The sequence below is a fragment of the Nitrobacter winogradskyi Nb-255 genome (genome assembly GCF_000012725.1).
In the GTDB taxonomy this organism is placed as follows: domain Bacteria; phylum Pseudomonadota; class Alphaproteobacteria; order Rhizobiales; family Xanthobacteraceae; genus Nitrobacter; species Nitrobacter winogradskyi.
The window spans coordinates 171,612-632,984 of record NC_007406.1; the positions used below are offsets into that span (position 1 = coordinate 171,612).

The 461,373-nt window shown below is 62.6% G+C and carries 405 protein-coding genes, 9 tRNA genes, 1 other RNA gene and 7 pseudogenes (2 of these 422 running past the window's edge); 221 read left to right on the top strand and 201 right to left on the bottom strand.

Annotation, left to right across the window (positions count from 1 at the left end):
* Positions 1-655 carry the 5' portion of an IS1595-like element ISNwi4 family transposase gene (locus tag NWI_RS00780; protein WP_011313484.1) on the bottom strand. The gene continues 332 nt to the left of window position 1, outside the view, so only the first 655 of its 987 coding nucleotides appear in the window; its start codon is at positions 653-655; its stop codon lies beyond the left edge, outside the window.
* A 78-nt stretch (positions 656-733) separates the two neighbouring features.
* Between NWI_RS00780 and NWI_RS16565 the strand changes: the two genes are divergently transcribed.
* Entirely contained in the window at positions 734-961 is a 228-nt protein-coding gene (locus NWI_RS16565) for a helix-turn-helix domain-containing protein (RefSeq protein WP_081431691.1), read from the top strand.
* Positions 962-1,172: 211 nt separating this feature from the next.
* On the opposite strand, the gene NWI_RS00785 is transcribed toward NWI_RS16565, so the two are convergent.
* Entirely contained in the window at positions 1,173-1,634 is a 462-nt protein-coding gene (locus tag NWI_RS00785; RefSeq protein ID WP_011313485.1) for a hypothetical protein, read from the bottom strand.
* Between the two features lie 152 nt (positions 1,635-1,786).
* Positions 1,787-3,139 carry a glycosyltransferase gene (locus tag NWI_RS00790; protein ID WP_011313486.1) on the bottom strand — a complete coding sequence of 451 codons (1,353 nt, stop codon included), beginning with the start codon at positions 3,137-3,139 and terminating at the stop codon, positions 1,787-1,789.
* Between the two features lie 95 nt (positions 3,140-3,234).
* Between NWI_RS00790 and NWI_RS00795 the strand changes: the two genes are divergently transcribed.
* From NWI_RS00795 to pyrE, 4 genes are all read left to right on the top strand, one after another.
* A complete protein-coding gene (locus NWI_RS00795) occupies positions 3,235-4,155 on the top strand; it encodes a transporter substrate-binding domain-containing protein (RefSeq protein WP_011313487.1) in 921 nt (306 codons plus the stop codon).
* 103 nt (positions 4,156-4,258) lie between these two features.
* Positions 4,259-5,890: a lysine--tRNA ligase gene (locus NWI_RS00800; protein ID WP_011313488.1), complete on the top strand. Its 1,632-nt coding sequence runs from the start codon at positions 4,259-4,261 to the stop codon at positions 5,888-5,890.
* Positions 5,891-6,033: 143 nt separating this feature from the next.
* The gene (locus NWI_RS00805) at positions 6,034-6,552 is read left to right on the top strand and encodes a L,D-transpeptidase (protein WP_011313489.1); all 519 of its coding nucleotides are present in this window, start codon (positions 6,034-6,036) and stop codon (positions 6,550-6,552) included.
* Between the two features lie 175 nt (positions 6,553-6,727).
* On the top strand, positions 6,728-7,291 hold the full coding sequence (gene pyrE / locus NWI_RS00810; protein WP_011313490.1) for an orotate phosphoribosyltransferase: 564 nt from the start codon (positions 6,728-6,730) through the stop codon (positions 7,289-7,291).
* 31 nt (positions 7,292-7,322) lie between these two features.
* Here pyrE and NWI_RS00815 read toward each other — a convergent pair whose 3' ends face one another.
* Both NWI_RS00815 and NWI_RS00820 read right to left on the bottom strand, forming a co-directional pair.
* Entirely contained in the window at positions 7,323-7,895 is a 573-nt protein-coding gene (locus tag NWI_RS00815; RefSeq protein WP_011313491.1) for a thermonuclease family protein, read from the bottom strand.
* Positions 7,896-8,127: 232 nt separating this feature from the next.
* Positions 8,128-8,343: a DUF1674 domain-containing protein gene (locus NWI_RS00820; RefSeq protein WP_041344634.1), complete on the bottom strand. Its 216-nt coding sequence runs from the start codon at positions 8,341-8,343 to the stop codon at positions 8,128-8,130.
* Positions 8,344-8,534: 191 nt separating this feature from the next.
* On the opposite strand from NWI_RS00820, the gene NWI_RS00825 reads away from it, so the two are divergent.
* The 4 genes from NWI_RS00825 to NWI_RS00840 all read left to right on the top strand — a co-directional run bounded on the left by NWI_RS00825 (position 8,535) and on the right by NWI_RS00840 (position 14,343).
* On the top strand, positions 8,535-9,887 hold the full coding sequence (locus NWI_RS00825; protein ID WP_011313493.1) for an RsmB/NOP family class I SAM-dependent RNA methyltransferase: 1,353 nt from the start codon (positions 8,535-8,537) through the stop codon (positions 9,885-9,887).
* Positions 9,888-10,013: 126 nt separating this feature from the next.
* Positions 10,014-11,768 carry a heparinase II/III family protein gene (locus NWI_RS00830; protein ID WP_011313494.1) on the top strand — a complete coding sequence of 585 codons (1,755 nt, stop codon included), beginning with the start codon at positions 10,014-10,016 and terminating at the stop codon, positions 11,766-11,768.
* Positions 11,769-11,873: 105 nt separating this feature from the next.
* On the top strand, positions 11,874-13,466 hold the full coding sequence (gene purH / locus NWI_RS00835) for a bifunctional phosphoribosylaminoimidazolecarboxamide formyltransferase/IMP cyclohydrolase (RefSeq protein WP_011313495.1): 1,593 nt from the start codon (positions 11,874-11,876) through the stop codon (positions 13,464-13,466).
* Between the two features lie 217 nt (positions 13,467-13,683).
* Positions 13,684-14,343 (top strand): c-type cytochrome, encoded by a 660-nt coding sequence (locus NWI_RS00840; protein WP_041344635.1) that lies wholly within the window; start codon positions 13,684-13,686, stop codon positions 14,341-14,343.
* Between the two features lie 119 nt (positions 14,344-14,462).
* On the opposite strand, the gene NWI_RS00845 is transcribed toward NWI_RS00840, so the two are convergent.
* Positions 14,463-15,851 (bottom strand): MFS transporter, encoded by a 1,389-nt coding sequence (locus tag NWI_RS00845; RefSeq protein ID WP_011313497.1) that lies wholly within the window; start codon positions 15,849-15,851, stop codon positions 14,463-14,465.
* Between the two features lie 166 nt (positions 15,852-16,017).
* On the opposite strand from NWI_RS00845, the gene ggt reads away from it, so the two are divergent.
* From ggt to panE, 3 genes are all read left to right on the top strand, one after another.
* A complete protein-coding gene (gene ggt, locus NWI_RS00850; RefSeq protein ID WP_148203896.1) occupies positions 16,018-17,727 on the top strand; it encodes a gamma-glutamyltransferase in 1,710 nt (569 codons plus the stop codon).
* Positions 17,728-17,771: 44 nt separating this feature from the next.
* Positions 17,772-19,121, top strand: coding sequence for an MATE family efflux transporter (locus tag NWI_RS00855; RefSeq protein ID WP_011313499.1), 1,350 nt, complete (start codon positions 17,772-17,774; stop codon positions 19,119-19,121).
* 84 nt (positions 19,122-19,205) lie between these two features.
* Entirely contained in the window at positions 19,206-20,126 is a 921-nt protein-coding gene (gene panE / locus NWI_RS00860; protein ID WP_011313500.1) for a 2-dehydropantoate 2-reductase, read from the top strand.
* Between the two features lie 44 nt (positions 20,127-20,170).
* Here panE and NWI_RS00865 read toward each other — a convergent pair whose 3' ends face one another.
* Positions 20,171-20,863, bottom strand: a complete 693-nt coding sequence (locus tag NWI_RS00865) for a glutathione S-transferase family protein (protein WP_011313501.1) — start codon at positions 20,861-20,863, stop codon at positions 20,171-20,173.
* 263 nt (positions 20,864-21,126) lie between these two features.
* Between NWI_RS00865 and NWI_RS00870 the strand changes: the two genes are divergently transcribed.
* A complete protein-coding gene (locus NWI_RS00870; protein WP_011313502.1) occupies positions 21,127-21,933 on the top strand; it encodes an undecaprenyl-diphosphate phosphatase in 807 nt (268 codons plus the stop codon).
* 19 nt (positions 21,934-21,952) lie between these two features.
* On the opposite strand, the gene NWI_RS00875 is transcribed toward NWI_RS00870, so the two are convergent.
* Positions 21,953-22,921: a complex I NDUFA9 subunit family protein gene (locus NWI_RS00875; RefSeq protein WP_041345268.1), complete on the bottom strand. Its 969-nt coding sequence runs from the start codon at positions 22,919-22,921 to the stop codon at positions 21,953-21,955.
* A gap of 151 nt (positions 22,922-23,072) precedes the next feature.
* Between NWI_RS00875 and NWI_RS00880 the strand changes: the two genes are divergently transcribed.
* Together NWI_RS00880 and NWI_RS00885 are read left to right on the top strand one after the other, a co-directional pair.
* Positions 23,073-23,159 (top strand) — tRNA-Leu (locus NWI_RS00880).
* Positions 23,160-23,346: 187 nt separating this feature from the next.
* Positions 23,347-23,919 carry a tetratricopeptide repeat protein gene (locus NWI_RS00885; protein ID WP_011313504.1) on the top strand — a complete coding sequence of 191 codons (573 nt, stop codon included), beginning with the start codon at positions 23,347-23,349 and terminating at the stop codon, positions 23,917-23,919.
* A gap of 270 nt (positions 23,920-24,189) precedes the next feature.
* Here the strand turns inward: NWI_RS00885 and NWI_RS00890 are convergent, their stop codons facing one another.
* Together NWI_RS00890 and NWI_RS00895 are read right to left on the bottom strand one after the other, a co-directional pair.
* Positions 24,190-24,549 (bottom strand): hypothetical protein, encoded by a 360-nt coding sequence (locus NWI_RS00890; RefSeq protein ID WP_011313505.1) that lies wholly within the window; start codon positions 24,547-24,549, stop codon positions 24,190-24,192.
* 66 nt (positions 24,550-24,615) lie between these two features.
* The gene (locus NWI_RS00895; protein ID WP_011313506.1) at positions 24,616-25,431 is read right to left on the bottom strand and encodes an NYN domain-containing protein; all 816 of its coding nucleotides are present in this window, start codon (positions 25,429-25,431) and stop codon (positions 24,616-24,618) included.
* A 425-nt stretch (positions 25,432-25,856) separates the two neighbouring features.
* On the opposite strand from NWI_RS00895, the gene NWI_RS00900 reads away from it, so the two are divergent.
* From NWI_RS00900 to lptB, 4 genes are all read left to right on the top strand, one after another.
* Positions 25,857-26,477, top strand: coding sequence for a ribonuclease D (locus NWI_RS00900; protein WP_011313508.1), 621 nt, complete (start codon positions 25,857-25,859; stop codon positions 26,475-26,477).
* 208 nt (positions 26,478-26,685) lie between these two features.
* On the top strand, positions 26,686-27,378 hold the full coding sequence (lptC, locus tag NWI_RS00905) for an LPS export ABC transporter periplasmic protein LptC (protein WP_011313509.1): 693 nt from the start codon (positions 26,686-26,688) through the stop codon (positions 27,376-27,378).
* Positions 27,379-27,425: 47 nt separating this feature from the next.
* A complete protein-coding gene (locus NWI_RS00910; RefSeq protein WP_148203743.1) occupies positions 27,426-28,058 on the top strand; it encodes an LptA/OstA family protein in 633 nt (210 codons plus the stop codon).
* Positions 28,059-28,368: 310 nt separating this feature from the next.
* Positions 28,369-29,367, top strand: a complete 999-nt coding sequence (gene lptB / locus NWI_RS00915; RefSeq protein ID WP_011313511.1) for an LPS export ABC transporter ATP-binding protein — start codon at positions 28,369-28,371, stop codon at positions 29,365-29,367.
* Between the two features lie 57 nt (positions 29,368-29,424).
* Here lptB and NWI_RS00920 read toward each other — a convergent pair whose 3' ends face one another.
* A complete protein-coding gene (locus NWI_RS00920) occupies positions 29,425-29,712 on the bottom strand; it encodes a hypothetical protein (RefSeq protein WP_011313512.1) in 288 nt (95 codons plus the stop codon).
* A gap of 164 nt (positions 29,713-29,876) precedes the next feature.
* On the opposite strand from NWI_RS00920, the gene NWI_RS00925 reads away from it, so the two are divergent.
* The 4 genes from NWI_RS00925 (at position 29,877) to ptsN (ending at position 33,504) form a co-directional block, all read left to right on the top strand.
* Positions 29,877-30,257 (top strand): hypothetical protein, encoded by a 381-nt coding sequence (locus tag NWI_RS00925; protein WP_011313513.1) that lies wholly within the window; start codon positions 29,877-29,879, stop codon positions 30,255-30,257.
* A 252-nt stretch (positions 30,258-30,509) separates the two neighbouring features.
* Positions 30,510-32,141: an RNA polymerase factor sigma-54 gene (gene rpoN, locus NWI_RS00930; protein WP_011313514.1), complete on the top strand. Its 1,632-nt coding sequence runs from the start codon at positions 30,510-30,512 to the stop codon at positions 32,139-32,141.
* Between the two features lie 56 nt (positions 32,142-32,197).
* Positions 32,198-32,794, top strand: a complete 597-nt coding sequence (gene hpf / locus NWI_RS00935) for a ribosome hibernation-promoting factor, HPF/YfiA family (RefSeq protein ID WP_011313515.1) — start codon at positions 32,198-32,200, stop codon at positions 32,792-32,794.
* Between the two features lie 248 nt (positions 32,795-33,042).
* Positions 33,043-33,504, top strand: coding sequence for a PTS IIA-like nitrogen regulatory protein PtsN (gene ptsN, locus NWI_RS00940; protein ID WP_011313516.1), 462 nt, complete (start codon positions 33,043-33,045; stop codon positions 33,502-33,504).
* Between the two features lie 29 nt (positions 33,505-33,533).
* Here ptsN and NWI_RS16570 read toward each other — a convergent pair.
* Both NWI_RS16570 and NWI_RS00955 read right to left on the bottom strand, forming a co-directional pair.
* Positions 33,534-34,285, bottom strand: a protein-coding gene (locus NWI_RS16570) for an IS5 family transposase (protein ID WP_430691788.1) whose coding sequence is annotated in 2 segments (ribosomal slippage) — positions 33,534-33,955 and positions 33,955-34,285 — 753 coding nt in all. Because the reading frame shifts where the segments join, the coding sequence is not laid out codon by codon here.
* 85 nt (positions 34,286-34,370) lie between these two features.
* Positions 34,371-35,741 carry a glutamate--cysteine ligase gene (locus NWI_RS00955; RefSeq protein ID WP_011313518.1) on the bottom strand — a complete coding sequence of 457 codons (1,371 nt, stop codon included), beginning with the start codon at positions 35,739-35,741 and terminating at the stop codon, positions 34,371-34,373.
* A 485-nt stretch (positions 35,742-36,226) separates the two neighbouring features.
* Here NWI_RS00955 and NWI_RS00960 point away from each other — a divergent pair, with 485 nt between their 5' ends.
* The 3 genes from NWI_RS00960 to NWI_RS00970 all read left to right on the top strand — a co-directional run bounded on the left by NWI_RS00960 (position 36,227) and on the right by NWI_RS00970 (position 41,303).
* Positions 36,227-39,406 (top strand): SEL1-like repeat protein, encoded by a 3,180-nt coding sequence (locus NWI_RS00960; RefSeq protein WP_011313519.1) that lies wholly within the window; start codon positions 36,227-36,229, stop codon positions 39,404-39,406.
* A gap of 182 nt (positions 39,407-39,588) precedes the next feature.
* Positions 39,589-40,515 (top strand): sulfite exporter TauE/SafE family protein, encoded by a 927-nt coding sequence (locus NWI_RS00965; RefSeq protein WP_041345271.1) that lies wholly within the window; start codon positions 39,589-39,591, stop codon positions 40,513-40,515.
* Entirely contained in the window at positions 40,512-41,303 is a 792-nt protein-coding gene (locus NWI_RS00970) for a TIGR02186 family protein (RefSeq protein WP_011313521.1), read from the top strand. The genes NWI_RS00965 and NWI_RS00970 overlap by 4 nt, the downstream gene beginning before the upstream one ends.
* Positions 41,304-41,468: 165 nt before the next feature.
* On the opposite strand, the gene pdeM is transcribed toward NWI_RS00970, so the two are convergent.
* Together pdeM and NWI_RS00980 are read right to left on the bottom strand one after the other, a co-directional pair.
* A complete protein-coding gene (pdeM, locus tag NWI_RS00975) occupies positions 41,469-42,140 on the bottom strand; it encodes a ligase-associated DNA damage response endonuclease PdeM (RefSeq protein WP_148203745.1) in 672 nt (223 codons plus the stop codon).
* Between the two features lie 61 nt (positions 42,141-42,201).
* Positions 42,202-44,709 carry a ligase-associated DNA damage response DEXH box helicase gene (locus NWI_RS00980; RefSeq protein ID WP_011313523.1) on the bottom strand — a complete coding sequence of 836 codons (2,508 nt, stop codon included), beginning with the start codon at positions 44,707-44,709 and terminating at the stop codon, positions 42,202-42,204.
* A 375-nt stretch (positions 44,710-45,084) separates the two neighbouring features.
* Here NWI_RS00980 and NWI_RS00985 point away from each other — a divergent pair, with 375 nt between their 5' ends.
* The 3 genes from NWI_RS00985 (at position 45,085) to NWI_RS00995 (ending at position 49,401) form a co-directional block, all read left to right on the top strand.
* Entirely contained in the window at positions 45,085-46,446 is a 1,362-nt protein-coding gene (locus NWI_RS00985; RefSeq protein ID WP_011313524.1) for an outer membrane protein, read from the top strand.
* Positions 46,447-46,940: 494 nt separating this feature from the next.
* Positions 46,941-47,864: a zinc metalloprotease HtpX gene (htpX, locus tag NWI_RS00990; RefSeq protein WP_011313525.1), complete on the top strand. Its 924-nt coding sequence runs from the start codon at positions 46,941-46,943 to the stop codon at positions 47,862-47,864.
* Positions 47,865-48,177: 313 nt separating this feature from the next.
* On the top strand, positions 48,178-49,401 hold the full coding sequence (locus NWI_RS00995) for a penicillin-binding protein activator (RefSeq protein ID WP_011313526.1): 1,224 nt from the start codon (positions 48,178-48,180) through the stop codon (positions 49,399-49,401).
* Between the two features lie 150 nt (positions 49,402-49,551).
* On the opposite strand, the gene hemW is transcribed toward NWI_RS00995, so the two are convergent.
* From hemW to rph, 3 genes are all read right to left on the bottom strand, one after another.
* A complete protein-coding gene (gene hemW, locus NWI_RS01000) occupies positions 49,552-50,712 on the bottom strand; it encodes a radical SAM family heme chaperone HemW (protein WP_011313527.1) in 1,161 nt (386 codons plus the stop codon).
* Positions 50,699-51,334 carry an RdgB/HAM1 family non-canonical purine NTP pyrophosphatase gene (gene rdgB, locus NWI_RS01005; protein ID WP_011313528.1) on the bottom strand — a complete coding sequence of 212 codons (636 nt, stop codon included), beginning with the start codon at positions 51,332-51,334 and terminating at the stop codon, positions 50,699-50,701. The genes hemW and rdgB overlap by 14 nt, the downstream gene beginning before the upstream one ends.
* 117 nt (positions 51,335-51,451) lie before the next feature.
* A complete protein-coding gene (gene rph, locus NWI_RS01010) occupies positions 51,452-52,165 on the bottom strand; it encodes a ribonuclease PH (RefSeq protein ID WP_011313529.1) in 714 nt (237 codons plus the stop codon).
* A gap of 194 nt (positions 52,166-52,359) precedes the next feature.
* Between rph and hrcA the strand changes: the two genes are divergently transcribed.
* Together hrcA and grpE are read left to right on the top strand one after the other, a co-directional pair.
* Positions 52,360-53,448 carry a heat-inducible transcriptional repressor HrcA gene (hrcA, locus tag NWI_RS01015; protein WP_011313530.1) on the top strand — a complete coding sequence of 363 codons (1,089 nt, stop codon included), beginning with the start codon at positions 52,360-52,362 and terminating at the stop codon, positions 53,446-53,448.
* A gap of 93 nt (positions 53,449-53,541) precedes the next feature.
* Positions 53,542-54,135 carry a nucleotide exchange factor GrpE gene (grpE, locus tag NWI_RS01020; RefSeq protein ID WP_011313531.1) on the top strand — a complete coding sequence of 198 codons (594 nt, stop codon included), beginning with the start codon at positions 53,542-53,544 and terminating at the stop codon, positions 54,133-54,135.
* Positions 54,136-54,200: 65 nt separating this feature from the next.
* On the opposite strand, the gene NWI_RS01025 is transcribed toward grpE, so the two are convergent.
* Positions 54,201-55,139, bottom strand: a complete 939-nt coding sequence (locus tag NWI_RS01025; RefSeq protein ID WP_011313532.1) for a hypothetical protein — start codon at positions 55,137-55,139, stop codon at positions 54,201-54,203.
* Positions 55,140-55,532: 393 nt separating this feature from the next.
* Between NWI_RS01025 and dnaK the strand changes: the two genes are divergently transcribed.
* The 6 genes from dnaK (at position 55,533) to NWI_RS01055 (ending at position 61,792) form a co-directional block, all read left to right on the top strand.
* The gene (dnaK, locus tag NWI_RS01030) at positions 55,533-57,425 is read left to right on the top strand and encodes a molecular chaperone DnaK (RefSeq protein WP_011313533.1); all 1,893 of its coding nucleotides are present in this window, start codon (positions 55,533-55,535) and stop codon (positions 57,423-57,425) included.
* A 148-nt stretch (positions 57,426-57,573) separates the two neighbouring features.
* Positions 57,574-58,710, top strand: a complete 1,137-nt coding sequence (dnaJ, locus tag NWI_RS01035) for a molecular chaperone DnaJ (RefSeq protein ID WP_011313534.1) — start codon at positions 57,574-57,576, stop codon at positions 58,708-58,710.
* Positions 58,711-58,803: 93 nt separating this feature from the next.
* Positions 58,804-59,406 (top strand): class I SAM-dependent methyltransferase, encoded by a 603-nt coding sequence (locus NWI_RS01040; protein ID WP_011313535.1) that lies wholly within the window; start codon positions 58,804-58,806, stop codon positions 59,404-59,406.
* A 100-nt stretch (positions 59,407-59,506) separates the two neighbouring features.
* On the top strand, positions 59,507-60,085 hold the full coding sequence (locus NWI_RS01045; RefSeq protein ID WP_041345274.1) for an NADPH-dependent FMN reductase: 579 nt from the start codon (positions 59,507-59,509) through the stop codon (positions 60,083-60,085).
* Positions 60,086-60,189: 104 nt separating this feature from the next.
* A complete protein-coding gene (dapB, locus tag NWI_RS01050; RefSeq protein WP_041344636.1) occupies positions 60,190-61,002 on the top strand; it encodes a 4-hydroxy-tetrahydrodipicolinate reductase in 813 nt (270 codons plus the stop codon).
* A gap of 166 nt (positions 61,003-61,168) precedes the next feature.
* Positions 61,169-61,792, top strand: coding sequence for a 2,3-bisphosphoglycerate-dependent phosphoglycerate mutase (locus NWI_RS01055; protein ID WP_011313538.1), 624 nt, complete (start codon positions 61,169-61,171; stop codon positions 61,790-61,792).
* A 6-nt stretch (positions 61,793-61,798) separates the two neighbouring features.
* On the opposite strand, the gene NWI_RS01060 is transcribed toward NWI_RS01055, so the two are convergent.
* Positions 61,799-62,707: a methylated-DNA--[protein]-cysteine S-methyltransferase gene (locus tag NWI_RS01060; RefSeq protein WP_041344637.1), complete on the bottom strand. Its 909-nt coding sequence runs from the start codon at positions 62,705-62,707 to the stop codon at positions 61,799-61,801.
* A gap of 54 nt (positions 62,708-62,761) precedes the next feature.
* Positions 62,762-63,286: a DUF2244 domain-containing protein gene (locus NWI_RS01065; RefSeq protein ID WP_011313540.1), complete on the bottom strand. Its 525-nt coding sequence runs from the start codon at positions 63,284-63,286 to the stop codon at positions 62,762-62,764.
* A gap of 160 nt (positions 63,287-63,446) precedes the next feature.
* Between NWI_RS01065 and nth the strand changes: the two genes are divergently transcribed.
* Positions 63,447-64,205 (top strand): endonuclease III, encoded by a 759-nt coding sequence (nth, locus tag NWI_RS01070; RefSeq protein ID WP_011313541.1) that lies wholly within the window; start codon positions 63,447-63,449, stop codon positions 64,203-64,205.
* A 266-nt stretch (positions 64,206-64,471) separates the two neighbouring features.
* Here the strand turns inward: nth and rpsA are convergent, their stop codons facing one another.
* From rpsA to aroA, 4 genes are all read right to left on the bottom strand, one after another.
* Positions 64,472-66,175 (bottom strand): 30S ribosomal protein S1, encoded by a 1,704-nt coding sequence (gene rpsA / locus NWI_RS01075; RefSeq protein ID WP_011313542.1) that lies wholly within the window; start codon positions 66,173-66,175, stop codon positions 64,472-64,474.
* A gap of 353 nt (positions 66,176-66,528) precedes the next feature.
* The gene (locus NWI_RS01080) at positions 66,529-67,236 is read right to left on the bottom strand and encodes an FkbM family methyltransferase (RefSeq protein ID WP_011313543.1); all 708 of its coding nucleotides are present in this window, start codon (positions 67,234-67,236) and stop codon (positions 66,529-66,531) included.
* 26 nt (positions 67,237-67,262) lie between these two features.
* Positions 67,263-67,901 (bottom strand): (d)CMP kinase, encoded by a 639-nt coding sequence (gene cmk, locus NWI_RS01085; protein ID WP_011313544.1) that lies wholly within the window; start codon positions 67,899-67,901, stop codon positions 67,263-67,265.
* Complete coding sequence (gene aroA / locus NWI_RS01090; RefSeq protein ID WP_148203900.1) at positions 67,898-69,226, bottom strand: 3-phosphoshikimate 1-carboxyvinyltransferase; 1,329 nt, start codon at positions 69,224-69,226, stop codon at positions 67,898-67,900. Before aroA ends, cmk begins: the two co-directional genes overlap by 4 nt.
* Positions 69,227-69,393: 167 nt before the next feature.
* Between aroA and NWI_RS01095 the strand changes: the two genes are divergently transcribed.
* The 6 genes and pseudogenes from NWI_RS01095 (at position 69,394) to NWI_RS16575 (ending at position 74,291) form a co-directional block, all read left to right on the top strand.
* Positions 69,394-69,807, top strand: a complete 414-nt coding sequence (locus NWI_RS01095; RefSeq protein ID WP_011313546.1) for a TIGR02300 family protein — start codon at positions 69,394-69,396, stop codon at positions 69,805-69,807.
* A gap of 193 nt (positions 69,808-70,000) precedes the next feature.
* Positions 70,001-70,076, top strand: a tRNA-Ala gene (locus NWI_RS01100).
* Positions 70,077-70,406: 330 nt separating this feature from the next.
* Positions 70,407-70,832 carry an Hsp20 family protein gene (locus NWI_RS01110; protein WP_009796516.1) on the top strand — a complete coding sequence of 142 codons (426 nt, stop codon included), beginning with the start codon at positions 70,407-70,409 and terminating at the stop codon, positions 70,830-70,832.
* A gap of 98 nt (positions 70,833-70,930) precedes the next feature.
* Complete coding sequence (locus NWI_RS01115) at positions 70,931-71,197, top strand: DUF1150 family protein (protein WP_011313547.1); 267 nt, start codon at positions 70,931-70,933, stop codon at positions 71,195-71,197.
* A 315-nt stretch (positions 71,198-71,512) separates the two neighbouring features.
* Positions 71,513-73,357: a dihydroxy-acid dehydratase gene (ilvD, locus tag NWI_RS01120; RefSeq protein ID WP_011313548.1), complete on the top strand. Its 1,845-nt coding sequence runs from the start codon at positions 71,513-71,515 to the stop codon at positions 73,355-73,357.
* 201 nt (positions 73,358-73,558) lie between these two features.
* A pseudogene (locus NWI_RS16575) lies at positions 73,559-74,291 on the top strand (IS5 family transposase).
* Between the two features lie 13 nt (positions 74,292-74,304).
* On the opposite strand, the gene trpS reads toward NWI_RS16575, so the two are convergent.
* Together trpS and murJ are read right to left on the bottom strand one after the other, a co-directional pair.
* Positions 74,305-75,348, bottom strand: a complete 1,044-nt coding sequence (trpS, locus tag NWI_RS01135; RefSeq protein ID WP_011313551.1) for a tryptophan--tRNA ligase — start codon at positions 75,346-75,348, stop codon at positions 74,305-74,307.
* 99 nt (positions 75,349-75,447) lie between these two features.
* Entirely contained in the window at positions 75,448-77,007 is a 1,560-nt protein-coding gene (gene murJ / locus NWI_RS01140) for a murein biosynthesis integral membrane protein MurJ (protein ID WP_041344639.1), read from the bottom strand.
* A gap of 120 nt (positions 77,008-77,127) precedes the next feature.
* Between murJ and NWI_RS01145 the strand changes: the two genes are divergently transcribed.
* Positions 77,128-78,129, top strand: coding sequence for an adenosine kinase (locus NWI_RS01145; RefSeq protein WP_011313553.1), 1,002 nt, complete (start codon positions 77,128-77,130; stop codon positions 78,127-78,129).
* An 85-nt stretch (positions 78,130-78,214) separates the two neighbouring features.
* Here the strand turns inward: NWI_RS01145 and NWI_RS01150 are convergent, their stop codons facing one another.
* The 4 genes from NWI_RS01150 to NWI_RS01165 all read right to left on the bottom strand — a co-directional run bounded on the left by NWI_RS01150 (position 78,215) and on the right by NWI_RS01165 (position 82,231).
* Positions 78,215-79,135: a pirin family protein gene (locus NWI_RS01150; protein ID WP_011313554.1), complete on the bottom strand. Its 921-nt coding sequence runs from the start codon at positions 79,133-79,135 to the stop codon at positions 78,215-78,217.
* Positions 79,136-79,368: 233 nt separating this feature from the next.
* Complete coding sequence (locus NWI_RS01155; RefSeq protein WP_148203746.1) at positions 79,369-79,902, bottom strand: hypothetical protein; 534 nt, start codon at positions 79,900-79,902, stop codon at positions 79,369-79,371.
* A gap of 181 nt (positions 79,903-80,083) precedes the next feature.
* Complete coding sequence (gene tldD, locus NWI_RS01160) at positions 80,084-81,511, bottom strand: metalloprotease TldD (RefSeq protein WP_011313556.1); 1,428 nt, start codon at positions 81,509-81,511, stop codon at positions 80,084-80,086.
* A gap of 159 nt (positions 81,512-81,670) precedes the next feature.
* Positions 81,671-82,231, bottom strand: a complete 561-nt coding sequence (locus NWI_RS01165; protein ID WP_430691776.1) for an invasion associated locus B family protein — start codon at positions 82,229-82,231, stop codon at positions 81,671-81,673.
* Between the two features lie 456 nt (positions 82,232-82,687).
* On the opposite strand from NWI_RS01165, the gene coxB reads away from it, so the two are divergent.
* The 9 genes from coxB to NWI_RS01210 all read left to right on the top strand — a co-directional run bounded on the left by coxB (position 82,688) and on the right by NWI_RS01210 (position 91,705).
* The gene (gene coxB / locus NWI_RS01170; RefSeq protein WP_011313558.1) at positions 82,688-83,545 is read left to right on the top strand and encodes a cytochrome c oxidase subunit II; all 858 of its coding nucleotides are present in this window, start codon (positions 82,688-82,690) and stop codon (positions 83,543-83,545) included.
* Positions 83,546-83,645: 100 nt separating this feature from the next.
* Positions 83,646-85,265 (top strand): cytochrome c oxidase subunit I, encoded by a 1,620-nt coding sequence (gene ctaD / locus NWI_RS01175; protein ID WP_011313559.1) that lies wholly within the window; start codon positions 83,646-83,648, stop codon positions 85,263-85,265.
* Positions 85,266-85,327: 62 nt separating this feature from the next.
* Positions 85,328-86,266 (top strand): heme o synthase, encoded by a 939-nt coding sequence (locus tag NWI_RS01180; protein WP_011313560.1) that lies wholly within the window; start codon positions 85,328-85,330, stop codon positions 86,264-86,266.
* 16 nt (positions 86,267-86,282) lie between these two features.
* A complete protein-coding gene (locus NWI_RS01185; protein ID WP_011313561.1) occupies positions 86,283-86,453 on the top strand; it encodes a hypothetical protein in 171 nt (56 codons plus the stop codon).
* Between the two features lie 6 nt (positions 86,454-86,459).
* Positions 86,460-87,101: a cytochrome c oxidase assembly protein gene (locus tag NWI_RS01190; protein ID WP_011313562.1), complete on the top strand. Its 642-nt coding sequence runs from the start codon at positions 86,460-86,462 to the stop codon at positions 87,099-87,101.
* Between the two features lie 96 nt (positions 87,102-87,197).
* Entirely contained in the window at positions 87,198-88,052 is an 855-nt protein-coding gene (locus NWI_RS01195; RefSeq protein WP_011313563.1) for a cytochrome c oxidase subunit 3, read from the top strand.
* A 187-nt stretch (positions 88,053-88,239) separates the two neighbouring features.
* A complete protein-coding gene (gene thrC, locus NWI_RS01200) occupies positions 88,240-89,658 on the top strand; it encodes a threonine synthase (protein ID WP_011313564.1) in 1,419 nt (472 codons plus the stop codon).
* On the top strand, positions 89,655-90,944 hold the full coding sequence (locus tag NWI_RS01205; protein WP_011313565.1) for a M16 family metallopeptidase: 1,290 nt from the start codon (positions 89,655-89,657) through the stop codon (positions 90,942-90,944). Before thrC ends, NWI_RS01205 begins: the two co-directional genes overlap by 4 nt.
* Before the next feature lie 176 nt (positions 90,945-91,120).
* Positions 91,121-91,705 (top strand): GNAT family N-acetyltransferase, encoded by a 585-nt coding sequence (locus NWI_RS01210; RefSeq protein WP_011313566.1) that lies wholly within the window; start codon positions 91,121-91,123, stop codon positions 91,703-91,705.
* Between the two features lie 154 nt (positions 91,706-91,859).
* Here NWI_RS01210 and NWI_RS16580 read toward each other — a convergent pair.
* Positions 91,860-92,803 (bottom strand): IS630 family transposase gene (locus NWI_RS16580; protein ID WP_187147962.1). Its coding sequence is split into 2 segments (ribosomal slippage): positions 91,860-92,465 and positions 92,468-92,803, totalling 942 coding nucleotides; the frame shifts between segments, so codons are not numbered across the junction.
* A gap of 197 nt (positions 92,804-93,000) precedes the next feature.
* Here NWI_RS16580 and NWI_RS01225 point away from each other — a divergent pair.
* Positions 93,001-93,711, top strand: a complete 711-nt coding sequence (locus tag NWI_RS01225; protein WP_011313569.1) for a hypothetical protein — start codon at positions 93,001-93,003, stop codon at positions 93,709-93,711.
* 388 nt (positions 93,712-94,099) lie between these two features.
* Here NWI_RS01225 and NWI_RS01230 read toward each other — a convergent pair whose 3' ends face one another.
* The 5 genes from NWI_RS01230 to NWI_RS01250 form a co-directional block, all read right to left on the bottom strand.
* Complete coding sequence (locus NWI_RS01230) at positions 94,100-94,585, bottom strand: ATP synthase subunit b 1 (protein ID WP_011313570.1); 486 nt, start codon at positions 94,583-94,585, stop codon at positions 94,100-94,102.
* Positions 94,586-94,593: 8 nt separating this feature from the next.
* Complete coding sequence (locus NWI_RS01235) at positions 94,594-95,151, bottom strand: ATP synthase subunit b 2 (protein WP_011313571.1); 558 nt, start codon at positions 95,149-95,151, stop codon at positions 94,594-94,596.
* Positions 95,152-95,214: 63 nt separating this feature from the next.
* The gene (locus tag NWI_RS01240; protein ID WP_009796340.1) at positions 95,215-95,442 is read right to left on the bottom strand and encodes a F0F1 ATP synthase subunit C; all 228 of its coding nucleotides are present in this window, start codon (positions 95,440-95,442) and stop codon (positions 95,215-95,217) included.
* A gap of 52 nt (positions 95,443-95,494) precedes the next feature.
* Positions 95,495-96,238: a F0F1 ATP synthase subunit A gene (locus NWI_RS01245; RefSeq protein ID WP_011313572.1), complete on the bottom strand. Its 744-nt coding sequence runs from the start codon at positions 96,236-96,238 to the stop codon at positions 95,495-95,497.
* Between the two features lie 68 nt (positions 96,239-96,306).
* Positions 96,307-96,690 carry an AtpZ/AtpI family protein gene (locus tag NWI_RS01250; protein WP_011313573.1) on the bottom strand — a complete coding sequence of 128 codons (384 nt, stop codon included), beginning with the start codon at positions 96,688-96,690 and terminating at the stop codon, positions 96,307-96,309.
* Positions 96,691-97,165: 475 nt separating this feature from the next.
* On the opposite strand from NWI_RS01250, the gene NWI_RS01255 reads away from it, so the two are divergent.
* Positions 97,166-97,780, top strand: coding sequence for a hypothetical protein (locus tag NWI_RS01255; RefSeq protein ID WP_244374944.1), 615 nt, complete (start codon positions 97,166-97,168; stop codon positions 97,778-97,780).
* Positions 97,781-98,311: 531 nt separating this feature from the next.
* Positions 98,312-98,962 (top strand): response regulator transcription factor, encoded by a 651-nt coding sequence (locus tag NWI_RS01260; RefSeq protein WP_011313575.1) that lies wholly within the window; start codon positions 98,312-98,314, stop codon positions 98,960-98,962.
* Positions 98,963-99,134: 172 nt separating this feature from the next.
* Here the strand turns inward: NWI_RS01260 and hemA are convergent, their stop codons facing one another.
* The 4 genes from hemA to NWI_RS01280 all read right to left on the bottom strand — a co-directional run bounded on the left by hemA (position 99,135) and on the right by NWI_RS01280 (position 102,982).
* On the bottom strand, positions 99,135-100,364 hold the full coding sequence (gene hemA, locus NWI_RS01265; protein WP_011313576.1) for a 5-aminolevulinate synthase: 1,230 nt from the start codon (positions 100,362-100,364) through the stop codon (positions 99,135-99,137).
* A gap of 251 nt (positions 100,365-100,615) precedes the next feature.
* Positions 100,616-101,641, bottom strand: coding sequence for a biotin synthase BioB (gene bioB, locus NWI_RS01270; RefSeq protein ID WP_011313577.1), 1,026 nt, complete (start codon positions 101,639-101,641; stop codon positions 100,616-100,618).
* Positions 101,642-101,897: 256 nt separating this feature from the next.
* Positions 101,898-102,572 carry an outer membrane protein gene (locus NWI_RS01275; protein WP_041345277.1) on the bottom strand — a complete coding sequence of 225 codons (675 nt, stop codon included), beginning with the start codon at positions 102,570-102,572 and terminating at the stop codon, positions 101,898-101,900.
* Positions 102,573-102,907: 335 nt separating this feature from the next.
* Positions 102,908-102,982: transfer RNA gene (locus tag NWI_RS01280), tRNA-Thr, on the bottom strand.
* 277 nt (positions 102,983-103,259) lie between these two features.
* Between NWI_RS01280 and NWI_RS17805 the strand changes: the two genes are divergently transcribed.
* The 6 genes from NWI_RS17805 (at position 103,260) to NWI_RS01310 (ending at position 110,474) form a co-directional block, all read left to right on the top strand.
* On the top strand, positions 103,260-103,427 hold the full coding sequence (locus NWI_RS17805) for a hypothetical protein (protein ID WP_187148001.1): 168 nt from the start codon (positions 103,260-103,262) through the stop codon (positions 103,425-103,427).
* Positions 103,428-103,692: 265 nt separating this feature from the next.
* On the top strand, positions 103,693-104,982 hold the full coding sequence (murA, locus tag NWI_RS01290; protein WP_011313580.1) for a UDP-N-acetylglucosamine 1-carboxyvinyltransferase: 1,290 nt from the start codon (positions 103,693-103,695) through the stop codon (positions 104,980-104,982).
* A 209-nt stretch (positions 104,983-105,191) separates the two neighbouring features.
* Positions 105,192-106,481: a histidinol dehydrogenase gene (gene hisD, locus NWI_RS01295; protein ID WP_041344641.1), complete on the top strand. Its 1,290-nt coding sequence runs from the start codon at positions 105,192-105,194 to the stop codon at positions 106,479-106,481.
* Positions 106,482-106,782: 301 nt separating this feature from the next.
* Complete coding sequence (locus NWI_RS01300; protein ID WP_011313582.1) at positions 106,783-107,286, top strand: UPF0262 family protein; 504 nt, start codon at positions 106,783-106,785, stop codon at positions 107,284-107,286.
* 87 nt (positions 107,287-107,373) lie between these two features.
* A complete protein-coding gene (locus tag NWI_RS01305) occupies positions 107,374-107,841 on the top strand; it encodes a low molecular weight phosphatase family protein (protein ID WP_041344642.1) in 468 nt (155 codons plus the stop codon).
* 1,013 nt (positions 107,842-108,854) lie between these two features.
* A complete protein-coding gene (locus NWI_RS01310) occupies positions 108,855-110,474 on the top strand; it encodes a DEAD/DEAH box helicase (protein ID WP_244374945.1) in 1,620 nt (539 codons plus the stop codon).
* 91 nt (positions 110,475-110,565) lie between these two features.
* Here NWI_RS01310 and NWI_RS16585 read toward each other — a convergent pair whose 3' ends face one another.
* The 5 genes and pseudogenes from NWI_RS16585 to NWI_RS01340 form a co-directional block, all read right to left on the bottom strand.
* Positions 110,566-111,216 carry a LysR family transcriptional regulator gene (locus NWI_RS16585; protein WP_011313585.1) on the bottom strand — a complete coding sequence of 217 codons (651 nt, stop codon included), beginning with the start codon at positions 111,214-111,216 and terminating at the stop codon, positions 110,566-110,568.
* 112 nt (positions 111,217-111,328) lie between these two features.
* Positions 111,329-111,982, bottom strand: coding sequence for a TonB-dependent receptor domain-containing protein (locus NWI_RS01320; protein ID WP_187148002.1), 654 nt, complete (start codon positions 111,980-111,982; stop codon positions 111,329-111,331).
* Positions 111,983-112,076: 94 nt separating this feature from the next.
* Positions 112,077-113,428 (bottom strand): IS3 family transposase gene (locus NWI_RS01325; protein ID WP_148203749.1). Its coding sequence is split into 2 segments (ribosomal slippage): positions 112,077-113,095 and positions 113,095-113,428, totalling 1,353 coding nucleotides; the frame shifts between segments, so codons are not numbered across the junction.
* 547 nt (positions 113,429-113,975) lie between these two features.
* Positions 113,976-114,434, bottom strand: a pseudogene (locus NWI_RS18525) (ParB/RepB/Spo0J family partition protein); the annotation flags it as partial.
* Positions 114,435-114,521: 87 nt separating this feature from the next.
* Positions 114,522-115,421 carry an ArdC family protein gene (locus NWI_RS01340; protein WP_011313588.1) on the bottom strand — a complete coding sequence of 300 codons (900 nt, stop codon included), beginning with the start codon at positions 115,419-115,421 and terminating at the stop codon, positions 114,522-114,524.
* Positions 115,422-115,689: 268 nt separating this feature from the next.
* Here NWI_RS01340 and NWI_RS01345 point away from each other — a divergent pair, with 268 nt between their 5' ends.
* Together NWI_RS01345 and NWI_RS01350 are read left to right on the top strand one after the other, a co-directional pair.
* On the top strand, positions 115,690-116,184 hold the full coding sequence (locus NWI_RS01345) for a hypothetical protein (protein ID WP_011313589.1): 495 nt from the start codon (positions 115,690-115,692) through the stop codon (positions 116,182-116,184).
* A 263-nt stretch (positions 116,185-116,447) separates the two neighbouring features.
* On the top strand, positions 116,448-117,602 hold the full coding sequence (locus NWI_RS01350; RefSeq protein WP_187148003.1) for a toll/interleukin-1 receptor domain-containing protein: 1,155 nt from the start codon (positions 116,448-116,450) through the stop codon (positions 117,600-117,602).
* A 46-nt stretch (positions 117,603-117,648) separates the two neighbouring features.
* On the opposite strand, the gene NWI_RS01355 is transcribed toward NWI_RS01350, so the two are convergent.
* The 5 genes from NWI_RS01355 to NWI_RS01375 all read right to left on the bottom strand — a co-directional run bounded on the left by NWI_RS01355 (position 117,649) and on the right by NWI_RS01375 (position 122,903).
* Positions 117,649-118,857, bottom strand: a complete 1,209-nt coding sequence (locus tag NWI_RS01355; protein WP_011313591.1) for an HNH endonuclease — start codon at positions 118,855-118,857, stop codon at positions 117,649-117,651.
* Positions 118,858-118,973: 116 nt separating this feature from the next.
* Positions 118,974-119,840, bottom strand: a complete 867-nt coding sequence (locus tag NWI_RS16360) for a DUF4365 domain-containing protein (RefSeq protein WP_244374946.1) — start codon at positions 119,838-119,840, stop codon at positions 118,974-118,976.
* 20 nt (positions 119,841-119,860) lie between these two features.
* On the bottom strand, positions 119,861-120,853 hold the full coding sequence (locus NWI_RS01365) for a hypothetical protein (protein WP_244374947.1): 993 nt from the start codon (positions 120,851-120,853) through the stop codon (positions 119,861-119,863).
* Positions 120,854-121,290: 437 nt separating this feature from the next.
* Positions 121,291-122,058 (bottom strand): nucleotidyl transferase AbiEii/AbiGii toxin family protein, encoded by a 768-nt coding sequence (locus tag NWI_RS01370; protein WP_202943782.1) that lies wholly within the window; start codon positions 122,056-122,058, stop codon positions 121,291-121,293.
* A gap of 44 nt (positions 122,059-122,102) precedes the next feature.
* Positions 122,103-122,903: a type IV toxin-antitoxin system AbiEi family antitoxin gene (locus NWI_RS01375; protein WP_011313595.1), complete on the bottom strand. Its 801-nt coding sequence runs from the start codon at positions 122,901-122,903 to the stop codon at positions 122,103-122,105.
* 110 nt (positions 122,904-123,013) lie between these two features.
* Here NWI_RS01375 and NWI_RS01380 point away from each other — a divergent pair, with 110 nt between their 5' ends.
* Genes NWI_RS01380 through NWI_RS01395 form a run of 4 tightly spaced genes read left to right on the top strand, consistent with a single transcriptional unit; the run spans position 123,014 to position 126,699 of the window.
* Complete coding sequence (locus NWI_RS01380) at positions 123,014-123,571, top strand: hypothetical protein (RefSeq protein WP_011313596.1); 558 nt, start codon at positions 123,014-123,016, stop codon at positions 123,569-123,571.
* Positions 123,568-124,926 carry a 7-cyano-7-deazaguanine synthase gene (locus tag NWI_RS01385; RefSeq protein ID WP_011313597.1) on the top strand — a complete coding sequence of 453 codons (1,359 nt, stop codon included), beginning with the start codon at positions 123,568-123,570 and terminating at the stop codon, positions 124,924-124,926. The genes NWI_RS01380 and NWI_RS01385 overlap by 4 nt, the downstream gene beginning before the upstream one ends.
* Positions 124,923-126,107, top strand: coding sequence for an XRE family transcriptional regulator (locus tag NWI_RS01390; protein WP_041345282.1), 1,185 nt, complete (start codon positions 124,923-124,925; stop codon positions 126,105-126,107). Before NWI_RS01385 ends, NWI_RS01390 begins: the two co-directional genes overlap by 4 nt.
* On the top strand, positions 126,082-126,699 hold the full coding sequence (locus tag NWI_RS01395; RefSeq protein WP_011313599.1) for a hypothetical protein: 618 nt from the start codon (positions 126,082-126,084) through the stop codon (positions 126,697-126,699). Before NWI_RS01390 ends, NWI_RS01395 begins: the two co-directional genes overlap by 26 nt.
* Positions 126,700-126,948: 249 nt before the next feature.
* Here NWI_RS01395 and NWI_RS01400 read toward each other — a convergent pair whose 3' ends face one another.
* From NWI_RS01400 to NWI_RS01430, 8 genes are all read right to left on the bottom strand, one after another.
* Positions 126,949-129,567, bottom strand: a complete 2,619-nt coding sequence (locus tag NWI_RS01400) for an AAA family ATPase (protein WP_011313600.1) — start codon at positions 129,565-129,567, stop codon at positions 126,949-126,951.
* Positions 129,568-129,574: 7 nt separating this feature from the next.
* Positions 129,575-130,909, bottom strand: a complete 1,335-nt coding sequence (locus NWI_RS16365; RefSeq protein ID WP_011313601.1) for a restriction endonuclease subunit S — start codon at positions 130,907-130,909, stop codon at positions 129,575-129,577.
* On the bottom strand, positions 130,906-132,465 hold the full coding sequence (locus NWI_RS01410) for a type I restriction-modification system subunit M (protein ID WP_011313602.1): 1,560 nt from the start codon (positions 132,463-132,465) through the stop codon (positions 130,906-130,908). The genes NWI_RS16365 and NWI_RS01410 overlap by 4 nt, the downstream gene beginning before the upstream one ends.
* On the bottom strand, positions 132,452-134,824 hold the full coding sequence (hsdR, locus tag NWI_RS01415; RefSeq protein ID WP_011313603.1) for an EcoAI/FtnUII family type I restriction enzme subunit R: 2,373 nt from the start codon (positions 134,822-134,824) through the stop codon (positions 132,452-132,454). The genes NWI_RS01410 and hsdR overlap by 14 nt, the downstream gene beginning before the upstream one ends.
* The gene (locus tag NWI_RS01420) at positions 134,821-135,018 is read right to left on the bottom strand and encodes a helix-turn-helix domain-containing protein (protein WP_041344644.1); all 198 of its coding nucleotides are present in this window, start codon (positions 135,016-135,018) and stop codon (positions 134,821-134,823) included. The genes hsdR and NWI_RS01420 overlap by 4 nt, the downstream gene beginning before the upstream one ends.
* Positions 135,019-135,494: 476 nt before the next feature.
* Positions 135,495-136,769 (bottom strand): tyrosine-type recombinase/integrase, encoded by a 1,275-nt coding sequence (locus NWI_RS01425; protein WP_011313605.1) that lies wholly within the window; start codon positions 136,767-136,769, stop codon positions 135,495-135,497.
* Positions 136,770-136,829: 60 nt separating this feature from the next.
* On the bottom strand, positions 136,830-137,006 hold the full coding sequence (locus NWI_RS17810) for a hypothetical protein (RefSeq protein WP_244374948.1): 177 nt from the start codon (positions 137,004-137,006) through the stop codon (positions 136,830-136,832).
* 68 nt (positions 137,007-137,074) lie between these two features.
* The gene (locus tag NWI_RS01430) at positions 137,075-137,353 is read right to left on the bottom strand and encodes a hypothetical protein (RefSeq protein WP_011313606.1); all 279 of its coding nucleotides are present in this window, start codon (positions 137,351-137,353) and stop codon (positions 137,075-137,077) included.
* A 222-nt stretch (positions 137,354-137,575) separates the two neighbouring features.
* Between NWI_RS01430 and NWI_RS01435 the strand changes: the two genes are divergently transcribed.
* Positions 137,576-137,821, top strand: coding sequence for a helix-turn-helix transcriptional regulator (locus NWI_RS01435; protein WP_011313607.1), 246 nt, complete (start codon positions 137,576-137,578; stop codon positions 137,819-137,821).
* A gap of 13 nt (positions 137,822-137,834) precedes the next feature.
* On the top strand, positions 137,835-138,914 hold the full coding sequence (locus NWI_RS01440; RefSeq protein ID WP_011313608.1) for a tyrosine-type recombinase/integrase: 1,080 nt from the start codon (positions 137,835-137,837) through the stop codon (positions 138,912-138,914).
* A gap of 90 nt (positions 138,915-139,004) precedes the next feature.
* Here NWI_RS01440 and NWI_RS01445 read toward each other — a convergent pair.
* From NWI_RS01445 to NWI_RS01455, 3 genes are all read right to left on the bottom strand, one after another.
* Positions 139,005-139,080: transfer RNA gene (locus NWI_RS01445), tRNA-Phe, on the bottom strand.
* 135 nt (positions 139,081-139,215) lie between these two features.
* Positions 139,216-139,398: a DNA gyrase inhibitor YacG gene (gene yacG, locus NWI_RS01450; protein WP_041344645.1), complete on the bottom strand. Its 183-nt coding sequence runs from the start codon at positions 139,396-139,398 to the stop codon at positions 139,216-139,218.
* Positions 139,388-140,011: a Maf-like protein gene (locus NWI_RS01455; protein WP_011313610.1), complete on the bottom strand. Its 624-nt coding sequence runs from the start codon at positions 140,009-140,011 to the stop codon at positions 139,388-139,390. The genes yacG and NWI_RS01455 overlap by 11 nt, the downstream gene beginning before the upstream one ends.
* Before the next feature lie 290 nt (positions 140,012-140,301).
* On the opposite strand from NWI_RS01455, the gene NWI_RS01465 reads away from it, so the two are divergent.
* Together NWI_RS01465 and NWI_RS01470 are read left to right on the top strand one after the other, a co-directional pair.
* Entirely contained in the window at positions 140,302-141,498 is a 1,197-nt protein-coding gene (locus NWI_RS01465; protein WP_011313611.1) for a hypothetical protein, read from the top strand.
* Positions 141,499-141,717: 219 nt separating this feature from the next.
* The gene (locus tag NWI_RS01470) at positions 141,718-142,905 is read left to right on the top strand and encodes an acetyl-CoA C-acyltransferase (RefSeq protein WP_011313612.1); all 1,188 of its coding nucleotides are present in this window, start codon (positions 141,718-141,720) and stop codon (positions 142,903-142,905) included.
* Between the two features lie 127 nt (positions 142,906-143,032).
* Here the strand turns inward: NWI_RS01470 and NWI_RS01475 are convergent, their stop codons facing one another.
* Positions 143,033-143,431 (bottom strand): hypothetical protein, encoded by a 399-nt coding sequence (locus NWI_RS01475; protein WP_011313613.1) that lies wholly within the window; start codon positions 143,429-143,431, stop codon positions 143,033-143,035.
* A gap of 237 nt (positions 143,432-143,668) precedes the next feature.
* On the opposite strand from NWI_RS01475, the gene glpK reads away from it, so the two are divergent.
* Positions 143,669-145,171 (top strand): glycerol kinase GlpK, encoded by a 1,503-nt coding sequence (gene glpK, locus NWI_RS01480; RefSeq protein ID WP_041345290.1) that lies wholly within the window; start codon positions 143,669-143,671, stop codon positions 145,169-145,171.
* A 46-nt stretch (positions 145,172-145,217) separates the two neighbouring features.
* Here glpK and NWI_RS01485 read toward each other — a convergent pair whose 3' ends face one another.
* The 5 genes from NWI_RS01485 to NWI_RS01505 all read right to left on the bottom strand — a co-directional run bounded on the left by NWI_RS01485 (position 145,218) and on the right by NWI_RS01505 (position 152,457).
* Positions 145,218-145,643, bottom strand: a complete 426-nt coding sequence (locus NWI_RS01485; RefSeq protein WP_011313615.1) for a PAS domain-containing protein — start codon at positions 145,641-145,643, stop codon at positions 145,218-145,220.
* A 2-nt stretch (positions 145,644-145,645) separates the two neighbouring features.
* Positions 145,646-149,518 carry a methionine synthase gene (gene metH / locus NWI_RS01490; protein WP_011313616.1) on the bottom strand — a complete coding sequence of 1,291 codons (3,873 nt, stop codon included), beginning with the start codon at positions 149,516-149,518 and terminating at the stop codon, positions 145,646-145,648.
* Positions 149,519-149,578: 60 nt separating this feature from the next.
* On the bottom strand, positions 149,579-150,493 hold the full coding sequence (gene metF / locus NWI_RS01495; RefSeq protein ID WP_041344647.1) for a methylenetetrahydrofolate reductase [NAD(P)H]: 915 nt from the start codon (positions 150,491-150,493) through the stop codon (positions 149,579-149,581).
* 327 nt (positions 150,494-150,820) lie between these two features.
* On the bottom strand, positions 150,821-151,681 hold the full coding sequence (locus NWI_RS01500; RefSeq protein ID WP_011313618.1) for a prephenate dehydratase: 861 nt from the start codon (positions 151,679-151,681) through the stop codon (positions 150,821-150,823).
* A gap of 11 nt (positions 151,682-151,692) precedes the next feature.
* On the bottom strand, positions 151,693-152,457 hold the full coding sequence (locus NWI_RS01505; protein ID WP_011313619.1) for a 3-deoxy-manno-octulosonate cytidylyltransferase: 765 nt from the start codon (positions 152,455-152,457) through the stop codon (positions 151,693-151,695).
* A gap of 193 nt (positions 152,458-152,650) precedes the next feature.
* Between NWI_RS01505 and NWI_RS01510 the strand changes: the two genes are divergently transcribed.
* The 6 genes from NWI_RS01510 (at position 152,651) to NWI_RS01540 (ending at position 161,478) form a co-directional block, all read left to right on the top strand.
* Positions 152,651-153,208 carry a c-type cytochrome gene (locus NWI_RS01510; protein ID WP_011313620.1) on the top strand — a complete coding sequence of 186 codons (558 nt, stop codon included), beginning with the start codon at positions 152,651-152,653 and terminating at the stop codon, positions 153,206-153,208.
* Positions 153,209-153,732: 524 nt separating this feature from the next.
* Positions 153,733-155,628, top strand: a complete 1,896-nt coding sequence (locus NWI_RS01520; protein ID WP_011313621.1) for an extracellular solute-binding protein — start codon at positions 153,733-153,735, stop codon at positions 155,626-155,628.
* A 14-nt stretch (positions 155,629-155,642) separates the two neighbouring features.
* On the top strand, positions 155,643-157,541 hold the full coding sequence (locus NWI_RS01525; protein ID WP_011313622.1) for an extracellular solute-binding protein: 1,899 nt from the start codon (positions 155,643-155,645) through the stop codon (positions 157,539-157,541).
* 2 nt (positions 157,542-157,543) lie between these two features.
* Positions 157,544-158,653, top strand: coding sequence for a microcin C ABC transporter permease YejB (locus NWI_RS01530; RefSeq protein WP_011313623.1), 1,110 nt, complete (start codon positions 157,544-157,546; stop codon positions 158,651-158,653).
* 5 nt (positions 158,654-158,658) lie between these two features.
* Positions 158,659-159,831 (top strand): ABC transporter permease, encoded by a 1,173-nt coding sequence (locus NWI_RS01535; protein WP_011313624.1) that lies wholly within the window; start codon positions 158,659-158,661, stop codon positions 159,829-159,831.
* A 9-nt stretch (positions 159,832-159,840) separates the two neighbouring features.
* On the top strand, positions 159,841-161,478 hold the full coding sequence (locus NWI_RS01540; RefSeq protein ID WP_011313625.1) for an ABC transporter ATP-binding protein: 1,638 nt from the start codon (positions 159,841-159,843) through the stop codon (positions 161,476-161,478).
* Here NWI_RS01540 and NWI_RS01545 read toward each other — a convergent pair whose 3' ends face one another.
* Positions 161,479-162,324 carry an NlpC/P60 family protein gene (locus NWI_RS01545; protein ID WP_011313626.1) on the bottom strand — a complete coding sequence of 282 codons (846 nt, stop codon included), beginning with the start codon at positions 162,322-162,324 and terminating at the stop codon, positions 161,479-161,481.
* Positions 162,317-163,705 carry a leucyl aminopeptidase family protein gene (locus NWI_RS01550; protein ID WP_011313627.1) on the bottom strand — a complete coding sequence of 463 codons (1,389 nt, stop codon included), beginning with the start codon at positions 163,703-163,705 and terminating at the stop codon, positions 162,317-162,319. The genes NWI_RS01545 and NWI_RS01550 overlap by 8 nt, the downstream gene beginning before the upstream one ends.
* 140 nt (positions 163,706-163,845) lie before the next feature.
* Between NWI_RS01550 and NWI_RS01555 the strand changes: the two genes are divergently transcribed.
* A complete protein-coding gene (locus NWI_RS01555) occupies positions 163,846-164,706 on the top strand; it encodes a tetratricopeptide repeat protein (RefSeq protein ID WP_049750528.1) in 861 nt (286 codons plus the stop codon).
* A gap of 157 nt (positions 164,707-164,863) precedes the next feature.
* On the opposite strand, the gene NWI_RS01560 is transcribed toward NWI_RS01555, so the two are convergent.
* The 10 genes from NWI_RS01560 to NWI_RS01600 form a co-directional block, all read right to left on the bottom strand.
* Complete coding sequence (locus NWI_RS01560; RefSeq protein ID WP_011313629.1) at positions 164,864-165,841, bottom strand: type II secretion system F family protein; 978 nt, start codon at positions 165,839-165,841, stop codon at positions 164,864-164,866.
* A 12-nt stretch (positions 165,842-165,853) separates the two neighbouring features.
* Positions 165,854-166,828, bottom strand: a complete 975-nt coding sequence (locus tag NWI_RS01565; RefSeq protein ID WP_011313630.1) for a type II secretion system F family protein — start codon at positions 166,826-166,828, stop codon at positions 165,854-165,856.
* A gap of 12 nt (positions 166,829-166,840) precedes the next feature.
* The gene (locus NWI_RS01570; protein WP_011313631.1) at positions 166,841-168,307 is read right to left on the bottom strand and encodes a CpaF family protein; all 1,467 of its coding nucleotides are present in this window, start codon (positions 168,305-168,307) and stop codon (positions 166,841-166,843) included.
* A 256-nt stretch (positions 168,308-168,563) separates the two neighbouring features.
* Positions 168,564-169,829, bottom strand: coding sequence for an AAA family ATPase (locus NWI_RS01575; protein WP_011313632.1), 1,266 nt, complete (start codon positions 169,827-169,829; stop codon positions 168,564-168,566).
* A complete protein-coding gene (locus tag NWI_RS01580; RefSeq protein ID WP_011313633.1) occupies positions 169,826-170,566 on the bottom strand; it encodes a CpaD family pilus assembly protein in 741 nt (246 codons plus the stop codon). The genes NWI_RS01575 and NWI_RS01580 overlap by 4 nt, the downstream gene beginning before the upstream one ends.
* Positions 170,567-170,586: 20 nt before the next feature.
* Complete coding sequence (locus tag NWI_RS01585; protein WP_011313634.1) at positions 170,587-172,068, bottom strand: type II and III secretion system protein family protein; 1,482 nt, start codon at positions 172,066-172,068, stop codon at positions 170,587-170,589.
* 15 nt (positions 172,069-172,083) lie between these two features.
* Positions 172,084-172,866, bottom strand: a complete 783-nt coding sequence (cpaB, locus tag NWI_RS01590; RefSeq protein ID WP_041345293.1) for a Flp pilus assembly protein CpaB — start codon at positions 172,864-172,866, stop codon at positions 172,084-172,086.
* 124 nt (positions 172,867-172,990) lie between these two features.
* Positions 172,991-173,515, bottom strand: a complete 525-nt coding sequence (locus tag NWI_RS01595; RefSeq protein ID WP_011313636.1) for an A24 family peptidase — start codon at positions 173,513-173,515, stop codon at positions 172,991-172,993.
* An 89-nt stretch (positions 173,516-173,604) separates the two neighbouring features.
* The gene (locus NWI_RS17815; RefSeq protein WP_187148005.1) at positions 173,605-173,742 is read right to left on the bottom strand and encodes a hypothetical protein; all 138 of its coding nucleotides are present in this window, start codon (positions 173,740-173,742) and stop codon (positions 173,605-173,607) included.
* A 108-nt stretch (positions 173,743-173,850) separates the two neighbouring features.
* Entirely contained in the window at positions 173,851-174,018 is a 168-nt protein-coding gene (locus tag NWI_RS01600; RefSeq protein WP_011313637.1) for a Flp family type IVb pilin, read from the bottom strand.
* A 404-nt stretch (positions 174,019-174,422) separates the two neighbouring features.
* On the opposite strand from NWI_RS01600, the gene NWI_RS01605 reads away from it, so the two are divergent.
* The 3 genes from NWI_RS01605 (at position 174,423) to NWI_RS01615 (ending at position 176,412) form a co-directional block, all read left to right on the top strand.
* Complete coding sequence (locus NWI_RS01605; RefSeq protein WP_011313638.1) at positions 174,423-174,914, top strand: pilus assembly protein N-terminal domain-containing protein; 492 nt, start codon at positions 174,423-174,425, stop codon at positions 174,912-174,914.
* Between the two features lie 181 nt (positions 174,915-175,095).
* Positions 175,096-175,656, top strand: coding sequence for a TadE/TadG family type IV pilus assembly protein (locus NWI_RS01610; RefSeq protein WP_011313639.1), 561 nt, complete (start codon positions 175,096-175,098; stop codon positions 175,654-175,656).
* 162 nt (positions 175,657-175,818) lie between these two features.
* Entirely contained in the window at positions 175,819-176,412 is a 594-nt protein-coding gene (locus NWI_RS01615) for a TadE/TadG family type IV pilus assembly protein (protein WP_187148006.1), read from the top strand.
* A gap of 141 nt (positions 176,413-176,553) precedes the next feature.
* Here NWI_RS01615 and NWI_RS01620 read toward each other — a convergent pair whose 3' ends face one another.
* Positions 176,554-177,504 (bottom strand): IS481 family transposase, encoded by a 951-nt coding sequence (locus NWI_RS01620; RefSeq protein ID WP_011313641.1) that lies wholly within the window; start codon positions 177,502-177,504, stop codon positions 176,554-176,556.
* Positions 177,505-177,636: 132 nt separating this feature from the next.
* On the opposite strand from NWI_RS01620, the pseudogene NWI_RS16595 reads away from it, so the two are divergent.
* A pseudogene (locus NWI_RS16595) lies at positions 177,637-178,406 on the top strand (IS5 family transposase).
* Positions 178,407-178,620: 214 nt separating this feature from the next.
* Here the strand turns inward: NWI_RS16595 and NWI_RS01635 are convergent.
* The 4 genes from NWI_RS01635 to NWI_RS01650 all read right to left on the bottom strand — a co-directional run bounded on the left by NWI_RS01635 (position 178,621) and on the right by NWI_RS01650 (position 182,282).
* Entirely contained in the window at positions 178,621-178,833 is a 213-nt protein-coding gene (locus NWI_RS01635; RefSeq protein ID WP_002714433.1) for a cold-shock protein, read from the bottom strand.
* Positions 178,834-179,084: 251 nt separating this feature from the next.
* Positions 179,085-179,366 carry a translation initiation factor IF-1 gene (gene infA / locus NWI_RS01640; RefSeq protein WP_011313644.1) on the bottom strand — a complete coding sequence of 94 codons (282 nt, stop codon included), beginning with the start codon at positions 179,364-179,366 and terminating at the stop codon, positions 179,085-179,087.
* Between the two features lie 446 nt (positions 179,367-179,812).
* On the bottom strand, positions 179,813-181,243 hold the full coding sequence (locus tag NWI_RS01645) for a DEAD/DEAH box helicase (protein ID WP_011313646.1): 1,431 nt from the start codon (positions 181,241-181,243) through the stop codon (positions 179,813-179,815).
* Between the two features lie 244 nt (positions 181,244-181,487).
* Positions 181,488-182,282: an RluA family pseudouridine synthase gene (locus NWI_RS01650; protein ID WP_011313647.1), complete on the bottom strand. Its 795-nt coding sequence runs from the start codon at positions 182,280-182,282 to the stop codon at positions 181,488-181,490.
* Positions 182,283-182,312: 30 nt separating this feature from the next.
* On the opposite strand from NWI_RS01650, the gene ftsY reads away from it, so the two are divergent.
* Together ftsY and NWI_RS01660 are read left to right on the top strand one after the other, a co-directional pair.
* Complete coding sequence (gene ftsY / locus NWI_RS01655) at positions 182,313-183,260, top strand: signal recognition particle-docking protein FtsY (RefSeq protein ID WP_011313648.1); 948 nt, start codon at positions 182,313-182,315, stop codon at positions 183,258-183,260.
* A gap of 110 nt (positions 183,261-183,370) precedes the next feature.
* Positions 183,371-183,973: a septation protein A gene (locus tag NWI_RS01660; protein WP_011313649.1), complete on the top strand. Its 603-nt coding sequence runs from the start codon at positions 183,371-183,373 to the stop codon at positions 183,971-183,973.
* A 46-nt stretch (positions 183,974-184,019) separates the two neighbouring features.
* On the opposite strand, the gene NWI_RS01665 is transcribed toward NWI_RS01660, so the two are convergent.
* The 5 genes from NWI_RS01665 to ccmA all read right to left on the bottom strand — a co-directional run bounded on the left by NWI_RS01665 (position 184,020) and on the right by ccmA (position 186,966).
* Positions 184,020-184,613, bottom strand: a complete 594-nt coding sequence (locus tag NWI_RS01665) for a DsbE family thiol:disulfide interchange protein (protein ID WP_011313650.1) — start codon at positions 184,611-184,613, stop codon at positions 184,020-184,022.
* Entirely contained in the window at positions 184,610-184,789 is a 180-nt protein-coding gene (gene ccmD, locus NWI_RS01670) for a heme exporter protein CcmD (RefSeq protein ID WP_011313651.1), read from the bottom strand. Before ccmD ends, NWI_RS01665 begins: the two co-directional genes overlap by 4 nt.
* Before the next feature lie 5 nt (positions 184,790-184,794).
* Positions 184,795-185,526 (bottom strand): heme ABC transporter permease, encoded by a 732-nt coding sequence (locus tag NWI_RS01675; protein WP_011313652.1) that lies wholly within the window; start codon positions 185,524-185,526, stop codon positions 184,795-184,797.
* 95 nt (positions 185,527-185,621) lie between these two features.
* The gene (gene ccmB, locus NWI_RS01680) at positions 185,622-186,290 is read right to left on the bottom strand and encodes a heme exporter protein CcmB (protein ID WP_011313653.1); all 669 of its coding nucleotides are present in this window, start codon (positions 186,288-186,290) and stop codon (positions 185,622-185,624) included.
* 73 nt (positions 186,291-186,363) lie between these two features.
* The gene (gene ccmA, locus NWI_RS01685; protein ID WP_011313654.1) at positions 186,364-186,966 is read right to left on the bottom strand and encodes a heme ABC exporter ATP-binding protein CcmA; all 603 of its coding nucleotides are present in this window, start codon (positions 186,964-186,966) and stop codon (positions 186,364-186,366) included.
* Positions 186,967-187,191: 225 nt separating this feature from the next.
* Here ccmA and acnA point away from each other — a divergent pair, with 225 nt between their 5' ends.
* The 3 genes from acnA (at position 187,192) to NWI_RS01700 (ending at position 191,728) form a co-directional block, all read left to right on the top strand.
* Positions 187,192-189,909, top strand: coding sequence for an aconitate hydratase AcnA (gene acnA, locus NWI_RS01690; protein WP_011313655.1), 2,718 nt, complete (start codon positions 187,192-187,194; stop codon positions 189,907-189,909).
* A 264-nt stretch (positions 189,910-190,173) separates the two neighbouring features.
* Positions 190,174-190,929, top strand: a complete 756-nt coding sequence (locus tag NWI_RS01695; protein ID WP_041345294.1) for a DUF1223 domain-containing protein — start codon at positions 190,174-190,176, stop codon at positions 190,927-190,929.
* A gap of 427 nt (positions 190,930-191,356) precedes the next feature.
* A complete protein-coding gene (locus NWI_RS01700) occupies positions 191,357-191,728 on the top strand; it encodes a DUF2794 domain-containing protein (RefSeq protein ID WP_011313657.1) in 372 nt (123 codons plus the stop codon).
* 99 nt (positions 191,729-191,827) lie between these two features.
* Here NWI_RS01700 and NWI_RS01705 read toward each other — a convergent pair whose 3' ends face one another.
* On the bottom strand, positions 191,828-192,895 hold the full coding sequence (locus NWI_RS01705; RefSeq protein ID WP_011313658.1) for a glycosyltransferase family 4 protein: 1,068 nt from the start codon (positions 192,893-192,895) through the stop codon (positions 191,828-191,830).
* A 290-nt stretch (positions 192,896-193,185) separates the two neighbouring features.
* Here NWI_RS01705 and NWI_RS01710 point away from each other — a divergent pair, with 290 nt between their 5' ends.
* On the top strand, positions 193,186-194,949 hold the full coding sequence (locus NWI_RS01710) for an ABC transporter ATP-binding protein (RefSeq protein WP_011313659.1): 1,764 nt from the start codon (positions 193,186-193,188) through the stop codon (positions 194,947-194,949).
* Positions 194,950-195,016: 67 nt separating this feature from the next.
* Positions 195,017-197,218, top strand: a complete 2,202-nt coding sequence (locus NWI_RS01715) for an amylo-alpha-1,6-glucosidase (RefSeq protein WP_011313660.1) — start codon at positions 195,017-195,019, stop codon at positions 197,216-197,218.
* Between the two features lie 206 nt (positions 197,219-197,424).
* On the opposite strand, the gene NWI_RS17820 is transcribed toward NWI_RS01715, so the two are convergent.
* The 3 genes from NWI_RS17820 to NWI_RS01725 all read right to left on the bottom strand — a co-directional run bounded on the left by NWI_RS17820 (position 197,425) and on the right by NWI_RS01725 (position 200,971).
* Complete coding sequence (locus NWI_RS17820) at positions 197,425-197,568, bottom strand: hypothetical protein (RefSeq protein ID WP_187148007.1); 144 nt, start codon at positions 197,566-197,568, stop codon at positions 197,425-197,427.
* A 331-nt stretch (positions 197,569-197,899) separates the two neighbouring features.
* Positions 197,900-199,891, bottom strand: a complete 1,992-nt coding sequence (locus NWI_RS01720) for a carbohydrate porin (protein ID WP_049750606.1) — start codon at positions 199,889-199,891, stop codon at positions 197,900-197,902.
* A 261-nt stretch (positions 199,892-200,152) separates the two neighbouring features.
* A complete protein-coding gene (locus NWI_RS01725; RefSeq protein WP_011313662.1) occupies positions 200,153-200,971 on the bottom strand; it encodes a creatininase family protein in 819 nt (272 codons plus the stop codon).
* A 139-nt stretch (positions 200,972-201,110) separates the two neighbouring features.
* Between NWI_RS01725 and NWI_RS01730 the strand changes: the two genes are divergently transcribed.
* From NWI_RS01730 to NWI_RS01745, 4 genes are read left to right on the top strand one after another with little or no spacing between them, the layout of a single operon-like run.
* The gene (locus NWI_RS01730; protein WP_011313663.1) at positions 201,111-202,145 is read left to right on the top strand and encodes an ABC transporter substrate-binding protein; all 1,035 of its coding nucleotides are present in this window, start codon (positions 201,111-201,113) and stop codon (positions 202,143-202,145) included.
* Positions 202,146-202,160: 15 nt separating this feature from the next.
* Positions 202,161-202,964, top strand: a complete 804-nt coding sequence (locus NWI_RS01735; protein ID WP_011313664.1) for an ABC transporter ATP-binding protein — start codon at positions 202,161-202,163, stop codon at positions 202,962-202,964.
* Positions 202,961-203,797: an ABC transporter permease gene (locus tag NWI_RS01740; protein WP_011313665.1), complete on the top strand. Its 837-nt coding sequence runs from the start codon at positions 202,961-202,963 to the stop codon at positions 203,795-203,797. Before NWI_RS01735 ends, NWI_RS01740 begins: the two co-directional genes overlap by 4 nt.
* Positions 203,794-204,534 (top strand): AprI/Inh family metalloprotease inhibitor, encoded by a 741-nt coding sequence (locus NWI_RS01745; protein WP_011313666.1) that lies wholly within the window; start codon positions 203,794-203,796, stop codon positions 204,532-204,534. Before NWI_RS01740 ends, NWI_RS01745 begins: the two co-directional genes overlap by 4 nt.
* A 69-nt stretch (positions 204,535-204,603) precedes the next feature.
* Here the strand turns inward: NWI_RS01745 and radC are convergent, their stop codons facing one another.
* Entirely contained in the window at positions 204,604-205,314 is a 711-nt protein-coding gene (radC, locus tag NWI_RS01750; RefSeq protein WP_011313667.1) for a RadC family protein, read from the bottom strand.
* Positions 205,315-205,613: 299 nt separating this feature from the next.
* Positions 205,614-206,429: a type I methionyl aminopeptidase gene (map, locus tag NWI_RS01755; RefSeq protein WP_011313668.1), complete on the bottom strand. Its 816-nt coding sequence runs from the start codon at positions 206,427-206,429 to the stop codon at positions 205,614-205,616.
* Between the two features lie 211 nt (positions 206,430-206,640).
* On the opposite strand from map, the gene NWI_RS01760 reads away from it, so the two are divergent.
* Positions 206,641-208,434 (top strand): potassium/proton antiporter, encoded by a 1,794-nt coding sequence (locus NWI_RS01760; protein WP_011313669.1) that lies wholly within the window; start codon positions 206,641-206,643, stop codon positions 208,432-208,434.
* 20 nt (positions 208,435-208,454) lie between these two features.
* Here NWI_RS01760 and modC read toward each other — a convergent pair whose 3' ends face one another.
* The 11 genes from modC to NWI_RS01815 form a co-directional block, all read right to left on the bottom strand.
* The gene (modC, locus tag NWI_RS01765; RefSeq protein ID WP_011313670.1) at positions 208,455-209,120 is read right to left on the bottom strand and encodes a molybdenum ABC transporter ATP-binding protein; all 666 of its coding nucleotides are present in this window, start codon (positions 209,118-209,120) and stop codon (positions 208,455-208,457) included.
* Between the two features lie 2 nt (positions 209,121-209,122).
* Entirely contained in the window at positions 209,123-209,818 is a 696-nt protein-coding gene (gene modB / locus NWI_RS01770; protein ID WP_041344654.1) for a molybdate ABC transporter permease subunit, read from the bottom strand.
* Positions 209,819-209,987: 169 nt separating this feature from the next.
* Positions 209,988-210,812: a molybdate ABC transporter substrate-binding protein gene (gene modA / locus NWI_RS01775; RefSeq protein ID WP_011313672.1), complete on the bottom strand. Its 825-nt coding sequence runs from the start codon at positions 210,810-210,812 to the stop codon at positions 209,988-209,990.
* Between the two features lie 190 nt (positions 210,813-211,002).
* The gene (mepA, locus tag NWI_RS01780; protein WP_049750608.1) at positions 211,003-211,962 is read right to left on the bottom strand and encodes a penicillin-insensitive murein endopeptidase; all 960 of its coding nucleotides are present in this window, start codon (positions 211,960-211,962) and stop codon (positions 211,003-211,005) included.
* 129 nt (positions 211,963-212,091) lie between these two features.
* Positions 212,092-212,430: a hypothetical protein gene (locus NWI_RS01785; protein ID WP_011313674.1), complete on the bottom strand. Its 339-nt coding sequence runs from the start codon at positions 212,428-212,430 to the stop codon at positions 212,092-212,094.
* Positions 212,431-212,526: 96 nt separating this feature from the next.
* Positions 212,527-214,338 (bottom strand): translation elongation factor 4, encoded by a 1,812-nt coding sequence (gene lepA / locus NWI_RS01790; RefSeq protein WP_011313675.1) that lies wholly within the window; start codon positions 214,336-214,338, stop codon positions 212,527-212,529.
* Between the two features lie 95 nt (positions 214,339-214,433).
* Positions 214,434-214,763, bottom strand: coding sequence for an HPr family phosphocarrier protein (locus NWI_RS01795; protein ID WP_011313676.1), 330 nt, complete (start codon positions 214,761-214,763; stop codon positions 214,434-214,436).
* A complete protein-coding gene (locus NWI_RS01800) occupies positions 214,760-215,161 on the bottom strand; it encodes a PTS sugar transporter subunit IIA (protein ID WP_011313677.1) in 402 nt (133 codons plus the stop codon). The genes NWI_RS01795 and NWI_RS01800 overlap by 4 nt, the downstream gene beginning before the upstream one ends.
* A 152-nt stretch (positions 215,162-215,313) precedes the next feature.
* Positions 215,314-215,823, bottom strand: a complete 510-nt coding sequence (locus tag NWI_RS01805; protein WP_011313678.1) for an HPr kinase/phosphorylase — start codon at positions 215,821-215,823, stop codon at positions 215,314-215,316.
* Positions 215,820-217,655 (bottom strand): sensor histidine kinase, encoded by a 1,836-nt coding sequence (locus NWI_RS01810; protein ID WP_011313679.1) that lies wholly within the window; start codon positions 217,653-217,655, stop codon positions 215,820-215,822. The genes NWI_RS01805 and NWI_RS01810 overlap by 4 nt, the downstream gene beginning before the upstream one ends.
* A 162-nt stretch (positions 217,656-217,817) precedes the next feature.
* Positions 217,818-218,519 (bottom strand): response regulator transcription factor, encoded by a 702-nt coding sequence (locus NWI_RS01815; protein WP_011313680.1) that lies wholly within the window; start codon positions 218,517-218,519, stop codon positions 217,818-217,820.
* Between the two features lie 221 nt (positions 218,520-218,740).
* On the opposite strand from NWI_RS01815, the gene NWI_RS01820 reads away from it, so the two are divergent.
* The 3 genes from NWI_RS01820 (at position 218,741) to bla (ending at position 222,150) form a co-directional block, all read left to right on the top strand.
* Complete coding sequence (locus tag NWI_RS01820) at positions 218,741-219,478, top strand: HugZ family protein (RefSeq protein ID WP_011313681.1); 738 nt, start codon at positions 218,741-218,743, stop codon at positions 219,476-219,478.
* A 145-nt stretch (positions 219,479-219,623) separates the two neighbouring features.
* The gene (locus NWI_RS01825) at positions 219,624-221,240 is read left to right on the top strand and encodes a phosphoenolpyruvate carboxykinase (RefSeq protein ID WP_011313682.1); all 1,617 of its coding nucleotides are present in this window, start codon (positions 219,624-219,626) and stop codon (positions 221,238-221,240) included.
* Positions 221,241-221,316: 76 nt separating this feature from the next.
* Positions 221,317-222,150: a class A beta-lactamase gene (gene bla / locus NWI_RS01830; RefSeq protein ID WP_430691793.1), complete on the top strand. Its 834-nt coding sequence runs from the start codon at positions 221,317-221,319 to the stop codon at positions 222,148-222,150.
* Here bla and rocF read toward each other — a convergent pair.
* The 7 genes from rocF to NWI_RS01865 form a co-directional block, all read right to left on the bottom strand.
* Positions 222,131-223,135, bottom strand: a complete 1,005-nt coding sequence (gene rocF / locus NWI_RS01835; RefSeq protein WP_049750532.1) for an arginase — start codon at positions 223,133-223,135, stop codon at positions 222,131-222,133. The two genes, bla and rocF, sit on opposite strands and share 20 nt — an antisense overlap.
* Positions 223,132-225,873, bottom strand: a complete 2,742-nt coding sequence (gene ligD, locus NWI_RS01840; protein WP_011313685.1) for a DNA ligase D — start codon at positions 225,871-225,873, stop codon at positions 223,132-223,134. Before ligD ends, rocF begins: the two co-directional genes overlap by 4 nt.
* Positions 225,874-225,922: 49 nt before the next feature.
* Entirely contained in the window at positions 225,923-226,108 is a 186-nt protein-coding gene (locus tag NWI_RS17825) for a hypothetical protein (protein WP_011313686.1), read from the bottom strand.
* Positions 226,109-226,120: 12 nt separating this feature from the next.
* Entirely contained in the window at positions 226,121-227,104 is a 984-nt protein-coding gene (locus NWI_RS01850; RefSeq protein ID WP_011313687.1) for a Ku protein, read from the bottom strand.
* A 145-nt stretch (positions 227,105-227,249) separates the two neighbouring features.
* On the bottom strand, positions 227,250-227,825 hold the full coding sequence (locus NWI_RS01855; RefSeq protein ID WP_049750610.1) for a LysE family translocator: 576 nt from the start codon (positions 227,823-227,825) through the stop codon (positions 227,250-227,252).
* Between the two features lie 76 nt (positions 227,826-227,901).
* The gene (polA, locus tag NWI_RS01860) at positions 227,902-230,934 is read right to left on the bottom strand and encodes a DNA polymerase I (protein ID WP_011313689.1); all 3,033 of its coding nucleotides are present in this window, start codon (positions 230,932-230,934) and stop codon (positions 227,902-227,904) included.
* A 102-nt stretch (positions 230,935-231,036) separates the two neighbouring features.
* Complete coding sequence (locus NWI_RS01865; protein WP_041344655.1) at positions 231,037-232,086, bottom strand: acyltransferase family protein; 1,050 nt, start codon at positions 232,084-232,086, stop codon at positions 231,037-231,039.
* A gap of 160 nt (positions 232,087-232,246) precedes the next feature.
* On the opposite strand from NWI_RS01865, the gene hrpB reads away from it, so the two are divergent.
* From hrpB to NWI_RS01880, 3 genes are all read left to right on the top strand, one after another.
* Positions 232,247-234,847 (top strand): ATP-dependent helicase HrpB, encoded by a 2,601-nt coding sequence (gene hrpB, locus NWI_RS01870; protein ID WP_081431693.1) that lies wholly within the window; start codon positions 232,247-232,249, stop codon positions 234,845-234,847.
* A 347-nt stretch (positions 234,848-235,194) separates the two neighbouring features.
* Positions 235,195-235,722 (top strand): TIGR02281 family clan AA aspartic protease, encoded by a 528-nt coding sequence (locus tag NWI_RS01875; protein WP_011313692.1) that lies wholly within the window; start codon positions 235,195-235,197, stop codon positions 235,720-235,722.
* 255 nt (positions 235,723-235,977) lie between these two features.
* Complete coding sequence (locus NWI_RS01880; protein WP_011313693.1) at positions 235,978-237,477, top strand: phosphomannomutase/phosphoglucomutase; 1,500 nt, start codon at positions 235,978-235,980, stop codon at positions 237,475-237,477.
* Positions 237,478-237,523: 46 nt separating this feature from the next.
* Here NWI_RS01880 and NWI_RS01885 read toward each other — a convergent pair whose 3' ends face one another.
* Positions 237,524-238,033, bottom strand: coding sequence for an Lrp/AsnC family transcriptional regulator (locus NWI_RS01885; RefSeq protein ID WP_011313694.1), 510 nt, complete (start codon positions 238,031-238,033; stop codon positions 237,524-237,526).
* A gap of 221 nt (positions 238,034-238,254) precedes the next feature.
* A protein-coding gene (locus NWI_RS16600; protein ID WP_430691777.1) for an IS630 family transposase occupies positions 238,255-239,198 on the bottom strand; the annotation gives its coding sequence in 2 pieces (ribosomal slippage) (positions 238,255-238,860 and positions 238,863-239,198; 942 coding nt in all).
* A gap of 262 nt (positions 239,199-239,460) precedes the next feature.
* On the opposite strand from NWI_RS16600, the pseudogene NWI_RS16605 reads away from it, so the two are divergent.
* Positions 239,461-240,230: pseudogene (locus tag NWI_RS16605) on the top strand (IS5 family transposase).
* On the opposite strand, the pseudogene NWI_RS01910 reads toward NWI_RS16605, so the two are convergent.
* The 5 genes and pseudogenes from NWI_RS01910 to ffs form a co-directional block, all read right to left on the bottom strand.
* Positions 240,227-241,178: pseudogene (locus NWI_RS01910) on the bottom strand (IS481 family transposase). The pseudogenes NWI_RS16605 and NWI_RS01910 sit on opposite strands and share 4 nt — an antisense overlap.
* A gap of 57 nt (positions 241,179-241,235) precedes the next feature.
* Positions 241,236-241,841 carry a recombination mediator RecR gene (gene recR / locus NWI_RS01915; protein ID WP_011313698.1) on the bottom strand — a complete coding sequence of 202 codons (606 nt, stop codon included), beginning with the start codon at positions 241,839-241,841 and terminating at the stop codon, positions 241,236-241,238.
* A gap of 150 nt (positions 241,842-241,991) precedes the next feature.
* Positions 241,992-242,312: a YbaB/EbfC family nucleoid-associated protein gene (locus tag NWI_RS01920; RefSeq protein WP_011313699.1), complete on the bottom strand. Its 321-nt coding sequence runs from the start codon at positions 242,310-242,312 to the stop codon at positions 241,992-241,994.
* A 184-nt stretch (positions 242,313-242,496) separates the two neighbouring features.
* A complete protein-coding gene (locus NWI_RS01925; protein WP_011313700.1) occupies positions 242,497-244,332 on the bottom strand; it encodes a DNA polymerase III subunit gamma/tau in 1,836 nt (611 codons plus the stop codon).
* Between the two features lie 130 nt (positions 244,333-244,462).
* Positions 244,463-244,559: signal recognition particle sRNA small type (ffs, locus tag NWI_RS16610), an RNA gene on the bottom strand.
* Positions 244,560-244,696: 137 nt separating this feature from the next.
* On the opposite strand from ffs, the gene NWI_RS01930 reads away from it, so the two are divergent.
* Positions 244,697-245,113, top strand: a complete 417-nt coding sequence (locus NWI_RS01930; RefSeq protein WP_011313701.1) for an HIT domain-containing protein — start codon at positions 244,697-244,699, stop codon at positions 245,111-245,113.
* A 289-nt stretch (positions 245,114-245,402) separates the two neighbouring features.
* On the opposite strand, the pseudogene NWI_RS17375 reads toward NWI_RS01930, so the two are convergent.
* The 3 genes and pseudogenes from NWI_RS17375 to gloB form a co-directional block, all read right to left on the bottom strand.
* A pseudogene (locus tag NWI_RS17375) lies at positions 245,403-245,507 on the bottom strand (IS481 family transposase); the annotation flags it as partial.
* Between the two features lie 185 nt (positions 245,508-245,692).
* The gene (locus tag NWI_RS01935; RefSeq protein WP_011313703.1) at positions 245,693-246,100 is read right to left on the bottom strand and encodes a cupin domain-containing protein; all 408 of its coding nucleotides are present in this window, start codon (positions 246,098-246,100) and stop codon (positions 245,693-245,695) included.
* A gap of 15 nt (positions 246,101-246,115) precedes the next feature.
* The gene (gloB, locus tag NWI_RS01940) at positions 246,116-246,883 is read right to left on the bottom strand and encodes a hydroxyacylglutathione hydrolase (RefSeq protein WP_011313704.1); all 768 of its coding nucleotides are present in this window, start codon (positions 246,881-246,883) and stop codon (positions 246,116-246,118) included.
* 330 nt (positions 246,884-247,213) lie between these two features.
* On the opposite strand from gloB, the gene NWI_RS01945 reads away from it, so the two are divergent.
* Positions 247,214-247,954: a methyltransferase domain-containing protein gene (locus NWI_RS01945; protein ID WP_011313705.1), complete on the top strand. Its 741-nt coding sequence runs from the start codon at positions 247,214-247,216 to the stop codon at positions 247,952-247,954.
* 41 nt (positions 247,955-247,995) lie between these two features.
* On the opposite strand, the gene NWI_RS01950 is transcribed toward NWI_RS01945, so the two are convergent.
* From NWI_RS01950 to NWI_RS01970, 6 genes are all read right to left on the bottom strand, one after another.
* The gene (locus NWI_RS01950) at positions 247,996-248,691 is read right to left on the bottom strand and encodes a DUF4167 domain-containing protein (protein WP_011313706.1); all 696 of its coding nucleotides are present in this window, start codon (positions 248,689-248,691) and stop codon (positions 247,996-247,998) included.
* 117 nt (positions 248,692-248,808) lie between these two features.
* Positions 248,809-249,030 (bottom strand): hypothetical protein, encoded by a 222-nt coding sequence (locus tag NWI_RS17380; RefSeq protein WP_148203755.1) that lies wholly within the window; start codon positions 249,028-249,030, stop codon positions 248,809-248,811.
* 334 nt (positions 249,031-249,364) lie between these two features.
* Positions 249,365-250,261: a peptide chain release factor N(5)-glutamine methyltransferase gene (prmC, locus tag NWI_RS01955; RefSeq protein WP_011313707.1), complete on the bottom strand. Its 897-nt coding sequence runs from the start codon at positions 250,259-250,261 to the stop codon at positions 249,365-249,367.
* Positions 250,262-250,332: 71 nt separating this feature from the next.
* Positions 250,333-251,409 carry a peptide chain release factor 1 gene (gene prfA / locus NWI_RS01960; protein WP_011313708.1) on the bottom strand — a complete coding sequence of 359 codons (1,077 nt, stop codon included), beginning with the start codon at positions 251,407-251,409 and terminating at the stop codon, positions 250,333-250,335.
* An 84-nt stretch (positions 251,410-251,493) separates the two neighbouring features.
* Positions 251,494-253,761 carry a phosphoenolpyruvate--protein phosphotransferase gene (gene ptsP / locus NWI_RS01965; RefSeq protein WP_011313709.1) on the bottom strand — a complete coding sequence of 756 codons (2,268 nt, stop codon included), beginning with the start codon at positions 253,759-253,761 and terminating at the stop codon, positions 251,494-251,496.
* Positions 253,762-254,156: 395 nt separating this feature from the next.
* Positions 254,157-255,410 (bottom strand): aspartate kinase, encoded by a 1,254-nt coding sequence (locus tag NWI_RS01970; protein WP_011313710.1) that lies wholly within the window; start codon positions 255,408-255,410, stop codon positions 254,157-254,159.
* 422 nt (positions 255,411-255,832) lie between these two features.
* Here NWI_RS01970 and ubiG point away from each other — a divergent pair, with 422 nt between their 5' ends.
* Positions 255,833-256,618, top strand: a complete 786-nt coding sequence (gene ubiG / locus NWI_RS01975; RefSeq protein ID WP_011313712.1) for a bifunctional 2-polyprenyl-6-hydroxyphenol methylase/3-demethylubiquinol 3-O-methyltransferase UbiG — start codon at positions 255,833-255,835, stop codon at positions 256,616-256,618.
* A 29-nt stretch (positions 256,619-256,647) separates the two neighbouring features.
* Here ubiG and NWI_RS01980 read toward each other — a convergent pair whose 3' ends face one another.
* From NWI_RS01980 to NWI_RS01995, 4 genes and pseudogenes are all read right to left on the bottom strand, one after another.
* Positions 256,648-257,091, bottom strand: coding sequence for a DUF1178 family protein (locus NWI_RS01980; RefSeq protein WP_011313713.1), 444 nt, complete (start codon positions 257,089-257,091; stop codon positions 256,648-256,650).
* A gap of 38 nt (positions 257,092-257,129) precedes the next feature.
* Positions 257,130-257,333, bottom strand: a pseudogene (locus NWI_RS18500) (DUF1178 family protein); the annotation flags it as partial.
* Complete coding sequence (locus NWI_RS01990; RefSeq protein WP_041344659.1) at positions 257,330-258,211, bottom strand: carbon-nitrogen hydrolase family protein; 882 nt, start codon at positions 258,209-258,211, stop codon at positions 257,330-257,332. The pseudogene NWI_RS18500 and the gene NWI_RS01990, both read right to left, overlap by 4 nt.
* Positions 258,212-258,263: 52 nt before the next feature.
* Complete coding sequence (locus NWI_RS01995) at positions 258,264-259,079, bottom strand: ComF family protein (RefSeq protein WP_011313716.1); 816 nt, start codon at positions 259,077-259,079, stop codon at positions 258,264-258,266.
* A gap of 88 nt (positions 259,080-259,167) precedes the next feature.
* Between NWI_RS01995 and NWI_RS02000 the strand changes: the two genes are divergently transcribed.
* Positions 259,168-260,037 carry a methyltransferase domain-containing protein gene (locus NWI_RS02000; protein WP_011313717.1) on the top strand — a complete coding sequence of 290 codons (870 nt, stop codon included), beginning with the start codon at positions 259,168-259,170 and terminating at the stop codon, positions 260,035-260,037.
* Positions 260,038-260,166: 129 nt separating this feature from the next.
* On the opposite strand, the gene mutT is transcribed toward NWI_RS02000, so the two are convergent.
* The 3 genes from mutT to NWI_RS02015 all read right to left on the bottom strand — a co-directional run bounded on the left by mutT (position 260,167) and on the right by NWI_RS02015 (position 262,811).
* A complete protein-coding gene (gene mutT, locus NWI_RS02005; protein WP_041344661.1) occupies positions 260,167-260,568 on the bottom strand; it encodes an 8-oxo-dGTP diphosphatase MutT in 402 nt (133 codons plus the stop codon).
* Complete coding sequence (argJ, locus tag NWI_RS02010; protein ID WP_011313719.1) at positions 260,565-261,818, bottom strand: bifunctional glutamate N-acetyltransferase/amino-acid acetyltransferase ArgJ; 1,254 nt, start codon at positions 261,816-261,818, stop codon at positions 260,565-260,567. Before argJ ends, mutT begins: the two co-directional genes overlap by 4 nt.
* A gap of 87 nt (positions 261,819-261,905) precedes the next feature.
* The gene (locus NWI_RS02015) at positions 261,906-262,811 is read right to left on the bottom strand and encodes a peptidylprolyl isomerase (protein WP_011313720.1); all 906 of its coding nucleotides are present in this window, start codon (positions 262,809-262,811) and stop codon (positions 261,906-261,908) included.
* A gap of 634 nt (positions 262,812-263,445) precedes the next feature.
* On the opposite strand from NWI_RS02015, the gene secA reads away from it, so the two are divergent.
* Positions 263,446-266,307 carry a preprotein translocase subunit SecA gene (gene secA, locus NWI_RS02020; RefSeq protein WP_011313721.1) on the top strand — a complete coding sequence of 954 codons (2,862 nt, stop codon included), beginning with the start codon at positions 263,446-263,448 and terminating at the stop codon, positions 266,305-266,307.
* A gap of 223 nt (positions 266,308-266,530) precedes the next feature.
* Here the strand turns inward: secA and NWI_RS02025 are convergent, their stop codons facing one another.
* The 4 genes from NWI_RS02025 to NWI_RS02040 form a co-directional block, all read right to left on the bottom strand.
* Positions 266,531-268,009: a L,D-transpeptidase family protein gene (locus NWI_RS02025; protein ID WP_011313722.1), complete on the bottom strand. Its 1,479-nt coding sequence runs from the start codon at positions 268,007-268,009 to the stop codon at positions 266,531-266,533.
* A 323-nt stretch (positions 268,010-268,332) separates the two neighbouring features.
* Entirely contained in the window at positions 268,333-269,295 is a 963-nt protein-coding gene (locus NWI_RS02030; protein WP_011313723.1) for an acetyl-CoA carboxylase carboxyltransferase subunit alpha, read from the bottom strand.
* A gap of 235 nt (positions 269,296-269,530) precedes the next feature.
* Positions 269,531-270,490 carry a site-specific tyrosine recombinase XerD gene (gene xerD / locus NWI_RS02035; RefSeq protein WP_011313724.1) on the bottom strand — a complete coding sequence of 320 codons (960 nt, stop codon included), beginning with the start codon at positions 270,488-270,490 and terminating at the stop codon, positions 269,531-269,533.
* Positions 270,491-270,605: 115 nt separating this feature from the next.
* Positions 270,606-270,752: a hypothetical protein gene (locus NWI_RS02040; protein WP_011313725.1), complete on the bottom strand. Its 147-nt coding sequence runs from the start codon at positions 270,750-270,752 to the stop codon at positions 270,606-270,608.
* A 291-nt stretch (positions 270,753-271,043) separates the two neighbouring features.
* On the opposite strand from NWI_RS02040, the gene NWI_RS02045 reads away from it, so the two are divergent.
* From NWI_RS02045 to NWI_RS02055, 3 genes are read left to right on the top strand one after another with little or no spacing between them, the layout of a single operon-like run.
* Positions 271,044-271,688, top strand: coding sequence for a shikimate kinase (locus NWI_RS02045; protein WP_011313726.1), 645 nt, complete (start codon positions 271,044-271,046; stop codon positions 271,686-271,688).
* Complete coding sequence (aroB, locus tag NWI_RS02050) at positions 271,685-272,836, top strand: 3-dehydroquinate synthase (protein ID WP_011313727.1); 1,152 nt, start codon at positions 271,685-271,687, stop codon at positions 272,834-272,836. Before NWI_RS02045 ends, aroB begins: the two co-directional genes overlap by 4 nt.
* Positions 272,837-272,839: 3 nt before the next feature.
* Positions 272,840-274,189: an HlyC/CorC family transporter gene (locus tag NWI_RS02055; protein ID WP_011313728.1), complete on the top strand. Its 1,350-nt coding sequence runs from the start codon at positions 272,840-272,842 to the stop codon at positions 274,187-274,189.
* Between the two features lie 128 nt (positions 274,190-274,317).
* On the opposite strand, the gene NWI_RS02060 is transcribed toward NWI_RS02055, so the two are convergent.
* The 3 genes from NWI_RS02060 to NWI_RS02070 form a co-directional block, all read right to left on the bottom strand.
* Entirely contained in the window at positions 274,318-274,635 is a 318-nt protein-coding gene (locus NWI_RS02060; protein ID WP_011313729.1) for a PilZ domain-containing protein, read from the bottom strand.
* 3 nt (positions 274,636-274,638) lie between these two features.
* On the bottom strand, positions 274,639-275,772 hold the full coding sequence (locus tag NWI_RS02065; RefSeq protein ID WP_011313730.1) for a DUF2336 domain-containing protein: 1,134 nt from the start codon (positions 275,770-275,772) through the stop codon (positions 274,639-274,641).
* Between the two features lie 278 nt (positions 275,773-276,050).
* On the bottom strand, positions 276,051-276,326 hold the full coding sequence (locus NWI_RS02070; protein WP_011313731.1) for a BolA family protein: 276 nt from the start codon (positions 276,324-276,326) through the stop codon (positions 276,051-276,053).
* Positions 276,327-276,438: 112 nt separating this feature from the next.
* On the opposite strand from NWI_RS02070, the gene NWI_RS02075 reads away from it, so the two are divergent.
* The gene (locus tag NWI_RS02075; RefSeq protein WP_041344663.1) at positions 276,439-277,086 is read left to right on the top strand and encodes a J domain-containing protein; all 648 of its coding nucleotides are present in this window, start codon (positions 276,439-276,441) and stop codon (positions 277,084-277,086) included.
* A 39-nt stretch (positions 277,087-277,125) separates the two neighbouring features.
* Here NWI_RS02075 and NWI_RS02080 read toward each other — a convergent pair whose 3' ends face one another.
* A complete protein-coding gene (locus tag NWI_RS02080; RefSeq protein WP_011313733.1) occupies positions 277,126-277,449 on the bottom strand; it encodes a polyhydroxyalkanoic acid system family protein in 324 nt (107 codons plus the stop codon).
* A gap of 421 nt (positions 277,450-277,870) precedes the next feature.
* Between NWI_RS02080 and cobS the strand changes: the two genes are divergently transcribed.
* The 3 genes from cobS (at position 277,871) to NWI_RS02100 (ending at position 282,061) form a co-directional block, all read left to right on the top strand.
* Positions 277,871-278,869 (top strand): cobaltochelatase subunit CobS, encoded by a 999-nt coding sequence (gene cobS / locus NWI_RS02090; RefSeq protein WP_011313734.1) that lies wholly within the window; start codon positions 277,871-277,873, stop codon positions 278,867-278,869.
* Between the two features lie 133 nt (positions 278,870-279,002).
* On the top strand, positions 279,003-280,910 hold the full coding sequence (cobT, locus tag NWI_RS02095) for a cobaltochelatase subunit CobT (RefSeq protein WP_011313735.1): 1,908 nt from the start codon (positions 279,003-279,005) through the stop codon (positions 280,908-280,910).
* A gap of 80 nt (positions 280,911-280,990) precedes the next feature.
* Positions 280,991-282,061 carry an esterase-like activity of phytase family protein gene (locus tag NWI_RS02100; RefSeq protein ID WP_011313736.1) on the top strand — a complete coding sequence of 357 codons (1,071 nt, stop codon included), beginning with the start codon at positions 280,991-280,993 and terminating at the stop codon, positions 282,059-282,061.
* Between the two features lie 271 nt (positions 282,062-282,332).
* Here NWI_RS02100 and rpmB read toward each other — a convergent pair whose 3' ends face one another.
* Positions 282,333-282,626, bottom strand: coding sequence for a 50S ribosomal protein L28 (rpmB, locus tag NWI_RS02105; RefSeq protein WP_011313737.1), 294 nt, complete (start codon positions 282,624-282,626; stop codon positions 282,333-282,335).
* A 308-nt stretch (positions 282,627-282,934) separates the two neighbouring features.
* Here rpmB and NWI_RS02110 point away from each other — a divergent pair, with 308 nt between their 5' ends.
* The 5 genes from NWI_RS02110 to NWI_RS02130 all read left to right on the top strand — a co-directional run bounded on the left by NWI_RS02110 (position 282,935) and on the right by NWI_RS02130 (position 289,920).
* On the top strand, positions 282,935-283,804 hold the full coding sequence (locus NWI_RS02110) for a DUF3108 domain-containing protein (RefSeq protein ID WP_011313738.1): 870 nt from the start codon (positions 282,935-282,937) through the stop codon (positions 283,802-283,804).
* Between the two features lie 526 nt (positions 283,805-284,330).
* On the top strand, positions 284,331-287,705 hold the full coding sequence (locus NWI_RS02115; RefSeq protein ID WP_011313740.1) for a helicase-related protein: 3,375 nt from the start codon (positions 284,331-284,333) through the stop codon (positions 287,703-287,705).
* A 124-nt stretch (positions 287,706-287,829) separates the two neighbouring features.
* Positions 287,830-288,114 (top strand): RNA-binding S4 domain-containing protein, encoded by a 285-nt coding sequence (locus tag NWI_RS02120; protein ID WP_041345308.1) that lies wholly within the window; start codon positions 287,830-287,832, stop codon positions 288,112-288,114.
* A gap of 212 nt (positions 288,115-288,326) precedes the next feature.
* Positions 288,327-288,665 carry a ferredoxin FdxA gene (fdxA, locus tag NWI_RS02125; protein WP_011313742.1) on the top strand — a complete coding sequence of 113 codons (339 nt, stop codon included), beginning with the start codon at positions 288,327-288,329 and terminating at the stop codon, positions 288,663-288,665.
* A gap of 403 nt (positions 288,666-289,068) precedes the next feature.
* Positions 289,069-289,920, top strand: coding sequence for a CarD family transcriptional regulator (locus NWI_RS02130; protein WP_011313743.1), 852 nt, complete (start codon positions 289,069-289,071; stop codon positions 289,918-289,920).
* 1,011 nt (positions 289,921-290,931) lie between these two features.
* On the opposite strand, the gene NWI_RS02140 is transcribed toward NWI_RS02130, so the two are convergent.
* The 3 genes from NWI_RS02140 to NWI_RS02150 all read right to left on the bottom strand — a co-directional run bounded on the left by NWI_RS02140 (position 290,932) and on the right by NWI_RS02150 (position 295,374).
* Positions 290,932-291,723 carry a Bax inhibitor-1/YccA family protein gene (locus NWI_RS02140; protein ID WP_011313744.1) on the bottom strand — a complete coding sequence of 264 codons (792 nt, stop codon included), beginning with the start codon at positions 291,721-291,723 and terminating at the stop codon, positions 290,932-290,934.
* Between the two features lie 296 nt (positions 291,724-292,019).
* Positions 292,020-294,575: an ABC transporter permease gene (locus NWI_RS02145; protein WP_011313745.1), complete on the bottom strand. Its 2,556-nt coding sequence runs from the start codon at positions 294,573-294,575 to the stop codon at positions 292,020-292,022.
* A 76-nt stretch (positions 294,576-294,651) separates the two neighbouring features.
* A complete protein-coding gene (locus NWI_RS02150) occupies positions 294,652-295,374 on the bottom strand; it encodes an ABC transporter ATP-binding protein (RefSeq protein ID WP_011313746.1) in 723 nt (240 codons plus the stop codon).
* Between the two features lie 70 nt (positions 295,375-295,444).
* Between NWI_RS02150 and NWI_RS02155 the strand changes: the two genes are divergently transcribed.
* The 10 genes from NWI_RS02155 (at position 295,445) to lpdA (ending at position 308,112) form a co-directional block, all read left to right on the top strand.
* Positions 295,445-296,200, top strand: a complete 756-nt coding sequence (locus tag NWI_RS02155; RefSeq protein ID WP_011313747.1) for an arylesterase — start codon at positions 295,445-295,447, stop codon at positions 296,198-296,200.
* 174 nt (positions 296,201-296,374) lie between these two features.
* Positions 296,375-296,911 carry an RNA 2',3'-cyclic phosphodiesterase gene (gene thpR / locus NWI_RS02160; RefSeq protein WP_011313748.1) on the top strand — a complete coding sequence of 179 codons (537 nt, stop codon included), beginning with the start codon at positions 296,375-296,377 and terminating at the stop codon, positions 296,909-296,911.
* Positions 296,912-296,981: 70 nt separating this feature from the next.
* Positions 296,982-298,166 carry a cell division protein ZapE gene (gene zapE, locus NWI_RS02165; RefSeq protein WP_011313749.1) on the top strand — a complete coding sequence of 395 codons (1,185 nt, stop codon included), beginning with the start codon at positions 296,982-296,984 and terminating at the stop codon, positions 298,164-298,166.
* A 193-nt stretch (positions 298,167-298,359) separates the two neighbouring features.
* Positions 298,360-299,328 carry a malate dehydrogenase gene (mdh, locus tag NWI_RS02170; RefSeq protein ID WP_011313750.1) on the top strand — a complete coding sequence of 323 codons (969 nt, stop codon included), beginning with the start codon at positions 298,360-298,362 and terminating at the stop codon, positions 299,326-299,328.
* A 155-nt stretch (positions 299,329-299,483) separates the two neighbouring features.
* A complete protein-coding gene (gene sucC, locus NWI_RS02175; RefSeq protein ID WP_011313751.1) occupies positions 299,484-300,683 on the top strand; it encodes an ADP-forming succinate--CoA ligase subunit beta in 1,200 nt (399 codons plus the stop codon).
* Positions 300,683-301,567 (top strand): succinate--CoA ligase subunit alpha, encoded by an 885-nt coding sequence (gene sucD / locus NWI_RS02180; protein WP_011313752.1) that lies wholly within the window; start codon positions 300,683-300,685, stop codon positions 301,565-301,567. Before sucC ends, sucD begins: the two co-directional genes overlap by 1 nt.
* A 149-nt stretch (positions 301,568-301,716) precedes the next feature.
* Positions 301,717-304,674, top strand: coding sequence for a 2-oxoglutarate dehydrogenase E1 component (locus NWI_RS02185; protein ID WP_011313753.1), 2,958 nt, complete (start codon positions 301,717-301,719; stop codon positions 304,672-304,674).
* Between the two features lie 102 nt (positions 304,675-304,776).
* Positions 304,777-306,051, top strand: a complete 1,275-nt coding sequence (gene odhB, locus NWI_RS02190) for a 2-oxoglutarate dehydrogenase complex dihydrolipoyllysine-residue succinyltransferase (RefSeq protein ID WP_011313754.1) — start codon at positions 304,777-304,779, stop codon at positions 306,049-306,051.
* 146 nt (positions 306,052-306,197) lie between these two features.
* Positions 306,198-306,698, top strand: a complete 501-nt coding sequence (locus NWI_RS02195) for a hypothetical protein (protein ID WP_011313755.1) — start codon at positions 306,198-306,200, stop codon at positions 306,696-306,698.
* A gap of 10 nt (positions 306,699-306,708) precedes the next feature.
* On the top strand, positions 306,709-308,112 hold the full coding sequence (lpdA, locus tag NWI_RS02200) for a dihydrolipoyl dehydrogenase (protein WP_011313756.1): 1,404 nt from the start codon (positions 306,709-306,711) through the stop codon (positions 308,110-308,112).
* Between the two features lie 142 nt (positions 308,113-308,254).
* Here the strand turns inward: lpdA and NWI_RS02205 are convergent, their stop codons facing one another.
* Positions 308,255-309,220 carry a tyrosine recombinase XerC gene (locus NWI_RS02205; protein WP_011313757.1) on the bottom strand — a complete coding sequence of 322 codons (966 nt, stop codon included), beginning with the start codon at positions 309,218-309,220 and terminating at the stop codon, positions 308,255-308,257.
* 137 nt (positions 309,221-309,357) lie between these two features.
* On the opposite strand from NWI_RS02205, the gene NWI_RS02210 reads away from it, so the two are divergent.
* Positions 309,358-311,574 carry a primosomal protein N' gene (locus NWI_RS02210; protein WP_011313758.1) on the top strand — a complete coding sequence of 739 codons (2,217 nt, stop codon included), beginning with the start codon at positions 309,358-309,360 and terminating at the stop codon, positions 311,572-311,574.
* Positions 311,575-311,665: 91 nt separating this feature from the next.
* Here NWI_RS02210 and NWI_RS02215 read toward each other — a convergent pair whose 3' ends face one another.
* On the bottom strand, positions 311,666-312,172 hold the full coding sequence (locus NWI_RS02215) for a septal ring lytic transglycosylase RlpA family protein (protein ID WP_011313759.1): 507 nt from the start codon (positions 312,170-312,172) through the stop codon (positions 311,666-311,668).
* 645 nt (positions 312,173-312,817) lie between these two features.
* Here NWI_RS02215 and NWI_RS02220 point away from each other — a divergent pair.
* The 6 genes from NWI_RS02220 (at position 312,818) to NWI_RS02245 (ending at position 318,312) form a co-directional block, all read left to right on the top strand.
* Positions 312,818-313,378: a F0F1 ATP synthase subunit delta gene (locus NWI_RS02220; protein ID WP_011313760.1), complete on the top strand. Its 561-nt coding sequence runs from the start codon at positions 312,818-312,820 to the stop codon at positions 313,376-313,378.
* Positions 313,378-314,910: a F0F1 ATP synthase subunit alpha gene (gene atpA / locus NWI_RS02225; protein WP_011313761.1), complete on the top strand. Its 1,533-nt coding sequence runs from the start codon at positions 313,378-313,380 to the stop codon at positions 314,908-314,910. The genes NWI_RS02220 and atpA overlap by 1 nt, the downstream gene beginning before the upstream one ends.
* 130 nt (positions 314,911-315,040) lie before the next feature.
* Positions 315,041-315,919 (top strand): F0F1 ATP synthase subunit gamma, encoded by an 879-nt coding sequence (locus NWI_RS02230; RefSeq protein WP_011313762.1) that lies wholly within the window; start codon positions 315,041-315,043, stop codon positions 315,917-315,919.
* 17 nt (positions 315,920-315,936) lie between these two features.
* Complete coding sequence (locus tag NWI_RS02235) at positions 315,937-316,341, top strand: organic hydroperoxide resistance protein (RefSeq protein WP_011313763.1); 405 nt, start codon at positions 315,937-315,939, stop codon at positions 316,339-316,341.
* 28 nt (positions 316,342-316,369) lie between these two features.
* Positions 316,370-317,800: a F0F1 ATP synthase subunit beta gene (gene atpD, locus NWI_RS02240; protein WP_011313764.1), complete on the top strand. Its 1,431-nt coding sequence runs from the start codon at positions 316,370-316,372 to the stop codon at positions 317,798-317,800.
* A gap of 104 nt (positions 317,801-317,904) precedes the next feature.
* On the top strand, positions 317,905-318,312 hold the full coding sequence (locus NWI_RS02245; RefSeq protein WP_011313765.1) for a F0F1 ATP synthase subunit epsilon: 408 nt from the start codon (positions 317,905-317,907) through the stop codon (positions 318,310-318,312).
* A 13-nt stretch (positions 318,313-318,325) separates the two neighbouring features.
* On the opposite strand, the gene NWI_RS16615 is transcribed toward NWI_RS02245, so the two are convergent.
* Positions 318,326-319,077 (bottom strand): IS5 family transposase gene (locus NWI_RS16615; RefSeq protein ID WP_430691784.1). Its coding sequence is split into 2 segments (ribosomal slippage): positions 318,326-318,747 and positions 318,747-319,077, totalling 753 coding nucleotides; the frame shifts between segments, so codons are not numbered across the junction.
* Positions 319,078-319,392: 315 nt separating this feature from the next.
* Between NWI_RS16615 and NWI_RS02260 the strand changes: the two genes are divergently transcribed.
* The 3 genes from NWI_RS02260 (at position 319,393) to NWI_RS02270 (ending at position 322,378) form a co-directional block, all read left to right on the top strand.
* Positions 319,393-320,133, top strand: a complete 741-nt coding sequence (locus tag NWI_RS02260) for a type I restriction enzyme HsdR N-terminal domain-containing protein (RefSeq protein ID WP_011313767.1) — start codon at positions 319,393-319,395, stop codon at positions 320,131-320,133.
* On the top strand, positions 320,115-321,902 hold the full coding sequence (locus NWI_RS02265) for a hypothetical protein (RefSeq protein WP_011313768.1): 1,788 nt from the start codon (positions 320,115-320,117) through the stop codon (positions 321,900-321,902). The genes NWI_RS02260 and NWI_RS02265 overlap by 19 nt, the downstream gene beginning before the upstream one ends.
* A 140-nt stretch (positions 321,903-322,042) precedes the next feature.
* On the top strand, positions 322,043-322,378 hold the full coding sequence (locus NWI_RS02270; RefSeq protein WP_148203757.1) for a hypothetical protein: 336 nt from the start codon (positions 322,043-322,045) through the stop codon (positions 322,376-322,378).
* A 96-nt stretch (positions 322,379-322,474) separates the two neighbouring features.
* On the opposite strand, the gene NWI_RS02275 is transcribed toward NWI_RS02270, so the two are convergent.
* Together NWI_RS02275 and NWI_RS02280 are read right to left on the bottom strand one after the other, a co-directional pair.
* Positions 322,475-322,564 (bottom strand) — tRNA-Ser (locus tag NWI_RS02275).
* Positions 322,565-323,087: 523 nt separating this feature from the next.
* Positions 323,088-324,215 (bottom strand): ROK family protein, encoded by a 1,128-nt coding sequence (locus tag NWI_RS02280; protein WP_011313769.1) that lies wholly within the window; start codon positions 324,213-324,215, stop codon positions 323,088-323,090.
* Positions 324,216-324,631: 416 nt separating this feature from the next.
* Here NWI_RS02280 and rplU point away from each other — a divergent pair, with 416 nt between their 5' ends.
* The 13 genes from rplU (at position 324,632) to NWI_RS02345 (ending at position 336,994) form a co-directional block, all read left to right on the top strand.
* Positions 324,632-325,072, top strand: a complete 441-nt coding sequence (rplU, locus tag NWI_RS02285; protein ID WP_011313770.1) for a 50S ribosomal protein L21 — start codon at positions 324,632-324,634, stop codon at positions 325,070-325,072.
* Positions 325,073-325,157: 85 nt separating this feature from the next.
* Positions 325,158-325,430: a 50S ribosomal protein L27 gene (rpmA, locus tag NWI_RS02290; RefSeq protein ID WP_011313771.1), complete on the top strand. Its 273-nt coding sequence runs from the start codon at positions 325,158-325,160 to the stop codon at positions 325,428-325,430.
* Positions 325,431-325,566: 136 nt separating this feature from the next.
* Complete coding sequence (locus NWI_RS02295; RefSeq protein ID WP_011313772.1) at positions 325,567-326,175, top strand: GNAT family N-acetyltransferase; 609 nt, start codon at positions 325,567-325,569, stop codon at positions 326,173-326,175.
* A gap of 263 nt (positions 326,176-326,438) precedes the next feature.
* A complete protein-coding gene (gene obgE, locus NWI_RS02300; protein ID WP_011313773.1) occupies positions 326,439-327,515 on the top strand; it encodes a GTPase ObgE in 1,077 nt (358 codons plus the stop codon).
* A 139-nt stretch (positions 327,516-327,654) separates the two neighbouring features.
* Complete coding sequence (proB, locus tag NWI_RS02305; protein WP_011313774.1) at positions 327,655-328,794, top strand: glutamate 5-kinase; 1,140 nt, start codon at positions 327,655-327,657, stop codon at positions 328,792-328,794.
* Positions 328,795-329,120: 326 nt separating this feature from the next.
* A complete protein-coding gene (locus NWI_RS02310; protein WP_011313775.1) occupies positions 329,121-330,413 on the top strand; it encodes a glutamate-5-semialdehyde dehydrogenase in 1,293 nt (430 codons plus the stop codon).
* 39 nt (positions 330,414-330,452) lie between these two features.
* Entirely contained in the window at positions 330,453-331,085 is a 633-nt protein-coding gene (locus tag NWI_RS02315) for a nicotinate-nucleotide adenylyltransferase (protein WP_011313776.1), read from the top strand.
* A gap of 215 nt (positions 331,086-331,300) precedes the next feature.
* The gene (rsfS, locus tag NWI_RS02320) at positions 331,301-331,672 is read left to right on the top strand and encodes a ribosome silencing factor (RefSeq protein ID WP_011313777.1); all 372 of its coding nucleotides are present in this window, start codon (positions 331,301-331,303) and stop codon (positions 331,670-331,672) included.
* A gap of 45 nt (positions 331,673-331,717) precedes the next feature.
* Complete coding sequence (gene rlmH / locus NWI_RS02325; RefSeq protein ID WP_011313778.1) at positions 331,718-332,200, top strand: 23S rRNA (pseudouridine(1915)-N(3))-methyltransferase RlmH; 483 nt, start codon at positions 331,718-331,720, stop codon at positions 332,198-332,200.
* A gap of 199 nt (positions 332,201-332,399) precedes the next feature.
* Positions 332,400-333,647 (top strand): murein hydrolase activator EnvC family protein, encoded by a 1,248-nt coding sequence (locus tag NWI_RS02330; protein ID WP_430691785.1) that lies wholly within the window; start codon positions 332,400-332,402, stop codon positions 333,645-333,647.
* Positions 333,644-334,999 carry a S41 family peptidase gene (locus NWI_RS02335; RefSeq protein ID WP_011313780.1) on the top strand — a complete coding sequence of 452 codons (1,356 nt, stop codon included), beginning with the start codon at positions 333,644-333,646 and terminating at the stop codon, positions 334,997-334,999. The genes NWI_RS02330 and NWI_RS02335 overlap by 4 nt, the downstream gene beginning before the upstream one ends.
* Before the next feature lie 151 nt (positions 335,000-335,150).
* Positions 335,151-336,353, top strand: a complete 1,203-nt coding sequence (locus NWI_RS02340) for a divergent polysaccharide deacetylase family protein (protein WP_011313781.1) — start codon at positions 335,151-335,153, stop codon at positions 336,351-336,353.
* 128 nt (positions 336,354-336,481) lie between these two features.
* Complete coding sequence (locus tag NWI_RS02345; RefSeq protein ID WP_011313782.1) at positions 336,482-336,994, top strand: RNA pyrophosphohydrolase; 513 nt, start codon at positions 336,482-336,484, stop codon at positions 336,992-336,994.
* A gap of 183 nt (positions 336,995-337,177) precedes the next feature.
* Here NWI_RS02345 and NWI_RS02350 read toward each other — a convergent pair whose 3' ends face one another.
* The 4 genes from NWI_RS02350 to NWI_RS02365 all read right to left on the bottom strand — a co-directional run bounded on the left by NWI_RS02350 (position 337,178) and on the right by NWI_RS02365 (position 340,833).
* Positions 337,178-338,668, bottom strand: coding sequence for a M48 family metalloprotease (locus NWI_RS02350; RefSeq protein WP_011313783.1), 1,491 nt, complete (start codon positions 338,666-338,668; stop codon positions 337,178-337,180).
* A gap of 264 nt (positions 338,669-338,932) precedes the next feature.
* Entirely contained in the window at positions 338,933-339,712 is a 780-nt protein-coding gene (locus NWI_RS02355) for a thermonuclease family protein (protein ID WP_011313784.1), read from the bottom strand.
* A gap of 75 nt (positions 339,713-339,787) precedes the next feature.
* Positions 339,788-340,060 (bottom strand): GlsB/YeaQ/YmgE family stress response membrane protein, encoded by a 273-nt coding sequence (locus NWI_RS02360; RefSeq protein WP_011313785.1) that lies wholly within the window; start codon positions 340,058-340,060, stop codon positions 339,788-339,790.
* Positions 340,061-340,254: 194 nt separating this feature from the next.
* Positions 340,255-340,833, bottom strand: a complete 579-nt coding sequence (locus NWI_RS02365) for a YidB family protein (protein WP_011313786.1) — start codon at positions 340,831-340,833, stop codon at positions 340,255-340,257.
* A 233-nt stretch (positions 340,834-341,066) separates the two neighbouring features.
* Between NWI_RS02365 and NWI_RS02370 the strand changes: the two genes are divergently transcribed.
* Positions 341,067-341,143 (top strand) — tRNA-Arg (locus NWI_RS02370).
* Positions 341,144-341,201: 58 nt separating this feature from the next.
* Here the strand turns inward: NWI_RS02370 and NWI_RS02375 are convergent.
* Genes NWI_RS02375 through NWI_RS02395 form a run of 5 tightly spaced genes read right to left on the bottom strand, consistent with a single transcriptional unit; the run spans position 341,202 to position 345,816 of the window.
* Positions 341,202-342,059 carry an ABC transporter permease gene (locus NWI_RS02375; protein WP_011313787.1) on the bottom strand — a complete coding sequence of 286 codons (858 nt, stop codon included), beginning with the start codon at positions 342,057-342,059 and terminating at the stop codon, positions 341,202-341,204.
* Positions 342,056-343,258: an ABC transporter substrate-binding protein gene (locus NWI_RS02380; protein ID WP_011313788.1), complete on the bottom strand. Its 1,203-nt coding sequence runs from the start codon at positions 343,256-343,258 to the stop codon at positions 342,056-342,058. Before NWI_RS02380 ends, NWI_RS02375 begins: the two co-directional genes overlap by 4 nt.
* Before the next feature lie 55 nt (positions 343,259-343,313).
* A complete protein-coding gene (locus NWI_RS02385; RefSeq protein ID WP_011313789.1) occupies positions 343,314-344,126 on the bottom strand; it encodes an ABC transporter ATP-binding protein in 813 nt (270 codons plus the stop codon).
* Positions 344,123-345,226: an acyl-CoA dehydrogenase family protein gene (locus NWI_RS02390; RefSeq protein WP_011313790.1), complete on the bottom strand. Its 1,104-nt coding sequence runs from the start codon at positions 345,224-345,226 to the stop codon at positions 344,123-344,125. The genes NWI_RS02385 and NWI_RS02390 overlap by 4 nt, the downstream gene beginning before the upstream one ends.
* Before the next feature lie 17 nt (positions 345,227-345,243).
* Positions 345,244-345,816: a carboxymuconolactone decarboxylase family protein gene (locus NWI_RS02395; RefSeq protein ID WP_011313791.1), complete on the bottom strand. Its 573-nt coding sequence runs from the start codon at positions 345,814-345,816 to the stop codon at positions 345,244-345,246.
* Between the two features lie 322 nt (positions 345,817-346,138).
* Between NWI_RS02395 and NWI_RS02400 the strand changes: the two genes are divergently transcribed.
* The 3 genes from NWI_RS02400 to NWI_RS02410 all read left to right on the top strand — a co-directional run bounded on the left by NWI_RS02400 (position 346,139) and on the right by NWI_RS02410 (position 349,347).
* Positions 346,139-347,185: a ligase-associated DNA damage response exonuclease gene (locus NWI_RS02400; protein WP_041345318.1), complete on the top strand. Its 1,047-nt coding sequence runs from the start codon at positions 346,139-346,141 to the stop codon at positions 347,183-347,185.
* On the top strand, positions 347,182-348,966 hold the full coding sequence (locus NWI_RS02405) for an ATP-dependent DNA ligase (RefSeq protein ID WP_011313793.1): 1,785 nt from the start codon (positions 347,182-347,184) through the stop codon (positions 348,964-348,966). Before NWI_RS02400 ends, NWI_RS02405 begins: the two co-directional genes overlap by 4 nt.
* 75 nt (positions 348,967-349,041) lie before the next feature.
* Positions 349,042-349,347, top strand: a complete 306-nt coding sequence (locus tag NWI_RS02410) for a DUF6460 domain-containing protein (RefSeq protein WP_011313794.1) — start codon at positions 349,042-349,044, stop codon at positions 349,345-349,347.
* Positions 349,348-349,467: 120 nt separating this feature from the next.
* Here the strand turns inward: NWI_RS02410 and NWI_RS02415 are convergent, their stop codons facing one another.
* Positions 349,468-350,562 (bottom strand): quinone-dependent dihydroorotate dehydrogenase, encoded by a 1,095-nt coding sequence (locus NWI_RS02415; RefSeq protein ID WP_011313795.1) that lies wholly within the window; start codon positions 350,560-350,562, stop codon positions 349,468-349,470.
* Positions 350,559-350,903 carry a DUF952 domain-containing protein gene (locus NWI_RS02420; protein ID WP_011313796.1) on the bottom strand — a complete coding sequence of 115 codons (345 nt, stop codon included), beginning with the start codon at positions 350,901-350,903 and terminating at the stop codon, positions 350,559-350,561. The genes NWI_RS02415 and NWI_RS02420 overlap by 4 nt, the downstream gene beginning before the upstream one ends.
* A gap of 225 nt (positions 350,904-351,128) precedes the next feature.
* Here NWI_RS02420 and NWI_RS02425 point away from each other — a divergent pair, with 225 nt between their 5' ends.
* The gene (locus NWI_RS02425) at positions 351,129-351,755 is read left to right on the top strand and encodes a S24 family peptidase (protein WP_041345320.1); all 627 of its coding nucleotides are present in this window, start codon (positions 351,129-351,131) and stop codon (positions 351,753-351,755) included.
* A gap of 69 nt (positions 351,756-351,824) precedes the next feature.
* On the opposite strand, the gene acs is transcribed toward NWI_RS02425, so the two are convergent.
* From acs to tsaD, 4 genes are all read right to left on the bottom strand, one after another.
* The gene (gene acs, locus NWI_RS02430) at positions 351,825-353,783 is read right to left on the bottom strand and encodes an acetate--CoA ligase (protein ID WP_011313798.1); all 1,959 of its coding nucleotides are present in this window, start codon (positions 353,781-353,783) and stop codon (positions 351,825-351,827) included.
* 160 nt (positions 353,784-353,943) lie between these two features.
* Positions 353,944-354,357 (bottom strand): EVE domain-containing protein, encoded by a 414-nt coding sequence (locus NWI_RS02435; protein WP_011313799.1) that lies wholly within the window; start codon positions 354,355-354,357, stop codon positions 353,944-353,946.
* Positions 354,358-354,359: 2 nt separating this feature from the next.
* The gene (locus NWI_RS02440; RefSeq protein ID WP_011313800.1) at positions 354,360-355,340 is read right to left on the bottom strand and encodes an NAD(P)H-dependent glycerol-3-phosphate dehydrogenase; all 981 of its coding nucleotides are present in this window, start codon (positions 355,338-355,340) and stop codon (positions 354,360-354,362) included.
* A gap of 14 nt (positions 355,341-355,354) precedes the next feature.
* On the bottom strand, positions 355,355-356,428 hold the full coding sequence (gene tsaD / locus NWI_RS02445; protein WP_011313801.1) for a tRNA (adenosine(37)-N6)-threonylcarbamoyltransferase complex transferase subunit TsaD: 1,074 nt from the start codon (positions 356,426-356,428) through the stop codon (positions 355,355-355,357).
* Between the two features lie 90 nt (positions 356,429-356,518).
* On the opposite strand from tsaD, the gene hemC reads away from it, so the two are divergent.
* From hemC to NWI_RS02485, 8 genes are all read left to right on the top strand, one after another.
* Positions 356,519-357,469: a hydroxymethylbilane synthase gene (gene hemC, locus NWI_RS02450; protein WP_011313802.1), complete on the top strand. Its 951-nt coding sequence runs from the start codon at positions 356,519-356,521 to the stop codon at positions 357,467-357,469.
* A gap of 4 nt (positions 357,470-357,473) precedes the next feature.
* Positions 357,474-358,220 (top strand): uroporphyrinogen-III synthase, encoded by a 747-nt coding sequence (locus NWI_RS02455; protein ID WP_011313803.1) that lies wholly within the window; start codon positions 357,474-357,476, stop codon positions 358,218-358,220.
* Between the two features lie 89 nt (positions 358,221-358,309).
* Positions 358,310-359,800, top strand: a complete 1,491-nt coding sequence (locus NWI_RS02460; RefSeq protein ID WP_011313804.1) for a COG4223 family protein — start codon at positions 358,310-358,312, stop codon at positions 359,798-359,800.
* 7 nt (positions 359,801-359,807) lie between these two features.
* Positions 359,808-361,475 (top strand): heme biosynthesis protein HemY, encoded by a 1,668-nt coding sequence (locus tag NWI_RS02465; RefSeq protein ID WP_011313805.1) that lies wholly within the window; start codon positions 359,808-359,810, stop codon positions 361,473-361,475.
* Between the two features lie 130 nt (positions 361,476-361,605).
* Positions 361,606-361,681, top strand: a tRNA-Thr gene (locus NWI_RS02470).
* 88 nt (positions 361,682-361,769) lie between these two features.
* A complete protein-coding gene (locus NWI_RS02475; protein ID WP_011313806.1) occupies positions 361,770-362,000 on the top strand; it encodes a hypothetical protein in 231 nt (76 codons plus the stop codon).
* A gap of 130 nt (positions 362,001-362,130) precedes the next feature.
* A complete protein-coding gene (locus NWI_RS02480; protein WP_011313807.1) occupies positions 362,131-362,610 on the top strand; it encodes a TerB family tellurite resistance protein in 480 nt (159 codons plus the stop codon).
* 234 nt (positions 362,611-362,844) lie between these two features.
* Positions 362,845-363,627, top strand: coding sequence for an SDR family NAD(P)-dependent oxidoreductase (locus NWI_RS02485; protein WP_041344681.1), 783 nt, complete (start codon positions 362,845-362,847; stop codon positions 363,625-363,627).
* A 106-nt stretch (positions 363,628-363,733) separates the two neighbouring features.
* Here the strand turns inward: NWI_RS02485 and NWI_RS02490 are convergent.
* Positions 363,734-363,809: transfer RNA gene (locus tag NWI_RS02490), tRNA-Ala, on the bottom strand.
* 679 nt (positions 363,810-364,488) lie between these two features.
* Here NWI_RS02490 and NWI_RS02495 point away from each other — a divergent pair.
* From NWI_RS02495 to NWI_RS16620, 5 genes are all read left to right on the top strand, one after another.
* Positions 364,489-364,779 (top strand): YggT family protein, encoded by a 291-nt coding sequence (locus NWI_RS02495; RefSeq protein WP_011313809.1) that lies wholly within the window; start codon positions 364,489-364,491, stop codon positions 364,777-364,779.
* Between the two features lie 11 nt (positions 364,780-364,790).
* Positions 364,791-365,111: a DUF167 domain-containing protein gene (locus tag NWI_RS02500; protein ID WP_011313810.1), complete on the top strand. Its 321-nt coding sequence runs from the start codon at positions 364,791-364,793 to the stop codon at positions 365,109-365,111.
* A gap of 18 nt (positions 365,112-365,129) precedes the next feature.
* A complete protein-coding gene (folD, locus tag NWI_RS02505) occupies positions 365,130-366,014 on the top strand; it encodes a bifunctional methylenetetrahydrofolate dehydrogenase/methenyltetrahydrofolate cyclohydrolase FolD (protein ID WP_011313811.1) in 885 nt (294 codons plus the stop codon).
* 234 nt (positions 366,015-366,248) lie between these two features.
* A complete protein-coding gene (locus NWI_RS02510) occupies positions 366,249-367,199 on the top strand; it encodes an IS481 family transposase (protein WP_011313641.1) in 951 nt (316 codons plus the stop codon).
* A gap of 193 nt (positions 367,200-367,392) precedes the next feature.
* A protein-coding gene (locus NWI_RS16620; RefSeq protein WP_187147962.1) for an IS630 family transposase occupies positions 367,393-368,336 on the top strand; the annotation gives its coding sequence in 2 pieces (ribosomal slippage) (positions 367,393-367,728 and positions 367,731-368,336; 942 coding nt in all).
* Between the two features lie 12 nt (positions 368,337-368,348).
* Here NWI_RS16620 and ppa read toward each other — a convergent pair.
* From ppa to NWI_RS02535, 3 genes are all read right to left on the bottom strand, one after another.
* Positions 368,349-368,879, bottom strand: coding sequence for an inorganic diphosphatase (gene ppa / locus NWI_RS02525; protein WP_011313812.1), 531 nt, complete (start codon positions 368,877-368,879; stop codon positions 368,349-368,351).
* Between the two features lie 275 nt (positions 368,880-369,154).
* Positions 369,155-369,664: a GNAT family N-acetyltransferase gene (locus tag NWI_RS02530; protein ID WP_041344683.1), complete on the bottom strand. Its 510-nt coding sequence runs from the start codon at positions 369,662-369,664 to the stop codon at positions 369,155-369,157.
* A gap of 384 nt (positions 369,665-370,048) precedes the next feature.
* Positions 370,049-370,822, bottom strand: coding sequence for an SDR family oxidoreductase (locus NWI_RS02535; protein ID WP_011313815.1), 774 nt, complete (start codon positions 370,820-370,822; stop codon positions 370,049-370,051).
* 105 nt (positions 370,823-370,927) lie between these two features.
* On the opposite strand from NWI_RS02535, the gene NWI_RS02540 reads away from it, so the two are divergent.
* On the top strand, positions 370,928-371,857 hold the full coding sequence (locus tag NWI_RS02540) for a LysR family transcriptional regulator (protein ID WP_011313816.1): 930 nt from the start codon (positions 370,928-370,930) through the stop codon (positions 371,855-371,857).
* A 179-nt stretch (positions 371,858-372,036) separates the two neighbouring features.
* On the opposite strand, the gene NWI_RS02545 is transcribed toward NWI_RS02540, so the two are convergent.
* The 3 genes from NWI_RS02545 to NWI_RS02555 form a co-directional block, all read right to left on the bottom strand.
* Positions 372,037-373,293 carry a flavin monoamine oxidase family protein gene (locus tag NWI_RS02545; RefSeq protein WP_041344685.1) on the bottom strand — a complete coding sequence of 419 codons (1,257 nt, stop codon included), beginning with the start codon at positions 373,291-373,293 and terminating at the stop codon, positions 372,037-372,039.
* Positions 373,294-373,535: 242 nt separating this feature from the next.
* A complete protein-coding gene (gene mutS / locus NWI_RS02550) occupies positions 373,536-376,262 on the bottom strand; it encodes a DNA mismatch repair protein MutS (protein ID WP_041344687.1) in 2,727 nt (908 codons plus the stop codon).
* A gap of 156 nt (positions 376,263-376,418) precedes the next feature.
* A complete protein-coding gene (locus tag NWI_RS02555) occupies positions 376,419-377,285 on the bottom strand; it encodes a class I SAM-dependent methyltransferase (protein WP_011313819.1) in 867 nt (288 codons plus the stop codon).
* A gap of 68 nt (positions 377,286-377,353) precedes the next feature.
* On the opposite strand from NWI_RS02555, the gene NWI_RS02560 reads away from it, so the two are divergent.
* The 3 genes from NWI_RS02560 (at position 377,354) to ispG (ending at position 380,649) form a co-directional block, all read left to right on the top strand.
* The gene (locus NWI_RS02560) at positions 377,354-378,214 is read left to right on the top strand and encodes an alpha/beta fold hydrolase (protein WP_011313820.1); all 861 of its coding nucleotides are present in this window, start codon (positions 377,354-377,356) and stop codon (positions 378,212-378,214) included.
* Positions 378,215-378,578: 364 nt separating this feature from the next.
* Positions 378,579-379,070 (top strand): Fur family transcriptional regulator, encoded by a 492-nt coding sequence (locus NWI_RS02565; RefSeq protein ID WP_041345321.1) that lies wholly within the window; start codon positions 378,579-378,581, stop codon positions 379,068-379,070.
* Positions 379,071-379,356: 286 nt separating this feature from the next.
* Positions 379,357-380,649, top strand: a complete 1,293-nt coding sequence (gene ispG / locus NWI_RS02570; protein ID WP_011313822.1) for a flavodoxin-dependent (E)-4-hydroxy-3-methylbut-2-enyl-diphosphate synthase — start codon at positions 379,357-379,359, stop codon at positions 380,647-380,649.
* Positions 380,650-380,962: 313 nt separating this feature from the next.
* On the opposite strand, the gene NWI_RS02575 is transcribed toward ispG, so the two are convergent.
* Entirely contained in the window at positions 380,963-381,889 is a 927-nt protein-coding gene (locus NWI_RS02575; RefSeq protein ID WP_011313823.1) for a polyprenyl synthetase family protein, read from the bottom strand.
* 228 nt (positions 381,890-382,117) lie between these two features.
* On the opposite strand from NWI_RS02575, the gene mtgA reads away from it, so the two are divergent.
* The 4 genes from mtgA to NWI_RS02600 all read left to right on the top strand — a co-directional run bounded on the left by mtgA (position 382,118) and on the right by NWI_RS02600 (position 386,161).
* Complete coding sequence (gene mtgA / locus NWI_RS02580) at positions 382,118-382,798, top strand: monofunctional biosynthetic peptidoglycan transglycosylase (RefSeq protein WP_011313824.1); 681 nt, start codon at positions 382,118-382,120, stop codon at positions 382,796-382,798.
* A gap of 102 nt (positions 382,799-382,900) precedes the next feature.
* The gene (gene rpmF / locus NWI_RS02585; RefSeq protein WP_011313825.1) at positions 382,901-383,086 is read left to right on the top strand and encodes a 50S ribosomal protein L32; all 186 of its coding nucleotides are present in this window, start codon (positions 382,901-382,903) and stop codon (positions 383,084-383,086) included.
* A 121-nt stretch (positions 383,087-383,207) separates the two neighbouring features.
* Entirely contained in the window at positions 383,208-383,855 is a 648-nt protein-coding gene (locus NWI_RS02590; protein ID WP_011313826.1) for a hypothetical protein, read from the top strand.
* Positions 383,856-384,442: 587 nt separating this feature from the next.
* A complete protein-coding gene (locus NWI_RS02600) occupies positions 384,443-386,161 on the top strand; it encodes an EAL domain-containing protein (RefSeq protein ID WP_430691786.1) in 1,719 nt (572 codons plus the stop codon).
* Positions 386,162-386,253: 92 nt separating this feature from the next.
* Here the strand turns inward: NWI_RS02600 and NWI_RS02605 are convergent, their stop codons facing one another.
* The gene (locus NWI_RS02605) at positions 386,254-387,312 is read right to left on the bottom strand and encodes a polysaccharide deacetylase family protein (RefSeq protein WP_011313829.1); all 1,059 of its coding nucleotides are present in this window, start codon (positions 387,310-387,312) and stop codon (positions 386,254-386,256) included.
* A gap of 263 nt (positions 387,313-387,575) precedes the next feature.
* Here NWI_RS02605 and NWI_RS02610 point away from each other — a divergent pair, with 263 nt between their 5' ends.
* The 10 genes from NWI_RS02610 to phoB all read left to right on the top strand — a co-directional run bounded on the left by NWI_RS02610 (position 387,576) and on the right by phoB (position 397,282).
* The gene (locus NWI_RS02610) at positions 387,576-388,967 is read left to right on the top strand and encodes an OmpA family protein (RefSeq protein ID WP_011313830.1); all 1,392 of its coding nucleotides are present in this window, start codon (positions 387,576-387,578) and stop codon (positions 388,965-388,967) included.
* Between the two features lie 4 nt (positions 388,968-388,971).
* Entirely contained in the window at positions 388,972-389,298 is a 327-nt protein-coding gene (locus NWI_RS02615) for a hypothetical protein (protein ID WP_011313831.1), read from the top strand.
* Between the two features lie 126 nt (positions 389,299-389,424).
* The gene (locus NWI_RS02620) at positions 389,425-390,480 is read left to right on the top strand and encodes a lysylphosphatidylglycerol synthase domain-containing protein (protein WP_011313832.1); all 1,056 of its coding nucleotides are present in this window, start codon (positions 389,425-389,427) and stop codon (positions 390,478-390,480) included.
* Between the two features lie 79 nt (positions 390,481-390,559).
* Positions 390,560-391,813, top strand: a complete 1,254-nt coding sequence (locus NWI_RS02625; protein WP_011313833.1) for an ATP-binding protein — start codon at positions 390,560-390,562, stop codon at positions 391,811-391,813.
* 124 nt (positions 391,814-391,937) lie between these two features.
* Entirely contained in the window at positions 391,938-392,963 is a 1,026-nt protein-coding gene (gene pstS, locus NWI_RS02630; protein ID WP_011313834.1) for a phosphate ABC transporter substrate-binding protein PstS, read from the top strand.
* Positions 392,964-393,070: 107 nt separating this feature from the next.
* Entirely contained in the window at positions 393,071-394,060 is a 990-nt protein-coding gene (pstC, locus tag NWI_RS02635) for a phosphate ABC transporter permease subunit PstC (RefSeq protein ID WP_041345324.1), read from the top strand.
* A gap of 82 nt (positions 394,061-394,142) precedes the next feature.
* A complete protein-coding gene (pstA, locus tag NWI_RS02640) occupies positions 394,143-394,988 on the top strand; it encodes a phosphate ABC transporter permease PstA (protein ID WP_011313836.1) in 846 nt (281 codons plus the stop codon).
* A complete protein-coding gene (pstB, locus tag NWI_RS02645; RefSeq protein ID WP_011313837.1) occupies positions 394,985-395,806 on the top strand; it encodes a phosphate ABC transporter ATP-binding protein PstB in 822 nt (273 codons plus the stop codon). The genes pstA and pstB overlap by 4 nt, the downstream gene beginning before the upstream one ends.
* Before the next feature lie 33 nt (positions 395,807-395,839).
* Positions 395,840-396,556, top strand: coding sequence for a phosphate signaling complex protein PhoU (phoU, locus tag NWI_RS02650; RefSeq protein ID WP_011313838.1), 717 nt, complete (start codon positions 395,840-395,842; stop codon positions 396,554-396,556).
* 21 nt (positions 396,557-396,577) lie between these two features.
* Positions 396,578-397,282, top strand: coding sequence for a phosphate regulon transcriptional regulator PhoB (gene phoB, locus NWI_RS02655; RefSeq protein WP_011313839.1), 705 nt, complete (start codon positions 396,578-396,580; stop codon positions 397,280-397,282).
* Positions 397,283-397,533: 251 nt separating this feature from the next.
* Here the strand turns inward: phoB and NWI_RS02660 are convergent, their stop codons facing one another.
* Positions 397,534-398,040, bottom strand: coding sequence for a GcrA family cell cycle regulator (locus NWI_RS02660; RefSeq protein ID WP_011313840.1), 507 nt, complete (start codon positions 398,038-398,040; stop codon positions 397,534-397,536).
* Positions 398,041-398,517: 477 nt separating this feature from the next.
* Between NWI_RS02660 and NWI_RS02665 the strand changes: the two genes are divergently transcribed.
* The gene (locus NWI_RS02665) at positions 398,518-399,729 is read left to right on the top strand and encodes an aspartate aminotransferase family protein (protein WP_011313841.1); all 1,212 of its coding nucleotides are present in this window, start codon (positions 398,518-398,520) and stop codon (positions 399,727-399,729) included.
* Positions 399,726-400,652: an ornithine carbamoyltransferase gene (gene argF, locus NWI_RS02670; protein WP_011313842.1), complete on the top strand. Its 927-nt coding sequence runs from the start codon at positions 399,726-399,728 to the stop codon at positions 400,650-400,652. Before NWI_RS02665 ends, argF begins: the two co-directional genes overlap by 4 nt.
* A gap of 226 nt (positions 400,653-400,878) precedes the next feature.
* Here argF and NWI_RS02675 read toward each other — a convergent pair whose 3' ends face one another.
* Together NWI_RS02675 and NWI_RS02680 are read right to left on the bottom strand one after the other, a co-directional pair.
* A complete protein-coding gene (locus NWI_RS02675; protein ID WP_011313843.1) occupies positions 400,879-402,135 on the bottom strand; it encodes a hypothetical protein in 1,257 nt (418 codons plus the stop codon).
* 167 nt (positions 402,136-402,302) lie between these two features.
* Positions 402,303-402,947, bottom strand: a complete 645-nt coding sequence (locus NWI_RS02680) for a DUF1134 domain-containing protein (protein ID WP_011313844.1) — start codon at positions 402,945-402,947, stop codon at positions 402,303-402,305.
* 140 nt (positions 402,948-403,087) lie between these two features.
* Between NWI_RS02680 and NWI_RS02685 the strand changes: the two genes are divergently transcribed.
* A complete protein-coding gene (locus NWI_RS02685; RefSeq protein WP_011313845.1) occupies positions 403,088-403,594 on the top strand; it encodes a YHS domain-containing (seleno)protein in 507 nt (168 codons plus the stop codon).
* A 97-nt stretch (positions 403,595-403,691) separates the two neighbouring features.
* On the opposite strand, the gene NWI_RS02690 is transcribed toward NWI_RS02685, so the two are convergent.
* Positions 403,692-404,510: a 3'(2'),5'-bisphosphate nucleotidase CysQ family protein gene (locus tag NWI_RS02690; RefSeq protein WP_011313846.1), complete on the bottom strand. Its 819-nt coding sequence runs from the start codon at positions 404,508-404,510 to the stop codon at positions 403,692-403,694.
* Positions 404,511-404,660: 150 nt separating this feature from the next.
* Between NWI_RS02690 and chpT the strand changes: the two genes are divergently transcribed.
* From chpT to NWI_RS02720, 6 genes are all read left to right on the top strand, one after another.
* A complete protein-coding gene (gene chpT / locus NWI_RS02695; RefSeq protein ID WP_011313847.1) occupies positions 404,661-405,308 on the top strand; it encodes a histidine phosphotransferase ChpT in 648 nt (215 codons plus the stop codon).
* 248 nt (positions 405,309-405,556) lie between these two features.
* Positions 405,557-408,223: a hybrid sensor histidine kinase/response regulator gene (locus tag NWI_RS02700; RefSeq protein ID WP_011313848.1), complete on the top strand. Its 2,667-nt coding sequence runs from the start codon at positions 405,557-405,559 to the stop codon at positions 408,221-408,223.
* An 11-nt stretch (positions 408,224-408,234) separates the two neighbouring features.
* On the top strand, positions 408,235-408,705 hold the full coding sequence (locus tag NWI_RS02705) for a chemotaxis protein CheW (protein ID WP_011313849.1): 471 nt from the start codon (positions 408,235-408,237) through the stop codon (positions 408,703-408,705).
* A 59-nt stretch (positions 408,706-408,764) separates the two neighbouring features.
* Positions 408,765-409,130 carry a response regulator gene (locus tag NWI_RS02710; RefSeq protein WP_011313850.1) on the top strand — a complete coding sequence of 122 codons (366 nt, stop codon included), beginning with the start codon at positions 408,765-408,767 and terminating at the stop codon, positions 409,128-409,130.
* A 111-nt stretch (positions 409,131-409,241) separates the two neighbouring features.
* Positions 409,242-410,450: a chemotaxis-specific protein-glutamate methyltransferase CheB gene (locus tag NWI_RS02715; protein ID WP_041344690.1), complete on the top strand. Its 1,209-nt coding sequence runs from the start codon at positions 409,242-409,244 to the stop codon at positions 410,448-410,450.
* Positions 410,447-411,313 (top strand): CheR family methyltransferase, encoded by an 867-nt coding sequence (locus NWI_RS02720; protein ID WP_011313852.1) that lies wholly within the window; start codon positions 410,447-410,449, stop codon positions 411,311-411,313. Before NWI_RS02715 ends, NWI_RS02720 begins: the two co-directional genes overlap by 4 nt.
* 210 nt (positions 411,314-411,523) lie before the next feature.
* On the opposite strand, the gene ctrA is transcribed toward NWI_RS02720, so the two are convergent.
* A complete protein-coding gene (gene ctrA / locus NWI_RS02725; RefSeq protein WP_011313853.1) occupies positions 411,524-412,225 on the bottom strand; it encodes a response regulator transcription factor CtrA in 702 nt (233 codons plus the stop codon).
* A gap of 368 nt (positions 412,226-412,593) precedes the next feature.
* Between ctrA and fliI the strand changes: the two genes are divergently transcribed.
* Together fliI and fliJ are read left to right on the top strand one after the other, a co-directional pair.
* Positions 412,594-413,919, top strand: coding sequence for a flagellar protein export ATPase FliI (gene fliI, locus NWI_RS02730; RefSeq protein ID WP_011313854.1), 1,326 nt, complete (start codon positions 412,594-412,596; stop codon positions 413,917-413,919).
* A 104-nt stretch (positions 413,920-414,023) separates the two neighbouring features.
* Entirely contained in the window at positions 414,024-414,449 is a 426-nt protein-coding gene (gene fliJ, locus NWI_RS02735) for a flagellar export protein FliJ (RefSeq protein ID WP_011313855.1), read from the top strand.
* Between the two features lie 232 nt (positions 414,450-414,681).
* Here the strand turns inward: fliJ and NWI_RS02740 are convergent, their stop codons facing one another.
* Positions 414,682-414,882, bottom strand: a complete 201-nt coding sequence (locus NWI_RS02740) for a hypothetical protein (protein ID WP_011313856.1) — start codon at positions 414,880-414,882, stop codon at positions 414,682-414,684.
* A 322-nt stretch (positions 414,883-415,204) separates the two neighbouring features.
* The gene (flhA, locus tag NWI_RS02745) at positions 415,205-417,334 is read right to left on the bottom strand and encodes a flagellar biosynthesis protein FlhA (RefSeq protein ID WP_011313857.1); all 2,130 of its coding nucleotides are present in this window, start codon (positions 417,332-417,334) and stop codon (positions 415,205-415,207) included.
* 559 nt (positions 417,335-417,893) lie between these two features.
* Here flhA and NWI_RS02750 point away from each other — a divergent pair.
* From NWI_RS02750 to NWI_RS02760, 3 genes are all read left to right on the top strand, one after another.
* Positions 417,894-417,969 (top strand) — tRNA-Ile (locus NWI_RS02750).
* 301 nt (positions 417,970-418,270) lie between these two features.
* Positions 418,271-419,965 (top strand): methyl-accepting chemotaxis protein, encoded by a 1,695-nt coding sequence (locus NWI_RS02755; protein ID WP_041344692.1) that lies wholly within the window; start codon positions 418,271-418,273, stop codon positions 419,963-419,965.
* A gap of 766 nt (positions 419,966-420,731) precedes the next feature.
* The gene (locus NWI_RS02760) at positions 420,732-421,127 is read left to right on the top strand and encodes a helix-turn-helix domain-containing protein (protein ID WP_011313859.1); all 396 of its coding nucleotides are present in this window, start codon (positions 420,732-420,734) and stop codon (positions 421,125-421,127) included.
* 59 nt (positions 421,128-421,186) lie between these two features.
* Here the strand turns inward: NWI_RS02760 and NWI_RS02765 are convergent, their stop codons facing one another.
* Complete coding sequence (locus NWI_RS02765) at positions 421,187-421,846, bottom strand: ParA family protein (RefSeq protein WP_041344695.1); 660 nt, start codon at positions 421,844-421,846, stop codon at positions 421,187-421,189.
* Positions 421,847-422,294: 448 nt separating this feature from the next.
* On the opposite strand from NWI_RS02765, the gene NWI_RS02770 reads away from it, so the two are divergent.
* The 7 genes from NWI_RS02770 (at position 422,295) to NWI_RS02800 (ending at position 433,725) form a co-directional block, all read left to right on the top strand.
* Positions 422,295-423,374, top strand: coding sequence for a calcium-binding protein (locus NWI_RS02770; protein WP_011313861.1), 1,080 nt, complete (start codon positions 422,295-422,297; stop codon positions 423,372-423,374).
* A 296-nt stretch (positions 423,375-423,670) separates the two neighbouring features.
* The gene (locus NWI_RS02775) at positions 423,671-424,297 is read left to right on the top strand and encodes a class I SAM-dependent methyltransferase (protein WP_011313862.1); all 627 of its coding nucleotides are present in this window, start codon (positions 423,671-423,673) and stop codon (positions 424,295-424,297) included.
* 508 nt (positions 424,298-424,805) lie between these two features.
* On the top strand, positions 424,806-427,040 hold the full coding sequence (locus tag NWI_RS02780; RefSeq protein WP_011313863.1) for a peptidase domain-containing ABC transporter: 2,235 nt from the start codon (positions 424,806-424,808) through the stop codon (positions 427,038-427,040).
* Positions 427,030-428,376, top strand: coding sequence for an HlyD family type I secretion periplasmic adaptor subunit (locus NWI_RS02785; protein WP_011313864.1), 1,347 nt, complete (start codon positions 427,030-427,032; stop codon positions 428,374-428,376). The genes NWI_RS02780 and NWI_RS02785 overlap by 11 nt, the downstream gene beginning before the upstream one ends.
* Positions 428,376-430,418 carry a tetratricopeptide repeat protein gene (locus NWI_RS02790; RefSeq protein WP_011313865.1) on the top strand — a complete coding sequence of 681 codons (2,043 nt, stop codon included), beginning with the start codon at positions 428,376-428,378 and terminating at the stop codon, positions 430,416-430,418. Before NWI_RS02785 ends, NWI_RS02790 begins: the two co-directional genes overlap by 1 nt.
* Before the next feature lie 163 nt (positions 430,419-430,581).
* Entirely contained in the window at positions 430,582-432,786 is a 2,205-nt protein-coding gene (locus tag NWI_RS02795) for a glycosyltransferase WbsX family protein (RefSeq protein WP_011313866.1), read from the top strand.
* Between the two features lie 15 nt (positions 432,787-432,801).
* Positions 432,802-433,725, top strand: a complete 924-nt coding sequence (locus NWI_RS02800) for a glycosyltransferase family 2 protein (RefSeq protein WP_011313867.1) — start codon at positions 432,802-432,804, stop codon at positions 433,723-433,725.
* Positions 433,726-433,849: 124 nt separating this feature from the next.
* On the opposite strand, the gene NWI_RS02805 is transcribed toward NWI_RS02800, so the two are convergent.
* Positions 433,850-434,995, bottom strand: a complete 1,146-nt coding sequence (locus NWI_RS02805; RefSeq protein ID WP_011313868.1) for a hypothetical protein — start codon at positions 434,993-434,995, stop codon at positions 433,850-433,852.
* 255 nt (positions 434,996-435,250) lie between these two features.
* On the opposite strand from NWI_RS02805, the gene NWI_RS02810 reads away from it, so the two are divergent.
* Positions 435,251-436,501 (top strand): glycosyltransferase family 92 protein, encoded by a 1,251-nt coding sequence (locus NWI_RS02810; protein WP_011313869.1) that lies wholly within the window; start codon positions 435,251-435,253, stop codon positions 436,499-436,501.
* Positions 436,502-436,726: 225 nt separating this feature from the next.
* Here the strand turns inward: NWI_RS02810 and NWI_RS02815 are convergent, their stop codons facing one another.
* Genes NWI_RS02815 through rfbA form a run of 4 tightly spaced genes read right to left on the bottom strand, consistent with a single transcriptional unit; the run spans position 436,727 to position 440,683 of the window.
* The gene (locus NWI_RS02815) at positions 436,727-437,329 is read right to left on the bottom strand and encodes a hypothetical protein (RefSeq protein WP_244374953.1); all 603 of its coding nucleotides are present in this window, start codon (positions 437,327-437,329) and stop codon (positions 436,727-436,729) included.
* Between the two features lie 25 nt (positions 437,330-437,354).
* Positions 437,355-438,656: a UDP-glucose dehydrogenase family protein gene (locus tag NWI_RS02820; protein WP_011313871.1), complete on the bottom strand. Its 1,302-nt coding sequence runs from the start codon at positions 438,654-438,656 to the stop codon at positions 437,355-437,357.
* Between the two features lie 58 nt (positions 438,657-438,714).
* Entirely contained in the window at positions 438,715-439,782 is a 1,068-nt protein-coding gene (gene rfbB / locus NWI_RS02825) for a dTDP-glucose 4,6-dehydratase (protein WP_011313872.1), read from the bottom strand.
* A gap of 25 nt (positions 439,783-439,807) precedes the next feature.
* Positions 439,808-440,683: a glucose-1-phosphate thymidylyltransferase RfbA gene (rfbA, locus tag NWI_RS02830; RefSeq protein WP_011313873.1), complete on the bottom strand. Its 876-nt coding sequence runs from the start codon at positions 440,681-440,683 to the stop codon at positions 439,808-439,810.
* Positions 440,684-440,787: 104 nt separating this feature from the next.
* Here rfbA and rfbC point away from each other — a divergent pair, with 104 nt between their 5' ends.
* Both rfbC and rfbD read left to right on the top strand, forming a co-directional pair.
* Complete coding sequence (rfbC, locus tag NWI_RS02835; RefSeq protein ID WP_041344697.1) at positions 440,788-441,342, top strand: dTDP-4-dehydrorhamnose 3,5-epimerase; 555 nt, start codon at positions 440,788-440,790, stop codon at positions 441,340-441,342.
* Positions 441,343-441,353: 11 nt separating this feature from the next.
* Entirely contained in the window at positions 441,354-442,280 is a 927-nt protein-coding gene (gene rfbD / locus NWI_RS02840; protein WP_011313875.1) for a dTDP-4-dehydrorhamnose reductase, read from the top strand.
* Between the two features lie 68 nt (positions 442,281-442,348).
* On the opposite strand, the gene NWI_RS02845 is transcribed toward rfbD, so the two are convergent.
* The 4 genes from NWI_RS02845 to NWI_RS02860 form a co-directional block, all read right to left on the bottom strand.
* Positions 442,349-444,703, bottom strand: coding sequence for a glycosyltransferase family 2 protein (locus NWI_RS02845; RefSeq protein WP_011313876.1), 2,355 nt, complete (start codon positions 444,701-444,703; stop codon positions 442,349-442,351).
* 2 nt (positions 444,704-444,705) lie between these two features.
* Entirely contained in the window at positions 444,706-447,162 is a 2,457-nt protein-coding gene (locus tag NWI_RS02850; protein ID WP_011313877.1) for a glycosyltransferase family 2 protein, read from the bottom strand.
* Positions 447,163-447,248: 86 nt separating this feature from the next.
* A complete protein-coding gene (locus tag NWI_RS02855) occupies positions 447,249-448,124 on the bottom strand; it encodes a hypothetical protein (protein WP_011313878.1) in 876 nt (291 codons plus the stop codon).
* A gap of 277 nt (positions 448,125-448,401) precedes the next feature.
* Positions 448,402-448,632: a hypothetical protein gene (locus NWI_RS02860; RefSeq protein WP_011313879.1), complete on the bottom strand. Its 231-nt coding sequence runs from the start codon at positions 448,630-448,632 to the stop codon at positions 448,402-448,404.
* 284 nt (positions 448,633-448,916) lie between these two features.
* On the opposite strand from NWI_RS02860, the gene NWI_RS02865 reads away from it, so the two are divergent.
* Positions 448,917-450,284, top strand: coding sequence for a glycosyltransferase (locus NWI_RS02865; RefSeq protein WP_011313880.1), 1,368 nt, complete (start codon positions 448,917-448,919; stop codon positions 450,282-450,284).
* Positions 450,285-450,378: 94 nt separating this feature from the next.
* On the opposite strand, the gene NWI_RS02870 is transcribed toward NWI_RS02865, so the two are convergent.
* The 3 genes from NWI_RS02870 to NWI_RS02880 form a co-directional block, all read right to left on the bottom strand.
* Complete coding sequence (locus tag NWI_RS02870) at positions 450,379-451,122, bottom strand: HAD-IA family hydrolase (RefSeq protein ID WP_011313881.1); 744 nt, start codon at positions 451,120-451,122, stop codon at positions 450,379-450,381.
* A 106-nt stretch (positions 451,123-451,228) separates the two neighbouring features.
* Positions 451,229-453,055 (bottom strand): translational GTPase TypA, encoded by a 1,827-nt coding sequence (gene typA, locus NWI_RS02875; RefSeq protein WP_041345328.1) that lies wholly within the window; start codon positions 453,053-453,055, stop codon positions 451,229-451,231.
* Positions 453,056-453,398: 343 nt separating this feature from the next.
* A complete protein-coding gene (locus NWI_RS02880; RefSeq protein WP_011313883.1) occupies positions 453,399-454,157 on the bottom strand; it encodes a Crp/Fnr family transcriptional regulator in 759 nt (252 codons plus the stop codon).
* A gap of 136 nt (positions 454,158-454,293) precedes the next feature.
* Between NWI_RS02880 and NWI_RS02885 the strand changes: the two genes are divergently transcribed.
* Positions 454,294-454,716, top strand: a complete 423-nt coding sequence (locus tag NWI_RS02885; protein WP_011313884.1) for a response regulator — start codon at positions 454,294-454,296, stop codon at positions 454,714-454,716.
* 107 nt (positions 454,717-454,823) lie between these two features.
* Positions 454,824-456,032 (top strand): NnrS family protein, encoded by a 1,209-nt coding sequence (locus NWI_RS02890; RefSeq protein WP_011313885.1) that lies wholly within the window; start codon positions 454,824-454,826, stop codon positions 456,030-456,032.
* Between the two features lie 66 nt (positions 456,033-456,098).
* Here the strand turns inward: NWI_RS02890 and NWI_RS02895 are convergent, their stop codons facing one another.
* A complete protein-coding gene (locus NWI_RS02895; RefSeq protein WP_011313886.1) occupies positions 456,099-456,353 on the bottom strand; it encodes a PepSY domain-containing protein in 255 nt (84 codons plus the stop codon).
* A 134-nt stretch (positions 456,354-456,487) separates the two neighbouring features.
* Positions 456,488-457,501 carry a sensor histidine kinase gene (locus NWI_RS02900; RefSeq protein WP_011313887.1) on the bottom strand — a complete coding sequence of 338 codons (1,014 nt, stop codon included), beginning with the start codon at positions 457,499-457,501 and terminating at the stop codon, positions 456,488-456,490.
* Between the two features lie 417 nt (positions 457,502-457,918).
* Here NWI_RS02900 and NWI_RS02905 point away from each other — a divergent pair, with 417 nt between their 5' ends.
* The 4 genes from NWI_RS02905 (at position 457,919) to NWI_RS02920 (ending at position 460,806) form a co-directional block, all read left to right on the top strand.
* Positions 457,919-458,587 carry a Crp/Fnr family transcriptional regulator gene (locus tag NWI_RS02905; protein WP_041344699.1) on the top strand — a complete coding sequence of 223 codons (669 nt, stop codon included), beginning with the start codon at positions 457,919-457,921 and terminating at the stop codon, positions 458,585-458,587.
* Positions 458,584-459,468, top strand: a complete 885-nt coding sequence (locus NWI_RS02910) for a DUF6537 domain-containing protein (protein WP_011313889.1) — start codon at positions 458,584-458,586, stop codon at positions 459,466-459,468. The genes NWI_RS02905 and NWI_RS02910 overlap by 4 nt, the downstream gene beginning before the upstream one ends.
* A gap of 366 nt (positions 459,469-459,834) precedes the next feature.
* The gene (locus tag NWI_RS02915; protein WP_011313890.1) at positions 459,835-460,245 is read left to right on the top strand and encodes a DUF3307 domain-containing protein; all 411 of its coding nucleotides are present in this window, start codon (positions 459,835-459,837) and stop codon (positions 460,243-460,245) included.
* Between the two features lie 165 nt (positions 460,246-460,410).
* Positions 460,411-460,806, top strand: coding sequence for a hypothetical protein (locus NWI_RS02920; RefSeq protein ID WP_011313891.1), 396 nt, complete (start codon positions 460,411-460,413; stop codon positions 460,804-460,806).
* Between the two features lie 18 nt (positions 460,807-460,824).
* Here NWI_RS02920 and NWI_RS02925 read toward each other — a convergent pair whose 3' ends face one another.
* Positions 460,825-461,373, bottom strand: the 3' portion of a protein-coding gene (locus NWI_RS02925; RefSeq protein ID WP_011313892.1) for a hypothetical protein. It continues 183 nt past the right edge of the window; the window shows 549 of its 732 coding nt (coding positions 184-732); its start codon lies beyond the right edge, outside the window; the stop codon is at positions 460,825-460,827.

Genomic DNA, 461,373 nt, shown 5'->3' on the forward strand with positions numbered 1-461,373 from the left:
GTGCAACGGTTTGGGCGATCTTCACAAGCGAAGCATCTTCGCTCTTAAAAACGAAAGGCAGCGTGCGCCCGCCTCGCTCACGCATGATGACAACCACGCGTCGCTTGCCGTTCTGATTGATGATGCGGCGGCGGTCGCGGCGGTTACCTTTGTGGTTTGCAGGCTTCACGTAGCCGCCGAAGTATGCGCCATCCACTTCGACCTCGCCAGAGGCGATTGCGCCATGAGCTTCCGAAGCCAACGCCTCGCGGATTTTGTGAGCCATCACGAAAGCAGTCTTATACTGGCAATCGAGATCGCGGCTCAGTTGAAGCGCGCTATGGCCTTTTGCGCCGTTGACGAAGATCGCAATAGCCAAGAGATAGTCGCGCACCGGGAGCTTACGACTTGCGAAGATCGTGTCCGACGTAACTGAGAACTGATGCGAGCAAGCCTTGCACTTGAATAGGCGGCGGGTCGTGTAGGTGTAGACGGCAGCACATTCGCAACGCGGACAAACCGGCGCACCATCGGTCGCGGCCCAACGGATCAGCCGGAACGCATCATAAGCCTCGTCGTCAGAAAGGCGCGCGACCTTCGCCAGACTGAGCGTCCGCGCCTTTGCTGAGAGGAGGAAGTGTTGCGACATGAGACCAACGTTTTCCGTTGACCTCATTGATAAGTAATGAAAGTGATGGCGTCAACGAAAATCTATGACCTTGACGGAAATAGTTAGGGTCACTAGATTCCGGCAATGACCCCGGAACAGTGTCGAGCCGCCCGAGCATGGCTAAATTGGCCTCAAGACGCGCTTGCAAAAGCCGCGAACGTCGGCGTCTCAACCGTAAGAGACTTTGAGGCGGGGCGGCGGGAGCCAACCCGAAACAATCTAACGGCAATGAAAGCTGCTTTGGAAACCGGTGGTATTTCATTTGTAGAGACTGAAAAAGAGCAAGGCCTTGTAGTAGCCCGTCAGGTGTGATTCTATAAGAAAGTTAAGGGTGGCTCCTTTTGGAGGGGAGCCAGTAGACGATAGGCCAATCCTTTTGGAAGGGATTGACTCGCAGCCCTTGTGGAAGGGGCTACTTGGTGGAGATAGCGGGACTTGCACCCGCCGGGGCCCGAGCTGGACAACTCGCCCTTGCACTATGCACCCCCAAGCTCTTTGAACCGGGGCCGAAAGGCTCCGGTTTTCATTTAAAAGCCTCCTCGATATCCCGTTGGAACGGCTGATCGACGTAGTCGATAAGCTTCTTTTCAAGCGTCCATACGATGCCATCCCGATTGATTTTCCCGTCTGCTTTCAGGCGTGAAAGCTGCGGGCTTAGGCTGGTTCTCGGATATTCCGTCCCGAACTTGAGATTAATGGCAGCCAAGATTTCTAGCGCAGTCATCCCGGAGCCCTTGGCTCTTAGAACCTCGACAACGGCGTCTTTGATTGTCTTTTCAGGAATCGTGCGGCGTGATCGGCGGCCTTCGTCCGCTTGCTGAGTTACGGTATTAGCCGGACGCATGGGCGGCGGACCGGCTGCAAGTGCAGCACGACGAAGCTCTTCGCGCTCGTCGGCTATGGCGGCTAGTTGCTGCCGGAGCGGAGCTTCTAGCTCGTCCAATTCTTTATGACGCCGGGTGATAAATTCTCGCAAGGTCTCCATAGCTGAGTCTTGTAGTCTGGAACTGGACTGAAATCAACCCCAACCAAGCCGTGGCCCACATTTGTTCCTAGAATCTTTGGTTAAGATTTAGTTAATAAGCCTTGTGGACTCGACATGTCAGTGTTGCTGATATAAATACCAAGGTGAGTTTGCTACCTAATACCGCGGAAGTGGTTCGACGATCCGCCGAGCGGCAGCGGCACGCCGAAAGACGCGAGGCCGGGAAGGAAGACGTCGAACTGTCCGGCATATTCGGCGGCGAACATCCGCGATAGCCAGCTGTCAGACTGATTCTCGATGCAAAGGCTGGCCTGCACGCAGGCGATATCGGCTCCTTGCGTGCGGAAGGCATCGAGCGCGGCGCGCAACTGGCCGGGCTCGGGACGATCTTCAGCATCGAACACGGCGGTGAAGCCGCCGCGCGCGAACGGCAGCGCACAGTTCAGCGCCTTCGGCTTGGTGCGTGGCCCTTCCGCCGGAGCGAGCAGGACCTGGACATGCGGCATCGGCCCAAGTCTCGCCAGAGCGGCGCGGGTTTCGAGATCGTCAAGCTCGATCACGATGATGACGTCGAGCTTTTCGCGCGGGTAGTCCAGGGCTTCGATCGCCTGTAACAGCGAGGCGACTGACGAGGCTTCGCGATAAAGCGCCGCAATCACCGTGTAAACTGGCAAACCGTGGTCGGGAAGGCGGGGCGGGCGCCGGACCGGACGCGGCGGCATCAGGCTGGCCGTCAGCCGCAAGCCGATAAATGCGAGAAACCACAGCGCCAGCGCGCTGCTCCAGATGTCCGTGGCGACAATTGCCGGCGTCAGCGTCATCATGGCGCTCAGGAGGGCGGTCTGAGCGAGACGCCGCATGGTGCGCAGTCCGCGATGAGCGCCGTCGTCTGCGGCGGGCGCGGCGGACAAAGCGGGAAATCGCCGGTGAAGCGCCTTGGCGGCGGACCGGCCGAGCACATCGCCAGCCTCCTGCCGCAGCAGAAACTGATGGAGGTTTCGCCGCGACGCCAGCAGGATCCGATCGCATAGGGATGGATAGGCTGCGACCATTCGGCAGAGCCGCCGCGCCGTAAAGCCGCGTGGCGCGACGATCCAGACCAGTTTTCCGCGCGAACGCAGCGGAAGCAGCCCGTGTTGCGCGGCGCTGGACAGGTAACGATCGGGCAGGGGGCAATCGGAGCGGGAAACCTCCGCGAAGGTCTCGATCGCCAGACCGGTCTGAAAGGAAAGCGCTTGCAGATAAGCTTCCTCGCCAATGACGCCCGACCGGATCAGCGCCTGATCCGCCCCGGTAGCCACCTCCCGGCCGCGCGCTTCGGCGGCCCTCAGCAGCGCCGGAGCAAGAATATGCCGCAGGCAGTCCAGTTCGATCGCGGGACCGGGTTCGGGGTCGTCCAGCCAGTTGTCGTTGCTGGAGGCGGGGATACCGTCGAAGCCGGGAGGACGCGGCGGTCCCCCAGGCGCAGCACGGCGTAATGCGTCGGCCCGCCCGCCATTCCCCACGCGATTCCGCCCCGCCAAGCCACGTCCCCACGCAAACGATACTCGCGTCCCGTTCCGGATGGTCTATAAACCCTCCGTTCGAAAAGCCCCTGTCCATGCAACCACAGATTACCGTTTCCGCCAACGAGAGATTGATCCGCCGCGGCGCCGCAACGCTGGGGTGTCTGCTGGCCGCCGGGTGGATGCTGGGCGCCTGGGCCACGCTCGACCGCGCGCGTGCCCAGACCACGGTGGAAACCGCGACCGCCGCGCCGCAGGCCGTGCCGGGCTTCTGGGACCCGCGCCACCGTCCCGACCGTCCCGATCTATCCCGCCTCACCGTGATTCGGTTTTTGACGGAAACCGACTATCCACCCTTCAACTATACCGGTCCCGACGGCAATCCGGCCGGCTTCAATGTCGATCTGGCGCGCACCTTGTGCGAGGAGATCAAGGTCACCTGCACGATTCAGATGCGGCGGTTCGAGACGCTGGTGGACGCGCTGTCGAGTAACCGCGGCGACGCCCTCATCGCCTCCCTCGCCGTCACTCCCGAGTTGCGCAAGCGTATCGATTTCACCGATCCCTATTATCGGACGCCGGCCCGGTTCGTATCACGGCGCGACGCCGCCATGGCCGAGGTGCGCCCGGAATATCTGGAGGGGAAGAAGGTCGGCGTCGTCGCGGGGTCCGCGCACGAGGCCTATCTCAAGGTTTTCTTCACCGACGCCGAACTGCACGGCTACCCGAACGACGAGACGCTGCGGCAGGCGCTGCGGCAGAACGAGGTGGACTTCATTTTCGGTGACGCGATTTCACTGGCGTTCTGGATCAACGGCACGGATTCTGAAAGCTGCTGCGCGTTCAGCGGCGGCCCCTTTATCGAAAGCCGCTATTTCGGCGAAGGCATCGGCATTGCCGTGAGAAAAGGCAATGACGTGCTGCGGCAGGCGTTGAACTGGGCGCTCTTCCGAATCTGGGAGAGAGGCCGCTATACCGATCTGTGGCTGCGGTATTTTTCCGTCAGCCCGTTTTAAAGCGTGATTCCGAAAAGTGGGAACCGGTTTTCGGATAAGATCATGCTCAATCAAAGAGATACGGGTGGCGCGCCGGACGATGCCGCACGCCCTGGAGAGTATAATGTCAGACCTCATGTCCGCGGGCGATCTGCGTGCGCTCGCCGAGCAATCCAATGCGTGGCCGTTCGAGCAGGCGAAATTGATCGTCGCGCGTCTGAAGAAAACGCCGAAGGACGAGGTGCTGTTCGAGACCGGCTACGGCCCCTCCGGACTGCCGCATATCGGCACCTTCGGCGAGGTCGCGCGCACCACCATGGTGCGTCATGCGTTCCGGGTGCTGACGGAGGACAAGATCAAGACGCGGCTGCTCGCATTCTCCGACGACATGGACGGCCTGCGCAAGGTGCCGGACAATGTGCCCAACAAGGAGCTGCTGGCGCGGGATCTCGGCAAGCCGCTGACGAAGGTAGTGGATCCCTTCGGCACCCATTCGAGCTTCGGCGAGCATAACAACGCCCGGCTGCGCGCTTTCCTCGACACTTTCGGTTTCGATTACGAATTCGCCAGTTCGACCGCCTATTACACATCTGGTCGCTTCGACGTGACGCTTCTGAAGGTGCTTGAGAACATAGACAAGGTGATGGCGATCATGCTGCCGTCCCTGCGTGAGGAGCGCGCGGCGAGCTATTCGCCGTTCCTGCCCATCTGCCCGCGCACCGGCGTGGTGTTGCAGGTGCCGATATCCGCGCACGACGCCAAGGCCGGCACGGTTTCCTACGACGACCCAGAGACTAAAGAGCGCGTCACCGTGCCCGTCACCGGCGGGCGCTGCAAACTCCAATGGAAGCCCGACTGGGCGATGCGCTGGACCGCGCTCGGCGTCGATTACGAGATGGCCGGCAAGGACTTGATCGATTCCGTCAAGCTGTCCGGCAAAATCTGTTCGGCGCTCGGCGGCACGCCGCCGGAAGGCTTCAACTACGAACTGTTCCTCGACGACAAGGGCCAGAAGATTTCCAAGTCGAAGGGCAACGGCCTCACCATCGACGAGTGGCTGCGCTATGCCTCGCCGGAATCATTGTCGCTGTTCATGTACCGCGAACCGAAGGCGGCGAAGCGGCTGTATTTCGACGTGATTCCGCGCAACGTCGACGACTACCAGCAGTTCCTCGAAGGCTATCCGCGCCAGGATGCGAGGCAGCAGCTCGCCAATCCGGTCTGGCACATTCATGCCGGCCATCCGCCCTCGGCCGACATGCCGGTCACGTTCCAGTTGCTGCTGACGCTGGTCTCGTCCTCGAACGCGGAGAATGCCGAAACTCTGTGGGGCTTCATCGGCCGCTACCGGCCGGGCGTCACGCCGCAGACCCATCCGAAGCTCGATGCGCTGGTCGGCTATGCCATCAACTATTACCGTGACTTCGTGGCGCCGACGAAAACATTCCGCGAGCCGACCGCGAGCGAGCGCGCCGCCTTGCAGGACCTGCGCGAAGCGCTGTCGCAACTGCCCGCGGACGCCTCGGCCGAAGACATCCAGAACACGGTCTACGAGATCGGCCGCCGCGAACCTTTCCTCAATCACAAGAAGCCCGCCAGGGATGGTCGTCCCGGCGTCTCGCTCGACTGGTTCAACATGCTCTATCAGGTGCTGCTCGGTCAGGAGAAGGGACCGCGCTTCGGCTCCTTCGTCGCGGTCTACGGCGTGCAGAACGCCATCGCGATGATCGACGGCGCATTGGCGCGCGCGGATTAGAGCATGATCCCGAAAAGTGGAAACCGGTTTTCGGATGAGATCATGCTCGATAAAGAAAGTGAACGCTGGAGTCCCTCTCCATCGGGTCATTTGATGCGAACAGATTTGAAGCGAGGCTTTTTGAAGCAGACTTGGAGCGAAGAATGCTGACGCGGGTTGCGGCGGTGCTGGCCGCCATTTGGGGGGCGGGCTTGCTCGGGATCGGATCGGCCGAGGCGCGGCCTGAGATGGTCGGCTATCAGGGCGGCTATGCGCCCGGCACCATCGTCGTGAAAACCAGCGAGCGCCGGCTGTATCTGATCATCGATTCGGACCGCGCTCTCCGATATCCCGTCGGAGTCGGCAGGGCCGGCAAGCAATGGAGCGGCGCCGCGCGCATCGAGGGCAAATATCGCAACCCGGCATGGGCGCCGCCGGCGGAGGTCAAACGCGACAATCCGAGAATTGCGGACGTGATCCCGGGCGGTTCGCCGGCGAATCCGATGGGCGTCGCCGCGATGACTCTCTCCGGCGGCGGGCAATACGCCATTCACGGCACCAACCGGCCAGGGTCGATCGGCCGCTTCGTGTCCTACGGCTGCATCCGCATGTATAATGCCGACATCGACGATCTCTACCGGCGCGTGTCGGTCGGCACGCCGGTGGTGGTGACGCAGCGCTGATCGGATTCCTTTACGGCGAATCCGGAATAGCCGACGCGCGACTGCGCCGGCTTCCGAACCGCTGGCCGACAACGATCGTCTGGTTCGTTGTCACGACGACCGGTTGAGCGTATAGACCGGCAATCCTCCGTTCCGGCACGACAGTTTCAATTCACATCGACCGAGCCCGAAAGCCATGCCTGAAGATATAAAAGTCCGTCAAAGGGCTTTCGAGATCATCAAGACCAGATCATTCGGCCGCGGCAACATCAAACTGGCCTCCGGAAAAACCAGCACGTTCTACTTCGATATGAAACCGACGATGCTGGCTCCTGAAGGGGCCCATGTCCTGTCCGAGCTCATTCTGGCGCGGCTTGCCGGCCAAGGCATCGACTATATCGGCGGGCTGGAGATGGGAGCGGTGCCTCTGATCTCGACCGTCAGCCTTCTCAGCCACATCAGGAATGAACCGCTTCCAGGCTTCTTCGTTCGCAAGGACGTCAAGAAGCACGGAACCCGGAAACTCATCGAGGGTCTCCCCGTCGATGATCTTCGCGGCAAGAGGGTCGTCATCCTGGAGGATGTCACGACGAGCGGCGCGTCCGCCATGATCGCGGTCTCGGCCGCGCAGGCCGAGGGCGCGGAAGTCGTGATGGTTCTGTCGATCGTCGACAGGGGCGAGGGAGCCATGGCTCTCTATAAAGAGAAAAGCATTGAATTCGATTCGCTGTTCAAGGCGGAAGAATTCCTGGCTTCCTAACGCTCCTTCTGAAAGGCCGTCCGTCCGATAATCACCGGCTTGCGCCGTTGCACCAGCTTTCGCGACGGCCGCCATGATAGACGCGGGCGAGGCCGCTCGCCAGCATCGCCGCCGAGACATCAGGCGTTCGCGCCGTAGCGGCGTCGGCGACCACGCGCCCTTGATATTTGTCGGGCCCGATATTGGCGATGGTGACGCCGCCCTCGCCGAGCAGATCGCGCAACCGGGCGCTAGCGGCTTTCGCCAGCCGGAACTCCTCGGCGCAGGAAGCTTTCATTTCCGCGGTGTCGATGCCGCGCAGCCGCACCCGCGTGGTCATGTCGAGGCCGGGCCACAAATGCACCAGCGCCTCGAAGGTGTCGCCGTCGATCGTCCTGATCACGTCGGCCTGGTGCCGCCCCGCCGCATCGGCGGCGCGAGCCCAGATCGCCCGTGCCTCCGTGGGCGTCCGGGGGTTGACCGCCCGTGGTGCGTCGATCCAGCTTCGGATCGGGAGCATGGCGCCGGCCGCCACGCCCACGATAAAGATCCATGGCAGAACCGGCGACAACAGGTTGCGTCGGCGAGGCCCGGACCATGCATTTATTCTGCTGTATGGGTACATATTCCTAACATAGAGTGAGTCGCGCCGCCCGGCAAGTCTGCGCGAGCGGCGATCGGAGCGAAAAGCGCGCCGCTCGGAGCATGGTCCGTTCAAGTTGAAACGGACCATGCTCCGGAGATCACTATCCGGTCGCATTTTCCCGCGGCGAAGCGGAAACCGGTTCGCGTGAAGAAAGCGCGTCAAAACAAGATCATAGAGCCTCGCTTCTGATTCCATCAGAAGCGAAAAGGCTCTAGAAATCCGATGCGATGCCGCCGCGTTCCCAGTCGCCGAACCGGGTCGGTTCGGGACCTTCCGGCCCCTGAATCTCCTTGGGCGGCGCTGACGCATCGGTCTGCGCGGCGCGGCGAGCTTCCGCTTCGGCGAGCGCGCGCCGGGCTTCTGGAGAAAGCTGCTTGCGGGAGCGGGTCTCTCCGGTCCGCGATGACGCGGAAGGCTCATCGATCATGTCATCCTCCGATCGGCGCGACGAACGTATCGCGTGAAAAATTACCTCCACGGATCATGCCGCGAAAAACGCGAAGAGCGTGACGATTCTTATATTTGGCATATTCGCGTGTCACGAATTCGGACTGCCGCGGCGGGCGCACATCAAATGCGTCCACCGTCCCTGATTCCCTTAAGCGATGTGCCTGCCTCATGCCGTCCACCAGATTCGCGCCGCCGACCGAAGCTCCGGGCCTCGCGGCCCGGCGCATCGCAGCGGATATCCTCGACGGTGTCCTGCATAAGCGACGCACCCTCGACGAACAACTCGAAGGCCCGACGGCGCATCCCGGCCTGAAAGCGCTTGCCGACCGCGACCGCGCCTTGATGCGACGCCTGGTGGCGACGATCCTGCGCCGGCTCGGCACCCTCGGTCATTTGCTGTCGCGGCTGCTCGATCGCGGCATTCCGACCGATGCGCCGCGCGCGCAGAGCGCGCTTCTGATCGGGGCGGCGCAGATTCTGTGGATGGATGTGCCGGATCATGCCGCGGTCGATCTGTCGGTGCGGCTCGTGCAATCCGATCGCCGCGCGGCGAAATATGCCGGATTGGTCAACGCGGTGCTGCGCCGATGCGCGCGCGAAGGCCAGTCCCTGATCGAGGAAGTCCGCTCGGAATCGCTCGATACGCCGTCATGGCTGATGGCGCGCTGGAGCGGCTACTACGGCGAGGGCACCGCGAAAGCGATTGCCGCCGCGATCAGCCATGAGCCTGCCCTCGATCTCACCGTCAAAGCGAACGCCGCTCACTGGGCGACGCGGCTGCACGGCGAAACCTTGCCGACCGGAACGGTTCGCACCTCGTTGCACGGCTCGGTGACGATGCTGCCGGGATTCTCCGAGGGGCAGTGGTGGGTCCAGGACGCCGCCGCCGCGCTGCCCGCGCGCCTGTTCGGCGATCTCAGAGGACGGCGGGTCATCGACCTCTGCGCGGCGCCCGGCGGCAAGACCGCCCAACTCGTACAGGCCGGCGCGGAGGTGACCGCGATCGACCGGTCGCCGAACCGGGTGGCGCGGCTGCGCGAAAATCTTGGCCGTCTGTCGCTGGACGCGCGATCGCTCGTGGCCGACGCCATCGAATGGCAGGATGATGTCGCGGGCGACGGTTTCGACGGCGTGCTCGTCGACGCGCCTTGTTCCGCGACCGGCACCATCCGCCGTCATCCGGACGTGGCCTGGCTCAAGCAGGATTCCGATATCGCGGCGCTGACCGCCTTGCAGCAAAGGCTCCTGAACAAGGCGATCACGCTGCTCAGGCCCGGCGGAACGCTGGTCTACTGCACCTGTTCGCTGGAACCCGAGGAGGGTGAGCAGGTCGTTGCCGCGCTGCTTGCGACCGACACGGGGATCCGGCGCGTGCCGGTCAGCGCGGACGAAGTGGCGGGGCTCGCGGATATCGTGACGCCCGAGGGCGATCTGCGTACGTTGCCCTGCCATCTCGCGCATGATGATCCCACGCTCGGCGGATTAGACGGCTTCTACGCGGCGCGATTGACCAGGTCCTGATTCGCAAGGCGGAAGCGGAGATTCGCGGCATTTCAAGATGGTGCGTTGCCGGCCTTTCCGGATTAAAAGGATTCAGTCCTCATCTCCGCAAAGGGATTCGCGGCAATCCCCACATCGAAGGCGCGCGTGTCGGTCGCTCATCGCAGACGCATTTCAGCTCTGGTCGTCAGCCGTTTCGCGCGCCGGACGATGGCGCGCGCCGGCGACGGGCCTGCGGCGCTTTCGCGGCTATGGCCCGGCCGCGCCGACCGCCTGACCATCGCGCCGCACGACCTTCGGACGGCCGACGCCACCCGCGCCGCCGAGATCTATGCCGGCCGCTTCGTGTTCGCGGGCAAGATCGTCACCTGTCACTCCCGCTCGGTCTTCGACCTCGAACCGCCGTCCGAGGACTGGGAAGCCGCGCTGCTGGGCTTTGGCTGGCTGCGGCATCTGCGCGCCGCCGACACCGCGATCACCCGCGCCAACGCGCGATCGCTGGTAGAGGACTGGATCTCGAATCCGGCGCGCAGGCGGCCGGCGTGCCGGCGCGCCGACGTCATGTCGCGGCGCGTGATCTCGCTGCTGTCGCAGGCCCCGCTCGTGCTCGGCGAGGCGGACGGAAAGTTCTATCGCCGCTATCTGCGCGCGCTTGCCCGTGACATCCGCCTGCTTCGCTTTGGTTTGCACGATGCTCCTGACGGGGTGTCACGGCTGCAGGTCGTGATCGCGTTGTGTTACGCTTCACTGTGCCTTGCCAACCAGGCCCGCACCATCCGCAGCGCGACCCGCAAGCTCTCCGAGGAACTGCGGCGGCAGATCCTGCCCGACGGCGGTCATGTCTCGCGCAATCCCGGCGCCCTGATCGAACTGCTGATCGACTTGCTCCCGCTGCGGCAGACCTTCGCCGCGCGCAACATCGCGCCGCCGCCGGCGCTCTTGAACGCCATCGACCGCATGATGCCGATGCTGCGCTTCTTCCGCCACGGCGACGGCAGCTTCGCGCTGTTCAACGGCATGAGCAGCACGCCGTCCGACCTTCTGGCGACGCTCCTCGCCTATGACGACACCCGCGGCATACCGATGGCCAGCATGCCGCATACGGGCTTTCAGCGGATCGACGCCGGCGCGACGATCCTGATCGTCGATGCCGGGCTGCCGCCGCCGCCGAACCTCAGCGAGGAAGCTCATGCGGGCTGCCTGTCGTTCGAGCTGTCCTCCGGACTGAACCGGATCGTCACAAATTGCGGAATGTCCTCGACCGGACGCGACACATGGCGCGTGTTCGCGCGCTCGACAGCCGCGCACTCCACGCTGGTCTGCCATCAGACATCCTCGTGTCAGTTCGTCGAACAGTCGGCGATGAAGCGGCTGCTCCAGGGGGCGCCGATCGTCAGCGGTCCGGCCCATGTCGAAAGCCTTCGCGAAACCATCGACGGCGGCGAGCGGCTGACGGCTTCGCATGACGGTTATCTCGCGCGGTTTGGCCTGATCCACCGACGCGTGCTGACGATGGCGCATGACGGCTCGCGGCTGGAGGGCGAGGACATGCTGGAGCCGGCCCCCGGCGGCCGCATCAAGGGCAGCCAGATTCGTTACGCATTGCGGTTTCACCTGCATCCGTCCGTGAAGGCCACTCGCCTCGATGATGCGCATGGGGTGATGCTGGTGTTGCCGAACCGTGAGGTCTGGACGTTCGAGGCGACTCAAGACCGGGTCGAGCTTGAGGACAGCGTTTTTCTCGCCGGCAACGACGGTCCGCGGCGCACGGTGCAGATCGTGATCCACCAGAATGCGCGGGAAGTCTCACGGGTGCGCTGGGGTTTCGTGCGCTCGGCCACCTCGGCCGCGGCCACCAATGCTCGCCGTCAGGCACGGCGCGAGCCGGAATTGCCGCTGTAGGCGCGCATTCCGTCCGTGGTCGGCGCCTGCACATCGGACAACGCCGGTTTCATGCGCTGCGAAATCATGTTAACGGGCGGCCTTGATTTCCCCAGGATCGTCCTCATGACCGACCGACCCCGCCGCGTGACCCGCGCCTTGCTTTCCGTTTCCGACAAGACCGGCCTGACCGAGTTCGCCCGCGCGCTTGCCGACCTCGGCGTCGAACTGGTCTCGACCGGCGGCACCGCCAAGGAAATCGCGGCGGCGGGATTGAAGGTCAGTGACGTCTCCGACCTGACGGGTTTTCCCGAAATGATGGACGGCCGGGTCAAGACGCTGCATCCGAAGGTGCATGGCGGCCTGCTCGCCATCCGCGACAACGCCGATCATGCGAAGTCCATGAAGGACCACGGCATCGCCCCGATCGATCTTTTGGTCGTCAATCTCTATCCGTTCGAATCAACGGTCGATAAAGGCGCCGCCTGCGAGGAGTGCATCGAGAATATCGACATCGGCGGCCCCGCGATGATTCGCGCCGCCGCCAAGAACCATGATGACGTAGCGGTCGTGGTCGAACCGCAGGATTATCAGGCGGTGCTTGACGAACTCAAGGCCAACGCGGGCGCGACGACGTTGAGCTTGCGCAAGCGCCTCGCCGCGAAAGCCTACGCCCGGACCGCCGCCTATGATGCGGCGATCTCCAACTGGTTCGCGGTGCAGCTTGAGACCGATGCGCCCGACTATCGCGCCGTCGGCGGCCGTCTCGCGCAGAGGTTGCGCTATGGCGAGAATCCGCACCAGACCGCCGCGTTCTATCGCACGCCGGAGCGGCGCGCCGGCGTAGCCACCGCGCGGCAGTTGCAGGGCAAGGAACTGTCCTACAACAACATCAACGACACCGACGCGGCTTACGAGTGCGTCGCCGAATTCGATGCGGCGCGCACCGCGGCCTGCGTCATCATCAAGCACGCCAATCCCTGCGGTGTCGCGGAAGGCTCAAGCCTCACCGAAGCCTATCGCCGGGCGCTCGCCTGTGACCAGACCTCGGCCTATGGCGGCATCATAGCCTTCAACCGCACCATCGACGCCGACGCCGCCAATGCGGTGGCCGGCATCTTCACCGAAGTCATCATCGCGCCCGATGCGACCGAGGAGGCGATCGCGGTCATCGGCAAGCGCAAGAACCTGCGGCTGCTGCTGGCCGGCGGCCTGCCCGATCCGCGCGCGCGCGGCCTGACCGCGAAGACGGTCGCCGGCGGGCTTCTGGTGCAGGGCCGTGACAACGCCGTCATTGATGATATGTCACTGAAGGTCGTCACGAAGCGTCCGCCGACCGAGGCGGAGATGCGCGACCTGCGGTTCGCCTTCCGTGTCGCCAAGCACGTCAAGTCGAACACCATCGTCTATGCCAGGGATCTCGCCACCGTCGGCATCGGCGCGGGCCAGATGAGCCGCGTCGATTCCGCGCGCATCGCCGCGCGCAAGGCGGAAGATGCGGCGCGCGATCTGAAGCTCGCCGAGCCCTTGACCAAAGGCTCGGTCGTGGCGTCGGATGCGTTCTTTCCCTTCGCCGACGGCATGCTCGCCTGTATCAAAGCCGGCGCCACCGCGGTCATCCAGCCCGGCGGCTCCATGCGCGACGAGGAGGTGATCAAGGCCGCCGACGAGCATGGCATCGCCATGGTGTTCACCGGCGTCAGGCATTTCCGTCATTAGAGCGGCCGCCGGTCAAATGGAATCAGCGCCGCCGCTCCAGTTAATTGATTGAGCATCGGATTTATCCCGAAACCGGTTCCCACTTTCGGGTCCGATGCTCTAGAGCATGATCCCGACTCGAAGGGCCGCGCCAGCGCAAAGTGGAAACCGGTTTTCGGATAAGATCATGCTCCATCAAAAAGTTAAGGCTAGAGCGTTTTCGAGCCGAACCAAACGGATGAGATCGGTGGCAGGCGGAGCGTTGCTGCTCCTTGGCGTGTCGTCGCTGCCCGCGCTCGCGGATGACGGCAAGGGCATCACCAGGCCGCCGGGCCGAGCGACATCCTGCACGCCGTGTCACGGTCGGAACGGAGAAGGACAGCCGGTGCGTGGCATTCCACGCCTTGCCGGTCTCAACGCGGACTACTTTGAACGTCAGCTCGCGAGTTTCAAGAACGCCACGCGCAGAAACCGCATCATGCTGATGATCGCATCGGATCTGTCGGACGACGAAAGCAGGGCGCTCGCCAGCTACTATGCGGGCATGTCGACACCGAAACCCCAAACCGCGCCCGCCGATCGAGCCGTGATCGCGGCCGGAGCGGAGCTTGCCGCGAACGGCGATCCGTCGAAAGACCTGCAGGGGTGTGGGCAGTGCCACGGCGCCGATGGCCTCGGCGCGGGAGCGGATTTTCCCCGTCTCGCGGGACAATCGGCGCTTTATATCGAGAAGGCGCTTCGGTCGTGGAAAGCCGGTGATCGCAAGAACGATCCCGGCGGCGTGATGGCTGATGTCGCGAACAAGCTGACCGACGACCAGATCAAAAGCGTTGCCGCCTATTACGAGAGCCTGCCCATTGCGGCGGCGGCCCCGGCTCCGGAAGCCAACAAGCCGTGATCCGATTGCGGGCGGCTAGAGCATGATTGCTTTTGATTGAATCAGAAGCGAGGCTCCATGATATTGATTTGACGCGTTTTCTTCACGCGAGCAGGTCACCCACTTCGCTCGAAAACGCTTTAATCCCGCACGCGCGACAGTAGCGCAAGCCCGGCGACGAAGAATAGCACCAGCACCGCCATGCCCGCTTTCTGGCTTGCGGTGACGGCGGTGATGAAGCCGATCAGCAGCGGACCGACGAACGACGTCACTTTTCCGGTCAGCGCGAACAATCCGAAGAACTGGGTGATGCGCTCCTTCGGCGCCATCCTTATCAGCAGCGTGCGCGAGGCCGCCTGTAAAGGTCCGCCCGCGCCGCCGATCAGGCATCCGAGGATGAGATAGGCCTTCTCCGCCGGTGCGGCGAACAGGCCGCCGCCAGGCGAGGGCGGCGTCACGCTCACGAACAGGATCGAGTCCTTGTCCACCATCAGGATCATGATGATCGACAACAACAAGACCGTCATGCTGGTCGCGATGACGGCCTTGGGCCCCACCCGATCGTCGAGCTTGCCGCCGATCCACGCGCCGAGCGCGCCGGCGATCGCAAGCAGCATCCCGAACGTTCCGATCTCGATGGTGTGCCAGCCGAACGTGCCCGCGGCATAGATCCCGCCGAACGCGAACAGCGACACCAGCCCATCGGTGTAGATCATGTTGGCCAGCAGGAAGGTCGCCAGCGATCGCCGTTGCGGCAGTTCGCGGAGCGTGCCGCGCAGCCCGATCAGTCCTTCGCGGAGCGCCATCCGCACCGAGCGCTTCGCAGGAAGATCGGGCGTCAGCAAGAACATCGGCAGGACGAAGATGATGAACCAGAGGCCCGTCAGCGGGCCGGTGATGCGATCGCCCTCGTGGGTGGCGGGATCGAGACCGAACAACGGAGTCATGCCGAACAGCGTCTTGCCGGTGGCGGGATTGGCGGCGAGGAAGCCCAGCACCAGGATCAGACTGAGGATGCCGCCGACATAGCCGGTGGCCCAGCCGGTCCCCGACAGGCGGCCGATCCTGTGCGGCGGCACCAGCGACGGCATCATCGCATTGTTGAACACGGTGGCGAACTCGACGCCGATGGTGGCGATGCCGTAGGCGATCAGCAGCGGCAGGATCACGCCGGGGTCGCCGGGCTTGCCGATCCACATCAGGCTGGAGCCGATCACCAGCAGCGCGCCGAAGGCCGCGATCCACGGCTTGCGCCGGCCGTTGGCGTCGGCGATGGCGCCCAGCACCGGCGAGGCGAGCGCGATCACGAGGCCGGCCGCGCCGGTCGCGAATCCCCACAGCGATTGCCCCTCGGCGGGGGTCGCCGCCACGAAAGTCGCGAAATACGGCGCGAACACGAAGGTCGTGATCAGCGTGAAATAGGGCTGCGCCGCCCAATCGAACATGATCCAGCTGTTGATGGCGGTGCGAGAGGCATAACGCTCTCCGGGTTCCGCGCCATCCGCCGGTAAGGCTGTCGTCACCGCCATGCCGATATGTTCATGCCCGGTATGTTCCGTCGAATCGCGTGAGGCGTCTGACCCTGCGCCTCAATTCCTATAGCATCGTTCCTGTTAACGACAACGAATCCTCCAGATACGGGACCAATGGATGATCCGCCGCGAGATACGCCGGTACGTATTTTTCCTGTTTGCGATGAGTGTAATCGTCGCATGGACGCCGTTGTCGTCGCTCGCCTTCGCGCAGGATGCGCGCGGCGCGGTCCCGGCGGTGACCTCCGACGCGATTCGTCCGGTCGCCGCCAAACACGGCATGGTGGTGGCGCAGGAGCGGCTCGCGGCCAGGATCGGCGCTGACGTACTCGCGCAGGGCGGCAATGCCGTCGATGCGGCGGTCGCGACCGGTTTCGCCCTGGCGGTCACCTATCCGCGCGCCGGAAACATCGGCGGCGGCGGGTTCATGCTGATTCACCTGGCCGATTCCAGCCGTGACATCGCCATCGATTATCGCGAGACCGCGCCAGGCGCGACCGGACGCGACATCTTCCTCGGCGCCGACGGCAAGCCCGACCCGGCGAAGTCGCGTGATTCCGCGCTCGGCATCGGCGTGCCCGGCACCGTCGCGGGACTGGCGCTGGCGCTCGACAGATACGGCTCCGGCAGGTTCACGCTTGCCCGCCTTCTTCAGCCCGCGATCACGCTGGCGCGCGAGGGGATCACGGTAGCCGACGACAGCGCCGACACGTTGTCGGGGTCGCATGACCGTCTTGCGCGCTGGCCGTCCTCGATGAAGATTTTCGCGCGTCCCGACGGCGCCGCCTTGCGCGAGGGCGATCGGCTGGTCCAGACCGATCTGGCCGCGACCCTGACCGCGATCGCCGGGCAGGGGCCGCAAGGTTTTTATGAAGGTCCGGTGGCTTCGAAGCTGGTGAAGGGGATCGGCGCGGCCGGCGGAATCATGACGCTTGAGGACCTCAAGTCCTATCGGCCGCTGATCCGGGAGCCGGTGCGGGGCAGGTATCGGGGCTATGACATCATCTCGATGCCGCTATCATCGTCCGGCGGCACCGTGCTCCTCGAATCGCTGAACATCCTCGAAGGCTTCCCGATGCGCGACCTGCATCAGGGATCGCCGGATTCGCTGCATGTGCTGGTCGAGGCGATGAAGCGCGCCTATGCGGATCGCGCGCGCCATCTCGGCGATCCCGCTTTCGTCAACGCTCCGGTTACGACCCTGCTTGCGAAAGACTACGCCGCGAAACAGCGCGCCTCGATCGACATGATGAACGCGACGCCGGCCGACGCCGTGCTCGCGTCGCCCCGCGAAGGAGACAACACCACGCATTTCTCCGTGGCCGACGCCTTCGGCAATGTCGTCAGCAACACCTACACGCTGAACTTCAGCTATGGCGTCGGACTGGTGGCGGAGGGCACCGGCGTCCTGCTCAACAACGAGCTTGACGATTTTACCGCAGCACCCGGCGCGGCGAACGCCTTCGGTCTGGTCGGGTTCGAGGCCAACCTGCCCGGTCCCGGCAAGCGGCCGCTGTCCTCGATGACGCCGACCATCGTTCTGAAGGACGGCAAGCCGGTGCTGGCGACGGGATCGCCCGGCGGCAGCCGCATCGTCTCCACGGTGCTTCAGGTGATCGTCAACGTGCTCGATTACGATATGAACATCGCCGCCGCCGTTCAGGCGCCGCGGCTGCATCATCAGTGGCTGCCGGATGAAGTCCGCGCCGAAGAAGGATTTCCCGATGGCGTCATCGCGGAATTGAGGGCGCGAGGCCACACCGTCGTTGTCCCGATGGGACAGACCTCGGCCAACTCCATCGCCATCACCCCGGATGGCTTGTTCGGCGCGCCGGATCCGCGGACCCGCGGGTCAAGCGCCGCCGGATATTGAGGTGATGACCTGCGCGGGCGCTGAGCCTCCACAAGGATTCGATCATGATGACCACGCAACCGCTGTGGCGGGCGTATGTCCTCTTCCTGATGCCGATGATGCTGAGCAACGTCCTCCAGTCGTTGTTCGGAACCGTCAACGGCATCTATCTCGGCCAGATGATCGGCGTCGATGCGCTCGCCGCCGTCTCCATCTTCTTTCCGGTGATGTTCTTCTTTCTCTCCTTCATCCTCGGACTCGGCGCGGGTTCGTCGATGCTGATCGGCCAGGCGTGGGGCGCGCGCGAAGCCGGCAAGGCTAAGGCGATCGCGGGAACCACGCTCGCCCTGACGTTGCTCGGCGGCGGCGTCATTGCGGTCGGCGGGGGACTGTTCGCGCGCGAACTGATGATGGCGCTGGCCGTGCCGTCCAACATTCTCGACGATGCGACGGACTACGCCCGCATCATGATGATCACCATGCCGGCGATCTTCACGTTCCTGCTCGCAACCGCGATGATGCGCGGCGTCGGCGACACGGTCACGCCGTTATGGGCGCTTGCGATCTCGACAGCGATCGGGCTCGTCGTGACGCCGGCGCTCATCCGCGGATGGTTCGGCTTGCCGCGGCTGGGCGTGGTCAGCGCGGCGATCGCGTCCGCGATCTCGGCGGTGGTGACGCTGCTGTGGCTCGGGCTGCACATGCGGTGGATGAACCATCCGCTGGCGCCCGATAAGGTGCTGCTGCGCGCGATGCGGCTCGATCGCGAACTGCTCGGCAAGGTGCTGCGTATCGGGATTCCGACCGCCGTCCAGCTCATGGCGATGTCACTCGCCGAGATCGTGCTGCTCGGCATCGTCAACGGCTTCGGCTCCGACGCCACGGCCGCCTATGGCGCCGTCAACCAGGTGCTGGGCTACGCGCAATTCCCGGCGATCTCGATCGCCATCACCGCGTCGATCTTCGCGGCGCAGGCGATCGGCGCGGGCGAGAGCGAACGGATCGGCGCGGTCGTGCGCACCGCGATGTGGCTCAACCTGTTGATGACCGGCGGTCTGGTCGTCCTTGGCTACCTGTTCTCACGGACCATCGTCGGGCTTTTCATCACCAGCCCGGAGGTGCTCGAACTGGCGCAGACGCTGCTGTACATCGTGCTCTGGAGCACGGTCCCGTTCGGCATGGCGTGCGTATTCGCCGCCACCATGCGGGCGAGCGGAACGGTGATGGTGCCGACGCTGCTGTCGATTCTCGCGATCGTCGTGGTCGAGGTGCCGGTCGCCATCGTGCTCAGCCGCCAGATCGGGGTCGAGGGCGTCTGGATCGCCTATCCGGCCGCGTTCTGCGCGATGATGGCGTTGCAAATGGCCTTCTATCTGATGGTCTGGCGCAAGCAGGAGATCAGGCGGCTGATCTGATGAAACAGCACAGGTCTTGCCTTGCGCAAGGATATCCACTTCGCCTGAAAATGCTCCGGACATAGACAAACAGGGAGCCCATCGATGCGCATTCTCGTCGTCGGGGCCGGCGCGACCGGCGGCTATTTCGGCGGCTGCCTGTTGCGGGCCGGTCAGGATGTAACCTTCCTGGTGCGCCCCAAACGCGCCACTGAGCTGGCGAGCGCCGGTCTTGTCATCCGTAGCCCGCACGGCGACTTCACGCTCGATAATCCGCCGACAGTGCAGGCCGATGGCGTGAGCGAGACATTCGATCTCGTTCTGCTGAGCTGCAAGGCGTTCGATCTGGAAGACGCGATCGCATCATTCGCGAGGGCCGTGGGACCGACGACAGCGATCGTCCCGCTGCTCAACGGGATGCTGCACCTGGAGACGCTCGACGCCGCGTTCAGCCGCGAGCGCGTGCTCGGCGGCCTGTGCTCGCTCGCGGTCACTCTCAACGAGAAGCGCGAGGTCGTCCATCTCGCGCCGATGCACTCGCTTCGCTTCGGCGAGCGCGACGGCGGTGCGAGCGAGCGCGTCCGGGCCATCGCCGAAGCTTTCGCCGGCGCAAGGTGTGGCGCGCAGCCGTCCGAAACCATCATCCAGGACATGTGGGAGAAGTGGGTGTTTCTGGCGGCGCTCGCCGGCGCGACCTGCGTGATGCGTGCATCCATCGGCCAGATCGTCGCCGCGCCCGGCGGCCGTGATTTCATGCTGGCCTTAACGGACGAGGCCGCCGGTATCGCGAAAGCGGCAGGTTATGCACCGCGCGAAGAATTCCTGAGCGGCGCGACCGCGATGCTGACGGCGGCGGGCTCGCAGCTCACCGCATCCATGTTCCGCGACATCGAGACCGGCGCCCGGGTCGAAGCCGACCATATCATGGGCGATCTCATCGCTCGTGCCGAAGCCGCGAAGCTCCCGGTGCCGAAGCTCCGCACCATCCATACGCATTTGAAGGCGTATGAGAACCGGCGGGGATGATGCGAGGTGCGCGCGCTGCCCGCCGGTGTTCAGACCCGCCGTGTTCAGAAGTCCAGGTCGACATAGGTGCGCGACGCCGGCACTCCCGCCAGCCATTCGCTCAGCAGCGGACGGAATGAGGGCCGCGACTTGATCCGCGCATACCACGCCTTCGCCGCCTCGTCCTCGGCCCATGGCACGTCGCCAAGGTAATCGATCGCCGACAGATGCGCCGCCGCAGCAAGGTCTGCATAGGTCAGCCGATCGCCGGCCAGATAGTTGCGCGTTCGCGCCAGCCAGCCGATATAGGCCAGATGATAGCGCACGTTCGTCCGCGCGGCGCGTATCACGTCGGTCTCCGGCGGACCGCCGCCGATCTCCTCCGCCATGAAGCGCTTGTAGATGCGTTCGGTCACGAGCGGGCTCGAGACCTCCTCGAAGAATTTCTCGTTGAACCACGCCATCAGACGGCGCACCTCGATGCGCTCGGGCATCGAGGTCGGCAACAGCCGGCGCTCGCCGACGCGTTCGCCATAGGTCTCGTCGAGATAGTCCGCAATGATCGCGGCGCCGGGAACCGCCGGGATGCCTTCGGCGATCAGCACCGGCGTGGTGCCCGCCGGATTGAGTCTCAGGAAAGCTTCACGCCGCTCCCACACCCGCTCTTCCACCGGCCTGACATCGAGTCCATGCTCGCCGAGAATCAGGCGAATAAAGCGCGATTGCGGACAGAATGGATGATGCAGCAGCGTGAACATGGCGCCCTTGATAGGTTTGCGATGCTTAAGAAAGTATCTCTAAAGCGTTAACGGCGATCGCTTCCGACCTGTCGGGCAGCGGGCGAATCCGTTCTCGCCGCCGCCTCCATTCCATGCATGCGAAGCCTGCGGAAACCGAATCCGAACGGAATCGGAGAATGTGTCCGTCGTCTTCATGTATTTTGGGCATTGCTGCTCTGCGGCGAATAAGCGAGAAGGACCAACCGTTCGCAGTCGAATAGAACTCAGAACAGGCTATTTTCATGATTTCCGATGCGATCAGAGCCGTGATTCTCGGCATCATCGAGGGCGTCACCGAATTCCTGCCGGTGTCCTCGACCGGCCATCTGCTGCTGGCGGAGCGCTTCTTCGATCTCGGTTCGGGGAACTTCTGGGACACGTTCACAGTGCTGATTCAGCCTGGCGCGATTCTGGCGATTGTGGTCATCTATTTTGCCAAACTGTGGCGGGTCGCGCTCGGCATGTTCTCCAATCCCGCGGACCGGCGCTTCGTCATCGGCGTGCTCGCGGCCTTCCTGCCCGCGGTGATCGTCGGACTGATCGCAGGCAAATACATCAAGGAACTGCTGTTCAATCCGTGGGTGGTGTGCTTCTCGCTGATCGTCGGCGGCGCGGTGCTGATGTGGGTCGATCAGCTCGATCACCGGCCGCGCGAACACGACGCCACGGCGTTTCCGCTGCCGATGTATGTCTGGATCGGAATCGCGCAATGCGTCGCGATGATTCCCGGCGTGTCGCGCTCCGGCGCCACCATTGTCTCTGCGATGCTGCTCGGCGCCGACAAGCGCGCGGCGGCTGAATTTTCGTTCTTCCTCGCGATTCCCACCATGACCGGCGCCTTCGCCTATGACTTCTACAAGAACCACGCCGACATGACGACCGACGATCTCGGGACCGTCGCGATCGGCTTCGTGGTGTCGTTCGTCACGGCGATCATCGTGGTCAAGGCGTTCCTGAGCTATGTCACGCGCAACGGCTTTACGTTCTTCGCCTGGTGGCGGGTGATCGTCGGCACGCTCGGTCTGATCGCGCTGGCGCTGGGACGGTAGAGCTGACGGGGAGCGAAACTCACGCGCCCTTCGGCGCGAACTGGCCGGCCTTGCGGAAGCGCCAGAGATATTGCGGCACCACGGCCTCCATCGAGTCCGGCGCGATGCCCAATCCTTGCAGCGTGAGGCCCGCGGCCGTCGCCGTGTTGGAAACGACGTTGTCGGTTCTGAGCAGCGCGACCTGGTCCGGCGTCAGCTTCAGGGGTCCCGGCGCGAACTGCAGGCCCATTGCCATGAGGCGGGCCATGAGGAACGGCACCGGCACCAGCATCCGCTCGCGCTCGATGACGCGCAGGATGATCCGCATGATCTCGCGCATCGAGAGCACGTCGGGACCGCCGAGTTCATAGACGGCGCCCGCCTTGGTTCTGCCGTCGACCGCGTCGGCCACGGCGGTTGCGACGTCGCCGACATGGACCGGCTGCATCCTGGTCGCGCCACCGCCGATCAGCGGCAGCATGGGCGATATCAGCGCGAGCGCCGCAAACCGGTTGGCGAACTGGTCCTCGGGACCGAACATCACCGACGGCCGCAGGATGGTCGCGGACGGCACCGCCGCCAGGACCGCCTTTTCTCCGGAGGCCTTGGCGCGGGCGTAGGCCGATGCCGATGCCGGGTCGGCGCCGATCGCTGAAACATGCACCAGGCGCGCGCCGGCGGCCGCGGCCGTCTCCGCGACGGTCGCCGCGCCTTTGGCCACCACGGCGTCGAACGTCTGCCGGCCGCTCTTGGTCAGGATGCCGACCAGGTTGACGGCAACTTCGGACCCCCGCATGGCCGCGCGGACCGACGCCGGATGGCGTAGATTGACCTGGACGGCATGGATCTGGCCGACCTTGCCGAGCGGTTGCAGATGCCCGGCCAGTTCGGGCCGCCGGACGCCGACCCGGATGCGGTAATCGCGTTTGGCGAGCGCGCGCACCACATATCGGCCGAGGAAGCCCGAGCCTCCGAAAACCGTGACGAGCGTGTCCGAATTCGATGCCATGATCTGGTCCTCAAAGGCGTTGGTATCAGGTCGAGAGAAGGGATATTCCGCCGTTCCGCGGCACGTCAACCGGCGGGCCGTCCAGCCCGCCATTCGAGCAACGCTTCAAGGATTTGACAAGCGCGCGCCCGATGCCTACTAACCCGCCCGGGCCCAGGTGGCGGAATTGGTAGACGCGCTGGCTTCAGGTGCCAGTGGCTGCAAGGCCGTGAAGGTTCGAGTCCTTTCCTGGGCACCACGAGGCTTCAAACGTTTGTTTGAAGGCAGAGTTTCCCGATCGTCGATGCTTTTGGCAAACTGATTGATGTCGGCATTCGTTGCTTGCTGGGCCGCCCGAAACATCCTCTGCCAATGCGCGCGGATTAGTGGCATACGGTTGTCCGGTTTTCTTGCTTATTCATCCATGCGTCAGGAGTGCATCGTTCATGGCTGTGTCCGATATCATGCTGGCGGCGAGGCTCAACGATCAGGCCGAACTCTTCAGGGAAAAGGGACGCTATGACGAGGCCGAGCCGCTCTACAAACAGGCGCTGGCGATCTTCGCCAAGGCGCGCGGGTTCGATCATCCTTCGGTCGCGCTGGCGCTGACCGATCTTGCCGAATTGTACACCCTCCAGAACCGCTATGACGAGGCCGAGCCGCTTTACCAGCGGGCGCTGGTGATCTGGAAGAAAGCCGTCGGGCCGCATCACCCGGATATCGTGCAGTCGCTGAACAGCCTGGCCAACCTGTACAGCGTCCAGGGTCGCTACGCCGAGGCCGAGCCGCTCTACAAGCGGGCGATCGCGATATTCGAGAAATCGCTCGGCGCCAATCATCCCTCGGTCGCATCGGCGCTGGACAATCTGGCCTCGATCTACAAGGCGGAAGCGCGTTACGCCGAGGCCGAGCCGCTCTACAAGACCGCGCTGGCGATTCGGGAGAAGTCTCTCGGTCCCGATCACCCCGATGTCGCGCGATCGCGGGATAATCTGGCCGGCCTTCCTGGCGCCCAGTAGGGTGCCGCCGGCGGTGCTTCAGAGCGTTTTCGCTTCTGGCTGAATCAGAAGCGAAGCTCTAGAAATGGTTGTCTGGTCGCATTTTCCGGCGAACCGGTATCCACTTCGCCGGAAAATGCTCTAGTTATTTTGACGCGTTTTCTTCACGCGAAGCGGCATCGATCCTCGGGTCAAGCGCGAGGACATGCTTCACTCGAAAACGCTATAGAAGCCACCGGTCCTTGCAGGATCAGCAGCCGAACTCCGGGATTGTGATCTGACGCAATGTGTTTACGGGGTTTCTCCCGCCACGCCGGATGAGGTCTGGGGCGGCAGGATTGCGTCGTCGGACGGCAGGTTCCGTGTCTTGCGCAATTCCCACAAGACGATCAGGACCGGCGATAGAAAAACCAGAAGAAGCCCGAAGACCACAGTTCCCAGAAGGATCGCTTTCAACGCCGACCATACGGCCAGCAGAAGATGCATCAGTATCTTCAGGACGAGGACCACCTCGCCATACACCATCGAGAAATATCCGAGGGCGTACATCACCATGCCCGCCAGGATCGACAGGGCCAGCGCCGGCACCAACAGCGCCAGCAGCCGGAAGTTCAGTATGGAAAGCATCTGCTTCTTGACGTCCGCCTGCATCGCTGCTTTCGCCTCCGGCTGATCAATTACCCGAATCGTATCGCTGAGAGGCCCGCTATGCAAGGATCAGGACGGCCTTTGGCGGGCCGAACTGCCTGCCGATAGGCTCAAATCCTGGACCTGACGACCTGGGGTCGTTGGATTCCATCGTTTTGCACGGCGGATTCGTATCGGTCCGTTGTTCTCGTCGATCTCGAATGCGCCCGTCTTTCTGACGAGGCGACTGAGCTTGCTGAAGCCATAGGTACGGATATCGAAATCCGAGAACAGTTTGGGTATTTGCTGCCCCACTTGACCGAGGCGCGCCCATCCATCCTCGCTTTCGATCCGCGAAAGCGCCTTGTTGAGGATCGGAACGGCGTCGCTCGGTGGCTTCAGCGCATTTGAGTTGGGCAGTATCGATGGCGAAACAGCTATTGGTTTGCGTGCGGGCTTTCTCGGAAGGAGGCTTTCAAGCGAGATGAACCTATTGCAAGCTCGCCGAAAGCAGTCCGGCGTTTTCTTTTCGCCGAACCCATAAACATTCGCGCCCTCACGCCGGAGTCGGGCGGCGAGACCTGTGAAATCGCTATCGGACGAGATCAGACAAAATCCATGGATCCGGCCGTCGTGCAAGAGGTCCATTGCGTCGATGACGATCGCCATGTCCGCCGAATTCCTGCCTTTCACCGCAGGATCACGCCTTTCGAGCGAATGATCAGGTAATACCTCGGTCCAGCCCTTTAGGTTCGGATCCGAGAGATTCCCATAGATGAGCCGGACCGGCGCGTCGCCCAGTTGGGCGATTTCCCTGAAGATACCGTCGGCAAATTTCGGCGGAACATTTTCAGCATCAATGAAAACGGCGAAACGTGGCAATCGCTGTCGTGGTTCGGCTTTCATCCGGCACCCTTGATCGAACTGCGCAATCTGCCGATCTTGCCTCGTTATCGTTGATATTATTGAAATCGGGTCGTTGTCGTGCATACAAACGAGGACTGGAGTTAGCGAAATCTTGCAGAATGATCCGGTATTTCCGGCCTGTTGAAGCTATTCATCAAGTCATTGGGCGTGATACGAGCCGGACGCTGGCCACCAGGTCTTTCAAAGGGATCGCGCCGCTCGTGTGTGAGAGCGCTTCAGCTTCTGACGGAATCAGAAGCGGAGCTTTATTTTCTTGATTTAACACGCTTTCTTCATTCGAACCGGTGCCCATCCCCGGATCAAGCCCGAGGACATGCTTCGTTCGACAACGCTATAGTCATTCAACGATATTTCAGCCGCCAATCGATTCGACGAAACCAGGACACCATGAAGGCCGAGACATAATGACCATCCGCCTGCACCGCGGCGACCTGCCGCATCAGGATCTTGCGCGCTACACCGGTTCGGCGGCGATCGATACCGAGACCATGGGGCTCAAGCCGCACCGCGACCGGCTGTGCGTGGTGCAGATGTCGCCGGGCGACGGTTCGGCCGACGTGATCCAGATCGCGCGCGGGCAGCGTGACGCGCCGAACCTGATCAAGCTTCTCAAAGACCCTGCCATCGTCAAGATCTTCCACTTCGCGCGATTCGACCTCGCCGCGCTGTACAACGCATTCGGCGTGATGCCCCGGCCGGTCTACTGCACCAAGATCGCCTCGCGGCTGATTCGCACCTACACCGATCGGCACGGCCTGAAGGATCTCGTGCGCGAACTGCTCAGCATCGACCTGTCGAAGCAGCAGCAATCGAGCGACTGGGGATCGCCGACCCTGAGCGACGCGCAGCTGGCCTATGCCGCGTCCGATGTGCTGCATCTGCACGCCTTGCGCGATAAGCTCGAGGCCACCCTGGCGCGCGAGGATCGCTCAGCGCTCGCGCAGGCGTGTTTCGAGTTCCTGCCGTCGCGGGCGATGCTCGATCTGGCCGGCTGGGAAACCGAAGACATCTTCGCGCACTCATAAGCCACGAATCGCACCGATGATCGCCGCCTTGCGGCCGGTCGTTACACCTTTCGCCCCCTTTCGGTCACACTCCTCGTTCTCGGTGGTGCCCGCTTTCGGGCGGATGCGATCAGGATGCGCCGTGATGTGCTGCCGCCGCACGAATGTCCGGGCTGCGAAGTCCCCCATTTCGGGATAGGATAATCAGAACAGGCCCCCTGGAGCAGCGGTGTACCCGGTTCAAAATCCCACCTACCAAGCCGGAATTCAGACCGGGCTGGAAGCCAGGTTCGCCCGCGCGGCCCGCCACAGCCGCATGGTGCGGACCCTGCGGATCGCGGTGCCGGCGGCGGTCGGGCTGGCGATGGCCGGGCTGATCGGCGTCGCGGCCTTCAACCCTTTTCGCACGCTGGCGAATCTGCCGCTCGATATGGATAATCTCGTGGTCTCCGGCACCAAGATTACGATGGAATCGCCCCGCCTTGCCGGTTTCACGCCCGACAAGCGGCCCTACGAAATGCAGGCCACGACGGCGACGCAGGACGTCGCCGATCCCGATCATGTCGAGCTGCACACCTTGCGCGCCAAGGTGCTGATGGAGGACCGCACGACGGTGACCCTGAATTCCCGCACCGGGGTGTTCAATACGAAAACGCAAGTGCTCGACCTGCGCAAGGATATCCTCATGCTGTCTTCGACCGGATACGAGGCGCGGCTGACCCATGCGATCGTCGATATGGGCCGGGGCACCGTTACCTCGGACCAGCCGGTGGATGTCAAGCTGCTGAACGGAACGCTGACCGCCGACACAATGCAGGTCACCGAAAAGGGCGACGTGGTGCGATTTGAGAACAATGTCGTCATGCACCTGGTGATGGATCGTGCTCCCGCAGATGCCGGCACGGGCGGTGATAAGGAATGATTTCGGCCGTGCAGAATCGTCGCCGCTTTTTTTTGCCGGCCTTCCGCATGGCGGTCCTGCTGCGCGGCGGCGTGGTCGCCGTCGCTTTGATGGCGGCCGGTGAAGCGGCCGCGCAAAGCACGGTGCAGGGTGTTCCTAACGCGATGCAGGGCTTCTCGCAGAATCGCGATCAGCCGATCCAGATCGAGGCCGCTACGCTCGAGATGCGCGACAAAAAAAAGGAGGCGACCTTCTCCGGCAATGTCAAGGTGGTGCAGGGCGACACCACGATGACGTCAAAGACGCTCGTCGTCTATTATCAGAGCAGCGATACGGCCAAGGGCGGCGCGCCGTCGAAGAAAAAACCCGCCGCCGTGGCGGCGCCGGCGCCATCGGGCGCGTCCTCGATCAAGCGGCTGGAGGCGAGGGGCAACGTGGTTGTGACCCAGAAGGATCAGGTCGTCACAGGCGATACCGCCGTGTTCGATACCACGACCAATCTGATCACGATGCAGGGCAAGGTCGTATTGACCCAGTGCAAGAACGTGTTGCGGGGGGATCGCCTTCTGGTCGATATGACCACAGGGGTCTCGCGAGTGGAATCCAATAGCGGCAGGGTCCAGGGTCTCTTCATCCAGGGCGACCAGGATTGCGCTTCCCCGGGGCCGGCCATCCCCCTTGCCCCTAAAAAACCCAGGTAACTTCGTGGTGTCCCGCCGGTCTGAGGGCGGGACTCCGATACTGACATTCGCAACAGGGTTCGTCGAATGGGATGCGAATGTGATAGCGTTTTCGAGCGAAGCATGTCCTCTGGACCGCCCTGGGACGAATACTGGTTCGCATGAAAAGATCGCGTCCGGACTACCGATCCGGAGCTTGGCTTTCGATTCAAATCGGAAGCGAAAATACCCTGGAATGAAAATACCCTGGAATCCGGTTACATGGTGAAACGACGAATCAGGCCCGCCGGGGAACGCACGCGAGCAACCGTGAGAGGCTGAACAGGCGCCCATGGTGGATATTTTCAATGTATTCCGCAAACGACCGCAAAAACGCGCGGCGCGGGGGATCGCGCGCACCCGGACGGACATCACGGCGCTCGGCGACGCCATCGGTGACATGCTGACCCATCCGGTGCGCGACGCGCCGCCGGTCGCTCGCGGATCTCGCCGCGACGCTCCGCCATCCCGGGCTCCGGCGCGCCCGGCGCCTGAAACTTCCCGGCCGGAAGCTGCCCGGCTTCGCGCCGCCTCCAGCGGGACTGCCGCGCCGCGGATGGCCACGCGTCCCGGCTACCTTGCCGTCCATGGGGTGGAAAAAAGTTTCGGCTCCCGCCAGGTAGTGCGCGGCGTCAGCATCTATGTCCGCCGGGGTGAGGCGGTCGGGCTTCTGGGTCCGAACGGCGCCGGCAAGACTACCGTGTTCTACATGATCACCGGCCTGATCCCGGCGGATCGCGGCGCCATCGAGCTTGACGGTCACGACGTGACCAGGCTGCCGATGTATCAGCGGGCGCGGCTCGGTATCGGCTACCTGCCGCAGGAAGCTTCGATCTTCCGTGGCCTCAGCGTCGAGCAGAACATCCGCGCCGTGCTCGAGGTCGTCGAGCCCAACAAGAAAAAACGCGAAGCCGAGCTCGACGCGCTGCTCGAGGAATTCAACATCACGCGCCTGCGCAAATCGCCATCGATCGCGCTGTCCGGTGGCGAGCGGCGGCGCGTGGAGATCGCGCGCGCGCTGGCGACACGTCCGAATTACATGCTGCTGGATGAACCCTTCGCCGGCATCGATCCGATCGCGGTCGGTGATATCCAGGATCTCGTGCGCCATCTGACCAATCGCGGGATCGGCGTGCTGATCACCGACCACAACGTCCGCGAAACGCTCGGCCTCACCGACCGCGCCTACATCGTTTATGCGGGCGAAATCCTGACCGAGGGCAGCCCCGAGGCGATCGTCAACGATCCCGACGTGCGGCGTCTGTATCTGGGCGAGGAATTCCGGCTGTAGAGCGGTCGGCAGACGTTCCCGGCCTGGTCCCTTCAGCGCGGTGTGCGATTCGGGATCTCACCAGGGGCCGCCATCGTAGCCGGTCGCGGGGCCGTCGTCGTCGCGATGGAATTCGCTGGGCGGCGCATAGCGGGAATGATAGTCGCGGCGCTCATAGACGTCATCGCCATTATCGTCATCCTGCCAACGCTCGGCGAAACGCGGCGGGTGCGCGCTGTAGCAGTTCCCGTCGTGGTCGCAAATCATCTGCGGGGCCTCATCGGTGAAGGAGAAGTCCGCGGCGGACGCGGGGAGCGCGAGAAGAAAGCCCGCGGCGGCGACCGCTATAAGGCTGGTCTTGAGCATATGACATTTTCCTCGTGTGCTTCGCGCCGGGCAGCCGGCGAGAGTTTGCCCAAGTTGAACCGTGCCGATGGCCGAATTGGGAGGTTCCCTGGGCATGTCGGCGGCGGCGCCATCCCGGTCTCGCCGCATTTTTCGTTTCTCGTCGGCGAAACGGGGAGCGTGAAATGAAGACAGTCATTGCAGTGGTTGCGTCGCTGGCGCTGCTATCGTCGGTGGCGATGGCGCAGGAACGGGCCGGCAGCGCCGCGCTCGGCGCGCTGTCGGGCGCGGTGGTGCTGGGTCCTGTCGGCGCGGTCGCAGGCGCGGTGGTCGGCTATACCGCCGGGCCGTCGATCGCGCGTTCCTGGGGCCTGCGCCGCTCGTCGGCCAGGCGACGGCAATCATCCAGACCATCGCATCGGCGGACGACCGCGAACGGCAGCCGCCGCACACCCGATGCGCAGACGGCGAGCCGGAACGCGGCACCGGCAGCAGCGACGGCCGCCGAGCCGCATCCGGTTCATCCCAGGCCATCCATGCCCCCGGTGCAAGCCCTGGACTACTAGATCACGAGGTTTTGGATCGCGGGATGCGGGCGGAAAACCGCACCACAATTTCCTCATCCTGCTCCAGGTACATCGCCGACTCTGGTGGGAATCATCAGAAGCGAGCCTGTCAAATTTTGATCTGACGCGGTTGCCTCACGCGAGTCCTTGCCGCGCCGCTGGTTGCCGGAAGCCGAATTCGTTCCGGTCAGGCGTGTACATCTGTCCGCAGAAAAGCTAAGCAAGAATCGGACCGTTTGGACCGATGCTGGCATGGCGCTGACGCAGAAACTCGAATTTCGACAGTCCCAGTCGCTGGTGATGACGCCGCAGCTGATGCAGGCGATCAAGCTGCTGCAACTGTCGAATCTGGACCTCTCAGCATATGTCGAGGAGGAGCTGGAGCGGAATCCGCTATTGGAGCGTGCCAGCGACGGCTCCGGCCCGCCGGCCGCCGAAGCAGCAAGCGATGTTGAATATTCAGAAGGCGACGAAGCGGCGTTCGAGGACCACGGCGGGGGCGAGCGCACCGGCGCTCAGGATCCGGCGTCCACGCCCGAGGAATGGATGAACCGCGATCTCGGCAGTCGTGCGGAGATCGAGCAGACCTTCGATAGCGGTCTGGAGAATGTTTTTCCGGAAGAACCGGCCGAGGCGGCTGCGCGGACCGCGCAGGACGCCGCGCCGAGCGCGTTCACGGAATGGGGAGGCGGTGCCTCGAGCGATGACAGCTACAATCTCGAAGCTTTCGTCGCGGCGGAGATAACGCTCAGTGAACATCTCGCCGAACAGCTTGCGGTGGCTCTCACCTCGCCGGCGCAGCGCATGATCGGACGGTATCTGATCGATCTCGTCGACGAGGCTGGCTACCTGCCGGCCGACCTCGGCGAAGCCGGCGACAGGCTCGGCGCCGGCGAAAGCGATGTGGCGGCCGCTGTCGCGGTATTGCAGACGTTCGATCCGCCCGGCATCTGCGCCCGCAGCCTGAGCGAATGCCTTGCGATCCAGTTGCGCGAGAAGAACCGCTACGATCCGGCGATGCAGGCGCTGGTCGAGCATCTCGAACTGCTGGCGAGGCGCGACTTCGCGGCCTTGCGCAGGATCTGCGGCGTCGACGATGAAGACCTTGCCGAGATGATCGGCGAAATCCGTCATCTCGATCCCAAGCCGGGCTTGCGGTTCGGTGCCGCGCGCACGCAGTCGGTGGTGCCGGACGTGTATGTGCGTCCCGGCCCGGACGGCGGCTGGCTCGTGGAACTCAACAGCGAGACGCTGCCGCGCGTACTCGTCAACCACACCTACTATGCCGAATTGTCGAAGACGATCCGCAAGGACGGCGACAAAACCTATTTCACGGACTGTTTGCAAAACGCGACCTGGCTGGTCCGTGCGCTCGATCAGCGCGCCCGCACCATTCTCAAGGTGGCGACCGAGATCGTGCGGCAGCAGGACGGCTTTTTCGCGCACGGCATCGCCCATCTGAGACCGCTCAATCTCAGGACCGTGGCGGATGCGATCCAGATGCATGAATCCACCGTGTCCCGCGTCACCGCCAACAAATACATGGCGACAAATCGTGGCATCTTCGAACTGAAATACTTCTTCACCGCTTCGATCGCCGCGGCCGACGGCGGTTCCGCCCACTCGGCGGAAGCGGTCCGGCACCACATCAAGCGGCTGATCGATGCCGAATCGCCGTCGGCGATTCTGTCCGACGACACCATCGTGGAACGGCTGCGCGAAGCCGGAATTGATATCGCACGCCGCACAGTGGCGAAGTATCGCGAAGCGCTGCGAATTCCTTCCTCGGTGCAGCGCCGCCGTGAAAAGCAGAATCTGCCAGGCGGCGCGCGCGCCGAGACCAGGAAGCCGCCGAACCGCCCGCGCGATGCCGCACCGGCTTGATTGCGCAACCGCGACGCCCGATAATCACTTCCCACTCATGATCGATGAGGCTTGTCATGACACTTCGAATTTCGGGCAAGAGCATCAATGTCGGCGAGGCGCTGCGAGGGCGTCTCAACAGCCGCACCGACGAAGTCCTCCGGAAATATTTCGATGGCCAGTATTCGGGCCACATCACGCTGAGCAAGGACGGCTTCGGCTTTCGCACCGACTGCGCGCTGCATCTGGATTCCGGAGTGACGCTCGAAGCCGAATCGAATGCCGCGGATGCCTATGCCAGCGCCGACCAGGCGCTGTTGCAGATCGAAAAGCGGCTGCGCCGCTACAAGAGCCGTCTCAAGGATCACTCGGCGCGCAAGGCGCGCGCAGCCGCGGAAACGATCGCCGGGCTCGACGCGCCGAGCTACGTGATCGAGGCGCCGGCGATGAACGGCGAGGGCGAGGTCACCGCTTTCAATCCGGTGATCATCGCGGAAACCATCACCTCGCTGAGGCGGCTCTCGGTCAGCGAAGCGGTGATGGAACTCGATTTCACCGGCGCGCCCGTATTGGTGTTTCAGCATGGCTCCAGCGGCCGCGTGAACATGATCTATCGCAGGCCTGATGGAAACGTGGGCTGGATCGACCCGCCGGCCGTCAACGGCTCTGCCTGACCCGCCGCCATTGACGCCTGGGACGGCGATCCATATGGTCCGCGGCCTTCGCGCCCGGTTTTCCACCGGCCCGGACGAAAGTCCGGGATTTGGCATCGGGCGCGCGTTAGACTATAAGGCCGGTCATCCTGGCCGGAGGGCCGCGAACCGCTTACCGTGTGCGTTCGCCCGTATGTGGGCTCACGTTTGTGCTGCTTGTCTGACGTGTCTTTCGCAACCTGACGGCAAACCTCACCTCGGAACGTCATATGATGATTACGGATCTGGTCGCACCCGAGGCGATCCTTCCCGCTTTGAAAGTCACCAGCAAAAAGCAGGCGCTGCAGGAACTGGCGGCGCGCGCTGCGGAACTCACAGGGCAGAACGACCGCGCGATCTTCGAGGTGCTGCTGCGGCGCGAGAAGCTCGGGACCACCGCGGTCGGCTATGGCGTTGCGATTCCGCATGGCAAGCTGCAGAAGCTTGAGAAGATTTTCGGTCTTTTCGCGCGACTCGAACGTTCGATCGATTTCGAAGCGATGGACGGGCAGCCGGTCGATCTGATCTTTTTGCTGCTCGCTCCCGAAGGCGCGGGCGCGGATCATCTGAAGGCGCTGGCGCGCATCGCACGGCTCTTGCGCGATCAGGACATCGCCAACAAGCTGCGCGCCTCGCGCGACGCGGAGGCGATCTATTCCGTGCTGGCGCTGCCGCCAGCGACGGTCCCCTGAGCTGTTGTTGAATTAGGCCGGATCGACATTCACGGCAGCCAGATCAGGGCTGCGGCCAGGTGAACGAAGCCCGTGAAGTGAACGGTTCGCCTGTCGTAGCGGGTGGCGAAACGGCGGAAGTGCTTGAGACGGTTGAAGCAGCGCTCGATGCGGTTGCGGTGCTTGTAGAGACCGGCGTCATGCGGGATGATGATTTTGCGCGTCCTGTTTGAGGGGATCACCGCTTCGGCGCCCATGCCGGCGATGAGTGCACGCAAGGCGTTGCTGTCATAAGCCTTGTCGGCCAGCACGGCGTCCCCGGCCTGGGCTTCGAGCAGCGCGGGGGCTTGTGTGATGTCTCCGACCTGCCCGGCGGTGACGATGAAACGCAAGGGTCGGCCCAGCGCATCGGCGAGCATGTGGACCTTGGTGGTCAGTCCACCTCGGGAACGCCCCAGCGCCTGATCCTTGGCCCCCCTTTTCCGGTAGCCGCCTGCTGATGGGCTCGAACGATGGTTGAGTCGAGCATCAGATACTGGTTGTCGCGATCGGCTGTCAGGGTGGAGAACACCCGTTCCCACACACCGGCATGGCACCACCTGCTGAACCGCCGATGCACCGTCTTCCAGCGACCATAGCGCTCCGGCAGGTCACACCAGTGCGCGCCGGATCGCAGCACCCACAGGCAGCCGTTCACAAACAACCGATTATCCGATCCCGTCCGTCCCGGATCAGAGGCCTTGCCTGGCAGCAACGGTGCAATCTTCGCCCACTGATGATCGCTCAGCTCATACCGCTTGATCCCCATCGTGCAGCTCCGTGTCAGAATCACGGAACCCTATGAATCAGCGATCAGACCGCCTGGGAATCCTGAATGTCGATCCGGCCTAGAAGGCATATTCGCTATACGCGGGTTCCACCGAACCACCCCACGCGCCGTTGAACTTCTCCAGCATCTCCTCGGCCGGAGAGCGGCCTGAATCCAGAATCTGATCGAGCGGCTCCAGATGCCGCGACTCATCGCGGCCGAGGCGGTCGATACGGCCGCGCCGGCGTAATCCCCCATGCGCCAGCAGCAGGCACTCCTTGGCGATTTCGAACAGGTAGCGATTCTTGATCCGAGCCTTGAATCCTAGCCGCGAGACGTCATCACGCAACGCCTGACGTTCCTGCGCATTCCAGCGCTTCGCGATGTCCCACGCCCCCTCGAGGCTGGCGTCGTCATAGAGCAATCCGACCCAGAACGCTGAAAGCGCCGGCAGACGCCCCCAAGACACGCCATCGGCGCCGCGCATCTCCAGATACCGCTTGAGCCGTACCTCGGGAAAAATTGTCGACAGATGATTGGCCCAGTCCGAAAGGGTCGGCCGCTCGCCGGGGATGGCCTCGTTCCTGCCGTCAAAAAAATCACGAAACGAGGAGCCGGATACGTCGATATAGTTTTCGCCGCGCTTGATGAAATACATGGGAACGTCGAGCGCGTAATCGACCCAGCGTTCGAAACCCATGCCGTCCTCGAACGCCCAGGGAATCATCCCGGCGCGGGCATTGTCCGTGTCGCGCCAGATTTCCGAACGGTACGACAGGAAGCCGTTCGGCTTGCCTTCGGTGAAAGGAGAATTCGCGAACAGCGCCGTCGCAACCGGCTGCAACGCGACCGACACCCGCAGCTTCTTGACCATGTCGCTTTCGGACGAGAAATCCAGGTTGGTCTGCACGGTGCAGGTCCGAAACATCATGTCGAGGCCGTAGCGGCCGACCTTCGGCATGTAGTCGTTCATGATCCTGTAGCGACCCTTCGGCATCATCGGGATCTGCGCCAGAGACCAGGAGGGGGTCATGCCGAGGCCGAGAAATCCGATCCCGAGCGGCGTCGCGACCTCCTTGACCTGCGCCAGATGCGCCGCAAGCTCGGATTGAGTCTGATGCACCGTCTCGACGGGGGCGCCCGACAGCTCGAACTGGCCTCCCGGTTCGAGCGAAATCGCGCCACCCCCGGTAACGTCATGAAGGCCGATGATGTTGCCCTGCTCCATGATCGGCTCCCAGCCGAGCAGCAGTCGCATCCCCTCGAGCAAGGCCCCGATGCCGCGCGGTCCCTCGTAAGGCACGGGGTCGTGGCCCCCAAGCGTGAACGGGGTTTTCTCGTGCTCGGTGCCGATGCGGAACTCGGATGCGGGCTTTACACCGGCTTCCAGCCAGGCCACGAGCTCGTCGCGCGATTGCAGCAGCGTCATATCGATCTGGTCACGCGCCATGAATGATCCCGATGCGGGGCGTTGCGACCACGCGGGTGTCGGTTGGAAACGGATATTGAGCCGAATGGCTCTTAATCGCGAAAGATGAAAGAGACATCATCGCGCGGACGCTCCGTCTCTCACAGCAAGCGCGGGAGCCTCATTGCAGGAACAACCGGGCCGGTCAAGCAGCCCCGCGAAGCATCGCAGCCTCAAGGTTGGAGAGTTCGCGCCGACCTCGGCGGTCGAGAGCTACGCAATCAATGATTGCATGACAATGGTAACTCACCCTTGGGGAGAAATCGCAATCCGATAAAATTCCCGCGTTCCGTCTCAAAATGACACTTTTGGCGGGCGGCGGCCCACTCCTTAACCGCTTGTTTACCGTAACACGAAAAGGTTGAGCCTCAGCGGCGGGACCCGCGCCAGTTTGGATTGTCCTATTCAAGATTGGCACGGGAAACGCGAGGGCGCATCGGGGTGCGCGGTCGACACTGGACGAAAGCATGAATTCGCGGGGATCGTCGAGCGACGACGGAATCGAAACATCCGATCGCGAGGGAGCGGACGCTGCCGCGCGGCGCGCCGGCACATCCCGCGACGACGGACCGGGTTCCGGTTCCGGCGGCACCCCGCCGGGTCCGACGCAGCCGGCGGCATCTCCCCAGAACAGCCCCGAGATGAGGGACATTCATCAACGGCTAGATTCCATCACCCGCCAGATCGATCAGTTGGCAAGCCCGGCCGAGAACGGCGAACCCGCGGTCGCCCGTCAGCTCAACGACGCCATTTCGCGGCTCGATGCCCGGCTCGCCCGGGTCACGGCCCAGACACCCGCAGCGAACCCGCAGCAACGGGGCGCGAGCGGAAGCTACGACCGACCGACATCACCGGACCTCGTCACGCTCGAATCCGCGATCGCGGAGATCGCCGCGCGCCAGCATGAACTCGATGAGACGCCGCGCGCGCCATCCTCATACAGCTCAGCCCCCGTTGCGTCCGCGATGAGAACGTCGCGACAGGCGGATTTCTCCAGCCTCGAACGGCAACTCTTCAAGATCACGAGCCAGATCGAATCCCTGCAACGCCCCGACGGGATCGAGCAGTCGATCGCCGCATTCCGCATCGAGCTTGCGGATATCCGTCATGTGATCACCGAGGCCATGCCGCGCAGGGCGATCGAATCCCTCGAAAACGAGATTCGCTCGCTTTCGCAGCGCATCGACGAAGTCCGCCAGAACGGCAGCGATGGTCAGGCGCTGGCGAATATCGAACGCGCCCTCAAGGAGATCTACGACGCTTTGCGATCGCTGAAGCCGGCGGAACAGCTCTCAGGATTCGACGAGGCCATCCGCAATCTCGGCAACAAGATCGATTCGATCGTGCGGGGCAGCGGCGACAGCGGCATGATGCAGCAGCTTGAGAGCGCGATCGGCGCGCTTCGCGGCATCGTCTCGAACGTCGCCTCCAACGACGCGCTGGAGCGCCTCGGCAACGATCTCAACATGCTGTCGTCCAAGGTCGAGCAGCTCGGCCGGCCCGCGGGCGACGGGGATTTCTACGCCGCGCTCGAACAGCGCATGGCCGCATTGACGCAGACCCTGGAAAACCGCGAAAGCCCGGCCTCGGGCAGCAGCTTCGAACAACTTGAAGAGACGGTGCGAGCGCTGTCCGAGCGTCTCGACCGCCTGCCGGCCGGTCACGATTCGTCCTCGGCGCTGGCGCACCTCGAACAGCGGGTCTCGATGCTGCTCGAACGCCTGGAGACCGCAGGCGAATATTCAGGATCCCATCTCGGGCGCGTCGAGGAAGGTTTGCAGGACATTCTGCATTGCCTGGAACGGCAGCAGGCCGGACTCGCGGCGATGTCCGAAAGCGGTCCGCGAAGCGCTGTCCCGACCATGGATAGCGAGGTCGTGGAAGCGATCAAGCGCGAACTATCCGAGATGCGCTTCTGCCAGTCGGAAACCGACCGCCATACCCAGGACTCGCTCGAGGCCGTTCACAACACCCTGGAGCATGTGGTCGACCGGCTGGCGATGATCGAAAGCGACCTTCGCGCGGTACACACCATGCCCGCCCGTGCCGAGCCGTCCCGCGGCGGAATAATGCCGGAACGGACGGCAAATCTGCCGCCCAAACCCGAATTGCCGAATCCGGTACTGTCGCAAGCGGCCACGCAGCCCACGCCGGCCCGCACCGCCACGGCGGCGCCGATCCCGCGCGCCATAGCCGACGCCCTGATCCCCAAAGAGACCTTCGATCCGGATCGCGTCGTGCCATCCACGACAGCGCCCTCGCCGCGCCCCGCGATCGACCCGAAGCTGCCGCCCGATCATCCACTCGAGCCCGGCACCCGTCCGGCGGGACGCGCGGCAACGCCGTCGGAGCGCATCGCGGCCTCCGAGAGCGAGACCGGCGACGTCGCCGAAACCCCGCGCGAGCAGTCGGGCTCGTCCTTCATCGCCGCCGCGCGCCGCGCGGCGAAGGCGGCCGCCGCCTCCACGCCGTCGCCCGACAAGGCGGGTCGAACCAAGGTCGCCATCGAACCGGCGCGCCCCGCCACGGGCGGATCGGACATCACCTCCAAGATCCGTTCCCTGCTCGTTGCGGCGAGCGTGGTGGTGATCGTCCTCAGCAGTTTCAAGTTCGCGATGACCCTGCTCGACAGTTCTCCGCGCGCCACCCTCAGCGAAAGCGACCACGCGGCTCCCGTGACCAAGCCGCCAGCCGACCCCGAGGGCAGCGCCGGCCCAGAGATACCGCAGCCGCCCTCGATGATCGCGCCGACGCCGATCGATCGGCAATCGATGATCGCACCGCCCGCCGGTGACAGCGCGGCTCCGGCCAAAAACCCCTCGGATGCCATGCCGGCGAGCCGGCCGGACACGCCGTCCGCCGACGTCACCGGTGCGATCCCGAACGGACTCACGCCGGAACCGGCTGCAACTCCACCCGCCGCATCGCTTCCCGACAGCATCGGCGGCACGACGCTGCGTTCCGCCGCGCTCCAGGGCGACCCCGCAGCCTCGTTCGAGGTCGGTGTTCGCTACGCCGAAGGAAAGGGCGTGACCGTCAACTACGACGAAGCCGCGAAGTGGTACGAACGGGCGGCTCATGCCGGCATCGTGCCCGCCATGTTCAGGCTTGGCGCCCTGCATGAAAAGGGGCTCGGCACGAGCAAGGACGTCGATACCGCGCGGCGCTATTACCTGCAGGCGGCGGACCGGGGCAATGCCAAGGCGATGCACAACCTCGCCGTGCTCGATGCCGATGGTGGCGGCAAGGGCGCCGACTATGTGAGCGCCGCGCAATGGTTCAGCAAGGCGGCCGAGCGTGGAATAGCCGACAGCCAGTACAATCTCGGCATTCTTTACGCCCGCGGCATCGGCGTCGAACAGAATCTCGCGAAATCCTACAAGTGGTTCAGCCTCGCCGCCGCCCAGGGTGACGTGGACTCAGGGCGCAAGCGCGATGAAGTCGCCAAGCGGCTCGATCCGCCGTCGCTTGCCGCCGCCAAGCTCGCGGTTCAAACCTTCGTGGTCACGCCGCAGCCCAGCGATGCGGTCAGCGTTCCCGGCCCCGCGGGCGGATGGGACAGCGCGGCTGCAAAGCCCCGCGCCAAACCGGCGCCGGGCAAATCCGCGAGGGCGAACCACGCGATGGCGCGGCATACCGCGCATTAATCCAGGCTCACCGCTTCAAGCGTGACCGGTAGAGCCGAAATACCGGGCCGTCGCGAATTCTTTAACCCCTGCCACCGATGATTTCGGTTATGCAGGGGACGCGGCTCGCGGCCGTGCCGCGACCTGAAGTCAACGCTGTGAAGGCGCCGCCCGTCAGCAGCCAGATCCGAAAACGAGCGCGCGTGCAGCTTTATCTCCCGATCGCCGATATCCCGGTCAACGTGTTGCTGATCCTGGCGATGGGAGCGGCGGTGGGCTTCGTATCGGGGATGTTCGGCATCGGCGGCGGCTTCCTGATGACGCCCCTGCTGATCTTTGTCGGCATCGCCCCGGCGGTTGCCGTCGCGACGGTCACGAGCCACATCGCGGCGTCCTCGTTCTCCGGTGCGCTGTCCTATTGGCGCAAGCGAGCCGTCGATCCGATGCTCGCGCTGGTTCTGCTAAGCGGCGGCGTCATCGGAACCATATTGGGGGTCCTCACCTTCACGCGTCTGCGCTCGCTGGGGCAGCTCGATCTTTTGATCGCGCTATCCTACCTCGTGCTGCTGTCCGGAGTCGGGGCGGCGATGTCGTGGGAGGGGCTGCGCGCGATGCTTCGGGCGCGGCAGAACCGGACCGTTCCGTTGCGGCGCTCGGGCGGCCATGGCTGGGTCCATGGCCTGCCGCTGAAAATCCGCTTCAAGCGTTCGAAGATTTACCTTTCGGCCATCCCGGTGATCGCCATCGGCCTGCTGATCGGCTTCATCGGCGCGGTCATGGGCATCGGCGGCGGCTTCATTCTGGTGCCGCTGCTGATCTACCTGCTGCGGGTTCCGACCTCGACGGTGATCGGCACCTCCATGATGCTCACCCTCATCACCATGACGTTCGCCACGGTGCTGCACGCCGCCACCAATCACCTCGTCGACGCCGTGCTGGCGTTGATCCTGATGACCGGCGGCGTGACCGGCGCGCAATTCGGCGCCCGCGCCGGCCAGCGCATCCGGGGCGAACATCTGCGCCTGCTGCTGGGGATGTTGATTCTGGCCGTCGGAATCCGCTTTGCGATCGAGCTGGGCCTTCGCCCCGCCGATCTCTACACGGTCCGCGAAACCACGGGCGATATATGAGGACGCGCGCAATAGCGACGATGGCCCCGCTGGCGCTGCTGCTCGCCGCGATCCTCGTTGCCGGTCACGCTCATGCCGAGCACCTCATCGTTTCGGTATCAAACCATCGCGTCACCGTGACGCCGAACTATTCCGGCGAGGAACTGGTGCTGTTCGGCTCGATCGAGCGCGAGAGCGATGCGCCGCTTCCGCCCGCCGGCTACGATCTCGTCGTCACTGTCAGCGGCCCGCCGGTCGACATGGTCACGCGCCGCAAGGAGCGGTGGTTCGGCATCTGGGTGAACGCCGATTCCCGGCAATTCCTCCAGGTCCCGGCCTATCTCGCGGCTTTCGCCAACCGGCCGCTGGACAGGATCGCCGCGCCGGACATCCTGCGCAGGCAACAGCTCGGGCTTCACAACGTACTGCTGACGCAACGCGTCGGCTCCGACTACGCCGACGTGGTGCCGAGTGACCCGTTCCGCCGCGCCTTCATAAGGCTGCGAAGCGAGCACGGGCTTTACCGCGAGAACACCTCGGCGGTGACCTTCCTGACCCCGACCCTGTTCCGCGCCAGCATTCCGCTCCCGGCGGAGGTGCCGACCGGCACCTACACCATAGACATCAAGCTGCTTGCCGATGGGACGCTGATTGCAAAGACCGATACGGCGTTCGAAATCGTCAAGGTCGGCTTCGAGCAATTCGTGGCCACGGCCGCCAGGCAACATGGGATGGTTTATGGCGTGGCGACGGCGCTCATGGCGTTGACGGCCGGCTGGATGGCATCGATCGTTTTCCGCAGGGATTGAGGATCCGGGATCACCGCCATCAGAGCTTTTTCAAGCGAAGCAGAATCCGGTTCGCTTGAAAAAGCTATAGAGCATGATCCGATTCAACGTGATCGGATCATGCTCTAGAAATGGTTGTCTGGTCGCATTTTCTTGCGGCGAACCGGTATCCACTTCGCCGGAAATCTAACAGCAACGCGAGGCCGCGATCGCGTGCAGGCGGCTATGGCCAAGCACATGCGCCGTGAAATCGGCCGAGAAGATTCTGGCGAACGCCCCGTTTCGAATGCTCAGGCCTCCCGCGAAAGCGCCGAACGCCGGCATCACCATGCGCGCGCCGTCGCTGGCGAAACAACGCCGCTCCATCGAACGGCCTCGCGCCGAGACCCGCGCCTTGGGATGCAGATGGCCCGCGATTTCGCCGAAAGCGCCCGTCGGCTCATGACGAAACACAATCCCGCCGATCTCCCATTCGGTTGCGACAAGGCCACCGAGGCCGGACGGCGGCGCCGGATCGTGGTTACCCGAAATCCAGATCCAGCGGCGACCTGCCTGCAAACCCGACAGCGCCTCGCGATCCCGCGCGCACAGACGGTTGTGGGCGTCGCGATCGTGAAAACTGTCGCCAAGCGCGATCACGGTGCGCGGATCGAAGCGCCGGATGACGGCGGCGAGCCGGTCGAGCGTCGCTACCGTATCATAGGGCGGCAGCAGCACGCCGCGCATCGCGAAGCTCGATCCCTTTTCCAGATGAAGGTCGGAGACGACGAGCAGGCGCTCCCGTTCCCAGAACAACGCGCCCGAAAGATCGGCGGCGAAATCCGCGCCCGCTACGGTAACGGCGGCAACGCGGCTCATCTGCTCTTCCCAGGGAGGAAGCGCGTCACGTGCACAGCGATTCAGATCCGGCATGATCAACTCATGTTCCCGTCGCCTCGCGGACGAGTTGCTCGGCGGCTTCGGCCAGCAATTCGTCCGACGCTTCGCCATAGACCGTCTCCCGCCCGATCCCCAGCATGACGGGCACAGCGAGCGGCGAAATGCGATCGAGCGGCTTGTGAACGATCCGTCCCCTGATCCGCGCCAGCATATCGCCGAGGCGGCGGATATCCAGCAACCCCGTCGCTGCATCCGCCCGCGCGGCACGCAGCAGCACATGGTCGGGCTGATGCTTGCGCAGCACGTCATAGACGAGATCGGTGGAGAACAGAACCTGCCGCCGGCTCTTCTCCGCTCCGGTGAAACGGCGGGCGATCAGGCCCGAAATGATCGCGCAACTGCGGAAGGTGCGTTTCATCAACGCGGATTCCGCAAGCCACGCTTCCAGATCATCCCCCAGCATGTCCGGATCGAACAGAGCGTCGAGATTGAGCCGCCCCTGCCGGATCATCGACGAGGGATCGCCGAGCATCCATACCGCGAGCGCATATTCATTGGCGACGAAGCCAAGCGGCCGCGCCCGCGCGCGTTCCAATCGCCGCGTCAGCAACATGCCGAGGGTCTGGTGCGCAAGCCGTCCCTCGAACGGATAGCAGACCAGATAATGCTTGCCGGCGCGCGGAAAGGTTTCGACGATCATCTCGCGGGCATGCGGCACGCGTGAGAACCGCGACTGCAATTTCAACCATTCGCGCACCTGATCCGGCAGGCCGCGCCATGCGCGCTCGTCGTCGAGCAGGCGGCGAACGCGTTCGGCCAGATAGGTCGAGAGCGGAAACTTGCCCCCCATGTAAGACGGCACCTTCGGGCTCTCGTCGCTGGCGCGTGAAACATAGACCTGATCCTCGGCCAGCGCCTCAAAGCGCACGATCTCACCGCCGAACACGAAGGTGTCGCCGGTCACGAGCCCCTCGATGAAGTATTCCTCGATCTCCCCGAGCATCCGGCCGCCGCGTGCGATCGCGCCGGTAGGACCCTTACCGCCACCGTGCCGCGAGCGCACCAGCCTCACCTTCAGCATCGCCTCCTCGACGATGGTGCCGACATTGAGGCGGTAGCTCTGCCGCGCGCGCGGATTGGCGATGCGCCATCGCCCCGCTTCGTCCTGCCTGATGCGGGCGAAGCGTTCATAGCTCTTCAGAGCGTAGCCGCCGGTGGCGACGAAGTCGATCACGTCGTCGAAATCGGCGCGCGCCAGCGCCGCATAGGGGGCCGCGGTCCTCACTTCCTCGTAAAGGTCATCGGCGTGGAACGGCGCGCCGCAGGCGCGACCCATCACATGCTGCGCAAGAACATCGAGCGCGCCGGTGCGCAGCGGCGGCGTGTCCTGCGCGTTCTCGTTGACCGCATCGATGGCGGCGCGGCATTCCAGCACTTCAAATCGATTGGCCGGCACCAGAACCGCGCGCGAGGCTTCATCAAGACGATGATTGGCGCGGCCGATCCGCTGCATCAGCCGCGACGCGCCCTTGGGCGCACCGATGTTGATGACGAGATCGACATCGCCCCAATCGACCCCGAGATCGAGCGAGGAGGTGCAGACCACGCCGCGAAGCCTGCCGGCCGTCATCGCCTGCTCCACCTTGCGGCGCTGCGCGACATCGAGCGAGCCGTGATGCAGCGCGATGGCGAGGCCGTCGTCGTTGATGCGCCAGAGATCCTGAAACAACATCTCGGCCTGGCTCCGGGTGTTGACGAACACCAGCGTCGTCCTGTTGCGCCTGATGAGATCATAGACCTCGGTCAGCGCATGGCGCGCCGAATGCCCCGCCCACGGCAGTCGTTCGCTCGTGTCGAGCATCTCGACAACCGGGGCGGCGGCGCCGTCGGCCTCGACGATGTCGGCCGAAACGGCTTTGTCTCGCGACTGCGGCGCCAGAAATCGCGCCAGCGCGTGTGGATCGGCCACCGTCGCCGACAGGCCGGTCGTGCGCATTCGCGGCGCGAGCCGCCACAGCCGAGCCAATGCCAACGACAACAGATCGCCTCGCTTCGAAATCGCCAGCGCATGCAGTTCATCGAGCACGACGCGCCGCAACGATGAGAACAGAAAGGGCGCGTCGTCGGAGGCGAGCAGCAGCGCGATCTGTTCGGGGGTGGTCAGCAGGATGTCCGGTGGGTAGCGCCGCTGCCGCTGCCGCCGCGACACCGGCGTGTCGCCGGTGCGGGTCTCGACCCGGATCGGCAGATTCATTTCCGCGATCGGAGTCTCCAGATTGCGGGCGATATCGACCGCCAGCGCCTTCAACGGGGAAATATAGAGCGTGTGAAGGTGCTTCTCCTTGCCTGAGATTTCCACCAGCGTCGGCAGGAATCCGGCCAGCGTCTTGCCCGCGCCGGTGGGGGCGATCAGCAGCGCCGAGCGGCCGGCGCGAGCCTTTCGCAGCAACGCCAACTGGTGGGCGCGAGGCGACCATCGCCGCGCCGCGAACCAGCGCAGAAAGCCCTCCGGCAGCAAAGGCTGCGTTTCGCGATCAGCGATTTCCACGCTGCAAGAGGTAGGCCGTCCCGCCCGTCCGGTCGAGTTTCGGATGTGCCAAGCGGGTGCCGGTTCGCGTGAAGAAAGCGCTTCGAGTCACAATCTGAGGTTGCATTTGTGATTCTACCAGGAGCTATAAGGTCCGGCGTGCGGAACGACGGCGAATCAGCGAGCACCCGTTCACTGTCCGGAACAGGCTTCGGCAGCTCCGGGAGACAGCGGCAGAACCGCGCCGGTATCCGGCGTCGCCACGCAAGGCGCTGATTTTCGCGAGATTTTCGGCTTCACGGTATCATTCCCGGCGGGTGTGGCCACCGAACCACAGACAAGTTTCCCATCGAAGGGTACAGTCTCCGGGTCATTTGCAGACGGGGACTATCCACAATGAAAAAAATTCTGCTCGGCGTTCTGCTGGCCAGCACCGCGATGAGCGCCCAGGCGGCGGATCTCGCGCCTCGGCCCTATACCAAGGCTCCGCCGATAGCCCCGGTCTATGACTGGACAGGTCTTTATGTCGGCGTGAACGCCGGCCTCGGGCTTGGCCGCAATCGTGCCGTGCATGATTTTGGCGTCGGGGCTATTTCGACCCATCTGCAGCCGCTCGGCGCGGTCGGAGGCGGCCAGATCGGCTACAACTGGCAGACCAACTCGTTCTTCGGCCCGCTCGTGTTCGGCATCGAAGCCGACATTCAGGGCGCCGACATGACCGACAACCGGACCAATTTTGCCGGTTTGCTGCAGTATAACCAGCGGCTCGACTGGTTCGGCACGGCGCGCGGACGCGTCGGCCTGATCAACGGTCCGATGCTGACTTATGTCACCGGCGGCTGGGCTTATGGTCACGTTGGCACCACCGTTATTCAAGGCGGCGTGCCGTTCGCGTTCAGCGGCGGTCGCAACGGCTGGACCTTTGGCAGCGGCGTCGAAGCCGCGCTCGGCGGCAACTGGACCGGCAAGATCGAATACCTTTATCTCGATTTCGGTAACCGCACCGATTCCTTCGCCGGTCAAGCGCTGCGTTCGGAGATGCGCGAGAACATCTTCCGCGCCGGCCTGAACTATCGCTTCGGCGCCAGCAACCCGTACGCACCGGTTGCCACCGCCAACTGGAACGGCCTGTATCTCGGCGGCAATGTCGGCGGCGGCGTCGGCCGCAACCGCACCACCATCTCCAATCCGGCCGGCAACCTCGCCCAGTTCAATCTCGCACCCGACGGTTTCGTCGGTGGCGGCCAGATCGGCTACAACTGGCAGGCCGGGAATATCGTCCTGGGTCTCGAGACCGACTTCCAGGGCGCGACCCTGCAGGACAACAAGACCTGCATCGGCTGCGTGCCCGGCGCCTCGTTCGATTTCAATTCGAAGCTGCAGTGGTTCGGCACCGTGCGCGGCCGTCTCGGCTACGCCGTCGGAAACTCGATGTTCTACGCCACGGGCGGTTTCGCCTATGGCAACATCAGGACCGCGCTCAACACGCCGCTCAATAATTTCAACTTCTCCAATACCCGCACCGGCTATGCGGTGGGCGGTGGCATCGAGACCCCGCTCCCGATGGTCAACCTGTTCGGCGGCCCCCTGTTCGGCCCGAACTGGACCTCGACGACCGAATACCTCTTCGTCGACCTCGGCCGATCGAGCTTCAACATCGGTGGCGGGCCGAACGTGCTGACGACCGGCGCGCAGGAGCACATCTTCCGCACCGGCCTGAACTATCACTTCAATATCCCGTTGGCTCCGAGCTACTGACCGTAACAGCCAGGGATGGGGTTTTCGAAACCCTGTGGCCTGACGGGATAAAACTCTGGGGGAGTGGGCAAGAAAGCCGCATCGCATCGCGATGCGGCTTTCTTCATGAGCGGCCGTCGCGAGAAGAGGATCTGACCATAACGTCTCGCCTCACGATCCGCCGATGCGGCATCGATCGGTTTATGCGCGCGGCGCTTCGAGATGATCGGCGCCCGCCCCTGCGTCGGCCTTAAATTCGGCCCGCCGGCTCGTAGCTTTGATGATACGGCTCACACTCAACGAGGGCTGCGCAACATCGCCGAAGAAACGACGCGGAATACCGCGCTGACAGCACCCGTTCCGACCGGAGTCCCATTCCCCGCTCCGGGAGGATGATCCCGGAATTTCCTCGCCGCGACCGGCCGCCGCACTTGCGCGCCCTGATACGGAATTCCCATGTTCTGGATGCCGGCCACAATTCCGGCGAGCGTTCGACGAGTCTTTCGAGGAATCCGATGAATTATTTTCGTACTGCGATCCTGCTGGCGGGCCTCACCGGCCTGTTCATGGGCGTGGGCTATCTGATCGGCGGCGCCAGCGGCGCGACGATCGCGCTCGTCGTCGCGGCCGCGACCAACCTCTTCGCCTATTGGAACTCCGACCGCATGGTGCTGTCGATGTATGGCGCACATGAGGTCGACCCCGGAACCGCGCCCGACCTGCACCGGCTGGTGGCCGAGTTGGCTTCGCGCGCCGGCCTGCCGATGCCGCGGGTGTTCGTCATGGACAATCCGCAGCCCAACGCGTTCGCCACCGGCCGCAATCCGGAGAATGCCGCCGTGGCGGTGACGACGGGGCTCATGCAGTCGCTGAGCCGCGAGGAACTGGCCGGCGTGATCGCGCATGAGCTTGCCCACATCAAGCATCACGACACGCTGCTGATGACCATTACCGCAACCATCGCCGGCGCGATCTCGATGCTGGCGCAATTCGGCATGTTCTTCGGCGGCAACCGCGACAATCACGGCCCCGGCATCATCGGCTCACTGGCGATGATGATCCTCGCGCCGTTCGGAGCCATGCTGGTGCAGATGGCGATCAGCCGCACGCGCGAATACGCCGCCGACGAAATGGGCGCTCGCATCTGCGGCCAGCCGATGTGGCTTGCCTCGGCGCTGGCCAGGATCGAGAATGCCGCGCATCAGGTACCAAACATGGAGGCGGAACGCGCGCCCGCGACCGCGCACATGTTCATCATCAACCCGCTGTCGGGGCGCGGCATGGACAACCTGTTCGCGACCCATCCCTCGACTGAAAACCGCATCGCGGCATTGCAGAGGCTCGCCGGACAGTCCGGCGGTGGTCTTGCCCCGGGCGGCCCGCCGCCCGACCCGAGCAGCCCCTGGAACAAGGGTTCTCGCCGCGGTCCATGGGGTTGAAGGTGCCAGCAGGGTCGTGACCCGCGAGCGAGCGCCAGCATGGCGCGCCTAACATGCGCTCTCGGCGCATCGACCCGCCCGATCGATCAATCGCATCTTCCACGTGGCGCCGCTCGCCTGTCAGTCTGACAAGACAATGACCTCAGAGCCTGATCCGATTCAACTTGATCGGATCAGGCTTCCAGGTTGGGTAAGGGGAAAATTCGTGGCGGACATGATCCCTTTGTTTTGGTTAACTGTGCGCCGGCATTATGGTTGATTCCCCTGCTGACCAGATTGTGCTCGGACCTGTCCGGATGGGTCCGCTGCAAGGATGATGATGAAAGACCCCTTCGCCCCAAAACCTGAGCGTCACGGCCCCACGCGGCGAACCGCGCTGGGCCTTGTCGTGGGTGCGCCCCTGCTCGGCGCCTGCTCGGGAGTCCAGCAAACACTGACCAACGGTTTTTCCAGTCCCCCCGGTTCTTCTCCGCAGCCCGAGTCGACCGCGGGGCCCCAGCAGGGAGCCACAATCGGCACCGGCCAGGTCAAGGTCGGCCTGATCCTACCACTGTCGGCGGCAGGCAATGCGAGCATTGCGGCGCAGTCGATGCGGAATGCGGCGGAGATGGCGCTGTCGGAATTCCAAAATCCGAACGTCCAGGTGCTGGTCAAGGACGCGGCAGGCACGGCGAGGGGTGCGCAGCAGGGGGCTCAACAGGCGCTCGACGAAGGGGCCGAAATCATTCTCGGCCCGCTATTTGCTGCGTCGGTCCCGGGGGTCGCCCAGGTGGCGCGAACCCGCGGTGTTTCGGTGATCGCGTTTTCAACGGATTCGAGCATTGCGGGCAGAGGCGTCTATCTTCTGAGTTTTCTTCCTGAATCGGACGTCACCCGGATCGTCGAATACGCGGCGAGCACCGGAAAGCGCTCGTTTGCCGCGATGGTGCCCGAGAACGCCTACGGCAATGTCGTGGAGGCGGCCTTCAAGCAGACGGTTGGCCGTCGCGGCGGGCGGATCGCCGCATTCGAGAAATACGGCTCCGATCGCGCCAGCGCCGCGCGGAACGTTGCACAGTCGCTCCGCTCGGCCGACGCGCTGCTGATCGCCGATGATGGCGATACGGTGGTTTCGGTCGCCGCCGCGCTCACGGCGGCGGGCGCGAATCTGCGCAACGTCCAGCTTCTCGGCACCGGGCTGTGGGACAATCCTCGCGTGTTCTCCAGCACGACACTGCACGGGGGGCTCTATGCCGCTCCAGATCCGGCGGGCTTCCGCGCCTTCGCAGGCCGCTACCGCACCAAGTTCGGCGGTGAGCCGGTGCGTACGGCGACCCTTGCCTATGATGCGGTCGCGCTGGTGGCGGCTCTCGCCCGTACTCAGGGATCGCAGCGCTTCGCGGCGGAAACGCTGACCAACGCCTCCGGCTTTGCCGGCATCGACGGCTTGTTTCGATTCCGTTCCGACGGCACCAATCAGCGCGGCCTCGCCGTCATGCGCGTCGCATCCGGCGGCGGCCAGTCAGTGGCAGGCTCGCCAAAAAGTTTTGGCGCCTGATCCGGATTGTTATGAAGCGCGGTCTTCACGCCAACCGGTATCCAGCCTCGGGTCAAGCTCGAGGACATGCTCCGCTCGAAAAGGCTATAGCCTTAACTTTTTGATCGAGCATGATCCCGAAAACCGGTTTCCAATTTTCGGGATCATGCTCTATGCGGCGAGATCGGCCACCACGGCATCGAGGACGGGGAAGCCATCCTGCGTGACGCGCAAACGGCCGTCGGTGCTGATCATGATCGCGCCTTCGTCACGGAGGATCGCGATGCGCCGGGGATCAAGAGAGCGGCCCGACAGCGCCGCGTAGCGCCGCGGATCGATGCCCTCGCGCAAGCGCAGTCCCATGAGCAGGAATTCGTCGGCGCGCTCTTCGCTGTTCAACGGGTCATCGGCGACAATTCCGTTGCCGTTCGCCTCGACGCGCATGAGCCAGGCTTCGGGCCGCTTCTCGGTGGCGATGGCGTGCCTGACGCCGTCGATGTCGAGGCGACCGTGCGCTCCGGGGCCGATGCCCGCATATTCCTGACCGCGCCAGTAGACCAGATTGTGCCGGCATTCCGCGCCCGGCCGCGCATGGTTCGAGATCTCGTAAGCGGGCAGGCCATGACGCGCGCAGACGTCCTGCGTGACGTCGTACAAGTCTCGCGCCATCGCCTCATCGGGGGTCTTGAGCTTCCCCGCCGCATGCAGGTCGAAAAACGGCGTCCCCGCTTCGATCGTCAATTGATAGAGCGACAGATGCTCCGCCGCCTCCGAGATCGCGCGCTGCAACTCCCCGGCCCACATCGCCGGTGTCTGGTCCGGACGCGCATAGATCAGATCGAAGGAATAGCGATCGAAGACCGAGCGCGCGATCGCAACCGCATCCTGCGCCTCGCGCGCCGTGTGCAGCCGACCGAGCGCCTTCAGCGAGGAATCGTCGAGCGCCTGCACCCCGAGCGAGACCCGATTGACGCCCGCGGCGCGGTAGCCGCGGAATCGTGTGGCCTCCACGCTGGTCGGATTGGCTTCCAGCGTGACCTCGACGTCATCGGCAACGCTCCAATGCTTTCCGATTGCGTCGAGAATGGCGCCCACGGTCTGCGGCCGCATCAGGGACGGCGTGCCGCCGCCGAGGAAAATCGAGGACACCGTGCGTCCGCGCGAGCGGGCCGCCGTGGTCTCGATCTCGCGCGCGAAAGCCCGTGTAAAGCGTTCTTCATCGATCGGCGCGTGGCGCACGTGACTGTTGAAATCGCAATACGGACACTTCGACAGGCAGAACGGCCAGTGGATGTAAACGCCGAACGCAGCGGCCGGATCAGCGGGGCTCAAGGGCAATCTCCGCCAGTTTCACGAATGCGCGGGCGCGATGCGACAGGCCAAGACCGCGCGGCGGAAGCCCATGCTTCTCGATGCCGGCCATCTCGCCGAAGGTGCGGCCGTGCCCGTCCGGCAGAAATACCGGATCATAGCCGAAACCGGCCGTGCCCCGCGGCGGCCAGACCAGCGTGCCGTCCACGCGGCCTTCGACTTCCTGGAGATGGCCGTCCGGCCACGCGACGCAGAGCGCCGAAATGAAGTGAGCCTTACGCTGGTCCGCGCTGGTCGCGCCGCGCTCCTGCAGAAGGCGCTCGATCCGCGCCATCGCCGCGGAAAAATCCGCAGGTTTGCCGGCCCATCGTGCGGAGTGGATGCCCGGCGCGCCGTCGAGCGCATCGACGACCAGGCCGGAATCATCGGCAAAGGCCGGAAGCTTTGCGCTCAGGGCAGCAGAGGTCGCCTTGATCCGGGCATTGGCGCGGAAATCCTCGCCTGTTTCCTCAGGCTCGTCGAGACCGAGTTCGCCCGCGGAGACCGCTTCGACGCCATAAGGCGCAAGCAGCTCGCGGATCTCGGCGAGCTTGCCGGGATTGTGGGTGGCGATCACGAGCTTGCCGGCGATTCGACGATGCATGACCGATCGGACTTCAGCTTCTTGTTCTGAAAGGTTTTCCTGACGCGACGGGAAGCCCGCTTCGCTGGAAAACGCGACAGGACGCAAGTCCTGCGGATGAACCGCGCAAGCGGCGAATCACGCCACCGCCATTTTCTGCAAATCCACCAGCCGCGCGACCCCTTTTTTCGCCAGCGCCATCAGCGCGAGAAACTCATCATCGGAGAAAGGCACCTTTTCGGCGGTTCCCTGCACCTCGATGATGCGTCCTTCGCCGGTCATCACGAAGTTTGCGTCTGTATCGGCTTCCGAATCCTCGGCATAGTCTAGATCGAGGACAGGCGTGCCGTTGTAGATGCCGCAGGAGATCGCCGCGACATTGCCTCGAAGCACGCCGGCCTTGAGCATGTTGCGGGCCTTCATCCAGTTGACGCAGTCGGCCAGCGCGACCCAGGCGCCGGTGATCGACGCGGTGCGCGTGCCGCCGTCGGCCTGAATGACGTCGCAATCGATCGTGATCTGGCGCTCGCCGAGCGCCTCGAGATCGACCGCGGCCCGCAGGGAACGGCCGATCAGGCGCTGGATTTCGACGGTCCGGCCGCCCTGCTTGCCGGCGGAGGCCTCGCGCCGGGTCCGCTCCAGCGTGGCGCGAGGCAGCATTCCGTATTCGGCCGTCACCCAGCCCCGGCCCTGGCCCTTGAGCCATGGCGGCAGCCGCTCCTCGAGCGTCGCGGTGACCAGCACATGGGTATCGCCGAACTTCACCAAGCAGGAGCCTTCGGCGTATTTGACCACGCCTCGTTCCAGCGACACGGCGCGCAGTTCATCCGGTGCACGACGGCTAGGTCGCATGGGAACCCCTCCAGCAATTCATGAGAATCTTCGTGCCGTGCTTTTAGGGGTGGGGAGCCGCACCGGCAAGGGTCAGACTTGCAATTGCTCTCAGAACCGCAATTGCCCAAAGCCTGCTTGTAACTGGTGCGAGGGAGAGACAGATTAGAAGCGGTCTCAGGCACGACGAACATTATGCGCGGGAGATAATAGCGTTGGCCCATCACGATCCGATTGGTCTGATTGCACCGAACGCCGGGCTTGCCCAGTTGAACGAGCGCTCGCGCGACATTTTTCGCCAGATCGTCGAGAGCTATCTTGCAACGGGCGAACCCGTGGGCTCCCGCAACATTTCCCGGCTGATCGCGGTGCCGCTCTCTCCGGCCTCGGTCCGCAATGTGATGTCCGATCTCGAACAGCTCGGGCTGATTTACGCGCCGCACACCTCGGCCGGGCGCCTGCCGACCGAGCTCGGCCTGCGTTTTTTTGTCGATGCCCTGATGCAGGTTGGAGATCTCACCGAACCGGAACGCCAATCGATCCAGAGCCAGCTCGCGTCGGTCGGCAAGGCGCAATCGGTCGAGGCCGCGCTGGAGGAAGCCTTGACGCGGCTGTCCGGATTGACCCGGACGGCGGCGGTGGTGCTGACGGCGAAATCAAACGTGCGCTTGAAGCATATCGAGTTTGTCAGGCTGGAGCCCGACAAGGCGCTGGTGGTGCTGGTCGCAGAAGACGGACAGGTCGAAAATCGCGTGCTGACGCTCCCTTCCGGCGTTCCGGCCTCAGCGCTGACGGAAGCATCCAATTTTCTGAATGCCCGGATTCGCGGCCGGACGCTCGCCGAGGCCCGGCTCGAGCTGGAAACCGCGCTGGCGCAAAGCAAGGCGGAGCTCGATCAGCTCACACAAAAAATCGTCGCGGCCGGAATCGCGAGCTGGTCCGGCGGCGACAGCGACGACCGCCAATTGATCGTGCGAGGCCACGCCAACCTGCTCGAGGACCTGCACGCGATGGAGGACCTCGAACGGGTGCGGCTATTGTTCGACGACCTTGAAACCAAGCGCGAGGTGATCGATCTGCTTGGCCGCGCCGAGCGCGCCGACGGCGTGCGGATCTTCATCGGCTCGGAAAACAAGCTGTTCTCGCTGTCCGGATCATCGACGATCATCGCACCCTACAGCGATGGCGCCGGTCATATCGTTGGCGTTCTCGGCGTGATCGGACCCACCCGGCTGAACTACGCGCGCGTGATCCCGATGGTGGACTACGCCGCGCGCATCGTCAGCCAGATGCTCGGCAGGTGAGCCGGACCCGCCACGCTTGATTTTTACGCCTGAACCACGATATCCCGCACGACCATTCCTTTCCATTCGAGACAATTGCGAGAAGGCTGCGTAATGACCGATTCCGACGGCAAAACAGACAAGTCCGGCGAACCGGCTGCGGAGGTCGAGCCGGTGGTATCCAAGCCGTATGTCATGCCGGACGATCCCGAGGACGATGCGCTCGACGCGCTGAACAAGCAGCTCGCAGAGGCGAAAGATCGGACGTTGCGCACGCTGGCGGAGATGGAGAATCTGCGCAAGCGTACGGCGCGGGAGGTCTCGGACGCTCGAACCTACGGCATCTCGGGCTTCGCGCGCGACGTTCTGGAGATCGCCGACAATCTGCAGCGCGCGCTTGATGCGGTGCCGGCGGACGCTCGCGCGGCGCCAGATCCCGGCCTGAAAGCCCTGATCGAGGGCGTGGAGCTGACCGAACGCTCGCTGCACAACGCTCTGGAAAAGCATGGCGTGAAAAAATTTGATCCGGCGGGCGAAAAATTCGATCCCAACGTCCATCAGGCCATGTACGAAGTTCCCGATCCGTCGATCCCCGTCGGCACGGTCGCCCAGGTCATTCAAGCCGGCTACATGATCGGAGAGCGGGTGCTGCGCCCGGCGCTGGTGGGCGTTGCGAAGGGCGGAGCCAAGGCGGCCGCGCCGGAATAATGGCAGCGCGCGTCGGATCAAGATCACGGAGCCACGCTTCTGATTTGAATCAGAAGCGTGAGAGGTTAACGCGGCCGGATACCGTCACGAACCGCGCGGAAGCGCGGAAAAACGTCCGACCATTCGCTCCGCGGCGTGCTTCCGATCAGACGCATCGCCGTTTTTCCGCTGCCGAACACGAGCCACTGCACCACGGTTACCGGCGTATTCGTTCGCGTGTTGGTGCCATCGATTCGCGTTTCGAAGCCGGGCGATCCGTTGATCCGGATCGGCTCCGACATGGTGATGCGTCCCTCACGCAGGTTCGGGATCGTGGCTGCGACGTCGCGCGCGAACCGGCTCCGATCATCCGGCCGCTCCGGGACCGAACCGATCGGGCTGATGATGATGAAGGCTCTGCTGTCGATGTTGTTTTCCGTTTCCGCATCGGACAACAGGATGACGGCTCCCGGCGTAAGCGTCCGGATCAATTTGAAGGAGCTCAGTTCGCTCAGCTTGAAGGGCAGCAGGCCCAGTTGCTCCTCGAGCGGGACTTCCTTGCGCAGGGCGACCGTTGCGAACATCTTCTGCACGGCCTCATCGGAATAGATCTTCGCGACATTCTCCGGCACCTGCGCCGCGACGTATCCGGAAAAGGTGCCGCCCGAAATCACCATTGAGTAGCGCCGGACATTGTCTTCACCGTTCTTGGCGGATTCGACGATGAAATAACCCTGCCCGCTCGCGGTCTCGAGACCTTGCGGCTTTGGACCTCGGGGGTCGACGGCGTTCGACTTCGCGACAGTTTCCACGTCTCTAAAAGCGGCGGCGGGGAGTTCGGCGACGACGACCTTGACGCGCTGATCCGCGGTCTCAAAACCCGGAAATGTCTTCGCGGGGTTGAGGCCTATCAGCGGAACCAGCCCGATCCGGCTGCCCGGCGCATAGATCACGTCGCTGGCGAGGGACGGATTGGCGCCGCTCAGCAGGCAGAGAATGGCAAATACGTGCAGAAAATGTCTCATGCGCGCTTATCTGGATTTGCATTGAGGCCGTTCAATGATCGTCAGGCCAGCGGTCCGGGAAGATGATTCAGATGATGCATTCTACGAAACCTGACTGCCGCATCAAGCGCATCAGCCGTCGGCGCAGGGCACCGCCAGCCGTCTTCACCATGGCCCAAGACGACTGGGCCGGCTAGGTTAATTATCGGCTTGTCCGGATCGTCCCTGGCTGACAGGGACGCAAAAGAATTGCGTTTTCAGCCGGCGGATAGATGTCCGGTCCTTGCGGCCCCCACCCCCCCTCCTATATGAGGCTCACCGTCGCTATATCGCGAGTAATTGATATCTGGGGGTCTGGATGAGGGTGCCGTCAGGGCCTGCCCGGACTGCCGCAACAAGAAGGATATGAGGACCATGGGAAAGGTCATTGGGATCGACCTCGGCACCACTAATTCGTGCGTGGCGGTAATGGACGGCAAGACGCCGAAAGTCATCGAGAACGCGGAAGGGATGCGGACCACGCCGTCCATCGTCGCCTTTAGCGATGATGGCGAGCGTCTCGTCGGGCAGCCGGCCAAGCGCCAGGCTGTGACCAATCCCGAGCGGACCATTTTCGCCGTCAAGCGCCTGATCGGCCGCCGCTACGACGACCCCACGGTTGAAAAGGACAAGCAGCTTGTCCCTTACAAGATCGCGAAAGCCGGCAACGGCGACGCCTGGGTCGAGGCCGATGGCAAAACCTATTCGCCCTCGCAGATTTCGGCCTTCACGCTTCAGAAGATGAAGGAGACCGCCGAGGCTCATCTCGGTCAGAAGGTCGATCAGGCCGTCATCACCGTGCCCGCCTACTTCAACGACGCGCAACGTCAGGCGACCAAGGACGCCGGCAAAATTGCCGGCCTCGAAGTGCTGCGCATCATCAACGAGCCGACCGCGGCCGCGCTCGCCTACGGCCTCGACAAGTCGAAGGCCGGCACCATCGCGGTATATGATCTCGGCGGCGGCACGTTCGACGTGTCGGTTCTCGAGATCGGCGACGGCGTGTTCGAGGTGAAGTCGACCAACGGGGATACCTTCCTCGGCGGCGAAGACTTCGACATGCGTCTGGTCAACTATCTCGCGGACGAATTCCAGAAGGAGCAGGGCATCAACCTGCGCAACGACAAGCTGGCCTTGCAGCGGTTGAAGGAAGCCGCCGAGAAAGCGAAGATCGAACTGTCGTCGACCACGCAGACCGAGATCAATCTGCCGTTCATCACGGCCGACCAGTCCGGCCCGAAGCATCTGACGATGAAGCTCACACGCGCCAAGTTCGAGGCGCTGGTCGATGATCTCGTTCAGAAGACGATCGAGCCGTGCCGCAAGGCGCTGAAGGATGCCGGCCTGACGGCGGGGGAGATCGGCGAAGTGGTGCTGGTCGGCGGCATGACGCGCATGCCGAAGGTCCAGGAAGTGGTCAAGCAGTTGTTCGGCAAGGAGCCGCACAAGGGCGTCAACCCGGACGAGGTTGTCGCGATCGGCGCGGCGATCCAGGCCGGCGTACTGCAGGGCGACGTCAAGGACGTGCTGCTGCTCGACGTCACTCCGCTGTCGCTGGGCATCGAGACGCTGGGCGGGGTGTTCACCCGCATCATCGACCGCAATACCACGATCCCGACCAAGAAAAGTCAGGTGTTCTCGACAGCCGAGGATAACCAGAACGCCGTCACCATTCGCGTCTTCCAGGGCGAACGTGAAATGGCGGCGGACAACAAGATCCTCGGCCAGTTCGATCTGATGGGCATTCCGCCCGCTCCGCGCGGTATGCCCCAGATCGAGGTGACGTTCGACATCGACGCCAACGGCATCGTCAACGTTTCCGCCAAGGACAAGGCGACCGGCAAGGAACAGCAGATCCGCATCCAGGCCTCGGGCGGCCTGTCGGAGGCCGACATCGAGAAGATGGTCAAGGACGCGGAAGCCAACGCCGCCGAGGACAAGAAGCGCCGCGAGGCCGTGGACGCCAAGAATCAGGCCGACAGCCTGGTGCATTCGACCGAGAAGGCGCTTACCGAACACGGCTCGAAGATCGAGGAAAGCGAACGCCGCGCGATCGAGGATGCGGTCAGCGATCTGAAGGAAGCGCTCAAAGGCGACGATGCCGAGGCGATCAAGGCCAAGACCAACACGCTGGCGCAGGCCTCCATGAAGCTAGGCGAGGCGATGTATAAACAACAGGCGGAAGCCGATGCCGCCAAGGACGCCGCGAAGGACGATGTCGTCGATGCGGAATTTACCGAGGTCGACGACGACAAGAAGTCGGCTTAAACGGCAGGAAGACCATGGCCCCGGTCCTCAAGGTGCGTAATGCGTCTCGGAGGGCGGGGTCATGTTTGTTTAAGCGGGATGCTTCATCCGGCGAGCGAATTTCTGGCTCGCCTTTCTGGATGAAGCGACCTTCGGGCGGAACGGACTGATGTCGACCAAACGCTGTTACTACGAAACCCTTGAGGTCGATCGGAACGCGGACGACACCAAACTCAAGGCAGCCTTTCGCAAGCTGGCCATGAAATGGCACCCGGACAGAAATCCGGGCGACTCGTCCAGCGAGATGCGCTTCAAGGAAATCAACGAGGCCTATGAGGTCCTGAAGGACAGCAACAAGCGCGCCGCTTACGACCGCTTCGGCCACGCGGCGTTCGAGCAGGGCGGCATGGGCGGCGGCGCGGCCGGGTTCGGCGCAGGCTTCGCTTCCTCATTCTCCGACATCTTCGAGGATCTGTTCGGCATGTCCGGGCAGCGCGGCCGGTCAGGCGGACGCGAACGAGGCGGAGATCTTCGATATAATATGGAGATCACGCTTGAGGAGGCTTATCACGGCAAGACCGCCCAGATCGAGATTCCAGTCTCGGTAACGTGCGAGTCCTGCTCTGGGACGGGCGCCAAGGCCGGGACCAAGCCGAAGAACTGCGCGATGTGCGGGGGCGCCGGCCGGATTCGCCAGGCTCAGGGCTTCTTCACGCTGGAGCGCACCTGTCCCGGCTGTCAGGGACGGGGCCAGATGATCGAGGATCCCTGCCCGTCCTGTGGCGGGTCGGGCCGGGTCAACCGGGAGCGTTCGCTTTCGGTCAATATTCCCGCCGGCGTCGAGGATGGCACCCGCATTCGCCTCGCTGGCGAAGGTGAGGCGGGAGTCCGTGGCGGCCCGCCTGGCGACCTCTACATTTTCCTCTCGCTGATTCCGCATCAGTTCTTCCAGCGGGACGGCGCCGATCTGCATTGCCGTGTGCCGATTTCAATGGTCGCCGCCGCTCTTGGCGGAGAGATTGAGGTGCCGACCATCGACAAGGGCAAGACCAAGGTGCGGGTGCCGTCGGGAACCCAGTCCGGCCGCCGTTTTCGCATTGCAACAAAGGGAATGCCCGTGCTGCGCTCTCGTCAGACCGGCGACATGTATGTTCAGGTGGTGGTGGAAACTCCGCAGAATCTGACCAAGCGACAACAGGATCTTTTGGCCGAGTTTGAAAAGCTGTCGTCGGGAGAGACTCAGCCGGAGGCGGCGGGTTTCTTCACTAAGGTCAAGGACTTCTTCGGCACTCGGGCGACTCCGTAATCACCGTTTTGCTTGACCGGGCCGATCGTCGGATGTACCTGTGAATAACTTAAGCCTGCCTCCCTGCCAGTATTGACCCCACCTGGGTGCGAAATGCCTTTGCAATTGTCCGCGCGTGCGTCGAAGAAGCCCCTTCATCTTGATGATGAGGTCCGCTTTCTCCGCTCGTGGATTGAGAAGCCGCTCCATATGGGTGCGGTCATGCCGTCCGGACGTATTCTGGCGCGCACCATGGCGCAGTATGTCGATGTCGCGTCCGCCGATCCGGTCATCGAACTGGGACCGGGGACCGGAGCGATCACCAACGCGCTGATCGAGCACGGCGTCGATCCGAAGCGTCTCGTGCTGGTCGAATACGATCCCGGCTTTTGTGCGCTGCTTCGCGACCGCTACCCGCAGGCGACGGTCGTGCAGGGCGATGCGTATACCTTACGGGACTCGCTGTGGAACGTGCTGAGCGCGCGCGCTTCGGCTATCGTCTCCGGCCTGCCGCTCGTCACCAAGCCGATGTTGACCCGGCTCAAGCTGATACGGGACGCCTTCGCGACGCTCGCTCCCGGCGCTCCCTTCGTGCAGTTCACCTATTCGGTGGTCCCGCCCATCCCAAAATCTCTCCCGGGCATTTCGACCGAGGCGTCCGAGCGAATCTGGATGAACCTGCCTCCCGCTCGCGTCTGGGTGTATCGCAAGCGCTGATGGACCATTAGCGTTTCAAACGAACGAAGTGTTGACCGGTTCGCGTGAAGAAAACGCCATAGCGCGGACCGCAGGTGTCCCTGCAATGCGATCGACAGGTCTGTTCGCACCGAAAATCCTCATCATCCCCGGCTCGCTTCGCACCGGCTCGCAGAATGCAAGGCTTGCCGCGGTTATAGCCAAGGAATTTATCCGGGCCGATGTCGAAGTCACCCGGATTTCGCTCGGAGACTTCCCGCTACCGATCTACGACGCCGACCTTCAGGCAAGCGCAGGCGTGCCCGCAAGCGCCGTCAACCTCAAGCAGATGATCGCCGCGCACCACGGGGTCGTCATTGTAACGCCCGAATACAACGCTTCGCTGCCGCCATTGCTCAAGAACGCGATCGACTGGATATCACGCGTCCAGAGTCCGCATGAAGCGCGCGGACAGGTTTTCCATGAACGCGCCTTTGCGATCGCGTCAGCCTCCACGGGCCGGTTCGGCGGCGCACGATGTCTGGCGCAGTTGCGCCTGATCCTTTCGGTATGCGGGGCGATGGTGATTCCCAATCAGCTCGCGCTGTCATTCGCGGGCGACGCCTACGACGATATGGAACGGTTGAAGCGTTCGGCGGATGCCGATGCGCTGAAGAAGATGGTACGACAGTTGATCACGCTCGCCGGGAATATGCAGTAGGCCGTGCTTGATAGGAACGGCATCGCGCAACGGATGCGGGACCTGATTGGTTGCCGCGAAACGCAGCCCCCGCTATACCCACAGAAGCATTCGAGGACTCGGCCGTGGCTGACATGCGTTTGATTGTTGCAGGGGCAGGCGGCCGGATGGGCCGCGCCCTGGTGCGCGCGATCGCCGAAACCGATGGCGCGGTGCTGGCGGGCGCGCTCGAGGCGCCGGAATCCGAGTTGATCGGGAAGGACGCCAGCGTTCTGGCCGGCCTTCCCGCCAGCGGAATCGAAGTGTCGGCGGATCTCTGGTCATTGTCGGCGAAAGCCGACGGTATCCTGGATTTTACGGTTCCGGCCGCGACCATCGCGAATGTGGCCGTCGCCGCCGAGCGCGGCCTGATTCACGTCATCGGCACCACCGGCCTTTCGGCGTCGGACATGGCTGTGATCCGGAGCGTGACGTCACGCACGGCGGTCGTGCAGTCGGGCAATATGAGTCTAGGCGTCAACCTGCTTGCTGCACTGGTAAAGCGCATGGCGCAGGCACTCGACGAAAGTTTCGATGTTGAAGTTCTCGAGATGCATCACAGGGCCAAGATTGATGCGCCTTCCGGCACAGCGTTGATGTTGGGACAGGCGGCGGCTGACGGCCGCAAGGTCGGTCTGGATCAGCGCGCGGTGCGCGGCCGGGACGGCCTTACCGGCGCCCGCAAGGCCGGCGACATCGGTTTTGCCTCGCTTCGGGGAGGCACCGTGTCCGGAGATCACAGCGTCATCTTCGCGGGTCCATATGAGCGCATCACATTGTCGCATCATGCCGAGGACCGGATGATTTTCGCGCATGGCGCATTGAAGGCCGCGAAGTGGGCGTTCGGTAAAGAGCCCGGCCTCTACTCGATGTCAGACGTGCTCGGGCTGGATGTTTAGCATTGCGGTTATCACAGCGTTTTCGAGCGAAGCCTATCCTCCGGCTTGATCCGGGGATGCATATCGTTTCGTGCGAAGACGCCGCGTCAAATCAAGATCCGAGAGCCACGCTTTTGATCCGTCGGAAGCGGAAAGGCTCCAGGGATCCAAGAATGGAGCAGGCAGAATGAGCGAACGTCTTCTGGTGCTCGTGCGTCACGGCCAGAGCGAATGGAATCTGAAAAACCTGTTCACAGGCTGGAAGGATCCGGATCTGACGGAGTTGGGCGCGGCTGAGGCGAAGGATGCGGGGCGCAAGCTGAAGGCGCAGGGCTTTGTTTTCGACATCGCCTTCACCTCGACGTTGATCCGTGCCCAGCACACGCTCGATCTTGTGCTCAAGGAACTGGACCAGACCGGGATTCCGGTCAGGAAAGACCAGGCGCTGAACGAGCGTGACTATGGCGATCTTTCGGGCCTCAACAAGGATGAGGCCCGCAAGAAGTGGGGCGACGAACAGGTGCTGGTGTGGCGCCGGTCGTATGACGTACCGCCGCCCGGCGGCGAGAGCCTGAAGGATACGCTGGCGCGCACGCTGCCGTACTTCGTGCAGGAAATCCTGCCATGCGTTCTTCGCGGCGAGTGCACGCTCGTGGCGGCGCACGGCAACTCGCTGCGCGCGCTCGTCATGGTTCTGGAAAAACTGTCGCCGGAACAGATTCTCGCGCGCGAACTGGCGACCGGCGCGCCCGTGATCTATCGGCTCAACGCCGATGCGACGGTGGCATCGAAACTGGATCTCGCGGCCTGACGAACCTCATTCCAGGCCAATCCGCCCGGCCTCCCACCCCAGCATCGCGTGCTTGCGGGTGATTCCCCAGTGATACCCCGTCAGCGCGCCGCTTTTGCCGAGCACGCGATGGCAGGGCACGACGAATGACACCGGGTTCTTGCCGACAGCGGCGCCGACGGCGCGCGAAGCGGTCGGGCGATCGATACTGGCGGCGATGGTTGAGTAGGTCGTGACCTTTCCCATGGGAATCCTGAGCAGGGTCTGCCAGACCCGGACCTCGAAATCCGTCCCGATCAGAACCACGCGCAGCGGCTGGTCGGCTCGCCAAAGCCTCGTATCGAACACGCGCTGCGCCAGCGCCCCGGTGCGAGCTGCATCCTCGACGTAAGCTGCATTGGGCCATCGCCGCTTCATGTCGGCGAGCGCGGCCTGCTCGTCGCCGCCGTCGGCGAAAGCCAGTCCCGCGAGGCCACGGTCGCTGGCGATCACAATCGCGATGCCGAAGGGCGAGGGATGAAAACCGAAAGCGAGCTTCATGCCGGAGCCGCCATTCTTCCATTCGCCGGGTGACATCGCTTCATGCGTGACGAACAGGTCGTGCAGGCGTCCCGGACCCGAGAGGCCGGAGTCGAGGGCTGCATCGAGCACGCTGGCGGATTTGCGCAACAACCGCTTGGCGTGGTCGAGCGTCAGCGCCTGCATGAACAATTTCGGGGTTAGACCCGCCCAGCGCCGGAACAGATGGTGCAACTCGTCCGGCGTCACGCCGGCGGCGTCAGCCGTCGCTGCGATGGCGGGCTGCGAGCGCCAGTTTTCGGAGATGAAGGCGATCGCTCGGCGGACCGCGTCATAATCGCGCAATGCTGCGCCAGGCGCGTCCGGCTGCGTCATGCGCGAATCAGCCGGAGCAGGAATTTTCGCAAGCGTCATCATGGCCAGGATGTAGGACGTTCGCCGTCTGCCGGCCACCCGATTTCCGGCGACCCTTCAGGTCACCGGATTGTAGATCGGCCCGCGCTTCGCGAGCTGGAGCGCAGAGGACAAGGCTTTGACGAAACTCAGCTTCTCGTCAGGCCCGAGGAAATTCGCGATCGATATCCGGCGGCCGCGCGAAACCAGATAAAGCCGCTCGATGCCGTACTCCTCGTGGACCCTCTGGTCGACATGCACCCACAGCGGATTAGAAACCCACTCGACGATGTGGCCGCGATGACTGGTGCGGCGCACCCTGAGCTCGGAATGGGTGATGGAGATTTCCTCGGTCGCGAGCGCCCGTTGGAAATTGATGCGGAAAGCCCAGTAAATCGCGAGAACATCGAGGCCAAGAAAGCCGAATACCGGCCAGGCTCCCATCAGCAGGAACACCATTCCGGTGGCGAAACTCGCCAACGCCAATACAGCCATCAGCACCATGAAGCTGGCGTGACTTAATGAACGGTGCGGCGTCAGGAGCGCCGAAAACAGCGTCTGTTCGGCGGGTCCGGGGCCAGCCAGGTTATTGTCTACGGTCATCGTTGATCACTATACCACGATCATGTCTAAAAACATCCGCCGCAGCTTTGCAAGGCAGAAGCCCGCCGCAGCCGGGACCGGCAAATCACTCGGGAAAGGCCCTGTAGCGGACCCTCGGCAGCAGGAACCCGCTGCGGCGACGGCAGGACACGCCAAGGGAGTGAAGAAGAGAACCGGAAAGCCGCCGGCACGTCAGGCGGAGCCGGTCTCCGGGGTCAGGCGCGCCGTCAAGCCGGCGCGAGGACCAGCGGAATTGCCGCCATCTCTCAGGCCATGGACGCCGGCTGAAGTCCACGAGGCCTTCACGCGCTTTCGCAGAGCCAATCCCGAGCCGAAAGGCGAGCTCGAACACCTCAATCCCTTCACGTTGCTGGTCGCGGTGGTGCTGTCGGCCCAGGCGACCGACGCCGGCGTCAACAAGGCCACGCGCGCCTTGTTCGCTGTCGCCGACACGCCCGCCAGAATGCTGGCGCTCGGGGAGGAGAAGGTCCGCGACTACATCAAGACCATCGGACTGTATCGCACCAAGGCGCGGAACATCATCGCGCTTTCGGAAAAACTGCTCGCGGAGTTTGACGGCGCGGTTCCACCCAGCAGGGCGGGGATCGAATCGCTGCCCGGCGCGGGACGCAAGACCGCCAACGTCGTGCTCAACATGGCGTTCGGGGAGCGCACCATGGCGGTTGACACGCATGTGTTCCGGGTCGCCAACCGCACCGGAATGGCGCCCGGCAAGACACCGCTCGAGGTCGAGCTCGGGCTTGAGCGCGTGATCCCCAACCAATTCATGCTGCATGCGCATCACTGGCTGATCCTGCACGGACGCTACACCTGCCTGGCGCGATCGCCGCGCTGCAAAGTGTGCCTGATCAACGACCTGTGCCGCTGGCCCGAAAAGACCACAGAGGGCGCGGGGTGATGATCGTCTCGTCCCGTTCGTACGCAGATACCTGCACCTGACCAGAACGGCGATCGCCGCGTTAAGTTCCGGCCGATTGAATCGCAAATCCTCGTTCGGGAAATGAAAAGGGCCCCGGCGAAATCCGGGGCCTTTGGCTGCTGCTAGAGCATTTTCCGGCGAAGTGGATGACCTGTTCGCCGCGAGAAAATGCGACCAGACAACCATTTCTAGAGCATGGTCCGACTCAACTTGATCGGATCATGCTCTAGTAAAGAGGCGGTCGCTTACTTGTTGTCGGTGCGCTGTTTCAGCACGGTGCCGAGGATATCGCCCAGCGTTGCGCCCGAGTCGGAAGAACCGTACTGCGCGATGGCTTCCTTCTCCTCGGCCACTTCGAGCGCCTTGATCGAGACCTGCACCTTGCGGGCCTTCTTGTCGAACTGGATGACGCGGGCATCGACCTTCTCGCCGACGGCGAAACGCTCGGTGCGCTGATCGTTGCGGTCCCTCGCCAGTTCCGAACGCTTGATGAAGGTCTGGAACTCGGTGCCGGAAATCTGCACCTCGATGCCTCCGTCCTTGACCTCGAGCACCTCGCAGGTGACGACCGCGCCCTTCTTGACGTCGCCCGGTTCGGCGAACGGGTCGCCCTCGAGCTGCTTGACGCCGAGCGAGATGCGTTCCTTCTCGACATCGACGTCGAGCACGACGGCCTTGACCATGTCGCCGCGCTTGAAATTGTCGATGACCTGCTCGCCCGGCTGCTTCCAGTCGAGGTCGGAAAGGTGGACCATGCCGTCGACATCGCCCTCCAGGCCCAGGAACAGTCCGAACTCGGTCTTGTTCTTGACCTCGCCCTCCACGGTCGAACCGACCGGGTGCTTCTCGATGAACGCCTCCCAGGGATTGCGCATGGTCTGCTTGAGGCCGAGCGAGATGCGGCGCTTGACGCTGTCGACCTCGAGCACCTGCACCTCGACTTCCTGCGAGGTCGAGACGATCTTGCCCGGATGCATGTTCTTCTTGGTCCAGGACATTTCCGAGACGTGGATAAGGCCCTCGATGCCCGGCTCAAGCTCCACGAACGCGCCGTAGTCGGTGATGTTGGTGACGCGGCCGGTGAAGCGGGCGCCCAGCGGATACTTGGCCTCGATGCCCTGCCAGGGATCATCCAGCAACTGCTTCATGCCGAGCGAGATGCGGTGGGTCTCGTGATTGATCTTGATGATCTTGACCTTCACGGTCTGGCCGATCGCCAGCACTTCGGTCGGATGGTTGACGCGGCGCCAGGCGATATCGGTAACGTGCAGCAGGCCGTCGATGCCTCCGAGATCGACGAACGCGCCGTAGTCGGTGATGTTCTTGACCACGCCGTCGATGACCTGACCCTCTTCGAGGTTCTGGACCAACTCCTGCCGCTGTTCGGCGCGGGTCTCCTCCAGCACCGTGCGGCGGGAGACGACGATGTTGCCGCGGCGGCGATCCATCTTGAGAATCTGGAACGGCTGGGTGTTGTTCATCAGCGGACCGACATCGCGAATGGGACGGATGTCCACCTGCGAGCGCGGCAGGAAGGCGACGGCGCCGTCGAGATCGACGGTGAAGCCGCCCTTGACCTGATTGAAGATGACGCCGTGCACCTTCTCGTTGTTGTTGAAGGCTTTCTCGAGCTTGCCCCAACTTTCCTCGCGGCGCGCCTTGTCGCGCGACAGCACGGCCTCGCCGAGCGCGTTCTCGATGCGATCAAGGAACACCTCAACCTCGTCGCCGACCTTCAGCGTGCTCTCGCGACCTGGACCGGAGAATTCACGCAACGCCACGCGGCCTTCGGTCTTGAGGCCGACGTCGATGACGGCCATGTCCTTCTCGATCGCAACCACCTTGCCCTTGATGACGGAGCTTTCCTGCAGGCTGCCACCGGCGAAGGACTCATCGAGCATCGCGGCGAAATCGTCACGGGACGGATTGAGGGTATCAGTCGAAGCCATGTGTTCTCCAATGCGGCGACCGGCAGTTCGGGTTGATATGCGTTTCGCGCGCGAAGGGTCAGGGGTCCGCAACCCTGACAACCGTCGCGAGGAACATGCAGCGACGGGCCGGCGTCAAGCCTTGACGTTCGAAACGATGATGTGGCCCGGAGTCTTTCACAAGCGATCGACCGCAGAATGATCGACATCGAGGACGATCAATATCGAGACTGAGCGGGACGTTCCTCCAATGGCGGCGGGAGCTTGAAACTCCGGCCGGTCCGCTCGGACAGCCTCGACACGTCGACGATGATCCGGACGCCGCGGATATACCGTCAAAGCCGCAAGCGAACAAGGCTTTTGTAAGCCTTGCCTCAACCGCGCGGCTTGAACAGGAAGTTATTGCAGTAGTCCGGATGATCCCAGAATCGCGGACCCGACTGCTTCTGGTGAATTGCCGGATCAAACGCTGATACAGGGTGCAGGGAACCCTGCCTGAAGAAAAACCCCTCGTATCCGAGCCGATCAAGCAGCCCGAAGACATCCTCGACATTGGTTTCCGCGAGGTGCCTCGTCTCACATTCGAAAATGAGCCACGGCCGCGCTTCGGACAAGGTGCGCCGGGCGCCCTTGAAAATCGCCAGTTCCGCCCCTTCCGCGTCGACCTTGATCAACGAGACGCGCTGCCCCGGCCGCAAATAGTCGTCGAGCGCGACGACGGGAACCTGCATTCGCGTGCCGCCGGCCACGGGCGCGACCAGCGAGGCGCCGGGAGAATCGATCGCGGGGATGGCAAGATCGAGCACGCCGCTGCCCGACCATAACGCCTTCTGCTCCACGGTGACATTATGAGCAGGCGCGACCTCGCGCAGATAGGCGGCGAGAGAAGGCTGCGGCTCGAATGCGAGAACGCGTCCGGAATTGCCGACCCACCGTGACAGCCAATAGACATAGCTGCCCTTGTGAGCGCCCACATCGCACACGGTATCGCCGGGCCTCACATGGCCGCCGATGACCGAAAGCTCGGCGCGCTGATCCCGCCATCGTGCTTTCAGCGCACGCCACACGAAACGCGCATTCATTGCTGCCTCCGGCACCTGCCGAGCGGTCACGCTCGGCCGGATCGGACCCTCACCGACTCGACGATCGCGATCGCCGCCTTCAGGCCGGCCTCGATGTCGAGGTTGGAATTATCCAGCACATGAGCATCGGCAGCCGCCTTCAAAGGTGCAACGGGCCGGTTGCGGTCCCTCTCGTCGCGCTTGAGAATATCCGCCAGAACCACCGCCTCGTCGACCTCCTCGCCCCGCGCCCGCGCTTCCAGCGTGCGCCGCCTCGCCCGCACGACAGGATCGGCCTCGACGAAAATCTTCACGTCGGCGTTCGGGCAGATCACGGTGCCGATGTCGCGGCCGTCAAGCACCGCGCCGGGCGGCTCGGCGGCGAACTGGCGCTGGAAGGTCAGAAGCGCCTCGCGCACCTTGGGGAATGTCGAGACGACCGACGCGGCCTCGCCGATCGCGCGGGCCTTGAGAGCCGGATGGCCGAATCTCTCCGGATCGAGTTCAAGCGCGGCCGCGATCGCGCGCGCCTCGTCCGCCGGATCCGCGCCGGCGTCGAGCAAGGCTTTGGCGACCGCGCGATAGATCACGCCGGTGTCGAGATGACGAAAGTGATAGTGCGCGGCAAGGCGCTTGCCGAGGGTGCCCTTACCCGAAGCGGCAGGCCCGTCGATGGCGATGATCATGCGAAATTTGCTCCCAGCCGCTGCATCATCGGCACGAAATCGGGGAAACTCGTGGCGATGAAGGCGATGTCGTCGACCTTGACCGGCGCGTCCGAGGCGCAGCCCATCACCAGCGCCGACATCGCGATGCGATGATCCATGTGGGTGGTGACGAGACCGCCGCCGGGCACCCGGCCGCGGCCCTCGACGATGAGGTCGTCGCCGGCGATCTCGACCGCGACGCCGCCCGCGCGCAGCATCGCGGCGGCAGCCTCGAGGCGGTCGGATTCCTTGACCCGCAATTCGCGCAGGCCGCGCATCACGGTGGTGCCTTCGGCAAACGCCGCCGCGACCGCGAGCACGAGATACTCGTCGATCATCGAGGGGGCGCGCTCCGCCGGCACCTCGATCCCGCGCAGCCGGGACGCCTTCACGCGCAGCTGCGCCATCGGCTCGCCGGCATCAAGGCGCGTTTCGCTTTCCTCGATCGACGCACCCATCTCGCGCAGCGTGACAAACAGGCCGGTTCGCAACGGGTTTGTCATCACGTCGTCCAGCACGATGTCGGAGCCTTCCGTGATCAGCGCGGCAACGATCGGAAACGCCGCCGATGACGGGTCGGCCGGCACCGTGACCCCTGCCCCGTGCAACTCGGGCTGTCCGGTCAGCGAGATTTTGCGCCCATGCGCGCCCTCGGCCACGGAGACGATATCGGCGCCAAAATGCTTCAGCATCAGTTCGGTATGGTCCCGGCTGGCCTCGCGCTCGATGACGGTGGTGACGCCCGGAGCCGACAGCCCCGCCAGCAGCACCGCCGATTTGATCTGCGCCGAAGCCACCGGCGTGCGGTACACGATCGGCAGCGGATCACGCGCGCCTTCGAGCGTCAGCGGCAGGCGGCCGCCGTCGCTTTGCGAGATCACCCGCGCACCCATCAACTCCAGCGGATCGAGAATTCGGCGCATCGGCCGCGAGCGCAGCGATCCATCGCCATCGAAGGCGGCGCGGATCGGGCAGCCGGCCACCGCGCCCATCACCAGGCGGCATCCCGTGCCTGAATTGCCGAAATCGAGCGGCGCTTCCGGCGTCGCAAATCCGCCGGTGCCGACGCCGCGCACCGACCAGGCGATCCCGCCATTATCATCGGTCCGCCGTTCGACCTTCGCACCCAGCGCCTGCATCGCCTTCGCGGTGTTGAGTACGTCCTCGCCCTCGAGAAGGCCGGAGATTCGGGTTTCGCCGACCGCCAGCGCGCCCAGGATCAGCGCGCGGTGGGAGATCGATTTATCCCCGGGCACCCTGACGCGCCCGGTCAATGACTGACATTTTCGCGCCTCGAGCGGCATGGTCTGGCCGGAAAGAGTCAAAGTTGCATATCCCCGTTGTGGCGGCTGGTATCACAGGGACGACGGCGCGTCACGCCCGCGAACCGGTCCGCAAAGCGCTATTGACAGGGCCGCTGCAACTAGCCAAGTGAAGCTCCGTTTTTTCAAGAACTCCCGGGATTCCACACGTGGCCAAATCCGAGCTCGGAACCAAGCGCATTTGCCCGACGACTGGCAAGAAGTTCTACGATCTGAACAAGAACCCGGTGATCTCGCCTTACACCGGCGAGGTCGTGCCGATCGTCGTGGCGCCGGTGCGAGGCCGCAGCGACGCCGCCCGCGCTGCCGCGGCGTCAGGGGCCGAGGCGACGCCGGAGCCCGCCGAGGCCGAAGAAATGGTCTCGCTGGAGGAGGCCGACGCCGAGGAGAACACCGGAAAGGTCAAGAAGGCCGTCGTCCCCGAGTCGGAGGATGATATCGAGATCGATGATACCCTCGACGATGACGAGGACGATGATTCGACCTTTATCGCCGACGAGGAAGAGGGCGACGAGGACGTCACCGATATCATCGGAGACGTGGGAGACGACGAGGAGACTTGAGATCGGTCCTGAACTGTGGTTCAGGGTCTCTGTGGATCGCGCCGTCCGATGAGGTGCGGCGCGGTCGAGAGCGGGATGAGGTAAATTGTTAAAATGCGGTGCGGTTTTCCGTCCGCATCCTGCCCTCAAATACTGGAATTGATCACGTTCATGATCGAGGATCGAATCGATCCGGAATCATGAACCTGATCCTGGGGCCATAGCTCAGCTGGGAGAGCGCTTGCATGGCATGCAAGAGGTCGGCGGTTCGATCCCGCCTGGCTCCACCAAGCGCCTTCCGTTCCAGGGATGTGGCAACTTGCCGGGCGCGCATTCGTTCAGCGCTTGCGTCCCGCAAATGGCGATCCTGTTCTGATATCAAAGCGTTGGTGCCGCGCCGTACATCTTGAACGACGTGCAAATCATGCCATATTTAATTCGACCCGTCTGGAAACGTCAGACGGCCAGCGGGGCGCCGCAAGGGCCCCTGCGCTCGATTCGCCGAAGTGGCGGTTCGGCCAATGGAATACGCGCCATCTGCTCCGGCGCGCGACCGGACGCCCGACCGACATCATTTTTGCTGGTCGCGCGCGTCAAAGTCGCTTCGAGAGGACTTTGTAATGTCTCGTGTTCCTTCGTTGTCCAGTCCGTTCCTTCTGGGATTCGACGAGATCGAGCGGGCGCTCGACCGTGTCGTCAAGGGCGCCGACGGCTATCCTCCCTACAACATCGAGCGGTGCGACCGCGACAGCGGCGAGCCCGAACGGCTGCGGATCACGCTGGCGGTGGCGGGGTTCACCCGCGACCAGCTCGATGTGACCATTGAGGAAAATCAGCTTGTGATCCGGGGCCGGCAGCAGGAGGATAAAGCTAGGCAATATATCCATCGCGGCATCGCCGCGCGCCACTTCCAGCGCACCTTCGTGCTGGCGGAGGGAATGTTGGTGCTGGGCGCGGACCTGAAAAACGGGCTATTGTCCATCGATCTGGCCAGGCCGGAACCTGAAAGGGTCGTTAAGACAATCGCGATCAATGAACACGAATAATGCACAACCCGACAAAACACCGGTGAGCCGGCATAAAAGCTTTCGGGTGCAACAAGTAGCGGACTCGACCGCTTAGTCTGGTAAAAGGAGTCGAGACCATGAGTGAAGTGATTTCCACGATCCGGCCTGAAAGCGTCTCTACCGAGTCGCTGGCGCAGCTCGGCGAAGGCCACATCGCCTATGTGAAGCAGGTGCGTTCCGAGGACGTGCCGGAACTGTTTCCGCAGGCTCCGAGAATCGCGCCCGGCCTCATGCTGTTCGCGCTGCATGCCGCCGACGGCACTCCGATCATGCTCACCGATTCGCGCGAGGCTGCGGTCGCGAGCGCCTGGAGCAACGAGTTGCAGGCCGTCAGCGTGCATTAGAGCATGATCCCGAAAAGTGGAAACCGGTTTTGCGATCAGAATACGCGCGCGAAACTGTCGATTGAGAGACACGCCGCCGCTGCGCGCGACATCGGCTTAGCAGGAAGCGGCGGCTAGAGCGGGATGAGCAGAAGTGTGGTGCGGTTTTCCGCCCGCATCCTGCGTCTCAAGATACTGGAATCGATCACGTTTATGGTTTTGGATCGAATCGATCCAAAACCATCGTGATCTAGTCGAGCGCAGCCACTTTTCTGTTTTGCGGCCTTCGGCGGCGGGGGTATGGTCCCGCCAAATCACTGACCGTTCGGAAAAAACATGCCCGCCTATCGCTCCCGTACCTCCACCCACGGCCGTAACATGGCCGGCGCCCGCGGCCTGTGGCGCGCCACCGGCATGAAGAACGAAGATTTCGGCAAGCCGATCATTGCGGTGGTCAACTCCTTCACCCAGTTCGTGCCCGGCCACGTTCACCTCAAGGACCTCGGCCAGCTGGTGGCGCGCGAAATCGAGAAGGCCGGCGGCGTCGCCAAGGAATTCCATACCATCGCGGTGGATGACGGCATCGCGATGGGCCATGACGGGATGCTCTACAGCCTGCCCTCGCGCGAGGTCATCGCCGACAGCGTCGAATACATGGTCAACGCGCATTGCGCCGACGCCATGGTCTGCATCTCCAATTGCGACAAGATCACGCCCGGCATGCTGATGGCGTCGCTGCGCCTCAACATACCCTCGGTGTTCGTCTCCGGAGGCCCGATGGAATCGGGCAAGGTCACGCTCAACGGCAAGGTCAAGTCCGTCGACCTGATCGACGCCATGGTCGCCGCCGCCGATGACAGCGTGAGCGATGCCGACGTCGAGGCGATCGAACGCTCGGCGTGCCCGACCTGCGGTTCATGCTCGGGCATGTTCACCGCCAATTCGATGAACTGCCTGACCGAGGCGCTCGGACTTGCCCTGCCCGGCAACGGCTCGGTGCTCGCCACCCACGCCGACCGCAAGGGCCTGTTCGTCGAGGCCGGACATCTCATCGTCGATATGGCGCGGCGCTACTACGAGCAGAACGACGAGCGTGTGCTGCCGCGTTCGGTCGCGAGCTTCAAGGCGTTCGAGAATGCGATGACGCTGGACATCTCGATGGGCGGCTCCACCAACACGGTGCTGCATCTGCTCGCCGCGGCTTACGAAGGCGAGGTGCCGTTCACGATGGCGGATATCGACCGGCTGTCGCGGCGCGTGCCGGTCCTGTGCAAGGTCGCGCCCTCGGTCGCGGACGTGCATCTGGAAGACGTGCATCGCGCCGGCGGCATCATGGGCATTCTCGGCGAACTCGATCGCGCCGGACTGATCGACGCCAGCCTGCCGACGGTCCACAGCAACTCGCTGAGGGAAGCCCTGGAACGCTGGGACATCAAGCGGACAAAAAGCGAGAGCGTGCGCACCTTCTACACCGCCGCGCCGGGAGGCGTCCGCACCGAAATCGCATTCAGCCAGGACAAGCGGTTCGAGGAGCTCGACGCCGACCGCGCCAAAGGCTGCATCCGCGATGCCGAACACGCCTTCTCGAAGGACGGCGGTCTCGCCGTGCTCTACGGCAACATCGCGCGCGACGGCTGCATCGTGAAGACGGCCGGCGTTGACGACAGCATCCTGACCTTCTCAGGCCCCGCGCGCGTGTTCGAAAGTCAGGATGCCGCGGTGGACGCCATCCTGGGCAACAGGATCAAGCCGGGCGATGTGGTGCTGATTCGCTACGAGGGACCGCGCGGCGGTCCGGGCATGCAGGAGATGCTGTATCCAACCAGCTATCTGAAATCGAAGGGACTGGGCAAGCAGTGCGCGTTGATTACCGACGGTCGCTTCTCCGGCGGCTCATCGGGCCTGTCGATCGGCCACGTCTCGCCGGAAGCAGCGGAGGGCGGCGCGATCGGTCTCGTCGAGGAAGGCGATCTCATCGCGTTCGACATTCCGAACCGGAAGGTTCATCTCGATGTCAGCGATGCCGAACTCGAGCGACGCCGCGCGGCGATGGAAGCGAAAGGCGACAAGGCGTGGAAGCCGGCCGCTCCGCGCACGCGGCGCATCACCATGGCGCTGAAAGCCTACGCTGCGCATACCACCAGCGCCGCGCTCGGCGCCGTGCGCGTGGTGAAGGACTGAGCGTGCCACGTTCCGCCGCTGACCAAACCTGAGCATCTTCCGGCGAAATGGATGACCCGCTCGCCGCAAGAAAATGCGGTCAGAAGATAATCTCCGGAAATTCCCAGAGCGACTCAGTCGGATCATGCTCTGGAAACAACAATCGTTCGAAGATCGGCAGTGTTTCGATCAGAAGCAGGCGCTACGAAACGACGACGCGGACTGAAAACCGCATCACGCTTTTTTCCACCGTTGCTGCCAGGCAAGGCCTCTGATCCGGGACGGACGGGATCGGATAATCGGTTGTTTGTGAACGGCTGCCTGTGGGTGCTGCGATCCGGCGCGCACTGGTGTGACCTGCCGGAGCGCTATGGCCGCTGGAAGACGGTGCATCGGCGGTTCAGCAGGTGGTGCCATGCTGGTGTGTGGGAACGGGTGTTCTCCACCCTGACAGCCGATCGCGACAACCAGTATCTGATGCTCGACTCAACCATCGTTCGAGCCCATCAGCAGGCGGCTACCGGAAAAGGGGGGCCAAGGATCAGGCGCTGGGGCGTTCCCGAGGTGGACTGACCACCAAGGTCCACATGCTCGCCGATGCGCTGGGCCGACCCTTGCGTTTCATCGTCACCGCCGGGCAGGTCGGAGACATCACACAAGCCCCCGCGCTGCTCGAAGCCCAGGCCGGGGACGCCGTGCTGGCCGACAAGCTTATGACAGCAACGCCTTGCGTGCACTCATCGCCGGCATGGGCGCCGAAGCGGTGATCCCCTCAAACAGGACACGCAAAATCATCATCCCGCATGACGCCGGTCTCTACAAGCACCGCAACCGGATCGAGCGCTGCTTCAACCGTCTCAAGCACTTCCGCCGTTTCGCCACACGCTACGACAGGCGCACCGTTCACTTCACGGGCTTCGTTCACCTGGCCGCAGCCCTGATCTGGCTGCCGTGAATGTCGATCCGGCCTAGCGCTTGCGGATGAAGCCGACGATGTCCTTCACCGCGTCCATGGTCTGCGATGCGATCGCGCTGGCGCGTTCGGCGCCCTCGATCAAAATCCGGTCGACATGGGCCGGATCGTCGGTGAGCCGCTTCATTTCGTGAGCGATCGGCGACAGCTTCGCGACCGCGAGATCGACAAGGCTGGATTTGAAGCTTGAGAACTGCGCGCCGCCGAACTCAGCGAGCAACGCGGACTTGGGCTTCCCCGACAGGGCCGCGTAGATGCCGACCAGATTGTCGGCCTCGGGGCGGTTTTCCAGCCCCTTTTCCTCCGACGGCAGCGGCTCGGGGTCGGTCTTGGCCTTGCGAATCTTTTGCGCGATGGTATCGGCGTTGTCAGTCAGATTGATGCGCGAATAATCTGACGGATCCGACTTCGACATTTTCTTGGTGCCGTCGCGCAGACTCATCACGCGCGTCGCGGGTCCGGTGATCACGGGCTCCGGCAGCGGAAAGAACATGTCGCCATGGCCGTTGGCGGCGATCGATTCCGAAAAGTCGTTGTTGAATTTCTGCGCGATGTCGCGGCTGAGTTCGAGATGCTGTTTCTGATCCTCGCCGACCGGAACGTGGGTGGCGCGATAGACCAGGATATCCGACGCCATCAGCACCGGGTAATCGTAAAGCCCGACCGAGGCGTTCTCGCGATCCTTGCCGGCCTTTTCCTTGAACTGGGTCATGCGGTTGAGCCAGCCGAGCCGCGCCACGCAATTGAGCACCCACGCCAGCTCGGCGTGTCCGGCCACCTGACTCTGGTTGAAGATGATGTGCTGCCTCGGATCGATGCCGCTTGCGATGAAGGCCGCCGTCACTTCGCGGGTGGCGCGGCGCAACTCGTCGGGCCCGCCCCAGACGGCGACGGGCACGGTGATGGCATGCAGATCGACCACGCAATAAAGGCACTCGTGGTCAGCCTGCAACTTCACGAAATTAACGATGGCGCCGAGATAATTGCCGAGATGCAGATTGCCGGTCGGCTGAACGCCTGAAAAAACCCGTGTCGTCATCGTCAAGTTCCTGTTTGCCCGCGCGCGATTGATCGACGTGCTCGCGAACCGCGTGGTTCATGTCTTCGGTCGGGCGTGCCGTCCCTTGCCACGCGCGATCTAGGCGCGCAAGTCGCCGGAGTGCGATCGCGCCAGCGCGGTCTGGATGTCGTTGCGATCGATGACCCGGAACGTCAACAGCAGCAGGCCGTAGACCGCGACGCCTGCGGCGATCAGGATGATGAGCGTGGCCGCCTGGAGCAATCCGTGCGCGCCGGATATCGGGGCCAGCAACCGCAGGGCGAGCCACAAAACTCCGCCCATCACCAGCGCCGCCAGCGTAATCCGTGGCAGGCGCCGGCGCGCTTCCGTATCGATGGAAAATCCAAAGCCGGCAGCCATGCTGCGGGCGAGGCTCGCCGCGCTGCTCCATGCGCCGAGCGCCATCGCTAGGGCTACTCCGCAGACTCCGACCATCCATCCGAGCGCGACCGCAGACACGATTGCGACCGCGATTCCCTTCAGTGTCGCAATCAACGGCATCATCGTGTCGCCACGCGCGAAAAACGCCGGAGACAGCGCCTTGATCAGGATATGGGCGGGAAGGCCGAGGGCAAGGCAGCCGAGCGCCAGCGCCGTGGCGCGCGTGTCGGCCGTGGTAAACGCGCCGTGCTCGAACAGCACGCGAACGATAGGCTCGCTGAGAACGATCAGGCCGAGCGTCGCGGGCAAGGCGAGCGCCGCCGCAAGCTCGATTCCGCGGGATTCGGCATGGACCGCCGCCGTTCTGTCGTCTTTGCTGAGGGCGCGGCTCATTTCCGGCACCAGCACGGTGCCGATGGCGACGCCCACCATTCCCAGCGGCAGTTCGATGAGGCGGTTCGCGAAATAAAGCCACGACACCCCCGACGGCGACATCGAGGCGACGACCGCGCCGGCGACAATGAGCAGCTGCGGCCCGGAATTCGCGATCATGCCGGGCACGGCCTTGCGGGCGAAATCCCGCATCCCGGGGCCGAACGATATGCGCAAGGGACTTGCGAGATCGTCGCGGCGGGTCAGAAGCGCAAGCACCGCGAGTTGCAGCAATCCCGCGATGCCGACGGTCGCCGCCATCACCAGCGCGGCAAACTGTGAGTCCGGTTGCAACCACAGCAGCAGCGCGGCGGCGAGAATCAGGGCGACGTTGAACAACAGCGGCGAGAAGGCGGCGATCGCGAAGCGATGCCGGGCGTTCAACAGGCTCATGATGACGGCCGCGGGGCCCGCGAAAGCGAGATAGGGCAGCATCAGCCGTGCGTCGGTGACGGCGAGTTGCAGGCTCTCGCGACCGACGAAACCGGGCGCGAGCATCCCCACGAGAAGCGGCATCGCCACGCCGGCGACGGCGGCCAGCGCGATCAGCGTCGCGCTCACGGTTGCGAGCACGTCGCCGGCGAAGGCTGATGCGGCGGCAAGGCCGCTGACCTCGCGCAGCCGCATCCACGCCGGCACCAGCGCCACGTTCAGGGCGCCTTCACCGAGCATCCGGCGGATCACGTTGATGAACTGAAACGCCATCAGGAAGGCGTCGGCCACCGGGCCCGCGCCGAGCAGCGCCGCGGTCAGCGCGTCGCGCCCGAATCCGAGCAGGCGCGAAGCCAGGGTGCCCGAGGAGACGGTGAGGATGGAGCGGATCATGGCGAGGCCGGCGTACCGTGCTTGATGGCATGGAAGCGCCATGATAGGCGGCACCTTCACGGGCCGGGAGTCTGAGCGGATTCCTCACCATACCGCAATTGCCGCGACGGGATATTTTTAATGGCTGCAGCGAAATACGACGTGCTTGCGATCGGCAATGCGATTTTCGACGTTCTGGTGCGAACCGATGAGGGGTTTCTCGCCGCCCACGGCATGACCAAGGGCGGAATGGCGTTGATCGACGAAGCGCGCGCGGCCTCGATCTATGCCGACATGGGGCCTGCGACCGAAATGTCGGGCGGTTCGGCCGCGAACACCATCGTCGGTCTCGCGGGGTTCGGGGCCCGCACCGCCTATGTCGGCAAGGTGAAGGATGACCAGATCGGCCGCCTCTATATTCACGATATTCGCGCCGCGAAGGTGGCCTTCGATACGCCGCCGGCATCCGACGGTCCCGCCACCGGCTGTTCCTACATACTGGTGACGCCGGACGGCGAGCGCACCATGAATACCTATCTCGGCGCGGCGCAGGATCTGTCGTCGGCCGATATCGATCCGGACGCCGTCGCGGCGTCGTCGATCCTCTATCTCGAAGGCTATCTGTGGGACCCCAAAGCCGCCAAGGAGGCGTTCCTGAAGGCCTCGCGGATCGCGCATGACGCCGGCCGGCAAGTCGCGCTGACCCTGTCGGATGCGTTCTGCGTCGATCGCTATCGTGACGAGTTTCTTGCATTGATGCGCGACGGCACCGTCGATCTGATCTTCGCCAACGAGTCTGAACTGCACTCGCTCTACCAGACGTCCGACTTCGATACGGCGCTGGCCCAGCTACGCCAGGACATCGCGCTCGGCGTCGTCACCCGCAGCGAGAAGGGCTGCGTGGTCGCGACGGAGGGCGGCGTTGTCGCGGTGCCGGCGTGTCCGATCGACAATCTGGTCGATACCACGGGAGCCGGCGATCTGTTCGCGGCGGGGTTTCTGTTCGGACTGGTGCGCGGCGCGAGCCACGAAGACGCGGGGCGGCTCGGCGCGCTCGCCGCCGCCGAGGTGATCCAGCACATCGGCGCGCGGCCGCAGGTGTCGCTCAAGGAACTGGCGCAAGCGAATCGGCTGCCGGTATAGGGGAGCGAAGCGCTCGATCCATGTTTTGACGCGTTGTCTGTCGGCGAATCGGTAATCCACTTCGCCGGAAAATGCTCTGAAACGATCAGTTTTCCGGCAGCGGAATGAATTCGTGCTCGTTCGGCACAGGCGCGAAGCGGCCGGTTTTCCAGTCTTCCTTGGCCTGTTCGATACGCTCCTTGCTCGAGGAGACGAAATTCCACCAGATGTGCCGTGGTCCCTCCAGCGCATCGCCGCCGAGGAACATCATCCGCGTCGGCTGTGTCGCGCGCACCGTGATGCGGTCGCCGGGCCGGAAAACCAGCAATTGCGGCGCCTGGTGCCGGTCGCCCGCGATCTCGACCTCGCCGTCGACGATATAGATCGCGCGCTCCTCGTGGTCAGCGTCAAGCGGCGCGCTCATGCCGGCCTCGAGCGCGACCTCGGCGTAAAACCACGGCGAAACCATCTCGACCGGCGAGGTCGCGCCGAAGGAGCGGCCGGCGATGACGCGGGCGCGGAATCCCTTGTCCTGCACCGTCGGCAGGCTGTCCGCGCCGTAGTGCTGGAAGGTCGGCGCGATCTCCTCCTTGCCTTTCGGCAGGGCGATCCAGCTTTGCAGGCCGAGCATCGCCTGCCCGCTAGCGCGCTGCGCATCCGGTGTGCGCTCCGAATGCGCGATGCCGCTTCCCGCCGTCATCAGGTTCATGGCGCCGGGCTGGATTTCCTGGATGTGACCCTCGCTGTCGCGGTGCATGATGCTGCCGTCGAACAGATAGGTGACCGTGGCCAGTCCGATATGCGGATGCGGCCGGACGTCCATCCCCTTGCCGGACACGAACTGTATCGGGCCGAAATGATCGAAGAAGATGAACGGGCCGACCATCTGCCGCCTGCCATGAGGCAGCGCGCGGCGCACGGCGAATCCGTCGCCGAGATCACGGACGCGCGGGATGATCACAAGTTCGAGCGCATCGCATGATTGGGGGTCGCCGAGCGCGGGATCGTTGGAAGGAAGCCAGCTCATATTGCCTCCGGCAGGTCATGACGATTTTGAGTCCCGATTATCGTGCGCGGGTGCGAGATTGACAACCGCGCGCGGCGGAAAGAACCTCAGCCCGAATTCAAGAGGCTGTTGCGTTGGGCCGGAAGCGGTTTGCGGAGAGGCTGTACCATTCGACCGCCACGCCGCGAGGCCCTGGGCGACGCGCTTTCATGCGCTGTTGCCATAGCCGGGTTGCGAGGTCGCCGACGCCCGCCTCAGTCGAACAGGCCGAACGGATCCCACCCGGCGTTGCGGGCGTAGCGCGGACGCTCGAAATCCGGCGCGATCCTTGCAGGACGGGCATGAGCGAGTTGCTTGCGCGTCGCCGCCCTGGCCGTGGGTTTTGGCTGTTCCGGGATCGCTTCCTTCGGCATTTCCGCGCGAGCTTCGTAGACATGATTCGCCGGCAGATAGCGGAGCTGGCGTTCCCACTGCAAACGATGTGGTGTGGGCGCCAGCGTGGCGATGTTCGGATAGACGACAGGACGGGAATCCTGCTTCGTTCGCTCGAAGCGCTGTCCCGGGTAGCGCCGGTTCTCCATCGAACCGGGCGTCTCCGTCTCTCCGACGGCTCGCTCAATGCGGCTCGCAAATCCGGATTCTGCGGAAGAAGGTTTCGCGACGACGACCGGTGTGGAGTAATAATCGACCTTGGCCTCGCGCTCGCCGGGCCACATCAGGTCCACCGCATAAAGCAGGCCCATCAGGCAGCAACCCATCACCACGAAATAACGGAGGACCGGCATCATACTCACCAACGCCTACTACTCGGACAATTCAACGCGACCCGTAAGATTAGGTTCCTGATGTCGGGCTCAGGTTCAAGCGAATATCGGAAATATGGTTCACGCTCCCGAGACCGGGAACCTAGCCGCAGATTGCCACGTGGATGTGACCACGAGTCGTCGCCGGGCGCGGCGGCGGAGTTCGTTAACCGCCGGTTCCTCCGACCGTTATCCGCTCCATTCGCAACGTCGGCTGACCGACGCCGACCGGCACGCCTTGACCGTTCTTGCCGCAGGTGCCGACGCCGTCGTCCAGCGCGACGTCGTTGCCGATCATGGTGATGCGGTGGAGGTCGGTCGGTCCGTTGCCGATCAGCATGGCGCCTTTCAGCGGCGCTCCAACCTTGCCGTTTTCGATCCGGTAGGCCTCGGTGCACTGGAACACGTATTTGCCCGAGGTGATGTCGACCTGGCCGCCGCCGAAATTCACGGCATAGATGCCGTTCTTCACCGAGGCGAGGATTTCCGCCGGATCACGATCGCCCGCCGGCATATACGTGTTGGTCATCCGCGGCATCGGAACATGGGCGTAGTCCTGACGGCGGCCGTTGCCGGTCGGCTTCATGCCCATCAGCCGCGCGTTCTGTCGGTCCTGCATATAGCCGACCAGGATGCCGTCCTCGATCAGCACGGTCCGGCTGGTCGGCGTGCCCTCGTCGTCGATGGAAAGCGAGCCGCGCCGCGCGGAGATGGTGCCGTCGTCGACCACGGTGACGCCCTTGGCCGCGACCTGCTGCCCCATCAGTCCCGCGAAAGCCGAGGTCTTCTTGCGGTTGAAATCGCCCTCGAGGCCGTGTCCCACCGCTTCATGCAGCATCACGCCGGGCCAGCCCGGACCGAGCACCACATCCATCTCGCCGGCCGGCGCGGGGATTGATTCGAGGTTGATCAGAGCCTGGCGGATCGCACCGTCCGCGACCTCGCGCCACGCCTTGCTTTCCACGAAACGGGCATAGCCTTCACGGCCGCCATAACCCTTGCTGCCGGTTTCCTGCCGGTCGCCCTGCCCCGCGACGACGGAAATGTTCACCCGAACCAGGGGGCGGATATCGCGATAGGTTTCGCCGTCCGGCCGCATGATTTCCACGACCTGCCATGTCGCGCCGAGGCTGACGGATACCTGACGCACCCGCGGATCCCTGTCGCGCACATAGGCGTCGATCTCTGCGAGCAGCTTGACCTTGGTCTCGAAACCCAGCCCGTCGAGCGGATTGTCGTCGCCGTAAAGCCGCACGTTGGTATGGCCGGGAGCGACCGCGAAGGCGCCCTGATAGCCGCCGCGCACGGCGCCGACGGCATCGGCGGCGCGGATCAGGGCAGCCAGCGAAACATCGGACGAATGGGCGTAGCCGACGGCGTCGTCCTTGACCGCGCGAAGGCCGAAGCCTTGCGAGGTGTCATAGGTCGCCTGCTTGAGCCGGCCGTTGTCGAACATCAGCGCTTCGCTCTGGCTGTATTCCAGAAACAGTTCGCCGTCGTCCGCGCCTCGCAGGCCCCGCGCAATCTCGTGACGGACGGAATCGCGGTCGAGATGCGCGCGGTCGAGCAGGGAGGCGGTGATGGGGCTGGTCATGCGAACTCCGGATGCAACGGGCCCGTTCCGTGCGGTTCAGGCGGACAGACGTTCAAGAACAGACGTTCAAGATAGGTATGATTGCCACCAAACGGGAGGCTTGTCCGATAAAACGCACCCAAAGCATTCTCGCTTCTGACGGAATCAGAAGCGAAACGCTCAGGGCAGCTTATCGTAACCTTCGCCGAGCCCGTTCAGGCTGAGCGGAAAGCCGATGCCTTCCTCGGGCGTTTCAAAGATGATGAATGTCGCCGTCTTCGCGCTGCGCAACTGTCCAAGCAGCTTGTCATCCAGAACCACCTCGGCGACGCAGCCGTTGGGGAGGCAGCGCACGAAACCGGCGCGGCCGACGTCGGCATTGTCGAGCTTCAGTCCGAGGCCGGAGGGCAGCAACACGCCGAGTGGCGCCACCACGCGCATCAGGCGGCTTTTCTGGTCGGCGGTCTTGAGCACGATCACCGTCAGCCCGGCATTGGAGCGGTCTTCGGCCACCACGCTCTGGATCAGGGCGCATTGTTCGGCCTTCGCGCCGGGAGGGGTGTCGCAGCGGATCTGCCAGTCGCCGTGAACCGATTTGACGGCTCCCTGGGCCTTGGCCGCGCTGGCAAAGCCGGCAACCAGAAGTGCGGCGGCCCCGCACGCCAGAATACGGAGCGGCTGACGCCGGGCCGTCCTGCGCGAAGAAGATGCATATCCGATATGCTGCTTAGAAGCCTCCATCCGGGTCGATCCTCTGCTTTCGACCATGCCTTGCCCCGCCTGACGGTCAGTGACGGCGCCTTGAAGGTGGTCCGGCCCGGATCAGCCCGAACCACGGCCGAATCTGCGAAGCGGCCCAAGCCCCTGTGCCTACATCGGACAATCCGCCTGTCAAGCGGCGTGCTCCCCTGAAACGCCGGGTTGCGCGCTGTCGGGTTGCGCGCTGCTTCGTCGGCCGGATGCGTTGATCCGCCCGGCGCGGCCCGCGCCGCGGTTTGAAGCATCGCTCAACTCGCTGTCCCTGGTCCCTTGCGAGGCGCGCCGAATTATGGTTTGAGAGAGGCGGCTTTGGACGCATTCTAGCCAAACGGCGCGCAGGCTGTTCGCGGATGCGTTACATGAGCGGCAGGCTCGTCGTCGGCGGGAACTGCTTAGGGGGTTGTTTAGGGTGAATTTATGACAAGGAGCGCGAGCGGCATGAAGATGTCGATGGGCCAATATGGCCGCCGGTTTGGCCGCCGGTTTCTGGGATTGGCGTTTGGAGGAGCGGCTTTTGCCGCAGGTGGCGCGGCATTTGCGGCGGATGAGATAGGTCAGCCGCATGCGTGGGGCTTTGATCTTCAGCAGGGCGTGACGCCTGTGATGGAGAGCATTGCGCGGATGCATAACGGGCTTCTGGTGGTGATCACGCTGATCACGCTGTTTGTGACGGCCTTGCTGGTTGTTGCGATGGTGCGGTTCAACGCGCGCTCCAATCCGGTTCCGTCGAAGACGACGCACAACACGATGATCGAGGTTGCGTGGACGATCATCCCGGTTCTGATCCTGGTCGGCATTGCGGTTCCCTCATTCCGTCTTTTGTTTGAGCAGCTTGACCTTCCGAAGGCTGACCTGACGGTGAAGGCGACCGGCAAGCAGTGGTACTGGACCTACACCTATCCGGACAACGGCAAGTTCGAGTTTGACTCGCTGCTGGCGCAGGACAAGAAGCCGCGTCTGCTTGCGGTGGACAACGAGCTGGTTGTTCCGGTGAACAAGGTGGTCCGGGTTCAGGTGATCGGGGCTGATGTCATTCATTCCTTTGGAGTTCCGTCGTTCGGCATGAAGGTGGACGCGATTCCGGGTCGTCTCAACGAGACCTGGTTCAAGGCCACGAAGACGGGCATTTTCTACGGCCAGTGCTCTGAGCTGTGCGGCCGGGACCATGCCTTCATGCCGATTGCGGTTCGCGTGGTGAGCGAGCAGGAATTTGCGGCGTGGGTTGAAGTCGCGAAGAAGAAGTTTGCCTCGAACCCGGCGAACGCGGTGGCGTCGGCTGCCGGCGTGATGCAATAGGCGTCGCGTCGGGCGATTTCGACGACGAGGGGCGGCGCCTGCGAAGGGGTCGCCCGCCAGGGTTCGAAGGACTTCAAGGGACGAAAGACAGGATTAGACAATGGCAACAGCATCTGCTCACGACCATGCCCATGACGATCATGGCGACCATGCGCACCACCCGACAGGGTGGAAGCGCTTTGCGTATTCGACCAATCACAAGGACATCGGGACCATGTACCTGGTGTTCGCCATCGTTGCGGGGATCATCGGCGGCCTGATGTCGATGGGCATCCGGGCGGAACTGATGTACCCCGGGATACAGGTTTTTGATCCCGCGCATACCTACAACGTGTTTGCGACCAATCACGGCCTGATCATGATCTTCTTCATGGTGATGCCGGCGATGATCGGCGGCTTCGGCAACTGGTTCGTGCCGCTGATGATCGGCGCGCCCGACATGGCGTTCCCGCGCATGAACAACATCTCGTTCTGGCTGCTGCCGGCGGCGTTTGCGCTGCTGCTGATCTCCTCATTCATGGAGGGCGAGCCGGGCGCGACCGGAGCGGGCACGGGCTGGACGCTGTATGCGCCGCTGTCGACGAGCGGTCATCCGGGTCCGGCGGTGGACTTCAGCATCCTGTCGATCCACCTTGCGGGCGCCTCCTCGATCCTCGGGGCGATCAACTTCATCACCACGATCTTCAACATGCGCGCGCCTGGCATGACCATGCACAAGATGCCGCTGTTCGTCTGGTCGATCCTGGTCACCGTGTTCCTGCTGCTGCTGTCGCTGCCGGTTCTGGCGGGCGCGATCACGATGCTGCTGACCGACCGTAACTTCGGCACCACGTTCTTCGCGGCCGATGGTGGCGGCGATCCGGTGCTGTTCCAGCATCTGTTCTGGTTCTTCGGCCATCCCGAGGTGTACATCCTGATTCTGCCGGGCTTCGGCATGATCAGCCATGTGATCTCGACGTTCTCGAAGAAGCCGATCTTCGGATATCTGGGCATGGCCTACGCCATGGTGGCGATCGGCGGCATCGGCTTCGTGGTGTGGGCGCACCACATGTACACGGTCGGCATGGTGTCCTCGGCGCAGGCTTACTTCGTCGCGGCGACCATGGTGATCGCGGTGCCGACGGGCGTGAAGGTGTTCTCGTGGATCGCCACGATGTGGGGCGGCTCGATCGAGTTCAAGACGCCGATGCTGTTTGCGATCGGCTTCATCTTCCTGTTCACGGTCGGCGGCGTGACCGGCGTTGTGCTGGCCAATGCGGGCGTTGATCGCGTGATGCAGGAGACCTACTACGTCATCGCGCACTTCCACTACGTGATGGGCATTGCCGCGGTGTTCGCGATCTTCTCGGGCTGGTACTACTGGTTCCCGAAGATGTCGGGCTACATGTACAACGAGACCATCGGCAAGCTGCACTTCTGGGTGATGTTCATCGGCGCCAACATCCTGTTCTTCCCGCAGCACTTCCTCGGCTTGCAGGGCATGATGCGGCGCATGGTGGACTATCCGGATGCGTTCGCCGGCTGGAACGAGATCTCGTCCTACGGCGCCTTCATCACGGGCTTCGGCGTCATCATCTTCCTCTACGGCCTGGTCGACGCCTTCGCGCGCAAGCAGCAGGCGGCCGACAATCCGTGGGGTGAAGGCGCGACGACGCTGGAATGGACGCTGTCCTCACCGCCTCCGTTCCACCAGTTCTCCACCCTGCCGAAGGTGCAGTAAGCAGTCATGTGAATGTGCGCGGCGCGCTCACGCGCCGCGCACCCAACAAAGCGGGTAGTATCGTGTCGGTTGTCGATCAAAAAGCCGTTGAGCTGCCGCCCCGGATCTCGGAGGCGGGTGTCGCCGATTACTTCGCGCTGCTGAAGCCACGAGTGATGTCGCTCGTGATCTTCACCGCGCTGGTCGGGCTGATGATTGCGCCGGGCCATATTCACCCGGTGCTGGGCTTCATCGCGATCCTGTGCATCGCGGTCGGAGCCGGCGCCTCCGGCGCGCTGAACATGGCGCTGGAAGGCGATATCGACGTGCTGATGTCGCGCACGGCCAACCGGCCGATCCCGCGCGGCCGCATCACCCGCGGCGAGGCGATGGGGTTCGGCCTCACGCTGTCGTTCTTCTCGGTGATGACGCTCGGCGCGCTGGTCAACTGGTACGCCGGGGGGCTGCTCGCCTTCACGATCTTCTTTTACGTGGTGATCTACACGATGGGGCTGAAGCGGCGGACCGCGCAGAACATCGTGATCGGCGGCGCCGCCGGCGCGCTGCCGCCGGTGGTGGCGTGGGCGGCCGCGACGGGGTCGTTGTCGGTTGAGCCGCTGCTTCTGTTCTTGATCATCTTCTTCTGGACGCCGCCGCATTTCTGGGCGCTGGCGCTGTTCCGCTCCGACGATTACGCCCGCGCCGGGGTGCCGATGCTGCCGGTGGTCGCCGGTCCCGACGCGACGCGGCTGCAGATCCTGCTCTACACCATCGTGCTGGTGGCGATCGCCGCCGCGCCCTGGCCGCTCGGCTACTTCGACTGGGTCTATGGCGTCACCTCGCTGATCCTCGGCGCCGGCATGCTGGTGCTCGCGATCGAGGTCTATCGCCACCGGACCGGAAGCCAGGCGCTGCGCGCCACGCGGCGGCTGTTCGCCTTCTCGATTCTCTATCTGTTCGCGCTGTTCGCCGTTCTGCTGCTCGATGTGGTCGCGAAGGCCGTCGCGCCGTTGATCTGGTAGAGGGGCGCATGAACCGATGGACAGCAACGACAAGCCGGCCGGAGACCGGATCGTTCTCACCGAAGCTCAGAAGAAGCGCCGGCGCGAACGCTCGATCGCGATCGCCTGCGCGCTCGGCGTCCTGGTCCTGCTGTTCTTCGCGGTCACCTTCATCAAAGGGCCGGGCGTTCTCGTCCGTCCGGTGTGATTGAGAATGACGGACGCGTCGCAACACCAGCAATCCGCGGCCCCGGCCTTGCCGAAGGCCGCGCCGCGCATCGGCCGCGACGTGAAGGTCGGCGCCGCCTGCGGCCTGGTGGTCGCATTGATGCTCGGAGCGGCCTATGCGTCGGTGCCGTTCTACGACTGGTTCTGCCGCGTCACCGGGTTCAACGGAACCACGCAGGTGGCAGGGAGCGCGCCGCAGGCGGAGCCGCTGGCGCGCACGGTGACGGTGCGTTTCGACTCCAACGTCTCCGGCGGGCTGCCCTGGAAGTTCGAGGCGGAACAGACCGCGATAGAGGTGCGGGTCGGCGAGGTCACCACCGTGCATTACGCCATCACCAACGAGTCGGCGTCGCCCACGACCGGACAGGCCGCCTATAACGTCACGCCGCTGGCGGTCGGATCATACTTCACCAAGATCAACTGCTTCTGTTTCACCGAGCAAACCCTGGCGCCCGGCGAGAAGCGGGAGATGGCCGTCGTCTTCTATGTCGATCAGGCCTTCGCCGCCGACAAAGAGTACGACGGCGTCAACACCATCACCCTGTCCTATACCTTCTTCCCGGTGAAGAATGCCGCGCCCAGGCCGGTGGCGGCAAACGAGCCGGACAGGCCAGGGGGAAGCATCTGAGCTTCGAGGGCCGACGCGTTTAGTTACCGACGCGTTTTGTTGTGAGACCAATAGGTGCCCAATACCGCCGGCACCGCTAAGGGAGAGAGACCGCAAATGGCTACGGCGCAAGTCAAGCACGATTACCACCTGGTCGACCCGAGTCCGTGGCCGATCGTAGGCGCGACCGCGGCTTTCATCATGGCCGTGGGCGCGATCCTGTGGATGCATCATATGACCGCGGCCGCGCCGATCATCTTCGGCATCGGCGTGGTCGGCGTGCTCTACACCATGGCGAGCTGGTGGGCGGATGTGATCCGCGAAGCCGAGCACAAGGGCGATCACACCCGCGTGGTGCAGATCAGCCATCGCTATGGCATGATCCTGTTCATCACCTCCGAGGTGATGTTCTTCGTCGCCTGGTTCTGGGCCTTCTTCAACTCCGCGCTGTTCCCGGGCGACCCCGTGCATGTGACGCGCGAGGCCCTGTTCGGCGGCGTCTGGCCGCCCAAGGGCATCCAGACCTTCGATCCCTGGCACCTGCCGCTGCTCAACACCCTGATCCTGCTGACCTCGGGAACCACCGTGACGTGGGCGCACCACGCCCTGCTCAACGGCGACCGCAAGGGACTGAAGTGGGGCCTGATCCTGACCATCGCGCTCGGCGCCATCTTCACCTGCGTCCAGGCTTATGAGTATCAGCACGCCGCCTTCAGCTTCGCCGGCAACGTCTACGGCGCCACCTTCTTCATGGCGACCGGATTCCACGGCTTCCACGTGCTGGTCGGAACCATCTTCCTGATCGTCTGCCTGTTCCGCGCCAACGCGGGACACTTCACCCCCTCCCAGCACCTCGGCTTCGAGTTCGCCGCCTGGTACTGGCACTTCGTCGACGTGGTGTGGCTGTTCCTGTTCGTCTGCATCTATATCTGGGGCAACGGTGCCGCCGCCATGGCCCACGCCGCACACTGACCGCCAACCCGGCAAAAACAACAATAATCAAGGGCGGCCATAAGGCCGCCCTTTCTCTTTTCGAGCTGTCCGTCTGATTTCTTCTTTATTTCAAGAGGCTTTATGATACGCAGCGCCTGTCACCGACATTGACGGCGGCTCGTGGCATCAGACGTAAGGCAACAAACTTCGGCGCTTGGGGGCCGGCTTGACGCACTATCTTTCGACACGGGGAGAGAATCAAAAACTCGGTTTCTCTGATGTGATGCTGGCCGGACTCGCACGGGACGGCGGTCTCTACGTGCCGGAGGTCTGGCCGCAATTGCGGCTCGATACGGTTGCCGCCTTTTTCGGCAGGCCCTACTCGGAGGTAGCCGTTGAGGTGATCCGGCCGTTCGTGGGCGGAGATATCGCCGACGTCGACCTCGCTCGCATGGCCAACGAGGCTTATGCGACCTTCCGGCACCCCGCGGTGGTCCCGCTCGATCAGATAGGCTCTCAACAGTTCCTGCTGGAACTGTTTCACGGTCCGACGCTGGCGTTCAAGGACGTGGCGATGCAGTTGCTGTCGCGGCTGATGGACCACGTTCTGGCGAGACGCGGCCAGCGCACCACCATCGTCGTGGCCACCTCGGGTGACACCGGCGGCGCGGCAGTGGATGCATTCGCCAACCGTGCGAATGTTGATCTGATCGCCTTGTTCCCGGACGGCCGCATTTCCGAGGTGCAGCGACGCATGATGACGACGACGGCCGCGCCGAATGTTCATGCGCTTGCGGTCAAGGGCACGTTCGACGACTGCCAGGCGATCGTGAAGGGCCTGTTCAACAATCACCGCTTCCGCGACGAGGTATCGCTCTCGGGAGTCAACTCGATCAACTGGGCGCGGATCGTTGCACAGGTAGTGTATTACTTCACCTCTGCGGTCGCGCTCGGCGCGCCCGCGCGCGCCGTTGATTTTACCGTGCCGACCGGTAATTTCGGCGACATCTTCGCCGGTTACGTCGCAAAGCGCATGGGACTGCCGGTACGCCGGCTGCGGATCGCCGCCAACATCAATGATATTCTGCCGCGCACGCTGAAGACCGGAATTTATGAGGTGCGCGAGGTTCACGCCACCTCTTCGCCGTCGATGGACATTCAGGTGTCGTCGAACTTCGAACGGCTGTTGTTCGAGGCGACCGGGCGTGATGCCGCGCAGGTGCGTGCGCTGATGGCCTCGTTGCAGCAGTCCGGCCGTTTCGCGCTACCGGAGTCGGTTCTGGCCGCGATGCGCGCGGATTTCGATGCCGAATGTGCCGACGAAACGGAGACCGCGGCCACGATCCGCACGGCGTGGCGCGAAGCCGGAGATCTGCTCGACCCGCATACGGCTGTTGCCTTGACGGTGGCCGATCGTGACGCGGCGGAGTCGCGCGTTCCCAACATCGTGCTCGCCACCGCCCATGCCGCCAAGTTCCCTGACGCCGTTGAGGCGGCCTGCGGCGTACGGCCGCCGTTGCCGGCCTGGCTCGACGGCTTGATGACCCGGCCCGAGCGGATCACGATCGTGAACAACGATCAGGCAGAAATCGAACGGTTCGTGCTGTCCGTCAGCCGCGCCGCCAATCACGGAGTTACCGGATGAGTGTCAATGTCACGAAGCTGTCGTCCGGCCTCACCGTCGTGACTGATGACATGCCACATCTGGAAACCGCCGCGCTCGGTGTCTGGACCGGAGTCGGCGGCCGTGACGAGAAGCCGGACGAGCACGGCATCTCTCACCTTCTCGAACATATGGCGTTCAAGGGCACCACCACGCGTTCGTCGCGGGCGATCGCCGAGGAGATCGAGGCCGTCGGCGGCGATCTCAACGCCGCTACCGGGGTCGAGACGACGGCTTATTACGCGCGGGTGATGAAGGCCGACGTTCCGCTCGCGCTCGATGTGTTGAGCGACATCCTGTCCAACCCGATCTTCGACGCAAAGGAGCTCGAATGCGAGAAGGGTGTCATCGAGCAGGAAATCGGTGCGGCGCAGGACACCCCTGACGACGTCGTTTTCGAGCAACTCAACGAACTCTGTTATCCCGACCAGCCCATCGGCCGTTCGCTGCTCGGAACGCCCGAGACGCTGGAGCGATTCAACAGCGATATGCTGCATGGTTACCTCAAGACGCATTATCGCGGGCCGGACATGGTGGTGGCGGCGGCGGGTGCGATCGAGCATGGGATGGTTGTTGCCGAAGTCGAGCGCCGCTTTGCCGGTTTCGACGCCGCGCCGCCTCCGCAGCCGGCGGCGGCGACATTCGGCCACGGCGGCTCCAGGGTAGTGCATCGCGATTTGGAACAGGCGCATCTGACGTTGGCGCTGGAAGGGGTGCCGCAGACCGACGGCTCGCTGTTTTCCCTCCAGGTGTTCACCAGCGTTCTTGGGGGCGGCATGTCCTCGCGACTGTTTCAGGAAGTTCGTGAGAAGCGCGGTCTGTGCTACTCGATCTATACTTTCCATGCACCCTATGCCGACACCGGCCTGTTTGGGCTCTACACCGGCACCGATCCGAGCGACGCGCCTGAAATGATGGAAGTCATCGTCGACGTTATCAGCGAAGCCGTGGAAACGCTGACGGAAGCTGAGATCGCGCGCGCGAAGGCGCAGATGAAAGCTGGCCTGTTGATGGCGCTGGAGAGTTGCAGCGCCCGCGCCGAACAATTGGCCCGGCATATGCTCGTTTATGGACGGCCCCAGAGCGTCGGGGAATTGACCGCCAGGATCGACGCCGTCAGCGTCGAATCAACGCGTGATGCGGCGCGCGGCCTCCTGGCCCGCAGCCGTCCCGCTGTCGTCGCGCTCGGCAGCGGAAGGGGGCTGGACAGCGCAGTCGCTTTCGCGGAAGGATTGGCGCAGTCGAAGGCCCGGATCCTGCTCCACTAGAGCTTTTTCCGGCGAAGCGGATATCGGTTCGCCGAAGGAAATGCGACGAGACATTCACTTCCTGAGCATGATCCGATTCAACGTGGTCAGATTAAAATCTGAGAGCCACATCTTGAATCCGTCAAAAGCGTGATTCGAGCGGGAAACTGTTGGGGGTTCGGGGTCGAGGAACGACCATGGCTTTGTTTCGTCTGTCGTCCAGCGCGCCTGCGCTTGCGCCCCGGGGGCACGGTCTTTTCCTGCGTGCGCCCGAGATGTCCGACTTTCTGCAATGGAGACAGCTTCGCGAGTGCAGCCGCGCCTATCTGACCCCATGGGAGCCGATCTGGCCCGCCGACGATCTCACGCGCGCCGGATTTCGGCGGAGGTTACGCCGCTACGCGGAGGATATCGCTGATGACAGGTCCTATCCGTTCATTGTGTTCCGTGAATCCGACGGCGTGATGTTGGGTGGAATAACGCTCGCCAATGTCCGTCGCGGCATCGCGCAGGCGGGCACCATCGGATACTGGATAGGCCAGCCGCATGCGGGGCAGGGCTACATGACAGCCGCGCTGCGAGTGCTGCTTCCGGCCCTGTTCGGCGAACTGAACCTGCATCGCATCGAGGCTGCCTGCATTCCCAGCAACGCGCCGTCCATCCGCGTGCTGGACAAGTGCGGCTTCACGCGGGAGGGGCTGGCGCGCCGCTATCTTCGCATCAACGGAATCTGGCAGGATCACCTGCTGTTCGGCGTACTGCACGATGATCTCCGGAGCTAAAGCGTTTTCGAGCGAAGTGGATACCGGTTCGCCGCAGGAAAATGCGACCAGACAACATTCCTTGGTGCATTGGTCCGTTTCAACTTGATCGAATCATGCACTAAAGTGTTTCGAACGAGCCGCTGCTGATCCTCGGCCCTAGAGCATGATGAGTTTAGATTTGGTTGTATCCTGCATTGACGAAGTAGTTGGCGCATTCAGCCGGTGCAACGGTTTCGAGGATCGGAGCGATAGCATTGTAGACGGCCTCGGTGGTCCGCTGCGCGGCTTTGCGTAGCCAGTGTTTGAACTTGGCAAAGAACTGCTCGATCGGGTTCAGATCAGGCGAGTATTTCGGCAGGTAGAAGAGCCGGGCACCGGCGGCACGGATGACGCGACGCACGGCGCTGGCCTTGTGCGAGCCGAGGTTGTCCATAATGACGATGTCGCCGTGCCGCAGGGTCGGGACCAGAACCTTCTCGATGTAGAGAAGGAAGGCTTCGCCGTTGATCGGCCCCTCGATGAACCACGGCGCGGTGATGCGATCGTGGCGCAGAGCGGCCATAAAGGTCATGGTCTGCCAGCGGCCATGCGGCACCTTGGCTCTGATGCGTTGACCGCGCGGCGCCCAGCCCCGCAGCGGCGCCATATTGGTTTTGGTCCAGGTCTCATCGATGAACACCAGCCGAGTGGGATCAATCCGATCTCGATACTTGGTCCATTGCGCTCGCCGACGGGCGACATCGGGACGATCCTGCTCTGCAGCAATCAGCGTCTTTTTTTGTAACTGAGCTTCACAGCGTGAACGAACTCCCACATCGTGCGGTAATCGACCTTAAGGCCACGCTCGGCAAGTTCGGCCACCAGCCCGCGCACGGTAAAGTCCTTTCGGCACCGTTGCAGCAGCCATTCGCGGTGCGGCCCCGCAATCTTCTTTGGCCTATAGCCGCCGATCTGGCTTGGCGCGACGCTGCCGGTCTCGTGGAAGCGTTGTACCCAGTTGATCGCCGTGCTGATGCCCACCCCAAACTGGGCCGCAGCCTGATGCCGCGACAGGCCGCCTTTAACGACAGCACGCACTACCCGCTCACGAAGGTCGTTCGAATAGGCTCGTCCCATCCATGCTGGCCTCCTTCCCAGTCAGCATGTTGAATCAGATGAATTCTGATTTGGGAATCTCAATCGATTCAAAATAAACCCATCCCGCTCTAGCTCCGGGATAGCTTCGCTCGATAACGCGATAGCGACTTTGGTATGACGCCTTCGGCTTGCTATAAGGCCGCGCATGAGAACCAACGATCGGATGATGACGTGAAATGCTTGATGTTGCTGATACCGCCGAAGGCGAGCCGGGGGCTGCCGGGCGCTTCCGGTGCTTTCCCTGGGGCGGCCTTTTCCTGAGTCGATTTTCCTCGCTGATGACCATGGTCGCGGTTTGCTGCACGGTTGCCGCTTTCCCGGTGCAATCGCAGTCGCTCGGCGATCGCTTCAAGGGCATGTTCGGCATCAGATCGCAGCCGGAGCAGACAGCGCCGGCACCCGGCGACACGGCTTCCGTGCCCGATTATCTGACCTGCCCGTCCGTCGCCATTCGTTCCGGAGCATCGACCTATGCTGTCGGCGAGTCGGGCAAGCCGGCGACAGGCGCCGAGGTCCGCTATCAGGCGACGATCCGCGACACCGCGCGAGAATGCGATTACAACTCCGACACGCAACAAATCTCGGTCAAGGTCGGTATTCGTGGGCGAGTCATCGTGGGGCCGGCGGGGGCGCCACCGACCGTGGAGGTGCCGTTGCGCGTCGCGGTGGTCGAGGACGGCATTTCCCCGAAAACGATTGCCACCAACGCCTATACGATCACGGTGAGCCTGTCGGATTCCGGAGGCGGAATCTACAGTTTCGTGTCGGACGACCTCTCCTATCCGGCGCCCCAGGGCGCGGCCGCCGATCGCTACGTATTCTACGTCGGGTTCGATCCGCAGGCGCTGAAACCCGAACCGCGCATGAACCGAAGGCGACAGAGATAGAGTGCGCTTCTGCCTCCGACGGAATCAGAAGCGGGGCTCTCGGATCCTGATCTGACGCGGCGTCCTTCGCGCCGACCGGCATATAGCCAAGATAAAATGAAAGCAGCGGCTGCGTTGCGCTCGCCTCATAGGCGGGTGATTTTGCGCAAGCGATTTTGTCAGCACACCGAGGGCGTTGGATCGTCGTCAATGCGTGCGCATGATAATGCCGCTCGGTTGCTCGCGGGCACCGTTTGCGAAACAAAAAAGCCGGGACGAGCAGTTCTCGCACCGGCTTGTCGCGTTTGGGCGAATTTAGAGCCCGATTCCGATAGAGTCAGAAGCGGGCTCTATGATTTTGATCTGACGCGCTTTCTTCACGCGAACCGACGCTTCGCTTGAAAACGCTCTAGTTGAGCTTGGAGCGAACCTCGCTGACGCCTTGAACGAGCAGTTCGTCGGCAAGCTGACCCTTCACCGAGTTCGACAGGATCGAGGAGGCTGCGGCGACAGCGGCGTCGGCCGCGGCCGCGCGGACATCCGCGATAGCCTGAGCTTCCGCCGAGGCGATCTTACCTTCCGCGCTTTTAGTGCGGCGCGCGACGAAATCCTCCATCTTGGCCTTCGCTTCTGCCGCGATGCGCTCGGCTTCGGCTCTGGCCGAAGCGATGATGTCCTGCGCCTCGCGCTCGGCGCTCGCATGGCGGGCTTTGTAGTCGGCCAGCAGCTTGGCGGCTTCATCCTTAAGGCGGCGCGCGTCGTCCAGTTCGTTCTTGATGCGCGCGCTGCGACGATCGAGAGCCGACAGCACCGTGCGGTGAACGCCCACATAGGCGAAGACGCCCATTAGGAGGAGGAAGGCTATGGCAACCCAGGTTTCCGGTTCGGCAAGCATTGTCCCCGTCATCCCTTCATGGAGGCGTCGACGGCGCTATCGACGAGCTTGGAGTCGGGCGTTGCGCCGGTCAGTTGCTGGACGATCGCCGTTGCCGCATCGCTTGCGATGCCGCGGACGTTGCTCATCGCCGCCGCGCGCGTGGAGGCGATGGTTTTTTCGGCGTCGGCGAGCTTGACGGACAGCCGTTCCTCGAGCGCCTTGCGTTCGGCTTCCGCGGCCGCATTCAGCTTTTCGCGGGTCTCGTTGCCGATCGCCTGCGCCCGGGCGCGCGCCGCGGCGAGTTCGGCCTCATAGGCCTTCAACGCGGCGTCGGAATCGTCCTTCAGCTTTTGCGCTTGTGCGAGGTCGCCCTTGATCGTGTTCTCTCGGTCGTCGATGGTCTGGCGGACGCGCGGCAAAGCCAGTCGCGATGAGATCAGATAGAGCGCGACGAACGCGATCGTCAGCGAAACCAGCTGAGACGCGAACGTCTCCTTCTGGAACGGCGGGAACGGGGCCTTGTGGCCACCATCGGCTTCGGTGTGGGCCGTCGCACCGTGTGCGTTGCCATGACTTTCAGCCACGGGCTTCTCCTCTGCGGTTGATCGGGACCCGGCTTTCCAGGCCCCGTCAGCCGGTCAGTGATCTTAAAGTGCGAACAGCAACAGCAGGGCGATCAGCAGCGAGAAGATGCCGAGCGCTTCCGTCACCGCGAAGCCGAAAATCAGGTTGCCGAACTGGCCCTGGGCGGCCGACGGATTGCGTACCGCGGCGGCAAGATAGTTGCCGAAAATGATACCCACGCCGGCGCCGGCGCCACCCATGCCGATGCAGGCAATACCAGCGCCAATGTACTTCGCGGCAATCGGATCCATGAAACAAACTCCTTGCTGAGGCTGTGAGAGTGACTTTGGAGGGCAACCGGTCCTAGTGACCAGGATGAATTGCATCGTTGATGTAGATGCAGGTAAGGATCGTGAAGACGTAGGCTTGAAGGAATGCGACCAGCAGTTCGAGCGCGGTGAGCGCCACGACCAGCGCCAGCGGCAGCACGGCGCCGAACACGCCGACGATTCCCATCGCCCCTAGCATGGTGACGAAGCTCGCGAACACCTTCAGCGTGATGTGGCCGGCGAGCATGTTGGCGAACAGACGCACGCTGTGCGAGACCGGCCGCGACAGGAACGAGATCACCTCGATCGTCACCACCAGAGGCAGAATCACGACCGGAATGCCTGATGGCACGAACAGCTTGAAGAACCTCAGGCCGTTTTTATAGAAGCCGTAGATCAGCACCGTGAAGAAGACCAGGAATGCCAGCGCGGCGGTGACGATGATGTGGCTCGAGATCGTGAAGGTGTAGGGGATGATGCCGACGAGGTTCGAGACGGTCACCAGCATGAAGATCGAGAACACGAAGGGAAAGAACTTCATGCCCTCCTTGCCGGCGGTGGTGCGTATGGTGTCGGCCACGAATTCGTAGCTGATCTCGGCGATCGACTGCATCCGCCCGGGGACGAGCCTGCGGCCGGTTCCCAGCATCAGAAGCGATGTCAGGGCGACGGCGAGAAACATGTAAGCGGAGGAATTGGTGAAGGCGATTTCCTGCCCGCCGATGTGGCCGATCGTGAAGATTGGCTCGATGTTGAACTGGTGGATCGGGTCCATCATCCGCGTGTAACTTTCGATCTGCCGGAAAGCCGGCGTTCAAGCAACTCAGTCACCCCGACGGCCATCCGTCATCGGTCTTTCTGTTCGGGAATCACGCCCGCCGACCGCATCACGTTGATCACGCCGGCGGCGAAGCCAAGCAGGAAAAACACGATCAGTCCCCAGGGCGAGGTCGACAGCAAGCGGTCTACTCCCCAGCCTATCAACGCTCCGACCGCAACGCCCGCGATCAATTCCGAGGACAGGCGGAAACCGCGCGCCATCGCCGAGGCTCTGGCAGCTCCGTCCCCGCTTCCATCACCGGATCGGTCAGTCTCGCTCCGGCCGGGTCCACGAAGCCTGGACAGCCGCTGATCGAGATTCCCGAGCCTTTCGGAAAGCGCAGCCTCGTCGGGAGCCGAATGCTCGCGATCTCCGTGCCCGCCGCTGTTTTTGTCCGTGCCGTCAGACATGTCCTCGACACCCGACATAACGCCGCGATCTTCAGGAAATTACGCCCGTTACCCTCAAAAGCCGCGCGGACCATACTGACGGCCCAAGGTCAAGTCAAGATTGCGTCGTATGAGATTAGGACATTGAATTGGCTGGCTTTATTGTGGAAAAGCAACCCGGATGCGCCGAGTTGCCGCGCTGCGAAAGCGGCTTTCGCGAAGCGGCGGCTTGATTCTGGCGAGGCGGACGCGCCAGCAGGCGCAAGAATGCTCGCCTTTGGAGACCTCGAGGGCGTCTGCTCTTGTGACACTATCCTGTATTCGCGCTTTTCGGCAGACGTTCAGCGCCTTTCTTTGATCGTATAGATATATACTATGATTGGCATAATCCCGCGCATCTCCCGCTCTCAGTGTTGCTCGTTGCCGCGGCAGAGGAGTTTGGGAGGGGCACGGATCGAAATCGGCGGCCGACGCGTTGAACCCGGCTCGTCGCATTATGGGGCGAATTGACCCCACGCAAAGCGTCCGCCTGGTGAAAGCGGATTTCGGTCTCGACGGAGCAGAGAGCATGGACGCAACGCCGCCGCTCAAACTGTCGCGGATTTCCGCAATCGCCGCGATATTCTGTTGTCTGGCCGCGCCGGCGCTCGGGCAGGCGTCCGAGGCGGGGAAAGCACGCTATACGCTCATGCCGATGAGCGGTGGCTTCGTCAGGCTGGACACGCTGACCGGCGTGGTCTCTCACTGCGAGGACAAAGGCTCCGGCTGGGCGTGCTATGCATTGCCGGAAGAGCATGCCGCGCTGGACAAGGAAATCGGCCGATTGCAGGCGGAGAACGAAGCCCTGAAGGCGCAACTCGCTGCACGTGAGTCGGCCGGCAAGACCGGGAAGGTTGTGTCCGGGCAGGAGGCGACGGGGTCCGGCGGGTCGGGGTCGGCCACACCAAAAGCTGACGAACCGAAATCCGCCGAGGCCGACCGCAACAGCATCGAAGTCCCTCTGCCGAGCGATCGCGATGTCGGCCGCTTGATGTCATTCGTCGAGCGCGCCTGGCGGCGGCTGATGGAGTTGGCAAGCCGCATCGAGCACGATCCGTCTGGAAGGATCTGATGCTCCGATTGCATCAGGGCATTTATAGCATTTTCGAGCGAAGTGTCCGGTTCGCGCGAAAAAAACCCGTCAAAACAACAAATTAAAGCTGCACAGCGGTTCGCGGCCCGGCGCTTTCGCTTCTGATTGAATCAGAAGCGAGGATCAATGAGCTGGTCCAACGCTTTTTCTCTTCGCGCCAGAAGATCATCCGCTTCGCTCGAGAACGCTACCGCGCGATCGTCACGAGTTGCGCGCCATGCCGCTCGTCCCGCGTACCCAACTCTCGACATGCGATGTTTACGAAACTGCACGAATCAGATTATACACGTATAAGTTGTGGTAACGCGCTTCTTGCTAGAGCGGGATGAGGGACAAGTGCGCGGCGGTACTCACTCGCATCCCACCCTAGACCGTTGGAATCGATCGTTCATGATCCTGGATCGATCCGATCCAACTAGCATCGTGATCAGTAGCGTTTTCGAGCGAAGTGGAATCCGGTTCGCGTGAAGAAAACGCGTCAAAACTAAAGACTCTTTAGTGAGGAAGCGGATGGGAAAACTTCTGTCCTTTGTTTCGGATGTCTCGATTTTCATCCTCGACGATGATCCCTCGGTCCGTGAAACGCTGGTCCTCCTCTTGAAGATCGAGGGTTATGCGGCGCAAGGCTTCGGCGACGGTTCATCGTTCCTTGAAGCGGTTCGCAACGCGTCTCCTGCCTGTGTGATTCTCGACCTCAATCTTCCCGGAGAATCTGGATTTGATGTCCTGCGCAGGCTCGCCGACGAACGGGTGGCCGCGCCGATCCTCGTGATCTCGGGCGCCGCCGACATTTCAATGGCCGTCGCGGCTATGAAGTACGGCGCGCTCGATTTCCTGGAGAAGCCGTTTTCCTCCGATGTCATCATTGAACGGGTGCGTGCCGCGGTGAAGGTATGGAGAGAAGCCCGAGGGAGCGAGAGGGACGGCTTCGCCAACTTTCCCGGCCGCCATCTGCTGACCTGCCGTGAGCGCGAGGTTCTGTCTCAAGTCGCCAGGGGCGCCTCGAACAAGGAGGCAGGGAGAAGACTTGGCATCAGCCCGCGTACCGTCGAGGTGCACCGCGCGCGAATCATGGACAAGCTCGGGGCCAAGAATACGGCCGATCTGATTCGGATCGTGTTCTCCGAGGGGAGCGCATGGCGGGGGCTTTCCGCTTCATAGAGATTCCTCCCGCTTCTGATGGAATCAGAAGCGAGGCCCTTCGTTCGGCTTCTCGCGGTTTCATCAAGCGATGGGCCGCCGAGCAGACGGACAGGGACCCGCGCAAAGATAACGCATCGCGAACCCGATGCGGACGTGTTTCCGCCGAAAGCGAAAGCGTTCCGCCGGGCCGTTACTCGGCCGCCATGGATTTCGCCTGTAGCGGCAGACCGAGACGTTCCCACACTTGAAGCAGCGCTTCGGCCAATTGATCGACCAACGCGTCGTCATGGTACGGCGAAGGCGTGATCCGCAGCCGCTCCATTCCCTTGGCGACGGTCGGATAGTTGATCGGCTGGATATAGATGTTGTGGTCGTGCAGCAGCATGTCGGAGGCCCGCTTGCAGCGCTCGGGATCACCGACGAAAACCGGAACGATGTGTGTTGAACTCACCATCACCGGCAGGCCGGCCGCGATCAGGCTGGCCTTGGTGCGCGCCGCCCGCTCCTGATGGCGTTCGCGTTCCCAGGTCGATGATTTGAGATGCCGGATCGCTGCGGTCGCCGCGGAGCAGATCGCGGGCGGCAACGAGGTGGTGAAGATGAAGCCCGGCGCATAGGAACGCACGGCGTCGATGATCTCGGACCTGGCGGCGATGTAGCCGCCGAGGCAGCCGAAGGCCTTGGCGAGTGTGCCTTCGAGAACGTCGATGCGGTGCATGACGCCTTCGCGCTCCGCGATGCCGCCGCCGCGCGGTCCATACATGCCGACGGCGTGCACCTCGTCGACATAGGTCATGGCGCCGTAGCGCTCGGCGAGGTCGCAGATCTTCGAAAGCGGTGCGACATCGCCATCCATCGAATAGAGGCTTTCGCAGGCGATCAGCTTCGGGCGATCAGGGGGGGCGGCGCGAAGCAGTTCCTCGAGATGGGCCAGATCGTTGTGACGGAAAACCACGCGTTCGCAACCGGACTGGCGGATGCCTTCGATCATCGAATTGTGGTTGAGCGCGTCGGAGAGGATGAGGCAGTCCGGTATCAGCTTGGCGAGAGTGGAAATTCCGGTCTGATTGGAGACATAGCCGGATGTGAACACCAGCGCTGCCGGCTTGCCATGCAGATCGGCCAGTTCCTGCTCGAGCTGGACCAGCGGATGATGGGTTCCGGCGATGTTGCGGGTGCCGCCGGCGCCGGTGCCGACCCTGGTCGCGGTCTCGACCATGGCCCCGACCACCTTCGGATGCTGACCCATGCCGAGATAGTCGTTGGAACACCAGATGATGACGTTGCGCGGCCCCTGGGGCGTGTGCAGGGTGGCGTAGGGGAACCGTCCGGCGATGCGCTCGAGATCCGCGAAAACACGGTAGCGCCGCTCGTCATGAAGGCGATCGAGCGCGTTACAGAAGAACTTGCTATAATCCATGACAACATCCGGATAAAAGCCCGGGACGCCGGACCGATCATAGCCTTTTTAGAGCCTTTCCAGCGGGGCTGTCGAGCCGGAATCCGCAAAAGCGCCAACTTGAGGGTTAAAAATCGCCGTTAATTTGCTCTGGCGCAAATGATGTCGCAAATGAGGTCCATGGGTCGGGCGACCCTGTTGACCGGCTTCCGCTCTTACGAAGTCGCTGCGGGCGAATAGCGCGCGCCGCTCGAAGCCGGCAGTCGCCCCGATCAGCTCGGCGACGCCGCGGGCATCTTCACCCCATCCAGCGGCGAACTCATGCCGAGGCGGTCGAGCAATGCCGCGTCGCGCAAGGTCGCCGGATTTTTGGTGGTAAGCAAAACGTCGCCGATGAAAATGGAGTTGGCGCCGGCCACGAAGCACAGCGCTTGCAGTTCATCGGTCATGTACTGCCGCCCCGCCGACAGCCGCACCACGCTTTTCGGCATCATGATTCGCGCGACCGCGATCATGCGGACCAGCGCGATCGGATCCGGCCGGTCCGCTGTGTCGTTGACGGGTACTCCCCGGACCTCGTTCCACAGGTTGATGGGAACGCTTTCGGGATGCTCATCCAGATTGGCCAGCAATATCAACATACCGAGGCGGTCGCCGACCTGCTCGCCCATGCCGATGATGCCGCCGCAGCAGAGCTTCAGCCCGGCCTCGCGCGCGCAAGCGAGCGTCTCGATGCGATCCTGCATGGTGCGGGTGGTGATGATCTTGTCGTAGAATTCCGGGGACGTATCGACGTTATGGTTATAGAAATCGAGTCCGGCTTCCTGCAGCCGCCGGGCCTGCTCGGGCGTGAGCATTCCCAGCGTGGCGCAGGTCTCCATGCCGAGCGCCTTGACGGCGCTGATCATGTCGCAGACCCGGTCGAGATCCCTGTCTTTCGGATGGCGCCAGGCGGCCGCCATGCAGAATCGGCCAGCGCCGGCGTCCTTTGCCCGCCGGGCGGTTTCAAGGACCGCGTCCTTGTCCATCAGCTTCGTGGCCTTCACCCCGGCGTCGTAATGCGCGCTTTGCGCACAATATCCGCAATCTTCCGGGCAGCCGCCGGTCTTGATGCTGAGCAGGCTCGCGGTTTCGACGTGATTGGGATCGAAATGGCGGCGATGAATGGTCTGCGCCTGAAAAAGCAGATCCGGAAAGGGCGTAGTATAGAGTGTCTCGGCCTCAACGCGCGTCCAGTCATGCCGGGGCCGCGCCATCAGGTCGTGGCTGCTGTCGAACGAAACCGGGTCTGACTTCATGGCGCGTGTCCTGTTTGCCCTCGTCATGCGGGATCGGTGTTTGAACCGGCCTGCCGCCTGACACAGATACCATGCGCGCGGCGAATCCCGAATGACGCCAAGGGCTATCGCTTTAAGGCTATAGCGTTTTCCGAGCGAAGCACGTCTTCCAGAGCACGTTGGCCTCTGATTCAGACGCGGAAAGGCTCCAGAAAGAAAAAAGCCGGCATCGAAATGCCGGCCTTTCTCGTACCTGGAACCGTAAGGTTCGTAAGGATCAGTATCCCGGAGCGTACGGAGCAGCCGGGGCGCCGAAGTTGAAGCGATAGTTCAGGCCGACCTTCACGGTGTGCTGGTCGTTGCGGAAGTTGCCGATACCGCCCAACGGACCGAAGAAGTTCACGTTGCCGAGATCGTAGTACTGGTACTCGACCTTGCCCGACCAGTTCTGGGTGAACAGGTATTCCAGACCGCCGCCGACGGTGTAGCCGTCGCGGCCGCCGTTGCCGGCAAAGCCGTTGGTGAAGCGCGAGTCAGCCCAGCCGTAGCCGCCCTTGACGTAGAGCAGCGCCGGACCCCAGGTGTAGCCGAGGCGGGCGGTCACCGAGCCGAGGCCACGGTTGGCGAAGAAGGAGCCGGTGTCGAGGAAGCTGTAGTTGGCTTCGATACCGAAGACCCAGTTCGGCGAGAACTGCGTGTCGTAGCCGACCTGACCACCGCCCATGAACGCGCCGTCGTTATTGTTGAAGAAGCCGGGGGCCAAAACATTGCCCGGACCACCGAACGCGCCACCGATGTGACCACCGAGGTAGAAGCCGGTCCAGTTGTAGATCGGCGCGGGAACATAGGGCGGAGCCTTGGTGTAGGGGCGCGGCGCGAGATCAGCGGCCTGTGCCGGCACGATGGCGGCCATTCCGAGGAAGGCTACAGAAGCAAGCAGAATCTTTTTCATTTCGTTCTCCAGGAATTCGAGTTCCGAGCAGCCGTTCGTCGGCCCCGTCATCAAGACCCTAAATCGATTTGCCGAAAAAAGCTGTCACTGAGAGGCCACACTCCAAAACGATCGAAGTCCTTTAGCCGGGTCGCGGGTGGAAGCCGCGCGCGTTTGCTTAATGCCTCGCTAATAAAAGCCGAATGAAGCCTTAATTCCCGCGCCTTCACGCCAAAATCGGGCGCACAGCCGCAGCTTGCGGACGCTCCCGGCGCGAATCAGGACCGTGACCCCGCGAATCAGCCTTTCCGCTTCGCGTTGCCGACGATTGCCTGTGCGCTCTATCTAAGGAAAAATGGTGCTGCCGGACAGGATTGAACTGTCGACCTCTCCATTACCAATGGAGTGCTCTACCACTGAGCTACGGCAGCAAGCCGCCACGCGGGGTAATCGTCCCTGCTACAGGGGTCTCCGCGCGGCGGCCGATCCTTGCCACAAGGCTTGAAGGCGCGCAAGTTGAGGCGGCGTCAGGAGCGCTGCGTCAACGCGAATCGGTGCGCAGGCTGGCGATTCGCTTGTCAACGCGGACGGATCGCGCCGGGAAGGGTTGTTGCGGCAGCCGCGCCCGGCATGTCTATTAAGATCAATTCGCCGGCTCCCGCAGATTATAAAGGGCGCATCCGGACGTTCGGGCAGAAGATGAAGATAATGACCGAAAAGCGCGATACCGACCGCGACGCGGAGAACGGAGGACGTCGGATGCGGCTGCGGGCGGCGCTGCGCGAAAATCTCAAGCGGCGGAAATCGCAATCCCGCGGACGAGGCGATCAGGCGGCTTCCGCGCCAGACCCCGACCCGGAGCACCGGGACGAATGACGCTGAAGCCATTCTCTCTATCGGTGCGACAGGTCCGGACGGAAGGCGGCTTGCGTGCTTCCTCCCGGCGGGTTTTAAGCTTCTTCCCACGGCCTGATCGTGATCCTGTCGGGCGCGGGGCGCGGCTATAGCGTTTTCGAGCGAAGCATGTCCTCGGCTTGAGCCCAAGGAACGTGTCAGAACATAGAGATAGAGTCTTTAACCGGTTCCATGGGGCGGTGGCGGGTTCTGGTCCTAAGGACTTCAACGGAAAACGGGAATCGGCATGGATCGCATTCGCATCGTCGGCGGCAACAGGCTCAACGGCACCATTCCGATTTCCGGGGCAAAGAACGCGGCGCTGCCCTTGATGATCGCCGCGCTCCTGACCGAGGAAACGCTGATTCTCGACAACGTGCCGCGACTTGCGGACGTTGCGCAGTTGCAGCGCATTCTCGGCAACCACGGCGTCGACATCATGTCGGCGGGCAAGCGTCCGGGTGATCATGAATATCAGGGACAGACCCTGCATATCTCGGCCGCCAGCGTTATCGACACCACCGCGCCATACGAACTGGTCTCGAAGATGCGGGCCAGCTTCTGGGTGATCGCGCCGCTTCTGGCGCGGATGCATGAGGCGAGGGTATCGCTGCCCGGCGGCTGCGCCATCGGCACCCGTCCCGTCGATCTTCTGATCCTGGCGCTGGAAAAGCTGGGCGCCAGAATCGCGATCGACGGCGGTTATGTGATCGCCAGCGCGCCCGCTGGCCTGAGGGGCGCCGAGGTGGCGTTTCCCAAGGTGACCGTGAGCGGCACCCATGTCGCGCTGATGGCGGCGACGCTGGCCAGCGGCACCACCGTCATCACCAACGCGGCCTGCGAGCCGGAGATCGTCGATGTCGCCGATTGTCTCAATAAAATGGGCGCGCGGGTCTCCGGGGCCGGCACGCCGCGGATCGTCATCGAGGGGGTCGGTAGGCTCGGCGGCGCACGTCATACCGTGCTGCCCGACCGGATCGAAACCGGCACTTATGCGATGGCGGTGGCGATGACCGGCGGCGAGGTGCTGCTGCGCGGGGCGCGGCCGGAACTGTTGCAGGCGGCGCTCGACGTGCTGACCGAGGCGGGAGCCGAGATTACGCCGAACAATGAGGGGATTCGCGTCGCGCGTAACGGCGCCGGCATCAATCCGGTAACGGTCTCCACCGCGCCGTTTCCCGGATTCCCGACCGATCTTCAGGCCCAGCTCATGGCGTTGATGACGCGCGCCAGGGGAACGTCCCATATCACCGAGACGATTTTCGAGAACCGCTTCATGCACGTGCAGGAACTGGCGCGGTTAGGCGCGCGCATTCATCTGGACGGCGAAACCGCCACCATCGAAGGCATTGAAACGCTGCGCGGCGCGCCGGTGATGGCGACGGACCTGCGCGCCTCGGTGTCGCTGGTGATCGCCGGACTCGCCGGTGAGGGGGAGACCATGGTCAACCGCGTCTACCATCTCGACCGTGGTTTCGAGCAGCTTGAGAAAAAACTGTCGGCGTGCGGCGCCTCGATCGAACGGATCAGGGCCTGATCCCGACCCGAAGGGCCCGTCAGCGAACAGTGATCTGATTCTCATGGTGCCGGCCGGGTTCGCCGCGCCGGATCGGGGTTGGTGCGAACCAATGGCGTTTTCGAGCGAAATGATCTCGAAGGGTTGACGGCGATTTGAGGTCGCGCCATTGAGCCGGTGTCCCTGTGACCCGTGATATTGTTCCACATCCGCCGGAAGCATCCCAGCCCATGCCGATCCGCATCGATAGCCGCAACGCCGATTTCGTCCCGCGCTTCAAGGCGTTTCTTGCGACCAAGCGCGAGGTCTCGGCCGATATCGAGGCGGCCACGCGCGCTATCGTCGACGACGTGGCGGCGCGGGGCGATGCGGCGCTGATCGAGGCCACGTGCAAGTTCGACCGGCTGTCCGTCGACGCCGCGGGTCTCCGCTTCACCGCAGCCGAGATCGACGCCGCCGTGGCGGCTTGCGACGCCGCGACGCTGGACGCGCTGAAGCTGGCGCGCGACCGGATCGAGACCTTTCATCGCCGCCAGTTGCCAAAGGACGACCGTTTCATCGACGCGCTCGGCGTCGAACTCGGCTCGCGCTGGACCGCGATCGAGGCGGTCGGACTTTACGTGCCGGGCGGCTCCGCGGCCTATCCTTCCTCGGTGCTGATGAATGCGGTGCCGGCTATGGTCGCCGGGGTCGCGCGCGTCGTCATGGTGGTGCCCTCGCCGGCGGGCAGGATCAATCCGCTGGTGCTGGCGGCGGCGCGGCTCGGCGGCGTCTCCGAAATCTATCGCGTGGGCGGCGCGCAGGCGGTCGCCGCACTCGCCTACGGCACCGCGACCATCGCGCCGGTGGCCAAGATTGTCGGACCCGGCAACGCCTATGTCGCCGCCGCCAAGCGGCAGGTGTTCGGCAAGGTCGGCATCGACATGATCGCCGGTCCCTCGGAGGTGCTTGTCATCGCCGACCAAACCGGCAACGCCGGCTGGATCGCCGCCGATCTGCTCGCGCAGGCGGAGCATGACGCCAACGCGCAATCGATCCTGATCACCGACAGCGAGGCGCTCGCCGCCGATGTCGAGCGCGCCGTGGAGACGCAACTCGCAACGTTGCCGCGGGCCGGGATCGCGCGCGCCTCCTGGAACGACTTTGGCGCCGTCATTCTGGTGACGGATCTCGATGAAGCGGTGGTGCTGGCGGATTCGATCGCCGCGGAACATCTGGAGATCATGACCGCCGATCCCGAAGGCCTCGCAGCGCGGATCCGTAATGCCGGCGCGATCTTTCTCGGGCCGCATACGCCGGAAGCCATCGGCGATTATGTCGGCGGCTCCAATCACGTCCTGCCGACGGCACGCTCCGCGCGGTTTTCGTCGGGCCTTGGCGTGCTTGACTTCATGAAGCGAACGTCAATCCTCAAATGCGGGCCGGACCAGTTGCGGGCGCTGGGGCCGGCGGCGATGACCCTGGGCAAGGCCGAGGGCCTCGATGCCCATGCCCGTTCGGTCGGAGTGCGTCTCAACTAGAGCATTTTCCGGCGAAGTGGATGACCTGTTCGCCGCAAGAAAATGCGATCAGACAACCATTTCTAGAGCATGGTCCGATTCAACTTGATCGGATCATGCTCTAGAGCTTTTGCTTCTGATAGAAGTCAGAAGCAAAGCTCCAGATTGTTGTTTTGACGCGTTTTCTTCACGCGAATTGGTGCCCATTCTCGGGTCAAGCCCGAGGACATGCTTCGCTCGAAAACGCTATAGTGAAGGCAATCGCATTCGCTTCTCGCCGCGCCGAAATGGGATGCGAATGTTGGAACTGGACCGGTAGGCCATGAGCAAGGAGACCCCATCCGAGGATGATTCTCGCCATCGAATCGTGGCGGTCACGCTCGATGAGGATTCGATCGGGCGCTCCGGACCTGATATCGAGCACGAGCGGGCGATCGCGATCTATGATCTCGTCGAAAAGAACCTGTTCGCACCGGAGGGTGCGGAAGGCGGCCCGTTCACCCTGCATATCGCGATCACCGGCAACCGCCTGATGTTCGACATCCGGCGCGAGGACGGCGCTCCCGTGGTGACACATCTGTTGTCGTTGACTCCGTTCCGGCGGATCGTGAAAGACTACTTCATGATCTGCGACAGCTACTATCAGGCGATCCGGACCGCGACGCCAGACAAGATCGAGGCCATCGACATGGGCCGGCGCGGCATCCACGACGAAGGTTCGCGCACGCTGCAGGAGCGGCTGAACGGCAAGGTCCACGTTGATTTCGAGACCGCGCGGCGGCTGTTCACCTTGATCTCCGTTCTGCACTGGAAGGGTAACGCATGATCCGAAAGGCGGAACATCTGTTGCTGTCGCGATGCATGCGGAATGGCCGCGCGGAGGGCCCGCGCGAAACGAAAGCGGCTTGAGCCCATGGCCGCGCCTGCGCGCGTGCACAGTCCCCAGTCGGTGCTGTTCGCCTGCGCGCACAACAGCGTGCGCTCGCCGATGGCGGCGAGCCTGCTCCAGCAGATGTTTCCGCGAACCCTCTATGTACGATCCGCCGGTGTTCGAACCGGTGAGCTTGATCCGTTCGCCGTTGCGGTGATGGCCGAACTCGGCCAGGACATCTCGAAGCACCGGCCGATGACGTTCGAAGAGATCGAGGACTGGGAAGGTCTCAACTTCGATCTCATCATCACGCTGTCGCCGGAAGCTCATCACAAGGCGCTGGAACTGACGCGGACGATCGCAGCCGATGTCGAATATTGGCCGACCCCGGATCCCACCATTATCGAGGGCAACCGCGAGCAGCGCCTGCAGGCCTATCGCGACGTCTGCGACGGACTGCTCTCACGCATCCGCAAGCGCTTTGCTCGGGGTGGGGGATTCAAGGCATGAATTTACGATAACGGAAGCGGGGAGCGAAGAGCCGCCGTGGTTCATCAGCTTGATGGGATTTATCTTCTCTCGGCAAACACAACCTCGATCCCCGGAGCTTCCGGATTTCTGAAGGTGGAGGATGATAAATGAGGCATGACATGATCAGGGGCATCGTCGCAAAATTCGTATAACGAAATGATATTCAATCGATATTCGTCAGTGTGAAAAATCTCCGAGCCAACGAGAAGGCCAACAGCCTATTTCCTGTTGAAAATGTCGTGAGCAACGTCGGTCGCTAGGACAAAGATACACACATTTTAGCAGCAGTCACTTCACTACTAATCATACCTCGCTTTATACCACTAAGCTAGGATCAGCTGCGCGGATGCCGCTCAGGAAGGTCTTGAGCGCGGGACTTGCATTGTCTGGCTTCCAGCAAGCGACGTAGCCAAGGGGCGTCGCGCCGCCTCCGTCATGGACCGGGCAGAATACGACGCCGAGGTTGGTGAGGCCGACTGCGGATTCGCATTACAGCGCGACGCCCCGGCCCTACGTGATGACAGTTCTGGTCCGCAACAATACGTACCCGAGTGTCCTCGCACGGCTAGCCTTCGCGTGCCGGGCCATCTACTCCGTCTCGTCGAGAGCTCGACGCGCAGTGACAACAAAATCCTCAATCCAGTCAGTAAATAAGGTTTCACTTGCCGCGCAAAAAAGTTCTCGTCCCTACTAAGCCTGCGGCAGGCTAGCGAAAGTGGGACTTGCGGAGACCCGCCTCCAGCGGCACTCTTACTCCCAAAACTGGATCTGCGTGCCATGGGGTCGGGGCAAAAACTAAAGACAAAGATTCTTCGTCGAACCAAGTCATCCGGCGAATACGCGGTTTATCGTGCGGCGCTGGAATGGGGCCTTACTGACCCTATCGTGATTAAGAGCCGGGATGATTTCAATCCGAATTCCGCTGGAAAGACCGGCTGGAGCCCTTTCACCATCAGGTCCAGAACCTCATCACCTTCTGCCGCCGTTTGCCGGTGACCCTGCTTGCTGACGATGTCGGCCTCGGCAAAACCATTTCTGCAGGACTCGTCGCAAGCGAATTGATTGCGCGCAATCGCGTTGCCAAGATTCTCATTGTCGCGCCCAAGCTGCTTGGGCCCCAATGGAAGGACGAATTAGAGGCAAAATTTGATATTCCGGGCGAGGTCGTCACCGGAAGCAAACTCGCTTCGGCCGAGCCAGACGAGGTCGGCGCCGTAATTACGACCTATCATTCGGCCCGCGCTCATCTCGACAAGATACCCGATGATCGCTTCGATATGTTAGTTCTAGATGAAGCGCATAAGCTCCGTAATCTCTACGGTGTTGATCCCACCCCGCAGGTCGCCAAGGTTTTCCATCGCACTTTGCAACAGCGCCGCTTTCGCTACGTGCTGATGCTGACGGCAACACCTATTCAGAACCGGCTGTGGGACCTCTATTCCCTAGTTGATCTGCTCACCGTCGCTCGAGGCCACGAAAATCCCTTCGGAAGCGAAGGCATGTTCGCACGCCGCTTTATCGCAGATAAGCGCGAGACCGCACGCATCCTAAAACCCGACGCACGAGAGGATTTTCGCAAGATTGTCTATGGTTACATGTCACGCGTCCGGCGCGGCGATGCCAACCTAGATTTTCCCGAACGCAAGATCCAACTGCATAAAGTGGCACCCTCATCGGAGGAGCTCGCCCTTATCAAGGCTATTGCCAAACCGATTCAGAAACTGAACCGCCTTGCGCAGATAAGCATCCTGCAGGCGTTGACCAGCAGCCCGCACGCTCTCATGGTGCAATTGCAAACCATGGCGCGGAACGGGACGGTGCCGATGGAGTTGGCCGCAACTGTGCAAGCCATCGTCACGCCCATGCGAACAAGCGCGAAGCTGGAAGGCCTCCGACAACTCGTCTCCATGCTGCAGCAGCAAAATCCCACCAGCTGGCGTATGGTGGTGTTTACAGGACGACGCGAGACTCAGACCACTATCCAGGCTTTCCTTGAAGAGCTTGGCTTGAAAGTTGGCATCATTAACGGCTCGTCCGGGCAGCGTAACCAAGATACGATCGCGCGCTTTCGCGGTAACCCTCCAGAGATAAGGGCTATTGTATCAACCGAAGCCGGATCGGAGGGCGTCAATCTCCAGATTGCCAACGTCCTTATCAATTTTGACTTACCGTGGAATCCAATGATTGTCGAACAACGTATTGGCCGTGTTCAGCGCCTGGGTTCCCAGCACAAAAACGTCGTCATTTACAATGTCATGCTTGCCGGCACGTTTGAGGAATACATCGTCGGTCGCCTCATGACCAAACTGCAAATGGCGACCGACGCGATCGGCGATATCGAATCTCTGCTTGAGGCATCAGGTGTCGGCGATGGCGAGGAAGGCACTGGGTTCGATGAGAAGATCCGTGAACTTGTCGTCGCAGCATCGATGCTGCCAAGAAGACCCTTGAAGAAGAAAACGCGAATATCGACACCACCCTTGGAGCTATGGATGGCTACGAATATGTCGGCCCACAAACGCCGACGCTCGAAAAGGCCCAACCCTCCCTGGAATTCGAACCATTCGTCCGCGCGGCCTTTGTCAACCTTGGCGGCACGATTACAGACGTAGCACCGGAGATCCTCCGTGTCACGATTAGGGGTTCGCCCGAATACGCGCGGTTGAGCGAAGACGTTGCAAACAATTATGCGAAGGCACCTCTTTATCGCCCTGGCAGTCCGGCATTCCTCCGTCTCGTTGATCGTGTATCGGGACCAGGATCGCGAACGGTGACGAGGAATCGCTCGCCTCTCAAATCCGGCCAGTAGACGATCGGCTTGTCTGCGAGCGGATGATCCTTCGGCAGCGCGATCACGAGATGCTCGGACCAAAGCCCGATGGTCTTGAACATCGCGCATTTGCCGGCGTCGCCGAGGACGATCGCGGCATCAAGAGCGCCGGATATCACGCCCGCCGCAATGTCTGCGAAAGGCAGTTCGACCAGTTCAATATCGATATCCGGATTTTGCTTTCGGAAGCAGCTCACCGCCGCGCGGAAGGCTCCCGCCGATAGCGATTTGTAGAACCCGACGACGACGTGCCCGAGCGTCCCCGCACGGCTGGCCTTCGCGTGCCGGGCCATATGCTCCGTCTCATCGAGAACCCGACGGGCATCGACGACAAAATCCTCACCGAGCAACGTCAGTCGCGCTCCGGCGGTAGAACGCTCGAACAAGCGCACGCCCAGTTCGTCCTCAACCTCCTTGATGCGCTTGCTGACGATCGGCTGCCTGGCGTTGAACTCGTTCGCAGCCGCGCTGAAGCTGCCGTTGCGGGCCGCGGCGACGATATAACGAAGGTGGCGCAGGTCCATCCTTCATTTCCTTGGCGACAATCAAGCCGCCGAGCAGGCGCACACGATTCAACCGCCTTGCCGTTAGCTTTCAACATCAGTTTGTCAGGGAGTTTATCGCAAGATTTCACAATCAGAAGTCTATAGTCGCCGACAACTTGAATATGCGCGGGGCTCCCAATGAGAAAATGCTACCGGATACTTGAGACCAATATTTCGTACCAAGTACGTTCTCGATACCTCCGCGAATGGTGAGCGGATTTCCGAGAGCCGTCGTCGTGTAGCGGGCACCGACGTCGAAGCGTGTCCAGCCCGGCATTCTCAGTGTGTTGTTCGTGCTGGCATATTGTGATCCGGTCGCGATCATTCTTCCTGTGAAGGTCAGACCATCCAGGAACGGTGTATCCCATTCTGCGCCAAGATTACCCTGCCATCTGGAAACGCCGGTGACAAATGTGCCATCAAGGGTTCCACCTTGTGTCGCGATCATTCTGGCGTCGCTATAGGTAACGCCGCCCAGCAGTCGGACGCCCTCGTAGGGCTCGCCGAAGAAGCTGATTTCAACGCCGCGATGGCGCTGTTTGCCGTCGATCGCCAGACGACCGGGGCCGCTTGACCCATCCGGAACAACTATGGTGTTTTGCTTCTCAAACTCGAACACGGCAGCCGTGGCGATGAACGTTCCAAAATCGTACTTTACGCCAACTTCCGTTTGCTTGGTTAAATAGGGATGCAATACCTCCCCTGCATTGCTGTAAACAGTGGGAACGACTGTTCCTTGCGTCAAACCCTCAATATAGCTCGCATTGTCCGTCGTCAGATAATTTGAGACTGATCAGACATTTCTAGAAGAGAGGCTCTGGTTCATCTGTGGTTAGAGTTTAAGCGGCCTGCAGCTGATGCTGCAAGCGACGGTTTGCGATGGTGTCGCGCTTGATGCGGTGTCGTTCGGCGAGGATTGTCTCAGCCCTGCCGAAGTAGACGTCGGCAGGTGTAACGTTGCCGATGCTCTCGTGGTAGCGGTCATGATTATAGTGTTCGACGAACGCGGCGACCTGACGTTTGAGGTCGTCCGGTAAATAGTAGTTCTCAAGCAGGATGCGGTTCTTCAACGTTTGATGCCAACGCTCGATCTTGCCCTGAGTCTGAGGATGATACGGCGCTCCGCGCACATGCTGCATGTCCTTGGCCCTGAGCCACGTGGCCAGATCATCCGCGACGTAACTCGAACCATTGTCGCTGAGAAGCCGGGGCCGCTGCCTGACGCTGACGTGATCCAGACCAGAGGCGGCCAGTGCCTGATCGAGCGTAGCCGTGACGTCGGAGGCACACATCGTGGGACCTAACCTCCAGGCGACGATGTAGCGCGAGAAGTCGTCGAGCACCGTCGATAGATAGTACCAGCCCCAGCCGGTGATCTTCAGGTAGGTGAAGTCGGTCTGCCAGAGCTGGTTGGCGGCGGTGGTCTTGTCCTTGAACTCGTTCGCCGCCTTGATCACTACATAGGCCGGACTGGTGATGAGGTCGTGCGCCTTCAGCAGCCGATAGACCGAAGCCTCCGAGACAAAGTACTTTCTCTCGTCGGTAAACCGCACGGCGAGCTCTCGCGGCGATAGTTCCGGAAGCTCCAATGCCAGGTCGATGATCTGGCCGCGGACGTCATCCGGGATACGATTCCAGACCCGATCCGGTCGAGAGCGGTGATCTGCCAGGGCCTCAATGCCGCCCGCGCGGTAGCGATCGTACCATCTATAAAACGTGGCGCGGGGGATGCCGAGCTTGTCCAGCGTGCGTTTGGCCGGCAAATGCGACTGCTCCACCAACGCGATGATCTCGGCTTTCTCGGACGCAGGATACCTCATGCCTCGTTCTCCCCATCCCCGTTCATGCTTTTTTTTAGCAGACGGTTCTCCAGGGTGAGATCGGCGACGACTTCCTTCAACGCCGAGGCTTCCCGACGAAGATCTTTCACCTCGCCAGAGGTTGCGGCACGTGCCGTGTCGCCCGCCAACCGGCGCTTGCCGGCTTCCAGGAACTCCTTGGACCAACCGTAATACATCGAGGCGGCGATGCCTTCGCGGCGGCAAAGCTCGGAGATGTTCTCCTCGCCGCGCAGTCCTTCCAGCACGATACGGATCTTCTCCTCCGCCGAATAATGCCGGCGCGTCTGCCGTCGGATGTCCTTCAGCACCTGTTCTGCCGGCGCTTTGCCTGGTCCGGATTTCTGTCTCATCTGCGCTCCAAATTGGCTGCGATGATCCAGAAATCCTCCCTTCCCGAAAACTCCTAAACTGTCTCAAGAGCCCTGACGGCGGACAGGCGGGAGAGACAAGCCCCTCGCGAATTTCGACGCGGCCTGACGGCGCGAGGTTGATGAGAACGCCGCCCTGCTCGCCATCTTCCGCTTCTTCGTACTGCCAAGCGGGGATGCGGTGCGCTTCGGTCACTTCCACCCACGCCGCCTTGCCTGCGTACTCAGTCGCGAGCTTCTCCACCGCCTGCCGCTGCAATTCAAGGAACTGATCGGCATCGTCGAAGTAGCTTTCCTCGTCATCGGCAAACAGGTCGGTCGTGATCGTCCCGGTGTACTGCTCCACCGGAAAGATTGCCATGGCCACGCTCGGACGCTCATCGAGAAGATGGTCGCGAATATCGGCGGCGCTGTAGGGGACGTACCCGCTCTCCAAGTCGCCCAGCACGCTGCGCTGCGCGTCCGCATCACCGAGCGTCAGCGCTTCGGCTTGCGCAAGGGTGATCGTTCCCGCCGCCAGCGCTTCCTTCGCTTCCCTGCACAGATCGTTCAGCGCCAGCCGCCGCCTGATGGTCGTGTGGGAAAGACCCGTCTTCGCGGCAAGATCATCAAGGCTTGCGCCCTTGCGAATGAGCGCGGCGAACGCCGCCGCCTCATCGAGCGGCGGCAAATTCTCTCGCTGCACGTTCTCGACGGTCGCAAGGCGCAGCGCATCGTCTTTGCTGAGCTTGCTGCGGATTTCGACGGTGACGCCGAAATCCTCCGCGATGTCGCCGCGCTCCTGCAACAGCTTCAAGGCGCGGTAACGCCGCTCGCCGCTGACGATGCGAAACTGCCTGCCCCGGCTCGGCCTGACGACAAGATTCTGCAAGAGGCCGTCCTGCCGGATGCTGGCGGCAAGCCCCTCGATGGTCGCGGGGTCGAACGCACTGCGCGGGTTGCCCTGCGGCGGCAGGATGGATTGCAAGGGGATGGTCTGAATAGACATGGTTGGTTCTCCTTCGTTTGATCGATGCACAATTGCACCGGCGAAGGGCGCGAAGCCGCGCCCTCCTGCGCTGCAATCGCGGCAAGTTCACGCGGCCTCTGCTGTCTGTGCGACGACAGGCTGCAATCCGGTGAGGAAGTCAGCGGCCCGCTGCGCGTGGCTCGCGGCGGTGAAGATCGCCCGCTTGTCGTCCTTCAGGACCTTGAGCCATCCGGCGATGTAGGGCGCGTGGTCGTCCCTGATCTGCGGGACAAGATCGAGATCGGCGCACAGGAACGCCGCGCCAAGCTCGGCAACAAGCTCCTCCATCGCGTAACCCTGATCGCCAAAGCGCTTGCGCCCGAGATCGCGGTCAAGACGCTTTTCATGCCGCGTCCAGTGCGTGCATTCATGCGCAAGCGTTGCGTAGTAAGCAGCCGCATCGCGGAAGCTCTCAAACGGCGGCATCTGGATGTAATCGAGCGAGGGCACGTAATGAGCGCTGTTCCCGCCATGACGGATGTCGGCGCGGGTCGCGGCAAAGAAGCCTTCCGCCCGCGCGATGCGCTGCTCCGCGTTCAGACGCGGCGCGGTGCTTGCCGTGTAGTGCGCGGGCAAATCGTCAATCTGCTCGACATTGAAGACGGTGTAGCCCTTGAGGAACGGAATCTCGCGCTCGTGCGCTTGCCCGCTGTCATCCTGCTCGGTGCGGGTGATCTTGCTGGCAAAAACGACAAGCGCTCCCTTCTCGCCCTTGCGTACATGCGCGCCAAGCTCAAGCGCCTGCCGGAAGGTCATCCAGATCGGGGCGCTATAACCGCGCTCCATCGCGGTCGCCCACAGCATCACGATATTGATGCCGCTGTACGGCTTGCCGCAGGACCGCAGCGGCCTGCTGATCGGCCCCGCCACATGCCCTGCATTCCAAGGCTTGTGCCAAGGCCTGACGCCCTTCTCCAGCTCGGCCACGATCTGATCCGTGATGCGAGTATAAACGTCTGATTTCATTGCTTCCTCCCTAGTCTAAAAAACGGTTGCGCATGCAACCGGACTAGGCCCGCGCCAATGAGCGGGGGGATCGCCGTCAAGACTGAAAATCAAAGGGTTGGGTGCGGGCCGGACCCCGGCGTTGAGCCGGGGGACTACACGGCCTTTGATTTTCACGCTTGCGCTCGGTCTTGACGGCGCGGGGGCCGCAGGCCCCCAAAAAACATCAAGACAAGTCAGAGCCGGAACGGCGCTGTCAGTGCGCTCTTGCGCGAGGGATCGAAGCCGGATGGCCGTGACCCGGCGGCTTGTCCGTCGTAGCTTCAGCGAAGGCGGAAGACGGGGCGCGGTTCACGAGAGCCCGGTCCTGCGCCGCTTGGGCGGCGCAGGGCGCGTAAAGGTCCCGCACCTGATTCTGCTTCTGCCGTTCCCGATGTACGAAGGGGCTGAAACAATGAAGGAAGAGCGGAACAGAAAAAGCAGGCATGAGCCACGCGGGAAATTCGTGACCGGCGAGGACTACAAGAAAACCTGGGGCACGCCGCTCGGACAGGATTGCATCGACCTGCATGAGACGCTGGCCCGCTGGCTCGGCGAGCGGCTGGTCTTCCTTGCCGACCATACGACAACAGTGACGCCGGATGCGGCGGAGCCGTGGCATGAAGCCTTGCGCAGGAATGGCGAAGCGCTCTTGCGGTATGCGGCGGAATGGCCCGAGGGGGAAGGAGAGGCAAAGCGGTCGCTCGAATGGGTAGCGAGGAATCTCGAAAGCCTCTGGGACTGATCGCGCTCTTTCTCGGTTTCAGACTTATCTTGCGCGAGGGATGGAAGCCGGGTGGCCGGGACACAGCGGCCGGGTTCACGATAGCCCGGTCTGCCGAGCCACTGGCGCAGGCAGGCGCGGCCCTTTCTTAATGTAGATGGCGGCACAATATCTTGTATGTCGTACATAACGTGGTACGTTATGCGGTAGTTATAGGCAAAGGGATGATATATTTCGAGATAAACGGAAAGAGAATAAAGCCCGGCGACTTCGGGGATGCTCTCATGCAGGCTGTCCTTAAGAGTCTCGAAGCGCAGATTAGGGAGAAGATCGGATCGATCCGCGACCCGGAAACCGGGGAGTTCCCGGTCGTTGTCATGCGAGGCGATAGCCTCGAAAACCTCAAAATGCATGTCGAGGGATCACCGGAATTGATCGCGCTCGTTCGCGAGCGAATGGGCGATGGCGAGGAAGAAGAAACACCAGACGAGAATGCAATGCCCGAAGGCGCGCCGCGCGTTTTCCTGTCCTACACGTCTGACGACGCCGCCCTCGCCGAGCGCATTGCCACGGCATTGCAGGCAAACGGCATCGACACGTGGTGGGACAAATGGTGCATCACGACTGGTGACAGCCTGCGCCAGAAAATCGACGAGGGGCTGGGCGATTGCACCCATTTCCTCGTCTTGCTCACCCCGCAATCCGTCGGCAAGCCCTGGGTCAATCAGGAAATGGATGCGGGCCTTGTGCGCAAGCTGGGCAACAAATGCCGCTTCCTGCCGGTGCGCCACAAGCTGCCGCCGAAGGACTTGCCGCCCCTGCTTTCAGGCATGCATGCGCCGGAGATCAGTGCCGATGAAGACATCACACAGCTGATCAATGACATTCACGGGATCAGCCGCAAGCCGAGACTGGGTCCGGCTCCTCATGCAGTGGCGGCGGAAGCGGTCACGCAAACCGGCTGCTCTGCGGCGGCAAATACGATCGCCCGCTACTTCGTAGAAAACACCACGTATGGCCGCTTCGCCGATCCGATCATCGATGTAGAACCGCTGGCGGAGAAAACCGGGCTGACAATTGCCGATACGAAAGATGCGCTTTACGAGCTATCCGCCTTCTTCAAGGACACGAAGATACATGCCCTCGTGAAGGCGTCGCTGTTCACGGAATTCGACCGGCACTGGAAGCCGTGGGACCCGCGTGAAGATGCCCTGAAACTGGCCGCCGATATCATGAATGATCCGAAGTTCCCGGCAGAGAGCAAAGCGATTGCGGAGCGCTACGGCTGGGAGCCGCGCAGGCTCAATCCGGCGGCGAACTATCTGTTTGAGCGCGGCCTGCTCGTTGACTACAAGGTCATCGGCGATCGCGAATTTGAGCTGCACCGCATCGTCGGCAAGGCGGATCAATTGCGCCGCTTCCTTAAAGGCAGGCAATAACGTGTCAGTACCTGGTCAACCAGCCCCAAACGGAAGTTCGCGCGCCCTACTCGCTCGATTCGCCCTTGAGTAACTTCTTCATCTGGTCGGCTGTGAGTCTCTGCTCGTATGGCTGGTGCATGGCATGCGCCGCAAGGCGTGCGGTTATCTCGTTGAAAATGGCTTCCTGGTGCGCGGGGTCTATTGGATCGTTGTCGCTCTTGATTCCGTACTTCGCGCACACGTCATTGACTATCCGGGCGATCTCCGCCTGCTGCGACTCATCATGATGGTACTGCGCCATTGAAATGAGCCGCTGACGCGCGCGTTCCAGCTCATAACCCTTGTCTGCCGCATCAAGCCACGCGAACGGTATGTTGACCGTATCGGCGATGGCATCGCTCCACGATGTCGGGTCAAGCGGATTCGAAACCAGTCCGCTCTTGCACTCCGCCGGCCCACCCGCTTCGGCGAGAACGATCTGCCAGCTTATCGCATTATAAAGCGTGAAATGGCCGATCACACGGCCTGCTGAATCGGACCGGACATAGATGAGATTGAAAAACATCCCGTAGACCCGGATCAAGTCATCGACCCCGGGGACAGGCCGGGAATCAATCGTCACACGCTTTTCGTTGAACTCCTTGCTCCCTGTCAGCACAAAGGTGCGCGCTTCCTTGAACGCATCAGACTTGACGGCGTCATTGCCCACGAGTGTTGCGAGAAGAACGAGACACGACTTCGCGACGGAGCGGATGGCATCCTCTTTGCCAAACGAAATGTGGTGATGAACCTCACCGGGCCGCCGTTCAACGACAACTCCCGTTCCTCCTTCCATTTGCTTGACGAGTTCGTCCTCGGACATTCTGAGCCGGGCCGCAATATGAGGCAGAAACCGTCGAAGCTCCTCGGGAGTCTTTACGGTTATCGCCACCTCGGCGGTGCCGTCGGGCCGCTCAGTCACGGTAAACGGCGGGGTGACCAGTTCAGGCTGGCCGTCGTTTCGGAACGTGACCTTTTCGGTTCCCGCCTGAACGTTGCGTAGCATCGGGGGCGGCTTGCCGGTGCCCGATTCTAGCTGGAGAAGATTGCGGATGATCTCGACTTGTTTGGCGAGTGCATCGTCGATCGTGCTCCCGAACCGATTGTTGCAATCCGAGCAGATGACGCGCCGCGTCGTCTTACGACCGCCAAGGGCATTGGGCAGAATGTGCTCGGGTTTGGTGTCGGGTCCCAGCGCGTTGTCGCAGAAAATGCACAAGAGAGGGTTATCCATGCTTTGATCCTGCGCTTCTTATCGCATCCTGAAAGGCACGGATTCGAGGAAATCGTGGAAAATACGAGAGCGGGACCATCTCAAAGAACCCCTCTTGCGCGACATGGCGGCCTCCTTCATCGGGCAGAGCACCGGCAGCGACCAATCGCCCGTTCCTCCTCGTGAATCAGGGCCACCAGGGCACGCCCGCGCGATGTCAGCGGCGCAACGAAATGAGGCTGCATTTGCCGGTCGATCCAGTCGATCAGACAATCGGCGTAATCGATCTGCGCGAGGTTCTGCGCGACCAGGAGTTTGACGAAGCCGAATACAAAATTGTGCTCCGGCTCGCCCATGCCCATGCCGAACTCCGACTTTCGGACACTCAGGTTGTATTCGACGGCGTTGCAGACGGCGTCCATGCCGTAATAGATGCTTCGGCAAATATTTGTCAGGCCATGTACGAACAGATCGAAATGGGAGAGAGGAAACGTCCCTTCCCGGGACTCCGTCGCAAGAAGCCGCTTCAGAACGTCGTGAAGGTCCGGGATGAACGGCTGGTCCTGAACGCCGGCATTCTCGAACAGCGTCATCGGGTCCGATTTTTGCAAGACATTTGTGCCTGGAATCTCGATATAGGCGCGCTCCTCTCTCGTGGGCGTCCGCAACGCCTGCCGCGCATCCGTCCAGTAGCTCAGGCTTGTCTCGGTGTTGTGAAGCACGAGCAGCACCGGTAACGGGAAGGCTTCCCAGTAATTCCGGTGTTTGGCTTCCGGGTAAAATTTCCAGCCGGCGGCAGTCTCATGCTGGAAGTAGGACGGCCCGGCCTTCACCTGAACGGCAACCGTGCGCCCTGTTGCCAACGCTTGCTCGTTCACGAATTCCAGTTGCCCGTCGATGCCGACATCGCCGGTCCCCGTCTCCCGCCATATCTGTTTCCTGTCGGCGGCGTAGCCCTGAACCGCAGCGATGCCCGCTCGCTCCTGAGCGTATGTGTTTCCCACCTTCGGTAAGTCCATAAATATCATCCCGCTTGTTTCGATTTCTCCTGCGTAATCCCGTCTTTCGGCGTTTCGATCTTCAGATGGGTCATTGAAGATAGAACCGAGCATTCCCAGTATGCCGAGCACATCAACTCGCCGTTTTCCTCGAACCAGTGGGTCGCGCCGGGAATGAGGTCAAAGTCGATGGGGTGGGTTGCCATCGGATTGTGAAAGACTTCGAGTTCCTGGCACCATGCTTCACCACCCGGCCAGAGGCGCGCATACTCCTCGCTCAGCACGTCAAGGCGGAACGTCTTGGGCTCAAGCGCGCCGGGCGTGCGATCGAAGATCAGCCCCTCGCGGACCATCGACAGGCCTTGCGGTCGCCAGCCCGCAAGCAAGCCCATGCGGTTGAATTTGCCGAGCGTCGCGGCATTGCTGAAGATCACGGCGGACAAGTGCGCCATGGCCGGGTCGCGGAACAGCCCTGCGGGGATGCTGTGGGAACCGCGCAGCTTTGCGACGGACTCCGCAAACGCGAACGGGCCTTCAGGTCCTTCGCCGACCTGCGCATGTATGCCGTAGAGATACGAAGGCAGCGCCTCCCTGCTCCATACCATTGAGCCGGGCGCATGGAAGTCGGCTATCGCAAACGCAAACGACTGCCCCGTGACGTGAGGCGCCTTATCATACTCGCGCTGTAGTTTGCTGCGCAGTGTCTTCGCGAACCGCTCCGCCGGTGCGCCAATCAGCCGTTCGGCGCGGTCATCGGGCGGCGGCGCCGGGGTTGTGAACCCCTGCGCATAGGGTTCTTCCGCATTGGCGGTGACAGCCTCAACCCAGCATGAATGCCCGTCCCGCTCCAGAAGGAAATCTGGAGATGGGAGTGGCTGAGTGACAGTGATGTCTTGCTCGCGGAACGCAGCAAACAAATAAAGTTCCCACAGGCGGGAATTGAAGTTGTTCGTCTGGAAATCGCCGGCGAAATTGTCGTCGGGCCGCGGCATGGCGAGATACAACTCGCCGATCGCCATCAGCGCCGGATAGTGAGTGCGCGTTCCTGTCAGGAGCTTGAAGTAATCGCCGGGCGTTCTCCCCGCCGTATCGAGCAGGAGGGGCCGCCGTTTTTCGCCGGGACGCAGCGGTTCGGGAGCCGAGAATTGCATATTGGCTGCGAGGTCGGCGAACGCCTCCTGCTCGCTGCCGATCATCTCCTTGCGGTGAGTGAGGACGAAACGGTGGTCGACCTGCCTGCGCAGAATCAAAGTAGCGAATGGCCCGGCGGGGGACAGTTGCAGAACCGCTCCGATACTGGAGTCTTTCCCGCTGCTCCAAGCGGAGCGGAATGACCAGGGGTGGAAGTTTGGCCCGCGCGGGAGCGACAGAGCGTAAAGGTCGAAGCACCGCTCGCTGAGCGGCAGCAACAAGCCGGCCGATTGCTCATTTTCGCGCGGACTTGTTTCCTTCTGCGTCATGAGCGGTCATCCGATGGCGGCCCCGGCAGCCTGGCGATAAGGTTGCCTCCAACTGCCGCAGCAGCGGCTTCGATGTCCCACTCATGATCACCCGCCAGCAACGGGCCGATATCGGCGGTGAACTGGGGATCGCCCATCTTCTGAGCCATGTTGCGCTCGAACTGCGCGCGCGTGACTTGGTGCCCGCCGTGATCCATGTAGGCGCCGAAGGCTTCAACGATGCGACCCGCGTCTACGCCGTCCACTTTGAGCGCGGTCTCAAGATCGAAGAGGTCGCGGCCCTTCCTGCGTTGGTAGAGGGCGCGGAGCTTGGTGGCGAGGAGCTCATCGAGTTCATAGGTCGGGATCTCGCAAGCTCCCTCGAACCAGCGCGAAGCAACACTGAACGGGATGCGCGTAAAGCCGTGCACGGCAAAGTGCTCCCGCGAATTGATTTCGACTTTCAGCCTCATGCCGATGGGCGGGTTGTCCTCCGACATGAACCGGTAGACGAACGTTACGCGCCCCTCCGTCTGCTTCCAGCGGGGAGCGCCGAGCCACGGATCGAGCACTTCGCGCAACGCGGTCATGACGGGACCGGCGGGTTCGGCCCGCATCTGAACAAGGTCGATGTCCTCCGAATATCGCGCGGCAGGCTTGAGGTAGAGCTTGTAAAGAGCTGTCCCGCCCCGGAAGGCCAGCGCCTGGGAAAGTACCGGGTGCGAGAATATCTCGACCAGTGCCCGGCAGATCACGAGGTCCTGTTCGACCTGGATGTCCTGCACCCAAGGCGCCTGAGCGCGCCATTCGGTTATGTAGTCGCGAGGGATCACAGCTCGGCCTCCACGTCGGCGTTAATAGCGAGCTTCCAGACATCATCGCGCGCAGCGCCGTCGAGCGGCGCTGCAGGAAGCAGCGGCGCCGTTTGCCGGGCGTGAGTGCTGACGAACGATCTGAGAGCTTCAGTCCGGTCGGCGGCATCGACCTTGCCGAGCAAATATCCGAGTCGCTGCGCCCACGGGACCGGCGCACTTTGCGCCACGTCGGCGAGCTTTTCGGGATTCAGCTTCTCGGCGAGCTCACCGAGAACGGTCGCCACCTGATCGAGACCGCCGATCTGCCCCTGATATCCGACCAGGTCGAATGCCGTCGCTTCCGGCGAGGAGACGAGAATCGTTCCGCGCGGCGTGTTAAAGCTCTGCACGGGAATCGCGGAGAGATTCTTGCGTACAAAAAAAGCGACCCGCACGGCGCCGCAGACGATCGTGCGCCGGGCCTTCGCCACCATCACCTGAAATTCCTGCGGGCGGTGATGGGCGGCGCCGTGGAACTGGGCCGCGGATAGCAGGCCCGTGTAGTAGGCGGCGCCCAGACGCTTCATGAGGTCGGGAATGAACTGTTCCGCCGGCAGGCACCGCAGAGACTGGTACTCCGGCGGGACGATCACATAGAAGCCGCGGGCCGGGGCCGCGATCAGGCCCCGCTTGCCAAGGCGGTTGAGGGCTAGCTTGGCCGCGTCGGCGCTAACCCCCAACGCCGCCTGCGCTTCTTTCGAGGAAAAAAGATAGCGCCCGCTCGCTGCGAGAGCGGTGATGTAGTCGCGGGCGTGAAGGCTCTTCTCTGATTTCATTCGCGAAAAGTATCATTGTTCGTTACTTTACGCAATTGTTTCGTGATTCCCAGAGTCTATTTTGACATTGTCAGCATTTTTATCGTATGCTTCTGACATGGAGATTCGCCATGAGTGACGGCCCCCACAGAAGTCTGCCCCTGCGGCCTCATTGGAAGGTGCTGGCGCAGCGCGCCGCGAAAGCGGCTCACTCGCCCGCCGAGGTCTGCGAGGCCCTTCCTTATGCGCTGAAACGCGACATCCTCGAAGGGCCGTTGAAGGCCGTCCGTGACATCATGGGCGGCGACTCGCTGTTCCCTTCGATGCGGATCGAACAGCTCGAAGCTCTGCGCGCGTCTTGTCCAGGCTCGGCGGCTGCCACCCAGCTCATCGATTGCGCGATCGTAGCGGTCCAGAACGGCAAGGTCGGCGACCCCGGAGCACAGGCCGCCGTGCAGATGGCCCTCGAAGGGACTATGCATAGCGCCCTGCGCAGCATCGATGAGCATTACCAGCGGGAGGCAGGCTCACGCAGCAGCGGCTACGTCCGCGAGCGGCTCGATGCCGCCAGAGAGACTGTCGACTGCGGCGCGCTCGCCCGTGAGCTTCTCACTCCCGGGAAGCCCCCGAAGCGCCGCTCCGTCAACCTGCGCCGCCATACCGGCCTTGACGAGGGGCCTGCGCTATGACGGCTACGGCGTTCCAGCCCAGAATTCCCGACAAGGCGATCGACGTTGTCGAACCGGGCCGCCGCGCGCGCAAGGGTCATCTGGTCTGTCAGCTGGGCCGCGATCTGAGCTTCTCGACGGCAGCCCTTGAGCACTACGCGTTCGCTCGGTGGGAGCCTGTGATCTATGACGCCATGCTCGTGGCGGCGGCGGTGGAGTACGCTGATCGGTCGATCAGGCGTCCTTCGCTCGGCTGGACGCGGAAGATCGCTCTCCGCGTGCCAGTCCATGATCCCGGCCGCTGGTCCGATCCGGGTGTCTTTACTGCCCTTCATGAAGCCCTTCGCTTCCTGACGGGCGACATCTGGGACCTCGAGTTCATCAAGCGCCGAAGCGCCGCCCCCAAACCGCAACAGGAATTCTTGCAGCTTCCCGTCAAGACGGAAGCCGTGATCGCCTACAGCGACGGCATGGATTCGCGTGCCGTCGCCGGCCTGATGGCTGAGTCGCTTGGTGAGCGCCTCGTGCGCGTCCGCGTCGGACCGAAAGCGGGCGGCAGGCCGTTCAAAGGGCAACGGGAGCCCTTCGCCGCGGTGCCTTACTCGGTAGCCGCGACCGGCGAGACGAGCGGCCGCAGCCGGGGATTCAAGTTCGCGCTGATCAGCGGGATCGCCGCTTATCTTGCCGAAGCCGATGTCATCCTCGTTCCGGAAAGCGGACAGGGCGCATTCGGCCCGGCCCTCGTAACCGTTGCGCACGCCTATCCCGACTATCGCAATCACCCGCTGTTCACGAGTCGCATGGAGCGGTTTCTGAATGCCCTGTTCCGGCGGCCTGTGCGATTCGTGTTTCCGCGCCTGTGGCACACGAAAGCAGAAACGCTGCGGGAGTATGCGGCTCTTCCAGGTAGCAAATGGGACGATACGAAGTCGTGCTGGCGCAACGCCCGCTGGAGTGCCTTGAACGGGAACCTTGTCCAATGCGGCATCTGCGCTGCATGCATGCTGCGCCGCATGAGCATTCATACGGCGGGACTGGTTGACGGCCCCGATGCGTATGTGTGCAACGACCTGACTGCCGCAACCATTGAAGAGGCCGTCCATCCGGGATTCAAGAAGGTGAATTCGGCCTTTCGTGAATACGCCATCGCGGGGACGCTCCACCTCGACCATCTCGCCGACATGGCACAGCCGAACAATCATGCGGCGCTCAAGCGGCATGCAGCGCTGACAAGTACGGCGCTTGGCATGACCGCGGCAGAAGCCGAAGGGCGGCTGATCGGCCTGCTCGAACGGCACGCCGCCGAGTGGAACAAGTTCACCGATGATCTGGGAGCGCGCTCCTTCATCAAGAAATGGACGCGGGCAAGTCAATGAATGGAAATAGCGAACGGCTAGGTGATGCGGAGATCGGGGAACGGCTTCGTATTGCGCGGGAGGCAGCCAAGCTCACCCAGGCGGAAGCGGCAGCCGCGATCGGAGCCGCGCGCACGACCATCGTGGCGATAGAGCAGGGAAAACGACGCATCCAGATCGATGAATTGCAGAAGCTTGCGACGTCCTATCGCACGTCGGCCAACGCAATCCTGCGCAAGGAAGCCGTTCACCTCGACATGGTTCCGCGTTTTCGGAAGCTCTCGGAAAGCAGCGACCACGCCGTCGAGCAGGCGTCACGACTTCTGAACGATCTCGTTCGCGCCGAAGTGGAGCTGGAGAACGCGCTGGGTGTCGCCCGGACCCGCAACTACCCGCCGGAGCGCCCCATTCTGCCCGGCGACATCCGCATACAGGCGGAACAGGATGCGCAGGAACTGCGAGACTGGGTTGGACTTGGGCCGGGGCCGGTTACCGACATTGTCTCGATACTCGATTTGCAGCTGGGCATTCGCGTGTATGTGCGGCGGCTCGATGGCAAGGTTGCGGGCTTGTTCGCGTACGATGACGCCGCTGGCGCTTGCATTTTGCTGAATGCCAATCACCCGCATGAGCGTCTCACGCAGTCGGGCGTGCATGAACTCGCGCATTTCATATCCACCCGGCGGCAGCCCGAGGTTCTCACCGACGACGAGCCTTTCGTCTCGCGGGAAGAACGGTACGCGAATATCTTTCAGCGTTGTTTCCTGACGCCCAGCCGCGCCGTCCGCCAGCGTTTCGCGGAGATAACCGCGGGACAGTCGCACCTGACGCGGCGCCACATCATCTTTCTGGCTCACGCCTTCGGCGTCTCTCGCGAAGCCATGGTGCGGAGGCTCGAAGAGCTAAAGCTTGCGAAAGACGGCACGTGGGACTGGTTTCAGTCGCATGGCGGCATAACCGACGAACAGGCGCGGGAGGTGCTCGGTGAGCTGCCTGCGCGGCCCTCATCATCCGTCCTTGCGCGGGGACTCGTCCCGCCGCGTCTTGCCCTGCTCGCCCGCGAGGCATGGAAAAAGCAATTCTACAGCGAGGGACAACTTGCGCGTCTTCTCCAACTCGACAGGCACGAGGTGAGAGAGGTCTTGGACGGTGCGGACATAGAGGAAAGCGAGGCTGATGAGCTCTTCAAGCTTTCCCATTGACGCGCAGACCGTTCTTGTTGCCGATGCAAGCGTTGCGATCAATCTCAACGCGACGGGATGCGCGCTCGAAATCATCCGTGCACAACCGGGTGCAGTCGTCATTACCGAGAACGCGCTTGCCGAGCTCGCGGAAGGCAGGCGCAACGGGCATCGTGACTACGACCAGATTCAAGCCCTCATTGCCGCCAACGCCATGCAGGTGTTCCGGCTGGATGAGAGCGGAAACAAAGTCTATGCCTCCCTTGTCGACGGAACCGCCATACGCACCCTGGATGATGGAGAAGCGGCAACCATCGGATTCGCCTGCCAGACCGGCGCCATCGCCCTGATCGATGAAAGGAAGGCGCAGTCAATTTGCGCGGCAGACTTCCCTGCACTGAGAGTCGTATCGACGGTCGATTTTCTCACGCACAGTCTTGTGGCGGACGCTCTTGGCGAGAGTGCCCTCGCACAGGCGATCGTCAACGCCTTGCGGAATGCACGCATGAGGGTGCCTCCCCATCAAATGGAAATGATTGTGAAATTGATCGGAGAGGAGGCCGCGTTAAACTGCACAAGTTTGCCGAAAGCGCACAGAGCGGCGGCAGTGTAATGTTTCTTCGTTACGATTACACACTTCCCGCAATCGTCGCACCGGATGCGGAGATTAGCCCTGCTATTCTCCGCACGTCCCAGCAGCTAACCGGCTACACGACGGGCCAAGCCCACACTGACCTTGCCACTGTCGCTTGGAAGCAATGGAACAATCCATGACAACAAACCAGCCAAAGAACCGGCCATATTAGCGACCGAGGAACTGCTTAAGAAGACGGCTATCCCGCAGGAGCCCTGATTGTTGCAATCAGTTGATTGTTGGCCTGGTCGCATTATTTTGTCGCTCACGGATCGACTGAATCCAATCTTCAAGCGCCTTGACCTCGCTAAGCAGATCATTGAGCGATATGGCTTCGGGGTTTAACGCCTGCGCCGACGAATGGAGGTCTTCGGACAACCTTGCTTGGGCGGCCATCACGCACTTCACGTCGTCCTCAGTAAGAATGCCCAGCTTAAACATCGAGGTCGGCTTGACCTTGTTGTCGAACCTTTCGAGCACGGGGCGGATATAATCACAGATCGCTTGCTCCCAGGCATCGCGCATTTGACCAATAGCGCCCTTACAGAAAATAGTGCGCTGCGTATCATTCAGATGGTCGAAGCCAGATTTTGCCGCTTTAATCGAGGATCGCAGCGCATTGCACATTTCAAGACCCGATTTGGCCTTATCCGGCAACTCGTTTTCAACGTAACCGGGCCTGTTCTGTTGCCGTCTGACATTGCGAAATGCGATTGGCCGGTTTGCCTTCTCCGCCTCGCGCCGAAGTTCGTACAAGAACACAAGGTCATGCGTGAACACGACGACTTGGCGGTGTTCCGCCTCTTCCACCAGCCGCGACGCAACCGCGCCCCGGTGGATGTGGTCAAGCGACGACATGGGATCATCGAAAACGATACCGGAATAACGCTGCGCCGTGACCAGTTCGGCAAGGAACGCAGCAAGCGCGACGCAGCGGTGTTCGCCCTCGCTGAATATCTCGCCGACCTTGGCGTCCGGTCTCTCCACCAACGCGACGCGAAAATACGATACCGCTTGCCGGTCCTTCTCTTTGCGCAGTTCGACCGGCATGCGGGACAGCTTCAGCTTGTCAATCTCTCGCGCGAACCGGCCGCGTAGCGCATCCGTCACCATGCGGTCCGACAGTTCTTTGTTCTTGTCGGTGATGGGCTTTTTCGCGGTCGCCTTGAGCGCCGTGTTGATCGTCTCACTCTCCTGGAGGCGAGCGATCTGCGCTTTGATGTCAGGGAGCAGCGGTGCAAGGGCGGCGCGGTCTTTGAGTTCAAGGTATTCGGATTTCAGTTTCTTGTAGTCATCGCTTTGCGTATCGGCGGAAAGCTGCGCGGCTCGCGTTTTGAGGTCGGCTGCAAGGTTAGAAAGCGCCGGAAGTGGGTCAGTGCCGAGTGGCTTGGGTGCGCCATACGCCCGAAGCATCGCTCGAAGGCGCCAGAGCACAACGATAAAGGCCCGACGGACTTGCCTCGCAAGAGACGCATCGCCAATTTCGGTCGCGAGGAACTTGCTGTGCTTCAAAACACCGTCCAGGCGCAGCGTCCGCGCCTCTAGCTGAACGAGCGCCGTGTCGAGCTTCGCGCGCGCCGCCGCTTCGTCAGACTTCGTCGAGCTTTTGACAAACGACTCGAATGTTTCTTGGCGCGCGATGGCGTCCGCGCCAAGGGGCTGCTGGCAAAGCACGCAAAGCGTATCTGGATCGCTCGAAGGAAACGTCTTGCCGGGATAGGCTACGGTGTCCGCATAGGTTCGCGCGGCCTCCCATAATTTTTGCCAAGCGGCTTGCCCTACCTCTGGCAACGGCGATGCGCTGAATAACTTTTGAGAAGCAATGGACGCGGCTTCCACGGCCTCGCTGTGCGCTTTTCGCAACGTACCGATTTCCGAGAACGCCGCTGCATTGGTTGCGCCGATGAGCGTTTGGAGGGTTGTCTGAATGCGCTCTATCTCCCCGCGCTGATTATCAAGACGGGCCACGGCGCGCTTCGGATCTTGAGCGAAGTCGGTTTCCAATGTGGTAAGGCGGGCATTCTCCGCTTCGCTCAACACAGCGAGCTTGTCGAGCTGCGGAATGTTGGACTTTGCATTGAGCCCAAACACATAGCTGCCAGCCGCCGTTTCCCTGCTCAGCGAGGGGGCTGCAATCGCAAGCGGCACCTGTTTATTGAGCGTTGCAATCTTGCTGTCGAGTGCTGCTTTGATGCGGTCGCAGGCATCGGCCAGTGTTTCCAGCAAACGCATTGGCCGGGGAATATAGGCGACGTCGTTGGTGCTTTCGACGTGAATGCTAGCGCTTCGAGAGTCAAAGATGCTGACCGATGGGAGATCGCTGTGCGGCTCACCATCGGGGGTCCAACTGAATTGCTCCGTGGTCGAGCCACGTGCGAAAAATATCTCGGCAGATTGCGGGGTGTCGGTCTTGTCCTCCAAATCCCTGTGGATGGCGAACTTCGCGTCTCGTGACCGACATGCGTGCTTCAAGACACGGACATAACCCGACTTTCCTGAAGCGTTGTCGCCATAGATCACCGTCAGTCCTGACTGTTCAAAGGACAGCTCTTGCTGGCTCGCCAGCGCGTTGATGGCGGTAGGATTCTTTATGGAAACAAGTGAAATCGGCTCCGCCGAGCTGGTTACGGCTCCAATATGCGATTGCGAGATTGGCGCATGGGCACGTTTAGGGTCGAGGCAAAGCTCCGTAAGTTCCGCAATCGCCTGATCGTCAAGCGTTTCACCTGTGACCAGCCGACGAAGGGCGTCTTTCTGCCATGCGGGGCGTTTTTCCGCCCATGTCACGAGGTCTGCAAGGGCAGCCTTTTCAGTCAGCGGGGCAGATTGGCTCGGCGCTGCGCTCATGTCGATTCTACAATTCCCCCGTGAACGCCTTGTCGAGAATTGCGGGAAGCATGGCGTCCAACTCTGCGGCGGTTTCGGTTTGGAGCGCCTTCACCGAGTCGAGTTTGGATTGAAGTGCATCAAGTTCGGCCACGATTTTGACTTGCTGCTCCATCGGGGGGAGCGGCAGCAAGAAATGTGGCGCATCGCCGACGCGGATGTGCGGATGTGTCTGCCCTCGACCGCTGGCTGCGATTTGGTCGGTGAAACAGGGACTATTCAAGAAATGCAGCAGGTAGCGACTCTGTATCACCCGATTTTCTGCCCGTAACAGCATCAGGCGTTGCGTCAAACACGCCGATATGCCCTCCGGCAGCATGCATACGTTGCCGACAGGCGCTTCTCTTGTAAGAACGATGTCACCTGCTTGCGGAGGTTGCCGACGATTCCAGGAGGCGAAGTCGCCGGGGGTCATGTACCATCGACGTTGCAAATCGAGCCGGTAGGGTCTGATGTTCGTTGTCTTTAGCCCAAGCAAGCCTGTATCGACTTCCGAAAAATTAGGGGTGTCGTTGACGCAATCGACCATGTGCGTCAGCACAGAGCCCAAGGTTGTCCAACACCATCCCGTTGGAAGGGCGTAAGGGCCATTATCTGAAATCTGCGGCTTGTTAGGATAAGCGTTGTTGTTCTTCGTTTCTTGATAGTTCGCATGGAACGTCGCCGCTTGCTTCAGAATCTCTTGCGCACTCGCCTTGAACGGAACGAGGCTGACAAGCTTCCCGTCGAATGCAAGCCTGAGTATTGCGGGCCAGTGCGCTTCGACTTCCTCGATGGCGGCAGCCCTAAGGCCACGCGCTTCCTTCACCTTCGCAGCCAATTCTTCGATGCGCGCAACGATGCGGCGCTGCTCGTCGAGCGGCGGGAGTGGGATGCTTAGGGCCTTGAAGCGATCTTCTGACAGTCTGACACGATTGGTTGTGCCTTCGCTTGCGCGCTTGCACAGCTCAACAAACGATGCGGTCTTTGACATCCAGCCAAGAAAAGCAGCGTCCAGACGATCTTCGGCTACATCGAACAGCGGGAAGTCGTTAGTGACGACAGCGCCATCCAGCTCGTCGGGAATTAGGCCGCTTGCACCGTGTCGCGCATCAATGCGCGAAATGATGAACTGGCCCGATTTCGCCTGGTAGCGGCGATTAGCGGCGATCTCAACGCCTTGCACTTGACGACGCTCAACGACGCCCTTGCCGTTGATGCGAACCGTCACTTCTTTGTAAGTCGCTTCCGGGTCGAGCGGTATTATGTGCTCAGAACGACGGAGCAAATCACCAAGAGCAACGGTCGGCCAGGCCGCACTCATGCGCTTGCCCCTAGAGTGGTCTTGATCTTCCGCATCAGCTCGGCGATCCGCAGCTCTTTCTTCAAGATATCTTCGGCAAGCTGATCTGGTGGCAGGTGCTCAAAATCCACCTTGGAGCGCGGGTTCTTGCGGTCGAGGTTGCAGTTAGCATCCCGAAGCTCCTTGGCGGACACTCTCCAAGCCTGATCGTTCTCCTCGCGTTTCGTCCACCACGCCATGCAACCCTTGAACTCCTCAAACTGCATGGGCTGGGTCTTGGTGTAATTCTTGCGGCCGTCGGGCAAGGGCTGCTCATAATACCAGACCTCCTTCGTTTGGCAGGAGCGGTCGAAAAACAGGATATTGGTTGGGATGCTGGTGTAGGGCGCGAACACGCCATTGGGCAGCCGCACGATGGTATGAAGGTTGAAGTCCTTGAGAAGCTCCTCCTTGATGCGCGCGCATACTCCGTCGCCAAACAGCGTGCCGTTCGGCACGACGACCGCCGCACGCGCGGGACGACCAACGGAAGTCGGCTGGCGTTTGAGCTTTCGCATGATGAGCTGAAGGAATAGCAGCGCAGTCTCCGCCGTCTGCCGATCTTCGGGGAAGTTGCCCTGGATGCCTTTTTCTTCCTCTCCTCCGAAGGGCGGATTGGTAAGGATCACATCCACACGCTCTTTTTCGCCGATCTCGGAGAGCTTGAAGCGCAGAGCATTGCCGGGGTCGATCTGTGGCGCATCCAGCCCATGCAGCAGAAGGTTCATCTGACAAAGCAGATAAGGCAGGGATTTCGGTTCGCAGCCGGTAATGGTTTCATCTTGAAGTCGCTTGCGGTCGGCGACGGTCTTCACCTGCTTTTCAAGGTGGTTGTATGTCTCCACCAGAAACCCGCCCGTGCCGCTGGCAGGGTCGAGGACGGTCTCGCCAAGACGCGGGTCGGTGACTTCCACCATGAAGCGCACGACGGCGCGCGGCGTGTAGAACTCGCCGGAGTCGCCCGCCGCGTCGCGCATTTCGCGGAGCATGGATTCATAAAGCGCGCCGAGGGTATGAAGCTCGTCCGACGACGTGAAATGAATTCCGCCGACCTTGTTGATGATGTCGCGGAGCAGGTAACCGCTTTTCATGCGGTTATCGACGCCCTTGAAGACGGTGGCGATCACGTCGCGGCGGTTGTCGCCATTGGAACTGGAAAGCGCCCGCAGATAGGCGAACAGGCCGGGGCCCTTCTTGCCGTCGGCACGCACGGCTTCCTCGGCGTTGATGAAGGAAAGCAGTTCATCGCCCGTGATCCCTTGCGGATCGGCGGCCCAATCGCGCCAGCGATACGGGGCTTCGATGGCGGCCTTGAACTTCTTGCCGGATAGGGCGGTTTCTTCCTCGCGTTGCTGTTCAAGGTCGTCGAGGAACTTGAGGAACATGATCCATGTCAAAAGTGGCAGACGGTCAAGATCGCCGTTGAGCCCCTTGTCCTTGCGCATGATGTCGCGTGCAGATTTCAGGAGACTTCCCAGCATCTGGGAGGTCGTCATCGGTGCGGCGTCTGCGCCGTTCTTCTTTTTAGTTCGTGCCATAGAGCAATCCTTGTAGGTCGTTTACGGCCCGGCGAAGCTCATCGGGACCGCCGAACAGCTTGATGATTTCGGCGGGTTGGCCGTGGGTTGAAATGGGCGGAACTTTCAGAACGTCCGGGAGGACAAACTGCGCATCACCGTGTTCCGCATATTTTTCGAGAAGATCGTCGAGCACCTGACGCGCTTCGGGGGAGAACTTCTCGAAATAATCCTTGCGCTCGGACTTGAGGCGCTGCGCCCGCTCGCGACGGGTGCGAAGCGGCGCATTGAAGGCCAGATGGCAAAGTAAGTCGAAGGGGTCCGCGTCGGTCTGGCCGGTCTGCTCGGCCAACACAGCGAAGTCGATACCGCGCTCGGCGAGCGCGGCTATGATCTCCCTGCGCTGGTCGGCATCCGCCCAGCGCTGGCGGAGGTCGGCGGATGTCGGTGCAAGCGAGCGAATGCTTTCAGCGGCATATTCGGTGTATTTGACGACGCGAAGCTGTTTCCCATTCGGGTCCAACTCATGGACCAAATGGGCTACGACTTCGACCTGGCCGCCGTCGAAATAGAACTTGCGGGGCTCGCCGGTCGGCGGCTCGATCACGCCGGGTTCGCCTTCCTCAGGCGTGGCAGGCTCCGCTTCCTGTCCTTCGGGGATCGTCTCCGTCGTCGAGGTGGCTTCCCCAGCGTCATTCACTTCCTCTTCCGTGATTCGTGCTGGATCGCCGTCGAAGTCGGGGTCGGCGAACATGCGGGTGGCCGCCCCGGTGTAATCGAGGATGTTGAACCAGAGTTTGCCGTAGTCATCGCGTAGGCGCGTTCCGCGTCCGATGATCTGCTTGAACTCGCTCATCGACCCCACGACGCGCGCAAGGACGACGTTCTTACAGGTTGGCGCATCGACGCCCGTGGTCAGCAGTTGCGATGATGTGAGGATAACAGGCGTTTTGGTTTCGACGTCTTGAAATCTCGATAGATGCCCCCGCCCGATTGTGCCTTCGTCCGCCGTGACGCGAGCCACGTAATCAGGATATTGGGCAATGAGGTCTGAATTGAGATTGACCAGCGCCTCGCGCATTTCGGAGGCGTGTTCCTGATCGACACAGAAGACAATCGTTTTTGCGAAGCGGTCGGTCTTCCTGAGGAAATCCGTCAGGTGACGGGCAATCGCCTGTGTGCGAGCGCGTAAAGCAATGACTCTCTCGAAATCCTTGGTCTGATATTCATCGTCGGGGATCGCGCGGCCATAGCGGTCCACCTCGTCCTTGCTTGGCCGCCATCCGGCGGCGTCCCATTGCGTGATGACGCGATGCACGCGGTAGGGGGCAAGAAAGCCGTCGTCGATGCCCTGACGCAGACTGTATTCGTAAATCGGGTTGCCGAAATAGAGGTAGGTGTCGCGGTTGTCCTGGCGCAGCGGCGTCGCCGTCATGCCAAGCTGATAGGCGGGCTTGAAATGCTCAAGAATGACGCGCCAGGAACTATCGTCGCGGGCGCTTCCTCGATGGCATTCATCAACGATGATGAGGTCGAAGAAGTCCGGCGGGTAATCCCGGAAGAGACCGGCGCGGCGCTCGTCCTCGGCAAGCGCCTGATAGATGGCGAAATACATCTCCCGGCTTTTGATGATTTCGCCGGATTCGATCTTGTGGCGGGCGTCCCCGAAGGGGGTAAAGGTTTTGTCCTTCGGGTCGTCAATGAGGATGTTGCGATCTGCAAGGAACAGGATGCGCGGCTTGCGATGCTCCCCGGTTTTATTCCAACGGCTTGACCAGAGCTTCCAGCAAACCTGGAAGGCCACGATGGTCTTGCCTGTTCCCGTCGCCATCGTGAGAAGCAGGCGCTTCTTTCCGGCAAGGATGGATTCGACCGTCCGGTTGATGGCGATCTGCTGATAATATCTCGGCGGTTTGCCGCCCACCGTGTTGTAAGGGGCGATGAGGTGATCCACGCGCTCGGGCGTGTCCATCCCGCTGCCTGCCTGATAACGCCGCCAGAGCTCTTCGGGTTTTGGAAAATCCGCAACGCGCTTTTCGGTGCCTGCGAAGTAGTCGATTTCGATGATCTCAATGCCATTGGTGGCGTAGGCGAATTTGAGGCCAAGGGTTTCTGCGTAGTCGCGGGCCTGCTGCACGGCATCGGTCGCTAATTTGTAACCGGCCTTGGCTTCGACCACGCCAAGGGGAAAATCCCGAGTGTAGCGCAGAAGATAATCGACCCGCTTGGGGGGCTTTCGCACAAAGCCCTTGCCGACAGGAATGACGCGACCGTCCGTGATGCTACGCTGCTCGGCGATGGAATGGGGTTCGTTGTCCCAGCCGCACGATTGCAGCTTGGGCACGACGAACTTTCGGCAAGTATCGGCTTCGTTCGTCATACTCCCTGGTTGCCCCCTTGCTGCTCCTCAACCTTGCGCCTGATCCAGTTGGCAATTTCCTGCCGCTCAAAGCGCCACGACCCTCCAACCTTGAAACCGGGCAGCTTGCCTGCTGCGGCCAGCTTGTAGGCCGTCTTCTCATTGATCTTGAGAAGTTCCGCCACCTCCCGGATCGTCAGGATTTCGTCTGCCATCCGCTCGCCACAGGTCGAATCCGGTGAATTATAGGGAAGATCGGCGAAAATCCGAGAAAAAAATTCCAGCGCCGGGAGGCGGCGGCCGCCCTGCGAGCCCTTGTGCAGGCGTCTAAGGGTCGCGAGAGGCCATGAGGGATCACCAGATTTCCATAAGTCAATCTGGCTCCGACTTGCCGCAACCTCCACACGCGAATCTCGCTTGCCACATGCGCGCCACAAGCCCGGACGGGCCGAAACGGACAGTGGCGGATTTCTGCGGGTTTGCGAGGACAGGCGATTTGTGGCGAAAGCGCCCCTTGAGAGACCGTTTCTTTCCGTAACTTTTAGCTAAGTCATTGAATTTAAAATGGTGGGCGGTACAAGGATTGAACTTGTGACCCCTTGCGTGTCGAGCAAGTTGAAAGCCCTTATTTTCTGCGGCTTACAGAGGACTCGCCACAGACTTGCCACATGCATTTTTGGCCTTATGAAAACTATTCCGCTGCTTCCAGAAACGACGCGTCAGAAGCCGCTTTGCGCTTCCGTGGCCGGCTTCTCGACTTCACGCCGTCAGCCGGAGCAGTCGATGCGTCCCTCTCTACGAAACTGAGTACGCTGGTGCGCTTGTCGGCCACAGCTTCAGCGCGCTCGATAAGATGGCCGTAGACGTTCAGCGTTGTCTGGATGTTGCGGTGACCCATCAGCGTTTGAATGCGCTTGAGATTGACGCGCTGCTCAATGAGCATCGATGCATAAAAGTGACGAAGATCATACGGCCTGTACTTGGGTCTCATGACCTTTTCGCCGTTCTCCTCCTCTTCCACCATCAGCCCGGCCTCCTCGCAAGCGCGCGCAAAAGCGCGGTTGCGCCAGTTCCGGATACTTAACCATTTGCCGGTCTCAGTCGGGAACACGAGATCGTACCTGTTAGCGACCGCATGATGCTCAGCATAGTGGCGCACCATGTCGAGCGTCTCGGCACTAAGGTCGATGAAGCGCCGTCCGGCGCGCGTCTTCGTGACTGTGATTGCCGTCCCGCCGCCCTCCAGGGCGCGAGATACTTCGACGCCGGTTTCCTTGATGGCTGATCGTGCGAGGACGAGGTATTCCTGCGGTCTCATGCCTGAATCGACAGCGAGGTAAAGCATCGGTCTGTAACGTTGCCAGCTCTGCTGCACCTTCAGATTTCGGGCGTTGGCCAGGCGATCGGCCGCGGCGAGAAGGGCCATAATATCGGCTTCCGAAGGGATGGTAACGGACGTATCGTATCGCGATGCTGCCGCGATACTCACACCCGCCGCCATATCGTTTTGAAGAATGCCGCGCCCGACCAACTCGCGGATCATCGAATGAAACGAAAGCAGCACTTTCTGCGCCACGTCACGGCTGTGCTTCTGCAGAAGCCAGGAGCGAAACTCAATGATGTCGGGCTTGGTGAGTTCGTGCAGCTGCTTGTCCCAAGGGTAGCTCAGCATGATGTCTGCGCGATAGCGGTAATTGGCAAGCGTGTATTTGGTTACGGGTTCGCGGCCGTTCCTGCCTTCCTTCTCACAAACGTCGAGCCACTTTTGAACACCTTGCTCCACCGTTCGGCTGTCGCTCTGCGGGCGCGCGGCACTCGCGCGGGCTGCCGAGTCATCTCTGAACGCAAGCGCTTCCTTGCGCGTTGCGAAGGTCTTGTAGGCATAGCCCGTCTTCGAAGATTTACTTGGGTATCGTACTTGGTAAGTCGTGCCTTTCCTGCCTACCCGTTTTCTTATGTCTGACATTACTCGACATGATTCAGTATTGACTCTGTAAACTCAAGAAAAAACTGATTTTCTATATTACTACCTCGCGCTGTTCTCTGCTTCGATCTGCGCCTCTCTGTAGATACGGACCAGCGTGCCCTTCTCGATCCTCAGCCTGCCATCAATCGGATCGACAAAGAACGGAAGTTTTCTGCGACCGCTTGCGTCCTTGTCGGCTGCGCGCTTCATCTGCCGGGAATTCAGCTCGACTCCCATCTCACAGAGCACTTGCCGCGCCTGTTCAAGATCTATGTAGCAAGGCGGATTCAATCTCCCTCCTACGTCTACAAATCATAATCCCTGCACGCCGGTCGGTAGTGATGCGTATCCATGTAAGAAATTGACCCGCCGCCCGGCCTGCGTACGCGAACGACTTCGCCGTATTCATTCGTGACGAAGAGTCTCAGCCTCGGGCCTTTGACGTACTGCACGTTGTAGAGGTCCTTCAGCGCGTGAATATCCTCAATGAGCGCATGCATCAGTTCGTCGATGCTGATCGTGCCGAGCTCCTTGTAGCTGATGGTCAGGCCCTGCGGCTCAAAATCTCCCCTGCCGTTTTTCATCAAAACAACTTCTCAAATAAATCGACCTTATACTTACATGATACCTGCTGGACGCTCTCATTTGCAAATTTGCAAGTGTCGCAAAGTGGCTCTGGCTGCGGGTTTCCGGGGATTCTGTGGGCCGGTCCGTGACCAGCCTGTGACCACTTCCGCGCATTCAAGTGCCGCTCTCCAATGCCGAAATAGACGCTAAGCCCAACGGCGCACGCGATCGGCAGTGTCATGGAGAAGGCGAAGGCAACGATCATTCCGCTAAGCCCGCGAGGGCTCTCCCGCGCGCAGGCGGCTGCCTATATTGGCGTCTCTCCCTCCCTGTTCGACGAACTGGTCGAGGACGGGCGCATGCCGCGTCCGAAGCGGATCAACAGCCGCACGGTCTGGGACCGGATCAGGCTTGACGAGGCGTTCGAGGCGATTCTTGATGATGAGTCCCGTGCCGCCAATCCATGGGACGACGAGGACCTGTGAGGGAGTGGCCGCCATGGTCGCGTTCCGCATGAAGGACGGTACGGGCAAGATCGAGCTCAGATACACCTACGAGGACACGGATCGCCACGGCAACGTGCGCATTTACGTGCGCCGGCCCGGCATGAAGAAGGTCCGCCTGCGCAAGACGCCCGGCACCCCGGAATTTCTGGAAGAGTATCGCGACGCTCTCGCGGGACGGCTTGAGCTTCCTTCAGACAAGCGGCCCGTCCGCGTTCCTGCGGGCAAGGGAACGCTGCGCTGGCTCTGCGAGCAATATTACCGCTCGGCGGAATACAAGCGGCTGGAGCCGCGCACGCAGCATGTGCGCCGGCTGATCCTCGATAGCATCTGCAAGCGCGACGGAGATAAGCCGTATGCGCTGATGGAGCCGCGCCACCTGCGCAGGCGCCGCGATGAAAAATCCGACACACCCGAGGCCGCGAACGGTATTGTGAAAGCGCTCCGCCAGGTTTTCACCTTTGCGCTGGAGAACGACCTCGCGCAGCGCAATCCGGCAAAGGATGTGCCGTACCTCAAGAGTGGCTCGGAAGGCTTCCACTCGTGGAACATCGAAGAGGTTCGGCAATTCGAAGAACGGCACTCGGTCGGCAGCAAGGCGCGACTTGCCCTCGCCCTGCTGCTCTACACCGGACAGCGGCGCTCGGATGTCGTCGCGCTCGGCCGGCAGCACATCCGGGACGGATGGTTCACTTTCACGCAGGTGAAGAACCGCAACCGCAAGCCTGTCACTCTCTCGATACCCGTGCGGCCTGAGCTGAAGGCAATCATCGACGCAACGCCTTCGGGCAACCTCACGTACCTTGTGACGGCATTCGGCAAGCCGTTCACAGCAAACGGCTTCGGCAACTGGTTCCGCGAGCGCTGTGATGAGGCGGGTCTGCCGCACTGTTCGGCGCATGGTCTGCGCAAGGCGGCGGCGGCACGTCTTGCCGAACTCGGCGCGAGCGAAAGCGAGATCATGGCCGTCACCGGCCACACGACCTCCAAGGAGATCGTGCGCTACACCCGCGGCGCTCGGCAGAAGGTCCTCGCGGCGAACGCGATGGCGCGCTTCGGCGAAAACAAAGATTGAACAAAACTGCCCCACTTTTCCCGGCAGCGGGAAGCGGTGGGGCAAATTCGCGCTCTAAGCGATTGAATTTTCAGGCGGCGACGCAAGGGATGGTGCCCAGGGGCGGGATCGAACCACCGACACTGCGATTTTCAGTCGCATGCTCTACCAACTGAGCTACCTGGGCGTCGTCCAGCTTTTGCAGGGCGCGCCGGTTTATAGTCAGGCCGGAAGGTCCTGTCCACCCGTCTGCCGGTGTTGTTGTGTTGAACTGCGAGCTTGCCTCTCGATCAGGCCGAGTCGCTGACCTCAGGCCCGCGGCCTATTCCGCATCGTCATCATCGGCCCTGCTGGCGGGAATGGCGTAGGAACCGGACAGCCAGCGATTCAGATCCACGTCGCGGCAGCGCTCGGAGCAAAACGGACGCGAATCCTCGGCCGCCGGCTTGCCGCAGATCGGGCACGGCTTGTCCGGCCGCGTGCGGGCTGGTTTCCTAACCGGCATCCAACCAGCCGGCACGGATCGGAAATTCCTCGCCGCCGAGTAGCGCAATCGACTCGTTGAGCGGCAATCCGACCACATTGGTATAGGATCCCACCAGCTTGACCACGAACGAGCCGGCGATGCCCTGAATTGCGTAGCCGCCTGCCTTGCCTCGCCATTCCCCGGAACCGATGTAGGCCTGAATGTCTTCCTCGCTCAGCCGCTTGAAGCGAACACGCGTTTCGACCAGCCGCTGACGAAAATTCTCCTTCGGGGTCACGAGACACACGGCGGTATACACGCGATGATTTCGTCCCGAGAGCAGCCGCAGGCACTGTGAGGCCTCATCGACCAAGTCGGCTTTGGGCAGGATGCGGCGGCCGACGGCGACGACGGTATCGGCCGCCAGAATAAACGAGCCGCGAAGCTCGTCGTCGATCTGCAATGCTCTCAAGGCGGCATCAGCCTTGGCGCGAGCGAGGCGATTGGCGCAGGCGCGGGGAAGTTCCCCCTTTGTCGGCGTCTCATCGATGTCGACAGGCCGCAGCGCGTCGGGTTCGATACCTGCCTGGTTGAGGAGGCTGAGCCGTCGCGGCGAACCGGAGGCGAGTACGAGTTTGGGGCGGCCTGACATGTGGTTTCGTGTCTAGCGCGTTTTCCGCAAAAGTGGATACCGGTTTTGCGATCGAATACGCGCAAAATGATTCGAGAGTATTTCTTGCAGCTAACCGGACTCCACTCAGCCGTAAATGCTCCACGGCATGATCTATCGGAACGTATCCGGTTCGACAACGGCAACAGCAACGATGCCGGTGCTCGGAGCCCCTTGAGCGCCGGCCACGCGGCGGCGGGCCCGGCCATGACCGGGCTCCGCCACGACCTCTTGGCGGCTGACATCCGCGGCGGGCTTGCTACACAGGTTCGATGTTGAGCCGAATGATTCGTCGTTGTCACCAAATCGTCGCGGGCGCGCTGCTGCTTGCGTCGCTCGCCGAGGTTCCCGATAGCGCAGCGGCGCCCGCGTCGTTCGCCGGCGCGATGGCGCAGGCCGCATCCCCGGCCGCCATTGCGGATTACCGCCGCAAGCTGAAGGCGTATCAGGAAGCTCGCGCTGCGTTCGAGCAGGAGGCGGGCGCCTACTGGAACGCGATTGCCGACAAGAGACGGATCAGGAATGCCAAGCGGCGCGACCGTCAGCCCGTCTCGCTCGATGATTATGTGCTGGTCCATCCTCCGCTCTATGATGGACCGCAACGCCCGATCAACCCGGAGCCGGAAGAGGAGCGTTCGCCACGGCAGCGCAAGTCCATTCCCGTCGTCGCCGATTTCCTGAGGGCGGCGGCGGAGCAGTTCCAGTTCACGCCGCAGCGGCCGAGAACCGAGACCGACTTCAAGCGCGCCTATGCGAGTGTGGCGCGAGCCTACGGCCTGACGAAAGAGCAGGCAGTGCGGGTCTATTCGTTCGAGACCGGCGGCAATGGCAATCACGACATGCAGTCGGGCCTCAGCACGTCCCGGCCGGGATCGCGCGCGATCTCCACCGCGATCGGCTATAACCAGCTGCTCACCACCAACAGCGTCGAGCTTCTCGCCGAACAGGGTGATGACCTCCTGCGCGCGCTTGGCGAGAAAGCGGCGCGATCGTCAGGACCGCAGCGTGCGGCGGCCGAGCGCAAGATCGCGGTGGTCAAGCGGATGGTGGCCTATGCGCGCTCGGTGCCCGATACCTGGAGCGCGCACCAGAAGCTTGCCGACACGCCGAAAGGCTGGGCGATCCATGCGCTGGTGCTGGATATCGATGTCGGTCCGTTGCTGCAGACCCACAAGCTGCTGACCTCGATCATCTTCGCTCGCAACAAGGGCTATGCCCGCCCGCTGACCGCCGCCGAACTGGAGATGATGAATCTCACCGGCGACGGCACCGGCTTTGACATGGTGACGATGCCGCCTGTGATGCGCGAACGGGTGCCGACGGCGAATTTCTTCCAGCGCCGGGGTTATGAACGCAATCCGGTGGCGATCCGTCACAACACGGTGGCGAAGCTGCTTGCGGTCACCAACGCCCGGATGGACAGCAACAGCGCAAAGCCGGGCGCGAGGGAACTGGCGGCGGCGTTCTAACAAATGAGAAGCTTTTCCGGGCGAAGCATGTCCCCGGGCTTGACCCGAGGATGAATACCGGTTCGCCTGACGGCAACGCGTCAGAGCGTTTCAAGCGAAGCGGACGCCGGTTCGAGAGAAGAAAACGCGTCAAATCAAATTCATGGAGCCCGCTTCTGATTTTATCAGAAGCGGAAAGGCTCTAAATCAGGATGAACCCGAATTGCCAGGAGACCGCCGATGACCGAAGCCGTGATTGTCTCCACCGCCCGCACGCCGATCGGCAAGGCCTATCGGGGCGCTCTCAACGCCACTGAAGGAGCGACCCTGCTCGGCCATGCCATCGGAGAAGCCGCTGTCCGCGCCGGGGTTGATCCACAGGAGATCGAGGACGTGGTGATGGGCGTGGCCATGCAGCAGGGCGCCACTGGCGGCAACATCGCCCGCAAGGCGCTGCTTCGCGCCGGGCTCCCCGTGACCGTCGCCGGCGCCACCATCGACCGCCAATGCGCCTCGGGCCTTCAGGCGATCGCGCTGGCCGCGCGTTCCGTCCTGTTCGACGGCGTCGGAATCGCGGTCGGCGGCGGCGGCGAGTCGATCAGCCTGGTGCAGAACGAGCACGCCAACACCTTTCACGCAGAGGATCCGGCGCTTCTGGAGATCAAGCGCGAGGTCTACATGCCCATGATCGACACCGCGGAAGTGGTCGCGAAGCGCTACGGCATCTCGCGCCAGGCGCAGGACGAATATGCGCTCGAAAGCCAGCGCCGCACCGCCGCCGCGCAGCAGGAGGGCCGATTCAAGGACGAACTGGCGCCGATCTCCACAAGAATGGCGATCGTCGACAAGGAAACCGGGAACGTCACGTTCAGGGACGTGACGCTGTCGCAGGACGAAGGTCCGCGTCCCGATACGTCGGCTGAAGGTCTCGCCGGGCTCAAGCCGGTTCGCGGCGAAGGCTGCACCATCACCGCCGGCAATGCCAGCCAGCTGTCGGACGGCGCGAGCGCGGCCGTGATCATGAGCGGCACGGAGGCGTCGAGGCGCGGCCTGAATCCGCTCGGCATCTTCCGCGGTTTCGTCTCAGCCGGCTGCGAGCCTGATGAAATGGGCATCGGCCCGGTGTTCGCGGTGCCGCGCCTTCTGAAACGACACGGCCTCACCGTGGGAGACATCGATCTTTGGGAGTTGAACGAAGCGTTCGCGGTGCAGGTGATCTATTGCCGCGACAGGCTGGGCATCGATCCCGAAAAACTCAACGTCGACGGCGGAGCGATCGCGGTCGGTCATCCCTACGGAATGTCGGGCGCGCGCCTTGCCGGTCATGCCCTGATCGAGGGACGCCGGCGCAAGGCGAAATATGCCGTGGTCACCATGTGCGTCGGCGGCGGCATGGGCGCGGCCGGCCTATTCGAGGTGCTTCAGTAAAGAGGCGCTCCGGTAAATTCCGGGATGCGCTCCCGCGCGTCCGACGACGCGTCAGACCAATATCAATAGAGCCCCGCTTCCAACTCTGTCGGAAGCGGAACGGCTCCGGGGCGATCGGCTTGGCCGTCTACTCCACCTCGATTTTGGTGATGGTCTTGTCAGTACCGGTTTTGGGATCGCCGCCGTCCTTGACGGAAAACTTCACCTTGTCGCCGGCGTGCACCGACTCCGACAGCTTGAGGTCGATCCTGAATTGCGTGGTTGCGCCTTCGGCTTCCGCCTTATCCTTGTTGTCCTTGTCCTTGTCCTTGTCCTTGTGCTTGTCCTCTTCGTCTTTGTCCTTGCTCTTGTCGTTCTTCTCCTCCCGGATCGCGATCGTGCCGTTGAGCCGGTTGACGACCGTCACCAGACCCTTGCGGGTCTCCGCCGATGGCGTTTGCTGGGTCGGTGGTGTTGCCTGAGCGGGAGCCGCTGCACCGACGATCGCGAGCAAGGAGCCGGCCAGAATCATCTTTGCCAGTATCATCTAGGGTCTTTCGGTTGCTGAACAGTCATGAAAACAGAGGGCGTTTCGTTCCCGGAGAGGCATTTCCGCCTCGCGGGAGGGGGCGGAGAAGTCGCGCCAGGCATCTTATCCTTATCGTCCGTCGAAGCGTGAATCAAAACGAAGGCACAAACTTGACCTTGGACAGGCAATCCGCTTGCCTTGCCACTCTGGCGCGTTGCGCCGCCGCCGCGAGCCCGCAAGTTCGAGAACAACGTCATGGTCACCCACGTCCTCGCCATTGATCAAGGCACCACATCGTCACGGGCCATCGTGTTTCGCGCCGACCTCACCGTCGCCGCGATCGCGCAGCAGGAATTCCCGCAGCACTTTCCGGCGTCGGGCTGGGTCGAACATGAGCCGGAAGACATCTGGACCTCGACCGTTGCAACCTGCCGGCAGGCGATGAAGAAGGCGGGCGTCACGCCGAAGGACATCGCCGCCATCGGCATCACCAATCAGCGGGAAACCACGGTGGTCTGGGACCGCGTCACCGGAAAGGCGGTGCGTCGCGCCATCGTGTGGCAGGACCGGCGCACTGCGGATGTCTGCGCGCGGCTGAAAGCCGAGGGTCATGAGCCCGCGATATCGGCGAAAACCGGCTTGATCATCGACCCCTATTTTTCCGGCACCAAGGTCGCCTGGATACTCGATTCGGTTCCGGGGGCGCGGGCGCGGGCGATGCGCGGTGAGCTGATGTTCGGGACCGTGGATTGTTATCTCTTGTGGCGGCTGACCGGCGGCAAGGTGCACGCGACCGACGCCACCAATGCGTCGCGCACCATGCTGTTCGACATTCACACCGGGCACTGGGATGACGCGCTCCTGGATATTCTCCGGATACCGCGTGCGATGCTGCCGGAGGTGAAGGATTCCTCGGCGCATTTCGGCGACAGCGCGCCTGAATTGTTCGGCGCGCCGATCGCGATCCGGGGCATCGCCGGCGATCAGCAGGCGGCGGTGGTGGGTCAGGCGTGCTTCACGCCCGGAATGATCAAGTCGACCTACGGCACCGGCTGCTTCGCGCTGCTCAACACCGGCGCGACGCCGGTCGCCTCGACCAACAAGCTGCTGACCACGATCGCCTATCAACTGAACGGCGAGCGTACCTACGCGCTGGAAGGTTCGATCTTCGTCGCCGGCTCGGCGGTGCAGTGGCTGCGGGACGGCCTGGGCCTCATCAAGAATGCTTCGGAGACGGAGCCGCTGGCGGAGCAGTCCGATCCCGTCCAATCGGTGTATCTTGTGCCGGCGTTCGTCGGCATGGGTGCGCCGTATTGGAACCCGAATGTGCGTGGCGCGCTGTTCGGACTGACCCGCAACACCGGGCCGGCGGAACTCGCTCACGCGGCGCTGGAAAGCGTCTGCTACCAGACATTTGATCTTTGGGAGGCGATGCGCGCCGATTGGCCGGCCGACGCCGCCGCGCACACCGTGCTGGGGGTCGACGGCGGCATGACGGCCTCCAACTGGACCATGCAGCGTCTCGCGGACCTGCTCGGGGTACCGGTCGACCGGCCGGTCATTCAGGAGACCACGGCGCTGGGCGCGGCGTACCTCGCGGGGCTCTCCGCGGGCGTTTATCCGGAGCCGTCGCGGTTCGCCGACAATTGGCGGCGTGACCGCTGTTTCAAGCCGGCCATGAGCGCCGAGACGCGTGCGCGGAAGCTCAAGGGATGGACAGCCGCGGTGCGTGGCGTGCTGGCGAGCGACGAGGGGTAAGGCGGGTATCCACGCGCGCCCGACAGGCGCGGCAAGGGAAGATCGCTCAAGTCCGTAAGGCGACCGCCGCCTTGCGGCGCAGTTGTCGGATTTCCTCGAAACGCGCGGTGACGTCACGCAGCACCGACGCGAGCCCGTTGATGCGGCCGCTCGCGTCCGTCAGCGGCACGATGGTGAATTCGAGCGAGATACGTCGGCCGTCCTTGTGAAGCGCGGGAACGGCGAGCACGTCGCCGTCGCTGTAGCGACTCCGCCCGGTCAGCATTACCTCGCGGTAGCCGGCCCAGTGCCGGGCGCGCTGGTTTTCCGGAATGATCAGATCGAGCGACTGGCCGGTCGCCTCATCCGCGCTATGGCCGAAAATCCTGACCGCGCCCGGATTCCACAACGTGATCGTGCCGTTGCGGTCGGTGGCGACGATCGCGTCCGCGGATGAATCGAGCAAGGCGGCGGCGATCGCGGATGCGTCCACGGTCAGCCCGCCCGCGCCGTGGTCTTGCGAAGCCGCAGATGGACCGCGCACTGGCAGCCCGGCGGATGATTGGCGACGTCGGCGGAGGCGTCGTTGGCGGGCGCGGGGACCGGCGTCGTTGCGGGCTTTCCGGAAGCATCCTGACCCGGAATGTAGTTGAGGATCGACGCCAGCCAGCGCTCGATCTCGGCGACCTCCATCCCTTTGCGCGCGGCATAGTCCTCGACCTGATCGCGCTCGATCTTGCCGACACCGAAATACTGACTCTCGGGATGGCTGTAATAGAGACCGGAGACCGAGGACCCCGGCCACATCGCAAAGCTCTCGGTCAGTTCGACGCCGGTCGCGCGCGTCGCGTCCAGCAGGCGGAACAGCGTGGCCTTCTCGGTATGGTCGGGCTGCGCCGGATAACCGGGTGCGGGGCGGATGCCGACATACTCTTCCCGGATGAGCTGATCGTTGGTCAACGCCTCATCCGGCGCGTAGCCCCAGAATTCCGTTCGCACGCGCTGATGCATCCGTTCCGCGAAGGCTTCCGCGAGGCGGTCGGCCAGCGCCTTCACCAGAATGGATGAATAGTCGTCATTGGCGTTCTTGAAGCGCGCCGCGATTTCATCCTCGCCGAGCCCGGCGGTGACGGCGAAACCGCCGATATAGTCGGCGATGCCGGTCTCCTTCGGCGCGATGAAGTCCGCCAGCGCGGCGTTGTGACGGCCCTCGCGCTTTTCAAGTTGCTGGCGCAGGGTGTGATAGGTCGCGATCTGCGTGGTGCGGCTTTCGTCGCTATAGACGGCGATATCGTCGCCGATGCGGTTGGCGGGCCAGAAGCCGATCACGCTAGAGGCGGTGAACCATTTCTCCTTGACGATCCGATCCAGCATCTTTCGCGCGTCGTCATAGAGGGCGCGGGCGGTTTCGCCCACCACCTTGTCGTCAAGGATCGCCGGAAAGCGTCCCGCCAACTCCCACACCTGGAAGAACGGGGTCCAGTCGATCACCTCCACCAGTTCCTCCAGCGGATAGTCGGCGAAGGCCTTGGTTCCGAGAAATGTCGGCTTGACCGGGCGGTAGCTGCTCCAGTCGATCGGCACCGCGTTGGCGCGGGCGGCCGCGAGCGGCAGCCGTTTCTTGTCCTGCTGGGCGCGGAAATGCGCCGCGGAAATCTTGGCGTATTCGGCGCGCACGCCGGCCGCGTAAGCCTCCCGCCGCTCCGGCGACATCAGCGAGGCGACGACGCCGACGGCGCGGCTGGCGTCATTGACATGGATCACCGGACCATTGCGATAGTTGGGATCGATCTTCACGGCGGTATGGACGCGGCTGGTGGTCGCGCCGCCGATCAGGAGCGGCAGGTTGAGCCCCTGACGCTCAAGCTCCGCCGCGAAATAGCCCATCTCGTCCAGCGACGGCGTGATCAGGCCGGAGAGGCCGACGATATCGGCTTTCTCAGCCTTCGCCGTCTCGATGATCTTGGCGGCCGGCACCATCACGCCGAGGTCGATCACCTCGTAGTTGTTGCACTGAAGCACGATGCCGACGATGTTCTTGCCGATATCGTGGACGTCGCCCTTGACGGTGGCGAGCAGGATCTTGCCGGCGGAGGTGCTGCCCGCGCCCTCGATGCCGGCGGCCTGATTGCGCGCCTTTTCCTCTTCCATGAACGGCATCAGATAAGCGACCGCGTGCTTCATCACCCGCGCCGACTTCACCACCTGCGGCAAGAACATCTTGCCGTCGCCGAACAGGTCGCCGACCACGTTCATGCCGGCCATCAGCGGTCCTTCGATCACCGACAGCGGACGATCGGCCGACTTCCGCGCTTCCTCGGTGTCCTGTTCGATATATTCGGTGATGCCGTTGACCAGCGCGTGGCTTAAGCGTTTCTCCACCGGCCATTCGCGCCAGGAGAGGTCGGCCTCCTTGGCCTGCTTGCCTTGCCCGCGGAATTTTTCCGCGAGATTGAGCAGCCGTTCGCCCGCGTCGGGATCGCGGTTGAGGACCACATCCTCACAAACCTGCCGAAGCTCCGGATCGATGTCGTCATAGATGACCATCTGCCCGGCATTGACGATTCCTAGGTCCATGCCGGCCTTGATGGCGTGATAGAGGAACACCGAGTGCATCGCCTCGCGCACCGGCTCGTTGCCGCGGAACGAGAACGACAGGTTGGAGACGCCGCCCGAGATGTGCGCGTGCGGCAGGTTCTGGCGGATCCAGCGCGTCGCCTCGATGAAATCGACGCCGTAGTTGTTGTGCTCCTCGAGACCCGTCGCGATGGCGAAGATGTTCGGGTCGAAGATGATGTCTTCCGGCGGAAAGCCGACCTGTTCGACGAGGATGTCGTAGGCGCGCTTGCAGATTTCCATCTTGCGCTGGCAGGTATCGGCCTGCCCTTGCTCGTCGAACGCCATCACCACGACGGCCGCGCCGTGGCGGCGGGCGATCCGCGCCTCGTGCAGAAACTTCTCCTCGCCTTCCTTGAGCGAGATCGAGTTCACCACCGGCTTGCCCTGCAGGCATTTCAGCCCGGCCTCGATCACGGAGAACTTGGAGGAGTCGACCATCACGGGCACGCGCGCGATGTCCGGCTCCGCCGCGATCAGGTTGAGGAAGGTGACCATCGCCGCTTCCGAATCCAGCAGGCCTTCGTCCATGTTGACGTCGATGATCTGGGCGCCGTTCTCGACCTGGTTGCGCGCCACGTCGAGGGCGGCGGCATAGTCCCCGGCCTTGATCAGGTTGCGGAATTTGGCTGAGCCCGTGACGTTGGTGCGCTCGCCGACATTGACGAAGGGAATGTCGGAGGTCAGCGAGAACGGCTCCAGCCCCGACAGCCGCAACCGCGGCTCGATCACCGGCACGACGCGCGGCTTGTGCGGCGCGACGGCTGCCGCGATCGCCGCGATATGATCCGGCGTGGTGCCGCAGCAACCGCCGACGACGTTGACGAGGCCGGCCTGCGCGAACTCGCCGATCAGCCGCGCCATGTAATCGGGGCTTTCGTCGTACTCGCCGAACTCGTTGGGCAGGCCCGCGTTCGGATAGGCGCATACCAGCGTATCGGCGACGCGGCCGATCTCGGCGACGTGCGCGCGCAGGTCTTCGGCGCCGAGCGCGCAGTTGAAGCCGATGGTGATCGGCCCCGCGTGCCGCACCGAGTGCCAGAACGCCTCGGGCAACTGGCCTGACAGCAGGCGGCCGGACTTGTCGGTGATGGTTCCCGAGACCATTACCGGAATGTCGATACCGCGCTGTTCGCCGATTTCGGCGATGGCGTACAGCGCCGCCTTGGCGTTCAGCGTGTCGAAGATGGTTTCGACCAGCAGCAGATCGGCGCCGCCGTCGAGCAGGCCGTTGATCTGTTCGCCATAGGACTTGCGCAGGTCGTCGAAGGTCACCGCCCGGTATCCGGGGTTCGCGACGTCCGGCGAGATCGACGCGGTGCGGTTGGTCGGGCCGATGGCGCCGACGACGAAGCGCGGCTTGCCGTCCTCGGCGCTGACTTTCTCCGCGGCCGAGCGCGCGAGCTTCGCGCCCTCGCGATTGAGTTCGTACACGAGATCCGACATATCATAGTCGGCCTGCGCGATCGAGGTCGATGAAAACGTGTTGGTGGCGACGAGGTCGGCGCCGGCGCGCAGGTATTGCGCGTGGATGTCCTCGATCGCTTGCGGCTGGGTGAGGATGAGAAGGTCGTTGTTGCCGCGCACGTCGCGGTGAAAATTCTTGAACCGCTCGCCGCGGAATGCGGCTTCGTCGAATCCCCGATTCTGGATCATGGTGCCCATGGCGCCGTCGAGCACCAGAATGCGTTCGCGAGCGAGGGCGCGGAATTTGTCGGCGATGGTGTTCGAACTTTTTGTCACGCGTGTCATCCTGCGATCGTCACGCCCGCGGTTGTCGCGAGCAACTGTGGCTTGGGCGGAGGATCAAGATTACGCCGCCTTCTGGGCGGCGTCGGGTCGGATGCCGAGCAGATGGCAGATCGCGAACACCAGGTCGGCGCGGTTCATGGTGTAGAAGTGAAATGTATCGACGCCTCGCTTGGCGAGCTTCTGAACCTGCCCGGCCGCGACCGTCGCCGCGATCAGCTTGCGCGTTTCCGGATCCTCATCGAGGCCTTCGAATTTTTCGGCGAGCCAGGCCGGAACCGTGGTGCCCGCCTTGGTCACGAAGGCCCTCGCCTGCTTGAAATTATGCATCGGCATGATGCCAGGCACGATCGGAATATCGATGCCGCGCGCGCGGACGCGATCGAGATAGCGAAGATAGAGGTTGTTGTCGAAAAAGACCTGGGTGATGGCGCGGGTCGCGCCGGCATCGACCTTGGCCTTGAGCACGTCGATGTCGGTATCGATGTCGGGGCTTTCGGGATGCTTCTCCGGATAGGCCGAGACGGAAATCTCGATGTCGCCATGCCGCCGCTTGATGCCGGCGACGAGGTCGGCGGACGTGCGATAGCCTTCGGGGTGGGTGCTGTAGGCCGTGCCGATGCCACCCGGAGGATCTCCGCGAAGCGCAACGATATGGCGGACGCCGATGTCGCGATAGCGGCTCACGATCTCGTCGATTTCTCCGCGCGGCGCGCCGACGCAGGTGAGATGCGCGGCGGGACGAAGCCGGGTATCCGACAGGATGCGCGCGATGGTCGAATGGGTGCGCTCGCGGGTCGAGCCGCCGGCCCCGTAAGTCACGGAGACAAAGCTCGGATCGAGAGGCGCGAGGCGGGTAATGGTGCCCCAAAGATTGCGCTCCATCTCCTCGGTCTTGGGCGGAAAGAACTCGAACGAAATCGTGGGTCTTTTTCGCGCACCGAGGCCGTCATGAGCCGGAGCGAAAGCGTCTGTCATGGCTCGAAAAACTCCACTGCATCTGTCGCGTCGTGCCCGCGTCACGGCTGTCGGCCGAGAAACGCCGGGAGTCGGCCCTGCCATTCGCGGCACGGCGTTCCCACCAGCGTAGCCCATTATTAGCCGCACCTAAGATGGGAAGTAGCCCACCATCCTCACAAATATGGATAACGGCGTCCGTATGTGCCGCACGGTGGGCGGCTGCAAGGCGAATACTACATTGAATTGTTTAATAAAAATAACTTTTTGGCGTTGGGATATCAAATTTGAAACGGCTTTTGTGCAATTCTGCCCAACACAAAAGGCGGCGAAACGCCCGAAACTTGATCAATCCGCCCGTTCGCGGAACGTCGCGCGGAACGGATGAGCCGGATAAACGCCCACGATGCGAAGCTCTTTTGAAAAGAACTTCAACTCCTCCAGCGCGAATGCGAGGCCGCGATCGTTCGGGTGGCCTTCGACATCCGCATAGAACTGGGTGGCGAGGAAATTGCCATCGACCATGTAGCTTTCGAGCTTGGTCATGTTGACGCTGTTGGTGGCGAAGCCTCCCATCGCTTTATAGAGCGCGGCTGGCAGGTTGCGCACCTGGAAGATGAAACTGGTGACCAGCGGCCCGGATCCCTGCCGGGCCCAGTCGGCCTCTCGCGCAAGCACCACGAAACGCGTGGTGTTGTGATCCTCGTCCTCGACGTTCTCGGCAAGAATATCGAGATGATGGATTTGCGAGGCCAGACGCGAGGCGAGCGCCGCGCAGCTCGTGTCGCCGCGTTCGGCGACAAGACGGGCGGCCCCGGCGGTATCGCCCGAGACGATCGGCCGGATGCCAAGCTTGCGGATGATGCGGCGGCATTGCCCGAGGGCGTGAACGTGACTTTCGACGGTCTTGATATCCGCGAGCCTTGCGCCGCGCGGCGCCATCAGCTGATGGCGGACCGGCAGGAAGTATTCGCCGACGATGAACAGCCCGGATTGCGGTAGCAGGTGATGAATGTCGGCGACCCGGCCGGCTACCGAATTCTCGATCGGGATCATGCCGAGATCGGCTTCGCCCGACGTGATCGCGGCGAGGGCGTCCTCGAAGGTCGCGCAGGGTAGCGGTTCGGCATCGGGATAGGCTTCCGCGATGGCGATATGGGAGTTCGCGCCGGGCTCGCCCTGGAATACGATCTTCATGGTCCTGGTCATCAGCTGTTCTATCAGCGCGCCGGATGTTCGCCAGAGGCTGAACAGGCGATGATCTGGCGGGCGGTTTCGAGGTCGGTCGCGGTATCGACGCCACGCGGCACGTCGTCCACGATCATGATGTCAATCCGCATTCCGCCTTCCAGCGCCCGCAATTGCTCAAGCCGTTCCTGTTGCTCGAGAGGCGAGGGCGGCAGCTCGATAAAGCGTTGCAAGGCCTCGCGGCGATACGCGTAAAGCCCGACATGGTGATAGCGCGGGCCCTCGCCATGCGGGGCGGTGGCGCGGGTGAAATAAAGCGCGCGCAGCCGCCGCGGGCCGATCGGGGATCCGACAGCCTTGACCACGTTCGGGTTGGCGGCTTCCTCTTCCGTATGGATTTCGGCGGCCAGCGTCGCGATATCGACCGCGTTATCGGCCAGCGGCTGGAGCACCTCGCGGATCGTGCCCGGACGGATGGTCGGGAAGTCGCCCTGGAGGTTGACGACCGTATCGATCCGTCCTTCGGGATCCAGTTTGCCCAGCGCCTCGAAAACGCGGTCGGACCCGGAGGGATGATCGGCGCGCGTCATGATGGCCTCGCCGCCATGGGCCGTCACGGCGGTCGCGATGTCGGACGTGTCGGTGGCGACGGCGACGCGCCCGATGCCGGCGGCCTCGGCCCGCCGCAGGACATGGACGATCATCGGCAGGCCGCCGATATCCAGCAATGGCTTGCCTGGAAGTCGGGTCGCCGCCATGCGGGCAGGTATCAGCACGAGGGTGCGGTTCTCGGTCATCGATCGGGGAAGATACGGAATTGGCGCAGGTTCTTAGAATCTGCGGCATTTATACGGGTTGTCAGACCGGCGGCAAACCGTTATCTCGTTCTGCCGCCTCCGCGAGGACGTCTCGGCGGCGTTTCCGTGGTCGTTCAGCCGGCCGTGCGGTCGACTTTCGAGCGTGGAGCCTTGCCGCGAATGGACTCCCTCGATGATCAATAAATTTATTGGTGCGGTTCTGGGCACCTGCCTCGTTTTGCTGGTCATGAATTTAATCGCGCGGGCGGTTTTCGCGCCGGCCGTGCCGGCGAAGCCGGGCTATAAAATCGACGTCAAGGAAGAGCCGGCGGCCGTTCAGAAGGACGACAAGCCGGTGGCCGCGAGCAAGGCTGCGGCCGCAAGTAAGGAAGCCGACGTCGCGGCGGCGGTGTCGCTGGGGAAGAGGCTGCAAGCCGCTTCGGCCGAGAACGGCGCTGTCGTCGCCAAGAAATGCGCCGCCTGCCATACCTTCGAGAAGGGCGGACCGAACCGCGTCGGCCCTAATCTTTACGGCATCGTCGGCGAGCCGCGCGGCCAGGGTCATGACTTCAATTTCTCGGCGGCCATGAAGGCCAAGGGCGGCACCTGGACGCTCGATGAACTGGACAAGTTTCTGGCCAACCCGAAGGAATACATTCCGGGGACGGCGATGTCTTTTGTCGGCGTTCCGAAGGACAGCGACCGTGCCGACCTCATTGCCTATCTGCGCAAGAATTCCGACAAGCCATAGAGCCTCGCTTTCGATGGAATCAGAAGCGAGGCTCTATGATCTTGTTTTGACGCGTTTTCTTCACGCGAACCGGTTTCCACTTCGCTCGAAAACGCTATAGCCGCTGCCGTGTAGTCGCGCTGCATGGCGTCGCCAACAGTTGGCGGGAGTTTCCAGAGCCGCTCATTTTGTCGTCTACCCACGCTTGACTGGTGGGTTTCGCCGCACAAGTTCGAGAGGTGGGGTGGCGTCATCCCTGAAAACCGACATAATCCGCCGAAACACTGCGCGCCTGAAGTTGCGCCCGGAGCGCGATCGGCTTCTTGCGTCGATTGCGCTTCCGGTGCGCTTCCAGATTGAATGTGGATGATCTCGCGCTGGCCGGTCCTGCTGAGGCGCATCCGGTACGGGAGCCTTTCCGCTTCTGATGGAATCGGAGGCGCGGCTCCATTATTCTGATCTGACGCGTGTTCTTCACGCGAACCGGTGCCCGCTTCGCTCGAAAACGCTATAACTCGCCCTGACAGTTCGCAGGAATATTCGCATTGGCCTTCACACGACGACGACTTCTCCATGGCGGAGCCCTGATCGCAGCCGCCCCCGCAATCAAAGTCCTGACCGGCGCTTCCTCGATCCAGGCTGCTCATGCGCAGGCCGCACCGGCCGGCCTGAAATGGCGGCACGGACTTTCGCTGTTCGGCGAGGTGAAATATCCGGAAGGCTTCAAGCATTTCGATTACGTCAATCCGGACGCGCCCAAAGGCGGTCTGGTGCGGCAGATCGCGATCGGGACCTTCGACAATTTCAACCCTGTCGTGTCGGGAGTGAAGGGTTCGATCGCATCGGAAGTGCGGCTGGTCTATGAAGCGTTGACGGCTCCCTCCCTGGACGAGGTTTCAACGGAATACGGCGCGCTGGCCGAGTCGGTCGCTTATCCCGATGATTTTTCCTTCGTGGTCTACCGGCTGCGGGCGGAGGCGAAGTGGCACGACGGCAAGCCGGTCACGCCCGACGACGTGATTTTCTCGCTCAACGTGCTGAAGAAGCATCATCCGTTCTATGGAGCCTATTACCGTCACATCACCAAGGTGGAGAAAACCGGCGAGCGGGACGTGACCTTCACCTTCGATGCGCCGGGCAACCGCGAACTGCCGCAGATCGTCGGGCAACTGATGGTGCTTCCGAAGCACTGGTGGGAAGGCACCGATGATGCGGGCAGGAAGCGCGATATTTCCGCGACCACGCTGGAGCCGCCGCTCGGCAGCGGCCCCTACAGGATCAAGCGTTTCGACGCGGCGCGCTCGGTGACTCTCGAGCGGGTCAAGGATTACTGGGGCCGCGATCTCAATTTCAGTATCGGACACAACAATTTCGACGAGCTGCGCTATGAGTATTTCCGCGACGGCACGGTCGCGCTGGAAGCCTTCAAAGGCGATCAGGTCGACTGGCGCACCGAAAACAGCGCCAAGAACTGGGCCACGGCTTACGATTTTCCGGCGGTGAAGGACGGCCGCGTCATTCTGGAGGAATTCCCCAATCGCAATGCCGGCGTGATGCAGGCGTTCGCTCTCAACATCCGCCGCGACAAGTTCAGGGATCCTCGCGTGCGGCGGGCGCTGAACTTTGCGTTCAATTTCGAGGAAATGAACAAGCAGCTGTTCTACGGTCAGTACAAGCGCATCAACAGCTATTTCGAGGGTACCGAACTGGCGTCGAGCGGCCTGCCCGAGGGCAGGGAGCTTGAAATCCTTGAAACCGTTCGCGCCGAGGTGCCGGCCGAAGTGTTCACCACGCCTTACAGCAATCCGGTCGGCGGCAACCCCAAGGCGGTTCGCAACAATCTCCGCGAGGGCATGAAGCTCTTCAAGGAGGCGGGATTTGAGGTGCGCAACCACAAGCTGGTGGACGGAAAAACCGGCGCGCCGTTCGAACTGGAGTTATTGTCGGAAGCTCCAAGCACCGAGCGCATCATGCTGTTCTACAAGCCGTCGCTGGAGCGCATGGGCATTACCGTCAGCGTTCGGACCGTCGATTCGACACAGTACGAGAATCGGATGAGAAGCTGGGACTTCGACGTCGTCGGCAATCTCTGGATCGAGTCGCTGTCACCCGGTAATGAGCAGAGGGAGTTCTGGGGTTCGCAGGCCGCGGACATGCCGGGCTCGCGCAACGTCGTCGGCATCAAGAATCCCGCCGTCGACAAGCTGATCGAGCGCGTGATCTTCGCGAAGGACCGCGCCGACCTCGTGGCAGCCACCAAGGCGCTCGACCGCGTGCTGTTATGGAATCACTACGTGGTGCCGCAATTCACCTATCCGTTCCATCGCACGGCCCGCTGGGATCGCTTTGGCCGGCCGGAAAAAATGCCGAAGTACGGCCTTTCCGCCTTTCCAACGCTGTGGTGGCATGATGCCGGCAAGGCGGCGGGCAAGCGATCTTGAGGAGCAGCGCAAGGATGAGTCGGCCCAGCCGTCGGCAGGTGTTCGGTCTTGGGATCGGTGCGGCAGGCGCGGCATGGCTGCGGCCGGCCGTCGCCGTGGCCGCGAACGGCGCGGAGCCGAACCCGCATGGCGAATCCCAAGGCCAATCTCACGGCATGTCGGCCTTCGGGGACCTGAAATATCCGGCTGATTTTCACCACTTCGATTACGTCAATCCGGACGCGCCGAAGGGCGGGCTGTTCGCGACCATTCCGTCGAGCCGCGCTTTCAATCAATCGTTCCAGACCTTCAACTCGCTCAACGCCTTTATCCTGAAGGGCGACGGCGCGCAGGGCATGGGGATGACGTTCACGTCGCTGATGGCGCGCGCCGGTGACGAGCCCGATGCGATGTATGGCCTGGCGGCGAAATCGGTTCGCATCTCGGCCGATGGCCTGACCTACCGCTTCACGATGCGGCCGGAGGCGCGGTTTCATGACGGACAAAAAATTACCGCGCGCGATGCCGCCTTTTCCCTGATGGTCCTGAAGACCAAGGGTCATCCCCTGATCACGCAGCAGGTGCGCGACATGGTGAAGGCGGAAGCGCCCGACGACGCGACGCTCGTGGTGACCTTCGCCGCGAAACGCGGTCGGGATGTGCCTTTGTTCGTCGCCGGCCTGCCGATCTTTTCGCAAGCCTATTACACGGCGCGCCCGTTCGATGAAACGACGCTCGACGTTCCGCTCGGCAGCGGGCCGTACAAGGTCGGCCGGTTCGAGGCAAATCGTTTCATCGAATTCGATCGCGTGAAGGATTGGTGGGGCGCGGACCTTCCGGTGTGCCGCGGCGCTTACAACTTCGATACGGTGCGATTCGATTTCTACCGCGACCGTGATGTGGCGTTCGAGGGCTTCACCGGCCGCAGTTATCTGTACCGCGAGGAGTTCACCTCCCGCATCTGGAATACGCGCTATGATTTCCCGGCGATGACCGACGGCCGCGTCAAGCGCGAGCAATTGCCGGACGAGACGCCGTCCGGCGCGCAGGGCTGGTTCATCAACACCCGCCGCGACAAGTTCAAGGATCCTCGCGTCCGCGAAGCGCTCGACTGCGCCTTCGATTTCGAGTGGACCAACAAGTCCATCATGTACGGCGCCTATGTGCGGACGGTATCGCCTTTCCAGAATTCCGATCTGATGGCGAGCGGTCCGCCGTCGCAGGAGGAGGTGGCGTTGCTGGAGCCCTTCCGCGGCAAGGTGCCGGATGAAGTGTTCGGCAATCCCTACACTCCGCTCGTCTCGGACGGATCGGGACAGGACCGCAAGCAGTTGCGCAGGGCCGCGCAACTGCTCGACGAGGCAGGCTTTCATATCAAGGACAGGAAGCGGATGACCCCGCGGGGCGAGGTCTTCCGCCTCGAATTCCTGCTCGATGAGCCGGCCTTCCAGGCTCACCACATGCCCTATATCAAGAATCTCCAGACCCTCGGCATCGAGGCGACGCTGCGGCTCGTGGACCCGGTTCAGTCGCGCTCGCGGCGCGACGACTTCGATTTCGACATCATCATCGAACGTTTCAGTTTCTCGACCATTCCAGGCGATTCGCTGCGGCCGTTCTTTTCGTCGCGCGCGGCGGCGACCAAGGGCTCGAACAACCTGGCGGGCATCGCCGATCCCGCGATCGATGCGCTGATGGAGCAGGTCATCGTCGCCGACACCCGCGCCAGGCTCGTCTTCGCGGCGCGCGCGCTGGATCGCGTGATTCGCGCCGGCCGCTATTGGGTGCCGCAATGGTATTCGAACACGCACCGGCTGGCCTATTGGGATGTGTTCGCCCATCCGCCGAGCCTGCCGAAATACCTCGGCGTCATGGCGCCTGATATCTGGTGGTCGACACAGGCCCGGCCGGCATCATCCGGGCAGGCGGGATAAGCATGAGCGCCTACATTGTCCGCCGCATTCTGCTGATGCTTCCCACATTGCTGGGCATTCTGTTCGTGTCGTTCGTCGTGGTGCAATTCGCGCCCGGTGGTCCGGTCGAGCGGGTGATCGCGCAGTTGAGCGGCTCGGATACCGGCGGAATGTCGCGCATTTCCGGCTCGTCCGGTGGCGACTTCGGCGCCCGCGGCCAGGTCGGCGCGTCGTCCGACGCCGTCAACTCAAAATATCGCGGCGCGCAGGGGCTTGATCCGGCCTTCATCAAGAGCCTTGAGCAGCAGTTCGGCTTCGACAAGCCGGCGCATGAACGCTTTCTGCTGATGGTGTGGAATTTCGCCCGCTTCGATTTCGGCAAGAGCTATTTCCGCGACACCACCGTGATCGAGCTGATCAAGGAGAAGCTGCCGGTTTCGATGTCGCTAGGCATCTGGATGACGCTGCTGACCTATCTGATCTCGATTCCGCTTGGCATTCGCAAGGCCGTCAAGGACGGATCGCAGTTCGACACCTGGACGTCGGCAGTCATCATCGTCGGTTTCGCGATTCCGGGATTTCTGTTCGCGATCCTTCTCATCGTCCTGTTCGCGGGGGGATCGTTCTTCAGCATTTTCCCGTTGCGGGGCTTGACGTCGGACGGCTGGAACGAGTTTCCGTGGTACTGGAAAATTCTCGATTATTTCTGGCACCTCACGCTGCCTTTGATCTCGATGGCGCTCGGCGCCTTCGCCACCATGACCCTGCTGACCAAGAACTCGTTCCTTGACGAGATCCGCAAGCAGTATGTGATGACCGCGCGCGCCAAGGGTTGCAGCGAGCGGCAGGTGCTCTACAATCACGTCTTCCGCAACGCCATGCTGATCGTCATCGCCGGATTTCCCGGCGCGTTCGTTCATGCCTTCTTCTCCGGATCGCTGTTGATCGAAACCATCTTCTCGCTCGACGGGCTTGGCCTGCTCGGGTTTGAGAGCGTGCTCAATCGCGACTACCCGGTTGTGTTCGGCACACTCTATATCTTCTCGCTGGTCGGGCTCGTGGTGAACCTGATCTCTGATCTGACCTACATGTGGATCGATCCGCGAATCGATTTCGAGGCGCGGGAGGTCTGATGGCCATGACTTCGACCACGCCCGTCGAAGCTGGGGCAACATCGCCGCTTGGCGAGGCTGTGCCGCCGGCGCGCCATTCCCTTGGCATGTCGCCGCTCAATCGCCGCCGCTGGCAGAACTTCAAGGCGAACCGGCGCGGCTACTGGTCGCTCTGGATATTCCTTATCCTGTTCGGGCTCTCGTTGTTCGCGGAATTGATCGCCAACGATCGACCGTTTCTGATCAGGTTCGATGGACATCTCTATTTTCCGGCGTTCGTCACTTATCCGGAAACAGCGTTCGGGGGCGATTTCGAGACCGCCGCCGATTATCGCGACCCCTATCTGCAGAAGCTGATCGCGGACAAGGGAGGCACCATCGTCTGGCCACCCATACGCTATTCCTACGACACCCATAACCTCGACCTGCCGACGCCGGCACCCTCGAAGCCGACCTGGCTTCTGACCGAAGCCGAATGCAAGGACGTGGTGCAGCGAAAGAACCTCTCGGGCTGTCGTGATCTCGAATACAACTGGCTCGGGACCGACGATCAGGGTCGCGACGTGGTGGCGCGGCTGATCTACGGATTCCGGATTTCAGTCCTGTTCGGGCTGTGCCTGACCATCGTTTCGTCGGTGATCGGAATCGCGGCGGGCGGCGTGCAGGGGTATTTCGGCGGCTGGGTCGATCTCGGCTTCCAGCGCTTCATCGAGGTCTGGACCGCGATTCCCTCGCTTTATCTGCTCCTGATCCTGTCGTCGATCCTGGTGCCGGGCTTCTTCGTGCTGCTCGGGATCCTGCTGCTGTTCTCGTGGGTGTCGCTGGTCGGCCTGGTGCGCGCCGAATTCCTGCGTGGACGCAACTTCGAATACATTACCGCGGCGCGGGCGCTCGGCGTGTCCAATGCGACCATCATGTTCCGCCACCTTCTGCCGAACGCGATGGTCGCGACCATGACGTTCCTGCCGTTCATCGTGTCGTCGTCGGTGATGACATTGACCGCGCTCGATTTCCTTGGCTTCGGATTGCCGCCGGGTTCGCCCTCGCTCGGCGAAATGCTGGCGCAAGGGAAAGCCAACGTGCAGGCGCCATGGCTTGGTTTCACCGGGTTTTTCTCGCTCGCGATCATGCTGTCGCTTTTGATCTTCATCGGCGAGGCCGTGCGTGATGCCTTCGATCCGCGCAAGACATTCAGGTAAGGCCCCCGGATGGACGCCATCGATCAGCCGCTGCTCGACGTTCGCGACCTCTCCGTCGCGTTTCACCACGGTGGAGGAACGTCTGTTGCGGTGGATCGCATTTCATTCGACATCAAACGCGGCGAGTGCGTGGCGCTGGTCGGCGAGTCCGGTTCTGGAAAATCCGTCAGCGCGCTCTCCGTCCTCAAGCTGCTGCCCTATCCGGCCGCGTCGCACCCTTCCGGTCATATCCGTTTCAACGGACGCGAACTGCTCGGCCTGTCCGAGCGCGAGATCAGGAGCATCCGCGGCAACGATATCTCGATCATCTTCCAGGAGCCGATGACGTCGCTCAACCCGCTGCACACCATTGAGGCGCAGATCGGCGAGATACTGCTGCTGCACGGGGGAGTGCGCGGCGCGGCGGCGCGGAAGCGGACGCTGGAGCTGCTCACGCAGGTCGGCATTCCCGAGCCGGAAACCCGCCTTCCCAGCTATCCGCATCAACTGTCCGGCGGCCAGCGCCAGCGCGTGATGATCGCGATGGCGCTGGCCAACGAGCCTGACCTTCTGATCGCGGACGAGCCGACCACCGCGCTCGACGTCACCGTGCAGGCGCAGATTCTGGCGTTGCTGGCGGAAATCCGCGCCCGGCTCGGCATGAGCCTGCTGTTCATCACCCACGACCTCGGCATCGTCCGCCGCATCGCCGATCGCGTCTGCGTCATGAACGGCGGCAAGATCGTCGAGCAGGGGCCGGTCGAGCAGGTTTTCGAGTCGCCACAGCATCCCTACACGCGCGAACTGCTCGCCGCGGAGCCGAAGCCGGATCCCGCGCCGCCGCGGCCTGACGCGCCGGTTGTGATCGCAACCGACAATCTCAAGGTCTGGTTTCCGATCCGGCGCGGGCTGCTGCGCAAGACGATCGGCCACATCAAGGCGGTCGATGGCGTGACGCTCAAGGTTCGCCAGGGAGAAACGCTCGGCGTCGTCGGCGAATCCGGCTCCGGCAAGACCACGCTCGGACTCGCGCTGCTCCGCCTGATCTCCTCTGACGGTCCCATCGTGTTTCTGGGCAAGGATATCCAGGGTCTGCGGTTCAAGGAGATGCGGCCATTCCGCCGTGACATGCAGATCGTTTTTCAGGACCCGTTCGGAGCCTTGAGTCCACGCATGTCGGTCGGGGACATCGTGGCCGAGGGCTTGAGCGTGCATCAGGGTTCGCTGTCGGAGACCGAACGGGAGGCGCGGGTGGTGAAAGCGCTGACCGACGTCGGACTCGATCCGGCGACGCGCTTCCGCTATCCGCACGAGTTCTCAGGCGGCCAGCGTCAACGCATCAGCATCGCGCGCGCCGTGGTGCTGGAGCCGAATTTCGTCGTGCTGGACGAGCCGACCAGCGCGCTCGACATGCTGTTTCAAGCGCAGATGGTCGATCTCCTGCGTGAATTGCAGCGCAAGCGCGACCTGACATACATGTTCATCTCGCATGACCTGCGCGTGGTCGCCTCCCTTGCCAGCCATCTCATCGTGATGCGCCAGGGCAAGGTGGTCGAGGAAGGGCCAGCCTCGGAACTGTTCAGGAATCCGCAATCGGATTACACGCGCGCGCTGTTTGCAGCGGCCTTCCGGCTGGAGACCGCGCCCGGCGAAGCGGGCGCGGAATAATCAAGCCAGCCGTTTCACGCTCGTTACATCGCTTCCCGCCGCCTTGATGCGGGTGACCGCGTCGTGAATACCCTCGATCGCCGTCGCCATGTGATGAGCGTTGGCGTGGAGAAGCGTGGCCTCGTTCCGGACGATGGCGACGTGTCCTTTCCAGAACATCAGATCACCGCGTCGCGGCTGTTGCGCCTCCTGCGGAGACAGCGTGCGGCCGATGGCCGCTTCCTGCATGTCGCTGTCGCGCGGACAGGCGATTCCGGATGCGTTGAGCGCGACCTGCACGAGGCCGGAGCAATCGATGCCGAGACTGGTCTTGCCGCCCCATAGATACGGCGTTCCGACGAACATTTCGGCCACCGTGACGAAATCCGCCGCGCTATGATCGAGCGGCGCGACATGGGGGGCGGGGATGTATAGGCGATCATCAGTGACGGCGAAGCAGCCGTCGTGGCGCTGGACAGTGAGTCTTGCGCCGAGCGAGAACGTCTCCAGCGGCGGCAGCTTGATCGACGGCCCGGGAAATGCAAACGTCCGCAAGGCCGTGACCTTGTGTGTCGGTGCCGGGCCGGGCCGAGCCAGCGCGCGGTCCGGAAGCCAGCCGACATAGCCGTCGCCGTTCAACTGGCCCCAGGCCCAGCCTTCAGCGTCGTGGTCGTAGACTGTGACCCGCTCGCCGCGCAGCGCCTGGGTCTGGAGCATCGCATCCGGCGCAGGCTCGCGCTGCAGGGGCGCCGCCGCTTCGACGACTTCGAATTCCTCGCCATCGGTGAAGCGCGCCGCGTCGACCCGGCCCTCCAGATAGCGGGCTGCGACCTCGGGCCTGGCCGGTGTGAGTCGCGGATCATCCATAGCGTTCGCTCAGCAATCTGTAGATGGCGCGCGCGGCCTGGCATTCGCCGCCCTCGGGCCGCGCCGGTTTCGCCGACGGCGTCCAGCCGTATATATCGACGTGAAGCCACGTCTTCGCCGCCTCGACGAAACGTTGCAGAAACAGCGCGCATACGATCGAGCCGGCAAAGCCGCCTGACGGCGCATTGTTGATGTCGGCGATCTTGGAATCCAGCCAGGCATCGTAGGCCGGCCACAGCGGCATCCGCCACAACGGATCGTTCTCGGTTTTCCCGCAGCGCGCGAGGTCGGATGCAAGGTTCTCGTCGCTCGTATAGAACGGCGGCAAATCCGGTCCGAGCGCCACGCGAGCCGCGCCGGTGAGCGTTCCGACATCGATCAGCAGTTCAGGCGCTTCCTCGTCGGCCAAGGCGAGCGCGTCGGCGAGCACCAGCCGGCCCTCGGCGTCGGTGTTGCCGATCTCCACGCTCAAGCCCTTGCGCGATGGAAAGATGTCGAGCGGCCGGAACGCGTTGCCGGCGACGGCGTTCTCGACCGCCGGGATCAGCACGCGCAACCGCACCTTCAGCTTCGCATCCATCACCATCAGCGCCAGAGCCAGCACATTGGCCGCGCCGCCCATGTCCTTCTTCATGATCTGCATGCCGCTGGCTGTTTTGAGATCGACGCCGCCGGTGTCGAAGCAGACGCCTTTGCCGACCAGCGTCACCATCGGATGGGCCGGGTCGCCCCAGGTGAGATCGATCAGGCGCGGCGCGCGCGGCGAGGCCATGCCGACCGCATGGATCAGCGGAAAATTCCGCTGCATCAGATCGTCGCCGACGATGCAATTGAATTCCGCATCGAAACGCCGCGCGAGATTCCGGGCGGCGGTCGCAAGATCTTCCGGCCCCATGTCGTTGGCCGGCGTATTGATCAGGTCGCGGGCGAGCGACGCCGCTTCCGCCATCCGCGAGATGTCAGCGATGTCGACGCCATCGGGCGGCGCCAGCCGCGCTTTGGGCGCATCAGCCTTGCGGTAGCGATCGAAGCGGTAGCTGCCGAGCGCGAAGGCCAGCGTCGCAAGATGCATATCATTCGCCGTAGCCGTATCGGCAAAGCGGAAGGCGCCCGGCGGCAGCAACCCCGGCAGCTTGCCCGCGAGAAAGGGATCGCGTGTCTGGTCCGGCTTCTCGCCCAGTCCGAAGAGGATGCGGGAGATGTCGCCGTTCGTTGTGGGTAGCGCGAGGTACTGTCCCGACTTGGCCTGAAAACCGTTCGCCTCGGCGAACCGGCGGGCGGAATCATCAAGGCTGTCGCCGTCGGCTTCCCAGGCCGCCTTGGACGCCAGGATGATCGGTACAGCCTTCTCGGCCGGCGTGGTCGCAAACGCGGGATGCATGGTGGATGATCTCGATCCGAAGAGGGAGTTGGCAGGATGCCGCAGGCGTCGATGGCAGTTAACCGGGCGTTAGGGTTAACAGTCTATTGCTGAGGTCACCCCTACTTTCGATCAGCTAGCAGATACGAATGAAAAGTACCATGCGTCGGCAGTCGTGTCTTGCAAGGCTTCTCGCATCCTCAACCGTAACCGCAATGCTGGCCATCGGACTTGGCGGTTGTCAAACCGCTGCTATATCCGATGTCACAGGCTCGCTCGGCGCCAAGGCCGAGACAAAGTCGGAAAAGCATTCCGGAACCGATCCGCATCGCACCGTCGAAGTCTATGGCGAGCGATTTCGGGCCAATCCGAAGGATGCCGACGCGGCCCTGAGGTATGGATTGGCCTTGCGCGCGATCGGGCAGCGCGCCCAGGCGGTCGCGGTGCTGGAACGCGCCGCGATCCTGAATCCGGGCAACAAGGTGGTGCTTGCCGGCTGGGGTCGGGCATTGGCCGAAAACGGTCAGTCGCAGCAGGCGTTCGATGTGCTCAGCCGGGCGCATACACCGGCGAGTCCGGACTGGCGGATTCTCTCGGTTCAGGGCACCACGCTCGACAAGCTGGGCCGTCACGATGATGCGCGCCGCTATTACGCGAGCGCGCTCAGAATCATGCCCGACGAACCTTCGGTGCTGTCCAATCTCGGCATGTCCTATGTCCTGACCAAGGAACTGCCCAAGGCCGAGGAGACGTTGCGTCGCGCTCACGCCGGCGCTCCCGTGGATAGCCGGATCCGGCAGAACCTGGCGCTGGCCGTCGGGTTGCAGGGCCGGTTTGACGAAGCCGAAAATATCGTGAAGGCTGACCTGCCGATCGACGAAGCCGCGGCGAACGTGGCTTACCTGAAGCAGATGCTGGGACGCGGCGGCGACGCGCGGGTCGGCGCGGCTGACAACGTCAGGCGGAACTCCCGCCGATCACGAGCGGATAGCGATCCGCGGCCGGACCGGCCGGTCTCTTAGAGACTTTCGGTTTTGATAGAACTCGGAAGCGAGGCTTTGTAATCTTGCTTTAACGCGTGTCCTTCACGCGAACCGTAATCCATCCTCGGGTCAAGCGCGAGGACATGCTTCGCTCGAACAAAGCCAATGAAGGTAAAGCCGCCCTGTCTGCGAATTCTCAGTGCATCTGCGCCGCGATCTTGATGCCGGTCGGTCCGAGAATGACCACGAACAGCACGGGCAGGAAGAACACGATCATCGGGACCGTCAGCTTGGGCGGCAGGGCGGCTGCCTTCTTCTCGGCCTCGGTCATGCGCATGTCGCGATTTTCCTGCGCCATCACGCGAAGGCTTTGCGCGAGCGGGGTGCCGTATCGTTCTGATTGCTGGAGCGCGAGACACACCGATTTCACCCCTTCCACGCCGGTGCGGTTCGCCAGATTCTCGTAGGCGACCTTGCGGTCCTGTAGGTACGACAGTTCCGCCGTGGTCAGCGTGAGCTCCTCGGCCAGCGCGACCGACTGGTTGCCGGTCTCCGTACTGACCTTGCGGAACGCGACTTCGATCGACATGCCGGATTCAAGGCAGATCAGCAGCAGGTCGAGCGCGTCCGGGAAAGCCCGCTTGATCGAGAGCTGGCGCTTCGTAATGGCGTTATGCAGAAACAGCATCGGCGCCTGCATGCCGAAGAACGTGGCGCCGATGCAGATGCCGAGCTTGACAGTTGTGGACTGCTGCGTGTGCGATAGAAGAAAAACATAGGCGATCGCTCCGATCAGCATCACGATCGGGGTGACCATGCGGAAGAACAGGAAGGTGACGTACGGAGCCTGGCCGCGATATCCCGCCATGACAAGCTTCTCGCGGGCGGCTTCCTGAGCCACCCATTTCCCGAGATTGAGATCCTCCACGATCTTCGAGATGAACTGCTTCGGCGCCTGACGAAGCGAGACCTTCTCGGTTCTCGCGAGCCGTTCGCGCTCGCGCAGCCGAATGCGCTCGCGCTCGCTGGCGACGGCCTTCATCCGCTTGGTAAGACCGTCCGCCGCAAAGAAGGGCGTGATCAGCGTGTAGACGGTTGCGCTGGCGGCGATGGCGGCAAGAACCATCGTCATGAATTGCGGGTTGTGGAATTTCTCGATCAGGATGTCGAGCATGCTGCTGCACCGTCAGAAGTCGAAGTTGATCATTTTCTTCATCACGAGGATGCCGGCCGTCATCCACAGCGCGGAGCCGGCCAGCATCAGCCGCCCGGTAGGGTGGGTCCACAGCAGCGCGATGTAGTCGGGAGTGGATAGATAGACCAGCAGCATGACGATCGGCGGGAGCGAGCCGATGATGGCGGCCGACGCCTTGGCTTCCATCGACACCGCCTTGATCTTCTCCGCCATCTTCTTGCGGTCCCTCAGCACCTTGGACAGGTTGCCGAGAGCTTCCGAAAGATTGCCCCCGGATTTCTGCTGGATCGCGATCACGATGCCGAAAAAATTCGCTTCGGGAACCGGCATTCGCTCGTACAGCCGCGAGCAGGCTTCACCGAGCGGCATCCCGATGGCCTGGGTCTCGATGATCGCCGCGAATTCGCTTTTCAGCGGCTCCGGCGAATCGGCCGCGACAACCTTGAGCGACTCGAACAGCGGCAGGCCGGCTTTAATGCCGCGGACGATCACGTCCACCGCATCGGGGAGCGCGCGCAAGAACGCGGTCTCCCGGCGCTTCTTGAGGAAACCGAGCAGCCAGCGCGGCACGCCGAAGCCAGCCGCGAAGGCCAGGCCTGCTGCCGCAAGCGGCCCGGCTCCCAGAACAATGGGAACGGCAAAGCTGGCCAGGGCGAGAATGCCGGAAACGATCAGGAACTTCTCCTTCGACCACGACAGGCCCGCCTGTGCGATGCGGTTGTTGAGGGTAACCTTTCTGTCGCGCTTCTGGCGTTGCTCGATCTCCCGCAGCGATTCCTCGATCTGCTCGCGGCGCGAGCGTTGGGCTCGGTCGACCTGCCGGATGGCCGGGGATGTCCGCGCCAGCGCCGCCCGGCGCTTCTCAGCTTTCATCTCGCCCGATAGCACCGGGTACAGGAAAACCCACGCGACGCCGCCCACCGCGGTCGCGGCCATGAATGCCAGGGCCAGGGTCTGCAAGTTCATGAGCGCGTGTCCTCAGATCTCGACCTTGACTTCCGCCGCATCGAGCGCGGCGGCAAGTCGCTTCTCCTCGCCGTAGTACCGCGCGCGTTCCCAGAACCGCGGCCGGCCGATTCCCGTCGAACGGTGCCGGCCGATCACGTTGCCGTTGGCATCCTCACCGAGCAGATCGTAGACGAAGATATCCTGGGTGATGATGGTGTCGCCCTCCATCCCCATCAGCTCGGTAATGTGGGTGATGCGTCGCGAGCCGTCGCGCAGGCGCGCGGCCTGGATGATGATGTCGATCGAGGCGCAGATCATCTCGCGGATCGTGCGCGAAGGCAGTGCAAAGCCGCCCATCGTGATCATCGATTCGCAGCGCGATAGCGCTTCGCGCGGGTTATTCGCGTGCAGCGTGCCCATCGAACCGTCATGGCCGGTGTTCATGGCCTGCAGCAGGTCGAATGCCTCCGGTCCGCGAACCTCGCCGACGATGATGCGCTCGGGGCGCATGCGCAGGCAGTTGCGGACCAGGTCGCGCATCGTTATCTGGCCTTCGCCCTCGATGTTGGGGGGACGGGTTTCGAGCCGAACGACGTGCGGTTGCTGCAACTGAAGCTCGGCCGCGTCCTCGCAGGTGATGATGCGTTCGTCGTGGTCGATATAGTTGGTGATGCAGTTCAGCAGCGTGGTCTTGCCGGAGCCGGTGCCGCCCGAGATCAGCACATTGGCGCGGCACCGCCCGATGATTTGAAGGATCGTGCCGCCTTCGGGAGTGATGGCGCCGAACCTGACCAGTTGATCGAGGGTCAGCTTGTCCTTCTTGAACTTACGGATCGTCAGCGCGGGCCCGTCGATCGCGAGCGGCGGGACGATGGCGTTGACGCGGGATCCGTCGGCGAGACGAGCGTCGCATATCGGCGAGGACTCATCGACCCGCCGCCCGACCTGGCTGACGATCCGCTGACAGATGTTCAGCAGCTGCTGATTGTCGCGGAACCGGATTCCGGTGCGCTGGATCTTTCCCGCGACCTCGATGAAGACCGTGCCGGCGCCGTTGACCATGATGTCGGCGATATCGTCGCGGGACAGCAGCGGCTCGAGCGGTCCATACCCGAGAACGTCGTTGCAGATGTCGTCGAGCAGTTCTTCCTGCTCGGCGATCGACATCACGATATTCTTGATCGCGATGATCTCGTTGACGATGTCGCGAATTTCCTCGCGCGCGGACTCGCCGTCGAGTTTGGCGAGCTGGGCGAGGTCGATGGCCTCGATCAAAGCGCCGAAAATGGTCGCCTTGACCTGGTAATAGGTGTCGGACCTGCGGGCGTCGATGCTTGGCGTCTGGGCCGCCGGGCGCGGCGGCGCGAGCGGCGGCGAGGCGATCTTTGGCGAAGCGATTTCCGCGGAAGCTCGCGCGTTCGAGGGTGGCGGCATGACCTCCGTCAGGCTCGCCAGCTTCCGGGCGTTGTCCTCTGGTCCGCTACGCTTGCCAAACACGACTTACTCCACGCACTCGATCACGATGGTTTGGATCGAACCGATCAAAACCATCGTGATCGATTCCCGGTATTTTGAGACGCGGGATGCGGACGGAAAACCGCTACACACTTTTCCTCATCCCGCTCCAGAGTCTGTTTCAAGTGCGTTGAACCAGACTGGTCGCTTATCTCTTCTTGCTTGAGCATGATCTTCTCCGAAAACCGGTTTCCACTTCGCGCTGGCGTGGTCCTTCGGGTCGGGATCATGCTCTGACCTATCTCGCCCGCAGCTTCTCGATGAATGGCGGCAGGAACGATTTTCTCGGTTTCTTTGCTTCGCCGCGCCCGGTCAGGCGTTGGGCGATCTGCAGGAACATCTCCGTGGCGCGATGGTTCGGCGCGATCTCCGCGATCATCTGGCCGTTGTTCGCGGCCGACCCGAACATGTGAGGATCGAACGGGATACTGACGACCGGCTGGCTTTCGATGGCCTTGGCGAATTCACCGCCGCTGATCTCCGGCCGCTTCGGAACGCCGACCTGGTTGAGGCAATAGAGCGGGGGTCGGTCGTTCGGCCGCGCCACCTTGAGCAGGTCGAACAGGTTCTTTGTATTGCGGAGGTTCGCAAGGTCTGGCGTCGCCACGATGAGGATGTCGTCCGCTCCGATCAGGGCCCGCCTGGTCCAGCCCGACCATTGATGCGGGATATCGAGCACGATGCAGGGCATCGTCGCCCGCAGCGTATCGAGCGTCGAGTCGAATGCCTCGGTGCCGAAGTCGTAGACGCGGTCCAGCGTCGCCGGGGCGGCGAGCAGGCTCAGGTGATCAGTGCATTTCGACAACAGGCGATCGACGAACGCGGTATCGATACGGTCGGGCGAGAAGACAGCGTCGGCGATGCCTTGTGGCGGGTCCTGATTGAAATCCAGCCCCGCGGTGCCGAATGCGAGGTCGAGGTCGGCGACGACGGAATCGAGCGCCAGATCGCGCGCAATCGCCCAGGCGACATTATGGGCGATCGTCGAGGCGCCGACGCCGCCCTTGGCGCCGGCGATTGCGATGATCCGGCCGACTGCTTTCGCTTCCGGGGTCGAAAACAGGCCGCAGACCGAACGGACGATGTCGATGGGAGCGGCTGGCGCCATGAGATAATCGCTGACGCCGCGCTTGACCAACTCGCGATACAGCGTCACGTCGTTGACGCGGCCGATCACGATCACGCGCGTGCCCGCGTCGCATACGGTCGCAAGGTGGTCGAGCGCCGCCAGGATGTCGCCGTGCCCTTCGGTCTCGAGAATGATGACGTTCGGTGTCGGCGCCGATCGATAGGCTTCCACCGCGGCGGTCATGCCGCCCATCTGGATTTTGAGGTGAGCCTTGGCCAGCCTGCGGTCTTCGCTGGCGGCTTGAACGGCCGTGGCTGTTTCCATCGTCTCGCAGAAGGCCTGCACCGAGACACGCGGCGCAGGCGCGATATGATCCTCCGCCCGCGGCGAAGGGGATGTGGTCGAATCTGCGTCGTTGCGAGCGTAACTGATCATTTGCCTGTGTCGCTGAGTTTGGCTTTCTCGGCTTCGGGATAATCCGTCGTGGTGGTCATCCCCTTGCGGTATTTTTCGAAGCTTTGGGTGCGGCGAGCCGTGTAGGCCGGAGTTTCGGGCCGCGGCTGGACCAGGTCCGACGGGTTGTCGATCATCGATGCAAGGTTGCGCTGAGTGGCGCACCCGAAGTTCCAGTAAGGCTTGTTGTCGAGATAGCCCCTGTTCTTGACCGAGGGACCGATGTCGTCCGGCCAGACACCGCACGGGCCGGCAACGGCGGCGATGCGCGGATAGGTCAGGCGAATGGTGGCGAACAGGCGCGGATCGGCGGGATGGTAGTGGCGGACGATGATTCCGCGCGGCGGCACGCCGGCTGCGGCCAACAGCGAACGCACTTCCCTGAATGAATCTGCCGCCGCGCGGGCATTGCCGGTGCCTGTCGGCACCTCCGCGACAATGGCGCCGGTCCCCTCGCGGAGCCAGACGCTCGCGAGCCCCACCACATCGGCGCGTTGCGGGGCCGTCAGGCCGCCTCGTGTGTTGCCGATGAAGATATTGACGGTCCGGTCCGCTTCCTGGATCGCGATGGGATGCCGCAAGCGATAATCGTCCGGAATGCTTCCGGTGGTGTCCACCCGGGCGGTATGCGTGCAGGCGCCCAGCGCGGCGGAGAGGCCCGCGGCTACTAGAATGGCGAGGCGAAGGTTGCGGCGGGCGGCGGAATCTGCGGATGTCATCGTTTCGTTCCTTGCCCGCCTCAGTCGGTGATAAAGCCGTAGGTGCCGCGATAGTGACGCGCCGGCTCGACGCGACCCGGAGCGCCGTAGATGCGGTTGAGGCTGCCGAGGAGGTCGGATTGCGGATCGGATGCATCGGCGAAGCCGTCATCGGGTCGCGACAGATCCTTCTGCGCGACGGCGCGCACCACGTAAGGAGTCACAAGAACCATCAGCTCGGTCTGGCCGTTGACATAGTCGCGGCTGCGGAACAACGCTCCAAGGACCGGCACCTGGGCGATGCCCGGCAATCCGTTGATGACCTGCTTGGTCTGCTGATGGATCAGTCCTGCCATGGCCATCGAACCGCCGGACGGAATCTCCAGTGTCGTTTCCGCGCGCCGGGTTCTTATCGAGGGCACGGTGAGCGAGTTGCCGACTGACTGGTTCAGCGTCATCGAGTTCTCGTTCGACAGCTCCGAGACCTCGGTCATCACTCTCAGGCTGATCCGGCCCTCGGTCAGCACCACCGGCGTGAAATTCAGCGAGATGCCGAACTTCTTGAATCTGATCTGCGTCAGGCAGACCCGGGTGGCGGGATCGCATGAAAAGCCGGCTGGGATGGGAAACTCGCCGCCCGAGATGAACGTCGCCGACTCACCCGATATCGCGGTGAGGTTCGGCTCGGCGAGCGTCCGGATCACGCCGGCGCTTTCCATCGCCCGGAGCGTCGCGGTGACCGCGGGCACAGGGGCGCCGCCGACCATCGTCGAGCCGAATGACGCCGCCGCGCTGTTGTTCGTCAGCGGCCGTCCGAGAGCGGTGAACGGATTTGCGTTGGTGAAATTCACGACCGCGGTGCCGTAGTTCATGCTGGCGCTGAGATCGATTCCCATCTGCTTGATGACGGTGCGCGCGACCTCGGCCACCGTGACCTTGAGCATGACCTGGTCGCGGCCCCGCACGGCGATGTTGTTGACGACCTTTTGTGCGCCATCGGTGAGGCGCGCGGCGAGATCGCCGGCCTGTTGCGCCTCGATCGGGTTCGATACCCATCCGGAGAGCATGACGCCGTCGCCCAGGCCATCGACCTTGATGGCGGCGTTCGGCAGCAGCTGCTTGAGCGCGGTGCGCAAGCCGTTCAGGTCGCGCGTCACCGCGATATCGTAAGCCGAAATCTGCTGGCCGCTGCTGTCAAAGAAGATGATGTTGGTTTGACCGACCGCCGCGCCGATGATGTAGGCGCGCTGCGCCGACCTCACCACGGCGTTTGCGATCTTCGGGTCGGCGACCAGGACATCCTTCACGTCGCGGGGCAGGTCCACCACGACAGACTTGCCGATGCCGAGCGAAAGCGATTGCGCGTGCATGTTCGCGCCAGCGGTTGCAGCACCGGATACGCGGTAATCGCTCGCGAACACCGGCGTCAGCGCCGCGTCCAGCGTGAAAGCGCCGATTGCCGCGAAGGCGAGCGACCGCGCCACAAAGGCCCGCACTGATGTGGGTTTTGTCGTCCATTCCATGGCGGGCGTCCTTGATTACCTCTGTACGCTGGTCTGGGTCGGAACGCCGTAACGGACGACATTGATGCTGTCGCGCCTCCGATCATTGATGTCGCCTTCCGGGGCATTGGCGTCGGCGAGGCTGCGCAACGCGAGCGACAGCGTTCCCATCTGGCGCGATCGCGCCAGCGTCTCCGCCTGCTCCGGTTTCAGTTCGAGTGTCGCGGTCCGGCCGACTACGACCTTTTGCCCGTTCTTCTCCTCGATGGTCTGGTCGATCGCGAGAACGCGCACGTTGCCGAGAACGGTCTCCGAGTTGACGGAATCTCCGCTGGCGTGATCGGCGTTCTTCTCCCGTTTTGACAGGATCACGTCGACGCGGTCATTGGGAAGAATGAAGCCGCCGGCTCCGGTTTCGGGCGAGATTTCCGTCGAGATCGCGCGCATCCCCGTTGGCAGGATCGCAGCCATGAAGCCGGATCCTTTCGCGCTGACGAGCTTGAGTTCGCGAATGGGTTCTCCGGCGATGAAGGGCGAGCGGGCGATTGACCCTGCGAGCTGGGTGGTGGCGTCCGGACGTTGGTCACGGCGAATGAAGCTGTGGCTGGCGCTGTCTGCGGGCCAGGTTTGCCATGCCACGTCGTTCGCGGTGACCGCCTGGCCGAGCGGAATGTCGGACTTCGCAACCAGGACGTCCACGGTCCGGAGCTGCTCCGTCTGAACGGGTTGGGTCTCTTTGTCGGATCCGCTCGCGAGGTAGGCGGCGAGGCCGCCGGCGCCGACTGCGATGGTCAGGACGACGATGCGTGCGGTGTTCATGCGCTGATTGTCCACGTTACGGCGCGGCGCTTGCGTCGCCGTCACGTGAGTTGAACATTTATTCGTCAAAGCATGGTTAATGAGGCGTATCTAAATCGCGTTAACGAGCTGTTGTTGCGCTCGATCAGTTAAGGCCGAAGCGCGCCAGATCGACGGCTCGCACCCAGTCGGTTTCCGGGTAGATCAGCAGGGCCGCGAAGGCGAGCGCGATGCCATAGGGGATGCCGGTGTTCTTGCCGTGCAGCCGGAGAAGCCAGTCCTGACCGTAAAGCGAGGCCGGCAAAGGCCATTGCCGGAACTGGAGCAGCAGGAGCGTGAGGGCTCCGCCGAACAGGGAGGCATAGACGAGGTATTCCAGCGTGTGCCCGAAGCCGAACCAGAGAGCGGCCGCCGCCGCCACCTTGGCGTCGCCGCCGCCGACCCAGCCCATCGCGAAACACGAGAACGCCACGACGAGGACCGCAAGCCCCGCTCCCGCATGGGATAGCATTTCGTGAAGTCCCATGCCGCTCAGCGGAGCCAGCACGAGGAAGCCGGCGACCAAGAGCAGCGACACCCTGTTCGAGATCGTCATGGTCAGCAGGTCGCTCGCGGCCGCGAACGCCATCAGCGCGGGGAATAACAGCAATCGCGCGACATCGAGCACCATGGAAATACCACTCCCGTTCCTCTGCGGCGTGATCCGTTATGGAGTCCGATAGTATGCGTTCGATGTGAATATTCTGGAAACGGGAAAGGTCATGGCCAAACGGCGATAATTCTCGCCGCGACGGCGATGACGGCGACTGTCAGCGCCATGCAGACAGTCTGGATCGCCTGTCTCGTTGCCTCATCGCGCGGCGGAAGATGCGTCTCGGGCACGGAAGGTCTGGACATGATCATCACGGTCCGGCGCAACTCTTATGCGCGAGCGGAAGGGAAGCATGAGTAGAAAAGGCCCCGGCATGCCGGGACCTCTTCGATGGCGAAACGAAAGACTTCGGTTTACTTCTTCAGGTCTTGCTCGACCTTCGTGAAGGTAGTGTTCAGCGAGGTTCCGAGCGTGTTGACCGCGGTGATGATCGCGACGGCAATGCCAGCGGCGATCAGGCCGTATTCGATCGCGGTCGCACCGGATTCATCCTTCAGGAAGCGTGAAAAAAGGTTCTTCATAACTGGCTCCATGTGTTCACGTGGCTGTCGAACTTCACTTGGTCCTAACGGCGTTCTCGAGCACCGTGACCATGGCCTTACCGTAAGCGAGGAGAATTGCAGCGCAGTTAATTCGATTGCAGAAACACGGCCATAACGGGCTGTGTGTGCGGCAGGGTGAATTTACATTTAAGGGAGATTTATAAAAATGCGTTCTATTCAGGCGCCATCCTCCAGCGCTTCGCATGTTCGCGGCGGCGGCTTCTGCAAATCATCCGCTCGTCCGGAAACGAAGGGCTGACCGCACGCCTCTCAGGGCGCGCGTTTGCGGTTCATTCATCAATTAACGGCAGATTCAATGTCGGGAGCCGGCACTGTTGGCATCGCCTTTTCGGCTCTCTGCGTTCCCGAGTAGAGTATAGAGTATGTGGTTCAAATTCGTGCGCGGCCGGTCGCGTGTCTCGGTCATCGGCGTATCGTTTGCGGCAGCGATTTTGCTGGGTGCGGCGACGGCTCCGGCCGAGGTGATCAGTGAGCCGATCTCGGTCAATGTCGATCAGGCCAAGCTGGTCAGGCTGCCCGGACCTATCGCGACGATCGTGGTCGGCAACCCGCTGATTGCCGACGTCACCCTGCAGCCTGGCGGCCTCGTTGTCGTGACGGGTAAGGGTTATGGCGCGACCAACATGATCGCGATGGACCGCGCGGGCAGCATCATGGTTGATCGCGTTATTCAGGTCGAGGGGCCAAGCGATCAGGTGGTGACGGTGTATCGCGGCCTCGAGCGTGAATCATATAGTTGCATGCCGATCTGCCAGAAGCGGGTCACCCTCGGGGACAGCGCCGCATACTTCAAGGCGACGATGGACCAGGCGAGCAATCTGAGTTCGCAGGCCGGCGGCGGCGCCACAAGATAAAGCGCCGGTCGACGACGCGTATCCGGCTTGCCTGGCGCGGCGTCAGCTTCACGGTCCGGAATTGGTTAGCATCAAGTATACGACAATGGGCGTTTTGCTTCTATTGGGCGAAACACTTCCACAATCAGTTTCGGGTAGTCCTTGGCGGTAGATAAATCCCGCCGCGTGCAAGGATTTCCCGATGTCGTCGCTTCGCCGCTTGAAGGCCACAGCAAGGATGGCCGCTCGTTTCCCCGGCCATAAGAGCGGATCCGCGGCGGTGGAATTCGCTCTGGTCGCGCCGATGTTCTTCGCGCTGCTGTTCGCCATCATCGAAACAGGACTGGTGTTCTTTGCGAGCCAGAGTCTTGAGACCGCCTTGCAGGACTCGGCGCGTACGATCATGACCGGCGAGGCGCAGATCACCAATCTTACGAAACAGAGCTTCAAGGCCAACGTCGTCTGCGCCAACGTCAATGTTCTGTTCGACTGCGAGAACGGAATCTATGTCGATGTCCAGAGCTATCCTTCCGGTTTCGGAAGCGTGACGATCTCCGATCCGATCGCCGGCGGGAGCTTCGTCGACAACACCCAGTACAATCCGGGCGGTCCGGGAGATATCGTCGTCGTCCGGCTGTTCTATCAGTGGCCGCTGTACGTTACCGGGCTAGGTTACAATATCGCCAACCTGAGCGGCAGCAAGCGGCTGCTGTCGGCGACCGCCGCCTTCAAGAACGAGCCCTATCCGGCCCCATCATCCTGATGATGGGCAGGCGGGAAACGGCAGCGTATGCGTATTGAGAATGTAAAGCCGATGTGGGGAGCGTGTCTGAGCGAAGTCGATGCCGGTTCGCGCGAAGAAAGCGCCTCACAACGAGGATCTGGAGCCTCGCTCGCATTCTATCGGAACGGAAATGGCTCCGGCATGTGGTCTTGCCTTAAGGATATGGCGTCAGCGCTGCGGCGGGATACGCGCGGCCTAGCGGCGACCGAGTTTGCGATGATCGTTCCGCTGATGCTGGTGATGCTGTTCGGGACCATCGAGGTGTCATCAGGCGTAGCGGTCAATCGCAAGGTCACGCTGGTTGCGCGAACGCTGTCCGATCTTACTTCGCAGTCCAAGGTGGTGAACGATGCCGACGTAACGAATTTTCTGGCTGCCAGCTACGGCATCATGTGGCCCTACTCCTCGGCGCCCGTCCAGGCGACGATCTCGGAGTTATATATCGACCCCGCGACATCGGTGGCGCGGGTGCAATGGAGCAAGGGCAAGGCGCCGCGAGGCGCGGGATCGACCGTCAGCATTCCATCGGGACTCATCGGACGGGATTCGTCGGGCAAAGTGCTTCCCAATCAATATCTGATCTTCAGCGAAGTCAGCTATATCTATGAACCGGTCCTCGGCTACGTCATGTCGAAGGCCGGCATCAGGCTGAGCGACACCGCCTTCACCCGGCCGCGGCAGTCGGCGTGTGTGTTTTTTGGCAACCCCAGCAGCATCATTTGTCCGACGACCTGACACGGACAGGTCATCCTCGCTGCGCGGGATCACGGTGGCTGGAGTGTTTTCGAGCGAAGTGAATACCGGTTTGCGTGAAGAAAACGCGTCAAAACAATATCATAGAGCCCCGCCTCTGATTCAATCTGAAGCGGAAAGGCTCTAGGTGTTCAGTCCCGGCATTTGATGGATTGGATCGATGATGAATCGATCGGGCTCTGAAGTCCATCGTTTGCAGATGAACTCGTAGGGTGTGAGGCCTTTGAGCGTCTTCAGCCTTCGACCGAAGTTGTATGCCTTGATGAAGTCCTGAAGGTGCCGGCGCAGTTGGTCATGATTGTCGTAGTGGAAGCGCTTGACGGTGGCGTCCTTGATGGTGCGGTTCATCCGTTCCACCTGTCCGTTGGTCCAGGGATGGTTGATCCTGGTGAGCCTGTGCTCGATGCCGTTCTCGTCGCAGACGCGATCGAAGATGTGGTGGAACGCATATTTGTGACGGGCGTGGTTGGTGAACTGGATGCCGTTGTCCGTCAGCACCGTGTGGATGGCATAGGGAACTGCCACGATGAGGTTGCGCAGGAACTGAGCCGCGACCATCTTGCCCGCCTCTTGGTGGAGCTCGGCGTAGGCGAACTTCGAAGTGCGGTCGATGGCCACGAACAGGCGCAGCTTGCCCTCAGCCGTCTGCACCTCGGCGATGTCGATGTGGAAGTAGCCGATCGGGTAGCTCCTGAACGTCTTCCTGATCGGCTTGTCGCCTTCGACCTCCGGGAGCCGGCTGATGCCGTGACGGTGCAGGCAGCGATGCAATGAAGACCGCGACAGGTGCGGGATCGTTGGCTGAAGCGCGTAGAGGCAATCATCGAGCGGCAACAGGGTATGCTTGCGGAAGGCGACGATGATCGCCTCCTCCTCGGATGAGAGCACCGTCGAGCGCGGATCTTTCGGTCCCGTCGGAAGGTCGGCCACCGAGGTCCGCTTCTTCCATTTTGCGACGGTCTTCTGGTTGATCCCGTAGCGTTTCGACAGCGCTCTCAGGCTCTCTTCACTATTTTGTATTGCTCGACGGATTGCCTCTGTCGTCGTGGCGCTCCCGTGAAGAACCTGTCCCATAGCGCATCCTTCCATTCTCCGGAAAATAATGCACCATCAAATGCCGGGATCAAACAACTAGGTCACGAACCCATAAACGGGATTCCGTTTGGACGGGATGCGTGATTCAATCTCCAGAGGTGGGAGGATTGAATGGCACGTTTTGATCTGACGGATTTTGAATGGTCTGTGATCCAGCCGCTGTTGCCGAACAAGTCGCGCGGCGTTGCACGGGTGGATGATCGGCGGGTGCTGAACGGGATTTTCTGGCGGCTGCGCACCGGTGCGCCGTGGGCGGACATTCCAGCGCGCTACGGCCCGCACACCACTTGCGTGAACCGCTTCAACCGGTGGCGCAAGGCAGGCGTGTGGGATCGCATTCTGTCGGCTGTTTCAAAGGCTTACGATGGCGACATCCAAATGATCGATTCGTCGTCGATCCGCGTGCATCAACATGCGGCCAACGGTCAAAAAAACAGACGCGATCCCGTTGCATGGGTCGCTCGCGCGGCGGGCTGACCACCAAAATCCACGCGCTGGTGGATGCCTGCGGCCTGCCGATCGTCCTCAAGATCACCGAAGGCCAGGCCCATGACGGGCGTAGCGCGCAGGACATGATCGACACCGTCGAACGCGGCGACGTGCTGCTGGCCGACCGGGCCTACGACTCCAACGCCCTGCGTCAAACGCTGGCCGCGCGCGGCGCGAGAGCCAATGTGAAGCCGATGCCAAATCGCGTTGCGGCCTTGCAATTCAACAGACGGCTCTATCGCAAGCGCAATCTGGTCGAACGCTTCTTCAACAAAATCAAGCACTATCGCGCCGTCGCCACCAGATATGACAAACGTGACGACAACTTCCTCACCTCCATCAAGCTCGCCTCAATCCGCATCTGGTTGCGATTTAATGAGTCGATGACCTAGAATCCTTGCTTTACGCGCGACCGGCTTCCATCATTACGTTAAGCCCGAGGATATACTTCGCCGAAGAACGCTCCCGCAGGAGGGATTGAGGCGGCCGCCACTTCTGACCTATCTTGCCCGCTCGCAACGCGTCGCAAACTGAAAAGGCCGCGCTGAGGGCGCGGCCTTTTCTTCTGATGTGATCTTTTCGTTACCAACAGGACGCTGGCGCTGCCTATCCAGCCGCTCGGAGATTGTCGGCTGAAGATTTTCCGGAACGGCGATCAGCAACGATCTCGTAGCTGATCTTCTGTCCTTCACGCAGCGTTCCGAGTCCGGCTCGCTCAACCGCGCTGATGTGAACGAACACGTCGTTGCCGCCATCGTCGGGTTGAATGAAGCCGTAGCCCTTGGTTGCGTTAAACCACTTCACGGTTCCCATGCTCACGGGTAGTCCCTTTATCAAGTACGTATGTCGAAGCTCGCTTTTGGCGAGCTGGTGAGATCGGATTTTTGGAAGGGTCGTCAGCGTCTAAACCGGCTATACCGGTGGTAGCTAATGTCGTCCGGCCGAAAATCGCTATTCCAATATTATTCGAAGGCAGGCCCCAAAACAATCCTGACGTGCAGGATTTTTTAAGGGTTGGGTTCGCCGGGCTTTGGCTCCCATATCGGCGCAAGATTTTCCCGCGTCGACGACTACCTGCGTCGAAACTGCCCTCCGCGCGGCGGTCCACTGCGCGGCGGTCCGCCGGGGCGCTCGTCCTTGTGTCGGAAGATCAGGCGTCCTTTCTCGAGGTCGTAGGGGGACATCTCGATGGTCACGCGGTCGCCGGCCAGAGTCTTGATCCGGTTCTTTTTCATCTTGCCGGCGGTATAGGCAACGATCTCGTGCCCGGCATCGAGCTGCACCCGATACCGGGCGTCGGGGAGGATTTCGGTGACCAGTCCTTCGAACTGGATCAATTCTTCTTTCGCCATGAAGGTTCTCCGGATCGAGTGGCGGTTCAATGGAGCCGTTTCCGTTCCGATCAAATCGGAATGAGGCTCCGGTTTCTTGTCTGATGCATTCTCTAGAGCATGATCCGATCAAGTTGAATCGGACCATGCTCTAGAAATGGTTGTCTGGTCGCATTTTCTTGCGGCGAACCGGTATCCACTTCGCCGGAAAACGCTCTAGGGGTGGTACCCACTTCGAAAACGCCCTGGATCATGATGATTCCGGATCGAAGCGATCCAGACGCATCAACGCGATCGATTTCGATATTCTGAGAAGCGGGAGGCGGGCGGAAAACCGCCACGTCCTCGCCCGCTCCGGTCGTTCGAGTCTGACACTTGCATCCGTCGGGCAGCAATCCCCGTAGATGACTTCCAGGTTTGACATCCCGATTTGCCGCGACGTGGATAGCAAAGGTCGTGCTCACCCGCTAGCGCTGAGGCGGCTGACTGGATTTCAATCGCGCGGGCCGGCTTTTGCGGTGCAGGAAGGCAACCCCCTGCATTCCACCCGGCTTGCTCCCCGGTGCTGAACGGGAGGTCTCCTGCCGGCCGGATTCCGGTCGCCGGCTGGTTTGCGGCGTCCCCTTCTTGCTGCGGCGACGGCGGGAACCTTTCCCCGAGGAGGCGTCGCCCGCTCTGGCCGCATGACCGTGGGGTGCGGGGCTTCCGCCGCGATTTTGCTGGGGAGCCGGCGCCGCCTCACGCTGCCCAGATGTCCGGCGGTCTTCCCTTGGGAGGACCACGCGGATCAGTTTCTCGATATCACGGAGATAGGCCATCTCTTCCGCTCCGGCGACCAGCGAGATCGCCGCGCCATCGGTGCCTGCCCGCGCGGTGCGGCCGATACGGTGGACGTAGGTTTCCGGGACGTTCGGGAGGTCGAAATTGACGACGTGGCTGATCCCGTCGACGTCGATGCCCCGTGCCGCGATGTCGGTCGCAACCAGCGTCCGGATCTCGCCGGCCCGAAACTCCGCCAGCACCCGTTCGCGGTGGTTCTGCGATTTGTTGCCGTGGATCGCGTTGGACCTGATGCCGGACTTGGCGAGGCTTTTCACGACCTTGTCGGCGCCGTGCTTGGTCCGCGTGAAGATCAGCGCCCGGTTGACCGGTTCCTGCTTCAGAAGCTGGGCCAGGAACGCGGCCTTGCCTGCATGATCGACCTGAATGATGCGTTGGGTGATGCGGTCCACGGTCGAGGAGACCGGCGTAACCGCGACGCGGGCCGGGTCGCGCAGCATCTGGTTGGCGAGTTCCGCGATGTCCTTCGGCATGGTGGCCGAGAAAAACAGCGTCTGCCGCTTCGCCGGCAGCTTGGCGACGACTTTGCGGATGTCGTGGATGAAGCCCATGTCGAGCATGCGATCGGCTTCGTCCAGCACCAGAAATTCGACCTGACCGAGTTTCAGCCCGTTGCTTTGAACGAGATCGAGCAGGCGGCCCGGCGTTGCGACCATCACCTCGACGCCATGCATCACGGCGCGGACCTGACGTCCCATCGGGACCCCGCCGATCGCGAGGGCCGAGGTCAGGCGCAGGTGCCGGCCGTAGGCGTTGAAGTTTTCGAGAATCTGGCCTGAAAGTTCGCGCGTCGGGCTGAGCACCAGAACCCGGCAGCTCTTGGGTTGCGGCTTGATTCGATTCTGAAGCAGCCGATGCAGGATCGGCAACGCGAAGGCCGCGGTCTTGCCGGTGCCGGTCTGGGCAATTCCGACAAGGTCGCGTCCGGTGAGGGCAATAGGGATGGTTTGAGCCTGGATGGGCGTGGGCGTCAGATAATTCTCTTCCGCGAGCGCACGTGAAATCGGATCGGCGAGGCCGAAATCCTGAAAGGAGGACAAAAGGTTGCTTCTTTCCATTATGGGACCAGGCGCTCGGCCATATCGGCCGGAGCGTGCCAGGGCGTCGGTGACACCCGCGTGTTTGGGGCGTCGATTGACTTTGGCTGAAGGGGCAAGCCAGAGACCGTTAACGGCCCAGAACACGCGGCTCGCAGTGACCTGACATTTTCAAGGTCGTGTTACCATATGAAGCAGGAACGCGGCGGATTCAAGGTGAATCGTCGCGGCTCGCACGCCCAAGGTTCTCCCGCGGAGCTTTAGCCTACTCTGCGTTCCAGCCGCACGCCCTGAGCCGCGCGTGCAAATGCGCGGGCGCGGGCGCGGTGACCACCACGGGAGGCTTGTTCCTCGACAGCGGAATCGCGATCTGGCGTGCATGCAGATGCAGGCCCGGCTCGTCGAGGCGCGGGACGTATTGTTCGTTCCGCGAACGGCGTAAACTGGCCTGGGTTCCGTAGATGTTGTCGCCGACGATCGGCCAGCCCATCGCCGCGCAATGGACGCGCAGTTGATGAGTGCGGCCGGTAAGCGGTTCCAGCGACAACCAGGTCAACTGAACTCCTGCTCCGGAAACGGTGGAGGTGTCAGGAGAGGATCGCCCCAGCACTTTCCATTTCGTGGTCGACGGCAGCCCGTTCGGATCCGGCTTCTGCCACCAGCCGCGTTCTTCGTTCAGCCGCCCCAGTGGAATATCGATGGCGCCCTCATCCTCGCTCGGGCCGCCTTCGACCACGGCCCAGTAGGTCTTTGAAATCTTGCCGTGCTTGAACAGCAGGCCGAGCGAAGCCGTCGCCTTGCGGTGCCGCCCGAGCACCAGACAGCCCGAGGTGTCGCGGTCCAGCCGATGGGCCAGCACCGGCGGCCGCGGCAGGCCGAACCGCAGCGCGTCGAACGACGCTTCGAGATTGGCGCCGCCCTTGGGGCCGCGATGGACGGCGATGCCCGCGGGCTTGTCGATCACCAGCATCAGCCCGTCGCGGTGGAGGACGCGGGCCTGGATCTCCTCCGGCGTCGGCTGGGCCGTATCGACGGTTCGCTTTATTTCCGGTTGCGGCATGATCGTCGAAACGGCTAACACACCTCCACGATGAGTGACAGTTCCGAGGATCAACCGAAACAGAGCTGGTGGCGCAGGCTGTCCGGCGGCCTCAAGCGGACTTCCGCTTCGCTCGGGACGGCGGTGGCCGATCTCGTCACCAAGCGCAAGCTCGACCGCGCCATGCTCGATGATATCGAGGACGTCCTGCTGCGCGCCGACCTCGGAACCGCGGTCGCCGAACGCATCGCGGAGGCGGTCGGCGAGGGACGCTATGACAAGGCGATCTCCGCCGACGAGGTGAAGGCCGTCGTCGCGACCGAAGTGGAAAAAGTCCTCGCTCCGGTGGCGCGGCCGCTGATCATCGACGAAACGGTCAAGCCGTTCGTTATTCTGGTGGTCGGCGTCAACGGCTCCGGCAAGACTACGACCATCGGCAAGCTGGCGGCGAAGTTGTCCGCCGAGGGGCGCAAGGTGATGATGGCGGCCGGCGACACGTTTCGCGCCGCGGCGATCGACCAGTTGAAGGTCTGGGGCGAGCGAACCGGATCGCCGGTGATCGCGGGCGCGCAAGGATCGGATTCCGCGAGCCTGGCGTTCAACGCGCTGACCGAGGCGCGAAACCAGAACAGCGACGTGCTGCTGATCGACACCGCGGGCCGCCTGCAGAACAAGGCGGAGCTGATGAACGAACTGGAAAAGATGGTTCGCGTCATCCGCAGGGTCGATTCGTCGGCTCCGCATGTCGTGTTGCTCGTGCTCGACGCCACGGTCGGACAGAACGCGCTGTCGCAGGTCGAGGCGTTTCATCGCACCGCCGGCGTCACCGGGCTGGTGATGACCAAGCTGGACGGCACGGCGCGCGGCGGCATTCTGGTGGCGCTCGCGGAGAAGCATAAGCTGCCCGTGCACTTCATCGGCGTCGGCGAAGGAGTGGACGACCTCGCGCCGTTTACGGCAGGCGATTTCGCGCGGGCGGTCGCGGGGATCGAGCATTAGTTTTTATCGTGCCCGAACCCCACGGGCGGGCATGCCGGGACTACCGAAACCGCGCGAAACACCGGCTTCATCCGCTGTTGCGGATAAAGCCGGTCATAACAGGCAGGATGATGAACAAGTCGCAACCGCACCCGCTATTCAAGCTCGCGACCGAACTCGGTCCGCTGCTGGTGTTCTTCGCCGCCAATGCGAAGTTCGGGCTGTTCGTGGCAACGGCCGCGTTCATGGTGGCGATCGTGGCGGCGATGATCGCGTCCTATGCGGTGACGCGACATATCCCGCTGATGGCGCTGGTGACGGCGGTCATCGTCATCGTGTTCGGTACGCTGACGCTGGTTCTGCATGATGAGACCTTCATCAAGGTGAAGCCCACCATCATCTATGCCCTGTTCGCGGCGGTGCTCGGCGGCGGATTGCTGTTCGGCCGCTCCTTCATCGCGATCATGTTCGATCAGGTGTTCAACCTGACGCCGCGCGGCTGGCGGCTGTTGACGCTGCGCTGGGCGCTGTTCTTTGCGGCGATGGCCGTCCTGAACGAATTCGTCTGGCGGACCCAGAGCACGGACTTCTGGGTCAATTTCAAGGTTTTCGGAGCGGTCCCGCTCACCATGATCTTCGCCATGATGCAGATGCCGCTGACCCGGCGCCATCATCTGGAGCCGGCCACTCTGGAAGCCAGCGATGCCCGGGAAGGGGATGTCAGCAAGAACTGATGACTTGCCTATAAGCTGGCCGGCCGGAAAGACGAACGGGGCTGGATCAGGAGCCCGCTTTCAGGGCCTTTTCGATTTCCGGCTTCAGCACCGCTTCGATGTTCTCAGGGGTGATTTCCCCGACCAGCTTGTAGGCGATGGTGCCGTCCCGCGCGACCACGAAGGTCTCGGGCACGCCGTAGACGCCCCATTCGATGGAGGCCCGGCCATTGCTGTCGACGCCGACGACATCGAACGGGTTGCCGTAGCGGCCGAGGAAGCGGCGGGCGTTGTCGGAGGCGTCCTTGTAGTTGATGCCGACGAATTGCACGCGCCGGTCCTTGGCGAACTCGGTCAGCAGCGGCGCCTCGCTATGGCAGGGGACGCACCAGGACGCCCAGACGTTGACCAGGCTGACCTTGCCCACGAAGGTCGCGGGGTCGATCCCCGGCACCGGCTTGCCGTCCGCCATGAGGCCGGACAGTGGCGGCAGCGGGATCTGGGGCGCGGCGCGGCCGATCAGCGCCGAGGGGATTCGCGAAATGTCGCGGTCGCCGAGCCGGAACCAGAACAGGAGCGCCAGCGCGGCAAAGAGCACGAGCGGCAGCGCCATCAGCCAGCGCCGTTTCGGCGCGGCGGCGGGCGGCTCAGGGTCGGTCATTGAACCTCCGCTGCGCTGCGTCCCGATCGCCTGACCGCGCCCGCGGCTTCAAGGCCGCGCAGGCGCGCCTTCTGACGGCGGTAATCCATGATCACCCAGACAATGAGCGCGACAACCACGGCTGCGACCGACACGTAGGATGTCACGATGAATGAGGCATAGGGACCGAGCGCCATGATTGTCACGCCACCGATTTGCTGGCTTGCAGCATCTGCAAGGTGCGCACGCGCCGGCGCAGGATTTCATTCCGCATCGCCGCGATATGCAGCGTCAGGAACAGCAGGGTGAAGCCGATCGCCATCACCACGAGGGGAATCAGGAAGGCGCGGTCGAGCGTCGAGCCGCCCATGCGCACCACCGAGGCCGGCTGATGCAGCGTATTCCACCAGTCGACCGAGAACTTGATGATGGGAATGTTGACCGAGCCGACCAGCGTCAGCACCGCGGCGGCGCGCGCGGCGCGCGACGGATCCTCGACCGCGCGCCATAGCGCCATCAGGCCAAGATACATCAGGAACAGGATCAAAACCGAGGTCAGCCGCGCATCCCATTCCCAATAGGTGCCCCACATCGGTCGGCCCCACAGCGATCCCGTCAGCAGCGCGAGAAATGTGAAGGCCGCGCCGATCGGCGCTGCGGTCTTGGCCGCGACGTCGGCCAGCGGATGCCGCCACACCAGCGTGCCCAGCGCCGCGACGCTCATCACGCCCCACACGAACATCGACAGCCACGCATTCGGAACGTGGATGAACATGATCTTCACGGTCGCGCCCTGCTGATAGTCATCGGGCGCGATGGCGGACTGGTAGAGGCCGACCGCGAGCACGAGCGCGGTGACCGCCACGAGCCACGGCAGAATCCGGCCGGCAAGCGTGAGAAACCGGGAGGGGTTGGCGAGGTCAATCAACGACATGGGCACCACTGATAGTCGCCGGAGCTACCGCAGGCAATGCGGATTTGCGTCCGGTTTCCTCCTTGAGCAAAAATTGATTGGCTGCATCAAGCGCCTCAATCCAGCCCGTGCCGCAGGCTTGAGGCGGCGGCGAACGGACCGATGACCAGGCTCGCCAGCGACAGCGCGCACAGAATCGAGAACGGAGTGCCGAACGGCGATGGTCCGGACATCGCGGCATTGGAAGCGGCGACGCCGAAAATCAGAACCGGGATCGACAGCGGAAGCACCAGCACCGAGAGCAGCAGCCCGCCGCGGCGCAGGACGACGGCGAGGGCGGCGCCGACCATTCCCGTGAAGGTGAGCGCCGGCGTTCCCGCAAGGAGCGTCAGCGCCACGGCACCGGTCGCGACGGCGTCCAGGTTGAGCAGCAACCCCAGCACGGGCGTCGCGGCGACCAGCGGCAACCCTACGGCCAGCCAGTGCGCCAGCGCCTTCGCGGCGCAGACGAGTTCGAGCGGCGTGCGGCCCATGACGATCAGGTCAAGCGAACCATCATCGTGATCGGCGGTGAACAGGCGATCGAGCGTCAGCAGGCTCGCCAGCAGCGCGCCGAGCCAGAGAATCGCGGGCCCGAGTTTTTTCAGGAGCGCGAGATCGGGGCCGACCGCGAACGGCATCAGCACCACGACGGTCAGGAAAAACAGCACCCCGATCAGCGCGCCGCCGCCGACGCGCAGCGCGACGCGCACATCCCGGCGGATCACGGCGGCGAGGGCGGTCATGAAGAGGACCCTTTTCTTCTTTCCCACGAGGGAAGGAGGGGCAAGGCTCGTCGCATGTGGATTGGAGCCAACCTCATGCCGCGCCTCCGATCCGCAGTTCCCGCGCGGCGATGCCGAGCGGCGTATGGGTCGCGGCCAGAATGATGCCGCCGCCCGCGAGATGGCCGGTCATGATCGCGGCGAAGGCGGCCTGACCGGTGACGTCGAGGGCCGAGGTCGGTTCGTCCAGCAGCCAGACCGGGCGCTTGACGGCCAGGAGCCGTGCGATGGACAGCCGTCGCCGCTGTCCGGCCGAGAGATAGGCCGCCGGCAGATGCGCGACATGGTCGAGCCCGACCGCCGCGAGCGCATCCGATTCGCCCGATTTCCCGCCGCCGAGGAAATCCCGCCAGAACGACAGGTTTTCGCTGACCGTGAGCGCAGGCTTGAGGGCGTCGCGATGGCCGAGGTAATGCGCCTGTTCCGGCAGCGTCAACTCGGGATCGCCGCCTTCAAGGCTGATCGACCCGTCCGCTATCGCCAAAAGACCCGCGAGCAGCCGGAGCAGGGACGTTTTCCCCGCGCCGTTAGGGCCGGTGATCGCCACGGCGTGGCCCGACTCCGCCGCCACATCGAGGCCGGAGAACACCTCCCGTCCTCCTCTGACGCATCGCAATCCGTTCCCTGAAAGTCTCATGGCGGTCCTGTTCGCGGAACTGTCGCGTTTCTGTGTATGGCTGAAAGGCGGGGTACAAGCATTTGAGGGGCGGTGGCGGACGATCTGGAAAGACTCTATAAAACTGGAACTGATGCAGCACAAAACGCGCCGCAGCGAAACCCCGGGGGTTGGTGCGTCAGCGGTGTTTCAATACCCTATTGGTTTGCTGGCCGGTACCTCAGACGTTAATTCGGGATTTCTCACATGGCTTCGCTCGACAGCTTCAAGTGCCTGAAAACCTTCAAGGTCGGAGACAAGACTTACGCTTACTACAGTCTGCCGGCCGCGGAGAAGAATGGCCTCAAGGGCATCTCCCGGCTGCCCTATTCCATGAAGGTGCTGCTGGAAAACCTGCTGCGCAACGAGGACGGACGCTCGGTGAAGAAGGAAGACATCGCCGCGTTCGCCAAATGGCTGAGAAAGCGCAGGCTCGAGCACGAGATTGCCTTCCGTCCGGCTCGCGTTCTGATGCAGGATTTCACCGGCGTGCCCGCGGTGGTCGATCTCGCGGCGATGCGCAACGCGATGCAGAATCTCGGCGGCAAGCCTGAGAAGATCAATCCGCTGGTGCCGGTCGATCTTGTCATCGACCACAGCGTGATCGTGAACTTCTTCGGCGACAACAAGGCGTTCGCCCGCAACGTGGTCGAGGAGTACAGGCAGAACCGGGAGCGCTACGAGTTCCTGAAATGGGGACAGAAGGCGTTCTCGAATTTCGCGGTGGTGCCGCCCGGCACCGGCATCTGCCATCAGGTCAATCTTGAATATCTGGCGCAGACGGTGTGGACGCGAAAGGAAAGGCTGACGATCGGCAAGAAGACCGCCAGCACCGAGGTCGCCTATCCGGATACGGTGCTCGGCACCGATTCCCACACCACCATGGTCAATGGCCTTGCCGTCTTGGGGTGGGGCGTCGGCGGCATCGAGGCGGAAGCCGCCATGCTTGGCCAGCCGCTATCGATGCTGCTGCCCGACGTGGTCGGCTTCAAGCTGAAGGGGGCGCTGAAGGAAGGGGTGACCGCCACCGATCTCGTGCTCACCGTTACCCAGATGCTGCGCAAGCAGGGCGTCGTCGGCAAGTTCGTCGAGTTCTACGGACCTGGCCTCGATCATCTGTCGGTCGCGGACAAGGCGACCATCGCCAACATGGCGCCGGAATACGGCGCGACCTGCGGCTTCTTTCCGATCGATGCGGCGACCATCGATTATCTCAAGACGTCCGGCCGGCCGCCGGCCCGCGTCGCGCTGGTGATGAAATACGCCAAGGCGCAAGGCCTGTTTCGCAGCTCCGCTTCGGCCGATCCGGTCTTCACAGAAAAGCTGGCGCTCGATCTTGGAACGGTGGTGTCGTCGCTCGCGGGACCGAAGCGGCCGGAGGGGCGGCAGCCGCTGTCGGCGGTCGCGGATGGATTCGCCGGCGCGCTCGCCGACGAATACAGAAAGACCGACGCCGGGGCGCGATTCCCGGTCGAAGGCCGCAACTTCGATCTCGGACATGGCGACGTGGTGATCGCGGCGATCACCTCATGCACCAACACATCCAATCCGAGCGTGCTGATGGCCGCCGGGCTGCTGGCGCGCAAGGCTGCGGCGAAAGGGCTGGCCGCGAAGCCCTGGGTGAAAACGTCGCTGGCGCCGGGCAGCCAGGTGGTCGCCGAATATCTCGCGGCGTCCGGGCTTCAACAGGATCTCGACAAGGTGGGTTTCAATCTTGTCGGCTTCGGCTGCACCACGTGCATCGGCAATTCGGGGCCGCTGGCGCCGGAGATTTCAAAGTCGGTCAACGACAACGGCATCGTCGCCGCTGCGGTTCTGTCGGGCAATCGCAATTTCGAGGGCCGCGTTTCGCCGGACGTGCAGGCGAATTATCTTGCCTCGCCGCCGCTGGTCGTCGCCTACGCGCTGGCGGGCTCGGTGACCAAAAATCTCAGCCGCGAGCCGCTCGGCACGGGCACTGACGGCAAGCCGGTGTACCTTAAGGATATCTGGCCGACCTCGAAGGAGGTCAACGCCTTCATCAAGAAGTACGTGACCTCGAGAATCTTCAAGAAGAAGTACGCCGCCGTGTTCAAGGGCGATGACAACTGGCGCAAGATCCAGACCGTTGCGAGCGAGACCTATCGCTGGAACATGAATTCGACCTATGTGCAGAACCCGCCTTACTTCGATGGCATGAAGAAGGAGCCGGAGCCGATCGAGGATATCGTGGATGCGCGCATCCTGGCCATGTTTGGCGACAAGATCACCACCGATCACATCTCGCCGGCCGGTGCGATCAAGCTGACGTCGCCGGCCGGACAATATCTCAGCGAACATCAGGTGCGCCCGGCGGATTTCAATCAGTACGGCACGCGGCGCGGTAATCATGAAGTGATGATGCGGGGCACCTTCGCCAATATCCGTATCAAGAACTTCATGCTCAGGGGCGCCGACGGCGCGGTCCCGGAGGGCGGCTCGACCAGGCACTGGCCGGACGGCGAGCAGATGTCGATCTATGACGCCGCGATGAAGTACCAGCAGGAGAATGTGCCGCTTGTCGTGTTCGCCGGCGCCGAATACGGCAACGGTTCGTCGCGCGACTGGGCAGCCAAGGGGACGCGGCTGCTTGGCGTGCGCGCGGTGATCTGCGAGAGCTTCGAGCGCATCCACCGCTCCAACCTCGTCGGCATGGGCGTCTTGCCACTGACCTTCGAGGACGGCGTGTCCTGGCAGTCCATCGGGCTCACGGGGGATGAGACGGTGACGATTCGCGGCTTGCAGGGCGATCTGAAGCCGCGCCAGAAGTTGTCGGCGGATATCGTTTCCCGCGACGGCTCGCTTCGCCGCGTCTTGCTGCTCTGCCGCATCGATACGCTCGACGAACTCGACTACTATCGCAACGGGGGCATCCTGCACTATGTGCTGCGCAAACTCGCGGCTTGACCTGCTGATCCGATTCCGACATTCGCATCGCGTTCAAGCGCGCATAGCCCCTCGGACGTGCGTTTGACATTCGTATCCCGAGGGCCGCGATCGCCGGAGCGATGAATGTCAGAACGGCGCACTTGACGTATGAGGCCTTCACCGCGAATTGAGTGGCGGGCAAGCGAGGGGCAGCCTATCAAAATGCCGGCTTCTCGCATTCTTAAAGTGTGCTTTTCCTTCATGCCGCAGGCCCCCCGCCGTGCCGCGGTTTCGGTGATCTTGATGATGTCTCGTGGTGGTTTGACACGACTGTCCGGTGCGCTCGGCGTTTGCGCGCTTGTCGCGCTCAGTCGTGCAGCTTTGGCGGAGCCGCGCGCGGTGGTTGAACTGTTCACGTCGCAGGGTTGCTCCTCATGTCCGGCCGCCGATGAAATTCTGGGTGATCTTTCAAAGGACCCGTCGATCGTCGCGCTGAGCATGCCGATCGATTACTGGGATTATCTCGGCTGGAAGGATACGCTCGCGGACAATCGCTTCACCGCGCGCCAGAAAGCCTATTCGCAGATGCGCGGCGACCGCGATGTCTACACGCCGCAGGTGATCGTCAATGGATCGGCCCATGTGATCGGCAGCGATCGCGGGGCCATCGAAAGGGCGGTCCGCGATACGCAACAAAGCCAGGATGTGATGTCGGTGCCGGTTTCAATGTCGGTCTCTGGCAGGCAGCTCAATGTGTCAGTCGCATCCGCCAACGGCAAGCATCTTTCGGGTCGCGGCGAAATCTGGGTCTGTGCGGTTTCCAGGGCGGTCCCGATTGCGATCGGGCGCGGAGAGAACAGCGGCCGCGAAGTGACCTACCACAATGTCGTTAGGAACTGGCTCAAGGTCGGTGACTGGACGGGCAAGGCGGGCACCTGGGCGGTGCCAATCGAGAATATCGCCCATAACGGCGTCGATGCTGCGGTTGTCTATGTCCAGGATGGCAATCGCGAAAGACCCGGCCGGATGCTCGGCGCGGCCTACACCTTGCTGCATTGAGATTGGCTGCATTGATACGGATTCTCATTTTCCGCGACCCGAATCCTGCGCGATGAATGCGGCCTGCCTTCAGGATACTCTAAAAAGAAAAAGCCCGACACCGGGTCCGGGCTTTTGCAACTCCGAAATTGATCTCTGCGAATAGGCCCGATCCTGATGGCCCCGGGGGGCTGGGGGCTGAGGAACCGGTTCCAAAAGAATCGGGCCATCGCAGAGAATGTTTTTTCGCAGTTCAGCGGGGCGGTTGCTTGTCGGAATTTGGGCTGCATTATGATTTTACCTAACGTTCTTGTTATCCGGGCGCCGCGGTAGCGCGAGGAACAAGACAATGACGTGATCCCGCCCCTTTCCGGACTGGGAGCCGAGACCTCTTGCGACAGGTCGCAGCCGGCGCGATGATGTCATCCGACCGTGACAGGAGGCGCCGATGAGTTCGCTACCGGACGATCTTGATCCGGGCGGGAGCCGCGTGACGGAACGTGACCCCGCCCCCGTTCCCATCCCAGGCAGGGTGACGTTCAACCGTCTCGAACTCAATCGCATCCTCAATCTTTATGGACGGATGGTTGCCGATGGGGACTGGCGCGATTATGCCATCGACTTTCTCAGGGATCGCGCGGTGTTCTCGGTCTTCCGTCGCGCTTCTGAAGTTCCGATTTATCGGATCGAGAAAGATCCGCGACTGGCGCGCAAGCAGGGCGCGTATAGCGTGATCTCGGCGAGTGGCCTCATTCTGCGGCGTGGCCATGAACTCGACCGCGTGCTGCTTGTCATTGATCGCAAGCTGTCGCTGGTCTGATGCAACGACGCTCCTGCGGCCCCTGGATAAGGGGACCGCAGGATGATGCTCCGCGGAGAATTTTGCTTCTGATTCCATCAGAAGCAAAAAGGCTCGATCCTAGGTGGCGTTGCTGACCAGCTTGATCCTCGGCGCCGTAGCCTCGATGAGGTTTCGATAGGAGTCGAGATAATCCAGCGCCATGCGCCGCGCCGTGAATCGCGCTTCGAACTCCGCCCGGATGGCTCCGCGATCGAGCGTCGTCAGGCTGTGGACCGCGGCAACCGCGCTGATCTCGTCTTCGACGATAAACCCCGTTCGTCCATCCGTGATGATCTCGGCGACGGAGCCACGATTGTAGGCGATGACGGGAGTGCCGCACGCCATCGCTTCTATCATCACGAGGCCGAACGGTTCAGGCCAGGCGATCGGCACCAGCAGCCCGATGGCTCCGCTGAGAAAGTCGGGTTTCTCGTGGTCGCTGATCTCGCCGATATATTCCACCAGCGGATGATCCATCATCGGACGGATGCATTCATCATAGTAGTCCTGATCGGCGCGATCGACCTTAGCGGCGATCTTGAGCGGGATGCCGCACCGAAGCGCGATCCTGATGGCGCGGTCGACGCCTTTCTCCGGAGCGATGCGGCCCAGCACCGCGAGGTAGCTCGGCTTGACCGGGCGGGGCGTCAACAGCTTTTCGGGGAGTCCGTGATACACGGTACGAAGCCAGCGGGCTTGCGGCGCCGGGCGGCGTTGTGCGTTCGAGATCGAGATCAAGGGAATTGAAGAAAATGCGTTGAATACCGGCTGGAGCTCCGGGAGGTCGAGGCGGCCGTGCAGCGTGGTGAGAAAGGGTGTTGGTTGTCTCGAAAACAGTGAGAAGGGGTAGTAGTCGAGGTGAAAGTGGAGAAAATCGAACTCTTCATCGTCACATTTCCGGCGGACCCGTTCCAGCATCACCATGTGAAGGGCGTTAGGATCGCGTACGGCGCCATCCAGGCGTAGAGCCCTCGGCCAGGTCGCATCAAGTCGGGCCGACGTAAGAGAATCGCCGCTGGCGAAAAGGGTCACGTCGTGGCCGAGGGCAACGAGTTCTTCCGTCAGCCAGTGCACAACTCGTTCAGTGCCGCCATACAGCTTCGGAGGAACAGCTTCCGTCAACGGAGCAACCTGCGCGATGCGCATCTATCAGTCTCCTGTAATTGTTCATGTCTCGTCGGCGAGTGGAGGCGTCAGGGTTGTCGGGACAAAGGAACGTTCTCGGATTTGAGAGGTTCCTTTCTTCCGTGCGACTTCTTCCACATTGTCGTCTTGGTGATGCCATCACTCCCCTGCAGACAACCTATGCAGGCTTTGCAACGAAGTTTGTGCGCATTGACGGCTTTTCTGAGGGGCTTGTGCGGCATTGTCGAACATCTTCCGAGAAGACGTTTTCGCTCTTTACTCTGATCAACTTCACAGCACGGTAGGGATGCATGGACGATCTTTCGGAGTACGCCAGTCGGCCCTTTGCATTCGTGATGCGTTATTGCCGCCGGCGGTCAGCGTCGCACATCGCGATCCTTTCATGCGTCGTCGCGGCGGTGGTGTGTTCAGTCGGGACGCAGTACGGCGTCAAATCGCTGGTCGATGCGCTGACGCGCGGGCCCGGTCATAGCGGGGCGGTATGGCTGGCGTTCATCTTTCTCGTGACGCTGATCGCTGCCGACAACTTGCTCTGGCGCGTCGCGAGCTGGGTCGCGAGCTTCACATTCGTCGGCGTCACCGGCGACCTGCGCCGCGATATTTTCAGGCATCTGACAGGTCATGCGCCGAGTTATTTCGCTAGACGGATGCCGGGGATGTTGACGAGCCGCATCACGGCGACCTCGAACGCGGTCCATACCGTCGAGAACATGCTGGTCTGGAATGTACTGCCGCCCTGTATCGCGACGGTGGTTGCGATTGCGCTGATCGGTACGGTCAGTCTTCCGATGGCGGCCGGGCTGGCGCTCGTCGCCGTCTTCATGGTCCTCGTCATGTTCGGAGTGGCCGCCGGGGGGAAGACCCTGCATGACGATTACGCCGACAAGGCTGCGATGGTTGATGGCGAGATGGTCGATGTCGTCAACAACATGCCGCTGGTGAGGGCCTTCTGCGGGACCGACCATGAACTGGACAGGTTCAATGCCACGGTCGGCCGCGAAATGAGCGCGCGCGGACGTAGTCTTCGTTATCTGGAGAAGCTCAGGATCGCTCATGCCGTCATCACCATCGTGCTGACCATTTCGCTGCTGGCGTGGGCCATTACGCTGTGGCAACGCGGTAGCGTCACCACCGGGGACGTCGTGCTGGTCTGCACGCTCGGCCTGTCGATTCTGCACGCCACCAGAGATCTCGCCGTCGCGCTCGTGGACGTCACCCAGCACGTGGCGCGGCTGTCGGAAGCCGTCGCGACGCTGCTGGTCCCGCACGAGCTGACCGATCATCCCGAAGCCAGGCCGTTACGAAAGAACGGCGCGGCCATCGCCTTCAACAATGTTTCGTTTCGATATCCGGGCGGCCGATCCGTTTTCGAGCGCTTCAACCTCAGGATACAGCCGGGACAGCGGGTCGGGCTGGTCGGAGAGTCCGGCGGCGGCAAGTCGACGCTGTTCGTCCTGTTGCAGCGGTTCTACGATGCGGAACGCGGAAGCGTGACAATCGACAACCAGGATATCTCGCGCGTGACGCAGCACAGCCTGCGCGAGGCCATATCCGTGGTGCCGCAGGACATTTCACTGTTTCACAGGACCATTCTGGAGAACATCCGTTACGGTCGTCCGACGGCGACCGACGACGAGGTGCTGCGCGCAGCCAGCGCCGCGCGTTGTGATTTCGTCGACAATCTCCCCGAAGGATTCGCGACCATGGTCGGCAACCGCGGCGTGAAGCTTTCCGGAGGCCAGCGCCAGCGTATCGCTATCGCACGGGCTTTCCTCAAGGATACGCCGATCTTGCTGCTTGACGAGGCCACCGCAGCGTTGGACAGTGAGTCCGAGGAGGCAGTCCGCGAGGCGCTCGGCAGCTTGATGCGAGGCCGTACAGTGATCGCGATCGCGCACCGGCTTTCGACTTTGCGCAGTTTCGATCGTGTGGTCGTGCTCAAGAACGGCAGAATCATCGAAGACGGCCAGCCCGCTTGTCTGATGCGCAAAGATGGACACTATCGAAACCTCGTCGCCAAGGAGATGAGCCGCCTTGCTGTTCACGCGGCTTGAACCCTGATCTCCGTCAGGCGTCGGGCGCTGGACGGAGCCGCATGATCAGGAATTCGGCAGGGGGTAGATGATGGCGACAAAACGTGCGGCTCGAATGACGAGCGCGCCGTCCGAAGCTCTCTCGGAATCGCCTTTCTATATTCCGATGACCGGGCCGTCGGCGCGTCCGCGCCGCACGCTTAAACACGATGACACCTTCGTCGTGCTGGACAGCCATGGTGATATCGGCGCTTCGGCGGGAGGCCCGGACGGGCTGTTCAATTCCGACACGCGATACCTCGCCCGGCTGGAGTTGCATCTCAACGACATGCAGCCGCTTCTGCTCGGCTCCAACCTGCGCAACGACAATTCCGGCCTCACGGTCGATCTCACCAATCCCGATATCTATGACGGCGACCGGATCGTATTTCATAAGGATACGATCCATATCGTGCGCACGACCTTTCTCTGGCGGGGAACGGCGTATCAGAGGATCGGTTTGCAGAATCACGGCGAGCAGACTGCAAGCATCGCCCTCTCCCTCCGATTCGACAATGATTTCGCCGACCTGTTCGAGGTTCGGGGCGAGCGCCGCGAGCGTCGCGGGACAGGCGCCAGCGAATTGGCAGATCCCGCCACCGTCGTTCTGTCCTACACTGGTGTCGACGACATCGTTCGGACCTCGCGCCTGCATTTCGCGCCACGGCCGACGCGGCTGACGGTCAACAGCGCGGTCTATCAGATCGATCTTCCCCCGCAGCAGACCACCGAAATCTTTCTCACCGTGTCCTGCAACAAGCCGGAGACGGAGAGGCCGGTTGCGTTCTACCGGGGCTTGCTGGCGCATCACCGTGAGATGCGGCGCGCCTGGTCTCATACGACGAGTATCGAAACCTCGAACGACGTCTTCAACGAGGTGTTGTGCCAGTCGATGGCCGATCTGAATATCCTGATGACGCAGACGCCGCAGGGCCGCTATCCCTATGCCGGGATCCCCTGGTACTCGACCACGTTCGGGCGCGACGGCCTCATCACGGCCTTGCAGATGTTGTGGATCGACCCCGGCATCGCGCGCGGCGTTCTCCGGAGGCTTGCGGCCTTTCAGGCGAAAACCGTCGATCCTCTCGCGGATGCCGAGCCGGGAAAAATCCTTCACGAAATGCGCGGCGGCGAAATGGCGGCGCTGCGCGAAGTGCCTTTCGAACGCTACTACGGCAGCGTCGATTCCACGCCGCTGTTCGTGCTGCTCGCAGGGCTTTACGTCGAACGTACGGGCGACGAGTCGATCCTGAAAGAGCTATGGCCGGCGATCGAGGCCGCGCTCGGCTGGATCGATGGCCCCGGCGATCCGGATGGCGACGGCTTTGTCGAATATCGGCGCGCATCCGAGCAGGGGCTCGCCAATCAAGGCTGGAAGGACTCGTTCGACGCCATCTTCCATGCCGATGGCACGCTTGCCGAGGGCAATATCGCGCTTGCGGAGGTGCAAGGTTACGTCTTCGCCGCCAAGCGGGCGGCGGCGCGGTGCGCGCGCGCGCTAGGCCTGACCGATCGGGCCGGTGAACTGGATCGCGCCGCGGAGCGTCTGGCGCGCCGGTTCGAGGAGACGTTCTGGTTGCCGGATCTGGGGACCTACGCGCTGGCGCTGGACGGGGAAAAACGTCCCTGCCAAGTGCGGACGTCGAACGCCGGGCAATTGCTGTTCACCGGCATGGTCCGTGAAGATCGGGCGCGCCTGGTCGCCGCCGATCTGATGCGGCCTGCTTTCTTCACCGGATGGGGAATCCGCACCGTTGCTCTTGGGGAAGCGCGCTACAATCCGATGTCCTATCACAACGGCTCGATCTGGCCGCACGACAACGCGCTGATCGCGCTCGGGCTCGGGCGGTATGGCCTCAAGCACTCGGTGGAGCAGGTTTTCAAGGGGCTGTTCGATGCCGCTTCCTATATGGATTTGCGGCGGCTGCCGGAGCTGTTCTGCGGCTTCCGGCGTGAACCGCGGCGTGGGCCGACGCTTTATCCCGTCGCCTGTCTGCCGCAGGCATGGGCGAGCGCAACGCCGTTCACGCTGCTGGAAGCGGCGCTGGGCCTGGAGTTCGACCCCGCAAGGAGCGAGATCAGGCTGCGCAATCCACGGCTCCCGGCATTTCTCAACGAGATGATCCTGCGGCGTCTGCATCTTGGCGAATCCACCGTTGATCTGCGTCTGCGCCGGCATGATGAGGACGTGTCGGTTGAGGTGCTGCGGACGCAAGGCCACGTCCAGGTATCGATGGTGCTGTCCCGTTAGGGCATGATCCAGACCCGAAGAGCCGCTTCAGCGCAAAGTGGAAACCGGTTTTCGGATAAGATCATGCTCAAGGAAAAAGATAAGCGACGAGTCCCGTTCAACGCAGTTGAAACAGACTCTATAGCGTTTTCTTCACGCGAACCGGTGTTCATCCTCGTGACAAGCCCGAGGACATGCTTCGCTCGAAAACGCTATAGATAGGACGGTCATGGGCCGCGTCTCTCAAGCTCCTTGATCCGCGCCTCGTATTCTTCGGCAAGCTTGAGCAGGCGCTTTTCGGTGAACGGATCGGTTCCCTTTGCGAGGCGGCGGCAGCGTTCTGCCTGTTGCTTCAGAAACTCGATATCCATGACGTCATCAGCGTTATGAATTTCGTGGGATCAGTCGGCCTCAATGTTCGCGATCACAGCCGGCCGGAGAGCGGAACGAGACGGAGGCTCTGCATGAGCGCGTATGCCTAACCCGCGTCGGAGTCTTGCGTTCCTCGATCTTGCACAAGTAACCGCCCCATGCCTCGATGGCGGATCGGTCAGGGAGAGGAGGAGGCTGCTCCTGGAGCCTTTTCGCTTCTGACGGGATAAGAAGCGAGGCTCTCAGATCTTGGTTTAACGCGTTTTCTTCACGCGAACCGGTGTTCATCCTCGGGACAAGCCCGAGGATACGCTTCGCTCGAAAACGCTCTTAAAACTCCCCGCGCAGCCGTCCGGAGAACACATGCACAGGACCACGATCGGCGTTATAGCCAGGGTTCGTGATGAACTGATAGTCCGCCGTCAGGGTGACCCACCGGTTCAGCGCAAAGGCATAATACGTCTCCAGTATGCGCTCGCGGCGATAGTTGAGCCGGCCGTCGCCGATCAGAACGCTGAGGCCGCCGGCGGCGATGAAGTCGCGATGATCGCGTGACAGCGCGTTGATCGCGCCGCCGATGCCGATCGTATCCTCCGGCCGGCCCCAGCCTGTTCCCTTGATCGAGGTCCCGAGCGAGAGGCTGGCGTCGATGTCGGTGAACGCCATGATCTCGGTCCGGCCGTCATTCCAGCTCCAGCGGCCGAATAGCCCGATGTCGTCGGTGACGGCCTGCTCGACGTTGATGGCGTATCCGTACTTGATCCGGCCCATGCGGGTCCGCGAGATATCGAGATTGGCGGGATCGTTCAGCGCTTCACGATAGCTGCCCATGAAGGCGCTGTTGAGCCAGCCGAGGGAGCGGAGCCTGCCGGGCCGGCCGAACAGAGAGAAGCGTGTCTCCAGTTCCACCACATACTCGCCGCGCCGGAACACCTGGGTGTCGAAACTGTCGGCGTTCGATTCCGAATTCATCAGGAAATAGCCGCCGCGCAGCGCCCACTGTTTCTGATTGAGTTCGGCAGTCACGCCGTAGGTCAACCCGAGCCTGTCGGCGGCATAGTCGAAGGCGCCCGGCGCCCACAGTGACCAATTCATGAAATCAGCGCGGGTGTCCTTGGCATAAACGTTGCCGTCGAACATGTCGATGACCGCCATCTTGCCGGCTTGCAACGTCAGTCGCGAGATATCGGCCTTGCCCGCGATCTGCCCCGGATCGCTTGCCAGGTCTTCCTGCTCTCCGCCGAAACCGAAGGTCTGGCGCACGAACAGCCGCGAGGTGTTGTAGCGCGGATAGGGGAAGTTGGATTTTTGCGCCTCGCCGCTCGGAAAGCCCGCGACGCCGACGGTGTCGCTGAGGCCGAAACCCTGAAGCAGTTCGGGATTGTAGTAGACTTCACCGCCGTCCCAGAGGCGTGCGTTCAGAAACAGCGCGTTGCTCCACGTCGCCTGATGCTGTGCGGCCGGGCTCAGGCTGTTGGGGCCGCTGTAGGGCGCGCGGAAGGACGGATACCCCTGTCCGAGATAGACGGTCTGGCCGTGAACCTCCCAGCGGTCGGATTCCAGGCCGGCCGGCGGCTCCGCCGGGCCCGTGCCCGGCAATGATCCGCCGAGCCTGCGGTTGAGGCCGACGCGGATCGATTGAAAGTTCATGGTCGCGGCATATTGCGCGGCCGACGGAAACTGAACGCCCGTTCCCTCGAATTGATAGTGGAGGTATTCAAGCCGCGCGCTCCAGTATGGCGCGAAGGCGTATTCAAGCCCCGCGCCGGCGACCCAGCCGAAGCGGGCATCCAGCATCTTCTCCTGATCGCCCGAGGGAAGATCGTTCAGATAGCGGTCGCCGGCGAAGGCGAGGCCGCCGGTGGCGTAGGCAAGCCAGGGACCCGCGGCATAGCCGAACCGCGCGCGCGCCGTTCCGATGAAATCCCATTGGTGCGTGATGTCGGAACGCGCTGTCGCGAGCCCTGAGACGAACGAATTGGACTCGATGTAGCTCGGAAACGAGACGTCGGCTTCAAGGCCGAGCAGCAGCCCCGACGGCAGCCGGACATTGTAGCCGGCCTGAATGCCGCCGATCAGTCCGCCGAACACGTTGCGGCCGGCGGCCGGTGCGGGATCGAAGAGTGTCGCGGCCGATCGGCCGCCACCAAATCCGGCGTGGCCGCCGACATAAAAGCCGGACCAGTCGATGGCGGTCAGGGGGCGCGCTTTCCTGACCGCGGGAAAGTCCGCCGCCTGCGCGAACCCGTTCTGCGCCAGCAGGCTCGCCGCAAGGCCGGCGAGGGCGCATGTCGCCCGCTTCAACGCCTGCGCCGGCTGGATTTGCCGAGGCCTGTTTGATCGAATCCCTTTCACCGGGCGCTCCAGTCAGACCGGCGCTTATCCGCAAGGATTAGCCTGGCGAGGCCGTCGTTTCCCTGGCGGGACACCTGATTTGCGCCAGTCGTTAAGTGATCCAGAGGCAACGCCATCCGCCCAGAAATCCCATCCGGCTATGACAGAGGTGCGACAGGACGTTTGCGCGCGGCAACGCGGGAGACGGAAGAACACCGGCGAACCTGTGACCGATTATTTTGATCATGCTCAAGTGCGACCGCCCGGACCGCCTGTCAACGCCGCCGGGTCGAACCTCGCCACGTCCGCCAGCAACTCGCAGAACGCGCGGGCGCCGTGCGCGAGCAGCCGCTCTCCCTTCTCCGCGGAGGCCTGCGTCGCGTCGCCGGCGGCCCCGCTGGGATGAAGGTCCTGAGCCTGCCATGCGAAAGGCGCGGGCCGTTGTGTGCCGAGCCAGCGATAGGTTTTCTCGATCGCAATGCTTGCGGGGCTGAAATCGGCTATGCGGTCGCTGCGGACCCGGTCCGGGTAGCGGGCCAGCATGATCGAGGTTTCGACCGCGCCGCCGTGAACGCCGTGGCGCAGCTCCTGCGCATCGAACAGGCCGTCGGGCACGCCGAAGCGCGCCCACGCCGTGGTGACCGCGAGCATCCGATGCCGCGCGCGCAAGTCCTGCGCCACCATCGACATCGCGGCGCTGTTGCCGCCATGGCTGGATACCATGACGATCTTTCTGATTCCGCGCCGCGCGGCCTCTTCGCCGAGCGCGGTCCAGGCCCTGAGCGCCGCCTCGTTGGACAGCGTCCGGGTGCCCGGAAAATCCATGTGCTCCGTGGAAATGCCGATCGGCTGCACCGGCAGGAAAGTCGCCGGGATCTCCTGCGGCAGCCATTCGCGGACCTTGGCGAGGTAAGCCTCCGCGATCAGCACGTCGGTGGTGAGTGGCAGATGCGGTCCGTGCTGCTCGGTGGCCGCCAGCGGCAGCACCGCGATCCAGTTTGCAGCGGCTTCGGGTGCAACGCCGGGCCAATCGATGGCCAGCCAGTCGAAGGGGGGCGTTGGGATCATTTCGCGCGGCGTTTCATTGAACGGGAATGCAGGTTATAGCGTTGTTTCAAGCGGCATGGACACCGTTTCGCGCCAAGGCGCGTTCAAATCAAAGCCATAATGCCCGCTTCATGGGCCAGAACGATCGAGGAGCCGAAGGATGAGCCTTGCCTTTTTGCTGCGAAGACTGACCGTCGCAATCGGGCTTGCGCTTGGCGTCGCCTCATCCGCCGCGGCCGAACCGGCGCTGGACAGGGTCTCCTTTGGCACCAACTGGGTGGCGGAGGGTGAGCACGGCGGTTTCTTTCAAGCCCTGGCCGACGGCACCTACAGAAAATTCGGTCTCGACGTGACCATCGTTCCGGGCGGCCCGAATGTGAACAACCGGGTTCTGCTGATCGCCGGCAAGCTCGACTTCTTCATGACCGCGAACACCCTTCAGTCGTTCGATGCGGTCGCCAACAACGTGCCGGTCGTGGCGGTGGCCGCGATGTTCCAGAAGGACCCGCAGGTTTTTCTCGCCCACCCGGAATCGAAGGTGACAACGATCGAGGACCTGAAGCCGCTTAATCTGTTCATCTCCAAGGAAGGCATCGCAAGCTACTTCCAGTGGCTCAAGTCCGAGTATGGATTCAGCGCCGGGAAGATCAGGCCTTACACGTTCAACGCGCAGCCTTTTCTGGCCGACAAGAAAAGCGCGATGCAGGGCTACGTGACATCCGAACCGTTCGCGGTGGAACGGCAGGCCGGCTTCAAGCCGACCGTGATCCTGCTCGCGGATGCCGGGTTCAATCCGTACTCGACCCTGATCGAGACACGCCGCGATCTGGTCGAGACCAAACAGGATCTGGTGCAGCGGTTCGTTGATGCCTCGATCATCGGCTGGTACACCTACCTCTACGGCGACAACACCGCCGGCAACGCCATGATCAAGAAGCTCAATCCCGAAATGACCGACGACCTTCTGGCGTATTCGGTGGCGAAGATGAAAGAGCACGGCATCGTCGACTCGGGCGACTCCTTGCGCGACGGCATCGGCGCCATGACCGATGTGCGTTATGCTGGTCTGTTCGACCAGATGGTGCGGGCCGGCGTGGTGCGACGGGATCTCGATTACCGCAAGGCATACACCCTGCAATTCGTGAACAAGGGTGTCGGTCTGGATTTGCGACCCAGGAACTTGCAGATCAAGTGACGGAAGCCGCGTTACATGATCGATCACGCAATAGCGTCCTACCCATCCGGCGTGGGCCCGCGCGCCGGCGACGCGGTGAGCCTGAAAGGCGTTACCAAACGCTATGACCGCGGCGTCGTGGCTTTGGGACCTGTCGATTTCAATGTCCGCAAGGGCGATTTCGTGTCGCTGCTTGGGCCGTCCGGCTGCGGGAAATCGACCGCGCTGCGGATCATCGCCGGATTGAGCGAGCCGACGTCCGGCAGGGTTCAGCTTGCCGGCGGCGGGCGCTCCATCGGCTTCGTGTTTCAGGAGCCGACGCTGATGCCGTGGGCGACCGTGCGCGACAACGTGGCGCTGCCGTTGAAGCTTTCGCGCCCGCGGCGGGCCGACATCGGCGATCGGGTCGAGGTTGCGCTGGCGAGGGTGGGGCTGGCGGAGTTCGCCGCCGCCTACCCGCGCCAACTGTCCGGCGGAATGAAGATGCGGGTCTCGCTTGCCCGCGCGCTCGTCACCGATCCGGACGTTCTTCTGATGGACGAGCCGTTCGCGGCGCTTGACGAGATCACCCGTTTCCATCTCAACAACGATCTGCTCGCGTTGTGGCGCGGCTTGCGCAAGACCGTCATCTTCGTGACCCATTCCGTGTTCGAGTCGGTCTACCTCTCCCGCCGCGTCGTCGTGATGACGCCGCGTCCGGGCCGCATCTGCGCTGAATACGCCATCGACACCGCCGAGCCGCGGCGTGAGGATTTCAGGACCTCGGCGGAGTACGCCGCGTATTGCCGCGAGGTGTCGTCCGCGTTGTCCCGGGCCGTGGCTGGAAGAGCGCGGCGATGACGTCACCATCCCCGCCTGCGCCGACCGGCAGCGAGGCATCGGCGCGCGATTCGCTGAGGCCGGCGGTGCGTGTGCTGCTGCCGCTCGCGGTGTTGGGCGTCGGCGTTCTCGCGTGGGACGCGCTCGTGCGCTTCAAGGACATTCCGCCCTATGTGCTGCCGGGCCCGGGCCTGGTGGCGGCGACGCTGGTGCAGGACTGGCCGATCCTGTGGCGCTCGCTGCTGACGACCCTGCTGACCACGATGGAGGGCTTTATCGCCGCCGCCATCGGCGGCGTCGCGCTCGCGCTGCTGTTCAACCAGTCGAAATGGCTGGAGCAGGCGCTGTTGCCCTATGCGATCATCCTGCAGGTCACGCCGGTGATCGCGATTGCGCCGCTGCTTCTGATCTACCTGCCGCAGCAGACGGCGGTTGTGGTTTGCGCCTGGATCGTGGCCTTCTTTCCGGTGCTGTCGAACACCACGCTCGGCCTCAATTCGGTGGATCGCAATCTCGCCGGGCTGTTCCGGCTTTATGGCGCATCGCGGATGCAGACGCTGCGTTATCTGAAGCTGCCGGCCGCTCTGCCGTACATTCTCGGCGGATTACGCATCGCCGGCGGCTTGTCGCTGATCGGCGCGGTGGTTGCTGAAATCGCGGCCGGTTCGGCTGGCGCCGGCTCGGGCCTCGCCTACCGGATCGCGGAGTCAGGCTACCGGCTCAACATTCCCCGCATGTTCGCGGCGCTGCTGTTGCTCTCGGTGGCGGGCATTGTCATTTATATGTGCCTCGCGGCAGTATCGCATCTGATGCTGCGGCGCTGGCATGAAAGCGCGCTCGGGAAGGAAAAATGATGGCCGCGCCTGTCTTTGCGGACAACGTCGATGGCGGCGCGTCCGTGTTGCGGAAACGGAGAGCCGTCCTGGTCGCCGCCGCGCTGCTGATGTCCTGCGGACCAGCCCTATCGCAGGATTCACCCGCCCTGAAAAAGAACATGATCGGGCAATGGGAGCTGTCCACGACCGAGCGCAGCAGGACCTGCGTGGTGACGCTCAAGGGCGAGACGGCGCCGCAAGGTCTTAAGCTCGACCTCGAGCCGGGCTGTGTGGCGTCATTGCCGTTCACGAAGGACATTGCAGCCTGGACCGTCGCGGGCCTCGATATCGTGCGCTTGCAGACCGCGACCGGAGAGTCGGTGATCGATTTCACCGAAGTCGAGAGCGGGATTCTCGAAGGCCGGCGGGAGAATGATGGCATTTACATCCTGCAAAATCTCGCAGAGGCCCGCTCGCTCGCCCGCTCGATGGACCAGATGATTGGCGACTGGGCCTTCGTTCGAAGCAACGGTCAGCCGATCTGCGGCATCACGCTGACCAATACCGAAGCCCCGCCTGACAGCTTCCAGGCCTTCCTTAAACCCAAATGCGATCCGGCGATCGCGGGATTCAAGCCGGAGGTTTGGCGTCTCGATCGCGGTGAGATCCTGCTGATGTCGGCGGGCGGCGAGACCTGGCACTTCCAGGCCGACGACAATGCGCAGTGGCGGCTGGTTCCCGACAGCGCCAATCCGCTGATTCTCATTCGGCGGTAATCCTGAAGCCGTTTCCGTTCCGATGGAATCAGAACGAGGCCCCGGATTCCCATCAGAAGCGAAAAGGCTCTACATCAGCCGCAGCCCCTTCAGGCTGGAATGACCGTTCTTGCCGACGATGATGTGATCGTGCACGGAAATACCGAGCGGCGACGAAATGTCGACGATCGATTTGGTCATCTGAATGTCGGCTTGCGATGGCGTCGGATCGCCGGAGGGATGGTTGTGCACCATGATGATCGCGGTCGCCGATAGTTCGAGCGCGCGCTTGACGACTTCGCGCGGATAGACCGGCGTGTGATCGATGGTGCCGACCTGCTGCACCTCGTCGGCGATCAGCTGGTTGCGTTTGTCGAGGAACAGGATGCGGAACTGTTCCTTGTCGGCGAACGCCATCGAAGTCCGGCAATAGTCGATCACCGCGGTCCATGACGACAGCACGGTCCGCTGCTTCAACTGTCCCTTGGCGACGCGGCTTGCGGTCGCCGCGATCAGCTTGATCTCGATGATCGCGGCCTCGCCGAGCCCGCTGATCTCGCGGAGCCGGGCGTCGGGCGCATGAACCACCTCGGCGAATGATCCGAATCGGCCGATCAGGGATTTGGCCAGCGGTTTGACGTCGCGGCGGGGTAACGCGCGAAACAGCACCATTTCGAGTAATTCGTAGTCGCTGAGCGCGTCAGGCCCGGCGTCCCGGAAGCGTTCCCGCAGCCGTTCGCGATGGCCGTGATAGTGCGGCGCTTCGGCAAATCCTGAAGGGTTGTCGGCGTTGGCGGGCATCGGATGGAGCAAACCATTCCTGGTGGTCCGATTCCGGTTCTAACATTCGCGTCCCGTTTCAGCGAGCCTTCTTGCGAATGTCAGGATCGAAGGGACCCCAAATATAAGCTGCCGGTGGAGGTTTGAATCTGACATTTGCGCCCGGGACGCGCCGGCGCGGGCGCGAATGTCGAAGTCACTCCACTCGTTTCCACAACCTTGCCGTGGCTCGCGGTATTTGCAACCCCCATTCGGGACGGCGCGTGACGAAAGCGTACGCGATCCGCGCGATCTGCTGTCCGGCTCGAGGTTCAGCCTTCTCAGGTGGGCTTGTCGAGTTGACGCGGCGACAGCGTGAAGATCTCAACCCCCGTCTGGGTCACGCCGACCGAATGCTCGAACTGCGCCGACAGCGAACGATCGCGGGTGACGGCGGTCCAGCCGTCGGACAGGATTTTCACATGCGGTTTGCCGAGGTTGATCATCGGCTCGATGGTAAAGAACATTCCGGGCCTGAGCCGCACGCCGTCGCCGGGCCGTCCGACATGGATGATGTTCGGTTCATCGTGGAATATGCGGCCGAGCCCGTGGCCGCAGAAATCGCGGACGACGCTCATGCCCTGGGGCTCGACGAAACTCTGGATGGCGTGACCGATATCGCCGGTGGTCGCGCCGGGCTTGACCGCCGCGATGCCGCGCATCATCGCTTCATAGGTTATATCGATCAGCCGCTCGGCCTTGCGTGCGATCGGGCCGACCGGATACATGCGGCTGGAATCGCCGTACCAGCCGTCGACGATCAACGTGACGTCCACGTTGACGATATCGCCCTCTCTCAGGACGCGATCGCCGGGCATCCCGTGACAGACGACGTGATTGACCGAGGTGCAGGTTGAGTAGCGATAGCCGCGATACATCAGCGTCGCCGGATAGGCGCCGTGACTGAAGGCGAACTCACGAACGAGATCGTCGATCTGCGAGGTGAGGACGCCGGGTTTCACGAAATCGGCGAGTTCGTCGAGACAGCGCGCCGTCAGGGCTCCGGCGTTGCGCATTCCGGCGAAACCGCTCGGGCCGTGCAGCTTGATCTGTCCGGTCTTTCGCAGGGGGGTTTCGGAGGCTTCGACGTAACTCATCAACTGATCTGAATCCGGATGAACGAAAGTTGCTGCCTCCTAATCTAATGGATGGCGCTGCCAGCGCAAGCTGAAGCCTTCATGCGGCGCGGCCAGGTGCCGACGTCGCGGCCTGGCGCACAAATAAGGCCGACCGGCAGAAAATCGATTGGCGCGCTGCGGCACCGGCGATAAGGATGAAAGCGCTCGTGTTTACCGCTTCGGACCTCTGATGGCATCCCTGGATTCGGTCAGTCTGGCCATCCTGCTTGGCGCGATTCTGGTCATGGCCGGAATTCTGTCGAGCCTGCTGGCGTTGCGGTTTGGCGCTCCCTTGCTGCTCGTCTTTCTGTTCATAGGCATGTTGGCGGGTGATTCCGGGCCCGGCGGCCTGTCATTCAGCGACGTCCAGAACACCTATCTCGTGGGGTCGGCCGCGCTGGCGCTGATCCTGTTCGACGGCGGTCTGAAGACCCGGTTCCAGAGCATCCGCACGGTGCTGGCGCCCTCGATGGTGCTCGCCACGCTGGGCGTGCTGCTGACCGCACTGGTCACGGCGCCGGTCGCCAGATATGCGCTCGATCTCAACTGGACCGAGGCGCTGCTGATCGGCGCGGTCGTCGCCTCCACCGACGCGGCCGCGGTGTTCCTGCTGGTCCACGCGCAAGGGCTGCGGCTGCGTCCGCGGGTTGGCGCGACGCTGGAGGCGGAGTCCGGCACCAACGACCCCTTCGCGGTGTTTCTCACGCTGATGCTGGTCGAGTTGATCTCGGTCGGCGACAGTTCGGTCTGGCATGTGGTGATCGAGTTTCTCCGGGAGTCCATGCTGGGCGGCATTGTCGGTGTGATCGGCGGACGGCTCGTGGTCGTCGCCCTGAATCGGGTGGCGCTTCCCCAGGGGTTGCATGCGCCGTTCGTCACGACCGCGGCGCTCGTGATTTTCGGGGTGGCGCAGATATTTCATGCATCGGGATTTCTCGCGGTCTATCTCGCGGGAATCATCATCGGCAATCGTCCGACGCGCGCGCACAGTTCGGTGGTGACGTTCCTCGACGCCGCGACCTGGCTGGCGCAGATCGTGATGTTCGTGTTGCTCGGCTTGCTGGTCTCGCCGTACCGCCTGATGGACAGCGCGCTTCCGGCGGTGCTCGTCGCGTTCGTGCTGATGCTGGTGGCGCGGCCGCTCGCGGTCTTTTTATGTCTCGCGCCGTTTCCCTTTAACTGGCGGGAAAAGCTGTTCATTGCCTGGACCGGGCTGCGGGGGGCGGTTGCGATCTTTCTTGCCTCGATTCCGATGCTGGTCGGCCTGTCGAAGGCGTATCTGTATTTCGACGTCGCGTTCGTCGTGGTGATCATCTCGCTTTTGCTGCAGGGCTGGACGCTTGCTCCGGCCGCCCGGCGACTGCATGTGGCGTTGCCGCGGGCCGACCGGGGGCCGCGCCGCGTCGAACTCGATTTGCCGGGACAGCTCGAACAACAGTTGGTCGGCTATGCGGTACGACCGACAAGCCTGTTTCTTCGGCGCGGGCTGATTCCGTCGTGGTCGAAGCCGACGCTCGTGATTCGCAACGAGAAAATCCTGACGCCCGCTGAGGCCGAACCGATCGAAGCGGGAGACTATCTCTATCTGCTGGCGCCGCCGGAAAAGGCCGAGGCCCTCGACCGCTTTTTTGTCGATATGCAGCCGATGGCGTCGCCGGACCCGCATCTGCTGGGCGACTTCCTGGTCTCCGGCGAAACCAGCCTTGGCGACATCGCGCAGATCTACGGCGTTTCCGTCGATCCGGCCGCAGCGGAGCTGACGCTGGCGGATTATTTCGATGTCCATCTCGATCGCGCGCCGAAAGAGGGGGCGACCCTGCCGCTTGACGCCATCGTCCTCGTCGCGCGTAACATCAGCCAGGGCCGCGTCAACGCAGTCGGACTCCGTTTGCCACAAGACGAGGAAAAACGGCCGGCGCCGTCCAGAATGGGTACATTGAAGCAGAAAGCGGCGAAGGCCTGGTCGGCGGTTGCAGGGACCTGACCACGCACGGGCAGTTCGGGTTAAGCGGGCAGGACCTCGGGCCCGCCGAACGCCGCGACCCGGCCGCGCTTGAGCATCACGATGTGCGAAGCGAGCTGGCGCAGTTCATCCGGGTCATGGCTGACATAAACCATCGGCACGCCGGCTTCGTCGCGCAGCCGCGTCAGGTAGGGCAGGATTTCCGCCTTCCGGTCTTCATCCAGCGATCCCAGTGGTTCATCCAGCAACAGCAGCCGGGGCTGCGCCAGCAACGCGCGGCCAAGCGCCACCCGTTGCCGCTCGCCTCCGGAAAGCTGGCCCGGCCGGCGATCGAGCAGGTGGCCGATATTGAGCATTTCGCTGAGGCGCTTCTCCTGCGCGTCATCTCTGGTCAGCCGGTTCATCCGCCGTCCGTAGTCGAGGTTCCGCCGCACGTCGAAATGCGGAAACAGCCGCGCATCCTGAAAGACATAACCGATGCGGCGGCGATGAACGGCGACGTGGAAGCGTCGCGTGGTGTCGTCGAGCGCTTCGCCATCGACCGAGATGACGCCGCGATCCGGGGTCATGAGCCCCGCGATCATGCTGACTAGCGATGTCTTGCCCGAGCCCGACGGTCCGAACAGTCCGGTGACGCGTCCTTCGCTCGCAAACGCGACATCGACCGAGAACTGGCCAAGCTGTTTCGAAACCTCGACGCGCAGCATGGTCAGATTCCGTGCAGGCGCCGTGTGGCGCGCCGGGTGAACACCTCGGAGGCGATCAGCGCCGCCATGGACATGGCGATCGATATGATGACCAACCGCATCCCCGCGGCGTCCCCGTCGGGGGTCTGGATTAGCGAATAGATCGCCGAGGAAATCGTCTGGGTTTCGCCGGGAATATTGGAGACGAAGGTGATGGTCGCGCCGAATTCGCCGATCGCCTTGGCGAAGCCAAGCACCATGCCCGCCAGAATGCCGGGCAGCGCCAGCGGCAATGTCACCGTGGCGAAGACCTTCCATGGCGAGGCCCCGAGCGTGCTGGCGGCCTGTTCCAGCCGCCGGTCGATGGCCTCGATCGACAGCCGGATCGGCCGCACCAATAGCGGAAACGACATCACGCCGCAGGCAAGCGCCGCGCCGGTCCAGCGAAAGGCGAACACGATTCCGAGGTGATCGTCGAGCCAGCCTCCGACCAGCCCGCGCTTGCCGAAAGTCAGAAGCAGCAGATAGCCGGTGACGACGGGGGGCAGCACCAGCGGCAGATGAACGGCGGCATCGACAATCGATTTGCCCCAGAATTCGTAGCGCGCAAGGGCCCACGCCAGCGCGATGGCGATCGGCGTCGCCACCAGCGTTGCAACCACTCCCACCTTGAGCGAGAGTAGCACCGCCATCCATTCAGGGGTCGAGATATCAAACATGAGGTCTCGGAGCTGTTGCCTGGCTATTATCTGGGACTCGGAACGCGTGAAGCGCCGTTGCGGCAAAGACGAAACGACCCGGCCATCCCACGGGAACGCCGGGCTGCTTTATGTCATGCGCCGAACGCACGAGCCGATCTCGTTGCGAACCAGCTTTGATCGGCACCGCTCAGGTCGTGGGATCGACCAGAAACGTAAAGCCGTGTTTCTCGAAGATCGCCTTGGCTTCCGAACCGCGCAAGAAGGCGAGATAATCCGCGGTATCCTTATGTGCGGTTGAAGTCGCCGCCACGGGATAGATGATCGCCGGGTGCGAGGACGCCGGGAAGGTGCCGACAACCTTCACGCCGGGTTCGACCCTGGCGTCGGTGGAATAGACGATGCCGAGCACAGCCTCGTTGCGCGCGACCAGCGCCAGCGCCGCGCGAACATTCTCCGCCATCGCCACTTTCGGTTCCACCGCCGTCCACGCGCCGAGTTTTTCCAGCGCCGCCTTGGCGTATTTGCCGACAGGCACCGCCTTAACGTCGCCGGTCGCGATCTTGCCGTCGCCGGCGAGCTGGGCGAGATCGAAGCCCTGATCGATGGTGACGTTGTCGATCTTTGAATCCTTCGGCGCGATCAGCACGATGCTGTTGCCGAGCAGGTTGACGCGGGTCGGCTCATTGATGGCTTTCTTGCTATTCACATAATCCATCCAGGCGACGTCAGCGGACACGTATACGTCCGCAGGCGCGCCCTGCTCGATCTGCTTGGCCAGCGCGGAACTCGCCGCGTAGCTGGCGGTGATCTTGACGCCGGTCTTGGCGGCGTAGGCGTAGTCCACCTCATCGAGCGCGTTTTTCAGAGAAGCCGCGGCGAATACGGTCAGCGTTCTGGCCTGCGCGGCGGGCGGCGTCGTGGCCTGAGGCCTTGCATCCTTGGCGGAGGCCGGCAGAGCGAAGGTGGCACCAACCAGCAATGCCGCGAGCAATGAACGTGTGACGGATTTCATATGACGCTCCAGACCGATCCCGCGCGAATGTCCGCGCAGGTTGTGAGGGATTGACAGGACGATCGACGGAAGCGCCGTTCCAGGATTTCCAGCGGGCTTACGGCCGGCCGGAAAGATCGCTCGGCGACAATATCAGCCGAGCGATATATACGTAAAGAGCTTGCGGTCGCCGGTTTTGTGTCGCTCCCTGCTACTGGCGGGCGTCCGGCGCCGCCAGAACCTGACGGCAGGCCGTGGGCAGTTGCGACAATGTGATCGGGGGCTTCGGCTTCGGCGGCGTCTTCGGCGGTTTCGGATGCAGCACGGCGTCGCTGAACCAATAGGCCAGATCCTGCGCGCCGCATCCCTCTGCCGGCCCCGGCGGAGGCTGGGATTCGCACTGCGGGCTGCCCGGCGGACACTTGATGCGAATGTGGAAGTGATAGTCGTGGCCGTACATCGGGCGAACCTTCGAGAGCCAGCTGCGATCGCCCTTCGCTTCGCGGCAGAGCGCCTTCTTGATCGCGGCGTTGACGAAAATGCGCTCGACCGATGGTTCCCTGGCCGCGGCGCGGATGACACCGAGGTGGCTCGGCGTCCAGGCGCGGGGATCGATATCCAGACGGTCGCGGCGCACCATCATGACCGCCGACATCTCCTCGCGCTCGTTGCGCGACAACAGCCGGTTCGGCATTGGCGTGAGCCAGACGTCGGCATCGAGTCCGATCTGGTGGCTGGCATGACCGGTGAGCATCGGACCGCCGCGCGGCTGGGCCATGTCGCCGATGAGAAGCCCCGGCCATCCGGCGTCCCTGCGCGCCTTCGCCGACACCCGTTCAAGCAGCGCCACCATGGCCGGATGCGCCCAGTTGCGGTTGCGCGACAGGCGCATCACCTGCCAGGTCGGCCCGGTGACCGGCAGCGCCTCGGCCCCGGCAATGCAGCCCCGCGCGTAAAAGCCGATCACGTAAGGCGCTCCGGCGGCAGGCAACGTCTTGCGGCCGAACAGTTGCTTGGCGGCCAATGCGGGATCATCGGGATTGGCCAGCGGCGGCAGCGGCTTCGGGTGCAGCGTTCCTTTATCTTGCGCGACCGCGCTCGGCACCAATGCGCCGATCGGGGCGGCGAGCCCGAAGAACAGAAGCAGGGGGAGAATCGCGCGGATGTTCATGAGCGGCGATTCTATAGCGTTTTCGCGGCGCCGCGACCACAATGGCTGATGGTGGTTCCGCCGCGCCGGCATGACGGCCGCAGCCTGCTGCATTGATAGCGGACGGAAGCGTGGCCTCCTGAGGCTCTGTTATCGCTTGCCGGCGGCTTTCCTCGTCGGAGAGCGCTTTACGGCATTGCGCTTGCGGGTCGCAGCCCCCTTTTTCGCCGCTCGCGACCGATCGGCCGCCGAACGGGCGGCCGAAGCCTTGCCGCCGAGCTTGCCGCCGCGTTTTGATGAGACGTTCGTGGTCTTGCGGCCGCGGCCCGATCCGCTCTTCTTGCCGCCGCCGCTTTCCTTGTTGACGGTGGCCCACGCCCGGCGCTCGGCCTCCTCCTTCTTCACGCCGCGCTTCTCGTATCCTTCCTCGATGTGTTCGGCCTTGCGTTTCTGCTTGCCTGTATAGGCTGACTTGTCACCGCGGGGCATGATGCCTCTCCGACTGCGTTTCGATGGAAACGAAACGTTGCGCCGTTGCGAGGGTTCCTGCAGTCGTGCTGCGGGCCGTAAGCCTGACTTGAAGCGTCAGTTATCGACCTTCAGGGCGGCGATGAAGGCTTCCTGCGGAATATCGACCTTGCCGAACTGCCGCATCTTCTTCTTGCCTTCCTTCTGCTTCTCCAGAAGCTTTCTCTTGCGGCTGACATCGCCGCCGTAGCACTTCGCGGTGACATCCTTGCGCAGCGCGCGCACCGTCTCGCGCGCGATCACCTTGCCGCCGATCGCCGCCTGGATCGGAATCTGGAACATGTGCGGCGGGATCAGTTCTTTCATCTTCTCGACCATGGCGCGGCCGCGGCCTTCGGCGCGGGTGCGATGCACCAGCATGGACAGCGCATCGACCGGCTCGCCGTTGACGAGGATCTGCATCTTCACGAGATCGGCCGGCTTGTAGTCGGTGAGATGATAATCGAACGAGGCGTAGCCCTTGGAGACGGACTTGAGCCGGTCGTAGAAGTCGAACACGACCTCGTTGAGGGGCAGGTCGTATTTCGCCATCGCCCGCGCGCCGACATAGGTGAGTTCCTTCTGCACGCCGCGGCGGTCCTGACACAGCTTCAGCACGCTGCCGAGATACTCGTCGGGCGTGAGGATGGTGGCCTCGATCCACGGCTCCTGGATCTCGGCGATTTTCACCACGTCGGGCATGTCGATCGGATTGTGGATCTCGATCTCCACGCCGTCCGTCAGCCTCATCCTGTAGATGACGCTCGGAGCGGTGGCGATCAGGTTGAGATCGAACTCGCGGGAGAGCCGTTCCTGGACGATCTCAAGATGCAGCAGACCGAGGAAACCGCAGCGGAAGCCGAAGCCTAGCGCGGCGGAGGTTTCCATTTCGAACGAGAAGCTGGCGTCGTTGAGACGCAGCTTGCCCATCGCCGCGCGCAGCGTCTCGAAATCGTCGGCGTCTACGGGAAACAGGCCGCAGAACACCACGGGAATCGCGGGCTTGAAGCCGGGCAGCATCTCCGTCACCGGCTTGCGATCGTCGGTGATGGTGTCGCCGACGCGGGTGTCCGCGACTTCCTTGATGGCGGCTGTGATGAAGCCGATCTCGCCGGGGCCGAGTTCGTCGACCTGCTGCATTTTTGGCGTGAAGAAGCCGACGCGCTCGACATCGTAAGCCGCGCTCGTGCCGATCATGCGGATGCGGCTGCCTTTCCTGAGCGCGCCGTCGATGACGCGGATCAGCACGACCACGCCGAGATAGACGTCGTACCAGCTATCGACCAGCAACGCCTTCAGCGTGGCGTCGCGGTCGCCTTTCGGCGGCGGCAGCCGGGTGACGATGGCTTCCAGCACATCGGGCACGCCAAGGCCGGTCTTGGCCGAAATCATCACCGCGTCGGAGGCGTCGATTCCGATCACGTCCTCGATCTGCTGTTTCACCTTGTCCGGCTCGGCGGCGGGCAGGTCGACCTTGTTGAGGACGGGCACGATCTCATGGTTGTTGTCGAGCGCCTGGTAGACGTTGGCGAGTGTCTGCGCTTCCACGCCCTGGCTCGCATCCACCACCAGCAGCGAACCCTCACAAGCCGCGAGCGAGCGCGAAACCTCGTAGGCGAAATCGACGTGACCGGGCGTGTCCATCAGGTTGAAGACGTAGTCCTTGCCGTCCTTGGCGCGGTACTTCAGACGCACCGTCTGCGCCTTGATCGTGATGCCGCGCTCGCGCTCGATGTCCATCGAATCGAGCACCTGCTCCTTGCCCGCCATTTCCCGATCGCTCAGGCCGCCGGTCATCTGGATCAGGCGGTCGGCCAGCGTCGACTTCCCATGATCAATATGGGCGACGATGGAGAAGTTGCGGATGTTGGCTATGGGAGAGGTCGTCATGGGCGCGGGATAGCACCGGCCGAAACGGCGGGCAAGCAAGCGTCAACCCCGGGAAACGCTTTCTGACGGCGGCGCGAGGCGAGGCGGACCGAGGATCACTCGTCCTCGTCGAATCTGTTGCCGATGAGGTCGGCGATCGCAGCGATCGCCGCCTCGGCTTCCGGACCGGTTGCGGATACGGTGATCGTCGTTCCGATGCCCGCGGACAGCATCATCAATCCCATGATCGAATTGCCGCCGACCGTCTCGCCGTTGCGGGTGACGCTGACGTCGGCCTCGAAACGTTCGACCATCTGCACGAATTTCGCGGACGCCCTTGCATGAAGGCCGCGCTTGTTGACGATCGGCATGTCGCAGGAGATCGTGCCGGGGGCAGATGCGCCGTCCACCGTCGGTGCGGCTTCGTCGTCCGGCTGCCCGGTCATTTCCCGGCGAGCACCCGGCTGGCGATCGTCACGTACTTACGCCCGGCCTCCTGCGCCATCGCGATGGCGTCGGGCAGCGTGCGCTCCTCGCGCACCTTGGCGAGCTTCACCAGCATCGGAAGGTTGATTCCCGCGAGCACCTCGACCTTGGGCCGGCTCATGCAGGAGATCGCGAGGTTCGAAGGCGTGCCGCCGAACATGTCGGTCAGGATCGCGACGCCGTCGCCGCTGTCCACCCGGTTGACGGCTTCGATGATATCGCTCCGGCACAGGTCGGCATCATCGTCGGCGCCGATGGTAATGGCTTCGATTTGCTTTTGCGGGCCCATTACGTGTTCGAGCGCGGCCTTGAATTCGTCGGCGAGGCGCCCGTGGGTCACAAGTACCAGACCAATCATTGACAACTCCTCGCGGGTGCTTTTGGTGCACCGCACGAACGGGTCACTTTGACCATCCGGAGCCCTCACGCAAGAGGGCGTCGAGGTTTTTTCCCTGAAAAGCGTCCCCAGGCTTGACGGTCTGCTCCGTGGCAATCGTGATATCTATATGGTTATCCGGATTTCTTCCGGCAATCGGTCGCCGGTCGCCAGTCGGTGCAACCTTGGATAGTCGTCAGCGCCGCGATGGCGATCGGGAGTGGCGGAAAGCCGGAAGCAACCGGGATTCGCGCCAGTTCGACCTCCAGAATGGTGGTTCGCAGCGCGTTCGGCGGCGGCAGGCGCTCTGCGTCGGGCGCATCGAGATCGATCACGAGGCCGACCGGCGCCTCCGCGACAAAAGCGCACCGGCGAATTCCGAGCCCGCGGATTTCCAGCATTCCTTCGAGTTCAGACGGCGGCCTGACGAGAAGTCCGTTGCGGAACGGAGTTACGAAGAGGCGGTCATCACCGACCAGTGTTGTTTCGGGGAGTTGGCCGCCGCGGCCGGCGAGGATGAGGTCGAAGGCAAGGCGCGACTTTCCGGCGCCCGAGGGGCCGCGGATCAGCACGGCTTGCTCCCCCACCAGGACCGCCGAGCCATGGATCGTTGGACCGATCGTCGTACCGGACGACCCGGTCATGTGGCGGGAAGCCGGACGATGAAACGCGCGCCGGCGATCCGGGTGTCGCCATGGGTATCGGTCGGTCCGGGGCGGTTCTCAGCCCAGATACGTCCGCGATGGGCTTCGATGATCTGCTTGGAAATCGAAAGGCCAAGCCCGGAGTTCTGACCGAAACCCTGGTGGGGACGGTCGGTGTAGAAGCGCTCGAATACGCGCTCCAGCGCGTCGGGGCGAATGCCCGGACCGTCGTCGTCCACCACGATCTCGATTTCGGATTTCAGGCGGCGGCATAGAATCCGCACGCGGCCGCCGGGTTTCGAGAACGATTGCGCGTTGGTCAGGAGATTGGAAATCACCTGCCCCAGTCGCAGGTCATGTCCCGGCACCGAGAAGCCATCGCTGGCGCCGCCTTCAAAGCGGACGTCGACGCTGATGTCGCGGCCGAGTCTGGTTTCATTGGCGACCGATGTCAGCGTGGTCAAAAGACGCCGGATATCGACGGGCGCTTCGTCCTGCCGTTGCAACTCGGCGTCGAGCCGGCTGGCGTCGGATATGTCGGAGATCAGGCGATCAAGCCGGCGGACATCGTGGTCGATCACCTCCAAGAGCCGGCCGCGGCTGGCCTCGGTCTTCGCAAGCGGCAGGGTCTCCACCGCGGAGCGCAGCGAGGTGAGGGGATTCTTCAGTTCATGCGAGACGTCGGCCGCGAAAGTCTCGATCGCCTCGATGCGGTTGTAGAGCGCGTCGGTCATGTCGCGCAGCGCGCCGGACAGGTGGCCGATTTCGTCGCGGCGGCGGGTGAAGTCGGGAATCTCGATGCGCGTCTTGATCCGGCGCCGAACACGCTCCGCACCGTCCGCGAGTCGCCGCACCGGTCCGGCGATGGTGCTGGCGAGCAGCAGCGACAGCACGATCATGACGATCATGGCGACGCCGAATACTTTCAGGATCGCCAGCCGCTCGGCCATGACCATCTGATCGATGTCGTCGCCTTGCGTGGACAGCATCAGCGAGCCGAAAATGGTGGAGCGCGGGCGCTCGACCGGAACGGCCACCGAGACGATGATCTCGCCCCGATCGTTGATGCGCACCATGCTGGACTTCTCGCCCCTCAACGACTGCGCAACCTCCTGATAGCCGTTGCCGTTTTCGGGTCCGAGTTCACGATAGAGCGGAAGATCGCCGCGGTTGAGCCAGGTGCGGATCGCGATCGTGGTGCGTTCGATGAAACCCGGCTTGACGTCGGTGGGCGGCGGCAGTTCGAATCGGATGACGTCGCCGCGGCGAAAAAGGCTGCGGCTGTCGAGAATCAGCACGCCGTCGCGATCATAGATGCGCGCGCGGGTCTTGGTCGGAGAGATCAGCCGCCGCAGCACGGGAGCGACGCGCTCGGGATTGATCGGAAAGTCCAGCCCTGAAATTTCGTCCGGCGCGCCGTAGCTCTCGCCGGGCTTGAGATCGAGCAGGCGGTCCGGGTCGATCGTGATCGTGTTGGTTTCGACCGTGGCCGAGGCGGCGATGGCGCTTGCGATGATCTCGCCCTGCACCAGCAGACTTTGCGCGCGCGCATCGATCAGGCCGGCGCGGAACTGCGAAAGATAGAGGATGCTGGCGACCAGCGCGATCAGGCCGGCCAGATTCAGCGATACGATGCGGCGGGTCAGGCTCGAAAAACTGAGCGTGAAAAGAAACTGCCCCGCGCGCCTCAGCCATTCAAGCGGCCGTCGCCAGTACGGTGTCCGTTCGACCTGATCGACGGGACTTTCGGCATCGGCAGGACTTTCCGACGCGAGGACCTGCGAGGTGTCCTCGGCGTCGGGATCAAGATCAGGCTGCGTTCGATCCAGCAATGACTGAAACTGCCTGGTTGCACCAAATCATGATCGCCGTCATTCCCGCATATCGCTTCGCGACTGGCGCTGCGGTCAGGACGACGACGGTTCGCTTCCGCACCAAAAGTAAACCGGGTGTGTCATTTCACATCCGGTTTACGGGCTGCGCGCCCGAGGTTATCAGGTTTCCTTGAAGCGGTAACCCACGCCATAAAGGGTTTCGATCATCTCGAAGTCGTCGTCGACGACCTTGAACTTCTTGCGCAGCCGCTTGATGTGGCTGTCGATGGTGCGGTCATCGACATAGACTTGATCGTCATAGGCGGCGTCCATTAGCGCGTTGCGGCTCTTCACCACGCCGGGGCGCGTCGCCAGCGCCTGCAGGATCAGGAATTCCGTGACGGTCAGGGTGACGGGCTCGTTCTTCCAGGTGCAGGTGTGGCGCTCCGGATCCATGCGCAGCAGACCGCGGTCGAGCGCCTTGGCGTCGCTCTCCTTGGGCGCGGCGGCCGGGTCTTTCGGACAGGCCCGGCGTAGAACCGCCTTGACGCGTTCTACCAGCAAGCGCTGTGAAAACGGCTTGCGAATGAAGTCGTCGGCACCCATCTTGAGACCGAACAGTTCATCGATCTCTTCGTCCTTGGAGGTGAGGAAAATCACTGGCAGGTCGGATTTCTGACGCAGCCTTCGCAGGGTCTCCATTCCGTCCATGCGCGGCATCTTGATGTCGAGGATCGCGAGGTCCGGCTGGCTGGTGCGGAAGCCGTCGAGCGCTGACGCGCCATCGGTATAGGTCATGATGCGATAGCCTTCGGCTTCGAGCGCAATCGACACCGATGTAAGAATGTTGCGGTCGTCATCGACCAGAGCAATTGTGGGCATATGCCTGCTTTCCGAAGCGGGTGGCGAGAGGCGAACAATTCGACCGTCTGCCTTTGGTGTGGCTTTAAGAACGCAGTCAACGAGCAATGCAAGCGAGGCTGAAGTGTGACCGAGTTTCCGAAAACGCTCGAAGGACCTTGTCCTTCCTTCACCATCTGACGCTGTTCGATTGTCCAATTTAGCCTGAGACGGTGTTTTTTTCAAATTCGAGGACATAAGCCATGCAGCCAACCGCCAATTTCACCGCAGCGAACCTGACCCGATCACTGCTGCGTCGGAGCCGGCAAGGCGCGCTGGCGACCCTGATGGCCGGCAGCGGCGACCCCTATTGCTCCCTTGTCAATGTCGCAAGCCATTACGATGGCTCACCAATTCTTCTGATCTCACGCCTTGCCGTGCATACCAAGAATCTGCTCGCGGATCCCAGGGTGTCGCTGATGCTGGACGAGCGCGCGGCCGGGGATCCCCTCGAAGGCTCGCGAATCATGGTCGCGGGAACCGCTGAGGAGGCGGATGGGGAACTCAAGGCGGTTTTGCGGAGGCGTTATCTGAACGTTCACCCCTCGGCGGAGGGATTTGCGGATTTCAATGATTTTTCGTTTTTCCGGATTCGGCTGAGCGGCGTTCACCTCGTGGCCGGTTTCGGGCGGATCGTCGATCTCAAGCCGGAAAAGGTTCTGACCAGCCTCGATGGCGCGGAGGCGCTGGTTGCGGCCGAACAGAATGCGATCGAACACATGAACCGCGATCATCGCGAGGCCTTGAATCTTTACGCCACGCGATTGCTCGGCGCGGCGGCGGCCGACTGGCGCTGCACCGGCTGCGATCCCGACGGCCTGGATATGAGCGCCGACAGGCATGATGCGTTGCGTCTGGATTTTCCGCGGCGGGTCGCCACCCCGGACGAACTTCGCGTGATTTTGAAAGATCTGGCGGAGAAGGCCCGCGCGGCGACCTAGAGCCTTCCGCTTCTGATAGTATCAGAAGCGGGCTCTATGATTTGATTTGACGCGTTTTCTTCACGCGAACCGGTGCCCACTTCGCTTGAAAACGCTCTAGGCTCGATCCGGAAGTCGCCCTGGATTCGACGAGGAGGAATTTTCCGTGCCTGAGATAGGCGTGCGTAACGGCGCCTTCGGCGCCGATAAGTTTGGCCTCCAGAATCTCAAGGCCGTGTACTGGAATCCAGGCGCGCCGCAGCTTTATGAGCACGCACTGCGCTCGGGCGAAGCGATGGTGAATGCGGATGGCGCGCTATGCGCGGAAACCGGCATCTTTACCGGCCGCAGCCCGAAGGACAAATTCACGGTCCGCGATGCGGCCACGGATAAGAGTGTCTGGTGGGCCGGCAACCAGTCGATGACGCCTGACCAGTTCGCCGCGTTGTATTCCGACTTTCTCGCGCACGCCCGGAACATGACGCTGTTCGCGCAGGACCTCTATGGCGGCGCCGACCCCAATTTCCGTATCAAGACCCGCGTTTTCACCGAACTGGCCTGGCACTCGCTTTTTATTCGCACCCTGCTGCGCCGGCCGGAAACATCGGAACTTGCCGCCTTCGTACCTGAACTGACCGTCATCGACCTGCCGAGCTTCCGCGCCGATCCCCAAAGGCACGGCGTTCGCTCCGAGAACGTCGTGGCCATCGATTTCACACGCAGGATCATTCTCATCGGCGGATCGCATTACGCCGGGGAGATGAAGAAAAGCATCTTCACCACGCTGAATTATTACCTTCCCGATCAGGACGTGTTGCCGATGCACTGTTCGGCCAATGTCGGTCCCGGCGGCGACAGCGCGATTTTCTTCGGACTGTCGGGTACGGGTAAAACCACGCTGTCGGCTGATCCTGGGCGCACGCTGATCGGCGACGACGAGCACGGCTGGAGCAAGGACGGCATCTTCAATTTCGAAGGGGGATGCTACGCCAAATGCATCCGGCTGTCGCGGGAGGCCGAGCCCGAGATTTACGCCGCCTCGAAACGCTTCGGCGCGGTGCTTGAGAATGTCGTGCACGACGAAGTCACGCGCGTCCCCGATTTCAACGACGGCTCGAAGACCGAGAACACCCGTTCGGCCTATCCGCTCGAATTCATCCCGAACGCGTCGCTGACAGGTTGCGCCGGCCAGCCGAAGAATCTGGTCATGCTGGCGGCCGACGCTTTCGGCGTGCTGCCGCCCATCGCCAGGCTGACGCCGGCGCAGGCCATGTATCATTTTCTGTCGGGCTATACGGCAAAGGTGGCGGGAACCGAGCGCGACCTTGGCAATGAGCCGCAGCCGGAATTTTCCGCCTGTTTTGGCTCGCCGTTCCTGCCGCGCCATCCCGGCGTCTACGGCAACATGCTGCGTGCCCTGATCGCGAAGCACAACGTCGATTGCTGGCTGGTGAACACCGGCTGGACCGGGGGCAAATACGGGACCGGCCGCAGAATGCCGATCAAGGTGACGCGTGCCCTGCTAGGCGCCGCGCTTGACGGCTCCTTGCGCGGCGTTCCATTCCACGATGACAGGTATTTCGGATTCGCGGTTCCGACCTCGGTGCCCGGCGTCGAGCCGCATATCCTTGATCCGATCAGGACCTGGGCCGACAAGATCGAGTTCGACAGGACGGCGCGCGCGCTGATCGGCATGTTCCGGCAGAACTTCACCAAATTCGAGAACGACGTCGATGCCGAGGTCCGCGAGGCGGCGCCCGGCACGATGATGGCGGCAGAGTAATGTTGGGAACGATGAAGGCATGATCAGCAGACGAGGTTTGTGGCCTGTCGGTGCGGGGCTGGCCGGGCTTGTCGTCATGGGCCGGGCCGGCTTTGCGGTTGCCCCCGCCGCATTGCAGGACAGGTTTGTCGAGGAACTGAAACGGTTGGAAAATCAAACAGGCGGGAGACTGGGCGTCGCACTGCTCGATGCCGGCACCGGCCAGCACGTCGGCCATCGAATGGATGAGCCATTCCCGATGTGCAGCACGTTCAAGGTGCTGGCGGCGGGCGCCCTTCTTCAGGGCGTCGATGCTGGCAAGGAGGATCTCGCGCGGCGAATCTATTTCAATGAGGCCGATCTGGTGGCCCATTCGCCGGAGACTCGCAAACACGTCGGTCCGACCGGCATGACCGTTGCCGAACTGTGCAAGGCCGCGATAACGCTCAGCGACAACACCGCGGGCAATCTGCTGCTTGCGAGTATCGGCGGTCCACAGGGGCTGACGGCCTTCGCACGAAGGCTTGGCGACGAGGTGACGCGCCTCGACCGGATCGAGACCGAACTCAATGAGTCGGTGCCGGGCGATCCGCGCGACACGACCACGCCGAGTGCGATGGCCGCAAACCTGCGAGCGCTCGCGCTGGGCGATGTGCTGTCGGTGAAATCACGCACGCAACTTGTGGGCTGGCTGGTCGCAAATACCACCGGCGACAAGCGGCTGTGCGCCGGATTGCCGGCCGGCTGGCGGGCCGGCGACAAGACCGGAACCGGCGAGCGGGGGACTGCGAACGATGTCGCCGTGATCTGGCCGCCCGACCGCGCGCCCTTCGTCGTAACGGCCTATCTCACCGGCGCCACCGTCCCGGCGGATCGGCAGAATGCGGTCATGGCAGCCATCGGACGCGCGGTCACGACCGTGTTGGCCTGATTTTCGCGACCTGCGCGGGCCTCGGCTCGCTGAGGGTGTTGCTCGGGGTCGGACGATCGGTGATCTGCTGCCCGAACAGGCTGGCGAGCAATTCCACCGCGACCCGCGCGGTCCGCCCGCGCTCATCGAGAAACGGATTGAGTTCGACGATATCCACCGAACCGACCAATCCGGAATCGTACAGCAACTCCATCACCAGGTGCGCTTCGCGGTAGGTCGCTCCTCCGGGAACGGTGGTGCCGACGCCGGGCGCGATGCCGGGATCCAGGACGTCGAGATCGAAGCTGAGATGCAGCACGCCGTTGCGCGCCCTGACCCGCTCGATGACGCGATGAATCAGGACGGCCACGCCGAACTCATCGATCGCGCGCATGTCGGCGACGGCGATGCGACGGTCCTGCACCAGCTTCTTCTCGAGCGGATCGATCGAATGGATGCCGAACAGGTCCAGATGCGCCGGCGGGATGGAGGCGCGCGGCTCGTCGCCGAGCAGGCCATCAAGCCCGGACTCCCCGCACACGAAAGCGGCGGACATGCCGTGCATATTGGCGGTCATGGTCGTCAGCGGCGTATTGTAATCGGCGTGAGCGTCGAGCCACAGCACGAACAGTTCGCGTCCCTGTTCATGCCAGTAGCGAGCGACGCCGTTGATCGAACCCATCGACAGGCTGTGGTCGCCGCCAAGAAAGATCGGGATCGCGCCGGACCTCGCCAGATCATAAGCGCGCGGGCTGAGCGCGCGGATCCAGGTCTGGATATCGCGGTAGTTGTTGGCCTTGGCGGGAATTGCGTCGGTTGCCGGCGCGACCCCGGCGAGGGCGATGTCGCCGTGATCCAGCACATCGATGCCCAGGCTCTCCAGCACCGGCGTGATGCCTGCTGTGCGCAGCGCGGCCGGCCCCATCAAGGTGCCGCGTTGCGATGCGCCCATGTCGATGGGAACGCCGAGTAGCGCGACCTTTCGGCGATCGGTCATGGTCGTCATCGCACCAGCCTGCCGATCGCGGCGGCGAGCGGGCGCGCGGCGCTGTCATAGTCCGCCCATGCCTTGCTCTTTTTCAGAAGGTCGGGCGCGGTGCGGAGCGTGAAGCGTTTCGGATCGAGGCCGGTTTTTACCTGCGCCCAGTTCAGCGGCATGGATACGGTAGCGCCGGGACGCGCGCGCGGCGACAGCGGCGCGACCGCGGTCGATTTGGTGTCGTTGCGAAGATAATCGAGAAAGATCTTACCCTCGCGCTGCTTCTTCGACATGTTGATGAGATACTTGTCGGGTGCGTCAGCGGCCATTTGTTCGCAGACGGCCTGGGCGAACATTTTGGCCTGCTTCCAGTTCAATCCGTCTTTGGGCCCGATTGCAAGCGGCGTGACGACGTGCAGGCCCTTGCCGCCGGTGGTCTTGCAGAAGCTTTCGAGCTTGAGCGCCTCCAGCCGCTGCCTCATTTCCCTCGCTGCGGCGATCACGTCGGGAAATGCGACATCCGGCGCGGGGTCGAGGTCGAAGACCAGCCGCCCAGGCACCGTATATTCGTCTGGCGCGCAATTCCACGGATGCAGTTCGATGCCGCCGATCTGCGCCACCGCCGCCAGCGCCTCGACGCGGTCGATCTGCAGATAAGGCTTCCGGTCGTCTGACACCTTCGCCTGCGTGACCAGATCAGACAGGCCCGGCATGGCGTGGCGCTGGAAGAAGGTCTCACTGTGGATGCCGTCCGGCGCGCGCACGATCGAACACGGCCGTCCGCGGATGTGGCCGATCATCCAGCCGCCCACGGCCTCCATGTAGGCGGCAAGATCGTGCTTGGTGACCGGCCGCTTGTCGCCTGCGTCTGGCCACAGCGCTTTATCCGGATGCGAGATCGCAACGCCCATCACCGTCGAGCGATCGCGCGCCGCAGACGTGCGAGACTGCCGCGATGTCGTCGGGTCAGAGCGTGCGGCGGCGGCGGCTCTCGTGCCGGGCCGTGTGGCCTTCGGCCTCGCCTTGTCGAGCTTTAAGGCCGCCGCACGGGTCGGCATCTCCGCCGTGACCTCGCGCGCCGGCTTGTCCGCGCGCAGTCCCTTGAAGGCGGCTTGCCGGACCATGCCGTCATCGGTCCAGCCGGCGAATTCGATCTCGGCGACGAGTTCGGGCTTCAGCCAATGGACGTCGCGGCCGCCGGCCGGCGCGTTCTTGCCGGAGAACGGACTTTTCGATGCGGCCGCCGCCTTCAGCGCCGGCATGATGCGTTTCACGGTGTCGCGGCCGTAGCCGGTGCCGACGATGCCGGTATAGACGAGGCGGTCGCCGTTATGGACGCCGGCCATCAGCGAGCGGAATTTGTCGCCTGTTGTTTTCCAGCCGCCGATCACGACCTCATGGCCGGGGCGGCTCTTGGTCTTGAGCCAACTGCCGCGGCGGCCGGCGCGATAGGCCGCGTCGATGCGTTTGGAGATGATGCCCTCGAGGCCGGACTCGCGCGCCGTTGCCAGCATCTGTTCGCCGTCCACGTCGAAATGCTCCACATAGCGGATCGTTGCGCGGTTCGATTTCGCAGAGCGTCCCAGCAATTTGCGAAGCTGGTCCTTGCGCGCCAGCAGCGGCAGCGGGCGTAGATCCTCACCTTCCGTAAACAGCAGGTCGAACGCGAAGTACACCAGCGCATCCGTCCTGCCTTCGGCCAGCGCGGCCTGCATCGCCGGGAAATCCGGATCGCCATTGGCGTTCAGCGCGACGATCTCGCCGTCGATGAGGGCGTCCGGCAACTTCGCGGCCGCCTTCGCGATGGCTGGAAACCTGTCGGTCCAGTCAAGTCCCTTGCGGGTTCTGAGCGTGACCGCGCCGCTCTCGATCCGCATCTGGATGCGATAGCCGTCGAGTTTGATCTCATGCACCCAGCTATCCGCCGACGGCGGGCGCGTTGCCGCTTCGCAAAGCTGAAGTCCCGCGAAGTCCGGCATCTTGCTTTTGATCGCGTGAGCCCTGGCGGTTTGTGGTCTGCTTTCCTTCAGCGTCGTCTTGCCGGTTGAAGCGGGTTGTGCGCTCGCCTTTGCCGGCCGCCTCTCTGCCCTGGCGCGCGCTCTTGCTGCGACTCCCTTGTTCGAATCCCAAACCGCATCCGAACCCGCGATCCGCCGGGTCATCATGAAAGGCTCCGGCGCCTTGCCCTTGCCTTCGGCGATCTGTTCAAGGGTCCGGTTCGATGCAACCGAACGATCCTGTTTCAGCACATCCTCGCCGTCACCCGGCCTGGCGTAATCGTCGCGGTGCTTGATCAGCAGCCAGTTGGTGCGCTTTCCGCCGCTGCGGTCGTTCTTCATGCGCACCAGCACCCATTCGCCTCTGAGCTTCTCGCCCATCAGCGCGAATTTGAGGTCGCCCTTGGCGAGGCCCTTGGCCGGATCGTCGGCGTACCAGTAGCCGCGATCCCAGATCGCCACGGTGCCGCCGCCATACTGGCCTTTCGGAATGGTGCCTTCGAAGTCGCCGTAGTCGAGCGGATGATCCTCGACCTCGACGGCCAGCCGCTTCACGGCCGGATCGAGCGAGGGACCGCGCGTCACCGCCCAGGATTTGAAGACCCCATCATACTCAAGGCGGAAGTCGTAATGCAGTCGGGTGGCGTCGTGCTTCTGAATCACGAATCGCCGCTGCCTTGCGGGCGCGATGCGCGCCCCGCCGCTGGGCTCGGCGGTTTTTGAGAAGTCACGCTTGTTGCGATAGGTGCTCAGTTTTCGCGAGGGCACGGCGTCGGTTCCACCGAGGTCGGATGCGGGAAGGGGTGAGGCTCTGGGATCACGTCCTATTTTCTGACGCCCGCGCTTTTGCGCAGAGCGTCCTTGAGATCGATCGGCCTGCGTGCTTTTTCAGGAGGTCGGCGAACGCCTCGTCCGCCAGATCCTGAAGGGTCGCCATGCGGTCATGGCCCAGTTGCGTCAGCGCGGTCATGGTCTCGTCGTCGAAGGCGATCAGCTTGCGCATGTCCGCGTCCGGCTATCCGGCCTTGCGCCTTGCCGCGGGCGATTTTCTCGCGGCGCGCGCTTTGGCCGGTCGCTTCGCGGGCTCGCGCTTGGATTCCTTGGCGGCTTTTTTGCCTTCGATCGGAAACAGCATTTCGCGTTGACCTTCGACGCGCTTCTTTGACCTCTTGTTGGACCGCTTGTCTTTCGCGGCAGCAGCAGGGGTTTCTTTTCGCTCGGCGTTGCCGCCCTTCAGGCTCTGCCGCAAGGCGTCCATCAGGTTGATGACATTGCCTTCGGTCCTGGCCCTGGCTTTCGCGATCGGGTGGCCTGCCTTCTTCTGCTCGATCAACTCCAGCAGCGCGGCCTCGTAATGATCCTCGAAGGCCGTCGGTTCGAAGCTGCCGGACTTCTGCTCGACGATATGCGCGGCAAGGTCGAGCATGTCCCTGGTGATCTTCACATCCTTGATGTCGTCGAAGTAGTCGGATGCCTCGCGTACCTCGTAAGCGTAGCGCAGCAAAAGGCCGACCAGCCCGTTGTCGCGCGCCTGGAGCGCGATGACGTGCTCGCGGTTGGTCAGCACCACCCTGGCCAGCGCGACCTTGCCGGTCGCCTTGATGGTGTCGCGGATCACCGCATAGGCGTCATGTCCGACCTTGCCGTCCGGCACCAGATAATACGGCCTGACGATATAGAGATCATCGATCTCCGCGCGTGGCACGAACCGGTCGATATCGATGGTGCGGGTGGACTCCAGCGCGATGTTGTCGAGTTCGTCCTTCGTCACTTCAAGATAGGTATCGGTGTCGATCTTGTACCCCTTGACGATATCGTCGTTGTCGACTTCCTCGCCGGTCTCAGAATCGACCTTCTGATACTTGATGCGGTGCCCGGTCCTGCGATTGATCTGGTTGAAGCTGACCTTCTCGGACTCCGACGTCGCGGGGAAAAGGGCTACGGGGCAGGTCACGAGGGACAGGCGAAGAAAGCCTTTCCAGTTCGCACGCGGGGCCATCGGAGAACTCCATATGCAAGACACGCTAGGCAAGACACATTAATCCTGCGGCGCGCGAAACGTTCCGCGCGGCACGGTCGCGCCTACGGGCTTCCGTGTCGCCAGCTTTCTTTGTTTCTTCTTTGTTCCGTGCGGCGCCGAACGATCAGCGTGCGGTGCTGAAGGCGAACCAGATGGCGATGGCCGCGAGCGCCACCGCCAGCACGCGGCGGACGGTCCTTCGCTTGTCCGCCGTCCGGATCGCGCTTTGCAGGCGCGAGGCCAGCAGCACGATCGCGAGATGGACCACCGTGGCGACGCCGACATAGACAGCCGACAGCGTCAGCGTCTGCATCGCGACCGATCCCTTGCCGATCTGGACGAAGTCCGGCAGCACCGCGACATAGAACACCGCCGCCTTGGGATTCAGAAGGTTGGTGATGAGGCCGCGGCGAAACGCCTGCGCTGGCCGGATGTCGGGATCGCCATTGTTACCTGCGGAGGTCTCCGTTTCGCGTGCCCACGCCTCCCAGGCCAGCCAAAGCAGGTAGACGACACCGCCCCAGCGCAGCACCTCGTAGAGCAGCGGTGAACTGTCGATCGCCGCGCTGAGACCCAGCGCCGCCACCAGTCCATAAACGGCGAGGCCGAGAGCGACGCCGCCAACGGCCGCGAGGCCGGCGCGGATGCCTTGTGACAGCGACAGCGCGGCAAGATAGGCCATGTTCGGACCCGGCGTCATCTCGATGACGAGCGAGGTCAGCGCGAACGCGAGCAATCCGGAAAGATTATCGCCAAAGAGGCCGCTCGAAAACGCGCTAATGGGCTTCGTCCCAGTTGTCGGCGGCGCGGGCGTCGACCTGCAACGGCACCGACAGCAACACAGCCGGGAACGGCGCGTCCTGCATCACATGCTGCACGACAGGCAGCGTCGCCGCGACCTCATCGTCGGGCACCTCGAAAATCAGTTCGTCGTGGACCTGCAGCAGCATCCGCGCGGACAGATTCCTCGCCGCGAGAGCATCATCCATCCGCGCCATGGCGCGGCGGATGATATCGGCGGCCGATCCCTGCAAACGCGCATTGATCGCGGCGCGCTCGTTGAAGGCGCGATGCGACGGGTTCGGCGACTTGATGTCCGGGTAATGGCATTTGCGGCCGAACAGGGTCGTGACATAGCCGTGCTCGCGGCAAAATTCACGGGTCGCGTCCATGTAGGCGCGAATGCCGGGAAAGCGCTCGAAATACTTCTTGATGTAGGCGGCTGCTTCCTCGCGCGGGATGCCAAGCTGGTTGGCGAGGCCGAACGCCGAGATGCCGTAGATGATGCCGAAGTTGATGGCCTTGGCCCGGCGGCGGATTTCGCCGGGCATTCCCTGCACCGGCACGCCGAACATTTCCGACGCGGTCATGGCGTGGATGTCGAGACCGTCGCGGAACGCCTGTTTCAGCACCGGGATATCGGCGATCTCAGCGAGCAGCCGCAGTTCAATTTGAGAATAGTCGGCTGACACCAGTTTGTGTCCGGGAGCGGCGATGAAGGCGCGGCGAATTTTTCGGCCCTCCTCGTTGCGCACCGGGATGTTCTGCAGGTTAGGCTCGTTGGACGACAACCGGCCCGTGGTGGTGGCTGCGAGCGCATAGGTCGTGTGCACGCGCCTTGTCTGGGGATGAACGTATTCGGGCAGGGCGTCGGTATAGGTGGATTTGAGTTTTGAGACCTGCCGCCAGTCCAGGATCTTGCGCGGGAAGTCGTGGCCCTGCTCGGCGAGTTCGTCGAGGATCTGCGCCGAGGTTGACCATGCGCCGGTCTTGGTCTTGCTGCCGCCCGGCAGGCCCATCTTTCCGAACATGATCTCGCCGATCTGCTTCGGACTGCCGACATTGATCGGCTCGCCGGCGAGCTGCTGGATCTCGGCTTCCAGCCGGGCCGCGCTCTGCGCGAACTCGCCCGACAGGCGCGACAGCACCTGCCGGTCGATGGTGATGCCGCGCCGCTCCATTTGCGCCAGAGTCGCGATCATCGGCCGCTCCAGAGTCTCGTAGACCGTATTCATGCGCTCGGCGACCAGCCGCGGCTTGAGCACCTGCCATAGCCGCAAGGTCATATCCGCATATTCCGCCGCGTAAGCCGTGGCGCGATCGATCGCCACCTGATCGAAGGCGAGTCTGTTCCTGCCGCTGCCGGTCAGTTCGCCGTGGCTCACCGTGGCGTGGCCGAGCCAGCGCTTCGCCAGCGAGGCGAGATCATGGGAGCCGCGCCCGGCGTCGAGCGCGTAGGAGATCAGTTCGATGTCGTCGTGATTCTGCATGACGATGCCATGCTGCGCGAGCAGCACGGCGCTGAACTTGACGTTGAGGCCGATCTTCAGGTGGCCACGGGATTCCAGGATCGGCTTCAGGAGCTCCAGCGCATCGCGAATCGCGATCTGATCGGGCGCAAGCCCGGCGGCGAACAGTCCCGCGCTGTCGCCGGACTGCTTGTGGCTGAGCGGAATGTAGCACGCATGGTTCGGGGCGAGCGCCAGCGCGATGCCGGACAGCTCGGTCTGCATGGGATCGATGGTCGGCGCCAGGGCCTCGAAGGCGAAACTGCCGTTGTCATCGATGCGGGCGATCCAGTCGCGCAGCCGGTCGAGCGTGCGGATGGTTTCGTAGGCGTCGGGCCGGACCGGCAACGCGCGCACCGTTTCGAGGCGTGCGGCCGCAAGGGCCGCAGGCGTTTTCATCTTGGTGTCGCCTGTCGCTTTTGCCGTGCCGGCCGGCGTGCCCTTCGCGACGCTATCGCTGCTGCCGAACAGATCGCCGGTGAGGGCGGTTGCGGACGCCTTGGCCACCATCGCTGAGCGGCCGCTCGTGTGCTTCGCATCCGGCTCGATCTCGGCCGCGTTGACCTCGGAATAATCCGCGACGCGCTTCGTGAGCGTGGTGAATTCCATGGCCTTGAGGAAAGCGATCAGCTTGCGGGCGTCGGGCTCCTGCACCGCGAGATCGTCCAGCGGCACATCGAGCGCGACGTGGTCGTCGAGCAGCACGAGCTGCCGCGAGATGCGCGCCTTCTCCGCGTTCTCGATCAGCGCCTCGCGGCGCTTCGGCTGCTTGATCTCGGTGGCGCGGGCCAGCAACGTGTCGAGGTCGCCGTATTCGGTGATGAGTTGCGCGGCTGTCTTGACGCCGATGCCCGGCACGCCCGGAACGTTGTCGACGCTGTCGCCGGCCAAAGCCTGCACCTCGACCACCTTCTCCGGCGGCACGCCGAATTTCTCGATCACCTCGGCGATGCCGAGGCGACGATCCTTCATGGTGTCGTACATGGTGACACAGCCGTTGACGAGCTGCATCAGATCCTTGTCCGAGGAGACGATGGTCGCGGTCGCGCCGCGCTCGCACGCCTGCCGAACGTAAGTGGCGATCAGGTCGTCGGCCTCGAAGCCGATCTGTTCGAGGCAGGGCAGGTCGAACGCCTTCACCGCCTCGCGGATCAGCGCGAATTGCGGAATCAGGTCGTCGGGCGCGGGCGGCCGGTGCGCCTTGTAAGCGGGATAGAGCTTGTTACGGAAAGTCACCTCGGACTTGTCGAAGATGATCGCGAGGTGCGTCGGCCTGTCGTTCTTCGGCATGTCGCGCAACAGCTTCCAAAGCATGTTGCAGAAGCCGAGCACGGCGTTGACCTGCAACCCGTCGGACTTGCGGTTCAGCGGCGGCAGCGCGTGATAGGCGCGGAAGATGTAGGAGGAGCCGTCCACCAGAAAGACGTGCTTGCCCTGCAAAGTGGTCCCCGCCGCTTTCACCGGGGGAATCGTCGCGGGGATGATGGCCGGGATTTCGGCTGCGGCGGGCTTCTTCGACATGGCCGCAACTTAAGGAGTTTCCCGCCAAATGGCACCCCCGCGGCGTTCTCATGACCGACAAAATCGCCAGGACTTTCTACTGGGCTACGGCTTCGGGCTGGGCTATTCGGCCGCCGCCTGAACCGTGGGGGCGGGTTTTTTCGGCGCGATCCAGAAGGCGTCAGGACGCTCGAACAGGAAATTCGCCCGCGTGTTGCGGCAGGCCCACCAGATCAGCACCGCGCCGGCCACGCCGGCGATGGTGACGATCAGGGAGACCAGGCCGATATCCTGGATAAGACCTGCCTTCAGCAGGATCGTGCGCGAGGCTGCCATCGGCAGGAAAAATGCGAGATAGATGACGATCGAATGCTCGCCGCAATAGCGCAAGGTGTCCAGCCAGCGCATTTTCGCCAGCAGCGTGCCGGCGGCGATGATGGCGCCCGCGCCCGCGAGACCGAGCGCGAGCGAGACGATCGGCCATTCGCTGATGCCGGTATGGACGAGCCCGCCGTTGACGACAGCCCACAGAGCGATCACCGCCAGCGTCCACCCCGGATAGGCGCGGGCGCGGTTCGACCACGCGAATACGTAGCTTGCGAACAGGTAGCCGGAATAGATGTAGACGAAGCGGGCGGCGAATTCGTCGATCAGTGTCCAACCGGTGGAGATATGCGTCATCTCCAGCGCCGCCGCGGTTCCCCAGACCGCCCAGGACGGGATGCGGCGGGTGGCCTTGATGACCACGAAGAAGACCGGCAGCAGATAGATGAACCACAGCGTGCCGAACGGGTCGATGAACGACATCAGCCAGAGCCTGACCACGCCCGGCCATCCGAATTCGGCTGCGAAGGCCGGGGCCTTGAAGCCGAACTGGATCGTGACCCACAGCACATAGAAATAAGCGAAGTGCACCACCTTGCGGTCGAGATAGGTGCGCCAGTCGCGATTGATGACGAGCGGCAGGAACAGGCCCGAAAGCAGGAAGAAGTCCGGCATCCGGAACGGCTTTGCGAACTCGACGACGTAGTGCATGAAGCCGGTCTGACCGGCCGCGGCCTCGACGCCCAGCACCGAGTGCATCATCACCACCATGATGATGCAGATGCCCTTGGCATAGTCGACCCAGTCGACCCGCTCTTTCGTCTGTGCGGCTGTGCCGTTTCCGGTCATGGGTGTCTCTTTTCGGCGCGTTCGGGCATGTTTACACGAAGATCGGTTGCGCTCTCCTTTCATCAATCAAATATTGTGCCGGGTTTCCGGAAAGTGATCGGATGGAGCCGCGGCGTTTCATCGGACGCGGAACGGGTCCGGCTTGGCCCGCGTCCGGGCCATGCGTTATGAGACGGGGCGTAAAGCCGTTAACCATGCCCCGCGTTCGGATCGATCCTTGACGGAACCATTCGCCAACCCGCTTCCGATCGACGCCGTGCTCGGCGAACTCGGGCGCAAGCTTGCTACGCACGACACCACGGTATTGGTGGCGCCGCCGGGCGCCGGCAAGACGACGCGGGTGCCGCTAGCGCTGCTCGACGCGCCCTGGATCGCCGGCAGGAAGATCGTCGTTCTGGAGCCGCGCCGGATCGCGGCGCGCGCCAGCGCGGAACGGATGGCGCGGACGCTGGGTGAGCGCGTGGGCGAGACCGTGGGCTATCGCGTGCGCTTCGGCTCCAGGGTCTCGCGCGGGACGCGCATCGAGGTCGTCACCGAAGGGATCTTCTCCCGGCGGATTCTCGACGATCCCGAACTGGACGGCGTTGCCGCGATCCTGTTCGACGAGTTTCACGAGCGTTCGCTCGATGCGGATCTCGGGCTTGCGCTGGCGCGCGACGTGCAGAGCGGCTTGCGGGAGGATCTGCGCATCCTGGTGATGTCCGCGACCATCGACGGCGCACGGGTGGCGAAGCTGCTTGGCAACGCGCCGGTGATCGAAAGCAAGGGCCGCGCCTTCCCGGTGGAGACGCGGTATCTCGGCCGCAAGCCCGATTCACCCGTGGAGCGGCAGATGGCCGACGCGATCGCCATGGCGTTGCGCGCGGAGGACGGTTCGCTGCTGGCGTTCCTGCCGGGCGCTGCCGAAATCCGGCGCACCCAGAATATGCTCGCCGAAAGAATCCATGATGCCTCGATCGAGATCGTACCGCTGTTCGGCGCGCTCGACGCGGCGGTGCAGGATCGCGCCATCGCGCCCGCGCCGAAGGGGCGTCGCAAGGTGGTGCTGGCCACCTCGATTGCCGAGACCTCGCTGACCATCGAGGGGGTGCGCATCGTGGTGGATTCCGGCCTGGCGCGGGTGCCTCGTTTTGAGCCTGACATCGGCCTGACGCGGCTTGAAACCATGCGCGCCTCGCGCGCCGCCGTGGACCAGCGTCGGGGCCGCGCCGGGCGCACCGAGCCCGGTGTCTGTTATCGGCTATGGGACGAGCCGCAGACCGCCTCGCTTGCCGCCTATACCCAGCCCGAGATCCTCAGCGCCGATCTGTCGTCCCTGGTGCTCGATCTGGCGCAATGGGGGGTGCGCGATCCCGCCACCCTTGCGTTTCTCGACCCGCCGCCCGCTCCGGCGTTGAACGAGGCGCGGAGTCTGCTGCGCGAGCTTGGCGCGCTCGACGCCGACGGGCGGATCACGGATGAAGGAAAAAGCCTGCGCGCGTTGGCTCTGCCCCCCCGGCTCGCGCGCATGATCGTGGGCGCGCATCGGCTCGGTTCGGGTCGGGAGGCCGCCGACATCGCGGCGGTGCTGACCGAGCGGGGCCTGGGCGGCGACAGCGTCGATCTCGACGCGCGGCTCGATCATTTTCGCCGTGACCGCTCGCCACGCGCCGTCGGCGCAAGGCAGTTGGCGGAGCGGTGGGTGTCGCAGGTGGCGGCGAATGAGAGTGTGCCGTCATCGCCGCGCGGCGTGACGTCTTCAGCCCCTTCCGATCGCGCGTCCTTGCCCGTCACGGGTGCACAAGGCGGAGAGGAACTCGGTGCCGGCGAAATGCTCACTCTCGCGTTTCCCGATCGCGTGGCGCGCAATCGCGGCAACGGGTCGTTCGTGCTCGCCAACGGCCGTGGTGCGTCGGTCGATCCGGCCTCACGGCTGGCGCGGGAGCCCTTCATCGCGGTCGCCGAGCTGACCGGCACGGCGGCGAGCGGCCGTATCCTGCTGGCCGCGCCGATCTCGCAAGGCCAGATCGAGTTGCGTTTTGCCGGCCAGATCGAGACCGACGAGGACATCTTGTTCGATCGCGCGGCGATGAGCTTGCGAGGGCGGCGGCGCAAGCGGCTGCGCGCGATCATGCTTGCCGAAGCACCGGTGGCGGTCGCGCCGTCGATCGCGACAGCGCGCATCCTGGCGGAAGGACTGATTGATGCGGGGCTGGATCGCTTGCCGTGGTCGAAGCCGCTGAAGCAGTGGCGCGATCGCGTCATGTTTCTGCGCGCGGCGGAAGGCGGGGAGTGGCCGGACCTCTCCGATGCCGGGCTCGCGGCCACGGCCGAAACTTGGCTGGCGCCCGCGCTGTCCGACAAGACCGCGTTGAAGGAATTTTCAGCCGGCGATCTGTCGGAAGCGCTGATGGCGCTGCTGCCGTGGAATTTGCGCGCGCGGATGGAGCGCGAGGCGCCGACCCATTTCGAGGCGCCGACAGGCACCATGCTCGCGATCGACTATGAAGCCGGGCAGGGGCCGACCATCGCTGTCCGATTGCAGGAATTGTTCGGCCTGACCGCGCATCCATCGATCGCGCAAGGCAAGGTGCCGCTGGTTCTGGAACTGCTGTCGCCGGCGCATCGTCCGGTTCAGGTGACGCGGGACCTGCCGGGGTTCTGGCGCGGCAGCTATGCCGCCGTTCGCTCGGATCTGCGCGGGCGCTATCCCCGCCATCCCTGGCCGGACGATCCGGCCAATGCGATGCCGACACGGCGGGTCAAGCCGCGCGGGACGTGAAAGGCTGCATGACCCAGCTCCTCAAGCAGCCAGCTCCTCAAGCAGCCAGCTCTTCAAGCAGCCAGGTCTTCAAACAGCGAGATGTTGAAGATGTCTCGCGCTAGAGCCTTTTCGCTTCTGATGGAATCAGAGGCGGGGCTCTATAATCTTGATTTAACGCGTTTTCTTCACGCGAACAGGTCATCCACTTGGCTCGAAAACGCTCCAATGCTTCACGGATCCTGCGTTAACGCTTCACTCATGCTTTTCGCAAATAAAGGAGCGCGTAGCCTGTCGTAAGTTATGGCGGGCTGACGGCCGCGCGTAAGATCGTGATGGCCGTTCCGGTCTGTCCGTGAGTATGTGCCATGCGTAATCTAATGATTTTTGCCGCGCTTCTGATCGGCGCCGGCACCTATATGGCGCAACTGGCTGACGAGATGACCACGACCGCGGCCGCGCGGCCCACCACGTCGATGCAGCCGGCAGCATTCGAGACGATTGAGGACCACGATCGCGGCGGCATCCGCAGCGTCAGCATTGCGCGCGACGGCCGGGGCCACTTCCAAACGGAAGGCCGGATCGACGGCGAGCGCATCGGCTTCATGGTCGATACCGGGGCCTCCGTGGTCGCGCTCAACGAAAGCTCCGCCGCGCGGGTCGGCCTGCGGCCCTCGCGGAACGATTACACGACGACCGTGACGACGGCCAACGGCAAGCTCAAGGCCGCCCGCACCCGGCTCGCCATGGTCGACATCGGCGGTCTCATCGTGCGCGATGTCGACGCCATGGTGCTGCCCGACGACGCCCTGTCGGAAAATCTGCTGGGCCTGTCCTTTTTATCCAAGCTCAGGCGCTTCGAATTCGCGAACGGGCGGATGGTTCTGGAGCAATAGCCTGCCGCGCCGCTCGTCCTGATGCGCGCTGCCCTGCCGTCGCGAATTATGCCGCAATTGCCGTTCACAGACCTGTGGCGTTTTCGAGTGAAGCGGGTCCCGGTTCGCGTCCAGACAACGCGTTAGAATAAAGCTTGAGCCCGGCTTTGATTCCGTCAAAGCCGTAACAATTCCAGCTCCCGCATTTCCAGCAGCCGTGGCATCGTCCGGGCTGCATTTCCTTATGTCATGTCCTTTCCTTGCGAGGCCGTCTGCATGTTTCCGAAGCCGAAGTCCGTTCTGGCGCCGAATACCTATGCCTATGAATCCGAGCCGATGGTGAAAGCGACCGGATTTCGCGAATATGACGCGCGATGGCTGTTCGGCAAGGAAATCAACCTGATGGGCATTCAGGCGCTGGGCATGGGGCTGGGCACGCTGATCGGCGAACTCGGCCAGAAGAAGGAGATCGTCACCGGTCATGATTTCCGAAGCTATTCGTCATCCATCAAGTACGCGCTGATTTCCGGCCTGCTGGCGTCGGGCTGCAAGGTTCACGACATCGGACTGTGCATGACGCCGATGGCGTATTTCGCGCAGTTCGAGCTCGATGTCCCCTGCGTCGCCATGGTGACGGCCTCGCATAACGACAACGGCTGGACCGGCGTCAAGATGGGCGCCAACCGGCCGCTGACGTTCGGGCCGGACGAGATGACGCGGCTCAAGGAGATCGTGCTGGGCGCCGCCTTTGCCGGCAGGGGAGGCGGTTCCTATGAATTTCACGACAATTTCCCGTCGCGCTACATCGCGGATCTGACGAAACGGCCGAAGCTGAAGCGCAGGCTGAAGGCCGTGGTGGCCTGCGGCAACGGCACCGCCGGCGCGTTCGCGCCGCAGGTGATGGAGGCGATCGGCTGCGAGGTCATCCCGCTGGATACCGAGCTCGACCACAGTTTCCCGAAGTACAATCCGAACCCGGAAGACATGAAGATGCTGCACGCGATCCGCGATGCGGTGCTGGAAAACAAGGCGGATCTTGGTCTCGGCTTCGATGGCGACGGTGACCGCTGCGGCGTGGTCGACAACACCGGCGAGGAAATCTTCGCCGACAAGGTCGGCGTGATGCTGGCGCGCGACATGTCGGCGATCCACAAGGATGCGCATTTCGTGGTCGATGTGAAGTCGACGGGCTTGTTTGTCACCGATCCGGTGTTGCAGCAGCAGGGCGCGCGGGCGACCTACTGGAAAACCGGCCATTCCTACATGAAGCGGCGCACGCATGAGCTTGGCGCACTCGCCGGTTTCGAGAAGTCAGGCCACTTCTTCTTCAACGCGCCGATGGGCCGCGGTTACGATGACGGGCTGATCTCGGCGATCGCCGTGTGCGAGATGCTCGATCGCGCCGCCGGCAAATCGCTGGCCGATCTGAAGAACGCCTTGCCCAAAACCTGGTCGTCGCCGACGATGTCGCCGCATTGCGCCGACGAGGCCAAGTACGGCATCGTTGACAGCGTGGTGAAGCATTTCGAGGACGCCAGGGCCAACGGCGACAAGGTGGCCGGCCAGCCGATTCGTGATCTCGTCACCGTCAACGGCATCAGGGTGACGGCGCAGGACGGAAGCTGGGGGTTGGTGCGGGCATCATCGAACAAGCCCGAACTGGTGGTCGTGGTGGAAAGCCCGGTCTCCGAGCAGCGGATGCGCGACATGTTCGAGGCTATGGATAGCGTGCTGCGTACCCATCCCGAGGTCGGTGAGTACAATCAGAAGATTTGATGGTCCCGCATGAACGGTGAAGCCGGCGGCGTGACGATTGAAATCGTTACGCCGCGCTCAGGGCAGGCACCGGCAAAGCCGTCACCGACTTGATCTTTTCCATCGCGAATCGCGAGGTGACGTTTTTCAGCGCGACCGAACTGATCAGCTTTTTATAGAAGAGGTCGTAGCTCGCCATGTCGGCGACCACGACGCGCAGCATGTAATCGACGTCGCCCGCCATGCGGTAGAGCTCCATCACCTCGGGCATCGCGCTGATCGCATCGGCGAATTTTTTCAGCCAGACGTCGGAATGGTCGCCGCTTTCCACCGATACGAACACCGAAATGCCGAGCCCGATCTTGTTCTGATCGACCAGCGCCACCCGGCGCAGAATGATGCCGTCGGCTTCGAGCCGCTGGATCCGTTTCCAGCAGGGGGTCGAGGACAACCCGACCCGGTCGCCGATCTCGGCGACGGAAAGCGATGCGTCTTCCTGCAGCACGGTCAGGATCTTGCGGTCGATGGCGTCGAGGCGACGACCGGTCTCAATGATCTGAGGGGCGATATCGCTCATGGTAGAATATTGTTCCAATATTGAAGTTGATAAACCTCATATATAGAAAATTATTTCAGTGCAAGGGTTATGAATCCGGATCGGGCGGGCGCGAATCCGTCCTTGCCAAAAAGGCTTCCATTTCAGCGCGTTGCGGCTGGCGAGGGCGGCGCCAAGCGCGCGCACTTGATCGCGGCGGTGGCGGAGGCGAACCTCGGCGAGGCTTCTAGAGTATGATGAGTTTAGATTTGGTTGTATCCTGCATTGACGAAGTAGTTGGCGCATTCAGCCGGTGCAACGGTTTCGAGGATCGGAGCGATAGCATTGTAGACGGCCTCGGTGGTCCGCTGCGCGGCTTTGCGTAGCCAGTGTTTGAACTTGGCAAAGAACTGCTCGATCGGGTTCAGATCAGGCGAGTATTTCGGCAGGTAGAAGAGCCGGGCACCGGCGGCACGGATGACGCGACGCACGGCGCTGGCCTTGTGCGAGCCGAGGTTGTCCATAATGACGATGTCGCCGTGCCGCAGGGTCGGGACCAGAACCTTCTCGATGTAGAGAAGGAAGGCTTCGCCGTTGATCGGCCCCTCGATGAACCACGGCGCGGTGATGCGATCGTGGCGCAGAGCGGCCATAAAGGTCATGGTCTGCCAGCGGCCATGCGGCACCTTGGCTCTGATGCGTTGACCGCGCGGCGCCCAGCCCCGCAGCGGCGCCATATTGGTTTTGGTCCAGGTCTCATCGATGAACACCAGCCGAGTGGGATCAATCCGATCTCGATACTTGGTCCATTGCGCTCGCCGACGGGCGACATCGGGACGATCCTGCTCTGCAGCAATCAGCGTCTTTTTTTGTAACTGAGCTTCACAGCGTGAACGAACTCCCACATCGTGCGGTAATCGACCTTAAGGCCACGCTCGGCAAGTTCGGCCACCAGCCCGCGCACGGTAAAGTCCTTTCGGCACCGTTGCAGCAGCCATTCGCGGTGCGGCCCCGCAATCTTCTTTGGCCTATAGCCGCCGATCTGGCTTGGCGCGACGCTGCCGGTCTCGTGGAAGCGTTGTACCCAGTTGATCGCCGTGCTGATGCCCACCCCAAACTGGGCCGCAGCCTGATGCCGCGACAGGCCGCCTTTAACGACAGCACCCACTACCCGCTCACGAAGGTCGTTCGAATAGGCTCGTCCCATCCATGCTGGCCTCCTTCCCAGTCAGCATGTTGAATCAGATGAATTCTGATTTGGGAATCTCAATCGATTCAAAATAAACCCATCCCGCTCTAGAGCATGATCCGATCAAGTTGAATCGGACCATGCTCTGGAAATGCTGGTCGCATTTTCTTGCGGCGAACCGGTATCCACTTCGCTTGAAAACGCTCTAGGTCACGAACCCATAAACGGGGTTCCGTTTGGACGGGATGCGTGATTCAATCTCCAGAGGTGGGAGGATTGAATGGCACGTTTTGATCTGACGGATTTTGAATGGTCTGTGATCCAGCCGCTGTTGCCGAACAAGTCGCGCGGCGTTGCACGGGTGGATGATCGGCGGGTGCTGAACGGGATTTTCTGGCGGCTGCGCACCGGTGCGCCGTGGGCGGACATTCCAGCGCGCTACGGCCCGCACACCACTTGCGTGAACCGCTTCAACCGGTGGCGCAAGGCAGGCGTGTGGGATCGCATTCTGTCGGCTATTTCAAAGGCTTACGATGGCGACATCCAAATGATCGATTCGTCGTCGATCCGCGTGCATCAACATGCGGCCAACGGTCAAAAAAACAGACGCGATCCCGTTGCATGGGTCGCTCGCGCGGCGGGCTGACCACCAAAATCCACGCGCTGGTGGATGCCTGCGGCCTGCCGATCGTCCTCAAGATCACCGAAGGCCAGGCCCATGACGGGCGTAGCGCGCAGGACATGATCGACACCGTCGAACGCGGCGACGTGCTGCTGGCCGACCGGGCCTACGACTCCAACGCCCTGCGTCAAACGCTGGCCGCGCGCGGCGCGAGAGCCAATGTGAAGCCGATGCCAAATCGCGTTGCGGCCTTGCAATTCAACAGACGGCTCTATCGCAAGCGCAATCTGGTCGAACGCTTCTTCAACAAAATCAAGCACTATCGCGCCGTCGCCACCAGATATGACAAACGTGACGACAACTTCCTCACCTCCATCAAGCTCGCCTCAATCCGCATCTGGTTGCGATTTAATGAGTCGATGACCTAGGTGTTCAGTCCCGGCATTTGATGGATTGGATCGATGATGAATCGATCGGGCTCTGAAGTCCATCGTTTGCAGATGAACTCGTAGGGTGTGAGGCGCTTTGAGCGTCTTCAGCCTTCGGCCGAAGTTGTATGCCTTGATGAAGTCCTGAAGGTGCCGGCGCAGTTGGTCATGATTGTCGTAGTGGAAGCGCTTGACGGTGGCGTCCTTGATGGTGCGGTTCATCCGTTCCACCTGTCCGTTGGTCCAGGGATGGTTGATCCTGGTGAGCCTGTGCTCGATGCCGTTCTCGTCGCAGACGCGATCGAAGATGTGGTGGAACGCATATTTGTGACGGGCGTGGTTGGTGAACTGGATGCCGTTGTCCGTCAGCACCGTGTGGATGGCATAGGGAACTGCCACGATGAGGTTGCGCAGGAACTGAGCCGCGACCATCTTGCCCGCCTCTTGGTGGAGCTCGGCGTAGGCGAACTTCGAAGTGCGGTCGATGGCCACGAACAGGCGCAGCTTGCCCTCAGCCGTCTGCACCTCGGCGATGTCGATGTGGAAGTAGCCGATCGGGTAGCTCCTGAACGTCTTCCTGATCGGCTTGTCGCCTTCGACCTCCGGGAGCCGGCTGATGCCGTGACGGTGCAGGCAGCGATGCAATGAAGACCGCGACAGGTGCGGGATCGTTGGCTGAAGCGCGTAGAGGCAATCATCGAGCGGCAACAGGGTATGCTTGCGGAAGGCGACGATGATCGCCTCCTCCTCGGATGAGAGCGCCGTCGAGCGCGGATCTTTCGGTCCCGTCGGAAGGTCGGCCACCGAGGTCCGCTTCTTCCATTTTGCGACGGTCTTCTGGTTGATCCCGTAGCGTTTCGACAGCGCTCTCAGGCTCTCTTCACTATTTTGTATTGCTCGACGGATTGCCTCTGTCGTCGTGGCGCTCCCGTGAAGAACCTGTCCCATAGCGCATCCTTCCATTCTCCGGAAAATAATGCACCATCAAATGCCGGGATCAAACAGCTAGAACAGCGTACGCTGACGCATCGCGGCCGACAGCGTCCCTTCATCGAGATAATCCAGTTCGCCCCCGACCGGAACGCCGTGGGCAAGCCGCGTAACCTTCACGTTCGCCTCACCCAGCAGATCGGTGATGTAGTGCGCGGTGGTCTGGCCGTCGACGGTTGCATTCAGAGCGAGCACGATTTCCGCTACGCGCGGATCGTGGGCCCGCGCCACCAGCGCATCGATGGTGAGATCCTGCGGGCCGACGCCATCGAGCGGTGACAGCGTCGCGCCAAGCACATGGTAGAATCCATTGGTGGCGCCGGCGCGCTCCAGCGCCCAGAGGTCCGCGACATCGGCCACCACGACGATGATGGACGGATCGCGTCTGGCATCCGTGCATATCGTGCATGGACTGCGGGTGTCGATGTTACCGCAGGTTTCGCAAACCCGAATCCTGTCGATCGCAACCTGCAGCGCGCTTGCCAGAGGCGCCATCAACGCCTCGCGCTTCTTGATCAGATGCAGCGCCGCCCGCCGCGCCGAGCGCGGGCCAAGCCCCGGCAGCCTCGCAAGCAACTGGATCAACCGCTCGATCTCGGGTCCGGTGACGGCGGTCGGCATCTTCTCGTGTCCCGAATTCGAAGTTCGCCAAACTGCGCTGCGTCCCTTCGCGAACTTCGATTCGAAAGGACGCCAGAGCCTTCCCGCGTCTCACGCGATCAGAAGCGAGGCTCACAGATTCTGACCTGACGCGTTTTCCTCACGCGCGGATCACGAGAACCCGAGGCCGGGCGGCAGACCAAGCCCGCCCGTCAATGCCTGCATCTTCTCCTGCATCGCGACCTCCGCCTTGCGGCGCGCGTCGGCAAGTGCGGTCACGACAAGATCCTCGAGAATTTCACGTTCGTCCGGCTTGATCAGGGACGGATCGATCGAGATCCCCTTGACTTCCATCTTGGCGGTCATCCGCACGGTCACAAGGCCGCCGCCGGACGCTCCATCGACCTCGATCTGGTCGAGTTCGTCCTGCATGGCCTTCATCTTGGATTGAAATTGAGCCGCCTGCTTCATCATGCCGAGAAAATCAGCCATCAACATTCCTCTTCTTGCTGAACCCTTTCCGTCTCCAATAGCAGAAGCCGCAAGGCTCTGTAGCGTTTTCGAACGAAGCATGTTCCCGGACCTGACCCGAGAATGGATACCGGTTCGCGTGAAGGAAACGCGTCAAATTAAAATCATAGAGCCCGCTTCTGATTCAATCAGAAGCGGAAACGCTCTAGTCGCCGCTGTCGAGATCGTCGGCCAGTTCGTCAGGAGCGGCATCGGAATCCGGCGACGACAACGCGAACTTTCGCACCTCGACCACCTTGGCGCCAGGAAAACGCGCCAGCACGTCCTGAACGCGCGGATCAGCCTCGGCCGCGCGCTCCCGCTCGCTCTTCTGCAACAGCGCCTGCGAACGCAGTGTCGGCTGGCCCGGCTCATTGGAAACGATCACCGTCCAGCGCCGGCCGGTCCATTGTTCCAGCTTGCGCCCAAGATCGTTCACCAGCGTACGCGCCGCGCTGCGCTCCAGCGCGACCTCAAGCCGGCCGTTCTCGATGCGGACCAGCCGGATGTCGGCCTCCAGCGCGGCCTTGATGATCAGATCGCGCTTTTCGCCGGCAAGCGCCACGAGTTCGCCCAGGCTCTCTATCCGCACCGCCGGGATCGCACCCGCTGTGCCGGCCATCGGCGCGGCAGCCTGCGGACGGGCCGTCTCCGCGGCGGCGCGCGGCGACAATGACCGCGCAGCCGACGACGGAACGGATGACACCGGTCCCGAGGCCGGTCTGGGCGGCGCGGCGTTGGTAGTAACACCCGGCGATTCGCCATTTCGATCCAGCAGCCGGATCGCCTCATCGGGCGTCGGCAGGTCCGCAACATAGGCGATGCGCACCAGCACCATCTCAGCCGCGGCCGCCGGCCGCGTCGCGCCCTGAACTTCCGCGATTCCTTTCAGCAGCATCTGCCACATCCGCGACAGCACGCGGATCGACAGTTTCACGGCAAAATCGCTCGCCCGCAGGCGTTCCGCTTCACCGAATGCCACGTTGTCGGCGATCGCCGGAACGATCTTGATGCGCGTCACGAAGTTGACGAATTCGGCCAGGTCGCTGAGCACGACGACCGGATCGGCGCCGGTCTCGTATTGGGAACGGAACTCACCGAATGCGCTCGCGATGTCGCCCCGCGCCAGCGCCTCGAACAGATCGATGACCCGCGTGCGGTCCGCAAGTCCCAGCATCCGCCGCACCGCATCGGCCCGGACCACGCCAGCCGCATGGGCGATGGCCTGATCGAGCAGCGACAGGGAATCGCGCACCGAGCCTTCGGCCGCCCTCGCCAGGATGCCAAGCGCCTCCGGCTCCGCCTCGACGTTCTCTTTCGCCGCGATAGCGGCAAGGTGCGCCATCAACACCTCGGCTTCGACCCGCCGGAGGTCAAATCGCTGGCAGCGCGACAGCACCGTCACCGGAACTTTGCGGATCTCAGTGGTCGCGAACACGAACTTCGCGTGCTCCGGCGGCTCCTCCAGCGTCTTCAGGAACGCGTTGAAGGCCGCCGTCGACAGCATGTGAACTTCGTCGATGATGTAGACCTTGTAGCGCGCGCTCGACGGCGCATAGCGCACGCTGTCGTTGATCTGCCTGACATCGTCGACACCGGTGTGAGAAGCGGCGTCCATCTCCAGCACATCGATATGCCGGCTTTCCATAATGGCCCGGCAATGAACGCCAAGTTGCGGCATCCGGATGGTCGGCCCCTGCACGGAACCATCCGCGAGCTGGTAGTTCAGCGCACGGGCAAGAATGCGCGCGGTGGTGGTTTTTCCCACGCCGCGCACGCCCGTCAGAATCCAGGCCTGCGGAATCCGTCCCGTCTCGAACGCATTGGACACGGTGCGCACCAGCGCCTCCTGCCCGATGAGATCATCGAAGCAGGCCGGGCGGTATTTGCGTGCCAGCACCCGGTACTGCACGCTCGATCCGGATGGCGTCCCGCCGAGGTCGAGACCGGTCTGGCCGGCCGCATCATCGGGGAGCGTCGGGGGATGGCCAGCGTCGTTCATTGAGCGATCCGCAATTTTCTCTCTCGAAGCCGGCTTGCGGAACAAGGGAGCGAACCTTCGGGCCGCGCGCGTCCGGCGCTGGCAAGGATCTCCGAAAAACCCGGCTCGCCCGACAAGAGGCAAGATGCAGGTAGGAGACTGACGAGCGACCCGATCCGGACCTCGTTAGGGCTGCTTCCTTCCGGACCTGACCCGGTTGGCGAGTGGCTCGTCCACCGCCAATCTCCCGCTTCCTATTTGGGGCCAAAAGCACAGGAAAGCAAGCAGCGGGGACGACGCCGGAACCGACCGGTTCCGAACCATTGATTTCGGCGGATCGCTGCGCCAGTTTGCATCGGCATTCCTCGAAAAGTATCGGCGAACGATGTCCGAAACCTGGTCGCTTCACCCGCAGCTCGACAACGACACGGTCGGCATCGGCGACCTGTCGCTCAGCCGCCTCGCACTCAGCAAGGACGCCACCTATCCCTGGCTCATTCTGGCGCCAAGACGTGCTGGCGCGATCGAGATCATCGATCTTGATCACGACGACCGCTCGCGTCTGATGACGGAGATCGCTCGCGCGTCCGAGGTGCTCAAGGGCATCACAGGCTGCGACAAGCTCAACGTGGCCGCGCTTGGCAACCAGGTGCCGCAGCTTCATGTCCATGTCATCGCGCGCCGCAAAAGCGACGCCGCATGGCCCAACCCGGTCTGGGGCGCGGCGCCCGCGCGCGAATACGACGCGGCGGAACTCGAGAAAATCATTGAAGCAATCCGGCGCGGGATAGGGCTCGGTTAGGCCGTCCGTCCGGACTTGGCCCGCAGGCCACGACCAATCTCGCCGGACGATGCAGCGGAGATGTATTTCACGGCGCTTTCGTGCCCGCCGTCACCGAGAATCAGGGTCCTAGATCACGATGGTTTTGGATCGAATCGATCCAAAACCATGAACGTGATCACTTTTCCTCATCCCGCTCTAGAGCCTTTCCGCTTCTGATAGAATCAGAAGCGGGTCCTATGATTTTGATTTGTCGCGTTTTCTTCACGCGAACCGGTGTCCGCTTCGCTCGAAAACGCTCTAGGTGTTTGATCCCGTAGCGTTTCGACAGCGCTCTCAGGCTCTCTTCACTATTTTGTATTGCTCGACGGATTGCCTCTGTCGTCGTGGCGCTCCCGTGAAGAACCTGTCCCATAGCGCATCCTTCCATTCTCCGGAAAATAATGCACCATCAAATGCCGGGATCAAACAGCTAGAGCATGTTCGCTTCTGATTGAATCCGAAGCGAAGCTCAAGATTGTTGTTTTGACGCGTTCTCTTCACGCGAGCCGGAATCCATCCTCGGGTCAGGCCCGAGGACATACTTCGCTTGAAAACGCTCTACAATTCAAAGCCGGAAAATTCGAACCCCGGCGCAACCGTGCATCCCACCAACGTCCAGTCACCGGTGCTTTCCGCACTCTGCCAGGCAAAAGCGGGTACCAGCGCCTGCGGTGTTTCGCCCGCGGCGAGATCCGCGCCGAGACGGAGCGTGCGCGTGACGGCGCCGTCTTCGATCCGCAGCAGCAGCGGACTGCCGGCATAATAGTGCCAGACCTCCACCGCATCGATGCGATGCCGTTGCGAGCGCTCACCGCGCGCCAGCAGAAAGTAGATCGCGGTGGACGCGGCGCGGCCATGCCCGTCGGTACGGGTGTCGCGGAACGTCTCTCGATAGTGACCGCCTTCCGGGTGCGGCTGAAGATCAAGCCGTTCGATGATGTCGGTTGCGGAAAGCGCCATGTCCATCAGCGTGCCGTCAACTCACGACTTGTTCTTGCGTTCGCGCAGCTCGGCGAAAACCTCGACCCCGCTGGCGCCTTTCATATGCACTCCGGCCGCCACCGCCGGATCGTCGGCGCGCAGGAAGACGTTGGCTTTCTTCTCCTCGCCCATCAGGGTCGGCACCGTGGGCCTGCCTTCAGCGCGGAGCCGCGTCACCTCCTCGGCGCGCGCCTTGAGAACCGGATTGTTGGGCTCGATGGTCAGGGCGAATTTTATGTTTGAATCAGTATATTCGTGACCGCAATAGAGCCGGAAACTGTCCGGCAGCGCGCGCAGCTTCAAAAGCGAATCCCACATCATCGGATAGGTGCCCTCGAACACCCGTCCGCAGCCGATCGAGAACAGGGTGTCGGCGGCGAATACCACTTTCTCGTCGTCGAACACGTAACTGACGTGATCCAGCGTGTGCCCGGGCGTTTCCAGCACGCGTCCCAGCAGCGTTCCGACCTTGATGATGTCGCCCTGGCCGACCCGCAGGTCGACGTTGGCGATCTCTGCGCTTCTGTCATGCGGCGCGACCACCCGGCAGGCGTACTTCCGTTTCAGTTCCGCCACGCCGCCGACATGATCGCTGTGATGATGGGTGATCAGAATGTCGGTCAGCACCCAGCCTTCGCGATCCAGCGCCTGGATGACCGGCTCGGCCTCCGGCGCGTCGATCGCGGCGGTCGCACCGGTTGCGGGATCGTGAATCAGCACGCCGAAATTATCGGTGAGGCAGGTGAACAGGCGGATATCGGCGGTCATGTCGTCTCCGTGGGTCCGGGGTTGGCGCGAGTGTCCCGGCTGCGAAGTTCGCTGGTCGGACCTTGCGGGAAAAATGACGCGAACTCCCGGGAAGCAAGATTAGAATCTCTCCGGCTTTGGGGCATCGAGCCGGTCCCGGAGCCTTAGTCTGACGCGTTATCCTGCCGCGGACACCCGCGATTCTCCGGAAGGCCCCGAGGATATCCTCGCTCGGAATCGCTATAGCATAGGCGATTTCGTGGTGAAACAAGCCGTTAACGCCGGTTACGATGGCGCCAATTAGGCCGGGCAGGGGTGCCTGAGTTGCCGGCGACATGGTAGATTGTGGACATGGCGATCGACGTCATCGACCTTCGTGACTTCTACTCGCAGCGTCTCGGCGTCGTGGCCCGGCGGCTGATCAGTCGCGCCATTCATGCGCACTGGCCGAACATGAAGGGGCAGTGCGTGGCCGGCCTTGGCTATCCGACCCCTTACCTCGGCCTGTTCCGCGAGGAGTGCGAGCGGTGTATCGCCTTGATGCCGGCGGCTCAGGGTGTCCTGAAATGGCCGACCGCGCGGCCGGCGCTGGCGACCCTGGTCGACGAGTTTTCATTGCCGTTGCGGGATGCGGTTGCAGACCGGATCCTGCTGGTTCATGCGCTGGAAATGTCGGACGATCCGGAAAGTCTGTTGCGCGAGGTGTGGCGCGTTCTCTCGCCATCGGGCCGGATGATGGTGATCGTTCCCAATCGCCGCGGCATCTGGACCCGAACCGATGTAACGCCGTTCGGCCACGGCCAGCCTTACTCACGCTCCCAGATCACTCAGCTGCTGCGGCAGACATGGTTCACTCCGTCCGCCTGGGGCGAGGCGCTGTTCGTGCCGCCGATCAATGGCGGCTGGTTCCTGCGCTCCGCGGCGGTGTGGGAACGCATCGGCGCGGCGCTGTCCCTGCCGTTTGCTGGCGTTCACCTCGTCGAGGCCACCAAGCAGGTTTACCGGCCCATCGCCGCGAAACGGGAGCACAGCCGGCTGATCCCGGTATTGCAGCCCACGCTCGCACCGTCCTCCTATAACGCCGAGGAGTGATCGGCGTTTTCACCCGCGCGAGAAAAGGGTGAAATGAACAGCTACTCGTTGCCGGGATTGAAATCCTCGCTCGGAGCCGGCGGCTGAGCCATGCTTTCAGGGCGCGGGTTATGCGGACGGCGGCGGCGGCGCGGGGGGAAGCGGTCGTTGCGCTCGCCGCCCTGATGGCCGTTGCTATCCGACCGGCCGCCGTTCACCTGTGGCTGCGATCCCGTGATGAATGATGGGAGGCGGTCGACGCCGCCATTGTCGGCGGGTTGTATCACCGGCTGCGGTTGACGGTATTCCCGAGGTTGCTGCTGATCGCGCTGGTAGGGTTGCGCTTCGCGATGATGGTGATCGCGCGGTTGCTGAACCGGGACGAAACCCGGCTCCGCTCCAAAATTCGAGAAGCTTTCGCTGTCGTCCTCACCCGCCTCATCCGTGGCTTCGACGTCGATTCGCGGCTGCTGCTGCGGCTGGCTCTGGCGGAACTGTTCCTGCGCCGCGGCGATCAGGCGGAAATAATGCTCCGCGTGCTGATAGTAGTTTTCGGCGGCCACGGGATCGCCGGATGAGCGAGCGTCGCGGGCGAGTTGGAGGTATTTTTCGGCGACGTGAGAGGCAGTGCCGCGGATCTTGATGTCGGGACCATTGGATTCGAACACCCGCGTCATCGGGTTCTGGCCGCGCCGGTTGTTATTGTTATTATTATTCCGGTTACGCATCCGCTTGTTGTTGTTCTGACCGTTTCTCATGTCCCGCCTTCGGTTATCAGCCTTGAAGTTTTCGCTTGCCGTTCTGGCGAAAATTTCCGCCCGCGACACCACTCGAGTTTGTTTCAACCGCGTTGAATCCGATTCAACCGCGTTGAATCAGACTCGTCGCTTATCTTTTTGTTTGAGCATGATTTTTTCCGAAAACCGGTTTCCACTTTTCGGGATCATGCTCCAGCTTCCGCTTTTGAACAGAATCAGAAGCGGTGCTCCCGGATCTTGATCTGACGCGTTTTCTTCACGCGAACTGGTATCCATCCCTGGGACAAGCCCGAGGGCTTCGCTCGACAACGCTCTCGGCCAAGCGCGCATCGGCGCCATTCATTCCATAGCAAAGACGCGTTTCCAGGGTCGCCGGCCGGCGCATGGCGCCAGCCCGGGCAGCTCGTTCAGCTAGAGATGTCAAACTCAGGTTTTCTTGCGTGAGTCCTCAAGCGCGGTATCAGGCTTTCGTTCGCTTCGCGGTCGCAAGCGGCGCAGCTCTCGGCCATCGCGCTCGATATGACCTGCCTTCAAGGGACCGTTCACTCGGGCCGGTTCTCGTCCGAGAACCCGACTCACCTGCAGCAAGGCTGCGGGGCCAAACCCGGGACCGATGGTTGTGCATAAAACGTAATCGCTCCCGAGGGATATTCCAAGTGGTTTTTTTGGGGGCTCAATCCGGCTTTCCGAGGGCAATCTTGCCGGCCACGACGGCGCGGCCGATACCCGCGAGGTCAGCCCTTACGGATCCCATGACCGTTAATCCCGCGGCGCTCACCAGCGGGGTGACGGCGCCGCCCTGGCCTTGCCCGATCTCCAGCACCAGAAGGCCGCCGTCCGCAAGCAGCGCCGCCGCCCGCGGCGCGATCCGGCGATAGGCGTCGAGCCCGTCGAGGCCGCCGTCCAGTGCAAGATGCGGATCGTGATCGCGCACCTCCGGCGCCAGCGTCGGGATGTCGGCCGAGCGGATGTAGGGCGGGTTCGAGACGATCAGGTCGAATTGACCTGACAGGCCATCCGCATAATCGCTGACCAGAAAGCGCGAGCGCGCCGCGAGGCCGACGCCTTGCGCATTGGCTCTGGCCGTGTCGAGCGCCGCCGCGCTGAGGTCGGTGCCGACGCCGGTGGCTTTCGGCAGTTCGGTCAGCAACGCCAGCAGGATCGCGCCGCTGCCGGTGCCAAGGTCCGCGATGCGAAGCGGCTCCTGCGTCCTGCCTTCAGCGCGGAGGACGCCGAGCGCGGCCTCGACCACGGTTTCGGTGTCGGCCCGCGGCACCAGCGTATCCGCCGACAGCTTCAGCGGCAGCCCCCAGAATTCCTTCGTGCCAAGGATGCGCGCGATAGGCTCCCCCGCGAGCCGGCGTCGCGCGAAAGCATCGAGCCGCGCCGCATCATCTTCGTCGAGTTGCCGCAAGCCTTGCGCGATCAGACCGGTCAAGTCGAGGTCCAGCACCGCGCCGGTGAGCATACGGGCATCGAGCGCGGCGCTCTCGATTCCGGCGGCTTCGAAGCGCGCCGTCAGCGCGCGGCGGATGCTCTCTATTGTCTGTGCGGCGAATGAGTCGGCCACAGGGTTGCTTCCTTTCCCTCTCCCCGGGAGAGAAAATAAAGACGTTCACCGGGACGAGGCTTGAGTGTCACTCACGCGCCGCCTTCGGCTGCGAGCTGCGCGGCCTGATGCTCCGTGGTCAGGGCATCGATCAATTCGTGCAGCGCGTCGCCGGCGATCACCTGCGGCAGCTTGTAAAGCGTCAGGTTGATGCGGTGATCCGTGACGCGGCCTTGCGGAAAATTGTAGGTGCGGATGCGCTCGGAACGGTCGCCCGATCCGACCTGATCCTTGCGGTCGGCCGAGCGCGCCGCATTGATGCGCTGCCGCTCGGCGTCGTAGATGCGGGAGCGCAGGATATTCATCGCCGAGGCGCGATTCTTGTGCTGCGAACGGCTGTCCTGCATGCTGACGACGATTCCGGTCGGGATGTGGGTGATGCGGATCGCCGATTCGGTCTTGTTGACGTGCTGGCCTCCCGCGCCCTGGGCGCGCATGGTTTCGATGCGCAGGTCATCGGGCCTGATATCCACATCGACTTCTTCGGCTTCCGGCAGCACGGCCACCGTGGCCGCCGAGGTATGAACGCGTCCCTGCGCTTCGGTATCCGGCACGCGCTGCACCCGATGCACGCCGGATTCGAACTTCATCCTGGCGTAGGCGCCGCGTCCCTGCACCTGGGCGACGATCTCCTTGTAGCCACCCATGGTGCCCTCGCTGGCGGAGATCACCTCCACTTTCCATCCTTGCAAGGCGGCGAAACGCTCATACATCCGAAACAGATCGCCCGCGAACAACGAGGCCTCGTCGCCGCCGGTACCGGCGCGGACTTCGAGCATCACGTTGCGTTCGTCCATCGCGTCCTTCGGCAGCAGCGCGACGCGGATCTTCTGCATGAGTTCGTCGTTGCGCGCCTCCAGCGCCGGGCGTTCGGCTTCCGCCATCGCGCGCATCTCGGCGTCCGTGGCGGGATCGGCGATCATGGCGTCGATTCCCGCGATTTCCGCCGTGACGGCGCGCCAGTTCTTCACGGCATCCACGATGGGATTGAGTTCGGCCAGCTCGCGCGTCATCTGGACGTAACGGTCGGCGCTGACATGGCTCAGCAGCTCGCTTTCGAGCGCGGCGTGGCGGGCCAGCAGCAGGTCGAGTTTGGCTTCAGGCAGCATCAGACTGTCTTCCCGTCCTCTCCCGCCGGGAGAAGGGGTACGTCCGTGTTCGTTGCGGACGGAGATACGGCGAGGAGCGCATGCTCATAGCGGTAGCCCCTCGGCGTCGGCGAAGTCCTTGAGCTTATCGCGGACGGAAATGCTGCCGGAGGGCGCTTCGAGCAGCGGCAGGATCGCCGCTTCCGCCTTTTTCGTATCGAGATCAAGGATCAGGGCCTTGACCGGACCGTGCGCGGTGGCCGAAAGCGAGAGCGAGCGGTAGCCGAGCGCGATCAGCGCCAGCGCGCCCAGCGGTTGCGACGCCATTTCCCCGCACAGCGAGGCGCTCTTGCCCGCCGCCCGCGCCTTGACAACGATGTCGCGCAGCGCCCGCAGGATCGGGGGAGAGAGCGTGTCGAAGCGGTTCGATACCTTGCTGTTGCCGCGATCGACCGCGAACATGAACTGAAACAGGTCGTTCGATCCGACGGACACGAAGTCGGCCTTCGCGAACAATTCGTCGAGCTGGTACAACAGCGCAGGGACTTCCACCATGCTGCCGACGTCCACCCGTTCCGGGAGCGTGTGGTCATGCTGGCGCAGATAAGTGAGTTCGCGCTCGACGATGGCTTTGGCCTGATCGAATTCGGCGACTTCCGAGATCATGGGGAACATGATGCGCAGCGCGCGGCCGCTTCCGGCGCGCAGCAGCGCGCGGATCTGGCCGCGCAGCAGGCCGGGGCGATCGAGCCCGAGCCTGATGGCGCGCCAGCCCAGCGCGGGATTTTCCTCTGCCACCGCTTCCATGTAGGGAAGCGCCTTGTCGCCGCCGATATCGAGGGTGCGGAAGGTCACCGGCTTGTCGCCGGCGGCGTCCAGCACCTTGCGGTACAGCGCAAGCTGCTCGCTTGCGCGCGGCAGACTCTGTCCGAGCATGAATTGCAGTTCGGTCCGGAACAGGCCGATGCCGGAGCAATTGGTGTCCTCCAGATGCGGCAGGTCGATCACGAGGCCCGCATTGATCATGAGATCGACCGGCTCGCCGTCCCTGGTGACGCAGGGCTTGTCGCGCAATGCGATATACTGCGCCTGCCGCCGGGCGCGAAAGCGCACGCGCTCGGCATAGGCGGATTCAATCTCCGCCGATGGCCGCAGGTAAATCGAGCCGGAGGTGCCGTCGACGATGATGGCGTCGCCGGGATCGGCGATTCCGACCGCGTTCGGCACCTCGCCGACGGCGGGAATACCCAGCGCGCGCGCGACGATGGCGACATGCGAGGTCGCCGTGCCTTCCTCCAGCACCAGTCCGCGCAGCCGCCTGCGGTCATAGTCCAGCAGGGCCGCGGGTCCCATGGCGCGCGCGATCAGGATCGCGTTATCCGGGAGCTGTTCGCGGGAAGGCGCGTGATCCTGTCCGACCAGTTGCCGCATCAGGCGGTGGCCGAGGTCCTCAAGGTCATGAAGGCGATCGCGCAAATAAGGATCGGTCGAGCGCAACATTCGCGCGCGCGTGTCTGATTGCACGCGCTCGACAGCGGCCTCGGCGGTCAATCCGGTCGCGGCCGCCTCCTGCAGCCTGTGCGACCAGCCGTGATCATTGGCGAACATCCGGTAGGCTTCGAGCACGTCGCGATGCTCGCCGCCCTCGGCGACGTCGCCGCGCTCCAGCAGGCGGTCGAGGTCCGTGCGCAGCTTGGTGAGCGCCGTTTCCAGCCGCCGGATTTCCTTTGGCACGTCGTCGGCGATGTAGTTGGTGATGACGATGCGCGGTTCGTGCAGCACGACATGGCCGAGCGCGATGCCGTCGGACAGGATCGCGCCGATCTGGTGGATGGTGTGGCGGGCGGCGGGTTCGAGACCGGGCTGCGCGAGCGCGGCCAGTTCGCCGGAAGCTATCATCTCGGCGAGGACCATCGCCGTGGTCTGAAGCGCCTCGACCTCTTCCTCGACATAGGTGCGCCGGGCGCGGTTCTGCACCACCAGCACGCCGAGGGTGTTGCCCGCGCGCAGGATCGGCACGCCGAGGAACGAGTTGTAGATTTCTTCGCCGGTTTCCGGGCGGAACGAGAATGCCGGGTGACTGCGCGCATCCGACAGATTGAGGGGCGTCGCTTCGCTGGCGACCAGGCCGACCAGGCCTTCATGCGCGGTCAGCACGGTGCGGTGCACGGCGTCGCGATTGAGGCCCTCGGTCGCGTAGAGTTCCAGCGTATTGTCGACGCGCAGCACATAGGTCGAGCAGACTTCCGCCACCATGTTGGCGGCGATCAGCACCACGATCTTGTCGAGACGCTCCTGCGCGCTGACCGGCTCCGCCATGACTTCGCGGAGGCGTCTCAACAAGACGCGGGGGCCGCTCGACGCGCTCCGCATATCCCGGTCCCTCCCCCTTGCGAACCTGTCTTTGGGTAAGCCTAAACAATGACTTATAGCGTTTTCGAGCGAAGTGGAATCGGGCTTCGCGGGAAGAAACGCGTCAAAACATAAAGATAGAGTCTTTCACCGTTTCGATGAAGCGGTGAAGGACTCTGGCGTGTCAGAAGCGTGGCGCGCCTGTCTGAAGCCGTGGCCCCCAGCCGCAACGGCCATGTCATTCGCCGTATAGCCAATCGACGTCCATCTTGCCAAGCAAAACGCCCGCCGTCAGGGAACGCACGATCCGGAAAACGGCGTCGGCGCTTGCTCTGGCTAAAGTGGATACCGGTTTTGCCTTGCGGGGCGACGGTGCGCCGGGTCGAGGGTGGCCAGGACGGCGGTGAGCCTCGGTCTCAGGTCTGATCGAGCCCGTAGAGCGTATGCAGGGTTCTGACCGCGAGTTCGGTATAGGCGGTATCGATCAGCAAGGAGAATTTGATCTCCGAGGTCGTGATGGCGCGGATATTGATGCCCTTGTCCGACAGCGCCTTGAATGCCTGCGCCGCGACGCCCGCATGGCTGCGCATCCCGGACCCGATCACCGAGATCTTGGCGACGTCGGTGGCGCTGTCGAGGCGGGCATAGCCGATCATGTCTTTGGCGCGGGTGATGGTCTCCTTTGCGCGGGCATGGTCGGAGGCCGGCACCGTGAATGTCAGGTCGGTGGTCTTGCCGTCTTCGGACACGTTCTGGACGATCATGTCGACGTTGATGTTGGCGTCGGCGAGCGGGACGAAGATCGAGGCGGCGACGCCCGGCTTGTCCTCGATCTGGCGGACCGAGATCTGGGCCTCGTCCTTGGAGAAGGCGATGCCGGTGACGACGTGGCTTTCCATGATGTCCTCCTCGCCGCAGATCAGCGTACCCGGCGGCGTGCCATGGGGGTCGATCTCCTCGGGCGCATCGAAACTGGAGCGGACGAAAATCGGCATGTTCTGGGTCATGCCGAGTTCCACGGACCGAACCTGCAAGACCTTGGCGCCCTGCGAGGCCAGTTCCAGCATGTCTTCGAACGCGATCCTGTCGAGCCGGCGCGCTTTCGAAACCACCCGCGGATCGGTGGTATAGACGCCGTCGACATCGGTGTAGATGTCGCAGCGGTCGGCGCGGATGGCGGCGGCGATCGCCACCGCCGACGTGTCGGAGCCGCCCCGGCCGAGCGTGGTGATCCGGCCGGTCTGCGGACTGATGCCCTGGAAACCGGCGATCACGGCAACCTCCTTGCGCTCCGTGAAGCGGCTGATGAGTTCGCTGCCGTCGATTTCGAGAATGCGGGCCGAGGCGTGGGCGTCGCTGGTCCGGATCGGGATCTGCCAGCCCTGCCATGAGCGCGCCTGAATGCCGAGCGCCTGCAGCGCGATCGCCAGAAGCCCCGAGGTGATCTGCTCGCCGGAAGCCACCACGGCGTCATATTCGCGCGCGTCGTGCATCGACGAGGCGTCCCTGCACCATGCCACCAGCTCGTTGGTCTTGCCCGCCATCGCCGACACCACCACCGCGACGTCGTGGCCGGCGTCGACCTCGCGTTTGACATGCCGCGCGACGTTGCGGATTCGGTCCAGATTGGCGACGGAGGTGCCGCCAAATTTCATCACAAGCCGGCTCATGACGGATGGTGCGTTCCCAAGACTCGCTGAATATTAAGGCTCGCTGAAAATCAAAAGGCTTGCTGGATGGTAAAAAGCTCGCTGACGACAACGCCAGCTCGATGAAGCGCGAAAAGCGGGGACGCACGGGCGAGAAGGCGCGTATACATAACGGCGCGGATGCGGGCAGGCAACCCGGCTTTCGGTCGTGCCGCGGGCGGCCGAACGATCCGGTAAACGTCGTGCGCGATCAGCGTGCCGTATCAGCGATTCCGCAACCGTCCCGACCATGGTGTATTCGAGCCACATGCCCGTATCTGCGATTCGACGCGATCTCGCCCCTGATCGCCGTGGCCGCCTTTATCCGTGTCGAGGATGTTCGAGACCGTGACCACTGATACTGTTCCAGAACCCCGTCATCTCGTCACAGGAGCCGCGCGGCAATGACCATGCAAGTCGATCCTTCCGCGAATTCTTCAGCCGCGTCTTCAGCCGCACCCGGAACGACCGTCGATCGCGCCGAGATCGAAAAATTCTCGAAGTTGTCGCAGGAATGGTGGGATCCCACCGGCAAGATGGCGCCGCTGCACAGGATCAACCCGCTGCGGCTTCAGTTCATCCGCGACGCCGCCTGCCGCAAGTTCGATCGCAACGCCCGCAGCCTGAACTGTCTGGCGGGCCTGCGGCTGCTCGACATCGGCTGCGGCGCGGGCCTTCTGTGCGAGCCGTTCACGCGGCTTGGCGCGCAGGTGATCGGGGTCGATCCTTCCGCGTCCAATATCGCCGCGGCGAAGCTCCACGCCGAGAAAGCCCATCTGTCGATCGATTATCGCTGCACCACCGTGGAGGACATGGACGTCCGGGAGCGCTTCGACATCATCCTCGCGATGGAGGTGGTGGAGCATGTCGCCGATGTCGGGCTGTTCCTCGATCGCTGCGCGGCGATGCTGAAGCCGGGCGGGATGATGGCGGCGTCGACCCTCAACCGCAACTGGAAGAGCTTTGCACTGGGCATCGTCGCGGCCGAATATGTGTTGCGCTGGCTGCCGCGCGGCACGCATCAGTGGGACAAGTTCGTCACCCCGGACGAACTGGCGCGCCACTTCGAGCGCAACGGACTCGGCATTACCGAGCAGTCCGGCGTGGTCTACAGCCCGTTCGGGGACAGATGGAGCCTGTCATCCGACATGGACGTCAACTACATGGTGGTCGCCGAAGCGGTGGGATGAGGCTGCTCGTGTCATCGCCGGAAAATGCTCTAATTCCGGTCGTCCGGCGGCACTGGCAGCGACCCGACCTCGACGCCTTCCTCGATCAGCGATTTCGCCTCCTCGGGCGAGGCCTCGCCGTAGATCGGGCGATGTTCGATATCGCCGTAATGCATCTTGCGGGCTTCGTTGGGAAATCGCGCGCCGACATTGTCGGCGTTCTTGACAAGGTGGTCATGCAATTGTCTGAGCTCGGCGCGCAGCTCGCGTTCCTCCGCCACCGTCGCCGACATGGATGAGTCCGCGGGCGCGCGCGATGGGCGCTTCTTGGAGCCGGCGATTCGCGGCGCCATGATCGCCTTCTCCACCTTTGCCGAGCCGCAGACCGCGCAGGTCACGAGCTTGCGCTTGACCTGAGAATCATAAGCCGACGAACTCTGGAACCAGCTTTCGAAAGTGTGGCCGCGGTCGCAGCGCAGGTCGTAGCGGATCATGCCGAACCTCCGCGTTCGGGCGGCTCGTCGATCGTGAATGCGGGGGCGGCTGCGAGCCTCGGCGTGCGACGTTTCCTGGATCCGGCAATCTGCGGCGCCATGATCGCCTTCTCGACCTTGGTCGAACCGCAGACCGCGCAGGTCACGAGCTTTCGTTTGACCTGCGAGTCATAGGACGAGGAGCTCTGAAACCAGCTTTCGAAAGTGTGGCCCTGCTCGCAGCGCAGATTGTAGCGGATCATGCCGAGCCTCGCACAAGATGCAGGTGGTCGCTTGCCGGCTTATGATCGGCGAGGGAAAAACGCCGCCCATGCTGCAACGAGGGCACGGCCTTGCGCACGGCCAAGACTTTACCCGGATCGATCGTCGCCAGCACGATGCCCGGTTCGGCGCCGCCCGCGTCGGCCAGAACCGTGCCCCAGGGATCGACGATCAGCGAATGGCCGAATGTTTCGCGGTTGTTCTCGTGCATTCCGGCCTGGGCGGCGGCAAACACGAAGCAGCCGTTCTCGATCGCGCGGGCGCGCAGCAAGGTATGCCAGTGCGCTTCGCCGGTCTTCCTGGTGAAGGCCGCCGGCACCGTGAGGAAAGACGCGCCGGCTTCGGCCAGCGCGCGATACAGCGCCGGAAAACGAACGTCGTAGCAGATGGTCATGCCCAGCCTGCCCCACGGCAGGTCCGCTATCGCGGCCGTCTCGCCCGGCTGGTAATTCGCGGACTCCCGATAGCTTTCGCCGCCATCGAGGTCGATATCGAACATGTGAATCTTGTCGTAGCGCGCGAGGATGTCGCCGGACGGCCCGATCAGGAACGAACGGTTGACCGCTTTCTCTTTCGTGAGCCGCAATGCCAGCGAGCCGACGTTGAGATGAATTTTCAGTTCGCGTGCAAGATCGCGATAACCGCTGAGCGAGCGGTCGTCGTCCTCGGCGCGAAGATGCTCGAACAGTGCGGCGCGATCCGCCTGCATGATGTTGCTGACCTCGGGAGTCTGCACGAAGTCAGCGCCCTGCGCCGCCGCTTCGCGGATCAGCCTGGAGCCTTGCTCGAAGTTCGGCTCGGGCAGGAGACCGCTCCGCATCTGGATCATTGCGGCGACGAAAGTGGGCTGGGTGTTCATGTCCTTGCCTTCCGCCCGCAAAACAGAACAGGGCTCGCGGGCCGAGGCTCGATTATATGGGGGCTTTCATGGTGTCGACAACCCGCGCGAAGACCAGCACGTCCACCTGGGCGGCCTTCGCGCGCAGCAGAACGCGCGCGCAGGCATCCACCGTGGCGCCGGATGTCAGGACGTCGTCGATCAGGATGACGCGGCGACCCTGGACATGGCCGGCGCGTTCCGCCGTCACCTTGAACGCGCCCTGTACATTGCGCGCGCGGTCATTTCGCGACAATCTGACCTGTTGCCGGGTCGGACGGATGCGCCGCAGCGTGTCGGGCGCGACCGGAACGCCGGAATGCCGGGCAATAACGCGCGCCAGCATCCCCGATTGGTTGAAGCGGCGGCTCCAGCCGCGCCGCCAGTGCAGCGGCACCGGGATCAGGAGGTCGGCGCCGTCAAGCAACCCCGAGCCCGCGCGGGCCATCCAGCGGCCCATCACCGGCGCGAGATCGGTGCGGTCCTGATATTTCAATGCATGGACCAGCACCTTGGCGACGTCGTCATAGCGCACGGCGGCGCGGGCGCGCTGATAGGCCGGCGGATTGGCGATCGCCTCCATCGACAGCATCTCGGAACCCGGATCATAAACAAAGGGCGTTCCGAGGCGGGGACAATAAGGCCGTTCGATGAACGACAGTTTGGTCCAGCAATCGGCGCAGACGCCGACGCCGGCGACCGGTTCGCGACAGGCCACGCACAGCGTCGGCAGCGCGATGTCGAGCGCCGTGCGTGCCGCATAGGACATGGTCTCGCGGCACGCGCGCCATGCGCCGCGCAGCAGGCGGGCCGGGTGTGGCGAAAACAGATTGTCCGTCGAGAGTTCCATGCCCCGAAGCTAGCGCCGGCGCGGATGAGGCTCAAGCGAACCTGCAATCGCCCCTTTTGGATGGCGAGCGAAAAGCGTACCAAGCCGCATGGCTCCGGACTCATCTTCTTTACCGCCCGTTCTGTTCGACCGCGCTTTGCTGCGTGTGCGGCAGGAACGCGCGGCCAAAGCGGGAGCCGTGCCGTTTCTGCTCGATCGCGTCGCGGAGGATATGGCGGAGCGGCTGAACGCCGTGTTGCGCGATCTTCAGCACGCGGCGGATATCGGCACGCCTGGCGATCAGGTGCGCGGCGCGCTCTCGGTGCGGGTTCGGGAGCTTGCGCGGGTGGATCTTCCGGTTGACGAGAGCGAAGCGGTGAGGCTGTCGCCGGATTCTCTTGATCTCGCCGTCTCCGGGCTTGCGTTCCAGTTTGTCAACGATCTTCCCGGCCTGTTGGTGCAGATCCGCCGGGCCCTGAAGCCGGACGGATTGCTGCTCGCGGCCACGATCGGCGGCGAAACGCTGACCGAATTGCGTCAGGCGTTCGCAATGGCCGAGGCGGAGTGTGAGGGAGGCATCTCGCCGCGCGTCGCGCCGTTCGCCGACCTTCGCGATATCGGCGCGCTGCTGCAACGCGCGGGATTCGCGCTGCCGGTGACGGATGTCGATCGTGTCGTAGTGCGCTACGGCGACGCCTTCGCGCTGATGCGTGACCTGCGCCGCATGGGCGCGACGAACGTTCTGACCGCGCGGCGGCGCACGCCTTTGCGCCGCTCGACCCTGTTACGCATGGCTCAGATCTATCATGAGCGCTTCACCGATCCCGACGGCCGTATCCGCGCGACCTTCGATATCGTGTGGCTTTCAGGATGGGCTCCGCATGAGAGCCAGCAGAAGCCGTTGCAGCCGGGCTCGGCGAAGGCGAGGCTTGAGGATGCGGTGAGGAACACTTCAAAAGAAAAGCCGGGCCGGGAATAAGGTTTCGTCATGGCCGGGCAAAAGCGCGAAGGGCGTCTTCGCGCAGACGTCCCGGCCATCTACGTCTTGAGTTTCCAGCGAAAAGGAAGACGTGGATGCCGGCACAAGGCCGGCGTAACGAGGTTCTGGCTACATCAACAGATCGACCAGCGGCGGAATCAGAGGGATGTCCGCGGGCGGCATCGGATAGTCGCGAAGCTTGTTGGCCCGAACCCACTTCAGCGCCTGCCCCTCTTTCGAGGTCACCGTGCCTTCCCAGCGCCGGCAGATGTAGAGCGGCATCAGCAGATGGAAGCTCTCGTAGGCGTGGCTCGCGAAGGTCAGCGGCGCGAGGCAACCCTCCTGCGTCACGATGCCGAGCTCCTCGCGCAGCTCACGAATCAGCGCCTCTTCGGGACGCTCGCCCGGCTCGAACTTGCCGCCGGGAAACTCCCACAGGCCGGCAAGCTGCTTGCCTTCCGGCCGCTGCGCGATCAGCACCCGGTTGTCGGCGTCGATCAGCGCGCAGGCGACGACCAACGTGAGCTTCACGACCTGTAATCGCCGTTGATCGCGACATACTCCTTGGTGAGGTCGCAGGTCAGCACGCGGTCGCGGCCCTTGCCGAGGCCGAGCGTCGTCTTGATCTGAATCCTGTCGTTCTTCATGGCTTTCGAGACCTCCGCCTCGTCGTAGGACGGGTCCCGCGCGCCGCTTTTGGCGACTCGAATGCCGTTGAAATAGATCGACAGCTTGTCGCGGTCGGCCGGCTCGCCGGCCTTGCCGACCGCCATGACCACGCGGCCCCAGTTGGCGTCCTCGCCGGCGATCGCGGTCTTCACCAGAGGTGAGTTGGCGATCGACTTGGCGATTTTTCGCGCCGAAGCCTTCGAGGTCGCGCCCTCGACGATGACCTCGACCAGCTTGCGCGCGCCTTCGCCGTCGCGTGCCACCTGTTCGGCGAGATCGGCCAGCACCCCGTGAAAGGCTTTCACGAAAGCTTTCAGGCGCGGATCGCCGGCGCGAGAAATTCTCGGCGCGCCGCGGGCGCCCGCGGCTCCGGTCGCGAAGGCCAGCAGCGTATCGGAGGTGGAGGTGTCGCTGTCGATCGTGACCGCGTTGAAGGTGTCCTCGACCCCGCTTTTCAAAAGCGATTGCAGCGCTGTCGCCGTAATCGGCGCATCGGTGAAGATGAACGAGAGCATGGTTGCCATGTCGGGCGCGATCATGCCGGCACCCTTGGCGATGCCGTTGATGGTGACGGCGGCCTTGCCGAGCTTCACGCGCGCGGTTGCGACCTTGGGAAAGGTGTCGGTGGTCATGATGGCGCGCGCCGCGTCCATCCAGCGGTCAGGGGCAGCTTCGCTCGCCAGCGTCTCCAGCACGCCGTTGAACTTCGTGGCGTCGAGCGGCTCGCCGATCACGCCGGTTGAGGCGAGATAGATATCCGACGCCTTGCAGCCGGCCGCCTTGGCGGCGATGCCGGCGGTCAGTTTGGTGGCCTGTCGGCCGGTCTTGCCGGTGAAGGCGTTGGCGTTGCCGGAATTCACCACCAGCGCCAGTCCTGCTTTGGCGTGATGGCCGTCCTTCAGGCGCGCCCGGCACCATTCGACCGGCGCCGACGGACATCGGGATCTGGTGAACACGCCGGCCACCGTGGTGCCTTCGTCCAGCAGCGCCAGCAGCACGTCCGTGCGGCCCTTGTAGCGGATGCCGGCGGCGGCGGTCGCAAGTCGAACGCCTGCGATCTCAGGCAGGTCCGGGACGTCGGTCGGGGCGAGGGGAGATATGGCGGTCGACATGGCGTTCTCGTCATTGCCTCGTGGTCCGGCAATCCATCAAATGAGATGGATGCGCGGGTCAAGCCCGCGCACGACGAAATCGCAGATTTACTTCTTCGCCGGCGTTTTGTCGTCGGCTGGTTTGGCGGATTTCGTCTTGTCGTCGGCTGGTTTGTCCAGTCGTTCGATCTTGGCCGTCTCGCGCAGCTTGGCGACATACTCCGCCTGCGCTTTCCGGGTCACGAACTGCTCGATCTGTGGCTTGACCTGATCGAAGTCCGGGGCCTTGCGGGCGCGTTTTTCCTCGACCTTGATGATATGCCAGCCGAACTGGGTCTTGACCGGATCGGAAATCTTGCCGGGCTCCAGCGCGAAGGCGACCTTCGAGAAATCCGGCACCATCTGCTCCTTTGTGAAGAAACCGAGATCGCCGCCGTCGGAGGCGCCGGGATCCTTGGATTCCTTCTTGGCGAGTTCGGCGAAGTCCGCGCCTTTCTTCAGTTCCTCCTCGACCTTCTTGGCTTCCTCCTCGGTCGGAACCAGGATGTGGCGGGCATGAACCTCCTGTTCGCTGGTGATCTGCTTGGAGGCGTCCGTATACACGGTCTTCATGGCGCTGTCGGTGAGCGCGGCCTTGCCCTCGGACGCCAGAAGCCGGTCCATCAGCAGCCGGTCGCGGGCGAAGGCGAGCCGTTTCTTGAAATCCTCGCTGTTTTCGACCTTCTTTTCCTCGGCGGCCTTGGCGATGATCTTCATGTCGATCAGGAACGACAGCACGTTCTCCTGCTTGGCCGCCGGATCCATCTGCGCAAGGCTCGGACCCAGCTCTTCCGCGGCGAGATTGACGTCGCTCTGGCGGATCTCGGAGCCGTTCACTTTTGCCAGCACGGGATTCGCATCATCCGCGTGGACCGGCGTGCCGACGAGCAGAACCGCGGCCAGGCAGCCGCCGAGAACGGACGAGACCAGGCGAACGCGCAGAAAGTGTTTCGTTGCGGGCAATGAGATGGTCATGGGAAGTCCTTGATCTCCAGGAGGAGGATGTGGGCGGCGGACACTCGCTCAATCGCGGGGTCTTGGCAACGCGAAAACTCTGTCAAAATCATGAACCAGGACAGGCGGACACCGCCGTTTCCGCCGCGGGGACTTTCCGGATCCCGCGCTCCCGCCACCGTTGACAACCCACGGGGCCGGCCATATTTCTGCCGGACGGTCGACAGCAAAGGCTGGTTCTGGCTATCCTTTTGCGATTGAACCCTGGGTCGCCGAATTTTAACCCATGATGCGGACGCTCGGCTTTCGGGACTTTCAGCCCTGATGCGTCACGATGAGTTGAGTTGATAGGTGGCCCGTGCGGTGGTTCCGAAGTCGCGGCGGTAAGGTGCTGCAAAGCCAAGGCGCGCTTCGGTTCGGACACCAGAGTTTGCTTCAGCTGCGCTGAAACAGACTTGTCGCTTATCTTTTGTTGGAGCGTGATCTTTTCCGAAAACCGGTTTCCACTTTTCGGATCATGCTCTAGAGCGTTTTGAGCGGGATTGCCGGTTCGCGTGAAGCAAACTCGTTGCCGCTTCTGAATTCCATCAGAAGCGGAGGGCCCAGGAGACGACCACATGGCTGCAACGGCGAATCGCGAAGACAGGAATTTGGGATGATCGGCGCGTTTGCCCGCAAGTTTTTCGGTTCCGCCAACGATCGGCGGGTCAAGGGGTATCAATCCCGCGTCAAGGCCATCAACGCCCTGGAGCCGGAAATCGCCGCGCTGTCGGACGATGCGCTGCGGGCGCGCACCGCCGAGTTCAAGCAGCAGCTCGCGAACGGCAAGACCCTCGACGACCTCCTCGTTCCCGCCTTCGCCACGGTGCGCGAGGCCGCCAAGCGAACGCTCGGCCAGCGGCATTTCGACGTGCAGTTGATCGGCGGCATGGTGCTCCACGAGGGCGACATCGCCGAAATGAAGACCGGCGAAGGCAAGACGCTGGTCGCCACGCTCGCCGTTTATCTCAACGCGCTCGCCGGCAACGGCGTTCACGTCGTGACCGTCAACGACTATCTCGCAAGCCGCGACGCCGGCTGGATGTCGCAGGTCTACTCTTTTCTCGGCCTCACCACAGGCGTGATCGTGCATGGCCTCGACGACGTCGAGCGCAAGGCGGCCTATGCCTGCGACATCACCTACGGCACCAATAACGAATACGGCTTCGACTATCTGCGCGACAACATGAAGTATCGCCTGGAGGATATGGTCCAGCGCGAGCACTTCTTCGCCATCGTCGACGAGGTCGACTCGATCCTGATCGACGAAGCGCGGACGCCGCTGATCATTTCCGGCCCTCTCGACGATCGCTCCGAGTTCTACAACACCATCGATACCTTCATGCCGAATCTCGAAAAGGTCGCTGACTACGAGATCGACGAGAAGCAGCGCACGGTCGCGCTCACCGAGGCCGGCATGGAGAAGATCGAGACGCTGCTGCGCGAGGCTGACCTGCTCAAGGGTGACTCGCTCTACGACGTCGAGAACGTCTCCGTCGTCCACCACATCAACCAGGCGCTGCGCGCGCATTCGCTGTTCACCCGCGACAAGGACTATATCGTTCGCGGAGGCGAGGTCGTCATCATCGACGAATTCACCGGCCGCATGATGCCGGGCCGCCGCTACTCGGAAGGACTGCATCAGGCGCTGGAAGCCAAAGAGCATCAACCGGTGCAGCCGGAGAACCAGACGCTCGCCTCGATCACGTTCCAGAACTACTTCCGGATGTACAAGAAGCTCGGGGGCATGACCGGCACCGCGGCGACGGAAGCCGACGAACTCGCCGACATCTACAAGCTCGAGGTCGTTGAGATCCCGACCAACCTGCCGATCGCGCGTCTTGACGAGGACGACGAGGTCTACCGGACCCAGAACGAGAAATACGCCGCGATCCTGGCCGAGGTCGAACGCGCCAATGCGCGGATGCAGCCCGTGCTGGTCGGCACCGCCTCGATCGAAAAATCGGAAGTGCTCGCCGACTATCTGACGAAGCATGGCTACAAGCAGATCGACTTCGGCGATCCGAAATCGATGCGGAAGCTTTACGCCGCTGCTCGCGCCGGCAAACCGGCCAAGCTTTTCGCGGTGCTGAACGCCCGCTTCCATGAGCAGGAAGCCTATATCGTCGCCGAGGCAGGCGTGCCCGGCGCGATCACCATCGCCACCAACATGGCCGGTCGCGGCACCGATATCAAACTCGGCGGCTCGCTGGAGATGCGCGCCCAGTTCGAGACGGCCGACATCGCCGACGAAGCCGAGAAGCAGGCCAAGATCGCGGAGATCAAGGCCGATATCGAGCGCTTCCGCGGCATGGTGCTCAAGGCGGAGGAAGTCGTCGAGATCGAGCCGGCCAAGGGTTCGAAGCCGGCCAAGACCGTGACCCATCCCGGCGGGCTCTATATCATAGGCTCCGAACGCCACGAGTCGCGGCGCATCGACAATCAGTTGCGCGGCCGCGCCGGCCGTCAGGGTGATCCCGGCCGCTCGAAGTTCTTCCTGTCGCTGGATGACGACCTGATGCGGATCTTCGGATCGAATCGGCTCGACACCATGCTGCAGCGGCTTGGCCTCAAGGACGGCGAGGCCATCACCCATCCCTGGATCAACAAGGCGCTGGAGAAGGCGCAGCAGAAGGTCGAGGCGCGCAACTTCGACATCCGCAAGAACCTGCTGAAGTATGACGACGTGCAGAACGATCAGCGCAAGGTGATCTTCGAACAGCGCGTCGATCTGATGAAGAACGAAAGCGTGGCGGAAACCGTCGCCGACATGCGCCATGCGTTCGTCGAGGATCTGGTCGCCAAGCATGTTCCGGAAAACCAGTATCCCGAGCAGTGGGATGTCGCCGGCCTTAAAGAAGAACTGAAGCGCGTGCTCGACGTCGAACTGCCGGTCGACGAATGGGCCGCGGAAGAGGGCATCGCGGGCGAGGAGTTGCTGTCGCGCATCGAAAGCCGCGTCGACGAGCATATGGCGGCCAAGGTGGGGCAATGGGGTCCCGACGTCATGCGCTACGTCGAGAAGACCATCCTGTTGCAGACACTGGATCATCTTTGGCGCGAACATCTGGTGATGCTTGACCATCTGCGCCAGGTCATCGGTCTGCGCGGCTATGGCCAGCGCGATCCGCTGCAGGAATACAAATCGGAGGCTTTCTCCCTGTTCGAAAGCCTGATCGCCCATCTGCGCGAGGCGGTGACGGGGCAATTGATGCGCGTCGAGATCGTGCCGCCCGAGGAGGAGCAGCCGGCGCTGCCTGAGATGGAGGCCCACAAGCTCGATCCGAACACCGGCGAGGACGAGATGGCGCTCGCGCAAAGCAGTTTTGCCAGGGCGTCACTGGCGTCGGAGGGGAGTGAGGGCCGTTCCCGTCGTGACCCGAACGATCCGGAGAGTTGGGGCAAGGTCGGCCGCAATGAGGATTGCCCCTGCGGTTCGGGCAAGAAGTACAAGCATTGCCACGGCCGCTACGCGTGAGCCCTTCCGGCCGCGGCCTTCACTCCTGCCGGTAAGCGGCCCCTTCGAGGGTTTCCGGGCGAAGCATATCCAGTCTGGATACAAGTCCTTGTCTCGACCTTTACGTACCTGGCCTGACCTTGAGGATGAGTACCGGCTCGCGTGAAGCCAGCCGCGCGTCAGATCGAATCATGGAGCTCTGCTTCTGATCCGATCAGAAACGAAAATGCTCTGGTGCCGGGTATTACGGGTTTACGGAGAAGCGGCTGTCGAACGAGTTCGATGACGCCGCGGGCGCAGCGCTCTGAATCCGGGCCGGCGAAGCCGACACATTCGTGGATCCCGATTGCGGACGCGCGGTTGCGACGTGTTCGGACCTGGGTGTTTTTTCGGCCGTCTTCTCTGTCGTTTTGGACGCAGCGCGCTTTGCTCCGACCGGGCGAGAGGAAACGCTGCGCGCCGGAGTCGCCGTCTTGGGCCTGGCCGAGACAGATTCGCCGGGCGTGGCCGAAACGGCCGCCTTGGTCGTGGCCGTGGTATCGGCGTCTCCGAAACCCATCTTGTGCGCAAGATTGGTGAAGATGTTGCTCGGTTTGGAGGGAGCGAGCAGGGCCGACGACGGCCGTACCTCAGCCTCCGGTTCATACGAGGTCGCGGCTGTCGCTGGCGCGGAGTTGCGCGGCGGATTGACTGTCGGTGGAATGGTGCCGGGCGCAGCCGAGAAGGCCGTGGCCTTCACGTCGGATTCGCCGGGGTCTGAAAGCCCGGTCTGGCCGCCCGGCAGTTTGGCGGCGAACACCCGGTTCATGCCGCCGTCGATTCCGGTGTTGAGTCTGGCGACCGGCGCCCCCTTCGAGATCAGCCTGGCTATTTCGGTGTTGTCGCGCTGCTGTTTCTCGCGTACGGCGCTTGCGATGTTGTCGGGCACCGTATAGGCGGGGCATCTCGCCGAGGCGTTGAACTCGAGCGGCCGGGTTGAGCCGGGCGGAGGCGCCGGATCGAACACGTACTTACGCTCGCAGAATGCGACCTTCGGTTCTTGACGCGTTACCTCGAAATGATCGTTGCCTTCCTTGATCATCTTCCAGAACGGCATGTTCGGATTGTTGCGGTGCTTCGCAAGATTCGCAGCCGTCATGCGGAACGGATAGGCTTGGAGCTGGAAGGCGCGCTGACCGCCGAAGAACGACTCCCGCCCCACGGCGTAGATCTCGGCGATCTGCTCGTCGGTCATGGCGTAGCATCCGCGCGAGGAACAGTCGCCGTGCACCATCAGTTGGGAACCGGTGCGTCCCAATGACTTGTCGAACTCATTGGGGTAGCCGGTGTTGAAAGAGAGGTAATAGGAGGAGCGCGGGTTCATCTGCGCGGGCGTGATGCTGTAGAATCCCTCCGGAGCCTGACGGTCTCCCTCGCGCGTCTTGGGGCCGAGATCTCCGGACCAGCGGCAGATCGGGTAGCTCTTGAGCAGTGCGAACTTGCCGGATCGGTCCTGCTTCCAGACTTCGAGCTCGGCCTCCTGTTTGAACAGCCGAATCAGGATCGGCGATTGCAGTTCCATGTCCTTCGCGGTCATGGCCGCGACGAGCTTGGGCGAGACCGGCCGGTTGGCCTTGGCGTTGCTCGCGAGTGAGGCGTCGTCGGTGTTGCAGCCGGCCAGAAGCGCGCTGCCCATCAGCACGGCGGAGGTCATGATCGTGCGAGCGATCGAACGATTGATCAAAGCAAAGCTCCGCTAGGACGGGCAAGCCTGCACCCCGAATTCATGGCGTCGTGCCCCAAGCCATTGAATAAAATAATATCCTTAAGCATCTGTGCTCGCAAGCCGAGCGGAACCGAACGAGGTGAACTCCGACCTCGATGGTGAATGGAGACTAAATATTCCGGACGGGGCTGAATTAGGGCGCTTCGGCGGCTTCCGGAAAAGCCGTGTTCTTGAACGGAGCACACCCGGAAGGGTCATGGATTTCCGGCTGAACCCGTTGACCTGTCGATCCCGTAAAGAGGGCCGGAATGCGTTTCGCCGGAAGAAAGCGCAGCGTGCGCTCAGCCCAGTTTACGCCCGATATCGATAAACTTCTGACGGCGCTGCTGACGAAGCGAATCACGGTCGAGGTTGCGCAGATCGTTCAATGCGCCGGCGATGGCGTCCCCGGTCAGCGCGATAACGGCGGCGGGATCGCGATGCGCGCCGCCGGCCGGTTCCTTGAGGATGGCGTCGATCACGCCGAACCGCAGCAGATCCTGCGCGGTGATTTTCATGTTGGTCGCGGCTTCCTGTGCCTTGCTGCTGTCGCGCCAGAGAATCGACGACGCCGCTTCCGGCGAGATCACGCTATAGATCGCATGTTCCAGCATCAGCACGCGGTTGGCGGTCGCGATCGCGATCGCGCCGCCGGAGCCGCCTTCGCCGATGATCACGGCGATATTGGCGACGCCGAGCGACAGGCACGCGTCGGTCGAGCGGGCGATCGCCTCGGCCTGGCCGCGTTCCTCGGCGCCGATGCCGGGGTAGGCTCCGGCGGAATCGACCAGCGACAGCACGGGAATGTCGAAACGGTCGGCCATATCCATCAGCCGGACCGCCTTGCGGTAGCCTTCGGGGCGCGCCATCCCGAAATTGTGCTTCAGGCGGCTTTCAGTGGTTGCGCCTTTCTCCTGTCCGATGACGCAGATGCTTTCGCCGCGGAAGCGTCCGAAGCCGCCGATCAGCGCCTCGTCCTCGCCGAACTTGCGGTCGCCGGCCAGTGGCGTGAACTCGGTGATCAGGCCCTTGACGAAATCGGAGAAGTGCGGGCGCTGCGGGTGCCGCGCCACCTGGGTTTTCTGCCAGGGCGTCAGGTTGGCGTAGAGATCCTTCAAAGCCTGCGCGGCCTTCTCCTCGATGCTGGAAATTTCCTCGCTAATGTCGCTGCCCGACGCGGCGAGCGCGCGCAGTTCGTCGATCTTGGAATCGAGCTCGGCGACGGGTTTTTCGAAATCGAGGTAGCTGCGCATGGGATCGGGCATTCCAGCAGTATAGAGACGGAGGCGCGTGGAGGGGAAATCTGTCGAGGAGAGAGAAAGGTCCTTTTATTCAAATATTTAGGAGACAGGTAAAACGTGTCTTCGAGGGCGGGTCAAGTGCGGGTGGTGCGAGCGCTCTTTCGCGGCTGATCAGCGTTGAGTCAAGGGCGAAGCGGGGCGCGCGGAGTTGAGGCCTTCGGCGGTGGGGCCGCGGAATGGCGTTCGCGATGAGCACCGGTCATGCTTCCGCCAGCGGGTGCAGATCGCGCACCAGGCTTTTCAGGCGCTCTTCCACGACGTGCGTGTAGATTTGCGTGGTCGAGATGTCGGTATGGCCGAGCAGGGTCTGCACGATCCGCAGGTCCGCGCCGTTGTGCAGCAGATGGCTCGCGAAGGCATGGCGCAGCACGTGCGGCGAGACCAGCCGTGGCGCGAGGCCGGCCGCCGCCGCGAGTTCCTTCAGCTCGCGCGCAAAGTGCTGGCGTGTCAGGTGGCCGCTTTCGCCAAACGACGGAAACAGCCAGCTCTGTCGCGGCGACGCGGCCTTCCCTGCGCCGCGCTGATCCGCCATCGTCTGGAGATAGTCGGCCATCGCCTGTCGCGAGGCGTTGTTCAGCGGCACCAGCCGTTCCTTGTCGCCCTTGCCGCGCACCACGATCATGCGGGCGTCGCGCCGCGCCGCCGACAGCGGCAGGGAGACCAGTTCGGAGACGCGCAGGCCCGTAGCGTAAAGCACTTCCAGCAGGCAATAGAGCCGCGCCGCGCGCAATCGCCGGGCAGGTGGGGCGTCCAGAGATTCGGCGTCCGCCTTCGCGCGCCCGAGCAGGCGGTCGACATCCGCTATCGACAGGACTTTGGGCAGGCTGCGTCCGCGCTTTGGCCCTGAAAGGATAGCCGCGGGGTCGTCGCTCCTGACGCGCTCGCTCAGCAGGAAGCGAAACAGGTGGCGCATCGCCGACAGGCGTCGAGCGACGCTCGATGACTTGAAACCCCTGAGGTCGAGGTCGTTTAGATAGTCTCTTAGCGTCTGCGTCTCGGCGATGACGAAATTCCGCCGCGCACGGGCGAGGAACGCGGATAAATCCTCGAGATCCCGGCGGTAGGCGTCGAGCGTGTTCTCGCCGGCGCCTTGCTCGGCGGCCAGCATGTCGAGGAACAGGGCGATCAACTTCGCGTCGGAGGAGTTATGTGATTTCATGCCGCGGCCTATGGCGTTTTCGAGCGAAGCGGATACCGGTTCGAATAAAGAACGCGTCAAGATAAAAAGCTCGAGCCCGACCCTGATCCCGTCAAGGCCGGAATAGCTCTAGCAGCTATTTCTTGAGAAACTTGTCCGGGTGGACGGTGACCGTCATTTCCCGCGGCGTCGGTTCGACGAAATTCGCCAGCCCGAGAATCACGCCGTACGCAATCGCGCCGAGCGCGGCGACGATGGTCAGGAAGCGGAACAGGCTGGGCATTTACGGTCCCGAGCACGATATTGGCCTTCAGACGAATGCCGCAAGTACCAACATGTTCGCAAGTCCGGTGCAAGAGTCTCTGGCAACCCCCTCGGCCAGAGTAGTATAGCTGGCCGGGAGACGGCGGTTCCGGTCTGACATCGTCCTCCGCCAAGCGTATGTTCCTAACCGGATATCAGGATCAAGAAGGGTCGTCGTGAGCTTTGGATCTGACATTCTCCGTCGGAAATCGCGAAAGGTCCGAATGTCGAATCCGTTTCGGGCGCGCAACCATGTTCCGGCAGGTGACCCTTGACGTCCGAAACCGTTTCACCGTCCAGCTTCGGAGCATCCCCCGAGACCGCCGTTGTCGCGGCGCTCGCGGGGCGGTCGCTGGCGCTGGTCGGCATGATGGGAGCCGGCAAGTCCACCATCGGACGCCGGCTGGCGGCGCGCCTCAGGATGCGATTCGTCGATGCCGACGCCGAAATCGAACTCGCGGCCGGAATGCCGATTCCCGAAATCTTCGAAACCCACGGCGAGCCCCATTTCCGGGATGGCGAGGCGCGCGTGATCGCACGGTTGCTGAATGGCGGCCCGATCGTGCTCGCAACAGGCGGCGGCGCCGTGCTGCGCGAGGAGACCCGGGCACGCCTCTCAGAACGGGCGGTCTCGATCTGGCTGAAGGCGGACGCCGAGGTGATTCTGCGCCGGGTCAGGCGCCGCGCCGACAGACCCTTGCTGCAAACGGCCGATCCCGCCGCGACGATCAAGCGCCTTATCGCCGAGCGCGAGCCGATCTATCGACAGGCGGATATCACGGTCGCCTCGCGCGACGTGCCGTATGAATGGATCGTCGATGAATGCATCGGCCTGCTTCATCGCAGGCTTTGCCGCGGCGAAATGACTCGAAATGCGATGAAAGACCCTGACGAGGGATTTGACACCACGCAATGACCATTCCGATCAAAGAATCAGACCCGATCACGGTCGATGTCGCGCTCGGTGAGCGCTCCTACGACATTGTCATCGGACGAGGCGTCCTGCCGTCGCTGGGCGAGCGGATCGCCGCGTTGCGTCCCGGCGCGCGCGTCGCCGTCGTCACCGACGCCCGTGTCGCCACCCATTGGCTTCAGCGAACCGAGGCATCGCTGACCGGCGCCGGTCTTACAACCTCGCGGATCGTCGTCGACGAAGGCGAGGTTTCGAAGAGCTACGCGGGCGTTGAATTTGTCTGTGAGGAACTGATCAAGGCCAGAATCGAGCGCAACGATCTTGTGGTCGCGCTTGGCGGCGGCGTGGTCGGCGATCTCGCGGGCTTCGCCGCCGCGATCGTACGCCGTGGTGTCGATTTCGTGCAGGTGCCGACGTCGCTGCTGGCGCAGGTGGATTCGTCCGTGGGCGGCAAGACCGGCATCAACTCGCCGCAGGGCAAGAATCTGGTCGGCGCCTTTCACCAGCCGATCCTGGTGGTGGCGGACACCGCCGTGCTGGATACCTTGTCGCCGCGCCAGTTTCGCGCCGGTTATGCCGAAGTCGCCAAATACGGACTGATCGGCGATGAGGCGTTCTTCGCGTGGCTGGAGGTCCACCATGCCGATATCGTCAAGGGTGATGCGGCGCGCGAGCACGCGGTCGCCACCAGTTGCCGCGCCAAGGCTGCCATCGTCGCCCGCGACGAGCGCGAGAGCGGCGAGCGCGCGTTGCTCAATCTCGGTCATACCTTCGGCCACGCGCTGGAAGCGGCGACCGGATTTTGCGGGCGCCTTTATCACGGCGAGGGTGTTTCGATCGGCATGGTGCTGGCCGCCGAACTCTCGGCGCAGCTCGGAATGATAGCGGCCGCCGACGTGTCCCGTATCGAGAGGCATCTGGCGGCGGCGGGTCTGCCGACGCGCTTGCAGGACATCGCCGGCTTCAGGCAGGAGGGCCTGGCCGATGCGGATGCGCTGATGACGCTGATGGCGCAGGACAAGAAGGTCAGGCGCGGCCGGCTGACCTTCATCCTGCTGAAGGCGATCGGTCAGGCGGTGGTGTCGTCGGACGTCGAGCCGTCGATGGTTCGGGATTTTCTCGCCCGCAAGCTGGCGGACGCGCCGGCCTAGACGATGAGTTCAACTCTCCAGATACTGCTCGCCGTGCTGCTGCTGGCCGCCAACGGGTTCTTCGTCGCGGCGGAGTTCGCGCTGGTGAAAAGCCGCGGCTACCGCGTCAAGGCGATGGTGGAACGCGGTCAGTTCGGCGCGCGGCTGATGCGCGACATCATGGGCAACATCGAGGCCTATCTCGCCTGCTGCCAGCTCGGCATCACCATGGCGTCGCTCGGCCTCGGCTGGGTCGGCGAGCCAACGGTGGAGGCGCTGCTCGCCCCCCTGCTGCGGCCGCTCGGCATGCCGGAACCGGCGCTGCATTTGACCGCCTTCCTGACCGGGTTTCTTGTATTCTCGTCGCTGCACATCGTGATCGGCGAGCAGGTGCCGAAAACGCTGGCGATCCGGCAGCCGGAGCCGGTGTCGCAGTGGATCATCTATCCGCTCCATGCCTCCTATGTCCTGTTTTATCCGCTGAACTGGCTGCTCAATTCGGCCTCGCGCGCCATCCTGCGCGCGCTTCGCGTCAAGGAAGTCTCGCAGCATGACGTGTTGACCGGCGCGGAAATCGAAGGGCTGATCGGTGAATCCGCCGAGCATGGCGGAATCGAAAGCGGCGAGGCCGAATACATCCAGAATGTGTTCCGCTTCGGCGACCTCGCGGTGTCGGACGTGATGGTTCATCGCACCGCGATGGTGACGATCAACGCCGATTTGCCTCCGGAGGATCTGGTGCGCGAGGTGCTTGCCAGCGAATACACCCGCATCCCGCTCTGGCGCGACAAGCCGGAGAACATTGTCGGCGTGCTCCATGCCAAGGATCTGCTGCGGGCGATTCATGCCTCGGAGGGCGATATAGCCCGCATCAACGTCAACGCGATCGCGCTGCCGCCCTGGTTCGTGCCGGAGATGCGTCCCGTTTCCGATCAGCTCAAGGCGTTTCGCCGCCGCAAGACTCACTTCGCGCTGGTGGTCGACGAATACGGTGAAGTCGAGGGCATGGTGACGCTGGAAGACGTTCTCGAGGAGATCGTCGGCGATATCTCCGATGAGCACGACGTGGTTGTCGCCGGCGTTCGGCAGCAGGCCGACGGCTCGGTGGTGGTGGATGGTTCGGTGCCGATCCGCGATCTCAATCGCGCTATGGACTGGCATCTTCCGGACGAGGAAGCGACCACCATCGCGGGCCTCGTGATTCATGAGGCGCGTTCGATCCCCGAGCGGGGTCAGAATTTTACCTTCTACGGTTTTCGCTTCAGGGTTTTGCGGCGCGAGCGCAACCGCATCACGGCGCTGCGCATTCAGCCGGTGCCGCGCGGAGGGGAGGCGATCGAGAACAGGCCGAAACGCACGGGAATGTTGTCCTGACGAGCGCGGGAGTTTCGCGATCGCTGGCGGCTGTGCGTTTCTGACTCGATCAGTAGCGCGGGCGCTATGGCGTTTTCAAGCGAACAAGATAGCGGATCAGCGCGCCGGCCTTATCACGATCGGATTTGTCACGAATCGGATTTGGCAAGTGTCCGGCCTTTCTTCTTGCCCGGAACCTTGTCCTCAACGAACCTGACGCCGATCTCGTCGCCATTGACGCGGACGAGTTCACAGCGGCGAAAGGCGAGACCGGTCGACGACAGAAGCAGGAAGAATTCCTTGAGGTTCAGTCCCTCGATCGAGTCCTTCACCCGGAGCCGCGCGCCATTGTTGGAGATGTCCAGCATGGTGCATGGCCGTTGCCAGGTTCCGTCGATTCCCATCATCAGGACGGAGTAGCCGGTGGCGAAGGTCACCCGATCCGCTTTTCGGTTGCCCCAGCTCATGACTCAGATATCCGAAATGGCGACCGCCGTGTCCGGCGCGTCGGCCTTCCTCGCCGAGCCGCGGGCGGACCAGAAGCGGATGGTGCGTTGCGCCGACGACAGAGAGAGCGCGTCGAACACTTCGCGGCCGTTCTCGAATTCCTGCGCCGTCAGGGGACGGCAATGCGGGCGATTGCGAAGGATCATGTGGGTCGTTGACCAGTTCAACCGCGCGGCCTTGCAGGCGACGATCAACCCGTCGGGGCGAGGGTTGGCGAGCAGGGGCTCGATGGCTTCGATTCTCACCGAGTTCAGAAGCGAGAGCGCGGCGATGATGTGGGTATATTCGCTCTGTATCGCAAACCGGTTGATGGTCTGGTCGCCCAGCTTTCCGGCGCGGTTCAGGGCGAGCACCATCGATTCCGATTCCGCGTAGTTGACCGGCGCCAGGCTCGGAGAGGCGATCTGCTCGACCACGGATTGGATCGCCGCCTGAATCCTTGCGCGCATTTCAGGGGGCGCGACCTTGAGCAGACGTTCGCGCACCGCCGCGCTGGCTCGGGAAAGGAGTTCGCGGAGCACCTTGATCGGGACGTCCAGTCGCAGCCCGAGCTTCTCGGCGAGCGCGTCGTCCTTTTCTGAGCTTTCAACCAGGACCGCGTAGCCGCGTTCGGAAAAGCGCGCGCCGGTATTCCTCGCCAGCGTATGGGAGACCCGCGTGTCGCCGCGTTTGAGCAGCGCGTCGGTCACCCCTTCGCTCAGGGTTTCGCGGTGGGATATGGCGAGCAGATGCTGCGGTCCGCGCAGGCTCGCGATTTCAATGAGGTCGCCCTCGGACAGCCGGGCTGATCGTGCCAGAACCGGTACCGCGACCGACGCATCCTGATGATACGCGAGCTGCCGGACCGTCTCCTTCGGCGCGAGGCTTGAGCCCGACAGGTTCGTGCTGAGCTGCGCCAGCGCGCGCGCCTCCATCTGCTCCATCAGCCGGACCAGAACGTCATCGAAGACGCCGATTTGATTTTCGTTGAGCCGGTCGGCGTCGGACAGAAACAGATCGGTCACCTGGCGAAGCATCTGGAGCCGCCGCTCGGACGAGCCGCCCTTCACCGCACTTTCCAGTTCCGCGATGAGCGCCGTCGAGGCTGCTTCGGCCATGGATGATTCCAGCGAGTGGGATCCGAATGCGTTACGTCCTACTGCGTTCGCGTTTTACCGTAACACGAAGGTAGTCTGTGCCGATGTACTGAAAAGCCGGTTAATTTCCGATAAAAGTGGCATCTGAATTTTGAGTGAGGCGGACGCGGCCGGCGATACGCTGCCTTGAAGCGGCTCCTGGCGGACGAATCGGATAGGGCGACGACCGATGCCGGCCGACGACCGTCGGTCAGCGACATGTCCGACCAGAACGGACTTTCCGTCCGTATAAGAGGCGTTCAGCGCTGCTGTTCGCCCGGCGCCATCGCCCGAATCGCCAGCGCGTGAATGGGGCCGTCCAGTTCCGCGGCGAGCAGCGTATTGATCATGCGATGACGCTCGACCCGGCTCTTTCCTTCGAAGGCCTGCGATACAATATGAATACGGAAATGCGTCTCGCCGCCCGGCCGATGGCCGGCGTGACCCTCATGAAGATACGACTCGTCGGCGACATCGAGGCTTTCCGGAGCGAAAGCTTCGCTGAGTTTCTTTGAGATGTTATCCTTGACGCTCATGGCGGGCGACTTAACGCTTATCGTTTCTTTCCGTCAATGGCGCGGACGCCGGCCGGAATAAATGCGATGTCAAGACTTGAAGCCTGGAGCATTGCGGTGTCAAAGACAGATCATGCCGATAGACACGTCGAAATTCTTCGATAGCATCCGCATCAAGCCAAGGGCCGGTGCGAAGCAGCCGCGTATGCGCGAGCGCGAAGAAGTGATCGCCTGCGAGTGGCCGGACTGTCAGAGCAGGGGACCGCACCGCGCACCGAAAGGCCGCGGCAACGAAGGCGGGTATTTTCATTTTTGCCTCGACCACGTCCGGGCCTACAATCAGTCCTATAATTTTTTCCAGGGCATGAATGCGGAAGCGGTCGCGCGCTATCAGAAGGATGCGCTGACCGGCCATCGCCCGACCTGGAAGATGGGCGCGAACGGCGCCAAGGGCAAAGGCAGGGCTGACGCCATCGACGCCGAGGGCGTCGCTGATCCCTTCAGCGTGTTCGGCGAACTCAACGGCCGTGGAAAATGGCGTTCCGGCCCGCAGTTCGAATCCAAACCCGAGACGCGCAAGATCTTCAATGCGGAGCGCAAGGCGCTGCAGGTGTTGGGACTCGGCGCCGACGCCACGCTCGAAACCGTCAAGGCGAAATACAAGATGCTGGTCAAGCAGCATCACCCCGATGCCAACGGCGGTGACCGGTCGACGGAAGATCGCCTGATCGAGATCATCAAGGCGTATAATTACCTGAAGACGGTCGTGCGCGGCGCGTGAGGCGTCTCGCCGGTTGTTGTCGAGCTTTGTCGCAACCTCTTAGCTTTCATCCGTCTTCTTCTCGAGCATCAGCGTGCCTTTTTTCTGGATGACGCCCTGAATCCCTTGAGCTAGGCGGCTGAGCAGCCATGGCAATGTCACTTCGAGACGAACGTGATCTTCGGACACGTCCAGAATTCCTGATACCTGCTGTTTCAGGGCCGTGACGGAAAAGACCAGGCGGTCGCCGCTCCACACCTCTTCATTGACCTGGATCAACTGGGCGTATTGCGTTCGGGCGCTGCCGAGCCCCGCTTTCATCCGGCGCAGCGCTTCATCCTTGCCGAGACGGTGGGGAATGGAAACCACGAGAGGTCTGGTCATGATCACTCCGATGATGGCTACGGCGTTTTCGAGCGAAGCGGTGACTGTTCGCATGAAGAAAACGCGTCAAAACAACAATCTAGCGGGCTCGTTCCTCCGCGGGACGGCCTCGGGCCGCGCGGCAAGTAAAGACGGAGAAACAGACGAATCCGGCGTCTTCGATCCCCGGCTGTTCAAATGCGCGATGAATCGGTCACGATTTCCCAGGTTCAGAAGTTTCAATTTGGCCGAATAGGACGTTGATTCGCAAAAGAGCCCTCCAAAATCTGCATATGGTGCTTATCTCGATGATATTCCAATGGAACTTTGATCTCGCGGCGGGCTTCTGCCGGCTGCCTCTCTCTGCTAAATTTCGCGAGCCTCTCGTCCGCAGCCATGCGCAGTCCTGGTTTCGGGAGCGCGCCCGAACCTCGGAGGATTGATGACGACCGCCGCCATAACCAATACCGAGACTCCTACCGGCCTTCCCGACATGAAGGTCTCGGTGCGGCAGGTGTTCGGGATCGACAGCGATCTCGAAGTCCCCGCCTATTCCGGGACCGATCCGCATGTGCCGGATGTTGATCCCGACTACCGGTTCGATCGCGCGACCACGCTGGCCATTCTCGCCGGCTTCGCCAAGAACCGCCGCGTCATGGTGACCGGCTATCACGGCACCGGCAAGTCAACCCATATCGAGCAGGTGGCGGCGCGGTTGAACTGGCCTTGCGTGCGCGTCAATCTCGACAGTCACATCAGCCGGATCGATCTCGTCGGCAAGGACGCGATCGTGCTCAAGGACGGCAAGCAGGTTACCGAGTTTCGCGACGGCATCCTGCCCTGGGCCTACCAGAACAACGTCGCGTTGTGCTTCGACGAATACGATGCCGGCCGTCCGGATGTGATGTTCGTGATCCAGCGCGTGCTGGAATCCTCAGGCCGCCTGACGCTGCTGGACCAGAGCCGGGTCATCAAGCCGCATCCGGCGTTCCGCCTGTTCGCGACCGCGAACACCATCGGTCTCGGGGATACGTCGGGTCTTTACCATGGCACCCAGCAGATCAATCAGGCGCAGATGGACCGCTGGAACATCGTCACCACGCTGAATTATCTGCCGCACGACAACGAGGTCGAGATCGTGCTGGCCAAGGCCAAGCATTATCGCACGCCGGAAGGTCGCGATATCGTCGGCAAGATGGTGCGGCTGGCGGATCTAACGCGCAACGCCTTCGCCAACGGCGATCTCTCGACGGTGATGAGCCCGCGCACGGTCATCACCTGGGCGGAGAACACCGAGATATTCGATGATCTGGGCTTTGCCTTCCGAGTCACGTTCCTCAACAAATGCGACGAACTCGAGCGACCGCTGGTCGCTGAATTCTACCAGCGCTGCTTCAATGTCGAACTGAGCGAATCCGCGGTCAATGTGGCTTTGAGTTGAGACGTTTTCATCTCTCCCCGCGAGCGGGGGAGAGTTCTGCAAACCCGGCGGCGCACCAGCGCGCCTGAGCGAGCCGGGCGAGGGATTTTTTTTTGGCTGTTCGCGCCCATAGGGGACCACCGTACAGGTTTTCATGAGCACCGCATCACCCAGCAACAGGTTTCGTGCCTCGCCGAAGGAGGCGCCGACAGAGCCGTTCAAGCGCGCGGTCACCTCCTGCCTGCGCGCGATCTCCCGGCGGCCGGAGCTTGAGGTAACCTTTGCCATCGAGCGGCCCGGCCTGTCGCCAGGCAAGGCGCGGCTGCCCGAGCCCGGACGCAAGATGAGCCGGCGGGACGCGGCGATCGTGCGCGGGCATGCGGATTCCATCGCGCTAAAGCTCGCGTGTCACGATCCGAAGGTGCATCGCAAGCTCATGCCGGGCAATCCGCAGGCGCGCGGCGTCTTCGACGCGGTCGAGCAGGCCCGCGTCGAGGCCATCGGCTCCCGCCGGATGACGGGCGTCGCCAGGAATCTCACCGCGATGCTCGATGATCACTTCCATCGCGGCAAGTATGACGAGATCACCGACCGGGCCGACGCGCCGTTGTCGGATGCGCTGGCGATGATGGTGCGCGAGCGGCTGACCGGCCTGCCGCCGCCCGCCGCGGCGTCCAGGCTGGTCGACCTGTGGCGCCCGTTCCTGGAAGACAAGATCGGCGCCCGGCTGGACCAGCTCAGCCATTTTACCGAGGATCAGGCGAAGTTCGGCGACCTCGTGCACGATCTGCTGTCTGAGCTTGATCTCGGTGACGACAGCCGCGCCGATACGGAGAAGGAGGAGAACGAGGACGACAACCGCGAGGGCGAGAACGATCAGTCCGGTACGGAAGGCTCGCCCGACAGCGAGGCCGCCCAGGAGATGAGCGCGGATCAGGCGCAGGACATGACCGACGACATGCCTGACGGCGCCATGGAAAGCGCGCAGGCCTCGGTGAGCGACACGTTTGACGATGGCGACCTTGCCGAGGAGGAGATGCCTGGCGAGGCGACGCGGCCCAATGCGGGCGGCGCCAACGAGCCGCGCGGCCCGGAATATCATGCGTTCGCGCCGAAGTTCGATGAGGTGATCGCCGCCGAGGATCTGTGCGACCACGATGAACTGGAGCGGCTGCGCAGCTATCTCGACAAGCAACTCGCGCACTTGCAGGGCATCGTGGCGCGGCTCGCCAATCGTCTTCAGCGCCGCTTGATGGCGCAACAGAATCGCGCCTGGGAGTTCGATCTGGAAGAAGGCATTCTCGATCCGGCGCGGCTGTCGCGCGTGGTGATCGACCCTTATCAGCCGCTCTCGTTCAAGCACGAGAAGGAGGCGACGTTCCGCGATACCGTGGTGACGCTGCTGCTCGACAATTCCGGTTCGATGCGGGGGCGGCCGATCACGGTGGCCGCGACCTGCGCCGACATTCTGGCGCGCACGCTGGAACGCTGCGGCGTCAAGGTCGAAATTCTCGGCTTCACGACGCGGGCCTGGAAGGGCGGGCAGTCGCGCGAGGCGTGGCTCGCCGCCGGCAAGCCGGTCACGCCGGGGCGGCTCAACGATCTCCGCCATATCATTTACAAGGCGGCCGACGCTCCCTGGCGGCGATCGCGGAAAAACCTCGGACTGATGATGCGCGAGGGCCTGCTCAAGGAAAACATCGACGGCGAGGCGCTCGACTGGGCGCATAAACGGCTGCTGGGCCGTTCCGAGCAGCGCAAGATCCTGATGATGATTTCGGACGGTGCGCCGGTCGACGATTCGACCCTGTCGGTCAATCCGGGAAATTATCTGGAGCGTCACCTGCGATGGGTGATCGAGGAAATCGAAACCAGATCCCCCGTCGAACTGATCGCCATCGGCATCGGTCACGACGTGACGCGCTACTATCGCCGCGCGGTGACCATCGTGGATGCCGAGGAACTCGGCGGCGCCATGACCGAACAACTCGCCGAACTGTTCAGCGAGACCCATGAGCCGCCGCCAGGTCCGGCACGGCGGCCACGCAAGCTGCATTCGTAGCCGGCAGAACCTGTTGCATTCCGGGCGGGATATCGTCCTGCGTATGTGACGCGTCCCCGGCAGATTGGTTTCTCCGCAAGATGGCATCATGGATCGATCGCCGCCGCCTGCTTTTCCTGACGGCATCAAGCCTGCTGTTGACCGGTTCTTCCGTCGCCCCCGCGCAATTCGCAACGCACGCGCCGGAACAGCCGCCGCCTGACGAACTGACGCCGCCTGCGCCGGTGTCGATCGCCGTGAACGCCCGTCCTGTCGCCGCCTTCGATCTGCGCGATCGCTCGCGCACCCGCTTCGGATCGCTCGCCTTTCGCGGCGGGCTGATCCTGACCTCGGCGTTTCGCGGCTTCGGAGGACTGTCGAGCCTGCGGCTTGATTCGAAAGGCCGGCAATTCATCTCGGCGAGCGACAAGGGCGCCTGGTTCACCGGCCGCATCATCTATGCGGCGTCCGGCGAGATGGTCGGGCTTGCGGACGTCGAGGCGGCGCCGATGCTGGGTCGCGACGGCAGGCTGATCACCGAGCGCGGCTGGTTCGATACGGAATCGATCGCGCGCGATGGATCGCTGATTTATGTCGGCATCGAGCGGGCCAACCGGATCATGCGGTTCGATTTTTCCAAGGGATACACCCGCGCGCGCGGGGAAGAGGTCGAGGCGCCGGCGGCGATCCGCAGGCTGCCGTTCAACCGGGGCCTTGAGGCGATGGTGGTCGTTCCGCGCGACCGGCCGCTCGGCGGTACGCTGATCGCGATCTCCGAACGGGGGCTCGATGCGGAACGCAATATTCTCGCATTCCTGATCGGCGGACCCTCGCCCGGCCGGTTCACCATCCGCCGGACCGAGAACTACGATATCAGCGATGCCTGTTTGCTGCCTTCGGGGGACCTGTTGATCCTCGAGCGTAAATTCTCGCTGACCGGCGGTATCGGCATTCGCATCCGTCGCGTCCGGATCGATGCGATCGCGCCCGGCGCACTGGTGGATGGTCCTTCGATTTTCGACGCGGGACTTGGACAGGAGATCGACAATTACGAAGGCCTCAGCGCGTTCGTGAACGACGATGGCGAAATCGTTCTGACGCTGGTGTCCGACGACAACTTCTCGTTGTTCCAACGCACGCTGCTGATGCAGTTCACGCTGGCCGAGCATTGAAGCAGGGGATGTCCCCCGCTTGTGCCGAAATCGGGAACGGAAGGATTTAGAGCATGATCCCGACCCGAAGGGCCGCGCCAGCGCAAAGTGGAAACCGGTTTTCGGATAAGATCATGCTCAAACAAAAAGACAAGCGACGAGTCCGATTCAACGCAGTTGAAATAGACTCTATAGCGGTTTCGAGCGAAGTGGGTACCGGTTCGCGTGAAGAAAACGCGTCAAAACAATAATCTAGAGCCTCGCTTCTGATTCAATCAGAAGCGAACACTCTCTAGCCGGCCTTGGCGGCCTGTTTCTTCTGAATCTGACGCTTGAGCTCGATCGCCTTCGGTGAAAGCTCCGAATCCCTTGCCTTCAATAAAAAGGCATCGAAGCCGCCGCGATGGTCCACGCTCCTCAGGGCATGGGTCGACACCCGGAACCGGACCGAACTGGAAAGGGTTTCCGACACGAAGGTCACGTTCACCAAGTTCGGCAGGAAGCGCCGCTTGGTCTTGATGTTGGAATGGCTGACTTTGTGGCCTACCAATGGGGCCTTGGCCGTCAGTTCGCAGCGCCGGGACATGGCGAAAATCCTCTGTCGTCCCCGGGCATCAGCCTGCAAGGCGGCTCAGGGTTCGAAATCGCGTCCATTTCAGGAACGGCGGACGTATAAGTGGACAGGGGCGGGGCGTCAAGCCGCGATAGCGTTTTCGAGCGAAGTGGGGATCGGTTCGCGTGAAGAAAACGCGTTAAAACATAACGACTCAAGTGCATTTCTCGGCGACGTGTCGTCATGGCCCGGAAGCGACCGCAGCCTGGGAAAACCAAGCCTGTTAACGTACAAGCCTGTTAACGTATATGAGGCCGGATAACCAAGCAGGATCACTTGTCGTGAGCTTATGCCGAACGCTGTTGTTCCGACGGATATTTTGTTCGGTCTGGAGACCGGCCGGCCTGTCTATCGCCATTCTGGCGGCGATGTTGACGGCGCAGGCGCAAGCGCAGGGTAAGCTCGAGGCTCGCTATGATGTTACTTTGGCTGGGATTCTCGTCGGCACCGGCGCCTGGGCGGTCGATATTCTCGAAAATCAGTATTCGGCCGCGGCGAGCGGGGGCGCCACGGGACTTCTCAAGGCGCTTGCTCATGGCACCGGCACCGGCTCCTCGCAGGGCCGCATCGTCAATGGCGCGTTGATTCCGGCGAGCTATACCGCCACCATCTCGTCTTCAAGGAAATCCGAGACCATTCGCATGTCGCTGGCGAGCGGCAATGTAAAGGGTTTCGTTATCAAGCCGAGCCCGCCGGTCGACCCCAAGCGCATTCCGGTCACCGATGCGCACAAGCGCGGCGTGTCCGATCCCATGAGCGCCACGCTGCTGCTGGTTCCCGACGCCGCCGAGCTGCTTGGCCGGGACGCCTGTCATTCCTCGACGGGAATCTTCGACGGGCGCATGCGCTACGATCTGCGCCTCGAATTCAAGCGCATGGACACCGTGAAGTCGGGAAAAGGCTATCAGGGGCCGGTCGTGGTCTGTGCGATCTATTTCTCGCCAATCGCCGGCTACGTCCCGGACCGCTATGCGATCAAGTATCTGGCGTCCCAGCGCGACATGGAGGTCTGGCTCGCGCCGATCGCCGGAACGCGGGTGCTGGTCCCCTATCGCCTGACGATTCCGACGCCGCTCGGCACGGGCAAGCTGGAGGCGACCGAGTTCAACACCACCGCCACCCCCGAACAGACGCCGGTTAAGACGCGGTAGCCGGGCGGCGACAGGGACGGTTCGCTCGAGCGAATCCTGTTGACTCCTGAGGCTGAACTCATGCGATCAGGGATTCATAAACGGGATGTAATTGCGGCTCCTGTCGCGCGGCTCAGAACTTGATCTGGTTTCCATATCTCCAGTCAAGCACGATATGTTGCGGTGAACGAAGCCGGATTGATCGGGAGTCAGCGATTCGGGCGCGTTTCGTTCCGGACTCGTTCCAAAGCTTAAGCCGCGACCCTGGAAGCGTCGCATTGTGAAACACATCCGATCCTTGGTCCGATCGAAATAGTCGCGTGCCGTTCGAATAGATGCGTCTGCGCGGATCAGGGTGATCGCCACCGATTCAGGCCACAAGAGCCATTCCGGATTTGACACTCGCCTCCCCGCTCCACTAGAGCCTTTCCCCTTCTGCTGAAATCAGAAGCGGGGCTCTCAGACATTGACTTGATGCGTTTTCCTCGCGCGAACCGGTATCGCTTGGCTTGAAAACGCCAAGGCGCCGCGAAAGCCCTCGGAGATTATGGCCTTCTCATCCTCGATATTTCCGCCCGGCAATGGTCGCGCGCTAGGCGCGGGCGTGACGGCGGTGCTCGGTCCGACCAACACCGGCAAGACCCATCTGGCCATCGAGCGGATGCTGGCGCATTCCTCAGGCATTATCGGCCTGCCGCTGCGGCTGCTCGCCCGCGAACTCTACGACAAGATCGTCGACCGCGCCGGGGTGGACTCCGTCGCTCTCGTCACCGGTGAGGAGAAGATCAAGCCGGCGCGTCCGCGCTTCTGGGTTTCGACCGTCGAAGCGATGCCGCGCGATCTCGACGTGGCGTTCCTCGCCATCGATGAAATACAGATCGCCGCTGATCTTGAACGCGGCCATGTTTTCACCGATCGCATTCTCCACCGCCGCGGCCGCGACGAGACGTTGCTGCTCGGCGCCGCCACCATGCGCCCGATCGTCGAGCGGATTCTGCCGGGCGCAAGCATCGTCACGCGCCCGCGGCTGTCCCAGCTTGAATTCGCGGGCGACCGCAAGATCACCCGGCAGCCTCGCCGCACCGCGATCGTCGCCTTCTCGGCGGACGAGGTTTATGCCATTGCCGAACTGATCCGGCGCCAGCGCGGCGGGGCGGCCGTGGTGCTGGGATCGCTCAGCCCGCGCACCCGCAATGCGCAGGTCGAGATGTTTCAGTCCGGGGACGTCGATTATCTGGTCGCCACCGACGCGGTCGGCATGGGCCTCAATCTTGATGTCGATCACGTCGCATTTGCCTCGGACCGCAAGTATGACGGCTACCAGTTCCGTCGGCTCACGCCGGCTGAATTCGCGCAGATCGCCGGCCGCGCCGGCCGCGCCACCCGCAACGGCACCTTCGGCACCACGGGACGCTGCGCGCCGTTCGAGCCCGAACTCGTGGACGCGCTGCAAAATCACACCTTCGAGGCGATCAGAACCCTGCAGTGGCGCAATTCCGGTCTCGATTTTTCCTCGCTCGACGCCTTGCAGGCCTCGCTGGCGCTGACGCCCTCGCACGAGGCGCTGACCCGCGCGCCGATCGCCGAGGATCTGCGGGTGCTCGATCACGCGGCGCGCGACGTCGAGGTTCGCGACATGGCGCAAACCGCGGCTGCGGTGGAGCGGCTGTGGGACGCCTGCCAGATTCCGGATTATCGCAAGATCGCGCCGGCGGCCCATGCCGAACTGGTGACCACGCTGTTCGGCTTTCTGATGCGCCAGGGCAGGGTTCCCGACCATTGGTTCGCGGCTCAGATCGCCCAGGCCGATCGTTCCGACGGGGATATCGATACCCTGTCGGCGCGGATCGCGCAGATCCGGACCTGGACTTTCGTCGCGAATCGTCCGGACTGGCTGGCCGATCCCGAGCACTGGCGCGGAATTTCGCGCGAGGCCGAAAATAAATTGTCCGACGCGCTGCACCAAAGGCTCACGGAGCGTTTCGTTGACCGCCGGACCAGTGTATTGATGCGCCGCTTGCGGGAAAACACGATGCTGGATACGGAAATCGGCAAGACGGGTGAGGTGATCGTCGAGGGCCATGTGATCGGCCGTCTCGACGGATTTACGTTCGCGCCGGATGCGGCGGAGGCTGGCTCCGAAGCCAAGGCATTGCAGGCCATCGCGCAAAAGGCGCTGGCCGGCGAAATCGAGGCGCGCGCGGAGAAATTGTCGGGAGCGCCCGACGACCAGTTCGTGCTGACCTCGGACGGCACCATCCGCTGGACGGGCGACGCGGTGGCGCGGCTGGTGGCTGCGGACGACGCGCTGCATCCGCGGCTGCGGATCATTTCCGACGAACGATTGACCGGAGCGCCGCGCGAGGCGGTGCAGGCCAGGCTCGATCTATGGCTGAAGACCCATATCGAGAAGCTTCTCGGACCGCTGTTCGAGCTGTCGAAAGCGGAGGACGTCACCGGGATTGCCCGAGGCATCGCCTTCCAGCTGGTCGAATCGCTCGGCGTGCTGGAGCGTTCGAGGATCGCTGCGCAGTTGAAGGATCTCGATCAGTCGTCGCGCGCTTCCCTGCGCAAGTACGGGGTGCGTTTCGGCGCTTACCATATTTATTTTCCCCTGCTTTTGAAGCCGGCTGCGCGGTCGCTGGCCTCGCTGTTGTGGGCGCTGAAGCAGGACAATGTCGACCTCTCGGCGCTGTCGAGCGCGCAGCATCTCGCAAGTAGCGGCCGCACGTCGTTCCCGGCGGACAAGCTGCTTGATCGCGACGCCTACCGCGCCCTCGGTTATCGGCAATGCAGCGAGCGCGCGGTCCGCGTCGACATCCTCGAACGGCTTGCCGACCTGATCCGTCCGGCGCTGTCGTGGCGGGAAGGGACGCCCGGCGAGAAGCCCGCCGGCGCGTTCGATGGGCGCGGGTTTGTCGTGACGCAGGCCATGACCTCGCTCGCGGGCACCGCCGGTGAGGATTTCGCCTCCATTCTACGCGCCCTCGGCTATCGCATGGAACGATGCCCGGCGCCGCCATCCGCAACGGAGAGCGGCGCCTTGGCGGATGCCGCCGTGGAAGCGGTTGCTGCTGAAACCTCGGAAAGCGCGCCGCAGCCGGCGGCGGCGAGTGTCGTCGTGCCCGCGGATGAGGGAGCCGTTTCCGTCCGCGCGGATACGGCCGATGCCGGCTTTGTTGAACCGGAGCCCGCGCCGGACACGGATCTATCCGGAGTTCCCGCCGCTGGCCTCGAAGCGTCGGTTGAAGTGGGCGAGGAACCGCCCGCGGCATCGCCGCCAGCCGTTGAGGTTTCGGAGGGCTCCGACGTCGAGGAAACGGCCGCCAACGAGGCCGCGCCGGATGATTCCGCGCCCGTCGTTGCCGGGGGCGCTGTCGAAGGAGACGCGGATTCCGCCGCGATGACCGCGCCGGACGCCTCGCCGCTGGAGGCGGACGCTGAGCCGGCGACGGTCGAAGTCTGGCGGCCGGGCGGGCGAGCCGTCGATCGACGTCCACGCCACGATCGTAATCGGTATCGCCGGCAGCAGCCTAAAACGGATGGCCCGCAGGCGGCGCCCGCGGACGGAGAGGGTTCCGAGGGAGCGCAGGGCCGCGAGCGGTACGGGCGCAGCAGACGGCGGCAGCCGACCGGCGCACTTGCCGAAACCGCTCCCGCGGGGAGCGAGAGCGGGCCGCGCGAAGGCAAGGGACGCCCGCCGCGCGAGCGCTTCAAGGGCAAGGGGCGGGACAGGGATCAGGATAAGGGCCGGGTTCAGGGCTTTCGCAAGGGTGGTCGCGAGGGGCGTTCGGACACCGGACCTTCGCATCGGCCCTACGCCAGCAGCGCCCCGCGCGAGCGCGAGCCATCGATCGATCCGGACTCGCCGTTTGCCAAACTGGCCGCCCTCAAGGATCAGCTTGCCGGCCGCAAGGACTGAATGGCCGGTTCTCAGGCGCACATTCCGCAACGGTTGATGCCCGTTTGCGATCAGCATACGTTACCGATTGAGGGCATTGTCATCGTCGGCGTGGTTCGCGATCGGAGTGGCCCCGTTGGATGTCCTGGAGCGGCAGCGTCTCGACAAATGGTTGTGGCACGCGCGCGTGGTCAGGGCGCGCACCCAGGCCGCGTCGCTGGTCGAGGCCGGCCGTGTTCGTGTCAACGGACTGCGGCAAACTTCTCCCGGCCACCCCCTCAGGATTGCCGATGTGCTCACGATCAGACTGGATCGTGGCATTCGTATCCTGAGAATTACCGGATTTGCCGAACGGCGAGGCGGCCCGACCGTGGCGCGGGCTCTCTATGACGACCTGTCGAATGCTTCCGGCGAAGCTGCTGGAGAATGATCCGGATCCGAGGGTTCGCCGCCGCAAGGTAGAGCCGGTTCTCGGGCGGGATCATGCTCGGTTGAAGAGAATAAGCGGAGTTCGATCCGGCGCAGTTTGAACTGGACTAACGGCTTGAGGGATCACTTGCGCCGCGCGACTGGTTCCCACGCTTGCGGCAGCGCTATTCCTGCGCTACCCAACCTGCAAAATCGAGCCTCTCGGAGCCTTGGATGACTTACGTCGTCAACGATGCCTGCATCAAATGCAAATATACCGATTGCGTTGAAGTTTGCCCCGTCGATTGCTTCTACGAAGGCGAGAACATGCTCGTCATTCATCCGGACGAGTGCATCGATTGCGGGGTCTGCGAACCGGAATGCCCGGCGGAAGCCATCAAGCCGGACAGTGAACCGGGCGTTGAGAAATGGCTTGAGGTCAATGCAGAGTACGCTGGCAGGTGGCCGAACATCACGCAGAAGAAGGAAACTCCGCCGGACGCCAAGGATTTCGAGGGCCAGGAGGGTAAGTTCGAGAAATATTTTTCTCCAGATCCCGGCACGGGAGACTGATCGTTTTTCGCGCGCCCCTTGCAATGCCCGCTCCGGCGCTCCTGGTTCACCGGTCATTATTTACCTTTTTTGACGACTCGAGGCTCAGAACGGCCGCCAGCGTGCGGGCGCGCGCATAAATCATTGATTTTTGCGGAAAATGTGCTATCTTGAGCGGGTTTCCGAATTCGACCGTACATTTACCTGCTTATGAGTCCGGAAGGACTCCGGCGTGAACATCCAGGAAGGCGTGGGTATCCACGCGCGGGCTGTGTCACAGAAAACACGTAAAAAAACGAGTTCGAGGACATCTACCGCTCGCCGCGGTGGAACAAAAGCTCGTGCCCGGACTGCCGCCTCGATCACGCGAACGACGGCTGCCAAGCGTTCGGCCGGAAAATCCTCAAGAAATAAAAGAGGCGAAATGCCAAGCAAGACCGCCAGAGCGTCCGCAAACACCGCTACCTCGAAGACCGCCGCTTCGAAGACTGTTGCTTCTGCTTCGAAGACCGCTGCTTCGAAAGCCGGCTCGAGGACGACTGCTTCCAAGATCGCTTCCGCCCCGAAGGTAGGTTCCAGGACCTCTGTCAAGCCGACGGCGAAGTCCGCAGCGAAGGCGGCTGTGGCCAGTAAGCCGGCGGTGAAGCCGGTTGCCAGGGTGGGCGCGCGCGTGGAGGAGCCGAAGAAGGTTCTGACCCAGCGCCAGGGGTTCAAGACCGGCGAGTTCGTGGTCTATCCCGCGCATGGTGTCGGCCAGATTCTGGCGATCGAAGAACAGGAGATTGCTGGCGCCAAGCTTGAGCTGTTCGTTATCAACTTCATCAAGGACAAGATGACTCTGCGGGTGCCGACGGCGAAGGTTGCCAATGTCGGGATGCGTAAGCTGTCCGAGCCGGGTCTGGTCAAGCGGGCGCTCGAAACCCTGAAGGGCCGCGCGCGCATCAAGCGCACCATGTGGTCGCGGCGGGCGCAGGAGTATGAAGCGAAGATCAATTCCGGGGATATTGTCGCGATCGCCGAAGTGGTACGCGATCTCTATCGATCGGAATCCCAGCCGGAGCAGTCCTACAGCGAACGTCAGCTTTACGAAGCCGCGCTTGATCGCCTATCACGCGAGATCGCGGTCGTTCAGCACGTGACGGAGACCGAAGCGGTCAAGGAAATCGAGGGTCAACTGGCCAAGAGCCCGCGGCGTGGCGCCAAGGCGGAGGCGGGCGGCGAGGCTGACGGCGACCTGGAAGCAGCCGATGGCGATGATGCCGCCGTTGCTGCTTAACGGCGAGCAGCGATTATAGAACGCCGGCCTTTCGGCGAGGCGTTTGGACTTAATGGAGGCTCCCGCTCGGGGGCCTCTTTTGGTTTCAGGGGCAGTTGATTTCAGGGGGCAGGCTTTGTGATTTTCCTGGCACGCAGGCGTCATTGGACGGACGGCAGAGCGGGCGCGTGCGTGCATGGCCATTTTAGGTGCGGGGTTGCCTGGAGCATGATCCCGACCCGAAAGGCTGCGTCAGCGCAAAGTGGAAACCGATTCGCGTGGAAGAAAACTAAAGGCTCTGTCAGGAAATATTTACCGCGCCATCATTCTCGGAAACAGAGCCGCGTTTTTGACGGCATCGGAAGAGATGTCCTTGGTTGCCGTTCAACGCGTTGTTTTCGCGCTAGAGCCTTTTCGCTTCTGATGGAATCAGAAGCGACGCTCTATGATCTTTTTTGACGCGTTTTCTTCACGCGAACCGGTTTCCACTTCGCTCGAAAACGCTATAACTGGACATTCCCTCGCCGGGTCAAGCCCGCGATCATGCTCCGCTCGAGAGCGCCGGAGCATGATGGATCCGATCAAAGTTGGATCGGACCATGCTCTCGAAATGATTGTCTGGTCGCATTTTCTCGCAGCGAACCAAGATCCACCTCGCTGGAAAATGCTCCAGAAAATTTCCTGACATAAGCTTCAAAGATCGCGCGGATCATAACGGGCTGCCCAAGCGCGGCGGGATCCGCCCGCACGAAAGCCGAGCTTGGCTTTCTTGCTCAAGGCGCGATTGTAAAGGCGTCGATCACACGAACCGCCGCGCGCCTCCGGTTGCGATGTGATGCCCGGTCCGCGAGGGCCCGTTCCCGATTGTCCGGCAACATATCTCATGAAAATGGCCACCTCGTTTCCGAGGTGGCCATCGAATCGGGCGCCCGCCTTCTACACTATCTGAACGACAGCAGCCGCTTGTGCACCAATCCATCCATTCGCCGCATGTTCTGCTGCGGGATGGAAGGGACCTGTTTCAAGCCTTGCCTATTCACGCTGTCCCAGCAACTGCAGTAGCAGCGTGAACAGGTTGATGAAGTTCAGGTAGAGCGACAGAGCGCCGGTAATAGCCGCACGCTCGGCGATTTCGCCGCCCTGTGAGGCATACCCGTAGATGTAGTCGTTCTTCAGCCGCTGGGTGTCCCAGGCGGTGAGGCCGGCGAACACCAGCACGCCTGCGACCGAGACGACGAACTGCAACGCGGAGCTGGCGATGAACAGGTTCACCAGGCTGGCGATGATCACGCCGATCAGGCCCATGAACAGGAACGAGCCCATCCCGGTCATGTCACGCTTGGTGGTGTAGCCGAACAGGCTCAGCGCGCCGAACGAGGCTGCGGTGATGAAGAACACCCGCACGATCGAGGTGTGCGTATACACCAGGAAGATCGAGGACAGCGACAGGCCCATCAGAGCGGAGAACGCCCAGAACAACATCTGCGCGGTCGCCGGCTTGAGCCGGTTGATGCCGAATGAGATGACGAAGACCATCGCCAGCGGTGCGAGGATGAACACCCACTTCAAGGGGCTCACGAACATCGCGTAGCCGAACGGCGTAAGGTAAGCGTTGCCGAGCTTGGCGGCGGCGCCCGACGGATCGCCGGTGACGGCCGCCATGTAGACGCCAAGCGCGGCCAGGCCGGTGATGGCGAGGCCGATCGACATGTAGTTGTAGATTTTGAGCATATAAGCCCGAAGACCGGCATCGACGGCGGCGGCATCAACGCGCCCGTCAGCACGGCCAAGCGGAGTGGCATAGTTGCGGTCTAAGTCCGACATGTCGAATTCCCGTGGTTAGCTGGCATCGTATGAAACGCGCCAGTGCGAAATCTGTTTCGGATACCTGGTTTGCTGATTATCGATGTCCGGTCAATCAGAGACCAGCGTCCGACCAACCCATATGTGGGAAACTAACACAATCGCCGCAAGCTTCCATGCGCGGCTGAATGTCGCCCTCCGGAACCGGCGCGGCTTCCGAAACCGTTGGAGGATCGAAACGAATAAAAACCTCAGATTCGTAAAGGAACCTTTGATCGACCACGTGACGGGGTGGTCCAGATACCCGCTTCATTTTGTCATAAATTTCTCAGCACCGACGCCGGCTTCCGGGTGAGCGCCATCAGCGTGCCGGCAAGCCCCAGCGCGACCGTGACGATCAGCGCGGCGGCGACCACGATGGCCGCGCTGCCAGCCTGCCATTCGAAACCGAGCGTCATCAATCGCGTCACGATGAGCCACGCGGCAAGCGAACCGGCCGCCATGCCGAACACTGCTGTCGCGGCACCGATCATGAGGTATTCCAGCGCATAAGCGCCGAGCAGCCGCAGCCTGGTGGCGCCGAGAGTCTTCAGAATTACTGCGTCATAGACGCGGTGCCGATGGCCGGCGGCCAGCGCGCCGCCAAGAACTAGGATCGCCGAAACAAGGGTGACGGTGCTGGCGCCGCGGATCGCGAGCACCAGGTTGGTGACGACCGTGCCGATGGTTTCGAGCGCCTCGCGAACCCGCACGCTCGTCACCATCGGGAAGGCGTCGGCCACGGCCTTGATGATCGATGCGTCTTTTGCAGGGCTGTCATGCATTTCCGTCAGGGTGGCGATATGGGTGTGAGGCGCGCCGCGAAAGGCATGGGGTGAGAACACCAGCACGAAATTGATGCCGAGGCTCTGCCAGTCGACGTTGCGCATGTTGCTGATGGTGGCGGTGATGTCGCGACCGAGCACGTTCACGTTCACGGTGTCGCCGATCTTGAGTCCGAGCCCGTCGGCCAGCTTCTTCTCGAACGACACCAGCGGCGGTCCGTCATAGTCCGGCCCCCACCACTCGCCCTCCACCACCTTCGATCCCTTCGGCACCTCGCCGGTGTAGGTCAGGCCGCGATCGCTTTGCAGCACCCATTGCGCGTCGCGCGAGGGTTTCAGCTCTTCGGCTTTGACGCCGCGCGCCGCGACGATGCGCCCGCGCAGCATCGGCACGTCCTCCACGGTCGCTTGCGGAGTCAGCCGCTTGAGAAATTCGTCGAACCGGGCCGATACCGACGAGGGAATGTCGATGAAGTACAGCGTAGGCGCGCGCTCCGGCAGCGCCGCCGAGAACTGCCGCCGCAGATTGCCGTCGATCTGGGTGATCGTGACCAGAACCGCAAGGCCGAGGCCGAGCGAAAGCACCACGGATGGCGTCAGCGTTCCCGGACGATGGATGTTCGCAACCGCAAGCCGCACCATGGTGATCCGGGATCGCGGCAGCCGCCGCGCGAGCGCCATCAATCCCGAGGCGATGCCGCGCAGCAACGCAAACACGATCGCCGCCGCGGCCACGAACACCAGCGCCACGCGCTTGTCGTAGGCAAGACCGACGGCGATACCGGCCAGTGTTGCGATCAGGAGCGCTATCAAGACAAGGTAGCGAGCCTGTGGCCGGACGACTTCGTGAGCGACGGTGTCGCGAAACAGGGCCGAGACCGGAATGTCATGCACCCGTGTCAGCGGCCACATGCCGAACGCCAGCGCCGTCAACAGCCCATAGACCGCCGACAACGCCAATTCATCGGGATGCAGCATCGGCGCGACCGGCAGCGGCAGCAGATGGCCGAAGGCGCCGACAATGATGAAAGGCAGCGCCGCGCCGATCATCAGGCCGGCGAGCGAGCCGATAGCCGCCAGCACCATGACCTGCGACAGATAGATTGCGAACACGTCGCGGCCGGTCGCGCCCACCGCCTTGAGAGTCGCAATGATGTCGCGCCGCCGGTCGATGTGGCTCTTGACGGCGTTGCCGACGCCGACGCCCCCGACCAGCAGAGCGGCGAGCCCGACCAGGGTCAGGTACTGCGTGAAACGCAGGATGGTCCGCTCAAGCTGCGGCGAGGCGTTGGTGCGGCTGCGGATCTCCCAGCCGGCCTCCGGCAGCGCCGTCCGCGCGGCTTCGCCCAGCGTCGCCGTCGCCCTGTCGCCCGCGTCATTACCCGCAAGCCGGACCCGGTAGATCCAGCGCACCAGACTGCCGGGCTGGAGCAATGCAGCGGCGCGCAAGCCGTCAATGCTGACCAGGAAGCGCGGCCCGAGTCCCAGGCCGCCCGCCAGTTTGTCGGGCTCGCTTTCGACCGCGCTCCGGATCCCGAAGGTGGCGCTGCCGATCGTCACGCGATCGCCGATCTTGAGATCCAGCCGTGTCAGCAGGGTCGGGTCGGCGGCCGCGCCGAAGACGCCGTCGCGTTCGGTGAGCAGATCGGGCATCGGGATGTCCGGCTTCAGCGTCGGCGCGCCGAGCAGGGGATAGGCCCCGTCGACCGCCTTGAGTTCGACCAGCGCCAGCCTGCCGTCTGGCGCGCGCGCCATCGCGCGCAGCGTCGCCGCCACCGAGACCGTTCCCCGCGCACGCAGGAAGGCGATCTCGTCCGGCCTGGCTTCACGCTGGATCAGCGAAAACGACACATCGCCGCCGAGCAGCGTGCGTCCCTCGCGCGCCAACCCGTCCGACAGGCTGGACGCCACGGATCCGACGCCGGCAATCGCCATGACGCCGAGCGCGATGCAGGCGATGAAGACATAGAAGCCGCGCAGCCCGCCGCGCAGCTCGCGCAACGCCAGGCGCAAGGGAAGAAACCGCGCGCGGGTCATTTTCGCCGTCATCGCCGACGCGCCGCTGCATACTGGGCGAGAATCAAGCCTGTGACCCCGGAAACCATGACGACGGAGCGAACCGGGCTCATTGACCTGCTCCGTCGATGCGCCCCGACCGCAGCCTCACGACGCGGTCGCAGCGTTGCGCGAGCGCGGTGTCGTGGGTCACCAGCACCAGCGTCATGCCGCGCTCGGCATGCTTTGCGAACAGGAGGTCGACGATCTGCTGGCCGGTCGCCTCATCGAGGTTGCCGGTCGGTTCGTCGGCGACGAGTATAGCCGGATCGGGCGCGAACGCCCGCGCCAGCGCCACGCGCTGCTGCTCGCCGCCAGATAGCTGCGTCGGATAATGATGCAGCCGCGCGCCGAGACCGACCGCCTCCAGTTCGCTCGCCGCGCGTTGGGATGCGTCCGCGACGCCGGCGAGTTCGAGCGGTACGGCGACGTTCTCCAGCGCCGTCATGGTCGGAATCAAATGAAACGACTGGAACACGATGCCGACATGACGCCCGCGGAACCGTGCGAGGCCGTCTTCGTCGAGAGCATTGAAAGAAGTGCCGTTGACCACCACCTCTCCGCTGTCGGGACGTTCCAGTCCCGCCATGACCATGAGCAGGGTGGATTTCCCCGACCCGGACGGGCCGATCAAACCGATCGCCTCGGCAGCAGCAATGCGAAGACTGATGTCCTTCAGGATGTGGACTCGCGCGGCGCCGCTGCCGAGCGTGAGATTGACATCTGAAATCGCGATGGCGTCCGGGATTTCCGAATAGCTGGCTGGAGACGAGCGTTTGATGAGACTGTCCATGCCTGTTCCTGTGTTCGCCTATCCTGCCGCACCGTTCCGAGCGAACTTCGGATTCAGAAGGACACGGAAAATGTGGTCCAGGTTGCTTCCGTATGGAAGACCTCCGGAGCACCTGAAGCACAATGACGGAGACCGCACCGGCCGCCGCGCTGGCTCATATGGCATTTCTTTTTCCACGATCGAGAGGTTGACGCGCGGCTTCGTGCTGTTGCTGCTCGGCGCAGTCCTCGTCCTCGGAGCCCCGGCGCGGGCCGCCGACCCCGTCAGGATCGTCGTGCTCGGTGATTCCCTAAGCGCTGGCCTTGGGCTTTCCGCCGCCGATGCATTTCCCGCGCAATTGGAGAAGGCGTTAAAAGACAAGGGTGTGAACGTCGCGATCAGCAATGCCGGCGTCTCCGGCGACACCGCCTCCGGCGGTCTTGACCGGTTGGACTGGTCCGTTCCGGCGGGCACGCAGGGCGTCATCCTTGAACTCGGCGCAAACGATGCCTTGCGCGGCATCGATCCCAAGGTGACGCGCGCCGCGCTGGATGAAATCCTCAAACGCCTGAAGGCGCGCAACATCGCGATCCTGCTATGCGGCATGGTCGCGCCGCCGAACTACGGCGACGAATACGCGGCTCAATTCGGCGCAATCTTTTCCGATCTCGCGAAAAAACATGGCGTCCCGTTATACCCGTTCTTTCTGGAAGGCGTTGCGGCGAATGCCGAACTCAATCAGGCGGACGGAATTCATCCGACGGCGGCCGGGGTGACAACGATCGTCAAGAATATTCTTTCCACGGTTGAAGCCTTTCTCGATACCCTTTCCGAGCGGAAGACTTGAAGAAAGGGTGCGCATCCAGGCCACGGCTTGCACCGTCACAAAACTACGATAGAACGGCAGTTGTATCGTCGCCGGGCCGTCACTCGATGGTTCCGACCGGGTGTCGGGACCGAAGCCATTCGTCGAGGATTTGCATCGAGGATTTGCATCGAGGATTTGCATCGAGGATTTGCGATGCCGCGTTTGTTCACGGGGCTGGAAATACCGCCCGAGATCTGCCGCACGCTGTCCGGTCTGCGTGGCGGCTTGCCGGGTGCCCGCTGGATCGATCCGGAGAACTATCACCTCACGCTCCGCTTCATCGGCGATATCGACGGCGCCGCCGCGAACGAGGTCGCATCGGTGCTGCTCCGGGTCAATCGCAAGCCTTTCGAGGTGACGCTGCGGGGACTGTCGAGCTTCGGCGGCAGGAAACCGCGCGCCGTGGTCGCCTCGGTGGAGCCGAGCGGACCTCTGATCGAGTTGCAGGCCGAGCTTGAGCGGCTGATGCGGCGCTGCGGGCTTGGCGCCGAGGGGCGGAAGTTCACGCCGCATATCACGCTGGCGCGCTTGCGCGACGCATCCAATCAGGATGTCGCAAACTATCTGTCTGTTCGGGGTTATTTCCCGGCCACGGTATTCACCGCCGAGCGCTTTGTGCTGTTCTCCTCACGTGCCTCGGTCGGCGGCGGCCCTTATGTCGTCGAGGACGCCTACGCGCTCGGCGCGTGATCGCCGGTTCGCAAGACTTTCAACCAGTTTTCGACGCGCATCCGCCCTCTCAGGAGCCGTAACCTGTCCGATGCTGTCCTCTCCTCCCCCATCGTTGCGGAATCACTATCAGTCTCTCGTCACATCAGGCGCGATCGAGGCGGACCCCGCGCAGGCGCGGGCGGTGGAAGCTCTCGCCGCGCTGGACGAGCGGCTCATGGCCTACAAGCCCGCGGGCAAGTCGGGCTTCCTCGACAGGCTGTTTCAGTCCGATGAAGAGCCTCCCCCGAAGGGACTCTATATCCATGGCGATGTCGGGCGCGGCAAAACCATGCTGATGGACCTGTTCTTCCAGGAGAGCCGGGTCGCCCACAAACGTCGGGTCCATTTTCATGAGTTCATGACAGACGTGCATGAGCGCATTTTTGGCTTTCGCCAGAGCATCGCGCGGGGTGAGACGGCCGACGCCGATGTCGTTCAGCTCACCGCCGCGTCGATCTTCGAGCAGGCATGGCTGTTATGCTTCGATGAGTTCCACGTCACCGATATCGCCGACGCCATGATTCTGGGGCGTCTGTTCGCACGGCTGTTCGAACTCGGCACCGTCGTGGTGGCGACCTCGAACATCCCTCCCGGAGACCTCTACGAAGGCGGCCTCAACCGCGTGCTTTTCCTGCCGTTCATTGCGCAGATCGAGGAGCGCATGGATGTGCTGCGTCTCGACGCCCGCACCGATTTCCGCCTGGAGAAGCTCGCCAGCGTCAAGATGTGGCTGACACCCGCCGACGCCGAAGCCGAGGCGGCGCTCGACAGGGCGTGGATGCTCATGACCGGCGGCGCGCCGTGCAAGCCGCGCGATGTCGCGATCAAGGGCCGCATTCTCCATGTGCCATGCTCGGCCCACGGGGTGGCGCGTTTCTCCTTTGCGGATCTCTGTGGGCAGCCGCTGGCGGCTTCCGACTATCTGCGGCTCGCGCGCGACTACCACACCCTTATGATCGACCGCATCCCGGTGATGGACCACGCCGATCGCGACGCCGCCAAGCGGTTCATCGCCCTGATCGATGCGCTGTATGACAACGGCGTGAAACTGATGGCCTCGAGCGATGCCGATCCGCTTTCTCTTTATCGCGCGAGCGACGGTTTAGAAGCGAACGAGTTCAAGCGCACTTCCTCGCGCCTGGTCGAGATGAACTCGGAATCCTATCTGGCGAAGGCCCACGGTCGCGGTCATTCCGCCGCCCGCAGTTCCAGCACCGGACTGGTCGAGACATGAGGGGGCTCGGTGCGACGGCTTGAACGAGTTCCGGGAAAGGTCTAGAGCATTTCACTTCTGATTGAATCAGCAGAGCCTGGATTATTGGTTTGGCGCGTTTTCTTCACGCGAACCCATCACTCGCTCGAAAACAACCACGATCCGTCGAGGTTTTTCCTTCCCGTCTCTTATTGTCATCAAAGGATGAATTCCCATGGCGCGCGACAAGATTGGCTTGATCGGCTCCGGCCAGATCGGAGGGACGCTCGCTCATCTTATCGGACTGAAGGAACTCGGCGACGTCGTGATGTTCGATATCGCGGATGGCGTTCCGCAAGGTAAATCGCTCGATATTGCCCAGTCGTCCCCGGTAGAAGGGTTCGACGCCAGACTGGCCGGCACCAATTCCTATGAAGCGCTCGAGGGCGCCGGCGTCTGCATCGTCACCGCCGGTGTTCCGCGCAAGCCGGGCATGAGCCGCGACGATCTGCTCGGCATCAATCTCAAGGTGATGGAACAGGTCGGCGCAGGCATCAGGAAATATGCGCCGGATGCGTTCGTCATCTGCATCACCAATCCGCTCGACGCCATGGTGTGGGCGCTCCAGAAGGCCTCCGGTCTGCCGGCGAAGAAGGTGGTCGGCATGGCCGGCGTGCTTGATTCCTCGCGCTTCCGCTATTTTCTCGCGGACGAGTTCAACGTCTCGGTGGAAGACGTGACGGCCTTCGTGCTTGGCGGTCATGGCGACAGCATGGTGCCGCTGGTCAAATACTCGACGGTGGCGGGCATTCCGCTGCCGGACCTCGTCAAGATGGGCTGGACCTCGCAGGCGCGCATCGATGAAATCGTGGATCGCACCCGCAACGGCGGCGCCGAGATCGTCAATCTGCTCAAGACCGGCTCGGCCTTCTATGCCCCCGCCGCCTCCGCGATCGCGATGGCGGAAAGTTTCCTGCGCGACAAGAAGCGCGTGCTGCCTTGCGCCGCCTATCTCAACGGCGAGTTCGGGGTATACGACATGTATGTCGGCGTGCCCGTGGTGATCGGCGCCAAGGGCGTCGAACGCATTGTCGAGATCGAACTGGCGGGCAGGGATCGGGAAGCCTTCGACAGATCGGTCGCCGCGGTTCAGGGGCTCGTCGATGCCTGCAAGAAGATCGCCCCTGATCTGCTCGACCGTTGATCGGCATTGCCTCGGTTCGGTGCCAAAAGATGCGCGTGCGGTCTTGGAGGCATGCTTGGAGGCATATCGTGGGCGGGGCTATCCTGGCCGACGGAAACGAATGACGGAATTGTCCCTGCCAGAACTGTCCCTGCCGCGGGTTGGAGACCATCCAGATGAACATCCACGAATATCAGGCCAAGGCGTTGCTGCGCGAGTTCGGCGTGCCGGTTTCGCGAGGGGTGCCGGTGTTGCAGGCATCGGAAGCGGAGGCCGCGGCCGAAACGCTGGGTGGTCCGGTCTGGGTGGTGAAAAGCCAGATTCACGCCGGCGGCCGCGGCAAGGGCAAGTTCAAGGAAGCTTCCGCCGGCGAGAAAGGCGGCGTCCGCCTCGCCAGATCGATCGACGAGGTGAAGACCTTCGCCGGCCAGATGCTTGGCGCGACGCTGGTCACGGCGCAGACCGGCCCTGCCGGCAAGCAGGTCAACCGCCTTTACATCGAGGAAGGCTCCGACATCGACAAGGAATTCTACTTCTCGGCGCTGGTCGACCGCGAGACATCGAGGATTTCGTTCGTGGTCTCCACCGAAGGCGGGATGAACATCGAGGAGGTCGCGCACAAAACGCCTGAGAAGATCGTGACCTTCTCGGTCGATCCCGCCACCGGCGTGATGAGCCATCACGGCCGCACCGTCGCCAGGGCGCTGAGATTGCGCGGCGATCTCGGCAAGCAGGCGGAAAAGCTGGTGACGCAGCTTTATGATGCGTTCATCGCCAGGGACATGGCGATGCTGGAAATCAATCCGCTGGTGGTCACGAAACAGGGCGAGCTGCGCGTGCTCGACGCCAAGATATCGTTCGACAGCAACGCGCTGTACCGCCACTCCGATGTCGTTGCGCTGCGCGACGAGAGCGAGGAAGACGCCAAGGAAATCGAGGCGTCGCGGTTTGATCTGAGCTACGTCGCGCTGGATGGCCAGATCGGCTGCATGGTCAACGGCGCGGGCCTTGCCATGGCGACCATGGACATCATCAAGCTCTACGGCATGGCGCCCGCGAACTTCCTCGACGTCGGCGGCGGCGCCACCAAGGACAAGGTCGCGGCCGCCTTCAAGATCATCACTGCCGATCCGAACGTGAAGGGCATCCTGATCAATATCTTCGGCGGCATCATGAAATGCGATGTCATCGCCGACGGCGTTGTCGCCGCGGTGAAACAGGTGGGTCTGAATGTGCCGCTGGTGGTTCGCCTCGAAGGCACCAATGTCGACGCCGGCAAGAAGATCATCCGCGAGTCCGGCCTCAACGTGCTGCCCGCCGACGATCTCGACGATGCCGCGCAGAAGATCGTCAAAGCCGTGAAAGAGGTCGCGTGATGCCGATTCTGATCGACAGGAATACGAGGGTCATCTGCCAGGGCTTCACCGGCAAGAACGGCACGTTCCATTCCGAGGCCGCGATCGCCTACGGCACCAAAATGGTCGGCGGCACCTCGCCGGGCAAGGGCGGGCAGACCCATCTCGACCTGCCGGTGTTCGACACCGTCCGCGAAGCGCGCGAGGCGACCGGCGCAGACGCCAGCGTGATCTACGTACCGCCGGCCGGCGCGGCGGACGCGATCTGCGAGGCGATCGACGCCGAGATCCCGCTGATCGTCTGCATCACCGAGGGTATTCCGGTGCTGGACATGGTGCGGGTCAAGCGGTCGCTGACGGGATCGAAATCGCGCCTCATCGGGCCGAATTGCCCGGGCGTCGTGACGGCGGGTGAATGCAAGATCGGCATCATGCCCGCGAACATCTTCAAGCCCGGTAACGTCGGCATCGTCTCCCGCTCGGGCACGCTGACCTATGAGGCAGTGTTCCAGACCAGCCAGGAGGGCCTTGGCCAGACCACGGCGGTCGGCATCGGCGGCGATCCCGTCAAGGGCACCGAGTTCATCGACATGCTGGAAATGTTTCTGGCCGATCCCAACACCAGCGCGATCGTGATGATCGGCGAGATCGGAGGGTCGGCGGAGGAAGACGCCGCCCAGTTCCTGATCGATGAGGCCAGGCGCGGCCGAAACAAGCCTGTGGTCGGCTTCATCGCCGGGGTCACGGCGCCGCCTGGCCGCCGCATGGGACATGCCGGCGCGATCATTTCCGGCGGAAAGGGTGACGCCGCCTCCAAGACGGCGGCCATGGAAGCAGCCGGAATAGCGGTTTCCCCGTCTCCCGCGCGACTGGGAAAAACGCTTGTCGAAAAACTGAAGCACTGATTCAGGTCTTGATCTTTTCAGCGGGAAGTTTCCCCTTAAATAGGGTAACGTCGAGTTCGCGCTGATCCTGCCGGGAAGGGCTGGTCTCGCGGGGGAAAAGCGTGCGCGCCCGTCGGTGACGCGCATGACCTAAAACGTCAGGACGCGATATGTCTCGCCAGGACGCGAATGCCGCATTTGCCCTTTCCTCGTTCCTGCAGGGCGCGAATGCCGGTTACATCGACGAACTCTACGCCCGCTATGAGAAAGACCCCGGTTCGGTCGACGCTGCGTGGCAGGAATTCTTCAAAAGCCTGAAGGACTCTCCACAGGACGTCGAGAAGAACGCGAGAGGCCCATCCTGGGAGAGGGCCAACTGGCCGCAGGCTCCCCGGGACGACCTCACCTCGGCGCTCGACGGTAACTGGGCCCGGTTCGAAAAGACCGCGGACGTAAAGGCGCAGGAAACGGCGAAACCGAAAGCCTCGGTGCTCGCCGGCGGCGACGTCAATCAGGCCACGCGCGATTCGGTTCGCGCGCTGATGCTGATCCGCGCCTACCGCATGCGCGGGCATTTTCATGCAAGGCTCGATCCCCTCGGTCTCGAACCTGCGCGCGATCGTGAAGAGCTTGATCCTCGCGCCTACGGCTTCACTGAGGCCGACATGGATCGCAAGATCTTCCTCGACCACGTCCTGGGGCTCGAATACGGCTCGCTGCGCGAGATCGTGGCGATCTGCCAGCGCACTTATTGCCAGACCCTGGGCGTCGAGTTCATGCACATCTCGGACGCCGCGCAGAAAAGCTGGATTCAGGAGCGCATCGAGGGGCCGGACAAGGAGATCAGTTTCACGCCGGAAGGCCGCCGCGCCATCCTGATCAAGCTCATCGAGGCCGAGGGTTTCGAGAAGTTCTGCGACGTCAAGTTCACGGGAACCAAGCGCTTCGGTCTCGACGGCGGCGAATCGCTGATCCCGGCGCTGGAGCAGATCATCAAGCGCGGCGGCAATCTCGGCGTGAAGGAAATCGTGATCGGCATGCCGCATCGCGGGCGGCTGAACGTGCTGACGCAGGTGATGGGCAAGCCCCATCGCGCGCTGTTCCATGAGTTCAAGGGCGGTTCGGTCAATCCGGACAGCGTCGAAGGCTCCGGGGACGTCAAGTATCACCTCGGCGCCTCGAGCGACCGCGAGTTCGACAACAACCGGATACACCTGTCGCTGACCGCCAATCCCTCGCATCTTGAAATCGTGGATCCGGTGGTGCTCGGCAAGGTGCGCGCCAAGCAGGACCAGCACGGCGATCCGCCCGAGCAGCGCAACTCCGTGCTGCCGCTGTTGATGCATGGCGACGCCGCCTTCGCGGGACAGGGCGTGGTGGCGGAATGCTTCGCCCTGTCGGACCTCAAGGGCTACCGCACCGGCGGATCGATCCACTTCATCGTCAACAACCAGATCGGTTTCACCACCTATCCGCGCTACTCGCGCTCGTCTCCCTATCCGTCCGACGTCGCGAAGATGATCGACGCACCGATCTTCCACGTCAATGGCGACGATCCGGAGGCCGTGGTGTTCGCGGCGAAGGTCGCGGTCGAGTTCCGTCAGAAATTCCACAAGCCGGTCGTGATCGACATGTTCTGCTATCGCCGCCACGGTCACAACGAAGGCGACGAGCCGTCGTTCACCAATCCGTTGATGTACAAGAAGATCGCGGTGCACCCCTCGACGCTTGAACTCTACGCCAAGCGGCTGAGCGCCGAAGGCATCATAACCGAGGGCGAGATCGAAAAGCTGAAAGCCGACTGGCGCGCGCGGCTGGACGCTGAACTCGAGGCCGGCGCCGGCTACAGGCCGAACAAGGCCGACTGGCTCGACGGCAAGTGGGCCGGTCTCAAGCTCGCAGACCAGAGCGAGGAGCCGCGCCGTGGCGTCACCGGCGTGAGCATCGAGACTCTGAAGAAGATCGGCCGCAGCATTACGCGGGTTCCGGACGGTTTCCGGGTGCATCGCACGGTGCAGCGTTTTCTCGATAATCGCGCCAGGGCGATCGAGAGCGGAGCCGGGATCGACTGGGCGACGGCCGAGGCGCTGGCCTTCTGCACGCTGATGCTTGAGGGCCACAACGTCCGTCTGTCCGGCCAGGACAGCGAGCGCGGCACCTTCTCGCAGCGGCATTCGGTGCTGTTCGATCAGGAAGACGAGAGCCGCTACACGCCGTTCAATCATCTCGACGCCGATCACGGCTGCTACGAGGTCATCAATTCGCTGTTGTCGGAAGAAGCAGTGCTCGGTTTTGAGTACGGTTATTCGCTCGCGGAGCCCAACACGCTGACAATGTGGGAAGCGCAGTTCGGCGACTTCGCCAACGGCGCGCAGGTCTTGTTCGACCAGTTCATCTCCTCCGGCGAACGCAAGTGGCTGCGCATGTCGGGTCTCGTCTGCATGCTTCCCCACGGCTATGAGGGCCAGGGGCCGGAGCATTCCTCGGCGCGGCTGGAGCGCTTCCTGCAGATGTGCGCCGAAGACAACATGCAGGTCGTCAACATCACGACGCCGGCCAACTATTACCATGCGCTGCGCCGCCAGTTGAAGCGCCAGATCCGCAAGCCGCTGATCATGATGACGCCGAAGTCGCTGCTCCGTCACAAGCGGGTAGTGTCGCGTCTCGACGAACTCGGCGCCGATACGGCATTTCATCGCATCCTTTACGACGACGCGACGATGTTGCCGGAGCAAAAGATCAGGCTGGTGGACGACGATAAGATTCGCCGCGTGGTGCTGTGCTCGGGCAAGGTCTATTACGATCTCTACGAGGAGCGTGAGCAGCGCGACATCAATGACGTGTACCTGATGCGGATCGAACAGTTGTATCCCGTTCCGCTGAAGGCGCTGGTGCAGGTTCTCGGCAGCTTCAAGAACGCCGAGATCGTCTGGTGCCAGGAAGAGCCACGCAATATGGGCGCCTGGCTCTTCATCGAGCCTTACCTCGAATGGGTCCTCAATCAGATCGGCGCGCCCGGCAAACGCCCGCGTTATGTCGGCCGCGCCGCGGCCGCGGCCACCGCGACGGGGTTGATGTCGAAGCATCTTGCGCAACTCAAGGCGTTCCTCGACGAGGCGCTGAGCTGACACGGACGGTCATGTCGGACTGAAACACGAGGCCAGCTTGTGGCGGATGCTTCCGAGTATCTTTTTTCGGGACAGGTCAGCCATGACGAAAGGAAGAGGACCATGACTGAGATACGGGTTCCGACGCTCGGCGAATCGGTGACCGAGGCGACCATCGGAAAATGGTTCAAGAAACAAGGCGACGCCGTATCCGTCGACGAGCCGCTCGTCGAACTCGAAACCGACAAGGTAACCATCGAAGTGCCCGCGCCGTCCGCCGGCACGCTCGCCGAACTCGTCGCCAGGCAGGGCGAGACGGTGGCCGTCGGCGCGCTGCTCGGACAGATCACCGAAGGCGGCGCGCCGGCAAAGCCAGCGGCGGCCAAGACGCAAGGGATCAGTGCCGAAAGCACGACCGGGCGGCCGGACCTTAAGTCCGACACCACGACACCGATCAACGCTGGCCCGGAAGAACCGCGGCCGAGAGCGGAAGCCGACGCGCCGCTAGCGCCCTCGGTGCGCAAACTCTCCGCTGAGAGCGGCATCGACGCTTCCACCGTGTCGGGCTCCGGCAAGGATGGCCGCGTCACCAAGGGCGATATGCTGGCGGCGATCGAGAAGGCTGCGTCGGCGCCGACCCCGGTCGACCAGCCGGCTGCCGCCGTGCAGGTGCGCGCGCCTTCTCCGGCGGACGACGCCTCGCGCGAGGAGCGCGTGAAGATGACGCGGCTGCGCCAGACCATCGCGCGCCGCCTCAAGGATGTGCAGAACACCGCCGCGATTCTGACGACCTTCAACGAAGTCGATATGAGCGGCGTCATGGCGCTTCGCGCGCATTACAAGGACGTGTTCGAGAAGAAGCATGGCGTGAAGCTCGGCTTCATGGGCTTCTTCACCAAGGCCATCGTGCAGGCGTTGAGGGACATTCCGGCGGTCAATGCCGAAATCGACGGCAGCGACCTGATCTACAAGAACTACTATCACATCGGAATCGCCGTCGGCACCGACAAGGGACTGGTGGTGCCCGTGGTGCGCGACTGCGATCAAAAATCGATCGCCGAGATCGAGAAGAGCGTCGCCGACTACGGCCGCCGCGCCCGCGACGGTCAGCTCAAGATAGAGGAAATGCAGGGCGGCACCTTCACCATCACCAACGGCGGCATCTACGGCTCGCTGATGTCGACGCCGATCCTGAATGCGCCGCAGGCCGGCATTCTCGGCATGCACAAGATTCAGGAACGGCCGGTGGCGATCGGCGGCAAGGTGGAAATCCGGCCGATGATGTATCTCGCTCTCTCTTATGATCACCGCGTCATCGACGGCAAGGAGGCCGTCACCTTCCTTGTGCGCGTCAAGGAATCGCTCGAAGATCCGGCACGGCTGGTGCTGGATCTGTAATTCAAGCTAGAGCATGTTCGCTTCTCGTTTAATCAGAAGCGAGGCTCTGGATTATGTTTGGCGCGTTTTCTTCACGCGAACAGGTCATCCATCCTCGGGTCAGGCCCGAGGACATGCTTCGCTCGAAAACGCTATAAGGCAACCACATGACGCAAATCCTGCTGAAGTCCAATATCAGAACCGCCGAGCTCGGTCATTTGACCGCCATCGATCTGGAGTTGAATGCCGTCATTCTGGAGCTGGTTTATCTGGCTTGCTTGAGCTTCGAGCATGGCTCGTCCGCCGCAGGGATGTACCTCTCCGAGTATGGCGGCGAGATCAAAACCATTAGCTATGAGAATCCGCTGGATGTTCTGGGAGACTTCAAGAACATCTCGAAGAAGTCCGCGGACTGGGTTCTGTCACGAACGCTGTTCTACCACGACAACCACAGGCGACGGGCGAGGGCCGATCAGGAGAAGGCAAGCGCTGAAGAAAAGCATCAATCGATAATCGAGAAAAAGCTTGGCAACCTCGACAAGGCTCACGCTTTGAGAGCTAAGCTGATCAAGGACGGAGCCGATCCCGACGAACTCAACCGGCTGGTCGGAGGATTGCTCTTCGAGCAGCGCGCAAAATTGATTCCCGGGCAGGACGAGGCAGGCTGAGCAGGCACTCATGACGACATACGACCTCATCATTATCGGCACCGGTCCCGGCGGCTACGTCTGCGCGGTTCGCGCGGCGCAGCTCGGCATGAAAGTCGCCGTCGTCGAGAAGAACCCGACGCTCGGCGGCACCTGCCTCAATGTCGGCTGCATGCCGTCGAAGGCGCTGCTGCACGCCTCCGAGGCGTTCCAGGAAGCAGGACATTCGTTCGCAAGAATGGGCATCGGCGTCAGCGCGCCGAAGCTAGATCTGTCCGCGATGATGGACTTCAAGCAGCAGGGTATCGACGGCAACGTCAAGGGCGTCGAGTACCTGATGAAGAAGAACAAGATCGACGTGCTGCGGGGCGCCGGCCGCGTCGTCGCAGCCGGCCAGGTCGAGGTCACCGGGAAGGACGGCAAGATACAGACGGCCGAAACGAAGAACATCGTGATCGCCACCGGCTCCGATGCCGCGAAACTCAAGGGAGTCGAGATCGACGAGAAGCGTATCGTGTCGTCGACCGGTGCGCTGTCGCTCGACAAGGTGCCTGAAAAACTTCTGGTCGTCGGAGCGGGCGTGATCGGGCTCGAACTCGGCTCGGTGTGGCGCCGCCTCGGCGCGCAGGTCACGGTGGTGGAATTTCTCGACCGTATCCTGCCCGGCATGGACGGCGAGATCGCGAAGCAATTTCAGCGCATTCTCGAAAAGCAGGGCTTTGCATTCAAGCTCGGAGCCAAGGTCACCGGCGTCGATACATCAGGCAAGACGCTGTCGGCTCGGATCGAGCCCGCAGCGGGCGGCGCAGCCGAGACGATCGAAGCCGATGTAGTGCTGGTCGCGATCGGCCGCGCGCCCTATACCAATGGCCTCGGTCTCAAGGAAGCAGGCGTCGCGCTCGATGACCGCGGCCGCGTGGAGATCGACAAACATTTCGCGACCAGCGTGAAGGGCATTTACGCCATCGGCGATGTCGTCCGGGGACCGATGCTTGCCCACAAGGCCGCGGACGAGGGCGTGGCGTGCGCGGAGATCCTCGCAGGCCAGGCCGGCCATGTGAACTATGACGTGATCCCCGGCGTGATCTACACAACGCCAGAGGTGTCATCGGTCGGCAAGACCGAGGAGGAACTGAAGCAGGCCGGCACGGCCTATGCCGTCGGCAAGTTTCCGTTCACAGCGAATGGCCGCTCCAAGGTCAATCAGACGACAGACGGTTTCGTGAAGATTCTGGCGGACGCGAAAACCGACCGCGTGCTCGGCGTTCACATCATCGGTCGCGAGGCCGGCGAACTGATCCATGAAGCCTGTGTGCTGATGGAATTCGGCGGCTCGGCGGAAGATCTCGCGCGCACCTGCCACGCGCACCCGACGCGATCGGAAGCGATCAAGGAAGCCGCCCTCGCCGTTGGAAAACGCGCCATTCACATGTGAGACTGCGAGGACGGCAAGCTTCCGCTCTGCGATCCTAGAGCCTTTTCGCTTCTGATGGAATCAGAAGCGAGGCTCTATAATCTTGATTTGACGCGTTTTCTTCACGCGAACCGGTATCCACTTCGCTCGAAAACGCTATAGGTCAGGCGCGAGGATGCGCCGTTCGGTAGACGTCCAGCAGCCGCTCGCTGTCGATGCCGGTGTAGATCTGCGTGGTCGAGAGTGACGCGTGGCCGAGCAGTTCCTGAATCGCGCGCAGGTCGCCGCCGCGGCTCAAGAGATGCGTCGCGAATGAATGGCGCAGCGCATGGGGCGTTGCGCTGTCTGGCAGACCGAGCGCGCCGCGCATCCGCGCCATCACAAGCTGGATGATGCGCGCCCTGAGCGGGCCGCCGCGCGCACCGACAAAGATCGGCCCTTCCGGCGGCAGCGAATGCGGGCACATCGCCACATACTCATGGATGAGCGCCAGCACGTTCTGCAGCACCGGCACCATCCGCGTCTTGTTGCCCTTCCCGGTGACAACCAGCACGTCGCCTGCGCCGGGCGGCGGCACATCGCGGCGCTTCAAGCCGAGCGCTTCGGAAATGCGCAGGCCGGATCCGTACAACAGCGCCATCACCGCGGCGTCGCGCGCCCAGATCCATGGCTCCCGATCCTCGCCCGCGCGCTCGGACGCGTCGGCAAATCGCTTCGCCGCGCTCATATGGATCGGTTTCGGGACGCTCTTGCCGACCTTCGGCGCGCGGATCGCGCCGAGCGCGCCGACCTTGCCGAGCCCTTCCCGTTCCAGAAACCGCGCGAACGAGCGCAAGCCAGCCAGCGAACGCATTAGCGACCGGCCGCCGATGTCGTCGGCGCGTCGCGCGGCCATGAAGGACCGGATATCGGCGGGTTCGAGCGCGACGAAACCCTCCAGCGTCACCTGCTCGCTCCAGTGCTGGCCGAGAAACATCAGGCATTGCCTGACATCGCGCGCATAGGCTTCCAGCGTCTTTGGCGACAGCCGGCGCTCGGCCCGCAGATGCGTCAGCCAGCGCACGATCTGCTGCCCGATGTCCGACGCCGCGCAGGCGGGATCTGGAAGCGGCTCCGCGCGTTTCGCCATCATCGCACCCTGCATATGGAATCCGGCGATTATATCGCGCCGCTTTCGTTTATCCTTCGCTAATCTTCCGGTTGGCTGGCCTATGGTGGTGCCGTCCTAAATTGTTAACCCGATCTCTGATCGAGCTGATTCTCCCGATGGACCGTTCTTCGCGCCATGGCACAATCCCGGCATCGTCTTCGGCGCCGCGCGTCGTCGATGTGCTGGTTCCCGTCGCGATCGATCACGCCTATTCCTATCGCGTGCCGAGAGGGATGGAGGTGCGGCCGGGCGAGGTGGTGACGGTGCCGCTCGGCCCTCGCGAGGTGGTCGCCGTGGTCTGGGCCGGGAACCCCGCGCCGGATCCGCGCCTGCACAACCGCCTCAAGGACATCTCCGGCAAACTCGATGTCCCACCGCTCAGGGACGAACTGCGCACGCTGATCGACTGGGTCGCCAATTACACGCTGTCGCCGCGCGGCATGGTGATGCGCATGAGCCTGCGGATGGGCGAGCACCTCGGGCCGGAACGGGTGCGGCCGGGCGTGCGGCTGAGCGGCGAGCCGCCCCGGCGCATGACCCCGGCGCGGCGGCGGTTGCTGGCGGTCCTGTCGGACGGACTGCTGCGGGCGAAATCCGATGCGGCGAGGGAAGCGGGCGTCAGCGCCGGCGTTGTCGACGGCCTCGTCGATGAGGGCACGCTGACGACCGAGCCGATGCCACGGTCGCCGCCGCCTCCGCCGCCGGACCCGGATTTCGCCGTGCCCGATTTCTCCAGGTCGCAGCGCGCGGCCGTGGACGCCATGCGCGCGCTGGCGTCGAACGGTACATTCCACGTCGCGCTGCTCGACGGCGTGACCGGCTCCGGCAAAACCGAAGTCTATTTTGAAGCCGTCGCCGAAACCGTCCGCCGCGGCAGGCAGGTTTTGATCCTGATGCCCGAGATCGCGTTGACCGGGCAGTTCCGCGACCGTTTCGCGGCCCGCTTCGGCGAGCGTCCGCTGGAGTGGCATTCCGAATTGACGCCACGCAATCGCGCGCGCAACTGGGCCGCGATCGCGGCGGGTGAGGCGCAGGTCGTGGTCGGCGCGCGCTCAGCGCTGTTTCTTCCCTATGCCGACCTCGGACTGATCATCATCGATGAGGAGCACGACCAGGCCTACAAGCAGGACGAAGGCGTGCGCTATCACGCCCGCGACATGGCCGTGGTTCGCGCGCATGTCGCGAAGATTCCCATCATACTGGCCTCGGCGACTCCGTCCGTCGAAAGCGAGGTCAATGCGCGCAAGGGACGCTATCAACGCATCGCGCTGACATCCCGATTCGGCGGCCAGCATTTGCCGCGGATCGAACTGATCGATCTGCGGCGCGAGGGACCCTCGCGCGGCCGCTTCATTTCTCCGCGTCTGGCGGGAGAGATCGTGACCGCCATCGAGCGGCGCGAGCAGGCGCTGCTGTTTCTCAATCGCCGCGGTTACGCGCCGCTGACCTTGTGCCGCGGCTGCGGCCACCGCTTCGCCTGCACCATCTGTGATGCCTGGCTGGTGGATCACCGCTTCCGGGACCGGCTCGTATGCCATCACTGCGGCTTCTCGATGCCGCGCCCGCATCAATGTCCGCATTGCGCTGCCGAACAATCGCTGGTCGCGGTCGGCCCCGGCGTCGAACGGCTGCAGGAGGAGGCCGCCGCGCTATTCCCCGACGCACGGACCATGGTGCTGTCGAGCGATCTGATCACCTCGATCGAGACCATGCGCTCGGAATTGAACGACATCGCCGAGGGCCGCGTCGACATCATCATCGGCACGCAACTGGTGGCGAAGGGACATCATTTTCCGCGCCTGAACCTCGTCGGAGTGGTGGACGCCGACCTCGGCCTCGGCAACGGCGATCCCCGCGCCGCGGAGCGAACCTTCCAACTGCTCAATCAGGTGATCGGCCGCACCGGCCGCGAACAGGGTCGCGGCGTCGGCTATCTGCAAACCCATCAGCCCGAACATCCCGTGATGAAGGCCCTGGTCGCGGGCGATCGCGAGGCGTTCTATGCCAGCGAAATCGCCGCGCGTGAGCGGACCGGCTACCCGCCGTTCGGCCGGCTGGCCAGCCTGATCATATCCGCGGGTGATCGCCCGAGCGCGGAGAGCTTCGCCCGCCAACTCGCCGCGGTCGCGCCGGTCGACGAACGCATCCAGGTGCTCGGACCGGCGGAAGCTCCGCTGGCCCTGATCAAGGGACGCTATCGATTCCGCCTGCTGGTGAAGTCGGCGCGCGGCGTGGATCTCTCCGGCTATTTGCGCGACTGGCTCGCGTCCGCGCCGAAGACGAGAGGCAATCTCAAGCTCGAAGTGGATGTCGATCCGCAGAGCTTTCTTTGAGAAGCCCCGCTTCTGATGGAATCAGAAGCGGGGCTTTTTATGATCTTGATCTGACGCGTTTTGAGAAGCGAAACGCGGTGTGGGAACTGGTCTACATGACCTCGGCAACCACACGGCCGACGCCGCGGCCGGTCAGACCGATCGCGTGGGCGGCGCCTTTTGAAAGGTCCAGCACGCGGCCGCGGATGAACGGACCGCGATCGTTGATGGTGACGACCACGCTGCGGCTGCCATGGGTGACCCTCAGCCTGGTCCCGAACGGGAGGCTGCGATGGGCGGCGGTCATGGCGTTCTGGTTGAAGCGCTGGCCGGACGCGGTGCGGTTGCCGGCCTCATTGCCATAATAAGAGGCCACGCCTGAAAACGATCGGTTCGAACGGGCAGAACGTTCGAGGGACGCATTTGCGTTCGTCCAGGCAGGCCCGCCGGCGCCGTGGCTCTTCGCATGATGTCCCTGGTGATGATGACGATGATGGTTGCGCGACCCGGCCGAAGCCTCGGTGACGCCGCCTGCAATCAAGACGCTCGCGGTCATCACAGCGGCCAAGGTACGCGGCCGGATAAGAAACGCTAGCGTCGTCTTTCGCGAGTGCAACATATTAAAGGACCCCTGAAAGTATTGCCGCCCTTGCGGCAAGTGAAACCCATGATCTTTGACTCGCGGCGTGGTTGATCCTCCAACTAAGGCGTAAAATGGGCAGGGAATTGCTTCGTGACTCGGATGAAATATCTTTTGATCGGAGCGGGCTCGTTCACTAATCGTATCGTTACGTCATTTAACATAGAATTAACAATAATATACTTATGTATACTGTAAACGAAAGTCATTGCGCCTGATGAGTAACCATTCGGTAAGTACTGCGGGGAACTCACGGACTAAGCTCGACCCGGGATCGTGTAGAAGGCAACGGTGACACGGAATTAGATTGCTTTCTGTTCCACCCGGTGTTCGCCGATCGAATGACTGTACGCAGGCGCGTTGGGCGCTTCCCGCGATTCTCCTTAATTCCCGGGCTCGGTTGAAATTCCGGACACCATGCGACAAGGCATCGCCCCGCGCCGCCGTCATGTTGCACCTGCGCGCGCGCTATGTTAGCAAAGCCGCGATTTTAACGTCGCCGGTACGCTCGTGCCGGCCGGAAATCGAAGTCCCTCTTGAATTCCAAGGGCTTGGGCCGCTTTGGCGCCGCTTATTCGGCGACGGCTTTTCCCTTGCGAGTTTGACAGCTTGAAGAGCGCGGTGGTGGCTGCTGTAGATCCCTCGGTTTCTGGTGTGTCCGGCCGTTATGCGACGGCCCTGTTCGAACTCGCGCGTGAAGACAAATCGATCGACGCCGTCAAGGCCGACCTCGACAAGTTCGATGCGATGCTGGCGGAGAGCCCTGAACTGGTGCGCCTGGTGCGCAGTCCGGTTTTCAGCGCCGATACGCAAAGCAAGGCGCTCGCCGCCGTGCTGAGCAAGGCCGGGATCGGTGGCACGACCGCAAACTTCCTGAAAGTCCTGGCAGCCAACCGCCGTCTGTTCGCGGTGGCGGATGTGATCCGGGCATTTCGCGCGCTGGTCGCGAAATTCAAGGGCGAGGCCACGGCGGAGGTTACCGTCGCGGAGAAGCTTAACGACAAGAATCTGGACGCGCTGAAGGCCGCGCTGAAATCAGTGACGGGCAAGGACATCACGCTCAACGTGAAAGTCGATCCGTCCATCATCGGCGGGCTTGTCGTCAAGCTCGGCAGTCGCATGGTGGACACCTCGCTCCGGACCAAACTCAATTCGATCAAGCACGCGATGAAAGAGGCAGGCTGATGGACATCCGCGCCGCGGAAATTTCGGCGATCCTGAAGGATCAGATCAAGAATTTCGGCAAGGAAGCCGAAGTTTCGGAAGTCGGACAGGTGCTGTCCGTCGGCGACGGTATCGCCCGCGTCTATGGCCTTGACAACATCCAGGCCGGCGAGATGGTCGAGTTCGAGAACGGTACGCGCGGCATGGCGCTGAACCTCGAAACCGACAACGTCGGTATCGTGATTTTCGGCGCCGACCGCGAGATCAAGGAAGGCCAGACCGTCAAGCGCACCCGCGCCATCGTCGACGCGCCGGTCGGCAAGGGCCTGCTCGGCCGCGTGGTCGACGCGTTGGGCAATCCGATCGACGGCAAGGGGCCGATCCAGGGCGCCGAGCGCAAGCGCGTTGACGTCAAGGCGCCCGGCATCATTCCGCGCAAGTCGGTGCATGAGCCGATGGCGACCGGCCTCAAGGCCATCGACGCCCTGATCCCGATCGGCCGCGGGCAGCGCGAATTGATCATCGGCGACCGCCAGACCGGCAAAACCGCGATCGCGCTCGACACCATTCTCAATCAGAAGCCGCTCAACGTCGCCGGCGCCCCGGAGAGCCAGAAGCTCTATTGCGTCTATGTCGCGGTCGGCCAGAAGCGCTCCACCGTGGCGCAGTTCGTCAAGGTGCTCGAGGAGCAGGGCGCGCTGGAATATTCGATCGTGGTCGCCGCGACCGCGTCCGATCCGGCCCCGATGCAGTACCTAGCGCCCTTCACCGGCTGCACCATGGGCGAATACTTCCGCGACAACGCCATGCACGCCGTCATCATTTATGACGACCTTTCCAAGCAGGCCGTCGCCTATCGTCAGATGTCGCTTCTGCTGCGTCGCCCGCCGGGCCGCGAGGCCTATCCGGGCGACGTGTTCTACTTGCATTCCCGCCTTCTGGAGCGCGCCGCCAAGCTGAATGACAGCCAGGGCAACGGCTCGCTGACCGCGCTGCCGGTGATCGAGACCCAGGCCAACGACGTGTCGGCCTACATTCCGACCAACGTGATTTCGATCACCGACGGCCAGATCTTCCTCGAAACCGACCTGTTCTTCCAGGGCATCCGCCCCGCGGTGAACGTCGGCCTTTCGGTGTCGCGCGTCGGCTCCTCGGCGCAGACCAAGGCGATGAAGAAGGTCGCCGGCAAGATCAAGGGCGAACTCGCGCAGTACCGCGAAATGGCGGCCTTCGCGCAGTTCGGCTCCGATCTCGACGCCTCGACCCAGCGACTGCTCAACCGCGGTTCGCGCCTGACCGAGCTTCTCAAGCAGCCGCAGTTCTCGCCGCTGAAGATGGAAGAGCAGGTGGTGGTGATCTGGGCCGGCACCAATGGCTATCTTGATCCGCTGCCGCTCGGCAAGGTGCGTGCGTTCGAGGATGGGCTGTTGTCGCTGTTGCGCGGCCAACATGCCGACATCCTTAACACCATCCGCGACACCCGTGATCTCAGCGACGAGACGGCGGGCAAGCTCAAGAGCATCGTCGAAGGTTACGCCAAGACGTTTGCGTAAGTTTTCGTCGTGTCCGCGCCATGAGGCGCGGGGACGAAAGACGACGTGGATGCCCGGCACAAGACCGGGCGTGGCGAAGTAGGGAATTTGCGGCCGGGTCCGTGACCGGACCGGCGGGGCGAGACAGAGAATGGCTTCACTCAAGGACATGCGTGTCCGCATCGCCTCGACCAAGGCGACGCAGAAGATCACCAAGGCCATGCAGATGGTGGCCGCCTCCAAGCTTCGCCGCGCGCAGAACGCCGCGGAAGCAGCGCGGCCCTACGCCGAGAAAATGGATACGGTGATTTCAAACATCGCCAGCGCCGCGGCCGGCTCGCCCAACGCGTCGCCGCTTCTCGCCGGCACCGGCAAGGATCAGGTTCACCTGCTGCTGGTCTGCACCGGCGAGCGCGGCCTGTCCGGCGCGTTTAATTCGGCTATCGTCCGCCTGGCTCGTGACAGAGCCTTCGCTCTGATGAACCAGGGCAAGGAGGTCAAGTTTTTCTGCGTCGGGCGAAAAGGCTACGAGCAACTCCGTCGCATCTTCGAGAAGCAGATCGTCGAGACCGTCGAACTGCGCACGGTCCGTCAGCTCGGCTTCGTCAATGCCGAGGACATCGCAAGGAAAGTGCTGGCCCGATTCGATGCCGGCGAGTTCGATGTCTGCACCCTGTTCTATTCCCGCTTTCAGTCCGTCATAGCGCAGGTTCCCACCGCCCAGCAGGTCATTCCGCTGGCGGTGGAAGACGCGGCTCGGAGCGACGGCCCCGCGCCGTCCTATGAGTACGAACCGGAGGAGGATGAAATCCTCAACGGGCTGCTTCCGCGCAATCTTGCCGTGCAGATTTTCCGCGCGCTTCTGGAGAATAACGCCTCGTTCTACGGCGCGCAGATGACCGCGATGGACAACGCCACCCGCAACGCCGGCGAAATGATCCGCAAGCAGACCCTGATCTACAACCGCACCCGGCAGGCGATGATTACGAAGGAACTGATCGAGATCATTTCCGGCGCCGAAGCGGTCTAGTCGAAGGAGACGCAGCTATGGCCTATGTCACCAAGGCGACGACGAAGGGCGGCCGTAACGGCCGCGCGATCCTCGATGACGGCGGCCTCGGTCTCGCGATGGCCCTGCCGAAGGAAATGGGCGGTTCGGGCGAAGGACATAATCCAGAGCAGCTTTTCGCGCTGGGCTGGTCGTCCTGCTTCGGTCAGGCGGTGCTGGCGCTCGCCAGAAAGCATGGTCTTGACGGTCAGGCGGCCGAGATCGGCTGCTACGTCTCGATCGACAAGGACGAGATCAGCTTCGCGCTGAAGGCCGAACTTACGCTGCGCATTCCGGGCGCCGACAAGGAAAAGGTCAAGGCGCTGCTCGAAGACGCTCACACGATCTGCCCGTATTCCCGGGCCACGCGCAACAATGTGCCGGTGACGCTCAGCGTCCTCTGACACGCCTATTCGTTACAGGAGACTTTCTATGGCTACAGCAGCCAATCAGGTCGGTCGTATTACCCAGGTCATCGGCGCCGTCGTCGACGTGCAGTTCGAAGGGCATCTGCCGGCCATTCTGAACGCGATCGAGACCAAGAACGGCGAGAATCGGCTGGTTCTGGAAGTGGCGCAGCATCTTGGCGAATCCACCGTCCGGACCATCGCCATGGATACCACCGAAGGTCTGGTGCGCGGCCAGGACGTGACCGACACCGGTGCGCCGATCCGGGTGCCGGTCGGTGCAGGCACGCTCGGCCGCATCATGAACGTGATCGGCGAGCCCGTGGACGAGCAGGGTCCGGTCAAAGCCGACGATCTGCGCCCGATTCACGCGGAAGCGCCGTCCTATACCGACCAGTCGACCGAAGCGGAAATTCTCGTCACCGGCATCAAGGTCGTGGATCTGCTGGCGCCTTACGCCAAGGGCGGCAAGATCGGGCTGTTCGGCGGCGCGGGCGTCGGCAAGACGGTGCTGATCCAGGAGCTGATCAACAACGTCGCCAAGGCGCATGGCGGTTATTCGGTGTTCGCCGGCGTCGGCGAACGTACCCGCGAAGGCAATGACCTCTATCACGAATTCATCGAATCCGGCGTCAACAAGAAGGGCGGCGGCGAAGGCTCCAAATGCGCGCTGGTCTACGGCCAGATGAACGAGCCTCCCGGCGCGCGCGCCCGCGTGGCGCTGTCCGGCCTCACGGTCGCGGAACATTTTCGCGATCAGGGTCAGGACGTGCTGTTTTTCGTCGACAACATCTTCCGCTTCACGCAGGCGGGCTCGGAAGTGTCGGCGCTGCTCGGCCGCATCCCCAGCGCCGTCGGATATCAGCCGACGCTCGCCACCGACATGGGCGCGCTGCAGGAACGCATTACCACCACCAACAAGGGCTCGATCACCTCGGTGCAGGCGATTTACGTTCCGGCGGACGATCTGACCGACCCGGCGCCGGCAACCTCGTTTGCGCATCTCGACGCCACGACGGTGCTCAACCGCGCCATCTCGGAAAAGGGTATTTATCCGGCGGTGGACCCGCTCGACTCGACCTCGCGCATGCTGTCGCCGCTGATCGTCGGCGAGGAGCACTACCAGACCGCGCGCCTCGTGCAGCAGGTTCTGCAACGCTACAAATCGCTTCAGGACATCATCGCCATTCTCGGCATGGACGAACTGTCTGAAGAGGACAAGCTCACCGTCGCGCGCGCCCGCAAGGTCGAGCGTTTCCTGTCGCAGCCGTTCCATGTCGCCGAAGTGTTCACCGGCTCGCCCGGCAAGTTCGTCGATCTCGCCGACACCATCAAGGGGTTCCGCGACCTTTGCCAGGGCAAGTACGATCATCTGCCGGAAGCGGCGTTCTACATGGTCGGCACCATCGAGGAAGCCGTCGAGAAGGGCAAGAAGCTCGCGGCTGAAGCGGCTTAAATAATTGTCGTCATTGCCGGGCTTGACCTGGCAATCCATCGATAACATTTGCCGGATGACCCTGCGGCTTGAACCCGCGGGAGGCAGCAGAGAGACGGGACACCATGGCGACTTTCCATTTCGACCTCGTTTCGCCGGAGAAGCTGGCATTTTCAGGCGAGGTCGATCAGGTCGACATACCCGGTGTCGAGGGCGATTTCGGCGTTCTCGCCGGCCATGCGCCCGTCGTCGCGGCCATCCGTCCCGGAATGCTGACCGTCACCGCGGGCGGCACGCAACAGAAGATCATCGTGCTTGGCGGTCTGGCCGAGGTGTCGGAGAAGGGTCTGACGGTGCTTGCCGACGTGGCGACGTCAATCGAGGAGCTGGACCGCGCGCAGTTCGCTGACACGATCGCGGGTATGGAAGCCAGGCTGACGGACAAGGAAGGCTCCGAACTCGACAAGGCGATCGAGCGGCTGGATCACTTCAAGAGCATTCAGAGCCAGCTCAATACCACGGCCATGCATTAGGCCGGATCGACATTCACGGCAGCCAGATCAGGGCTGCGGCCAGGTGAACGAAGCCCGTGAAGTGAACGGTGCGCCTGTCGTAGCGTGTGGCGAAACGGCGGAAGTGCTTGAGACGGTTGAAGCAGCGCTCGATGCGGTTGCGGTGCTTGTAGAGACCGGCGTCATGCGGGATGATGATTTTGCGCGTCCTGTTTGAGGGGATCACCGCTTCGGCGCCCATGCCGGCGATGAGTGCACGCAAGGCGTTGCTGTCATAAGCCTTGTCGGCCATCACGGCGTCCCCGGCCTGGGCTTCGAGCAGCGCGGGGGCTTGTGTGATGTCTCCGACCTGCCCGGCGGTGACGATGAAACGCAAGGGTCGGCCCAGCGCATCGGCGAGCATGTGGACCTTGGTGGTCAGTCCACCTCGGGAACGCCCCAGCGCCTGATCCTTGGCCCCCCTTTTCCGGTAGCCGCCTGCTGATGGGCTCGAACGATGGTTGAGTCGAGCATCAGATACTGGTTGTCGCGATCGGCTGTCAGGGTGGAGAACACCCGTTCCCACACACCGGCATGGCACCACCTGCTGAACCGCCGATGCACCGTCTTCCAGCGACCATAGCGCTCCGGCAGGTCACACCCGTGCGCGCCGGATCGCAGCACCCACAGGCAGCCGTTCACAAACAACCGATTATCCGATCCCGTCCGTCCCGGATCAGAGGCCTTGCCTGGCAGCAACGGTGCAATCTTCGCCCACTGATGATCGCTCAGCTCATACCGCTTGATCCCCATCGTGCAGCTCCGTGTCAGAATCACGGAACCCTATGAATCAGCGATCAGACCGCCTGGGAATCCTGAATGTCGATCCGACCTAGCGCGAGAGGGACTGCACCTGAAAGCTTCAGATATTCGGAGGTGTGGCGCCAACATCAGGGCGCACCGCGGTATCTGATTCTCTCTCGGCGCAACCACGGGAGGGACAGAATTGCCACTGCGTGGCTGGAATATAGGTCCGGGTCGCCCGGAATCCGAGTCTGAACCACCGGATTCGCTCGAATCATCTCGAGGGGGTAATGTCCCGCCCTGCAGGAGATTCCCGGCTTGATCGCCAAGCTCAAACCACGCGACCGGATACAGACGCCTGTCACGAACCTTTCGGAGTTCAACACCGAAAGCGACGTGGAGCAGAAGCTCGTCTACCCGTTCCTGGTCCACCCCAGCTTCATGGATATCCCCTCGGAATGGGTCCGCACCAAGGAGTACATGGAGCCGACCGAGATCGATAAGGGCGCTGGCAAGCGGGTCGGCTACATTCCCGATTATTCGGTCTGGCGCAGCGGCTTTCCCCTTCTGGTCGTCGAGGCGAAGCGCCCCGATGAGCCGATCGAAAAGGCGATCCGGGAGGCCCATCTGTATGCGAATCGGATCAATAATCGCTATCCCCCGAACGTTAACCCGATCCGCTACGTGCTCGCCTGCAACGGTGAGCAGTTTGCCCTGGCGCCATTCGATAGCGAAACCGAGTTGTTGTACGCCAAGGCCGTCGATCTCCGGCCGGGTACCGACATTCTGGCGGCGTTCAAAGCGATCTTGAATAAAGACGAGTTCGAGAAGCGCGCTCAGGAAATGAACGTCCATTTCCAGTCGCGGCGATTCACGCGCGTGCCGAGCCTGCTAACCGGCACGCAAGTCACTGAACAACTCGGCATCAATCCGTTTGCCCAGGAACTTTTCCCGACTTCGGGCAAGAGGCCGACGAGGCGCCGGACGACATCATTGATCGCGGCTATGTCTCGACCGAGGAGCGCAGCGAGTATGGCGCGGTGCTCGAAACCTATCTGAAGGACCGGGCGCGCGTCGTCGCCGACGGGTTATTCCAACCGGTCATCACTGGCGGCAAGCACCCGCAGAACAACCTGACCGCGGAACTGCGTAAGCATGGGAGCAATCCCCGGATCACGGGCCGGGTACAGCTCATCGTCGGCGCGGTTGGCTCAGGCAAAAGTCTGTTCATTCGGCGGTTCTTCAAGCGGCTGATGCCGGAGGAATTGCAGAAGAAAACCCTGTGGGCGTTCCTCAACTTCAACTCCGAGCTAAAGAGTCCGGAGGAGCTGCGCGCGGCGGTTTGCGAACTGTTCATCCAATCATTCTCAGAGCTGAACAACATCGACATCGAGGACCTGGATTTTCAGGAGAAAATCTTCGCATCGGAGATGGCTGCATTTGACCGCGGGCCAGCGAAAATCCTGAAAACCGGCAACCCGCAGCAGTACAATCAGCAGCGCTATTTCCGGCTGAAAGAACTCCGCGAAGACAACGAAAAGATTGTCTCTGCCATCAGCCGCCACTTTTCCGGGGAAAAGCGCATTGGTTTGGTCGTGGTGTTCGATAACGTTGACAAGCGGTCGCGCGATGTACAGCTCGCGATCTTTGAAGCCGCGCAGTGGTTCAAGGAACTCACGCGCGCCCTCGTGATCGTGAACCTGCGAGACACGACATTCGAAGCCCATCGTGACGAGCCGCCGCTCGACGCCTTCATCAACGCCGTTAATTTCTGGTCTCCGCGTTTCGCGCTTATGATCAAAAAGCGGCTTGAGATCGTGATGGAGAATATCGAGCAGGGAGAACAGCTCGGTAAATTCCAGCGGTTCACGCTCGAATCCGGCGCGCAAGTGCTCTATAAATCGGGCCGCCTGGGCGAGTTTCTTATGAGCATATATGCGTCACTGTTTGACCGGCGCGCATCCAGCATCGGCGCCGCGCTGGAATCGCTTGCGGGCAAGAACGCACGCAGCGCCCTCGGCATGTTCGCCGACATCATCGCGTCTCCGCATGTTCCTACAAGCCAAATCGGGTCTACCGCCGCGGCATCTGAAGTAGCGCGAATCGAGGAGGACCGGATTGTTAGGGCGCTCATGCGTGGCCGCTACCGGCTGTTCAATAACAGGCTTGCTTATGTCCGGAACGTGCTTTCTCCGGTGCCACACGCCATGCGTCCGAGCAACTTCCTATACAGCGATATCCTTGAGTTTCTGATCCGGCATCGCAAAGAGAAAATTGATTTCTCCGTCGAGGGATATGCGTCAGGCCGCACGATCGTGAATCGCATGGGGCAGCTCGGTTACGACGAGGATGACGCCTTCTCGGGACTGCAGCAGCTCGTCAAATGGAATTTAATCGAGCCGGAAAGCTTGCTGGTGGAAGATCTGACGCTCGAGGACCCGGTGCAAGTCCACGCGTCCGGCTTCATCCACATGCGGTATTTCCTGAAGCGGCCGGAATATCTTTTCGGCATCACCGCAGATATGGGCTTCGCGACCTACGCGCTCACGGAGGAGGCTGCGAGCGTGTGGGGCAGTGCATCGGGCCAGGGCGAGCCGCGTTTCCGAGCGCGACAACGTATCCTCAACAATCTCGCTGACTACTTCAAAGCCGAGTACGACAGGCGCATTCGGCGGCACGCGTTTTACGAGGATCTCGGTTATGGCGGCAAAGGCGTGGTATTCGCATCGCGTCTCGTTGCGGATCAAATCGGAAAGCCGCCGCCGCGAGCAGCAGCGCCGGCTACCCGATCACCGGGGCATCGCCAAAAGGGTGCCAAAAACCCGTAAGTCCTTGATTTAAGCGGCGCGCACACTCATTCCCAAGCTGCATGCCAGCGGACGAATTTGGTCATTTGCTCTCGCAAACTTCCATTATAGTTCCATCATGGATTTCCTTGAAGCTTCAAACGTCTAGGAGGCGGGTTATCATGGGCAGACCAATTGGCTCCGTGAACCGCGAGAAGCCGGTCAGCGACTTGCTTAGGGTGGCGGTTCTAAGCGGAGGTGGCCGTCGTTTACGCGTTATCCTTGAAAAACTGATCGATAAAGCTGAGCAGGGCGACCTCCAGGCCATCCGAGAGATTATGGATCGACTGGACGGAAAGCCGGTGCAAGCAATAGAGCGCAGCGATGCGCGACCGCTCAGGCAGATGAGCGACCGTGAACTGTTCGAGATCATTCAGGGCGGACCCGCCGAACCGGCAGCCGAACCGAGTTATCCGAGAATTTGCGGACCCAGTCAGGCCAAGCGTACTACGAAATAAAAGCGCGCTCGGCGTTACATTTGGGGACTGATTTGGGGGCTAAAGCCGACGCCACCCGGAATATTTTAGTTATTTCAGTTACATAGATGTTGTCGGTGGCGGAGAGGGAGGGATTCGAACCCCCGATAGGCTTGCACCTATGCCGCATTTCGAGTGCGGTGCATTCGACCACTCTGCCACCTCTCCAAAGGGGCCGTCGGGCGGGTGGGGCCCAATTATAGCGTTTTCGAGCGAAGTGGGAACCGGTTCGCGTGAAGAAAACGCGTCAAAACAAGATCATAGAGCCTCGCTTCTGATTCTATCAGGCGAAGCGGAAACAGGTTCGCGCCAGAAGACGGGCGCATTGATACATTGCCGCGCGGTCAAATGCAAAATCGGACCGTACCCGAAGCGAGAGAGGCTGGTGGCAGACCCGGACCAAGGCGCCCTCGCTATCGAAAGGTGCCCCGTCGTAAAGGGGTGGGACCGCCGGACGCAATAATAACCGGCGGCCCCGTGCCGCGTCATTAAAATCGTGGCCGGAAGTGCGGCTTCGCGGACCACCTGCGCGACCATAGGACCGTAGCGGTCTTTGCGCAGCCGGCAACGTGATCCCGATCTTAACCTCACCAATCAAGGTTACTTTGTTGTGAAGGAAGGTCAGTTCTAACGCCATGGTCCGCCAAAGGGATGCCGGTTCGCCGGAAGGAGATGCAATCAGATAAGAGCGTCAATCCTTGGCTTTTCTATCCTTCTTGTCTTTGTCTTTTCCGTCCTCGGGCTTCTTTTCTTTTTTGTTCTCTTTCCTGCGGTTGGTGAAACGCGCGTTGCCAAGGCCGGTGCCGATGGTCAAGACGCCCCAGCGGCTGACATCCTGCATGTAAGGCATTTCGCTGAGGCCCTGCGCCACGCCGTCGTTATGCATGAGAACGGTGGTATCGTGACCGCCGATCTCCGGGATGGCTTCGATCAGTGACTTCGGCAGATTGAATCTGCTGCTCTCCCAGTTGCCGGGAAGGTTCTGTGCGCCTTTCTTGATTGATCCGTCCTCCTCGATCACGCCCGGACAGGAAATCCCGATGAACGGCGCGAGCTTCAGTCCCTGCTTTTCCGTCTGCGAAACGAGATCCTTCAGCATTTTCACGAGCTTCTTCACCGCGCCCTCTCGGGTCGGCTCGTCATCGGCGTGGCGCCACAATTCAGATCTCCAAACCCCGGCCCTGGAAAGGTCGGAGGCCTTCTTCCATTTGGTCTCGACCACGCCGCAGCGGATATTGGTGCCGCCGATGTCAACCGCCAGAATGCTGTCGAACGCCTCGAAAATCCAGGAAGGCGCAAGATGGAGGCAACCGATCAGTCCCGCCTCGTCGGGATCGAAGCGGATCGGAACCAGGTGGACTTTGTGGCCCTCGTTCTTCAACAACAGGTCGGCGCGGGCGATCGCGATCTCGCCGACGCGGCTCTTGCGGAAGCCGCCGCCGACCACGATACATTCGGTGTCGGCCCAGGCTTTGGTTTTAAGGAAGCGCCCGGTGACATAAGCCAGTTCCTGCGCGAATTCCTCGATGGCGCCGTGCACAAGGGCGGAGGCCTCGATATCTTCTCCGACCAGCGCCTCATCGAGCGAGCCCTTGGCGATCGCCTCCGACGGCGTCTTGCCGAGCGGGTCCTCGCCATTTTTTTTCAAGGGCGCGCGCAGGTCATCAAGAATCCTGCGGAACGCGCCCTTGCAGGCGCGGTCGCCGAGAAAGCCATCATCGTCCTTCAATTCGATGTTGTAGTTGTCGATGTCCACCGAGGGCAGCCGAAGAACGCCATGCTTGCCGATGCCCGAGGTTGTCAGAACGTCTTCCGCCATTTTGTATGGTGCCCTTGCCCGTTTGATCCAGCCTGCAACAACTGCGAGGGAACCCATTGGTTTCATGACCGGACGGACTGGCCATCCCCGAGGCCTGGATCTCCGGGCGTTCATCGGAAATTGCGGAAAATTGCCGCCGTTAGCGCAAGCATGCACGATGCTACAATGTGATTTCCTTGACTCGGGGCGTTGGCGGGCTATAAGTCCCGCAACCGGCGCGGGGTTTACCCGGCGCCGCTCGTTTTTGTGTGACCGGATGGTCGATCCCCCGGCTACGTCGAAAACCATCGGGCATGATCAGGCAAAGCGGCGTCCGGTCGGTTTGCCGTAGGATCAAGATGCTCCTGTCCAACGACTGAACAAGAAGCCGGCCCGGAATCTTCCGAGGCCGGGATCGAACACGAAGGAATAAAACGATGTTCGCAGTCATCAAAACCGGCGGCCGGCAGTACCGTGTCGTTCCGGATGATGTTCTTGAGATTGGCAAGATCGCCGGCGAGGTCGGAACGATCGTGCAGCTAGGCGAGGTTCTGGTGCTGGGCGGCGACACGCCGGTGCTTGGCGCGCCCACGGTGGCGGGCGCCTCGATCGCGGCCGAAGTATTGCAGCACAAGCGTGGCCCCAAGGTGATCGCTTTCAAGAAGCGGCGCCGCAAGCACTCCAAGCGCAAACGAGGTTATCGCGACGAGATCACCGTGCTGCGCGTCACCGAGATTCTGGCTGACGGCAAGAGCCCCACAATCGGGCCGCGCCCGAAGAAGGAAAAGGCCGTCGAGCCCGTTGAAGGCGCGAGCGACGACAAGCCCAGGAGGGCCGCGAAGAAAACCGCCGCCAAGACCGCGGAAGACGCGGATTAAGAGCAATTATAAACCCCCGTGAGAGAAAATGAATGATTCTGTCACGGAAATGATCTAGAGATTCGGACGAGTTGGGAGACGGGCGATGGCTCACAAAAAGGCAGGCGGTTCTTCGCGGAACGGACGCGATTCGCATGGCAAGCGCCTTGGTATCAAGGCTTTCGGCGGCGAGCATGTGATTCCCGGCAACATCATCGCTCGTCAGCGTGGAACCACCTGGCACCCGGGTCTGAATGTCGGCATGGGCACTGACCATACCCTGTTCGCCAAGGTCGAGGGTCACGTCGCGTTTCGCGTAAAAACCGGCGGCCGGACTTTCGTGTCGGTCCTCCCGATGACGGAAGCCGCGGCCGAGTAGACGGCGGATGACGTCGCGTCCGCCGGTCCCTGTTGAACCGGTGGAGCATCGATGGCTCCAAGGGGAGGCGGGAAAACCGGCCTCCTTTTTCATTTTGCGCTCGCACGGGACTTGCGTTCGCGACACGGAGCCGACCATGCTGCAGGACATGCCAATACCCACGCCCTTGCTGCGCGATCGGCGGCCGTTTGCGCTTGAGACCGAGCGGCTGACATTGCGCAAGCCAACCCATGCGGATGTCAGGGGCATCACCGCGCTCGCCAACGACAGACGCATCGCGGAGATGACGCGCTGTCTGCCGCATCCCTACACGCCGGATGACGCCGTTCAATTCGTCGAGGCCGTCGCGGGCGATAGCCGCGAGATGGTGTTTCTGGTCGAGCACAATCATGTGCCGGTCGGAGTAGCTGGCGTTGACTGGAGCAAACCCGACGCGCCCGAGCTGGGTTATTGGTTCGGCGTTGATCATTGGGGCCGGGGCTTCGCCACCGAGGCCGTCCGCGCGGTAATCGATTACGCTTTCGAGGAGTATGGCGTCGATCGCATGGTCTCCGGCGCGCGCGTGATCAATCCGGCCTCGCGCAACGTGCTTGAGAAGTGCGGTTTCCAGTGGACCGGCGTCGAACTGTACCGAATCAGGTCGCTCGGCTCGTCCACGCCGGTCGATCGTTTCCGCCTGTCGCGTGGCGTGTGGTCGTCGCTGAAGCGTTGGAATAGCGCCGCGCGCCGTGAGCCGTGTATCTGATATCTGAGATCTTTTGGAGCGGGCACGCTGTTGTCCTGCCGGCGACGGAGAACTGAGCCTTTTCCGTGTCTGAACGGAATCGGAAAGCGCGGCTCCATCATCGTGATCTGACGCGTGTCTTCACGCGAACCGGTATCTCCATCTCCCGGTCAGGCCAGAGGAAAGGCTTCGCTCGGAACGCGTTCACTCTCCTTTCAGGCGACGGCCGTGATGCCACGCGATGGGCCGTTGCCTCCCTGGCTTCCCTATCCTACCTATCAGCCATGAAATTTCTCGATGAAGCCAAGGTCTATATCCGTTCCGGCGATGGTGGTAACGGCTGCGTGGCTTTCCGCCGCGAGAAGTTTATCGAGTTCGGGGGCCCCTCCGGCGGCAATGGCGGCCGCGGCGGCGACGTCATCGTCGAGGTCGCCGATGGCCTCAACACCCTGATCGACTATCGCTACCAGCAGCACTTCAAGGCTCCCAAGGGCGCCAACGGCATGGGCTCGGACCGCCACGGCGCGAACGGCAAGGCCATCGTGCTCAAGGTGCCGCTTGGCACCCAGATCATCGACGAGGATCGCGAAACCCTGATCCACGACTTCACCCGGGTCGGCGAGCGCCTTGTGCTGGCCGAGGGCGGCAATGGCGGGTTCGGCAACGCGCACTTCAAGTCGTCGACCAACCGGGCGCCGCGCCGCGCCAACCCCGGCCAGCCGGGCGAGGAGCGCTGGATCTGGCTGCGGTTGAAGCTGATTGCCGATGCCGGTCTGGTCGGCCTGCCCAATGCAGGCAAGTCGACGTTTCTTTCCAAGGTGAGTGCGGCGAAGCCGAAGATCGCCGACTATCCGTTTACCACGCTGCACCCGCAACTCGGCGTCGTGAGAGTGCAGGATCGCGAATTCGTGCTGGCGGATATTCCCGGATTGATTGAGGGCGCGCATGAGGGCGCGGGACTGGGCGACCGTTTCCTCGGGCATGTCGAGCGCTGCCGCGTGCTGCTGCATCTGGTGGATGCCGGCTGTGACCATGCCGGCCGCGCCTACAAGATCGTGCGCGGAGAAATGGAAGCCTACGCCGGGGCGCTTGCCGAGAAGGTCGAGATCGTGGCGCTCAACAAGATCGACGCGGTCACGGCCGAGGATCTGAAGAAGCAGCGCGACCGCCTCAAGCGCGCCGCGAAAAAAACGCCGCTGCTGGTCTCAGGCGTCACGGGCGAGGGCGTGCAGGATGTGCTGCGCGCGCTGGTGGAGGTCATCGGGCAGGCGCCGGTCTCGGACAAGGCCAAGGGCGCGGATGCTTCGGCGGCACAGGCGATGGAAACGCCGGTCGCCCGGGCCAAGCCGTGGTCACCCTGAGCCGCGGCGGTGAGCGCATACTTCCTATAAAAGGGATACGGTTTTTCGATCGAATGATTTCGATCGGCATTCCGCTTTCCCGGCCGCCGCTTTCATGTGATGAAAGCGGCGCTTTCGTTTCGATTGACCGTCGATTGTCATGACCCGTCCGCATCTCAAGAAATTTCGTCGTATCGTCGTCAAGGTCGGCTCGTCGCTGCTGATCGATTCCGCGGCGGGCAAGGTGCGGGGGGAGTGGCTGTCGGCGCTGGCCGCCGATATCGCAGGGCTTCACGGCGACGGCTGCGACGTGCTGGTGGTCTCGTCCGGCGCGGTCGCGCTCGGCCGCAGCAAGCTCAAATTGCCTCGCGGTCCGCTGAAGCTGGAGGAGAGTCAGGCGGCCGCCGCCGTCGGACAGATCGCGCTGGCCCGGATATGGTCGAAGGTGCTGGCCGATCACGGCATCGGCGCGGGGCAGATCCTGGTGACATGGCAGGACACCGAGGAGCGCCGCCGCTATCTCAATGCGCGCTCGACCATCGCGAAGCTGCTCGAATGGCGCGCGGTCCCGGTCATCAACGAAAACGATACGGTCGCCACCAACGAAATCCGCTACGGCGACAATGACCGCCTTGCCGCGAGGGTCGCCACCATGGCGAGCGCGGATCTGCTGATTCTGCTGTCCGACATCGACGGGCTCTATGACGCGCCGCCTCATCTCAACCCGGATGCAAAACTGATTACGGTGGTGAAAAGGGTCACGGCGGACATCGAGGCGATGGCCGGCAGCGCCGCATCCGAGCTGTCGCGCGGTGGAATGCGGACCAAGATCGAGGCAGCGAAGATCGCAACGACCGCCGGCACGCACATGCTGATCGCTTCAGGCACGATCGAGCATCCGCTGCGGGCCATCATGGATGGAGGTCCCTGCACATGGTTTCTGACGCCGGCCAATCCGGTCACGGCGCGCAAGCGTTGGATCGCCGGTTCGCTGGAGCCCAGGGGGACGCTCGCGATCGATGCCGGCGCGGTGGCGGCGCTGCGCGCCGGCAAGAGCCTGCTTCCGGCGGGCGTGACCCGGATTGACGGGCATTTCGCGCGGGGCGATGCCGTCATCGTGCGCGGTCCGAACGGGCATGAGATCGGCCGCGGCCTCGTCGCCTACGACGCCGCCGACGCCGACAGGATCAAGGGGCGTTCGTCTTCCGATGCCGCGCAGCTTCTGGGGGTTCGCGGCCGCGTCGAAATGATTCATCGCGACGACCTCGTGGTCGGCGGGCCACTCGGCGATTCCGCTTAGAGCATGATCCCGACCCGAAGGACCGCGCCGGCGCAAAGTGGAAACCGGTTTTCGGAAATGATCATACTCGAACAGAAAGACAAATAGCGGTCTGGTTCAGCGCAGTTGAAACAGATTCCAGAGCGGGATGAGGAAAAAGTGTCTAGAGCATTTCCCGGCGAAGCGGATGACCTGTTCGCCGTAAGAAAATGCGACCAGCTGGCAGCGGGAGCATGCTGGAATCAAGCAGCCTCGGTCTTGCGAGGACAGTCGTCTCACGCCTCGCCGGGCCCGGATTTATATGTTAGGGATATGACAAGCACATACGATCGAAGACTGTTACCCGAATGACGGCTCCCATGAAGGCGATCGGCGCTCCGGCCGATCTTCCCGTGTTGATGGGCGACCTCGCAGCACAGGCGCGCGAGGCCGCGCGCTCGCTCGGGCTCGCTTCAACGGCGCAGAAGAACGAGGCGCTCGATGCGATGGCGCGCGCGATTCGAAGCAATGCGGCTGCGATCCTCCAGGCCAATGCGCAAGACGTCGCGGATGCACGCGCCGGCGGCGCCACCGCCGCTTTCCTCGATCGTCTCACGCTGACGCAGGCGCGCGTGGAGGCGATGGCCGACGGCGTGAAGGTGGTTCGCGAGATAGACGATCCGGTGGGGCGGGTCACCGAGCGCTGGCAGCGTCCCAACGGCATGACCATCGAGCGCGTGCGGGTGCCGCTCGGAGTGGTCGCCGTGATCTTCGAGAGCCGTCCCAATGTCTGCGCCGACGCCGGCGTGCTCTGTCTTAAATCCGGCAACGCCGTGATCCTGCGCGGCGGCTCGGAAAGTTTTCGCTCATGCCGCGCGATTCATGCGTGCCTGGTCGAGGGATTGCGCGAGGCGCGATTGCCTGAAGCGGCGATCACGCTGGTGCCGACGCGCGACCGCGCCGCGGTCGGGCTGCTTCTGAGCGGGATGAATGGCGGCATCGACGTGATCGTGCCGCGCGGCGGCAAAAGCCTTGTCGCGCGTGTCGAGGCCGAGGCGCGCGTGCCGGTGTTCGCGCATCTTGAAGGCGTCAATCATGTTTATGTCGATGGCGCCGCCGATCTCGCAATGGCGAAGGCGGTCGTGCTCAACTCGAAAATGCGCCGCCCCGGCGTTTGCGGTGCGGCCGAAACGCTGCTGGTCGATCGCTCGGGCGTACGGGATATTCTGAAGCCGCTGGTCGAAGCGCTGATCGAGGCCGGTTGCGAGGTGCGCGGCGATTCCGACGTGCAGGGTGTCGATCCGCGGGTCAGGTCCGCGGCCGACAGCGACTGGAATACCGAATACGGCGACGCGATCATTTCCGCGCGCGTGGTCGACGGTTGCGGCGGCGCGATTGATCATATCCAGCGTCACGGCTCGCGCCACACGGATGCGATCGTGACCGAGGATCCTGAAACGGCGGCCCGGTTTCTCAACGAGGTCGATTCGGCGATCGTGCTGCACAATGCGTCGACGCAATTCGCCGACGGCGGGGAGTTCGGCTTCGGGGCTGAAATCGGCATTGCCACGGGCAAGTTCCACGCGCGGGGGCCGGTTGGCGCCGAGCAGTTGACGAGCTTCAAATATCGCGTCCATGGTGACGGGCAGGTGCGCCCGTGAGCGCGCCCGGATCATCCTGCGGGTGGCGCGGGGATTGATTTGGGGTCGCGTTCCGTCGTCTCACGCGCCATCCCGCTTCATTCCGATGGCATGCGTATCGGCCTGCTTGGCGGCTCGTTCAATCCGCCTCACGCCGCGCATCGCGCCGTCAGCCTGTATGCCCTGAAGCGGCTGGAACTCGACCGGGTCTGGTGGCTCGTTTCTCCCGCCAACCCGCTCAAGGACGCGCGGGCGCTACGCGCTCTCGGCGAACGCGCCGCCGCGGCGTCGGCCGTAGCGAATGATCCGCGCATCGACATTAGTTGTCTCGAAGCCGTCATCGGAACGCGCTACACCATCGACACCATAACCTATCTGCGACGCAGGTGCGCGAACGTGCGCTTTGTCTGGATCATGGGCGCCGATAATCTGGAGCAGTTTCACCGCTGGGAGAACTGGCGGCGGATCGCCGCCGCGGCGCCGATCGCGGTGGTCGATCGCCCGCCGCACAGTTTCCAGGCTCTTGCAGCGCCAGCCGCGCAGGCGCTCGCGCGATGGCGTTTGCCGGAAGCGAGGGCCGACCGGTTGGCCTCGCACCGCCTGCCTGCCTGGGTTTTCCTCACCGGAATGAAATCGCGGTTGTCTTCGACTGGGCTGCGGAACCAGGACGGAACATGGAGGACGGGGAGCTAAAAACCTGAAGCGCTCTCACTGGATTCTTGAAACCTTCTCCCCTACATGCGTATTATAGATCTTCGGGCGCTGGGGTTCGGCGTCGGTACCGTGAAAGGAAATGGTCCCTGACCGCACCTGTATTGTCCAGGCCCGCTTCATCCGCCTCGCTCGGATCGTCGACGCCGAAGAGAACGGCGGCCAAGACCGACAGGCCTGAAACCCGAACGTCTTTGGTGGCTCCCCTCAGTCCGGAGGCGCAGCCCGACGTTGAACAAACCCTCAGGCTGATCCTTTCGCGCCTTGAGGATATGAAGGCGGAAGATGCGGTCACCATCGGCCTGCGCGGCAGGTCGGCTTTTTCGGATTACATGGTGGTCGTCACCGGCAGGTCCAACCGTCATGTCGGTGCGATCGCGGAAACCGTGGCCAGGGGCCTCAAGGACATCGGGGTCAAGAAGATCCGTATCGAAGGCATGCCGAATTGCGACTGGGTGCTGATCGATTCCGGCGATGTGGTCGTGCACGTATTCCGGCCGGAGGTTCGTGAATTCTACAATCTCGAGAGGTTGTGGATACAGAACACGGCGACGGCGAAGACGGTCTGAGCCGTCCGCCGCCGCGTTTCAATTATTGCATGTCAGCGTGCGTGGATGCGACTCGTCGTCATTGCCGTGGGGCGTCTGAAGCAGGGGCCTGAGCGGGAGCTTGCCGATCGCTATCGCGGACGCTTCGCGGATATCGGGCGCAATCTTGGCTTTCGCGGCCTGGATGTCCATGAAGTCGCGGAAAGCCGCGCCCGCGATGCCGGGCAGCGCATTCGGGAAGAGGCGGCGGCCGTCCTTGCGCTGGCACCCAAGGAGATGATCCTGGTGGCGCTGGACGAAAAAGGCAAAAGTATCGACAGCGCCGCATTTGCGGAACATCTGGGCCGCTGGAGGGATGAGTCGGTGGCGGACGCGGTTTTCATGATCGGTGGCGCGGACGGACTTTCGCCTGAATTACGGCGCAGGGCTAGATTGAGCGTTGCATTCGGCGCGGCCACATGGCCGCATCAGATGGTGCGCGTCATGCTGCTTGAGCAGATCTATCGGGCCGCGACCATTCTGGCCGGTCATCCTTATCACCGTGGTTAGCGTGCGATGCTGAACGCGCTGGCGCGACCGGATTGATATCGTGCGAACATACGAGCGCCGATCATCTGAACTGGAGTTGATGCGGGGTCTGCGCGTGCGGTCCACGGAGGCAAGGGGCAGACAGTCGCCGCCTGCTTCGTTGCTTGTGATCTCGGCCTGTCTGCTTGCGGGATTTTCCTCCGCGGTGTCGTCGGCCGTGATGGCGCAGGCCGGAACACAAGCCTCGGCAACGCCTTCCGCGGACGACATCAAGCAGCGCGAGCTGGAACTGGAAGCGATACGGGCGCAGCAGAAGAACGCGGTTGAACTGCAGGAGCGGCTGAAAGTCGATATCGCGGCGATCGGTCGAAATCGCGCCAAGCTCAATCAGCAGCTGATCGATGTCGCCGCCCGGGTTCGTGACATCGAGACCCAGATCACGGAGACCGAAGCGCGCCTGCTGCCACTCGGCGCGCGCGAACAGGAAATCCGGGACTCGCTGGATTCGCGGCGATCGGAGATCGTGGAAGTGCTCGCGGCGCTCCAGCGCGCCGGCCGCCGCACGCCGCCCGCTTTGCTGGTGCGGCCGGAGGATGCCTTGCAATCGTTGCGTACCGCGATCCTGCTCGGTTCCGTGGTGCCCGAGATGCGTGTGCGCGCGGAAAAGCTGGTGGCGGATCTCGATGAACTTGTCGGCCTCCGGACGTCAATCGCCGCCGAGAGGGATCGGATGGCGGCCGATCGCGACAGCCTCAAGGACGAACAGACCCGCCTCGCGACGCTGGTGGACGAACGACAGCGGCAGCAAAGCGGTATCGAAAAAAACATGGCCGCGGAGGCGGCGCGCGCGATCGAGCTGTCGCGCCAGGTCGATACCCTGCAAGGGCTGATCGCGAAGCTGGAGCAGGATCTGAAGAGCGCGGCCAAGGCAGCAGCCACAGCCAGCCGGCAAGGTGTTCCGGGGTCGCCGAACGGCAAGCCTAATCTGGGCGCCCTCAAGGATCCCGGCCGGCTCAGTCCGGCTGTTGCCTTTGCGTCGGCCAAGGGCTTGCTGGCGCTTCCGGTCAACGGCACCAGGATCCGTGACTTCGGCGGTTCCGACGGCGCCGGCGGCATCGAAAAAGGCGTGTCCCTGGCCGCCCGTCCGGGGGCTCAGGTTACGACGCCGTGCGACGGCTGGGTGGTTTATGCCGGGCCGTTCCGCAGCTATGGACAACTCTTGATCCTCAATGCCGGGGGCGGGTATCATGTGCTGATCGCCGGCATGGAGCGTATTTCGGTTAACATCGGCCAGTTCGTGTTGACCGGGGAGCCGGTAGCGACGATGGGATCGACCTCCCGTGTCGCCTCGATTCTCGCGGCAAACGCTAGCCAGCCCGTTCTCTACATCGAGTTCCGTAAGGACGGCACTCCCATTGATCCAGGCCCGTGGTGGGCCGCTAACAGAGGCCAAAAGGTTCGCGGATGATGCGCAAGGTTTCCCTTATTGTTCTCAGCGCTGCCGCGGGTGCCGCGTTGACGCTGTTCGTGACGCAGCCGCGATCCGTGCTGATGGGATCGAGCGCGCGCGCCGCGACGTCGGATACCTATCGCCAGCTCAACCTGTTCGGCGACGTGTTCGAGCGTGTCCGCACCGATTACGTCGAAAAACCCGATGACAGCAAGCTGGTCGAATCGGCCATCAGCGGCATGCTCACGGGTCTCGATCCGCATTCGAGCTACATGGATGCAAAGAGCTTCCGCGACATGCAGGTCCAGACCCGCGGTGAATTCGGCGGCCTCGGCATCGAGGTGACGATGGAGGATGGCCTGGTCAAGGTGGTCTCGCCGATCGACGACACGCCGGCGTCAAAGGCGGGGATCCTCGCGAACGACATCATCACCAATCTCGACGACGAGGCGGTGCAGGGCCTGACCCTCAACCAGGCCGTCGACAAGATGCGCGGCCCGATCGGCACCAAGATCAAGCTGAAGATCATCCGTAAGGGACAAGATAATCCGATCGACGTGACGCTGGTGCGCGACAACATTCGTGTCCGCTCGGTTCGTTCGCGGACGGAGTCCGACGACATCGCCTATATCCGCATCACGACCTTCAACGAGCAGACCACCGAGGGACTGAAGAAGTCGGTTTCCGACCTCCAGAGCCAGATCGGTGACAAGCTCAAGGGGTATATCATCGATCTGCGAAACAACCCCGGCGGGTTGCTCGAGGAAGCCGTGACCGTTTCAGATGCCTTCCTCGATCGCGGCGAGATCGTGTCGACGCGCGGGCGCAACGCCGAGGAAACCCAGCGGCGCAGCGCGCATCCGGGTGACCTCGCCAAAGGCAAGCCGGTGATCATTCTGGTCAACGGCGGATCGGCATCCGCGTCGGAAATCGTCGCCGGCGCGTTGCAGGACCACAAGCGGGCGACCCTGATCGGCACCCGCTCGTTCGGCAAGGGCTCGGTGCAGACCATCATTCCCCTCGGCTCCGGCAATGGCGCGCTCCGGCTGACGACCGCGCGCTATTATACGCCCTCGGGCCGCTCGATTCAGGCCAAGGGCATCGTTCCGGATATCGAGGTGCTTCAGGATGTGCCCGATGAATTGAGGTCACGGACCGACACCAAGGGCGAGGCTTCGCTGCGGGGACACCTGCGAAACGGCAACGACGAGAAGACAGGCTCGCAATCCTACGTCCCGCCGGACGCCAAGAACGACAAGGCGCTCAAGATGGCCGGAGACCTTCTGCGCGGCGTCAAGATCAACGCCTCTTCGCCGCCCTCCAACAATAAAGCGGCGATCGAAAAGCCCGCGAACAAGGCGGCGAACTGATCCTTTGAAGGGGTGCGGTGTTTCGGAGCCGGGCGGCCTTTGGGGCCGCCCGGTTCGTTTGCGTGCCGGTTACTGCAAGTCGCCTGATCTCGCATTGCCGCATTTTGAAAGCGCCCATGGTATCCTCGATTGGGGATGATTCGAGGGGGCCATGACCGATACGACGGACGATCTCAGCACGCCGCTGGGACAGAACCCCGCGCCCAGGCGCCGCTTACGGCTTCCTTTCTCGCTGCCTCAGGCCACGGGATTGTTGTTGGGATCGATCCTCGTCGTCTTCCTGGGTTTTGTTTTCTTCAATCACGATCCTCTCGGCGGTGAACCCAAGGCGCGGGTGGCGATCCGGCAAGCCCCGGTCAGCGACGACAAGCCCACGGCCATCCGGCCGCCACCGCAACAGCCGGACAGCGCCGCCGTCACCGCTCCATCTGCCAACGGACAGAAGACCATCACCATCATCGACGGATCCAGCGGATCGCGTCAGGACGTCGTGGTTTCCGGTCCAGGTCCTGATGCTGCCGACGCCGGATCAGCGAAGGCGGTAGTGGGGGTCGATCAGCGTCTGTTGGAGAAGTCGCGTCATGGAATGATTCCCGTTGCCGCCGCCGACGGGCTGAAACCTTTCAAGGCTTATGCGGCGGGTACCGAGGCGGATCGCGCGAAGGCTGCGAAGATGCCGGTGGTCGCCATCGTGGTCGGCGGTCTCGGCGTCGGTGCGACGAAAACCACCGATGCGATCATGAAACTGCCGCCAGCCGTGACGCTCGCGTTTACACCCTATGGCTCCGATCCGGGCAGACTGGTGGCGCAGGCGCGCGCGCAGCGCCACGAAGTGCTGTTGCAGGTCCCTATGGAGCCTTATGATTATCCCGACAACGATCCCGGACCGCAGACCCTGCTGACGACACTTGGCGCGGAGCAGAATATCGATCGCCTGCACTGGCAACTGAGCCGCTTTCAAGGCTATGTCGGTTTGACCAATTTCATGGGCGCGCGTTTTGTCGCCGCGGCTGCGGTCATGCAGCCATTCATGCACGAGGCGGCCAGGCGCGGTCTCGGATATCTCGACGACGGCGCTGCGCCTCTGAGCGTCGCGGGTCGGCTTGCGGAAGGGCAGGCCATGCCGTTCGCCAGGGCCGACCTTATTGTTGACGCCGTTCCGACCTCGGTGGAGATCGACAAGGCGCTCGCAAGGCTTGAAGACTTGGCCATGAAACGAGGCGTCGCCATAGGCATGACATCGGCGCTTCCGGTATCCGTCGACCGAATTGGCGTCTGGATCAAGAGTCTCGAAAGCCGTGGCGTGATGCTTGTGCCGTTGACAACCGCGATGCTGAAATCAAAATCGACCTAAAGCTCCAGATTGGTTGCACGCGTTTTCTTCACACCGACCGGTATCCAATTCGCTTGAAAACGCTATAAGATCAGCATTCGTATCCGTCCCGTTCTCAGAGCGGTGGAGGCGCACGGGGCATTGATGGAATGACACGTTACGACGATCTACCCTATCGCACTTGCGTCGGCATGATGCTGATCAACGAGCGGGGGCTGGTTTTCGTCGGTCGCCGCGCGGGCGTTGAGCAGGTCGATGACAGCTACGTCTGGCAGATGCCGCAAGGCGGCGTCGATCCCGGCGAGGATACGTGGCTCGCAGCGAAACGCGAACTCTATGAGGAGACCAGCGTTCGTTCGATCGAGAAGCTTGCCGAAATCCCGGATTGGCTGACCTACGATATTCCGCGTGTCGTGGCCGGCCGGGCGTGGAAGGGCCGTTACCGCGGTCAGCGCCAGAAGTGGTATGCGGTGCGCTTCATCGGCGAGGACAACGAGATCAACATCGCGAACCCCGGCGACGGTCACAAGCCGGAATTTACGGCATGGCGCTGGGAGCCGATGCAGAATCTGACCGGGTTGATCATCCCGTTCAAGCGTCCGGTCTATGAGCGCGTGGTCAAGGAGTTCGCGAGCCTCGCGGGCGCTCAAGCCGGAACATAACCCCAGATTCGTTAGAGATTTTTCGCTCTGATAATCGGAAGCGGAACTCTCAGATCTTGATTTGACGTGTTTTCTTCAACTGCGAACCATTTCGCTTGAACCGAGATCACATCATGATCATGAATCGGCTCGAACTCATGACGAGGGTCGTTGAAGTCCACCCCGGATGTCCGGTGACTCGCATCAGTCCACCACGATCTTGACCCGGTTGCCGACCTTGACCTGGGCCCGAGGGTCGAGGCCGTTGAGGACGCGAAAGCGCTCGGCCGGATGATCGACGCCCGCCATGCGGTGCGACAGTGATTCCACGGTATCGCCCGGTTGCACGGTGATCACCTTGATACGCAGTGGTCGCGCGGCCTGAATCTCGCCCAGCGTCAAGCGGCGGAAGGAAGCGACCGTTTCGCGCGCGTTGCGTTCGCTTTCCGTAGTCTTGCGGCGGGCGGCGAAGATGAAGCGGTAAACATCGCTGCCGAAGCGCAAGGCATAGACGCGGAACTGCCATTCCTCCCCGCTGGCGACCGCCGATGCCGCGGGAAAGCCGTTGATGGTCAGTTCCTCGGTCGACGCCTTGTTGACGTTTTCCATCCACCCCGAATTGAGGTACTCGGTGAGTTTCTGTTCCGCCGGCACCCGGACCACATCAAAGCGCATGGCCTGACTGCCGCCCTCGCGAATGCCGATAACCGCCTGAGCCGTGTTGTCCAGCGTAAAGGCTTCCGGCGCTTGGAAGGTAAAGCCCAGCTTGGGGTGCAGGAAGCGCCGGCCACGCACGAATCCCTCACTAGGGTCCTCGCCGTAAACGATATTGTCGATCGCGTTGAGATAGGTCTCGCGGTCCCGTTCGCCTTGCGCGGGAGCACTGTACTGGCGCGCATTGGCCTGCGCGTTCTGGACACGCTCCGGCGTTGCGGGATGCGACGACAGGAAGTCCTGCGAGCGGGGGTCCAGCGACGGCTTGCCGGCCTTAAGCGCCGCATTGCGCTCCATTGCAGCAAGGAAGCGGGCCGCGCCAAAAGGATCGAAATGGGCGCGCGCCGAAATTCCGACGCCGATTCCGTCCGCCTCGAATTCCTGGGCACGCGAAAAGCTCGCCAGCGTCAGTTTGGATTTGGCGAGCGCCAACGCCGTCAGATCCGGGTCGGTTCCCATCTCGGTCACGACGTGGCTGACGAGGGCGGCCTGCCGCGCCTGGTCCTCGCGGATTGTCGCGTGCTTGGCGAGAACGTGCGCCATTTCGTGCGACAGCACCGAGGATAGTTCCGACGTATCGTTGGCCAGCGCGACCAGGCCGCGCGTCACGTAAAGCTGGCCGGTCGGCAGCGCGAAGGCGTTCACCGCGCCCGAATTGAGGATCGTCACCTTGTAGGTGAGGTCGGGCCGTTCCGACACCGCCACCAGCCGCTCGACCGTCCGGTTGATCAGTGCTTCAAGTTTCGGGTCGTCATAGGCGCCGCCATACGAGGCGAGGATGCGCTTATGCTCGTGTTCGGACTTCGGAGTAGGGGCCGCCGCCCGCGCGGGCTTCACCGATTTGGCGGATGATGGAGAGGCTGTCTGGAACCGGGTGATGTCACCGCATCCGCCGAGGGCGAGCGTCGCGCAGAGCAGCATGACAGGCGCCGCCGAAAGGCGGATCGCTTCTGTCCCGCGCCATACTGGGCTCGCCGTCATGGCTGCAACGTTCTCCCTAGGATCGAAAATTCTATTCCAGCATTCCCGATCTGTTCAGCAAAACCCGACGGCAAAATGCCGACATCCCACCGCCGCATCTTACCACGCCAGCGCAGCCCCCGTTCTAAAAGTTGATGCTGGCAGAACCCCGTGTCCTTTGTCTATCGCGTTTTCGAACGAAGCGAATACCGGTTTGCATGAAGAAAACGCGTCAAATCAAGATTATAGAGCCTCGCTTCTGATTCCATCAGAAGCGAAAGGGCTCTAGTCGTCCTCCGCATCGATCTGCCCAACGCGGAATACCTCGATCCGCGGTCCTCCGCGCCGTTCGACCCAGCCGCGGACGCGGACCCGCCGATGTTCGAAAGACCTCGGCGCGACACCTGCCGCCTTGAAAGACGGCATGATGCGTTTTGAAATAGTCGCGGCAAAGTCTCGTGTCCAGCGTGGGCCGAAGTTGAGATACAGGGTTCCGCCAGCCTGCCTGATAGACCGGACGTGACCTTCCACGATCGTAAACCGACCGATACGCGTCAAAATCTCATCCGGACGTTCGGCGCTTTTGATCACGGACGATTCCGCCCAGATTCCCAGACGGCCCTGCCGCGCGACCGTCTCAGCCGCCGCAAGCTCCGCCGCGCAAGCCTTGTTGGTGACGTCAGCGGAGGCCAACGCTTCGCCGCGCGCCAGAAGCTCGCTCTGCACCGAACGCGCGGTGTGGTCGAGAAACAGCAAGCCGGTTTGCCGGCCATAGCGATCCGGATCATCGTGCTCGCCGCGCAGGATCACATGCTGGCCGATCAACCCCGCGAGGTTCGAGCGGCGATCATCCGATTTCAGCGCCACCACTTCGACGCCGGCAAGACGGACGTCGCGGCCATCTTCGAGGCGGAGCGTCCGTGCGTCGATGACAGCGCTGACGACGCCTTCACCCTGGATGTCCAGTTGGCAACCGTCGGCAAGCGCCGGCACGGTGGCGAACGATATCGCGGAGAGCGGCACCGCGAACAGGAGATTGCAAAAGCATCGCGGTACGGCCGTCATCTGACAGCCGCACCGTTCAGAACTGTCTCCTGATTTACCGGGACCCTCGGAGCATTGTCCGAGGGTCGGGTTGCGTTATCTTGGTCCGGAAATCGCACCGCGTGCGACCAGCCTGTTCCAGATGAACAGCACCACCACCGCGCCGATGGCGGAGGTGATGAAGCCCGCGCCCTGATCTGGACTGTAATGGCCGATCTGCTGCCCGATGAAAGTGGCGAGAAACGCACCGGCGATGCCCAGCACCGTGGTGAGAATGAATCCGCTCGGATTGTTCGGGCCGGGCGACAGGAATTTCGCGATAACCCCGGCGACGAAGCCGACAAGAATGATCCAGAGAATGCCGCTCATGACAAATGTCCTTCCTCAGAAATAGTCGTGGCGCTGAACGCTTCGCGCGACAGGCCGGTCGATGCGGCTGCACCTGTGGTGTGAGCCGCAATCCTAGAGCCTTCCGCTTTTGATAGAATCGAAAGCAGGCTCTATGATTTTGTTTTAACGCGTTTTCTTCACGCCAACCGGTGTCCACTTCGCTCGAAAACGCTCTAGAGCAATCGCGATAGTTCACTTTCGGTCGGAAGGCGTCCATCAGGTGTCAGATGGTGAACGACCTCGGGCAGATGCTTGCTCAATTCGGTGAGCAACTCATCCTGGGACAGCCCGGTCTGCGCGGTCAGCGCGTTGATCTGGTCGGCCCCCAGCGCGTCGGCGAGGTCGCGCGGCGCGATCTGCTTGTTTGGCCCAGGACCGACCCAGGAGTTCGCGGTTTCGCTATGGCCTTTCTTCTGAAGCTGGTTCAACAACTCGCCGAGACCGCCGCTGAGGACACTTCCGGCGGCGCCGCCCGCCAGCAGTCCGCCAAGTCCACCCTTGAGCAGGTCACCGAGGCCGCCAGTGCTGCCGGGGAGACCGGCGTTGACGGTGCGTCCGGGCGCGGGCGGCGGAGGTGCGGCGGGGCTGGGGTCAGGCTGGCCTCCGGTGAGGTGCTTCAGCGCCTTGTAGCCCAGCACGGCGAGGATCGCCAACGTCAGCGGCGACATGCCGCCGCTTTCACTTTCAGCGCCAGGCTGGCTTGGGCCGCGGGGCCCGTTCTGCATTCCGTTGAGGACGTCGAGCAAACCCATGATCGTCTCCTGATGACGTACCAGCCCGCGGCGAAAGATAATGTCGGCGGGTGAACACCACAAGACGCTTTTGGCCGGCGGACGCTATAGCCTTTCTGAAAAAGGCCCTGCCGCGCTTTGGAACGTATCGCGCGACGGCATCAGCCTCTTGAATCCGCAATCCGATTCGGATCAGATGCTCAGGGCTTGCCCGAGGCGCTGATGTGCCGGATAAGGGCAGGGTTCGGCAATCAGTCCCGGTAGCTCAGCTGGATAGAGCACAGGTTTCCTAAACCTGGGGTCAGGGGTTCGACTCCCTTCCGGGACGCCATTCGTTGAAGCTTCAGAGAAGATTTTTCTCACCCTGCCTTTTCCAGGGCGAGACAGCGTCAGGCGGCGCGGCTGCGGGTGACGGCTTGATAAAGCATCCGCGCTCCGGCATCGAGCAGGAAGCCGAGGACGCCGATCATCAGCACCGTGGCCATCAGCTCGGAATAAGCGAGGCGATCACGGGTATCCAGAATGAAGTAGCCGAGCCCTGCCGAGACCCCGAGCATCTCGCACGGCACCAGCACGATCCAGACGATGCCGACGGCAAGCCGCAATCCTGTCAGCACATGGCCGAGAACGCCAGGCAGGATCACGTAACACAGCGTTTCCCAGCGCGTCGCGGCGAGGCTGTCGGCAAGGCTGAGCCAGCTCGGCTGCAGCCGCCGCACGCCTTCGGCGGTGTTGAGCATAATCGGCCACACCGCGGCGAACGCCAGCATGAAATAGATCGGCTGGTCGCCGACCCCGAATACCATCACCGCGATCGGCATCCACGACAAAGGCGAGATCATGCGCAGGAACTGAAACGCCGGCGAGGTTGCGGTGTTGAGGCGGCTGTAGCTGCCGACCGCAAGCCCGACGGGCACGCCGATCAGCAACGCCAAAGCGAGGCCGATCAGCACCCGGCGCAGACTGACCAGAACATGCACCAGCAGATCCGGTTGCCCCAGCATGGTTACGAGTTCGGGGATGGCCGTGGTCGGCGAGAACTGCCGGATGAATCCCTGCGATGAGGCCAGGACATCGGTGCCGAGCCACCATAGCAACAGCAGCACGATCAGTCCGCCGATGCCGAGCAGGCTGTTTGTCAACGCCGGCAGCGTCAGCCATGGCTTGCCGCCGGCACGACCGGCGAAGGTCGCGGGGCCTGGAGGCGCGGAGCCGCTCAGGCTGCTGCCTGGCCAGCTTGTGCTCACGCCGCCACGACCTCGGTGCGGGTAAAGGATTCCGGCAGGTCGAACGCCGCCATGCCGCCTGCCGCGATCACCGCCTTCTTGACGAAGCGATCGTCGACGAGCTCGCGGCCGGCCGCCGCAGGATCGAGCTTGTCGAGGAACGCGCGGTCGCCCTCCACCAGCGTATCGCGCAGGCGCCGGATCAGTTCCTCGGTATAGCTCGGATACGGATAGGGCTGAAAATCGATCCGGCGCTCGCGCCAGTCCGGATGAATGATCGCGCCGGCCTTGATGTAGGCGGCATCGTCAGTCTCCGGCGGCGCCAGCACCTTGCTGAGAACCTCGACACTGTGCGGCGTGTACTGGTTGGGATTGTCCTTGGAGAGCAGCGCCGCCGTCTCGGCGCGATGTTCACGCGTCCAGAGCTGCGCCTTGACCATCGCGTTGACCGCGCGCTGCACCCACTCCGGGCGCTGTTGAATATCGCGTTCGTGCATGAACACCAGGCAGCAGGCGTGATCCTTCCAGACGTCGCCGGTGAAGCGCAGGATCTTTCCGACGCCCAGCGCCTCGCTCGCCGCGTTGAACGGTTCGGCGACGATGTAGCCGCTGATCTGCTTGGCGGCGAGCGCCGGCACCATGTCGGCCGGCGCCATGACAACGAGGTTGACCTCGTCGGCGGCTGGGGCGCCCGTGCGTTTCGATACCGGCTTCAATCCGTTTTCGCGCAGCAGGATTTGCAGCACCACATTGTGGATCGAGTACCAGAACGGAATGGCGACCGTGGTGCCGCCAAGCTCCCTGACGCTGTTGATGTGCGGCAGAACGCTGAGGCCGGAGCCGCTGGTGTGATTCCAGGCGACCACCTTGGCCGGCGCCTTGCTGCCGAAGCGCGCCCACACCGTCATCGGCGAAAGCAGATGGACGGCGTTCACCTGCCCGGAGATGAAGGCTTCCAGCACCTGCGCCCAGCTCCGCAGGCGCACCGGCTTTTCGGCCTTGATGCCGGCCTCCTCGAAGAACCCCTTGCCGTGCGCGACCAGGAGCGGCGTCGCATCGGTGATCGGTAGATAGCCGATGCGCAGCGGCACATCCGCTTCCCTGGCGCGCGCCTCATACGTTTTCAGAAGGGGCAGCGCGCCGCCGGCCGTCAGCAGCGCCGACAGGCGCAGCATCTGACGACGGGAGACATCATAACGGGAGAACTCGTCGATCGACATGGCCGGTCCTTTGATTCGTAAATCTGGTCGCGTTGGCGCCGGACGCGTGACCGGCTCAGTTGATGCGCCGCAGGGTCGCGCCGCGCAGCCGTGAAAGAATTTCGACGCGGATCGCGCCAAGCTCCGCGATGTAGTCCTCGCGTGGCGTCGGCAGGTCGATGCGCCATTGGCCGATCACACGCGCCGGCGTTCCGCCGAGCAGCAGGATGCGATCGGAGACCAACAAAGCCTCATCGATGTCGTGGGTGATCAGGATCGCCGCGGTGTGGAAATCGCGAACAACTTTCAGCAACAGATGCTGCATCTCGGTGCGGGTTACCTCGTCGAGCGCGCCGAAAGGCTCGTCGAGCAGCAGGATCTCGGGCTTGCGCGCCAGGCATCGCGCCAGCGCGGCGCGCTGCGCCATGCCGCCGGACAGTTGCGCGGGGAAGTAGCGCCGCGCATGCGTCAGTCCGACTTCACGGACCGCAACATCGACGCGGACCTTGCTTTCCTCCGGCGTCAGGTGCGGCTGATGCTTGAAATTGAGTCCGAATGCGACATTCTTCTCGAGCGACAGCCATGGCAGCAGGCTCGCGTCCTGAAACGCGATGGAAACGCGCGGCGGCACGCCCCGCAGCGGCTTGCCGTTCATCGTCACCGTGCCATCGGTCGGCTTTTGCAGTCCGCCGAGCACGCGCAACAGGCTCGATTTGCCGACCCCGCTCGGACCGAGCACGCTGACGGTCTCGCCGGCATCCAGCTCGAAGTCGAACGCCTCGACAACCGGTTTCAGTTGGCCGGGGTAACGCAGCACAACGCCCGCGGCTTCAAGAACGGCGACTTGGCGATCCGGTGCCGGTAAGATGGTTTGTGCGAGCGCGGTCATGCTGTCGCGCCGACCGCCGCGGGCAGTTCCTGAACGCGAAGCGCGAGCTTCAGTTGGATGAGGCTGGGCGTGAGCACCGGAATGAAAGCCGCTTCGCGCAGCCGGCGCTGGAAGCCCGCTCCGGGCTGGGACAGATAGGCCCGGCCGCCGGAGGCCGACAGTTCGAACTGCACGGCCTGCACCGCGATCTCGGCGAGGCGGATGCGCAGGCGGAACAGGCTTGCCGGGTGCTCGATGAAGCGGCCTCCACCCAGACCCTCAAGCAGCGCTGTTTCGGCGGTCGAGAGTTCGGCGGTGAGCGCAGCGACCGGCTCGCTCAGGATGTCGCGATCATTGCGGAGTCTGGCGGTTGCTTCCGCAAGCGCGCGGCGCGCCAGGCCGATCGACAGCGCGGACTGCATCGCCAGAAAAGCGGGCCTTACCTTCGGAAGCCACTCGGCCGCATGATGATGGATAATGCGATCCTCGCCAATCTGAACGCTCTCGATCTTGAGCGCCGCGGTGTTTGATCCGCGCATCGCCATCAGATCGAGGTCGGGCGAGCGTTCGAGGCCGGAATCGTCGGAGGCCAGCGCGGCGATAAAGGCAGGCGCGCCATCCGCGCCCTTGACAGCCATCGCGACGTCGAAACCTGTCGCGGGCAGGTTGGTCACCCACGGCAGATAACCGTCGAGCTGCAATGCTGTGCCGCTGCGCCGGGACTGCACCGACAGTTCCTCGATACCCGAGAGGAACTTCATCGCATTGGACAGGCCGGTGGCGCCGCCGCGCCGGCCGGCGAGAAGATCCGGCAGCAGCCTCTCGCGCAAAGCGGCGTTGGGGCTTTGCAGCAGATACTCGATGAACGTGCGATGGCCCCAGAACACGAAGCCCGCGGTCAGCGAGCGGGTCGAGGTCTCGGTAATGGCGTTGACGGCGTCGGCGACATGGCCGCCGTTGCCGCCCCATTGCACCGGCACGCCGAGGCGAAACAGGCCCCCGTCCGCGAGCTTCGGCAGAACCGATGCGGCCGTATCGGTCGTGGTGTCGAGATGAGAGGCGCTGGCGTCTAGCCAGGCTTCCAGATCGGAGGCTGCCAGATCGGATGTTACATGTGTCATGACGATGCTTTCATCCGTCACTCGGCGGCGACGGTGGTCGGATTATTCCACGCGTAAGGCTTGAGCTCCGGATTGATGTCCGTTTGCCCGAGATTGTTGGCGAAGTTGCACAGCGTTGCGAGACTGACGCCGAGCACCACTTCCAGCGCGTTGGCGTCGCTGAAGCCGGCGGCGCGGAACGCGTTCAATTCGGCGTCCTCGACGCGGCCACGGCTGCGGATCACGGCGCGGGTGAAGTCGGCGACGGCATTGAGGCGCGCATCCGGCCCGTGCACGCCATCGCGCAGCGCGTTGACGGCGGCGTCCTTCAGGTCGGCCTTTTTATACGCGATCGCGGTGTGACCGGCGACGCAGAAGCCGCAGCCATGAGTGATCGCCGCCGTGATCTGCACCGCTTCGCGTTCCGCCAGCGTCAGGCCGGCGCGCGCGTTGATGCCGCTCACGGTCTGATAGGTTTCCAGCGCGGTCGGCGCGTTGGCCAGAAGTCCGATCAGGTTGGGCAGGAAGCCGTTCGCCTTTTCGGCATTCTGGACTCGTTCCCTTGCGGCTTCGGGAGCTGTGACGGCGGTATGAACGGGCAGACGTGTCATGTACGCTCCACTGATGGCATCGACCCAAGCGGGCCGGCGCGAAGAGCGGCGATCACCTCTCGGTCAGGTTATGAAAATTTGATGTTATGATGGTGGAGCAGGCGTCCAGCCTGGACAAGCCGTCTGGAAAAATAACGAGAAACGGTCTGCTTTGCCGATCATCGGGAGAATGCGGCTATTCTCGCCAACGCGCTAAATGGGAGATTATTTCAAGGTCGGAGATGACGATCCCTCGCGCGTCTTCCGTCCTGGCTGCGCCCCTTTTCCGCCGCCCGACCGATCGAAGGCTCGAACGATACTTGTGGCCGCTTATATGTCTCTCATGCGCCCGCAAGACATCCTGATGCCCGATGCCGCCGGACTATACTGCAAGCCTGGCGGCTTCCACATCGATCCGGTGCGGCCGGTGGACCGCGCGATCGTCACCCACGGCCATTCGGATCATGCCCGGCCCGGACATGGGGCGGTGCTGGCGACACCGGAAACGCTCGACATCATGCGGCTGCGCTACGGAGATGATTTCGCGGGCTCCGCGCAGGCGATTTCCTATGGACAAGAGATCAGGCTGGGCGATGTCACGATCAGGTTCCACCCGGCGGGCCATGTGCTGGGCTCCGCGCAGATCGCGGTCACCCATGGCGGAATCCGCATCGTCATCTCGGGCGATTACAAGGATGTCGGCGATCCGACCTGCACGCCGCTCGAGATCGTGCCATGTGATGTCTTCATCACCGAGGCGACTTTCGGGCTGCCGGTGTTCCGTCATGGCGATGCGGCGTCGGAAACGGGAAAGCTGTTGGCGTCGGTCGCGCTGTTTCCGGAACGAGCGCATCTGGTTGGCGCTTACTCGCTCGGCAAGGCGCAGCGCGTGATCGCGATGGTTCGCGCGGCCGGATACGACGCGCCGATCTATCTGCACGGCGCGATGGAGAAGGTGACGCAATACTATCGGAGCCGCGGCATCGCGCTTGGCGACCTGCGTCCGGCCAGGGGTATGAAGAAAGCCGATTTCGCGGGCACCATCACCCTGGCTCCGCCCTCGGCCACGGCCGATGTCTGGACACGGCGATTTCCTGATCCGGTGAGAGCTTTCGCCTCGGGCTGGATGCGCGTGCGTGCGCGTGCGCGGCAGCGCCGCGTCGAACTGCCGCTGGTCATTTCCGATCATGCCGATTGGAACGGCCTGACACGCACCATCGCCGCGACCGGGGCGGGCGAGATCTGGGTGACGCACGGCCAGGAGGATGCGCTCGTGCATTGGTGCAGGGCGCAAGGTCTCGCCGCGCGCCCGCTGGCATTGGTCGGCTATGGCGATGAGGACGGCGAGCAGGATGCGGCGGCTTTCTCCGGCGGAGAGGACGGCTCGTGAATCGCTTCGCCGAACTTCTCGACCGTCTCGCCTATGAGCCCGGCCGCAACAACAAGCTGCGGCTGATGACGGCCTATTTTCGCGAGACGCCGGACCCGGATCGGGGCTACGCACTGTCCGCGCTCACCGGCGCGTTGTCGTTCAAGTACGCCAAGTCAGGTCTGGTGCGCGACCTGATCGCCGCGCGCGCCGATCCGGTGCTGTTCGCGTTTTCCTATGATTATGTCGGCGATCTTTCCGAGACGGTGGCGCTCATGTGGCCACAACAGCACCCTCCCGACGCCTCGTCCGTTCTCTCTGCCGCTCGCGGGAGCGGGACTGGGAAGGCAACGGGCACAGGTCACGTTCGTCATTGGCCTTCTCCGACTCTTACCGACGTCGTCACCACGCTGCGCACGCTCGGCAAGGCCGAACTGCCGGCGCAACTTGCGCGCTGGCTCGACCAACTCGACGAGACCGGACGCTGGGCGCTCTTGAAACTCGTCACCGGCGCGATGCGGATCGGGGTCTCCGCGCGGCTCGCCAAGACCGCCGTGGCCGCGCTTGGGAGCAGGGATGCGCATGATGTCGAACTGATCTGGCCGGGCCTCGCGCCGCCTTATCCCGATCTGTTCGCCTGGCTTGAGGGCCGCGGCGACAAGCCGGTCAATCGCGCTCCCGCGCCGTTCCGGCCGGTGATGCTGGCGCACGCGATCGAAGATGCTGACTTTGCGCGCCTGGATGCCACCGATTTCACCGCCGAGTGGAAGTGGGACGGCATCCGGGTGCAGGCGGTGAGGGGCCGCGATGAGCACGGCAATGTCGAGACGCGGCTTTATTCGCGCACCGGCGAGGACATCACGCACAGTTTCCCGGATCTGCTGCCCTCGTTGCGGCGCGAAGGTTTTGCCGAAGGATGGCTCAACGACTCGCGGGAACCGGTCCGCGGTTTTCGTCCGCGGGCTTTCGCCATCGATGGCGAACTGCTGGTGGTGCGCGATGGACGGGTGCAGTCGTTCAACGTCCTGCAACAGAGGCTGAACCGCAAGGCGGTGACGCCCAGGCTGATGAAGGAGTTCCCCGTTCGCCTGCGCGCCTACGATCTGCTCGCCGACGGCGACAATGATCTGCGCGAGTTGCCGTTTGAAGACCGGCGGCGGCGGCTTGTTGATTTCATCGCCGCGCTTGACGACCCGCGTATCGACCTTTCGCCGCAGGTCTCCTTCGCCACATGGAGCGATCTCGCGGCGATCCGCGCCGATCCGGCCGCGGCGGGCGCTGACGCCGAGGCTGTCGAAGGCATCATGTTGAAGCGCCGGGACGCGCCTTATATGCCGGGGCGCCCCAAGGGTCTGTGGTGGAAATGGAAGCGTGATCCGCATGTCATCGACGCGGTGCTGATGTATGCGCAGCGCGGCCACGGCAGGCGCTCGTCCTATTACTCCGACTACACCTTCGGAGTCTGGACCGCGGGAGAGGAGGGCGAGCGGCTGGTGCCTGTCGGCAAGGCCTATTTCGGCTTCACCGACGAGGAGCTGCTGCGGATCGACCGTTTCGTCCGCCGCAACACCACCGAGAGTTTCGGCCCGGTGCGCCATGTCCTGCATGAGCCCGATCAGGGGTTGGTGCTGGAAATCGCCTTTGAGGGCTTGCAGCGTTCGGCCCGGCACAAGTCGGGGGTGGCGATGCGTTTTCCGCGGATCAACCGATTGCGCTGGGACAAGCCACCGCGCGAGGCGGATCGGCTGGAGACGCTGGAGCGGATGCTGGCTTCCGAAGCCACCAGATCAAACGGCCGTTGACCGCAGAACGGTGGTTCCCCATCTGCCCCACACTGATTATGTTGCGCGGGTCCTTGTGCCTGCAGGAGAGCTTTGATGCCGAACGACGACACCCGGAATTTTCGCGCCAGCCACGACAGCCTGTCGCGTTTCCTGGGCGGCTCGCCGCTGGCGGTTGCATTTCGCCTGATCCTGCTGTCGACGCTGGTCGGCGTGATGCTCGCGGCGATCGGCTTCGACCCCTGGAATATCGTGCAAAGCATTCGCCTGCTGGTCGAACGGGTCTGGGATCTCGGCTTCGATGCGATCAACGGATTGTGGCGCTACTTCCTGCTCGGCGCCGTCATCGTGATCCCGATCTGGCTGCTGTCACGCCTGTTTGGCGCGCCGCGTGGGCGTTAGAGCATGATCCCGAAAAGTGGGCACCGGTTTTCGGACAAGATGATGCTCGATCGAAAAAGCATGATCCCGAAAAGTGGGTACCGGTTATTCGGATAAGATCGATTTCGATCGAACAGTTGGTTAAACCGGCCAGTCTTCCGCCGTGATGGTCGCGGCGTCGGCTCCGATGATTTCCGATAGCGAGTCGCGCCCGGTTCGCAGCAGCGTGGATGTCAGGTCACGCTTGATGGCGTCGACGAGGCCGAGGCCCTTGTAGACCAGCGACGAGTAAAGCTGGATCAGGGTGGCGCCGGCGCGGATCTTGGTCAGCGCCGCGCCTCCGGAGTCGATGCCGCCGACGCCGATCAGCGGAAACGCGCCCTCGGCGCGCACATAGGTCTCCGCCACCATCCGGGTCGATAGCTGGAACAGCGGTCGTCCCGACAGCCCGCCCTGTTCTTTCGCACGCGATTGATCGCGCAGCGTCGAGGGTCGCGCCAGCGTGGTGTTGCCGACGATCATGCCGTCGATGCGGCGCGATCGCGCGGTGTGAACGACGTCGTCGAGCTCCCCCAGCGTCAGGTCCGGCGCGATCTTGAGCAGCACCGGTGTGTCGCCGGCATTCTGCCGGACGCGCTCGCGGGCGTCGATCACCTTCGCCAGCAACTCGTCGAGCGCCGCCGCCTGTTGCAGGTTGCGCAGGCCGGGGGTGTTGGGCGACGACACGTTCACGGTGAAGTAGCTCGCCACCGGCGCAAAGATTTCGATCAGCCTGACATAGTCGGCGATGCGATTGGCCGAATCCTTGTTGGCGCCGATGTTGACTCCGACGATGCCGCCGGAATGCGCGCGGGCCGCGAGCCGGCGAAGCACGGTGTGGGCTCCGTCGTTGTTGAATCCCATGCGGTTGATGATGGCCTCGTCGCGCTCGAGCCGGAACACGCGGGGCCGGGGATTGCCGGGCTGCGCTCTTGGCGTCACCGAACCGATCTCGACGAAGCCGAAGCCAAGTTTCAGCAGCGCGTCCGGCACCTCGGCGCTCTTGTCGAAGCCTGCGGCGAGGCCGATCGGGTTGGGAAAGTTCAGGCCGAAGGCGCGAGCCGCAAGCTTCGGATCGTCGGCGCGCTGGCGTATCGGCGGCAGAAGCCGCAGTCCCTGGATCGCCATCCGATGCGCGTCCTCGGGATCGAGCCAGCGCAACAGCGGTAGCGAGAGGTTGTCGAAGGCGCGTATCACGGCGCAAGTTCCGGAATGTCGTGATATCCGTCCGCTCGCGCGGGCATATCCAGTACGGCCGTGACATGGCGCAGATCGAGCTCGCCATAGAGGTGCGGAAACGGTTCGCCTCCGCGCGAGATTTCCCAGCGCAGCGCTTCGCCCAGTCCATCGGCATCGATCGCGATCAGGAGCAGCCCCGTCTGGCCGACGAAGTGCTTGCGGGCCGTGCCTTCGACCTGGGTGGCGGTGGAAAAATGGATGAAGCCGTCGCGTACATCGTCGGCGCTGCCGCGAAAAACGCCGTCCCGCTCGGCCTGCCGCCAGGCCGAATCCGGGCAGATTTTGTAGATCGTGCGCACGCGTTTCCTGAGCCTGTCGTTGCGCCGCCCCTACTGGAAAGCGCATAACCCCATCGCCACTCGCTAAAATTGCGGCAGCTTAAGGGTGACCGTATCGACGGCTCGCCCGTACTTCAAGAGCCGCATTTTATCCGCGACACAATTGCAGGCTTGCTCCCGTTGAGGTAATAATTCCTAACTGTTGAGCGAACTCACCGCCGCGGAATCAGGACGCGCCTCATGGTCATGCTGACACACGCCCAGATATGGACGGCGCTGGACCGTCTGGCGGAGCGCGCCGGCCTGTCGCCATCGGGCCTCGCGAGAAGGGCGGGGCTCGACCCGACCACCTTCAACAAATCGAAACGCATCACCAGCGACGGGCGCGAGCGATGGCCCTCGACGGAGTCGGTGGCCAAGGCGTTGGCCGCCACCGGCACCGCGATCGACACTTTCGTGCAATTCATCGAAGACACGGAGCGAGCCGCCAAGGCGGTGCCGCTGCTCGGTTTCGCCGAAGCCGGCGCCGGCGGCTATTTCGACGATGGCGGTTTTCCCGTGGGTAAGGGCTGGGACGAGGTGGGGCTGCCTTGCGTCAACGACGAGCACGCTTATGCGCTGGAAATATCCGGTGACTCGATGAAGCCGGCCTATCGCGACGGCGATGTCATCGTGGTCTCACCGGGGACGCCGATCCGGCGTGGCGATCGCGTGGTGGTGAAGACCAGGGACGGCGAGGTGATGGTGAAGGAACTCAAACGCCGCACCGCCAGGACCATTGAACTGCAATCGCTCAATCCGAGCCACGCCAACCGCACGCTGCCCGCTTCCGAGGTGGAATGGATCGCGCGGATCGTATGGGCGAGCCAATAATCCCTTTCGCCTCTCCCGCTTGCGGGAGAAGCGAGGCGCCGGAATCGTTCCGTACGATCATGGCCCGGTCTACGCCACCGCGCCGTCTTTCCTGTTCTGACGGTTCCTGACGAGATCATCGACCACGGCGGGATCGGCCAGCGTCGTGGTGTCGCCGAGGCTGGACGGCTCGTCCTCGGCGATCTTGCGCAGGATGCGGCGCATGATCTTGCCCGAGCGGGTTTTCGGCAGGCCCGGCGCGAACTGGATCAGGTCGGGCGAAGCGATCGGGCCGATGTCCTTGCGCACCCAGGCGACCAGTTCCTTGCGCAGCGACTCGCTCGGTTCCACGCCCTTCATCAGGGTCACGTAGGCGTAGATGCCCTGGCCCTTGATGTTATGGGGGTAGCCGACCACGGCCGCCTCCGACACGCTCTCATGCGCCACCAGCGAACTTTCGACTTCCGCCGTGCCCATGCGATGGCCGGAGACGTTGATGACGTCATCGACGCGGCCGGTGATCCAGTAATAACCGTCGGCGTCGCGGCGGCAGCCGTCGCCGGAAAAGTACCTGCCCTTGTAGGAGGAGAAGTAGGTCTGCTCGAAACGGGCGTGATCGCCATAGACCGTGCGCACCTGGGCCGGCCATGATCTTGCGATGCACAGGTTGCCGCTGCATTCGCCTTCCAGGATATTGCCGTCGGCATCGACGATCTCCGGCGCGATTCCGAAGAACGGTTTCGTCGCGGAGCCGGGCTTCTGCGCGATCGCGCCCGGCAGCGCCGAGATCATGATGCCGCCGGTCTCGGTCTGCCACCAGGTATCGACCACCGGGCAGCGGCCGTCGCCGACCACGCGGTGGTACCATTCCCACGCCTCGGGGTTGATCGGCTCTCCGACCGAGCCAAGCAGGCGCAGGCTCGCGCGCGAGGTTTTCTTCACCGGCTCGTCGCCCGCCTGCATCAAGGCACGGATCGCGGTCGGGGCGGTGTAGAAGATGTTGACCTTGTGTTTGTCGATCACGTTCCAGAAACGGGACGTGTCGGGATAGTTCGGCACGCCCTCGAACATCATCGTGGTCGCGCCGTTCGCCAGCGGTCCGTAGAGAATGTAGCTGTGGCCGGTGACCCAGCCGACGTCGGCGGTGCACCAGTAGATGTCGCCGTCGTGATAGTCGAAGACGTACTGGTGCGTCATCGCCACGAAGACCAGGTAGCCGGCGGTGGTGTGCAGCACGCCCTTGGGCTGTCCGGTCGATCCCGAGGTGTAGAGAATGAACAGCGGGTCTTCCGCGTTCATCGGCTCGCACGGACATTCGCTTTCGACCACGGCCGCGGCCTCATGATACCAGACGTCGCGCGTCGGATTCATGTCGATATTGCCGCCCGTGCGCTTGACGACGATCACCCAGTCGACCTCGCCGTTGACCTTCTCGATCGCGGCGTCGACATTGGCCTTCATCGCGATGGTGCGGCCGCCGCGCAGGCCCTCGTCGGAGGTGATGATGACGCGGGATTTGCAATCGCGCAGGCGGCCGGCGATGGAATCCGGCGAGAAGCCGCCGAACACCACCGAATGGATCGCGCCGATTCGCGCGCAGGCGAGGATCGCGTAGGCCGCTTCCGGAATCATCGGCAGGTAGATGGTGACGCGGTCGCCCTTCTTGACGTTGCGCAGCCGCAGGATGTTGGCCATCTTGCAGACTTCGTCGTGCAGTTCGCGATAGGTGATGTGCCTGGACTGCGAAGGATCGTCGCCTTCCCAGATAATCGCGGTCTGGTCGCCGCGTTTTTCCAGATGCCGGTCGATGCAGTTATAGGCGGCGTTGAGCACGCCGTCCTCGAACCATTTGATCGAGACCTTGCCGAGTTCGAACGAGGTGTTCTCGACCTTGGTGAACGGCGTGATCCAGTCCAGGCGTTGCGCCGCCTCGGACCAGAATCCGTTCGGATCCTTGATCGAGCGCGCGTACATCTCGCGATACTTGGCGTCGTCGACCCAGGCCCGCCTGGCCCAATCCGCGCTTACGTCATAAATCTTGTCGGACATTGTTTTGCTCCACCGCGGGACCCGGGCCCGGAACCGAAGGCAGGTCCGTCTTCACCGTTGCGACGATTATGCGTCGCGGCGTGCGACGGCGACAAGCCGTCAGGTTGAATTCTCATTCAACTGTGTTGAGTCCGGATCCGGCCTGGAGAGTCGCGTTGCCCTATAACCCGCCCATCTCGCAGACCAGCTTCCATTCCGCCGGGGTCACCGGCTGCACCGACAGCCGCGAATACTTCACCAGCGCTATGTCGGCCAGGCGCCTGTCGGCCTTGACGGCGGCGATCGTCACCGGCGTCTTCAGCGGCTTGCTGGCCTTGATGTCAACGCAGACGAACCTGCCGGTCTTGTCGGTGGGATCGGGGTAGGCCTCGCGGATGATTTCGGCGATGCCGACGATCTCCTTGCCTTCGTTGGAGTGATAGAAGAAGGCCAGGTCGCCCTTTTTCATGGCGTTGAGATTCTGCCGCGCGGTGAAGTTGCGCACGCCGGTCCAGGGCTCGCCTTTGGCGCCCTTCGCCACCTGCTGCTCCCATGACCATGCCGAAGGCTCCGATTTCACCAGCCAGTAGGCCATCGCTATCCCTCCCCCCGGAACGGCCGCGTCAGCAGGTTGTCGATGGCGCCGTCGATCGTCAATCGGCCGGCGAGAATGGCCGCGACCGCCTGCGCGACCGGCATCTCCACGTCGCGGGCGGCCGCAAGTTCGAGCAGCGCCGGCGCAGTATGCGCGCCCTCGCTGAGTTTATCGCGCGGCGCGGGGTCGCCGCGCCCCAGCGCGATGCCGAGCGAGAAGTTGCGCGACTGCGGGCTCGAACAGGTGAGGATGAGATCGCCGAGGCCGGACAGGCCGGCCAGCGTTTCGCCACGCCCGCCGCAGGCGCATCCGAGGCGGACCAACTCGCTGAATCCGCGCGTGGTCAGCGCCGCCAGCGCCGACGCGCCAAGCTGTTTGCCGACGACGATTCCGGCCGCGATCGCCAGGACGTTCTTGGCGGCGCCGCCGATCTCGACGCCGCGGACGTCAGTCGTATGATAGGGGCGAAAGGCGGCCGAGCCGAGCGCGTGAACCAGCGCGATCGCCAGCGCTTCGTCTTTCGCCGCCAGCGTCACGGCTGTCGGCAGCCCCCTCGCCACGTCGTCCGCAAAACTCGGTCCGGACAGGATCGCGGGGACCGCATGTGGCGCGGCTTCTTCGATCACCTCGGTCATGAAGCGCCGCGTGCCATGCTCGATGCCTTTGGCGCTGGCGATCACGGGGGTTCCGGGCGAAAGATGCGGGGCCAGTGTGGTGATCGCCGTGCGCGAATGTTGCGCGGGCGCCGCGATGATGACGATATCGGAGCTGCCGGCGGCGGCGATGTCATGCGTCACGACGATGCCGCGATCGAGCGGAATGCCGGGCAGGCGTGGATTGTCCCGCGTCGCCGAGATCTGAGCGGCGGCGGCGGCATCGCGCGCATACAGCGTGACCTCCCGGCCCGCGCGTGCGGCGACGCCGGCCAGGGCGGTGCCCCAGGCTCCCGCGCCGATCACGCAAATGCGGTTGAGCGGTTTCATCGCGGCCACCGCCTTCAAAATCCGGCGCGGGTGTTGGCGAAGCCTGCCGGCGCCTGCGCATTGGCATCCAGCAGCCAGCGGGCGCGCGGCGGCGTTTCAAGCGAGTCCGTCAATCCCGCGGCAAGCCGTTCGGCGCCGGCCCATGCGATCATCGCGCCATTGTCGGTGCAAAGCGCCGGCGGCGGGATGATGAGGGAGGTCCGTGCCTTGGCGGCGACGCCCTCCAGCGAGGCGCGGATCGCCTGATTGGCGGCGACGCCGCCGGCGGCGACCAGCGCGCGCGGCCTCCCGAACCGCTCTTCAAAAAGCCTGAGGCCGACGCCGAGCCGGTCCGCGGTGGCTTCGAGCACGGCCGCCTGAAATCCGGCGCAGAGATCGCTGATGTCCCGCGGCTCCAGCGGATCGATGCGGGCAGCCTCGTTGCGCACGGCGGTCTTCAGCCCAGAGAGCGAGAAGTTGGCGTCGGGACGCCCGAGCATCGGCCGAGGAAAATTGAATCGCGTCGCATCGCCGCTGGCGGCGGCGCGCTCGACCTCCGGGCCGCCGGGGTAGGGCAGGCCGAGCATCTTCGCGACCTTGTCGAAAGCCTCGCCCATGGCGTCGTCCACGGTGGTGCCGAGCCGGACATAGTTGCCGACGCCGAGCACCGCGACGATCTGGGTATGCCCGCCGGAAGCGAGGAACAGGCAGTAGGGGAATTCGAGCCGGCTGGTCAGCCGCGGCGTCAGCGCGTGGGCTTCGAGATGGTTGACCGCAGTTAGCGGCGTGCCATGAACAAGCGCGATCGCCTTGGCCGTGGTCAGCCCCACGATGACGCCGCCGATCAGGCCGGGACCGGCGGCGGCGGCGACCCCCGACAACTGCCGGAAACCGACGCCGGATTCCGTCATCGCACGGGCAATGAGGCCGTCGAGCAGTTCGACATGGGCGCGCGCCGCGATTTCCGGAACCACGCCGCCATAGGGGGCATGTTCTTCGGTCTGCGAACGCACGATGTTGGAGAGAATCCGGGCGCTGCCGTCCGGGAGACGCTCGACCACGGCGGCGGCGGTCTCGTCGCAGGTGGTCTCGATCCCTAGCACCAGCATCGATCTATCGCCCCTATATATGGGCCTTGCGTTATTGGGCAAACCAGCGTTTCCCTGTTCCTTCTTCGCGTAGCATTATGGGGTCCTGGCGTGCAATCCTCGGACGAGACAGACATTCTGGCAACGATCGGTACTCGGGGCAGCCCGCTGGCGCTGGCGCAGGCTCACGAGGTGCGGGATCGGCTCGCGCGCGCGCATCAGGTGGCGCCCGAGCGGATCGCCATCAAGACCATCCGCACCTCGGGCGACGCCATTCAGGACCGGCCGCTGTTCGATGTCGGCGGCAAGGGGCTTTTCACCAAGGAGATCGAGGAGGCGCTGCTCGCCGGCACCATCGACTTCGCGGTGCATTCATCCAAGGACGTGCCGACATTTCTGCCCGACGCGACCTGGCTGCCCGCCTTTCTTCCGCGCGAGGACGTGCGCGACGTCTTCATCAGCCCGCACGCGGGTTCTTTGAACGATCTGCCGGCGGGCGCGACCGTTGGAACCGCCTCGCTGCGGCGGCAGGCCATGGTGCTGAAACTGCGTCCCGACCTGAAGGTCAATTCGCTGCGCGGCAATGTCGAGACGCGCTTGCGCAAGATTTCCGTTGGAGAAGCCGACGCAACGCTGCTCGCGCTCGCCGGCTTGAACCGGCTGGGATTGCAGGACAAGGCGACGCGCATTCTGGAGACCGACGAATTCCTGCCCGCGGTCGGGCAGGGCGCCATCGCCATCGAGTCGCGGCGTGATGACGACCGCATCAACGCGTTCGTGAAGGCGATCGGCGATCCTGAAACGGAAGTGGCGCTGAGCGCGGAGCGGAGCTTTCTGGCGCTGCTCGACGGCTCCTGCCGCACTCCGATCGGCGGCCATTGCCGCGTGAACGGCGACCGCATCGATTTCCGCGGTCTTATCATCTCTCCCGACGGCACGGAATTCTACGAGACCACGCGCGAGGGCGCGCGCGCCGATGCCGCCGCGCTCGGTGCGGACGCGGCGCATGAACTGCGCGAGCGAGCCGGTGAAAAATTCTTCACCCTGTTTGCCGGAGCGTGAAGGCGTGGCGGTTCTCGTCACACGGCCTGAACCGGACAATGAAACCACGGCGTCGGCGCTGCGTGCGATGGGGCGCGAGGCGTTGTTGTCACCGGTGTTGCGCTTCGAGGCGGCTGCTTTCGAAATCGACCGGGGCGCGAATTATGGCGCGGTCATTGTCACCAGCGCCAACGCGCTGCGCGCGCTCGCCGTCCATCCGGGGATTGAATCGCTGCTGAAGCTGGCCGTGTTCGCGGTCGGCCGTCACACCGCCGAGGCCGCGCGCCGGGTCGGCTTCCAGGATGTGGTGGCGGCGGCCGGAGACGCCGCGGCATTGTGCGAACTCATCGTGAAGCGTGTCCGCGCGAAATCCCTGCCGAAGGGCGCCAGGATTCTCTATCTCGCCGCGGCTGACCGCTCATGCGATCTCGCGGGGAAGCTCGAAGGGCACGGTTTGGCCGTCGTGACGACGACATGTTACCGGATGGCGCCGGTGGCGAGCCTGTCCCGCGAGGTCTGTGACGCGTTCGCCGCGCACCGGATATCAGCGGTGCTGCATTATTCGCGCCGCAGCGCCCGTGCGTTCCTGGATGCCGTCCGGATCGGGGGCGTCGAGATATCGGCCCTGGCGGTCCCGCAATGTTGCATCTCGGGCGCGGTCGCCTCCGTTCTGCGGGATGCAGGCGCGCCCCATGTGGTGGAGGCGAGCGCCCCGGCGGAGGAAGCTGTCCTGGAGGCGTTGGATTGTGCGTTGCGGCCGGCGTCGCAGTAAGACGTGCGTTACGGTCGTAATCGCGATAAACAGGGAGAAGGGGTCTCGAATCGATACTCGATGTGTCGCCGCAATGGGGAACCGTGACGATGGCAGATGACAAGCATGACGACGCCTCCCAGGAGACAAACTCACGTCCGCTTTCCACAGGCGACGAAGAGACTGGAACCTCCGAGGCGGCGGAGCGCGATGTTCAGGCAGACGCGGGTGAAACGGCCGGCGATCACCAAAGCGATGATTGGCCGTTTACGACGCCTCCTGCTTCGGCCGCGGATGACCGGCAGGACGGTTTCTCTCAGGACGATTTCTCTCAGGACAGTGGCTGGCAGGATCAGTCCTCGGCCGCGAACCGCGAGACCGACCGGAATTCAGAGGCGGCGGGCGATGCCGGCTCTGGCGGCGGGTCCGGCGATCAACCGTCCGGCGAGCAGCCGGTTGCTCCGCGTTCTCCGTCCCGCGCGTCGTCGGCCCTGATCGCCGCCGTGAGCGGTGCCGCTGCCGCAGGGATTGTGGCTGGCGGCGCATGGCTGGCGGGTTGGCCGCCGCCATCCTCGGCTCCGCCCCCGGCGTCGCAAGTGAGCCAGGCGGAGCAGGTGAGCCAGGCGGAATTCAGCGCTCTCGCGAACCGGTTGGCCCGGATCGAATCGACGGCGAGCCAGCCGGCCGCTTCGCCGCTCGATCAGGCCACGGCGGAACGCATCGAGACGCTGGACAAATCGGCCGCATCCTTGCGTGAGGACCTCACGACGTTGCGCGAGGAGTTGGCCTCGGTCCGGGGCCAGTCCGACAGGCTCGCCGCGGCGCTGAAGGACGGCGCGGCCGCGCCGAGGAACGATGGCGAAACGCCGTCTGATGTAGCTTCATCCGACCTTGCGCCTTCCGATCTCGCGGCTATCAGCGCGCGCCTCGCGCAGACCGAACAACAGATCGAGCAGATGACGCAGAGCCTCACGGCTGAGATAGCCAAGCGCGATGCGGAAACAGCCAGGCGTGACACGGAGTCAGCCAGGAACAGCGAGGAGACGGCCAAGTCCAAGCAGGCGGCCCCGGCCGACGACGGACCGCTTCGGCAGGCCGTTGCTGCGACGCTGCTGAACGTCGCCGTGCGTCAGGGGCAGCCTTATGGCGATCTGTTGACGGCATTCAGGACGCTGGTCTCCGAGCCGGATACCTTGAAACCGCTGGAGACGTTCGCGGAGTCCGGAGTGCCGAGCGCGAACGCGTTGTGTCGCGAACTTCTTGCGATAGTGCCGAAACTCGAGCCGCCGCCGGTTAGGCTCTCCTCCGCCAACGACATCGTCAACCGGCTGCAGGAAAGCGCCGTGCGTCTGGTGCGAATCGAGCGCCTGGACACCGCGCCGGCCGGAGAATCCGCCGGCGCCGTCGTCGCGCGCATCAAGGTGGCGGCCCGGCACAACGATGTCGCCACCGCGAGAAAAGAACTGAATACGCTTCCGCCGACCGATCGTACCGCCGCGGAGTCCTGGATCGCCAAGGTCGACGCCCGCGATGCTGCTCTTGAAACTGCGCGTCAATTCGCTTCCGAAGCGATGGCCGCGCTGGCCAAACCGGCGCCATAGGTTCCAGATGTTGCGGATCATCCTATTTCTCGTTCTTATCGCTCTCTCTGCGCTGGGCGCCACCTGGATCGCCGATCAGACCGGCACGATCGTTCTGTCATGGGACGTCTGGCGGATCGAGACCACGATCCCGGTGTTCGCGCTCGGGCTCGGCCTGCTGATCGTTGCCTCGCTCCTGGCCTGGAGCGTGGTGCACGGATTGTGGCAGGCGCCGACACGTATGCGCCGCGCCCGCCGGGAGCGTCGGATCGCGCGCGGCAGGGACGCCATCACGCGGGGTCTGCTCGCGATCGGTTACGGCGATGCCGCGGCCGCCCGCAATCACGCCAAGGCGGCCCGGCGTCTGGTGTCGAACGACCCGCTGGCGCTGCTCCTGCATGCCCAGGCCGCGCAGCTTGACGGGGACGCGGACCGGGCGCAGCGTGCTTTCCGGACCATGGCCGAACGCAACGATACGCGGCTATTGGGCTTGCGAGGGCTTTTCATCGAAGCCCAGCGTGCCGGCGATCCGGCGGCGGCGGTGGCGATCGCGGAGGAAGCGCTCAAGACCTCGCCATCCTCGATATGGGCTTCGCAAGCCGCGCTCGGCTTCCGTTGCGCCAGAGGCGACTGGACCGGCGCGCTCGCCATCCTCGACAAGAACGTGGCGTCAGGTCGTATCGACAAGGCGCTGTATCGCCGTCAGCGCGGGGTGCTGCTGACGGCGAGGGCGTTGGAGCTTGAAAAGTCCGATCGCGACCTGTCGCGCCAGACCGTAATGGAAGCGGTGAAGTTTGCGCCGACGCTGATTCCGGCCGTGGTGCTTGCGAGCAAGTATCTGAGCGAGGCGAACCAGATGCGGCGCGCGATGCGTCTCATCGAAACCGCCTGGCTGGCCCAGCCGCATCCTGATCTCGCCGATGCCTATGCGCATGTGATGCCGGGCGATTCAGCGCTGCAGCGATTGGCGCGCGTCGAGAAACTATCGGAGAAGGCGCCCGGTCATCCGGAAAGCGCGATGGCGATTGCGCGCGCTGCGATCGACGCCAGCGAATTCGCGCGGGCCCGCGAAGTTCTGGAGCCGCTGATCGCAGCGCCGACGCAACGCGTTGCGATGCTGATGGCCGAAATAGAGCACAACGAGCGCGGCGATAGCGGGCGCGCCCGCGCTTGGACGTTGCGCGCCGTGCGTGCCCTGCACGATCCGGTATGGACCGCGGATGGGTACGTGTCCGACCATTGGCGTCCGGTTTCGCCGTTAACCGGGCGGGTTGACGCGTTTCAGTGGCAAACTCCGTTGTCGGCCTTGCCTTCGAGCAGGCCTCCCTTGGTAGAGGCGGAGGTTTCGGACCAGATCGCGGAAGATGCGCCGCGCGTCGAAGCTTTGCCTGCCGCGACCTCCACCGAGGATTTCAAGGCTCAAGACGGCGCGATACCCCCGGCCGGGGTCGAAGCCTCATCGTCTGGAACGATTTCCATGCCGGACGAGACCGCGACGGCATCGGCCGATTACACGCCATCAGAGGAAGACAACAAGCCCGGAGCGATTCCCGACGTGATCCCGATCGTTCGTGCTCCGGACGATCCGGGCGTCGATGATGACAATCCCCGCAATGACGGGTTTGTCGAGGACGATACGGCTGCGGCGCGCCAGGCGGGAGGATTGCGCGGGCTCCTGTCGCGCAGGGGGAACTGAGGTAGTCGCCGGAACGGCGTTTTTTTGCCGGCGGCTCGGCGGCCGGGTCCTTGCCAAGGGGGATGGTGCCCGATATCAGAGGTCCCGCGCGCCGGGCTGGCCCGGAAGCCGCACGGAATATGTGGAGATAGCCGCTTTAGCTCAGTTGGTAGAGCACATCATTCGTAATGATGGGGTCGCGTGTTCGAGTCACGCAAGCGGCACCACTTCCTTCATCGTGCGATCCGAGGGATATTGGCGCTGAGGTTGCCGTCGATACAGGCGGATTTCACTCTGACCTGATGGAGCGCGCCGATGATCCGTTTTGCCGTCGTTTTATCGCTTCTTCCGCTGCTCGCCGTCACCGCCGTGGCGTCGGCCCAAACCGCCGCGGAAAAACATAACTCCGGTTGCGCGCGCGACGTGGCCAAATATTGCCGGGCCCAGATGAACGATGGCGACATGGTCGTTCTCTCGTGTTTGAAGGCGCACCGCGCGAAGCTGAGCAAAAAGTGCGCAAGAACCCTGGCGGTGCACGGCCATTGAGACCAGCCAGCGCGTTTTGCCGAAGTGTACCCCGGTTGCGAGGAGCCCCGGCGATTGGCGCATGTTCCGCGTTGCGCGCGCGTTCTGAACTCACCGGTACGACATCTCAAAAAGGACGGCGGGCGAACCGATGCTTGATAGATTGCGCCATTTCATCATTGACGTCATATCGCCCGAAGCGCCGGAAACCCGGTCGTTCGACGAAACAGGCTGCAAGCTTGCGGCGACCGCGCTGTTCATCCACATCATCTCGCTCGATGGCGCGCCTTCCGACGTGGAAATCCGTACACTGCACGAACTCATCGAAACCCGCTTCGGATTGGATCCCGGCACCGCCAACAAGTTGATTACGTCGGCGACCCTGGCGGAGGGCGAGGCTGTCGATCTCTACCAGTTCACCAGCGTGCTGATGCGTTCACTGAATGACGAGGACCGCTTGCGCATCGTCGAAATGATGTGGGAACTGGTGTATGCGGACGACCACGTCAGCGAGTTCGAGGAGAATGTCGTGTGGCGCGCCGCCGATCTCCTGGCCATTTCCTCGCGCGACCGCATCAAGCTCAAGCATCGCGTCGGCAGCAGGCGGTCCGCGCCAGATCCGGCGACCTGACGGAGTACCTGCGAAAAGCAGAACTGCCGGGTGCCCCTGGTAAGCTCGCCCAGGTCATGTTCGCTTCTGATTGAATCAGAAGAAGCTCTCTTGTTATGACGTGTTTTCGTCGCGCGAACCGATGCCTATCCTCGGGTCAAGCCCAAGGACATGCTTTGCTTGAAAACGCTATAACGCCGGTCGTCGCACCGAACCTTGATCGTGTCTCCTCCAACCGTCTCAAGAGCGTAGATCGTGATCCATCCGGTGACACTGATAACAGGTGCGTCCTCCGGGATTGGCGCCGAGTTCGCGCGGGTATTCGCCGCGCATGGGCACAGGCTGGCGTTGGTGGCCCGGCGAGCTGATCGTCTCAACGCTCTCGCGGCTGAAATCGTCGCATCGGGACGCATGGCTCCGATCGTCATTCCCTGCGACCTCGGCGAGAAGGGCGCGGCGGAGAGGATCGCGGCGGCGCTCACCGCTGAAGGTGTCGAGGTCAAGTATCTCGTGAACAACGCCGGCTACGGATTGTCCGGTCATGCCGTCGAACTGGATCACGCTGATCAGCTTGCGCTGATCGACCTCAACGTCCGGGCGCTGACGGATCTGTCGCTGCGATTTTCCGAAAGCCTGATCCGGCTGCGCGGAGGCATTCTCAACGTCGGGTCGATCGCCGGATTTCTGCCGGGGCCCGGCATGGCCGTCTATTATGCGTCGAAGGCCTATGTCCTGTCATTCAGCGAGGCGCTGCGGGGCGAACTCGGTCCTCGCGGCGTCCATGTCACCGTGGTCTGCCCTGGTCCGGTCCCCACTGAATTTCAGGCGCGGGCGGGTGTGAAATCCGGTTTCCACGCTTCAATCCTGCAGGTATCCGCAAGGGATGTTGCTCTCGAAGGCTATCGAGGGCTGATGGCAAACAAGAGGGCGGTGCTGCCGGGCCTGGGCGTCAAAATGCTGCCATTGCTGCTTCGGCTGGTTCCGCGCGATGCAATCCTGCGGGCTGTCGCGGGGTTTCAGGCGCGAAGACGGTTGTGAGGCCTCTTCGGACCGCGCGTCCTGGGTACCGATATCGTGGCTGCACCGACGAAAATGTCGTGGTTGCATCGACGAAAATCGAGGCAGGTTGGTGGATGCGGCCTGTTGGTGGAGCCAGGCGGGATCGAACCGCCGACCTCGTCATTGCGAACGACGCGCTCTCCCAGCTGAGCTATGGCCCCGTCTGCGATCGGCGGCGAAAGAACGGCGCTGCGACCGAAACGCCGCCATTTACAGTCCTCGCCAACGGCAAGTCAAGAACGCCGAAAGTATAGCGTTTTTGAGCGAGGTGGGAGCCGGTTCGCGTGAAGAAAACGCGTGAGAACATAAAGATAGAGTCTTTCGCCGTGGGGAGCGGCGAGAGGCTCAGGCGCAATCTGGGGCTTCAAGCCTCATTTGCCCTGCCTTCCCTTGTTTAGCGGGAACCAAAACGATATTTAGCAGGCACGTGTTCCGAATTTGGAGCTCGTTGCCGAGGCTTGGCAACCGGGCAGCGAGCCTTCGGATGACAGGGACACGAGAGACCCGTGCTCAAAGAGCCTTTCCGTTTTTGAGGAGAATCGGAAGCGGAGCTCTCAGATTTCGACTTCACGCGTTTTCTTCACGCGAACCGGTACCCACTTCGCTCGAAAACGCTATAGTGTGGCTGCAATTCGGAGGTTCTCTTGACGGACGTTTGGCAAGGTGAAGAACTATTCGAACCGCCACGCCATATACCGGTGGTCAGATCCTGACATTCGCATCCGGTTTCACCGAGCCTTCCCGCGAATGCCAAAATCGAACACCACTGGCAAATGAGTCGCGAAGGTCAAATTCATTCCACTGGTCGTATTCACGATCAAACCCGCGAGCTGATCCGCCATGCGCGCCATACTGGATATCGTCCTTATCATTCTCGACCTCTATGTCTGGCTGCTGATCGCCTCGGCGATCCTGTCATGGCTGATTGCATTCAATGTGGTGAATACCCGCAATCAGTTCGTCGGCGCGGTGGCTGAATTTCTGGAGCGGATCACCGAACCGCTGCTGGCGCCGATCCGCCGGTTATTGCCGAATCTCGGCGGGCTCGACATCTCTCCGATCATCCTGATTCTGATCATCCTGTTCATGCAGCGGGTCATCACCTACTACATCTATCCTGCCGTGTTCTGATCGGCAGCCGGGTGGAACCGTGGCGGTATTCTTCGCAGGGCCTCGCTATCGCCTTGCGGGTGACGCCGCGTGGCGGCCGTGACGCGATCGACGGCATTGAAATGCTGGCGGACGGACGGCCGGTGGTGAAGGTTCGCGTCCGCGCCGTTGCCGACGGCGGCGAGGCCAACCGCGCTGTCACGGCGGTGCTGGCGAAGGCGCTGGGCGTACGAAAAATCGATGTCCGGATACTCGCGGGAGCAACCTCGCGGCTGAAGCAGGTCGCGGTCGAGGGCGATCCGGTCCAGCTCGGCAACGCCCTGCGCGCATTGACGGCGGTTCAACCGAAATAGCCTGAACTGGGGATCAGCATGGCGGCCAGTATCATCGATGGAAAAGTCATCGCCGCCGATTTGCGCGCGCGGGTGGCCGGTGAGGTGACGCGGATCAAGCGTGATCACGGGTTGACGCCGGGCCTCGCCGTGGTGCTGGTCGGCAACGATCCGGCGAGCGAAGTCTACGTCCGCAACAAGCATAAGCAGACCCAGGCCGCCGGCATGGCGTCGTTCGAGCACATGCTGCCCGCGGATGTCGCCCAGGCCGATGTGCTGGCCCTGATCGCTGAACTGAATGCGGATCCCGCCGTTCACGGCATTCTGGTTCAACTGCCGCTGCCGAAGGGACTCGACACCGAGGCGATCATCGCCGCCATCGATCCGGCCAAGGATGTCGACGGGCTGCATCCCCACAACGCCGGCCGCCTGGCAGGCGGCCTGTCGGCCCTGTCGCCATGCACGCCGCTTGGCTGCATTATTCTGACCAAAAGCGTGCATGCCTCGCTCGAAGGTCTGGACGCCATCGTGATCGGACGCTCCAATCTCGTGGGCCGGCCGCTGGTGCAGTTGCTGCTCAATGAAAACGCCACGGTGACGATCGCGCATTCGCGCTCGCGCAACCTGCCCGAACTCTGTCGCCGCGCCGATCTGGTCTATGCGGCGGTCGGCAGGGCTGAAATGGTGCGCGGCGACTGGCTCAAGCCGGGCGCGACGGTGATCGATGTCGGCATCACGCGCGTGCCGGCGGCCGAGGGTAAAACCCGGTTGATCGGCGACGTGGCGTTCGATGAGGCGATGCAGGTCGCGGGGGCTGTGACGCCGGTACCCGGCGGCGTCGGGCAGATGACCGTGGCTTGCCTGCTGGTCAACACGCTGCGCGCGGCCTGCGCGATCGAGGGGCTGTCCGCGCCGGGGGTGTAGGCAGCTTTTGACGAAAGGCTCCGTATGCCGACCTCGGCGTACAACGATACTGGTGCGGCTATAGCGTTTTCGAGCGAAGGGCACCGGTTCGCGTGAAGAAAACGCGTCAAATCAAAATCATAGAGCTCGCTTCTGATTCCAGCAGAAGCGAGTTCCTTCAGAAGCGAAAGGCTCTAGATGTTTGATCCCGGCATTTGATGGTGCATTATTTTCCGGAGAATGGAAGGATGCGCTATGGGACAGGTTCTTCACGGGAGCGCCACGACGACAGAGGCAATCCGTCGAGCAATACAAAATAGTGAAGAGAGCCTGAGAGCGCTGTCGAAACGCTACGGGATCAACCAGAAGACCGTCGCAAAATGGAAGAAGCGGACCTCGGTGGCCGACCTTCCGACGGGACCGAAAGATCCGCGCTCGACGGTGCTCTCATCCGAGGAGGAGGCGATCATCGTCGCCTTCCGCAAGCATACCCTGTTGCCGCTCGATGATTGCCTCTACGCGCTTCAGCCAACGATCCCGCACCTGTCGCGGTCTTCATTGCATCGCTGCCTGCACCGTCACGGCATCAGCCGGCTCCCGGAGGTCGAAGGCGACAAGCCGATCAGGAAGACGTTCAGGAGCTACCCGATCGGCTACTTCCACATCGACATCGCCGAGGTGCAGACGGCTGAGGGCAAGCTGCGCCTGTTCGTGGCCATCGACCGCACTTCGAAGTTCGCCTACGCCGAGCTCCACCAAGAGGCGGGCAAGATGGTCGCGGCTCAGTTCCTGCGCAACCTCATCGTGGCAGTTCCCTATGCCATCCACACGGTGCTGACGGACAACGGCATCCAGTTCACCAACCACGCCCGTCACAAATATGCGTTCCACCACATCTTCGATCGCGTCTGCGACGAGAACGGCATCGAGCACAGGCTCACCAGGATCAACCATCCCTGGACCAACGGACAGGTGGAACGGATGAACCGCACCATCAAGGACGCCACCGTCAAGCGCTTCCACTACGACAATCATGACCAACTGCGCCGGCACCTTCAGGACTTCATCAAGGCATACAACTTCGGTCGAAGGCTGAAGACGCTCAAAGGCCTCACACCCTACGAGTTCATCTGCAAACGATGGACTTCAGAGCCCGATCGATTCATCATCGATCCAATCCATCAAATGCCGGGACTGAACACCTAGAGCATGATCCGATCAAGCTGAATCGGACCATGCTCTAGAAATTATTGTCTGGTCGCATTTTCTTGCGGCGAACAGGTCATCCACCTCGCCGGAAAACGCTCTAGAGCGGGATGGGTTTATTTTGAATCGATTGAGATTCCCAAATCAGAATTCATCTGATTCAACATGCTGACTGGGAAGGAGGCCAGCATGGATGGGACGAGCCTATTCGAACGACCTTCGTGAGCGGGTAGTGCGTGCTGTCGTTAAAGGCGGCCTGTCGCGGCATCAGGCTGCGGCCCAGTTTGGGGTGGGCATCAGCACGGCGATCAACTGGGTACAACGCTTCCACGAGACCGGCAGCGTCGCGCCAAGCCAGATCGGCGGCTATAGGCCAAAGAAGATTGCGGGGCCGCACCGCGAATGGCTGCTGCAACGGTGCCGAAAGGACTTTACCGTGCGCGGGCTGGTGGCCGAACTTGCCGAGCGTGGCCTTAAGGTCGATTACCGCACGATGTGGGAGTTCGTTCACGCTGTGAAGCTCAGTTACAAAAAAAGACGCTGATTGCTGCAGAGCAGGATCGTCCCGATGTCGCCCGTCGGCGAGCGCAATGGACCAAGTATCGAGATCGGATTGATCCCACTCGGCTGGTGTTCATCGATGAGACCTGGACCAAAACCAATATGGCGCCGCTGCGGGGCTGGGCGCCGCGCGGTCAACGCATCAGAGCCAAGGTGCCGCATGGCCGCTGGCAGACCATGACCTTTATGGCCGCTCTGCGCCACGATCGCATCACCGCGCCGTGGTTCATCGAGGGGCCGATCAACGGCGAAGCCTTCCTTCTCTACATCGAGAAGGTTCTGGTCCCGACCCTGCGGCACGGCGACATCGTCATTATGGACAACCTCGGCTCGCACAAGGCCAGCGCCGTGCGTCGCGTCATCCGTGCCGCCGGTGCCCGGCTCTTCTACCTGCCGAAATACTCGCCTGATCTGAACCCGATCGAGCAGTTCTTTGCCAAGTTCAAACACTGGCTACGCAAAGCCGCGCAGCGGACCACCGAGGCCGTCTACAATGCTATCGCTCCGATCCTCGAAACCGTTGCACCGGCTGAATGCGCCAACTACTTCGTCAATGCAGGATACAACCAAATCTAAACTCATCATGCTCTAGCTCCCCTTCGCCCGCGCGATGCCTTCCAGGATCAGTCTGCGGGCGTCGTCGGCGCTGCCCCACTGTAACACCTTGACCCACTTGCCGGGCTCGAGATCCTTGTAGTGCTCGAAGAAGTGCTGGATCTGCTGCAGCGTGATATCCGGCAGGTCGTCGTAGTTCTTGATCCTGTCATAACGCTGGGTCAGTTTCGACGTCGGGACGGCGATGATCTTCTCGTCGCCCCCTGCCTCGTCCTCCATCATCAGCACGCCGACGGGCCGAACGCTCATCACCGCGCCCGGCACGATGGCGCGGGTGTTGGCGACCAGGACATCGCAGGGGTCGCCATCCTGCGACAGCGTGTGCGGGATGAAGCCGTAGTTACCGGGATAGCGCATCGCCGTGTAAAGAAACCGGTCGACCACCAGCGTGCCGGCATCCTTGTCCATCTCGTACTTGATCGGCTCGCCGCCGACCGGCACCTCGATGATGACATTCACCTCGTGTGGCGGATTGGGGCCGATCGAGATCGCGTCGATACGCATCGGGACTCCGTGAATTGAAGGGCATCGGTCAATACATGGTCGTCATACGCCGGCTTGACCCGCGTATCCATCTGTCTTCGAGAAAGCCTTACGAAAAAAGATGGATGGCCGTGCATAGGCGAGCGCAAGCGACGCCGTTCTTCCCATAGGCGAGCGCAGGCGCTGCCGTTCTTCCCATAGGCGAGCGCAGGCGCTGCCGTTCTTCGAACGACAACGCCGGCAGTGAACGCCCGCAGTGATCGAAAAGCTGAATATCGACGATTGAGATCGGACGTTTAACTCGTCCAGGCGAACGCGACCTTGTCGAGCGACTTGGCCCCGAACCTCTCGGAGGAGCGGGCGATCATGCGGCCACCGAGCGCACAATAGAATTCCATGGCCGGTTCGTTGTCGGACAGCGCCCAGGTCACCACGCTTTTCAGGCCGCTCTGTACCAGATCGCGCCGGGCCGCGGCGAACAGCCGCCGGCCGAAGCCCAGGCCCTGGAATTCGGGGCGCAGGTAGAGTTCGTAGACTTCACCATCGTATTGCAGGCTGCGGGCGCGGTTGCGGCCGTAATTGGCGTAGCCGGCGACCTGTTCGCCGAAGACCAGAACGCTGATGCGGCTGCCCTTGCGTATCGCGCTGTCCCACCACTGCGGGCCGCGCCGGTTGATCAGCTTTTCAAGCTCCGCGCCGGGAATGATGCCCTGATAGGCCGAGCGCCAGGACTCGTCGTGGGTCGCTGCGACCGCGGATGCATCCGCGACCTTGGCCGGCCGGAGTTCGATCAGGGTGGTGCTCATATGTCGATCAAAGCAAGTCGGCGCGCGGTCTTCAAGGTCCATCGTTAATTAAGGGTTAATATGTGGATTTCGTGCACCACGGGTGCGACGTTTTGTATCGAAAAGAGACATAGTTGCAGGTGAGCTGCGCGCGCGGATGGCGCGGAGGAAAAAGATCGGCACGTCGAAGTTGTTGATGCGCTTCAGTACACTCGCCAGAGCATGTGCCGATCAAGTTGACTCGGACCATGCTCTGGAAACGATTGTCCGTTCGCATTTTCTTGCGGCGAAGAGGTCATCCACTTCGCCGGAAAATACGCCAACTGTTGCGGCACCTGCGAACCGGCCGCGTCGCCGCTCGCTGCCATGCGTCATCAAAGGTGGCGTCGTCGCGGCGCTGTCCGCTTACTTTGTCGTATAGCCGCCGTTGACCAGGATCGTCTGGCCGGTCATCCACCAGCCGTCCGAGACGAGAAACCGGATCCAGGGAACGATATCCTGGATATCGGTGAGACCGGTGCTGGTAAATTTCGATAGCGCCGCGGCGGTCTTGTGATAGGCGACGGCGTCGGCGCCCTCGGCCGGGTAGAAAAACGGCGTGTCCATGGGACCAGGACCGATTGCGGTGACCGAGATGCCGCGTTCGCCAAACTCCTTGGCGGCCGCGCGTGTGAAATGCTCGACGGGCGCTTTCATGCCGGCATAGGCCGCATAGAACGGCGTAAAGGCGCCGAGCAGCGAAGTGACCAGCGTGCAGATCTTTCCGTTGTCGTTGACGGCCTTGCCCGCCTCCTTGAGAAAAAAGAATGCCGTTTTGGCGTTCACCGCGCTCATGGCATCGAACTCGGCTTCGCTGATATCGGCCATTGGTTTCTTGAGCACCTTGCCGACTGTATTGATAGCGATGTCTGGCCTGCCGATCGCAGCGATGGTGTCGGCGAACAGCTTCTCCATGGCGCTGGCGGAGGTGAGGTCGCCCTGAAAGGCGACGCCATCCGCGCCGGCCGCTTTGATCGCCTCGAGCGTTTGATCGGCGTCCTTCTTCGCCGCGGCGCTATTGTAGTGGATCGCGATCGCTTTTGCGCCGTGGGCGGCAAGATCGCGGGCAAGGAGTGCGCCGAGGTTCTTCGCGCCGCCCGCGATGATCGCGGTTTTTCCCTTGATGCTGTGGTCGGTCATGTCTGGCTCCCGGTTTTCAGGGTCAGACAGTAACCTATCGTGCTGATATTCCGGCATAACCGGCTATATTCTGGTTTCATATGTCATAATCTGCGAACAATTGACATGGATCGGATCGATCTGTTCAGGGTCTTTGTACGTGTCGTGGAACTGGCGAGTTTCACGCGCGCAGCGGATGCGCTGGTGTTGCCGCGTTCGTCCGTATCCGCGGCGGTTCGAGAGCTTGAATCGCGTGTCGGCGCGCGGTTGCTCCACCGCACCACCCGCAAGGTAGTGCCGACGCCGGATGGTACGGCTTTTTACAAACGATGCTTGCGGCTGCTCGCCGATGTCGAAGAGACAGAGGCGCTATTCCGCCAGAGTGCGCGTCGTCCTGTCGGTAAGCTGAAGGTGGACGTCCCCGGCCGTCTCGGGCGGCTGATCATCGTGCCGGCGCTTCCGGACTTTTTCGCCCGCTATCCCGACATCGAGCTTGATCTCGGCGTCACGGACAGAGCGGTCAACCTTGTCGAGCAAAGTGTCGACGGCGTTCTGCGGGTGGGTGTCCTGAGCCAGTCCGGTTTGATTGCGCGTTCAGTCGGTGTGTTGCCGCTCATCAATGTGGCGGCTCCGTCCTACCTTGGCCGTCATGGCATTCCGGAGACGCCCGACGATCTCGATACGCATCTCGCTGTTAGATATGCGTCGCCGTCCACCGGCCGTATCGAAGATTGGGAATGGATCGATAACGGTCATGTTCGTACCAGAGTGGTGGCGGGCCGAATCACGGTCAACAGCGCCGAAGCTTATATTGCCTGTGCGTTGGCCGGATTGGGTATGATCCAGATACCCGCCTATGACGTGAAGCCGCATCTCGCTGCGGGCGAACTGGTTGAGATTCTACCGCATCATCGCGCGCAGCCTTTTCCCATGACGTTTCTCTATCCGTCGCGGCAGCACCGGTCGCGGCGGGTGCAGGTGTTTGCTGATTGGCTCGAAAACCTGCTTCGCGAGAGAGTCCTACATTTGGATCCCACGCAAGCCTTGTCTGTTTGATTGGGGCATGGACTGTCCGATAACCGCTGCATGCCCGCTCTCATCCCGCTAGAGCGGGATGAGGAAAAGTGTGTAGCGGTTTTCCACTTCGCTCGAAAACGCTATAAATATTGGAATCGATCACGATCATGGTTCTGGATCGATTCGATCCAAAACCATCGTGATCCAGCCGGTAATGATCAACGCCGTCTTGCCGCCATCGCTTCCTGCGCGGCGCGCTCGCCGCTGTCGCGCGCGCCGTGCGCCGTGGAAAAGAAATTCGGCGAGGTGGCCTCTCCCGCGAAGAACAGACGGCCGTCAATGGGCGCGGCGAGGACGGCGCGGGCACAGGCCCGACCCGGTAGCGCGTGGGAATAGGCGCCTTGCGCGAAGGGGTCGCTGGCCCAGCGCGATTCCGCGAGCGGTTTCAGTTTCCTTCGATAGCTTGAGCCGAGCAGTGCCGTGATCTCGTCGATCGCCTGCGCGGCGAATGCGCCATTGCCGGCGGCTTCCAGTTCGCGCGCGAAGCTGCCGCCGAAAAAACCCTCGATGCAGGGCTGGCCGAACGGACGCAGGTGATAGGTTCCGATCTTCGTTCGCATGATCGCGCCGCTCAGGTTGCCGTCTTTCGGCGCGGTGTTTCCGGGGTCGTCGAGGGCCAGCATGACCTTGTCGTCGATGCCGAGCGGCAGATCGGCCGCGGCGTTCACTTTCGCGGGCAGTTCGGGATGGAAGCGGATCGATTCGTTCGCGAGCAGGCTGGTCGGGACCGTGACGATCACCTGCGTCGCGGACAGAACGCCGTTCGATGTTTCGATGCGAATGCGCGTGGCGGAATGATCGATGCGCCAAACCCGCGTGTTCAGCGCGACCGGGCAGGGCCGGGCGTAGGCCGCGATCATTGCGCCATAGCCGTGACGCACCCGCCAGTTTATCTTTGTATCTTCATAGGCCGCCGTGTCGCGAACCGAGACGCCGTCGAGTTCGCAGCCGTTCACATAGGTCGAGACGGCGTCGATCACCGGATTCCAGTGGTTGCCCGGTTCGAGATAGCGGCTGGCGTCGTCATCTGCGTCGGCATCGTTCTTCGCTGCCTTCTGGATGCGGTCGTCGAACGCATCCAGCGCGGCCAGGAAGTCCTCGCGCTCGGCCTCCGTGAATCCGGCGGCAAAACTTTGCTCGCGCCATGGGGGCGGCGTCCTGTCGATCTCGAATCCGAGCCTGCCGGCGATCGCAACGAACGAGTTCCTGTCGGCCGAATGCAGCCAGCCGCAGCCGAGATCGAAAACGATACCGGGGGCGGGGAAAATGGTGTGGGCGCGTCCGCCGACGCGGCCGCGGGCTTCCAGCACGATGACGGAGAGACCCGAGTCATTCAGGGCATCGGCCGCGCCGAGCCCGGCGGCTCCGGCTCCGATAATGGCGACATCGACGTTGGAGGGGAGATTTTGCGACATGTCGCCACGCTGATTAGAGCATTTTCCGGCGAAGTGGATACCGGTTCGCCGCAAGAAAATGCGACCAGACAACCATTTCTGGAGTATGGTCCGATTTAACTTTGATCGGATCATGCTCTAGAGTCCGCTTCTGATGGAATCAGAAGCGGACTCTATGATTTTATTTTGATGCTTTTCCTTCACGCGAACCGGTGTCCATCCTTAGGGCTCAAGTCCGAGGACATGCTTCGTTCGAAAACATTCTATTGTTTCGGCAGTTTCGCCTTCAGCGCATAGAGCGCATCCAGCGCCTCACGCGGTGACATCTCGTCGGGGTGCAGGGACTTCAACGCTTCGATCAAGGGGGAGGTTTCGCCCGTTGGTGCGGATTCGCCTGTGCGCGAGGTGACCGCGAACAGCGGCAGATCGTCCACCAGCACTCGCACGGTCGATCCGCGATCCTGCGCCTCCAGTTTCGCCAGCACCGATTTCGCCCGCGCGATGACCGATGGTGGAAGCCCGGCGAGCCTGGCTACCTGGATGCCGTAAGAGCGGTCGGCGGCGCCGGGCAGCACCTCATGCAGAAACACCACCTCGCCATGCCATTCCTTGACCCGAACGGTGGCGTTGAACAGCCGCGGCAGCTTTGCCGACAGCGCGGTGAGTTCGTGGTAGTGCGTGGCGAACAGCGCGCGGCACCGGTTGCTTTCGTGCAGGTGCTCGATGGTCGCCCATGCGATCGACAGCCCGTCGAAGGTAGCTGTGCCGCGACCGATCTCGTCGAGAATGACCAGCGCGCGTTCCGACGCCTGATTGAGGATGACGGCGGTTTCCACCATCTCGACCATGAAGGTCGAGCGCCCGCGCGCAAGATCGTCGGCGGCGCCCACGCGCGAGAACAGCCGGTCGATGATGCCGATTCGCGCGCGGCTCGCCGGCACGAAACTGCCGACCTGCGCCATCAGCGCGATCAGCGCGTTCTGGCGCAGGAAGGTGGATTTCCCCGCCATGTTGGGGCCGGTGAGCAGCCAGATCTGTCCGGACTCCCCGCTTCCTTCCACCGGAGGAGGTGGCGGCGACAGATCGCAGGCGTTGGCGATGAACGGCTGGCCCGTGCGCTTCAGCGCCTGCTCGACCACCGGATGCCGCCCGCCTTCGATCGCGAAGCTGAGCGAGGCGTCAATGTCCGGCCGTGTATAGTTCTCGTCGATCGCGAGCTTTGCGAACGAGGCCGCGACGTCCAGTTGCGCGAAGGCGTGCGCGGCGTTGCGTATTTCGTCGCCATTCCGGATCGCCATCGCGGCAAGCCGGTCGAAGATGTCGAGCTCAAGACCAAGCGCGCGTTCGCCGGCATTGGCGATCCTGGCTTCTATTTCACCGAGTTCCGACGTGGTGAAGCGCACCTGACCCGCCAGTGTCTGGCGATGGATGAAGGTGGCGTTCAGGGGAGCGCTCATCAGCCGGTTGGCGTGCTGCGCCGTCACCTCGACGAAATAGCCGAGCACGTTGTTGTGGCGGATCTTGAGCGTCTTGACGCCGGTCTCCTCGGCGTAGCGGGCCTGCATCGCGGCGACGACGAGGCGGGAATCGTCCCTCAGCTTTCGCGCCTCGTCGAGTGCGGTGTCATAGCCTTCGCGGACGAAGCCGCCATCGCGCTTCATCAGCGGCAGGTTTTCGGACAGCGCATTGCCGAGTTCGCGGGCAAGCTCGCGGGAGGGCCCTCGCAGCGCCTGCATCGCCGCGGCGATTCCCTCCGGCGGATCGGAAAGCCCGGCAAGCCGCGCTAGCGTCTGGTCGGCCGCCATGACGCCGTCGCGCAGACCCGCGAGGTCGCGCGGCCCGCCGCGTCCGAGCGAGAGCCGCGCCAGCGCCCGCGACATGTCGGGCGCGGTCCGCAGGATCGCGCGGATGTCGTCGCGCGCCGCACCGTCGGCGGTCAATGCGGCGACGGCGTCGAGCCGCCGCGTGATCGCGGCCGTGTCGGTCAGCGGGGCCGCCAGCCGTTGCGCCAGGAGACGCGATCCCGCCGCCGTCATGGTGCGGTCGATGGCGTCGAGCAGCGAGCCTCGCCGTTCGCCGGCGAGCGTGCGCGTCAGTTCGAGGTTGGCGCGGGTCGCGGGATCGATCGCCATGGTGCTGCCGGACGCCTCGCGTGACGGCGGCGACAGCGGAGGCCGTTGGCCGATCTGGGTGCGGTCGATATAGGTGACGGCGGCGGCGGCCGCGGTCGCTTCCAGCCGCGACATGGCGCTGAGGCCGTCCATGGTGGCCACGGCGAAGTAATCGCACAGCCGGCGTTCGGCGGTCGCGCCGTCGAAGGTGTCGCGGGGCAGCGGCGTCACCGACGGCAGTTCGCGCAGCAGCGCGCCGAGATCGGGATCGCCGTGAAGCGTGTCGGAGACGATCACCTCGTTGGGGTTGATGCGCGCCAGCGTCGCCGCGAGTTCATTGGCCCCGCATTCGGTGACCATGAACTCGGCGGTCGAGATGTCGATCCAGGCCAGCGCGAAGCGATCGACGCCGGAGGACGCCCGCGCCCGCGCCAGTGCCAACAGGTAATTATTGGCGCGGGCGTCGAGCAGCGTGTCCTCGGTCAGCGTGCCGGGGGTGACAAGGCGCACGACGTCCCGGCGCACCACGCTCTTGTTGCCGCGCTTGCGGGCGGCGGAAGGGTCCTCCGTCTGCTCGCACACCGCGACGCGATGGCCGGCTGCGATCAGCCGGTGCAGGTAGTCGTCCGAGCGTTCGACCGGAACGCCGCACATCGGGATGTCCGCGCCCTGATGCTTGCCGCGTTTGGTCAGCGTGATGCCGAGCGCGCGCGAGGCAATTTCGGCGTCCTCGAAGAACAGCTCGTAGAAATCGCCCATCCGGTAGAACAGCAGCAGGCCGGGATTGGCCGCCTTGATTTCAAGGTACTGTTCCATCATCGGCGTCACCCGCGCGAAAGCGGGGTCCGGCGATGTCGAAACGGCGCGCTGGGTCGTCATGGCGGTGAAGCTACAAAGTTTCAGCGCGGGTTCCTATGACCTTGCGGAAGCGGTGCGCGTTTTCCACGCATCGCTTCATGGCCGCGCCGTGAAGCATCGTGTTTTTCGCCCCGCTCATGAAAAAGAGCCGGAGAAGAAAACATGAGCTGATCAGGATCAGGGGACGGTGGCCCATGCCCCCACGAGTCGGGGGTAGAAAACGCAATATTCGTCGGAAGCAACTTCCTCCAACAGCCGCTGGCGCAGCGTATCGATTCCCACGGTTTCCTCGGCCGCTATTCCCAGCTTCACGATCGCCGGCAGCATGCTGCGCACGGAGTCGACCAGGAAGTCTAACGCGACCTCGTTGGCGGTCGTTATCCGGGTGAGCCCGGCCATCTGCGGCGTCAAACCCGCGGCGCGGAAGGTGCTGAACAGCGCCACCCCCATATCGATCTGGCGTCCGATCCGGCGATAGACTTCACAGATCCAGCCGAGGCACTGTTGAAAAAGCGTCAAGGGCGGATAAACCGCCGCCGTACTCAGATCAAATTCGATGAATGAGATGATCGCTCCCGTCCGCAGACGGTTGCGCAGCCTGCTCAGCGCCTCCGCCGGATTTGCAAGATGGATAAGGATGAACCGACCGATGACGGCGTCGAACCGCGAACAGTCCTCAAGGCTTTCGAGCGTTCCCGGCGACAAGCTCGCCCAGCTTTTGCCCTCGGCATCGAGTCGCATCCGCGCGATCGCCAGCGCCTCGGCGGCGGGATCGATTCCCTTCAGGCTTCCCGATTGTGAAACAATTTCCGCGGCGATCAGGGAAACATCGCCGACGCCGCAACCGACATCGAGAACCCGCATCCCCTTTTTCAATCCGGCGCGCACGAGAAGATCACGCGTGAGATCGGAGAACAGCGCGCCCTGGCTGCCAAGCCTTTCGAGCTCCTGATCGGAATGACCCAACACATAATCCGCGCGGGCCTTGCCATCCTGATCTTCGACCGTCGCAGCGCCGGCTTCGGAAAGAGGCGGATTACTCACAAATCTCTCCTAAATCTTTAACACCTTTTACATTTCATCGTGCCTAGGCTGGGAACAGAGGTAGGAAGATGTTGTCGCGCACGATCGAGACGTCACAGGGGCGGTTGGCCTTCCTGGAAAGTTCAGGGAGCGGCACGCCTGTCGTTTTTATACATGGAAACTCGACCTGTCGTGACGTATTTCGGCATCAATTCGAAACGACGCTGGCGGCGACACAGCGCATCATCGCGATCGATCTGCCTGGTCACGGACAATCGGATGACGCGCTGGATCCGCAGAAGGCTTACACCATTCCCGGTTATGCGGCGACGCTGATCGAGGCGTTACGATCATTGAATATCACACGGGCGGCGCTTGTCGGCTGGTCGCTGGGTGGACATGTCAGCCTCGAAATGATCGGGCAAGGGTTTGATGCCGCGGGCGCCATGATCATCGGCGCGCCGCCCATCAAGCGCGGCATTCTGGGAATGGTCCGCGGCTTTCAGGCTCAGCTCGATCTGCTGCTCGCTACCAAAAGCGCGCTGAATGCGCGCGACATCAGCCGATTTGCGCGTGCCTGCGTCGGGGAGAAGCATGCGGCGCAGCTTCATGACACGATCGCGCGCACGGACCGTCGCGCGCGCCAGATCCTGGGGCGTGGATTGCGATCCGGGCTCGGCGTCGATCAACGCTGGGTCGTCGAAAACCTGCCGACACCGATCGCCGTGGTCAACGGCTCCGGGGAGCCGTTCGCACGTCTCGACTATGTGGCAGGCATCTCTTATGCCGCCCTCTGGGATCATCGCTGCCACATCATCGACGGCGTCGGCCACGCGCCCTTCCTCGAAGCGCCCGAGCGGTTCAATCCGCTGCTCCTCCGCTTTCTGGGTGATATCCATTGCAGCCGCATCGACGGTACAACGCAGCCACAAATCCGCAGCGTTGCCTGAAAGCTCCAAGCCTTACTCAGCCAAGCCTCACTCAGCCAAACCTTGCCCCGGCCAAAGCGTACCGAGCGCCTGAACTCTTTGAAGGCGTTTCGAAAAGGGTACGAGTTCCGCGTTGAGTTTTCGACCTCGCGCCCCCGAGCGTCGATCACCGCGATGGCGGACCCAGGCGCATCGACGCCTTGGTCGATTCCTGCATCGATGTGAACCCCGAACGAGCTGGAGCCTGGCGGCGCTCCTGGATGTGGCGCGCGTGGGTTGTTATTTAGGGTATGTCATGTTGCATTGCGGCGCGAACTGAGAAAGTTTTCGGGATGATCCTGAAATGGGGAGCGGAACTGGTTCAAACGGGTTAATGGATAATCGAATGACCGCGACCAGACCGACATTCCCCGTTCCGGGACATGACCACGACCGCTGCGCCGCCGAGGCGATCAGCCACGCTGAGCAAATCTGCGCGCGGCGCGGCCAGAAGTTCACGCCGATCCGCCGTCAGGTGCTGCAGGCGCTGCTGTCGAGCCATCGGCCCCTCGGCGCCTATGAGGTGATCGAGGAACTGGCGAAATCGATCCCGCGCCCGGCGCCGATCACGGTCTATCGCGCGCTCGATTTTCTGATGGGGAACGGTCTGGTTCACCGGATCGAAAGCCGCAATGCGTTTCTGGCCTGCGGGCACGACCATGATGAGAGCGCGATGGTGGCGTTTCTGATCTGCGAGCAGTGCGGTTCGGTCGGCGAGATTCCAGCAAGCCGCGTGGCGCGGAGTCTGAGCGATGCCGTCCGCACCACGGGGTTCACCCCGAAACTCTCCGTGGTTGAAATTACCGGCACCTGCGCGCATTGCCAGAACGCGTCCTGAATCGAGAGCCGCCGGCCGTGAACTCCCGTTGACGATTTTGGTTGACCTCTTCGCTGCGATTTTTGTTATAAATCAATGTCTTGCTTTGATTTAACGGTGAGTTGCCGCCTTTTGAATCCGTCAGCCCCTTTGTATGGCCGTCGGGACTGGCTATTTCATGCCTTGAAAGATGCGACTTTCGGAGTCGCGGCGCTGTGGTAAATGCTGGCCACCGACCTGCAGGGCGCTTCTTAACTCTGGCATTGATCCGTTGCTGAACATTACGAAAACCTGATATTTGAGGCCCATGAACAAGCTCGAAAGTCCGTCGGAGATCGACGTCGCGGGTCCCAGCCCGCGGCACAAGACCACGCAGGTGATGGTCGGCAATGTCGCGGTCGGCGGCGGCGCGCCGATCGTGGTGCAATCGATGACCAACACCGACACCGCCGACATCGAGGGCACGATCGCCCAGGTCGCCGCCTTGTCGCGCGCCGGGTCGGAAATGGTCCGCATGACGGTGGACCGCGACGAGGCGGCAGCCGCCGTGCCGCATATCCGCGACGGCTTGCGCAAGCGCGGCATCACCACGCCGCTGATCGGCGATTTCCATTATATCGGCCACAAGCTGCTGGCCGATCATCCGTCCTGCGCCGAGGCGCTCGACAAGTACCGGATCAATCCGGGCAATGTCGGTTTCAAGGACAAGCGCGACAAGCAATTCACCGACATCGTCGAAACCGCGATCAAATACGGCAAGGCGGTGCGGATCGGCGCCAACTGGGGTTCGCTCGATCAGGAACTGCTGACGCACCTGATGGAAGAGAACGCCAATTCGGCCGCGCCGCTCGACGCCCGCGCTGTGACTCGCGAGGCGATGGTGCAATCGGCGCTACTGTCGGCGAAGCGCGCCGAGGAGATCGGTCTGCCGAAGACCAGGATGGTTCTCTCGGCGAAGGTCTCGGCGGTGCAGGATCTGATCGCCGTCTACCAGACGCTGGCGTCGCGTTCGGACTACGCGATCCATCTCGGCCTCACCGAGGCCGGCATGGGCTCGAAGGGCATCGTCGCATCATCTGCCGCGCTCGGCATCCTGCTCCAGCAGGGCATCGGCGACACCATCCGGATCTCGCTGACGCCGGAGCCCGGCGGAGACCGCACGCTGGAAGTTCAGGTCGCGCAGGAACTGTTGCAGACCATGGGCTTCCGCACCTTCGTGCCGCTGGTTGCGGCCTGTCCGGGCTGCGGGCGCACCACCTCCACCACGTTCCAGGAATTGGCGCGGTCGATCCAGGATTTCATCCGCGACGAGATGCCGAACTGGAAGACGCAATATCCCGGCGTCGAGCAGCTCAACGTCGCGGTCATGGGCTGCATCGTCAATGGTCCCGGCGAATCCAAGCATGCCGATATCGGCATCTCGCTGCCCGGCACGGGCGAGGCGCCGGCCGCGCCGGTGTTTGTGGACGGCAAGAAGTTCAAGACGCTGCGAGGACCGGCGATCGCGCAGGACTTCAAGGCGCTGGTGATCGATTACATCGAGCAGCGTTATGGCGACGCCGCCAAGGCGCGGGCCGAAGCGGTGAGCGCGGCGGAGTAGCCGGCTTATAGCGTTTTCGAGCGAAGCATGTCCTCGGGGCCTGAGCCCTAAGGATGGAAATCGGTTCGCGTGAAGAAAACGCGTCAAAACAACAATTTAGATCACGATGGTTTTGGATCGAATCGATCCAAAACCATAAACGTGATCGATTCCAATATTTAGATAAGCGGGATGCGGGCGGAAAATCGCACCACACTTTTCCTCATCCCGCTCCAGTAATTGATTGAGCATCGGATTTATCCCGAAACCGGTTCCCACTTTCGGGTCCGATGCTCCAGAGCTTCGCTTCTGGTTCAATCAGAAGCGATAATGCTCAGTTCTTGCGGTTGGCAACGAAGTGCGCGGCAGCGCGCAGCACGTCGCCACGCGAACCGAACACCGACAAAGCTTCATCCGCCTTCGCCAGAAGGTCCCGAACCCGTTTCTTGGCGCCATCGATGCCGAGTTGGGTAACGAAAGTGGTCTTGCCGAGCGCCGCATCCGCTCCGGTGGGCTTGCCGAGCGCCGCCGCGTCGCTTTCGACGTCCAGAAGGTCGTCGGCGATCTGGAAGGCTTCGCCCAGCGCGCGGCCGTAAGCGTCGAGAGCCTGATAGTCCTTTTGCGAGGCCTGGCCGAGCAGCGCGCCGGCGATGCAGCCGAAGCGGAGCAGCGCGCCCGTCTTCATCTGCTGCACGCGCGCCACGTCGACCGGCCCGCGGTCGCCGAAACGGCCTTCGCCGGCGAGATCGAGCAACTGCCCGCCGACCATGCCGCCAATGCCGGCGGCGCGCGCCAGCGCGCGCGTCAGCAACAGTCGGACGGCGGGATCGTCATGGACCTCGTCGCGGGTGATGATGTCGAAGGCAAGCGTCAGAAGACCGTCGCCGGCGAGGATTGCGGTGGCGTCGTCGGTGGTCTTGTGCAGGGTCGGACGCCCCCGGCGCAGGTCGCTGTTGTCCATCGCCGGCAGGTCGTCATGAATCAATGAATAGCAGTGGATGCATTCGAGCGCCGCGCCGGCCAGCAGCGCCGCCTCGCGCGGAACGCCGAACACGGCCGAACTTTCGACCACGAGAAACGGCCGCAGCCGCTTGCCGCCGCCGAGCGAGGAATAGCGCATGGCGTCCGTCAGCCGCCTTGGGCGTGCGATTTCGTCGGGCAGGGGGGCGTCGGAAAGCAGCTTTTCCAGCACGGCCTCGGTCTCGTCCGCCGTGGTGTCAAGGCGTATCGCGAAATCGGCGGATGAAAGTCCAGACGTCATCAAAGTGACTCCAAGAACGGAAAACGAAGAACAGAAGACGGCCGCCATGGCCGCGAAGCCGGCGAGGTCGATTTTCGCGGGACAATCCTTCATGGTATCGGCTTCGTCAATTCCGGCCCGCCGACAATCTGCCGCCGGCTCCGGTGTCATCAAGGGTGATTTCGTGAAGGCTCCTCGTCGCGGACACGGTGAAGCTGCCCGCCGATCGATTAAAGGCTTCGGGGCCTGATGCGACGGGCGATCCGCGTCATGGCGCTCTCCGCCATCGGCCTGTTGTTGTTGCCTTATCTGCTGACGCCGCTGTATCGGATCGGCCATCCGGTCTCGACGCTGATGATATGGCGCACGCTTTCGGGCGCGCCGATGTCGCGGCAGTGGATCGATTTCGCCGCGCTTCCGCCGTCGCTTCCGCGTTCCGTGGTCGCGTCGGAGGACGCCAAGTTCTGTAGCCATCAGGGCATCGATTGGGATTCGCTGCGGGAAGTGCTCGACGATGCCGAGGACGGCGAGTTCAAGCGCGGCGGCTCCACCATCACGCAGCAGGTGGCGAAGAATCTGTTTCTCTGGCCGGGACGCAGCATGGTCCGCAAGGCGCTGGAATTTCCGCTGGCGATGTGGATCGATGCGGTGCTGTCCAAGCAGCGGATTCTCGAAATCTATCTGAACATCGCGGAATGGGGCCCGGGCGGCCAGTTCGGTGTCGAGGCAGGGTCGCGCTATGCTTTCGGGCGATCCGCGGCCAGCCTGACGGCCCGTGAGGCGGCGCTAATGGCGGCGATCCTGCCCAATCCGGTCCGGCGCAGCGCCCGAAAGCCGGGTCCGGGAGTCCGCCGGCTGGCCGGGACCTATATGGCCCGGGCCCGGGCGGCTGAACTGCGCGGTTGCTGGAGCGGCAATCGTAGCCTATAAGGCCGGGCTTACCAGCATTCAGCTCGCGCGTCCGCCATTTGTCGCGCCTGCCCGCCGACGTTCCGAGACGGAACTCGACAACATCCTGCAAGGACACCGGATATGGCCGTTCCAAGAAGAAAGACATCGCCGTCGCGGCGCGGCATGCGCCGTTCGGCGGATGCGATCAGCAAACCGACCTACGCCGAGGACAAGGACTCCGGCGAACTGCGCCGTCCCCACCATCTCGACCTGAAAACCGGCATGTACAAGGGCCGTCAGGTCTTGAAGGCCAAGAGCGACTCCTGAGCAGGGACCCGATCGGGCCTGCGGTCCGGAACCAGCGGGGTTGGACTGAAGGGAAGCGCAAGGCATGGAGGAGTTCGGCAGGCGGATCAAACCTTCCGCCTGAATGAAGGAGGCCTTGGCGATGTCCGTGATCGGTTTCCCTCTGCTTCTGATTCCCCTGGCGATCTGCAACATCATCGTCTTCCTGATGCCGGGCGTCCTCTTGACGGAGCCCGTTCTCACATTGACCTTGATGTCCGGCGTGTCCTGGACGGTGACGCTCGGGGACACGCTGCTGGCGCTCGGCATCGTCCTGTTGCTGTTCGAGATCATCAAGGGCGTCCGCCCCCACGGCAAGTATCTCACCGATCACCTGCTGTCGCTGGCGGTGTTCGGGGGCGCCGCGGCGCAATTCGTGGTGCTGCCGCAATTCGGCTCCTCGACCTACTTCATGCTGACGCTGCTGGCGCTGGTCGATTTCCTCGCCGGATTCGCCTTGCGTGCGCGGCGGCCGGCGCGCGGGGTTCTCGTGCCGTCCCAAGGCATGGCGGAGGAGGTGGAAGCACGCGAACCGCGCGCTCCGTCGTCCTCATTCATGGTGGCGCAGGCTTCATCGCAGGAGCCTGCCGACCCGTCGGCGCCTGCCGCCGAACCGCTCCCGGAGCGAACGATCGTTCATGCCGAGACTGGACTTGCCAATTCCGGGTATACCGAGACAGCCGGAGCCAAGCCGCATCCGGATGTTCCGGGTCCGGACATCCAGCAGCGCGATCCAGGCCAAGCGTCGTAAGTGTCGATTGGCTCAGATGACGCGCAACAGCCGCGGACCGGTCCGCGCGCCGACTTGCTTCCGCTCGCCCGTCGAATGATAGGCGGCCTGCGCAACCTGCGGCGAAGCACGGCGGAATATCCGCGTCTGTGGACAATGTTCCGCGATGGCGATCAGTTGCGCGATGAAGAACACGTCATGGCGGGCGCGGAACGCGGAACAGGCTGATGCTTCACCGGCGCGACGGCTGATATTGGCCGGGATCCCGTGGATTTTGTCGCGCTGGCGCGGTCCGGCCGCGCGGCATTGGCGGCGATCCCAGATATCCGGCCGGTTCCCGTGATTGTCATCGTCCGTCCCGCCCTGCGGGGAATGTGTTGTTCCGGAACATTGTGCTCCAGCTAGCAACCAGCCCTCGGCAAAAGCCGTGCCAGAATCTGGAGATGGCGGTTTTTCGGATTGTTCACGAACTTTACCTAGCGTGAACGGGTTCGAGCACCCTATTCTTCAGAAGGGAATCACTTGCAGCGTCCCATAATGAGGCGACCGTGACATCCGCCATTTCACCGGCAGTCAATCCCTCGTCTGGCGCCGATGCGTCACAAACCATCAGCGCGCCTGCTGGCCTGCCCCAGGCAACCCAGGAGCCGCGGGTGTCGGCGATCCTCACGGCGCTCGGCCGGGCTGCTTTCGTGTGGGATATCCCGAGCGACGCGATAAACTGGACCGAGGGAGCTGCGTCGATCTTCAAGGGCATCGACCCGTTCCTGCTCGCGACCGGAGCCCGATATGGACGCCTGATCGAACCGTCGGGATCGGTCCGCACCAATATCTTTTCCGCCGCGCCGACCACCCGGCGGCGCTTTGATGAGGGAGTGCCCTATTTCATCGAGTATGGCGTGCGCGCCAGCGCCTCCGCGCCGATGCTGTGGATCGAGGAGGCCGGATGCTGGTTCGCCGACGCCGATGGCAAGGTGGTGCGCGTCGAAGGCATCGTGCGGCTTGAGAATGAGCGGCGCGCGCGCGACGAGCAACTGATCAACCTGTCCCGGAACGATGCCCTCACCGGCGAGCTTAATCGCACCTATCTGACCGCGGCTCTCGCCGAAGCGATCGAGGAAGCCGCGCGCTACCGCTCGCCGGTCGCCTTCATGATGGTCGGGATCGATCACCTCGCGCGCATCAACAATGCTTTCGGCTTCGATGTCGCCGACGAGGTGATCAGCGATGTCGCCAGGCGCATCCGAAGGCGGTTGCGCAGCGGCGACACCCTTGGCCGCTTTTCCGGCAACAGATTCGGGGTGATCCTGAAGAACTGCGGCCTGGATGAGGTGAGCATCGCCGCCGAACGCCTTCTGGCGGGCATCCGCGAAGAGATCGTGATGACCAAATCCGGTCCCGTTTCGGTCACCGCCTCCATAGGCGCCGTTCTGGCCCCGCGTTATGCGCAGACTGCCGATGAAGCGATCAATCGCGCTCAGGAAATCCTCGAAGTTGCGAAAGGCCGCCGCTGCGGTTCGCTCGCCGTGTGGCGACCCGATACCGAGCGTGAGGCGCAGCGTCGGATCAACATCCGGGTGACCGACGAGATCGTCACCGCGCTGAACGAGCGCCGCATCCTCACCGCTTTCGAGCGGGTGGTCGACGCGCGCACGCGCGAAGCGGCGTTTTATGAGTGCCTGGTGCGGATGCAGCAGCAGAATGGTCAGATCCTGCTCGCGCCCGATGTCGTGCCGGTCGCGGAGAAGCTTGGCCTGATCCGTCTGGTCGATCATCGCGTGCTCGAGCTTGTGATCGCCGAGCTGGCGGAAGCGCCCCACGTCCAGCTCAGTCTCAATATCTCGCCGGAAACCACCATGGATGTCGACTGGTGGGCGGCGATCGAAGCTCTGATGGGTGCGCATCCCGGCGTCGCCGAGCGCCTGATCGTGGAGATCACCGAAACCGCGGCGATTCAGGATATCGACGACGTTCAGCGGTTCGTTACGCGGTTGAAGAATCTGGGCAGCCGCATCGCGATCGACGATTTCGGCGCCGGCTACACCTCGTTCCGGAACTTGCGCAAGCTCGGCGTGGACATCGTCAAGATCGACGGCGCGTTCGTGCAGAACCTGGCGCGATCCTCAGACGACCGGGCCTTCGTGCAGACGCTGATCGATCTTGCGCGGCGACTCGATATCAGAACGGTCGCCGAGTGGGTTCAGGACGAGCAATCAGCGGCCATGCTGCGGGACTGGGGCTGCGACTTCATCCAGGGCAGGCTGATCGGCCTTGCTTCGCCATCGCGCCCGTGGAGCGGTCCGGCGGCCGTTCCGGCAACGAACTGAAGTTCTTCTTCATAACAGACACCCGTCTTCGCCGCTTTTGCCGGGATGACCGGAAAATGCGCAGCGATGATGAGTGACGAGACGGCGTGAACTCAGGCGATGTCGACGCGACGGAATCCGTTCCACAGCGCTGTGGCCGCGCCCGACGTCAGCACCGGAAGGACGCGGGCGTTCTGATAGTTCCCGTTGAGGGAAACCCTCGGCAGCGCGGTTGGATGTTCCGCATTTTCGGGAAATATCATGCCCGGCCGCGTCGTGACCGCGGTGTTGAAACCGGCCGCCCTGGTCATGGCGAACTCGCGCGATCCGGCGGCGTTGCGGTCGCCGTAGGGATAGGCGAGATGAACGACCGGACGCTGCAAGACAGCCTCGATCTGTGTCCGGCTGACGGTGATCTCCTCAAGGGCCTCCTCCTCGCTTCGCTTCGCGAGGTTGCAGTGGCTGACGGTATGCGCGCCGATCGTGACCAGCGGATCGGCGGCGAACGGTTTCAGTTCATCCCAGGACAGGCACAGCTCCCGGCTGATGGCGGATTCGTCGACGCCATGACGTGCGCACAAGTCCTTCAGCGCGCGCGCGACATCGCGGTCGTCGGGTAGCCCGCGCAGCAGATCGTGGATTCGAGAGAACGCTTCTCGCTTTTGCTCGATCGTGCTGGTGTCGAGAGTTATAGCGGTGTCGCCGATCGTGCTGTCGATCCGGTCGGCGGCGGCGATGACCCGTTCGAGCGCCACCCACCACAGGCGGCCGGTCGCGCTCGCGAAATCATTGGCGACATAGACGGTGAACGGCGCGTCGTATTCGCGCATCGCGGGCAGCGCGAAGTCGCGATTATCGCGATAGCCATCGTCGATGGTGAAGCACGCGAACCGTCGCGAGAAGTCGCGTTGCGTCAGCCGGCGATGCATTTCGTCCGCGGTCACGATATCGATGCCGCGTGATCGGACATGGGCCAGCACCATGCGCAGAAATTCGGGGGTCACTTCCAGGTGATGATTGGGCTGGAACGGGGAGTTTCGGCGCGGCCGCACATGGTGCAGCATGAAGATCGTTCCGATTCCGGCGAACACCGGCCGCAGCAGGTGATGGGCGCCGCTGAAGTACAGGGCATCCAATCCGGCCCGGATGACTGCGTTGCGAAGCTGCTTCATTTGACGTGGATCGGCCGGTCTGCCCCCTGTTGCTGTCCGGATCCTAGGGGGAAACGGTTGAAGAAACGGTTATCCGGGCTCCTCCGCCGGAGGCGGGGCTCGCCTTCATTTCGGTTTGACAGCCCGGCAGGGGTTTGTTTTCTCTGCATTTCATCACGCGTGGCCGACCGAATCGCGTCCGGCTTTACCCGGCGCGCGCTTCCAAATGGACCGCATGACGCGGTCCATCGCAAGCCGGCGGATTTTGCGCGACAGGATATCGAATGCGCGGTTTTTTCAGATGGAGCAGCAAGTGGTGGCCGGGTGTCATCCCGCTCACGGTACTGTGGGTGCTGGCAGCCTGGACGACGACGGCTCCGCTGGAAGCCGATCTGAGCGAGCAGACCGCGGTCGCGCTCAAGGACAGCGTTCTCGATAAGACCGCCATCAGCGCGGCCGGACGCGACATCACGTTCTCCGCCGATGCGTTCTCAGAGCAGGAACGCAGCAATGCGGTGGCCTCGGTGGAGACCGTTCCGGGCGTGCGACGGGTCAACGATCGCACCGCGCTCGTCGCCGAAGCCAAACCGTTCGTGTGGACCATCGAACGTGGGGTCGGAAGGGTGACGCTCGGCGGAAGCGCGCCGTTGCCCGTGGTCAGGAACAAGCTGCTGGATGCGGCGCGTGCGAGGTTTGCCGGCGTCGACATCGCCGATCGCATGGATTTGAAGCGCGGCGCGCCGCCGCGGTTCGAAGCCGCGGCGATATTGCTGATCGGCGAGACGAGCAAGCTGAAGAACGGCAAGGCAACGATTTCGGACCTGACGGTCAATCTGTCGGGCATGGCGCGTGAACTGGGTGGACGCGAGGCGATCGCCGCGGCGCTGAAGAACCTGCCCGAGGGATACTCGGTCGCCGACGATATCCAGGCCCCGCCATACGTCTTCGAGGCCAACAAGGATCCGGTCTCCGGGGTGCTGACATTGACCGGATATGTGCCCGATAACGCGGTTCATGCGGCGATCGTCGCATCGGCGGGCCGCAAGTTCGGCGAGAAGATCGTTGATAAGCTCAAGGCGAGTCTCGGTGCGCCGGCAGGCTTCGACGCCGTCGTCACGCGGGCGCTGCGTTCGTTGTCGCGCCTGTCGACAGGAAGACTGGTCGTCTCCGATCGGAATGTCGAACTCTCCGGCGACGCGCTATACGACCTGGCCGGAAAACAGATCCGTGCTGACCTGCCCAAGGATCTTCCGCGCGGCTGGGAGACGAAAACGGACGTTTCAATCAAGCCGTCGGCGTCCCCGGTCGATCCGACGGTTTGCCAGCAACTGTTCGGCGAGCTTCTTGAAAAGCGCACCATCCAGTTCGAAGCCGGTCAGGCGACTTTGCACCTCGATTCGATCGGCCTGCTGGATCAATTGACGGAAACCGCGCTCCGTTGCCAGACGGCCACCATCGAGATCGTGGGTCACACCGATAGCGACGGCGACGCTTCGTTCAACCAGACACTGTCCGAGCGACGCGCGCAGGCGGTGGTGGATTTTCTCGTGAAAGCCGGATTGCCCGCCAATCGGTTCACGCCGATGGGGCGGGGCAGCGCTCAGCCGATCGCCACCAACGACACCGACGAGGGCAAAGCGAAAAACCGACGCATTGATTTCATTGTGAGGCAGTAGGGATATGGTCTACCTGGCAGGGTTTCACTGGGTCTGGCTCGTTCTATCGTTGCTGCTTGGCCTTGCCATGGGCTGGATCGCGGTGGTTCATCGCGGGCGGGGAGTCTCGAGATTGACCGCGCGGTGGCTGGCGGCGACGATCCTGGCGCTGATCGTGTTGGCGGTCATGCACGTTGTTCCCGGCCGGTTCGGTTACTGGCTGGACCTTGGACTGGTGATGCTCGGTGTCTATCTTGGGGGGTGCGCGGTCGGATCGTGGTTGCGCGATGGGGTGGTTTCACGCCAGGCGGCGTCCGGCGGATCGACGGAGCATTCCAGCGGAACAGTTTAACGTGTTGAAATGAAGAGATTCATTGAGGCCGGCCGAATTCTGCTAGGAACCAGAACGCTACCACCTGCCACGTGAATGAATGCGGATAGGCGCGACTTTGCCGTGGACCGCATTTCGAGGTTCTCGATGCTCGGATCAATACGCAGAGCGATTTCGATTCTGCGCCGGAAACGAATCCTGCACAAGCTGGGTGTGGTGATCAGCGTCACCGTGATCGCGGCCGCGTTCTACGTGCTGTTCCATATTCTCCGGGATATCGATGTCGAGGAGGTGATGGAGGCCGTCAAGCGGACCGAGTGGCATTCGATCGCGTTGTCGGGTCTGTTCGTGGCCGCGGGCTACTTCACGCTGACCTTCTATGACCTGTTCGCGGTGCGGACCATCGGGATTACTCATGTTCCCTATCGCGTCACGGCGTTCGCCGCCTTCACCAGCTATTCGATCGGCCACAATGTCGGCGCCAGCGTATTCACCGGCGGGGCGGTGCGCTATCGCATTTATTCCGCCTGGGGGATGAATGCGATTGATGTCGCGAAAGTCTGCTTTCTGGCGGGTCTTACCTTCTGGCTCGGCAACGCCGCCGTGCTCGGATTGGGCATTGCCTATCATCCCGAGGCGGCCACCAGCATCGATCAGCTTCCGCCGTGGTTCAATAGGCTGATCGCAATCGCGATCATACTCGGCCTCATCGCCTATGTGATCTGGGTTGGGACGCGGCCGCGTCGCGTCGGCAGCGGGTCATGGACCGTTGTTTTGCCGGGTGGCCGGCTGACGCTGCTGCAGATTTTTATCGGGATCGTCGATCTGGGATTCTGCGCGCTTGCGATGTACGTGCTGCTGCCCCATCAGCCCAATGTCGGCTTTGTCGTCGTTGCGGTGATCTTCGTGTCCGCCACGTTGCTTGGTTTCGCGAGTCATTCGCCGGGGGGGCTCGGCGTATTCGACGCCGCCATGCTGATCGGCCTGTGGCAGATGGAGAAGAACGATCTTCTGGCCGCGATGCTGCTGTTCCGGCTGCTGTATTATGTCGCGCCGTTCGCGATCTCCATCATCTTGCTGACACTTCGGGAAATTATTGTCAGCGCGCGAATGCGACGCGTGGGTTACGCGCGGACCGGATCGAACGCCGAGTCCGACAGTAAACTGCCCTATCTGGGAGAACACGGCGATTCTGGCGCCTGACAGCACTCAAGCGGTTGCGGAAGGAAACGCCGTCCGCGCCCCAGGGTTCGCCGCGAGGTCCACATCCTGGCCGGACCGGTTGCGCCGCGTCGCGCTCATTCTGCTGGTTGCCGGACTTGCATTGGCCGCGCTGGTTGTGTTCGGCGGCTTGCAACCTCTGGGCGCCACCGTCGCTTTCGCCTGCATCGCCGGCGCGGCGCTGGTGCCCTGGCAGGTTCATGATCCGGATGCGTCGCGTGAAATCGAGTTCGGAGCCAACCCGGTAGAGACGGATGTGGCGCGTGCTCTCGTGGCCGGCATGCCGGATCCCAATGTGCTGCTTGATAGGGCCGGCCGCGTCATCCATCTCAATGCTGCGGCGGCGCAACTCGTACCGGCGCTGCGCCGGAATGAACTCGCGCAGTTCGCGCTGCGGGCGCCTGAGATCGTCACCGCGTTGCGAGAGGCGATTGCGACCAGGGAGGCTCGGCGGGCGACCTATCTCAATCATGTTCCGGTCGATCGGTGGATGGAATTGATCATCACGCCGATTCCGGTGCCGACCGCATTCGGTGGTGTCGACTATTGCATGCTTTTGACGTTTCACGATCAGACGCCGTTGCGCCGGGTCGAGGAAATGCGCGCCGATTTCGTCGCCAATGCGAGCCACGAGTTGCGCACGCCGCTCGCGGCGCTGTCAGGATTCATCGACACTCTCCAGGGGCCCGCGCGCGAGGACGCCCGCGCCCGCGAGCGGTTTCTCGGCATCATGCATGCGCAGGCGGCGCGGATGGCGCGGCTGATCGACGATCTCCTGTCGCTGTCGCGGGTCGAGCTATCGGTGCATGTGCGCCCGGAGACGATCGTCGACATTGTTCCGATCGTGCGCGAGGTCGTCGACGGACTTGAGCCGCTTGCGGCGGAACGTCACGTCGAGATCGAGACCGCATTGCCGGAAACCCCGGTGCTGATCTGCGGCGACCGTGAGGAATTGCTGCGATTGTTCGAGAACCTGATCGAGAACGCGCTGAAATACGGCGCGTCCGGTGGCCGGGTCATGGTGTCGTCGATGCTCGACGTCTCGTCGGAGGGGAACCCGGAATTCCGGGTGGTGGTGCGGGATTTCGGTCCCGGCATCGCACCTGAGCATCTGCCCCGCCTGACCGAACGCTTCTATCGGGTCGACGCCGGCGACAGCCGGGCTCAGGGCGGCACAGGCCTCGGCCTGTCGCTGGTGAAGCATATCCTCAACCGGCATCGCGGCCGTCTGCTGATCGAGAGCGTGCCCGGCCAGGGCGCGAGCTTTACCGCCGGCTTCCCACCGGCGCGGGACGTGCCGGAGGCAAGAAGCTGAACAGATAGAGATGCTTGGCGCTGTCATCCCGCTGTCGTCAAGCGTTCGTAAAAGCGGCAAGGGTCGCATCTAAGAAGGTGTCATGAGCGTCCTGCGCTCTACTCAATGCGAAGGGAGATCGCGCATGAATTTCTTCAAGGCCATCGCCGCCGCCGGCCTCGTCGCCGCCTCGGCGTCCGTCTTTTCGGTTCCGGTGAAGGCGGCCGATGTCACCGGTGCGGGAGCGACCTTTCCGTTTCCCGTCTACTCGAAATGGGCTGATGCCTATAAGAAGGAGACCGGTCACGGCGTAAATTATCAGTCGATCGGGTCGGGCGCCGGCATCAAGCAGATCCTTGCCAAGACGGTGACTTTCGGCGCGACCGACGCGCCGCTGAAGGCCGACAAGCTCGAGAAAGATGGTCTCGCGCAGTGGCCGATGGTGATGGGCGCGATCGTTCCCGTGGTGAATATCGAGGGCGTGAAGCCCGGCGAACTGGTTCTTTCGGGAGAACTGCTCGGCGATATCTACCTCGGCAAGGTCACGAAGTGGGACGATCCGGCGATCGTGAAGCTCAATCCGAGCGTCAAGCTGCCTTCGGCTTCGATCGCGGTGGTGCATCGTTCGGACGGTGCGGGAACCTCGTTCAATTTCACCAACTATCTGTCCAAGGTGAATGGAGAATGGAAGTCCAAGGTCGGTGAGGGCACCGCGGTCGAGTGGCCGGCCGGCGTCGGCGCCAAAGGCAATGAAGGCGTTTCCGGCAATGTCGGGCAGACCAGGAACGCGATCGGCTATGTCGAGTACGCCTATGCCAAACAGAACAAGCTGACCTACACCGCGCTCATCAACAAGGCCGGCAAGGTGGTGCAGCCGGGCGTGGCCTCTTTTCAGGCAGCGGCAGCCAATGCCGACTGGGCGAGCGCGCCAGGCTATCACGTGATCCTGACCGATCAGCCCGGCGAGGCCTCCTGGCCAATCACCGCGGCGACGTTCATCCTGATGTACAGGGAGCCTTCCGATAAAGCGGCGTCCGCCGAAGCGATCAAGTTCTTCAAGTGGGCTTTCGAGAAGGGCGGCGTGATGGCGGAGGAACTCGACTACATTCCGATGCCGGAATCTGTCGTGAAGCAGATTGAGAAAACCTGGACCTCCGAGATCAAAAGCTGATCCGGTGCCGAGGAGAAGCGTCGGGGCGCTTCTCCTCGGGAGGGTTGCGAGAAGCTGTTCTCCGTATCCGGATGGTCTGCAAGAAACAGGGGTGGGGCGTGGCGGAAATGGCCGTTCATAGCAGCGCGATCGAACAGGCGGCCTCCCATGACCGCTCCCGTGCGATGGACGCCTTCAAGCTCGGGGACCGGGTCTTCTATTGGATCACGCGCATCAGCGCGATCCTGGTTCTGGTGCTGCTCGGCGGAATCATCATGTCGCTGATCGTGGGATCCTGGCCCGCGATCATGGAGTTCGGTAGCTCCTTCCTGACGACGCAGCGCTGGGCGCCGTCCGCCGAACCGCCGGTGCTGGGCGCGCTGAGCCCATTGTATGGCACGATCCTGACCTCGATCATCGCCATGAGCATCGCGATCCCGGTCGGCATCGGCATCGCCGTTTTCCTCACCGAGCTGTGTCCGCTGTGGGCGCGCGGCCCGATCGGCATGGCGATCGAGTTGCTCGCGGGCATTCCCTCGATCATCTACGGCATGTGGGGCTTTTTCATTCTCGGCCCGATCCTCGCCGATACGGTTCAGCCCTTCTTCATCGACCTGTTTGACGGCGTGCCGGTCCTCGGCTCGATCTTCGGCGGCCCGCCGTCCTATTTGAGCCTGTTCAACGCCTCGCTGATTCTCGCGATCATGGTGCTGCCGTTCATCACCGCGATTTCGCGCGACGTGTTCACGACCGTGCCGCCGGTCCTCAAAGAGGCGGCCTATGGCGTCGGCTGCACCACCTGGGAAGTCGTCCGCCACGTCGTGCTGCCTTACACGCGTGTCGGCGTGATCGGCGGCGCCATGCTGGCGCTCGGCCGCGCGCTCGGCGAGACGATGGCGGTGACATTCATCATCGGCAACTCGTTCCGGATATCGCCATCGATCTTCGCGCCAGGCACGACGATTTCCGCGGCGATCGCCAGTGAATTCGCGGAGAGTGACGGCCTGCATCAATCGAGCCTGATGCTGCTCGGCCTGCTGTTGTTCGTTCTGACATTCTTTGTTCTCGCCGCGGCGCGCCTGATGCTGTTGCGGCTGGAGAAGAAGGCAGGGAAATAGGCATGACACGGAAAAACAAAAGCCGGGTTTTCGCGACAGGCCAATTCGTCGGCCCGGTGATGATGCCTGGACAGGTCAAGCCATGAATCCGATTTATGCTTCCCGCCGCCGCAAAGACATCATCGTCCGCGCCCTGTGCTTTCTCGCCGCCGCGTTCGGCGTCTCCTGGCTTGGGCTCATTCTGTTCACGCTGTTCTATAACGGCCTCGCCGGCATGAGTTGGCAGCTTTTCATCCAGAACACCCCGCCGCCAGGCGCTTCCGAAGGGGGCCTGCTGAACGCCGTCGTCGGCTCGCTCATCATGACCGTGATCGGTGTGGGCGTGGGCGCGCCGATCGGGATGTTCGCGGGCACCTACCTTGCCGAATACGGCAAGCACGATCGCCTCTCGCCGGTTATTCGTTTCATCAACGACATCCTTCTCAGTGCGCCTTCGATCATCATCGGTTTGTTCATCTACGGAGCGGTCGTGGTGCCGATGGGAGGCTTCTCGGCGCTCGCGGGCTCGCTTGCGCTCGCCGTGATCGTGATTCCGGTGGTGGTGCGCACCACGGAGGACATGCTGAACCTGGTGCCGAACTCGCTGCGTGAGGCGGCTTCGGCGCTCGGCCTGCCGCGCTCGCTTGTCATCAGGCGCATCGCCTATCGCGCCGCGCGAACCGGCCTGATCACCGGCGTGCTGCTCGCCACCGCGCGAGTCGCCGGCGAGACCGCGCCTCTCCTTTTCACCGCGTTGAGCAATCAGTTCTTCAGCCTCGACCTGACCAGCCCGGTGGCGAACCTTCCCGTCACCATCAACAACTTCGTGCAGAGCCCTTACGTCTACTGGAAGCAACTGGCGTGGAGCGCCGCGCTGCTGATCACCCTGGCCGTGCTGGCGCTGAACATCGGCGCGAGATTGATCGGCTCTGAGAGGACCGCGAAATGACCACCGTTTCCACCGCCGCCGCGTCGGGCCCGGCTGTTCCCCCACCGAGGATCGATCCGGATGTGCCGGCGAAGGTCGCAGCCCGTAATCTCAATTTCTATTACGGCCAGCATCACGCGCTGAAGAACATCAACCTGTCGATCGCCGCCAATCGCGTGACGGCCTTCATCGGCCCGTCGGGTTGTGGAAAGTCGACCCTGCTTCGCATCTTCAACCGCATGTACGACCTCTACCCCGGCCAGCGCGTCGAAGGACGGGTGTTACTGGATGACACCGACATCCTGGACCCCAAGCTCGATCTCAATCTTCTGCGTGCGCGGGTCGGCATGGTGTTTCAGAAGCCGACGCCGTTTCCGATGACGATCTATGAGAACATCGCGTTCGGCATCCGCCTGTACGAGAAGCTGCCGAAATCGGAAATGGACAGCCGGGTGGAGAAGGCGTTGCGGGACGGCGCCTTGTGGACCGAGGTCAAGGACAAGCTCAACGCAAGCGGGCTCAGCCTCTCCGGCGGTCAGCAGCAGCGCCTTTGCATCGCCCGCACGGTTGCGGTCCGGCCGGAAGTGATCCTGTTCGATGAGCCGTGCTCCGCGCTCGACCCGATCTCGACGGCCAAGGTTGAAGAGCTGATCGACGAACTTAAAACGCATTACACGATCGCGATCGTCACCCACAACATGCAGCAGGCGGCGCGCGTATCGGATTACACCTCGTTCATGTATCTCGGCGAGATGATCGAGTTCGGCCCGACTGACAAGCTGTTCACATCGCCGTCTGATCGCCGCACCCAGGATTACATCACCGGCCGTTTCGGCTGAGGCTGCGCGCGGAATCGCGGGGAGAAACTTGATATGGCTTTTGAACACACCGCAAAGGCTTTCGACGACGATCTCCAGGAGCTGACGCGGCTGGTTTCCGAAATGGGCGGACTGGCTGAACGGCAGATCGTGGAGTCGCTGGACGCGCTGATCCGCCGCGACACCACCCTGGGTGATCGCGTGGTGGCCGCCGATTCCGAGATCGACCAGTTGCAGCGCATGATCGAGGAGCGCGCCGTGCTCACCATCGCGCGGCGGCAGCCGATGGCCGTGGATCTGCGCGAGATCGTCGGCGCCATGCGGGTCGCGATCGATCTGGAGCGCATCGGCGATCTCGCCAAGAACATGGGCAAGCGCGTGGTCGCGATCGACAGCGATTTCCGTCCGCTGAAACTGATCCGCGGTCTTGAGCATATGACCGATCTGGTGCGGTCACAGGTCAAGTCGGTGCTCGACGCCTACGCGGCGCACGACCTGCCTGCGGCAATGGCGGTCTGGAAAGGGGACGAGGAGGTGGATGCGATCTGCACCTCCCTGTTCCGCGAGCTCCTGACGTACATGATGGAAGACCCGCGCAACATCGGGTTCTGTATTCACCTGATGTTCTGCGCCAAGAATATCGAGCGGATCGGCGACCACGCCACCAATATCGCGGAGACGGTGTTCTACATGATCGAGGGTCAGCAGATCCTCGACAAGCGTCCCAAGGGGGACATGACAGGTTTCGCATCGGCGGCTCCGGGAAACTGAAACGGGATCAGGCGAGACACGATGGGTGCACGCATTCTGGTAGTTGAAGACGAGGAAGCGTTGACGACGCTGCTGCGCTACAATCTTGAAGCGGAAGGGTACGAGGTCGAAACGGTCGTGCGGGGTGACGAGGCGGATACGCGGCTGAAAGAGCGCGTTCCCGACCTTGTGGTGCTGGACTGGATGCTGCCGGGCCTGTCCGGCATCGAGCTGTGCCGCCGGCTGCGGGCCCGCTCCGACACCAGGCAGCTTCCGATCATCATGCTCACCGCGCGCGGCGAGGAGAGCGAGCGGGTGCGGGGGCTCGCGACCGGCGCGGACGACTACGTGGTCAAGCCGTTCTCGGTGCCGGAACTCCTGGCGAGGGTGAAAAGCCTGCTGCGGCGCGCGAGCCCGGCGCGGCTGGCGTCTGTCCTGAGCTTTGGCGACATAGAACTCGACCGCGACCGGCACCGTGTCGTGCGCTCCGGCCGTCCGATCGATCTTGGCCCGACCGAGTATCGGTTGCTGGAGTTTTTTCTCGAGCATCCCGGCCGGGTGTTCAGCCGCGAGCAATTGCTCGACAGCGTCTGGGGCCGTGATGTCTATATCGACGAGCGCACCGTCGACGTTCACATCGGTCGGCTGCGCAAGCTGCTCAATCCTGACGGCGAGCTGGATCCGATCCGCACGGTGCGCGGCGCGGGTTACGCACTTGACGAGCAGTTCGCAAGCAGGACCGAGTAAGCGGGGCGAGTTGAGGGAGCGTCGGTGATCCTCGTTGTTCTGCACCAAAGCGCCTGCCGCGGCCGGAACCGTTCCGTTTCTGACGGAGTCGTGAGCGGGGTTCTGGGATTCTGATCCGGCGCGTTTTCTTTAACGCGAACCGGCGGCCGCTTTGCTCAAAACGCTATGATCGCGGATTCATCATCCCCGTCGCAAAGCGGAGATGATCGGTTCAAGCCCGGCTATGACGAGATCCGAGGGGCACGCGATGATTACCGCGTCTTCGGCGATTGGCGGCGGCGGTCGGCGGCGGGCTGATAGGCGATGCGTGAGTGGTGCGCGCAATAGGGAAGGCCGGTGAGAGCCTTGCCGCCGCAGAAGAAGAACTCCGGACTCGCGGGATCGCCGACCGGCCAGTGGCAGGTGGCTTCGCTGAGTTCGAGCAGCGATCGCCGCTGGCTCATGGGCACGACATTGTCGTAGGCGATCGGGTCTGCTTCGATCTCGACCTCGAAAGCTTGCGCGAGCGCGGTGTTGCCCCGGGAGACAGGGCGGGACACCCGCACCATGTGCTGGGCGGGGCGGGCCTTGCGCGTCCGGGGCACGGTGGACGACGGGCTCTTGGCGCGGCCCGAAAGGCCCAGCCGATGCACCTTGCCGATCACCGCGTTGCGGGTCACGTTGCCGAGTTCGGCGGCGATCTGACTTGCGGAGAGGCCCGCTTCCCAAAGCTTCTTCAGCTGTTCGACGCGGTCGTCGGTCCAGGTTATCACCGTCATCGCACATTGTTCCCTTGTGTAATGCGTGCCTCCCCAAGGCCGCGCATCTAAGCGCCCCCGAAAAACCCGTGCCGACAGAATCCCTTAGCCCTCGCCGGGCGGGAAAAACGCCCGGGCGCTTACGCTGAAACAGGAACCGATCGAGGATCAAAACGCCGCACGAGATGTCGTATTCGACGGGCCCAACGCTACAATATGCCGTGACTCACGCGCAAGAGTCGGGCCTCGCGGCGTCCACATGTTATGCAGGAAAACGAGAGAAACCGCTCATTCTGCGACTTTCCCGCATCACTGCCCGCGCAAATGGAATATTGACAGTGATTGCCGCGCACCTAGAATAACCGCCGCGTGCCGCCTTGAAAGGCGGCACGTTTCGTTTTCGGGGCTGACAGTTCATCTTTCGGAGCTGACAGTTCATTGATCGCGCCACAGCGCGGTCGGGCCGAACCGCTCCCACCATCCAACCGGCAAACCGTCATGACCACAGCCGCGGCGTCTCATCTGTTGCCCGTTTTCGCAAGGGCCGATCTTTCATTCGAGAGCGGTGAAGGAGCCTGGCTGCTCGGCTCGGACGGCGGACGTTATCTCGATTTCACGAGCGGCGTTGCCGTGAATGCGCTGGGCCATTGCCATCCGCATCTCGTCGCCGCGCTTCAGGCGCAGACGGCGAAGCTGTGGCACGTCTCGAACCTGTTCAAGTCGCCCGACGGCGAGCGCCTGGCGGTGCGGCTCTGCGAGCAGAGTTTCGCCGATTTCGTCTTCTTCGCCAATTCGGGCGCCGAGGCGGTTGAATGCGCCATCAAGATCGTGCGTCGTTATCATGCCGGCAGGGGTAATCCGGAACGCTATCGGATTGTCACCTTCGAGGGCGCCTTTCATGGCCGCACGCTGGCGATGCTGGCCGCTACCGGCTCGAAAAAATACCTCGAAGGATACGGGCCGCCGGCGGACGGTTTTGACCAGGTGCCGCTCGACGATATCGAAGCCGTAAAGAAGGCGGTCGGCCCCGAGACCGCCGGCATCCTGATCGAGCCGTTGCAAGGCGAAGGCGGCGTGCGCGAGCCGCCTCCTGCGTTCTTCCGGGCGCTGCGCCAGCTTTGCGACGAGCGCGGTCTGCTGCTGGTGTTCGACGAGGTGCAGACCGGCATGGGCCGCACCGGCGATCTGTTCGCCTACAGGCGCATCGGCGTCGCGCCGGACGTGATGTCACTGGCGAAAGCGCTCGGCGGGGGCTTTCCGATCGGCGCCTGTCTTGCGACGGCGGAAGCCGCGTCGGGCATGACTCCGGGCTCGCACGGTTCGACCTTCGGCGGCAATCCGCTGGCGGTGGCGGCGGCTCATGCCGTGCTCGACGTGATGCTCGCTCCCGGCTTCTTCGAGCGGACACGAAAGATGTCGCTGCTGTTGAAACAGAAGCTGGCCTCGCTCGTCGATCGTTATCCGGATGTGCTGAGCGAGGTGCGCGGCGAGGGGCTTCTGATCGGCCTCAAGGCCGTCGTTCCGTCGGGTGATCTGGTCAGCGCGTTGCGTGAGGAAAAGCTCCTGACCGTCGGCGCCGGCGAAAACGTCGTTCGCTTGCTGCCGCCGCTGATCATCGGCGAGGCCGAGATCAACGAGGCGGCGCAGAGGCTGGAGCGGGCTTGCGTCAGGCTGTCGAGCGCATCCGCCAGCAAGGAAGCCGCGCAATGAGCAAGGCGCCGCGGCATTTTCTCGACCTGCTCGATATGTCGACCGGGGAGTTGCGCGCGATCCTCGACGCCAGCGTCGCGATGAAGAAGCGGCGCAAGGAGGGCCTGATCGCCGACAAGCCGCTCGCAGGCAAGACGCTGGCGATGATCTTCGACAAGCCCTCGACACGTACCCGCGTGTCGTTCGACGTCGGCATGCGTCAACTGGGCGGCGAGGCGATCATGCTGACCGGGGCGGAAATGCAACTCGGGCGCGGCGAGACCATCGCGGATACCGCGAAGGTTCTGTCGCGCTTCGTCGATATCATCATGATCCGTATCCTCAGCCACGACGCGCTGACGGAGCTCGCGGCCCACGCCACCGTGCCCGTCATCAACGGACTGACGCGGCGTTCGCATCCCTGCCAGGTGATGGCCGACGTGATGACTTTCGAGGAGCATCGCGGGCCGATCGAGGGGCGGACCGTGGCGTGGACCGGCGACGACAACAACGTGCTGGCGTCGTGGGCGCATGCGGCGGAGCGCTTCAGCTTCAACCTCAACGTCGCGACCCCACAGGAGCTGGCGCCGAACAAGCCGCTGAAGGATTGGATCAGATCGAGTGGGGCGTCGATCAGGCTCGGCACCGATCCCGAAGCGGCGGTGCGCGGCGCTGACTGCATCGTCACCGACACCTGGGTGTCGATGGGCGACAAGGATGGCGAGCACCGCCACAATCTGCTCAGGCCCTACCAGGTCAATGCGGAATTGATGCGTCTCGCCAAATCTGACGCGCTGTTCATGCATTGCCTGCCGGCGCACCGTGGCGAAGAGGTCACCGACGAGGTCATTGACGGGCCGCAATCGGTGGTGTTCGACGAGGCCGAAAATCGCCTTCACGCCCAGAAAGGCATTCTGGCCTGGTGTCTCGGTGCGGGCGGGTAGCATCGGAAGCGGAGCGAAGCATGTCCTCGGGCTTGATCCGAGGATGGAACCCGGCTCGCGTTAAGAAAACGCGTCAAACATAAAGAAGAGTCTTTCACCGTTCCATGAAGTAGTGCAGGAACTCTATAGCGTTTTCGAGCGAAGTAGAAACCGGTTCGCGTGAAGAAAACGCGTCAAAACAAGATTATAGAGCTTCGCTTCTGATTCCATCAGAAGCGAAGAGGCTCTAGCTCGACCGCCGCTCGCTGCGGGGGGCATGAGGTTGCAGGGCGCGGATGCGGTCGGCCAGCGTGCTGACCGGAATCACGCCCGCCGAACCATTGGGGGCCTTGGCGGGGCCGGTAGCTGATGCGGCCAGGATGGTTTCGATCGGTGAATCCGGCCCCTCGATGGTCATCGCGAGCCTCGCGACCTCGGCGGCGATGTCATTGATATGCTCGCGCAGCAGCGCGTTTTCCATCTGCTCGACCGTGCCGGATTCCGTCTGACGCTGGAGAACGTTGATGTCGCGCTGCAATTTGGCTCGCTCGTCGTGGGCGGCGCGCAGCGCCCGTTCGGTCGCCAGCATTTCGTTGCGCAGCGTATCGATCAGCGGAGACTTGCCGCCCGTTAACGACGCAATTTCGTCACGCAACTCACTGTTGGCGCGCTCCGCGGCGGTTTTGGCTCGCCGCAACTCACTGTTCTTCGCATTTCGCTCGGTGAGCGCGTTGGCCTGCGCCGCGAGGTCGGCTTCGAGTGCCCTGACGCGGCCGCCGAGCCTTTCCGCGTCCCTGGTCTTGTCGATGAGCTGGGTGTCGATGTTGACGATGCGCTGGCTCAGGTTCTCGACGTGTTTGCGCGCGTCGTCACGTTCCCGGGCAACGGCTGCCGTTTCATCGCGCTGTTGCTCTAGCAGTGCTTGCGTGGAGGCGAGTTCGTTCTCGACCTCGTTGAGGCGGCTCTGCAGTCGCTCGATCTGGGCGCGCACCACGAACAGTTCGGCTTGCCGACTCTCGGCGGTCACCGAGCGCTCCGACAACTCCTGACGGAGCCGCCCGAGGTCGCTCTGCCGCTCGGCGAGCGTCTGCTCAACGCTCCGAAGGGTTTCCGCCCTGGCGGCGAGCTCCTGTTCGGCGGACTGCAGACGCTCTCCCACCGTCTTCCCGCGTCCTTCCAGGCTGAATATCCTTTCGTTCTTCTCACCAAGCTCCACCTTCAGGCGGTTGATGGCGTCGGCCTTTTTTCCGAGCTCCGCGGACTGACTGGCGACCTTCCTCCTGAACTGGTCGACCTTCATTTCCAGCCGCCGCGCCGACATCGCGAATTCGGCGCGCAACTGATCCCTGTCGGCCTGGATCTCAGCCATCGACATCGGAGTGGCGGCTTCCATGCGTTTGACGGTGAGGCGGACGGCGCGATCATGCACGAGCGGCATGACCATCAGCCCGCACAGCATCGAAACCAGAAAACCGATCGCCAGATACATGATCGGCTCGACCATGAGCAACGCTCCACAACCCCGGACAGGCCCGGCAAGGATCTGGTTACCATGCCACGGGCGACTGACGGAACGCCAGCGCCGCGCCTCGAATCGTCGCTCCGGCCAGTCGGACAACCATTTCTAGAGCATGGTCCGCTTCAACTTGATCGGATTATGCTCTGGGGAGATCAGAACGGGTTCCAGGTCGCTTGCGGGGTATATTTCAGGTAGCCGACATTGGCGCCGAGCCGCAGCCCGAGACCCGAGCGGATCGGGACCAGCACGATGTCGTTCGCGGTCAGCGCCGTCATTCCGAAGCCGCCGACGATATAGGCGGAACCGTCGATGCCGACGAAACGCTGATAGATCGCGTTGGTGGCAGGCAGATTATAGACCAGCGTCATGGTCCGGGCGCCGTCGCCGCCCCAGTCGAAGCCGACGGACGGCCCCTGCCAATAGACTTTCAGATCGCCGGCATTTTTGGTGTAGAGGGTGCCCTCGCCGTAGCGCAGACCCGCGACGAAGGCCCCCGAGCCTTCCTCGCCCAGGATGTAGCCGTTCGGCAGGCCCCACTGGCTGACCGCACGTTCGATGACGGATGCGAGACCCCGCGAGACGTTGCCGAAGAACCGGGTTCCGGATTTGAGGAGTTCATCCGACGAATAGGTGCCGGGACTGCCGTTCCGATGCGCCGGCTGCGCCTGGTACGGCTGTGCTTGGTAGGGCTGTGCCGGCGGCGTCTGGTACGGCGCTGATTGCTGGGCGGAAGCCGGCACAATCGCGAACATCACCGCAGCGAGCGCGACCGCTGCAAGGCGCGAAATGAAAGTCATGAAAAGAACCCCAAGTATGGCACCCCAAGTAAAAGCACCCCACGTAGCAAAACTTGCCACTGCGTCCTTAACCGGATGCTGACACGCGGTCCGTAGGATGCGGCGATCACCCCCCGACTCACGCGTTATCGGCATCAAGTATGACGGCACGGCGGCAGGAAAGGAATGGCTTGCGTCTTGGGTTGGCCGTGATCGCCGCGCTGGGCGGCGGGCTCGCTCCCCCCGGCCTCGATTTGACGGCGCTGGCCGCCACCTCCGAACGGGTCGTGGTCGACCGGTATACCGGACTTGCGATCGGCGGGTTCGATCCCGTGGCGTTTTTTACCGACGCGCGGCCGGTGCGAGGCGTGTCCGAGTTCGAGGTGTCGCATGATGGCGTCATCTGGCGCTTCGCCAATCCCAGCAACCGCGCCTTTTTCCTCGCCGACCCCGATGTCTATAGTCCGCGTTTCGGCGGCTACGATCCGGTTGGCGTTACGCGGGGCGTGGTCCGCGCCGGGACCGCGCGATTGTGGCTGGTGATCGGCGAGCGGCTCTATCTGTTCGGCCATGAGGACACCCGCGCGGCTTTCGCCGCCGATCCGGCGCGTTATCTGCGGGAGGCGACGCGCCGCTGGGCCGCGCTCAAGGAGATGCTCGCGCAATAGAGCCTTTCCACTTCTGATCGTATCAGAAGCCGACCTCTGGGTTGTTGTTTTAACGCGTTTTCTTCACGGGAACCGGCATCCACTTCGCTCGAAAACGCTATAGGGGCGCGGCGGAAGGGTCGCCCCAGGCGATAAACCCCGGCACCAGAAATCCCTCGCGCGCTTCACCGAAACGCAGCGGCGCGCCCGATTCGTCCGTGACCTTGCCGCCGGCGGCGGTGACCAAAGCGTGGCCTGCCGCAACGTCCCATTCGCAGGTAGGGGCAAGGCGCGGGTAGATATCGGCACAGCCTTCCGCGATCCGGCAGAACTTGACGGCGGAGCCGAGCGGCTTGCGCACCGCGCCGGGACGGCGGGAGATGAAGGCGTCCGAGCGGCTGTCGGCGTGGGATCGGCTGACGGCGGCGATCCATTGAGAGTTCGGTGCGGGAAACGGCCGTGTCCTGATCGGCTCGGCGACGCCGGCGCGCGAGTCGGAGACGTCCGTGAGGCGTTCGGCGCCGCGCCCGACAAGGCCGCGCCAGATCGACCCGAGCGCCGGCGCGCCGATGATGCCGAGCAGCGGCATGCCCTCCGTCACGATCGCGAGGTTGACGGTGTATTCGTTGCGGCCGGCGATGAACTCCTTGGTGCCGTCCAGCGGATCGATCACGAACAGGCTTCCGGAATAAGGCGGTGTCGCGAGATGCGCCCGCTCCTCGGAGAGCACCGGAATATCGGGGCAGAGCCGCGCGAGTCCTTCCGCGATCACATTGTCAGCGGCGAGATCCGCATCCGTGACGGGAGAGCCGTCGATCTTGCCGCCTGTCTTCATGCGGTCGCGATTGACCGAGAGCACGGCGGCGCCGGCTTTCGCGACCAGATCGGTGAGCAATCCCACCAGCGCCGCGGCGGATTGAGCGTCGATCACCGGCATGTGCGAAGCGTCCTTGCGTGCCGCCGCAGGACGGCGTCCGCCTGAAGGTGGCAGCGCGGGCTCAGGCCGTGTATCAAACCCTGAAGGTCCTTTGATTCGCCGTGTCCGCGCGCAGCGGAGTTGCCGAAACAGATCCCAGGAACAGGTTTTATGTCTGGCACATCGTCTCCCGGTCCCGCTCCCGACGCGCTCGAACTCGCGGCGCTGCTCTGCTCGCGCGTCTGTCACGATCTCATTAGTCCCGTGGGCGCAATCGTCAACGGACTTGAAGTGCTGGACGACGATCCAAAGCCGGACGATCGCGAATTCGCCCTCGATCTGATTCGCAAGAGCGCCAGAACCGCGTCGGCGCGGCTGCAGTTTTGCCGTCTCGCCTTCGGGGCGGCGGGCTCGGTCAGCGCGCAGATCGATCTGGGCGATGCGCAGAACATCGCGAAGGGTCATTTCGAGGACGGCAAGATCACGCTCGCCTGGAATCTGCCGCGCCTGCTGCTGCCGAAGAACAGGGTGAAACTTCTGCTCAACCTGCTGGTGATCGCGCAGCAGACGATTCCGCGCGGAGGGGTGCTGACGATCGACCCGCTCGGTGAGGGCGAGGCCATGGGCTTTCAGATCACCGCCGCCGGGCTGAACGCCCGCGTGTCGCAGCCCGTCGCCGAGCTTCTGGCATCCGGTTCGACCGGCGCGGTCTATGCCCACGCGGTTCAACCCTATTACACACGTCTACTGGCCGAGGCCTGCGGCATCAGCATCTCCCTGGTCGCCGAGGGTGACAAGGTGGTGGCAACCGCCCGTTAAGGTCTCGACCGACCGGCCAGGTTAACGAATGGTTTCTTGAGCATTTCGCCCCTGATCGGATCAGAAGCGAGGCTTGAGATTGTTATTCGGCGCGTCGTCTTCACGCGAACCGGGCATGGCGTCCGCGAAACACGCGCTTGGCGCGTTCTTTTTGATCTGCTCAACCAATATTAACGCTTTACGTTGAAACTGGCCCGGCTGTGAAAGGCGCGATCGCGGCGCCTCGGCGTTTCGAAGGCCAGAAGGCTATGGATGATCTCCTCTGCGAATTCCTGACCGAGACCAACGAGAGTCTGGATACGGTCGACAATCAGCTCGTCCGGTTCGAGCAGGATCCGAACAATGCGAAGATTTTGGATAACATCTTCCGGCTGGTCCATACCATCAAGGGTACGTGCGGTTTTCTGGGCCTGCCGAGGCTAGAGGCGCTCGCTCATGCGGCGGAGACGCTGATGGGCAAGTTTCGCGACGGCATGGCGGTGACCGGCGAGGCCGTGACGCTTATCCTGTCCACCATCGATCGCATCAAGGATATCCTGGGCCAGCTCGAAGCGAGCGGGACGGAGCCGGAGGGAGCCGATGCCGATCTGATCGACGCGCTGCATCGCATGGCCGAGCGTGATCCATCCGGGCCGGCTTCCGACATCTCCGAAGCGACGCCGGAATGTGACATAGCGGGGACGCTCACCTACCAGGTTCTCGAACGGCCTCTGCGCCCCGGCGAGGTGTCGCTTGATGATCTCGAGCGCGCGTTCCGCGAGACGGAGGTGGAGTCGACCGCGCCCGCTTCGCAGCCCGCGCCGGCAGCGCCGGTTGCTTCGAAGCCGGTCGCCACGGCTGCTCCGAAGAAAGTGGAGGATACTCCGGAAGGCGACCGGGTCGCCAACCAGTCGATTCGCGTCAACGTGGATACGCTTGAGCACCTGATGACGATGGTGTCCGAGCTCGTGCTGACGCGCAACCAGTTGCTCGAGATCAGCCGCCGTCACGAGGACACCGAATTCAAGGTGCCGCTGCAACGGCTGTCCAACGTCACCGCCGAGTTGCAGGAAGGGGTGATGAAGACGCGGATGCAGCCGATCGGCAATGCCTGGCAGAAACTGCCGCGCATCGTGCGCGACCTTTCGAGCGAACTCGGCAAGCAGATCGAACTCGAGATGCATGGCGCCGACACCGAGCTCGACCGCCAGGTTCTCGACCTCGTCAAGGATCCGCTGACCCACATGGTGCGGAATTCCGCCGATCATGGCCTGGAAACACCGGCGGAGCGCATCAAGGCGGGAAAGCCGGAGCAGGGCACCATCCGTCTCTCGGCATATCATGAGGGCGGCCACATCATCATCTGCATCGCCGACAACGGCCGTGGGCTCGATACCGAGCGCATCAAGGCAAAGGCAATTCAGAACGGCCTGGCGACCGAAGCCGAAATCGAGAGGATGACCGAGGCGCAGATTCACAAGTTCATCTTCGCTCCTGGCTTCTCGACCGCCGCGGCCGTGACCAGCGTCTCCGGACGCGGCGTCGGCATGGACGTGGTGCGGACCAATATCGATCAGATCGGCGGCACCATCGACATCAAGTCGGTGGCCGGCGAGGGTTCGAGCGTCATCATCAAGATTCCGCTGACGCTGGCGATCGTGTCGGCTCTGATCGTCGAGGCCGCGGGTGATCGCTTTGCGATACCGCAGCTCTCGGTGGTCGAGCTGGTGCGCGCGCGCGCCAATTCGGAGCATCGTATCGAGCGGATCAGGGACACGCCGGTGCTGCGGCTGCGCAACAAGCTTTTGCCGTTGATGCACCTGAAGAGGCTGCTGAAGATCGATGACGGCGCGGACAGCGATCCCGAGAACGGCTTCATCGTGGTGACGCAGGTCGGCAACCAGACCTTCGGCATCGTGGTGGACGGCGTATTCCATACCGAGGAAATCGTGGTCAAGCCGATGTCGACCATGCTGCGGCATATCGGCATGTTCTCGGGCAACACCATCCTGGGCGACGGCGCCGTGATCATGATCATCGATCCGAACGGGATCGCCCACGCGCTGGGCGCATCGGTTGTGACCCAGCAGGAGATCGCCGATGAGAATGCCGCTCGCGCCGGCGCCGCCGAACAGACGTCGCTTCTGGTGTTCCGCGCCGGCTCGGATCAGCCCAAGGCCGTGCCGCTCGCGCTCGTCACGCGACTTGAAGAGATCGCGGTCGCCAAGATCGAGATCTCCGACGGCCGCCATATGGTGCAGTATCGCGAGCAGCTCATGCCGCTGGTGCAGATGGATGGCGTTTCGATTGGAACGGACGGGACGCAGCCGGTCCTGGTGTTCGCTGATGATGGCCGGGCGGCGGGACTCGTGGTCGATGAGATCATCGACATCGTCGAGGAACGTCTGAACATCGAGGTGGCGAGCAGCAGGCCAGGCATCCTCGGCTCTGCGATCATCAAGGGCCTGGCGACGGATGTGATCGACATCGGTCATTTCCTGCCGATGGCCTTCTCCGACTGGTTCAGGCGCAAGGAGATGCGTGCGGCCGCCACCGCGCGCTCGGTGCTGCTGGTGGATGACAGCGCCTTCTTCCGCAACATGCTCGCGCCGGTCCTCAAGGCCGCGGGCTACCAGGTCAGGCTTGCGACCAACGCGCAGGAAGGTCTTCTCGCGCTGCGCTCGGGTCAGGAGTTCGACGCGATCCTCACGGACATCGAAATGCCGGACATGAACGGATTCGAGTTCGCGGAGACCGTGCGCTCCGATGATCGATTGAGCGGAACTCCGATCATCGCGCTGTCGTCGATGATTTCTCCGGCCGCGATCGAGCGGGGCCGTCAGGCTGGATTCCACGACTACGTCGCCAAGTTCGACCGGCCTGGCCTGATTGCCGCGCTGAAAGAGCAGACCGCCGAAATTGGCCGGGCGGCATGAAGGAGCGGAACATGACCACCGTCAATCAGGCCAATGAAAGCGCGCTTATCGAATACGTCACCGCGACGATTGGCGGGCAGTTGTTCGGACTGCCGATCTCACGGGTGCAGGACGTGTTCAAGCCGGAACGGCTGACTCGCGTGCCGCTGGCCTCGAATGATATCGCGGGGGTTCTGAATCTGCGCGGCCGTATCGTCACCGCGATCGATATGCGCGCCCGGCTCAAGCTTCCCAAGGGGGAAGCCGATCGCCGTCCCATGGCTGTCGGTGTCGAACTGCGCGGCGAATCCTACGGACTTCTGATCGACTCGATCGGCGAGGTCATGAAACTCCCGGATGAAGGCCGCGAGGTCAACCCGGCCAATCTCGACCGATGCACGGCGGAGCTGTCGGCGGGCGTGTATCGGCTGGACGGGCAGTTGATGGTTGTTCTCGATGTCGATCGTGTTTTGGAGATTGCACCGGACAAGCTTGCGGCATGACCACGGCGGCGCAGGCGCGCCGGCCGAGGAAAAAGCGTTGAGAAGACACGGAGACCAAAATGAAAACCTGTCTGGTCGTCGATGATTCGAGTGTCATTCGCAAGGTTGCGCGACGCATCCTGGAAGGCTTCAATTTTCGCATCGTCGAGGCCGAAAATGGAGAGAAGGGACTGGAGGCGTGCAGGCTTGAACTGCCTGACGCCGTGCTTCTGGACTGGAATATGCCCGTTATGGACGGCTACGAATTTCTTCGCAACCTGCGCCGGATGCCCGGTGGCGATCAGCCGAAGGTGGTGTTCTGCACCACGGAGAACGACGTGGCGCACATCGCCCGCGCGCTCCACGCTGGCGCCAACGAATACATCATGAAGCCGTTCGACAAGGACATCGTCACGGCGAAATTTCAGGAAATCGGCCTGATCTGAATCTCGTCGCGATCCGGCCGGATATTTTTCATCTTGCGCGTAATGGGCATGAGTACTGCGGTGGCAAGTCCGGTGGCTCTGGATTCGGGAAAGCTGGAGCCGCTACGGGTCATGGTGGTCGATGATTCCGTCGTTATCCGCGGGCTGATTTCCAGATGGATCGAGGCCGAGCCCGACATGATGGTCGCGGCCTCGCTTCGCACCGGCCGCGACGCCGTCAGCCAGGTCGAGCGCGCCGATCCGGACGTCGTGGTCCTCGACATCGAAATGCCCGAACTCGACGGCATTTCCGCGCTGCCGCAACTGCTGGCCAAAAAGCGCAACCTCATCGTCATCATGGCCTCGACGCTGACCCGCCGCAACGCGGAGATCAGTTTCAAGGCGCTGTCGCTCGGCGCGTCCGATTACATTCCGAAGCCCGAGAGCACGCGCGAGGTCGCCGCGGCTGATATCTTCAGGCATGACCTGATGCAGAAGATCCGGCATCTCGCCGCGAAACGCCGTCGTCCGGCGACAGTCGCTTCGCCGCCGCCAGATCACGATGATTATGGATCGAACGCATCCACAATCATGAACGCGGTCGATTCCAATATTTCAGAGCGGGATGCGGGCGGAAAACCGCGACGCACTTTTCCTCATCCCGCTCTGGTCCAGCGCGAACAGCAACCGCGTTCTGCTCAAGCCGCTCGCGCGATGAGCCGGCCCCAGCCAACGCTGCGTTCCTTCAGCGCGCACCTCCCGCGTGCGCTGCTGATCGGTTCGTCCACGGGCGGGCCGCAGGCGCTGATGACGCTGGTGGCCGGAATAGGACCGGTGATCGACCGCTGTCCGGTGCTGATCACCCAGCACATGCCCCCGACGTTCACCACCATTCTCGCCGAGCATCTGGCGCGGGCCGCGGGGCGTCCGGCGCATGAGGGCGTGGATCAGGAGATCGTGAAGCAGGGCCATATCTATCTCGCGCCCGGCGGCCGTCACATGCGGGTGGCGAGAAAAGGAGCAGACGCGGTCATCGTTCTGGATAACGGCCCGGCGGTGAATTTCTGCAAGCCGGCCGTCGATCCTTTGTTCATGTCGGCGATCGACGTCTGGCAGGGCGGCGCTCTGGCCGTGATCCTGACCGGAATGGGGTCGGACGGAATGCGTGGAGGCACGCAGATTGTCGCCGCGGGCGGCAGCATCATCGCCCAGGACGAAGCAAGCAGCGTGGTGTGGGGGATGCCGGGCGCCGCCGTTCAGGCGGGAATTTGCGCGGCCGTTCTGCCGCTTCAACAAATTGCTCCGAAGCTGGTTCGGCTATTCGCGGGAGACGGTTTGTGACACCGCTTGATTTCGAGTACTTGCGCAAGTTGCTGAAGGAACGGTCCGGCCTCGACTTGACCGCCGAGAAGCAATATCTGGTCGAAAGTCGGCTGACTCCGCTGGCACGCAAGGCCGGCCTCTCGGGTATCGGCGACCTCGTGCAGAAAATGAAGACCGGCGCAACGGCTCTGACGATCGACGTCGTCGAGGCGATGACCACCAACGAAACCTTCTTCTTTCGCGACAAGACGCCGTTCGAGCATCTGCGCGAAACGGTGATCCCGGCGCTGCTCCAGGCCCGCGCGGCTCGTCGGCACCTGCGGATCTGGTGCGCCGCGGGCTCGACCGGGCAGGAGCCCTATTCGATCGCGATGTGCCTGAAGGAATGCGGTCCGAAGCTGACGGGCTGGCGCACCGAGATCATCGCCACCGATCTGTCGAACGAGGTGCTCGAAAAATCGCGGGCCGGTCTCTACAGCCAGTTCGAAGTGCAGCGCGGACTGCCCATTCAGTTGCTGATCAAGCACTTCAAGCAGGTGGGTGAACTCTGGCAGATCAACCCCGACATCCGCGCGATGGTTCAGCACCGCCAGCTCAACCTGTTGCAGGATTTCTCCCATCTTGGGGTCTTCGACGTGATCTTCTGCCGCAACGTGCTGATTTACTTCGATCAGGAAACCAAGGCCGGCGTCTTCACGCGGCTCGCAAGGCAGGTGGAGGCTGATGGCTTTCTTGCGCTCGGGACTGCCGAAACCGTGGTCGGGCTGACCGACGCGTTCAAACCCCATCCCGACAAGCGCGGGCTTTATCGGCCCAATCGGGTTTCCCCGCCTTCGCGGGCGGCGGGAATGCCGTCACCCAGGGCGGCGGCCGGCGGGTAGAGAATTCCCGCCGTTTCATCGGTGATCTGATCCGCCCTCGCCGCCAGGGTACGTTCGCTTCTGATTGAATCAGAAGATGGACTCTCAGATTTGTTTGACGTGTTTTCGTCACGCGAACAGGTCATCCACTTCGCTCGAAAACGCTATAGACCAAACAAAAACCCCGCCGTTTGCGGCGGGGTCGGTCCGGGAGGAACGGAGGATCGGGTGTCAGGCCGGAATACGGACTTCGTCCTCGTGCGGTTCACGGAGAACGTAGCCGCGCCCCCAGACGGTCTCGATGAAGTTGCGGCCTTCGGAGGCATTGGCAAGTTTTTTGCGCAGCTTGCAGATGAAGACGTCGATGATCTTCAGCTCGGGCTCATCCATGCCGCCATAGAGGTGGTTGAGGAACATTTCCTTGGTCAGCGTGGTGCCCTTGCGCAAGCTGAGCAGCTCGAGCATCTGATATTCCTTGCCGGTGAGATGGACGCGCTGGCCGCCCACTTCCACGGTCTTGGTGTCGAGATTGACCACGAGATCCCCGGTCTGGATCACCGACTGGGCATGGCCCTTGGAGCGCCGCACGATCGCATGGATGCGGGCCACCAGTTCATCCTTGTGAAAGGGCTTCGTCATGTAGTCGTCGGCGCCGACGCCGAGACCCTTGACCTTGTCCTCGATGCCGGCGAGACCGGAAAGGATCAGAATGGGTGTCTTGATCTTGGAGACGCGAAGCTGCTTGAGCACGTCGTAACCCGACATGTCGGGCAGGTTGAGATCGAGAAGGATAATGTCGTAGTCGTAGAGTTTGCCGAGATCGACGCCTTCTTCGCCGAGGTCCGTCGTATAGACGTTGAAACTCTCGGACTTGAGCATCAGCTCGATCGACTGCGCGACGGCGCTGTCATCCTCAATCAGCAAAACGCGCATGCCAGTCCCCTAATCGTCGCCGCGCCGGGCGCCAGGCCGGCCGCAATACTTGCGGCACTGGAAACGCCTTTAAGCAACTGATTCGAACCCTGACCGCCTATGGTTAACAAAAACTGTTTCTGTTCCGCAAGTCTCTTCGGTGCAATTTTCATCGAATCGCCCTAAGGTGTTGCATTAAAGCAGCTTTTCTTATCCGGTTACGCTCAGGATCCACATTAAAAGTCAGGCCTAACTGACTTTCGCGACTCGCCTTCCTCCTGAAGACACACGCTCTCAGTCACCAAAGACAGTGACGCAATGATTAACGATGCGGGTAAACACGAGGTTAAAGGAGTTCGGCTAATGTACGGAAACCTAAGGATTTCACGATGAAGGGCCTGGCCGGGCGGATTGGTGAGATCGAGCGCGTCAATATTTATGGCCGCGTGGTCGGCGTACGCGGACTGATGGTCGAGATAGCGGGGCCCATCCATGCGATGTCGGTGGGAGCGCGCATCGTGATCGAAACCGGGGTCGGTCGGACCATCCCGGCGGAAGTGGTCGGTTTCAACGGCGACAATGCTGTCGTCATGCCGTTCGCCAGCCTGGACGGGGTGCGGCGCGGCTGCCGCGCCCTGGTCGCCAATGCTTCCGACAGTGTACGGCCGGCAGCCGCATGGCTCGGGCGGGTTCTCAACGCCCTCGGAGAGCCGATCGACGGCAAGGGGCCGCTCCCGCAGGGCCCGACGCCCGTACCGTACCGCAATTCGCCACCGTCGGCGCATTCGCGCCAACGGGTCGGCCAGCCGCTCGATCTCAAGGTTCGCGCCCTGAACACGTTCCTGACCTGCTGCCGCGGTCAGCGGCTCGGTATTTTCGCGGGCTCCGGCGTCGGCAAATCGGTGCTGCTGTCGATGTTGGCGCGCAACGCCGATGCCGACGTTTCGGTGATCGGGCTGATCGGCGAACGCGGACGCGAAGTGCAGGAGTTCCTGCAGGACGATCTCGGCGACGAGGGGCTCGCCCGATCGGTCGTCGTGGTCGCAACCTCCGATGAGCCCGCCCTGATGCGGCGGCAGGCTGCCTATCTGACCCTGGCGATTGCGGAATTCTTTCGCGACGAGGGCAGGGACGTGATGTGCATGATGGACTCGGTGACGCGCTTTGCCATGGCGCAGCGCGAAATCGGACTGTCGACCGGCGAGCCGCCGACCACGAAGGGTTATACGCCAACCGTCTTCACCGAGTTGCCGAGGCTTTTGGAGCGCGCCGGGCCCGGAGCCGACAAGGGGACAATAACCGGTATCTTCACGGTGCTGGTCGATGGTGACGATCACAACGAGCCGGTCGCCGACGCGGTGCGCGGCATTCTCGACGGGCACATCGTGATGGAGCGCGCCATTGCCGAGCGGGGCCGCTATCCCGCGATCAATATTTTGAAGTCAGTGTCGCGCACGATGCCGAGATCGGCCGATCCGGCTTTCCTGCCGGACATTACCTGCGCGCGGCGGATGATGGCCACTTATTCCGACATGGAGGAATTGATCCGGCTCGGCGCCTATCGGGCCGGCTCCAACGCGGAGGTCGACGAGGCCATCAGGTTGAATCCGGTCCTGGAGGATTTCCTGCGTCAGGCGAAGGACGAAGTCACCAGCATCGAGGACGGTTATCGAAGATTGCAGCAAATCGTCAACACTTTAGCAACGGAAAGCTAACTTTGTCGGGCCATCATCCGCCCGTCATAAGAGTGGTGCGGCGGGATCCGAAGGGATGTCGCCGTTGTCCCGCGTAGATTGGGACTTCTGGGGAGTACGAGTCGATGAAGTCGCGTGAAACGCTGATCCGCCTGAAGAAATTCCAGGTCGAGGAGAAGCGTCGGAGGGTGGCTCAGATCGAAAGCATGATTGCTGATTTCCAGCGCATGTCGGTCGATCTGGAGCGTGAAATCGAAATCGAGCAGGAACGCGCCGGGATCGATGATCCCACGCATTTCGCATATCCGACCTATGCCAAGGCAGCGATCCAGCGCCGGGAAAATCTCACCCGCTCGGCGGACGAACTGCGCGTCCAGCTCGAGGAGGCCAAGATGTCGCTGGCGGAAGCGTTTGAGGATCTCAAGAAGGTCGAATTGCTCGATGAGCGCGACCAGGCGCGCGAACGTGCGGAAGAGAACGCCCGCGAGCAGGCCGATCTCGACAGTATCGGTTTGATGCGGTCGCGCATGGGGGCCGCCTCCATCGCCTGAACGCTCCGTCTTCATTCGTTCGAATCCGAGAAGCGAAGGGTGGTTCCCCGATGAGGGAAGCTCGCATCGCGCGCCCGCGAACCAGATTGTGTGCTTGTCGCAAAAAGAAAACGCCCGTGGGGGGCGGGCGTTTTCCATCGTAGTCCACTTGGGGTTAGTGGGTCCTCTACGTACTCACGTGGCGACTTCGGGGGGCAAATCTAAAGAAGCCTCGTGAATTCTTCAAACTCCTTCAGCGAACGACCATCGCATCCGAACTGGTCACCGCCATCGGCTTGCCTGCCTTGATGATGCGTGCGGTCTGCGTATAGCCGTCATCAGCGTTCATGCGCGCTGAAATGGCGAAACCTGCCACTGCGATACCTGCAACAAGAGCTACAACCACGATTTTCAGGTGGGTCGTCCGATCCGCGCTGTAAATCGAATGATTCATGGAAGTCCTCCTGCCCATCCACTTCCTTGTTGAAGATTAGTCTCCGCTGCTCGCGCACAGGTTCATCGTCTCGCGCCCCTACAACGTAGGAATTGGGGGGGATGTTCCGAAGAAGCGATCACAAGGTGGTGAAAAGGTGTGAACGGCCGCGATCGACGGACTGCGCCGTCAGATCGGAATCGTTATATTATACAATTATATCAATTATTTAGTACTGTGCAGTGGTCTGGTGGCTTCGTATGTGCACAGGCGTGGTTAGACACAAACCATTTGTCTGATGCAGAAATGCCGCATAAAGGCCGCCGTGATTCGAGCAGGCCGATCAGATGCTGCCGACCGTCTTGAGCCGGGCCCGGGGATGGATTTCGGCCTGCGATAGAACAGGGGTCTGGGCGCGGAAACGCTCGATCAGGGAGCGGACAAATGGCCGGATCGCGGCCGAGGTCACCAGCACCGGGGCCTCGCCTTCGCGGGCGGCCTGCTCGAAGCGATCGCGCACCGCCGCCATGAATTCCGATAACTTCGACGGCTGCATCGCAAGGCTGCGTTCCTCGCCCTGGCCGATGATGGATTCGGCGAAGGCCTGCTCCCATTTGGCGGATAGCGCGACCAGAGGCAGGTAGCCGTTGACCGATGTGTTCTGGGCGCAGATCTGACGCGCAAGGCGGGCGCGCACGTGCTCCACCAGCGTCGCCGGATTGCGCGAGAAGGCGAGAGCTTCCGCGATGCCTTCCAGAATCGTGGACAGATCGCGGACGGAAATGCGTTCGGCGAGGAGAAGCTGCAGCACGCGCTGGATCCCGGAGATCGAGATCTGGCCCGGCACGATGTCCTTGATCAGTTCGCCCTGTTCCTTCGGCAGGTCCTTCAGAAGCTTCTGCACTTCGCCATAGGAGAGCAGGTCCGACATGTTGACCTTGAGCAGTTCGGTGAGGTGGGTCGAAACCACGGTCGCCGAATCGACCACGGTATAACCCTTCAGCGAGGCTTCTTCCTTGAGCGAGGCATCGACCCACGTCGCCGGCAATCCGAAAGTCGGTTCCGTGGTGTGAATGCCGGGGACTCCGACCTGACCGCCGGCCGGATCCATCACCATGTACTGGTTCGGCCAGATGCGCCCCGAGCCGGCGTCGACCTCCTTGATCTTGATGATATAGGTGTTGGCCTCCAGTTGTACGTTGTCGAGGATCCGTACCGCCGGCATCACGAATCCCATCTCGATCGCGAGCGATCGGCGGAGCGCCTTGATCTGCTCGGTGAGGCGATCCTGGCCGTCCGGGCCATTGACCAGCGGCAGCAGCGCGTAGCCGAGTTCGATCTTCAGATCGTCGATTCTGAGCGCCGCCGATATCGGCTCCTCCACATTCGCGGCTGCTATGCACGCGGTTTCGGACGCCGCGGCGGCCACGGCTTCGGCGGCCGCGGCGCTTTGGCGTTTTCGCGAACTCCAGGCCAGCGCCGCCGCGCCGCCGCCGAGCGCGACGAACGGCAGCATCGGAATTCCGGGCAGCAGTCCCAGCACCAGCATCACGCCGGCCGACATGCCGAGCGCCTGCGGATAGCCGGAAAGCTGCTTCATGAGGGCCTTGTCGGCGGCGCCGGTGACGGCGGCCTTGGAAACCAGAAGGCCGGCCGCGGTCGAGACGATCAAAGCGGGAATCTGCGTCACCAGCCCGTCGCCGACGGTGAGAATGGTATAGCTGTGCGCCGCATCGGCAAAGCTCAGATCCTGCTGCGCGATGCCGATGATCATGCCGCCGATGATGTTGATGAAGACGACGAGCAGGCCGGCCACGGCGTCTCCGCGCACGAACTTCGAGGCGCCGTCCATCGCGCCGAAGAAGCCGCTTTCGTCCTCGATCGCCTTGCGCCGTTCCTTCGCGGTTTTCTCATCGATCAGTCCGGCGGAAAGGTCGGCGTCGATCGCCATCTGCTTGCCGGGCATGGAGTCGAGCTGAAAGCGCGCCGCCACCTCCGCGATACGTCCCGAACCCTTGGTGATGACCACGAAGTTCACGATCACCAGGATCCCGAAGACGATGATGCCGATGACGAAATTGCCGCCCATCACGAAGTTCCCGAAGGCTTCGATGACATGGCCGGCGGCAGCCGAGCCTTCATGCCCGTCCGACAGGATCAGCCTTGTGGAGGCGAGGTTCAGCGACAGCCTCAGCATGGTCGCGATCAGCAGTACGGTCGGGAAGGAAGAGAATTCCAGCGGCGACTGGATGAACAGCGCGGTCATCAGGATCAGGATAGACAGCGTGATCGAGATCGCCAGAAGGAGATCGAGAACCATCGCCGGAAGCGGCATGATGAGGACGACGAGGATCGTCAGGATACCGAAGGCGAGCGCGAGATCACCGCGCTTCAGCATGATCCCGATCTGGCTGAAGGTTGGAAAGCCCGAGGCTGGCACGGTTGCGCCTTGATCCGCCGTGACGCCCTTCATCCCCGTCGTCTCCCTCGCGCAGACCGCCCGCACGCGCTAGAGCATGATCCAGAAAAGCGGAAGCCGGTTTTCGGACAGGATCATGCTCAATCAAAAAATTAAGGCTGGGCCTGATTCAACGTAGTGGAACCAGACCAGCAGTTATTCTGACGCGCTTTCTTCACGCGAACCCATGTTTATCCGCGGGTCAGGCCCGAGGACATGCTTTGCTCGACAACGTTAGAGGCGTTTGCGCGGCCGCCGCCGCGCTCCACCGTGAAAGTGGGGCGCCTCCGGTGTCCACGAAGGGCCATGCCGTGCCATTCCGGGCTGCCGGCGGCGCGCGGCTTCCTGGGCAAAATTTGCCCGGTATATGGTTAGCAAAGGGTTAATGTCCCGGCGGGCGCGGCATAACATCCTGATCGAGGCTTGAAGAGAATGCGCCACCATCGGGGGCATTCTCCGTCTCTTGCCGCAAACTCCGGCCCCTCAACAGTTCCGCCCGCCGATTGCCGCGCGGCACATGACATTGTAAGGGATGCCTTGCGCCGACGGCGGTTGCGCACGCGACGTCCGGCCGGGGCCTGTAGCTCAATGGTTAGAGCCGGCCGCTCATAACGGTCTGGTTGGGGGTTCGAGTCCCTCCGGGCCCACCAGCCGGATCAGGCATCATCGGGTGGGAAGTATGCAGCCCCTTGCTGCGTAGCCACCGTTTTTTAACCGAATTGTTCCATCCTCTCGCCATCGCGTCAGAGCCGAGTTCCGGTAAGCCACAGAAGGTGCCTCCCGATGGTTCACTTGCCCCCGTTTTCGTCGATCTCGACGCGATCCCATCCCAGGTAAGCTTTTGAGGGTATCGGTACCGATTTCCGCTGACGCGGTTCCTCGCGAATCGCGTCATGACAGCACATCGGTCGTGACGCTTGCTTTCACCATAACAGATTGGCGAGTTTTCCCGTGCGCAAGAACTTTCCGGTTACCGACGAAGAGTATCCCGTTTCCGATGACACGCTGATCGTTTCCCGGACCGATCTCAAGGGGCGTCTCACCTATGTCAACGAAGACTTCATTGACGCCGCGGAGTTCACCTCCGAGGAACTGATAGGCAAGGCGCATAACATTGTCCGCCACCCGGACATGCCGCCGGAGGCGTTCGAGAATCTCTGGGACACCTTGAAGGCCGAGAAACCATGGGTCGGCGCCATCAAGAACCGCCGCAAGAACGGCGGCTTTTACTGGGTGCTGGCAACGGCCTCGCCGATCCGGACGGACGGGCAGGTCACCGGCTATACCTCGATCCGCACCAGGCTTGCCGCCGACCAGCGCGCCCTCGCGGAAGACGTGTATGCGGCCATTCGCGAAAAGCGCCCCCATCCGTATCGGATCGACGCCGGCATTATCAGGAAGCGATCGGTCTTTGATCGTTTCGGACTATTTACCCGTACCATGCGGGCGCGAATGACAACGCTGATCACCGTGCAGGCTGCTTTTCTGCTAGCTTGCGGCTTGCTGGGCGCAGCCGTCATCGGCGGCATATGGGGCCTCGCCCTCATCCTTCTCGCCGCCGCCGGGATCGCCGTCGGGGGAATGGTGGGACGTCAGACCCTGCGTGCGTTCGAGGGACCGATGCGTCACCTGAACGAAACGATGCTGAACCTCGTTCACGACAAATTCGACAATCGGATCGAAATCAGGCGCGACGACGAGATCGGCGAAGCCCTCCGCAACCTCCAGACCGTGCAGACGCTTATTCGTTTCAGCCGGGAAGAGGTCAACTCCACGCAACGCCGGGCCGACGCCCAGCGCAAGATCGACATGACAAAGATCGCCAATTCCTTCGAGGCGGCCATCGGCGAGATTGTTCAGGCTGTCGCGACATCGGCGACCGAACTGGAGGCTTCGGCATCGACGCTGGCCTCGAACGCCGATCATGCAAAGGATTTTGCGGCACGCGTCGCCAACGGTTCGACCGAAGCCTCCTCCAACGTCAATTCGGTGGCCTCGGCCACGGAGGAGATGACCGCCTCGGTCCGTGAAATCAGCCAGCGCGTGCAGGAATCAGCGCGCATGGCGGGCGAGGCCGTCGATCAGGTGCATTCGGCGACCGAGCGCGTCAGCGCGTTGTCGAGCGCGGCGGCTCGCATCGGCGATATTGTCGAGATGATCAACAATATCGCGGGACAGACCAATCTTCTCGCCCTGAACGCCACCATCGAGGCGGCGCGCGCCGGCGAAGCCGGTCGCGGATTTTCAGTCGTCGCCTCGGAAGTCAAGGCGCTCGCCGAGCAAACCGGCAAGGCCACCGGCGAAATCGGTCAGCAGATCAGCGGCATCCAGTCCGCCACGCATGAATCCGTCGCCGCGATCAATGAGATCCGGAACTCCATCGAAAAGCTTTCCGGCATCTCCTCCACGATCGCGTCAGCCATCGAAGAACAGGGGGCGACGACGCAGGAAGTTGCCCGCAACGTGCAGCACGCAGCCCAGGGTGCGCAGGAAGTGTCCTCGAACGTCGGCAATCTCCAGCGCGGGGCGGTGGAGACCGGGAATGCCTCATCTTTGGTGTTGTCTGCCGCGCAGACGCTGTCGCGCGATAGCGCCAGGCTCAAGACGGAGGTCGACAATTTCCTGAACTCCGTCCGGGTTGCATGAAGCATTGATAGAGGACGATCCGGGAAGAGCGCAGGCGACAGCGTTGTCGAATGAAGCATGTCCTTAAGCTTGACCTGACTCGCGTGAGGAAAACGCGTCCAACATGTCCCGGAGTGGGACATCTCCGGTCGGATCTGCTGTAGAATGTTACCCACACCGGAGTGTTAAGGAATGCCTCGGTTTGTTCGTTGCCGGTCCGTCCGAGAAGCCGCTTCATAGCGTTTTCGAGCGAAGCATGTCCTCGAGGCTTGACCCGAGGATGGAAACCGGTTCGCGTGAAGAAAACGCGTCAGATCAATATTGTAGAGCATCGCTTCTGATTCCATCAGAAGCTTTAATGCTCTGGTAATCCGCTGGTTGGCGCAGTCGGCGGTTTCGCGGTAACGACGCGGGATGCGGCCGGGTTACAGGTTGTCCAGAGGCAAAATACCGGCCTGATAAGATAAGGAGGCTGCCGAAGGGCGATCGCGCGCGCTTCGAAGAAGTGATATGCGTGACCGCGGCTCGCGTGGTATCCGTCGTTTATGTGTCTGTCATTATAGCCGGCGCGCCAACCGGATCGACAGCCTTTGTCAGCTTACGTTGCACCGCAACTAACATGAAAGGTAAAACTCGCGCGAACTTGAGTGATGATTGATAGCGCATCGCGCGGCTTTCATACTATATTATTGTCGTGAACTTGTTCTTAAGTTGAGATTTTCATTTGATTCTGGTCATTGTTTAGGCGCTTCGTTCTCTGTCATCGAAGCCGTATTCAGGTAGGAAGATGAAGAAGCATTCGCGGGAGGAAATTCTTTCGAAGCTTGCCCGGGCAGATGAACTCGCTCGCGCCGGCAATTCCCAGGTCGACGTCTGCAAGGCGCTTGGTGTGAGTGTCATGACGCTTCATCGGTGGAGGAAATTGCCTCTGCCAAGGCAGGAAGCGGATATTCCTCATGACAATGCGGGAGAAGGTGCGGCATTTGTCAAGCCTCCGGCGATGGATCAGATGCGCCACGTTCTGGAGGAGCTCAAGCTCGAGAACCAGCGGCTTCGCAAGATTGTCACGGACCTCCTGCTTGAGAAAATGCGGCTCGAGGAAGCCGCGGTTTCTGCGTCCCCTCCCCAGTCGGAAACGCAAGGTGTGATCCAAGCCTTGCTTGGTCCCGCCAATTCCAGATAGCGGCTCTCATAATTTCCGGCGAGAAAAGAAATGATCTCGCGGCGGACGCAGATGCCGCCCTATTCCTCAAGCTCGATCCGTTCGATCGCGTCCGCGAGCTCCTGGATTTCCTGATCTGCCGTATCTCCGGGCATGAAGCTTGTTACCGACTGACCGCTGGTGAAGCAACGAACGAAGGCGGCGCGGCTGGCGATTGGCGGGCCAACCGCTTCACCGAATGTGCTTAGCTCATCAAGCAACTGTCTTCCTTCAAGCGTGCGGCGGTCGAGTCTGTTCGGCACCAGGATCACCTTGATTCGATCTCGGCGGCGCTCCCGTGCGGCGTCAATGATCGCAAGCGTCTGAAGAGTCGCGTCGAGGTCGAGGCCGGATGGGGTGCAGGGCACCAGGATAAGGTTGGCCACAGCGATCGAGGCTCCCATTTCCCTTGCGTTGGGGGCGGTGTCGATGACGACAATCCCGGCTTCAATGCTGCGGACTTCCTGGGCCCAGGCAGGGACCGACGTCTGCTCCAGAGCCATTTCATAGACGGGGAATTCGAGATTACCGGGCTCCGCCCACTGCGAGGCTGAACGCTGGGGGTCGCTGTCGACAAGCGCAACCTCATGTCCGCGGCGCGCGAGCGCAGCGGCGACACAGATAGCGATCGTGGTTTTGCCGACACCGCCTTTGCGCTGAGTAACGGTGATGATTCTCCGTCTCAGCCGGGGAGAACTCATGCCAGCGCCACGATAACAGATCCTCACATTGTCTGGTAAAAGCATCCGCGAACGTTACCACCGTTTGGTCGGTCGTCACAATTGGATGTGAGGTGAGGTTTTAGTGGTCTTCTTATGTTTTTCGCACATCTGCTTCACGATTCCGGCGGGAATGGGGTAAAATCCCGGCGATAAGCTGCGCAGGGCGGCCAGGAGACGGTCCCGCTGGATGTTAAATGAAGGGAGCGTAACTTGACGCTTGACTTCGGTGCTGCGGTGCCACTAACATGAATTTAACAATCGAGAGCTTGCATAACGCTTATATGTTATATGCAAGGCTCGGATTTGGCACAAAGTCTAGCACCTTCGAATTGCAGCATGCGGTGTCGATTGGCGTCGACCGGTCATATCTGCTTTCGCATGACTCTTGAAGAATTCAGTCTCTTAAAGAATCCAGCTAGAGGGCGCCATGGCCGTTTCCTACCTGACGAAGACCGAGCTAGGCGAGTTTTTTCATAGTAACGGAAACATCGAGGCGGGCGTGCGATCGGCGTTGATCGATTCGCTCGAGCAAAGCGGTGTGTTCAACGATGACGACAATAGCGCGAGGGGGTGGCTCCAGTCCGGGCCGTTTCCGGGCGGAGAGGTTCCGCCTGTCGTCCAGATCCTGGGCGTATCCAACTCGACGAATGTCGAGACGAATCCCAACCTGAAAGCGATCGTGCTGGATGATCACAGCGCCAGGCTGGACGTGACCGGAGGGGATAACGACGTCTTTGTCGCCGCAGGCAAAGGGCATGACACGATCAACCTGAATGATAGCGGCAACGATACGGTTTACGGCGGTAGCGGCAACGATGTGATCCGGGCGAGCGAAGGCGACAACCTGCTGTTCGGCGGGGCCGGCAATGACAGCATTTACGGCGGCGCCGGCAACGATACGCTGGACGGGGGTGCTGGCAATGACCTCCTGGTGTCCGGTGGTGCGCGGGCCGCGGGCGTTGGCGGCGACGCGCGCATCGCCAGTGCGGACGACAGCGCCTTCGGCGCCGCTGGCCGCGGGCATCATCATGGCGGTGGTCATGGAGATGATCGTGGATGGGGTCGCGGGGATGATCACGGTGGCGGTCGGGGCGGTGACCATGGTGGCGGCGTCGGCGAGATAGAGGGACACAGCACGCTTATAGGCGGCGCTGGCAATGACACGCTGGTAGGCATGCAGGGCGATGTACTGCAGGGCGGTGCGGGCAACGATCAGTTTACGTTGCTGTCAGGTGATGGGAGCGCCAACTCCACGCTGTACGGTGGTGGCGGCGATGACACCTTCCGGATCGAGGCGCGTAGCGGCAGCGACACCATCTTCGGCGGCAACGGTAACGACACGGCCGAATTTGTGGGCCGGTCGTTCTTCGATGTCGCCAAGATCGATGTCGATGCGAGCACGTCGACCTACACACTGCACTTCAGCGATCAACAAACCGTCGCGGTTAATGGCGTTGAGGAACTGCATTTCAGCGATCAGATCGTCACCCTGCCGAAGCTCTCATAGTCCGGGTAGAAGGACAGGATCGTTAAAGCCCCGCTTCGGCGGGGCTTTTGCTTCTGTGATGCCGCTTCGCTTTTGTGATGTGACGACATGCCTCTATAGTGGTTTCGAGCGAAGCATGTCCTCGGGCTTGACCCGAGGATGGAATCCGGTCGCGTGAAGAAACGCGTCAAACATAAAGACTCCAAGACCGCTCGTGCCTTTGTGAAGCCACATCGATAGGGCCAGGTTGGCGGTGGCCGGAGCGGTATGGTTCGATCCTGATCTCCGATAGCTTCGGCGGGACCCAGGAGTCGATATTGAACCCAGGTATCAAGCGCTTGCTCAATGCGGGCTCCGGCCCAGGCTCCGCCAGACGAATCGCTCGACTGGTTCAGGAGCGAGGACTGGAGGAATTGCGCTTTGATATCGACCCGAACGTCAAACCTCACGTCGTAGGCTCCATCCTCGAACTGGAAACGTCGTTCGCGCCGCAATCGTTTGACGTGATATGGTCGTCGCACGTTCTTGAGCATCTCTATGCCCACGAGATCTTTCCCACCCTGCGCCAGTTCCATCGGGTCCTGAAACCGGACGGCTTCGCCCTGATCATGAGTCCCGATGTTACGGCGGTGGCTCATTTTATCGTTGAGCAGGGCATTGCGGCCGTCGCCTATCATTCGCCGGCCGGTCCGATCCGGCCGCTCGACATGCTCTACGGTCATTCCCGGGCGATCGAGGAAGGGCACGTTCATATGGCTCATCGCACCGGGTTTACCGCGGAGAGGCTCGGCAATCTGTTGTTGACGGCCGGCTTTCCCACCGTGTCGGTGGCGATGCAGAATTTCGAGGTCTGCGCGCTGGCCTTGATGCCCGAGGCTGATGATGCGGCCATCAAGAAAACCTTGTTGGCGAGCGGGTTCAACTTTCAGGAACTGGCGGGTTAGAGCTTTTCCGCTTCTAGAGCCTTTTCGCTTCTGATGGAATCAGAAGCGAGGCTCTATGATCTTGTTTTGACGCGTTTTCTTCACGCGAACCGGATTCCATCCTCGGGTCAAGCCCGAGGACATGCTTCGCTCGAAAACGCTTCTAATGATCAACAGCGGGAATGATCAACGACGGGGCTCCCGGATTTGATCTGACGCGCGTTATTCGCCCGAACCGGGATGCTCATCTCCGGGGGCGAGCCTTGAGAGTATGCTTTCGCGCGAAAGCGCGCCACGCGGCTGTCCGCAATGCGTCGCGGGACCGCAAATGTTAAGCCGGGCCTCCTGATCCGCGCTTCGCAATTCGATCAATGCGGTCCATCAACCCCGAACGCTGCCGCCTTATCACTTTAAGATGTTCGTGTTTCCGTCACTTTCATTGTATGTAATGTTATTATTGAGTGGTCATTATCAATCTATTGATAGCAAAGATGACCTATCATGAATTGCAACAGACAGAGCGAGATTCATGGTCGCGCCAGCCGTCGCCGAGGATGCCGATATCGATCCCATGCCGCCGTCCGGCCTCGAATGCCTGGTCATCATCGCCCGGCAGCACGGACTTGATCTCACTTCGACACAACTCACCAAGGATAATCTTCTTGCCGAAAGGGAAGTGTCTCCGGGCCAGTTGGTCCGCTGCGCCGAGAACGCCGGCATGCGGTCGAAGCACGTCAATCTGGATTGGGACGGGCTGTCCCATCTGAAAAAGGCGCTTCCGGCCATTGTCGGCCTCCGCAACGGAAGCTTCATGGTGTTGCTGGCCGTGGAGGGAGACGCCAACAATACCCGCATCGCGCTGAGGGATCCGAACGCCGCGGAAGACGCGCTGCTGGTGATCGACAGGCTTCGCTTCGAAGACATCTGGTCCGGGGATGTCATTCTGGCAAAGCGCAACTATGAGATTTCCGACGAGTCGCAGCCCTTCAGTTTCGGTCTCGTCGCGGCGTTGCTGTTTCGCGAGCGCCGTATCGTACGGGATGTCGCCATCGCCGCGCTGGTGCTGGGCTTCCTCGGTCTCGCGCCCATCATGTTCTGGCGCCTGCTGTCGGACAAGGTGATCTTCTATCACGCGTTCAACACCTTCTATGTGCTTTGTCTGGCGATGCTGGTCATCATCGCGTTCGAGGCCGTCTTCGCCTTCCTCAGGCAAGTCCTCGTTCACCGGCTGACGACCAGGCTTGACGTCAAGCTGTCCACCTACGTGTTTGAGAAAGTCCTCAATCTTCCGATCGATTATTTCGAGCAGACCGCCGTCGGCCTGGTGGCGCGCGACATCCATGAAGTCTATCGCATCCGCTCGTTCCTGATGGGTCAGCTGTTCGGCACGATACTGGATTCGACGACGCTGATCTTCTTCCTGCCTGTCATGTTCTTCTTCAGTCCGATCATGACGCTAATTGTTCTGACGATATCGGCAATGATCGTCGGATGGCTCATGCTGATGCTGCCGACCTACCGCAAGGTGTCGAATGCCGTTCTGGTCGCCGAAGGCGCGCAGGGCGCGTTTCTGGTTCAAACGCTCAACGGCATCCGAACGGTGAAGTCGCTCGCGCTCGACGCGCGGCAACGCCATATGTGGGATGTGCTGGTTGCGCGCGTGGCCAAGGCGCGGCTTGCGGAAGGAATGACCGGAAACGCGATCCAGGCGGTGGTGCGCCCCTTGGAGCGACTGGCGGTGAGCGGTTCCTATGCAGTCGGCGTTTATCTCGCGCTTGTAAACAGTGATCCCGTCTATATCGGAGCGCTGTTTGCCTTCCTGATGCTGTCGCAGCGCGTATCGGGCCCGCTGATGCAGATCGCGCAGTTGATCAATCAATACGACGAGGCGCGTAGCGCGGTGGCTACGGTCAGCAAGCTGGTGAACCAGCCGGCCGAGGAGGGCCGTGCCGGCCACGGCGTTCGCTCGCCGATTGAAGGCAAGGTGGAGTTCTCTAACGTTACCTTCCGGTACAAGGGGGCGGTTTCGCCTTCGCTGAACGGTATTTCCTTTGAAGCGACGCCCGGAGCCACGCTCGGTGTGATGGGCAAGAGCGGTTCGGGGAAGACCACGATCACGCGACTCCTGCAACGATTGCATTCGGACTATGACGGACTGATCAAGATCGACGGCATCGATGTTCGCGAGTACGACATCGATCACCTGCGCAGGAATGTCGGCATCGTGCTTCAGGAGAACTTTCTCTTCAGCGGCACGATTCGGGAGAATATCTGCGCGGCCACTCCCGACGCCACCTTTGACGATATCGTCAAGGCGGCGCGGCTGGCCGGCGCGGAGGAGTTCATCGACAAGCTGCCGCGCGGCTACGAAACCTATGTCTACGAAGGATCGCCCAATCTTTCAGGAGGGCAGCGGCAGCGGTTGGCGATCGCCCGCGCGCTGATCGTCGATCCTCCGATTCTGATCCTCGACGAGGCCACGAGCGCGCTCGACGCCGACAGCGAAGCCATCGTGAATGCCAACATCGCGCGGATCGCAAGCGGCCGGACGCTGATCGTCATTTCGCATCGCCTGTCGTCGCTGACGACCGCCGATGCCATCCTTGTGCTCGATCGTGGCGTGGTCAACGATATCGGGCGTCATGAGGAACTGCTGGCGCGGAACGATATCTACAGTTCGCTCTGGTACCAGCAGAATACGCATCTCGCGCCGGCGGTCCGCAACGATAAGCCGAAACTCCGGAGTCCGACCCTTGTCTCCTAGCCAGGCCTCGCTCGCGACCGTTCGCCAGTTCCAGTCGGAGACCGACGCAATCCGGGAGGCGGCGGAGCCGCTGGTCGCGCGCGTCACCCTGTTCGTATTGTCCGCATTCCTGGTTTCGATCGTCGCAATTCTGTGTCTGACGCAGGTCGATCGCGTCATCACCAGCTTGAGCGGAAATATCGTCCCTGTCGGTCATGTCAATGTCTTGCAGGCGCTCGATCCATCGATCATCAAGACGATCGACGTGCGCGAGGGCGAGCAGGTGAAGACCGGGCAGTTGCTCGCGACGCTCGATGCCACTTTCACCTCGGCGGATCTGACGCAGGCGAAGTTGCAGATCGCGAGCCTGGAAGCGCAGGCGGCGCGCGATGAGGCGGAGTTGAAACAGCAGCCGCTGGTGTTTCCTGATAATCCGGATTCCGACTTCCAGAAGTACGCCGCTTTGCAGAAGGCGCTCTATGAACAGCGCGTGGCTCAGTATCAGGCCCAGATCAACAGCTTCGAATCAAAGATCAGGGAAACCAAGGCGACGATCGAGAAACTTCGCGCTGATGATACCCGCTATCGGCAGCGCGAGGAGATCATGGCGAAGATCGAGCAGATGCGCACGACGCTTGCCGAGCGCGGCACCGGATCCCAGCTCAACATGTACATCTCCCAGGACGCCAGGCTGGAGTTGCTGCGGACGCTGGAGAATGCGCACAACGGCCTGATCGAGGCGCAGAACACACTCGGATCGATCACCGCCGATCGCGATGCATTCAAGCAGCAGTGGTTCGCGCAACTGAGCCAGGACCTGGTGACGACGCGCAACAAGCTGGATGAAGCGCGGGCAACTTATGAGAAAGCTTTCAAGCACCAGGATCTCGTGCGCTGGACGGCTGCCGAACCATCCGTGGTGCTGACAATGGCCAAGCTTTCGGTCGGATCAGTGCTCAAACCGGGCGATCCCTTCATTACGCTCATGCCGATCGACACCAAGCTTGAAGCGGAAATCAGGATCTCCTCGCGGGATGTGGGATTCATCCGGGCAGGCGACCCCTGCGTGATGAAGATCGATGCTTTCAACGCGGCGGAGCATGGCACGGCGCATGGCAAGGTGCGCTGGATCAGCGAGGGCACATTCACGACCGACGATGACGGCAAGCCGGTCGATGCCTATTACAAGGCGAGATGCTCGGTGGACGCGTCCGCCTTCAAGGGCGTGCCGAGCAATTTTCGTCTCATTCCCGGCATGACCCTGCAAGGAGATATCAACGTCGGGACCCGTTCTGTGGCGATGTATCTGCTCGGCGGAATGCTGAAAGGCATGAGCGAGGCCATGCGGGAGCCATGATGCTTTCATCCAGATCGCTTCTCCAGTGGGTTCGTCGTCCGGTTCTTGGGCCTTCTCGCGGTGGCCTCTTCGAGCATGGAATGGGCGCGTATGAGCGCGGCGAGTATCTTGAAGCGGTCAGGTGCTGGAAGCTGGCGCTGGAGGCGGGCGAGGCCGAGGCCGCCTATCGGATCGGAAGGCTTTATGTGAAAGGCGAAGGGGTCGTCAGGAGCGTGCCAGATGCCGCGATCTGGTATGAGCGCGCGGCCCGGCTGGGCCATGTCGACGCGCAGTTTCAACTCGGCCTGATCTTTCTGCAGGGGGAGAAGCCGCTGCTGGGCCCGCATCGCCACGAAACATGGCGCCAGTCCTCGGCCATACGTCTCGGCGACAAGGCGTCGAACATACACCAGCTTGTGTTTCCGCATGGAACGAGCGTTGAGCGGAATGTTGACGCTGCGTTTCACTGGATATCGGCCGCGGCGGACAAAGGCAAAGCCGAAGCGCAGACGGTCCTCGGCAATATGTACAGTGAGGGATTAGGCTGCGAGAAGAATCTCCAGATAGCGCTTGCATGGTATGGGGTTGCGGCCGAGCAGAACTGTGCTGCCGCGGAATTCGCTCTCGGCGATATTCATTTTCAGGGCAAAGGGGTTCCCGTCGACTTCGAGCAGGCCGCGGTCTGGTATCGCAAGGCGGCCGAGCAGGATCACGTCAGGGCGCAGGTCGCGCTCGCGTTCATGAACCTGAAGGGAACGGGAATGCCGGAGAACCCTGCGGAAGCGGCACGCCTGTTCCAGGGCGCTGCGATGCATGACGATATCATCGCGCTGTACAACATCGGCTTGTTACGCCTGAAGGGCCATGGCGTCGCGAAGGATATCGACAAGGCTGAAACCGCGCTGCGCAAGGCGGCGCGCAAGGATTACTTTCCCGCGATTCAGGCGCTGGCGGAATTCTATTCGCACGGCGGAGGATTTGCTCCGGATCTTCGGGAGGCCGCGGTCTGGTATGAGAAGGCCGCCGAGCGGGACGACGTACAGGCGCAATTCTTCATGGGCCGATTCTATGCGATGGGCACCGGCGTCGGCCCGAACATTCGTCAGGCTGCAAAATGGTTCGAGCGCGCGGCCCGCAACGGTCACGCGACTGCCGCGTTCAACATCGCCATTTTTTATCTCAACGGATCCGGCGTCGAACGCGATGTAGACCGCGCGATCGAATGGTTCGAGCGCGCGTCCGAAGGCGGCATCCGCGCCGCGCAGCTGCAGCTCGGAAAACTTTATTCGGCAGGCAACGGTGTGCCGCGCGATCAGAAGCTGGCAAGAGAATGGCTCGGCAAGGCCGCCAACGGCGGAGACCCGGACGCCCAGACGGCCTATGCGCTTTTCCTGCTTCGTCAGGATGGTTCAGCGGAACAGCTCGAGCAGGCAAAGGCGCTGCTGGTCGAGGCGGCCGAGGCCGATCACGCGCCGGCTGCGTTCCAGCTCGGCGTGCTGCATATGGGCAAGTTCGGGGGAGAAACAGACATCGCGGCCGCCGTTCCATGGTTCGCACGCGCCGCCGGCGCGGGGCATGTCGATGCACAATATACCCTTGCGCTGCTTCATCTCGATCCGGGCAGCGGCATGAGTGACGCGAAGGCTGCCGCGTCATGGATGACGAAGGCCGCTCATGCGGGCCATGCCGGCGCGCAGTTTCAGCTCGCCGTGCTGTATTGCACCGGCGCCGGCCTGGCTCAGGATGTCGCGCAAGGGGTGAGGTGGTACGAGGCCGCCGCGCAACAGGGACACAGGATCGCGCAGTTCAACCTCGCGGTGATGCTTGGAAAAGGACAGGGATGCGAGGTCGACCTCGGGAAGGCGGTCGAATGGTTCGAGAAGGCGGCCCGGCAGGATGTGGCGGAAGCGCAGATTGCGCTCGGCGACGCGTTGATGTCGGGAAGCGGCGTGACGAAGGATCAGGATGCGGCGGTGCAGTGGTATCGCCGGGCGGCCGGTCACAACCATGAAGGCGCCCGGCACCGTCTGAATGCGATCGGCGTAACGACGGTCGATGGCTGAGCGCCGTTCGCTATCAGGTTCGATCTTGAGGATTTGAATGCGGGGCTATCCTTCTTCACGCAAGGTTTCGCGGACGGGACGCCAGATGCCTGCCTTCGGTCGCGCGCGTGATGCGAGGTCATGTGTCTACCAGTTTCAGGGGCTGTGAGGAGATCCGGGTGCGATGAACAAGATTGCGGAACGCGATGTGAGAAGTGCAAAGGGGACGCGACCCGTCGCCAGTCCTATTTCACATGAAGATAATCTTCAAAGCTCGTTCCTGGATCCGGATCTCGACGATCTGGAGTCGGGCGCGCGCCTGCGCGGAGCGATACTGGAGCAGTCCGGCCGGGAAATTTTCGGCTGGATTGTCGATGCCAGGTCGTTGGCGACATCTGTTTCTCTTTCGCTCTTTGTCGGCTCTCACGCCATCGAGGAGACGAGAACGGAACGCGCGGCTCCTGCGGGAGTCGGGTCGGGAATGGCAATCGGCCGTCCCGGATTCCGGATCGATCTGGCAAACCCTGTCGCGCGCCGCCGCCTGGCGCGTGCGCTCGGAAACACATTGGCCGATCCGGGCCAGACCCAGGTCTATCTTCGCGTGCGGCTGGATGATGGAGAGTTCTTCGAGATCCCGCTCTTCGACGCTCTCGCCCCCGAGGAACTGGTCGTTGCGCTCGGATTCTCTCCCTCCGATTACACGGACCTGCTGATCCCGAATAACAACCGGCGTATCACGCCTGATCCGGATCCGGCCGGCAAGCAGGTGCGTCATGTCTGTTTTTATCTCCCCCAGTTCCACTCGTTCGAGGAGAATGACCGATGGTGGGGACCCGGCTTTACCGAATGGACCAATATCTCGCGTATGCGCCCTCAGTTTCCCGCGCATGAATCTCCTTGGCTGCCGGCGGACCTTGGCTTTTATGACGTGAGATTGACGGAGACCCGCCGGCAACAGGCCGAGCTGGCCCGACGCTACGGCATTCATGGCTTCTGCTACTACGTCTACTGGTTTCAGGGCCGCAGGCTTCTTGAAAGACCATTGGAGCTTCTCCTGGAAGATGGAGAGCCGGACCTGCCGTTCTGCATTTGCTGGGCGAACGAGAACTGGTCGCGTCGCTGGGACGGTTCGGATGCCGAGCTTCTGCTCGGGCAGAATCACGCGCTGGAGGATGACGTTCGCTTTATCGACGATATGGCGCAGCTGCTGCTCGATGAGCGCTATATCAAGGTCGATGGGCGCAAGATCATCCTGGTCTATCGTCCGTCCCTGTTGCCGGACAGGCAGAGCCTGTTTGATACATGGCGCGCTAGAGCAAAGCAGTTAGGCATCGGCGATATTCTGATCTGCAACGCCATGACATTCGGGGAATTCGATCCGCGCGACCTGAGTTGTGATGCGGCCGTGGAGTTTCCTCCGCATACCGTCTCGACGAGGGAGCAGCCGCCGTCCGAGTTCGGCGCGCCGGAGAGCTTCACCGGAAAAGTTTACGACTATGTCGATGCCGTGCGTTCGTCGCTGGGCAAGACCTATGATTTTCCCTATTTTCCGGCCGTCATGCCGCGTTGGGACAACACGCCTCGCAAAGGCTCACGGGGACATGTCTTCAACAGATCGAGTCCGGAGGCGTTCGAGGTCTGGCTGCGGGACGCCACGGGACGGGCAAGACGCGGTCCGTTTGCGGAGCCGATCGTCTTCATCAACTCCTGGAACGAATGGGCCGAGGGGGCTCACCTGGAGCCAGACTCGCGATACGGCCGGGCATTCCTGGAAGCGGTGAGAAGGGTGGCGTCGTCCGAGCCGATTTCGGCTCAGGTCCGCTCGAATCCGGATTTGCTGGACTGCTTGAGCCGGCAGGAGCTCGAGCAGGCGATGAAGGAGGCATCCACTCACGTTCAGCTTCTTGCGAACATTCATCGGTCGGAGATGGTCTATTCCGGCCTGCAGCATATGCGTGCCGGGATGCCCGTTGAGGCCGAAGGCGCACCGGAGAATCCGGCCGAATCGCTGCTGGTCATAGAGAATATCAACTCGCAAACGAATGAACGGGTGGTGGTTGACCCGCGATCCGCCGTGCTCGTACGGGGATGGGTCTGTGCGGGCGATACCTTCGAGGCAAGCAAGCAGAGGATTGCTTTCCTCATCCTCCTCTCCACTGATTCCAGAAAGCAGGACCATAATGGTTACTGTCTGGTCGTGGATTGGCATGAGCGATTTGACGTCAAGGAATATATGCGGACCAGGAGCAGCGATTGTTACTTTGGCTTCCAGCTCTCCTTTCTCGTGCATGATCTTCCTGAAGGAGAGTATCAGATTGCGGTTCTGGAGGTGGGTGAGGGGAACCGCGCGCTCATCCGATCGAATCATTCGATCATTATTCGACGTTGAGTTGAGAGAGTTCACATGTTGGCCAGCGTCGTCATCGCTTGTTACAAGCATGAAGCGTACATCGAAGAGTGCCTGGAGACGATCTATCGGCAAACCTTCTCCGACGTCGAGCTCATTATCGTCGACGATCACTCCCCGGACAGGAGTTTCGAGATCGCACAGAAGATTCTCAAACAAAGATCCTTTGCCAAGCGATTCGTATCCTGCTCGCTTCTGAAGAATCCTCTCAACCTCGGAGCGCCCTGCACCTGGAACAGGGCGCTGTCGCTTGCCAAGGGAGAAATGATCTTCTTCCTGAATTCGGACGATAAATTCTCAAAGGATCGCATCCGGATATTTGCGAACCAGTATGAGAGAGAGAAGCTGTTCTTTGGCTTTTCGGCAGTCGAGCCGATCGATGAAAGCGGCAAGCCCGTCACGACTCACCAGTTTCCGACGAGGCTTCGATACGCCATCGATCGCAGCCGGATAACGGGCTCTCCGTTATCCTGGATATTCCTGGATTCACAGGTCGCCGCCTCAAGCGGAAACTTCGTCATGAGCAGAGATCTGCTCAGAAAAATCGGGTTGCTATCCGACCTGAAATACTGCCACGACTGGGAGTTTGCACTACGCGCCGTAACGGTGGTGGAACCGAAGTACGTTGATTCGGATCGCTATATGTATCGGCTCCATTCGACGAACAGCTTCCGCAGCCTGAGCAACGTGGCCGAGCGCGAGACAAAGGCCTGCATGTCGTCGTACTGCGTCAACGCGATAGCTCAACGGCCGGTCAACAGGGTTTGCCTCAGCCCCATAAACTTCGGAGACGCCTTCTACAACCTCATCAAGCTTCATCCGAACTTCTGTTATTGGGTGAAGCAGTTGTATGCTCCCTACCATCCAGACCATCGGACCGTTGACTGGAACGAGTGGACCATGCCGCTCATGTGGCGATGATCCGGGATCGACCGGGCATGGACCATGCCGGTTCGCGTCAAGGCAAGTGTCGGATCATCGAAGCTCAGTTCGGATTCCATCGGGATCCGAGCCGCTCTGGAACCCCTACGCAGGTAAAAGCAGCTTAGCAGAGTTCCGGCTTGCGAACTGGAGCGGCTGTCTTCTTCAGAACCTGACGCAGCGCGTCAAGGCGATCTGTCTGGCACGGCAACGTCGGCATCAGCCAGCCGCCTTCATCGTTCTCGTTCCAGGCGTAGATCAGCACGACGGGAGCCTGCTCACCTTGCGGCCGGGCCCCGACCCAATCGAGCGCGCGCGCCAAGTGATCGGCGAGTTCCTTCTTGGTCGGCGCTGCGAAGAAGTTCTCTATGCCTTCCCCCGGCCGTTGTTTTTTTTCCCATGGGACGGGATTTTCAATGCGGGGACGTCGATCCCATCCCGTCATCACAGTCGGCACGACAGGCAGATGACCATTGCCGAGTTCATTCCAGCCTCGCTCAGCAATTCGCGTTAGATCGGAGAAGGATCCCCGGCCGTTGCCTACCGTAAGCGCGTATGATCCGGTCGCATCGCCGCCGATATTCCTGGCTTCGCGCATCAGGAAATTCCGGTCTCCCGCCAGCACGATGTAGGGATCCGCCAAGCCCGACACGGCAGCCATACTTCTAAATTTTTCGATCTGCTCCCTCAGGCCCGCGACTCCTTTCCAGTTTCGTTCGATCGAGGCGGGTGCGATGAAACCCAGAAAATACAAAGGGCGATCACCGGAGACTCGCAGGTAGTTCCTGTCCGCCATGAGACCGATATGCTCTTGAAGCAAGGTTGTCGGCTTGTTGCGCGACCCCCACCGGTCGAGTTCGGTAAACAGGCAGTATCCGAGTTTGTCACTCTCCGCGCTCGCTCTGAACTGATAGAGCGCCTTCGACATCGGATGGTGTGATCCGTAGGCAACGAAGGCCCAGTAATCGAGACCGGCAAAGGCGGCCTGACGTATCTCCTTGTCCATTTCCTCCGGGGTGATAGGGGGGAAAGAAAGGGACGCCGGGTCGTGCGCGGAGCCCCTCGCAAAGAATGGCGCTCGCCAGCGATACTTCTCGGGCGATAGCGAGTTCTCGACGGCTTCGGTCGGTGCTGAACCCGGCGAATACCAGGCATCCCAGCGGATTGCTCCGACCAAAGGCCGGGGTTTCACCGCGAAGCTCGTTCGGCCGAAGATGGGCGGAAACAGGTTCGCCGCCAGCGAGGCTACAACCGCGCGCCGGGTCAACATGCGAGAACGCCTTTCGTCTGTACTTCATTCCGACCGCCCGGTGCGAGCTTGTTTATTGCACTAACATTTGGCGGGCGCCATTGTTAACTAATCTGTTGATTTTCCTCGGAAGGACCTTACAACAATCAAAAACAGGTCTCACACATATAAACTGGAACACTGCTCTGATCTGGTAAGACCGTATAACAATCGAGTTACATCACCGGGGCTGAGAGCCGATGTCCGTTTTTTTGAACAAGCCTGGAGCATGACGGGGTGGAAACGGAAACTGCGGCACTGACAAGGCTCGGTCTGGATCGGGGCGTCGAGGCGCTCACGGCCAACGAGATCGAGCCAAGATTGAAAGAATTCTTTTCGGGACGGATTGCCAATCCGAATCCTGAAGAGTTGATGCGGTCAGTCAAGGAACTGGAAGAGCAGTTTAGCGGATACAGCGAATATCAATTCGCGAGAGCCGCGGTGTTGATGCAGGCGTGCGATTTTACGCGAGCGCGGGAGATTCTGATGCGCCTCGCGAAAGAAACGCCGTCCGATCCCCGTATCCTGCATCGGCTTGCCGTAACCCATTTGAACATCGGTTCGGCACAGGCGGCGCAAGACACCTACCTTGCCGCCTTGGCTGTCGCCCCGGCGAGCGAAAATCTCCGCCGGGAATTCGCCGGCCTTCTGCGTGTGATGGAGGCCGGAAAGCTCTATGCGGGCGTGAGCCGCAAGAAGCACAGATTGTCCATGGTTTGCGCGATCAAGAACGAGGCGGACGATCTGCTTGAGTGGCTGCACTTTCACAAGCTGGCCGGCGTTGATCATTTCTACCTGTATGACAATGAAAGCACCGACGAAACACGCGCGATAATCGAATCCTTTCCCTGGCCGGATATGATCACCTACCACTATGTGAAGGGTGAGTTCGGACAGATACGCGCCTTTCATCACGCGATCGACAGCTACCGGAACAGCTCCGAATGGTGCGCGTTCATCGACGCCGATGAGTTTCTCTATCCCGTCGAGGGCGGGAGCATCAGGGATGTTCTGGACGGAATTCCTTCGGCGCCGGCGGTCGCGGTTCAGTGGCTGAATTTCGGCTCCAATGGCCATGATGCAAAACCAGACGGCCTTTGCATCGAGTCATTCACGCGAAGGGCTCCCGATGATTTCCCGGATCATTATGTGATGAAGTCGATCGTACGCCCTGATGCGATCGTGGCCTATCTTCACCCCCACCAATCTCTGGTGCTCGGATGTTACGTTCAGGAGGACGGCTCTCCCGTTTTTCCGATCGGCGGCCGATGCTCGGTTCCGAAGCGCAGGAAACTGGCCATCAATCATTACTATACGAAATCTCGACAGCAGCTTCTGAAGAAGCGGGAGCGGGGAAGGCCCTTGGCGGCAGGCGATCCCGAACGCATACGGGCGATGGAGTTCTTTATGCTTCGCGACCGTAACGACGTCGAGGATCGGACGATCCTGAAGTTCCTGCCTGAGCTCAAGAAGCTGATTCATCGCTAAGAGTTGCGACGAGAATGCTGCGCGGAAAAGGTGCGGCGTTGACCGCCCTATCACTTCCGTGCGCCCGGCGATTGGGGGCGGGACGCCGAAGTCGTTTATAGCGTTTTCGAGCGAAGCATGTCCTCGGGCTTGACCCGAGGATGGACCTCGGTTCGCGTGAAGAAAACGCGTCAAATCAGGATCACTAAAGCTTCGCTTCTAATCCCGGCAAAAGCGAAATCGCTCTCAAGACGGCTCGGAATGAAACGATTGCAGGATGGACTCGGCAATTTTCTTTTCCGGTAGCGGACGGAAGAACGAGATGTCGCCTGCTGTTGCAATCTCGCGCGCGATCTCCCTGACGCAATGATACTTCGGACGTGACGTGAAGTCGTGAATGCCGATGATCGCATTCGGATTACAGTGCAACACGATCTGCGCGAAGCAGGCGACCCTGAAGCGGCCGTCGACGAAATAGAGATCGGCGGCGGTGCTTTCCGGCATTTTCCAGATGGCCGAGTGATAGTCCGGCCAGCGCTTTTTCGTGGAGGCATCGGTAGGAAAGCCCCATTCCCCGATCGGGCCGATATCGACAAAGATCAGCTCCGGCTGTGTCTGGTTCGGAGCGCATGCGGTCCTGACCTGGTCGAGCCACTCCCGGGACGAGTCGACGGAAAGGATCGAGCTCTGGACGTGCCTTGATGCGACGACCGTGCTTCCGCCGGTTCCGAACTCCACATAGATGCGGCTGTTTCTGACGAATGACAGGAACAGGGCCGCTTCGTCCGACGACATTCTCGGCAGCAATTGCTGTGTCCTGTCCGTTGCGGCCATGGGAGAGGCAAGCAAGGCGTCATTTCCTGAATTGTTCGTTCTAGGCTCTACCGATGCTCTCATACCTGAACCCCGCTGACCGCACGTCTTCCGGCCTGTAGATGTTTCGCAGATCCACGATAACAGGCGTGGCCATGTCTGTTCGGATCCGCTCGAGGTCCAGCGCGCGGAACTGTCGCCACTCGGTCACGATCACCAGCGCGTCGGCGCCGCGGGCGCAGGCGTAAGGATCGTCGCAAAACTCAATATCGGAGAGTTCCTTCTTCGCCTGCTCCATGCCGACGGGATCGTGTGCTCTCACCTTGGCGCCGAAATCGAGCAGGCCGGCAATCAGTGCGATCGACGGCGCTTCACGCATGTCATCGGTGTCGGGTTTGAAGGTCAGGCCGAGCACGGCGATGGTCTTGCCGCGAATGTCGTTGTCCAGCGCGCCAGAGACCTTTCGCGACATGGTGCGCTTGCGGATCTCGTTCACGGTCAGGGTCGCCTCGACGACGCGGAGCTGCACGCCATAGTCGAGCGCGGTCTTCGACAGCGCGCGGGTGTCCTTTGGAAAGCAGGAGCCGCCATAGCCTGGACCGGCATGAAGAAACTTGGCGCCGATGCGATTGTCGAGCCCGATGCCGCGCGCGACGTCCTGCACGTTGGCGCCGACGCGTTCCGCGAGATCCGCGATCTCGTTGATGAAGGTGATCTTGGTCGCGAGAAAGGCGTTGGCCGCGTACTTGATCAGTTCGGCGGTGCGTCGGCTGGTATAGAGGATGGGTGCCTGGTTGAGATAGAGGGGACGGTAGATCTGACCCATCACTTTCTTCGCGCGCTCGTCATCGGTTCCGACCACGATGCGATCCGGATGCTGAAAGTCGCGGATCGCAGCGCCCTCCCGCAGGAATTCGGGGTTTGCAACAACGGCGAAGTCGGCTTCCGGATTAGTCTCTTTAATGATTCGCTCCACCTCGTCGCCGGTTCCGACGGGAACCGTCGATTTGGTGACGATGAGGGTGAAGCCCTCCAGCAAACCAGCGATCTCGCGAGCCGCGGCATGCACGTAGCTCAGATCGGCGTGACCGTCGCCGCGGCGTGACGGCGTTCCGACCGCGATGAATACGGCGTCGGCTTCGCCGATGTCGGAGAGATCCACTCCGAATCTCAACCGGCCAGAATTGACGCCGGACTCGACGAGTTTGTCGAGATCGGGTTCGAAAATCGGGATCCTGTATTGATTGAGTGCCGCGATCTTCTCGCAATCCTTGTCGACGCATGTCACGTCATGTCCGAAATCAGCAAAGCAGGCTGCCGACACCAGGCCGACATAGCCGGCGCCGATCATCACGATGCGCATGTATTACAGATCCTGGTTTCCGATCACGGGATAAACTCTCGAGCGATGTGTCGACAGGCTATTGCCTCAGTCCCACGCGCCTGGCCGCGTAGCCTCTCGCCAGGATCGCCTGCCACCACGGCTGCTCGTCGACATACCACCGGACGGTTTTCTCGATGCCGCTCTCGAAATCCTCTTTCGCCCGCCAGCCCAGCTCGCGTTCGAGCTTGGACGCGTCGATGGCGTAGCGTCGATCGTGACCGGGACGGTCAGTGACGAAGGTGATGAGATCGCGATGCCGGTTGGTCGTGTTCGGGGCGATCTCGTCGAGCAGATCACAGATGCTCTCGACCACATGCAGGTTTGTTCGCTCGTTACGCCCGCCGACATTGTAGGTGTGACCAACAGCGCCGTGTTCCAGAACCAGCGACAGCGCTCTTGCGTGATCATCGACATAGAGCCAGTCCCGGATATTCCTGCCGTCGCCATAGACAGGCAGCGGCTCGCACGCGAGACCCTTGATGATCATGTGGGGGATCAGCTTTTCCGGAAAGTGATAGGGCCCGTAGTTGTTCGAGCAATTGGTGATCAGCGTCGGCAGCTCATAGGTTTCGCGCCAGGCGCGAACCAGATGGTCGGAGGATGCCTTGCTCGCCGAATAAGGCGAGTTTGGCGCGTAGGCGGTGGCCTCGGTGAAATAACCGCTATCGCCGAGCGAACCGAAGACCTCGTCGGTCGAGACGTGCAGGAAGCGGAACTTCTCCCGCTTCTCGGGCGAGAGCGAGCGCCAGTGACGCAAGGTTTCCTGCAGCAGAGTGAAGGTGCCGACAATGTTGGTCTGGATAAATTCACCGGGGCCGTCGATGGAGCGGTCGACATGACTCTCGGCGGCGAGGTTCATGACGGCGTCCGGCCGATATTTCTCGAACAGATGGCGCAGCCCGGCGCTGTCGCAGATGCACTGCTTTTCGAAGGCATAGTTCAGGTTTTCGTTCGTGCCGGGTAATGAATCGAGGTTCGCCGCGTAGGTGCATTTGTCGATGTTGACCACGCGAGCGTGAGTATCGTGCAAGAGGTGACGAACCACCGCCGAGCCGATGAATCCCGCGCCGCCTGTGACGAAAATGGTCGAAGCCTTGAAGCGCATAACAGGTCGCCTCCCGCGAATGAAATCAACACTGGTATGAATGGGCAACGGATCTCAGATACTCGCCGTAGCTGCTTTTCCCGTTCCTCGCGGCGGCTTTCTCAAAGGCCTGAAGCGAGATGTAGCCTTGCCGCAGGGCGATTTCCTCGGGGCAGGCGATGCGCAAGCCCTGGCGCTGCTCCAGGATCTGGACGAAGTGGCTGGCCTCGACCAGCGAGGAATGCGTCCCGGTGTCCAGCCAGGCGAAGCCGCGCCCGAGCACTTCGACATAGAGGTCGCCGCGCTCGAGATAGGCGTTGTTGACGTCCGTGATCTCGATCTCGCCGCGTGCCGACGGCTTGACACCCGCCGCGATCTCGACAACATCGTTGTCGTAAAAGTACAGCCCGGTCACGGCAATGTTGGATTTTGGTTGCCTCGGCTTCTCTTCGATCGAGCGCGCGCGCCCGGTATCGTCGAGTTCAACGACCCCGTACTGCTCAGGGGTGTTCACGACATAGCCGAAGACGGTGGCTCCCTTGTTGCGGGAGGATGCGGATGATAACAGTTGAGGCAATCCGTGACCGTAGAAAATGTTATCGCCTAACACGAGGGCGACGGCGTCGGAGCCGATAAAATCGCGGCCGACGATGAAGGCGTCCGCCAGCCCGCGCGGGGATTCCTGCGTCGCATAGGCAAAGCGCATGCCGATTTCACTGCCGTCGCCGAGCAGCCGGTGAAACAGCGGCTCGTCCTGCGGTGTCGAAATAATCATGATTTCCCGGATGCCGCCCAGCATCAGCGTCGACAGCGGATAATAAATCATCGGCTTGTCGAAGACGGGCAGGAGTTGCTTGGAAACGACTGTCGTCACCGGGTAAAGGCGGGAACCCGTCCCCCCCGCAAGAATGATGCCCTTCATGGCCCCTCTCATCTATCGCAGACAACATAACATATAGTGTTAAGCGTGCAAGTTTGTTATCAATGAGAAGGCGTCATGAGTTAACAAATGCAAAGAAACTGAAAATGAATGTTATTCAAACCGAAGTTCCCGAGGTCGTCATCTTCGAACCCCGGCTGTTCGGAGACCAGCGCGGCTTTTTTCTCGAGACGTATCAGTTTCCCCGTTACGCCGAGCACGGCGTCACGCGACCGTTCGTTCAGGACAACCTCTCCCGCTCCGCGCGGGGCGTGCTGCGCGGGTTGCACCTGCAAAACCCATCTCCGCAAGGGAAGCTGGTCACGGTGCTGCGCGGTAAGGTTCTGGATGTCGCGGTCGACGTGCGCGCCGGCAGTCCGAATTTCGGCCGTCACGTCGCTGTTGAGTTGAGCGAAGAGAATAGGCGGCAGCTCTGGGTCCCCCGCGGCTTCGCGCACGGCTTTGTCGTTCTCTCCGAGACGGCCGATTTCTTCTACAAATGCGACGACCTCTACAGTCCGAAGAACGAACTCTCGATTCGCTGGAATGACCCTACGATCGGTATCGACTGGGGCGTGGAGACGCCGTCCTTGTCCGCCAAGGACGCGGACGCTCCGCTGCTGGCGGACGTAAAGAACTTTCCAATCCATGGGCAGGTGTGATGGCAAGTCTGATGCGGATACTGTTGACGGGTAGTAGCGGTCAGGTCGGCGGAGCGCTGCGTCCGCTGCTGAAGGAAGGCGGCATGGTCATCGCGCCGTCGCGCAGCGCGTTCGACCTGTCGAATCCCGAAACGCTCGCCGGGGCGCTCGACCGATTCAAACCCGATCTCATCATCAATCCCGCGGCCTATACCGCGGTGGATCGCGCGGAAGACGAGCGTGAACTCGCTTTCCTCGTCAACGCCAAAGCACCCGCTGCGATCGCGGAATGGTCGGCACGGCATCGTGTGCCGTTGATTCATTTCTCCACCGACTACGTCTTCGATGGCTCTGGCGACAAGCCGTGGCGTGAGGACAGTCCCACGGGTCCTCTCTCGGTCTATGGCGCCAGCAAGCTCGCCGGCGATCTCGCCATCGAGGCGGCCGGCGGGCCGCATCTGATCGCGCGCACCTCGTGGGTCTATGCCGCGAGCGGAGCCAATTTCCTGCGCACGATCGCGCGGCTGGCCGGCGAACGCAAGGAGTTGCGCATTGTCGCCGATCAGACAGGCGCTCCGACCACGGCAAACACGATCGCCGATGCCGTGTCTCGCATCGTGCTCTCGAATGCATCGGATTTGAGCGCGTTGTTCGCGCGCAGCGGCGGCGTGGTCAATCTCGCCTGTGCGGGCGAAACCAGTTGGCACGGCTTCGCCACCGCCATTGTCGGCGGATTGAAGTCGCGCGGTGCGGGACTGTCTGTGGAGACGATCATCCCGATCGCGACGGCGGATTTTCCGACCAGGGCAAGGCGGCCTGGCAATTCCAGGCTCGACCTGTCGCAACTCCGAGAACGTTTCGGATTAACTCCGCCAACGTGGCAGGACGCGCTGTCGACGGAACTTGATCGCCTCGTCACCGGGCAGGACGAACAGGCGGTCCCCGCAATGCGAGCATGATCTCGAGACGACGCTGCGCTGTAGCGTTTTCGAGCGAAGCGGATACCGGTTCGCGTGAAGAAAACGCATCAAAATCCCAACGGCAGATCGTGCGCGACCGGCGGATGATTGTATCGGGGAGCTCGTCGCCCCGGTGGCCATGCCAGGCCCCTATACGGCACACCGTCGCGTGACAATTGCGGATTGTAAGCCGGATCTTCATTCAGAAATTCGCCCCAGCGCGCGCGCAGCAGATTGAGTTCGTGTTCGAACCGGCCCCGCCGGTCGGCACGGTTGTCGCTCCCCCGGCTGGCGGACTCGGCATGGACCAGTTTCGCGTGCGGTGTCAGGACGATGCGCTTGCCGGCCTCGCGCAGGCGCAGGCAATAGTCGACATCATTGAGCGCCACCGCGAAGCGGGCTTCGTCCATTCCCCCGACGGCGAGATAGTCGCTTCGCCTTGTCGCAAGGCACGCCGCGGTCACCGCGCTGCATTCGTGCGCCACGAGGAGTTGATCGAGAAAACCCGGATCACCGCTGAGCCGGTCCGTGAAGGCATGCGCGACCGAAAAGTTTATACCCAGCACCACGCCACCGTGCTGAACGACGCCGCCCGGCCAGGTCAGGAGCGCGCCGACCGCACCGACGTCCGGCTCGCCCAGGCGAGTCAGCATCTCCTCGAGCCAGTCGTCGGAGCTTGCTTCGATGTCGTTGTTGAGCAGGCACAGGATGTCGCTGTCGAGCGTCGCGGCGGCCTCGTTGTTGAGCCTTGCGAAATTGAATGGTCCCTCGACCCGCAACGTCCGGATGCCGCGCCGCGGCAGATCGGAAAGAAAGTCGATCGCCTGCGGATGCGCGCTGTCGTTGTCGACAACGAGGATATCGGCGTGGCAGCGTTCAACGGCTGGCAGGATGGTCTCCAGGCATCGTTGCAGAAGAGAAACGCGGTCGCGCGTCGGGATGATCACCGTCACGCGCTGCCGCGAAACCGGCCGCTTGATTCGAACCGCGGGAAAAAAATTGCCGGTCTCACGGGTCACGCTTGCATGAATTCCGCGAGCCCGCAGGTGCGACTGGCTGGCTGCGGACAGCAGCGCGCCGGCTGTCGTTCGATCGAGCCTCGGCATGGTCGCCAACGCGCCCGGCAGGTGCAGGATATCTGCCTGTCGAGGGCCGATCTGATCCAGCAGGCTGTTGAAAAGGCGGTAGAGGCTGTCCGGCCGTGCCGCCTCGATGGCCGCAAGCAATGCCTCACGCCGGACCGCGAACAGATGGACGCAATATCCCTGTTCCAGCAATCGCTCGTAATCGAACGCGGGAAAAGCCAGCGGCCAGATGCGACCATCGTCAGCGAGAAAGTCGAGGTCGCCATAGATCGCTAGCGCATCGGGATGAGAGTCGAATGCGGCCGCGATGCGCGCAAGCGCGGTTCGTTCGAGCGACACGCCCGCCATCGTCACCACGATGTGGCTTGTATCGGGTGCGGCGTCTTCAAGGAAGTCCAGCAGGGCGTCGCCGTCGATCGACAGCGGTTCACCGTCAATTGCGCCGGCGGTCCAGTTCTCGTGGCTTTGCGCTTCAAGGCTGGCGATCGTCTGTTGGGTGCCGGAGCTTCCAGCGATCACCACGGCCAGCCGAAGCGAACTTGGTTGAGGCTCCGGCAGCGGAAAGCGCTCGCGCCAGCCGGCATAGTCATGTAGCGGCAGCGAGGCCGGAATAAGCCTGTCGTAAAGCTCACCGCGCAACCGCTCGGCAGCATAGCCGCCGATGACGTCAATCATTCCGGCGAGGCCGTCGGGAAACGCCACGAAAGTGGCTGCCGCCGGAAGCCGGTCGCCATCCTCCTTTCGCAGCAGGATTCGATGGATTCGTCCGTCGGCGAGACGCTGCGGGACGTGGAAATCAAAGGCGCGGACGTTGCGGGAGACTCCTCCCTCGGCATCGCCGCCGATGTGGGTCCAGGCCGTGGCGCGGACCTGCGCGACGGATTCTCCGTCGACGATCGCTTCCAGCGTGACGATGGCCTCGCTGTCGATCCACCCGTGAAAGTGCAGGCCGCCCAGCCAGCGCAGTTTGCAGGTCGGGCGAAGATCGGATCGAGACGTTGTGTCATTCTCAAGGTCGATTGACTGACCGACGGGAGTTTCGAGATTGGCGAGGCGCGCGGAAAGATGGCGCGCGGCATCGAGCAGGTCGGTGTCAACGCTCACGGCAAAGCCGCAAGTGTTGCTTCGGTCCGGCTCAGCGCATTCCGGCGCGAACGCATCGGCGTGGACGGTCTTCAGGACTAGACCGTCAAGCAGGATGTCGATCGTGAAGCGACGTTCCGGCGCTTCCGGATCGAAGACGAAACCGGATACGGTGCCGTCGGCACCAAGCGCGAGCCGGCTCACCAGCCTCGGCTGGGCGATCTCTGCCTTGCGGGACCGGATGACATGCGTCATGTTCAGGGTAGTCCGGCCCACGCGATAACGGCATCGATGAATTCTTCCTCGTCCGTGTCTGACGGGATGGCAAGATCAGCCTTTCGCGGTTTGACCGACCCGGCTGACCAGTCGCGGTATGCGACGGGTATCGAGGCTCGTCTCGCGGCCTCGATCAAAGGATGACCGAATGCCGGCTCATCGAAATCCGTCAGCAGCCAGCCAGGGTTATGCGGGGCCAGCACATCGCCGATCTCGTCGGCCGCGACCTTGCCGGTCACGAAAATATTCTCGCAGGACATCAGACGGTCATCGTCACAGGTCACGCCGGCAACGATGACCGATCTGGACGGTGCGCTCCGCCGCAAGCCATCCGCCAAGCGTCGCATCATGCGGAAGGATGCAGGCGATGGCGCGGACGGTACGATGGCGAGCGATCGGCGCGCGCGATGGACCGGCTTCAGGGTCAGCGGACGGGTCGGCCAGTTCTGAAGGATGATTTTGCGTCCGGGCCAGCGAGCCTTCGCAAACGCCTGGGCGATCCTGCCGGGAGCAAAAAGCGGGACCTCGCCGGGAAGCGAAGTGATCGCTTCGCTCAAAGTCCCGGTCGTGAGCCACGGATGGACCGGAAGACCAAGTTGCCGGATCAGATCGATAAGCCGGGGTAACGGGCTCGGTTCGAAAACCTCGACGCGCTCGGGGTGCAGCCGTGTGATGACGCCTGCCGCCTCGGTGATGCCGGTCTCGGTGTCCAGCTTCAACTGAACGGCTTGGGGGCTGCTTCCATCCGCGGCACGGACATGAATGACATCTCGCTCACGCGACAGGAGAATGGCGCGCTCGCCGCGCTGGCGGAGTTGGCGAACCCGCTCCTCGGCAACGGCGAACTTCCGCCGATGGCCGAGAATCAGCACCGAAGGCTGGCGGGGCCATGTCAGCGCCCGGTCGAGCCTCGCACGCGCCGGCCGCAGCGGATCCGCGATTTCGAACGCGCGGCATTCCCGCCGGTAGTCGGGAAATCGCTGGTCCAGCACCTCAAGATTGCGAAGCACCAAACGTCGCTTCTCGTGCTGGAACGATTTCGAGCCGTGATGCCCGACATAGACCGACGGTGCGCAGACGTTGCGAAAACCCTTGTCGCGCGCGCGCAGGCAGAGATCGACGTCCTCAAGATAGCCTCGTTCGAAGTGCTCCGATAGCGCGCCAATGGCCTTAAGACAGCCGCGGGTGACATAGAGGCAGAAGCCGATGCCGCTGGGCACGTCGGTGACATCACCGGCATTGGCGATGCTCGCGATCCCGTCGATTTCGAGAACACCGTCATAGCTCTGCATCGGATTGAGCCTGTTAGGCACGGGAAACGAAAACATGTCGCCGTTGTTCGACAGGGGAGTGACTGTGCCGATATCCGGCGCGGAATGCGCCACGTCCGCCAGTCTTTCAACGAAGCCTGGCGGCACGATGGTGTCCGAATTGAGCAGCACGACGTCGCCCGCCGGCACGTTCTCCAGCGCACGATTGATCGCGCCGACGAAGCCGAGATTGTTCTCGTTCGCGAGGAGATCGATTGCGCCACGGGCCGCAAGCTCGCCGAGATGACGCCGCAGCTCAGGCTCAGGGCTGGCGTCGTCGATGGCCATGATGCGAAAGGCGCGCTTGCCGGCCGCACGCGATGCGCGCGCCTTGATGAGACTGTCAAAGCAGTCCAGCGTTGCCGCCACGTCCCGGTATACCGGAACGATAACAGTGGGTGGCAAGGTGTCGGGCTGTGGCGCGGTTGAGCGGCGCGACCGGTTTGACGAAGCAGGTGGAGACGACAGGTTGGGCGCCAGCCGCCGGACTCGGAAGACCTCGCCGTCGCATGTCAGCGTCAGCGTCTGGGGCGCTCGCGACGCCGGTCGCCGAGCCAGGAAGGCTGCCGCCTGAACGTCGATGCTGGCCAAAGGGTGAAACGGATCCGGTTCGATCCGGCTGATCAGCGCGCTGTTCTCAACTCCAACGCTCACTTCGACGGCGTTTGCCAAAGTCCATGCGATCCAGCCCGTCACGTGATCGTCAAATACCGAACAGGCGGCCCAATGCCGATGCCCCGCCCTTCGGAGTTCCTCGATGGCGAGGCGCAGGACCGCGGGATTGTTGTCGCGAGCGATCAGGCTGATGGCGGCGGTACGCCGTCGAGCGCCAGTGGCGGACCAGGCGAGCATTCTGCGATTGGCGGCAAGATCGGATGGGTCGACGAGAAGCGCCTGGGCCAAATCAGCCATGGCCGCTTCCTTGCGTTCGAGCTTCCAGTTCGCTTCCGCGCGGAGGACGAAACAATGGGCAGCCGATGACGGATCGATCCGGCAATGCCGGTCCGCGTATTTGAACGCCGCGAGGTAGTCCCTGGAGTTCAGCGCCTGCGCGGCCATGCGCTCAAGCATGACACGGGTAGAACGTTCAGCGCGTTCCTGATTGTCAGTGACGGGGCCGAGAACCATCTGCTGGCGTCCTGACCCGTGACGGCTGGCCGGGCTTCAAATCCGCCGTTGCTTCAGGCGGCAACCCGAAAAACCGCCGCGGACTTTTATCGGGCGGCGCCGATCTGGCGCTGCTGGCTACGGAAGACCCGCACCCGTGGTGAGCCACCGGAAGGTTTGCGCGACGGTGGTGGTGCAGGCGTCGCAGCTACCTCCGCGGTCGCGTTACGCTCGATGCCGATGCGAATGCCGACCAGCGGCTCGCGATTGGTCGGGCCCGACAAAACCACGCGCCTGCCGACTGCGCGGAGGGTAGGCGCGTTCAGGAAACCTGCCTCGGCCACGAACCGCAACTCATCCGTGCCGCTCATTTCGAGAACCACACCGGTCAGGGGCAGGGCTCGGCCGCGGGTGCCGGCATAAGCGCCAAGCGGCACCATCCGGCCGCTGCCGGTCTGGCCGTTGGCGAGCTGGACCGCGTAACGGATATCGACGCTCAAGGGCTTGTCGGGCCATTCCAGCGCCACGCCCTCCACGCGGGACGGCGCGGCCGGGCCCGCGATCCACGCATTGGGGCCAACGACAATGTCGCCGCGGCCTGCGACGTGACCGAGCACCTTCAGGCCTTCCGTTGCAACATGCGGCCCCATGCCGCTGTCTGAATCCGTCGCGGAGGGAATTCCGCCGGCCTGGATCTGTTCGACGCGCACGATGGCGGAGCGCGATCCCCCAGGTTTCGTTGGCTGGACCTGAACTTGCAAAGTCGCGGGCATGTTAACCCGCACCACCAGTCCGGAATTGGGCTTGTACAATGTCGGCTCGGTCGCATCCGGATGCAGGATGATCTCCATGTGGCGCTCATGCCCCTTCGCCGGCGCGACGATCACGCGCGGCGGCGAGACGGAGTCTTCGGCGCTCTTGTAATTGATGAAGAAAAGTCCGCGGTCGAGACTCAGCGCCCTCTGTTGCTCAGCCTCATTCATCTTCCCCCGAAACAGATCCACCGGCCGCCTCCCTCAGTCGCGTCAATCCACCACCACCATCGCCTGCCTTGAACAATCCGCTAATCCTGAAGTAGCGGACGGAGAGTCAAAAACCCGACACAATCCATACTCAAGTTACCGGTCCCGCGATCGCCCGCCTCGACTTAAGAAAACAAAAGAGGGCGGGCGACATCAAATACTCTCATGGCATCGATGCGGCCTGCTCTCATGTCAGCCATGGCGAAACACCTGGCTCCGGAAACGCACCGGCGAGAGGTCAGACCAGCAGGATGGTCGATTTCGCAGGTGAAAGAGATCGTCTGATGTCTTCTGCCTCCACGCTCAGCGAGGCGGCCATCTTGCGCAATCGATCGTTCTCGTCTTTCAGCAGCGTGATGGAATCCGCAATGCTGTCGGCGGAATCCGGAGCATCCTCGATGTCGCTCAAATCCGCGTGCTGGATCTGCGGAAGATAATCGGAAGGATGCTGTGTAAATTTGAGCCTCATCGCGAACGCCCCGCGCTAGCCATTCCTAGCCATACCATTCCTAGCCATACTTATGAGTAAGTCGGCGACTTCGGAATTCATGTCCACCTGCTGTCGACTATTCGACGACTTTTAGGGCAGGAAGATGTCAGACGGAAGCGAAAGCTGAATGAACAGGCGTCGAGTTATTTGGAACCTGTCAACGCGCGCACATTTAGACGAGATTGTCTTTGAATGCACCGGCGAGGAAAGCTTTTACTAAATAAAGACGCGCGTGCTTTCATCGCGATCAATCAGAGGTCAACATGCCGATGAAGATTTTATTCGTTCATAATAACTTCCCGGCGCAGTATCGTCATCTCGCGGCCGCGTTGGCGAATGAGCCAGGCTTTGAACTTGCCGCGATCGGTGCATCTCACGCGCATCCGATGCCTTCGGTCAAGTTGATTAAATATGCTCTGCCTGACTCTGACCTTTCCGGGACGCATCCGTTCGCCAGACGCTTCGACAGTGAGTGCCGTCGCGCCGAGCAGGTGCTCTACAGTCTTTCAACGCTGGCGACATCAGGATTCGCGCCGGATGTCATCCTCGCTCATCCCGGATGGGGTGAAACACTGCCGCTGCGCACCATGTTTCCCAAGGCGCGGCAATTGGTCTATTGCGAGTTCTTCTACGGCGCCGAAGACCGTGACATCGGCTTCGATCCGGAGTTTCCGATCTCGGGCCTCGACGGCCATATCGGGTTGCAGTTGAAGAACGCGACGACGTTGCTCGCTCTAGCTGACTGTGATGTCGGAATTTCGCCGACAAATTGGCAGCGATCGACTTTTCCAAGGCACTATCAAAGCAAGATCGAGGTCATTCATGAAGGAGTTGACACATCGCGCGTGCGGCCCGACGCGCAGGCGCGCCTGACGCTTCCGAACGGCCGCGAGGTCAGCCGTTCGGATGAGATTGTGACATTTGTCGTGCGCAATCTCGAACCGCTCAGGGGCTATCACATCTTCATGCGCGCGCTCCCGGAAATATTGAGGCGTCGGCCCAACGCGCAGATTGTTATTATCGGCAGGGATGGATTGTCCTATGGCATTCCGCCGCCGCCGGGCAGCACCTGGAAGTCAATCTTCCTGCAGGAGGTGCGTGACCGGCTGGACATGTCACGCGTTCACTTTCTGGGCGGCGTTCCGTACAACACCTTTCTCGCCGGCCTTCAGGTATCATCAGCGCATGTCTATCTGACGTATCCCTTCGTGCTGTCATGGTCATCGCTGGAAGCAATGAGCGCCGGCTGTCTGGTGATAGGGTCGGACACGCCGCCGGTGCGTGAGATCATCAGCTCCGGAGACAACGGTCTTCTGGTTCCCTTTTTCGCTGTCGATGAATTGGCCGAGCGGGTCGTTGAAGCGCTTCAGGAGCCGGATCGTTTTTCCGCCATCAAGGAGGCTGCGCGGCAGTTCGTCATCGAGCATTTCGACGCGAAGCGGGTATGCCTGCCGCGAATGCGTCAGCTTCTGGATTTCAAGCCATCCCCGCCATCAGCCGCCGCCCGGCGAAAAGTCTGGAGCGGACGCGCGGCGTCGGAATGGCCTCAAGCCACGCGCCGCTCCCGCAAAGTCATATCGTCGCCAGAGATGGAGGCGTCAGGCGAGGGCGGCTCCGGCCGGACGTGCTGAGATGATGAATGATTGAAAGAAGCGTCTTTTGAGGGGCGTTCTGGCGATGCGGCATTCTTACTCAAGACCGGATCGATGAGACGTCTTCTCTCGATTACGCGTTTACGTTGTGGTCAGGCTCGTCTGAAATGAACGTGAAATCATCGATCGTGAATGCCGCGCCAGAGAAGTCGTCGTCGCTGAAATAAGCGCTGCGTGAAATCAGGACAGGAATTCCGGCGGCCGATGCCGAAGCCAGGCCGTTGCCGGAATCTTCGATAGCGAGGCACTGCGATCCCGGCAGATTCAGTTCGGAGAGAACCTTGAGATAGACGTCCGGCGCGGGCTTCTTGTTTCGCACCTCGTCCCCGGCGACAACGGCAACAAACCGCTGTGCCCAGTCCTTGCCCAACGCGACCGTAAGCAGCGCATCGATATTGGCGCGCGAGGTGGTGGTCGCGATCGCCAAAGACTGCCCGCGCTTTCGCGCCGCGGCCAGCAGGGCATGAACGCCCGGCCGAAGCGAGCAGCCGCCATTGGTGATCAATTCGGCGTATAACTTGGTTTTGGCTCGATGCAGTTCGGCGACCTCGGGATCCGACAGTTGCGGTGACGCGCCATTTCGCGAAACGTCGAATGCGCGGATGCGCTCCTTTCCGCCGGTCACACGCAGCAATTCCTTGTAGAGAGCGCGGTCCCAGCGCCAATCAAGGCCAGCTTCGGCGAATGCGGTATTGAAGGCCTCACGATGAGCCTCCTCCGTTTCGGCGAGCGTTCCGTCGACATCGAAGATCAAGGCGCGCGCCTGAACGATCGAGGCTCTTACGTCATCAAGCGATTTGGCAGATGCTTCGCTCATTTCAGTTCACCGGCGGGCAGATCGTAATAAAGGATGCGATCGATATGTTATGCCCGCGACCATCGCCGCGGACCCGTGCAGGCAGCGAAACATCGGCGCCTGATACTTACGCCACCATTTCCCTGGTCTTCTCGGCGCGTTTGCGCTCGTTGGGGTCGAGATGCTTCTTGCGCAGACGTATCGACTTCGGCGTGACTTCGACCAGTTCGTCATCCTCGATATAGGCCAGCGCCTTTTCGAGGGTCATCTTGATCGGCGGCGTCAGCCGCACCGCCTCGTCCTTCGACGTGGTGCGGATGTTGGTGAGCTGCTTGCCCTTCAGCACGTTGATTTCAAGGTCGTTGTCGCGCGTGTGCTCCCCGACGATCATGCCGCGATAGACTCTCCAGCCCGGCTCGATCATCATCGGGCCGCGATCCTCCAGCTTGAACATCGCGTAGGCCACGGCCTCGCCCTGTTCATTGGAGATCAGCACCCCGTTGCGCCGGCCTTGAATGTCGCCCTTGTAGGGCGCGTAGCCGTGGAACAGGCGGTTCATGATCGCGGTCCCGCGGGTGTCGGTCAGAAGCTCGCCCTGATAGCCGATCAGGCCGCGGGTCGGCGCGTGGAAAACCAGCCGCAGCCGGTTGCCGCCCGATGGCTTCATTTCCATCATCTCGGCTTTGCGTTCGCTCATCTTCTGCACGACGACGCCGGAGTGCTCCTCGTCGACGTCGATCATGACCTCCTCGATTGGCTCCTGCCAGTCGCCGCTGGTCTCGTCCTTTTTCAGGACCACGCGCGGCCGCGATACCGAGAGTTCGAATCCCTCGCGCCGCATGGTCTCGATCAGGATCGCGAGCTGTAATTCGCCGCGGCCGGAGACCTCCATCGAATCCTTGTCCGCGGCCTCCGTCACGCGTAGCGCGACATTGCCTTCAGATTCGCGCAGCAATCGGTCCCGGATCATGCGGCTCGTCACCTTGCTGCCCTCGGTACCGGCCAGCGGCGAATTATTGACCATGAAGGTCATGGAGACCGTCGGCGGATCGATCGGCTGCGCCGGAAGCGGCTCCTCCACGGCGGGATCGCAGAAGGTGTCGGCCACGGTTCCCTTGGTCAACCCCGCGATGGCGACGATGTCGCCGGCCGTCGCCTCCTCGAGCGGCGTGCGCTCAAGGCCGCGGAAGGCGAGGATTTTGGAGATTCGGCCTTGCTCGATCAGCTTTCCGTCCCGCGCCAGAACCTTGACGCTTTGGTTCGGTTTGATCATGCCGGAGGAGATTCGGCCGGTGATGACGCGGCCCAGATACGGATTGGCCTCGATGATCGTCCCGATCATGCGGAACGGTCCGTCCTCCACCTGGGGCGGCGGAACATGCCGGACGATCAGGTCGAACAGCGGCTGCATTCCGGCATCCTGGGAGCCTTCCGGGCTATCCGCCATCCAGCCCTGCTTGGCCGAACCGTAGAGGATCGGAAAGTCGAGCTGTTCGTCGCTGGCGTCGAGCGCCGCGAACAGGTCGAACACCTCGTTGATGACCTCGGTCGGCCGGGCGTCCGGGCGATCCACCTTGTTGATGACGACGATCGGCTTCAGTCCGACCTTCAGCGCCTTGGAAACCACGAACTTGGTCTGCGGCAGCGGACCTTCGGCGGCATCCACCAGCACCAGCGCGCCATCCACCATGTTGAGGATGCGCTCGACTTCACCGCCGAAATCCGCGTGGCCGGGGGTATCGACGATGTTGATGCGGATGTCGTTCCATTGCACCGATGCGGCCTTGGCGAGAATGGTGATGCCGCGCTCGCGTTCCAGGTCATTGGAATCCATGGCGCGCTCGACCACGCGCTGATTGTCACGGTAGGTGCCGGACTGCTGCAGCAGGCGATCCACCAGGGTGGTCTTGCCATGGTCGACGTGGGCGATGATCGCGACGTTACGGAGGTTCATGGGTTGATTCTTCTTCATCGGAAAAACCGCGCATGGCCCGGATTTGGGGCTGCGGTCTTGAATTAACGGGGATTTTCAAGGTTACGAGAAGGGCGCGGCGTGGTCGATGCACGCGGCAAAAGCGGTCAGGGATTCTTCGCTTCCGGCCAGGTCATTGCCACTTCTTGATCCGAGATGGCACTTCTTGTCTGAAGTGTCACTATCTTGTCTGAAATGCCGAATCAGGTGCGAACAGCCGCAATGCGGCTCCGGCGTTTTCGCTGCGACCCTATATAGCCGGAAATCGTCAAAAAACAATGCGTCGATTGCCGTTTGGCGAACTCATTTTGCGCAATGGCGGGAACTACTTTGCAGGTTGCGCCGCGTCGGTCGGGTAAACGCCACGCAAAACCTCTTCGAAATGACCTTTCACGGCCTCGTTGCAGAGGCAGGCGCGACTGGCCAAGGCCTCCCGGTTGCATACTACAATGGCGCCTCGCCGGGTCGCCAGTACGCCTTCCGCCTTGAAGGTCTGGATCACGCGGCTGGCATAGCTGCGTCCGACACCGAGCATCGTCGACAACTGCTCATGGGTCAGTGGCACGAGTTCGCTGCCGGTGCGCTCCATCGCCGAAAGGATCCACTTGGCCGTGCGCTGCTCGATCGAATGGATGGCGTTGCAGGCAGTGGATTGAAAGACCTGCGCCAGCATGCAGTCGGCATAACGCGCGAAAAGGTTCTGCAGCGTGGATGATTTTGTTTTCGCGGATTCCAGTTTCGCGACCCGCAACCGCACGAACAGCCCGCCGACCTTGACCGTAATTCGTGTATAGGCGGGCAGATGGCCATGGCTGACGATGCCGCCGACCGCTCCCTCCCGTCCAACCAGAATGGTTTCGACATCGCGCCCGTCCTCGTTGGGGACGAGATAGGACACCAGGCTGGGTCCGCAGGGAAAGTGGACGGTTTCGACATCGTCTCCGGGATTGTAAAGCAGGTCGTCGCCTTCATTGCGGGCGACTTCAAGGCTGGACTTGATCAGCGCGAAATCCGCGTCGCTAAGCCGACGCAGAAGGTTGTTGTACGGTCGGCTCTGACGGTTCGTGTCCTGCTGTATGGCCATGCTGCGTCCCCCTATCAGAGTTCCATAACGCATGCGCCTGATATTTTATGTGCAGAAGTGAACAGACAGGGCGTCGTCGCCGTGGTTGGTTCCGCGCTTGAAACCGGATCATGTCTAGGGCTGTGTCCCTCGGACGATGCTTATGGAAGTTATGCATCCCCTTGTTCCCGATGGTCCGGCTTCGGCGCCAGCCGGCGTCCCTCGCGACCTGCTGATCGTTGAGGATGATGTCATTATCGCGATCGATCTCGAGCAGACTGTGGCGGAGCTTGGCGTGGCGTTGGCCAGGACCGCCTCGAACGTGGCGCAGGCGCTGGCCATGATTGCAGAGCGCGCTCCGGATTTCGCTCTCCTCGATGTCGCTCTTTCTGAGGAGAACAGTTTTGCGATCGCCAGACTGCTGGCGACGTTGAAGATCCCGTTTGCTTTCGTGACCGGCTATAGCGGCGACACGTCCTTCCCGACGGAATATTCGGATCGGCCCAGACTTTCGAAACCGTTTTCGCGCGATGAGTTGTTCGCGACCTTGTTGAACTGGCGAAGCGGTGTTGCAAGATAAGTTGCGCCCGCGCAACCTCAGGCGCAGGCATCAAGGATACACATCCCTGACCGCGCCATCACTCCGCATTTGCTGATATGGTCGCGCGGAACGATGAGGGATGGCGCATGGCCATGTCGGACGTGGAGAACGCGAAAGCGGAGCCGCTGGCGATCTGGACGATCGGCTTCAGACCGTTCTTCCTGATGGCCGGCATCTGGTCGGCGGTGGCGCTCGCCGGATGGATCGCCGTGCTCACGATCGGGCTCACGCTGCCAAGCCGCTTCGATCCGCTCACATGGCATATCCATGAAATGCTGTTCGGGTTCGTCCTGGCGGCGATTGCCGGTTTTCTGCTGACCGCGATTCCGAACTGGACCGGCCGCCCGCCGATCAGCGGCCGGCTGCTCGCCGCGCTCGTGATGTTATGGTTCGCGGGTCGCGTCACCTGTCTCGTTTCAGCGTGGTTCCCGCTCGGGCTGGCGGCCGCGATCGATCTGGCCTTCCCGTTCGTGCTTTGCGGAGTTGTCGCTCGCGAAATCATCGCGGGCCGCAACTGGCGCAACATGATCATGCCGATCCCTGTCGCCATGCTCGGCGTCGCCGATCTTCTTATGTATCTGGAGCTGTCTGGTTCTTCCCTGTCCGTGGGTCTTGGATGGCGTCTCGGACTGGCCGCGATCATCGTTCTGATCTCGGTCGTCGGCGGCCGGATCATCCCGAGTTTCACGCGCAACTGGCTCATCAGGCAGAATGCTTCCCGCCTTCCGCCCGCGCACGGCCACGTCGATAGCCTCGCGCTCGTGTCCCTCCTTGCCGGAATGATCGGATGGGCGCTCTTTCCTGAGCGCTGGCCTTTCGGCTGGTTGTTGCTTGTCGCCGCCGCGCTGAATCTCTGGCGGCTCGGGCGCTGGCGGGGCCCGGCCGTCGGCGCTGAACCGCTGTTGACTATTCTTCACGCCGGATACCTGTGGGTCATTATCGGTGCGGCATTGCTTGGCGCTTCGATGCTGGCCGATCATGTGCCTCAGGCCGCTGCGATCCACGCGCTGACCGCCGGTGCCATCGGCACGATGACGCTCGGCGTCATGACCCGCGTTTCGCTCGGCCACACCGGACGCGCCCTCACAGCGGATCGGATCACGGGCCTGATCTATCTGCTGGTGATCCTCGCCGCCATCGCGCGGGTCGCTGCCTGGGATGGCGGTTCGTCGGCGATGTTGATCGAGATATCAGCCGTGCTGTGGATCGGCAGCTTCGGCCTTTTCGTGTTGCGATACGGACCGATACTGCTGTCGCCCCGCGTGAAGTCGGTGGACATTCAGCCTCGCCGGTAACAATGCTTCCCGCGCTGCGAGTGCCCGCGCGGCGCACGCAACTCCGAATGTCCTCCAAACTAATGACTATCGGTTGATATTCAGTACCGCGCCCGTCGTGGCGTCGACGTCGACCTCCATATACCGGCCGGCCGCGTCGCGTCCGTCGATCTGCCACTCATAGCCGGCGAACTCCGCGTCTGAAACCGAGATCAGTCCGGCGTTGAGCGCAACGTCAAGGGCGTCGTGCATCGAGAGAAGGCTCCCGGAGTCATAGGCAACCGCCGGAGCGGCCGCGCCGAGGGAAATCGCGGCAGCGAGGGCCAGAATGTACTTTCGCATGTGGAAACTCCTTGTCCAGATCATCGAGCCGTTGCGCGTTCGCAGCGCAACATTGACTAGAACCGGCAGACTTCCGTTGCGTTCCCACTCCGCGCCGCGGCAAGTTCGCGGATGCTCGGGCCCCGTTGCAGGAACTACGGTTCGGATAAAGTTTCCGCCTTCTTATCGGCCGGCGGCGGATCGATCCGGCATTGCATGATGCAGTGCAGCCCGGTGCCGAGGAATGCGATCTCCGCCTTCCCGCCGAATCCCCGCAGGCCGGCATTCAGGAGTTGCGTTCCAAATCCCGGCTTGCCCTGCGCCGTAATCATCGGTCCGCCCGATTCGTCCCAGACGATTGAGAGCGTGCCGTTTGTTACGGTCCAGGAAACGTTGAGCAGGCCATGCGGGGTGGAGAACGCACCATATTTGGCGGCGTTGGTGGCGAGTTCGTGAAACATCAGCGCCAGACTCACCGCGAGCTTCGCCGGCAGAAAGAGGGAATCGCCGTTCAGCGTGAACCGGACATGGCCGTAGGGGCCAAGCTCTGACCGCAGCAGCTCGAGGATGTCACAGCCACGGTCGTCGGTGCGCGCGATCAGGTCATCGGTTGTCGCGAGTGCGTTGATGCAGCCGTCGATCTTGGTCCTGGCCTCCGGATAATTGTGAAGCGCCTGTTTGGTCACGGCGTGGACGGTGGCGAGCTTGTTCTTGAGACGGTGGCGAAGCTCCTCCACCACAAGTTCGCGATAGTGCTGCTCCTTCTCGAGTTCGGTCGTAAGTTCGCGGTGATGCACGACCAGCGAACGATGGCGCCGCACCCCGAGGATGATGAGCGCGGCGACGGTGAAATAGACCGCCATGAGTATCGCCGCGGCGACGGCTTGTGGCGCCTCGCCGAAATTCAGCATCAGCCCGAGAGCTGCGCCGCCAATCGCGGCGGCAATTCCAGCCCGCTCTCCGCCGAACGCGGCCGCGGCAAATACCCCGGGAAGATATGCGCCGTAGGGCACGTCCGCGTGCAGCAGCGAGATACCGAACCGGAAGGCGGTGGCGAGCATCAGGCAGACGGCTGCGAGTCCGAAACCCAAAGCCGCCGGCGGCTCGGACACGCCCCGCCATCCGCGCCGGAATTCCTCGATCCACCTGGCTTCGGTCCGCTTGGCCATCCGCCTCCCCCGCATGCCACGTCAGCGCCGCTCACCGGGCGGAGGAGGTGTTGCAGGCGGCCGAGCTTAAACGCCCGGCCCGGCTGCGTACAAGTTCTCTTCGCTGCGGATTGAAGCCGCTCGTCTCCAAAGCGTTTTCGAGCGAGCCGAAATCCGGTTCGCGTGAAGAAAACGCGTCAAAACATAATGATAGAGTCTTTCACGGTTTCCATGAGGTGGTGAAAGACTCCCACGGTTCGATGCTTTCGACACAAATTGATGTGGTCCGTTGTGCTTCACACCCATGGGGCAGGTGGCGGGTCTCTGCGGTTGGCGCGCTTTTTGCCGGGATATTGGATAGAATTCAGTATAACTTCCGCTGTCTTCCCTATAGATCGCTACGCGTCTCCATCACGTCAGGAAATTGGCTGGATTGCCATGGACATATCACATTTAGCCGAGCATCTCGGGACCGTCGGCGGCGTGGCCGCTTCGTTCTTCGTGGTCGCCACCTACACCATGCGGACCATGATCCCGCTCCGTGTCTTCGGCATGCTGGCCAATCTCATGCTGATGATCACGGCGCTTCCGCTTCACAATTTCCTGCAGTTCGGGCTTCATGCAGGATTGTTCTTCCTCAACGGATATCGCCTGCACCAGATGCTCCTGCTCGTGCGCGAAGTGAAGAAGTCCGTCAACGGCGATCTCTCGATGGACTGGCTGAAGCCTTTCATGACCAAGCGCAAGTGCGAGGCCGGCGAGATGCTGTTCTATAAGAACGAGAAGGCGGAGACGATGTTCTACATCGTCAGCGGCCGCTATCGTCTGGTCGAGTCCGGCATCGAACTGCCGATCGGGGCCCTCGTCGGGGAACTCGGCATGCTGTCGCCCAGCAACGAACGCACCCAGTCGCTGGAGTGCATCGAAAGCGGCACGGTGCTCAGCGTGAGCTATCGGCAGGTTGAGGAGCTTTACGTCCAGAATCCGGAGTTCGGCTTCTATTTCCTGCGGCTGGCCAGCGCGCGGCTGTTTCAGAACATCGGCAAGCTCGAAGATCGGCTCGCCGAAACCGCGGCGCCCCCGGCCATGAGTCCCAAGCTCGCATGAACTTCGGCAGAAGCAAAACCGCGGACGTACTTCCCGCCATCCGTTTGATGTTCGCCAAGGTTTCAGGCGAGAGCAACAATCCGATTCCGACGTTGCCGGCCGACATGCCTGAAAACGCAAGGCTCGTAGCGGTCGATGGCGTGAAACGCCTGATCGATTATCAGGGGCCGGGTTACGCCCAACTCTATGTCGACCGGCTTCGGCGCTTCATTGGTCGGCGCAATATCGACGATAAAGTGTTTGCCGACATCGCGCGGCTAATGGCCGCGCGTATGGCATACGACGATCCTCTCCGCATGGCGCAGCTCAAGCTTGCCGAAATCCGAAAAGGCCCGCATGTTTCCTCGATTGACGTTCGTAAATTGTATCTCGACGAGCTGACGTCGTTGCTGCCGAAAAGGGGAGCTGACCCGATGATCCGCGTGCTGGATTATCTGGGCTGGCGGCGCCTGCCGGTGACCATGCGGTTCAGCACCGCGAGCGGCTTCCGGCTGCGCTGTCTCCGGATCCTGGCCTCGCTCAGGCGATGGCGGCTGTCGTCTCTCCGATATGCCAATGAGCGTGTCTGGGTCGAGCGCTGGCTGCACATGATCGATCGCAGCCTGGCGAAACAGCCTGCCGCGGTCGCGGCGGTGGTTTCGACGGCCGAGATGGTGCAGGGATATGGTGCTGCTTATGCGCAGAATTTGCGGGACTGGAATCTGATCATCGATCACCTTGTTAAACCGACCTTCGACGGCGCGGTACTCTGTCCTGATCTCGGCGCCGCAATCGCCGAGGCGCGCGCGGCCGTGGAGCATGATCCTCGACAGGATTCGTTGAAGCGTGTCATCGCGGGACTAAGGGAGCGCACCGGGGCTGACGATCGGAGGGCCGATTGAGCGCCACGCACTCTGGCATGTCCTGGCTGGCATCTCCGGGCCGTGGGCTCGTCACTCTCGTAGCGTTTCAGATGAACAAGTTTATCCGCTTCAGGGAGGTGTCATAAAGATGAGGTGAATCGATCTCGCGGGCAGGAACGCTCGTGCAGTTTTCCTATAATGTCTTCGAGCGAAGCAAGTCCTCGGGCTTGACCCGAGGATGGAATCCGGTCGCGTGTAGAAACGCGTCAAATCGATACTATAAGGCCTCGCCTCTGATTCTGTCGGGAGCGAAAGACTCTCATTTAGATAGATTGTTTGAGCATGATCTGTTTCGAAAACCGGTTTCCACTTTTCGGAATCGTGCTCTAGATTAAGGGCGTTCGCGTGCTACTTCCTTCGTTATCGTCGTCGATCGCAGTGGGCCCGCTGGTTGGCTGGATGGTCGTGCTGACCGTCAAGCATGTGCTGGCCGATTTTGTATTGCAGAACTCCTGGATGGCCGTCGGCAAGGATCAAAGGACCGGCTGGGCCTTGCCGCTGCTCTCGCACTGCCTCGTGCATCTGGCGCTGGCGCTGGCGCTGATTCTCGTTATCGCGCCGCGCTTCTGGTTCATCGCCTTTATCGATTTCGCGATTCATCTCGTCGTGGATCGCGCCAAGGGTATCTGCGTTTCCGCCTTCGACGTGACGCAGGACCATCAGCACCCATGGTTCTGGACGCTGATCGGCGTCGATCAGACATTGCATCATCTCACCGGATTTGGCCTTGCGATCGTCATGGCGTTCAACGCGTGACTCGCAGTACGTAATTCAGTGGGCGGCGTCCGCCGGCGAATCAAGGCATGGTCTGCGGCTTGATTCGGAACCGGAATGCAAGCCCGCCCGGATCGACTTCGTGGGCGTGGTTAACTGCTCGTTAGGGAATTGCGTTGCATCCTCATGAGGTGAGGAGAGTTGCGCATGTCTAGCTCCGACGCTTTCGAGAACGACATATGCCCGATCAAGGATGATCTGTTGGGCGCCATGTATCGAGCCAGCGAGCATGGATTGCCTCAGCTGATTGCCAGCGTAGCTCCGGATGTACGAGCGATGCTGGCGCTGTTCTGCTACCGCCGGAGCCATTTGCACGCATTGGCTCTGGCGGTCGCGTCAAGCTGCACGGAGCGCGATCTGATCGTGCTCGGTGGCCGTGTTGGTTCCACGCTGTTCGCGCTGTCGCGCAACGCCCGGCAACCCCATGTTCGGTCGCCGCACGGCCAGCGCAAGCCGATCACATTATCAACCAGGCCGCTCAGCACCTATGTGCCGCTCGACGATCTGGCCGACGACGAAGAGCCTGCGCTGGTTTCGGCGTAGCGCGGGCCGGTCGGCAGCCTACTTCTTTTTCTCTTTGGTGATGACGCCCGGCAGCGTGAGCTTTCCGGAAGCGACCTTGTAGGTGCCGGTGACGCACAGTAGCGGCGCCTTGCCGGTTTCATTGACCTGCAAATGCGCGGCGACGGCATCGAAGTTGACATTTTCCGCGCCTTTCACCGGCACGGTGATGCGCACCGTCTTGCCCTTGAGGATCGGGCTCATGCCGGGACTGTCCAGGGCGAGCGGCAGGCCGGGCGCGGTCGCGGGCAACAGGTCCTGTCCCGGCGAGATGTCGAGCACCTTGAGGCCGCCGGCGCATGCCTTGTCGCTGGCCAGCACCACCCAGTGCGAATGCCAGTCGGCGCCATCGTTGGTCGGGTCGCCGTCACCATTTTCGTCGAACAGCGGCGTGTCGTCGAAATCCGGGTGCGCTGTGATGGCGAGCGCGAGAATGCCGGAGCCTTTCGCAAAGCCGACCGTCGCGGGATCGAGCTTGGTCGGCCAGACGTAGGCGTCCACCTTGGCGCCTGCGAGCTTGCCGACCTTTTGCGGCCTCAGCGAACCGGC

Bases quoted from the DNA above. Each gene is read 5' to 3' on its own strand.
- NWI_RS16565 (WP_081431691.1), top strand. From the start codon at position 734: ATGACCCCGGAACAGTGTCGAGCCGCCCGAGCATGGCTAAATTGGCCT.
- NWI_RS00785 (WP_011313485.1), bottom strand. From the start codon at position 1,634: ATGGAGACCTTGCGAGAATTTATCACCCGGCGTCATAAAGAATTGGAC.
- NWI_RS00795 (WP_011313487.1), top strand. From the start codon at position 3,235: ATGCAACCACAGATTACCGTTTCCGCCAACGAGAGATTGATCCGCCGC.
- NWI_RS00800 (WP_011313488.1), top strand. From the start codon at position 4,259: ATGTCAGACCTCATGTCCGCGGGCGATCTGCGTGCGCTCGCCGAGCAA.
- NWI_RS00805 (WP_011313489.1), top strand. From the start codon at position 6,034: ATGCTGACGCGGGTTGCGGCGGTGCTGGCCGCCATTTGGGGGGCGGGC.
- pyrE (WP_011313490.1), top strand. From the start codon at position 6,728: ATGCCTGAAGATATAAAAGTCCGTCAAAGGGCTTTCGAGATCATCAAG.
- NWI_RS00815 (WP_011313491.1), bottom strand. From the start codon at position 7,895: ATGTACCCATACAGCAGAATAAATGCATGGTCCGGGCCTCGCCGACGC.
- NWI_RS00820 (WP_041344634.1), bottom strand. From the start codon at position 8,343: ATGATCGATGAGCCTTCCGCGTCATCGCGGACCGGAGAGACCCGCTCC.
- NWI_RS00825 (WP_011313493.1), top strand. From the start codon at position 8,535: ATGCCGTCCACCAGATTCGCGCCGCCGACCGAAGCTCCGGGCCTCGCG.
- purH (WP_011313495.1), top strand. From the start codon at position 11,874: ATGACCGACCGACCCCGCCGCGTGACCCGCGCCTTGCTTTCCGTTTCC.
- NWI_RS00840 (WP_041344635.1), top strand. From the start codon at position 13,684: ATGAGATCGGTGGCAGGCGGAGCGTTGCTGCTCCTTGGCGTGTCGTCG.
- NWI_RS00845 (WP_011313497.1), bottom strand. From the start codon at position 15,851: ATGGCGGTGACGACAGCCTTACCGGCGGATGGCGCGGAACCCGGAGAG.
- ggt (WP_148203896.1), top strand. From the start codon at position 16,018: ATGAGTGTAATCGTCGCATGGACGCCGTTGTCGTCGCTCGCCTTCGCG.
- NWI_RS00855 (WP_011313499.1), top strand. From the start codon at position 17,772: ATGATGACCACGCAACCGCTGTGGCGGGCGTATGTCCTCTTCCTGATG.
- panE (WP_011313500.1), top strand. From the start codon at position 19,206: ATGCGCATTCTCGTCGTCGGGGCCGGCGCGACCGGCGGCTATTTCGGC.
- NWI_RS00865 (WP_011313501.1), bottom strand. From the start codon at position 20,863: ATGTTCACGCTGCTGCATCATCCATTCTGTCCGCAATCGCGCTTTATT.
- NWI_RS00870 (WP_011313502.1), top strand. From the start codon at position 21,127: ATGATTTCCGATGCGATCAGAGCCGTGATTCTCGGCATCATCGAGGGC.
- NWI_RS00875 (WP_041345268.1), bottom strand. From the start codon at position 22,921: ATGGCATCGAATTCGGACACGCTCGTCACGGTTTTCGGAGGCTCGGGC.
- NWI_RS00885 (WP_011313504.1), top strand. From the start codon at position 23,347: ATGGCTGTGTCCGATATCATGCTGGCGGCGAGGCTCAACGATCAGGCC.
- NWI_RS00890 (WP_011313505.1), bottom strand. From the start codon at position 24,549: ATGCAGGCGGACGTCAAGAAGCAGATGCTTTCCATACTGAACTTCCGG.
- NWI_RS00895 (WP_011313506.1), bottom strand. From the start codon at position 25,431: ATGAAAGCCGAACCACGACAGCGATTGCCACGTTTCGCCGTTTTCATT.
- NWI_RS00900 (WP_011313508.1), top strand. From the start codon at position 25,857: ATGACCATCCGCCTGCACCGCGGCGACCTGCCGCATCAGGATCTTGCG.
- NWI_RS00910 (WP_148203743.1), top strand. From the start codon at position 27,426: ATGGCGGTCCTGCTGCGCGGCGGCGTGGTCGCCGTCGCTTTGATGGCG.
- lptB (WP_011313511.1), top strand. From the start codon at position 28,369: ATGGTGGATATTTTCAATGTATTCCGCAAACGACCGCAAAAACGCGCG.
- NWI_RS00920 (WP_011313512.1), bottom strand. From the start codon at position 29,712: ATGCTCAAGACCAGCCTTATAGCGGTCGCCGCCGCGGGCTTTCTTCTC.
- NWI_RS00925 (WP_011313513.1), top strand. From the start codon at position 29,877: ATGAAGACAGTCATTGCAGTGGTTGCGTCGCTGGCGCTGCTATCGTCG.
- rpoN (WP_011313514.1), top strand. From the start codon at position 30,510: ATGGCGCTGACGCAGAAACTCGAATTTCGACAGTCCCAGTCGCTGGTG.
- hpf (WP_011313515.1), top strand. From the start codon at position 32,198: ATGACACTTCGAATTTCGGGCAAGAGCATCAATGTCGGCGAGGCGCTG.
- ptsN (WP_011313516.1), top strand. From the start codon at position 33,043: ATGATGATTACGGATCTGGTCGCACCCGAGGCGATCCTTCCCGCTTTG.
- NWI_RS00955 (WP_011313518.1), bottom strand. From the start codon at position 35,741: ATGGCGCGTGACCAGATCGATATGACGCTGCTGCAATCGCGCGACGAG.
- NWI_RS00960 (WP_011313519.1), top strand. From the start codon at position 36,227: ATGAATTCGCGGGGATCGTCGAGCGACGACGGAATCGAAACATCCGAT.
- NWI_RS00970 (WP_011313521.1), top strand. From the start codon at position 40,512: ATGAGGACGCGCGCAATAGCGACGATGGCCCCGCTGGCGCTGCTGCTC.
- pdeM (WP_148203745.1), bottom strand. From the start codon at position 42,140: ATGAGCCGCGTTGCCGCCGTTACCGTAGCGGGCGCGGATTTCGCCGCC.
- NWI_RS00985 (WP_011313524.1), top strand. From the start codon at position 45,085: ATGAAAAAAATTCTGCTCGGCGTTCTGCTGGCCAGCACCGCGATGAGC.
- htpX (WP_011313525.1), top strand. From the start codon at position 46,941: ATGAATTATTTTCGTACTGCGATCCTGCTGGCGGGCCTCACCGGCCTG.
- NWI_RS00995 (WP_011313526.1), top strand. From the start codon at position 48,178: ATGATGATGAAAGACCCCTTCGCCCCAAAACCTGAGCGTCACGGCCCC.
- rdgB (WP_011313528.1), bottom strand. From the start codon at position 51,334: ATGCATCGTCGAATCGCCGGCAAGCTCGTGATCGCCACCCACAATCCC.
- rph (WP_011313529.1), bottom strand. From the start codon at position 52,165: ATGCGACCTAGCCGTCGTGCACCGGATGAACTGCGCGCCGTGTCGCTG.
- grpE (WP_011313531.1), top strand. From the start codon at position 53,542: ATGACCGATTCCGACGGCAAAACAGACAAGTCCGGCGAACCGGCTGCG.
- NWI_RS01025 (WP_011313532.1), bottom strand. From the start codon at position 55,139: ATGAGACATTTTCTGCACGTATTTGCCATTCTCTGCCTGCTGAGCGGC.
- dnaK (WP_011313533.1), top strand. From the start codon at position 55,533: ATGGGAAAGGTCATTGGGATCGACCTCGGCACCACTAATTCGTGCGTG.
- dnaJ (WP_011313534.1), top strand. From the start codon at position 57,574: ATGTCGACCAAACGCTGTTACTACGAAACCCTTGAGGTCGATCGGAAC.
- NWI_RS01040 (WP_011313535.1), top strand. From the start codon at position 58,804: ATGCCTTTGCAATTGTCCGCGCGTGCGTCGAAGAAGCCCCTTCATCTT.
- NWI_RS01055 (WP_011313538.1), top strand. From the start codon at position 61,169: ATGAGCGAACGTCTTCTGGTGCTCGTGCGTCACGGCCAGAGCGAATGG.
- NWI_RS01060 (WP_041344637.1), bottom strand. From the start codon at position 62,707: ATGATGACGCTTGCGAAAATTCCTGCTCCGGCTGATTCGCGCATGACG.
- NWI_RS01065 (WP_011313540.1), bottom strand. From the start codon at position 63,286: ATGACCGTAGACAATAACCTGGCTGGCCCCGGACCCGCCGAACAGACG.
- rpsA (WP_011313542.1), bottom strand. From the start codon at position 66,175: ATGGCTTCGACTGATACCCTCAATCCGTCCCGTGACGATTTCGCCGCG.
- NWI_RS01080 (WP_011313543.1), bottom strand. From the start codon at position 67,236: ATGAATGCGCGTTTCGTGTGGCGTGCGCTGAAAGCACGATGGCGGGAT.
- cmk (WP_011313544.1), bottom strand. From the start codon at position 67,901: ATGATCATCGCCATCGACGGGCCTGCCGCTTCGGGTAAGGGCACCCTC.
- aroA (WP_148203900.1), bottom strand. From the start codon at position 69,226: ATGCCGCTCGAGGCGCGAAAATGTCAGTCATTGACCGGGCGCGTCAGG.
- NWI_RS01110 (WP_009796516.1), top strand. From the start codon at position 70,407: ATGTCTCGTGTTCCTTCGTTGTCCAGTCCGTTCCTTCTGGGATTCGAC.
- NWI_RS01115 (WP_011313547.1), top strand. From the start codon at position 70,931: ATGAGTGAAGTGATTTCCACGATCCGGCCTGAAAGCGTCTCTACCGAG.
- ilvD (WP_011313548.1), top strand. From the start codon at position 71,513: ATGCCCGCCTATCGCTCCCGTACCTCCACCCACGGCCGTAACATGGCC.
- trpS (WP_011313551.1), bottom strand. From the start codon at position 75,348: ATGACGACACGGGTTTTTTCAGGCGTTCAGCCGACCGGCAATCTGCAT.
- murJ (WP_041344639.1), bottom strand. From the start codon at position 77,007: ATGATCCGCTCCATCCTCACCGTCTCCTCGGGCACCCTGGCTTCGCGC.
- NWI_RS01145 (WP_011313553.1), top strand. From the start codon at position 77,128: ATGGCTGCAGCGAAATACGACGTGCTTGCGATCGGCAATGCGATTTTC.
- NWI_RS01150 (WP_011313554.1), bottom strand. From the start codon at position 79,135: ATGAGCTGGCTTCCTTCCAACGATCCCGCGCTCGGCGACCCCCAATCA.
- NWI_RS01155 (WP_148203746.1), bottom strand. From the start codon at position 79,902: ATGATGCCGGTCCTCCGTTATTTCGTGGTGATGGGTTGCTGCCTGATG.
- tldD (WP_011313556.1), bottom strand. From the start codon at position 81,511: ATGACCAGCCCCATCACCGCCTCCCTGCTCGACCGCGCGCATCTCGAC.
- NWI_RS01165 (WP_430691776.1), bottom strand. From the start codon at position 82,231: ATGGAGGCTTCTAAGCAGCATATCGGATATGCATCTTCTTCGCGCAGG.
- coxB (WP_011313558.1), top strand. From the start codon at position 82,688: ATGAAGATGTCGATGGGCCAATATGGCCGCCGGTTTGGCCGCCGGTTT.
- ctaD (WP_011313559.1), top strand. From the start codon at position 83,646: ATGGCAACAGCATCTGCTCACGACCATGCCCATGACGATCATGGCGAC.
- NWI_RS01185 (WP_011313561.1), top strand. From the start codon at position 86,283: ATGGACAGCAACGACAAGCCGGCCGGAGACCGGATCGTTCTCACCGAA.
- NWI_RS01190 (WP_011313562.1), top strand. From the start codon at position 86,460: ATGACGGACGCGTCGCAACACCAGCAATCCGCGGCCCCGGCCTTGCCG.
- NWI_RS01195 (WP_011313563.1), top strand. From the start codon at position 87,198: ATGGCTACGGCGCAAGTCAAGCACGATTACCACCTGGTCGACCCGAGT.
- NWI_RS01205 (WP_011313565.1), top strand. From the start codon at position 89,655: ATGAGTGTCAATGTCACGAAGCTGTCGTCCGGCCTCACCGTCGTGACT.
- NWI_RS01210 (WP_011313566.1), top strand. From the start codon at position 91,121: ATGGCTTTGTTTCGTCTGTCGTCCAGCGCGCCTGCGCTTGCGCCCCGG.
- NWI_RS01225 (WP_011313569.1), top strand. From the start codon at position 93,001: ATGCTTGATGTTGCTGATACCGCCGAAGGCGAGCCGGGGGCTGCCGGG.
- NWI_RS01230 (WP_011313570.1), bottom strand. From the start codon at position 94,585: ATGCTTGCCGAACCGGAAACCTGGGTTGCCATAGCCTTCCTCCTCCTA.
- NWI_RS01240 (WP_009796340.1), bottom strand. From the start codon at position 95,442: ATGGATCCGATTGCCGCGAAGTACATTGGCGCTGGTATTGCCTGCATC.
- NWI_RS01245 (WP_011313572.1), bottom strand. From the start codon at position 96,238: ATGATGGACCCGATCCACCAGTTCAACATCGAGCCAATCTTCACGATC.
- NWI_RS01250 (WP_011313573.1), bottom strand. From the start codon at position 96,690: ATGTCTGACGGCACGGACAAAAACAGCGGCGGGCACGGAGATCGCGAG.
- NWI_RS01255 (WP_244374944.1), top strand. From the start codon at position 97,166: ATGGGGCGAATTGACCCCACGCAAAGCGTCCGCCTGGTGAAAGCGGAT.
- NWI_RS01260 (WP_011313575.1), top strand. From the start codon at position 98,312: ATGGGAAAACTTCTGTCCTTTGTTTCGGATGTCTCGATTTTCATCCTC.
- hemA (WP_011313576.1), bottom strand. From the start codon at position 100,364: ATGGATTATAGCAAGTTCTTCTGTAACGCGCTCGATCGCCTTCATGAC.
- bioB (WP_011313577.1), bottom strand. From the start codon at position 101,641: ATGAAGTCAGACCCGGTTTCGTTCGACAGCAGCCACGACCTGATGGCG.
- NWI_RS01275 (WP_041345277.1), bottom strand. From the start codon at position 102,572: ATGAAAAAGATTCTGCTTGCTTCTGTAGCCTTCCTCGGAATGGCCGCC.
- NWI_RS17805 (WP_187148001.1), top strand. From the start codon at position 103,260: ATGACCGAAAAGCGCGATACCGACCGCGACGCGGAGAACGGAGGACGT.
- murA (WP_011313580.1), top strand. From the start codon at position 103,693: ATGGATCGCATTCGCATCGTCGGCGGCAACAGGCTCAACGGCACCATT.
- hisD (WP_041344641.1), top strand. From the start codon at position 105,192: ATGCCGATCCGCATCGATAGCCGCAACGCCGATTTCGTCCCGCGCTTC.
- NWI_RS01300 (WP_011313582.1), top strand. From the start codon at position 106,783: ATGAGCAAGGAGACCCCATCCGAGGATGATTCTCGCCATCGAATCGTG.
- NWI_RS01305 (WP_041344642.1), top strand. From the start codon at position 107,374: ATGGCCGCGCCTGCGCGCGTGCACAGTCCCCAGTCGGTGCTGTTCGCC.
- NWI_RS16585 (WP_011313585.1), bottom strand. From the start codon at position 111,216: ATGGACCTGCGCCACCTTCGTTATATCGTCGCCGCGGCCCGCAACGGC.
- NWI_RS01340 (WP_011313588.1), bottom strand. From the start codon at position 115,421: ATGAAATCAGACGTTTATACTCGCATCACGGATCAGATCGTGGCCGAG.
- NWI_RS01345 (WP_011313589.1), top strand. From the start codon at position 115,690: ATGGCCGTGACCCGGCGGCTTGTCCGTCGTAGCTTCAGCGAAGGCGGA.
- NWI_RS01350 (WP_187148003.1), top strand. From the start codon at position 116,448: ATGCAGGCTGTCCTTAAGAGTCTCGAAGCGCAGATTAGGGAGAAGATC.
- NWI_RS01355 (WP_011313591.1), bottom strand. From the start codon at position 118,857: ATGGATAACCCTCTCTTGTGCATTTTCTGCGACAACGCGCTGGGACCC.
- NWI_RS01365 (WP_244374947.1), bottom strand. From the start codon at position 120,853: ATGGCGATCGGCGAGTTGTATCTCGCCATGCCGCGGCCCGACGACAAT.
- NWI_RS01375 (WP_011313595.1), bottom strand. From the start codon at position 122,903: ATGAAATCAGAGAAGAGCCTTCACGCCCGCGACTACATCACCGCTCTC.
- NWI_RS01380 (WP_011313596.1), top strand. From the start codon at position 123,014: ATGAGTGACGGCCCCCACAGAAGTCTGCCCCTGCGGCCTCATTGGAAG.
- NWI_RS01385 (WP_011313597.1), top strand. From the start codon at position 123,568: ATGACGGCTACGGCGTTCCAGCCCAGAATTCCCGACAAGGCGATCGAC.
- NWI_RS01390 (WP_041345282.1), top strand. From the start codon at position 124,923: ATGAATGGAAATAGCGAACGGCTAGGTGATGCGGAGATCGGGGAACGG.
- NWI_RS01395 (WP_011313599.1), top strand. From the start codon at position 126,082: ATGAGCTCTTCAAGCTTTCCCATTGACGCGCAGACCGTTCTTGTTGCC.
- NWI_RS01400 (WP_011313600.1), bottom strand. From the start codon at position 129,567: ATGAGCGCAGCGCCGAGCCAATCTGCCCCGCTGACTGAAAAGGCTGCC.
- NWI_RS16365 (WP_011313601.1), bottom strand. From the start codon at position 130,909: ATGAGTGCGGCCTGGCCGACCGTTGCTCTTGGTGATTTGCTCCGTCGT.
- NWI_RS01410 (WP_011313602.1), bottom strand. From the start codon at position 132,465: ATGGCACGAACTAAAAAGAAGAACGGCGCAGACGCCGCACCGATGACG.
- hsdR (WP_011313603.1), bottom strand. From the start codon at position 134,824: ATGACGAACGAAGCCGATACTTGCCGAAAGTTCGTCGTGCCCAAGCTG.
- NWI_RS01420 (WP_041344644.1), bottom strand. From the start codon at position 135,018: ATGGCAGACGAAATCCTGACGATCCGGGAGGTGGCGGAACTTCTCAAG.
- NWI_RS01425 (WP_011313605.1), bottom strand. From the start codon at position 136,769: ATGTCAGACATAAGAAAACGGGTAGGCAGGAAAGGCACGACTTACCAA.
- NWI_RS17810 (WP_244374948.1), bottom strand. From the start codon at position 137,006: ATGGGAGTCGAGCTGAATTCCCGGCAGATGAAGCGCGCAGCCGACAAG.
- NWI_RS01430 (WP_011313606.1), bottom strand. From the start codon at position 137,353: ATGAAAAACGGCAGGGGAGATTTTGAGCCGCAGGGCCTGACCATCAGC.
- NWI_RS01435 (WP_011313607.1), top strand. From the start codon at position 137,576: ATGGAGAAGGCGAAGGCAACGATCATTCCGCTAAGCCCGCGAGGGCTC.
- NWI_RS01440 (WP_011313608.1), top strand. From the start codon at position 137,835: ATGGTCGCGTTCCGCATGAAGGACGGTACGGGCAAGATCGAGCTCAGA.
- yacG (WP_041344645.1), bottom strand. From the start codon at position 139,398: ATGCCGGTTAGGAAACCAGCCCGCACGCGGCCGGACAAGCCGTGCCCG.
- NWI_RS01455 (WP_011313610.1), bottom strand. From the start codon at position 140,011: ATGTCAGGCCGCCCCAAACTCGTACTCGCCTCCGGTTCGCCGCGACGG.
- NWI_RS01465 (WP_011313611.1), top strand. From the start codon at position 140,302: ATGTTGAGCCGAATGATTCGTCGTTGTCACCAAATCGTCGCGGGCGCG.
- NWI_RS01470 (WP_011313612.1), top strand. From the start codon at position 141,718: ATGACCGAAGCCGTGATTGTCTCCACCGCCCGCACGCCGATCGGCAAG.
- NWI_RS01475 (WP_011313613.1), bottom strand. From the start codon at position 143,431: ATGATACTGGCAAAGATGATTCTGGCCGGCTCCTTGCTCGCGATCGTC.
- glpK (WP_041345290.1), top strand. From the start codon at position 143,669: ATGGTCACCCACGTCCTCGCCATTGATCAAGGCACCACATCGTCACGG.
- metH (WP_011313616.1), bottom strand. From the start codon at position 149,518: ATGACACGCGTGACAAAAAGTTCGAACACCATCGCCGACAAATTCCGC.
- metF (WP_041344647.1), bottom strand. From the start codon at position 150,493: ATGACAGACGCTTTCGCTCCGGCTCATGACGGCCTCGGTGCGCGAAAA.
- NWI_RS01500 (WP_011313618.1), bottom strand. From the start codon at position 151,681: ATGACCAGGACCATGAAGATCGTATTCCAGGGCGAGCCCGGCGCGAAC.
- NWI_RS01505 (WP_011313619.1), bottom strand. From the start codon at position 152,457: ATGACCGAGAACCGCACCCTCGTGCTGATACCTGCCCGCATGGCGGCG.
- NWI_RS01510 (WP_011313620.1), top strand. From the start codon at position 152,651: ATGATCAATAAATTTATTGGTGCGGTTCTGGGCACCTGCCTCGTTTTG.
- NWI_RS01525 (WP_011313622.1), top strand. From the start codon at position 155,643: ATGAGTCGGCCCAGCCGTCGGCAGGTGTTCGGTCTTGGGATCGGTGCG.
- NWI_RS01530 (WP_011313623.1), top strand. From the start codon at position 157,544: ATGAGCGCCTACATTGTCCGCCGCATTCTGCTGATGCTTCCCACATTG.
- NWI_RS01535 (WP_011313624.1), top strand. From the start codon at position 158,659: ATGACTTCGACCACGCCCGTCGAAGCTGGGGCAACATCGCCGCTTGGC.
- NWI_RS01540 (WP_011313625.1), top strand. From the start codon at position 159,841: ATGGACGCCATCGATCAGCCGCTGCTCGACGTTCGCGACCTCTCCGTC.
- NWI_RS01545 (WP_011313626.1), bottom strand. From the start codon at position 162,324: ATGGATGATCCGCGACTCACACCGGCCAGGCCCGAGGTCGCAGCCCGC.
- NWI_RS01550 (WP_011313627.1), bottom strand. From the start codon at position 163,705: ATGCATCCCGCGTTTGCGACCACGCCGGCCGAGAAGGCTGTACCGATC.
- NWI_RS01555 (WP_049750528.1), top strand. From the start codon at position 163,846: ATGCGTCGGCAGTCGTGTCTTGCAAGGCTTCTCGCATCCTCAACCGTA.
- NWI_RS01560 (WP_011313629.1), bottom strand. From the start codon at position 165,841: ATGCTCGACATCCTGATCGAGAAATTCCACAACCCGCAATTCATGACG.
- NWI_RS01565 (WP_011313630.1), bottom strand. From the start codon at position 166,828: ATGAACTTGCAGACCCTGGCCCTGGCATTCATGGCCGCGACCGCGGTG.
- NWI_RS01575 (WP_011313632.1), bottom strand. From the start codon at position 169,829: ATGATCAGTTACGCTCGCAACGACGCAGATTCGACCACATCCCCTTCG.
- NWI_RS01580 (WP_011313633.1), bottom strand. From the start codon at position 170,566: ATGACATCCGCAGATTCCGCCGCCCGCCGCAACCTTCGCCTCGCCATT.
- NWI_RS01585 (WP_011313634.1), bottom strand. From the start codon at position 172,068: ATGGAATGGACGACAAAACCCACATCAGTGCGGGCCTTTGTGGCGCGG.
- cpaB (WP_041345293.1), bottom strand. From the start codon at position 172,866: ATGAACACCGCACGCATCGTCGTCCTGACCATCGCAGTCGGCGCCGGC.
- NWI_RS01595 (WP_011313636.1), bottom strand. From the start codon at position 173,515: ATGGTGCTCGATGTCGCGCGATTGCTGTTATTCCCCGCGCTGATGGCG.
- NWI_RS17815 (WP_187148005.1), bottom strand. From the start codon at position 173,742: ATGTCCAGACCTTCCGTGCCCGAGACGCATCTTCCGCCGCGCGATGAG.
- NWI_RS01600 (WP_011313637.1), bottom strand. From the start codon at position 174,018: ATGAAGAACCTTTTTTCACGCTTCCTGAAGGATGAATCCGGTGCGACC.
- NWI_RS01605 (WP_011313638.1), top strand. From the start codon at position 174,423: ATGTGGTTCAAATTCGTGCGCGGCCGGTCGCGTGTCTCGGTCATCGGC.
- NWI_RS01610 (WP_011313639.1), top strand. From the start codon at position 175,096: ATGTCGTCGCTTCGCCGCTTGAAGGCCACAGCAAGGATGGCCGCTCGT.
- NWI_RS01615 (WP_187148006.1), top strand. From the start codon at position 175,819: ATGTGGTCTTGCCTTAAGGATATGGCGTCAGCGCTGCGGCGGGATACG.
- NWI_RS01620 (WP_011313641.1), bottom strand. From the start codon at position 177,504: ATGGGACAGGTTCTTCACGGGAGCGCCACGACGACAGAGGCAATCCGT.
- infA (WP_011313644.1), bottom strand. From the start codon at position 179,366: ATGGCGAAAGAAGAATTGATCCAGTTCGAAGGACTGGTCACCGAAATC.
- NWI_RS01645 (WP_011313646.1), bottom strand. From the start codon at position 181,243: ATGGAAAGAAGCAACCTTTTGTCCTCCTTTCAGGATTTCGGCCTCGCC.
- NWI_RS01650 (WP_011313647.1), bottom strand. From the start codon at position 182,282: ATGCCGCAACCGGAAATAAAGCGAACCGTCGATACGGCCCAGCCGACG.
- ftsY (WP_011313648.1), top strand. From the start codon at position 182,313: ATGAGTGACAGTTCCGAGGATCAACCGAAACAGAGCTGGTGGCGCAGG.
- NWI_RS01660 (WP_011313649.1), top strand. From the start codon at position 183,371: ATGAACAAGTCGCAACCGCACCCGCTATTCAAGCTCGCGACCGAACTC.
- NWI_RS01665 (WP_011313650.1), bottom strand. From the start codon at position 184,613: ATGACCGACCCTGAGCCGCCCGCCGCCGCGCCGAAACGGCGCTGGCTG.
- ccmD (WP_011313651.1), bottom strand. From the start codon at position 184,789: ATGGCGCTCGGTCCCTATGCCTCATTCATCGTGACATCCTACGTGTCG.
- NWI_RS01675 (WP_011313652.1), bottom strand. From the start codon at position 185,526: ATGTCGTTGATTGACCTCGCCAACCCCTCCCGGTTTCTCACGCTTGCC.
- ccmB (WP_011313653.1), bottom strand. From the start codon at position 186,290: ATGACCGCCCTCGCCGCCGTGATCCGCCGGGATGTGCGCGTCGCGCTG.
- ccmA (WP_011313654.1), bottom strand. From the start codon at position 186,966: ATGAGACTTTCAGGGAACGGATTGCGATGCGTCAGAGGAGGACGGGAG.
- acnA (WP_011313655.1), top strand. From the start codon at position 187,192: ATGGCTTCGCTCGACAGCTTCAAGTGCCTGAAAACCTTCAAGGTCGGA.
- NWI_RS01695 (WP_041345294.1), top strand. From the start codon at position 190,174: ATGATGTCTCGTGGTGGTTTGACACGACTGTCCGGTGCGCTCGGCGTT.
- NWI_RS01700 (WP_011313657.1), top strand. From the start codon at position 191,357: ATGAGTTCGCTACCGGACGATCTTGATCCGGGCGGGAGCCGCGTGACG.
- NWI_RS01705 (WP_011313658.1), bottom strand. From the start codon at position 192,895: ATGCGCATCGCGCAGGTTGCTCCGTTGACGGAAGCTGTTCCTCCGAAG.
- NWI_RS01710 (WP_011313659.1), top strand. From the start codon at position 193,186: ATGGACGATCTTTCGGAGTACGCCAGTCGGCCCTTTGCATTCGTGATG.
- NWI_RS01715 (WP_011313660.1), top strand. From the start codon at position 195,017: ATGATGGCGACAAAACGTGCGGCTCGAATGACGAGCGCGCCGTCCGAA.
- NWI_RS17820 (WP_187148007.1), bottom strand. From the start codon at position 197,568: ATGGATATCGAGTTTCTGAAGCAACAGGCAGAACGCTGCCGCCGCCTC.
- NWI_RS01725 (WP_011313662.1), bottom strand. From the start codon at position 200,971: ATGATCCCAACGCCCCCCTTCGACTGGCTGGCCATCGATTGGCCCGGC.
- NWI_RS01730 (WP_011313663.1), top strand. From the start codon at position 201,111: ATGAGCCTTGCCTTTTTGCTGCGAAGACTGACCGTCGCAATCGGGCTT.
- NWI_RS01735 (WP_011313664.1), top strand. From the start codon at position 202,161: ATGATCGATCACGCAATAGCGTCCTACCCATCCGGCGTGGGCCCGCGC.
- NWI_RS01740 (WP_011313665.1), top strand. From the start codon at position 202,961: ATGACGTCACCATCCCCGCCTGCGCCGACCGGCAGCGAGGCATCGGCG.
- NWI_RS01745 (WP_011313666.1), top strand. From the start codon at position 203,794: ATGATGGCCGCGCCTGTCTTTGCGGACAACGTCGATGGCGGCGCGTCC.
- radC (WP_011313667.1), bottom strand. From the start codon at position 205,314: ATGCCCGCCAACGCCGACAACCCTTCAGGATTTGCCGAAGCGCCGCAC.
- map (WP_011313668.1), bottom strand. From the start codon at position 206,429: ATGAGTTACGTCGAAGCCTCCGAAACCCCCCTGCGAAAGACCGGACAG.
- NWI_RS01760 (WP_011313669.1), top strand. From the start codon at position 206,641: ATGGCATCCCTGGATTCGGTCAGTCTGGCCATCCTGCTTGGCGCGATT.
- modC (WP_011313670.1), bottom strand. From the start codon at position 209,120: ATGCTGCGCGTCGAGGTTTCGAAACAGCTTGGCCAGTTCTCGGTCGAT.
- modB (WP_041344654.1), bottom strand. From the start codon at position 209,818: ATGTTTGATATCTCGACCCCTGAATGGATGGCGGTGCTACTCTCGCTC.
- modA (WP_011313672.1), bottom strand. From the start codon at position 210,812: ATGAAATCCGTCACACGTTCATTGCTCGCGGCATTGCTGGTTGGTGCC.
- mepA (WP_049750608.1), bottom strand. From the start codon at position 211,962: ATGAACATCCGCGCGATTCTCCCCCTGCTTCTGTTCTTCGGGCTCGCC.
- NWI_RS01785 (WP_011313674.1), bottom strand. From the start codon at position 212,430: ATGCCCCGCGGTGACAAGTCAGCCTATACAGGCAAGCAGAAACGCAAG.
- lepA (WP_011313675.1), bottom strand. From the start codon at position 214,338: ATGACGACCTCTCCCATAGCCAACATCCGCAACTTCTCCATCGTCGCC.
- NWI_RS01795 (WP_011313676.1), bottom strand. From the start codon at position 214,763: ATGACCGGGCAGCCGGACGACGAAGCCGCACCGACGGTGGACGGCGCA.
- NWI_RS01800 (WP_011313677.1), bottom strand. From the start codon at position 215,161: ATGATTGGTCTGGTACTTGTGACCCACGGGCGCCTCGCCGACGAATTC.
- NWI_RS01805 (WP_011313678.1), bottom strand. From the start codon at position 215,823: ATGACCGGGTCGTCCGGTACGACGATCGGTCCAACGATCCATGGCTCG.
- NWI_RS01815 (WP_011313680.1), bottom strand. From the start codon at position 218,519: ATGCCCACAATTGCTCTGGTCGATGACGACCGCAACATTCTTACATCG.
- NWI_RS01820 (WP_011313681.1), top strand. From the start codon at position 218,741: ATGCAGCCAACCGCCAATTTCACCGCAGCGAACCTGACCCGATCACTG.
- bla (WP_430691793.1), top strand. From the start codon at position 221,317: ATGGGCCGGGCCGGCTTTGCGGTTGCCCCCGCCGCATTGCAGGACAGG.
- rocF (WP_049750532.1), bottom strand. From the start codon at position 223,135: ATGACGACCATGACCGATCGCCGAAAGGTCGCGCTACTCGGCGTTCCC.
- NWI_RS17825 (WP_011313686.1), bottom strand. From the start codon at position 226,108: ATGCGCAAGCTGATCGCCTTCGACGACGAGACCATGACCGCGCTGACG.
- NWI_RS01850 (WP_011313687.1), bottom strand. From the start codon at position 227,104: ATGGCCCCGCGTGCGAACTGGAAAGGCTTTCTTCGCCTGTCCCTCGTG.
- NWI_RS01855 (WP_049750610.1), bottom strand. From the start codon at position 227,825: ATGACGCCGGGTCCGAACATGGCCTATCTTGCCGCGCTGTCGCTGTCA.
- polA (WP_011313689.1), bottom strand. From the start codon at position 230,934: ATGTCGAAGAAGCCCGCCGCAGCCGAAATCCCGGCCATCATCCCCGCG.
- NWI_RS01865 (WP_041344655.1), bottom strand. From the start codon at position 232,086: ATGACCGGAAACGGCACAGCCGCACAGACGAAAGAGCGGGTCGACTGG.
- hrpB (WP_081431693.1), top strand. From the start codon at position 232,247: ATGCGTTATGAGACGGGGCGTAAAGCCGTTAACCATGCCCCGCGTTCG.
- NWI_RS01875 (WP_011313692.1), top strand. From the start codon at position 235,195: ATGCGTAATCTAATGATTTTTGCCGCGCTTCTGATCGGCGCCGGCACC.
- NWI_RS01880 (WP_011313693.1), top strand. From the start codon at position 235,978: ATGTTTCCGAAGCCGAAGTCCGTTCTGGCGCCGAATACCTATGCCTAT.
- NWI_RS01885 (WP_011313694.1), bottom strand. From the start codon at position 238,033: ATGAGCGATATCGCCCCTCAGATCATTGAGACCGGTCGTCGCCTCGAC.
- recR (WP_011313698.1), bottom strand. From the start codon at position 241,841: ATGCCGACCGCCGTCACCGGACCCGAGATCGAGCGGTTGATCCAGTTG.
- NWI_RS01920 (WP_011313699.1), bottom strand. From the start codon at position 242,312: ATGGCTGATTTTCTCGGCATGATGAAGCAGGCGGCTCAATTTCAATCC.
- NWI_RS01925 (WP_011313700.1), bottom strand. From the start codon at position 244,332: ATGAACGACGCTGGCCATCCCCCGACGCTCCCCGATGATGCGGCCGGC.
- NWI_RS01930 (WP_011313701.1), top strand. From the start codon at position 244,697: ATGTCCGAAACCTGGTCGCTTCACCCGCAGCTCGACAACGACACGGTC.
- NWI_RS01935 (WP_011313703.1), bottom strand. From the start codon at position 246,100: ATGGACATGGCGCTTTCCGCAACCGACATCATCGAACGGCTTGATCTT.
- gloB (WP_011313704.1), bottom strand. From the start codon at position 246,883: ATGACCGCCGATATCCGCCTGTTCACCTGCCTCACCGATAATTTCGGC.
- NWI_RS01945 (WP_011313705.1), top strand. From the start codon at position 247,214: ATGGCGATCGACGTCATCGACCTTCGTGACTTCTACTCGCAGCGTCTC.
- NWI_RS01950 (WP_011313706.1), bottom strand. From the start codon at position 248,691: ATGAGAAACGGTCAGAACAACAACAAGCGGATGCGTAACCGGAATAAT.
- NWI_RS17380 (WP_148203755.1), bottom strand. From the start codon at position 249,030: ATGGCGCCGATGCGCGCTTGGCCGAGAGCGTTGTCGAGCGAAGCCCTC.
- prfA (WP_011313708.1), bottom strand. From the start codon at position 251,409: ATGCTGCCTGAAGCCAAACTCGACCTGCTGCTGGCCCGCCACGCCGCG.
- ptsP (WP_011313709.1), bottom strand. From the start codon at position 253,761: ATGCGGAGCGCGTCGAGCGGCCCCCGCGTCTTGTTGAGACGCCTCCGC.
- NWI_RS01970 (WP_011313710.1), bottom strand. From the start codon at position 255,410: ATGAGCCGGCTTGTGATGAAATTTGGCGGCACCTCCGTCGCCAATCTG.
- ubiG (WP_011313712.1), top strand. From the start codon at position 255,833: ATGACCATGCAAGTCGATCCTTCCGCGAATTCTTCAGCCGCGTCTTCA.
- NWI_RS01980 (WP_011313713.1), bottom strand. From the start codon at position 257,091: ATGATCCGCTACGACCTGCGCTGCGACCGCGGCCACACTTTCGAAAGC.
- NWI_RS01990 (WP_041344659.1), bottom strand. From the start codon at position 258,211: ATGAACACCCAGCCCACTTTCGTCGCCGCAATGATCCAGATGCGGAGC.
- NWI_RS01995 (WP_011313716.1), bottom strand. From the start codon at position 259,079: ATGGAACTCTCGACGGACAATCTGTTTTCGCCACACCCGGCCCGCCTG.
- NWI_RS02000 (WP_011313717.1), top strand. From the start codon at position 259,168: ATGGCTCCGGACTCATCTTCTTTACCGCCCGTTCTGTTCGACCGCGCT.
- argJ (WP_011313719.1), bottom strand. From the start codon at position 261,818: ATGTCGACCGCCATATCTCCCCTCGCCCCGACCGACGTCCCGGACCTG.
- NWI_RS02015 (WP_011313720.1), bottom strand. From the start codon at position 262,811: ATGACCATCTCATTGCCCGCAACGAAACACTTTCTGCGCGTTCGCCTG.
- secA (WP_011313721.1), top strand. From the start codon at position 263,446: ATGATCGGCGCGTTTGCCCGCAAGTTTTTCGGTTCCGCCAACGATCGG.
- NWI_RS02030 (WP_011313723.1), bottom strand. From the start codon at position 269,295: ATGCCCGATCCCATGCGCAGCTACCTCGATTTCGAAAAACCCGTCGCC.
- xerD (WP_011313724.1), bottom strand. From the start codon at position 270,490: ATGAAATCACATAACTCCTCCGACGCGAAGTTGATCGCCCTGTTCCTC.
- NWI_RS02040 (WP_011313725.1), bottom strand. From the start codon at position 270,752: ATGCCCAGCCTGTTCCGCTTCCTGACCATCGTCGCCGCGCTCGGCGCG.
- aroB (WP_011313727.1), top strand. From the start codon at position 271,685: ATGACCATTCCGATCAAAGAATCAGACCCGATCACGGTCGATGTCGCG.
- NWI_RS02055 (WP_011313728.1), top strand. From the start codon at position 272,840: ATGAGTTCAACTCTCCAGATACTGCTCGCCGTGCTGCTGCTGGCCGCC.
- NWI_RS02060 (WP_011313729.1), bottom strand. From the start codon at position 274,635: ATGAGCTGGGGCAACCGAAAAGCGGATCGGGTGACCTTCGCCACCGGC.
- NWI_RS02065 (WP_011313730.1), bottom strand. From the start codon at position 275,772: ATGGCCGAAGCAGCCTCGACGGCGCTCATCGCGGAACTGGAAAGTGCG.
- NWI_RS02070 (WP_011313731.1), bottom strand. From the start codon at position 276,326: ATGAGCGTCAAGGATAACATCTCAAAGAAACTCAGCGAAGCTTTCGCT.
- NWI_RS02075 (WP_041344663.1), top strand. From the start codon at position 276,439: ATGCCGATAGACACGTCGAAATTCTTCGATAGCATCCGCATCAAGCCA.
- NWI_RS02080 (WP_011313733.1), bottom strand. From the start codon at position 277,449: ATGACCAGACCTCTCGTGGTTTCCATTCCCCACCGTCTCGGCAAGGAT.
- cobS (WP_011313734.1), top strand. From the start codon at position 277,871: ATGACGACCGCCGCCATAACCAATACCGAGACTCCTACCGGCCTTCCC.
- cobT (WP_011313735.1), top strand. From the start codon at position 279,003: ATGAGCACCGCATCACCCAGCAACAGGTTTCGTGCCTCGCCGAAGGAG.
- NWI_RS02100 (WP_011313736.1), top strand. From the start codon at position 280,991: ATGGCATCATGGATCGATCGCCGCCGCCTGCTTTTCCTGACGGCATCA.
- rpmB (WP_011313737.1), bottom strand. From the start codon at position 282,626: ATGTCCCGGCGCTGCGAACTGACGGCCAAGGCCCCATTGGTAGGCCAC.
- NWI_RS02115 (WP_011313740.1), top strand. From the start codon at position 284,331: ATGGCCTTCTCATCCTCGATATTTCCGCCCGGCAATGGTCGCGCGCTA.
- fdxA (WP_011313742.1), top strand. From the start codon at position 288,327: ATGACTTACGTCGTCAACGATGCCTGCATCAAATGCAAATATACCGAT.
- NWI_RS02130 (WP_011313743.1), top strand. From the start codon at position 289,069: ATGCCAAGCAAGACCGCCAGAGCGTCCGCAAACACCGCTACCTCGAAG.
- NWI_RS02140 (WP_011313744.1), bottom strand. From the start codon at position 291,723: ATGTCGGACTTAGACCGCAACTATGCCACTCCGCTTGGCCGTGCTGAC.
- NWI_RS02145 (WP_011313745.1), bottom strand. From the start codon at position 294,575: ATGACGGCGAAAATGACCCGCGCGCGGTTTCTTCCCTTGCGCCTGGCG.
- NWI_RS02150 (WP_011313746.1), bottom strand. From the start codon at position 295,374: ATGGACAGTCTCATCAAACGCTCGTCTCCAGCCAGCTATTCGGAAATC.
- NWI_RS02155 (WP_011313747.1), top strand. From the start codon at position 295,445: ATGTGGTCCAGGTTGCTTCCGTATGGAAGACCTCCGGAGCACCTGAAG.
- thpR (WP_011313748.1), top strand. From the start codon at position 296,375: ATGCCGCGTTTGTTCACGGGGCTGGAAATACCGCCCGAGATCTGCCGC.
- zapE (WP_011313749.1), top strand. From the start codon at position 296,982: ATGCTGTCCTCTCCTCCCCCATCGTTGCGGAATCACTATCAGTCTCTC.
- mdh (WP_011313750.1), top strand. From the start codon at position 298,360: ATGGCGCGCGACAAGATTGGCTTGATCGGCTCCGGCCAGATCGGAGGG.
- sucC (WP_011313751.1), top strand. From the start codon at position 299,484: ATGAACATCCACGAATATCAGGCCAAGGCGTTGCTGCGCGAGTTCGGC.
- sucD (WP_011313752.1), top strand. From the start codon at position 300,683: ATGCCGATTCTGATCGACAGGAATACGAGGGTCATCTGCCAGGGCTTC.
- NWI_RS02185 (WP_011313753.1), top strand. From the start codon at position 301,717: ATGTCTCGCCAGGACGCGAATGCCGCATTTGCCCTTTCCTCGTTCCTG.
- odhB (WP_011313754.1), top strand. From the start codon at position 304,777: ATGACTGAGATACGGGTTCCGACGCTCGGCGAATCGGTGACCGAGGCG.
- NWI_RS02195 (WP_011313755.1), top strand. From the start codon at position 306,198: ATGACGCAAATCCTGCTGAAGTCCAATATCAGAACCGCCGAGCTCGGT.
- lpdA (WP_011313756.1), top strand. From the start codon at position 306,709: ATGACGACATACGACCTCATCATTATCGGCACCGGTCCCGGCGGCTAC.
- NWI_RS02205 (WP_011313757.1), bottom strand. From the start codon at position 309,220: ATGGCGAAACGCGCGGAGCCGCTTCCAGATCCCGCCTGCGCGGCGTCG.
- NWI_RS02210 (WP_011313758.1), top strand. From the start codon at position 309,358: ATGGACCGTTCTTCGCGCCATGGCACAATCCCGGCATCGTCTTCGGCG.
- NWI_RS02215 (WP_011313759.1), bottom strand. From the start codon at position 312,172: ATGTTGCACTCGCGAAAGACGACGCTAGCGTTTCTTATCCGGCCGCGT.
- atpA (WP_011313761.1), top strand. From the start codon at position 313,378: ATGGACATCCGCGCCGCGGAAATTTCGGCGATCCTGAAGGATCAGATC.
- NWI_RS02230 (WP_011313762.1), top strand. From the start codon at position 315,041: ATGGCTTCACTCAAGGACATGCGTGTCCGCATCGCCTCGACCAAGGCG.
- NWI_RS02235 (WP_011313763.1), top strand. From the start codon at position 315,937: ATGGCCTATGTCACCAAGGCGACGACGAAGGGCGGCCGTAACGGCCGC.
- atpD (WP_011313764.1), top strand. From the start codon at position 316,370: ATGGCTACAGCAGCCAATCAGGTCGGTCGTATTACCCAGGTCATCGGC.
- NWI_RS02245 (WP_011313765.1), top strand. From the start codon at position 317,905: ATGGCGACTTTCCATTTCGACCTCGTTTCGCCGGAGAAGCTGGCATTT.
- NWI_RS02270 (WP_148203757.1), top strand. From the start codon at position 322,043: ATGGGCAGACCAATTGGCTCCGTGAACCGCGAGAAGCCGGTCAGCGAC.
- NWI_RS02280 (WP_011313769.1), bottom strand. From the start codon at position 324,215: ATGGCGGAAGACGTTCTGACAACCTCGGGCATCGGCAAGCATGGCGTT.
- rplU (WP_011313770.1), top strand. From the start codon at position 324,632: ATGTTCGCAGTCATCAAAACCGGCGGCCGGCAGTACCGTGTCGTTCCG.
- rpmA (WP_011313771.1), top strand. From the start codon at position 325,158: ATGGCTCACAAAAAGGCAGGCGGTTCTTCGCGGAACGGACGCGATTCG.
- NWI_RS02295 (WP_011313772.1), top strand. From the start codon at position 325,567: ATGCTGCAGGACATGCCAATACCCACGCCCTTGCTGCGCGATCGGCGG.
- obgE (WP_011313773.1), top strand. From the start codon at position 326,439: ATGAAATTTCTCGATGAAGCCAAGGTCTATATCCGTTCCGGCGATGGT.
- proB (WP_011313774.1), top strand. From the start codon at position 327,655: ATGACCCGTCCGCATCTCAAGAAATTTCGTCGTATCGTCGTCAAGGTC.
- NWI_RS02310 (WP_011313775.1), top strand. From the start codon at position 329,121: ATGACGGCTCCCATGAAGGCGATCGGCGCTCCGGCCGATCTTCCCGTG.
- rlmH (WP_011313778.1), top strand. From the start codon at position 331,718: ATGCGACTCGTCGTCATTGCCGTGGGGCGTCTGAAGCAGGGGCCTGAG.
- NWI_RS02330 (WP_430691785.1), top strand. From the start codon at position 332,400: ATGGCGCAGGCCGGAACACAAGCCTCGGCAACGCCTTCCGCGGACGAC.
- NWI_RS02335 (WP_011313780.1), top strand. From the start codon at position 333,644: ATGATGCGCAAGGTTTCCCTTATTGTTCTCAGCGCTGCCGCGGGTGCC.
- NWI_RS02340 (WP_011313781.1), top strand. From the start codon at position 335,151: ATGACCGATACGACGGACGATCTCAGCACGCCGCTGGGACAGAACCCC.
- NWI_RS02345 (WP_011313782.1), top strand. From the start codon at position 336,482: ATGACACGTTACGACGATCTACCCTATCGCACTTGCGTCGGCATGATG.
- NWI_RS02350 (WP_011313783.1), bottom strand. From the start codon at position 338,668: ATGACGGCGAGCCCAGTATGGCGCGGGACAGAAGCGATCCGCCTTTCG.
- NWI_RS02355 (WP_011313784.1), bottom strand. From the start codon at position 339,712: ATGACGGCCGTACCGCGATGCTTTTGCAATCTCCTGTTCGCGGTGCCG.
- NWI_RS02360 (WP_011313785.1), bottom strand. From the start codon at position 340,060: ATGAGCGGCATTCTCTGGATCATTCTTGTCGGCTTCGTCGCCGGGGTT.
- NWI_RS02365 (WP_011313786.1), bottom strand. From the start codon at position 340,833: ATGGGTTTGCTCGACGTCCTCAACGGAATGCAGAACGGGCCCCGCGGC.
- NWI_RS02380 (WP_011313788.1), bottom strand. From the start codon at position 343,258: ATGTCGATCGACGAGTTCTCCCGTTATGATGTCTCCCGTCGTCAGATG.
- NWI_RS02385 (WP_011313789.1), bottom strand. From the start codon at position 344,126: ATGACCGCGCTCGCACAAACCATCTTACCGGCACCGGATCGCCAAGTC.
- NWI_RS02390 (WP_011313790.1), bottom strand. From the start codon at position 345,226: ATGACACATGTAACATCCGATCTGGCAGCCTCCGATCTGGAAGCCTGG.
- NWI_RS02395 (WP_011313791.1), bottom strand. From the start codon at position 345,816: ATGACACGTCTGCCCGTTCATACCGCCGTCACAGCTCCCGAAGCCGCA.
- NWI_RS02400 (WP_041345318.1), top strand. From the start codon at position 346,139: ATGCGCCCGCAAGACATCCTGATGCCCGATGCCGCCGGACTATACTGC.
- NWI_RS02410 (WP_011313794.1), top strand. From the start codon at position 349,042: ATGCCGAACGACGACACCCGGAATTTTCGCGCCAGCCACGACAGCCTG.
- NWI_RS02425 (WP_041345320.1), top strand. From the start codon at position 351,129: ATGCTGACACACGCCCAGATATGGACGGCGCTGGACCGTCTGGCGGAG.
- acs (WP_011313798.1), bottom strand. From the start codon at position 353,783: ATGTCCGACAAGATTTATGACGTAAGCGCGGATTGGGCCAGGCGGGCC.
- NWI_RS02435 (WP_011313799.1), bottom strand. From the start codon at position 354,357: ATGGCCTACTGGCTGGTGAAATCGGAGCCTTCGGCATGGTCATGGGAG.
- NWI_RS02440 (WP_011313800.1), bottom strand. From the start codon at position 355,340: ATGAAACCGCTCAACCGCATTTGCGTGATCGGCGCGGGAGCCTGGGGC.
- tsaD (WP_011313801.1), bottom strand. From the start codon at position 356,428: ATGCTGGTGCTAGGGATCGAGACCACCTGCGACGAGACCGCCGCCGCC.
- NWI_RS02460 (WP_011313804.1), top strand. From the start codon at position 358,310: ATGGCAGATGACAAGCATGACGACGCCTCCCAGGAGACAAACTCACGT.
- NWI_RS02465 (WP_011313805.1), top strand. From the start codon at position 359,808: ATGTTGCGGATCATCCTATTTCTCGTTCTTATCGCTCTCTCTGCGCTG.
- NWI_RS02475 (WP_011313806.1), top strand. From the start codon at position 361,770: ATGATCCGTTTTGCCGTCGTTTTATCGCTTCTTCCGCTGCTCGCCGTC.
- NWI_RS02480 (WP_011313807.1), top strand. From the start codon at position 362,131: ATGCTTGATAGATTGCGCCATTTCATCATTGACGTCATATCGCCCGAA.
- NWI_RS02495 (WP_011313809.1), top strand. From the start codon at position 364,489: ATGCGCGCCATACTGGATATCGTCCTTATCATTCTCGACCTCTATGTC.
- folD (WP_011313811.1), top strand. From the start codon at position 365,130: ATGGCGGCCAGTATCATCGATGGAAAAGTCATCGCCGCCGATTTGCGC.
- NWI_RS02510 (WP_011313641.1), top strand. From the start codon at position 366,249: ATGGGACAGGTTCTTCACGGGAGCGCCACGACGACAGAGGCAATCCGT.
- ppa (WP_011313812.1), bottom strand. From the start codon at position 368,879: ATGCGTATCGACGCGATCTCGATCGGCCCCAATCCGCCACACGAGGTG.
- NWI_RS02530 (WP_041344683.1), bottom strand. From the start codon at position 369,664: ATGAGCACCACCCTGATCGAACTCCGGCCGGCCAAGGTCGCGGATGCA.
- NWI_RS02535 (WP_011313815.1), bottom strand. From the start codon at position 370,822: ATGACCGACCACAGCATCAAGGGAAAAACCGCGATCATCGCGGGCGGC.
- NWI_RS02540 (WP_011313816.1), top strand. From the start codon at position 370,928: ATGGATCGGATCGATCTGTTCAGGGTCTTTGTACGTGTCGTGGAACTG.
- NWI_RS02545 (WP_041344685.1), bottom strand. From the start codon at position 373,293: ATGTCGCAAAATCTCCCCTCCAACGTCGATGTCGCCATTATCGGAGCC.
- mutS (WP_041344687.1), bottom strand. From the start codon at position 376,262: ATGACGACCCAGCGCGCCGTTTCGACATCGCCGGACCCCGCTTTCGCG.
- NWI_RS02560 (WP_011313820.1), top strand. From the start codon at position 377,354: ATGTTGTCGCGCACGATCGAGACGTCACAGGGGCGGTTGGCCTTCCTG.
- NWI_RS02565 (WP_041345321.1), top strand. From the start codon at position 378,579: ATGACCGCGACCAGACCGACATTCCCCGTTCCGGGACATGACCACGAC.
- ispG (WP_011313822.1), top strand. From the start codon at position 379,357: ATGAACAAGCTCGAAAGTCCGTCGGAGATCGACGTCGCGGGTCCCAGC.
- NWI_RS02575 (WP_011313823.1), bottom strand. From the start codon at position 381,889: ATGACGTCTGGACTTTCATCCGCCGATTTCGCGATACGCCTTGACACC.
- mtgA (WP_011313824.1), top strand. From the start codon at position 382,118: ATGCGACGGGCGATCCGCGTCATGGCGCTCTCCGCCATCGGCCTGTTG.
- rpmF (WP_011313825.1), top strand. From the start codon at position 382,901: ATGGCCGTTCCAAGAAGAAAGACATCGCCGTCGCGGCGCGGCATGCGC.
- NWI_RS02590 (WP_011313826.1), top strand. From the start codon at position 383,208: ATGTCCGTGATCGGTTTCCCTCTGCTTCTGATTCCCCTGGCGATCTGC.
- NWI_RS02605 (WP_011313829.1), bottom strand. From the start codon at position 387,312: ATGAAGCAGCTTCGCAACGCAGTCATCCGGGCCGGATTGGATGCCCTG.
- NWI_RS02610 (WP_011313830.1), top strand. From the start codon at position 387,576: ATGCGCGGTTTTTTCAGATGGAGCAGCAAGTGGTGGCCGGGTGTCATC.
- NWI_RS02615 (WP_011313831.1), top strand. From the start codon at position 388,972: ATGGTCTACCTGGCAGGGTTTCACTGGGTCTGGCTCGTTCTATCGTTG.
- NWI_RS02620 (WP_011313832.1), top strand. From the start codon at position 389,425: ATGCTCGGATCAATACGCAGAGCGATTTCGATTCTGCGCCGGAAACGA.
- pstS (WP_011313834.1), top strand. From the start codon at position 391,938: ATGAATTTCTTCAAGGCCATCGCCGCCGCCGGCCTCGTCGCCGCCTCG.
- pstC (WP_041345324.1), top strand. From the start codon at position 393,071: ATGGCCGTTCATAGCAGCGCGATCGAACAGGCGGCCTCCCATGACCGC.
- pstA (WP_011313836.1), top strand. From the start codon at position 394,143: ATGAATCCGATTTATGCTTCCCGCCGCCGCAAAGACATCATCGTCCGC.
- pstB (WP_011313837.1), top strand. From the start codon at position 394,985: ATGACCACCGTTTCCACCGCCGCCGCGTCGGGCCCGGCTGTTCCCCCA.
- phoU (WP_011313838.1), top strand. From the start codon at position 395,840: ATGGCTTTTGAACACACCGCAAAGGCTTTCGACGACGATCTCCAGGAG.
- phoB (WP_011313839.1), top strand. From the start codon at position 396,578: ATGGGTGCACGCATTCTGGTAGTTGAAGACGAGGAAGCGTTGACGACG.
- NWI_RS02660 (WP_011313840.1), bottom strand. From the start codon at position 398,040: ATGACGGTGATAACCTGGACCGACGACCGCGTCGAACAGCTGAAGAAG.
- NWI_RS02665 (WP_011313841.1), top strand. From the start codon at position 398,518: ATGACCACAGCCGCGGCGTCTCATCTGTTGCCCGTTTTCGCAAGGGCC.
- argF (WP_011313842.1), top strand. From the start codon at position 399,726: ATGAGCAAGGCGCCGCGGCATTTTCTCGACCTGCTCGATATGTCGACC.
- NWI_RS02675 (WP_011313843.1), bottom strand. From the start codon at position 402,135: ATGGTCGAGCCGATCATGTATCTGGCGATCGGTTTTCTGGTTTCGATG.
- NWI_RS02680 (WP_011313844.1), bottom strand. From the start codon at position 402,947: ATGACTTTCATTTCGCGCCTTGCAGCGGTCGCGCTCGCTGCGGTGATG.
- NWI_RS02685 (WP_011313845.1), top strand. From the start codon at position 403,088: ATGACGGCACGGCGGCAGGAAAGGAATGGCTTGCGTCTTGGGTTGGCC.
- NWI_RS02690 (WP_011313846.1), bottom strand. From the start codon at position 404,510: ATGCCGGTGATCGACGCTCAATCCGCCGCGGCGCTGGTGGGATTGCTC.
- chpT (WP_011313847.1), top strand. From the start codon at position 404,661: ATGTCTGGCACATCGTCTCCCGGTCCCGCTCCCGACGCGCTCGAACTC.
- NWI_RS02700 (WP_011313848.1), top strand. From the start codon at position 405,557: ATGGATGATCTCCTCTGCGAATTCCTGACCGAGACCAACGAGAGTCTG.
- NWI_RS02705 (WP_011313849.1), top strand. From the start codon at position 408,235: ATGACCACCGTCAATCAGGCCAATGAAAGCGCGCTTATCGAATACGTC.
- NWI_RS02710 (WP_011313850.1), top strand. From the start codon at position 408,765: ATGAAAACCTGTCTGGTCGTCGATGATTCGAGTGTCATTCGCAAGGTT.
- NWI_RS02715 (WP_041344690.1), top strand. From the start codon at position 409,242: ATGGTGGTCGATGATTCCGTCGTTATCCGCGGGCTGATTTCCAGATGG.
- ctrA (WP_011313853.1), bottom strand. From the start codon at position 412,225: ATGCGCGTTTTGCTGATTGAGGATGACAGCGCCGTCGCGCAGTCGATC.
- fliI (WP_011313854.1), top strand. From the start codon at position 412,594: ATGAAGGGCCTGGCCGGGCGGATTGGTGAGATCGAGCGCGTCAATATT.
- fliJ (WP_011313855.1), top strand. From the start codon at position 414,024: ATGAAGTCGCGTGAAACGCTGATCCGCCTGAAGAAATTCCAGGTCGAG.
- NWI_RS02740 (WP_011313856.1), bottom strand. From the start codon at position 414,882: ATGAATCATTCGATTTACAGCGCGGATCGGACGACCCACCTGAAAATC.
- flhA (WP_011313857.1), bottom strand. From the start codon at position 417,334: ATGAAGGGCGTCACGGCGGATCAAGGCGCAACCGTGCCAGCCTCGGGC.
- NWI_RS02760 (WP_011313859.1), top strand. From the start codon at position 420,732: ATGAAGAAGCATTCGCGGGAGGAAATTCTTTCGAAGCTTGCCCGGGCA.
- NWI_RS02765 (WP_041344695.1), bottom strand. From the start codon at position 421,846: ATGAGTTCTCCCCGGCTGAGACGGAGAATCATCACCGTTACTCAGCGC.
- NWI_RS02770 (WP_011313861.1), top strand. From the start codon at position 422,295: ATGGCCGTTTCCTACCTGACGAAGACCGAGCTAGGCGAGTTTTTTCAT.
- NWI_RS02780 (WP_011313863.1), top strand. From the start codon at position 424,806: ATGGTCGCGCCAGCCGTCGCCGAGGATGCCGATATCGATCCCATGCCG.
- NWI_RS02790 (WP_011313865.1), top strand. From the start codon at position 428,376: ATGCTTTCATCCAGATCGCTTCTCCAGTGGGTTCGTCGTCCGGTTCTT.
- NWI_RS02795 (WP_011313866.1), top strand. From the start codon at position 430,582: ATGAACAAGATTGCGGAACGCGATGTGAGAAGTGCAAAGGGGACGCGA.
- NWI_RS02800 (WP_011313867.1), top strand. From the start codon at position 432,802: ATGTTGGCCAGCGTCGTCATCGCTTGTTACAAGCATGAAGCGTACATC.
- NWI_RS02805 (WP_011313868.1), bottom strand. From the start codon at position 434,995: ATGTTGACCCGGCGCGCGGTTGTAGCCTCGCTGGCGGCGAACCTGTTT.
- NWI_RS02820 (WP_011313871.1), bottom strand. From the start codon at position 438,656: ATGCGCATCGTGATGATCGGCGCCGGCTATGTCGGCCTGGTGTCGGCA.
- rfbB (WP_011313872.1), bottom strand. From the start codon at position 439,782: ATGCGCTTCAAGGCTTCGACCATTTTCGTCACAGGCGGCGCGGGATTC.
- rfbA (WP_011313873.1), bottom strand. From the start codon at position 440,683: ATGAAGGGCATCATTCTTGCGGGGGGGACGGGTTCCCGCCTTTACCCG.
- rfbC (WP_041344697.1), top strand. From the start codon at position 440,788: ATGAATGTTATTCAAACCGAAGTTCCCGAGGTCGTCATCTTCGAACCC.
- rfbD (WP_011313875.1), top strand. From the start codon at position 441,354: ATGCGGATACTGTTGACGGGTAGTAGCGGTCAGGTCGGCGGAGCGCTG.
- NWI_RS02845 (WP_011313876.1), bottom strand. From the start codon at position 444,703: ATGACGCATGTCATCCGGTCCCGCAAGGCAGAGATCGCCCAGCCGAGG.
- NWI_RS02850 (WP_011313877.1), bottom strand. From the start codon at position 447,162: ATGGTTCTCGGCCCCGTCACTGACAATCAGGAACGCGCTGAACGTTCT.
- NWI_RS02855 (WP_011313878.1), bottom strand. From the start codon at position 448,124: ATGAATGAGGCTGAGCAACAGAGGGCGCTGAGTCTCGACCGCGGACTT.
- NWI_RS02860 (WP_011313879.1), bottom strand. From the start codon at position 448,632: ATGAGGCTCAAATTTACACAGCATCCTTCCGATTATCTTCCGCAGATC.
- NWI_RS02865 (WP_011313880.1), top strand. From the start codon at position 448,917: ATGCCGATGAAGATTTTATTCGTTCATAATAACTTCCCGGCGCAGTAT.
- NWI_RS02870 (WP_011313881.1), bottom strand. From the start codon at position 451,122: ATGAGCGAAGCATCTGCCAAATCGCTTGATGACGTAAGAGCCTCGATC.
- typA (WP_041345328.1), bottom strand. From the start codon at position 453,055: ATGAACCTCCGTAACGTCGCGATCATCGCCCACGTCGACCATGGCAAG.
- NWI_RS02880 (WP_011313883.1), bottom strand. From the start codon at position 454,157: ATGGCCATACAGCAGGACACGAACCGTCAGAGCCGACCGTACAACAAC.
- NWI_RS02885 (WP_011313884.1), top strand. From the start codon at position 454,294: ATGCTTATGGAAGTTATGCATCCCCTTGTTCCCGATGGTCCGGCTTCG.
- NWI_RS02890 (WP_011313885.1), top strand. From the start codon at position 454,824: ATGGCCATGTCGGACGTGGAGAACGCGAAAGCGGAGCCGCTGGCGATC.
- NWI_RS02895 (WP_011313886.1), bottom strand. From the start codon at position 456,353: ATGCGAAAGTACATTCTGGCCCTCGCTGCCGCGATTTCCCTCGGCGCG.
- NWI_RS02900 (WP_011313887.1), bottom strand. From the start codon at position 457,501: ATGGCCAAGCGGACCGAAGCCAGGTGGATCGAGGAATTCCGGCGCGGA.
- NWI_RS02905 (WP_041344699.1), top strand. From the start codon at position 457,919: ATGGACATATCACATTTAGCCGAGCATCTCGGGACCGTCGGCGGCGTG.
- NWI_RS02910 (WP_011313889.1), top strand. From the start codon at position 458,584: ATGAACTTCGGCAGAAGCAAAACCGCGGACGTACTTCCCGCCATCCGT.
- NWI_RS02920 (WP_011313891.1), top strand. From the start codon at position 460,411: ATGTCTAGCTCCGACGCTTTCGAGAACGACATATGCCCGATCAAGGAT.